This is a genomic window from Cellulosimicrobium sp. GQ32 (assembly GCF_059758455.1).
On record NZ_JCAXEP010000001.1, the window covers coordinates 56,556 to 517,928 of the forward strand.

At 73.6% G+C, this 461,373-nt stretch carries 373 protein-coding genes, 5 tRNA genes, 2 pseudogenes and 4 riboswitches (2 of these 384 running past the window's edge); of the genes and pseudogenes, 164 read left to right on the forward strand and 216 right to left on the reverse strand.

The genetic code is table 11. The annotated features are described in order from the left end of the window. From AC6CH9_RS00280 to AC6CH9_RS00375, 20 genes are all read right to left on the reverse strand, one after another. On the reverse strand, positions 1 to 460 hold the 5' portion of the coding sequence (locus tag AC6CH9_RS00280) for a hypothetical protein (RefSeq protein ID WP_498153108.1). It extends 176 nt beyond the left edge of the window; only the first 460 of its 636 coding nucleotides appear in the window; its start codon is at positions 458 to 460; its stop codon lies off the left edge, out of view. 335 nt (positions 461 to 795) lie between these two features. Continuing rightward, positions 796 to 2,799 carry an Ig-like domain-containing protein gene (locus AC6CH9_RS00285; protein ID WP_498153109.1) on the reverse strand — a complete coding sequence of 668 codons (2,004 nt, stop codon included), beginning with the start codon at positions 2,797 to 2,799 and terminating at the stop codon, positions 796 to 798. After that, complete coding sequence (locus AC6CH9_RS00290) at positions 2,796 to 5,045, reverse strand: glycoside hydrolase family 127 protein (protein WP_498153110.1); 2,250 nt, start codon at positions 5,043 to 5,045, stop codon at positions 2,796 to 2,798. Before AC6CH9_RS00290 ends, AC6CH9_RS00285 begins: the two co-directional genes overlap by 4 nt. 211 nt (positions 5,046 to 5,256) lie before the next feature. Continuing rightward, positions 5,257 to 7,833 (reverse strand): immunoglobulin-like domain-containing protein, encoded by a 2,577-nt coding sequence (locus AC6CH9_RS00295; RefSeq protein WP_498153111.1) that lies wholly within the window; start codon positions 7,831 to 7,833, stop codon positions 5,257 to 5,259. Positions 7,834 to 7,958: 125 nt separating this feature from the next. After that, positions 7,959 to 12,896: a family 43 glycosylhydrolase gene (locus AC6CH9_RS00300; RefSeq protein ID WP_498153112.1), complete on the reverse strand. Its 4,938-nt coding sequence runs from the start codon at positions 12,894 to 12,896 to the stop codon at positions 7,959 to 7,961. Between the two features lie 282 nt (positions 12,897 to 13,178). Next, the gene (locus AC6CH9_RS00305; RefSeq protein ID WP_498153113.1) at positions 13,179 to 15,596 is read right to left on the reverse strand and encodes a family 43 glycosylhydrolase; all 2,418 of its coding nucleotides are present in this window, start codon (positions 15,594 to 15,596) and stop codon (positions 13,179 to 13,181) included. Positions 15,597 to 15,717: 121 nt separating this feature from the next. Beyond that, entirely contained in the window at positions 15,718 to 18,615 is a 2,898-nt protein-coding gene (locus AC6CH9_RS00310) for a beta-xylosidase family glycoside hydrolase (protein ID WP_498153114.1), read from the reverse strand. A gap of 269 nt (positions 18,616 to 18,884) precedes the next feature. Then, entirely contained in the window at positions 18,885 to 19,088 is a 204-nt protein-coding gene (locus AC6CH9_RS00315) for a hypothetical protein (RefSeq protein ID WP_498153115.1), read from the reverse strand. Positions 19,089 to 19,352: 264 nt separating this feature from the next. Then, the gene (yjfF, locus tag AC6CH9_RS00320; RefSeq protein WP_498153116.1) at positions 19,353 to 20,330 is read right to left on the reverse strand and encodes a galactofuranose ABC transporter, permease protein YjfF; all 978 of its coding nucleotides are present in this window, start codon (positions 20,328 to 20,330) and stop codon (positions 19,353 to 19,355) included. Between the two features lie 80 nt (positions 20,331 to 20,410). After that, entirely contained in the window at positions 20,411 to 21,469 is a 1,059-nt protein-coding gene (locus tag AC6CH9_RS00325; protein ID WP_498153117.1) for an ABC transporter permease, read from the reverse strand. Then, positions 21,466 to 23,007 (reverse strand): sugar ABC transporter ATP-binding protein, encoded by a 1,542-nt coding sequence (locus AC6CH9_RS00330; protein WP_498153118.1) that lies wholly within the window; start codon positions 23,005 to 23,007, stop codon positions 21,466 to 21,468. Before AC6CH9_RS00330 ends, AC6CH9_RS00325 begins: the two co-directional genes overlap by 4 nt. Before the next feature lie 222 nt (positions 23,008 to 23,229). Further along, a complete protein-coding gene (locus AC6CH9_RS00335; protein ID WP_498153119.1) occupies positions 23,230 to 24,246 on the reverse strand; it encodes an ABC transporter substrate-binding protein in 1,017 nt (338 codons plus the stop codon). A gap of 383 nt (positions 24,247 to 24,629) precedes the next feature. Then, positions 24,630 to 26,138, reverse strand: a complete 1,509-nt coding sequence (gene araA, locus AC6CH9_RS00340; protein ID WP_378230456.1) for an L-arabinose isomerase — start codon at positions 26,136 to 26,138, stop codon at positions 24,630 to 24,632. 146 nt (positions 26,139 to 26,284) lie between these two features. Next, a complete protein-coding gene (locus tag AC6CH9_RS00345) occupies positions 26,285 to 27,052 on the reverse strand; it encodes an L-ribulose-5-phosphate 4-epimerase (RefSeq protein WP_498153120.1) in 768 nt (255 codons plus the stop codon). Then, a complete protein-coding gene (locus tag AC6CH9_RS00350) occupies positions 27,049 to 28,722 on the reverse strand; it encodes a xylulokinase (protein WP_498153121.1) in 1,674 nt (557 codons plus the stop codon). The genes AC6CH9_RS00345 and AC6CH9_RS00350 overlap by 4 nt, the downstream gene beginning before the upstream one ends. Before the next feature lie 121 nt (positions 28,723 to 28,843). Then, the gene (locus tag AC6CH9_RS00355; protein WP_498153122.1) at positions 28,844 to 29,935 is read right to left on the reverse strand and encodes a LacI family DNA-binding transcriptional regulator; all 1,092 of its coding nucleotides are present in this window, start codon (positions 29,933 to 29,935) and stop codon (positions 28,844 to 28,846) included. After that, positions 29,932 to 30,813: a pyrroline-5-carboxylate reductase gene (gene proC, locus AC6CH9_RS00360; RefSeq protein ID WP_498153123.1), complete on the reverse strand. Its 882-nt coding sequence runs from the start codon at positions 30,811 to 30,813 to the stop codon at positions 29,932 to 29,934. The genes AC6CH9_RS00355 and proC overlap by 4 nt, the downstream gene beginning before the upstream one ends. A gap of 218 nt (positions 30,814 to 31,031) precedes the next feature. After that, positions 31,032 to 31,760, reverse strand: a complete 729-nt coding sequence (locus tag AC6CH9_RS00365; protein ID WP_498153124.1) for a hypothetical protein — start codon at positions 31,758 to 31,760, stop codon at positions 31,032 to 31,034. 168 nt (positions 31,761 to 31,928) lie between these two features. Next, positions 31,929 to 35,090, reverse strand: coding sequence for a family 43 glycosylhydrolase (locus AC6CH9_RS00370; protein ID WP_498153125.1), 3,162 nt, complete (start codon positions 35,088 to 35,090; stop codon positions 31,929 to 31,931). Between the two features lie 521 nt (positions 35,091 to 35,611). After that, positions 35,612 to 36,145 carry a potassium channel family protein gene (locus tag AC6CH9_RS00375; protein WP_498153126.1) on the reverse strand — a complete coding sequence of 178 codons (534 nt, stop codon included), beginning with the start codon at positions 36,143 to 36,145 and terminating at the stop codon, positions 35,612 to 35,614. Between the two features lie 76 nt (positions 36,146 to 36,221). On the opposite strand from AC6CH9_RS00375, the gene AC6CH9_RS00380 reads away from it, so the two are divergent. Beyond that, on the forward strand, positions 36,222 to 37,682 hold the full coding sequence (locus tag AC6CH9_RS00380; RefSeq protein ID WP_498153127.1) for a DNA repair protein RadA: 1,461 nt from the start codon (positions 36,222 to 36,224) through the stop codon (positions 37,680 to 37,682). A gap of 19 nt (positions 37,683 to 37,701) precedes the next feature. Here AC6CH9_RS00380 and AC6CH9_RS00385 read toward each other — a convergent pair whose 3' ends face one another. Further along, on the reverse strand, positions 37,702 to 38,367 hold the full coding sequence (locus AC6CH9_RS00385) for an NUDIX domain-containing protein (protein ID WP_498153128.1): 666 nt from the start codon (positions 38,365 to 38,367) through the stop codon (positions 37,702 to 37,704). After that, positions 38,364 to 38,753: a DUF4406 domain-containing protein gene (locus AC6CH9_RS00390; protein WP_498153129.1), complete on the reverse strand. Its 390-nt coding sequence runs from the start codon at positions 38,751 to 38,753 to the stop codon at positions 38,364 to 38,366. Before AC6CH9_RS00390 ends, AC6CH9_RS00385 begins: the two co-directional genes overlap by 4 nt. Positions 38,754 to 38,804: 51 nt before the next feature. Between AC6CH9_RS00390 and AC6CH9_RS00395 the strand changes: the two genes are divergently transcribed. Continuing rightward, entirely contained in the window at positions 38,805 to 39,557 is a 753-nt protein-coding gene (locus AC6CH9_RS00395; protein ID WP_498153130.1) for a DeoR/GlpR family DNA-binding transcription regulator, read from the forward strand. Between the two features lie 5 nt (positions 39,558 to 39,562). On the opposite strand, the gene AC6CH9_RS00400 is transcribed toward AC6CH9_RS00395, so the two are convergent. Both AC6CH9_RS00400 and AC6CH9_RS00405 read right to left on the reverse strand, forming a co-directional pair. Next, positions 39,563 to 40,540 (reverse strand): COX15/CtaA family protein, encoded by a 978-nt coding sequence (locus tag AC6CH9_RS00400; protein ID WP_498153131.1) that lies wholly within the window; start codon positions 40,538 to 40,540, stop codon positions 39,563 to 39,565. Continuing rightward, positions 40,537 to 41,379, reverse strand: a complete 843-nt coding sequence (locus tag AC6CH9_RS00405) for an alpha/beta hydrolase (protein WP_498153132.1) — start codon at positions 41,377 to 41,379, stop codon at positions 40,537 to 40,539. Before AC6CH9_RS00405 ends, AC6CH9_RS00400 begins: the two co-directional genes overlap by 4 nt. Before the next feature lie 62 nt (positions 41,380 to 41,441). Here AC6CH9_RS00405 and AC6CH9_RS00410 point away from each other — a divergent pair, with 62 nt between their 5' ends. The 3 genes from AC6CH9_RS00410 (at position 41,442) to AC6CH9_RS00420 (ending at position 43,899) form a co-directional block, all read left to right on the forward strand. Further along, positions 41,442 to 41,951, forward strand: coding sequence for a MarR family winged helix-turn-helix transcriptional regulator (locus AC6CH9_RS00410; RefSeq protein ID WP_498153133.1), 510 nt, complete (start codon positions 41,442 to 41,444; stop codon positions 41,949 to 41,951). Between the two features lie 96 nt (positions 41,952 to 42,047). After that, positions 42,048 to 43,133: a DNA integrity scanning diadenylate cyclase DisA gene (disA, locus tag AC6CH9_RS00415; protein ID WP_389279269.1), complete on the forward strand. Its 1,086-nt coding sequence runs from the start codon at positions 42,048 to 42,050 to the stop codon at positions 43,131 to 43,133. Between the two features lie 43 nt (positions 43,134 to 43,176). Then, positions 43,177 to 43,899: a class I SAM-dependent methyltransferase gene (locus AC6CH9_RS00420; protein ID WP_498153134.1), complete on the forward strand. Its 723-nt coding sequence runs from the start codon at positions 43,177 to 43,179 to the stop codon at positions 43,897 to 43,899. A 439-nt stretch (positions 43,900 to 44,338) separates the two neighbouring features. On the opposite strand, the gene AC6CH9_RS00425 is transcribed toward AC6CH9_RS00420, so the two are convergent. Both AC6CH9_RS00425 and AC6CH9_RS00430 read right to left on the reverse strand, forming a co-directional pair. Further along, a complete protein-coding gene (locus AC6CH9_RS00425; protein WP_498153135.1) occupies positions 44,339 to 48,991 on the reverse strand; it encodes a galactose-binding domain-containing protein in 4,653 nt (1,550 codons plus the stop codon). Between the two features lie 580 nt (positions 48,992 to 49,571). Next, positions 49,572 to 50,363 (reverse strand): hypothetical protein, encoded by a 792-nt coding sequence (locus AC6CH9_RS00430; RefSeq protein ID WP_498153136.1) that lies wholly within the window; start codon positions 50,361 to 50,363, stop codon positions 49,572 to 49,574. Positions 50,364 to 50,567: 204 nt separating this feature from the next. Between AC6CH9_RS00430 and AC6CH9_RS00435 the strand changes: the two genes are divergently transcribed. Then, positions 50,568 to 51,497: an iron-sulfur binding domain-containing protein gene (locus tag AC6CH9_RS00435; protein ID WP_498153137.1), complete on the forward strand. Its 930-nt coding sequence runs from the start codon at positions 50,568 to 50,570 to the stop codon at positions 51,495 to 51,497. A 2-nt stretch (positions 51,498 to 51,499) separates the two neighbouring features. Here AC6CH9_RS00435 and AC6CH9_RS00440 read toward each other — a convergent pair whose 3' ends face one another. The 4 genes from AC6CH9_RS00440 to AC6CH9_RS00455 form a co-directional block, all read right to left on the reverse strand. Beyond that, a complete protein-coding gene (locus AC6CH9_RS00440) occupies positions 51,500 to 53,473 on the reverse strand; it encodes a glycoside hydrolase family 127 protein (RefSeq protein ID WP_498153138.1) in 1,974 nt (657 codons plus the stop codon). Positions 53,474 to 53,610: 137 nt separating this feature from the next. Then, positions 53,611 to 54,504 carry a carbohydrate ABC transporter permease gene (locus AC6CH9_RS00445; RefSeq protein WP_498153139.1) on the reverse strand — a complete coding sequence of 298 codons (894 nt, stop codon included), beginning with the start codon at positions 54,502 to 54,504 and terminating at the stop codon, positions 53,611 to 53,613. Between the two features lies 1 nt (position 54,505). Continuing rightward, positions 54,506 to 55,510 (reverse strand): carbohydrate ABC transporter permease, encoded by a 1,005-nt coding sequence (locus tag AC6CH9_RS00450; protein WP_498153140.1) that lies wholly within the window; start codon positions 55,508 to 55,510, stop codon positions 54,506 to 54,508. A gap of 108 nt (positions 55,511 to 55,618) precedes the next feature. Next, positions 55,619 to 56,935 carry an ABC transporter substrate-binding protein gene (locus tag AC6CH9_RS00455; RefSeq protein WP_498153141.1) on the reverse strand — a complete coding sequence of 439 codons (1,317 nt, stop codon included), beginning with the start codon at positions 56,933 to 56,935 and terminating at the stop codon, positions 55,619 to 55,621. Between the two features lie 325 nt (positions 56,936 to 57,260). Between AC6CH9_RS00455 and AC6CH9_RS00460 the strand changes: the two genes are divergently transcribed. Next, a complete protein-coding gene (locus tag AC6CH9_RS00460) occupies positions 57,261 to 58,292 on the forward strand; it encodes a LacI family DNA-binding transcriptional regulator (protein WP_047231526.1) in 1,032 nt (343 codons plus the stop codon). Here the strand turns inward: AC6CH9_RS00460 and AC6CH9_RS00465 are convergent. Next, positions 58,285 to 58,863 (reverse strand): amino-acid N-acetyltransferase, encoded by a 579-nt coding sequence (locus AC6CH9_RS00465; protein WP_498153142.1) that lies wholly within the window; start codon positions 58,861 to 58,863, stop codon positions 58,285 to 58,287. The two genes, AC6CH9_RS00460 and AC6CH9_RS00465, sit on opposite strands and share 8 nt — an antisense overlap. A gap of 71 nt (positions 58,864 to 58,934) precedes the next feature. Next, a complete protein-coding gene (locus AC6CH9_RS00470; protein WP_053369892.1) occupies positions 58,935 to 59,885 on the reverse strand; it encodes a sugar-binding transcriptional regulator in 951 nt (316 codons plus the stop codon). Between the two features lie 230 nt (positions 59,886 to 60,115). On the opposite strand from AC6CH9_RS00470, the gene AC6CH9_RS00475 reads away from it, so the two are divergent. From AC6CH9_RS00475 to AC6CH9_RS00500, 6 genes are all read left to right on the forward strand, one after another. Next, on the forward strand, positions 60,116 to 61,864 hold the full coding sequence (locus AC6CH9_RS00475; protein ID WP_498153143.1) for a glycerol-3-phosphate dehydrogenase/oxidase: 1,749 nt from the start codon (positions 60,116 to 60,118) through the stop codon (positions 61,862 to 61,864). A gap of 181 nt (positions 61,865 to 62,045) precedes the next feature. Next, complete coding sequence (locus AC6CH9_RS00480) at positions 62,046 to 62,807, forward strand: MIP/aquaporin family protein (protein WP_087471197.1); 762 nt, start codon at positions 62,046 to 62,048, stop codon at positions 62,805 to 62,807. 138 nt (positions 62,808 to 62,945) lie between these two features. Then, a complete protein-coding gene (gene glpK, locus AC6CH9_RS00485; protein ID WP_498153144.1) occupies positions 62,946 to 64,463 on the forward strand; it encodes a glycerol kinase GlpK in 1,518 nt (505 codons plus the stop codon). A gap of 162 nt (positions 64,464 to 64,625) precedes the next feature. Continuing rightward, a complete protein-coding gene (locus AC6CH9_RS00490; protein ID WP_498153145.1) occupies positions 64,626 to 65,135 on the forward strand; it encodes a pyridoxamine 5'-phosphate oxidase family protein in 510 nt (169 codons plus the stop codon). Between the two features lie 57 nt (positions 65,136 to 65,192). After that, positions 65,193 to 66,158: an NAD(P)-dependent alcohol dehydrogenase gene (locus tag AC6CH9_RS00495; RefSeq protein WP_498153146.1), complete on the forward strand. Its 966-nt coding sequence runs from the start codon at positions 65,193 to 65,195 to the stop codon at positions 66,156 to 66,158. Positions 66,159 to 66,177: 19 nt separating this feature from the next. Continuing rightward, on the forward strand, positions 66,178 to 67,479 hold the full coding sequence (locus AC6CH9_RS00500; RefSeq protein ID WP_498153696.1) for an alpha/beta fold hydrolase: 1,302 nt from the start codon (positions 66,178 to 66,180) through the stop codon (positions 67,477 to 67,479). Between the two features lie 81 nt (positions 67,480 to 67,560). On the opposite strand, the gene AC6CH9_RS00505 is transcribed toward AC6CH9_RS00500, so the two are convergent. Then, positions 67,561 to 69,075: a helix-turn-helix domain-containing protein gene (locus AC6CH9_RS00505; RefSeq protein ID WP_498153147.1), complete on the reverse strand. Its 1,515-nt coding sequence runs from the start codon at positions 69,073 to 69,075 to the stop codon at positions 67,561 to 67,563. Between the two features lie 117 nt (positions 69,076 to 69,192). Between AC6CH9_RS00505 and AC6CH9_RS00510 the strand changes: the two genes are divergently transcribed. Further along, positions 69,193 to 71,136 (forward strand): phosphoenolpyruvate carboxykinase (GTP), encoded by a 1,944-nt coding sequence (locus tag AC6CH9_RS00510; RefSeq protein ID WP_498153148.1) that lies wholly within the window; start codon positions 69,193 to 69,195, stop codon positions 71,134 to 71,136. A gap of 272 nt (positions 71,137 to 71,408) precedes the next feature. Here AC6CH9_RS00510 and AC6CH9_RS00515 read toward each other — a convergent pair whose 3' ends face one another. The 8 genes from AC6CH9_RS00515 to trpS form a co-directional block, all read right to left on the reverse strand. Continuing rightward, positions 71,409 to 71,846, reverse strand: a complete 438-nt coding sequence (locus tag AC6CH9_RS00515) for a hypothetical protein (RefSeq protein WP_498153149.1) — start codon at positions 71,844 to 71,846, stop codon at positions 71,409 to 71,411. Continuing rightward, positions 71,830 to 72,687, reverse strand: coding sequence for a hypothetical protein (locus AC6CH9_RS00520; RefSeq protein WP_498153150.1), 858 nt, complete (start codon positions 72,685 to 72,687; stop codon positions 71,830 to 71,832). The genes AC6CH9_RS00515 and AC6CH9_RS00520 overlap by 17 nt, the downstream gene beginning before the upstream one ends. Before the next feature lie 10 nt (positions 72,688 to 72,697). Next, on the reverse strand, positions 72,698 to 74,176 hold the full coding sequence (locus tag AC6CH9_RS00525; RefSeq protein ID WP_498153151.1) for a site-specific integrase: 1,479 nt from the start codon (positions 74,174 to 74,176) through the stop codon (positions 72,698 to 72,700). 37 nt (positions 74,177 to 74,213) lie between these two features. Next, a complete protein-coding gene (locus AC6CH9_RS00530) occupies positions 74,214 to 74,540 on the reverse strand; it encodes a helix-turn-helix domain-containing protein (protein WP_498153152.1) in 327 nt (108 codons plus the stop codon). Beyond that, positions 74,537 to 75,649: a tyrosine-type recombinase/integrase gene (locus AC6CH9_RS00535; protein WP_498153153.1), complete on the reverse strand. Its 1,113-nt coding sequence runs from the start codon at positions 75,647 to 75,649 to the stop codon at positions 74,537 to 74,539. Before AC6CH9_RS00535 ends, AC6CH9_RS00530 begins: the two co-directional genes overlap by 4 nt. An 897-nt stretch (positions 75,650 to 76,546) precedes the next feature. After that, positions 76,547 to 76,999, reverse strand: a complete 453-nt coding sequence (locus AC6CH9_RS00540) for a hypothetical protein (RefSeq protein WP_170227283.1) — start codon at positions 76,997 to 76,999, stop codon at positions 76,547 to 76,549. A gap of 5 nt (positions 77,000 to 77,004) precedes the next feature. Next, positions 77,005 to 83,481 (reverse strand): DNRLRE domain-containing protein, encoded by a 6,477-nt coding sequence (locus tag AC6CH9_RS00545; RefSeq protein WP_498153154.1) that lies wholly within the window; start codon positions 83,479 to 83,481, stop codon positions 77,005 to 77,007. 498 nt (positions 83,482 to 83,979) lie between these two features. Then, positions 83,980 to 85,128, reverse strand: a complete 1,149-nt coding sequence (trpS, locus tag AC6CH9_RS00550) for a tryptophan--tRNA ligase (RefSeq protein WP_498153155.1) — start codon at positions 85,126 to 85,128, stop codon at positions 83,980 to 83,982. Between the two features lie 243 nt (positions 85,129 to 85,371). Here trpS and AC6CH9_RS00555 point away from each other — a divergent pair, with 243 nt between their 5' ends. Both AC6CH9_RS00555 and AC6CH9_RS00560 read left to right on the forward strand, forming a co-directional pair. Then, positions 85,372 to 86,295 (forward strand): S1C family serine protease, encoded by a 924-nt coding sequence (locus AC6CH9_RS00555; RefSeq protein WP_498153156.1) that lies wholly within the window; start codon positions 85,372 to 85,374, stop codon positions 86,293 to 86,295. Between the two features lie 44 nt (positions 86,296 to 86,339). Continuing rightward, a complete protein-coding gene (locus tag AC6CH9_RS00560) occupies positions 86,340 to 87,212 on the forward strand; it encodes an SMP-30/gluconolactonase/LRE family protein (protein ID WP_498153157.1) in 873 nt (290 codons plus the stop codon). A 16-nt stretch (positions 87,213 to 87,228) separates the two neighbouring features. Here the strand turns inward: AC6CH9_RS00560 and AC6CH9_RS00565 are convergent, their stop codons facing one another. Together AC6CH9_RS00565 and AC6CH9_RS00570 are read right to left on the reverse strand one after the other, a co-directional pair. Beyond that, the gene (locus tag AC6CH9_RS00565) at positions 87,229 to 88,083 is read right to left on the reverse strand and encodes a fumarylacetoacetate hydrolase family protein (RefSeq protein WP_498153158.1); all 855 of its coding nucleotides are present in this window, start codon (positions 88,081 to 88,083) and stop codon (positions 87,229 to 87,231) included. 38 nt (positions 88,084 to 88,121) lie between these two features. Further along, positions 88,122 to 89,126, reverse strand: coding sequence for a C-terminal binding protein (locus tag AC6CH9_RS00570; RefSeq protein WP_498153159.1), 1,005 nt, complete (start codon positions 89,124 to 89,126; stop codon positions 88,122 to 88,124). Positions 89,127 to 89,196: 70 nt separating this feature from the next. On the opposite strand from AC6CH9_RS00570, the gene AC6CH9_RS00575 reads away from it, so the two are divergent. Together AC6CH9_RS00575 and AC6CH9_RS00580 are read left to right on the forward strand one after the other, a co-directional pair. Beyond that, positions 89,197 to 90,009 carry an SDR family NAD(P)-dependent oxidoreductase gene (locus AC6CH9_RS00575; RefSeq protein WP_498153160.1) on the forward strand — a complete coding sequence of 271 codons (813 nt, stop codon included), beginning with the start codon at positions 89,197 to 89,199 and terminating at the stop codon, positions 90,007 to 90,009. Positions 90,010 to 90,057: 48 nt separating this feature from the next. Further along, entirely contained in the window at positions 90,058 to 90,390 is a 333-nt protein-coding gene (locus AC6CH9_RS00580; RefSeq protein ID WP_498153161.1) for a nuclear transport factor 2 family protein, read from the forward strand. A 551-nt stretch (positions 90,391 to 90,941) separates the two neighbouring features. On the opposite strand, the gene AC6CH9_RS00585 is transcribed toward AC6CH9_RS00580, so the two are convergent. The 5 genes from AC6CH9_RS00585 to AC6CH9_RS00605 all read right to left on the reverse strand — a co-directional run bounded on the left by AC6CH9_RS00585 (position 90,942) and on the right by AC6CH9_RS00605 (position 96,919). Further along, the gene (locus AC6CH9_RS00585) at positions 90,942 to 92,039 is read right to left on the reverse strand and encodes a P-loop ATPase, Sll1717 family (RefSeq protein WP_498153162.1); all 1,098 of its coding nucleotides are present in this window, start codon (positions 92,037 to 92,039) and stop codon (positions 90,942 to 90,944) included. A gap of 239 nt (positions 92,040 to 92,278) precedes the next feature. Next, positions 92,279 to 93,115, reverse strand: coding sequence for an SDR family NAD(P)-dependent oxidoreductase (locus AC6CH9_RS00590; protein WP_498153163.1), 837 nt, complete (start codon positions 93,113 to 93,115; stop codon positions 92,279 to 92,281). Next, positions 93,112 to 94,425 (reverse strand): enolase C-terminal domain-like protein, encoded by a 1,314-nt coding sequence (locus tag AC6CH9_RS00595; RefSeq protein ID WP_498153164.1) that lies wholly within the window; start codon positions 94,423 to 94,425, stop codon positions 93,112 to 93,114. Before AC6CH9_RS00595 ends, AC6CH9_RS00590 begins: the two co-directional genes overlap by 4 nt. Further along, entirely contained in the window at positions 94,422 to 95,219 is a 798-nt protein-coding gene (locus AC6CH9_RS00600; RefSeq protein ID WP_085388495.1) for an SDR family NAD(P)-dependent oxidoreductase, read from the reverse strand. The genes AC6CH9_RS00595 and AC6CH9_RS00600 overlap by 4 nt, the downstream gene beginning before the upstream one ends. Next, the gene (locus AC6CH9_RS00605; protein WP_498153165.1) at positions 95,216 to 96,919 is read right to left on the reverse strand and encodes a hypothetical protein; all 1,704 of its coding nucleotides are present in this window, start codon (positions 96,917 to 96,919) and stop codon (positions 95,216 to 95,218) included. Before AC6CH9_RS00605 ends, AC6CH9_RS00600 begins: the two co-directional genes overlap by 4 nt. A gap of 149 nt (positions 96,920 to 97,068) precedes the next feature. Between AC6CH9_RS00605 and AC6CH9_RS00610 the strand changes: the two genes are divergently transcribed. The 12 genes from AC6CH9_RS00610 (at position 97,069) to AC6CH9_RS00665 (ending at position 113,839) form a co-directional block, all read left to right on the forward strand. After that, a complete protein-coding gene (locus AC6CH9_RS00610) occupies positions 97,069 to 97,755 on the forward strand; it encodes a GntR family transcriptional regulator (RefSeq protein WP_047231506.1) in 687 nt (228 codons plus the stop codon). A gap of 111 nt (positions 97,756 to 97,866) precedes the next feature. Then, positions 97,867 to 98,616, forward strand: a complete 750-nt coding sequence (locus AC6CH9_RS00615; RefSeq protein WP_498153166.1) for an SDR family oxidoreductase — start codon at positions 97,867 to 97,869, stop codon at positions 98,614 to 98,616. A gap of 154 nt (positions 98,617 to 98,770) precedes the next feature. Further along, positions 98,771 to 99,868 (forward strand): GNAT family N-acetyltransferase, encoded by a 1,098-nt coding sequence (locus AC6CH9_RS00620; RefSeq protein ID WP_498153167.1) that lies wholly within the window; start codon positions 98,771 to 98,773, stop codon positions 99,866 to 99,868. 981 nt (positions 99,869 to 100,849) lie between these two features. Further along, the gene (locus AC6CH9_RS00625; RefSeq protein ID WP_498153168.1) at positions 100,850 to 103,117 is read left to right on the forward strand and encodes a peptidase C14; all 2,268 of its coding nucleotides are present in this window, start codon (positions 100,850 to 100,852) and stop codon (positions 103,115 to 103,117) included. 85 nt (positions 103,118 to 103,202) lie between these two features. Further along, positions 103,203 to 105,422, forward strand: a complete 2,220-nt coding sequence (locus AC6CH9_RS00630) for a peptidase C14 (protein WP_498153169.1) — start codon at positions 103,203 to 103,205, stop codon at positions 105,420 to 105,422. A gap of 382 nt (positions 105,423 to 105,804) precedes the next feature. After that, positions 105,805 to 107,190: a Gfo/Idh/MocA family protein gene (locus tag AC6CH9_RS00635; protein ID WP_498153170.1), complete on the forward strand. Its 1,386-nt coding sequence runs from the start codon at positions 105,805 to 105,807 to the stop codon at positions 107,188 to 107,190. Positions 107,191 to 107,302: 112 nt separating this feature from the next. Then, on the forward strand, positions 107,303 to 108,577 hold the full coding sequence (locus tag AC6CH9_RS00640) for an ABC transporter substrate-binding protein (protein WP_313661828.1): 1,275 nt from the start codon (positions 107,303 to 107,305) through the stop codon (positions 108,575 to 108,577). A 76-nt stretch (positions 108,578 to 108,653) separates the two neighbouring features. Further along, positions 108,654 to 109,607 (forward strand): carbohydrate ABC transporter permease, encoded by a 954-nt coding sequence (locus AC6CH9_RS00645; protein ID WP_498153171.1) that lies wholly within the window; start codon positions 108,654 to 108,656, stop codon positions 109,605 to 109,607. After that, complete coding sequence (locus tag AC6CH9_RS00650; protein WP_264031083.1) at positions 109,604 to 110,524, forward strand: carbohydrate ABC transporter permease; 921 nt, start codon at positions 109,604 to 109,606, stop codon at positions 110,522 to 110,524. The genes AC6CH9_RS00645 and AC6CH9_RS00650 overlap by 4 nt, the downstream gene beginning before the upstream one ends. Positions 110,525 to 110,532: 8 nt before the next feature. After that, the gene (locus tag AC6CH9_RS00655; RefSeq protein ID WP_498153172.1) at positions 110,533 to 111,591 is read left to right on the forward strand and encodes an NAD-dependent epimerase/dehydratase family protein; all 1,059 of its coding nucleotides are present in this window, start codon (positions 110,533 to 110,535) and stop codon (positions 111,589 to 111,591) included. Continuing rightward, positions 111,591 to 112,778, forward strand: coding sequence for a dihydrodipicolinate synthase family protein (locus AC6CH9_RS00660; protein WP_498153173.1), 1,188 nt, complete (start codon positions 111,591 to 111,593; stop codon positions 112,776 to 112,778). The genes AC6CH9_RS00655 and AC6CH9_RS00660 overlap by 1 nt, the downstream gene beginning before the upstream one ends. Further along, the gene (locus AC6CH9_RS00665; RefSeq protein WP_498153174.1) at positions 112,775 to 113,839 is read left to right on the forward strand and encodes a hydroxyacid dehydrogenase; all 1,065 of its coding nucleotides are present in this window, start codon (positions 112,775 to 112,777) and stop codon (positions 113,837 to 113,839) included. Before AC6CH9_RS00660 ends, AC6CH9_RS00665 begins: the two co-directional genes overlap by 4 nt. 42 nt (positions 113,840 to 113,881) lie before the next feature. On the opposite strand, the gene AC6CH9_RS00670 is transcribed toward AC6CH9_RS00665, so the two are convergent. After that, on the reverse strand, positions 113,882 to 114,913 hold the full coding sequence (locus AC6CH9_RS00670; protein WP_498153175.1) for a DMT family transporter: 1,032 nt from the start codon (positions 114,911 to 114,913) through the stop codon (positions 113,882 to 113,884). A gap of 82 nt (positions 114,914 to 114,995) precedes the next feature. Here AC6CH9_RS00670 and AC6CH9_RS00675 point away from each other — a divergent pair, with 82 nt between their 5' ends. Continuing rightward, positions 114,996 to 115,946, forward strand: coding sequence for a LysR family transcriptional regulator (locus AC6CH9_RS00675; protein WP_498153176.1), 951 nt, complete (start codon positions 114,996 to 114,998; stop codon positions 115,944 to 115,946). A gap of 4 nt (positions 115,947 to 115,950) precedes the next feature. Here the strand turns inward: AC6CH9_RS00675 and AC6CH9_RS00680 are convergent, their stop codons facing one another. Further along, positions 115,951 to 116,346, reverse strand: a complete 396-nt coding sequence (locus tag AC6CH9_RS00680; protein WP_498153177.1) for a YybH family protein — start codon at positions 116,344 to 116,346, stop codon at positions 115,951 to 115,953. Between the two features lie 146 nt (positions 116,347 to 116,492). On the opposite strand from AC6CH9_RS00680, the gene AC6CH9_RS00685 reads away from it, so the two are divergent. Together AC6CH9_RS00685 and AC6CH9_RS00690 are read left to right on the forward strand one after the other, a co-directional pair. Further along, positions 116,493 to 116,954, forward strand: a complete 462-nt coding sequence (locus AC6CH9_RS00685) for a tRNA (cytidine(34)-2'-O)-methyltransferase (protein ID WP_498153697.1) — start codon at positions 116,493 to 116,495, stop codon at positions 116,952 to 116,954. 121 nt (positions 116,955 to 117,075) lie between these two features. After that, positions 117,076 to 117,408 carry a hypothetical protein gene (locus AC6CH9_RS00690; RefSeq protein WP_498153178.1) on the forward strand — a complete coding sequence of 111 codons (333 nt, stop codon included), beginning with the start codon at positions 117,076 to 117,078 and terminating at the stop codon, positions 117,406 to 117,408. 84 nt (positions 117,409 to 117,492) lie between these two features. Here the strand turns inward: AC6CH9_RS00690 and AC6CH9_RS00695 are convergent, their stop codons facing one another. Together AC6CH9_RS00695 and xylA are read right to left on the reverse strand one after the other, a co-directional pair. After that, positions 117,493 to 119,088 carry a xylulokinase gene (locus AC6CH9_RS00695; RefSeq protein WP_498153179.1) on the reverse strand — a complete coding sequence of 532 codons (1,596 nt, stop codon included), beginning with the start codon at positions 119,086 to 119,088 and terminating at the stop codon, positions 117,493 to 117,495. Between the two features lies 1 nt (position 119,089). Next, complete coding sequence (gene xylA / locus AC6CH9_RS00700; RefSeq protein ID WP_313661820.1) at positions 119,090 to 120,280, reverse strand: xylose isomerase; 1,191 nt, start codon at positions 120,278 to 120,280, stop codon at positions 119,090 to 119,092. Positions 120,281 to 120,346: 66 nt separating this feature from the next. On the opposite strand from xylA, the gene AC6CH9_RS00705 reads away from it, so the two are divergent. After that, positions 120,347 to 121,624, forward strand: coding sequence for an ROK family transcriptional regulator (locus AC6CH9_RS00705; RefSeq protein ID WP_498153180.1), 1,278 nt, complete (start codon positions 120,347 to 120,349; stop codon positions 121,622 to 121,624). Between the two features lie 712 nt (positions 121,625 to 122,336). Here the strand turns inward: AC6CH9_RS00705 and AC6CH9_RS00710 are convergent. After that, the gene (locus AC6CH9_RS00710; protein WP_498153181.1) at positions 122,337 to 123,404 is read right to left on the reverse strand and encodes a LacI family DNA-binding transcriptional regulator; all 1,068 of its coding nucleotides are present in this window, start codon (positions 123,402 to 123,404) and stop codon (positions 122,337 to 122,339) included. A 175-nt stretch (positions 123,405 to 123,579) separates the two neighbouring features. On the opposite strand from AC6CH9_RS00710, the gene AC6CH9_RS00715 reads away from it, so the two are divergent. From AC6CH9_RS00715 to AC6CH9_RS00745, 7 genes are all read left to right on the forward strand, one after another. After that, positions 123,580 to 124,518: a carbohydrate ABC transporter permease gene (locus tag AC6CH9_RS00715; RefSeq protein WP_253054990.1), complete on the forward strand. Its 939-nt coding sequence runs from the start codon at positions 123,580 to 123,582 to the stop codon at positions 124,516 to 124,518. Between the two features lie 2 nt (positions 124,519 to 124,520). Then, entirely contained in the window at positions 124,521 to 125,477 is a 957-nt protein-coding gene (locus tag AC6CH9_RS00720; RefSeq protein WP_498153182.1) for a carbohydrate ABC transporter permease, read from the forward strand. Between the two features lie 87 nt (positions 125,478 to 125,564). Further along, positions 125,565 to 126,905: an ABC transporter substrate-binding protein gene (locus AC6CH9_RS00725; protein WP_064315142.1), complete on the forward strand. Its 1,341-nt coding sequence runs from the start codon at positions 125,565 to 125,567 to the stop codon at positions 126,903 to 126,905. Positions 126,906 to 127,042: 137 nt separating this feature from the next. Beyond that, positions 127,043 to 129,220, forward strand: a complete 2,178-nt coding sequence (locus tag AC6CH9_RS00730) for a beta-galactosidase (RefSeq protein ID WP_498153183.1) — start codon at positions 127,043 to 127,045, stop codon at positions 129,218 to 129,220. A gap of 150 nt (positions 129,221 to 129,370) precedes the next feature. Continuing rightward, complete coding sequence (locus tag AC6CH9_RS00735) at positions 129,371 to 132,970, forward strand: Ig-like domain-containing protein (RefSeq protein WP_498153184.1); 3,600 nt, start codon at positions 129,371 to 129,373, stop codon at positions 132,968 to 132,970. A 212-nt stretch (positions 132,971 to 133,182) separates the two neighbouring features. Further along, positions 133,183 to 133,518 carry an STAS domain-containing protein gene (locus tag AC6CH9_RS00740; protein ID WP_498153185.1) on the forward strand — a complete coding sequence of 112 codons (336 nt, stop codon included), beginning with the start codon at positions 133,183 to 133,185 and terminating at the stop codon, positions 133,516 to 133,518. Beyond that, positions 133,515 to 133,988, forward strand: a complete 474-nt coding sequence (locus AC6CH9_RS00745; RefSeq protein WP_498153186.1) for an ATP-binding protein — start codon at positions 133,515 to 133,517, stop codon at positions 133,986 to 133,988. Before AC6CH9_RS00740 ends, AC6CH9_RS00745 begins: the two co-directional genes overlap by 4 nt. 22 nt (positions 133,989 to 134,010) lie before the next feature. Here AC6CH9_RS00745 and AC6CH9_RS00750 read toward each other — a convergent pair whose 3' ends face one another. Continuing rightward, on the reverse strand, positions 134,011 to 136,293 hold the full coding sequence (locus AC6CH9_RS00750) for a SpoIIE family protein phosphatase (protein ID WP_498153187.1): 2,283 nt from the start codon (positions 136,291 to 136,293) through the stop codon (positions 134,011 to 134,013). 251 nt (positions 136,294 to 136,544) lie between these two features. Here AC6CH9_RS00750 and AC6CH9_RS00755 point away from each other — a divergent pair, with 251 nt between their 5' ends. The 3 genes from AC6CH9_RS00755 to AC6CH9_RS00765 all read left to right on the forward strand — a co-directional run bounded on the left by AC6CH9_RS00755 (position 136,545) and on the right by AC6CH9_RS00765 (position 139,308). Continuing rightward, positions 136,545 to 137,342: an ABC transporter ATP-binding protein gene (locus tag AC6CH9_RS00755; RefSeq protein WP_498153188.1), complete on the forward strand. Its 798-nt coding sequence runs from the start codon at positions 136,545 to 136,547 to the stop codon at positions 137,340 to 137,342. A 117-nt stretch (positions 137,343 to 137,459) separates the two neighbouring features. Then, the gene (locus tag AC6CH9_RS00760) at positions 137,460 to 137,897 is read left to right on the forward strand and encodes a YciI family protein (protein WP_498153189.1); all 438 of its coding nucleotides are present in this window, start codon (positions 137,460 to 137,462) and stop codon (positions 137,895 to 137,897) included. A gap of 28 nt (positions 137,898 to 137,925) precedes the next feature. Continuing rightward, positions 137,926 to 139,308, forward strand: a complete 1,383-nt coding sequence (locus AC6CH9_RS00765; protein ID WP_498153190.1) for an RNA polymerase sigma factor — start codon at positions 137,926 to 137,928, stop codon at positions 139,306 to 139,308. 33 nt (positions 139,309 to 139,341) lie between these two features. Here AC6CH9_RS00765 and AC6CH9_RS00770 read toward each other — a convergent pair whose 3' ends face one another. Both AC6CH9_RS00770 and AC6CH9_RS00775 read right to left on the reverse strand, forming a co-directional pair. Beyond that, on the reverse strand, positions 139,342 to 140,391 hold the full coding sequence (locus tag AC6CH9_RS00770; RefSeq protein WP_498153191.1) for an aldo/keto reductase: 1,050 nt from the start codon (positions 140,389 to 140,391) through the stop codon (positions 139,342 to 139,344). A gap of 72 nt (positions 140,392 to 140,463) precedes the next feature. After that, positions 140,464 to 141,306 (reverse strand): helix-turn-helix transcriptional regulator, encoded by an 843-nt coding sequence (locus AC6CH9_RS00775; protein WP_498153192.1) that lies wholly within the window; start codon positions 141,304 to 141,306, stop codon positions 140,464 to 140,466. A 129-nt stretch (positions 141,307 to 141,435) separates the two neighbouring features. On the opposite strand from AC6CH9_RS00775, the gene AC6CH9_RS00780 reads away from it, so the two are divergent. Continuing rightward, positions 141,436 to 142,374: an SDR family oxidoreductase gene (locus AC6CH9_RS00780; protein ID WP_498153193.1), complete on the forward strand. Its 939-nt coding sequence runs from the start codon at positions 141,436 to 141,438 to the stop codon at positions 142,372 to 142,374. 90 nt (positions 142,375 to 142,464) lie between these two features. Here AC6CH9_RS00780 and AC6CH9_RS00785 read toward each other — a convergent pair whose 3' ends face one another. Then, positions 142,465 to 143,511: a LacI family DNA-binding transcriptional regulator gene (locus tag AC6CH9_RS00785; protein ID WP_498153194.1), complete on the reverse strand. Its 1,047-nt coding sequence runs from the start codon at positions 143,509 to 143,511 to the stop codon at positions 142,465 to 142,467. A gap of 322 nt (positions 143,512 to 143,833) precedes the next feature. Between AC6CH9_RS00785 and AC6CH9_RS00790 the strand changes: the two genes are divergently transcribed. The 3 genes from AC6CH9_RS00790 (at position 143,834) to AC6CH9_RS00800 (ending at position 150,378) form a co-directional block, all read left to right on the forward strand. Beyond that, positions 143,834 to 146,107, forward strand: a complete 2,274-nt coding sequence (locus tag AC6CH9_RS00790) for a discoidin domain-containing protein (RefSeq protein ID WP_498153195.1) — start codon at positions 143,834 to 143,836, stop codon at positions 146,105 to 146,107. A gap of 151 nt (positions 146,108 to 146,258) precedes the next feature. After that, complete coding sequence (locus tag AC6CH9_RS00795) at positions 146,259 to 147,668, forward strand: DUF1996 domain-containing protein (protein WP_498153196.1); 1,410 nt, start codon at positions 146,259 to 146,261, stop codon at positions 147,666 to 147,668. A gap of 103 nt (positions 147,669 to 147,771) precedes the next feature. Beyond that, on the forward strand, positions 147,772 to 150,378 hold the full coding sequence (locus AC6CH9_RS00800) for a pectate lyase-like domain-containing protein (protein ID WP_498153197.1): 2,607 nt from the start codon (positions 147,772 to 147,774) through the stop codon (positions 150,376 to 150,378). Between the two features lie 503 nt (positions 150,379 to 150,881). On the opposite strand, the gene AC6CH9_RS00805 is transcribed toward AC6CH9_RS00800, so the two are convergent. The 6 genes from AC6CH9_RS00805 to AC6CH9_RS00830 form a co-directional block, all read right to left on the reverse strand. Further along, positions 150,882 to 151,907 (reverse strand): 3-oxoacyl-[acyl-carrier-protein] synthase III C-terminal domain-containing protein, encoded by a 1,026-nt coding sequence (locus AC6CH9_RS00805; RefSeq protein ID WP_498153198.1) that lies wholly within the window; start codon positions 151,905 to 151,907, stop codon positions 150,882 to 150,884. 51 nt (positions 151,908 to 151,958) lie between these two features. Continuing rightward, entirely contained in the window at positions 151,959 to 153,509 is a 1,551-nt protein-coding gene (locus tag AC6CH9_RS00810) for a UxaA family hydrolase (protein ID WP_498153199.1), read from the reverse strand. Next, positions 153,506 to 154,930, reverse strand: coding sequence for a Gfo/Idh/MocA family oxidoreductase (locus AC6CH9_RS00815; protein WP_498153200.1), 1,425 nt, complete (start codon positions 154,928 to 154,930; stop codon positions 153,506 to 153,508). The genes AC6CH9_RS00810 and AC6CH9_RS00815 overlap by 4 nt, the downstream gene beginning before the upstream one ends. Positions 154,931 to 155,080: 150 nt before the next feature. Then, on the reverse strand, positions 155,081 to 156,427 hold the full coding sequence (locus tag AC6CH9_RS00820) for an ABC transporter substrate-binding protein (protein ID WP_498153201.1): 1,347 nt from the start codon (positions 156,425 to 156,427) through the stop codon (positions 155,081 to 155,083). Positions 156,428 to 156,531: 104 nt separating this feature from the next. Beyond that, positions 156,532 to 157,509: a carbohydrate ABC transporter permease gene (locus AC6CH9_RS00825; RefSeq protein WP_498153202.1), complete on the reverse strand. Its 978-nt coding sequence runs from the start codon at positions 157,507 to 157,509 to the stop codon at positions 156,532 to 156,534. Continuing rightward, positions 157,502 to 158,425 carry a carbohydrate ABC transporter permease gene (locus AC6CH9_RS00830; protein ID WP_498153203.1) on the reverse strand — a complete coding sequence of 308 codons (924 nt, stop codon included), beginning with the start codon at positions 158,423 to 158,425 and terminating at the stop codon, positions 157,502 to 157,504. Before AC6CH9_RS00830 ends, AC6CH9_RS00825 begins: the two co-directional genes overlap by 8 nt. Positions 158,426 to 158,666: 241 nt before the next feature. On the opposite strand from AC6CH9_RS00830, the gene AC6CH9_RS00835 reads away from it, so the two are divergent. Both AC6CH9_RS00835 and AC6CH9_RS00840 read left to right on the forward strand, forming a co-directional pair. Next, positions 158,667 to 160,640, forward strand: coding sequence for a DUF6807 family protein (locus tag AC6CH9_RS00835; RefSeq protein WP_498153204.1), 1,974 nt, complete (start codon positions 158,667 to 158,669; stop codon positions 160,638 to 160,640). Beyond that, a complete protein-coding gene (locus tag AC6CH9_RS00840) occupies positions 160,637 to 161,815 on the forward strand; it encodes a Gfo/Idh/MocA family protein (protein WP_498153205.1) in 1,179 nt (392 codons plus the stop codon). The genes AC6CH9_RS00835 and AC6CH9_RS00840 overlap by 4 nt, the downstream gene beginning before the upstream one ends. A gap of 15 nt (positions 161,816 to 161,830) precedes the next feature. On the opposite strand, the gene AC6CH9_RS00845 is transcribed toward AC6CH9_RS00840, so the two are convergent. Then, entirely contained in the window at positions 161,831 to 164,260 is a 2,430-nt protein-coding gene (locus AC6CH9_RS00845) for a hypothetical protein (RefSeq protein WP_498153206.1), read from the reverse strand. Positions 164,261 to 164,381: 121 nt separating this feature from the next. Here AC6CH9_RS00845 and AC6CH9_RS00850 point away from each other — a divergent pair, with 121 nt between their 5' ends. After that, positions 164,382 to 164,801, forward strand: coding sequence for a PPOX class F420-dependent oxidoreductase (locus AC6CH9_RS00850; protein ID WP_498153207.1), 420 nt, complete (start codon positions 164,382 to 164,384; stop codon positions 164,799 to 164,801). 24 nt (positions 164,802 to 164,825) lie between these two features. On the opposite strand, the gene AC6CH9_RS00855 is transcribed toward AC6CH9_RS00850, so the two are convergent. From AC6CH9_RS00855 to AC6CH9_RS00890, 8 genes are all read right to left on the reverse strand, one after another. Then, positions 164,826 to 165,941 (reverse strand): mannonate dehydratase, encoded by a 1,116-nt coding sequence (locus AC6CH9_RS00855; RefSeq protein ID WP_498153698.1) that lies wholly within the window; start codon positions 165,939 to 165,941, stop codon positions 164,826 to 164,828. 2 nt (positions 165,942 to 165,943) lie between these two features. Further along, positions 165,944 to 167,575 (reverse strand): mannitol dehydrogenase family protein, encoded by a 1,632-nt coding sequence (locus tag AC6CH9_RS00860; protein WP_498153208.1) that lies wholly within the window; start codon positions 167,573 to 167,575, stop codon positions 165,944 to 165,946. Positions 167,576 to 167,750: 175 nt separating this feature from the next. Next, positions 167,751 to 168,842, reverse strand: coding sequence for a Gfo/Idh/MocA family protein (locus AC6CH9_RS00865; protein WP_498153209.1), 1,092 nt, complete (start codon positions 168,840 to 168,842; stop codon positions 167,751 to 167,753). Then, a complete protein-coding gene (locus AC6CH9_RS00870; protein WP_498153210.1) occupies positions 168,839 to 169,654 on the reverse strand; it encodes an ABC transporter ATP-binding protein in 816 nt (271 codons plus the stop codon). The genes AC6CH9_RS00865 and AC6CH9_RS00870 overlap by 4 nt, the downstream gene beginning before the upstream one ends. Beyond that, positions 169,651 to 170,673: an ABC transporter substrate-binding protein gene (locus AC6CH9_RS00875; RefSeq protein ID WP_498153211.1), complete on the reverse strand. Its 1,023-nt coding sequence runs from the start codon at positions 170,671 to 170,673 to the stop codon at positions 169,651 to 169,653. The genes AC6CH9_RS00870 and AC6CH9_RS00875 overlap by 4 nt, the downstream gene beginning before the upstream one ends. 69 nt (positions 170,674 to 170,742) lie before the next feature. Further along, positions 170,743 to 171,702 (reverse strand): ABC transporter permease, encoded by a 960-nt coding sequence (locus AC6CH9_RS00880; RefSeq protein WP_498153212.1) that lies wholly within the window; start codon positions 171,700 to 171,702, stop codon positions 170,743 to 170,745. Then, positions 171,699 to 172,526 (reverse strand): sugar phosphate isomerase/epimerase family protein, encoded by an 828-nt coding sequence (locus AC6CH9_RS00885; protein ID WP_498153213.1) that lies wholly within the window; start codon positions 172,524 to 172,526, stop codon positions 171,699 to 171,701. Before AC6CH9_RS00885 ends, AC6CH9_RS00880 begins: the two co-directional genes overlap by 4 nt. 426 nt (positions 172,527 to 172,952) lie before the next feature. Continuing rightward, positions 172,953 to 173,240, reverse strand: coding sequence for a hypothetical protein (locus AC6CH9_RS00890; RefSeq protein ID WP_498153214.1), 288 nt, complete (start codon positions 173,238 to 173,240; stop codon positions 172,953 to 172,955). A 293-nt stretch (positions 173,241 to 173,533) separates the two neighbouring features. Here AC6CH9_RS00890 and AC6CH9_RS00895 point away from each other — a divergent pair, with 293 nt between their 5' ends. Both AC6CH9_RS00895 and AC6CH9_RS00900 read left to right on the forward strand, forming a co-directional pair. Next, entirely contained in the window at positions 173,534 to 174,538 is a 1,005-nt protein-coding gene (locus AC6CH9_RS00895) for a LacI family DNA-binding transcriptional regulator (protein ID WP_498153215.1), read from the forward strand. A gap of 152 nt (positions 174,539 to 174,690) precedes the next feature. Further along, positions 174,691 to 178,080 carry a 3-keto-alpha-glucoside-1,2-lyase-like domain-containing protein gene (locus AC6CH9_RS00900; RefSeq protein ID WP_498153216.1) on the forward strand — a complete coding sequence of 1,130 codons (3,390 nt, stop codon included), beginning with the start codon at positions 174,691 to 174,693 and terminating at the stop codon, positions 178,078 to 178,080. 708 nt (positions 178,081 to 178,788) lie between these two features. On the opposite strand, the gene AC6CH9_RS00905 is transcribed toward AC6CH9_RS00900, so the two are convergent. Beyond that, positions 178,789 to 179,811, reverse strand: coding sequence for a LacI family DNA-binding transcriptional regulator (locus tag AC6CH9_RS00905; RefSeq protein WP_498153217.1), 1,023 nt, complete (start codon positions 179,809 to 179,811; stop codon positions 178,789 to 178,791). Between the two features lie 134 nt (positions 179,812 to 179,945). Here AC6CH9_RS00905 and uxaC point away from each other — a divergent pair, with 134 nt between their 5' ends. From uxaC to AC6CH9_RS00945, 8 genes are all read left to right on the forward strand, one after another. Next, positions 179,946 to 181,445 carry a glucuronate isomerase gene (gene uxaC, locus AC6CH9_RS00910; protein WP_498153218.1) on the forward strand — a complete coding sequence of 500 codons (1,500 nt, stop codon included), beginning with the start codon at positions 179,946 to 179,948 and terminating at the stop codon, positions 181,443 to 181,445. Between the two features lie 75 nt (positions 181,446 to 181,520). After that, the gene (locus tag AC6CH9_RS00915; protein ID WP_498153219.1) at positions 181,521 to 183,557 is read left to right on the forward strand and encodes an alpha-glucuronidase; all 2,037 of its coding nucleotides are present in this window, start codon (positions 181,521 to 181,523) and stop codon (positions 183,555 to 183,557) included. A gap of 4 nt (positions 183,558 to 183,561) precedes the next feature. Then, positions 183,562 to 185,046 carry a serine hydrolase domain-containing protein gene (locus tag AC6CH9_RS00920; RefSeq protein ID WP_498153220.1) on the forward strand — a complete coding sequence of 495 codons (1,485 nt, stop codon included), beginning with the start codon at positions 183,562 to 183,564 and terminating at the stop codon, positions 185,044 to 185,046. A gap of 106 nt (positions 185,047 to 185,152) precedes the next feature. Continuing rightward, positions 185,153 to 185,323 (forward strand): hypothetical protein, encoded by a 171-nt coding sequence (locus AC6CH9_RS00925; RefSeq protein ID WP_498153221.1) that lies wholly within the window; start codon positions 185,153 to 185,155, stop codon positions 185,321 to 185,323. Further along, positions 185,323 to 185,679, forward strand: coding sequence for a YciI family protein (locus AC6CH9_RS00930; protein WP_498153222.1), 357 nt, complete (start codon positions 185,323 to 185,325; stop codon positions 185,677 to 185,679). The genes AC6CH9_RS00925 and AC6CH9_RS00930 overlap by 1 nt, the downstream gene beginning before the upstream one ends. A gap of 10 nt (positions 185,680 to 185,689) precedes the next feature. After that, a complete protein-coding gene (locus tag AC6CH9_RS00935; RefSeq protein WP_498153223.1) occupies positions 185,690 to 185,863 on the forward strand; it encodes a hypothetical protein in 174 nt (57 codons plus the stop codon). A 23-nt stretch (positions 185,864 to 185,886) separates the two neighbouring features. After that, positions 185,887 to 187,260, forward strand: a complete 1,374-nt coding sequence (locus AC6CH9_RS00940; protein WP_498153224.1) for an AAA family ATPase — start codon at positions 185,887 to 185,889, stop codon at positions 187,258 to 187,260. Positions 187,261 to 187,265: 5 nt separating this feature from the next. Further along, a complete protein-coding gene (locus AC6CH9_RS00945) occupies positions 187,266 to 188,126 on the forward strand; it encodes a hypothetical protein (protein WP_498153225.1) in 861 nt (286 codons plus the stop codon). A 173-nt stretch (positions 188,127 to 188,299) separates the two neighbouring features. Here the strand turns inward: AC6CH9_RS00945 and AC6CH9_RS00950 are convergent, their stop codons facing one another. The 7 genes from AC6CH9_RS00950 to AC6CH9_RS00980 form a co-directional block, all read right to left on the reverse strand. Further along, the gene (locus AC6CH9_RS00950; RefSeq protein ID WP_498153226.1) at positions 188,300 to 190,411 is read right to left on the reverse strand and encodes a beta-galactosidase; all 2,112 of its coding nucleotides are present in this window, start codon (positions 190,409 to 190,411) and stop codon (positions 188,300 to 188,302) included. A 34-nt stretch (positions 190,412 to 190,445) separates the two neighbouring features. After that, positions 190,446 to 191,177 carry a DUF624 domain-containing protein gene (locus tag AC6CH9_RS00955; protein ID WP_498153227.1) on the reverse strand — a complete coding sequence of 244 codons (732 nt, stop codon included), beginning with the start codon at positions 191,175 to 191,177 and terminating at the stop codon, positions 190,446 to 190,448. Next, positions 191,174 to 192,724, reverse strand: a complete 1,551-nt coding sequence (locus AC6CH9_RS00960; protein ID WP_498153228.1) for a GH39 family glycosyl hydrolase — start codon at positions 192,722 to 192,724, stop codon at positions 191,174 to 191,176. The genes AC6CH9_RS00955 and AC6CH9_RS00960 overlap by 4 nt, the downstream gene beginning before the upstream one ends. A gap of 128 nt (positions 192,725 to 192,852) precedes the next feature. After that, entirely contained in the window at positions 192,853 to 194,514 is a 1,662-nt protein-coding gene (locus AC6CH9_RS00965) for an ABC transporter substrate-binding protein (RefSeq protein ID WP_498153229.1), read from the reverse strand. 86 nt (positions 194,515 to 194,600) lie between these two features. Beyond that, positions 194,601 to 195,521 (reverse strand): carbohydrate ABC transporter permease, encoded by a 921-nt coding sequence (locus AC6CH9_RS00970; RefSeq protein WP_498153230.1) that lies wholly within the window; start codon positions 195,519 to 195,521, stop codon positions 194,601 to 194,603. After that, the gene (locus AC6CH9_RS00975; RefSeq protein ID WP_498153231.1) at positions 195,515 to 196,561 is read right to left on the reverse strand and encodes an ABC transporter permease; all 1,047 of its coding nucleotides are present in this window, start codon (positions 196,559 to 196,561) and stop codon (positions 195,515 to 195,517) included. The genes AC6CH9_RS00970 and AC6CH9_RS00975 overlap by 7 nt, the downstream gene beginning before the upstream one ends. Beyond that, a complete protein-coding gene (locus AC6CH9_RS00980) occupies positions 196,558 to 198,993 on the reverse strand; it encodes a beta-xylosidase/alpha-l-arabinosidase (protein ID WP_498153232.1) in 2,436 nt (811 codons plus the stop codon). The genes AC6CH9_RS00975 and AC6CH9_RS00980 overlap by 4 nt, the downstream gene beginning before the upstream one ends. Before the next feature lie 299 nt (positions 198,994 to 199,292). On the opposite strand from AC6CH9_RS00980, the gene AC6CH9_RS00985 reads away from it, so the two are divergent. Both AC6CH9_RS00985 and AC6CH9_RS00990 read left to right on the forward strand, forming a co-directional pair. Continuing rightward, positions 199,293 to 200,327, forward strand: coding sequence for a LacI family DNA-binding transcriptional regulator (locus AC6CH9_RS00985; protein ID WP_498153233.1), 1,035 nt, complete (start codon positions 199,293 to 199,295; stop codon positions 200,325 to 200,327). 170 nt (positions 200,328 to 200,497) lie between these two features. Then, positions 200,498 to 202,105, forward strand: coding sequence for a glycoside hydrolase family 10 protein (locus AC6CH9_RS00990; protein WP_498153234.1), 1,608 nt, complete (start codon positions 200,498 to 200,500; stop codon positions 202,103 to 202,105). 118 nt (positions 202,106 to 202,223) lie between these two features. Here the strand turns inward: AC6CH9_RS00990 and AC6CH9_RS00995 are convergent, their stop codons facing one another. Then, the gene (locus AC6CH9_RS00995; RefSeq protein WP_498153235.1) at positions 202,224 to 202,967 is read right to left on the reverse strand and encodes a FadR/GntR family transcriptional regulator; all 744 of its coding nucleotides are present in this window, start codon (positions 202,965 to 202,967) and stop codon (positions 202,224 to 202,226) included. Between the two features lie 175 nt (positions 202,968 to 203,142). Here AC6CH9_RS00995 and AC6CH9_RS01000 point away from each other — a divergent pair, with 175 nt between their 5' ends. From AC6CH9_RS01000 to AC6CH9_RS01010, 3 genes are all read left to right on the forward strand, one after another. After that, positions 203,143 to 203,937, forward strand: coding sequence for a (Fe-S)-binding protein (locus AC6CH9_RS01000; protein ID WP_498153236.1), 795 nt, complete (start codon positions 203,143 to 203,145; stop codon positions 203,935 to 203,937). 122 nt (positions 203,938 to 204,059) lie between these two features. Then, positions 204,060 to 205,610 carry a LutB/LldF family L-lactate oxidation iron-sulfur protein gene (locus AC6CH9_RS01005; protein ID WP_498153699.1) on the forward strand — a complete coding sequence of 517 codons (1,551 nt, stop codon included), beginning with the start codon at positions 204,060 to 204,062 and terminating at the stop codon, positions 205,608 to 205,610. Further along, positions 205,607 to 206,269 (forward strand): LutC/YkgG family protein, encoded by a 663-nt coding sequence (locus AC6CH9_RS01010; protein WP_498153237.1) that lies wholly within the window; start codon positions 205,607 to 205,609, stop codon positions 206,267 to 206,269. Before AC6CH9_RS01005 ends, AC6CH9_RS01010 begins: the two co-directional genes overlap by 4 nt. 83 nt (positions 206,270 to 206,352) lie before the next feature. Here the strand turns inward: AC6CH9_RS01010 and AC6CH9_RS01015 are convergent, their stop codons facing one another. Beyond that, positions 206,353 to 207,018 carry an NUDIX hydrolase gene (locus tag AC6CH9_RS01015; RefSeq protein WP_498153238.1) on the reverse strand — a complete coding sequence of 222 codons (666 nt, stop codon included), beginning with the start codon at positions 207,016 to 207,018 and terminating at the stop codon, positions 206,353 to 206,355. A gap of 60 nt (positions 207,019 to 207,078) precedes the next feature. Here AC6CH9_RS01015 and AC6CH9_RS01020 point away from each other — a divergent pair, with 60 nt between their 5' ends. Further along, complete coding sequence (locus AC6CH9_RS01020) at positions 207,079 to 207,786, forward strand: uridine kinase family protein (protein ID WP_498153239.1); 708 nt, start codon at positions 207,079 to 207,081, stop codon at positions 207,784 to 207,786. 3 nt (positions 207,787 to 207,789) lie between these two features. Here AC6CH9_RS01020 and AC6CH9_RS01025 read toward each other — a convergent pair whose 3' ends face one another. The 8 genes from AC6CH9_RS01025 to AC6CH9_RS01060 all read right to left on the reverse strand — a co-directional run bounded on the left by AC6CH9_RS01025 (position 207,790) and on the right by AC6CH9_RS01060 (position 218,541). Further along, positions 207,790 to 208,341 carry a hypothetical protein gene (locus AC6CH9_RS01025; protein ID WP_498153240.1) on the reverse strand — a complete coding sequence of 184 codons (552 nt, stop codon included), beginning with the start codon at positions 208,339 to 208,341 and terminating at the stop codon, positions 207,790 to 207,792. Positions 208,342 to 208,478: 137 nt separating this feature from the next. Then, on the reverse strand, positions 208,479 to 209,336 hold the full coding sequence (locus AC6CH9_RS01030) for a putative protein N(5)-glutamine methyltransferase (protein WP_498153241.1): 858 nt from the start codon (positions 209,334 to 209,336) through the stop codon (positions 208,479 to 208,481). A gap of 134 nt (positions 209,337 to 209,470) precedes the next feature. Further along, the gene (locus AC6CH9_RS01035) at positions 209,471 to 210,547 is read right to left on the reverse strand and encodes an LLM class flavin-dependent oxidoreductase (protein WP_498153242.1); all 1,077 of its coding nucleotides are present in this window, start codon (positions 210,545 to 210,547) and stop codon (positions 209,471 to 209,473) included. Then, complete coding sequence (locus AC6CH9_RS01040) at positions 210,544 to 211,938, reverse strand: LLM class flavin-dependent oxidoreductase (protein ID WP_498153243.1); 1,395 nt, start codon at positions 211,936 to 211,938, stop codon at positions 210,544 to 210,546. Before AC6CH9_RS01040 ends, AC6CH9_RS01035 begins: the two co-directional genes overlap by 4 nt. After that, complete coding sequence (locus AC6CH9_RS01045; RefSeq protein WP_498153244.1) at positions 211,935 to 212,783, reverse strand: ABC transporter ATP-binding protein; 849 nt, start codon at positions 212,781 to 212,783, stop codon at positions 211,935 to 211,937. The genes AC6CH9_RS01040 and AC6CH9_RS01045 overlap by 4 nt, the downstream gene beginning before the upstream one ends. Beyond that, entirely contained in the window at positions 212,759 to 213,622 is an 864-nt protein-coding gene (locus AC6CH9_RS01050; RefSeq protein WP_498153245.1) for an ABC transporter permease, read from the reverse strand. The genes AC6CH9_RS01045 and AC6CH9_RS01050 overlap by 25 nt, the downstream gene beginning before the upstream one ends. Further along, positions 213,619 to 214,764 carry an ABC transporter substrate-binding protein gene (locus AC6CH9_RS01055; protein WP_498153246.1) on the reverse strand — a complete coding sequence of 382 codons (1,146 nt, stop codon included), beginning with the start codon at positions 214,762 to 214,764 and terminating at the stop codon, positions 213,619 to 213,621. Before AC6CH9_RS01055 ends, AC6CH9_RS01050 begins: the two co-directional genes overlap by 4 nt. A 1,209-nt stretch (positions 214,765 to 215,973) precedes the next feature. Next, positions 215,974 to 218,541 carry an ATP-dependent Clp protease ATP-binding subunit gene (locus AC6CH9_RS01060; RefSeq protein WP_426310847.1) on the reverse strand — a complete coding sequence of 856 codons (2,568 nt, stop codon included), beginning with the start codon at positions 218,539 to 218,541 and terminating at the stop codon, positions 215,974 to 215,976. A 279-nt stretch (positions 218,542 to 218,820) separates the two neighbouring features. Here AC6CH9_RS01060 and AC6CH9_RS01065 point away from each other — a divergent pair, with 279 nt between their 5' ends. From AC6CH9_RS01065 to AC6CH9_RS01075, 3 genes are all read left to right on the forward strand, one after another. Further along, positions 218,821 to 219,468: a hypothetical protein gene (locus tag AC6CH9_RS01065; RefSeq protein WP_498153247.1), complete on the forward strand. Its 648-nt coding sequence runs from the start codon at positions 218,821 to 218,823 to the stop codon at positions 219,466 to 219,468. A gap of 293 nt (positions 219,469 to 219,761) precedes the next feature. Continuing rightward, positions 219,762 to 220,715, forward strand: coding sequence for a universal stress protein (locus tag AC6CH9_RS01070; protein ID WP_498153248.1), 954 nt, complete (start codon positions 219,762 to 219,764; stop codon positions 220,713 to 220,715). 50 nt (positions 220,716 to 220,765) lie between these two features. Continuing rightward, positions 220,766 to 222,541: an ABC transporter ATP-binding protein gene (locus tag AC6CH9_RS01075; protein WP_498153249.1), complete on the forward strand. Its 1,776-nt coding sequence runs from the start codon at positions 220,766 to 220,768 to the stop codon at positions 222,539 to 222,541. A gap of 3 nt (positions 222,542 to 222,544) precedes the next feature. Here the strand turns inward: AC6CH9_RS01075 and AC6CH9_RS01080 are convergent, their stop codons facing one another. Beyond that, positions 222,545 to 224,629: an ABC1 kinase family protein gene (locus AC6CH9_RS01080; protein WP_498153250.1), complete on the reverse strand. Its 2,085-nt coding sequence runs from the start codon at positions 224,627 to 224,629 to the stop codon at positions 222,545 to 222,547. 132 nt (positions 224,630 to 224,761) lie between these two features. Between AC6CH9_RS01080 and AC6CH9_RS01085 the strand changes: the two genes are divergently transcribed. Further along, positions 224,762 to 225,094: a cupin domain-containing protein gene (locus tag AC6CH9_RS01085; RefSeq protein WP_053369479.1), complete on the forward strand. Its 333-nt coding sequence runs from the start codon at positions 224,762 to 224,764 to the stop codon at positions 225,092 to 225,094. Between the two features lie 84 nt (positions 225,095 to 225,178). Here AC6CH9_RS01085 and AC6CH9_RS01090 read toward each other — a convergent pair whose 3' ends face one another. Beyond that, the gene (locus AC6CH9_RS01090; RefSeq protein WP_498153251.1) at positions 225,179 to 225,670 is read right to left on the reverse strand and encodes a hypothetical protein; all 492 of its coding nucleotides are present in this window, start codon (positions 225,668 to 225,670) and stop codon (positions 225,179 to 225,181) included. A 111-nt stretch (positions 225,671 to 225,781) separates the two neighbouring features. On the opposite strand from AC6CH9_RS01090, the gene AC6CH9_RS01095 reads away from it, so the two are divergent. From AC6CH9_RS01095 to AC6CH9_RS01120, 6 genes are all read left to right on the forward strand, one after another. Further along, positions 225,782 to 226,828, forward strand: coding sequence for a LacI family DNA-binding transcriptional regulator (locus AC6CH9_RS01095; protein WP_498153252.1), 1,047 nt, complete (start codon positions 225,782 to 225,784; stop codon positions 226,826 to 226,828). 102 nt (positions 226,829 to 226,930) lie between these two features. After that, positions 226,931 to 228,097 (forward strand): Gfo/Idh/MocA family protein, encoded by a 1,167-nt coding sequence (locus tag AC6CH9_RS01100; protein ID WP_498153253.1) that lies wholly within the window; start codon positions 226,931 to 226,933, stop codon positions 228,095 to 228,097. Positions 228,098 to 228,168: 71 nt separating this feature from the next. Continuing rightward, positions 228,169 to 229,392, forward strand: a complete 1,224-nt coding sequence (locus AC6CH9_RS01105; protein WP_498153700.1) for a dihydrodipicolinate synthase family protein — start codon at positions 228,169 to 228,171, stop codon at positions 229,390 to 229,392. Beyond that, positions 229,389 to 230,294 carry a sugar phosphate isomerase/epimerase family protein gene (locus tag AC6CH9_RS01110; protein ID WP_498153254.1) on the forward strand — a complete coding sequence of 302 codons (906 nt, stop codon included), beginning with the start codon at positions 229,389 to 229,391 and terminating at the stop codon, positions 230,292 to 230,294. Before AC6CH9_RS01105 ends, AC6CH9_RS01110 begins: the two co-directional genes overlap by 4 nt. Positions 230,295 to 230,493: 199 nt before the next feature. Next, positions 230,494 to 232,782 (forward strand): heavy metal translocating P-type ATPase, encoded by a 2,289-nt coding sequence (locus tag AC6CH9_RS01115; RefSeq protein ID WP_498153255.1) that lies wholly within the window; start codon positions 230,494 to 230,496, stop codon positions 232,780 to 232,782. A 117-nt stretch (positions 232,783 to 232,899) separates the two neighbouring features. Beyond that, on the forward strand, positions 232,900 to 233,505 hold the full coding sequence (locus tag AC6CH9_RS01120) for an alpha/beta hydrolase family protein (protein WP_498153256.1): 606 nt from the start codon (positions 232,900 to 232,902) through the stop codon (positions 233,503 to 233,505). Between the two features lie 7 nt (positions 233,506 to 233,512). Here the strand turns inward: AC6CH9_RS01120 and AC6CH9_RS01125 are convergent, their stop codons facing one another. After that, entirely contained in the window at positions 233,513 to 234,055 is a 543-nt protein-coding gene (locus AC6CH9_RS01125) for a 23S rRNA (adenine(2058)-N(6))-methyltransferase Erm(C) (protein WP_498153257.1), read from the reverse strand. 202 nt (positions 234,056 to 234,257) lie between these two features. Here AC6CH9_RS01125 and AC6CH9_RS01130 point away from each other — a divergent pair, with 202 nt between their 5' ends. Beyond that, entirely contained in the window at positions 234,258 to 235,007 is a 750-nt protein-coding gene (locus AC6CH9_RS01130) for a hypothetical protein (RefSeq protein ID WP_498153258.1), read from the forward strand. Between the two features lie 398 nt (positions 235,008 to 235,405). On the opposite strand, the gene AC6CH9_RS01135 is transcribed toward AC6CH9_RS01130, so the two are convergent. The 4 genes from AC6CH9_RS01135 to AC6CH9_RS01150 all read right to left on the reverse strand — a co-directional run bounded on the left by AC6CH9_RS01135 (position 235,406) and on the right by AC6CH9_RS01150 (position 239,346). Beyond that, positions 235,406 to 236,635, reverse strand: coding sequence for a Fic family protein (locus AC6CH9_RS01135; RefSeq protein WP_498153259.1), 1,230 nt, complete (start codon positions 236,633 to 236,635; stop codon positions 235,406 to 235,408). Between the two features lie 294 nt (positions 236,636 to 236,929). After that, positions 236,930 to 237,002: transfer RNA gene (locus tag AC6CH9_RS01140), tRNA-Thr, on the reverse strand. Positions 237,003 to 237,114: 112 nt separating this feature from the next. After that, positions 237,115 to 238,662 carry an alpha/beta hydrolase gene (locus tag AC6CH9_RS01145; RefSeq protein ID WP_498153260.1) on the reverse strand — a complete coding sequence of 516 codons (1,548 nt, stop codon included), beginning with the start codon at positions 238,660 to 238,662 and terminating at the stop codon, positions 237,115 to 237,117. A gap of 90 nt (positions 238,663 to 238,752) precedes the next feature. Next, positions 238,753 to 239,346 carry a hypothetical protein gene (locus AC6CH9_RS01150; RefSeq protein ID WP_498153261.1) on the reverse strand — a complete coding sequence of 198 codons (594 nt, stop codon included), beginning with the start codon at positions 239,344 to 239,346 and terminating at the stop codon, positions 238,753 to 238,755. Positions 239,347 to 239,472: 126 nt separating this feature from the next. On the opposite strand from AC6CH9_RS01150, the gene AC6CH9_RS01155 reads away from it, so the two are divergent. The 3 genes from AC6CH9_RS01155 to AC6CH9_RS01165 all read left to right on the forward strand — a co-directional run bounded on the left by AC6CH9_RS01155 (position 239,473) and on the right by AC6CH9_RS01165 (position 242,304). Next, positions 239,473 to 240,717 carry a low temperature requirement protein A gene (locus tag AC6CH9_RS01155; RefSeq protein ID WP_498153262.1) on the forward strand — a complete coding sequence of 415 codons (1,245 nt, stop codon included), beginning with the start codon at positions 239,473 to 239,475 and terminating at the stop codon, positions 240,715 to 240,717. A gap of 150 nt (positions 240,718 to 240,867) precedes the next feature. Further along, positions 240,868 to 241,242: an SHOCT domain-containing protein gene (locus tag AC6CH9_RS01160; RefSeq protein ID WP_498153263.1), complete on the forward strand. Its 375-nt coding sequence runs from the start codon at positions 240,868 to 240,870 to the stop codon at positions 241,240 to 241,242. Between the two features lie 72 nt (positions 241,243 to 241,314). Further along, the gene (locus AC6CH9_RS01165) at positions 241,315 to 242,304 is read left to right on the forward strand and encodes a TIGR03557 family F420-dependent LLM class oxidoreductase (protein ID WP_498153264.1); all 990 of its coding nucleotides are present in this window, start codon (positions 241,315 to 241,317) and stop codon (positions 242,302 to 242,304) included. Between the two features lie 7 nt (positions 242,305 to 242,311). Here AC6CH9_RS01165 and AC6CH9_RS01170 read toward each other — a convergent pair whose 3' ends face one another. Beyond that, positions 242,312 to 243,208 (reverse strand): NAD-dependent epimerase/dehydratase family protein, encoded by an 897-nt coding sequence (locus tag AC6CH9_RS01170; RefSeq protein ID WP_498153265.1) that lies wholly within the window; start codon positions 243,206 to 243,208, stop codon positions 242,312 to 242,314. Positions 243,209 to 243,310: 102 nt separating this feature from the next. Between AC6CH9_RS01170 and AC6CH9_RS01175 the strand changes: the two genes are divergently transcribed. Beyond that, on the forward strand, positions 243,311 to 243,742 hold the full coding sequence (locus tag AC6CH9_RS01175; RefSeq protein ID WP_498153266.1) for a winged helix-turn-helix transcriptional regulator: 432 nt from the start codon (positions 243,311 to 243,313) through the stop codon (positions 243,740 to 243,742). Further along, positions 243,739 to 244,278, forward strand: a complete 540-nt coding sequence (locus AC6CH9_RS01180; protein ID WP_498153267.1) for a hypothetical protein — start codon at positions 243,739 to 243,741, stop codon at positions 244,276 to 244,278. Before AC6CH9_RS01175 ends, AC6CH9_RS01180 begins: the two co-directional genes overlap by 4 nt. A 36-nt stretch (positions 244,279 to 244,314) precedes the next feature. Here AC6CH9_RS01180 and AC6CH9_RS01185 read toward each other — a convergent pair whose 3' ends face one another. Both AC6CH9_RS01185 and tmk read right to left on the reverse strand, forming a co-directional pair. After that, the gene (locus AC6CH9_RS01185; protein WP_498153268.1) at positions 244,315 to 245,451 is read right to left on the reverse strand and encodes a DNA polymerase III subunit delta'; all 1,137 of its coding nucleotides are present in this window, start codon (positions 245,449 to 245,451) and stop codon (positions 244,315 to 244,317) included. Continuing rightward, on the reverse strand, positions 245,448 to 246,215 hold the full coding sequence (gene tmk / locus AC6CH9_RS01190) for a dTMP kinase (RefSeq protein ID WP_498153269.1): 768 nt from the start codon (positions 246,213 to 246,215) through the stop codon (positions 245,448 to 245,450). Before tmk ends, AC6CH9_RS01185 begins: the two co-directional genes overlap by 4 nt. A gap of 53 nt (positions 246,216 to 246,268) precedes the next feature. Here tmk and AC6CH9_RS01195 point away from each other — a divergent pair, with 53 nt between their 5' ends. Continuing rightward, positions 246,269 to 246,979, forward strand: coding sequence for an HAD-IA family hydrolase (locus tag AC6CH9_RS01195; protein ID WP_498153270.1), 711 nt, complete (start codon positions 246,269 to 246,271; stop codon positions 246,977 to 246,979). A 6-nt stretch (positions 246,980 to 246,985) separates the two neighbouring features. On the opposite strand, the gene AC6CH9_RS01200 is transcribed toward AC6CH9_RS01195, so the two are convergent. Next, positions 246,986 to 247,489, reverse strand: coding sequence for a MarR family winged helix-turn-helix transcriptional regulator (locus AC6CH9_RS01200; RefSeq protein WP_498153271.1), 504 nt, complete (start codon positions 247,487 to 247,489; stop codon positions 246,986 to 246,988). An 87-nt stretch (positions 247,490 to 247,576) separates the two neighbouring features. On the opposite strand from AC6CH9_RS01200, the gene AC6CH9_RS01205 reads away from it, so the two are divergent. Further along, the gene (locus tag AC6CH9_RS01205; protein ID WP_047231422.1) at positions 247,577 to 247,786 is read left to right on the forward strand and encodes a hypothetical protein; all 210 of its coding nucleotides are present in this window, start codon (positions 247,577 to 247,579) and stop codon (positions 247,784 to 247,786) included. An 89-nt stretch (positions 247,787 to 247,875) separates the two neighbouring features. Here the strand turns inward: AC6CH9_RS01205 and AC6CH9_RS01210 are convergent, their stop codons facing one another. Then, a complete protein-coding gene (locus tag AC6CH9_RS01210) occupies positions 247,876 to 248,958 on the reverse strand; it encodes a Gfo/Idh/MocA family protein (protein WP_498153272.1) in 1,083 nt (360 codons plus the stop codon). Positions 248,959 to 249,085: 127 nt separating this feature from the next. Here AC6CH9_RS01210 and AC6CH9_RS01215 point away from each other — a divergent pair, with 127 nt between their 5' ends. Further along, entirely contained in the window at positions 249,086 to 249,961 is an 876-nt protein-coding gene (locus AC6CH9_RS01215) for an ABC transporter ATP-binding protein (RefSeq protein ID WP_498153273.1), read from the forward strand. Beyond that, the gene (locus tag AC6CH9_RS01220) at positions 249,958 to 252,648 is read left to right on the forward strand and encodes an ABC transporter permease (protein WP_498153274.1); all 2,691 of its coding nucleotides are present in this window, start codon (positions 249,958 to 249,960) and stop codon (positions 252,646 to 252,648) included. Before AC6CH9_RS01215 ends, AC6CH9_RS01220 begins: the two co-directional genes overlap by 4 nt. A 67-nt stretch (positions 252,649 to 252,715) precedes the next feature. Here the strand turns inward: AC6CH9_RS01220 and AC6CH9_RS01225 are convergent, their stop codons facing one another. Both AC6CH9_RS01225 and AC6CH9_RS01230 read right to left on the reverse strand, forming a co-directional pair. After that, complete coding sequence (locus AC6CH9_RS01225; RefSeq protein ID WP_498153275.1) at positions 252,716 to 254,086, reverse strand: MFS transporter; 1,371 nt, start codon at positions 254,084 to 254,086, stop codon at positions 252,716 to 252,718. A gap of 1 nt (position 254,087) precedes the next feature. Continuing rightward, positions 254,088 to 254,633 (reverse strand): MarR family winged helix-turn-helix transcriptional regulator, encoded by a 546-nt coding sequence (locus AC6CH9_RS01230; protein ID WP_498153276.1) that lies wholly within the window; start codon positions 254,631 to 254,633, stop codon positions 254,088 to 254,090. Positions 254,634 to 254,719: 86 nt separating this feature from the next. On the opposite strand from AC6CH9_RS01230, the gene AC6CH9_RS01235 reads away from it, so the two are divergent. The 3 genes from AC6CH9_RS01235 to AC6CH9_RS01245 all read left to right on the forward strand — a co-directional run bounded on the left by AC6CH9_RS01235 (position 254,720) and on the right by AC6CH9_RS01245 (position 257,229). Continuing rightward, complete coding sequence (locus AC6CH9_RS01235; protein WP_498153277.1) at positions 254,720 to 255,205, forward strand: PadR family transcriptional regulator; 486 nt, start codon at positions 254,720 to 254,722, stop codon at positions 255,203 to 255,205. Beyond that, positions 255,202 to 255,939, forward strand: coding sequence for a hypothetical protein (locus AC6CH9_RS01240; protein ID WP_498153278.1), 738 nt, complete (start codon positions 255,202 to 255,204; stop codon positions 255,937 to 255,939). The genes AC6CH9_RS01235 and AC6CH9_RS01240 overlap by 4 nt, the downstream gene beginning before the upstream one ends. Positions 255,940 to 256,083: 144 nt before the next feature. Then, complete coding sequence (locus tag AC6CH9_RS01245) at positions 256,084 to 257,229, forward strand: glycerol dehydrogenase (RefSeq protein ID WP_498153279.1); 1,146 nt, start codon at positions 256,084 to 256,086, stop codon at positions 257,227 to 257,229. Between the two features lie 85 nt (positions 257,230 to 257,314). Here the strand turns inward: AC6CH9_RS01245 and topA are convergent, their stop codons facing one another. From topA to AC6CH9_RS01260, 3 genes are all read right to left on the reverse strand, one after another. Further along, entirely contained in the window at positions 257,315 to 260,077 is a 2,763-nt protein-coding gene (gene topA, locus AC6CH9_RS01250; protein ID WP_498153280.1) for a type I DNA topoisomerase, read from the reverse strand. Between the two features lie 167 nt (positions 260,078 to 260,244). After that, entirely contained in the window at positions 260,245 to 261,339 is a 1,095-nt protein-coding gene (locus AC6CH9_RS01255; RefSeq protein ID WP_498153281.1) for a phosphatase PAP2 family protein, read from the reverse strand. A gap of 62 nt (positions 261,340 to 261,401) precedes the next feature. Beyond that, a complete protein-coding gene (locus tag AC6CH9_RS01260; RefSeq protein ID WP_498153282.1) occupies positions 261,402 to 263,117 on the reverse strand; it encodes an ABC transporter substrate-binding protein in 1,716 nt (571 codons plus the stop codon). A 136-nt stretch (positions 263,118 to 263,253) separates the two neighbouring features. Between AC6CH9_RS01260 and AC6CH9_RS01265 the strand changes: the two genes are divergently transcribed. After that, positions 263,254 to 263,961 (forward strand): TetR/AcrR family transcriptional regulator, encoded by a 708-nt coding sequence (locus tag AC6CH9_RS01265; protein ID WP_255365184.1) that lies wholly within the window; start codon positions 263,254 to 263,256, stop codon positions 263,959 to 263,961. A 55-nt stretch (positions 263,962 to 264,016) separates the two neighbouring features. On the opposite strand, the gene AC6CH9_RS01270 is transcribed toward AC6CH9_RS01265, so the two are convergent. Genes AC6CH9_RS01270 through AC6CH9_RS01280 form a run of 3 tightly spaced genes read right to left on the reverse strand, consistent with a single transcriptional unit; the run spans position 264,017 to position 270,158 of the window. Beyond that, the gene (locus tag AC6CH9_RS01270; protein WP_498153283.1) at positions 264,017 to 267,691 is read right to left on the reverse strand and encodes an ATP-binding protein; all 3,675 of its coding nucleotides are present in this window, start codon (positions 267,689 to 267,691) and stop codon (positions 264,017 to 264,019) included. Next, entirely contained in the window at positions 267,691 to 268,455 is a 765-nt protein-coding gene (locus tag AC6CH9_RS01275) for a DUF4194 domain-containing protein (RefSeq protein WP_498153284.1), read from the reverse strand. Before AC6CH9_RS01275 ends, AC6CH9_RS01270 begins: the two co-directional genes overlap by 1 nt. After that, on the reverse strand, positions 268,452 to 270,158 hold the full coding sequence (locus AC6CH9_RS01280) for a DUF3375 domain-containing protein (RefSeq protein WP_498153285.1): 1,707 nt from the start codon (positions 270,156 to 270,158) through the stop codon (positions 268,452 to 268,454). The genes AC6CH9_RS01275 and AC6CH9_RS01280 overlap by 4 nt, the downstream gene beginning before the upstream one ends. Positions 270,159 to 270,502: 344 nt before the next feature. On the opposite strand from AC6CH9_RS01280, the gene AC6CH9_RS01285 reads away from it, so the two are divergent. Then, complete coding sequence (locus AC6CH9_RS01285) at positions 270,503 to 271,207, forward strand: vitamin K epoxide reductase family protein (RefSeq protein WP_498153286.1); 705 nt, start codon at positions 270,503 to 270,505, stop codon at positions 271,205 to 271,207. A 136-nt stretch (positions 271,208 to 271,343) separates the two neighbouring features. Here AC6CH9_RS01285 and AC6CH9_RS01290 read toward each other — a convergent pair whose 3' ends face one another. Both AC6CH9_RS01290 and AC6CH9_RS01295 read right to left on the reverse strand, forming a co-directional pair. After that, entirely contained in the window at positions 271,344 to 272,840 is a 1,497-nt protein-coding gene (locus AC6CH9_RS01290; protein WP_498153287.1) for a S1 family peptidase, read from the reverse strand. A 118-nt stretch (positions 272,841 to 272,958) separates the two neighbouring features. Further along, positions 272,959 to 273,930 carry a LysR family transcriptional regulator gene (locus AC6CH9_RS01295; RefSeq protein ID WP_498153288.1) on the reverse strand — a complete coding sequence of 324 codons (972 nt, stop codon included), beginning with the start codon at positions 273,928 to 273,930 and terminating at the stop codon, positions 272,959 to 272,961. A gap of 71 nt (positions 273,931 to 274,001) precedes the next feature. Here AC6CH9_RS01295 and AC6CH9_RS01300 point away from each other — a divergent pair, with 71 nt between their 5' ends. After that, positions 274,002 to 274,124, forward strand: a complete 123-nt coding sequence (locus AC6CH9_RS01300; RefSeq protein ID WP_498153289.1) for a hypothetical protein — start codon at positions 274,002 to 274,004, stop codon at positions 274,122 to 274,124. Between the two features lie 31 nt (positions 274,125 to 274,155). On the opposite strand, the gene AC6CH9_RS01305 is transcribed toward AC6CH9_RS01300, so the two are convergent. The 4 genes from AC6CH9_RS01305 to AC6CH9_RS01320 form a co-directional block, all read right to left on the reverse strand. Continuing rightward, positions 274,156 to 275,856 (reverse strand): DUF7059 domain-containing protein, encoded by a 1,701-nt coding sequence (locus tag AC6CH9_RS01305; RefSeq protein ID WP_498153290.1) that lies wholly within the window; start codon positions 275,854 to 275,856, stop codon positions 274,156 to 274,158. Positions 275,857 to 275,960: 104 nt separating this feature from the next. Next, on the reverse strand, positions 275,961 to 276,497 hold the full coding sequence (locus AC6CH9_RS01310) for a hypothetical protein (RefSeq protein WP_498153291.1): 537 nt from the start codon (positions 276,495 to 276,497) through the stop codon (positions 275,961 to 275,963). 109 nt (positions 276,498 to 276,606) lie between these two features. Further along, positions 276,607 to 277,221 carry a hypothetical protein gene (locus AC6CH9_RS01315; RefSeq protein ID WP_498153292.1) on the reverse strand — a complete coding sequence of 205 codons (615 nt, stop codon included), beginning with the start codon at positions 277,219 to 277,221 and terminating at the stop codon, positions 276,607 to 276,609. 92 nt (positions 277,222 to 277,313) lie between these two features. Further along, positions 277,314 to 278,051: a DUF981 domain-containing protein gene (locus tag AC6CH9_RS01320; RefSeq protein WP_498153293.1), complete on the reverse strand. Its 738-nt coding sequence runs from the start codon at positions 278,049 to 278,051 to the stop codon at positions 277,314 to 277,316. A gap of 102 nt (positions 278,052 to 278,153) precedes the next feature. Here AC6CH9_RS01320 and AC6CH9_RS01325 point away from each other — a divergent pair, with 102 nt between their 5' ends. From AC6CH9_RS01325 to AC6CH9_RS01340, 4 genes are all read left to right on the forward strand, one after another. Continuing rightward, on the forward strand, positions 278,154 to 278,837 hold the full coding sequence (locus AC6CH9_RS01325) for a TetR/AcrR family transcriptional regulator (RefSeq protein ID WP_498153294.1): 684 nt from the start codon (positions 278,154 to 278,156) through the stop codon (positions 278,835 to 278,837). Positions 278,838 to 278,974: 137 nt separating this feature from the next. After that, on the forward strand, positions 278,975 to 281,212 hold the full coding sequence (locus AC6CH9_RS01330; protein WP_498153295.1) for an exo-beta-d-1,3/1,6-glucosidase: 2,238 nt from the start codon (positions 278,975 to 278,977) through the stop codon (positions 281,210 to 281,212). Between the two features lie 196 nt (positions 281,213 to 281,408). Continuing rightward, a complete protein-coding gene (locus tag AC6CH9_RS01335; protein ID WP_498153296.1) occupies positions 281,409 to 282,326 on the forward strand; it encodes a hypothetical protein in 918 nt (305 codons plus the stop codon). Then, a complete protein-coding gene (locus tag AC6CH9_RS01340; RefSeq protein ID WP_498153297.1) occupies positions 282,323 to 282,571 on the forward strand; it encodes a hypothetical protein in 249 nt (82 codons plus the stop codon). The genes AC6CH9_RS01335 and AC6CH9_RS01340 overlap by 4 nt, the downstream gene beginning before the upstream one ends. Before the next feature lie 245 nt (positions 282,572 to 282,816). Here AC6CH9_RS01340 and AC6CH9_RS01345 read toward each other — a convergent pair whose 3' ends face one another. Both AC6CH9_RS01345 and AC6CH9_RS01350 read right to left on the reverse strand, forming a co-directional pair. Beyond that, positions 282,817 to 285,132, reverse strand: a complete 2,316-nt coding sequence (locus AC6CH9_RS01345) for a sodium-translocating pyrophosphatase (RefSeq protein WP_498153298.1) — start codon at positions 285,130 to 285,132, stop codon at positions 282,817 to 282,819. 141 nt (positions 285,133 to 285,273) lie between these two features. After that, positions 285,274 to 286,053 (reverse strand): alpha/beta fold hydrolase, encoded by a 780-nt coding sequence (locus AC6CH9_RS01350; RefSeq protein ID WP_498153299.1) that lies wholly within the window; start codon positions 286,051 to 286,053, stop codon positions 285,274 to 285,276. Positions 286,054 to 286,122: 69 nt separating this feature from the next. On the opposite strand from AC6CH9_RS01350, the gene AC6CH9_RS01355 reads away from it, so the two are divergent. Beyond that, entirely contained in the window at positions 286,123 to 287,520 is a 1,398-nt protein-coding gene (locus tag AC6CH9_RS01355; RefSeq protein ID WP_498153300.1) for a M18 family aminopeptidase, read from the forward strand. 71 nt (positions 287,521 to 287,591) lie between these two features. On the opposite strand, the gene AC6CH9_RS01360 is transcribed toward AC6CH9_RS01355, so the two are convergent. After that, positions 287,592 to 288,251 carry an SRPBCC family protein gene (locus tag AC6CH9_RS01360; RefSeq protein WP_498153301.1) on the reverse strand — a complete coding sequence of 220 codons (660 nt, stop codon included), beginning with the start codon at positions 288,249 to 288,251 and terminating at the stop codon, positions 287,592 to 287,594. Between the two features lie 102 nt (positions 288,252 to 288,353). On the opposite strand from AC6CH9_RS01360, the gene AC6CH9_RS01365 reads away from it, so the two are divergent. Further along, on the forward strand, positions 288,354 to 290,864 hold the full coding sequence (locus AC6CH9_RS01365; RefSeq protein ID WP_498153302.1) for a DEAD/DEAH box helicase: 2,511 nt from the start codon (positions 288,354 to 288,356) through the stop codon (positions 290,862 to 290,864). Between the two features lie 242 nt (positions 290,865 to 291,106). On the opposite strand, the gene AC6CH9_RS01370 is transcribed toward AC6CH9_RS01365, so the two are convergent. The 8 genes from AC6CH9_RS01370 to AC6CH9_RS01405 form a co-directional block, all read right to left on the reverse strand. After that, positions 291,107 to 291,574, reverse strand: a complete 468-nt coding sequence (locus AC6CH9_RS01370) for an Rv3654c family TadE-like protein (RefSeq protein WP_498153303.1) — start codon at positions 291,572 to 291,574, stop codon at positions 291,107 to 291,109. Then, positions 291,571 to 292,023, reverse strand: coding sequence for a TadE family type IV pilus minor pilin (locus tag AC6CH9_RS01375; RefSeq protein ID WP_498153304.1), 453 nt, complete (start codon positions 292,021 to 292,023; stop codon positions 291,571 to 291,573). The genes AC6CH9_RS01370 and AC6CH9_RS01375 overlap by 4 nt, the downstream gene beginning before the upstream one ends. A 3-nt stretch (positions 292,024 to 292,026) precedes the next feature. Continuing rightward, on the reverse strand, positions 292,027 to 292,233 hold the full coding sequence (locus AC6CH9_RS01380) for a DUF4244 domain-containing protein (protein WP_167551039.1): 207 nt from the start codon (positions 292,231 to 292,233) through the stop codon (positions 292,027 to 292,029). 274 nt (positions 292,234 to 292,507) lie between these two features. Next, positions 292,508 to 293,314: an aminoglycoside 3'-phosphotransferase gene (locus tag AC6CH9_RS01385; RefSeq protein WP_498153305.1), complete on the reverse strand. Its 807-nt coding sequence runs from the start codon at positions 293,312 to 293,314 to the stop codon at positions 292,508 to 292,510. A 180-nt stretch (positions 293,315 to 293,494) separates the two neighbouring features. Next, complete coding sequence (locus AC6CH9_RS01390; protein WP_498153306.1) at positions 293,495 to 294,118, reverse strand: type II secretion system F family protein; 624 nt, start codon at positions 294,116 to 294,118, stop codon at positions 293,495 to 293,497. Beyond that, a complete protein-coding gene (locus tag AC6CH9_RS01395; RefSeq protein ID WP_498153307.1) occupies positions 294,115 to 294,765 on the reverse strand; it encodes a hypothetical protein in 651 nt (216 codons plus the stop codon). Before AC6CH9_RS01395 ends, AC6CH9_RS01390 begins: the two co-directional genes overlap by 4 nt. A 7-nt stretch (positions 294,766 to 294,772) precedes the next feature. Beyond that, positions 294,773 to 296,053, reverse strand: a complete 1,281-nt coding sequence (locus tag AC6CH9_RS01400; protein WP_498153308.1) for a TadA family conjugal transfer-associated ATPase — start codon at positions 296,051 to 296,053, stop codon at positions 294,773 to 294,775. After that, positions 296,050 to 296,766: a CpaE-like family protein gene (locus AC6CH9_RS01405; RefSeq protein WP_498153309.1), complete on the reverse strand. Its 717-nt coding sequence runs from the start codon at positions 296,764 to 296,766 to the stop codon at positions 296,050 to 296,052. The genes AC6CH9_RS01400 and AC6CH9_RS01405 overlap by 4 nt, the downstream gene beginning before the upstream one ends. A gap of 145 nt (positions 296,767 to 296,911) precedes the next feature. Between AC6CH9_RS01405 and AC6CH9_RS01410 the strand changes: the two genes are divergently transcribed. The 5 genes from AC6CH9_RS01410 to AC6CH9_RS01430 all read left to right on the forward strand — a co-directional run bounded on the left by AC6CH9_RS01410 (position 296,912) and on the right by AC6CH9_RS01430 (position 303,845). Next, the gene (locus tag AC6CH9_RS01410) at positions 296,912 to 297,733 is read left to right on the forward strand and encodes an HAD family hydrolase (RefSeq protein WP_498153310.1); all 822 of its coding nucleotides are present in this window, start codon (positions 296,912 to 296,914) and stop codon (positions 297,731 to 297,733) included. Positions 297,734 to 298,113: 380 nt separating this feature from the next. Then, complete coding sequence (locus tag AC6CH9_RS01415; RefSeq protein WP_498153311.1) at positions 298,114 to 299,604, forward strand: NAD-dependent malic enzyme; 1,491 nt, start codon at positions 298,114 to 298,116, stop codon at positions 299,602 to 299,604. A gap of 2 nt (positions 299,605 to 299,606) precedes the next feature. Continuing rightward, positions 299,607 to 300,440 (forward strand): RNA methyltransferase, encoded by an 834-nt coding sequence (locus tag AC6CH9_RS01420; RefSeq protein WP_498153312.1) that lies wholly within the window; start codon positions 299,607 to 299,609, stop codon positions 300,438 to 300,440. 219 nt (positions 300,441 to 300,659) lie between these two features. Beyond that, complete coding sequence (acs, locus tag AC6CH9_RS01425; RefSeq protein ID WP_498153313.1) at positions 300,660 to 302,678, forward strand: acetate--CoA ligase; 2,019 nt, start codon at positions 300,660 to 300,662, stop codon at positions 302,676 to 302,678. Positions 302,679 to 302,873: 195 nt separating this feature from the next. Then, positions 302,874 to 303,845: a pentapeptide repeat-containing protein gene (locus tag AC6CH9_RS01430; RefSeq protein ID WP_498153314.1), complete on the forward strand. Its 972-nt coding sequence runs from the start codon at positions 302,874 to 302,876 to the stop codon at positions 303,843 to 303,845. A 92-nt stretch (positions 303,846 to 303,937) separates the two neighbouring features. Here the strand turns inward: AC6CH9_RS01430 and AC6CH9_RS01435 are convergent, their stop codons facing one another. The 3 genes from AC6CH9_RS01435 to AC6CH9_RS01445 form a co-directional block, all read right to left on the reverse strand. Continuing rightward, positions 303,938 to 305,311 carry an MFS transporter gene (locus AC6CH9_RS01435; RefSeq protein WP_498153315.1) on the reverse strand — a complete coding sequence of 458 codons (1,374 nt, stop codon included), beginning with the start codon at positions 305,309 to 305,311 and terminating at the stop codon, positions 303,938 to 303,940. 40 nt (positions 305,312 to 305,351) lie between these two features. Continuing rightward, positions 305,352 to 306,545 carry an FAD-dependent oxidoreductase gene (locus AC6CH9_RS01440; protein ID WP_498153701.1) on the reverse strand — a complete coding sequence of 398 codons (1,194 nt, stop codon included), beginning with the start codon at positions 306,543 to 306,545 and terminating at the stop codon, positions 305,352 to 305,354. A gap of 177 nt (positions 306,546 to 306,722) precedes the next feature. Continuing rightward, the gene (locus AC6CH9_RS01445) at positions 306,723 to 307,967 is read right to left on the reverse strand and encodes an MFS transporter (RefSeq protein WP_498153316.1); all 1,245 of its coding nucleotides are present in this window, start codon (positions 307,965 to 307,967) and stop codon (positions 306,723 to 306,725) included. A gap of 223 nt (positions 307,968 to 308,190) precedes the next feature. Here AC6CH9_RS01445 and mshD point away from each other — a divergent pair, with 223 nt between their 5' ends. The 3 genes from mshD to AC6CH9_RS01460 are packed head-to-tail and all read left to right on the forward strand — an operon-like array spanning position 308,191 to position 312,565. Next, positions 308,191 to 309,216: a mycothiol synthase gene (mshD, locus tag AC6CH9_RS01450; protein WP_498153317.1), complete on the forward strand. Its 1,026-nt coding sequence runs from the start codon at positions 308,191 to 308,193 to the stop codon at positions 309,214 to 309,216. A 43-nt stretch (positions 309,217 to 309,259) separates the two neighbouring features. Continuing rightward, positions 309,260 to 311,524, forward strand: a complete 2,265-nt coding sequence (locus AC6CH9_RS01455) for an RNA degradosome polyphosphate kinase (RefSeq protein ID WP_498153318.1) — start codon at positions 309,260 to 309,262, stop codon at positions 311,522 to 311,524. A gap of 45 nt (positions 311,525 to 311,569) precedes the next feature. Continuing rightward, complete coding sequence (locus AC6CH9_RS01460; RefSeq protein WP_498153702.1) at positions 311,570 to 312,565, forward strand: NUDIX hydrolase; 996 nt, start codon at positions 311,570 to 311,572, stop codon at positions 312,563 to 312,565. Between the two features lie 100 nt (positions 312,566 to 312,665). Here the strand turns inward: AC6CH9_RS01460 and AC6CH9_RS01465 are convergent, their stop codons facing one another. From AC6CH9_RS01465 to AC6CH9_RS01475, 3 genes are all read right to left on the reverse strand, one after another. Beyond that, on the reverse strand, positions 312,666 to 313,667 hold the full coding sequence (locus AC6CH9_RS01465; protein WP_047231396.1) for an inorganic phosphate transporter: 1,002 nt from the start codon (positions 313,665 to 313,667) through the stop codon (positions 312,666 to 312,668). Between the two features lie 5 nt (positions 313,668 to 313,672). Beyond that, on the reverse strand, positions 313,673 to 314,293 hold the full coding sequence (locus AC6CH9_RS01470) for a DUF47 domain-containing protein (RefSeq protein WP_047231395.1): 621 nt from the start codon (positions 314,291 to 314,293) through the stop codon (positions 313,673 to 313,675). Between the two features lie 1,163 nt (positions 314,294 to 315,456). Next, a complete protein-coding gene (locus AC6CH9_RS01475) occupies positions 315,457 to 316,056 on the reverse strand; it encodes a hypothetical protein (protein ID WP_498153703.1) in 600 nt (199 codons plus the stop codon). Positions 316,057 to 316,321: 265 nt separating this feature from the next. On the opposite strand from AC6CH9_RS01475, the gene AC6CH9_RS01480 reads away from it, so the two are divergent. The 5 genes from AC6CH9_RS01480 to AC6CH9_RS01500 all read left to right on the forward strand — a co-directional run bounded on the left by AC6CH9_RS01480 (position 316,322) and on the right by AC6CH9_RS01500 (position 321,455). Beyond that, the gene (locus AC6CH9_RS01480) at positions 316,322 to 317,776 is read left to right on the forward strand and encodes a sugar porter family MFS transporter (protein WP_498153319.1); all 1,455 of its coding nucleotides are present in this window, start codon (positions 316,322 to 316,324) and stop codon (positions 317,774 to 317,776) included. A 172-nt stretch (positions 317,777 to 317,948) separates the two neighbouring features. Further along, positions 317,949 to 318,452 carry a MarR family winged helix-turn-helix transcriptional regulator gene (locus tag AC6CH9_RS01485; RefSeq protein ID WP_498153320.1) on the forward strand — a complete coding sequence of 168 codons (504 nt, stop codon included), beginning with the start codon at positions 317,949 to 317,951 and terminating at the stop codon, positions 318,450 to 318,452. Positions 318,453 to 318,611: 159 nt separating this feature from the next. After that, positions 318,612 to 320,318 (forward strand): MDR family MFS transporter, encoded by a 1,707-nt coding sequence (locus AC6CH9_RS01490; RefSeq protein WP_498153321.1) that lies wholly within the window; start codon positions 318,612 to 318,614, stop codon positions 320,316 to 320,318. A gap of 152 nt (positions 320,319 to 320,470) precedes the next feature. After that, positions 320,471 to 320,974: a MarR family winged helix-turn-helix transcriptional regulator gene (locus AC6CH9_RS01495; RefSeq protein WP_498153322.1), complete on the forward strand. Its 504-nt coding sequence runs from the start codon at positions 320,471 to 320,473 to the stop codon at positions 320,972 to 320,974. Positions 320,975 to 321,041: 67 nt separating this feature from the next. Beyond that, a complete protein-coding gene (locus AC6CH9_RS01500; RefSeq protein ID WP_498153323.1) occupies positions 321,042 to 321,455 on the forward strand; it encodes a ribosomal maturation YjgA family protein in 414 nt (137 codons plus the stop codon). Here the strand turns inward: AC6CH9_RS01500 and msrB are convergent. Next, positions 321,424 to 321,852, reverse strand: a complete 429-nt coding sequence (msrB, locus tag AC6CH9_RS01505) for a peptide-methionine (R)-S-oxide reductase MsrB (RefSeq protein ID WP_498153324.1) — start codon at positions 321,850 to 321,852, stop codon at positions 321,424 to 321,426. The two genes, AC6CH9_RS01500 and msrB, sit on opposite strands and share 32 nt — an antisense overlap. Before the next feature lie 137 nt (positions 321,853 to 321,989). Beyond that, complete coding sequence (locus tag AC6CH9_RS01510) at positions 321,990 to 323,504, reverse strand: DEAD/DEAH box helicase (RefSeq protein WP_498153325.1); 1,515 nt, start codon at positions 323,502 to 323,504, stop codon at positions 321,990 to 321,992. Between the two features lie 270 nt (positions 323,505 to 323,774). On the opposite strand from AC6CH9_RS01510, the gene AC6CH9_RS01515 reads away from it, so the two are divergent. After that, positions 323,775 to 324,578: a M50 family metallopeptidase gene (locus tag AC6CH9_RS01515; protein WP_498153326.1), complete on the forward strand. Its 804-nt coding sequence runs from the start codon at positions 323,775 to 323,777 to the stop codon at positions 324,576 to 324,578. A gap of 130 nt (positions 324,579 to 324,708) precedes the next feature. Here AC6CH9_RS01515 and AC6CH9_RS01520 read toward each other — a convergent pair whose 3' ends face one another. Continuing rightward, positions 324,709 to 324,990 (reverse strand): HesB/IscA family protein, encoded by a 282-nt coding sequence (locus AC6CH9_RS01520; protein WP_047231388.1) that lies wholly within the window; start codon positions 324,988 to 324,990, stop codon positions 324,709 to 324,711. Positions 324,991 to 325,287: 297 nt separating this feature from the next. Between AC6CH9_RS01520 and AC6CH9_RS01525 the strand changes: the two genes are divergently transcribed. Next, positions 325,288 to 325,360: transfer RNA gene (locus AC6CH9_RS01525), tRNA-Lys, on the forward strand. Positions 325,361 to 325,421: 61 nt separating this feature from the next. Here AC6CH9_RS01525 and AC6CH9_RS01530 read toward each other — a convergent pair. The 3 genes from AC6CH9_RS01530 to AC6CH9_RS01540 all read right to left on the reverse strand — a co-directional run bounded on the left by AC6CH9_RS01530 (position 325,422) and on the right by AC6CH9_RS01540 (position 327,481). Next, positions 325,422 to 326,021, reverse strand: a complete 600-nt coding sequence (locus AC6CH9_RS01530) for a hypothetical protein (protein WP_498153327.1) — start codon at positions 326,019 to 326,021, stop codon at positions 325,422 to 325,424. A 479-nt stretch (positions 326,022 to 326,500) separates the two neighbouring features. Then, positions 326,501 to 326,683, reverse strand: coding sequence for a hypothetical protein (locus AC6CH9_RS01535; RefSeq protein ID WP_498153328.1), 183 nt, complete (start codon positions 326,681 to 326,683; stop codon positions 326,501 to 326,503). A 447-nt stretch (positions 326,684 to 327,130) separates the two neighbouring features. Continuing rightward, entirely contained in the window at positions 327,131 to 327,481 is a 351-nt protein-coding gene (locus AC6CH9_RS01540) for a hypothetical protein (RefSeq protein ID WP_498153329.1), read from the reverse strand. A gap of 121 nt (positions 327,482 to 327,602) precedes the next feature. Between AC6CH9_RS01540 and AC6CH9_RS01545 the strand changes: the two genes are divergently transcribed. Together AC6CH9_RS01545 and AC6CH9_RS01550 are read left to right on the forward strand one after the other, a co-directional pair. Next, positions 327,603 to 327,842 carry a three-helix bundle dimerization domain-containing protein gene (locus AC6CH9_RS01545; protein WP_498153330.1) on the forward strand — a complete coding sequence of 80 codons (240 nt, stop codon included), beginning with the start codon at positions 327,603 to 327,605 and terminating at the stop codon, positions 327,840 to 327,842. 73 nt (positions 327,843 to 327,915) lie between these two features. Beyond that, the gene (locus AC6CH9_RS01550; RefSeq protein ID WP_064316845.1) at positions 327,916 to 328,203 is read left to right on the forward strand and encodes a DUF4287 domain-containing protein; all 288 of its coding nucleotides are present in this window, start codon (positions 327,916 to 327,918) and stop codon (positions 328,201 to 328,203) included. A gap of 111 nt (positions 328,204 to 328,314) precedes the next feature. Here AC6CH9_RS01550 and AC6CH9_RS01555 read toward each other — a convergent pair whose 3' ends face one another. Beyond that, positions 328,315 to 329,964 (reverse strand): glycoside hydrolase family 64 protein, encoded by a 1,650-nt coding sequence (locus AC6CH9_RS01555; RefSeq protein ID WP_498153331.1) that lies wholly within the window; start codon positions 329,962 to 329,964, stop codon positions 328,315 to 328,317. A gap of 199 nt (positions 329,965 to 330,163) precedes the next feature. Between AC6CH9_RS01555 and rlmC the strand changes: the two genes are divergently transcribed. After that, on the forward strand, positions 330,164 to 331,288 hold the full coding sequence (gene rlmC / locus AC6CH9_RS01560; RefSeq protein WP_498153332.1) for a 23S rRNA (uracil(747)-C(5))-methyltransferase RlmC: 1,125 nt from the start codon (positions 330,164 to 330,166) through the stop codon (positions 331,286 to 331,288). Between the two features lie 96 nt (positions 331,289 to 331,384). On the opposite strand, the gene AC6CH9_RS01565 is transcribed toward rlmC, so the two are convergent. Then, on the reverse strand, positions 331,385 to 331,999 hold the full coding sequence (locus AC6CH9_RS01565; RefSeq protein WP_498153333.1) for a DinB family protein: 615 nt from the start codon (positions 331,997 to 331,999) through the stop codon (positions 331,385 to 331,387). 49 nt (positions 332,000 to 332,048) lie between these two features. On the opposite strand from AC6CH9_RS01565, the gene AC6CH9_RS01570 reads away from it, so the two are divergent. Further along, the gene (locus tag AC6CH9_RS01570; RefSeq protein WP_498153334.1) at positions 332,049 to 332,660 is read left to right on the forward strand and encodes a pyridoxamine 5'-phosphate oxidase family protein; all 612 of its coding nucleotides are present in this window, start codon (positions 332,049 to 332,051) and stop codon (positions 332,658 to 332,660) included. A gap of 76 nt (positions 332,661 to 332,736) precedes the next feature. Here the strand turns inward: AC6CH9_RS01570 and AC6CH9_RS01575 are convergent, their stop codons facing one another. Further along, complete coding sequence (locus AC6CH9_RS01575) at positions 332,737 to 333,333, reverse strand: ASCH domain-containing protein (RefSeq protein ID WP_498153335.1); 597 nt, start codon at positions 333,331 to 333,333, stop codon at positions 332,737 to 332,739. Positions 333,334 to 333,493: 160 nt separating this feature from the next. After that, complete coding sequence (locus AC6CH9_RS01580; protein ID WP_498153336.1) at positions 333,494 to 335,107, reverse strand: class I SAM-dependent methyltransferase; 1,614 nt, start codon at positions 335,105 to 335,107, stop codon at positions 333,494 to 333,496. A gap of 209 nt (positions 335,108 to 335,316) precedes the next feature. On the opposite strand from AC6CH9_RS01580, the gene AC6CH9_RS01585 reads away from it, so the two are divergent. Further along, the gene (locus AC6CH9_RS01585) at positions 335,317 to 335,499 is read left to right on the forward strand and encodes a hypothetical protein (RefSeq protein WP_498153337.1); all 183 of its coding nucleotides are present in this window, start codon (positions 335,317 to 335,319) and stop codon (positions 335,497 to 335,499) included. On the opposite strand, the gene AC6CH9_RS01590 is transcribed toward AC6CH9_RS01585, so the two are convergent. Further along, positions 335,486 to 336,631, reverse strand: coding sequence for a VanZ family protein (locus AC6CH9_RS01590; protein ID WP_498153338.1), 1,146 nt, complete (start codon positions 336,629 to 336,631; stop codon positions 335,486 to 335,488). The genes AC6CH9_RS01585 and AC6CH9_RS01590 overlap by 14 nt on opposite strands. Before the next feature lie 351 nt (positions 336,632 to 336,982). On the opposite strand from AC6CH9_RS01590, the gene AC6CH9_RS01595 reads away from it, so the two are divergent. The 3 genes from AC6CH9_RS01595 (at position 336,983) to AC6CH9_RS01605 (ending at position 339,170) form a co-directional block, all read left to right on the forward strand. Beyond that, positions 336,983 to 338,041, forward strand: a complete 1,059-nt coding sequence (locus AC6CH9_RS01595; RefSeq protein ID WP_400572952.1) for a 2,3-butanediol dehydrogenase — start codon at positions 336,983 to 336,985, stop codon at positions 338,039 to 338,041. Positions 338,042 to 338,195: 154 nt separating this feature from the next. After that, positions 338,196 to 338,759, forward strand: a complete 564-nt coding sequence (locus AC6CH9_RS01600) for a TIGR03086 family metal-binding protein (RefSeq protein ID WP_498153339.1) — start codon at positions 338,196 to 338,198, stop codon at positions 338,757 to 338,759. A 249-nt stretch (positions 338,760 to 339,008) separates the two neighbouring features. Further along, a complete protein-coding gene (locus AC6CH9_RS01605; RefSeq protein WP_498153340.1) occupies positions 339,009 to 339,170 on the forward strand; it encodes a hypothetical protein in 162 nt (53 codons plus the stop codon). 232 nt (positions 339,171 to 339,402) lie between these two features. On the opposite strand, the pseudogene AC6CH9_RS01610 reads toward AC6CH9_RS01605, so the two are convergent. The 5 genes and pseudogenes from AC6CH9_RS01610 to AC6CH9_RS01630 form a co-directional block, all read right to left on the reverse strand. After that, positions 339,403 to 340,384, reverse strand: a pseudogene (locus AC6CH9_RS01610) (IS481 family transposase). A 934-nt stretch (positions 340,385 to 341,318) separates the two neighbouring features. Further along, a complete protein-coding gene (locus AC6CH9_RS01615; protein WP_498153341.1) occupies positions 341,319 to 342,212 on the reverse strand; it encodes a hypothetical protein in 894 nt (297 codons plus the stop codon). Positions 342,213 to 342,330: 118 nt separating this feature from the next. Then, positions 342,331 to 343,053, reverse strand: coding sequence for a DUF4913 domain-containing protein (locus AC6CH9_RS01620; protein WP_498153342.1), 723 nt, complete (start codon positions 343,051 to 343,053; stop codon positions 342,331 to 342,333). A gap of 85 nt (positions 343,054 to 343,138) precedes the next feature. Further along, complete coding sequence (locus tag AC6CH9_RS01625) at positions 343,139 to 343,279, reverse strand: hypothetical protein (protein ID WP_498153343.1); 141 nt, start codon at positions 343,277 to 343,279, stop codon at positions 343,139 to 343,141. Between the two features lie 283 nt (positions 343,280 to 343,562). After that, positions 343,563 to 344,261 (reverse strand): annotated as a pseudogene (locus AC6CH9_RS01630) (hypothetical protein); the annotation flags it as partial. 110 nt (positions 344,262 to 344,371) lie between these two features. On the opposite strand from AC6CH9_RS01630, the gene AC6CH9_RS01635 reads away from it, so the two are divergent. Genes AC6CH9_RS01635 through surE form a run of 3 tightly spaced genes read left to right on the forward strand, consistent with a single transcriptional unit; the run spans position 344,372 to position 347,100 of the window. Beyond that, complete coding sequence (locus AC6CH9_RS01635; RefSeq protein ID WP_498153344.1) at positions 344,372 to 345,265, forward strand: glycerophosphodiester phosphodiesterase; 894 nt, start codon at positions 344,372 to 344,374, stop codon at positions 345,263 to 345,265. Between the two features lie 29 nt (positions 345,266 to 345,294). Continuing rightward, entirely contained in the window at positions 345,295 to 346,290 is a 996-nt protein-coding gene (locus tag AC6CH9_RS01640) for a 1-phosphofructokinase family hexose kinase (protein ID WP_498153345.1), read from the forward strand. Between the two features lie 42 nt (positions 346,291 to 346,332). Beyond that, complete coding sequence (gene surE, locus AC6CH9_RS01645) at positions 346,333 to 347,100, forward strand: 5'/3'-nucleotidase SurE (RefSeq protein WP_498153346.1); 768 nt, start codon at positions 346,333 to 346,335, stop codon at positions 347,098 to 347,100. Between the two features lie 56 nt (positions 347,101 to 347,156). Here surE and AC6CH9_RS01650 read toward each other — a convergent pair whose 3' ends face one another. Together AC6CH9_RS01650 and AC6CH9_RS01655 are read right to left on the reverse strand one after the other, a co-directional pair. Beyond that, on the reverse strand, positions 347,157 to 348,821 hold the full coding sequence (locus AC6CH9_RS01650) for a mechanosensitive ion channel family protein (protein ID WP_498153347.1): 1,665 nt from the start codon (positions 348,819 to 348,821) through the stop codon (positions 347,157 to 347,159). Positions 348,822 to 348,850: 29 nt separating this feature from the next. Then, entirely contained in the window at positions 348,851 to 349,561 is a 711-nt protein-coding gene (locus AC6CH9_RS01655) for an antibiotic biosynthesis monooxygenase (protein WP_498153348.1), read from the reverse strand. Between the two features lie 124 nt (positions 349,562 to 349,685). Between AC6CH9_RS01655 and AC6CH9_RS01660 the strand changes: the two genes are divergently transcribed. From AC6CH9_RS01660 to AC6CH9_RS01670, 3 genes are all read left to right on the forward strand, one after another. Then, positions 349,686 to 350,102, forward strand: a complete 417-nt coding sequence (locus tag AC6CH9_RS01660) for a hypothetical protein (RefSeq protein WP_498153349.1) — start codon at positions 349,686 to 349,688, stop codon at positions 350,100 to 350,102. Positions 350,103 to 350,134: 32 nt separating this feature from the next. Further along, positions 350,135 to 351,436, forward strand: a complete 1,302-nt coding sequence (locus AC6CH9_RS01665) for a threonine/serine exporter family protein (RefSeq protein WP_498153350.1) — start codon at positions 350,135 to 350,137, stop codon at positions 351,434 to 351,436. 357 nt (positions 351,437 to 351,793) lie between these two features. Next, positions 351,794 to 353,251 carry a M15 family metallopeptidase gene (locus AC6CH9_RS01670; RefSeq protein WP_498153351.1) on the forward strand — a complete coding sequence of 486 codons (1,458 nt, stop codon included), beginning with the start codon at positions 351,794 to 351,796 and terminating at the stop codon, positions 353,249 to 353,251. A 114-nt stretch (positions 353,252 to 353,365) separates the two neighbouring features. Here AC6CH9_RS01670 and AC6CH9_RS01675 read toward each other — a convergent pair whose 3' ends face one another. The 9 genes from AC6CH9_RS01675 to AC6CH9_RS01715 all read right to left on the reverse strand — a co-directional run bounded on the left by AC6CH9_RS01675 (position 353,366) and on the right by AC6CH9_RS01715 (position 360,438). Then, positions 353,366 to 354,235 carry a prenyltransferase gene (locus AC6CH9_RS01675; protein ID WP_498153352.1) on the reverse strand — a complete coding sequence of 290 codons (870 nt, stop codon included), beginning with the start codon at positions 354,233 to 354,235 and terminating at the stop codon, positions 353,366 to 353,368. Further along, positions 354,232 to 354,576: a lycopene cyclase domain-containing protein gene (locus AC6CH9_RS01680; protein ID WP_498153353.1), complete on the reverse strand. Its 345-nt coding sequence runs from the start codon at positions 354,574 to 354,576 to the stop codon at positions 354,232 to 354,234. Before AC6CH9_RS01680 ends, AC6CH9_RS01675 begins: the two co-directional genes overlap by 4 nt. After that, positions 354,573 to 354,914, reverse strand: a complete 342-nt coding sequence (locus AC6CH9_RS01685) for a lycopene cyclase domain-containing protein (RefSeq protein ID WP_498153354.1) — start codon at positions 354,912 to 354,914, stop codon at positions 354,573 to 354,575. The genes AC6CH9_RS01680 and AC6CH9_RS01685 overlap by 4 nt, the downstream gene beginning before the upstream one ends. Further along, entirely contained in the window at positions 354,911 to 356,584 is a 1,674-nt protein-coding gene (gene crtI, locus AC6CH9_RS01690) for a phytoene desaturase family protein (protein WP_498153355.1), read from the reverse strand. The genes AC6CH9_RS01685 and crtI overlap by 4 nt, the downstream gene beginning before the upstream one ends. Beyond that, entirely contained in the window at positions 356,581 to 357,495 is a 915-nt protein-coding gene (locus tag AC6CH9_RS01695) for a phytoene/squalene synthase family protein (RefSeq protein ID WP_498153356.1), read from the reverse strand. The genes crtI and AC6CH9_RS01695 overlap by 4 nt, the downstream gene beginning before the upstream one ends. Before the next feature lie 88 nt (positions 357,496 to 357,583). Then, positions 357,584 to 358,603, reverse strand: coding sequence for a UDP-glucose 4-epimerase GalE (gene galE, locus AC6CH9_RS01700; protein ID WP_498153357.1), 1,020 nt, complete (start codon positions 358,601 to 358,603; stop codon positions 357,584 to 357,586). Positions 358,604 to 358,719: 116 nt separating this feature from the next. Then, positions 358,720 to 359,643: a cation diffusion facilitator family transporter gene (locus AC6CH9_RS01705; RefSeq protein WP_498153358.1), complete on the reverse strand. Its 924-nt coding sequence runs from the start codon at positions 359,641 to 359,643 to the stop codon at positions 358,720 to 358,722. A gap of 92 nt (positions 359,644 to 359,735) precedes the next feature. Next, the gene (locus AC6CH9_RS01710; RefSeq protein WP_064315011.1) at positions 359,736 to 360,053 is read right to left on the reverse strand and encodes an ArsR/SmtB family transcription factor; all 318 of its coding nucleotides are present in this window, start codon (positions 360,051 to 360,053) and stop codon (positions 359,736 to 359,738) included. A 40-nt stretch (positions 360,054 to 360,093) separates the two neighbouring features. After that, positions 360,094 to 360,438, reverse strand: coding sequence for a metallopeptidase family protein (locus AC6CH9_RS01715; RefSeq protein ID WP_172819993.1), 345 nt, complete (start codon positions 360,436 to 360,438; stop codon positions 360,094 to 360,096). Between the two features lie 136 nt (positions 360,439 to 360,574). Here AC6CH9_RS01715 and AC6CH9_RS01720 point away from each other — a divergent pair. From AC6CH9_RS01720 to AC6CH9_RS01740, 5 genes are all read left to right on the forward strand, one after another. Next, positions 360,575 to 360,647 (forward strand) — tRNA-Glu (locus AC6CH9_RS01720). A gap of 163 nt (positions 360,648 to 360,810) precedes the next feature. Beyond that, positions 360,811 to 360,884: transfer RNA gene (locus AC6CH9_RS01725), tRNA-Asp, on the forward strand. A 50-nt stretch (positions 360,885 to 360,934) separates the two neighbouring features. Next, positions 360,935 to 361,007 (forward strand) — tRNA-Phe (locus AC6CH9_RS01730). Positions 361,008 to 361,165: 158 nt separating this feature from the next. Then, a complete protein-coding gene (locus AC6CH9_RS01735) occupies positions 361,166 to 361,588 on the forward strand; it encodes a phage holin family protein (RefSeq protein WP_498153359.1) in 423 nt (140 codons plus the stop codon). After that, positions 361,585 to 361,893 carry a DUF3618 domain-containing protein gene (locus tag AC6CH9_RS01740; protein WP_253055232.1) on the forward strand — a complete coding sequence of 103 codons (309 nt, stop codon included), beginning with the start codon at positions 361,585 to 361,587 and terminating at the stop codon, positions 361,891 to 361,893. The genes AC6CH9_RS01735 and AC6CH9_RS01740 overlap by 4 nt, the downstream gene beginning before the upstream one ends. Before the next feature lie 99 nt (positions 361,894 to 361,992). On the opposite strand, the gene AC6CH9_RS01745 is transcribed toward AC6CH9_RS01740, so the two are convergent. Continuing rightward, positions 361,993 to 362,205, reverse strand: a complete 213-nt coding sequence (locus AC6CH9_RS01745) for a BldC family transcriptional regulator (protein WP_024839011.1) — start codon at positions 362,203 to 362,205, stop codon at positions 361,993 to 361,995. A 407-nt stretch (positions 362,206 to 362,612) separates the two neighbouring features. Here AC6CH9_RS01745 and AC6CH9_RS01750 point away from each other — a divergent pair, with 407 nt between their 5' ends. Then, a complete protein-coding gene (locus AC6CH9_RS01750) occupies positions 362,613 to 362,822 on the forward strand; it encodes a DUF3073 domain-containing protein (RefSeq protein WP_154799469.1) in 210 nt (69 codons plus the stop codon). A gap of 268 nt (positions 362,823 to 363,090) precedes the next feature. Here the strand turns inward: AC6CH9_RS01750 and purM are convergent, their stop codons facing one another. Both purM and purF read right to left on the reverse strand, forming a co-directional pair. Next, positions 363,091 to 364,224 carry a phosphoribosylformylglycinamidine cyclo-ligase gene (purM, locus tag AC6CH9_RS01755; protein ID WP_498153360.1) on the reverse strand — a complete coding sequence of 378 codons (1,134 nt, stop codon included), beginning with the start codon at positions 364,222 to 364,224 and terminating at the stop codon, positions 363,091 to 363,093. Positions 364,225 to 364,300: 76 nt separating this feature from the next. Continuing rightward, positions 364,301 to 365,848 carry an amidophosphoribosyltransferase gene (gene purF / locus AC6CH9_RS01760; protein WP_047231361.1) on the reverse strand — a complete coding sequence of 516 codons (1,548 nt, stop codon included), beginning with the start codon at positions 365,846 to 365,848 and terminating at the stop codon, positions 364,301 to 364,303. 271 nt (positions 365,849 to 366,119) lie between these two features. Between purF and AC6CH9_RS01765 the strand changes: the two genes are divergently transcribed. From AC6CH9_RS01765 to AC6CH9_RS01785, 5 genes are all read left to right on the forward strand, one after another. Next, entirely contained in the window at positions 366,120 to 367,178 is a 1,059-nt protein-coding gene (locus AC6CH9_RS01765; protein ID WP_498153361.1) for a sulfate ABC transporter substrate-binding protein, read from the forward strand. A 3-nt stretch (positions 367,179 to 367,181) separates the two neighbouring features. Beyond that, positions 367,182 to 368,081: a sulfate ABC transporter permease subunit CysT gene (cysT, locus tag AC6CH9_RS01770; protein WP_498153362.1), complete on the forward strand. Its 900-nt coding sequence runs from the start codon at positions 367,182 to 367,184 to the stop codon at positions 368,079 to 368,081. Then, a complete protein-coding gene (locus AC6CH9_RS01775; RefSeq protein ID WP_498153363.1) occupies positions 368,074 to 368,943 on the forward strand; it encodes a sulfate ABC transporter permease in 870 nt (289 codons plus the stop codon). The genes cysT and AC6CH9_RS01775 overlap by 8 nt, the downstream gene beginning before the upstream one ends. After that, positions 368,940 to 369,971, forward strand: a complete 1,032-nt coding sequence (locus AC6CH9_RS01780) for a sulfate/molybdate ABC transporter ATP-binding protein (RefSeq protein WP_498153364.1) — start codon at positions 368,940 to 368,942, stop codon at positions 369,969 to 369,971. Before AC6CH9_RS01775 ends, AC6CH9_RS01780 begins: the two co-directional genes overlap by 4 nt. A gap of 85 nt (positions 369,972 to 370,056) precedes the next feature. Then, positions 370,057 to 371,379 carry a hypothetical protein gene (locus AC6CH9_RS01785; RefSeq protein WP_498153365.1) on the forward strand — a complete coding sequence of 441 codons (1,323 nt, stop codon included), beginning with the start codon at positions 370,057 to 370,059 and terminating at the stop codon, positions 371,377 to 371,379. 33 nt (positions 371,380 to 371,412) lie between these two features. Here AC6CH9_RS01785 and AC6CH9_RS01790 read toward each other — a convergent pair whose 3' ends face one another. From AC6CH9_RS01790 to gdhA, 11 genes are all read right to left on the reverse strand, one after another. Next, complete coding sequence (locus tag AC6CH9_RS01790; RefSeq protein WP_498153366.1) at positions 371,413 to 371,820, reverse strand: hypothetical protein; 408 nt, start codon at positions 371,818 to 371,820, stop codon at positions 371,413 to 371,415. A gap of 165 nt (positions 371,821 to 371,985) precedes the next feature. Next, on the reverse strand, positions 371,986 to 376,746 hold the full coding sequence (locus tag AC6CH9_RS01795; protein WP_498153367.1) for an ExeM/NucH family extracellular endonuclease: 4,761 nt from the start codon (positions 376,744 to 376,746) through the stop codon (positions 371,986 to 371,988). Positions 376,747 to 377,058: 312 nt separating this feature from the next. Then, entirely contained in the window at positions 377,059 to 377,430 is a 372-nt protein-coding gene (locus AC6CH9_RS01800; protein ID WP_498153368.1) for a sterol carrier family protein, read from the reverse strand. A 30-nt stretch (positions 377,431 to 377,460) separates the two neighbouring features. Continuing rightward, entirely contained in the window at positions 377,461 to 379,041 is a 1,581-nt protein-coding gene (locus AC6CH9_RS01805) for an RNB domain-containing ribonuclease (RefSeq protein ID WP_498153369.1), read from the reverse strand. A gap of 218 nt (positions 379,042 to 379,259) precedes the next feature. Next, a complete protein-coding gene (locus AC6CH9_RS01810) occupies positions 379,260 to 380,144 on the reverse strand; it encodes an ABC transporter ATP-binding protein (RefSeq protein WP_498153370.1) in 885 nt (294 codons plus the stop codon). Further along, entirely contained in the window at positions 380,141 to 381,070 is a 930-nt protein-coding gene (locus AC6CH9_RS01815) for an ABC transporter ATP-binding protein (protein ID WP_498153371.1), read from the reverse strand. The genes AC6CH9_RS01810 and AC6CH9_RS01815 overlap by 4 nt, the downstream gene beginning before the upstream one ends. Further along, positions 381,067 to 382,224, reverse strand: coding sequence for an ABC transporter permease (locus AC6CH9_RS01820; RefSeq protein ID WP_498153372.1), 1,158 nt, complete (start codon positions 382,222 to 382,224; stop codon positions 381,067 to 381,069). The genes AC6CH9_RS01815 and AC6CH9_RS01820 overlap by 4 nt, the downstream gene beginning before the upstream one ends. Beyond that, entirely contained in the window at positions 382,217 to 383,215 is a 999-nt protein-coding gene (locus tag AC6CH9_RS01825; RefSeq protein WP_047231353.1) for an ABC transporter permease, read from the reverse strand. Before AC6CH9_RS01825 ends, AC6CH9_RS01820 begins: the two co-directional genes overlap by 8 nt. A gap of 46 nt (positions 383,216 to 383,261) precedes the next feature. Beyond that, a complete protein-coding gene (locus AC6CH9_RS01830) occupies positions 383,262 to 384,944 on the reverse strand; it encodes an ABC transporter substrate-binding protein (protein ID WP_498153373.1) in 1,683 nt (560 codons plus the stop codon). Between the two features lie 260 nt (positions 384,945 to 385,204). Next, the gene (locus AC6CH9_RS01835) at positions 385,205 to 386,002 is read right to left on the reverse strand and encodes a copper homeostasis protein CutC (RefSeq protein ID WP_498153374.1); all 798 of its coding nucleotides are present in this window, start codon (positions 386,000 to 386,002) and stop codon (positions 385,205 to 385,207) included. Between the two features lie 82 nt (positions 386,003 to 386,084). After that, positions 386,085 to 387,422 carry an NADP-specific glutamate dehydrogenase gene (gdhA, locus tag AC6CH9_RS01840; RefSeq protein ID WP_498153375.1) on the reverse strand — a complete coding sequence of 446 codons (1,338 nt, stop codon included), beginning with the start codon at positions 387,420 to 387,422 and terminating at the stop codon, positions 386,085 to 386,087. A gap of 193 nt (positions 387,423 to 387,615) precedes the next feature. Further along, a riboswitch (SAM riboswitch) is annotated at positions 387,616 to 387,749 on the forward strand. 20 nt (positions 387,750 to 387,769) lie between these two features. Between gdhA and AC6CH9_RS01845 the strand changes: the two genes are divergently transcribed. Beyond that, the gene (locus AC6CH9_RS01845; protein ID WP_498153376.1) at positions 387,770 to 388,369 is read left to right on the forward strand and encodes an NADPH-dependent FMN reductase; all 600 of its coding nucleotides are present in this window, start codon (positions 387,770 to 387,772) and stop codon (positions 388,367 to 388,369) included. After that, on the forward strand, positions 388,366 to 388,935 hold the full coding sequence (locus AC6CH9_RS01850) for a flavin reductase family protein (protein WP_498153377.1): 570 nt from the start codon (positions 388,366 to 388,368) through the stop codon (positions 388,933 to 388,935). Before AC6CH9_RS01845 ends, AC6CH9_RS01850 begins: the two co-directional genes overlap by 4 nt. A 97-nt stretch (positions 388,936 to 389,032) precedes the next feature. Here AC6CH9_RS01850 and AC6CH9_RS01855 read toward each other — a convergent pair whose 3' ends face one another. From AC6CH9_RS01855 to AC6CH9_RS01865, 3 genes are all read right to left on the reverse strand, one after another. After that, complete coding sequence (locus tag AC6CH9_RS01855; RefSeq protein WP_498153378.1) at positions 389,033 to 389,437, reverse strand: hypothetical protein; 405 nt, start codon at positions 389,435 to 389,437, stop codon at positions 389,033 to 389,035. Between the two features lie 127 nt (positions 389,438 to 389,564). Then, a complete protein-coding gene (locus tag AC6CH9_RS01860; RefSeq protein WP_498153379.1) occupies positions 389,565 to 390,797 on the reverse strand; it encodes an LLM class flavin-dependent oxidoreductase in 1,233 nt (410 codons plus the stop codon). Beyond that, positions 390,794 to 391,828, reverse strand: a complete 1,035-nt coding sequence (locus tag AC6CH9_RS01865) for an aldo/keto reductase (protein ID WP_498153380.1) — start codon at positions 391,826 to 391,828, stop codon at positions 390,794 to 390,796. Before AC6CH9_RS01865 ends, AC6CH9_RS01860 begins: the two co-directional genes overlap by 4 nt. Before the next feature lie 261 nt (positions 391,829 to 392,089). On the opposite strand from AC6CH9_RS01865, the gene AC6CH9_RS01870 reads away from it, so the two are divergent. Next, entirely contained in the window at positions 392,090 to 392,575 is a 486-nt protein-coding gene (locus AC6CH9_RS01870; RefSeq protein ID WP_498153381.1) for a Dps family protein, read from the forward strand. Between the two features lie 107 nt (positions 392,576 to 392,682). Here AC6CH9_RS01870 and AC6CH9_RS01875 read toward each other — a convergent pair whose 3' ends face one another. From AC6CH9_RS01875 to AC6CH9_RS01960, 18 genes are all read right to left on the reverse strand, one after another. Next, positions 392,683 to 394,500 carry a dipeptide ABC transporter ATP-binding protein gene (locus tag AC6CH9_RS01875; RefSeq protein WP_498153382.1) on the reverse strand — a complete coding sequence of 606 codons (1,818 nt, stop codon included), beginning with the start codon at positions 394,498 to 394,500 and terminating at the stop codon, positions 392,683 to 392,685. Beyond that, positions 394,497 to 395,543, reverse strand: coding sequence for an ABC transporter permease (locus AC6CH9_RS01880; protein WP_498153383.1), 1,047 nt, complete (start codon positions 395,541 to 395,543; stop codon positions 394,497 to 394,499). Before AC6CH9_RS01880 ends, AC6CH9_RS01875 begins: the two co-directional genes overlap by 4 nt. Further along, complete coding sequence (locus AC6CH9_RS01885) at positions 395,540 to 396,493, reverse strand: ABC transporter permease (protein WP_237841586.1); 954 nt, start codon at positions 396,491 to 396,493, stop codon at positions 395,540 to 395,542. Before AC6CH9_RS01885 ends, AC6CH9_RS01880 begins: the two co-directional genes overlap by 4 nt. 70 nt (positions 396,494 to 396,563) lie before the next feature. Next, positions 396,564 to 398,192, reverse strand: coding sequence for an ABC transporter substrate-binding protein (locus AC6CH9_RS01890; protein ID WP_498153384.1), 1,629 nt, complete (start codon positions 398,190 to 398,192; stop codon positions 396,564 to 396,566). Positions 398,193 to 398,296: 104 nt separating this feature from the next. Then, positions 398,297 to 398,410, reverse strand: a riboswitch (SAM riboswitch). A gap of 272 nt (positions 398,411 to 398,682) precedes the next feature. Continuing rightward, on the reverse strand, positions 398,683 to 399,003 hold the full coding sequence (locus tag AC6CH9_RS01895) for a contact-dependent growth inhibition system immunity protein (protein WP_498153385.1): 321 nt from the start codon (positions 399,001 to 399,003) through the stop codon (positions 398,683 to 398,685). 263 nt (positions 399,004 to 399,266) lie between these two features. Next, positions 399,267 to 400,364 carry an LLM class flavin-dependent oxidoreductase gene (locus AC6CH9_RS01900; protein WP_498153386.1) on the reverse strand — a complete coding sequence of 366 codons (1,098 nt, stop codon included), beginning with the start codon at positions 400,362 to 400,364 and terminating at the stop codon, positions 399,267 to 399,269. 145 nt (positions 400,365 to 400,509) lie between these two features. Then, entirely contained in the window at positions 400,510 to 401,625 is a 1,116-nt protein-coding gene (locus tag AC6CH9_RS01905) for an LLM class flavin-dependent oxidoreductase (RefSeq protein ID WP_498153387.1), read from the reverse strand. Positions 401,626 to 401,680: 55 nt separating this feature from the next. Beyond that, positions 401,681 to 402,085, reverse strand: a complete 405-nt coding sequence (locus tag AC6CH9_RS01910) for a rhodanese-like domain-containing protein (protein WP_498153388.1) — start codon at positions 402,083 to 402,085, stop codon at positions 401,681 to 401,683. A gap of 95 nt (positions 402,086 to 402,180) precedes the next feature. Beyond that, a complete protein-coding gene (locus tag AC6CH9_RS01915; protein WP_498153389.1) occupies positions 402,181 to 403,446 on the reverse strand; it encodes an LLM class flavin-dependent oxidoreductase in 1,266 nt (421 codons plus the stop codon). A gap of 59 nt (positions 403,447 to 403,505) precedes the next feature. Further along, entirely contained in the window at positions 403,506 to 404,447 is a 942-nt protein-coding gene (locus AC6CH9_RS01920; protein WP_498153390.1) for an NADPH-dependent oxidoreductase, read from the reverse strand. Continuing rightward, the gene (locus AC6CH9_RS01925) at positions 404,444 to 405,625 is read right to left on the reverse strand and encodes an FAD-dependent oxidoreductase (protein ID WP_498153391.1); all 1,182 of its coding nucleotides are present in this window, start codon (positions 405,623 to 405,625) and stop codon (positions 404,444 to 404,446) included. The genes AC6CH9_RS01920 and AC6CH9_RS01925 overlap by 4 nt, the downstream gene beginning before the upstream one ends. Before the next feature lie 7 nt (positions 405,626 to 405,632). Then, positions 405,633 to 406,655, reverse strand: coding sequence for an ABC transporter substrate-binding protein (locus tag AC6CH9_RS01930; RefSeq protein ID WP_498153392.1), 1,023 nt, complete (start codon positions 406,653 to 406,655; stop codon positions 405,633 to 405,635). Positions 406,656 to 406,804: 149 nt separating this feature from the next. Next, positions 406,805 to 407,599 (reverse strand): amino acid ABC transporter ATP-binding protein, encoded by a 795-nt coding sequence (locus tag AC6CH9_RS01935; protein WP_498153393.1) that lies wholly within the window; start codon positions 407,597 to 407,599, stop codon positions 406,805 to 406,807. Beyond that, complete coding sequence (locus AC6CH9_RS01940) at positions 407,596 to 408,687, reverse strand: amino acid ABC transporter permease (protein ID WP_498153394.1); 1,092 nt, start codon at positions 408,685 to 408,687, stop codon at positions 407,596 to 407,598. Before AC6CH9_RS01940 ends, AC6CH9_RS01935 begins: the two co-directional genes overlap by 4 nt. Continuing rightward, positions 408,684 to 409,277 (reverse strand): GNAT family N-acetyltransferase, encoded by a 594-nt coding sequence (locus tag AC6CH9_RS01945; RefSeq protein WP_498153395.1) that lies wholly within the window; start codon positions 409,275 to 409,277, stop codon positions 408,684 to 408,686. The genes AC6CH9_RS01940 and AC6CH9_RS01945 overlap by 4 nt, the downstream gene beginning before the upstream one ends. Continuing rightward, positions 409,274 to 410,215, reverse strand: coding sequence for a DUF1684 domain-containing protein (locus tag AC6CH9_RS01950; protein WP_498153396.1), 942 nt, complete (start codon positions 410,213 to 410,215; stop codon positions 409,274 to 409,276). Before AC6CH9_RS01950 ends, AC6CH9_RS01945 begins: the two co-directional genes overlap by 4 nt. A gap of 58 nt (positions 410,216 to 410,273) precedes the next feature. Next, positions 410,274 to 411,668, reverse strand: a complete 1,395-nt coding sequence (locus AC6CH9_RS01955) for an NtaA/DmoA family FMN-dependent monooxygenase (protein WP_498153397.1) — start codon at positions 411,666 to 411,668, stop codon at positions 410,274 to 410,276. Positions 411,669 to 411,687: 19 nt separating this feature from the next. After that, a complete protein-coding gene (locus AC6CH9_RS01960) occupies positions 411,688 to 412,842 on the reverse strand; it encodes an LLM class flavin-dependent oxidoreductase (protein ID WP_498153398.1) in 1,155 nt (384 codons plus the stop codon). Between the two features lie 357 nt (positions 412,843 to 413,199). Then, a riboswitch (SAM riboswitch) is annotated at positions 413,200 to 413,298 on the reverse strand. Between the two features lie 172 nt (positions 413,299 to 413,470). Between AC6CH9_RS01960 and AC6CH9_RS01965 the strand changes: the two genes are divergently transcribed. Further along, entirely contained in the window at positions 413,471 to 414,193 is a 723-nt protein-coding gene (locus tag AC6CH9_RS01965; protein WP_498153399.1) for a TetR/AcrR family transcriptional regulator, read from the forward strand. Positions 414,194 to 414,288: 95 nt separating this feature from the next. Continuing rightward, positions 414,289 to 416,922, forward strand: coding sequence for an MMPL family transporter (locus AC6CH9_RS01970; protein ID WP_498153400.1), 2,634 nt, complete (start codon positions 414,289 to 414,291; stop codon positions 416,920 to 416,922). A gap of 72 nt (positions 416,923 to 416,994) precedes the next feature. Here the strand turns inward: AC6CH9_RS01970 and AC6CH9_RS01975 are convergent, their stop codons facing one another. Beyond that, positions 416,995 to 418,002 carry an endonuclease/exonuclease/phosphatase family protein gene (locus AC6CH9_RS01975; RefSeq protein ID WP_498153401.1) on the reverse strand — a complete coding sequence of 336 codons (1,008 nt, stop codon included), beginning with the start codon at positions 418,000 to 418,002 and terminating at the stop codon, positions 416,995 to 416,997. A gap of 240 nt (positions 418,003 to 418,242) precedes the next feature. Next, entirely contained in the window at positions 418,243 to 420,618 is a 2,376-nt protein-coding gene (purL, locus tag AC6CH9_RS01980) for a phosphoribosylformylglycinamidine synthase subunit PurL (RefSeq protein WP_498153402.1), read from the reverse strand. Between the two features lie 188 nt (positions 420,619 to 420,806). On the opposite strand from purL, the gene AC6CH9_RS01985 reads away from it, so the two are divergent. Then, positions 420,807 to 421,082 carry a hypothetical protein gene (locus AC6CH9_RS01985; RefSeq protein ID WP_498153403.1) on the forward strand — a complete coding sequence of 92 codons (276 nt, stop codon included), beginning with the start codon at positions 420,807 to 420,809 and terminating at the stop codon, positions 421,080 to 421,082. 18 nt (positions 421,083 to 421,100) lie between these two features. Here the strand turns inward: AC6CH9_RS01985 and AC6CH9_RS01990 are convergent, their stop codons facing one another. The 3 genes from AC6CH9_RS01990 to AC6CH9_RS02000 form a co-directional block, all read right to left on the reverse strand. Next, positions 421,101 to 421,487 (reverse strand): DUF1304 domain-containing protein, encoded by a 387-nt coding sequence (locus AC6CH9_RS01990; RefSeq protein WP_053369381.1) that lies wholly within the window; start codon positions 421,485 to 421,487, stop codon positions 421,101 to 421,103. Between the two features lie 74 nt (positions 421,488 to 421,561). Beyond that, positions 421,562 to 422,134 carry a hypothetical protein gene (locus AC6CH9_RS01995; protein ID WP_498153404.1) on the reverse strand — a complete coding sequence of 191 codons (573 nt, stop codon included), beginning with the start codon at positions 422,132 to 422,134 and terminating at the stop codon, positions 421,562 to 421,564. After that, complete coding sequence (locus tag AC6CH9_RS02000; RefSeq protein WP_498153405.1) at positions 422,131 to 423,096, reverse strand: LysR family transcriptional regulator; 966 nt, start codon at positions 423,094 to 423,096, stop codon at positions 422,131 to 422,133. Before AC6CH9_RS02000 ends, AC6CH9_RS01995 begins: the two co-directional genes overlap by 4 nt. Positions 423,097 to 423,186: 90 nt before the next feature. Here AC6CH9_RS02000 and AC6CH9_RS02005 point away from each other — a divergent pair, with 90 nt between their 5' ends. The 3 genes from AC6CH9_RS02005 to AC6CH9_RS02015 all read left to right on the forward strand — a co-directional run bounded on the left by AC6CH9_RS02005 (position 423,187) and on the right by AC6CH9_RS02015 (position 426,163). Continuing rightward, complete coding sequence (locus AC6CH9_RS02005; RefSeq protein ID WP_498153406.1) at positions 423,187 to 424,257, forward strand: EamA family transporter; 1,071 nt, start codon at positions 423,187 to 423,189, stop codon at positions 424,255 to 424,257. Positions 424,258 to 424,319: 62 nt separating this feature from the next. Next, positions 424,320 to 425,783, forward strand: a complete 1,464-nt coding sequence (locus AC6CH9_RS02010; protein ID WP_498153407.1) for an APC family permease — start codon at positions 424,320 to 424,322, stop codon at positions 425,781 to 425,783. Next, positions 425,780 to 426,163 (forward strand): YrdB family protein, encoded by a 384-nt coding sequence (locus tag AC6CH9_RS02015; RefSeq protein WP_498153408.1) that lies wholly within the window; start codon positions 425,780 to 425,782, stop codon positions 426,161 to 426,163. The genes AC6CH9_RS02010 and AC6CH9_RS02015 overlap by 4 nt, the downstream gene beginning before the upstream one ends. 34 nt (positions 426,164 to 426,197) lie before the next feature. Here the strand turns inward: AC6CH9_RS02015 and AC6CH9_RS02020 are convergent, their stop codons facing one another. The 3 genes from AC6CH9_RS02020 to AC6CH9_RS02030 form a co-directional block, all read right to left on the reverse strand. Then, positions 426,198 to 426,986 carry an ABC transporter permease gene (locus AC6CH9_RS02020; protein WP_498153409.1) on the reverse strand — a complete coding sequence of 263 codons (789 nt, stop codon included), beginning with the start codon at positions 426,984 to 426,986 and terminating at the stop codon, positions 426,198 to 426,200. Then, entirely contained in the window at positions 426,983 to 428,077 is a 1,095-nt protein-coding gene (locus AC6CH9_RS02025) for an ABC transporter ATP-binding protein (RefSeq protein WP_498153410.1), read from the reverse strand. Before AC6CH9_RS02025 ends, AC6CH9_RS02020 begins: the two co-directional genes overlap by 4 nt. A 206-nt stretch (positions 428,078 to 428,283) precedes the next feature. After that, entirely contained in the window at positions 428,284 to 428,949 is a 666-nt protein-coding gene (locus AC6CH9_RS02030; protein WP_498153411.1) for a PadR family transcriptional regulator, read from the reverse strand. Between the two features lie 112 nt (positions 428,950 to 429,061). Between AC6CH9_RS02030 and AC6CH9_RS02035 the strand changes: the two genes are divergently transcribed. Both AC6CH9_RS02035 and AC6CH9_RS02040 read left to right on the forward strand, forming a co-directional pair. Then, positions 429,062 to 429,502: an NUDIX hydrolase gene (locus tag AC6CH9_RS02035; protein ID WP_498153412.1), complete on the forward strand. Its 441-nt coding sequence runs from the start codon at positions 429,062 to 429,064 to the stop codon at positions 429,500 to 429,502. Further along, positions 429,499 to 430,548, forward strand: coding sequence for a DUF2599 domain-containing protein (locus tag AC6CH9_RS02040; protein ID WP_498153413.1), 1,050 nt, complete (start codon positions 429,499 to 429,501; stop codon positions 430,546 to 430,548). The genes AC6CH9_RS02035 and AC6CH9_RS02040 overlap by 4 nt, the downstream gene beginning before the upstream one ends. A gap of 241 nt (positions 430,549 to 430,789) precedes the next feature. Here the strand turns inward: AC6CH9_RS02040 and AC6CH9_RS02045 are convergent, their stop codons facing one another. Further along, on the reverse strand, positions 430,790 to 432,922 hold the full coding sequence (locus AC6CH9_RS02045) for an acyl-CoA dehydrogenase family protein (RefSeq protein ID WP_498153414.1): 2,133 nt from the start codon (positions 432,920 to 432,922) through the stop codon (positions 430,790 to 430,792). Next, positions 432,919 to 433,770, reverse strand: a complete 852-nt coding sequence (locus AC6CH9_RS02050) for a TetR family transcriptional regulator (RefSeq protein WP_498153415.1) — start codon at positions 433,768 to 433,770, stop codon at positions 432,919 to 432,921. The genes AC6CH9_RS02045 and AC6CH9_RS02050 overlap by 4 nt, the downstream gene beginning before the upstream one ends. Positions 433,771 to 434,013: 243 nt before the next feature. On the opposite strand from AC6CH9_RS02050, the gene AC6CH9_RS02055 reads away from it, so the two are divergent. From AC6CH9_RS02055 to AC6CH9_RS02065, 3 genes are read left to right on the forward strand one after another with little or no spacing between them, the layout of a single operon-like run. Further along, on the forward strand, positions 434,014 to 435,432 hold the full coding sequence (locus tag AC6CH9_RS02055; RefSeq protein WP_498153416.1) for an acetyl-CoA C-acetyltransferase: 1,419 nt from the start codon (positions 434,014 to 434,016) through the stop codon (positions 435,430 to 435,432). 26 nt (positions 435,433 to 435,458) lie between these two features. Continuing rightward, the gene (locus AC6CH9_RS02060) at positions 435,459 to 436,868 is read left to right on the forward strand and encodes a 3-oxoacyl-ACP reductase (protein ID WP_498153417.1); all 1,410 of its coding nucleotides are present in this window, start codon (positions 435,459 to 435,461) and stop codon (positions 436,866 to 436,868) included. Then, on the forward strand, positions 436,865 to 437,965 hold the full coding sequence (locus tag AC6CH9_RS02065; RefSeq protein WP_498153418.1) for a MaoC family dehydratase: 1,101 nt from the start codon (positions 436,865 to 436,867) through the stop codon (positions 437,963 to 437,965). Before AC6CH9_RS02060 ends, AC6CH9_RS02065 begins: the two co-directional genes overlap by 4 nt. Here the strand turns inward: AC6CH9_RS02065 and AC6CH9_RS02070 are convergent. Together AC6CH9_RS02070 and AC6CH9_RS02075 are read right to left on the reverse strand one after the other, a co-directional pair. Then, a complete protein-coding gene (locus tag AC6CH9_RS02070; protein ID WP_498153419.1) occupies positions 437,949 to 438,395 on the reverse strand; it encodes a hypothetical protein in 447 nt (148 codons plus the stop codon). The genes AC6CH9_RS02065 and AC6CH9_RS02070 overlap by 17 nt on opposite strands. Before the next feature lie 171 nt (positions 438,396 to 438,566). Beyond that, on the reverse strand, positions 438,567 to 439,220 hold the full coding sequence (locus AC6CH9_RS02075) for a GNAT family N-acetyltransferase (protein WP_498153420.1): 654 nt from the start codon (positions 439,218 to 439,220) through the stop codon (positions 438,567 to 438,569). 92 nt (positions 439,221 to 439,312) lie between these two features. Between AC6CH9_RS02075 and AC6CH9_RS02080 the strand changes: the two genes are divergently transcribed. Beyond that, on the forward strand, positions 439,313 to 439,486 hold the full coding sequence (locus AC6CH9_RS02080; protein ID WP_047233613.1) for a CsbD family protein: 174 nt from the start codon (positions 439,313 to 439,315) through the stop codon (positions 439,484 to 439,486). 83 nt (positions 439,487 to 439,569) lie between these two features. On the opposite strand, the gene AC6CH9_RS02085 is transcribed toward AC6CH9_RS02080, so the two are convergent. Both AC6CH9_RS02085 and AC6CH9_RS02090 read right to left on the reverse strand, forming a co-directional pair. After that, positions 439,570 to 440,217, reverse strand: a complete 648-nt coding sequence (locus tag AC6CH9_RS02085; protein WP_498153421.1) for a GNAT family N-acetyltransferase — start codon at positions 440,215 to 440,217, stop codon at positions 439,570 to 439,572. Between the two features lie 114 nt (positions 440,218 to 440,331). Continuing rightward, positions 440,332 to 441,768, reverse strand: a complete 1,437-nt coding sequence (locus AC6CH9_RS02090) for an aminotransferase class V-fold PLP-dependent enzyme (protein WP_498153422.1) — start codon at positions 441,766 to 441,768, stop codon at positions 440,332 to 440,334. 35 nt (positions 441,769 to 441,803) lie between these two features. Then, positions 441,804 to 441,919: riboswitch (SAM riboswitch) on the reverse strand. 272 nt (positions 441,920 to 442,191) lie between these two features. On the opposite strand from AC6CH9_RS02090, the gene AC6CH9_RS02095 reads away from it, so the two are divergent. From AC6CH9_RS02095 to AC6CH9_RS02105, 3 genes are all read left to right on the forward strand, one after another. After that, entirely contained in the window at positions 442,192 to 442,683 is a 492-nt protein-coding gene (locus AC6CH9_RS02095) for a rhodanese-like domain-containing protein (protein ID WP_498153423.1), read from the forward strand. Then, positions 442,680 to 443,930, forward strand: coding sequence for an O-succinylhomoserine sulfhydrylase (locus tag AC6CH9_RS02100; protein ID WP_498153424.1), 1,251 nt, complete (start codon positions 442,680 to 442,682; stop codon positions 443,928 to 443,930). The genes AC6CH9_RS02095 and AC6CH9_RS02100 overlap by 4 nt, the downstream gene beginning before the upstream one ends. A gap of 190 nt (positions 443,931 to 444,120) precedes the next feature. After that, positions 444,121 to 444,741, forward strand: a complete 621-nt coding sequence (locus AC6CH9_RS02105; RefSeq protein ID WP_498153425.1) for a class I SAM-dependent methyltransferase — start codon at positions 444,121 to 444,123, stop codon at positions 444,739 to 444,741. A gap of 126 nt (positions 444,742 to 444,867) precedes the next feature. On the opposite strand, the gene AC6CH9_RS02110 is transcribed toward AC6CH9_RS02105, so the two are convergent. Then, positions 444,868 to 445,353: a hypothetical protein gene (locus AC6CH9_RS02110; protein WP_498153426.1), complete on the reverse strand. Its 486-nt coding sequence runs from the start codon at positions 445,351 to 445,353 to the stop codon at positions 444,868 to 444,870. A 191-nt stretch (positions 445,354 to 445,544) separates the two neighbouring features. On the opposite strand from AC6CH9_RS02110, the gene recC reads away from it, so the two are divergent. The 3 genes from recC to recD are packed head-to-tail and all read left to right on the forward strand — an operon-like array spanning position 445,545 to position 454,668. Continuing rightward, positions 445,545 to 449,003: an exodeoxyribonuclease V subunit gamma gene (gene recC, locus AC6CH9_RS02115; RefSeq protein WP_498153427.1), complete on the forward strand. Its 3,459-nt coding sequence runs from the start codon at positions 445,545 to 445,547 to the stop codon at positions 449,001 to 449,003. Continuing rightward, positions 449,000 to 452,569 (forward strand): UvrD-helicase domain-containing protein, encoded by a 3,570-nt coding sequence (locus AC6CH9_RS02120; RefSeq protein ID WP_498153428.1) that lies wholly within the window; start codon positions 449,000 to 449,002, stop codon positions 452,567 to 452,569. Before recC ends, AC6CH9_RS02120 begins: the two co-directional genes overlap by 4 nt. Next, positions 452,566 to 454,668 carry an exodeoxyribonuclease V subunit alpha gene (gene recD / locus AC6CH9_RS02125; protein WP_498153429.1) on the forward strand — a complete coding sequence of 701 codons (2,103 nt, stop codon included), beginning with the start codon at positions 452,566 to 452,568 and terminating at the stop codon, positions 454,666 to 454,668. Before AC6CH9_RS02120 ends, recD begins: the two co-directional genes overlap by 4 nt. On the opposite strand, the gene AC6CH9_RS02130 is transcribed toward recD, so the two are convergent. Continuing rightward, positions 454,644 to 454,766: a hypothetical protein gene (locus tag AC6CH9_RS02130; RefSeq protein ID WP_498153430.1), complete on the reverse strand. Its 123-nt coding sequence runs from the start codon at positions 454,764 to 454,766 to the stop codon at positions 454,644 to 454,646. The genes recD and AC6CH9_RS02130 overlap by 25 nt on opposite strands. A 72-nt stretch (positions 454,767 to 454,838) precedes the next feature. Here AC6CH9_RS02130 and AC6CH9_RS02135 point away from each other — a divergent pair, with 72 nt between their 5' ends. From AC6CH9_RS02135 to AC6CH9_RS02150, 4 genes are all read left to right on the forward strand, one after another. Beyond that, entirely contained in the window at positions 454,839 to 455,903 is a 1,065-nt protein-coding gene (locus AC6CH9_RS02135) for an LLM class flavin-dependent oxidoreductase (RefSeq protein ID WP_498153431.1), read from the forward strand. Positions 455,904 to 456,038: 135 nt separating this feature from the next. Continuing rightward, positions 456,039 to 456,527 carry a DUF7832 domain-containing protein gene (locus AC6CH9_RS02140; protein ID WP_498153432.1) on the forward strand — a complete coding sequence of 163 codons (489 nt, stop codon included), beginning with the start codon at positions 456,039 to 456,041 and terminating at the stop codon, positions 456,525 to 456,527. An 11-nt stretch (positions 456,528 to 456,538) separates the two neighbouring features. Next, positions 456,539 to 457,546 (forward strand): MBL fold metallo-hydrolase, encoded by a 1,008-nt coding sequence (locus AC6CH9_RS02145; RefSeq protein WP_498153433.1) that lies wholly within the window; start codon positions 456,539 to 456,541, stop codon positions 457,544 to 457,546. A 29-nt stretch (positions 457,547 to 457,575) separates the two neighbouring features. Next, on the forward strand, positions 457,576 to 458,466 hold the full coding sequence (locus AC6CH9_RS02150; RefSeq protein WP_498153434.1) for an LLM class flavin-dependent oxidoreductase: 891 nt from the start codon (positions 457,576 to 457,578) through the stop codon (positions 458,464 to 458,466). On the opposite strand, the gene AC6CH9_RS02155 is transcribed toward AC6CH9_RS02150, so the two are convergent. The 5 genes from AC6CH9_RS02155 to AC6CH9_RS02175 form a co-directional block, all read right to left on the reverse strand. After that, complete coding sequence (locus AC6CH9_RS02155) at positions 458,453 to 458,764, reverse strand: hypothetical protein (RefSeq protein WP_498153435.1); 312 nt, start codon at positions 458,762 to 458,764, stop codon at positions 458,453 to 458,455. The genes AC6CH9_RS02150 and AC6CH9_RS02155 overlap by 14 nt on opposite strands. 71 nt (positions 458,765 to 458,835) lie before the next feature. Then, positions 458,836 to 459,984: a GNAT family N-acetyltransferase gene (locus AC6CH9_RS02160; RefSeq protein ID WP_498153436.1), complete on the reverse strand. Its 1,149-nt coding sequence runs from the start codon at positions 459,982 to 459,984 to the stop codon at positions 458,836 to 458,838. Positions 459,985 to 459,994: 10 nt separating this feature from the next. Further along, positions 459,995 to 460,714 carry a phosphoribosylformylglycinamidine synthase subunit PurQ gene (purQ, locus tag AC6CH9_RS02165; RefSeq protein WP_498153437.1) on the reverse strand — a complete coding sequence of 240 codons (720 nt, stop codon included), beginning with the start codon at positions 460,712 to 460,714 and terminating at the stop codon, positions 459,995 to 459,997. Continuing rightward, the gene (gene purS, locus AC6CH9_RS02170; protein ID WP_053369361.1) at positions 460,714 to 461,001 is read right to left on the reverse strand and encodes a phosphoribosylformylglycinamidine synthase subunit PurS; all 288 of its coding nucleotides are present in this window, start codon (positions 460,999 to 461,001) and stop codon (positions 460,714 to 460,716) included. The genes purQ and purS overlap by 1 nt, the downstream gene beginning before the upstream one ends. Before the next feature lie 288 nt (positions 461,002 to 461,289). Beyond that, positions 461,290 to 461,373: the final stretch of a hypothetical protein gene (locus AC6CH9_RS02175; protein WP_498153438.1), read on the reverse strand. Its footprint extends 498 nt past the window's final position; only the last 84 of its 582 coding nucleotides appear in the window; its start codon lies beyond the right edge, outside the window; its stop codon occupies positions 461,290 to 461,292.

Consider the following 461,373-nt stretch of genomic DNA (forward strand, 5'->3'; position numbering starts at 1 on the left):
TCCCACCGGGCTCCTGGGGCTCGCCCGGTGCGGCGAGGACGACGAACGGCTCGGACAGCACGTCGGCGCCGGAGCCCTGGGTGACGAGGCGGATGTGGTGCTCGCCCGGGGCCGTCCCGACCGGGATCGTCGTCACGAGCTCGAACGCGCCGTCGGCGTCGGTCGTGACCGTGCCGAGCAGCACGGGCTCGCTCTCGAGCCAGACCTCGTAGGTGGTGTGCGGCGCGAGGCCGGTGCCGCGGACCACGAGCTCGCCGCCGACGACGAACGGACCCTCGCCCACGACGACCACGCGCGGGCCCGCGGGCACCTCGCGCTCGGTGATCTCGACGCTCACGCGGACGCCGTCGGCCGGGTCCGCGGACGTGACGGCGAGGGTGGCGGCCGAGGCCGCTCCGGCGGGGCCGAGGAGGGAGCCGGCGATCACGAGGGCGGCGAGCAGCCTGCGGGTGGTCGTCACGCGATGAACCTCTTCGTCCGGCCCGGGGGTGGGCGCCGCTGGGTCCCCCCGAACCCGGCTGGACGATCGTCCAGCCGCGATCATCTTGCCATCTTGGACGCCTGAACTGAACAGCCGTCCAAGTTGTTCACCCGCCAGACCTCCGGCAGGACCCCGGGCAGCACGAGGCTCGGCCCCCGCCGCTCCGGGGAGCGACGAGGGCCGAGCCGGACCCGGGCGGTGCCGGCACACCGCCCGGGGGTCTGTGGTCCGCCCTGGCGAGGTAGAGGCGTGGTCACGACCACGCCTCTACCTCGCGGTACCGGGGCTCTCCCTCGGCGAGGCGGGGCGGCGGGTCAGCCGCAGTCGAGCGCGTCGAACGACGCGTCGACCGTGGCGGTCACCTCCTCGCCGCCGACAGCGGTGGCCGTGACGGTCGCGGTGCCGGCCGGGACGGACGACGCGCGCGTCGCGAACGACTGGTACGCGTTCGTGCCCGGCGCCACGTCCGCGAACGCCTTCTGCCCGAACGGCGTGGAGAGCGTCACCGAGACCGGGACGTCCTCGCCGTTCGTCGCGCGCACGGCGACGTACGCCTTGCCCGCGAGGCAGCGCGGCGAGGCCTCGACCGCGAGGTCGAGCTCCGGCTCGTCGCCCAGCGCGGGCAGCACGACCTGCTGGCGCACCTCCTCGTTGCCCGCCGCGTCGGTCGCGGCGAACTCGATGACCTGCGGCTCGTCGGTGAGCGCGCGCGTGAACGGCTCGGTGTAGGTGCCCCAGAACGTGCCGGGGCCCTCCCACTGCACCTTGTCCACGCCCGAGCCCGCGTCCGTCGCCGCGAGCGTGATCTCGACGCTGCTGCCGACCTCGCGCAGGGTGGCGACGGTCACCGGTGCCACGGTGTCGACGCGCAGCTCGCGCGATCCCGTGCCGACGTTGCCCGCGGCGTCCGTCGCGCGCGCCTCGACGGTGCGCGCGCCGTCCTCGTCGACCACGAACGGGCCGTCGTAGGGGGCCCACGCGCCGCCGTCGACCGAGACCTCGACCGCCGGGGCGGGGTCGCGGTTGTCGGACGCCATGACCGTGACGGTCGGGCGCTGCACGTACCAGCCCGACGTCGCCGGACCGGGCTGCGCGGTCACGGTCACCGTGGGCGGCGTCGTGTCCTCGCCGGTGTCGGGCGCGACGACGAACACCACGGCCTCGGCGGGGACGTCCGTCCCCTCGACGTCGCCGTCGACGAAGAACAGCCCGTCGGGCTCGGCGTAGTCGGCCGGGTCGACGGCGTCCCAGGTCACGGGGACGCGGCTGTCCTTCGACGCGTCCTCGTACTCGGCCGTGACGGTCGCCGGGAGCACCGGGGCGGTGCCCGCGAGCGTCACGACGCTCACGTTGTCGACCGCCGTGATCGCACCCGGCTCGCCGTCGCGCACGTGCACCGTGCCGCTCACCGGCTCGACGAGCTCGTCCGACGTCCCCTTGACCTCGAACGCCCCCGCGGCGGCGACGTCCTCGGCCGTGACGTCCTCCCAGTCGACCGCGACCGTCTCGACGCGACCGTCGGTGAAGATCGCGTCGATCTCGGCCGGGAGGTCGGGCAGGACGCCGACGTCCGTGGGGATGTGGACGGGCGAGTGGTCGATCGGCCCGTTCGGGTCGACCGGCTCGGGCTCCTCGACCCCGCCCGTGCCCCAGACCTCCCACTCGGAGACCCCGACGGCCGAGTACGTCGTCGCCGTGGTGCCCCGCAGCGCGTCGAACGTCGCCCGGAGGCGCGTCGTCGTCACCGCGTCGAACGTCGTCTCGTTGGTCTCGAGACGCTGCGTCGGGTAGCCGCTCGGGCTCGGGACGTCGACGAACGCGCCGGCGTCGGCGTCCCAGTACTGGAGCTTCCAGGAGGCCGGGACGCGCACGTTGTCGCCGTTCGCGTCGGTGCCGTCCGACCAGAACCGGACGACGGACCGGTCCACCGTGACCGGCGCAGGCCACGAGTACTCGAGCCACTGCGTCGCGGGGCGGTCCCCGCTCCACGTCGCCCACGTCGCGTCGTGCGCTCCCCCGGTGCTCACGCCCGCGCCGTCGTTCACGGCCTCGACCTTGTTCCACGACGCGGTGTAGCTCGCCTCGGGCGTGCCGATCAGCGCGACGTTCGACGGCGTCTCGTCGGCTGCGGCCAGTGCCGCGCCGCCGGGGCCGGAGGTCGCGGCCCACGCCCCGACCCCCGCGCCCGTGAGGGCCAGGGCGAGCGCGGTCGCGGTGGCGACCATGCGCCGTCGGGCACGCGGTGCCGCCGGCTGGTCCCCGAGCGGGATGAGCACGGTCGAGCCCGCGACCCGTGATGAGCTGGTGCGCGCGCTCATGCCAGCCTCGCCTTCCCTGCCGTGACCAGGACCTTCTGACCGTCGCGGCGGCTCAGGAGGCCGTCCGCGGTGAACTGCTCGACCGTGCGCTGGACCTTCTGGAGGAACGCGGCGCGGTCGGCGAAGCCGCCGTCGCCCCACACGACGTCGAGGAACGTCGTCCCGTTCGGCCGCGCGGCGTTGGTGACGCCGCTGTCGAGCCCGGCGAAGACCACGCGCGGCTCGGAGCGCTCGACGTACATGTGGTACTGCGTGTCGTCCCCCGACCACGCTGGCTCGAACGTGAGGTCCCCGAGGCGGAAGTATCCGTTCCCGAGGTCGGTGAAGGCGCCATCGAGCGTGCCGTCGAGGCCCATGTGGGCGTAGAGCGACAGCTGGAGGTACTCGCGCGACGCGCTGCGCGCGAGCAGGACGGTCGGACCGTTCTCGATGCTCTGGATCGCGGGGTTGTCGATCGTCGGCACGGCGCGGATGCTCAGCGGCATCGTCACCTCGACGACGTCGCCGGGCGACCACGAGCGCGACACGCTCACGTACGTCCCGGGTACGGCGTCGAGCTCTTGCTCCACCCCGTCGACCGTCACCGTGAAGCCCTTGCGCACCCAGCCGGGTACGCGCAGGCGCAGGTCGAGCTGCCCGGAGCCGTTCACCGTGAGGCGGGTCGCGCCGACCTTCGGGTACTGCGTCTCCTGGACGACCTCGAAGCCCTTCTCCTCCCACGTCAGGGTGGAGGCGAGGTAGAGGTTGACGTAGAGCACCTCGCCGTCGACGGACCGGAAGTAGACCGAGTCGCGGTACTTCACGTGATTCTCGAGGCCCGTACCGCCGCAGCACGTGCCGGTGTTGCCGTACTCGCGGCGCGTGCCCGGGTTGACCCCGTACATGTACGTCACGTCGGGGCTCGTCGTCGACTGCGTGTTCTTCTTCGAGCCGACGATGTGGTTGAGCAGCCCGCGCTCGTAGTACTCCATGTACTTCGGGTCCAGCGAGTGGAAGTACAGCAGGCGCGAGAGCTTGAGCATGTTGTACGTGCCGCACGTCTCGGCGTTGCGCGCGCCGATGTCGCCCGCGACGGTGCTCGGCGGGCCGAACAGCTCGCCCTCGCCGTGCCCGCCGTGCGCGTAGGTGCGCCCGGGCACGACCATGCCCCAGAAGCCCTCGACGGCCTGGCGGTACCGCTCCTCGCCCGTGAGGTCGTAGACCTTGAGGTACCCGGGGAACTGCGGGATGTGCTGGTTCGCGTGCTTGCCGTTGAGCGTGTCCGTGCCCGCGGCGCTCGCGTCGACGAGCGTGTTGAGGTCGAACAGCTTGGCCGTGGCGACGTACGTGTCGTCGCCCGTGATCGACGCGATGTCGGCGAGCACCTCGTTCATGCCGCCGTACTCGCCCGCGATGTAGATCCCCCACATCCGGTCGAGCTGCGCCTGGGGCAGCACCGACAGTCGGCTGTGCACCCACGCCGCCATGGACGACGCGAGCTCCAACGCCTGGTCGTTCCCCGCGAGGCGGTACGCCTCGAGCAGACCGGCCATGATCTTGTGGCACGTGTAGTACGGCGCCCAGATCTCGCCGTACGGCGCGTACTTCTCGAGCTGGCTGAACTGCCACTCGCCGTAGGCGGCGAGGAACCCGGGGTGGCTGAACCGACCCATGGCCGCGAGCGCCGTCTGGACCTCGCCGAGGCCCTCGACGATCTGGTCCACCTTGTCGCGGAACACCGTCTCGCCCGTGCTCGCGTACGCGAGCGACACCATGGACAGGAAGTGCCCGCCGTAGTGCCCGCGCAGGAGGTTGGCGGTCTGGGTGTTGGCGCGGCCGGGGTAGTCGTCCGGGCCCCACGGCTGCTCGTTGGCGTGGCCGAAGCCCTCCCAGCCGCCAGGCGCGGACGCGCCCTTCGTGTCGAGCCCCGCGTTGCGTCGGAACACCGCGAGGACGCGGTCCACGGGGTACTCGCGCGCGAGGTGCAGGATCTGGTCCTGCGAGCGCGTCGCCACGCTCGGGGCGAGCGTCACGTCGGACATCGGGAACGGCTCGGCGGCCCAGCCGTCGAGCGTGACCGACCGGTCGAGGGACCGCAGGAAGGCCCGGCTGACGGGCGGTCCGCTCGGGACCGTCGACGCCGGGACGGGAGGCGCGGCGAGGGCGCTGCCGCCGCCCGCGAGCGCGACGGCGCCGGTCGCCCCGGCGGCCAGCGCCCCGAGCCGCAGGACGGCCCGTCGCGAATAGCTGGTGTCGTGCACGTGCATGAGCTGTCGCTCCTTCTCACTCGTCGTCGAGTGGTGGAAGCGTCGTCGGCGGCAAGGAGGGAAGCCCCGCGTCCGACGCTCGTGCTGGTTCCGTCCGGCCGCCACGTGGCCGAGGGAGAGCTCTGGTCCACCGAGGTAGAGGTGTGGTCGTGACCACGCCTCTACCTCGCGGTACCTCGCCTCTCCCTCGGCGGGTGCGACCTCGCGGGTGTCAGGCGCAGTCGAGCGCGTCGACCTGCGCCTCGCGCGTGGTCGTCACCTCCTTCCCGTCGAGGGTCGCGACGCCGGTCACCGTGACGGCCCCGGCCGGGATCGTCGTCGCGCGCGCCGCGAACGACTGGTACGCGTTCTTGCCCGGCGCGACGTCGGCGAGCGTCCTCTCGCCGTACTGCGTCGTGAGCGTCATGGTGACGGGGACGTCCTCGCCGTTCGTGGCGCGCACGGCGACGTACGCCTTGCCGGCGAGGCACCGCGACGTCGCCTCGACCGCGAGGTCGAGCTCGGGCGCCGGGGGCTGCTCGCCGTAGGCCGCGAGGAGCGCGGCGTGCTCGGCGGCCGTGATCGGCAGGACGGTGCCGTGGCGCGGGCTGCTCGGCAGGTGGGCGTCGACGGACGTCCACACGCCCGAGTCGAGGTCGGTGGACTCGAGCGGCAGGTAGCCCTGCCCGCCGTGGTAGCTCGGCTGGTCGACGAAGAGGTACCACTTCTCCTCGGTGTTCGACTTGAAGACGGTCGGCCCCTCGCCCGCGGTGAGCGTGCCGCCCCACGGGTTGGGCTGGCCGTAGCCGATCTTCTCGGCGACGAGGTCCCAGTCGGTCGAGCGCAGGTCCGTCGACTTCTCGAGGCGCGGGATCATGTACGCCTCGTCCTTGGTGAACCGGTAGTACGTGCCGTCGTGCTCGACGATCGACGAGTCGATCATCCCCAGTCCGTTGCCGCGCTTCTCGTCGATCCACACCTGCGGCTCGGAGAACGTCACGAAGTCGCGCGTCGTGGCGTACATCATGCGCTGGTAGGAGTCGGCGATCCGGCGGCCGTCGGTCGAGGTCGTCGGGTAGAGCGCCGAGGCCCAGTAGACGATGTACTCGCCGCGCTGCGCGTCCCAGAACGCCTCGGGCGCCCACGTGTTGCCCGCGTACGCGCTCGACACCGTGACCATGCGCTGGTCGGACCAGTGCACGAGGTCGGTCGACTCCCAGATCATCAGCGCGCGCGACCCGCGCTCCTGCGCGTTGCCGAAGTCGTTGCCGCCGTAGATGCGCAGGTCGGTCGCGAGGAGGAAGAACCGGTCGCCCTCGGGCGAGCGGATGATGAACGGGTCGCGCAGGCCCTTCTCGCCGAGCGTCGACGTGAGCACCGGCTCGCCGTCGTTCAGCTCGACCCAGTCGAGCGGGTCGTTGCCGTTGCTCGCGCTGAAGTAGACGGACTCGCCGTCCGCGGTGCTCTCCCCCTCGAAGTACGGGAAGAAGTAGCCCTCGTAGTCGGCCTCGGCGGGCAGCGGGCGGACCGTGGCGTCGTAGGTGTGCGTCGCGGTCGCGCCGTCCTTGGTCGCCGTCACGGTGAGCTGCACGACGGCGGCCGGCTCGCCGTGGGCGGGCCGCGTCACCTCTCCCGTGGCCGAGACGGTCGCGGGGTCGGAGCTCTCCCACGTCAGCGTCGAGCCGTTCGCGCCGTCGGCGGGCAGCGTGAGGTTGCCGCGCACGTCGTCGAGGTGCGGCACGACGGCGTGGCTCGCGTCCCACGCGACGGCCTCGGTGGGCGCGAGGTGCGCGAGGACCGTGACGTCGAACTGGGCGGTGCGCGCGACCGCGCCGCGCGTGACGAGCGCGGTGAGCGTCACGGTCGCGTCGTCCTCGCCCGCGGCGGGTCGGGTGACCTTGCCTGCGGCGCTGACGACGCCCGGGGCGGACGACGTCCACGTGACGAGCGAGCCCTGCGCGCCCGTGGTGGGCAGCACGAGGTCCGCGGTGACGGCGCTCGTGTCGCCGAGGTCGAGCCCGGCGAGGTCGGCGTCCGCGGCGGCCGTGGAGGTCCGGGCCGCGAGCTCGGCCGCCTCGGCCGGGCTCAGCGCACGGTCGTAGACGCGGAAGTCGCGCACCTGGCCCTTGAGATAGCGGTCGCCCGAGTAGAGCGAGCGGCCGACGTAGTTCGCCGTCGTCTGCCCGCCGCCGATCTGGCCGGGATCGGTCGTGACGTTCATGGCCTGCTCGACCTGCACGCCGTCCTCGTAGAGCGTCGCGGTCGTGCCGGTGAGCGTGTACGTGAGGGTCTTCCAGACGCCGCGCTGGAGGTTGGAGCCCTTGGTCACGGTCTGCTCGGTCGACCAGTTCCCCGTGGCGATCGACGTCCGGTAGGCGTTGCCGGTCGTGAACAGGTAGCCGTTGCCGTTCGAGCCGCTGGAGTTGCCGAGCCCGTAGACGAAGTACGGCGTGCCCTGGTCCTGGCTCACGAGCACGTCGAGGCTCACGGTGACGTCCGTGAGCCCGGCGAGCAGGTGGTCGGGCAGGTCGACGTAGTCGTCGGTCCCGTCGAGCGTCGTGCCGTCCGCCGTCGGCGTCCCGCCCACCAGGGTGGCCGGGCCGAAGGCGGAGCCCTCGGCACGGTTCGCCGTCGTGCCGCCGGTCGTGCTCGCGGCGTCGAGCGGGTACCAGGCGACGAGCCCGTCCTCGGTGGGCCCGCCGACGTCCGCCGCGGCAGGCGCCGCGACGGTGGCGGCGAGCGTGGAGACGGCGAGCGCCCCCACCAGCCCGGCGGCGAGCGCCGAGCGTGCTCGGTGTGTCGGAATCATGTCGTCCTCTCCTCGTCGAGATGCAGGTCGTGCCGCCGAGGTAGAGCCCCGGTCCCGCGAGGTAGAGGCGTGGTCGTGACCACGCCTCTACCTCGGCCTACCGGGGCTCTACCTCGGGGGGATCGTCAGCCGCAGGGGTGGGCGTCGTAGGCGACGTCGTAGGGCGTGGTGGTCGGGGCGCCGTCGAGCACGGCCGTGCCGGTGACGGTCACCGTGCCGGCCGGGACCGACGTCGCCCGTGTCGCGAACGACTGGTAGGCGTTCGCGCCCGGGGCCACGCCCGCGAACGTCTTCGTGCCGTACGGGGTCGTGAGAGTGACGTCGGCGGGCACGTCGCCCGCGTTCGTCGCCCGCACCGCGACGTACACCTTGCCCGCGAGGCACCGCGGGGTGGCCTCGACGGTCAGGTCGACCCGGGGCGCGGGGGTCACGTCGACCGGGTCCACGCTCTCGAGCGTCGGCACGACCTTCTGGATGAGGCCGTCGTCGCCGAACGTGAGTCGGTCGATCGTCGTCTCGCGGTTCGTCCCGTTGCCACCGGGGATCGCGAACCGGTGGTAGGCGATGTACCAGTCGTCCGTGCCCTCGACGTTGAGGATCGAGCTGTGCCCGGTCCCGAGGATGCCCTGCGAGGCGTCCTTCTCGAGGATCACGCCGCGGTAGGTCCACGGGCCGTCGATGCTGTCCGACGTCGCGTAGCCGACGCGGTAGTTCTCCGATCCCGTGTCGTCGATCGAGTACGTGAGGTGGTAGACGCCGTCCCGGTAGTTGAGGAACAGGCCCTCGCGGAAGTCGCTCAGGCCGGGGATGCGCCGCAGCGTGTCCTGCTTGATCGACGTCATGTCGTCGTTCAGCTCCGCCATGACCGGGCCGTTCGACGGTCCGCCGTTGCCCCACAGCAGCCAGTACTTCCCGGTCTCCGGGTCGCGGAACGCTGCCGGGTCGATGGCCTGGCCGGACGTGACGGCCTCGCCGTTGGTGATCATCGCCGTCGGCTGCGCGGTGAACGGGCCCTCCGGGCTGTCGGCCACCGCGACGCCGATCGTCTTGCGGTCGTACGTCGGGTTGTGGCCGGAGAAGTAGAACCAGTACTTCCCGTCCCGCTCGATGATCGTGGGCGCCCACGCGTTGCCGGTCGCCCACGGGACGTTCCCGTTCGCGCCGTCGAGCGTGAGGAACGGCTGCTCCGAGCGCTCCCACGTCACGAGGTCGGTCGACTTCCAGACGTAGAAGTCCTTGCCGCCCCAGCCCGGCGTGCCGTCGGTCGTGGCGTAGAGGTAGAACGTGTCGCCGAACTGCGCGATGTTCGGGTCCGCGTACGTCCCGGGGAGCACGGGGCTGCCCATCTGCTTCGCCTGGACGGTCCACGTGCGCGACGACCCGTCCGGCCCGGTCACGGTGTACGCCACGGGCTGCGTGAGGTCCTGCACCGAGCCGTTCCCGGGCGTGACGGTCGCGCGCGGCGAGACCGTGAGGACCGGCGCGAGCGCGGAGACGTCCGTGCCCGGCTCGACGGCGAGCGTCACGGTCGAGCTCGCCCCGTCGACGATCGCGGGGACCTTGAGCGCGTCGAGCTCGGCGCCCGTGACGGCCGTGTGGTCGGCGCCGACCTGGTACACCTCGTCCGCCGTGAGCGCACGGTCGTAGACCCGGAAGTCGCGCACCGAGCCCTTGAGGTAGCGGTCGCCCGAGTACAGCGAGCGGCCGATGTAGTTGGCGAGCGTCGAGCCGTTCCCGATGTCCTTCGGGTCGATGGTGACGCCGGTCTGGCGGCCCACCTCGACGCCGTCCTCGTAGAGCACGGCCGTCGTGCCGGACAGGGTGTACGTGAGGTGCTTCCACACCCCGCGCTGGAGGTTCGCGTTCTTGGTGACGGTCTGCTCGGTGGTCCAGTTCCCCGTCGCGATCGACGTGCGGTACGCGTTGCCCGTGGTGAACAGGTACCCGTCGCCCGCCGTGCCGCTCGTGTTGCCCAGACCGTAGACGAAGTACGGCGTCGCCTGGTCGGTGGCGACCTTGACGTCGAGCCCGACCGTGACGTCGGTCAGCCCGGCGAGCAGGTGGTCCGGCAGGTCGACGTAGTCGTCCGTCCCGTCGAGGGTCACGCCCTCGCCCGTGCCGGAGAACGCCGCGCCGTTGGTCAGCGTCGCCGGGCCGAACGACGACCCCGGCGCCGAGTTCGCGGCCGTCGTGCCGCTCGTCTCGTCGAGCGCGTACCGCACGACGAGCCCCGGGATCTCGGTGGTCACCTCCACCGCGACGAACGCGGTGTGCGACCCGTCGGCCGTCGTCGCCGTGACCAGCGCGTGGCCCTCGCCGACGCCCGTGACGATGCCGTCGGCCGAGACCGTGGCGACGTCGGCGTCGTCCGACGCCCACGTGATCGCGCGCGCCGTCGCGTTGGCGGGCGTGACGGTCGCGGTGAGCTGTCGCGTGCCGCCGACGCCCAGCTCGAGGGACTCGGGGGTGACGCTCAGGCCCTCGACCGGGACGGCGTCGTCGGTCACGGTGACGACCGCGCGGGCACGCACGCTCACGCCGCCGCCGAGCGTCCCGAGGACCTCGAACGACCCGGCCTGCGCGTACGACGCCGGGTCGACCGCGTCCCACGTGACGCCGGCCTGGCCGGTCGAGCCGTCGGCGTACGTCGCGGTGACGGTCGCGGGCAGCACCGGCGCGGAGCCGGTCTGGACGGTCACGGCGACGTCCTCGACGGCCTCGACGAACGCGTCGGGCTGGTAGGTCTTGAGCAGGCGGTCGTACTCGGCCTGCGTCACGGGGAGCACCGTGCCGTGGCGCGGGCGCGACGGCATCTCGTAGTCGGACGACATGGTCCACTCGGCCGCGTCGAGCGAGGTCGACTCGAACGGCACGTAGCCACGGCCGCCGAACTCGTCGATGAAGAGGTACCACTTCTCCTCGGTGTTCGACTTGAAGATCGTCGGGCCCTCGCCCTGGTTGATCCCGCCGCCGAGCGAGTTCGCCTTGCCGATGCAGTCGGTGATGAAGTCGTAGTCCGTCGAGCGCAGCTCAGCGGCCTTCTCCGCGAGGATGAACTTGGAGCACGGCGTGGACGACGTGTTGTTCCGCTCGTCCTTGGTGAAGCGGTAGTACTGGCCGTCGTGCTGCGTCACGGTCGAGTCGATGACCGAGTAGCCCGGGTCGACCCAGACCTGCGCCTCGCTGAACGTCACGAAGTCGCGCGTCGTGGCGTACATCATCCGGTTGTGGGTGTTGCCCGTGTGGTTCGGGTCGTCCTCCGCGTAGAGCTTGGACGCCCAGAACACGACGTACGCGCCGATCGTCTCGTCGTAGTACGCCTCCGGCGCCCACGTGTTGCCCGCGGTGTCGGGCGAGACCTGCACGAGGCGCTGGTCGGTCCAGCTCACGAGGTCCGTGGACTCCCACACCATGATCGACTTCGAGCCGGTGCGCTGGGACGCGTCCCAGTTCCCGTTGCCGTAGATCTTGAGGTCGGTCGCGATCTGGTAGAACTTGTCGCCCTCGGGCGAGCGGATGATGAACGGGTCCCGCAGGCCCTTCTCCCCCAGCTCCGACGTGAGGACCGGCTGGTTGTCGTTGAGGTTCTGGTACTTCAGCGGGTCGTTGCCCTGGCTGAGGCCGAAGTAGACCTGCTCGCCCGTGGCGGTCCCCTCGCCCACGAAGTAGGAGAACAGGTAGCCCGCGAGGTCCTCCTGCTCGGGCAGCGCCGGCACGTGGGCCTCGAGCTCGCGCGTCGCGGTGGCCGCGCCCACGGTGACCTTCGCCGTGAGGGTCACGGTCTCCGCGTCCTCGCCGTGCGCGGGGCGTGTCACCTCGCCGGTGGGCGTGATCGTGCCCGACGACGTCGCCCAGGCCACGCTCGCGCCGTGCAGGCCCGTGGTGGGCAGGGTCAGGTTGCCGCGCACGTCGTCGAGGTTCGTCACCTCCAGCGCCGCCGCCGCGGCGTCTGCCTTCGCCTGGTCGCCGTCGCCCGGGAGGACCGTGACGTCGAACGTGCGGGTCTCGGTCGTGCCGCGCAGCGTCACCGTCGCGGTGAGGGTCGCGGTGGCGGGCTCGTCGCCCGCGGGGCGCGTGACCGCGCCGCTCGCGGAGACGACGGCCGCGTCGGAGCTGGCCCAGGTCACCGCCGAGCCGCCGACGCCCTTCGCGGGGAGCGCGAGGTCCGTGACGACGGCGCTCGTGTCGCCGAGGTCGAGCGCCGCGGCGTCGGCCGCGACGGCGTCCCGCGCGGCGGCCGACGCGAGGTCGGCGACCTCCTGCGCGGTGAGCGCGCGGTCGTAGAGCCGGAAGTCCTTCATGCGGCCCTTGAAGAGGTTGTCGGCGGCGTAGGCCGACTTCCCGAGCGCGTTCGCCGTCGTCGTGCCGCCGCCGATCGCCCCGGGCGTGATCGTGACGGCGGCGTTCTGCCCGACCTGCGCGCCGTCCTCGTAGAGCCGCGCGGTGCCGCCGCCGAGCGTGTACGTGATCGTCTTCCAGACGCCGCGCTGGAGTGCGGCGGCGGGGGCCTTGGCGGTGTTCTGCTCGCGCCCCCACGCGAGGTCGGAGATCGACGCGCGGTAGTTCGCGTTGCCGGTCGAGAACAGGTAGCCGTTCCCGGACTGCGGTGTGCCGACCGCCGGGTTGCCGAGGGTGTAGAAGAAGTAGTTGCCGCTCAGCGACGCGTCGACCCACACGTCGGCGCTCACCGTCACGGCGTCGTAGCCCGCGAGCAGGTCGTCCGGGAGGCTGACGTGGTTCGACCCGCCGAACGTCAGGCCCTGGCCGGGCTGCCAGCCACCGCCGGAGCCGGTGAGGGTCCCGTCGAGCCCGTTGCCGGAGGCGTCGTGCGCGACCGTCCCCCCGGTCTCGTCGAGCGGGAGCCAGAGCCGGAGTCCGTCCGCGGTCGGCTCGGCAGCGGTCGTGAGGGGCGCGGGCGCCGCGGACATCGGGCCGGCGGCCGCCGCGCCCGCGGGCGCGAGCGGAGCGACCAGCGCGAGCCCGAGCAGCGCCGCGAGCGAGCGGCGCCGGCGCCGGGCGCGGCGCTCCGCGGGCGTCGGGGGTGGTTGGTGGCGTGAGGTCATCGGTGACTCCTCGTCGTCGTGCCCGGCGTCGGCGCCGGTCGCGGGTCCGTCGTCGAACGCGCGTGTGAACGCTAACATGTGAACGCAAACATGGCGAGGATCGGAGGCGACCTCCTCCGTCGAAACCGTTGTCGACTTTCCTTCCGGGCTGGGACCTGTCGGGCGAACGATGCGTTTCCGCTCGACGCGCGGGGCGGACCAGCGCCAGAGCGGGCCGGCGTCCGCGACGCCGACCCGCTCCCAGGAGGTCTCGGCGCGACGTGCGCGCCGTCCCTCCCGTCCTCAGCCTCCGCAGGCCAGCGCGTCGAACGCGGCCTCGTACGGCGTGCTCACGTCGGCACCGTCGAGCACGGCCGCGCCCGTGACCGTCGCGACCCCGGCCGCGAGCGACGTGGACCGGGCCGCGAACGACTGGTACGCGTTCGCGCCCGGCGCGACGTCCTCCACGACGCGCGTGCCGAACGGCGTGGCGAGCGAGACGTCGGCCGGGACGTCGCCCGAGTTCGTCGCGCGGACCGCCACGTAGGCCTTGCCCGCGAGGCAGCGTGCGGACGCGGTCACGTCGAGCTCGACGGCCGGGCCGGCGGCGTCGGCCGCGAACTCCCACGTGTCCACCTCGACGAGGTCGACGCCCGCGGGGCCGGCGAACGTGAAGTACACGTCGTGGACGCCGCTCACGCCCTCCAGGGCGGCGGTGACGTCCGCCCACTCGCCCACGGGGGTGTCGAGGTCGAGCGTGCCGACGACGGCACCCTCGCGGTCGTCGAGGCGCACCTCGACGGTGGCACCCTCGACGAGCGGCTTGACGCGCGCCGCGACGCTCGCGGCACCGTCGCCGAAGTCGACCGACGACAGCGCCGACCAGTCGCCGTCGTCCACGTCGCGGACCACGAGGTTCGGCGCCTGCGCGCCGAACTGCGCCGAGCCGCCGTCGACCTTCGCGGTGGTGAGGCCCTGCTGCCACGCGAACGTCTCCGCCTCGAGCACCTGGAACGGGTCGAGGTCCTTGACCTGGTCCACGCCCGCGTAGTCGCCCACGACCTGCTGGACCGTGCCGTCCGCGTTGAACGTCAGCTCCTGGATGTGCGGGCTGCGGTAGCCCTGCGTGGTGCTGCCGTTGATGCGCTTGTTGAGCGTGGGCGCGTGGTACGTGAAGTAGTACTTGCCGTCCAGCTCGAACACCGACTGGTGGTTGTTGCCACCCGTGCCCGCGCCGAAGAACTGCGACTGGTTCGGGAACATCACGCCGGCGTACGTCTCCTTGGGGAACGACATCGGGTCGTCGGAGATCATGTAGCCGATCTGCCCGCCGCCCGGATACCCCGGGAGCGTGGCCTGGTTGCCGCCGAAGTCGTTGCCGCCGAAGTGCGACGAGTACGACAGGTAGTACTTGCCGTCGCGCTCGAACACCTGCGCCGCCTCGAACGCCACGGGCGCGTCCACGACGGCCGCCGTGCCCTGCGTCGAGACCATGTCGTCGCCCAGCTCGATGACGCGGATGTTCTTCGGGTTGTTGAACCGCTCCGCCGCCGGCATCGACGTCGACGCCGGGCCGCCGCCGAAGTAGAGGTACGCGCCGTCGTCGGTGACGAGCGGCGCCGGGTCGAACTTCCAGGCCACGGCCTCGGCGCCCGGGGTCCGCCCGTCGATGAGCGTGCTGTCGCGCTCGCTCGTCCACGGCCCGAGCGGCGAGGCGCCCGTGATGACGTTCGACGACCCGCCGCCGTTGGCGTAGTAGAGGAAGTACTTGTCGACGCCGTCGACCGTCTTCTTCGCCATGCCCGGCGCCCACGAGTTGTTCGTGAACGGCGCGACGCCCTGCGGTCCCGCGACCTGGATCTCACCGTGGTCCGTCCAGTTCACGAGGTCCTCGGACGAGATGAGCGTGATCTGGTTGATGCTGCCGTAGTTGATCTGCGGCGAGACGCCTGTCACCGGGTCGGGCGCGTAGCCCTGGGTGTCGTTCGTCATGTACATGTACACGCGCCCGTCCTCGACGAACCCGAACCCGTCGGCCCCGAACTTGTGGGAGATGAGCGGGTTGTGCTCGCCGGGCAGCTTGCCGAGCACCTCGATCGTCTTCGAGGGCGGTCCGGGCGGGGCCGCGCCGACGACGGAGACGTCGTCGAGCACGAAGTCCATGAGGTGCGTCGCCGGGTCGGCGGACGGGTTGCTCGTCCACGGCGTCTCGAAGAACAGCCGCGCGGTGCCGACGTTCTGGTCGGCAGGGATCGTGAACCGGCCGTCGAACGTCGCCCACTGGCCCTTGGTCGCGGTGACGCTCACCAGGTTCGTGTACGTCCCGCCGCCGTAGTGCATCGTGGCGAAGAACTGCTTGGTGGCCGGGGCCGCGGCGGCGTCGTAGCGGATCCTCGCGGTGAGCTCGTACGTCTCGCCCGCGCGGACCTTGCCGCTGAGGTCCTGCATCGGACCGGAGCCGGTCGTCGCGCGCTCGGTGGTCAGGGCCGCGGCCTCGCCCGCGAACGCCTGGTCGGTGGTCGACAGCACGGCCTTGTCGGTCGCGTTGCCGTTGTTGACGAACCAGCCGGTCGTGCCGTCCTCGAAGCCGCCGTTGACGACCAGCTCCTCGTCCGCGGCGTACGACGGCAGCGCGGCGAGCGACGCGGAGAGCAGCGTCGCGAGCGCGGCCCCGGCGACGGCGCCGCGCAGGCGACGTCGTCTGCGGTGGTGCGTGTCCATGGATCCTCCTCGATCGATGTGGGTGTCCTGCGCGTCCGCGCGCCTCGCGCGGACGGTCGTGCCGACGGCGGGGTCGCGCCGTCGTCCTGCGCCCTCCTCTCGTCCGGGACCGGCGGCTGGGTCAGCCGCCGTACGCGACCGTGCGGGTCGCGGTGGACCCGTCGGTCGAGCGGGTGACCGAGACCGTCACCTCGCCCGCGGGGACGCTCGTCAGTCGGCTCGCGAAGGCCTGGTACGCGTTGCGGCCCGGCTCGACGCCGGCGAACGACCGGCTGCCGTACGGCGTGGTGACGACGACGTCCACGGGCACGTCCTCGTCGTTCGTCACGCGCACGGCGACGTAGTCCTTCCCGGCCAGCGCGCGCACGCTCGCCTCGGCCGTGAACGCGACCTCGGCGACGTCGGTCCGCACGAGGGACGCGACGGCGAGCGCGAGCGCCCACGCGGGCGCGTCCGCCTCGTTCTGCGTCGACGGCGCGGTCGTGGCCCGTGCCGACGCGAGCCCCTTCTCGACGGCGGACCACGACTCGACCGTGTAGTCCGCAGGGTCGAGCCCCTCGGCCTCGGCGACGACGGCGTCGAGCGCCGTCCGGTCGGCGCCGCCGTCGGCGTCGAGCACGTCGCTCAGGAGGAAGTGGTCGAAGTCGACGTGGCCGCCGGTCTGCTCCTTGGCGTAGGAGAAGAGGCCGAACCGGTACCCCATGAAGTGGGACAGGCTCCAGTCCATGACGAGCGGCCCCTGGCGCGCACCGAGCGGCTGCCAGGTCTGCCCGTCGAGGCTGTAGGAGTACTGCACCCAGAGCTGCCCGTTCGGGGAGGCGAAGTCCGCGTCCGCCTTGAGGTGCACGTCCGTGCGCTCGCCCAGCGGGACCTGCGACCCGGGGACGAACGACTCGACCGCCTCGCGGTCGATGGTGTCGGAGAACGGCTGGAGCCGGGTGACGAGACCGAGCGTGCGCTCGCCGTCGACCTGCTGGACGCCCGCGTACGCGAAGCTGCGTCCGTAGACGGCGAGGCCCGCGACGTCGCCGTCGAGCATGCCGGAGACGTCGAGCCTCGTCTGGGCCGACGACGTCGGGCCGAACGTGCGCTGACCGAGGGTGTTGCGCGCCTCCTCGAGATACGTGAGGTCGCGCCCGGGCGCCTTGGTGTATTCCGCCTCCCCGGTCACGACGTGCCCGTTGGTCAGGCGCAGCCAGCCCTCGCGCTCGGTGAGCGACCAGTACCTGTTGTCCGGCGCGTGGTTCCACTGCCACGCGAGGTCGAGGTCCGAGCCGTTGTACGAGACCTCCTCGAGCGTGGGCGTCTCGAGGTCCGGCGCGCGGCCGACGACGGACACGTCGTCGAGCAGGTACTCGACGCTCGACGACGGCGGCTGCGGGTTGCCCCACGGCGTCTCGACCGCGAGCTTGAAGGTCCGGACGTCGGCGTCCTGCGGGACGGTGTAGGTGCCCCGGACGGTCGTCCACTCCCCCGGCGTGGCGTTCGCCCACGCGAGCGTGGTGACGCCCGCGCCCCAGTCCCCGACGAGGTTGAAGCGGACCTGCGCCGGCCCGGAGGCGTAGCGGACCCGGGCCGAGACCTCGTAGGTCACGCCCGCCTGGATCTTCCCGCCGAGCTGCTGGTTCGGGCCGGAGCCGTTGAGCGTCCGGCCCGCGACGCGCAGCGCGCCCGTGCCCGACGCGGCGCCGCTCGTCTCTCGCGACAGCGTCGCCCCGAACTGCGCGGCCCACGGGGCGGTCCCGGCGTCCTCGAACCCGGGGTTGGCGACGAGCTCGACGCCGAGCAGGGACTCGTCGTACGTGGGCGCGTCGGGTACCTCCCAGACGGTGTCGCTGAACGCGCGGTGCTCGGCGTCGTTCGCGAAGTCGTCGGAGGCGACGATGCTCTTCAGCCGCTCCCGGCGCTCCGTCGCCGGGTCCAGCACGATCGGCTTGGCGAACGTGTCGCCGACGCGGACCACGCCGTCGTCGCCGAACGTGGGCCAGCCGTCCTCCCACGTCGCGGGGATGAGCGCGGGGATGCGGCCGAGCGGGTAGGTGTCGCGGAAGAACATCCCCCACCACTCGTAGCCGCCCGCGCCGTCGGGCACCTCGACCAGCCCGCCCTGGGCGAAGCCGTCGGAGTTCAGCGCGCTGCGCGCGACGTACGGGTTCGACCCGTCGGCGGTCTCGTAGCGACCCAGCAGGTGCGGCGAGCGGAACAGCACCTCCTGGCGGTTCTGTCCGCTGGGCCACGTGATGATCGCGACGTAGTACTCGCCGTCGATGTAGTGCACCTGCGCGCCCTCGAACAGCCCGCCGACGAACGGCTCGCCCGCGTAGTCCGCGGCGCGGAAGATGTTCGGGAAGTCGGCCTCGATCGCGGTGAGGTCGTCGTTCAGCCGGACGGCGCTCGTCGCGCCCGAGCCGTAGAAGATGTAGGGCGTCCCCCCGTCGGCCTCGTCGAAGAACAGCGACGGGTCGTGAAACCCCCGGCCGAGCGCGGTGCGCTCCCACGCGCCGTGCTCGACGTCGTCCGTGCGGAAGAGGTACGACCCCCCGAGGTCGTTGGTGTTGAACACCACGTAGAACGTGCCGTCGCGATAGCGCAGCGAGGACGCCCACTGCCCGTTGCCGTAGCCGTTCTTGCCGTTGCGCAGCGATGACACGTCGCCGACGCCGAGCCGGTCGTAGACGTACCCGACGATCTCCCAGCTCACGAGGTCGTACGACTTCATGATCGGGGCGCCAGGGGCCAGGTGCATCGTCGTGCTGATCATGTAGTAGAGGTCGCGGCCCTCGTCGTTCTCGGCCGCGGGGACGCGCGTGACGCTGATGTCCGGGACGTCGCTGCGCAGGAGCGGGACGTCGTACGTCCCGTCGCCGCGGTCGGTCGTGGTCAGCCCGGTGAGGGCGCTCGCCGCCGGGAGCTCGTCGTCGGCCGTCGCGGTGGCGTGCGCCGCGGGCAGGCCGGCCCCGAGCGCCAGCACCCCCGCCACGATCGTCGCCGCGGCCCGTCGTCTCCGGTGCCTGCTCATGTTCTTCCTCCTCGTCGAGGTTCTTCTGTCGGGTGGTTCATCTGGCGGATATCGATGTCGGAACCGATTTCGACGGACGCCGCGTCGCTTCCGTGCTCGAGCGGTGGTGCAGTGGTGCGGTGGCGGCCCGCGCCGGGGCGCGGGCCGCGCCCTCGTGGCCCGCCGGACCGGCCACGAGGGAAGCGTGCTCTCGCGAGGTAGAACCCGCGGTCGCGAGGTAGAGCCCGGGGGCTTCTACCTCGGGTCCTGCGGTTCTACCTCGGCTTCGTTCAGCCGCAGTCGAGCGCGTCGTAGGCGACGTCGACGGTCGAGGTGACCTGCTCGCCGTCGTCGGGCTCCGCGGCTGCGGCCGGCAGCGACGTCGCGAGCGCGACGGTGCCGACCATCCCCGCCACGAGGGCGACGGCGACGGACCGGCGGCGCGCCGGTCTGCGCCCGGAGGTGCGGAGGGACGGGTGAACAGAGATATCCATAGGGCTTCCTCTCATCGTCGAGAGACACGCACCGTTGCGTGTGAGCGTTCACAAGTTGGGCCCGAGCCTAGTGTGAGCGCTCACATTGCACAAGGGTGGCGCCGTGACACCGCCGGTCGGGCGACGCCCGACCGACCCAGGGGTGCCGGCCCCCGTCCAGCTCCGGTGATCCCGGGCGAGAGGCCCGGGCAGACGGCCGTGGTGCCGGGCCCGCGCCCTCGTGACGTCCGAGGACGTCGCGCGGGCGGACCCGGCACCGCAGGTTCACCTCCGCCTGACGACCAGCACGCGCTGCAGGATCACGAAGACCAGGAGCAGCACGCCGATGACGATCTTGGTCCACCACGAGCTCAGCGTGCCCTCGAAGGTGATGATCGTCTGGATGAGGCCGAGCACGAGCACGCCCAGCACGGACCCGAGCACGAAGCCCGTCCCGCCCGTGAGCAGCGTGCCGCCGATGACGACGGCCGCGATCGCGTCGAGCTCCATGCCCACACCGGTGAGCGAGTAGCCGGACCGCGAGAACATCGCGAAGAGCAGGCCGCCGATGCCGGCGCACGTGCCGCTCACCACGTACACGAGCACCTTGGTGCGCGCGACGGGAAGGCCCATGAGCATCGCCGACTGCTCGCCGCCGCCGATCGCGTAGACGGTGCGGCCGAACTGCGTGTAGTGCAGCACGTAGAACGCGATCGCGACGACGACCAGGGAGATGATGACCGCGGTCGTGATGCGCCAGCCGTCGCCGAACTGCTGGCTCCAGCCCGCCAGGGCGACGAACGACTCGTCCGTGATGGGGATCGACTGGAGCGAGATCACGTAGCACAGGCCGCGCGCGAGGAACATCGCCGCGAGCGTCGCGATGAACGGTTGGATGTCGAAGACGTGCACCATCAGCCCGACCGCGAGGCCGAGGACGGTCCCGATGAGGACCGAGATGAGGAGCACGACGGCGACGGGCCAGCCGCTCTGGAGCAGGGACGCCGTCGTGATGCCCGAGAGCGCCACGACCGCGCCGACCGACAGGTCGATGCCGCCCGTGAGGATGACGAAGGTCATCCCGACCGCGAGCACGATGAGGAACGAGTTGTTGATGAAGAGGTTGGAGAGGACGCGGGCCGAGAGGAAGTTCTCGTACCGGCTGCCGCCCACCACGAGCATGAGCGCGAGCACCGCGAACGTGCCGAGGACCGGGAGGTAGCGCCGGTCGAGGCGGACGCGGCTCGTGAGTCGCTCGGTCATGGACGGGCCTCCGGGGGCGGCGGTCTCGGCGCCCCGAGGGTCGGGGGGCGAGGTCGGGGCAGGGGTCTGCACGGCGGACATCAGGCGCTCACCTCCGCGGCCGCGGCGGCCGTCGGGGCCGCGCGACGTCGTCGGGCGGCGACCAGGTCGCGCACCTTCGGGGACTGCGCGAGGCAGACCGCGATGACGACGATCGCCTTGAACAGGGGCGTGACGGACGGCGAGATGCCGAGCATGGTCACCGTGAGCGTGAGCGTCTGGATGATGAGGACGCCGACCAGGGTTCCCGAGAGCGAGAACTTGCCGCCCGCGAGCGACGTGCCGCCGATGACGACGGCGAGGATCGCGTCGAGCTCGATGAACAGGCCGGCGTTGTTCGCGTCGGCCGCCATGGTGCTCGACGAGATCATGAGGCCCGCGAGGCCCGCGAACAGCGCGCACACCGCGTACACGGTCCAGATGATGCTGCGGGACTTGACGCCCGCGAGGCGGCTCGCCTCCGGGTTGATGCCGACGGACTCGATGAGCATGCCGAGCGCCGTGCGGCGCGTGAGCAGCGCGACCGCGGCGAACACCAGGCCGGCGAGCACGACCGCCACCGGGATCCCGAACCAGAAGCCGGAGCCGATCGCCTTGAACGGCGCACTGTTGACCGTCGTGATCTGGCCGCCCGTGATGAGCATCGCGACGCCGCGGCCCGCGGTCATGAGCACGAGCGTCGCGATGATGGGCTGGATCCCGAGGACCGAGACCAGGAAGCCGTTCCACACGCCGAGGACGAAGGACAGCGCGAGCGCGATCCCCGCGGCGACCAGGACCGTCGTGAGGCTGTCGGGCGAGGGCGACGACGCGATGAAGCTCAGCGCGACGGCGCCGGAGATCGCGACCACCGCGCCGACCGACAGGTCGATGCCCCGCGTCGCGATGACGAGCGTCATGCCGAGCGCCACGAGCAGCAGCGGGGCGCCGTTCTTCAGCAGGTTGACGAGCGAGCCGAACAGGTGCCCGTCCTGGAGCCGGACCGACAGGAAGCTGGGCCGGTTGATGGTGTTGACCGCCAGCAGCACGACCAGCGCGACGATCGGCCAGAAGAGCCGGTGCTGGACGGCGCGCTGCCAGGCGGGTGCCGTGGTGCTCATGACTCCTGCCCTCCGCTCGCGATGAGCTCGACGACGTCCTCGACCGTGACGCCCTCGTCGTTGGTGATCTCCGCGACCTTGACCCGGTCGCGCATGACGGCGATGCGGTGGCTGAGCCGCAGCACCTCCTCGAGCTCGGCCGAGATGAACACGACCGACATGCCCTCGCCCGCGAGCTGGGCCACGAGCTTCTGGATCTCGGCCTTGGCACCGACGTCGATGCCGCGCGTCGGCTCGTCGAGGATGAGCAGCTTGGGGGCCGTCGCGAGCCAGCGCGCGAGGAGCACCTTCTGCTGGTTGCCGCCCGAGAGGTTCTTGATGAGCGCGTCCGGGTTGCCGGGGCGGATCGCGAGCGCCTTGATGTACGTCTCGACGATCTCGTCGACCTGCTTCTTCGGCAGGCGTCGTGCCCAGCCGCGCTCCGCCTGGAGCCCGAGGACGATGTTCTCGCGGATCGTCAGGTCGCCCACGATGCCCTCGGCCTTGCGGTGCTCCGAGGAGAAGGCGATCTTGCGCTGCATCGCGCTGCGCGGCGTCCGCAGGCGCGCGGGCGTGCCGCCCACGCGCACCTGGCCGGAGTCGGCGCGGTCCGCGCCGGCGAGCAGGCGCGCGAGCTCCGTGCGGCCCGAGCCGAGCAGGCCGGCGAGGCCCACGACCTCGCCCGGGTAGACGTCGAGGTCGAACGGCTGCACCGAGCCCTTGCGACCGACGCCGAGCGCCTGGACGAACGGCGTCGTCCCGTCGCGGTCGGCCACCGAGCGCTTGGGCGCCTCCTCGAGCTCCTCGAGCACCTCGAGCGAGGTGCCGATCATCTTGGAGACGAGCTCGAGCCGCGGGAGCTCGGCGGTCACGTACTCGCCGACGAGCTTTCCGTTGCGCAGGACCGTCATGCGGTCCGAGATCTCGTAGACCTGCTCGAGGAAGTGCGAGACGAAGAGGATGGCGACGCCCTCGTCGCGCAGCCGCCGCACGACGGCGAAGAGCTGGGCGACCTCGTCCGCGTCGAGGCTCGAGGTCGGTTCGTCGAGGATGAGGACCTTGCACTCGACGACGAGCGCGCGGCAGATCGCGACGAGCTGCTGCACGGCGAGCGAGTGGGAGGCGAGCGACGACGCCGGGTCGATGTCGAGGTTGAGGCGGGCGAGCATCTCGCCCGCGCGCCGGCGGGTCCTGCGCCAGTCGATGGCGCCGAGCCGGCGCGGCTCGTGACCCAGCATGATGTTCTCGGCGACCGAGAGGTTCTCGCAGAGGTTGACCTCCTGGTACACCGGCGAGACGCCGGCGGCCTGGGCCTCGCCCGGGCCCGAGAACGTGTGCTCGGCGCCGTCGACGACGATGCGACCGGAGTCGATCGAGTAGACACCGGTGAGCGCCTTGATGAGCGTCGACTTGCCGGCGCCGTTCTCGCCCATGAGGGCGTGGACCTCTCCGGGCCGGAGCGTGAGGTCGACTCCGTCGAGCGCCTTGACGCCCGGGAACTCGATCGAGATCCCGGTCATCTCGACGACGGGTCGACCGTCGGGGACGGCGGTAGTCATGGGTGACCTTCCGTGCAGCGGTGGCGGCGGGACTGCCGGGCCCCGGGGCGCCTCAGGACGCCGGCGACGTCGGCATGCCGGCGGTGGTGCGTCGGCCGCGCGCCGGGGAGACGTGCTCTCCCGGCGCGCGACCCGTCCGTGGTGGCGGAGCGGTCGGCGTCGACCGGCTCCGCCGGGCGGGCGGCCGTCCCGGATCTCTCCGCGACGGCCGCCCGGTCCCGGTCAGTACTCGCGCGTCGGGAGCGCCTCGACGGCCTGCTCCTGGGTGAAGGACTGGTCCTCCACGACGATGCGCTTCTCGACCTCCTCGCCGGCGACGACCTTCTTGATGATCTCCGCCAGGTCCGGGCCGAGGAGCGGGTTGCACTCGACGATGAAGTTGATCTTGCCGTCGGCCAGTGCCTGCATGCCGTCCTTGACCGCGTCGACGGTCACGATCTTGATGTCCTCGCCCGGGACGAGACCCGCGGCCTCGATCGCCTCGATGGCGCCGAGGCCCATGTCGTCGTTGTGCGCGTAGACGAGGTCGATGTCGTCGTGCGCCTGGAGGAAGCCCTCCATGACCGTCTTGCCCTCGGCGCGCGTGAAGTTGCCCGTCTGGGAGTCGATGATCGTGACGTTCGGGTTGTCCTTCGTGGCGTTCTCGAACCCGGTCTTGCGGTCGATCGCGGGCGCGGCGCCCGTGGTGCCCTGGAGCTCGACGACGTTGATGGGCTCGGTGGCGAGGTTCTCGGAGACCCAGTCGCCGGCCATCTCGCCCTCGAGGACGAAGTCGGAGCCGATGAACGACTCGTAGAGGGTGTCGTCCTCGGAGTCGACCGCGCGGTCGGTGAGGATGACGGGGATGCCGGCCTGCTTGGCCTCCTCGAGCACCGCGTCCCAGCCGGACTCGACGACCGGGGAGAACGCGATGACGTCCACGCCCTGCGCGATGTAGGAGCGGATCGCCTGGATCTGGTTCTCCTGCTTCTGCTGCGCGTCGGAGAACTTGAGGTCGAACCCGTTCTCGGCCGTGAGCGTGTCCTGGATGGACTTGGTGTTCGCCGCGCGCCAGCCGGACTCGGCGCCCACCTGCGAGAAGCCGACGACGATCGTGTCGCCGCTGCCGCCGTCGCCGCCTGCGTCGTTGCTGCTGCCGTCCGTGCTGCCGCCCCCGCTGCTGCACGCCGCGAGCGCGAGGACCGCCACGCCGGCGAGGACACCCGTCAGACGCGTGCGCGCCTTGGTCGTGCTGAACATGCTCTCCTCCTTGAGATGCGACCTCGGCGCCGTGCCGAGGGTCGTCGGGTCGTGCCAGCCCACCATCGGGCTGTTGACTCTTGTTGATACATGTTTGCTTGTGTCAATGTCTAGCGGTGTCAGCACCCCTACCGCAAGCCCCGACCCCGCATTCCGCATAACCGTTCGGTAACCGTTGTGGTCACCGCCCGACACTGCGACGTGCCGACCGCGCGGAGCCTGCCGGGGCGCTGAGCGCCAGACCTGCGAATGTGATCGCTCACACCCTCCCGAGAGACGATGTTAGCGCTCACACGCGCGAAGGGGAAGCCGCCACCCGTCACGGTTCGGTCACGACCGCGAGGCCGCGCCCGAGCCCGCGCCGACGGCTCCCCCGAGCGGCGTCAGAGGCCCTGCGCGACGCGGTAGAACACCTGGTTCCACCGCACCTGGTCGCGGAAGCCCCGGCGCGTCGTGCTCTCGTCGATGACCAGCAGCTCGGTGCGCGCGATGTCCGCGAACACCTCGAACGCGTCGATGCCGGCCGCGGTGGACAGCACCGTGTGGTGCGCGCCGCCCGCGGTGAGCCACGCCTCCGCAGACGTCGCGAAGTCGGGGCGCGGCTCCCACACCGCGCGCGCGACCGGCAGGTGCGGCAGCGGGGCGGAGGGCGCGACGACGTCGACCACGTTGGCCGTGAGGCGGAACCGGTCCCGCATGTCCGCGAGGGACACGACGACGCCGACGCCCGGGTCGGCGTCGAACACCATGCGGACCGGGTCCTCCTTGCCGCCGATGCCGAGCGGGTGGATCTCGACCCGAGGCTTCGACGTCGTGAGCGACGGGCAGATCTCGAGCATGTGCGCGCCGAGGATCTTCTCGCTGCCGGGCGTGAGGTCGTAGGTGTAGTCCTCCATGAGCGACGCCCCGCCGGGCAGGCCCTCGCCCATGACCTTCGCCGCGCGCACGAGGACGGCGGTCTTCCAGTCGCCCTCGGCGCCGAAGCCGTAGCCCTTGGCCATGAGGCGCTGGACGGCGATGCCGGGGAGCTGGCGCAGGTCGCCGAGGTCCTCGAAGTTCGTCGTGAACGCCTTGGCGCCCACCGACTCGAGGAACGTCTCGAGCGCGATCTCCTGGCGGGCCGCATAGCGCAGCGACGCGTGCCGCTCGCCGTCCTTGCGCAGCTCGGGCACCACGTCGTACAGAGCCTCGTACTCCGCGACGAGCGCGTCGACGTCGGCCTCGGAGACCTCCTCGACCGCGCGCACGAGGTCGTTCACGCCCCAGGTGTTCACGCTCACACCGAACCGGAGCTCGGCCTCGGTCTTGTCGCCCTCGGTCACCGCGACGTTGCGCATGTTGTCGCCGAAGCGGGCCAGGCGCAGCTCGTGCGTCGCCGCCCAGCCCGCGGCGCCGCGCACCCAGGACCCCACGCGCGCCGTGACGGCCGGGTTCGACACGTGCCCGACGACCGTCGTGCGCGCGACCCCCAGGCGCGTCGCGACGTACGCGTACTCGCGGTCGCCGTGGGCGGCCTGGTTGAGGTTCATAAAGTCGAAGTCGATCGTGTCCCACGGCAGCTCGACGTTCGCCTGCGTGTGCAGGTGCAGCAGCGGCTTGCGCAGCTGGTCGAGGCCCCCGATCCACATCTTCGCGGGGCTGAACGTGTGCATCCACGTCACGACGCCCAGCACGCGGTCGTCCGCGTTGGCGTCCAGCATCGCGCGCCGGATCGAGCCGGCGTCCTTGAGGACGGGCTTCCAGACCACGTTCGCCGGGACGTCGGGGGACGCGTCGAGGACGCGCGCGACCTCCTGCGACTGCTCGGCGACCTGCCGCAGCGTCTCCTCCCCGTACAGGTCCTGGCTCCCGGTGAGGAACCAGATCTCGCGGTCCGCGTAGGGCTTGCTCATGTCGGTCCACATCTCTCGTGTCGTGGGGCGTTCCCGCACCGCTGCGGGCCCGTCCCGGGTGGTCGTGCTGGTGTCGTGCTGCTCGTGCTCTGCGCGCCGTGGGCGCCGGGTCCGGGTCGTGCGCGGCGGACGGCACCGACCCGTGGTCAGCGCGGTTCCGGCGCGGGCTGCTGCCCGTAGACGTGCTGGTAGCGCGCGTACAACGAGTCGACGTCGTCCTGCGCGATGCGCGTGGGCTCGCCGAGCTGGCGGCTGACGTGCACGGTCCGCGCGACCTCCTCGCACATGACGGCCGCCTTGACAGCTGCGCGCGCGTCCGTGCCGATCGTGAACGGCCCGTGGTTGCGCATGAGGACGGCGGGGCTGCGGGAGCCCCGCAGGGTCTCGACGATGCCGCGCCCGATCGAGTCGTCGCCGATGAGCGCGAACGGTCCGACGGGGATGTCTCCCCCGAACTCGTCGGCCATCATCGTCAGGACGCACGGGACGGGCTCGCCGCGCGCGGCCCAGGCGGTCGCGTACGTCGAGTGGGTGTGCACGACCCCGCCCACGTCCGGCAGGTGCCGGTACACGTACGCGTGCGCCGCCGTGTCCGACGACGGCGACCGGTCGCCCTCGACGAGCACCGCGTCGAGGTCGCACACGACCATCGCCTCGGGGGTGATGTCGTCGTACGCCACGCCGGACGGCTTGATGACGAGCAGGTCGCCCGAGCCGTCGGGACGCGTGGTGTCCCGGACGCGCTCGGACACGTTCCCGGCGGTCCAGACGACGAGCTCCCACCGCGGGAGCTCGGCGTGCAGCGCGGCGACGCGCTCCTTGGCGGCGTCGACGGCGTCGCGCAGGTGCGCGGGCACCGCCGTCACGGCGACGGGCGCGGCAGCCACGTCCGCGGCCGGGGTGGGCGTGCTCATGCGGGGTCCTCTCCTTCGGTGCGGGTGGGCAGAGCCGTCACGGCGGCACGCTCGACGGCGAGCCCCGCCGCGTAGCGCTCGAGGTACGCGGCGAAGCCGGCGACGTCGGCGGGGTCGGGGACCACGGTCTCGATCTCCGCCGTGGCGAACACGTGCTCGCGCAGGTACGCGCCGAGGTCGTGGGCGGCGACGTCGGCCCTCGTCCCGGACGCGCTGCGCGACGACGCCCGGTCGCGCGCGAAGCCGGCCAGGACCGCGATGCCCCAGGCGCCACCCTCGCCCGCCGTGTTCCCGACGCTCACCGGCGCGTCGATCGCCGCGGCGAGCAGCCGCTGCGCGACGCCCGCGGTGCGGAACATGCCGCCGTGCGCGAGCATCCCGTCGAGCCGGACGCCCTCGCCCGCGAGGACGCGCATCCCGAGCGCCAGGGTCCCGAAGGCGCCGTACACCTGCGTCCGGGCGAAGTTGGCGAGCGTGAGCCGGCTGCCGGGCGTGCGCACGACGAGCGGCCGGCCCTCGTCCAGGCCCGTGATCGGCTCGCCGGCGAGGTAGTTGTAGGCGAGCAGGCCACCGCCGTCGGCGTCGCCGTCCAGCGCGGCGCGGAAGAGCGCGCCGAACACGTCGTCCGGGCTCGCGTCGCTGCCGACGGCCGCCGCCAGCTCGCCGAGCAGGCTCGCCCATGCGTCGAGCTCGCTCGCGCCGTTGTTGCAGTGGACCATCGCGACGAGGTCGCCCGCGGGAGTCGTGACGAGGTCGAGCTCGTGGTGCACGCTGCCGAGCGGACCCTCCAGGACGACCATCGCGAAGATGCTCGTACCCGCGCTGACGTTGCCGGTCCGCGGCGCGACGGCGTTGGTCGCGACCATGCCCGTGCCGGCGTCGCCCTCGGGCGGGCAGAGCAGGACGCCGGGGGCCAGCGTGCCCGACGGGTCGAGCCAGGCCGCGCCCTCGGTCGTGAGGCGGCCCGCGTCCTCGCCGGCGACGAGCACGTCCGGCAGGAGCTCGGCGAGCTTGGGCCCGTCCCGGTGGCTCGCGGCGCGCTCGTCGACGAGCGCGAGGAGCGCGTGGTCGTAGTCGCGCGTCGCCGGGTCGACGGGGAACATGCCCGACGCGTCGCCGACCCCGAGCACGTGGCGGCCCGTGAGGCGCCGGTGGACGTACCCCGCGAGCGTCGTGAGGCTCGCGACGTGCGCGGCGTGCGGCTCGGCGTCGAGGATCGCCTGGTACCAGTGCGCGACCGACCAGCGCAGCGGGACGTTGTACCCGAGCAGCTCGGTGAGCTCGGCGGCGGCCGGGCCGGTCGACGTGTTGCGCCACGTGCGGAACGGGACGAGCAGCTCGCCGTCGGCGTCGAACGCGAGGTACCCGTGCATCATCGCGGACACGCCGAGCGCGCCGTAGGTCGTGGGGCGCACGCCGTACCGCTCCTCGACGTCGTCGACGAGGCGCGCGTAGCAGTCGCGCAACCCTGCCTCGACGGCGTCGAGCGGGTACGTCCACGTGCCGTCCTCGAACCGGTTCTCCCACGCGTGGCTCCCGCTCGCGAGCGGCGTGCCCTCGGCGTCCACGAGGCACGCCTTGATCCGCGTCGACCCGAGCTCGATCCCGAGCGCGGTCTCCCCCGCCACGACGGCCGCCCGACGGCGGCCGACCTCGTCCTGCTGCACCATTGCTGTTTCTCCTCGTCGCGGCGTCGCGCCTCGGTCGTTGAGTACCTTCTCGAATGTTAGCGCTCACAACCGGTGGGGCCAACTCCCCCGGGCACGGGTCTGCGTGAGCGGTGCGCAGGCGTCAGTCGCGCGGCGTCGCCGTGCTCTCGCGGACCATGAGCTCGGGCGGGATGGAGACGGGTCGCACGGTCGCCCCGGACAAGGCGTCGATCATCATGCCCATGCACCGGCGCCCGAGCGAGCCGAACGGCTGGCGCACGGTCGTCAACGGTGGGATGAAGTGCCCCGCACCGGCCACGTCGTCGAACCCGACGACCGAGACGTCGGACGGTACACGCACGCCCTGCTCCCAGAACGCCCGGAGCAGGCCGAGCGCGAGCTGGTCGTTGCCGGCGAAGACGGCGGTGGGCCCGTCGCCCGCGCGCACCGCGTCCGCGAGCTCTCTGCCGACGGCGTAGCCGCGGTCGGAGGACCAGTCACCGCGCACCGGCTCCGGCACGGGTGCACCGTGCTCCTCCAGCGCCGCGCGCCAGCCCGTCTCGCGCTCGCGCGCGTCGAACCAGTCGAGCGGGCCGGACAGGTGCAGCACGGTGGTGTGCCCGAGGCCGAGCAGGTGCTCCGTCGCGAGCCGCGCGCCGAGCCGCTGGTCGACGGCGATCGAGAGGATCGCGCCCGGCGCGCCGAGCGCCCCGGCGCTCGGGCGCACGACGTCCGCGACCTCGCCCTCGCCGGGGTGGTCGCGCGCCGCGATCATGATGACCGGCACGGGAGCCCGGAACGAGTCGACCGCGGCCGCGACGTCGGTCTGCGGCGCGATGACGACGATGCCCTCGACGCTCTGGTCCATGAAGTGCTCGAGCACGCGGTGCATCGTGTCCGCGTCGTAGCGCCGGATGGTCGCGACGCTCACGAAGTACCCCTGCTCGCGCGCCGCCTCCTCGACCGCGATCAGGGTCGACGTCGGACCGTACAGCGCGGAGCCCGTCGTCACGACGCCGATCGTCCCGGAGCGCATCGTCACGAGCGCGCGGGCCGCGCTGTTGCGTCGGTAGCCGAGGGTCGCGATCGCGTCGAGGACGCGGTCCCGCGTCTCCGGGCGCACGCTGGGGTGGTCGTTGAGCACGCGCGAGACCGTCTGGTGCGAGACGCCCGCCAGCCGCGCGACGTCGGACATCGCGGGCGGACGGGTGCGCGGCGACGGCCCGTCGCTCATGACCGTGCCCCCTCGGGACCGCGAGCCGGTGCAGGAGCGGCCGCGAGCGCCTCGGCGAGCTCGGCCGACCGGTCGCGCGCTGCCTCGAGCGCGTCGAGGAACGCAGCGCGCACCCCGCCGGCGTCGAGCCGCCGCAGGGCGGCGACGGTCGTGCCGCCGGGCGACGAGACCTTCTCGCGCGCGATCGCCGGGTGCTCGCCGGTCTCGCGCAGCATCGTCGCCGCCCCGTGCACCGTGGCGGTGGCGAGCTCGAGCGCCGTCGCGCGCGTCAGGCCCAGCAGCACGCCCGCCTCGGCGAGCGCGTCGATCACGTAGAAGACGTACGCCGGGCCGGAGCCCGAGAGCGCTCCGACCGCGTCCTGGTCCTTCTCCGCGACGCGCACGACGAGCCCCGTCGCGGACAGCAGGCGCTCGACGAGCGCGACGTCGTCGTCGTCCGCGGCGGCCCCGCCGCTCACCGCGCTCACCCCGGCGCCCACGACGGACGGTGTGTTGGGCATGACCCGCACGACGGCGGTCCCCGCCGGCAGCCGGTCCTCGTAGAACGCCGTGGGGAGCCCGACGACGACGCTCACCACGACCGTCCCCTCGCCCACCGCGTCGCGGACCTCGGCGAGCAGCGCCGCGACGTCCTTGGGCTTGACCGCGACGACCACCACGCCGGCGCCGCGGACGGCCTCGACGTTGTCCTGCGTCGTCGTGACCCCGTGGCGCCTCGCGAGCTCCTCGCCGCGCTCGGGTCGGCGGACCGTCGCGACGACGTCGGCAGGGTCCCAGCCCGCGGCGAGCGCGCCGGCGAGGACGGTCTCGCCCATGACGCCCGTGCCGAGGACGGCGAGCCGGCGATCAGGGACGGGCGGGGTCGGCAGGTCGGTCATGGACGATCAGCTCCCGGTGGTCGGTGAAGGCATTCTTGCGCACCCGGCGGGTGCTCGGGACCGGTCAGGGTCCCGGGGACGTCGTCGCGGGCCCGGCGGTCCCCGGCCGCGCCCGGTGGGCGAGGCGGTGTTCGAGGCAGGGTGGGAGCCGGCGTCGAGCGGAGGGTCAGGGCGGGCCGGGCGGGTCAGAGCGGGCTCAGGGCGGGCTCAGGGCGGGCTCAGAGCGGGTACGCCTCGTACACGTCGGTGACGACGTCGGCAGGCCCGGTGGCCTGGAGGACCGCGGTGCCGTTGCGCCACGTGACGGTCGTCTGCCCGTCGGCCGCGGCCGTCACCGCGTACGTGCCCGCGACCTCTCCGGCGACCTCGACGTCGCCGGTGTCCGTCGGCTCGCCCGCCGCGGTGACGAGGTCCGCCGCGGCGGTCTCCGCCTCGGCGACCGTCGGCCACTGCCCGGCGAGCACCGTGACCGTCGTCGCGTCGTCGCCCTCGCCGTCCGCGTACACGAGCTCGTACGCCTCGAGAGCCCGGTCCGTGGACCACGCGTCCGTCGCCGCGTCGCTGCGCAGCACCAGGTCGAGCACCGTGTCCGGGAGCGCCTGCGCGAACGCGGACGTCCCGGTCCGGGCGGCGGGCTCGAGCGTCGGGGTGGGCGGGTCGGCGGTGACCGTGACCGTCGGTTCGGGGTCGGCCACGGCGTCCGCGCGCGCGAAGCCGGGCCATCCCCAGGCGAGGAGCGCGACCACGAGCCCGACGACCAGCAGCAGCCCGACGAGCACCACGAGCCGGCGCCGCCGGTAGACGGCCGCCGACGCGGGTCGGGAGTGGCGTCGGTCGCTCGCGCCCACGGCGTCGGTGGGTCGGCGCGCCGACGACCCCGCGGCCGTCGTGGGACGCGCCGGGGTGGCGGCGCGTCCCGTCGGGCCCCCGCCGTGCGGCTGGCTCATCGCGCGTACCTCCGCTGCTCTCGGTCCTCGCGGGCCGGGTCCTCGCAGGCCCGGGCTCTGCGGCCAAGCGTAGGACGCGCGCGTGCCCGACCCCCCGCGCTCGTGCGGGGTGTCGGGCACGCGTCGGCGGTTCACCCGCCCGTCATCCTCCGAGGGGCGGCAGGGTCGTCACCCGCAGCCCAGCGCGGCGTGCTCCGCCTCTGTCTCCGTCGTGACCTCGACGCCGTCGACGGTGCTCGTGGCACGCACCACGACGGGGCCCGCCTCGACCGCCGCCGCGCGGACCGCGAACGACTGGTAGGCGCTCTTCCCGGGGAGGACCGCCGGGAACGACCGCGAGCCGTACGGCGTCTCGAGCACCAGGTCGACCGGGGCGTCGTGACCGTGGGTGGCGACCACGGCGACGTAGGCCTTCCCGGCCAGGCAGCGCGCCTGCGCGGTGACGGTGACGGGCAGCTCGGGCTCGCCCGTGCCCGGGTCGTCCGCGAACGCCCGCCACTCGGTGACCGCCACCGCGGAGTAGGTCGTCCCGTCGCCGTTCGCCGCGAAGGTCGCGCGCAGCCGCGACGTGGTGACCGGGTCGAACGTCACGGTGTTGAACGCGGTCGTGCTCGTGCCGTATCCGGAGGGGTTCGCCACCGGGACCCACGCCTGCGCCGCCTCGTCCCAGTACTCGAGCACCCAGGAGTCGGGACGGACGACGCCGTCGCCGCTGCCGGGGTCCGAGTCCCGCCAGAACTTCAGCTCGGCGCCCGTGAGGCGGATCGGTCGCGACCAGTCGTACCGCACCCACTGGGTCGCGGGCCGGGTACCCAACCAGGTGCCCCAGATCTGGGCCTGGCTCGGGTTCGCCGGGTCGGCGCCGTCGTGGAGCGCCCCGACGCTGTTCCACCCGGCGGTGTACGACGCGCTCACCGTCGCGATCGGCGCGACGTTCCCGGTGAGCGGGCCCGAGATGTCCGCCGGGATCGTGACGGCCTTCGGCGTCTCGGCGTTGCCCGCGGCGTCGACCGCGCGGAACGACACCCGGTGCTGGCTCGTGTCCGGGGCGGCCACCGGGCCGTCGTACGCCCGCCACTCCCCGGTGCCGATCGCGTACTCGACGCGCTCGACCCCGGAGGTCGTGTCGGTCGCGGTGACCGTCACCGTCCGCGCGGCCTCGTCGAGCACGCCCGTGCTGACGGGCGCCACCCGGTCGATCCGGACGTCGAGCGCCGCCTCCGCCGAGACGTTGCCCGCTCGGTCTGCGGCCGTCGCGAGGACGCGGTGCTCGCCGTCGCCCGTCACGGCGACCTCCGTGGTCCGCGTGGGCTCCGTGCTGACCGGGGCGCCGTCGTCCACACGCGTGGTGAGGACCACACGCCCGCCCGAGTCGTCGGCTCCGTCGACCCGGACCCGGACGTCGGAGCGGAACCAACCGTCGCTGCCCGCGCTGCCGAGCGGCGTGAGGGTGGCGGTCGGCGCCGTGCCGTCCCCCTCCGCCGCCTCGGCGGGGATCACGGTGACCTCTGCGCTCACGCGACCACCCGCGTAGCCGAGCACGGACCCCTCGACCGAGAAGGTGCCGGGGGCGGCGACGTCGGCGGCGGTGACCTCGTCCCAGAAGGCGGGGACCTGGAGCGTCTCGCCGCCCCCGAAGGTCACCGGGACCGTGCCGGGCAGGGCGGACTCGCCCACCTCCACCGTCACCCCGGGCGGGTCGATAGCGGCGGGCTGCTCGGCGAGGACCTTCCACTCCTCGACGGCCACCGCCGAGTACGTGCTGCCGTTCGTCGAGGCGTCGAGGACCGCGCGCACCTGCGTCGTCGTGACCGGGTCGAAGGTCGTGTCCTGGAACCCGCTCGTCCCCGTGCCGTAGGCGCTGGGGTTCGGCACGTCGACCCACGCGCCGCCGTCGGACGCGTCCCAGTACTGGATGCGCCACGACGCGGGGGCCGCGACGCCGACGCCCGTGCCCTGCGGCTGGTCGTTCCAGAACTCGATCTGCGAGCCGGCGAGGCGCATCGGCCGGTCCCACGTGTACTGGACCCACTGCTGCGGCGGGTTGTTCCCCGTCCACGTGCCCCACATGTCCGGAGGCAGCGGGTTGGGCCGCACGACCTCGTCGTTGAGCGCCTTCTTCCAGTACTGCGTCGGCACGGGCTCGTTCGAGACCGTGACCGTCGCCTCCTGCGCGACGTTCGCGCGCGGCGTCGTGTCCCTGACCTTCGCCGGTGTCGTGACGACGGGCTTCATGCGGGGCGGCGACTGCGTGTCGTCCCACTCGACACGGTCGATCGCGACCGAGCGGCGGAAGTGGTTGCCGCCCTCGGCGTCGGCCGTGTGGTACGCGATCCACCACTCGCCGTCGAGCTCGAGGATGCCCGGGTGGCTCGTCGTCGAGGAGACCGGTGCGAGGACCGTGCCGCGGTACGTCCACGGCCCCTCGGGCGAGGTCGCCGTGCCGTACGCGATGCACGCGTGGTAGTTCGCCGGGGTGCACGACGACGTCGGCCCGGCGTTGTTCCCCGCGTACGCCATGTAGTACGTCCCGTCGCGCTCGAACGCCCACGCGGCCTCGAAGAAGCCGGTGAGACCGGTGACCGTGCGGACCTGACCGACCGGGGTCTTCATGTCCCGCGCGAGCTCGAGCATGCGCAGGTTCGAGAAGCTGCCCCACCAGACGTAGACGCGGGCGTCGTCGCCCTCGCCGTCGACCAGGATCGTGGGGTCGATGTTGTGGATCGTGTTCGGCGTGGGGACGCGCTGGGAGATGATCGGCGCGCCGACGTGGTCGGTCCACGGGCCCGTCGGGGTCTCGGACACCGCCACGCCGATGCCGAAGGCGTCGCTCGCCGGGCTGTTCGCCTCGTGCACCGGGACGTACCAGTAGTAGCGCCCGTCGACGCCCTGGACGACCTGACCCGCGTACGCGCGGCCCGGCGTCGCCCAGTCGAACACGTCCTCGGGCCGCATGAGCGACGGGTGGTGCGTCCACTCCCCCGCGTCCACGTCGCTCGTCACGAACGCGCCCCACTCGTTCATGACGAAGTCGTTGCGCGTCGGGCCGGCCTCGTCGTGGCCCGTGTAGATGTACAGCTGGTCCTCGCCCGTGGCGTTGCCCGGCGCGCCCGCCGGGACGACGAGCGGCGCGGGGTCGGCCGAGTAGTAGCTCCCGTCACCGAGGATCGGGTTCTCGGTGCTCGTGAAGGTGTACGGGTCCGCGGCGGCGGCCGGGCCTGCGGTCGCCGTGAGCCCGGTGAGCGCGAGCCCCGCGCTGAGCACGCCCGCGAGCGCGGCCCGGGCCGGGCTCCGGCCGCGCGACGGTCGGGTGGTCGGTCTGTCGGTCATGGCCTGCTCTCCTGACGGTCGGCCGCGCGCTGCGCGGACCAGCGGGTCGTGCGTGAGGTCGTGCGCCCCGGGAGTTCCCTCGGCCCCCGGGGCGCACGGTCGTGGAGCCCGTGCCGGCGGGCAGGGCGGCCGGGCGCGCGTCCGGCCGGCGGTGACGCCCCCGCGAACGGGGGTCGGACGCGTCACCGCCGTCGTCGTGGCACCGTCGTCGCGGCACCTCGTCAGGCGCGTCGTGGCGGTCGTGACGGGTTGGCCCGACGGCGCCGCGCACCTCAGCGTCGCGGCGTGCGGACCGTCGTCGCGCTCGCGTCGTCACGGGCGTGCACCTCTCGTCGTCGAGCCGGTCGTCCGGTGCCGACCCTGCCACACGCAGAAAGTACATCGCAATGGTTTTCGGTCTTGAGTCCGCTCTCGGGGCGCAGCGCTCCGTGCGCTCTTACCCCTGGGACGACGAGAAACCGCGAGATGGCGCGCAGAAGAGCGTCGCGGCCAGGTCGTGGCCGCGACGTAGAAGAGGAAACTCAGCCGACCCGGTTTTCGGACTGCGGCCCGTGCTCGCGGTGCCGTTCCGCGCGTGCGCGGGCGCGCGACGTGGCGATGGACACGAGCACGCCGACCACGACGAGGTCGAGCACGATCTGGATCATCGCCACGATCTTCGCCGCCTCGCCGACCGGGTGGACGTCGCCGTACCCGACGGTCCCGAGCGTCACCACGGCGAAGTACAGCGCGTCCGTGCGGTTCTCGATGCCGACGAACTGGTCGGCCATGAGGTAGTAGGCGAGCGCGAAGAACGTGACGACCGGGAGGAGCAGCCCCATCACCGACTGGACCCGGACGCTCGGCGTCCCCCAGGCACGGAGCTGGCGGCGCACCTGGACCACGAGGAGCGCGCACAGCAGGGCCAGCCCGACGGCGAACACCACGAGCTGGACGACCTCGGGGGCCTCGTCGGTCGGCAGCGGGATCCCGTAGTAGACCGTGAGGCACGCCGTCGTGGAGGCGACCGTGAGGATGAGCGTCCACCACGGGCTGTCGTGCGGGAGCCTGCGCATGCGCCCAGCATCCCGCGCGAGGGCGTTCCCGTCGCGGCGTCGCGCCGGTGTCGGCGGTCGTGGCTAGGTTGGGCGCGTGACGTCGTCGACCACCGCGGCCCGCTCCGCGGCTGCCAAGCGCTCCCGCCCCGCCTACCGCTGCTCCGAGTGCGGCTGGACCACGGCCAAGTGGGTGGGGCGCTGCGGGGAGTGCCAGGAGTGGGGCACGGTGACCGAGGACGCCCCGGCGGCCTCCGGCCCGCGCACCACCGCGGTCACGCCGACCCGCTCTCCCGCACGACCCATCGGGGAGATCAGCGTCGAGGCGGCGCGCGCCACCCCCACGGGCGTGTCGGAGTTCGACCGCGTGCTCGGCGGCGGCATCGTGCCGGGCGCCGTGGTGCTGCTCGCCGGCGAGCCGGGGGTCGGCAAGTCGACCCTGCTCCTCGCGGTCGCGAGCAACGTCGCGGCCGGCGGGTCGGACCTGCCGACGGTGCGCCCGGTCGGCGAGCGCGCGGCCGAGAGCGCCCGTCCGGCCCCGACGCCGCGGCGCGTCCTGTACATCACGGGCGAGGAGTCGGCGGGGCAGGTGCGGCTGCGCGCCGAGCGCGTCGGCGCCCTCGCGCCCGGCCTTCTCCTGGCGTCCGAGACGGACCTCGCGACGGTCCTCGGGCACATCGAGGCGACCGAGCCCGACCTGCTCGTCGTGGACTCCGTGCAGACCATCGCCTCCGCCCAGGTCGAGGGCGCGCCGGGCGGCGTGAGCCAGGTGCGCGAGGTCGCGGCGTCGCTCATCGCGGCGGCGAAGGCCCGCGACCTGCCCGTGATCCTCGTGGGGCACGTCACCAAGGACGGCTCGGTCGCCGGGCCGCGCACGCTCGAGCACCTCGTCGACGTGGTGTGCCAGTTCGAGGGCGACCGGCACTCGCGCCTGCGGCTCGTGCGCGCCGTGAAGAACCGCTACGGCCCGACGGACGAGGTCGGCTGCTTCGACCTCACGGAGAACGGGATCGTCGGGCTCGCCGACCCGAGCGGGCTGTTCCTCTCGCACACCGGCGCCGGGTCGCCCGGCACGTGCGTCACCGTCACGCTCGAGGGGCGGCGCCCGCTCGCGCTCGAGATCCAGTCGCTCGTGGTGCCGAGCTCCCTGACCAACCCGCGCCGGACCACGAGCGGCGTGGACTCCAGCCGCCTCGCGATGATCCTCGCGGTCATGCACCGCCACGCGGGCGTGCGTCTGGTCGACCAGGACGTGTACGCGTCGACCGTCGGCGGCGCCAAGGTCACCGAGCCCGCCGCGGACCTGTCGATCGCGCTCGCCGTGCTCTCCGCGCGCGAGGACGAGGCGCTGCCGCAGGGCACCGTGGCGTTCGGCGAGGTCGGTCTCGCGGGAGACATCCGCCCCGTCACGGGCCTCGACCGCCGCCTGGCCGAGGCCGCCCGCCTCGGCTTCACGCGCGCCGTCGTGCCGCGCGGGTCGTTCCCGCGCCCCGTGGAGGGCATGACGATCCTCCCCGCGCGTCACCTCGGCGAGGCCGTCGAGCTCGCGCGGACCTGAGGGCGCGGCCGGCGGAGGGTCAGCCGGACGACCCTCCGCCGGCGAGGGCCCACCACTGGAGCAGCATGATGGTCTTGCCGTCGACGATGCGGCCGTCGCCGATCATCGCCAGCGCGTCGTCGAGCGCGAGCTCGACGACCTCGATGTCCTCGCCCTCGGCCGCCACGCCTCCGCCCGTCCCCGTGCGGTCGAGCGGCGTGTACGGCGCCGCGAAGAAGTGCACCTTCTCGGTGACGGAGCCCGGGCTCATGTAGGCGGTGAAGACGCGTGAGACCGGCCCGACGGTCACCCCCAGCTCCTCGGCGACCTCGCGCCGGATCGCCGTCTCGGGGTCGTCGTCGTCCAGCAGGCCGGCGGCCGTCTCGAGGAGCATCCCGTCCGCGTGGTCGTTGACGTAGGCCGGGAACCGGAACTGCCGCGTGAGCAGGACGGTCGACCGTGCGGCGTCGTGGAGCAGGATCGTCGCGCCGTCCCCGCGGTCGTACGTCTCGCGCTGGAGCGTCTGCCAGCGCCCGTCCCGGCGCCGGAGGTCGAAGGTCGTGCGGCGCAGCACGTGCCATCCCTGCGACGTGAGCTCGACGTCGCGGACGACGACGTCCGGGTTGCGCCGCAGCCCGCGACCGGCCCGGTCGAGTCCCGTGCGGCCGCGGTGGTCGGGGACGTCGACCCCGGGGACGCCGCTCACCGGGCGCTCGCGGCAGAGATCTCGTCGCGGCGGGGCAGCTCGGAGACGTCGTGGTAGACGGGGAGGCCACGGGCCGTGGCGATCGCGACGTCCTGGTCGGCCCCCGCCGACTCGCCGGGCAGGCGCAGCACCGCGTCGCAGTGCTCCAGGAGGCGCTGCGCGGTCGGGTACAGCACGTCGGCCGCCAGGTCGTCGTCCACCGTGGCGCCCGCCGAGCGGAGGACGGGCAACGCCACCCACTCGCCGATCAGGGGGACGTGCCCCGCGGCGAAGACAGGCCAGGCCGCCTCCTCGAGACGGCGCAGGTTGGCCTCCATGGCGGCGTGGTCGCCGTCGGTCCCGGAGCGGTAGGGGCCGGCGATGAGGACGAGCAGGGGTCGGTTCATGCCTCTAGAATAGGCATGAACGTGCACGATCAAGAATGAACAAGGAGAAGCATGCTGGCCGCCGAGAGACGAGACCTGTTGCTCGCGACCCTCCGCCGTGACGGCAAGATCGTCGCGAAGACCGCAGCGGCGGAGCTCGGGCTCTCCGAGGACAGCATCCGTCGGGACCTGCGCGAGCTGGCCGCCGAGGGGCTCTGCCAGCGCGTGTACGGCGGGGCGCTGCCGGTCTCGCCGGCGGTCGCCGACTACGCGGGACGCCGGCAGGTCGCCGTCGCGGGCAAGGAGCGGGTGGCGGCGGCCGCGGTCCGCCTGATCGACCCCGGGAGCACCGTCATCCTCGACGGCGGGACGACGGCCCTCGCCGTCGCGGCGGCTCTCCCCCCGGACCTGCGCTGCACGGTCGTGACGCACAGCCCGACGGTCGCGACGGCGCTCGTCGAGCACCCGGTCGCCGACGTGATCGTCCTCGGCGGCAGGCTCTTCAAGCACTCGGCGGTGACCAGCGGGGCGGCGACGGTCGAAGCCGCGCAGCAGGTGTCGGCCGACCTGTTCCTGCTCGGCGTCACCGGCATCCACCCCGACGCGGGCCTCACCACGGGCGACCCGGACGAGGCCGCGACGAAGCGGGCCCTCGCCGCGCGCGCGGCCGAGACGTACGTGCTGGGCTCGTCGGAGAAGGTCGGGGCGGCGTCGCCGTTCCGCGTGGTCGGGTTCGACGACGTCGCCGGTGTCGTCACGGACGCCGACCCCGCGTCGGACGTCGTGCGCGCGCTCCGTGAACAGGTGCGCGTACTCCCCGCCTGACGACGTCAGAACGTGCAGGAACGTGCACGTCGCGGACCCGGGCCGTATCCCGCGACGCACAGCGCGACGACCGTCGTCGCGGCCGCGAGCAGCACGGCGAGCACCATGTGGGCACCGACCGCGACGACGGGCAGCCCGTGGCGCGCCTGGTAGAGCCCCAGCAGCACCTGGACGCCCTCCAGCGCGAGGAGCGCGAGGAGCCAGACCCGGACCGGCATGCGGCGCCCCCACGCCACGACGGTGAGCGCGACCGTGAGGGCCACGAGCGCGTAGCTCGGCCAGGCGTGCACGTGCTGCAGGAGCGTCGCGTCGAACCCGTTGCGGCCCGCCTGCTGGTCACCCGAGTGCGGCCCCGCGCCCGTGGTGAGGACGCCGAGGAGGATGGTCACGACCGCCGTCGTCACGAGGACGGCGGTCGCCACCCGGAACGCCGCGGGCGCGCGGTCGGTCCCGTCGTCCGCGGGGACGACCCGGAGGCGGACGAGGAACGCCGCGCACACGCACGCGAGGGCGACCGAGGCGACGTAGTGGAAGCCGACGACGAACGGGTTGAGCCCGGTGAGCACGGTCACCCCGCCCACGAGCGCCTGGGCCACGACGCCCAGCACGACCGTGCCCGCGAGCAGCGCGAGGTCCCGGCGCTCGTGCCGCACCCGGACGACCAGGAGCAGCACGACCACCGCGGCGACGCCGACGACCCCCGCCAGCGTGCGGTTGCCGAACTCGATGAGCCCGTGGACGCCCATCTCCGGCGTGCTCACGAGCGAGTCGGACGTGCACAGGGGCCACGTCGGGCAGCCCAGGCCCGACGACGTCAGCCGGACGGCTCCGCCGGTCGCGACGAGGAGCACCTGGACGGCGAAGGAGACCCACGCCGCCACGACGACCCTCCGGTCCAGCCGGTCGGGCAGCCGTCGCCACCACCGCCGCAGCACGGGCTCCCCGACGTCCGCCCGGTCGGCCGACCGCTGGTCCGCACTCATCGGCCCACCGCGCCCAGGAACGGCACGAGCGCCTCGGTGATGCGCTCCCGCGCCTCGTCGTCCGAGATCGTGGGCGTCCCGTCGCCCGGCTGCGCCCCGTAGTCGCCGAACTGAGCGTGCGTCGCGCCGTCGATGCGCACGCGCTCGGCGCCGGGCGGCATGAGCGCCAGCGACGAGGTGATCGACTCCTCGTCGACGAGCCCGTCCCGCGTGCCCGTCACGGTGAGGGCGGCCAGGTCGGAGCGGCCGGAGAGGTCGCCGAGCGAGCAGTACGACGCGAGCAGGACGAGGGCGCGCACCTCGTCCGACTCGGCGTACGTGCACGCCCGGACGCCGCCCATGCTGTGCCCGCCCACGGCCCAGGCGTCGACCTCGGGGGCGAGCGCCGCGAACGCCTCGAACGGCCGGCGCTCCAGCAGCGCGAGGTGGAGGAACGGCTCGACGAGGACGACCGTCGTGCCCTGCGCGGCGACCTCCTGGAACGTCGCCACGTACGCCTGCGGCTCGACCTTGGCCCCGGCGAGGAACACGAGACCGCTGCCGTCGCTCTCCCCCGCGGGGCGCAGGACGACGGCGTCGCCGCGGTCGTCCAGGCGGACGCGCGGGTCCTCCTGCACGGCGGCGAGACCCGCCGGCTCGGCGGCGAAGGTGTCGTCGGCCCACACGAGGAAGGCCCCGACCGCGACGACGAGGAGGCCGAGCAGCGCGAGCGCGACCGTGACGAGCACGCGGCGGACCCGCGACCGCCGGGGTGCGGGTGGCGTGGCGGGGGAACGGTCCGGCAGCGGGGCGTCGTCGTCGAGGGCGTGCTGCGCCGGGGGCGCGAGCGGGGAGGGCATGGGCGACTCCGGGAAGGCTAGATGGTACGGTTACCGTAGCATCTAGCGCTGGGAGGGATCCGATGAGCCAGCACCCCGACGCCGGGCCGGCGTTGTCGGTCCACCTGCTCCGGGACCTCCAGGACGCGATCGGCGAGGCCACGTCCGCCCTGGCGCACCGGCTGCGGATGAGCGCCACGGACGCCGCCGCCCTCGAGCACGTCGCACTGGCCGACCAGCCCCTCGGCCCCGGGGAGCTCGGCGCACGGCTCGCCGTCACCCGCTCGTCGGCCACCGAGGTCGTGGACCGGCTCGCGCGCGCCGGGCACCTCGAACGCGTCCGGGACGAGACGGACCGACGCCGGTACCGCCTCGAGCCCACCGCCGCCGCCCGGTCGCGCGTCCGTGCCGAGCTCGACCCGCTCCGGCGTTCCCTGGACTCCGCCGCCGACGGCTTCTCGCCCGCGCAGCAGCAGGTGATCGCCGCGTACCTGCGCGCGGTGACGTCCGCCTACCGCTCCTACGCGGCCGCGCCGGACGACGCCCCGGCGTCCCCCGCCCCCGCCGGTGGCCCCGGACGGCGCGGGCGCTAGCCCGCCGGACACGTCGAGACCGGATCGTGACCGGATTGTGGCCCGCTGCCGCGGGTTCCCGGGGGTGAAAGAAGGCTCACAGCGTAGGATTCCTCCGTGGCCAACTCCCCCGCGCACCCCGACGAGATGCTCCGGGAGACCCTTGCCGCCGTGGCACCCGGGACCGAGCTCCGCGACGGTCTCGAGCGCATCCTCCGCGGTCGGACGGGTGCGCTGATCGTGCTCGGCCTGGACAAGGTCGTCGAGGAGATGTGCTCGGGCGGGTTCGTGCTCGACGTCGGCTTCTCCGCGACGCGCCTGCGCGAGCTGTCCAAGATGGACGGCGCCGTCGTGCTCGACCGCGACGCCAACCGCATCCTGCGCGCAGCCGTGCAGCTCCTGCCGGACCCGACGATCGAGACGACCGAGTCCGGGACGCGGCACCGCACCGCGGAGCGCGTCGCCAAGCAGAGCGGCTTCCCCGTCATCTCGGTGAGCCAGTCGATGCGGATCGTCGCCCTGTACGTCGGCGGCCAGCGCCACGTCCTCGAGGACTCCGACACGATCCTGTCGCGCGCCAACCAGGCGCTCGCGACGCTCGAGCGCTACCGCGCCCGCCTCGACGAGGTGTCCGGCACGCTGTCCGCGCTCGAGATCGAGGACCTCGTCACCGTCCGGGACGTGTGCGCCGTCGTGCAGCGTCTCGAGATGGTCGCCCGCATCTCCGAGGAGATCGCCGGGTACGTCATCGAGCTCGGCACCGACGGCCGCCTCCTCGCGCTCCAGCTCGACGAGCTCATCGGCGGCATCGGCTCGGACCGCGAGTTCGTCATCCGGGACTACGTCGACCTGGGCCGCAAGGACCGCTCGCTCGCGGAGGTGCAGAAGGCCCTCGGCGGCCTGGACTCGACCCAGCTCCTCGACCTCGGCCAGATCGGCCGCGTGCTCGATCTCCCGGGCGGCGGCGACGCGCTCGACGCCGCCGTCGCGCCCCACGGGTACCGCCTCCTCTCGAAGGTCCCCCGCCTGCCCGCCACGATCATCGACCGCCTCGTCGCGCACTTCGGCGGCCTGCAGAAGCTCCTCGCGGCGAGCATCGACGACCTCATGACGGTCGACGGCGTGGGCGAGCAGCGGGCCCGCGCCGTGCGCGAGGGCCTCTCGCGGCTCGCGGAGTCGAGCATCCTCGAGCGCTACGTCTGATCCACCTGACCGTCCGACCGACGAGCCCGCACGGAGGGGGACCGTGGACCACGTCGACGAGTGGTCGGCACTGGCCGACGCCTGGGCGCGCTGGTGGGCGCCCGCGGCGGCCCCGGCGCAGCAGGCGATCCTCGACGCCGCGAACGTCGGTCCCGGCTCCCGCGTGCTCGACGTCGGGTGCGGCACCGGCGAGCTCGTCGCCATGGCCCTCTCCCGTGGCGCGGACGCGGCAGGCTGCGACGCCGCGGCCGGGATGATCGACGTCGCGCGCCGGGTCGGCCCGGACGCGGACCTGCGCGTCGCCCAGGCGGAGCGCCTCCCGTGGCCCGACGACGCGTTCGACCTCGTGACGCTCGTCAACGCCCTCGCGTTCACCGACGTCGCCCAGACCCTGAGCGAGTGCCGTCGCGTCGGCGAGCTGGTCGCCGTCGCGACCTGGGCCGAGGACGACCTCAACGACCTCACCGCTCTCGAGCGAGCAGTCGCCGGGGAGGACCACGAGCCGAGCGACGAGAGCCGCGAGGAGGGCCATCTCGGCACGCTCCTCGCCGAGCACGGCTTCACCGTCGTGGCGGAGGGGCTCGCGGACGCCCCGATGCTGCTCGGCGACGCGGACGAGGTCGTCGCCGCGATCATGTTCGGCGAGTCGGACGACCTGCGCGCCGAGCTCCGCCCCGACGTCCTCGCCGCCGCCCGCCCCTTCCGCCGCACCGACGGCTTCTACCTCCTGCGCAACGCCTTCCGCTGGGCCCTGGCCCGCCGCTGACGCACTCCCGACCCGCCGAGGGAGAACCGTGGTCAGGTCTCAGACCCACCTGGTCGGGTGCGCGGCGCGGATGGACTCGGCGCTCGGGGCGGGGGCCGAGACGAACCCCACCACGCGGGCAGTCGCCCGGGTGCGCGCAGACCAACGTGGGACGACGCCGGGCGGGGTGGGTGGTGGTGCCGCGTCGTGGCGGGCCTGGCGGGAGCCGCGAGGAACGAGCGGCGGATGGTAGACGCGGCACCACCACCCACCCCGACCACCCAACGCAACCACGCGCCGTCGAGCAAAGAACCACGGCTCTACCTCGCGCAACCACGGCTCTACCTCGCGCAACCACGGCTCTACCTCGGCAGACCAGGGTTCTCCTTCACGCAGACGGGTCTCGCCCCGGTCCGTGGGGACGGACCGGGGCGAGACGGGCGTGCGACGCGAGCTGCGGTCAGCCGCAGGTGGCGGCGTCGTACTGCGCGGTGACGGTCGTCGACCTCCCCTCGGCGTCGGTGGCCACGACCGTGACCTCGCCGGCCTCGACCGACGTCGCCCGCGACGCGAACGACTGGTAGGCGTTCTTGCCGGGCTCGACGCCGTTGACGGTCTTGGTGCCGAACGGCGTGTCGAGGCGGACCGTGAGCGGCACCTCGTCGTCGTTCTGCGCGCGGACCGCGACGTAGACCTTGCCGGCGAGGCAGCGGGTCTGGGCCGTGACGGTGACCGCCGGACCGGCGGGGACGCCGTCGCCCACGGTCAGGGTGAGCGTCGTCGTCGTGGTGCCGGCGGTGCTCACGTAGTCCGGGAGGACGAGGTCGCCCTGGATCACGTACACACCGGGCGTCTCGACGACGGACTCGTCGTAGTCCCACTCGACCCCGATCGCCTGGTTGTCGCGCGAGCCGTCGTTGTACGAGACGAGGACCTTGGTCGGCAGCCACGGCTGCTCGCCGACGTCCACGCTCTGCTCGAACTGCTCGGCGCCCTGGATCGAGATGCCGCCCTGCGAGCTCTCCGGCCGCACGTACACCTGCGCCTCGGCGATGAGGCCGTAGGTCGTGTTGGTGCCGTAGACCGTGAACGGCTCGACGTTGGTCTCCGCCACCATGGCCGGCGTGATGGGCTGCCAGGTGAAGTCGACCGCGCCGCGGCGGCCGCTCGAGTAGACGACGTCGAGCGACGTCGGCAGCTCGGGCACCTCGCCCGTGACGGTGCGCAGGATAACCGGGCTCGCGACGGAGTCCACGGTGTCTCCGTTGACCCGCCACCGCAGGACGCCGGTGCCGGCGCCGCCGGTCTGCACGCCGGTGATGCGGACGCGCAGGTAGCTGGCCTCGACGGGCTCGAACTCCAGGTGGTTGTACGCGTTGCGCTGGAGCGCGCCCGCGTACGTCGAGCCCTCGGTCAGGGTGACGGGTGTCCAGTCCGTGCCGTTCTGCGAGTACTCGACCGTGTAGGTGTCCGCGCGCGGCATGCGCGTCCCGCCGTTGTCGTCGTACCAGTAGATGTCCGTCGACGCGACGAGCACCGGGGACTCCCACGCGTACCGGATCCACGCGGCGGTCTGCGCGCTCGTGCCGTTCGCGGGCTGGCCCCACGTGCCCCAGCCGTTGCCCGCGCCGGGGTTCGAGCTCGCGGGCGTCGAGGGCTCGTTCACGCGCAGCGGGTTCTCCCACGACGCCGACCCGCTCGTCGTGATCGTCGCGAGCGCCCCGAACTCGGCCGACGTCGCCTTCTCGGTGAGCTCGACCTCGACGTCGCGCTCGGTCGTGAGCTCGCCGTCGGACGCGGTGAGGCGGAAGGTGTACTCCCCCGCGGCCGTGCCCGTGACCGTGGTGGTCAGCGCGTCGGCGTCGCCGAAGATCACGCTCGCGCCCTCGGGCGCGGAGACCGTCGACCACCCGGAGGTGAGCGCCCCGTCCTCGGGGATGCCGTCGTCGGTCACGGTGCCGACGAGCGTCGTGGACAGGTTGCCGTCCTTCGACCGGTCGACGTTCACCGTGACGGTCGGGGCGTCGTTGACGACCTCGGGCACGTCGCGGCCCGAGTCGAAGACCTGGATCTCCGAGATGGCGGTCCAGTACGACGGGGTGTTCGTGAACGCGACGCGGACCGTGTCCGTGGTCACGGCCTCGAAGAGCGCCTCGTTGAACTTGGGCCCGGGGATCTTCGGGGCCTTGAACGCGTCCGGCACCGTGGTCCATCCGCCCGAGCCGTCGGGCACCTGGATCGAGTACCGCAGCGGCTCGCGGTACCCGCCCGCCTGCCGGTCGCTGACGAACCAGACCTTGACGTTGTCGAACGTCGTGGGCTCACCGAGGTCGAGCTCGACGTAGCCGGTGCTGCCCTCGGTGCCGTAGTTGCCCCAGTACGGCTCGTTGACCGTCGTGCCGTCGGTGACCGCGGCGAGGGACACGGGTCGCTCGGTCTCCTGGATCGCCCCCGGCGTGTAGTTCATGGAGCCCGTGCTCCAGCCCGGCGTGTGGAACTGGCGCCACGGCGTCGGGCGCGCGCCCTGCTGGGTGGCCGACGACGACAGCTCGGCGCCGCGCGCGAGGTTGTCTGCGCCCTCGGTGAGGTCGATGCCCGCGGTCTTCAGGTAGGAGACGACACGCTCGTCCTCGATCGGGGTGTCGACCGCCGTCGGCAGGTCGGCACCCTCGTCCGCGACGACCTGGACCGCGAGGCCCTCGTCGGACTCGACGACCTCGTTCGCGGTGGGGTCGTAGACGAACCGGCCGAGCGCGTCGGCCGCGGCCTTGCGCTCCCCGTCGACGAACAGGCTGTAGCCCTCGCCCAGCCCGTAGTGCGAGCCGTCCTCGTCCCAGACGATCGTGACGTCCTTGCCGTGGTATCGCAGGTTGTTGACCATGAAGTGGTCGTACCCGAGGTCGATCGGCCAGAGCTCGATCTTGTCGTCGGACCGCGGCTGGATGCCGCCCATGTCCTCGACGTAGATGTAGTTCATGTTGCCGAGCATCACGTGGTTCGGGTTGTTGCGGTTGAACGTCTGGGTGCTCGCGTTCCAGTTCGAGTAGTACTCGGCCTGGTTGGGGACGAGCGCGTTGCCGTTCGGGTAGATGCTCCACGCCATCCAGTCGAGGAGCTTGGCTGCGTACTCGGGCGTGACGTACGTGTGGTCCGGGTCGTAGTGCCGCAGCGCGGACCGCACACCGCGGTACTGGACCGTGAAGTTGATGTTGGAGAAGTTGTTCGACCCCCCGATGCCGTACTTGGCCCGGTCGTACTGGTTGGCCGTGTAGAACGGGAAGATCGGGAAGTTGTCCCCGTACCGCAGGAAGCGGAACCCGTCGACGTACTTCTCGGCGTCCTCGACCGGGATGAGGTTCTCGGCGTAGATGTCGTAGAGGTTCGACTCCTTCGCCGGGATGAGGTCGCGCTCGGCCTGGCTCAGCGGGTTCTGGCTCCCGCCCGACGTCGCGCCGTGCGACGTCCCCGCGAGGAACATGCGCGTCTCCTCGCTCCAGAGACGACCGAGGATCGCGTCACGGATCTCGTCCGCGGTCTGCCCCATCTCCGCGACCTTCTCCGGGTCCGCCCCCGCCATCGCGTAGAGCTGGCGCGCGGCGTCGAACGCGCCCCACACGTACGCGGACTCCGGGCGCTCGATCGTCCGCGCGCCCGGCGCCCCGGCGTTCACCTTGGGGTAGCCGAAGCTGATCGCGTCGGAGTCGTTGCCGGGCATGTAGTTGGTGTCGTAGGCGATGAGCTTGTCGTCGTTGCCGTCGTAGTGCTCGAGCTGCCCGACGCCGTCGCCCTCGAAGTACGTCGCGAAGCGCTCGGCGACCGCCGGACCGCCGCCGTGCACGTTGTACGCCTCGAGGCCCGCGGTGCCGAGGTACTGCGAGTAGTGGTTGTTCCAGCTCGTGTGGCCCGGGCTGTCGAGGAACGCGGACGACCCGGACAGCTCGCCGATGTTGAGGATCTGCCCGTAGCCCAGGTACGGGTTGCGGATCCACTTGGTGTCCTGGAGGTGCATGGGCTGCGTGAGCGCCACCGAGTTCTGGTAGAGGTTCACGCCCTCGATCGTCGTCGGGTACTGGTACACGTAGCCCGGCTCGTTCGCGTCCAGGCTGTTGTACCGCTCGCCCCACCAGCGGTAGACGATCGCCTTCTCGATCGCGTCGTCGGGCACGTCGATGTACGGGATGTCCTGGGCCCACTGGCGGTTGAACGTCGTGACGCCGGTGCGGAACGCGTCCGCCGGGGACAGCTCGGCGTACTCGTGGAAGCTCTCGACCGACTCCGGGAGCGTGTCGCTGGACAGCACACCCAGCACGGACAGGTCGACCGATCCGCCCGCGGGGACCGTGACCTCGCGGTCGAGGTTGGTGCCGACGCGCTCGAACCCGGGCGCCTTGAGCCCGATCGTGACGTCGGACCACGGCGTGTCCACGAGGCCGTTGTTCGACCCGCTCGTCAGGGTCCGGGTCCCGGTGAGCTCGTCGGCGGAGTCCGTCGACGTCGTCGCGAGCGGCGACGCCGCACGGACCGTGAACGTCACGTCGCTCGCGCCGGAGTTGGTGAACGTGATCGCCGACAGCGCCACGTTGTCGTACGTGATGAGCTTCTTGAGGTCGGCGGTGACCCCGGTCGACCCGACCGTGTAGCGCGCCGTCGCGTGGCTGGGCGCGTTGAAGCGCTGTGCCCCGACCTCGGTGATCGTCTGCCCGGGCACGGTCACGGTGTAGAGGTTGCCGAGGTTGTTCGGCCCGCCCGCGAACGCAGAGCCCGCGAACCCCATGACCGCCCAGTTGCTGTTGCCGCGCAGGTACAGCGACCGGCCGCGCGTCTGGAGCACGCTGTTGTTCGCCGTCCCGCTCACCCCGAGCACGCGGTCGAGGTAGTAGTCGGTGCCGCCCGCCGCCAGGTCCTTCTCGAAGATCGACCCGTGCATCGAGCCCGCGGTCCACGGGACCCCCGGCTCGAGGGCGGCGGCGACCTGGTCCAGGTTCGTGTAGACCGGGTCACCGATGTCCATCGAGTCCGTCGTGCCGTCGGTGTAGACACCGACGTCACCCTCGTTGCCCGGCACCACGTCGGCCTGCGCCGCCGGTGCCAGTGCGACGCCGGTGGCGGCCATCGCACCTGTCATCGCCGAGGCGACGACCCTTCTCCACGCTCTCCCCGACATCACCAAGTCCTCTCCATCGGGAACCGGAACAGGTTTCGGGACGACGGCGGGGCCTCGCGTCGCGCGGGTGGACTGCCTCGTCCGCCCGCCCCGCTGCGGGACGCGTGACCCTGATCGTCGTGCCGGCTCGCGCCGCCCCGCGGGCCGGTGGTGACCGGGGCCGTCGGCCCCGGCTCCCTCCGCGGTGAGGTCGCCAGATGCGAGCCAGTCAACCAGCGCACATCGCAGACCGCAATGGTTTTCGGTCTCGACTTTGCGGGCTGTGCAGACCGACGGTCGCACTCTTGATCGGACGGACTCGTTGCGGTTGCAGAGCCTATGGAAGGTGCGACGCCGTCTCACACCCAGGAACGATGAGACGCGCCACAGCATCCCGAAAGTCAGAACTCATGGGTTTCATTGCGCGTGCGCGCGACGTTGGCGGGCCGCTGCCCTCGATGATCGATCCTGGTCGTCGGGTCCGGGACGACGGGTCTGCCCACGCGGGAGAGGAGCACCCGGGGGCGCGGCCGCCTCGTGCAGACGACCGCTACGCGCCGTCGGCGGGCGGCGTCGCCTCCGCCGGGTCGGTCTCCTCGACGGGCGGGGTGCTCCCGTCGTCGGGCGGCGTCGCGCCGTCCGCGGGTGCCGTCCCGTCGGCCGGGGCGGTGGGCTCCGCGGGGTCGGGCGTGGGTGCGGGCGGCTCGAGGAGCGTGAACGTCACCGGCTCGCTCGTCGCCCCCTCGACGCCCGCGACGCTCAGGACCGCGGTGTACGTCCCGGGCCCCACCTCCGGCTGGTCGGGTGCGCAGCCCTCGACCGAGCGGTGCCGGTCCCAGCGGACGAGCTTCGACGGGTCCTCGTCGCCGGTGCTCATGAGGAGCAGCCGCTCCGTCGAGCCGCAGTGCGCGGACGACCACACGAGCTCGTCGCCGGAGTAGATCTGCACCTGCCGCCCGGCGTCGGAGCCGTCGACGAGGCACGGCCGGCCGCCGGACTGCCGGAGCGTGACGCTGAGCTGGACGGCGCGGCCCGGCTCGTACTCCGCCGCGCTCGTCGTGACGCCCAGCTCGAGGGACGCGGCCGTGCAGTCCTGCGGCGGTCCGGCGGCCTCCGGGGTCGGCGGCGGGGACTTGCCCTCCTGCGCCGACTCGTCCCCGGCGAGCATCGGCTGCACCGCCCGCACGACGACCTGCCCGAGCAGCACGAGCCCGACCACCAGACCGACGAGCAGGGCGAGCGCGAGGAGGCGGCGGCGGAGCAGGGCCCCGCGCGAGGGCCTGCTGCCCGCCCCGGCGCGAGAGCTCGGCCTCGGGGCGCGGTCGGTCCGCGGCGTGCTCACGGGGTCCTCCGGTGGTGCAGGTGCTGGTCGCGACCACGGTATCCGCGCCCGGGCCCGGCCTCGTGCTGCCGCGCCGACGACCGCCCAGGTCGGGGCAGAATGGGTCTCCCCGACCTGCGCCGGCACCGGGTCACGTTCGGCGCGACCGCTCGCCGACACGTCGTCAGGGGACGCACCCCACGACCGAGAGGGACGACCGCCGCCATGACCGCCCCGACCGCGCGCCCGGTCCGCGCACCCGTGACCGACCCGGCACCGGACGCCCACGCCGACCTGCGCGGCGCCGTGGGGCGCTGGTTCAGGGAGACCGCCCGCGACCTGCCCTGGCGCGCCGCGGATCGTACGCCCTGGGGCGTGCTCGTGAGCGAGGTCATGCTCCAGCAGACGCCGGTGATCCGGGTCGAGCCGGCGTGGCGGGAGTGGATGGCGCGCTGGCCGGAGCCGGCCGACCTGGCGGCGGCGCCGACGGCCGACGTGCTGCGCGCGTGGGGTCGGCTCGGCTACCCGCGCCGCGCGCTGCGCCTCCAGGAGTGCGCCCGCACGATCGTCGAGCGGCACGACGGCGAGGTGCCGCTCGGAGAGGAGGCGCTGCGCGCCCTGCCGGGCGTCGGCGAGTACACCGCCGCAGCGGTGACCGCGTTCGCGCACGGGCGGCGCGCGGTCGTCGTCGACACGAACGTGCGCCGCGTCCTGGCGCGGGCCGTCGGCGGGACCGCGCTGCCCGCGCCGTCGTACACGGCTGCCGAGCGCGCGACCGCCGCGACGGTCGCCCCGCCCGGCGACGAGGACGCCGTGCTGTGGGCCGCCGCGTCGATGGAGCTGGGCGCGCTCGTGTGCACGGCCAGGGCGCCGCGCTGCGGCGCGTGCCCCGTGCGCGACGCGTGCGCGTGGCGCCGCGCCGGGCGGCCGGGCGACGAGCACGCGGCACGCCGGCGCACGCAGGCGTGGGCGGGCACCGACCGCCAGGTGCGGGGCAGGGTCATGGCCACGCTGCGCGAGGCGCCGGGCCCGGTGCCGCGCGGCGTCGTGGCCGCGGTGTGGCACGACGCCGCGCAGCTCGACCGCTGCGTCGCGAGCCTCGTCGAGGACGGGCTCGTCGAGCAGGTGGACGACCTCTACCGGCTCCCCGCCTGACGTCAGACGGTCGGCAGCCAGACGCGCATCGTCGACGGGCCGCGCCCGGCCCAGTCGTGGTACGGCACGAGCCGGACGTCGACGGAGACCTCCGCCGGCACCTCGACCGGGACGGACCCGGTCCGCCCGGGCGCCCCGCCGCGGAGCGGCGTGTACGGCCACGGGGCCGTCGTCGGGTCCACGAGCAGGCCCCGCACGACGACGCGCCCGTCCTCCTCGCGCGGCGGCACGGCGACGTCGACGCGCAGGTCGGCGACGTCGCGCCCGCCGGGCAGGTCGACGGACTCCACGCACAGGACCTCGGGGCCGCGCTGGACGGCGACGCACCCGCGCACGGCGTCCACGCGCTCGTCGGGCACGAGGAACCGGGGCGCGACGTCGAGGTCGAGCGTGACGACGCTCCCCGCGCGCAGGTCGGGCACCGCGACCGTGCCCGCGGGCACCTGGCGGGCCGGGCCGTCGTCGACCACGAGCAGCCCCGAGCCCGACCACGCGGGCACGCGCAGCGTGAGCGCCCAGCGCTCGGGAGCCTCGACGACGCGCACCCGCACGCGCCCGTCCGCGGGGTAGCCGGTCTCGACGTCGAGCGCGACGGGCTCCCCGGACGGCAGCGTCGCGCGGACCTCGCTCGTGGCGTACTGGTGGAGCTGCACGCCGCCGTCGTCGACGGTGGCGAGGTACCCGGCGAGGCTCGCGAACGTGCGTGCGACGTTGGGCGGGCAGCACGACACCTCGAACCACGGCGCGCGCAGCGACGACTCGGCGCGCTTGCTCACCTGGTCCGGCGCGGCGGGCTCGCCCGGGACGCGCTGGTGGAGCGTGTTCGCGTAGTAGAAGGCGCGGCCGTCGTGCGCGGGCGACGTCGCGACGACGTTGAACAGCGTGCGCTCGACCACGTCCGCGTACCGCGGGTCGCCCTGCGCGAGCAGGAGGCGCCACGCGACCATCACGGACCCGATCGACGCGCACGTCTCCGAGTAGGCGCGGTCGGGCGGCAGGACGAAGTCCTCGCCGAACGCCTCGTCCTGGTGGTGCGAGCCCTGCCCCCCCGTGACGTAGGTGCGCGCGGCCTGCGTGCGCTCCCACTGCCGCGCGACCGCGGCGACGAGCTCGTCGTCGCCGGTCTCGACCGCGACGTCGACCGCACCGGCGGCGAGGTAGTTCGCCCGGACCGCGTGGCCCCGGAACACGGTGGCCTCCCGCACCGGGACGTCGTCCTGGTAGTAGGAGCGGCCCCACTCGATGTCCGCGAGCGTCCCGTGCCCGCGCCGCTCGACGAAGAGGGCCGCCTGCTGCACGTACCGGGGCTCGTCGAGCGCGCGTCCCAGCTCCGCGAGCGCCACCTCGACCTCGGCGTGCCCGCAGACCCCCTGGATGCCGTCCGGGCCGAACGCCTCGCACACGTGGTCGGCGGAGCGGCGCGCGACCTCGACGAGGAGGTCGTCCGGGTGCCCGGTGCGCGCCCGTGCGACGGCCGCCTGCAGGAGGTGGCCCTGCACGTACAGCTCGTGGCCCCACTCGAGATCGGTGTACCGCGCCGGCTGGCCCGGGTTGCCGAACCGCGTGCACAGGTAGCCGTCCGGTGCCTGCGCCGCCGCGACCCGCTGCACGATCGCGGCGAACCGGCGCTCGAGCGCGTCGTCGGGGCGACGGCCGAGCTCCCACGCCATCGCCTCGAGCAGCTTGTACACCTCGGAGTCGCTGAACTCCCGGCCCCGCCGGGTCGTCGCGACGTCGCCGCGCACGACGGCGTCGAAGTTGGGCAGCCAGCCCTCGGCCTCGAGCCAGTGCTCGATGTGACCCAGGGTCGCGGCGCGGTTGACCTCCTGGCGCTCGGCCCAGAACCCGCCCGTGATGCGCACCTGCGCGAGCCCGAGCGGCTGCAGCCGCCCCGTCGCGGGGACCACCGGGCGTCCTCCGTCGGTCGGGCGGGCGCCGGTCCCGGTCGTCCGGGGCACGGTCGGGGTCGTGGTCATGGCAGCACCTCCGGAGGCGGCGGCGCCGCCTCGTGGTTCGTCGGGTCGTACGTCGGGTCGTTCGTGGGGCTGGTCGTCGGCAGCGCCGGACGGCGTCGCCCCGGCGGGCCGAGGGGGCGGGAGAGGGGCGTGCGTCGTCATCCCTTCAGCGCCCCGGACATGAAGCCGCGCACGTAGTGGCGCTGGAGCAGCAGGAACAGCACCACGCACGGCGCGGCGAGCACGACGACGCCTGCCTGGGTCGCGCCGTAGTCGACGATGCCCATGACCTGCTGGCGCATGTTGGCCACCGCGAGCGGCAGCGGCGCCTTGGTCGAGTCGGTGATGAGGATGAGCGGCGCGACGAAGTCGTTCCAGGCCGCGAGGAACGCGAACAGGCCCACGGTGATGAGGCCCGGCTTCACGGCGGGGACGAGCACCCGGCGCAGCGCCCCGAACGACGAGCACCCGTCGACCATCGCGGCCTCGTCGAGCTCGCGCGGCACCGACTCGAACGAGATGCGCATCATGAACGTCGCGAACGGGAGCTGGAACATCGTGAGCACGAGCGCGAGGCCGAGCAGCGAGTTCTGCAGGTGCAGCGTGTTGAGCAGCACGTAGAGCGGGATGAGCAGGGTCGCGTACGGGACCATGAGGATCGCGAGCGTCACGAGGAAGAGCACGTCGCGGCCGGGGAACCGGAACCGCGCGAACGCGAACCCGCCCAGCAGCGACACCCCGAGCGTGAAGAGCACCGTGAGCCCCGAGACGACGACGGAGTTCCACAGGTACTGCCCGATCCCCGCCTGGTAGCTCGCGAGGGTCGCGTAGTTGCCGAACCCCCAGCCGTCCACCTGGGCGCTGCCCGGCTGCGGGGAGAACGACGCCACCCCGGCCCACACGAGCGGGAAGAGGAAGACGATCGCGAGCCCCCCGGTCAGCACCCAGTACGGGGTGCGTGTGAGGACGCCGGCGATGCGGGCGCGAGGCGCGGGCCGCGCGGGTCGCGCCGGGCGCGTCGCGGGAGCGGGAGCGGGTGCGGTGACGGCCATGTCACTTCTCCTCGGGTGCGCGCATGCCACGGACCTGCGCGACGTTGATGAGCACGAGGGCCGCGAGCACGATGATCGACAGCGCGGCGGCCACGCCCAGGTCGTTCTGCCCCTGGAAGGCGATGTTGTAGATGAGCTGCACCACGGTGATCGTGCTGTTGTCCGGACCGCCCTTGGTGAGGATGTAGAACTGGTCGAACGCGAGCAGCGAGCCGGTGACGCACATGATCGTGCAGAGAGCGAGCGACGGGCGCAGCAGCGGCAGCGTCACGCGGCCGAACGTCTGCCAGCGGTTGGCGCCGTCCATGCGCGCCGCCTCGTAGACCTCGTGCGGGATGCCCTGGAGGCCCACCATGAGCAGGAGCATGTAGAAGCCCGCGAAGCGCCAGACGATGAGGAACACCGTCGACCACAGCGCGCCCTCGGGCGACCCGAGGAACGACACCGGCTCGTCGACGATCCCGAGCCGCTCGAGCAGCGGCGAGACGGGGCCGACCTGCGGCGAGTACAGCGCGTAGAACAGCAGCGACGCGGAGGCCAGGCCCAGCGCGCTCGGGACGAGGATCGACGTGCGCAGGAAGCTCTTCCACCGGCTCGACTCCTGGACGAGGAGCGCGAACCCGAGCCCCAGGCCGATGAGGAGCACGGTGGCGATCACGGTGTACTTCACCGTGAAGACGACGGAGTCCCAGAAGAACCGGTTCTCGACGGCGTCGCGGAAGTTGTCGGGGAAGTTGACGCCCCGGTTGCCCGCGAGCAGCGGCCAGTCGGACGCCGACATCTGGCCCACCAGCAGCACGGGGAAGATGAAGAGGACGAGCACGAACACCGCGGTCGGGGCGGCGTAGGCCCACCCGCGGGCCGCCTGCGAGCGGCGCGGACGACGGCGGCGCCCTGCGCTCGCGGTGCCCCGGGGCGGCCGGTCGTCGCTCACGGCGGGACCCCGCGGCGCCGCGCCGTGCGGCACGGGCGAGGGCGGCGTCGAGGACGCGGACTGCACGGACATGAGAGGTCTCCTGGAACAGGGGTGAGGGGAGCCTGACCCGGCCCGCCGCCGCACGGTGGGCGCGGCGGCGGGCGCTGGGGTCACGCGGGGGTGGTCGTCACCCGGGGGTCACTGCGAGAGGACCGCGGTGATCTCCTCGTTGTCCGGCTCGATGCTCGAGCCGTCGCCGAACACCGCGTTGCGCACGAGCGTGAGCCACGGGCTGTTCGGCGCGTTGAACGCCTGCTGGAAGTTGCGCGCGACGGGCGTGCGGCCCTTGCTCGCGATCTCGTTGATCGTCACGACGCGCGGGTCGGCCGAGGAGTACTCGTTGTCGACCAGGTCGGCCCGCGAGACGACGTCGCCGTTCTTGGCGAGCACCTCGACCTGGGCCTCCTCGGACATCATCCAGGAGAGGAAGTTCCACGCCTGGTCGGTGAGCTCGCTGTCCTTGGAGATGCCGATGCCGTCGCCGCCGACGAAGGTCGACCCGCCCCCGCCCGGGCCCGGGATCGGCGCGACGCCGACGTCCACCGTCTCGTCCGCCGTCGACAGGAGCGTCGCCGGGTACGGCATGACGCCGATCTTGCCCTCCTGGAAGGGGGCGACCCAGGTCGCGCCGGTCTCGTCGCGCGTGCCGGCGCCCACGGCGTCGGAGTCGACGAGGTCCTTGTACACGGCGTAGACGTCCTGCGCGGTGTCGCTCGCGAGGAGCGACTCGGTGCCGTCCGCGCTCAGCACGTCCTCGTCCGCGGCCCAGACCGACGGGAACCACGTGAACACGAGGCACCCGCCGCAGTTGCCGCCGAAGAACGTGCCGTCGACGCCGCCGCCGAGCGCGTCGACCGCCTTGGCCTGCTCCGCGAACTCCTCGAGCGACGTCGGCCCGGCCTCCGGGTCGAGGCCGGCCTGCTCGTACAGGTCCTTGTTGTAGAAGAGGACCGAGACGTCGAGCACGAACGGGAGGACGTGCTCCTGGTCCTCGTAGGTGCCGGCCTCGAGGTGGCCCTGGTTGATCTGGTCCGCGAAGTCGAGCTGGTCGATGCGGTCGGTGACGTCCTGGAACAGGCCCTGCTCGACCCAGTTCGGCACGTACACGATGTCGGCCGCGAACAGGTCGGGCAGGCCTCCGCTGCCCGCAGCGGCGCCGACCTTCGCGACGTAGTCGTCGTTGGGGACGATCGTCAGCTCGACCTGGTTCTCGTGGCTCGCGTTGTACGCGTCCACGAGGAGGTTCGCCTGCTTCTCGAGCGGCGCGCGCGTCCACAGCGTGAGCGTGCTGCCGTCGTCGACGCCCTCGACGCCGCCGGATCCCGTCCCGCCCGTCGCGGCGTCGCCGCCGCCGGATCCGGACCCGCCGCACGCGGCGAGCCCCAGCGCGACGAGGCCGGCGAGCGTCGTCGTGGCCACGGACCTCTTCCAGGAGGCCCCGCGGTGGTTCTTCATCTCGTGTCTCCTCGTACTCGTCTTCGAGCCGTTGCACCTGCGCCCCGTGCCCGCGCTGTGGGCGAACACGTTTTCGGTCTCCGTGTCGCGCTGCGGCGCGCTCCACGTGGCCGACCCTCCCCTCAGGCGGCTAGTGTTCGAGGTCCTGGCGTCGCCCGCGAGCCCCCCGCTCGCGACGTGCGTCGGAACCGAAACTAACCGAAAAGGTTTTCTGAATGTATGGCAGCGCGATAGTCTCGTCAAGCACGGCAGCGGGTTACAGTTCGATCACGGCTCGATCGTCGAGGGCGCAGCGCAGCGCACCGGCAGGAGGGGGAACGGCCTCATGACGACCCAGAGCGGGAGCGCCACGCCGCGCGCGGCGACCCTCACCGACGTCGCGCGCCTCGCGGGCGTGTCCATCGCGACCGCGTCCAAGGCGATCAACGGGCGCGACCAGGTCAAGGCCGAGACGCGCCTGCGCGTCCTGGAGGCCGCCGAGCGGCTGTCGTTCGCTCCCAACGCTCTCGCGCGCGGGCTGCTCAAGGGGCGCACCGGCACCGTCGGGCTGCTCACGAGCGACCTCGAGGGTCGCTTCTCGATACCCGTGCTCATGGGCGCCGAGGACGCGTTCGGCGCCGGTCGCGTGTCGGTCTTCCTGTGCGACGCGCGCGGCGACGCCATCCGCGAGCAGCACCACGTCCGCGCCCTGCTCTCGCGGCGCGTGGACGGCCTCATCGTCGTCGGGTCGCGCACCGACCCGCGCCCCCCGCTCAGCGCCGACGTCCCTGTACCCGTCGTCTACGCCTACGCGCCGTCGGAGGACCCCTCCGACGTCTCCATCACGGCGGACAACGTCGGCGCCGGTCGGCTCGCCGTCGAGCACCTGCTCTCGTGCGGGCGACGCCGCGTCGCGCACGTCTCGGGCGACCCCGGCTACAAGGCCGCGCAGGACCGTGCGGCGGGCGCCGAGGCCGCGGTCGCCGCGGCCGGCCTCGAGCTGGTGGGCGGCCAGACGTTCTTCGGCTCGTGGAGCGAGGGCTGGGGACGCGGGGCGGCGCGCATGATCGTCGAGCAGCACGGCGACGTCGACGCGTTCTTCTGCGGGTCGGACCAGATCGCGCGCGGCGTGCTCGACGCGCTGCGCGAGCTCGGCCGGGACGTCCCCGGCGAGGTGTCCGTCATCGGGTTCGACAACTGGGAGGTGCTGACCACCAACGCCCGCCCCCAGCTCACGAGCGTCGACATGAACCTCGAGCGCCTCGGCCGGGTGGCGGCGCAGCGCCTCTTCGCGGCGATCGACGGCACCGTGCGCCCGGGCGTCGAGGAGCTCCCCTGCCGGGTCGTGACGCGCGCGTCGACGGTCCCGATCAGCTGAGCGAGGCGGGGCCCTCCGGCACGTCGTCGAGGTCGAGCAGCATGCGCGTGTTGCCGAGCGTGTTGGGCTTCACGCGCGCGAGGTCGAGGAACTCGGCGACGCCGTCGTCGTGCGAGCGCAGGAGCTCGGCGTACACCTCGTGCGAGACGGGCGTCCCCTCGATCGCGCGGAACCCGTGCGCCCGGAAGAAGTCGACCTCGAACGTCAGGCAGAACACGCGTCGCAGGCCGAGCGCGCGGGCCCTCGCCAGAAGCTCGACGACGAGCGCGTGCCCCACGCGGTGCCCACGCCACGCGGGGTCTACCGCGAGGGTGCGGATCTCGGCGAGGTCGTCCCACATGACGTGGAGGGCGCCGCACCCGACGACGAGCGGTGCGCCCTCGCCGTCGGGCTCACCGGTGGTACCCGGCTCCACCTCGGCGACGACGAACTCCTGGACCGCCTCGTAGTACCCGACCATCTCCTTGGCCAGGAGGATCCGCGCCTCCGCGTAGGGCTGCACGAGCGCGCGGACCGCGCGCACGTCCGCGGGCAGGGCGGGACGGACGCGGACGGCGGAGGTCGTGGGCACCGCGACACTGTACGCGGATCCGGTCCGTCTTGCATACTCATACAGCGCGTCGCATACGTGCGCGAACGGGCTCACCCGCCCCCGACGAGGCGGGACGCGGTGATCTCGTCCACGACGAGGTCCGTGACGACGCCGGCGCGCAGGGCCGCGCGCAGCGGCGCCACCTTGTTGTCGCCCGCCACGGCGCACACGCGCCGCGGGACGCGGCGCAGCTCGTCGGGACCAGGGCCGGTCGCACGCTCGTTGAGCGCGATGTCGCGGTAGGTGCCGTCCGCGCGCAGGAACACCGTGCACACGTCGCCGACGACGCCCTCGGCGTCGAGGACCGCGATGTCGTCGGGCTCGAGGTAGCCCGCCGAGTACACGTGGGACGGCACGCCGCCCGCGACGGCGCCCACCGAGAAGAGCGCGATGTCCGCCCGGTGCTGCACGTCGAGCACGCGCCGCACCGACCGCTCGCGCCACATCGCCCGCTTGGTCCCGGCGTAGTCGAAGAACGCAGGCACTGGGAAATGGTGCACGTGCGCGTCGAACGCGGTGCCGAAGCCCGCGATGAGGTCACCCGCGTAGTGCACGCCCGACGTGCGCGTGTTGGCCGCGCCGTTGAGCTGGACGACGGCGCTCCCCCGCGTCGGCTTGCGCGGCAGGTGCCGGGAGATGGCCGACAGCGTGGTCCCCCACGCGATGCCGAGGATCATGTCGGAGTCGAACCACGTCGACAGCAGGCGCGCGGTCGTCAGGGCGACCTGCTCCAGCCGCTCGACCTGCGGCGCCTGGTCCGGCACCGGGACGACGTACGCGTCGATGCCCCACGTGCTCGAGAGGTGCTGGCCCAGCCCGGGACCGCGGCTCCGCGCAGGCCGCAGCGAGATCTCGACCAGCCCCGTGTCGCGCGCCCGCTTCACCAGGCGCGACACCGTCGACCGCGACGTGTGCAGGTGCTTCGCGATCACCTCCATCTTCATGTCCTGGAGGTAGTACATCGACGCCGCCCGCAGGACGTCCTGCTCCCGGTCCACCATCCCGGTCTCCCTTCGCTCGACCTCCATTCTGCACGTTTGTGCACCACGGTTGCGCGTCCGTTCGGCGCGTGGTGGTCTGGAGGGCGTGCCGTCGCGCCGGGACCCCGGCGTGCGCACGACGGTTACCGCTCGCGCACCCTGGTCGGGCGTGGGACCGTCGCTGTGAGCGCACCGTGGGCGCATCGTCCCGCGGCGTGCCCGCAGCACCGAGGGACGAGAGAGGGAGACGGATGGCATCCACGAGACTCACCGCGGAGTCGCGCCGACAGGCGCTCGCCGCGCTCGAGGCCAGCACGAGCGCCGACGCGGAGCTCGACGTCCTCGTGATCGGCGGGGGCGTCACCGGCGCTGGCATCGCGCTCGACGCCGTGACGCGCGGGCTGTCGACGGCGATCGTCGAGGCCCAGGACTGGGCGGCCGGGACGTCGAGCCGGTCGAGCAAGCTCGTCCACGGCGGGCTGCGCTACCTGCAGATGCTCGACTTCCACCTCGTCAAGGAGGCGCTCACCGAGCGCGACCTCCTGCTCAAGGAGATCGCGCCGCACCTCGTGCGGCCCGTCCCCTTCCTCTACCCGCTCGAGCACCGCGTGTGGGAGCGCGCCTACGTCGGCGCGGGCATCGCGCTCTACGACACGCTCGCGAGCGTCGCCCCCGGCAAGCGGGCGATGCCGCTGCACCGGCACCTCTCCCGCAGCGGCATGGAGAAGAAGTTCCCCGACCTCGCGCACGACGCCGCGGTCGGCGCGGTCCAGTACTGGGACGCGTCCGTCGACGACGCCCGTCTGGTCACCACGCTCGTCCGGACCGCGGCGTCCTACGGCGCGCACGCCGCGTCGCGCACGCAGGTCGTCTCGCTCACCAAGGGGTCGACGGGCGCCGTGAACGGTGCCGTCCTCGTGGACCTCGAGACCGGGCGCGAGATCACCGTGCGGGCGCGCGCCGTCATCAACGCGACGGGCGTGTGGACCGAGGACACCGAGGCGCTCGCGGGCAGCGAGGGCGGGCTCCGAGTGCTCGCGTCCAAGGGGATCCACATCGTCGTCCCGCGGGAGCGCATCAAGGGCAAGGTCGGGCTGATCCTCCAGACCGAGAAGTCGGTGCTCTTCGTCATCCCGTGGTCGCGCTACTGGGTGATCGGCACCACCGACACCCCGTGGGAGCAGGAGCTCCAGCACCCTGTCGCGACCGCGGCCGACATCGACTACGTGCTCGAGCACGCGAACGCGGTGCTCGCGCACCCGCTCACGCGCGACGACATCATCGGCACCTGGGCCGGCCTGCGACCGCTCCTCCAGCCGGGCACCAAGGAGGGCACGAGCTCCGCGAAGGTCTCCCGGGAGCACACCGTCGCCTCCCCCACCCCGGGCCTGACGGTCATCGCCGGCGGCAAGCTCACGACCTACCGCGTGATGGCCAAGGACGCCGTCGACTTCGCGATCGGTCAGCGCGCGAGCGCCCTGCCGTCGATCACGCAGAAGATCCCGCTCCTGGGCGCCGTCGGCCTCGACGCCGTCCGGCGTCAGGCGCGACCGTGGGCCTCGCGCTACGGCTGGACGCCCGCGCTCGTCGACCACCTGCTGCACCGGTACGGGTCCAACCTCCGCGAGATCGTGGAGCTGTGCGAGGCCCGCCCCGACCTCGCGAAGCCGTTGGAGCACGCGCCCGCGTACCTGCGGGCCGAGATCGCGTACGGCGTCTCGCACGAGGGCGCCCTGCACCTCGAGGACCTGCTGCTGCACCGCACCCGGCTCAACTACGAGGTCGCCGACCGCGGCCTCGCCGCGCTTCCCGAGATCGCCGACCTCGTCGCCGAGCTCCTCGGGTGGGACGACGCGACCCGCGCCGCCGAGATCGCCAGCTACACCGACCGCGCGAACGCGGAGGCCGCCGCCGAGCAGGAGCCCGACGACGCGTCCGCCGAGCGCACCCGGCTCGAGGTCGACGACGTGTCGCCGCTCCAGCCGCTCCGCACCACCTGACAGCAGAACACCGCTCGCGATCGGGCCTCGGGCGCCGTCCGGCAGGGGACGGCGCCCGAACAGCCCTCGCACACCGACCTCACGGGGCGCACACGCCGTCGGCGGGCCGACCCGAGGACCCGGCGCTCAGGCGCGCCGGGACGGTTGAGACAGAGAAGTCCACCACGAAAGAGAGAGCACGATGGATCAACTCCTCATGAACGCCTTCTGGTCCGAGATCCTCGGCACGGCGACCCTGATCCTGCTCGGTGCGGGCGTCGTCGCCAACGTCATCCTGCCGAGGACCAAGGGCTTCAACGGCGGCTGGCTCCTCATCAACTTCGGATGGGGCCTCGCGGTCTTCACCGCCGTCTACGTCGCCTACAAGTCCGGTGCGCACCTCAACCCCGCCGTGACCATCGGCCTCTTCACCGCGCAGGAGCCGTTCTACTCCGTGACCGGCCCGGAGGGCCTGGTCACGGCGACGATCGAGCCCACCGTGGGGAACATGTTCATGTACTTCGGGGCGCAGATGATCGGTGCCTTCATCGGCGCCGTGCTCGCGTTCCTCGCGTACAAGAAGCACTTCGACGAGGACGCCCCCGGGGCGACCAAGCTCGCCGTGTTCTCCACCGGCCCGGAGATCCGGTCCTACGCGTGGAACTTCATCACCGAGGTCATCGCGACCTTCGTGCTCGTGTTCTTCGTCGTGGCGTCCGGCAAGACGCCGTCGGGCCTGGGCCCGCTCGCCGTCGCGCTCGTCGTGGTCGCGATCGGCGCCAGCCTCGGTGGTCCCACCGGGTACGCCATCAACCCTGCCCGTGACCTCGGTCCCCGCATCGCCCACGCGCTGCTGCCGATCCGGGGCAAGGGCTCGAGCGACTGGGCCTACTCGTGGGTCCCCGTCGCCGGTCCGCTGGTCGGCGGTGTCCTCGCCGGCCTGCTCGGTGCCGCCTGGATCTGACCCACCCGGACGAGCCGGACTCTCCCCCGCGTGACCGGGGAGCCGGGGGCCTCCCCGGTCACGCGGCCCGCCGCCCTCTGGCGCCGGGCACCCACCACGCAACCCACACCCACACCGACGTGAAGGACTGAACGCACCATGGCCGACTACGTTCTCGCCATCGACCAGGGGACCACGAGCTCCCGGGCCATCGTCTTCAACCACTCCGGGGAGATCGTCTCCACCGGGCAGCTCGAGCACGACCAGATCTTCCCGCGCGCAGGGTGGGTGGAGCACAACCCGGAGCAGATCTGGAACAACGTCCGCGAGGCCGTGGGCCTCGCGCTCACCCGCGCCAACGTGACGCACAACGACATCGCGGCGGTCGGCATCACCAACCAGCGCGAGACCGCCGTCGTGTGGGACAAGACCACGGGCAAGCCGGTCTACAACGCGATCGTCTGGCAGGACACCCGCACGCAGAAGATCGTCGACGAGCTGGGCGGCTCCGACGGTCCCGAGAAGTACAAGTCGATCGTCGGCCTCCCGCTCGCGACCTACTTCTCGGGTCCCAAGGTCAAGTGGATCCTCGACAACGTCGAGGGCGCGCGCGAGAAGGCCGAGGCGGGCGACCTGCTGTTCGGCAACACCGACACGTGGACGCTCTGGAACCTCACGGGCGGCGTCAACGGCGGCGTGCACGTCACCGACGTGACCAACGCGTCGCGCACCATGCTCATGGACCTCGACACGCTCTCCTGGCGCGAGGACATCGCCGCGGACATGGGCATCCCGCTGTCCATGCTCCCCGAGATCAAGTCCTCCTCCGAGGTCTACGGGCACGGCCGCCAGCAGGGCCTGCTCCCCGGCGTGCCGATCGCGGGCATCCTCGGCGACCAGCAGGCGGCGACGTTCGGCCAGGCGTGCTTCGAGGTCGGGCAGGCCAAGAACACGTACGGCACGGGCAACTTCATGCTGCTCAACACGGGTACCGAGAAGGTCATGAGCCAGAACGGCCTGCTCACGACCGTCTGCTACAAGATCGGCGACCAGCCCGTCCGCTACGCGCTCGAGGGATCGATCGCCGTCACGGGCTCGCTCATCCAGTGGCTGCGCGACAACCTCGGCATGTTCGAGGACGCGCCCGACGTCGAGTGGCTCGCGGGCAAGGTCGAGGACAACGGCGGCGCGTACTTCGTCCCCGCGTTCTCCGGTCTCTTCGCCCCGTACTGGCGCTCGGACGCGCGCGGCGCGCTCGTCGGCCTCACGCGGTACGTCAACCGCAACCACATCGCGCGGGCCGCGCTCGAGGCGACCGCCTACCAGACGCGCGAGGTGCTGGACGCGATGAACGCCGACTCCGGCGTCGACCTCACCGAGCTGCGCGTCGACGGCGGCATGGTCGCCAACGAGCTGCTCATGCAGTTCCAGGCCGACCAGCTCGGCGTCGACGTCGTGCGCCCCAGGGTCGCCGAGACCACGGCGCTCGGCGCCGCGTACGCCGCGGGCATCGCCGTCGGGTTCTGGAAGGGCGAGCAGGACGTCATCGACAACTGGGCGGAGGACAAGCGGTGGAGCCCGTCGATGGACGACTCCGAGCGCGAGCGCCTCTACCGCAACTGGAAGAAGGCCGTGACGAAGACGTTCGAGTGGGTGGACGAGGACGTCGAGCAGTAGTCCCGGCGTCGCGTCCCGCACGGGACGCGGCACCTGCGGAGGGGCGGGGTGCCCGAGGCGCCCCGCCCCTCCGTCGTCCCCGGCCCGGCGAGCGAGCCCCGGGGCACGTGCCTAGCGTCGGAGGAGGTCGCGACACGGCGGCCTGCCACGACGGGAGACGTCATGACCGACACGCACCACGAGCTGCCGCACGCCCGGTCCGACGAGGTCGAGAAGGTCCGCGAGCTCGTCAAGGACGAGCGGACCGCGATGCTCACGACCGTCGCGGAGGACGGGAGCCTCGTGAGCAGGCCGATGGGCGTCCAGGCCGTCGACTTCGACGGCGACCTGTGGTTCTTCGCCGCGACGGACTCCCACAAGGTCGCGGAGATCGCCCGCGACTCGGCCGCCAACGCCGCGTTCTCCGGGACGAGCTCCTGGGTGTCGCTCTCCGGGCGCGCCACGCTGGTGCACGACCCGGACAAGATCCGCGAGCTGTGGAACGCCGTCGCCGACGCGTGGTTCCCCGACGGCCCGGACACCCCGGGGGTCGTGCTCATCCGTCTGCACGCCGAGTCGGCGGAGTACTGGGACTCCCCGGGCGGACGCGTCGCGACGCTCTTCAGCCTCGTCAAGGCGAAGGTCACCGGGCGTCCCTACGAGGGCGGGGAGAACGAGACCGTCGAGCTCTGACGCCCACGCCGCCCGCCCGGGCTCGCTCCCGCCCGCGGGAGTCCCTACGGTGGTCGGGTGCGCGCGTGGGTCTACGAGCGGTACGGCGGCGTCGACGAGCTGCGGCTCCGTGACGTGCCGACCCCTGCACCGGCGACGGGTGAGGTCCTCGTCGAGGTCGTCGCGACGTCCGTGAACCTGTCGGACTGGGAGGCGCTGCGCGGCAGCCCGGGCTACGCCCGCCTCGACGGGCTCCGCGCGCCGCGCACCCGGGTCCTCGGGTCCGACGTCGCCGGTCGCGTCGTGGCGGTCGGGGACGACGTCACGCGCTTCCGCCCGGGTGACGCCGTCTACGGCGACAACCTCCCGCGCCGCGGCGGGTTCGCGGAGTACGTGGTGATGCCGGAGAAGGCGCTGGCGCACAAGCCGCCGGGGCTGACCTTCGCCCAGGCGTCCACGATCCCGCAGGCCGGCGCCATCGCGCTGCAGGCCCTCGCGTCGGCGGCGCCAGGGGCTCGCGTGCTGATCAACGGCGCGGGCGGCGGTTCCGGGAGCCTCATGGTCCAGCTCGCGGTCGCACGGGGGCTGCACGTCACCGCGGTGGACAACGCGGGCAAGCTCGACTTCCTCGAGCGTCTGGGCGCGCACGAGGTGATCGACTACCGGCGGAACGACTTCACGCGGACCGGCCCGTACGACCTGGTGGTCGACCTCGTCGCGCACCGGTCGGTGTTCGCCTACCGGCGCGCGCTCGCCCTTCGCGGCCGGTGCCTGATGGTCGGGGGCACGCTGCGGACGCTGCTCCGCATGCTGACCGTCGGGCCCCTCCTGGGCGCCCTGACCGGTGCACGGCTCGGCGTCCTCTTCGTGCGGCAGGGCCCGCGCCACTTCGCCCCGCTCGCCGACCTGTGCGCCGCCGGAGCCGTCGAGACTCACGTCGACCGTACGTTCCCCCTCGCGGACGTGCCCTCCGCCCTCACGCTGCACGGTGAGGGGCGCGCCCTCGGGAAGGTCGTCGTCACCGTGCGCGACGACGCTGGCTAGGGTGGGGCGCGTGAGCGTCCTGCGCGAGACCAGCTACACCGTCCCCGGCATCCACGTCACCGACCGCGAGCTCGCGGTGCCGCTCGTCTGGGGCGACGACGCCGACCCGCGCCGCCTGACGCTGTTCGTGCGCGAGCTCGTCGACCCCCTGCGGCGTCGGGAGGACCTGCCGCTGCTCGTCTTCCTCCAGGGCGGCCCGGGCGGCAAGGGACCGCGTCCTACCGGTCCCGACGGCTGGGTCGGCACGGCGCTCGAGACCCACCGCGTCGTGCTGCTCGACCAGCGCGGCACCGGCCGGTCGTCGGCCGTGCGGGGCGCGGCGCTCGCCGCGCGCGGGACGGGTGCGGCCCAGGCCGACCACCTGGCGCACTTCCGCGCCGACGCGATCGTCGCCGACGCCGAGCACGTGCGGCGCACGGTCTACGGCGGCCGGCGCTGGTCGTCGCTCGGGCAGTCGTACGGCGGGTTCCTCACGCTGACCTACCTGTCCCGGGCGCCCGAGGCTCTTGACGCGTGCTTCGTGACGGGTGGCCTGCCGGGCCTGACCGCGGACGCGCGCGAGGTCTACCGCCGCACCCAGCCGCGCGTCGTCGCGAAGAACGCGGCCTACCGCGAGCGCTACCCCGACGACACGGCCCGGCTCGGACGCGTCGCGGACCGCATCGCCGCCGGCGACGTGCGGCTGCCCGACGGCGACGAGCTCACCGTCCGCCGGCTCCAGTCGCTCGGCATGGACCTCGGGATGAAGCCGGGGCCCGAGCGCATCCACTGGGTCGTCGACGAGGCGTTCGACGCCGACGCGCCCGACGAGCTCAGCGACACGTTCCTCGCCGAGGTCGCCGCGGCGACGTCGTTCCGCACCAACCCGCTCTACGCCGTGCTGCACGAGTCGATCTACGCGCAGTCCGGCACCGGACCCACGGCCTGGGCGGCCGAGGCCGTGCGCGCCGAGGACCCCGCGTTCGACCCGGCGGCCCGGCCGCTGCTGCTCACGGGCGAGATGATCTACCCCTGGATGTTCGACGAGATCGCGGCGCTGCGCCCCTTCCGCGCGGCGGCGGAGGCGCTCGCCGCGCGGAAAGACTGGCCGGACCTGTACGACCTCGACGTGCTCGCCCGCAACGAGGTGCCGGTCGAGGCCGCGGTGTACTTCGACGACATGTTCGTCGACGCGGGCCTGTCGCTCGAGACCGCCGCGCACGTGGGCAACGTGCGCACGTGGGTGACCAACGAGTACGAGCACGACGGCCTGCGCACGGGAGACGTCCTCGCCCGGCTGCGCGACCGCCTCGCCGCCCGCGGCGGCCCACTCCCCGCGTGACCCTCCACCTGCTGTGGGCGTGAGATGGGCTCGGTTGAAGCGCTTCAACCGAGCCCATCTCACGCCCACAGCAGGTGAGAGTCAGATTTTCGTCGGGGCGTGCTTGGCGAGGAACGCGTAGACCTCCGTGGCGTCGACGCCCGGGAACGCGCCGGAGGGGAGCGCGGAGAGCACGTGCTGGTGCATGCGCGCGCTCGGCCAGGACGCGTCCTCCCAGCGTGCCGCCGCGTCGGCCGCGGGGCGGCGGCAGCACGACTCGTCCGGGCACGACGACTGGCGCCGCACGGTCGTGTCGCGGCCGCGGAACCACTTGGCCGACGCGAACGGCACGCCGACGGCGATGGAGAACTGGCCGGTCGTCGTCGTTCCGGTCTGGGTCGAGCACCAGAACGTCCCGGCGGGGGTGTCGGTGTACTGGTACGACTCCTGCGCGCGGTCGCGGCGCGTGAACGCCTCCCGGACCGCCCACTTGCGGCAGACCATCTGGCCCTCGATCGCGCCCGTGACGTCGGCGGGCAGGGGCAGCCCGTCGTTCTCGTAGCCGCGGAACAGGGCGCCGTCGTCGCCGACCCGCAGGAAGTGCAGCGGGATGCCGAGGTGCACGGTCGCGAGGTTGGTGAAGCGCTGCGCCGCAGCCTCGTGCGTCACGCCGAACGCGTCGCGAAGGTCCTCGACGGCGAGGTCCTTCTCGCGCTTGCGTCGCTCGAGGAACTCGACGGCCGCGGACTGCGGGATGAGGCAGCACGCCGCGAAGTAGGTGATCTCCACGCGCTGGCGCAGGAACTCCGCGTACGAGCGCGGCCGCTCGTGCCCGAGGACGCGGTGCGCGATCGCCTGGAGCGCGAGCGAGCGCAGCCCGTGCCCGCCGGGGATGGATGCGGGCGGCAGGTAGATGCGCCCGTTCTCCAGGTCGGTGACGGTACGGGTCGAGTGCGGCAGGTCGTCGACGTGCCAGATCGTGAAGCCGAGCTGCTCGGCCATGCGGGCGACCGTGCGGTGCGTCAGTGCGCCGACCGTGTACCCGGCCTTGCGCGTCATGTCCTCCGCGAGCTCCTCGATCTCCGGGTAGTAGTTGTCCCGCGCCTGCCGTTCGAGGCGCAGCTCCGTGTTCGCGCGGCGCGCCTCCTCGGGCGTCGCGACGGCCTCCGTCGCCCGGCGCTGGAGCTCGGCGTGCAGGCCGACGAGGTTCTCCAGGACGGGGAGCGGGAGCTTCTGGCTCGCCTTCACGGACGGCAAGCCCAGCCCGGCGAACAGCGGCCCCCGCTGTGCGCGGTCGAGCGCGATCTCCAGGGCGGCCCGGCGCGACGGCGGCTCGTCCGTCAGCAGGTCGGTCAGCGGCACGTCCAGCGCCTGGGCGAGGTGCTGGAGGAGCGACAGGCGCGGCTCGCGCCGGCCGTTCTCGATCATCGAGAGCAGGCTCGGGGCGGTGCCGACCGCCTCGCCGAGCGCGTCGAGCGTGAGGCCGCGCGTCGTGCGGAAGTGGCGCAGACGCCGGCCGAGCGTGATGAGGTCCGCCTGCGGCCCGGACGGCGCCGCCTCGCGGGCCCGGCCGCCGGGCGGTCCGCCCGGGGTCTCCATCGGCGGTGATATGGCCATGGCTTGACGATATGTCAAGATCGATGAATCTTCACACTGTTCGGGTGGGAAATCTCGGCCACCGCGGCGCGAGGGTGGAAGGAGCACAGGCCACCGCCGACCCCTGGGAGCGCCCCGATGAGCACAGCCGCCCGCACCGTCCACCCGCGCCGCACGCGCACCGCCGCCCTGCTCGACGACGTCGAGACCGACCTCGTCGGGCTGCGCGCGACGTCCGGCTCGGCCTCCGCGTTCGGGAGCGGCGACCAGCGCCCGCGCGACGCGCGCGCCTGGGTGCGCGAGATCGCGAACCTCACCGAGCCGGACGCGATCGTGTGGTGCGACGGCTCCGCGGCGGAGAAGCAGCGGCTGACCGACCTCCTCGTCGACGCCGGGACCCTGCTCCCCCTCGACCCGGAGCGGCGCCCGGGCAGCTACCTCGCGCGCTCCGACCCGAGCGACGTCGCGCGCGTCGAGTCGCGCACGTTCATCTGCTCGCGCGCCGAGGTCGACGCCGGCCCGACGAACAACTGGCGCGAGCCCGAGGCCATGCGCGCCGAGCTGCGCGACGTCTTCGAGGGCTCCATGCGCGGCCGGACCATGTACGTCGTCCCGTTCTCGATGGGCCCGGTGGGCGGGCCCATCTCGCAGGTCGGCATCGAGGTCACCGACTCGCCGTACGTCGTGGTGAGCATGGGGATCATGACGCGCGTCGGCCAGGAGGTCATGGACCTCATCGACGCCGGCGCCCCGTTCGTCCCGGCCGTCCACTCGGTCGGCGCCCCGCTCGTCGACGACACCGGGGCGGTCGCCGACGACGTGCCGTGGCCGTGCAACGACACCAAGTACATCGTCCAGTTCCCCGAGACGCGCGAGATCTGGTCGTACGGCTCCGGGTACGGCGGCAACGCGCTGCTCGGCAAGAAGTGCTTCGCGCTGCGCATCGCGTCGGCCATGGCGCGCGACGAGGGCTGGCTCGCCGAGCACATGCTGCTCATCCGCGCGACGTCGCCCGAGGGCCGGGCCTACCACCTCGCCGCGGCCTTCCCGTCCGCGTGCGGCAAGACGAACCTCGCGATGCTGCGACCGACGATCCCGGGCTGGACCGTCGAGACCATCGGCGACGACATCGCGTGGCTGCGCCCTGGTCCCGACGGCCGCCTGCGCGCGATCAATCCCGAGGCCGGCTTCTTCGGCGTCGCGCCCGGCACCGGCGTCGACACCAACCCCGCCGCGGTCGAGACGTTCGCGCGCGACACGATCTTCACCAACGTGGCGCTCACCGACGACGGCGACGTGTGGTGGGAGGGCCTGACGCCCGAGCCGCCCGCGCACCTGATCGACTGGACCGGTGAGGACTGGACGCCCGACTCCGGCCGTCCCGCCGCGCACCCGAACTCGCGGTTCACCGTCGCCGCAGCGCAGTGCCCGACGATCGCCGACTCGTGGGAGGACCCCGAGGGCGTGCCGGTCGACGCGATCGTCTTCGGCGGGCGCCGCGCGACCAACGTGCCGCTCGTCGCGCAGGCGTACGGCTGGGAGCACGGCGTCTTCATGGGCGCAACCATCTCGTCCGAGCAGACCGCGGCCGCCGAGGGCACCGTCGGCGCGCTGCGCCGCGACCCGTTCGCGATGCTCCCGTTCTGCGGCTACAACATGGCCGACCACTGGGCGCACTGGCTGCGCGTCGGGGCCTCGCTCGACCCCGACAAGCGACCGAAGATCTTCCAGGTCAACTGGTTCCGCAAGGACGCCGACGGGCGCTTCCTGTGGCCAGGGTTCGGCGAGAACTCGCGCGTGCTCGCGTGGATCGCGGCGCAGGTCGACCGCTCGCGCGGCGTGCGCACAGACTGCGGCGCGGTCAAGAGCCCCGTCGGTCTGCTCCCTGCGCCCGGTGCGCTCGAGCTCGGCGGCTTCCACATGGACGACGGCGACCTCGACGCCCTGTTCGACGTCTCGCCCGAGCAGTGGCTCGCCGAGGCCGAGCTGACCGCGGAGTTCTTCGACACCTTCGGCAACCGCGTGCCCGACGAGCTCTGGGCGCAGCTCGCGCGGCTGCGGGACCGCCTCGGGCGGGGGTAGCCGCCCGGGCGGGGGCCGACCGTTGTCGGCTCCCGCCCATTTGCCGGCTCTCCTCGTCGTCGTGCACGGCGAGCCCTGTTCTCCTCACGGGGTTGAGACGAGCAAAGAGCACGAGGACTTCTATGGCCGGTAGAAGCTAAACGAGGAGAAGAACAGCGAGCACTAGTGCTATACACCCTGCTCTACAGGTAACGATGCGTATTGAGGTAGTGCGAATGGGCATCAGCGCGGGGGTGGCGGCGGCTTCGGCCGCCGCCACCCGCTTGGTGTACTCAGGTCGGTCGGACGATGGCCCAGACTTGTGCGACCGTCTTCCACGGTGCGTGGATATCGATCAGGGTGTTGAACTGCTGGCGTTCTTCGTCGGTGGCTTGGAACCGGTTGAAGAACGTGTCTTGCTGGGCTCCGGTCAGCGCGTCGCAGCGAAGCGCGAGCATGCGGTCCTGTCCCAGGTGGGGGTGGGTCTCGATAGTGGGCAAGATCTCGGGACGGGACCGAGCGAGAGCATCGAGCACATCGGCGGAGGCCGCGAGGTTGCTAGCGATCGCTCCCCAGACCGCGGGCTCGGGATCGTTGATGAGTGCGAGCAGGACGTCGCGCGGCACGTTCCCCGACTCGTCGGCGGCGAGTCGGGCGCGTTGGCCAAGATCGCCGTGACGAACGATCTGCCAGGTGTCGCTGGCCGAGCGGTCGTCAGTACTTGCAGACATTGTCGTTCTTGTTGCAGGTCGCCCAACCGGTCGCGCGGTAGTCGGTGTAGCGCTTCCCGCCGAGCGTCGCGCGCAGCTCGGAGCCGTGGCGCAGCTGCTTGCCGCGCATCAGGGCGGTGTTGGTGATGGTATGGGTCTTGCTCCCGCCTGCGATCGTGAACGTCGCTTCGGTCTGACCGCGGTAGGCCTGGTTGCGGTCCTCGGCGCGCGTGTAGACGCTGATGTTGCTGAACTTCTTTGCGCTGGGGAAGTAGGTGACCTTGTAGCCGATCCGGCTTGAGGCCGCACCAGGGTCGACGGTCACGGTGCCGTCGATACGGTCGGTGATCTTCCAGCCGAGACCTTGCGAGACCTTCACCTGCAGAAAGTAGCTGTCACGCCAGGAGCGCTTGTCGTTGATCGCACCGAAGGCAGTGATGACCGGCTCCTCAGGGGCCGCCTCGACCTCGGCGAGCAGGATGTCGGCAGTTTCGGGAAGCTCGGCTCCCGCCTCAAGCGAGGTAGCGAAGTCGCCCAGCACGTTCGCGGCCTGCGCGGGGTCGGCGTCTGCGAGACCTGGCACCCCGGTGTCCTGCCCCTGCTCGGCGATCTGCGCGGTTGCCTGGAGGTCGGCAGCGATGACGTCGTTGCCGTACTCCTGAGCGGCGCGCTCGATGACGTCGCCGAGCGTGTCCTCCGACGACATCACGTACTCGATCCCCTCGGCAGGAGCAGCAACATCACCGGTCGTGGCCACTGCTGCTGTGGTCGAGGCCAGAACAACCACGAGACCACCCGCGACCGCCGCCGCAACTGTGGCAACGCCTCGTCGATGGGATCTCGTGCTGTGCATGAACTGCATGTCGACTCCTTCACTCAGGAACCGACCCCCTGCGGGTCGGCCTGCCACGACCATGGCAGCGCCGCACACTTGTGGCCTGCGGTAATGCACGAACGTGATCGTCGTCACAAGGATCGCCGTGCTGAGGGGTAGTCGGCCCAGGTTGTGCCGGCGTTGCGGGCGTGGCGTTCGGTGGTGGTGTAGGCGTAGCCGAGGGTGTCGGCGGCGATGGCTGGTGGCATGTCGAGGACGAGTTGTCGTAGGGCTGCGTTGCGTGCGCCGCGGAGGTCGATGCCGGCGTCGCGGAGCTTGCCCATGAGGTAGTTCGGGTCCAGGGGGCGTGCGGGGCGGTAGCCGACGAAGAGCCAGGGCGAGTTCTTGCCGGTCGTGGTGTGGGTGTTGGGGCGGTCGGTGAGGTGGTCGCGGGCGAGGGCTGCGACGGGGCAGGCAGGATCGCGGGGTCATCGCCGAAGGTGATTGTGGGCGGGTCCGCCTCGAGATCGACGTCGTCGGTGGTGAGCTGGGTGATGCGGGCGATGGGTTGGGCGTAGAGGAGCAGCAGCACGGCGGCGAGGCGGACCGTGGTCGACCTGGTGGTGTCGTGCAGAGCCCGGGCGAGGAGCGTGAGGCGTTCGTCCTGGGTCAGGACGGGCACGGACTTGGCGAGGCGGCGGGGAAAGTCCAGGTCGGGCATCAGGTGGTTGCGGATCGCCCAGTGGGCGAAGCTCCGCGCGACGTATCGGGTGCTGGGGCCGGGCGCGAGCCAGGTATCGATGTGACCTTGCGTCGCTTCGGGCAGGGTCGCGCCGTGGTCGGCGAGGTGGGCGAGGAACTGTGCGGCGACGGTGATCTCCTGCTTGGCGCTGTTCGCCGCACCTGGCTTGAGGGTTCCGGCGTCGGCTCGCTGGCGCATGCGTCGCAGGTGGTGCCAGGTCGCGAAGCGTTCCAGGAACTGGGCGTGCTCGGGCGGGTAGGAAGGTAGCCGGGTCGCGAGCCAGCGTTCGAACGTGGCGATCGTGGTGTCGCGTTCGGGCAGGATGTGCAGCTGGGTCAGGAGCGCGTCGAGGTGGTTCGCGGTCGCGCGGACGGGTTCGGCGTCCAGGCTGGCGTGCGTCAGGGGCGTGGTGCCGTCGGCGAGGGCTCGCAGGATGCGGGTCACGTCGGGGTTGCGCAGCCAGATGAAGGCGTTACGGGGCCGGTCCTGGGAGCACAGGGCGTCGATCAGCGGGACCAGTTCGGCGCGGGGTTGTCCGGTGCCGTCGTCGAGCAGTGCGGTGAGGTCGTCGCGCAGGACGCAGCGTGCGCACTGGTGGTCGCGGCGGCGCTCGTCCTCGGCACCGCACCGGGTGCAGGTGAAGTCGTAGTCGATGCCGGCGCAGGGCGCGCAGACAGGATCGCCTGCACGTAGGCCGGGCAGGAGTCGTTCGGTGTGGCAGGCGGGGCAGGTTCCGTGCTGGCGGGTGGCGCGTTGGAAGCAGCGGCGGCAGACGAACCCTTCGGGCCAGCGCATCCCTCGAGGAGAGCCGGTGCGCTGGCAGCGTGCGCACTCAGGCATCGGGGCGCACCCGTGCCCGGCGTGGGCGTCCGACGGTGGCCATGTCGAGCACGGGTGCGCCGACGGCGACCTGTTCGGTGCGGGTCTGGACGTCGGTGGGGATGAGGTCGGTGGGGGTGCACTCGAGGATGTCGCAGAGTGCGGCCAGGACGGTGAGGTTGAGCCGTTCGGGGGTCTGGGTGACCAGGCGGTGCACCTGAGACGCCGAGAGCTCGATGCCACGCTCGGTCAGCAGCGGCACGAGCGCGGTGGTGGTGAACAGGCCGTTGGCGGCCATGAGCTCGCGCAGGCGCCAGCGGTAGGTCGGCACACGGGTCATCGTTCCTCCAGGGTCGATGGCAGCTGGTCCAGTGTCTTGGTCAGCGCCCTGGTCAGAGTGCGGGTGCGAAAGTCCGAGGAGACGCAGGTGTAGAGCGAGGTCGTGGAGGCGTGCTCGTGTCCGACCTGCTGCTGGACGAACAGCGCGTCGAAGCCCGACTCGATCAGGTGGGTCACGTACGACCGGCGCAGGGAGTGCATGTCCAGCCCGTCGTCCAGGCCCAGCTCGCGACGGTAGCGGGCGAACGTGCGGTTCAGCCCTGACAGGCCGATCCGTTCGCCGCGCTCGGAGGGGAACAGCGCCCGGTCCCGCGGGCCGGGGCGGTATGCGGGGCGGATCTCGTGGATCCACTCGGCCAGGGCCTCGCTCGTCCAGTCCCACACGGTCAGGACGCTGCGTCGCTTGGGCGGGGCGCCGCGCATCGCCTTGCCGTGCCGGACGTAGGCCACGCCGAACGCCCCGAAGCCGGGCGCGTGCGGGTTCGCCCCGAAGTCGGTGACGTCGAGCATGCGGACCTCGCTGCGTCGCAGACCGTAGGAGTAGGCGATCTTGAACACGACCGCGTCCCGGTAGGCAGCGAGCCATCCCTTGCGGCCCAGCGTCTGGGCGCGCAGTACCTGCTCGTCCGCGTGGTCCAGGAAGTCCTGCAGCTCGGCGTGGGTGAACGCGCGCTTGGTCGGCCGCGACTCGTTCGCCTGCACGTGCGCCACCGCGTTCGCCTCGGTCACGATCTGCACCGGGTGCGTCCCGAACCGCGCCTCGCACTCTGCCGCCCACCCGTAGGCGGGATCGGTGACGTACCAGCAGAACTGGCGCAGAGCACCCTGCACCGACCGCAGCGTCGAGTGCGCCACCCGGCGATGTACCCGCAAGTCCGTGAACCACTCATCCGCCAGCACCATCGTCCACACCCACGGCCACTCGTTGCAATACCCCTGGAACCGGCGCACCACCTGCTCACGCGCCGAGATCGTCGAGAACGCCAACCCACGCGCCAGCTGCTGCGACCGCCACCCGTCCAGCATCGCCTCGAACGTCGTCAACGCCGGATCGCGCACCACACGACCGGCCACTACCGGCAGCACGACGACGTTCCCACCCGGCCCCATCCGACCTCCACGACTCGCATCTGTCGCGAGATACTCGCATCAGATGCGATGAGAGGCAAGAGTCCGCCGGTCACAGGGCTGCGCGCCGCACACTCTGCCAACCCATCTGTGCGCCGTGCGACCCCATCGCGATGCGCGAGTCGTGCCGTTGCCGCAAGTCAAGCGGCAGAATTGAGCCTCGCGACCGGGGAAGTCCCAGCAGGGAAGGATGTCGCATCTGATGCGATACGCACTGGTTACTATGACATAAGTTACCTTATCGGCGCAGCGTTTGTGCTGGTCAGAAGTGGTTTCGGGCGCTCATCCCCGGTGGTCGAGCTCATCCTCGATGACCGCCTCGAGCTCGGCCGCGCTTGGCAGCACGCCGCGGGCCTCCTCGGGCAAGCCCTGGTAGTCCGCCACGGCGATGGGGTACCCGGGTGCCAGCCAGCGCGTAGCGCACCGTCGGGCCGGCCTTGCCCGTACACAGCAGGATCCCGATCGGCGGGGCGTGGACCTTGGGTCGCGGCGCATCTGGCGTCGATGAGCGCGATGTACGGGCCGTGCTGGCCATCGTGGGCAGGCCGACCGCGCCCGACGAGCGTGCGCCCGGCCGGCTCGCCCTGGCTCGGTCACGAGGCAGGGCGGCGCGCCTCCCTCGCCCGCCATCGCGTGCGCTCCGCCCTCGAGGCGCTCGATTAGACCCTGGGTCCACCGGAGAGCGGCGTCCGAGGTGTACGCCCACAGGCCTACGGCCTCGGCGTGGCGCTGCCAGTCGCCGTCGGGATCTTGCTCGTACACGCTCATGATCCGGACGCGCCGGCACTCGAACGCCTCAACTCGTTGGGTGGGTGGGTTGTGGGGTTGCCGCACTCGCCCAGGCGCTGAGTGTTCCAGGGTCAAGAGCGTCGTGGCTTCCTACGCCTCGGGCTGGTCGGCGATTGCAATCCCGCTCAAACTGGACCGGTCAGTTCCGAAGAGTGCATAGATGTTCTTCCCCACTCTGACGGATGACCGCGGGACACCAAGCGCGCACCACCAGATGCCGGCGCGAGGGTCGATCCGTGGCGAAGCCGCACCAACGGAGATCGTGTCGCCGTCGGCATCGATAGGCCTGAGCAGACGAAGAGCGTGGATGCGCGGGTTGGTCACAGCAGTGAATGTGTCGAGCAATCCGTGACTCAGGTCAAGGTACGAATCGATATCGCACAGCGCGCCGTCCTCGCCGAAGCCCACACTGAATCCGTCAGCAAAGGACAAATAAACCGAGGCAGGAGCGCTTGGAACGAGTTGCATTCCCTCCTGACCAAGACCGTCAACACGGAGCACAGTTGCAGGCTGGGCAAGCGTCACACTAACCGCGTAGTTCATGATATTTAGTCCCTGTGGAAGCCGTAGTGATAGATCTTACCCGTTCGGTGGTTGCCGACGATCCGGAAAGTGCCACTCGTTCCATTGTGGGTGCCTCGATGGCTGAAGGTAGTGAGCTTCCTGTTTTGTGAGTCGTAGTCTCGTTTTCCATGACGGACTATGGTCCTCACGGACCATCGATTGTACTGATAAGAACGGTTCGCCTTGATCGCCGAGCGCGTGTACCTCACCGACTTATTGACAGCTCGGTACATCTTGTATCCACGGTACGCAAGGTTTACCGCTCTGTATACTTTATATCCGGTCGCGAGCACGTTTAGGCCAGGGACAAACATTGCCGCCGTGGACGCGCCATCTAGAATGGCACTCCGGTGCTTCCAGGCCCACCTGCCGACCTTGCGCCAGTTGATCCGACCGTCGAGGTCGTAGCTGTTGATGGGGTCTTGTGGGTAGGTGTAAGCAGTCGTGTTGCCGCCGTCGACCGGGTCGACGCTGGTGAAGAGGCCGGTGGTGGGGTTGTAGAGGCGGGCGCCCATGAGGGTGAGGCCGGTGGTGTCTTGGGCGCGTTCCTTGCCGCCGAGCCAGCCGTAGGTGATGGTGCCGGTCTGGGTGGGGGTGGTGATGGGGTTGCCGTACTCGTCCCAGGTGCCGAGGGCTCCGAGCTGGAGGGGTTGGTCGATCGCGGGGAGGGTGATGGTGGTGGCGATGGAGCCGATGGGGTCGATCAGGGACAGGGTCGCTGCGGTGTCGGTGATCTCGAGGCCGAGGTCCCCGGCGATGGACGCCCCGTACCAGGTCGTGATCGAGTCCCCGGAGCCGGTGGTTTTGGTGGCGTAGCCGGGGTTGTCGCTTCCGTCGGTGTAGTGCCTCACCACGCTCGTCGTGGTGGTCCCACTGACGGTGGTGGCGGTGTGGCGACGCCCCGCAGCGTCGAGGGTGTAGGTGGTCGTGACACCGTTCTGGGTGAGGGTGCGGGCGGCGTCTGTGTCGTAGTACCCGATCGTCAGGTCCCCGGCCAAGGTTCCTGCGGGGGTGTCCGCAGCGGGGAGGGTGGTCTGGCGTCCGAGCGGGTCATAGGTGTAGGTCCCGGTCGTGTTGGCGCCGGTCTGGACGCGGTCTGCGCCGTCGTAGTTCCAGGTCTTGTCGATGTTCGTGACGGTGTCACTGGTGCAGTCGGTGTCGTGGGTGGTCGCGTTCTGGGTGAGTCGGTTGCCGCGCTGGTCGAAGCCGTAGGTGCGGGTGGTGCAGACCTCGCCGGTGGTGTCGGCGACGCCGATGAGGCGTTCGCCCTTGTCGTAGGTGAAAGTCTGGGTGCGCGCGATGCCGGTGTCCCCGGTCCCCGCGGTGGACGTCAGGGTGGTGGTGCGTCCGAGGACGTCGGACTCGATGGACCAGGCGAGCAGGTCCTGCTCAGGGTCTCCGGGCAGGGGCGCGCCGGTGTAGGTGAGCTCGGTGAGCTCCCCGGCGCGGTCGTAGGTCAGGTGCTGGGTGACGCGCCCGCCGAGCAGGGACTGGCTGGTCATGGCGCCGGTGGCGTCGTAGGTCGCGGTGAACTGCCCGGTGCCGGGGATCTTGACCAGGGTGGTGTACCCGCGGTGCTCGCCTTCGGCGTCGTATCCGTACTCGACCGACCGGATGGGGTCGGTCACCTTGGCGACACGACCGGCAGTGTCGTAGGTCGTGGTCGTGACGGCGCCGTCGGTGTCGGTGTAGCTGACGGCACGTCCCCAGGCGTCGTACCCGGTGGAGATGCGCCCGACCTCCGCGCCGGCAGTGTTGAGGGTGACGGTCGCGGCGACCTGCCCGGTGGCGGGGTCGTAGTCGGTGCGCGTGGCCGGGACCGGGGTCGACCCGGTCAGGCCCGCGGCGACGGTCGCGACCCGGACGGGGCGCCCGGCTGCGTCGTAGGTCGTGGTCGTGGTCCGTGACGTCGCGCCGAGCGCCTCCACGGACTCGCGCGGGGCGAGGTAGTAGGAGTACTTCGTCGTCGTCTCGACCGGAAGGGTCGGGGTCGCCTCACCGGTGCGGGTGGTGCACGCGAGCCCGGCCCACTCGGGCTTGCTCCCGCAGGCGGCGAAGACGCCGGTCTGGGTCGCCGCGGTGTAGTACCCGTTGAGGGTGGTGGCGGCGTCGGTGCCGGTGGCGCCGGGCTTGCGGGTCTCGACGACCTTGCCCTCGACGTCGTACCGGGTCGTGGTAACGATGTTCTGCGCGGCGTCGTCCATCACCGTCGTGGAGGTGGTGGCCTGCCCGAGGTACCAGCCGGAGGTGGGGTCGGTGTGCGGCACACCGTTGATCGCGTCATAACCAGACTTCGCCTGGGACACGACGCTCTCACCGGTCGCCACCGCCACGCTGGTGTCGCTGCTGCCGGTGAGGGCGTCGGCCTCGGTGACGGTGACGGTGGTGGGCAGGCGGTAGGCGATGCCGGTCTTGGGGTTGACTCCGTTGTTGGGTGCGCTCTGGTCGTAGTCGGTGTGGGTGTGCTTGCGCACGAGTCCGTTGTTCGTCTCGCGCGCCGGTTCCCACACGTCGGTGACCAGGGTCCCGGCCGGGGTCAGGACGGTCCCGGCGGCGATGGTGCCGCCGTCGTGCGTGATCGCGGTGGTGGCCTTGATGTCCGGGTTGTAGCGGGTGATGGTGGCGTAGGAGTCGATGACCTCGGTCGCGAGCTGACCCTGGTCCGCGGTCAGGGCTCGCAGCTGGGCGGTGGCCTTCTGGTCGAGCTCGTGCACGGTGCGTCCGCCGGTGTCGTACCGGGTCGCGGTGACCTGCCAGTCCCCCGCCCCGAACGCGGCGGTGTTGACCACGCGCCCCTCGGCGTCGGTGTACTGCAGATCCGCAAACGGCCAGTCCCCCGCTCCCACGTCTGCGGGTGCGGACCCGGCGACCTGCTGGCGGTCGGCGGAGAACACCGCGGCCCCGTACGTCGGGGGCACCTCCTGCCCCCACGTGGTCGTGTCGGCGGCCTTGAGGCTCGGCAGGGCGGTGTTGGTCGCGGTCGGGTCGATCCCGTACACGAACCGGGACAACCGCACGGTGTCGCCACCGGCAGTAGCGGGGGCCCGGTCGACGGTCAGCAGCGACTTCGCGTCCTGGGACGAGGGTCCGTAGGTCAAGGTGTACGGCGCGAGGCCGGACGGGGTGACGGTGGTCAGCAGCGGCTGCCCGGACGTCGAGGTGCCGGTGTAGGCGTAGCTCGTGGACAGTCCGACGCGCGGGTCGCTCACCTTGGCCAGGCGCTTGGCGGAGTCGTACTCGTAGGTCGCCACGACGACCGTGCTCAGGCCCGGGCCGCCGGCCTTGTCCGGGTCGTAGGCGGTGTAGGAGATCTGCTTGACCTGCCCGGCAACGTCGACGCCTGCCGTGGTGGGGGCGTACGTGATGTCGATCGCCCGGCATCCGGGGTTCAGTGCTCCCGTGGCGGGGCACGTGACCCCGGGCGGGACGGGGGCGAGGATGCGGGTGATCTTCTTCGTCGTGGCGTCACGGGTGAACGACGTCGCCCCGGCGGTGCCGGGCTCGGTCACCGACGCCGGCATCCACACCCGCTCACCGTCAGCGACGTGTGAGTACGTGAACCGGGTGACGGTCCCGTCCTCCTCGGTGAAGTCGAGGGTCGCCGCAGTCCCGGACCCGGTCAGGGTGAGCGTGGCACCGACCGTGGCGGTGTCCTCGTCGACCGGGGTGTACTGGCCGGGCTTCATCGCGGTCTTCGTGCCACCCGGCTGGCGGAAGACCAGAGCCCCGCCCTCGTCGTCGACCAGGGAGATCGTGCCGTCCACGTCCGTGGAGTCCACGACCTCGAACCCAGCGATCCCGATGTCGGTGCCGTCGAACGACGCCGTCCACCCCGGCCCGAACACCGACGTGTCGTCCGTCCCGGCCTGGGTGGAGTAGGACCGCGAGACCGACAGGTCGCCCACGTACCCGGGCACGGACACGTCCGTGGCGGAGGTGTTGAACTCCCCCGTCCACAACGCGACCTGCCCCGGGCCCGCCTCGGCAGTCGGGTAGTTGTCGCCAAAGGCGTGCGGCACCCGCACCACCGACGAGCGCGACGTCGTGTCCTGGTTCCAGGTGCAGCGCACGATCCCGGACGCGGAGTAGGTGAAGCACACCTGCACGTCCAGCAGCACCGGCACCCGCGACTTGCCCAGGGACTCCGCTGCGGCAGCGGCCGACCACTGCTTGCTCACGGCCACCGCGGTGTTCGCCGCGACCGCGGGCAAGTCGGTCGCCTTCGTCCACCCGGTGGTCGAGCCCTTCGAAGCGTCATAGTTGGCGGGCTCCGCCGTGCCCGCGGCGCGCCACCAGATCGACGGCGTGACAGTGCCCGACGCGGTCGAAGGACCACTGGCCTTGACCTGGAACGTGTCGGTCGACTTCAGCCCGGTCACCGGCGATGCCAGCGCGGCGCCACCGGAGCCGAAGCCGAACGTCGTCTCCGCAGACGCCCACGCGGCCTTGTCGATCGCCCGCACCTTCAGCGTGTGCGCACCGTTCGCCGGGTTCCAGGAGATCGTCGCCGAAGGCGCCGTACCCGCTGTCGCGGCGATCGAGGTCCACGCGCCGCCGTCCAGGGAGTACTCGAACCGGACCACGTCCGTCGAGGTCGACTTCACCGTGAACGCGTTCGACGACGGCGGCGTGTCCTTCCACTGCCCACTCGTGTAGCCCGTCGCTGTGACCGTCGGCGTGCTCGGCTTGACCGTGTCGATGGTGAAGTTCCAGCTGCCGTAGTTCTTGGACGTCAGGGAACCGTCATTGGCCCATACCCGGGCGGTGTACGTCGTCCCACTGACGAGCGCTGGAACCGACGTCGACGGGATGAACTCCGAACGGCCGCCCGAGGCCACCGTCGACCCCGAGTACTGATTCCACACCACCGTGCTGTTCGCCCCCAGCACCGAGAACAACCCCTTGACGTTCCCCCCGTCCGGGTCGGAGACGACCGAGTAGAACCGCGGCCGTACCGTCTTGACATACAGCACCCGGTTGGCGTCCGTCGAGCTCGGCCACCACGCGTACTCCGCCGTACTGCCGTGACCAGCATTGGTCGGCTTGTTCGGGTAAGAGTTGTAGGTGATCGTCGCCGTGGGGATGTTCGTGCCGTTGTCGGCCGAGTTGAACTTCTTCCATCCGTACGAGTCCGTCTCCGACGCCGCCAGCAGCGCGACCCCGGCCGTCGTCGAGGTGCTGTCCGCCCACGCCTGCGCGAGCGACACGATCGGCACCTGCGACCAACCGTCCGCGCACGAAGCGCTATACCCGCGCGTGTCGCTCGACGTCGCCCACCTCGAACCCAGAGCCGGCTTGTTCGTCCACCGCGTCGCCGTCGAAGCAAGATTGGACGACCAGACCTCCCATCCGCGCGCAGTGCAGGAGTAGGAGTGGAACTGGTACATCTTCAACGTCGCGCTCGTGACCTTCTTGCCCCGCAGCGACGTGATCGGGAAGTGGATGATCGGCCGGGCGACCACCCCACCACCGTTGTACGTGCCCATCTGCAGGTACGTGCGCGCCGAGGTGTCGACCGTCGCGTCCGTCTGGACGTAGGTGTCGAAGCCCTTGCTCAACGTCACCTGAGGATCGATCACCACCGGGAACTCGGTCTCGGGGTCAGCCAGCAGAACCTCCACCCCGGACAGCTCAACCTGCGCCGTCGAAGAGTCCGTGACCGTCACCGACTCCTCCAGGGTGACCGCAGCCGACAACGGGTCCGCCTCGACCGGATCCACCGGACCAGACTCACCGGCGGGTGCCTTCGCCACCGGTACCTGCGCCGTCTCCTGCGCGTCCCCGTACAGCACGTCCAGCTCAGGCAGCGGCGCCAACCGCGGCGCAGCCGGATCGATCACCACAGCCGGTTCCAGCAGAGAGTCCGGGCGGTGCTCCTCCACACGCGCGTCCCACGCCAGCGGCGTCGCACCCACGCCCACGACCTCGCCCGAGTCCGACGTCACCTCGAACCCACCGTCCGAGGTCGCCGCAACGGTCCCGCCCTCGGACGTCACCACGAGGGCGTCCTCCATGGCGGCTTGCGCCGCGGCCTCGTCGTGCGCGACGAAGTACTGCTCGAACCCGCTGTTCGTCGCCTCGACCACCAGATCCAGGCCCTCGCCCACACCCTCGTACGTCGCACGCCGGCCCTCCAGCACCGGTGCCGGCAACGCACCCGTCCAGTGCATCGCCGAGACCACCCCCGTCTCCGGGTCCGTCACCGACGCCAGCTCCACCAGGCCGTCGTCCGCGGCCTCGGTGGCACCAGAGATCTCCAGCCCCGACACCGCCGCGACCGGGCGCACCACACCGTCGTCCCCGGCCTCGAGCGTCAGGTCGACCTGCGCCCAGTCCTCTTCCACGGTGCCGTCCCCGCCCGTACGCACCCACACCGGCCCGGATCCCTGCTGCGCCGTCCACTGCCCGTTCGGCAACGCCCACACCGAACCGAACTCCGTGCGCTGAGACAAGTCCTCCACAGGCGCAGCAGCCAACCGGGCGTTCACCATCGCCGAACCCGAGTCCGGCGCCGTCCGCGGCACGTCCGCCGGATCCACCGCAGCCGGCTCAGCCATCACCTCAGCAGGAAAAGGAGAGGCCGCCGCCGGCGCCGGGAGCGAGACCACACCCACGCTCAGCGCGACCACACCCGCCAGCGACGCGACCGACGCGCGCCACGCGCCAGGAACACCAGAGAACGACACCAAGAACGCCACAGCGAACAGCCCGATCGTTCCGCGGCGCACACCAACGCGCCGAGACCCAGCCCACACCCCCTACGGGCGAGCCCCAGCCTGGTCCGCGAGCGCGTGACCAGCGAAGGTGGTCGGAGCATAGCGACGTCGGAACCGCGCGATCGCCCCGTCCGCGGGTGAAATCCTCACCGCGCAGCACCCATGGTCATGTTCAGCGATTCATCCGAACTCTGCCTGCGTGCCCCTCCCTGTGGTTTCCCACGACGCGAGCGCCGACACGCGTCAGTACGTCGTGCCCATGAGCTCGTGGACCTCGGCGAGCGTGCGATCGGCGATCGCGTTCGCGCGGGCGTTTCCCTCGCGCAGCACGTCGAGCGGGTCGGGCCCGTCGCCTGCGGCGACGGCACGACGGCGCGCCCGGAGGGGGCGGAGGTGCTCGACGAGAGCCTCGGTCACCACCTGCTTGAGGCGGCCCGCCCCGGCGGCACCGACCTCGTCCGCGAGCGCCTCCGGCGTCGTCCCGGCCGCGAACGCGCCGAGGGTGAGGAGGTTCGCGACCTCCGGCCGGCGCTCGGGCTCGTAGGTCACGTGCCGCTCGGAGTCGGTGCGGTGGCGGCGGACGAAGCGCGCGGTCGCGTCGTCGTCGTCGCGCAGCTCGAGCGCGTTGCCCGCGGACTTGCTCATCTTGCGGCCGTCGGTGCCGAGGACGGTGGGCGCGGGCGCGAGCAGGACGTCCGGCTCGGGAAAGTACGGCGCGGCGGCGTAGCGCTGGTTGAAGCGCCGGGCGATCGTCCGCGTGAGCTCGACGTGCGGGAGCTGGTCCTGCCCGCCCGGGACGAGGTTGCCGTGGCAGAACAGGATGTCGGCGGCCTGGTGCACGGGGTAGGTGAACAGCAGGCCGCTCATGGGCCGCCCCTGCCGGGCCGCCGCTGCGGCGGCCTCGGCCTTGACCGTCGGGTTGCGCTCGATCTCGGCCGTCGTGACGAGGCTGAGGAACGGGAGCAGGAGCTGGTTGAGGGCGGGGACGGCGGAGTGGGCGAAGATCGTCGTCCGGGCGGGGTCGATCCCGGCGGCCAGGTAGTCGAGGACGACCTCGCGGACGGTGCCGCGCAGGTCGCCGGCGTCGTCGCGGTCGGTGATGACCTGGTAGTCGGCGACGACGAGCACGACCTCCACGCCGTCGTCCTGGAGCCGGACCCGGTTCGCGAGGGTGCCGAGGTAGTGGCCCAGGTGCAGCGCGCCGGTCGGGCGGTCTCCGGTGAGGACGCGGAACCCGGACGGGTCGGCCGCGAGGCGCGCCTCAATCTCGGCGGACCGCTCTCGCGCGGCGGCGACGGACGCGGTCGAGGACGGCGGTGCGGACGAGGGACCTGCCGACGGCGCGGTGGCGGACGGGTGGGTCGTCTCGGTCGGGGCGAGGGCCGTGGTCATGGTGCTCTCCTTCGGTGGGGAGCCACGCACCACGCCCGGTCGAGGACCGGACCGGCCCGGACATGACGACGTCCCGGCTGCGGCGCGCAGCTCGGGACGTGGGCAGGACTGGTCACGGCTGCGGGGGCAGCCACCACCAGCTCTGCGTGATCATGCGGCTCACTCTACGCCCGACCGGACGGTTGCCCCGTCCGCCGACGGTGAACGCCGGACGGCCACCGCGGCCCCCGGCGTTGACCCCACATGGGACCTCTCGACGACTACTCGCGCACCGTCTCCGGCGTCGCGGCACGGGTCATGCCCGCGGTGGCGGCGCTGCGCCTGCGGCACGGCGGGCGCGAGGCCGGCGGCTCGGCCGTGGTGATGACGCCCGACGGGCTGCTGCTGACGAACGCCCACGTGGTCGGCCCCGCGACGGGCGGCACCGCGGCGTTCTCCGACGGCACGACCCGCCCGTTCGACGTCGTCGGCACGGACTCGCTCTCGGACCTGGCGGTCGTGCGCGCCCGGGGAGAGACGCCGGACCCGGTGTCGCTGGGCGACGCGGACGAGCTGGTGGTCGGGCAGCTCGTCGTGGCGATCGGGAGCCCGCTTGGCCTCTCGGGGACGGTGACGGCCGGCGTCGTGAGCGCGCTCGGGCGCTCGCTGCCGACGCGGGACGGCACGGCGGCGCGGATCATCGAGGACGTGATCCAGACAGACGCCGCGCTCAACCCGGGCAGCTCGGGCGGCGCGCTCGCGACCGCCGGCGCGCGCGTCGTCGGGATCAGCACGGCGGTCGCGGGCGTCGGGCTCGGGCTGGCGGTCCCCATGAACGCGACGAGCCGGCGCATCGTCGACGCGCTCGCCCGCGACGGGCGCGTGCGGCGCGCGTACCTGGGCGTCGCGAGCCAGCCGGTCGCCGTCGCGCCCGACCTCGCCGCGCGCACGGGCCACGACCGGGCGCTCCGCGTGGTCCACGTCGTCCCCGGGAGCCCCGCCGACACCGCCGGGCTGCGCGTCGGCGACCTGATGATCCGCGCGGGCGGCACCGACACCGTCGAGGCGCAGTCGCTCCAGCGCCTCATGCTCGACGAGGCGATCGGGCGCCGCCTCGAGATCACCGTGCTGCGGGGCGAGGCGATGGTCGACGTGGTCACCGAGCCCGTCGAGCTCGGGCGGTCCTGAGCCCCCGGCGTTCGTCGAGCGCGTCCGTCGGGGAGGATGGACCCGTGCCTGAGATCTCCGTCGACAACGTCACCGGTCCCGTCGCCTACCACGCGGAGGGCCCGGTGTGGTGGCCAGGCTGGGGCGGCCTGCGGTACGTGGACATGCTCGCGGGCGACCTCCTGACGCTGCGGCCCGACGGCGGCGTCGACCGTCTGCACGTGGGCGACTACGCGGCCGTGGTGCGGCCGCGGACCGGGGGCGGGTTCGTCGTCGGGCTCGCGCGGTCGGTCGCGGTCGCGGACGGCGACGACGCTCCGGTGCGCACGCTCGCGACGCTCGTCGACGACCCGACGGTCCGCCTCAACGAGGGGGCAGCCGGACCCGACGGCGCGTTCTACGCGGGCGGCCAGGCGGAGGGCGAACGGCCGAGCGCGCTGTACCGGGTGGAGGCCGACGGGTCGTCGCGCGTCGTGCTCGACGGCATCGAGGTGTCGAACGGGCTCGGGTTCTCGCCCGACGGGTCGCGGGCGTACTACGTCGACTCGGCGACGCGGCGCCTCGACGTGCTCGACGTCGTCCCGGCCGCGGAGGACCCGCGCGGGCTCGTGCGGCGCCGCCCGTTCGTGGAGATCGACCCCGACGACGGCATGCCCGACGGCCTCACGGTCGACGCCGAGGGCGGTGTCTGGGTGGCGCTGTGGGGCGGCGGGGCCGTCCGGCGCTACTCCCCCGACGGCACGCTCGACGCCGTCGTCCCGCTCCCCGTGTCGCAGGTGAGCGCGTGCACGTTCGGCGGCGACGACCTCGACCGCCTGTTCGTCACGACCTCGCGCCAGGGACTGGACGACCCCGACGCGGACGAGGCCGCGTCGGGGTCGCTGTTCGTCGCGGACCCGGGGGTCCGGGGGCTCCCGGTTCTCCCGTTCGCGGGCTGACCGGGGCTGCGGGTCCTCAGCGGACGGCGTCGCGCACGCGCTGCTCGGCGCGGCCCAGGCCGTCGATCTCCAGGGTGACGACGTCGCCGTCGCGCAGGTACGGGAAGCGCCCGGACAGGGCGACGCCCTGCGGGGTGCCGGTGTTGATGAGGTCGCCCGGCTCGAGGACCATGTACTGCGACAGGTGGTGCACGAGGTAGGCGACGTCGAAGATCATGTCGGCCGTCGTCGAGTCCTGACGGGCCTCGCCGTTGACCCAGGACCGGAGCCCAAGGTTCTGGACGTCCACCTCGTCGGCGGGGACGAGCCACGGGCCGAGCGGGTTGAACGTCTCGCAGCTCTTGCCCTTGGACCACTGCCCGCCGGAGACCTTCATCTGGTAGTCCCGCTCGGAGACGTCGTGCGACAGGACGTAGCCCGCGACGTGGTCGAGCGCCTCCTCGGGCGACGACAGGTAGCGCGCCCGGCGTCCGATCACGACGCCGAGCTCGACCTCCCAGTCGACGGTCGTCGCGCCGGGCGGCACGAGGACGTCGTCGTACGGGCCGACGACGGTGTTCGAGTGCTTCCAGAAGACGATCGGGACGTCGGGCGGCGTCGAGCCGGACTCGGCGGCGTGCTCCGCGTAGTTCATCCCGATGCAGACGACGGCGGTGGGCCGGGCGACGGGCGCTCCGACGCGCAGCTCGTCGGCGCCGTCGAGCACGGGGAGCGCGCCCGCGGCGAGCGCCGCGCGGACCCGGCCGACACCGTCGGCCGCGAGGAACGCGCCGTCTATCTCGGCGGTGAGCGGGTCGAGCGAGTAGACGACCCCGTCCTCGCGGACGGCGGGACGCTCCTGGCCGAGGGGGCCGAGTCGGACGAGCTGCACGGGTAGGTCTCCTAGGTTGGGGCGGGTGGCGCGGGTCCTCAGGCGAGGGCGCGCGCGTGGTCCGGGTTGACGATCGACGGCACGGGGCGGCCCGCGAGGAAGTCGACGGCGTTGCGCGCGGTGTGCACGGGGAGGTCCTGCATGGCCTCGGGCGAGAACCACGCGGCGTGCGGGGTGAGCAGCACGTTGTCCAGCGTGCGCAGGCGCGAGTCGGCGGGCAGCGGCTCGGTCGCGTAGACGTCGAGCGCGGCCGAGCCCACGTGGCCGGACGCGAGCGCGTCGGCGAGCGCGTCCTCGTCGATGAGCGGCCCGCGGCACGTGTTGACGACCCGCACGCCCGGCTTCGCGGCGGCGAGCGTCCGGGCGTCGAGCAGGTGGCGCGTCGACTCGGTGAGCGGGGCGTGCAGCGTGATGACGTCGGCGCGCGCGACGGCCTCGTCGATCCCCACGGCCTCGTGCCCGTCGGACGCCACGGCCTGCGGGTCGACGAACGGGTCGTGCACGAGCACGCGGTAGCCGAGCGCGCGGGCGGAGCGCGCGACCTCGGAGCCGATCCGCCCGTACCCGATCACGGCGACGACGGTGCTGGACAGGCGCGCGGCGTGCTGCGCCGTCGGGGCCCACGTGCCGGCGCGCAGCGCGCGGTCGTAGGCGACGAGGCCGCGGTCGAGCGTGAGGATCATCGCGACCGTGTGGCTCGCGACCTCCTCGATGCAGTAGGTCGGGGTGTTCGCGACGGCGACGCCGCGCTCGGTGGCGGCCGCGACGTCGACCATGTCGTAGCCGATGCCCATGCGCGAGACCATGCGCACCCCGCCCGGCCCGGCGACGGCGTCGAGCACGCGGGCGGTGATCGGGGCCCACTGCACGACGAGCGCGGAGGGCGCGGACCCGCTCGCGGCGGTCTCCTCGACGGCGGCGATCACCTCGTCCTCGGTGCGCGCGGCGGCGCGCACGGCCCGCAGCCCGGCGGCGGTCAGGGTGTCCTCGCACGCGGTCCCGGGCAGGTCGCAGTCGGTGATGACGACGGTGTCGGCTGTCATGCGAGGGATGCTATAGCAAATAGCACCTTCGACCAACCCTCGGGCCGGTCGGATGCTATAGCGTGGGCTCATGACCCTTGCCCCGGACGGCGCCCGCCGCCGCCTCGCCCTCGTCACCGGCGCCAGCTCCGGCATCGGTGCCGCCACCGCCCTCCAGCTCGCGCGCGACGGGCACGACGTCTGGCTCACGTACACCGGCGGCGAGGCCGGCGCGCGCGCCACCGCCGCACGCTGCGAGGAGGAGGGCGCCGCGACCCGCGTCTCGCGCCTCGACCTGCGCGACACCGCGTCCGTCGAGGCGCTCGTCGCCGAGGTCACCGACGCGTGGGGGCGCCTCGACGTGCTCGTCAACAACGGCGGCGTGTGCCCCTACCGCGCGCTCGACGACATCGAGCTCGACGAGTGGGACCTGGTCATGGAGACCAACGCGCGCGGCACGTTCGTGCTGTCGCGCGCCGCGCTCCCGCTGCTGCGCGCGGGCCGTCCGTCGCCCGTCGGCGCCACGGTCACGCCCGACGAGCGGACCGCGCGCGACCGCGCGATCGTCAACCTCTCGTCCATCGCGGGCGAGCAGGGCGCGCTCAAGACCGGCGTGCACTACGCCGCGAGCAAGGCCGCGATCCTCGCGATCACGCGCTCGTTCGCGCGCATCCTCGCGAGCGAGGGCATCCGCGTGAACGCCGTGGCCCCCGGCCCCGTGACGAGCGCGATCACCGACCAGCTCGCCCCCGACGCCCGCGCCGGGCTCACCGCGTCGATCCCCCTCGGGGACTTCGGCGCGCCCGACGACGTCGCGTGGGTCGTCGCGTCCCTCGCCTCCCCGCGCGCCGGGTTCGTCACCGGCGCGACGTACGACGTCAACGGCGGCGTCCGGATCGACTGACGCCCCGCCCGCCGCACACCGCGCCCACCCCTGCCCGAGGAGGCACCCATGAGCACGTCCCCGTCCGCCGTCGTCACCGCCCAGGTCGACGCCTTCAACGTCCGTGACCTCGACGGCTTCTGCGCGACCTACGCGCCCGACGCCGTCGTCAGCGGCGTGACCCCCGAGCCGATCGTCGGCCGCGACGCCCTGCGCGCCTTCTACGCGAGCCGGTTCGAGGACACCGCGCTGCACTGCGTCATCGACGCGTCCGTGACGTTCGGCGACCGCTGGCTCGTCGCGCGCGAGTTCGTCACGACGTCGAACGGCACCGGCGAGACCATCGCGACGTTCGAGGTCCGCGACGGCCTCATCACCCGCGCGAGCATGGTCAAGGGGTGAGTCGATCACGTGCAACCGGGCAGCGCAGCCGGTTCTCGAGCCGGACTAATCCGCGGGTACATCGCCGCGGGGAGATCTTCTTTCGCCGCGAACAGTTCGAACTCGAGAGCGCTTATGTCGCGAAGTGGCCACGCCCCCACCTGCGCCGTCGGTACCCTCGTCGGGGTTCGCGTGAAGAAGAACGCTGGATTCAATATTGGACAGCTGCATCTTCACGTTAAGCGCCTTCCCTAGTCCGTTATGTAGAATCATCGGTGTGCGAAGCAAGAGTGACGAGTTCTCATTACGAAACTTGAACGTGTAGAAGCGACCCGTGCGATGCTGCTGAAAGTTCCCCACCCCACCGCAGTCATATAGGTCGCGGAGCACATCACGCACCTGGCCGGCCCCGATGTCGTACTCGTCCGTGGCAATCTCCAGGAGGTCGCCGAACGTAAAGACATGCGTACCGTGCTCCCGAATCAAATCGAGAACGATACTCGTCTGAGGAATCTTCTCCTGATCAGTACTGTTGAGAATTTCGTCCAAGAAATAGTCGTGCGCGTAGTTCTTTAGACCCGCGAGAACCGACTCGTTCGAGACCGTGTGTTCGTCGCGACCTCCTGGATACAGGTGAGGAGGCGCAGTAAATCCCTAGGAGTGTAGCGCGTATAGCTCAGGAGATATGCGGTAGTCTCGGCGCGCTTCGCGCCCGCCTTTCCTACAAGCTCTATCCGCGGTGGAAGAAACTCATGAATTACGTCTTTGACCTCCGGGAGAGTCACACGCGCCTTGCGGTTGACAAGTTGTACGAGATGGCTGCGCTCGGGTCGCTTCGTGTCTTGATACCAGTTCAGCCGAACCCCAAAGTCCTGCACGAGCTTGTTGAGATTGGCACTGGGAATCCTGGCGAGAATGTCGTTTCGACACGCGACGACGAACTTGTATTGCTTCCCCTCCTCCGCCAGCTCGCTGTTTAGGTCTGCTGCTGCCTCTATCAGAGAACCCAGGATGCGTAGACGATTCTCGCTCCTGAAGACGATGTCGTCCAAGCCGTCAACGCACACTAGGTACTCGCGGCGAGGGAACACGTCCTTCACCAGAACTAGGAGCGACTCGGCCAGTCCTGCGACTGCGCCGCTCGAACCTTGCTCGGCCTGGCCAATCGACCCCTCAAAAAGCCCCAGCTTCGCGCCTGCACCCTTGTTGGACACCTTTAGGACTAGGCTTCTCATGTCCCCCGCTGCGAGAAGCCCATTCTCCTTTAGCCGATCGACAGCTTTCCAGAAGTCCTTGCCAGGCGAACCATGCGATACGCCGAGGTCGCCGATCATCGCGCGAAGCAAGGTCAGCAATAACAGTATTCTCCACGTGGTTGGGAACCGGCTCACGTCGGTCGCGCCGCCTGAATCAATGCTGGAGAAGTCCGCGAAGGGAAAAGACCCCATCCGGACGATGGTGATGGACTCATCTCCGCGCTCAGTCGCGCGCATATGCTCCAGGACTGCAGTCTTTCCCGCGCCCTTTCTGCCGATCAGGAGAAAGTGTCGGTTACGCAACAACTCGTTCGCTTTATGCAAATCGAGGTAGCCTTGCACCAGCAGGTTGGGCTTGCGCGCGAGCTCTTCGCGCGCGTCCGTTGACCCAAAGTCAATGCTGCTGAAGCGCATCTTTGCCTCCGTCGCAGACCGGCAGACTCCATGGCGGAGCGAGAGAGCCGCCCGAGGTGCGATCGTAGTCGGATCCTGAGGGGCGTAGCGGGTGAACTCTCCACCAACCGTACCCGGCCCGATACGCCAATCGGTGACACGCTTGTGCAGGACGCGATCCGGGCGGTTGGACTGGAGCAGTGTGCAGGTCAAACGCGCGCCATCGTTGAGAAGCCCTGTTGGCCTCGGAGGTGTAGCCCCTAGATCCCGTAGAGAGCGTCGAGGTCGGGGTCGTGGGGCGGGTTGCCGAACGACGCGGTCCAGGCGCCGTCCGCGGCGATCGACTGGCCGGACACGTAGCCGGCCTCGTCGGACAGCAGGAACGCGACGAGGGCGGCGATCTCCGCGGACTCGGCGATGCGGCCGAGCGGCGGGCCCTCGGCGAGGGCACGCTCCTCGGCGGCCGGGTCGGCTGCGCGGGCGATCTGCGCGTCGAGGTGCGGGGTGCGCACCCCGCCCGGCGCGACGGTGTTGGCGCGGATGCCGTACCGCCCATAGGTCACCGCGACGGAGCGCGCGAGCGCGTCGATGCCGCCCTTGGTCAGCTCGTAGGCGGCGTGGTCGGCGAACGCGGCGCGGCCGTGGATCGAGCCGATGTTGACGATCGACCCGCCGCTCACCTGGTCCGTGAACGCCTCGACCGCGGCGGCGCAGCCCCAGAGGTAGCCGAGGCCGTTGATCTCGACGACGTCGCGCGCGTCCTGCTCGACCCGTGCCGCCCGCTCCGGGTCGGCGAGCGCGTGCAGCGGCGTGCGGACGGTGATGCCGGCGTTGTTCACCCATCCGGCGAGCGGCGCGAGGTCGCGCGCGGCCCGCGCCGCCTCGCGGTGGGTCTCGCGGTCGCGCGAGTCCCCCAGCACGACGGCGGCGCACACCCCCTCCTCGACCGTCCCCGAACCGGGGGTGCGCTCCAGCCCGACGACGGTCCACCCGTCGACGGTGAGGCGCGCGGCCACGGCGCGGCCGATGCCCTTGCCGCTGCCGGTGACGACGACGCTACGGTTCTTGCTCGCGGTTCCGTCCATGAGTCCGGTCACGGGGTCGCCTCCAGGTAGAAGCGTTCGGGGTCGAGCGTGAAGCCCAGGCCGGGCGCGTCGGGCGGGGTGGCGTTCCCGGCGTCGAACACGGGACCGCCGCGCACGAGCAGCGGCGCGGGGTCGTAGGGGTTGCCCGCGGGTGAGCGGTCGAACGTCTCGACGCCGATGCCCGCCGCTCCGCCCAGGTGCACGCTCACCTCGGGGTACACGTGGCTGGACACGACCTTGCCCTGCGCGACCCACGCGCGCACGAGCGGGTCGGCGACCGTGATGCCGCCGATCGCGACGACGTCGACGCGCGGCACGTCGAGCACGCCCAGCGCGTCGATCCGGGCGAAGACCTCGGGTTCGGTGACCTCGTCGCCCACGGAGAGCGGCAGCCCGGACGCGTCGCGGACGCGCGCTGCGCCGACCGCGTCCTCGGGCAGCAGCGGGTCCTCGAGCCACGCGAGCGCGGGCGCGCTCTCCCCCGCCGCGCCCGTGACACCCCACGCGTCGAGGTCCGCGAGCGCCTCGTCGGCGTCGCGCCAGCCGAAGCCCACGTCGACGACGACGCCGCTGCGGCCTGCGACGGTCGGGCGACCGGTGACGTCGGGCAGCTCGGCGCGCAGGATCGCGAGCAGGTCGCGCATGAGGGCGCGGTCGGGCGAGCGCGAGATCTTCAGCAGCGGCCACCCGGCGCGCGCGTGCGCGAGTACCTCGTCCGCGACGTCGCGCGCGGTGCGTCCCGGCGTCGGGTACGCCGCGACGAGGATCGCGGGACGTGGCACAGCGGCCGCCGCCTCGGACGAGACGTCGCCGGGACTCCCGGCGACGGCACGTGACGGAACACCTCCGTCGCCGCCGACACCGGGCTCCGCGGACCCGGCGAGGTCCGCGCCGTCGTCGAGCAGGGACCACACGGGGCGCCCGGCGAGCCGGCCCGCGAGGTCCCACAGCGCGACGTCGACCAGGCCGATCGCGCGCCGTACGAGGCCCACGCGACCGACGATCGCGGACCCGCGCAGGGCCCCGTCCCAGGCGGCGCCGACGCTCCGACGCGCGGCGACGCCGTCGGACGCGACGACCTCCCGACCTACCACGTGCGGGGCGACGAGCCGGTCCACGAGCTCGGCCATGGGCGCCTCGCGCGTGAGCGCGTACGACTCCCCGGCGACCGTGCGGCCGTCGTCCGTCTCGGCGACGACGCGCACGCCGACGTACTCGCGGCGCTCGACCGTCATCGCGCCGAGGCGCAGCGGCTGCGGCAGCGGGACGACCGTCGTCGCGGTGCGGACGGCGACGACGCGCGCGGCGGGCCCCACGCTCACTCTGGCTTCTTGGCGAGCGGCACGCCGTAGTCGACGAGGAAGCCGCCGTCGACGTAGACGGTCTGGCCGACCATGTACGCGGCCTGGTCGGACACGAGCCAGCTCACCGCGTTGCCGATCTCCTCCGGCTGGGCAAGCCGGCGCGCGGGGATGCGCGCGAGGATCGTCTCCTCCGAGAGCGTGCCCTGCGCGACGCCCTGGCGGAACACGCCCGTGTCGATGTACCCGGGGGCGACGGCGTTGACCCGCACGCCGCGCGCGGCCCACTCGGCGCCCGCGGTCGCGGTGAGCCCGATGACGGCGGCCTTGGTGGTGGAGTAGGGCGCCCGTCCCGCGGAGCCGCGGGCCGAGACGGACGAGATATTGACGACGGCACCACGACCCGCCGCGAGCATGTGGCGACCCGCGGCCTGGAGGCACGCGAAGACGCCGTGCAGGTTGACGTCCACGACGGCCGACCACTCGTCCCAGGTGAGGTCCTCGAGCGCGCGGTGGCGCTGGATGCCCGCGTTGTTGACGAGCGCGTCGATCCCGCCGAACGCCGCGGCGAGGTCGTCGAACGCGGCGCGCACGGCGGCATGGTCCGTGACGTCGAGCGGGGCCCACACGAGCCCGGGCGCGTCGGGGACGGCGCCGAGGTCGAGCGCGGGGAGGTCGTGCTGCACGACGTCCGCGCACACGACGCGGAACCCGTCGGTCGCGAGGCGCTCGGCGACGGCGCGGCCGATGCCGGCCGCTCCCCCGGTGACGACGGCGAGCGGGACGCGCGGGGCGTCGGGGGCGGGAGTGGTCACTGGTCCTCCTCGGGGACGGGACGGGTCGGGGGCGCGGCGGACGTCGGTGCGGCGGGTGTCGGTGCGGCGGGTGCGGCGTCGCCGGGGGGCCAGGCGGCGGCGTCGGCGAGCACGTCGTCGACGACGGCGCACGCGTGCCGCTCCAGGCGTTCGAGCGAGCCCGGCGCGAGCGGCGACTGCCACGCCTGGTAGGCGCCGACGTCGTACGCCTCGCGCGTGGGCAGGTAGACGAAGCCGGGGCCGTTCGTGAGGTTCGCGACGACGACCGGCCGCGCCCCGGCGTGGGCGCGCACCGTGCGCTGGAGGCGCGAGTACGCCTCGCCCGGGTGCGCGACGAGCAGCGCCTCGCCCACACGCCACACCCACGTGGGGTGCTGGACGGTCGGGCCGGTGACGTAGCCGTCGCGCAGGTTCCGGGCGCGGCGCAGGCGCTCTTCGCGCGAGCGCGGGTCGATGCTCGCCCACTCGGCCTCGAGCTCGTCCCACGTCGGGAGGTCGCGCAGGTCGAGGGCGACGGGCTCCGCCACGGCGGCGAGCGTCCGGGCGTCGGACCGCGCGTCGGTGCCGGTGTCGGTGCCGGTGCCGGTGCCGGTGCCCGTGCCCGTGCCGGTGCCAGGGAGCGCGGCCGACGGCGCGGGCTCCCAGACGGCGAGCGGCGCGCCGGACTCGACGACGTGGGTCAGCTCGAGCTCCGTGCCCGGCGGCGGGAGCTCGGCGAGCGCCGCGAGCACGGCGTGGCCGAGCGACGTGCCGTGCCGGTCGGCCACGGCGGTGTCGCCCGTGTACTGCTCGCGCGGGGCGAGCTCGCCCGACGCGCCCTGCAGGAACGCGACGGGGGCGCCCGTCTCGCGCTCGACGAGGTCGCGCATCGCGCCCACGTAGTCGGGCGAGACGAGCCGGTTCTGCCAGGCGAGCGTCGTCGGGTGGCACGCGTAGTTGACGATCGTCGCGAGGGTGACGTCCTCGCCTGCGGGCGCGGCGCCGTCGGGCCGGGTGTCCGTGGCGGGCGAGGGGCGCGCCGTGAGCCGCCCGACGACGACCGTGTCGTCCGCGGGGTCGGCGCCGGGCGAACGCGGGGTGCCGGCGTCGGGGTTGAAGCCGACGAGCGGCCGGGGCAGCGTGCTCTCCGCAGCGGCTCCCGCGGTCGTCCCCGCGTCCCCGCCGGCGCAGCCGTCGAGCAGCGCCTCGCGGTTGGACGCGAGGCCGCAGCGGCCGGTCGTCCACTCGAGGGTCGCGGGCCGGAGGGCCGCGATCGCCTCCACGGCGGCGTCGGCCGCTGCGCGCGCGAGGTCGTGCAGGTAGGCGACGCCGCGTTCGCCGCCCGCGAGGTCGGCGTCGCCCGAGCACAGGACCGGCCCGGCGTGCGTGTGCGAGAGCGAGACGAGCAGGCGCTCGACGGGCAGCCCGGTCGCGTCGAGGACGGTCGCGCGCAGGGTCGCCTCGTCGTCGACCCGCCGCCACCAGGTGCCGTCGATCGTCACGAGCACGAGCGGGTCGGAGGCGCCGTCGGCCGGGGTGCGCTCCTCAGCGAGGGCGACCGCCGTGAGCGTCATGGCGCGGTGCGCGCCCTCGGAGACGTCCCAGTCCGCCGGGCCCCAGTTGCGCGCCCGGATGCCCGGGGCGGGCGTCACGTCGCGGACGGCGACGCCCGCCAGGCCGACGAACGCGGGGACGGGGGCCCGCGTGTGCAGGGCGACCATCGCACCTCCTCTGGGCTCGGGAGTGCCGATGCTATAGCATGTTGCTCGGTCGACACGTCCGACCAGGGACGGCGCCGTGGCCGCTATCCTTCGGGGCGTCGACCGACGACGATCCGAGCCCGCCGCCCCCACGACACCACGGAGAAGCCATGGCGCTCAAGAGCGTGCCGGACCAGAACGTCGCCGACCGGGTGACGGTCGAGCTGCGCGAGGCGATCTTCAGCGGCGACCTCGCGCCGGGCGAGCGGCTCGTCGAGCGCAAGCTCGCCGAACGCCTCGGCACGAGCCACATCCCCGTCCGCGAGGCGCTCACGCGGCTCACGCAGGAGGGCCTCGTCGAGCGGCTCCCGCACCGCGGCGCGCGCGTCGCCGCCCTCACGAGCCGGGACCTCGAGGAGATCTCGAGCCTGCGCACGCTGCTGGAGCAGTTCGCCGTCGTGCGGGTCCAGGACGCGTGGGACCCTGCCAAGGAGGCTCGGCTGCGCAAGACCGTGCAGCAGATGGTCCAGGCGGCGGAGAAGGGCAGCAACGCGCGCGTCTTCGAGCTCGACCGGCGCTTCCACGAGCAGCTCTGGGAGATGGCCGACCACCGCATGCTCATGACCCTCAACGCGCAGCTGCGCAGCCGCATCACCGGGTTCCTGCGCGCCGCGAACGCCGCGCTCGAGCCCGAGGCGCGCGTCGCGCACGCCCGCACCCACGAGCTCATCGTCGACGCCATCGCGGGCGGCGACCCGGAGGCGGCGCAGCGCGTCATGGCCGAGCACATCGGCGAGGCCGCCGCCCGCCTCGCGAGCCACACGGAGGACGAGGCGGAGCCCGCCGTCGGGGCCTGAGCCCGCGCCGCCCGCCGACGGCGCGTCGCGCCCGGTCGTCACAGCCCGGCGGGACGCCCGGTCGACCTGAGGAGGATGCACCCGCATCCACCGATCTCAGGGAGGCACCACATGGCTCGCATCATCGTCGTCGGCGGCACCGGGCACGTCGGCTCGCGCGTCGTCGAGAAGCTCACCGCGCACGGGCACGACGCCGTCGCCGCATCACGCCGCACGGGCGTCGACGCGTACACCGGCGCAGGCCTGACGGAGGCGCTGGCCGGCGCCGACGTCGTCGTCGACACCACCCAGGCGCCGTCGTACGTCCCCGACGAGGTCCGGGAGTACTTCGCCACGTCGACCGGGAACCTCGTCGCGGCGGAGAAGGCGGCGGGCGTCCGCCACCACGTCGCGCTCACCATCGTGGGCACCGACCGCCCGCAGGACATCGGCTACTTCCACGGCAAGGCCGAGCAGGAGCGCGTCGTCCGCGAGTCGGGCGTGCCGTACTCGCTCGTGCACGCGACCCAGTTCTTCGAGTTCACGCCCGCGATCATCGGCTCGGCGGCGCACGGGGACACCGTGCGGGTGTCGTCGGCGTCGATCCAGCCGATCGCCGCCGAGGACGTCGCGACCGCCGTCGCGCGGATCGCCGTCGGAGAGCCCGTGGGCGACGTCGAGATCGCCGGCCCGGAGGTCCTCGCGATCGGGGACCTGGTGCGCCGGACGCTCGCGGCGCAGGGCGACGGGCGCGAGGTCGTCACGGCGGACGACGCGCCGTACTTCGGGGCGCTGATCGACGACCGCACGCTCGTGGCCGTGGACGGTGCGCAGATCTTCGGCACGCGCCTGGAGGACTGGCTCGCCGCGCAGGCAGCCTGACGGTGCACCCCGGGTGGCGGCACGCCGCCGCCCGGGGTGTCGTGCGCGCCCAGCCCGGCCCGCACGGTCCGTCGCGTCGCACGCCGACGGTCGTCCCGCGACCCTACTTTTGCTATAGCATCCCGTCAACACCGGCTCGCGACCCTGGACGGCCATGCACCTGCGCACCGCCACACCCGACGACGTCCCCTCCCTCTACGCGCTGTGGGACCGTGCGTTCGACGCGCCGCTCATGGTGCCGGTCTACGAGACCGACGACGGTCGGCTCGACCGCACGCACGTCGCCGTCGACCCGCTCCACGGCGGGGTGGTCGGCTCGGTGTACTGGACGCCGCGCGAGATCGGCGGGCCGGACGGCGACACGCTGCGGGCCGGCGGCGTCGCCAACGTCGCGACCGCCCCTGAAGCCCGCGGCCGGGGCCTCGTCCGCGCGCTGCTCTCCCGGGCCGTCGAGCAGATGGAGCGGGCCGGCACGCACGTCGCGCTGCTGTTCACCGGCACCCCCGACGTCTACCGGTCGAGCGGCTTCGAGACGTTCGACGTGCCGCTCCGGCGCGGCGCTCCCCGAATGCTCGGCGACGCCGCGACCCACACGGTGGACGACCTCGCCGCCGAGTCGTTCCGCCCCCACATCCCCCACGACGCGCCGTCCGGGCCGGGGGCTCCGCCGTCGGGCTCGGAGGACGACGCACCCCTGGCCGTCCGCACCGACCGCCTACCCGGCGTCCCATGGCCGGCATGGTCCGTCGCGCTCGGGTGGGAGCAGCTCGCCGCGCTGCACGACAGGTTCGACGCCGCGGGCGGCGGACCACGCCCCCTCGCCACCCGGCGCACCGCCGAGCACTGGGAGCGCCGCGTCCCGCTCTGGTACTCCGGCGCCGAGGTGTTCACCGCGCGGGCTGCCGACGGGGAGGTCGCGGGCTACCTCGCCCTCGAACCCGGGCCGGGCGTCCTGAAGGTCCGCGAGCTCGGCGTCGACCCGACGGCGGAGCGCGCCGGCGAGGTCGTCGACGCTCTTGCGCGCACGACGCTCCAGCGGGCGCGCCTCCACCGCTCCCCCGTCGTCGAGGTTCGCCTGCCTGCGCACCCGCTCACCGAGCGCTTCACCGCGGCAGTCCTCGACGCGCCGATGCCGGGGACGGACACGACCGGGATGCTCCGTACGGTCCGCGCGGGGGCCGACGTCGTCGCCCGCCTACGGGAGGCCGCCGCAGCCGGGATGGGCTTCCACTGGCCGGGCGACTACCTCTGACCAACTACGCGAGGTAGAGCACCGGACGCGCGAGGTCGGCCCCAGTGGCGCGAGGTAGAGCCATAGTTCGCCGAGGTAGAGCCGTGGTCACGCGAGGTAGAGCCATGGTTCGCCGAGGTAGAGCCGTGGTTCGCCAAGGTAGAGCCGTGGTTCGCCGACGTAGAGCCGTGGTCACGCGAGGTAGAGCCGTGGTTCGCCGAAGTCGAAACCTCGCTGGCGCCCGACGGCGCGGGCTCGGGTGGGTGGGAGTTCGTCCAACTTCCCCACGCACCCGCGCCGCCCGCCCGACCCGCCGGGACGGCCTGGTCGAGCAGCGCGTCGCTCCGCGGAAGCCCCCGGGCGGAGCGGTGGCCGCACGCCGGATCGGGCGTGGAGGCGACGGGGCTTCAGACCCATGCCTGCCGGCTCGTGTGCGCCAGGCTGAGCCGACGGTGCGCCGGCCCACGCGTGGAGCGCGCCGCAGATCCGACGACAGCTCTACCTCGGCCAACCACGGCCCCGCCTCGCGTGACCACAGCTCTACCTCGGCCAACCACGGCTCTACCTCGCGTGACCACAGCTCTACCTCGGCCAACCAGGGCTCTACCTCGCGCGACCAGGGCTCTACCTCGCGCGACCAGGGCTCTACCTCGCGCGACCAGGGCTCTACCTCGCGCGACCAGGGCTCTACCTCGGCGCGGCTGGCGTGCCACCTTCTCCCGGGTTCGCTTGCTATGGCAATCGTTCTCATCCGATAACCCATCTGACCTGCGTCGACGTTCGTCGTGCTGCTCTTGACGATGCCATAGCATCCCGCTACTCTCCGAGAGTCCGGTTCACCGTCGCAACGACGCGCACGAACCCGCTGACCCCGACCCAGCACCGGAACCGCACGACCCCCGCAGCACCGCTCCCCCGGAACACCCCGCAGCCCCGGGCCGCCGGAGCCTTCGCGTCGCCCGCCCGCACGGCGTCCTCCCGACGTCCCGAAGGGTGCCCGAGTTGTCCACTCCCCGATCCCAGACCCGCCCCGCGTCCCCGACCCTCGGCCGGCCCGAGCCGGCGGTCGACGCCCCGCCCCCGTCGCGGCGCAGCCTGCTGCGCGTGGCCGGCATCGCCTCCCTCGCCGCGGGCGCCGTCGCACTCGGCAGCGGCAGCGCCCAGGCGGCGCCCCTCCCCGGCGCACCGCTCGCGGCGAAGAAGGACGACAAGCCCGACGAGGAGGTCCTCGTCGCCGCCACCGTCGCCGAGCTCACCGGCTGGAAGGCCAAGAAGCTCGACGACGGCACGGTCGCCCAGCTCCTCGGCCACGCCACGCCGGGCGACGGCGCTGCCCGCCTCGTGCGCTACGACGCCAAGTCCACCGCGACCCCCAACGGCGGCACCGTCCTCGCCCCGAGCGACGCCGGCGCCAAGGGCCGCTGGCACACCCTGCACACCGGTACCGGAGACTTCCGCTGGTTCGGCCTCTTCGGCCCCGACACCCCGGCCGACGACGCGCTCGACGCCCTCGTCGACGACCCGAGCATCACCCGCATCGAGGCCCGAACCGACCTCAACTTCACCCGCCGCCACACGTTCACGCGCTCGAACCTCGAGCTCGACTTCGGCGGGCACACGGTCACGAGCGAGGGCATCGAGCGCAACGCGCACGACAACCCGTTCGGCGCGGTCCTGTTCTTCCAGGGGCGCGTGACCGACGAGACGCAGCAGCGCACGCTCGCCGCGACGCTCCCCGACCTCACGGACGTCTTCGAGGTCGCGGACGCGGGCGCGTTCGCCGTCGGGCAGTGGTGGGCGCTGCGCTCGGACGAGCGCCCGGGCGGCGGCGGGGACGAGCGCGAGCTCCAGCGCCTCGTCCAGGTCACGCAGGTGCTCGACGCGACGCACGTGCGCGTCGACTACAAGAACGGCTGGGAGCTGCCCGCCGGGCGCGTGCTCACCTGGACGCGCGTCGAGCCCGTCGAGCAGGTGCACGTGCGCGCGATGACGTTCCACGGGTCCGGGCCCTTCGACGGGCCGACGAACGGCGAGCTGCCCGACGACCGGGAGATGACCGGCTCCCACCCCGTCGCGTTCGAGTACGCGGTGCGCTGCGACGTCTCGGACGTCCACGGCCACCGCACGTGGTGGCCCGTCATCATGCGGCGCTGGAACACCCACTTCGTCACCGAGCGGTGCTCGGTCGCCAACCCGCCGACCGTCTTCTACGGCGGCGCCGGCTACCTCACGCAGCAGATCTACTGCCTGTACGGGCGGGTCTCCGACTGCACGAGCCACAACGCGCGGCACCTGAACGACCTCACGGCGTCGGCGTACTGCCTCGTGGAGAACTGCCACGGCGACGGCGACGACCAGGGCGGCAACCCCTTCACGACCCATGGCCAGTACGAGCACGACCTCGTGTTCGTCGGCAACAGCGGGCTCATGGACATCGCCAACTCGGGCGGCCAGTGGGGCACGGCGGCCAAGCGCATCACGGTCAAGCACCACACGTGCTCGTGGTTCGTCGCGGGCACCAAGATCACCGACCTGACGCTCGAGGACGTGCACGTCGTCGCGCGCTCGACGTTCGACCCGCAGGCGACGCTCACGATCAACGCCGACGGCGCGCAGGTGCGCGGCTGCACGGCGGGCTTCTTCGCCGTCGGGCAGCGGTCGTCGCTGTCGCGGCGCCCGACGGTCGTCGAGGACTGCGCGTTCGCGCTGCCCGCCGGGTCGGTGCTGCACCAGACGCCGGTGACGAACCCCGTGCACTTCGTGCGCACGCGCATCACCGGCGTGGACGGCACGATCCTGCGCGGCGCCGGTCCCGTGACGTTCACCGACTGCGAGCTCGTCGGCGGCACGGACGAGGCCCCGGCCGCGCCGGTCGACCTCGGCTCGGCGGACGTCACCGTCACGGGCGGGACGTGGCGGGGCGTGGGCGTGCGGCTCAGCGGCGCGCGCGACCAGCGGCTCGTGCTCGACGGCGTACGGGCGTCGGGCACGACGACGGCCGGCGCCCTCGTGTCGCGCGGCACCGGCGCGGGCGCCGTGGACGTCACGCTCTGCGGCGCCGACCTGCGGGCCGCCGACGGCACCGCCCACGTCGCGCTGCGGGCGGGCGACCGCTACGCCGCGTCCGGGTCGCGGTTCACGGGCGGCCGCCTCGACCTGCCCGACGGCGTGCGCGTCCTCCATGCCCGCAACGTCGAGACCGGCGTCGACCGCGCGGGGCTGCCGACCGCGGGCGACGGCGTGCTCGTCGACGCGAACCTCTTCGTGTGACCCACCCGGGCGACCACCCGGGCACCCGAACCTTCCTCCCCACCGACACCCGCGCCGTCGTGCACGGGCCGACGAAAGGACACCCATGACCCTCGACACCACGACCGAGCCGACGACGGCGGCACCGGGCGAGGCCGCCCAGCCGCCCTCGCGGCGCAACCTGCTGCGCGTCGCCGGCATCGCCTCCCTCGCCGCCGGCGCCGTCGCACTCGGCAGCGGCAGCGCCCAGGCGGCGCCCCTCCCCGGCGCACCGCTCGCGGCGAAGAAGGACGACAAGCCCGACGAGGAGGTCATCGTCGCCGCCACCGTCGCCCAGCTCACCGGCTGGAAGGCCAAGAAGCTCGACGACGGCACCGTCGCCCAGCTCCTCGGCCACGCGACCCCCGGCGACGGCGCCGCCCGGCTCCTGCGCTACGACGCGAGGTCCACCGCCGCCGCCAACGGTGGCACCGTCCTCGCCCCGCAGGACGCGGGAGCCAAGGGCCGCTGGCACACCCTGCACACCGGCACCGCCGACTTCCGCTGGTTCGGCCTCTTCGGCACCGACACCCCGGCCGACGACGCGCTCGACGCCCTCGTGGACGACCCCAGCATCACGCGCATCGAGGCCCACACCGACCTCAACTTCACCCGCCGCCACACGTTCACCCGCTCGAACCTCGAGCTCGACTTCGGCAACCACCTCATGACCACCGAGGGCATCGAGGACGCCGGGCAGGACGACCCGTTCGCGGCCGTGCTGTTCTTCCGCGGCAAGGTCACGGACGACGTCCGGACGAACACCCTCACGGCGACGATGCCGGAGCTGCGCGACGACTACGAGGTCGCGGACTCGTCGCGGTTCGAGGTGGGTCAGTGGTACGCGGTCGAGGTCAACGCGCTCGCCGGCCGCTGGGAGCGCGAGCTCCAGCGCCTCGTCCAGATCACGCAGATCGTGGACGCCACCCACGTGCGCGTCAACTACAAGGCGGGCTGGTCGCTCGCGAAGGGCCGCACGCTCACGTGGACGCGCGTGGAGCCCGTCGAGCAGGTGCACGTGCGCAACCTCGCGTTCCGCGGCCGGCCCGACGGCGACCAGTACACCGGCTCGCACCCGATCGCCTACGAGTACGCGGTGCGCTGCGACGTGGAGAACGTGCACGGCGTCGCGACCTTCTGGCCGCTCGTCATGCGCCGATGGAGCACGTTCTTCCGCACGGCGGGCTGCTCGCTGACCAACCCGGCGTCGGTCACGTGGGGCGGCGCGGGCTACCTGACGCAGCAGATCTACTGCAACTACGGGCACGTCGTGGACTGCCACACGACCAACGCGCGGCACCTCAACGACTGGACCGCGTCGTCGTACGGGCTCGTGGAGAACTGCCACGGCGACGGCGACGACCAGGGCCCGTTCGTCACGCACGGCCAGTACGAGCACGACCTCACCTACGTCGGGAACTCCGGCCTCATGACGTTCGCCAACTCGGGCGCGGCCTGGGGCGGCGCGGCCAAGCGCATCACGGTGACGCGGCACGTGTGCTCGTGGTTCGTCGCGCGCGTCAAGGTCACCGACCTCACGCTCGAGGACGTGCAGGTCATCCGCAAGGACGGCCTCGCGGGCTCGGGGATGCTGTGGGTCAACGCCGACGGCGTCCAGCTCCGCGGCTGCCAGGCCGACGACACCCTGATCATCTCCCAGGCGTCGGCGCTGTCGAAGCGGCCCAACGTCATCGAGGGGTCGCGGTTCGCGGTGCTGCCGGACACCGCGATCACCCAGGCGAACGTCACGAACCCGGTGCACCTCGTGCGCACGACCCTGAACGGGCTGAAGAACGCCTCGTTCGCCGGGAAGGGACAGGTCGTGCTCGACGCGTGCACGCTCGAGGCGGCCGAGGGCGAGGGCACCGTCACGGCGAGCGGCGACCTCACGGTGCGCGGCGGCGTCGTGCGCAACGTCGCGATCGTCGCGGCGGGCGCCGCGGAGCAGACGATCCGGCTCGACGGCGGCGCCCGGCTGGAGGGAAAGCCCGCGGGCGGCAGCTTCCTGCGCCGGACGAAGGCGGACAAGCCGGTCACGTGGGCGCTCGACGGCGTCCGGAGCACCGCGCCGTCGGGTGACACTGGACACGTGAACCTAGACGCCGGTATCAACAGGTGGTCCGCCACGGGCTCGACCTTCGCGGGCGGGACCCTCGCGCTGGCACCGTCCGCGCTGGGCGGCGACTCGTACGCCCTGCACAGCGGCAACGTCGAGCAGGGCGTCACCCGCACGGCGTTCCCGGAGGACGGCGACCGCGTCGTCACCACGGGCAACCTCGTCGTCTGACGAGCCCGCCTCGCGCCGCTCTCCCCCACCGGGCGCGGCCCGGCACGGTGAGCGCCGCGCGAGGCGAGACGACGAAGGGGCCGGGGGTGGTGAGTGCGGGTCGTGGCGGGCCTGGCGGGAGCGCCGCGAGGAACGAGCGGCGCGGATGGTAGACCCGCACTCACCACCCCCGGCCCCGACCCACGGCGACCATCGCGCCGGTACCCGCAGCCGCGGCGCGAAGGTCACAACTCCGCATCGCGTCGTGCGCGAGTTAACACGAGCGCCGATCTGGCGTAACATCGGCATGGCAGGCTTGCTATAGCAAATAGCAAACGAGGCCTGCCAGGGCCGGGAGACCCCCGCCCCGCAGGACCATCGCAACGGAGCAAGGACCGCACACGTGACCCCGAACCCCCAGCCTGTCACCGTCGCCCTCGTCGGCGCCGGGAACCGTGGTCAGACGTACGCGCGCTGGCTCGCCGAGCACCCCGACCGCGCCCGTCTCGTCGCCGTCGCCGACCCCCGACCCCACCAGCGCGGGCTCGTCGTCGACCAGGCCGTCGCCGCGCAGGCCGGCCTCTCCGCAGCCCACGCCCACGCGTCGGGCACCGAGTCGGGCGCAGCGCTCGCTGCCGAACCGCGAGTCGAGCTCCCGCAGGTCGTCGAGTTCGCCGGCTGGCAGGACCTCGTCGCCGCGGGCGACGCCGACCGGGCCGCAGGGGGCACGGGGCGGCTCGCGGACATGGTCATCGTCGCGACGCAGGACCGCGAGCACCGCGACCCCGTCGTCGCGCTCGCGCCGCAGGGGTACGCGATCCTCGTCGAGAAGCCGCTCGCGCCGAGCCCCGAGGAGTGCCGGGACGTCGTGGACGCGGTCGAGGCGTCGGGCGTGCTCTTCGGCGTGTGCCACGTGATGCGCTACATGCCGTACACGGACCTCGTGAAGTCGGTCGTCGACTCGGGCGTCCTGGGCGAGATCGTCAACGTCCAGCACCTCGAGCCCGTCGGCTGGTGGCACGACGCGCACTCGTACGTCCGCGGCCCGTGGCGCTCGGAGAAGACGTCGAGCCCGATGCTCCTCGCGAAGTCGAGCCACGACCTCGACTGGATCCGCTACGTCACCGGCAAGCGGATCGCGACGGTCGCGAGCTTCGGCTCCCTGAAGCACTTCCGGCCCGAGGAGCGCCCCGCGGGCGCGGCGGACCGCTGCCTGGACTGCCCGCTCGAGCCCACGTGCCCGTACTCGGCGCCGCGCCTGTACCTCACGACGCTGCGCGAGCGGGGCCCGATCTGGCCCGTCTCCGTCATCACGGACGCGACCGACGAGGCGGGCGTCGTCGAGGCGCTGCGCACGACCGACTACGGCCGCTGCGTCTACGACTCCGACAACGACGTCGTCGACCACCAGGTCGTCGCCATGGAGCTCGAGGGCGGCGGCGCGGCGACGTTCACCATGACCGCGTTCTCCGAGCAGGACCACCGCAAGACCCAGATCTTCGGCACCCACGGCTGCCTCGACGGCGACGGGGAGAAGGTCCGCGTGACCGACTTCCGCGACGGCAGCGTCACCGTGCACGACGGCGGCCACCACGGCGCCACGAACGCCGCCGACGACCACGGGGGCGGCGACTCGGGGGTGATGGACGCGTTCGTGCGCGCCGTCGCGACGGGGGACCCGAGCCACGTCCGGTCGGGCGCCGTCGAGTCGCTCCAGAGCCACCTCGCCGTGTTCGCGGCCGAGGAGTCGCGCCACCGGCGCACCGTCGTCGACGTCCCGGCCCGCTGACGCGTCCGGCGCGACGACCGCACCACCCCGCACCTCCACAGCACCACACCGCACAGCACCACCCACCCCCCACCCGCCCACCCCGGCGGGACCTCACCAAGGAGACACGTCGATGACCCTGCGCACGACGAAGCGCCTCTGGACCGCCGCTCTCGCGGTCGGCACGCTCGGCGCGCTGAGCGCCTGTGCCGGCGGTGCCGGCGCCGGCAGCTCCACGCCCACCCCCGAGGACGGCGCCGCGTCCGGCTCCGTGACCATGTGGACCTACCCCGTCATCGCCGACGAGGCCGCCCACAAGGCCTTCTGGGACGAGCAGATCGCCGCCTTCCAGGAGGAGAACCCCGACGTCGACGTCAAGGTCGAGATCTACCCGTGGGCCGGCCGCGACGAGACCCTCGCGACGGCCATCGCGGGCAACAAGGGCCCCGACGTCGTCTACCTCATCCCGGACCAGATCCCGAAGTACGGCAAGTCCCTCGCCGCCGTGGACAACTACGTCACGGACCAGGTGGGCGACCTGCGCGAGAACGCGTCGAAGGCCGTCACGGTCGACGGCGCGATGCTCGGCTCGCCGCTGATCATGAACAGCAAGCCGCTCGTGTGCAACGCCGCGGCGTTCGAGGCCGTCGGCGAGGCCGGCAACTACCCGGAGACGTGGGACGACCTCATGGCGCTCGCGCCGACGTTCCAGGCCGCCGGCTACGACGTCACCAACTACTGGGGCTCGGTCGACGCGACGCTCAACGAGTCCTTCTACCCGCTGCTGTGGCAGGCGGGCGGGTCCGTCTTCTCCGAGGACGGCTCGTCGGTCGCGTTCGACTCGCCCGAGGGCATCGAGGCGCTCCAGTTCGCGGTCGACCTCGCCGAGGGCGGGTACATCGAGAAGGACCTGCTGACGACGATCCCCGCGTTCGAGCAGACCAACACCGCCAAGGGCAAGATCGCGTGCACCTGGCAGCAGGGCCCGGCCGACGTCGCGGGCTTCTGGGGCGAGGAGAACGTCGTCGTGCTCCCGCCGCTCAAGCAGGCCGAGGCGGTCGCGTTCGGTACGGTCGGCTCGCTGTCCGTGCTCAAGACGGCGGAGAACCTCGACGCCGCGGGCAAGTGGGCCGCGTTCGCGACCTCGCCCGCGGTGAGCACCGAGTACGCGAAGGCGGCGGGCTGGTTCTCGCCGTACGAGAGCGAGTCGGGCCTCTACGCCGACGACCCGGTGCTCTCGGCGCTCGAGGACACGCTCCAGTACACGACCGCGGGCGAGGTCAACGAGAAGTCCCGTGAGGTCATGGGTGTGCTCGCCCCGGAGATCCAGGCCGCGCTCATCGGCGAGAAGACGCCGGAGCAGGCCCTGAAGGACGCGGCCGCGGCGGCGAACCCGCTGCTCGGCTGACCGACGTCGCGGCGCGGGCGGCCCTCCCCCTGGGCGCCCGCGCCGCGGCACCCCTCGCGGTACGAGAGGAGAACCCATGACCGCGACCGCCCCCACCTCGGACGGGCTCACCGCCGACGGGGCCGACCGGCGCCCGGCGCCGAGGCCCCCGCGCGGCGGCACCCGCCGCGTCCTGGAGCGCCGTGAGGCGAGGATCGGCCTGCTGTTCGCCCTCCCCGCGTTCCTGCTGTTCCTGCTGTTCCGGTTCGGCCCCGCCATCGCGGGCGTCGCGCTGAGCTTCTTCGACTACACCATCGGCGTCGGCGCCGAGTGGACGGGCGTCGAGAACTTCCGGCGCATGGTCGACGACCCGATCTTCTGGTCGGCGCTGCGCGTCACGGTCGTGCTGAGCCTGCTCATCGTCCCGGTGTCGCTCGCGATCTCGACGTTCATGGCCCTCATGGTGCGCCGCTCGTTCCGAGGCTCGGGCTTCTACCGGTCGGTGTTCTTCCTGCCCGTGGTCACGAGCCTCGTGCTCGCCGCGACCGTGTTCACGTGGGTGTTCTCCACGAACGGCCCGTGGTCGAAGCTCATGGGGGCGCTCGGGTTCTCGACCGACTCGTGGCTCGGCGACACGCTGCTCGTGCTCCCCGCGCTCGCGATGGTCGCGATCTGGTCGCGCTTCGGGTACGGGATGCTCATCCTCCTCGCCCGCATGCAGGACCTGCCGCGCGAGCTCGAGGAGGCCGCCGCGATCGACGGCGCCGGACCGTGGAAGCGGTTCTGGTTCATCATCGCGCCCCAGCTCAAGCCCACGCTCTTCTTCCTCGCCGTCATCGAGACGACGGCGTCGTTCCAGATCTTCGACCTCGTCTACGTGATGACGGCGGGCGGACCGGCCCGGGCGAGCTACAACCTCGTCTTCTACATCTACGACCAGGGCTTCAAGTACTTCGACCTCGGCTACGCGAGCGCGCTCGGCGTCGCGCTGTTCGTCGTCACGCTCGTCGTCGCCCTCATCCAGCGCTACGCCATCGGGAGGGACAAGTGACCGCCGCCGACCCCACCACCACCGAGCGCGTGCTCGAGGGGGCCGCGCTGCCGGTGCGTCCCACCGCGACCCGCCGCCGGCGCGGCCGCAAGGGCGCGAGCGACCTGTCGCTGCGCGGCAAGGTGCTGCGCTACGTCGTGCTCTCGCTCGCCGCCGTCGTGACGATCTTCCCGTTCTACGCGATGGTCGTGCTCTCGCTGAAGCCGGCCGCCGCGATCGACTTCCCCGCGTCGCTCCTGCCGACGAACCTCACGACCGAGGCCTACGACCGCGTGCTCGGCGCAGGCAACATCGGCACCTGGCTCGTCAACACGCTCGTGTACTCGGTCGTGTCCGTCGTCGCGGTGCTGCTGCTCGCCTCCATGGCCGGCTACGCGTTCGCCAAGAAGAAGTTCCCGGGGCGCGAGGCGATGTTCTGGTCGTTCCTCGCGATGGTCATGGTCCCGTACCACGTGACCCTCATCCCGACGTTCATCCTCATCGCGCAGGCGGGCGGGCTGGACACGTACTGGGGCCTGATCCTGCCGACGCTCGCGAACGCGCAGGCCGTGTTCCTCATGCGGCAGTTCATCCTCGACCTGCCCGACGAGCTGTTCGAGGCCGCGAAGCTCGACGGCGCCTCGGAGTGGCGCATCTTCCTGCGCATCGTGCTGCCGCTGTGCAAGCCGATCCTCGCGACGCTCGGCACGTTCGTCTTCCTGTGGCACTGGAACGACTTCCTGTGGCCGCTCATCATCGGCCAGGGCACCGACCACTGGACGCTGACCGTCGGCATCGCCTCGCTCCAGCAGCAGGACGTGCCGCTCAACATGGTGCTCGCGGGCGCCACCATCTCGTTCGTTCCGATCTTCGCCTCGTACCTCGTGGCCCAGCGCTTCTTCGTCGAGGGCGTCACCTCGTCCGGCATCAAGGGATGACTCACCACATGACCACGCAGACCAGCACCACCGCCCTGAAGGCCCCGACGTCCGTCGCGGAGCTCGAGGAGCTGCTCACGACGCCGTCCCCCGCCCTCGTGGAGGACCTGGCCGCCCGCTCGGGCGACCTCGTCATCCTCGGCGCGGGCGGCAAGATGGGCCCGAGCCTCACCGTCCTCGCCCGCCGGGCGCTCGACGCGGCCGGGCGCACGGGCGACGCCGTGCACGCCGTCTCGCGGTGGTCCGACGCCGCGCAGGCCGACCGTCTGCGCGACGGCGGGGTGAACGTCGTCGCGGCCGACCTGCTCGCGCCCGACGCGGACCTCGCCGACCTGCCCGACGGCGCCGACGTCGTCTACATGGTCGGCGCCAAGTTCGGCACGTCGTCCGCGCCGTCGCTCGCGTGGGCCGCGAACGCGGCGCTCGTGCACGACGTCGCGCGCCGCTACGCCGACTCGACCATCGCCGCGTTCTCCACCGGGAACGTCTACCCGCTCGTGCCCGTCGAGTCGGGCGGGTGCTCCGAGGAGCACCCCGTCGGGCCGGTCGGCGAGTACGCGATGAGCTGCCTCGGCCGCGAGCGCGTGCTCCAGCACGCGGCGCTCTCGCGCGGCACGAAGGTCGTGACGATCCGCCTCAACTACGCCGTCGACCTGCGCTACGGCGTGCTGTTCGACGTCGCGTCGCCGATCCTGGCGGGCGAGCCCGTGGACCTCACCACCGGGCACGTCAACGTCGTGTGGCAGGGGTACGCGAACGAGGTCGCGCTGCGCTCCCTGGGCCTCGCGTCCTCGCCCGCGACCGCGATCAACCTCACGGGCCCGGAGACGGCGTCCGTCGAGCGGCTCGCGACGCTGCTCGCCCGCGGCCTCGACCGCGAGGTGTCGTTCGCGGGCGAGCCGGCCCCGACGGCGTTGCTCAACGACGCGACGCGCTGCCACGAGCTGTTCGGCTACCCGCAGGTGCCGCTGCGCACGCTCGTGGACTGGCAGGCGCAGTGGCTCGCGGCCGGGCTGCCGACGAGCGGCAAGCCGACGAAGTTCGCCGTGCGCGACGGGGCGTTCTGATGACGGCCCCCACCACCCCCGCCGCGGCGCCGGCCACCCCGCGCCTCGCCGACGACGTCGCCGCGCTCCTGCGCGCGGGGACCGTCATCCCGGCCCAGCCCCTCGCGCTCGACGCCGACCGCCGCCTCGACGAGCGCCGCCAGCGCGCGCTCACGCGGTACTACCACGCGGCGGGCGCGGGCGGCGTGGCCGTCGGCGTCCACACGACGCAGTTCGAGATCCGCGAGCACGGGCTCCTGCGGCCCGTGCTCGAGCTCGCGGCCGAGGTGTCGCGCGCGACGGTCGCGGGCGACGCGCCTGCGGGCTCGCTGCGCACCGGACCCCGCCCGCTCGTCCAGGTCGCGGGGGCTGCCGGCGACGTGCGGCAGGCCGTCGCGGAGGCGGAGCTCGCGGCATCGCTCGGCTACGACGCGGTGCTGCTCGCGCCACGTGTGCCCGGTCTCGCCGGCTCGCGCGAGGAGGTCGAGCGCGTGCTGCTCGACCGCGCCCGCGCCGTCGGCGAGGTGCTGCCCGTCATCGGGTTCTACCTCCAGGAGGCGATCGGCGGCCCGCGCCTGTCCGTCGGCTTCTGGCGCGAGTACGCGTCGATCGAGGCGGTCGTCGCGATCAAGGCCGCGCCGTTCCACCGCTACCGGACGATCGACGTGCTGCGCGGCGTCGCCGCGTCGGGTCGCGGCGACGAGATCGCGCTGTACACGGGCAACGACGACGCGATCGTCGCCGACCTCACGCAGCGCCTCGACGTCCCGGTGACGGACGCCGAGGGCCGCGCCTCGACCTTCACGGCCCGGTTCGTGGGCGGCCTGCTCGGGCAGTGGGCGGTCTGGACCCGGGGCGCGGTCGAGACGCTGGCCCTCGCGCACGCGGCGCACGGCATCGACCCCGACGGCGAGGCCACCGTGCCCGACGCCGCCGCCCTCGCGACGCTCACCGCGCGCGCGGCCGGGCTCACCGACGCCAACGCCGCCGTCTTCGACGCGGCGCACGACTTCGCGGGTGTCATCGCAGGCGTGCACGAGGTGCTGCGCCGGCAAAGCCTGCTCGCCGGCATCTGGTGCCTCGACCCGGACGAGACCCTGTCGCCCGGCCAGGCCGACGAGCTCACGCGCGTGACGGCGTCGTACCCGTGGCTCGCGGCCGCGGACGACGCGCTCGTCGCGGAGCACCTCGAGGACTGGTTGCGATGACCGGCGCGCCCGGCACGGAGACCAGCCCGGAGACCGGCCCGGGAACCGGGACGGCCCGTGCGGTCGTCGCGGTCGCGCCGTGGTTGCGCGCCGAGCTGTTCGCCCCGGACGTGTGGGAACGCCTGGCCGGCGCGGGGCCGTTCGACGTCGTCGACGACCCGCGGGCGCTCGGCGCCACCCTCGACCGGCTGGGCCCCGCGGCGCGCGCGAGCGTCGACGCGCTCGTCATCTCGTGGGGCACGCCGCCCCTGGACGCGGACCTCCTGGACCGGCTCCCCGGGCTGCGCCTCGTCGCGCACACGGGCGCCTCCGTCAAGCCGTTCGTCACGCCCGCGCTGTGGGAGCGCGGGGTCCGCGTGACGCAGGCGGGCCAGGCGATGGCGCGCCCGGTCGCGGAGGTCTCCGTGACGTTCGCGCTCGCGCTGCTGCACCAGGTCCCCGCGTTCCACAACGCCCTGCACGACGGCGTCCCGTGGGCCGACGCGGAGGCCGCACCCGCGCGGTACGAGATCGCGGGCACGCGCGTCGGCGTCGTCGGGGCGTCGCGCACCGGGCGCGCGGCGATCGGAATGCTGCGCGCGCTCGGCGCGGAGGTCGTGGTCGCCGACCCGACCCTCTCCCCCGCCGACGCCACCGCGCTCGGCGCGACGCTCGTCGGGCTCGACGAGCTGCTCGCGACGAGCCGCGTGACGATGCTGCACGCGCCCGTCCTGCCCGAGACCCACCACCTGCTGGGCGCGCGCGAGCTCGCGCTCCTGCCCGACCACGCGGGCCTCGTCAACACCGCGCGGTCGTGGCTCACGGACGAGGACGCTCTCGTCCGCGAGCTCGCGACCGGGCGGATCAGCGCCGCGCTCGACGTCTACGACGCCGAGCCGCTGCCCGAGGACCACCCGCTGCGCCGCCTGCGGAACGTGCTCCTCACGCCGCACCACGCCGCCGCGACCGTGCAGGGGCGGCTCGCGCAGGGCGCGATCGTCGTCGACGAGCTCGCCCGCTTCCGCGCCGGGGATCCGCTGGTCCACGAGGTGCGCGAGGCCGACCTCGACCGCATGGGCTGAGCCCGCGGGGGGACGGGGTCGGGGCGGGCCGCACCGGGCGGGTCAGGTTCCGGCGTCCGGCACCAGCGGCGCCGGCCCGCCCCGCCGCCGCGGGAGCGTCGCGACCGCGACCCCGGCGAGGCACAGCGCGCCGCCCGCGAGCGTGACGGCGGCCGGGACCTCGGCGAGCACGAGCCAGGAGAGCACCACCACGAGCGGCGGGACGAGATACGTGGTCGCCGCCGCCCGCCCAGCGCTGAGGCGCGAGAGCGCGTACCCCCACGTCGTGAAGGCGACCGCCGTCGGGCCGAGCCCGAGGAGCACGACGGCCCACGTGGACGACGCGGGAGCCGACCCCGCGTCGGCGGCGAGCGCCGGGGCGAACGGCAGGAGAGCGATCGTGCCCGCGAGGCACCCGACCCACGTCATCGTCAGCGCGTCGACGCGCGCGAGGAGCCGCTTCTGCGACGTCGCGGCGCCCGCGTAGAGGACCGCGGCCGCGAGGCCGAGCGCGACCCCGACGACGTCGCGCTCCCCCGAGGACGTCGCCGCGGCGATGACGGCCACCCCCGCGAACGCCGCGGCCATGCCCACGAGGAGGCGGCGGGGGAAGCCCTCCCCGAGCAGCAGGCCCGCGAGGACCGCGACGAGGACGGGCGCCACGTTGACGAGCAGCGCCGTCGTCCCCGCGTCGAGGTGCTGCTCGGCGGCGTTGAGCGCGAGGTTGTAGAGGGTGAACCACCCCACGCCCCACGCGAGGACGGCGACGAGCACGCGACCGCGTGGCAGGACGGGTCGCGCACCGCTGCGCAGCCACCGGACGGCGACGATCGCCGTGAGGCCGACGCTGCCGGCGAGCTGGCGGCCGAGCGCGAGGGACCCGGGCTCGTAGTCGTGGCCCGCGGCCCGGACACCGATGAACGCCGAGGCCCACAGCAGGACGGTCACGGCCACGGCGAGGACGACGGGCGTCGCGGCACGACCGGCCGACGACCCGCGAACGAGGGTCGGGCCCGACCGGGCGGACGTCGCCGACGGGGCGGCGGGCCGGGCGGCGTCGACGGGCGTGGTCGTCGGGGTCTCGGGTGCGGTCACACGTCGATCGTCGCCCCATCCCACTGTTCAGCACCAGCGATATTTCCTACCCCTCGATTCAGTCTCGCTGTAGCGTGGAGGGATGCTGGACGTCCACCGCCTGCGGATCTTCCGCTCCGTCGTCGCGAGCGGGTCGGTCCAGGCCGCCGCTGCCACGCTCGGGTACACGCCGTCCGCCGTGAGCCAGCACGTCGCCGCGCTCCAGCGCGAGACCGGTCTGACGCTGCTCGAACGAGCCGGGCGCGGCGTGCGGCCCACCGCCTCGGGGCTCGCGCTCGCCGCCCAGGCCGACGGCGTGCTCGCGCGCCTCGGTGAGGCGGAGGCCGCCGTCGCGGACCTGCGGGCGGGCCGCACGGGCTCGCTCTCGCTCGCCTACTTCGCGTCGGTGGGTGCCGCGTGGCTGCCGCACGTCGTGCGCCGGCTCACGACCGACTTCCCGGGCGTCCGCCTCGACCTGTCGCTGCGCGAGACCATCCCGGACGATCCCGACGAGCGGGCCGACGTCCAGCTCGTCGTCGCGCCGCGCGGGTTCGGCCCCGGGAGCGGCTTCCGGTCGCACCACCTGCTCGACGACCCGTACGTCGTCGTGCTGCGCGACGACCACGACCTGGCACCCCGCGACGAGGTCGAGCTCGCCGCGCTGCGCGACGAGCGCTGGGTCGACAACGACTTCGCACGCGGCTGGTGCCGCCGCAACCTCGTCGAGGCGTGCACGGCCGCCGGGTTCAGCCCGCCGTTCCACGTCGAGGCCCACGACTACCCGACCGCGATCGCGTTCGTCGGCGCCGGCGTCGGGGTCACGGTCCTGCCCGCGCTCGGCGCCGCGCACCTGCCTCCCGGGCTCGTCGCCGTCCCCGTCGTCCGGCCGACTCCCCTGCGCTCGATCCACGCCGTGCTGCGCGACGCCGTCGTCGGTACGCCGCCGACGCGGGCCGTGCTCGACACGCTCCGCGAGGTCGCGGGAGCACGTGTCGACCGCGCGGGTACACGAGCGAGAATCGCTGCGCCGCAGGGCGGAACGCTCGGCGCGTGAGGCGCTACGACCCGTCGGACGCCGTGTACGACCGGCCGGGCCAGTACGGCCACTCCTCGAAGCGCTCGACGCGCCCGTCCGGGGCGAACCGGAGCACCCACAGGTCGCGGTACTCCTGCATCTCGGGCGCGAGGTACCGGACCTCGAGGCGCACGACGGCGTCCGGGCCCTCGACCGCGACCGGCTCCGCGGTCACCGTGAAGGTCGCACCCTCGTCCGCGGTCCAGAACCCGCGGATCGCGTCGTGGCCGTGCAGGGGCTCGTCGTCATAGGGCGAGCGCAGGTACGTCGCGTCCGGGGTGAACAGCCGCTCGACTGCGGTCGTGTCGCTCGCCCGCCACGCCTTCTCGTAGGCCGCGACCCAGGCCGTCACGGCCTCGCGCTGGACGGTCTCGGGCACGATCCCTCCTCGATCGGTCGTCGTCGACCCGTCCGACGCTACCCCTCCCCCGACGCTGCGAGAATCGGGGGGTGAGCGAGACCCCCGACCCCGGCACCGACTGGCGACCGCACGTCGCCGACCCGGCCGCCCGACCGCCGTCGACCCTGCCCCACGTCGTGTTCTACGAGCCGCGCATCCCCGGCAACACGGGCAACGCGATCCGCCTCGCCGCGGTCACCGGGGCGCGCCTGCACCTCGTCGAGCCGCTCGGGTTCGACCTGGACGAGCCCAGGCTGCGCCGCGCGGGCCTGGACTACCACGACCTCGCGACCGTCGAGGTGCACGCGGACCTGGACGCCGTGCTCGTGACCCTCCCGGGCCGGGTGTTCGCGTTCACGACGCGTGCGACGACGTCGTTCACGGACGTGACCTACCGGCCCGACGACGTCCTGCTGTTCGGCCCCGAGCCGACGGGGCTCCCCGACGAGGTGCTCGTCCACGAGCGGATCACCGACCAGCTCAAGATCCCCATGCTGCCCGGGCGCCGCTCCCTCAACCTCACCAACGCCGCGTCCATCGCCGTCTACGAGGCGTGGCGGCAGACGGGCTTCGTCGGCGGCACCTAAGGGAAAGCACGTACCTGGTGGGGGTCAAAGTTACGTAGTCCCCGAGTTGCTGCCAGGGCCGCGCCACGGTGAACTGTGGCCGGGCCGATCCCGGTCCCCCACCCCTGAGCAAAGGAGCTCCATGCGAACCACCCGACTGCGCGCCCTGGCCGTCTCCGCTCTCGCAGCCGCTGCCGTCGCGATCGCGCCCTCGGCGAGCGCGGCCCCCTACGACGGCGGCGTGTGCTCGTTCGACGTGACCCGGACCGGGAACGTCTTCACCGTCAGCGCGGGCACGTGCGACTGGGTGCTGCTCGAGGTCTACGGCTCCGCCTACGGGATGAACCTCAACCGCTCGGTCTCGACGACGTCGGTCGCGTCGGTGGAGATCGCCGGACCGGTCTGGGGCGTCACCGGCGCCGCCGCGGTGGGCCGCAAGGCCGGTGTGACGGGCCCCGTCGTCCGCGTGCTCTGACCGCTCCCGCCCACCGTCGTGGGCGCACGAAGGGCCCGCCCCCCTCACGGGGGCCGGGCCCTTCCCTGCTGTCGCGAGGTCGTGTCAGACGAGGTCGCGGACCGCCGCGTACTGCTCGCGGATCGCCGGGACCGGGTCGGCCTCGACCACCGTGGCCGACGACGCGGCCCAGGTGGGCGGGGCGACGTCCGCCCCGGAGCCACCCGTCGCGTGCGCGGCGAGGACCCAGGCCGCCTGGCGCGCGGCGCCGTCGGCCACGTACTCGCCGGGCTCCGGGACCGTCACGGGCAGGCCGAGGACCTGCGGCGCGATGCGCCGGACCGCCTCGGACTGCGCCCCACCGCCGATGAGCTGCACGCGCTCGACCCGGACGCCGAGCGCCCGCAGCGCGTCGAGCCCGTCCGCGAGGCCGCACAGCATGCCCTCGACGTACGCGCGCGCGAGGTGCTCCGGCGTCGACGTGCCGAGCCGGATGCCGTGCAGCGTGCCCGACGCGTCGGGGCGGTTGGGCATGCGCTCGCCCTCCAGGTACGGCACGAGCACGAGCCCGTCCGCGCCGGGGGGCGCCTGGAGGGCGAGCCGCGACAGGCCCGCGTGGTCGACGCCGAGCACGGCGCGCGCGGCGTCGAGCACCCGGCTCGCGTTGAGCGTCACTGCGAGCAGCAGGTAGCGGCCCGTCGCGTCGGAGAACCCGTTGACGAGGCCGGAGCCGTCCGCCGTGCGGTCGTCGGTCACGGCGGACACGACGCCCGACGTCCCGATCGACACCGCGACGTCGCCCGCGACCATGCCGAGGCCGAGCGCGGCACCGGCGTTGTCGCCCGCGCCGGGGCCGAGCAGCGTGCCGCCCTCGACCGCGCTGCCGGCGACCGAGGCGTGCGCGACGCCCGCCACGGCTGAGGGTGCGACGACGCGCGGCAGCACGACGTCCGTCCGGCCGAACGCGAGTTCGAGGAGATCGAGGCGGTACGCGCCCCGGCCGTCGGGACCGTCGTCCCTGATCGCGTCGTAGTAGCCTGTGCCCGACGCGTCGGACGCGTCAGTGGCGAGCGCGTCGAGGTCCGGCCCGAGCGGCGCGGACTCGTCGCCCGCCGGGCCGTACCCCGCGATGCGCCACGTGAGCCAGTCGTGCGGCAGCGCGACGGCGGCGACGCGCGCCGCGTTCTCCGGCTCGGCGTCGCGCAGCCAGCGCAGCTTGGTCACGGTGAGCGAGGCGACCGGCACCGACCCGATCGCGTCCGCCCACGCCTGGGCGCCCGCCTCGGTCGCGGACTCGACCCGGTCGTGGGCGTCCGGGACGCCCTCGGCGAGGCGGGCCTCGCCGAGCTCGCGGATCAGCTCGCGCGCGGCCGGGGCCGAGCGCGTGTCGTTCCACAGGAGCGCGTCGCGCACGACGTTCCCGTCCGCGTCGAGCGCGACGAGGCCGTGCTGCTGGCCGCCGACGGCGAGCGCCGCGACGTCGTCGAGCCCGCCCGCCGCGGACGCGGCCTCGCGGAACGCGTCCCACCACGCGTCGGGGTGGACCTCCGTGCCGTCGGGGTGCTTGGCCGACCCGGTGCGCACGAGGGCGCCCGTCACGGCGTCGCGCAGGACGACCTTGCAGGACTGCGTGGACGTGTCGACGCCGGCGACGAGCGTGCGCTCGCCGCCGGCGTCGGACGTCCTGGGGTCGGTCGTCACCTCAGCCGATCAGGTGCTCGAGCGCGAGCTGGTTGAGGCGCACGAAGCCGAAGTCGCGGTTCGCCGCGGCGTCGACGTCGAACTCCTCGTACGCGCTGCGGTCCGCGAGCAGGTCGGCGACCGACTCGCCCTCGCCCAGCGTGGACTGGCCGAGCTCGAACACGCCGGAGTGCGCGAACGCCTCCTGGACGCGGCTGTCGGCGCGGTACGCCGCGGCCTTGCGCGCGAGCAGGCGGTAGGTCTCCATGTTGGCGCGCGCGGAGTCCCACACGCCGACCTCGTTCTCGGTGCGCGACGGCTTGTAGTCGAAGTGGCGCGGGCCCGTGTACGTGGGGCCGCCGTTCGGGAAGCCGTTCTCGAGCAGGTCGACCGTGAAGAACGCGGAGAGCAGGTCGCCGTGGCCGAACACGAGGTCCTGGTCGAACTTGATGGAGCGCTGGCCGTTGAGGTCGATGTGGAAGAGCTTGCCCGCCCAGAGCGCCTGCGCGAGGCCGTGCGTGTAGTTGAGGCCCGCCATCTGCTCGTGGCCCGTCTCCGGGTTGAGGCCCACGATGTCGCCGTTGTCGAGCTTGGCGATGAGGCCGAGCGCGTGGCCGATGGTCGGCAGGAAGATGTCGCCGCGGGGCTCGTTCGGCTTGGGCTCGAGCGCGATCTTGAGGTCGTAGCCCTTCTCCTTGATGTACGCCGCGGTGAGGTCGAGACCCTCGGCGTAGCGCTCGTGCGCGGAGTGCAGGTCCTTGGCGCCGTCGTACTCGGTGCCCTCGCGGCCGCCCCACATGACGAACGTCTTGGCGCCCAGCTCGGCCGTGAGGTCGACGTTGCGCAGCACCTTGCGCAGCGCGTAGCGGCGCACGCCGCGGTCGTTCGAGGTGAGGCCGCCGTCCTTGAACACGGGGTGGCTGAACAGGTTGGTCGTCACCATCTCGATGACCAGGCCCGTGTCCTCGGCGGCCTGGCGCACCGCGTCGAGGCGCTTGGTGCGCTCGGCGTCGTCGGCGCCGAACGGCACGACGTCGTCGTCGTGGAACGTGAAGCCCCACGCGCCGAGGTCGGCCAGGCGGCGCACGGACTCGGCCGGGTCGAGCGCGGGACGGCTCGCGGAGCCGAACTGGTCCTGCGCGGTCCAGCCCACGGTCCACAGACCGAAGGAGAAGTTGATGTCTGTGTCGTGTCGGGTGGTCTCGTCGGCCACGGTGGTCTCCTCGTCGAGAGGGCCGTGACGCGGTCCTCGCGTCCACGGCCTATTTATGTCGTACGGATGAACTTATCCGCCCGGGTCGGTAAGGTCAAGACCGTGAACCGCAGCGTCGCGACCCGCACGGGTCCCCCAGCAGCCCGGCAGGCCACGCTGCGCGAGCACAACCTCGCCCTCGTCGCCCGCGCGGTCTTCGAGTCCGCCCAGCCGTGCTCGCGCGCCGACATCGCCGCGGCCAGCGGCCTCACGCGCGCGACCGTCTCGACGCTGGTGGACCGCCTCGTCGCCGCGGCCATCGTCGCGGAGCTCCCGCCGGCGACCCCGCAGCGCGCGGGCCGGCCCGCGGTCCCCCTCGCGCCCGCGCCGCGCTCCCTCGTCGGCCTGGGCCTCGAGGTCAACGTCGACTACCTCGGGGGCCGCGTGCTCGACCTCACCGGCGCGGTCGTCGCCGAGCACGTCGACCCCGACGACCTCCACGACAGCGACCCCGCCGAGGTCCTCGCGCGGCTCGGCCGCATCGCACAGGACCTCCTCGCGACCGTCCGAGCCGACGGCATGACCGTCGCCGGAGCGCGCCTCGCCCTGCCCGGCCTCGTCGACACCCGCGCCGGACGGCTCGAGGTCGCGCCCAACCTCGGATGGTCCCACCTCGACCCCGTCCGGCTCCTCGGCCTCGACCCGGACGTCCCCATCGAGATCGGCAACGAGGCCAAGCTCGCCGCGCTCGCCCAGGCGAGCCGCGGCGTCGTGCCCGACGACGCGCCGGACCCGGGGTCCGACCCGGCGCCCTCGACCTACCTCTACGTCTCGGGCGACGTCGGCATCGGGTCCGCGATCGTCGTCGACCGCCGCCTGTTCCACGGTCGGCACGGGTGGACGGGCGAGGTCGGGCACGTCGTCGTCGACCCGCGCGGCCCGCGCTGCCGCTGCGGTGCGACCGGCTGCCTCGAGCAGTACGCGGGCAAAGATGCACTCCTGCGCGGGGCGGGGCTGCCCGTCGACGCACCCGTGGACGCGCTCGTCGCGGCGCTCGACGCCGCGGAGCCCGGCGCGCTCGCCGTCGTCGAGCGGGCCGGGACCGCGCTCGGCAGCGCGCTCGCCGACTACGTGAACCTCGTCGACATCGACACCGTCCTCCTCGGCGGCATCTACCCCGCGCTCCTGCCCTACCTGCGCAGCGCGGCCGAGGCCGAGCTGCGCACGCGCGTCCTCGCCGCCCCGTGGACGGACGTCGTGCTGCTCCCCGCCCCGGTCGGCGACCACGCGGCCCTCACCGGGGGCGCGCGCGAGGTCCTGCGCGGCGTCGTCGAGGACCCGAGCGCCTGGGTCGCCGACGACTGACCGCCGCCGGGCCGCCCCCTGCTCCGCCGAGGTAGAGGCGCGGTCCGCCGAGGTAGAGCCCAGGTCCCGCGAGGTAGAAGCGTGGTCACAAGCCCGCGGGGGTGGGTCTGCGGTGGGGCGCGCGAGATAGAGGCCCGGTCTGCCGAAGTAGAGGCCTGGTCGCGCGAGGTAGAGGCCTGGTCCCACGAGGTAGAGGCCTGGTCCCACGAGGTAGAGGCCTGGTCGCACGAGGTGGAGGCCTGGTCTGCCGCGGTAGCGGAGTGGGCGCACCCGACCCGCGCGACGATGGCCGGTCGCGCGCCTCGGTCCGCACCCGCTGACCAGGGGTCTGGTCCGCACGAGCCGGCGCTCTTGACGCGTCACGGTCTGCGGACGAGCCGAGGTCGCCTGGTCGGCGACCGCGCGGGCGGTCGCCCGCGCGAGCGGAGACCACGGTGAGACGACGCCGGGGCGGGGTGGGTGGTGGTGCCGCGTCGTGGCGGGCCTGGCACGAGGGATCATCCAGAAGTGAGCTGGCGAACGCAGGACGATCCCGACCGAGAACGCGCGAGCGACGCGAGGAACGAGCGGCGCGGATGGTCGACGCGGCACCACCACCCACCCCGACCATGCAGAGGCGACCACACGCCGTCGCGCACGGCGACCACGGCTCTACCTCGACGAACCACGGCTCTACCTCGGCAGACCACGGCTCTACCTCGCGCGCCCGCCGTTATCTCGGGGGCGGGGCGGTGCTGGCGCGCTCGACGAGGCGGGTCGGGACCAGGCGGGTGCCGGTCTCGTAGACGCCCTCGCGGACCTGCCGGAGCACCTGCTCGACGAGGCGGCGCCCGACCTCGGCGAAGTCCTGGTGGACCGTCGTGAGCGGGGGCAGGAACTCGCTCGACTCGGGCAGGTCGTCGAACCCGACGACGCTCACGTCGTCAGGCACGCGCCGGCCCGCGTCGTGGAGCGCACGCACCAGGCCGAGCGCCATCTGGTCGTTGGCGACGAACACGGCGGTCAGGTCGTCGCGCTGGGCGAGGCGCAGCCCGGCCTCGTAGCCGGACGACGGCGACCAGTCGCCCCGCTCGATCGGCGGCACGTCGCGACCGGCCTCCTCGAGCGTGGCGCGCCAGGCGGAGGTGCGACGCTCGGCCGCGAACGAGAGCGCGGGACCGGCGAGGTGGTGCACGGTCTCGTGGCCGAGGTCGAGCAGGTGCTGCACGGCCTGGCGCGTGCCGTCGGCCTGGTCGGTGTCTACGACGGCGTAGCTCTCGCCGGCGTCGGAGTCCGCGACGACGACCTGGACGCCGGGCGGGAGGCTGACCCGCGCGACGTCGAGGAGGTGGACCTCCATGAGCAGGATGATCGCGTCGACGGCGAGCTCCCCGAGGCGCGTGAACGCGCCGTGCACGCCGTCCTGCGTGGGTGCGGCCACGGGGATGACGGTGATGGCGTAGCCCTCGGCGGCGGCGGACGTCGCGATGGCCTCGAGCGTGCGGACGTTGCCCGTGGTCGCGAGCGAGAAGAGGATCACGCCGATGGTGCGGAAGGACCCGCTCTTGAGCGCGCGGGCGGCGCTGTTGGGGCGGTAGCCGAGCTCGGTCATGGCCTCGAGGACGCGCGAGCGCGTCGCCTCGACGACGCCCGGATGGCCGTTGGAGACGCGGGAGACGGTCTGCGCGGAGACCCCGGCGACGCGCGCGACGTCGGCCATCGAGACGCGCCGTGCCGTGCGGACGGCAGCCCCCCCGGTGCGCGTCAGGGCGGGGGTCTCGTCGTCGAGCCCGTCGGTCATGGCGTCCTCGTCCTCGTGGTGTCGGCACAGTACCTGGGCCGGACCGACGTCGTGGCCGGTCACGGACCAGAGTAGGCGATGTTTGCGTAAACACCGAACCTCGTGCCATGCTCATGTTTACGCAAACACCGGCGACGACCGACGTCGCCGTCCCCCGATGACGAGGACCCCCAGCATGACGACGACGTCCCCACCCGTGGCAGGGCACCGGCCACCGGTCGGCGCTCCTTCGTCCCTCCCGGCGCGGCGCCGACGGCGCTCGTGGACCGGATGGGGCTTCGTGGGGCCGTTCATGGCGGTCTTCGCGCTCGTCTTCCTCGCGCCGATCGCGTACTCGATCTACCTCAGCCTGTTCCGCACCCAGATGGTCGGCGGCACCCAGTTCGTCGGGTTCGACAACTACGCCCGCGCGTTCTCCGACCCGCAGTTCTGGTCGGGCGTGTCGCGCGTCGGCCTGTTCCTCGTGGTCCAGGTGCCGATCATGCTCGGCATCGCCCTGCTCGTCGCCCTCGCGATCGACTCGGGGCGCCTGTACGGCCGCAACTTCTTCCGGATCTCGATCTTCCTGCCCTACGCCGTCCCGGCCGTCGTCGCGACGCTCATGTGGGGGTTCATGTACGGGACGCGGTTCGGCCTCGTCGCCAACATCAACGACGCGCTCGGCACGGCGATCCCCAACCCGCTCTCCCCCGACTGGGTGCTGCTGTCGATCGGCAACATCGTGACCTGGGAGTTCGTGGGCTACAACATGCTCATCTTCTACTCGGCGCTGCGCGTCGTGCCCACCTCGCTCTACGAGGCGGCCGAGCTCGACGGCGCGTCCCAGTGGCAGGTCGTGCGGGCCATCAAGATCCCCGCGATCCGCGGCTCGCTGGTCATCGCCACGATCTTCTCGATCATCGGCTCGTTCCAGCTCTTCAACGAGCCGAGCATCCTCCAGAGCCTCGCGCCGAACGCCATCACGACGTACTTCACCCCGAACCTGTACGCGTACTCGCTGTCCTTCTCCGGCCAGCAGTACAACTACTCGGCGACCGTCGCCATCATCATGGGCGTCCTCACGATGATCGTGGCCTACGTCGTCCAGCTGCGCGGCATGCGCAAGGAGGCCTGACGATGACCGCCACGACCCCCTCGACCCCGGCGGTCCCCGCCGCGTCCCGCACGACGACGAGCGCCACGACGCGCAAGCCCGTGCGCCTGCGCTCGCGCGCCCCGCACAGCGTCGCCCGCCCGCGCCGCAGCGTCCTCATGACCGTCCTCACCGGGATCGTCCTGCTCTACGCGCTCGTGCCGCTGTTCTGGCTCGTCGTCAACGCGTCCAAGACGCAGTCGAGCCTCTTCAGCTCGTTCGGCCTGTGGTTCAGCGGCGACTTCGCGCTGTTCGACAACATCGCGCGCACGCTCACCTACGACGGCGGCATCTTCGGGCGCTGGTTCGCCAACACGCTGCTGTACGTCGTGCTCGGGGCGGGTGGCGCGACCTTCCTCGCCGTGCTCGGCGGGTACGCGCTCGCGAAGTTCGACTTCCCGGGCAAGCGCGGCGTCTTCGCGACCGTCATCGGCGCGGTCGCCGTCCCGGGCACCGCGCTCGCCGTCCCGACCTTCCTCATGTTCAGCCAGATGGGCCTCACCAACACCCCGTGGGCCGTCATCATCCCGTCGCTCATCTCGCCGTTCGGCCTCTACCTCATGTGGGTGTTCGCGGCGGAGTCGATCCCGACGGAGCTGCTCGAGGCGGCGCGCGTGGACGGCTCGAGCGAGGGCCGCACGTTCTTCCAGGTCTCGCTGCCGCTGCTCGCGCCCGGGATCGTCACGGTCCTGCTCTTCACCATGGTCGCGACCTGGAACAACTACTTCCTGCCGCTGATCATGCTCAAGGACCCCGACTGGTACCCGCTGACGCTCGGCCTCAACGCGTGGAACGCGCAAGCCGCGACCGCCGGCGGCGAGGCGATCTTCGACCTCGTGATCACCGGCTCGCTGCTGACGATCCTCCCGCTCGTCGCCGCCTTCCTCCTCCTCCAGCGCTACTGGCAGTCCGGCCTCGCGGCCGGGTCCGTCAAGGAGTGACGCGCACCCGCGTCGTCTCCACTCCCCGCACCACCCCAGACACCCACCCCGCCCGATCCGTCTGACGACGAAGTGAGAGGAACCCTCATGTCCATCCGCACCACCCGCGCCCTGCGCGCCGTCGCCGCCACCGGCGTCGTCGCGCTCGCCCTGGCCGCCTGCAGCTCCGGCGGCGGCAACGACTCCGGCGGGGACGCCGGCTCGGCCGACGACGTCGCGGCGGCCCTCGAGGAGGGCGGCAGCCTCACGGTGTGGGCCTGGGAGCCCACGCTCGAGCAGGTCGTCACCGACTTCGAGGCGAAGTACCCGAACGTCGACGTCGAGCTCGTCAACGCCGGCACCGGCAACGACCAGTACACGGCGCTGCAGAACGCGATCGCGGCCGGCAAGGGCGTGCCCGACGTCGCGCAGGTCGAGTACTACGCGCTCCCCCAGTTCGCGCTCTCCGACGCGCTGGCCGACCTCTCCTCGCTCGGCGCGGACGAGCTCGACGGAACGTTCACGCCCGGACCGTGGAGCGCCGTCCAGCAGGGCGAGGGCATCTTCGGCCTGCCCATGGACTCCGGCCCGATGGCCCTCTTCTACAACGAGGAGGTCTTCACGCAGCACGGCATCGAGGTGCCGACGACGTGGGACGGCTTCGTCGAGGCGGCCCGCGCGCTGCACGCCGCGGACCCGAACGTCTACATCACCAACGACACCGGTGACGCGGGCTTCACGACGTCGCTCATCTGGCAGGCGGGCGGCCAGCCGTTCCAGGTCGACGGCACGGACGTGACCATCGACCTCGCGGACGAGGGCAGCACGCAGTTCGCGCAGACCTGGCAGACGCTCATCGACGAGGACCTGCTCGCGCCGGTCAGCTCGTGGAGCGACGAGTGGTACCAGGGCCTCGGCAACGGCACGATCGCGACGCTCGCGATCGGCGCGTGGATGCCCGCGAACCTCGAGTCCGGCGTGCCCGACGGTGCCGGCAAGTGGCGCGTCGCCCCGCTCCCGCAGTGGGAGGAGGGCGCGTCGGCCAGCTCCGAGAACGGCGGCTCCGCGCTGTCCGTGACCGCCGCGAGCTCGCAGCAGGCGCTCGCCTACGGCTTCCTCGAGTACGCGAACGCCGGCGACGGCGTCCAGGCGCGCGTCGACGGCGGCGCGTTCCCGGCCACGACGGCCGAGCTCGAGTCGGACGAGTTCCAGGGCTACGAGTCCGAGTACTTCGGCGGCCAGAAGATCAACGAGGTCCTCGCGCAGTCGGCCTCCGACGTCGTCGAGGGCTGGTCGTACCTGCCGTTCCAGGTCTACGCGAACTCGATCTTCAACGACACCGTCGGCCAGGCGTACGTGTCGAGCACGACCCTCGCCGACGGCCTCAAGGCATGGCAGGACGCGTCCGCGAAGTACGGCACGGAGCAGGGCTTCACCGTCAACGAGTGACCCGATCCCGCCGGGCACCTGCCGGGGTGCCCGGCTGCCCCCACGGTCGCGTGGTCGTGCCTCCGGGCACGACCACGCGGCCACCACCGGCGGCGCACCGCGCCGTCCACCGCTCTGCGAGCACCTGAGGAGCCTGCATGTCCACCCCCACCCCGTTCCGCTGGCTGCGCCGTCCCGGGCCGCACACGCCGCCGGGCGCGACGGCCGCGCCCAGCGGTGCGACCGACGCGTACGCGCCGTCGGGCCTGTCCTACGGCGCGGACTACAACCCGGACCAGTGGCCGCGCGAGGTCTGGGACGAGGACGTGCGCCTCATGCGCGAGGCGGGCGTCACGGTGGTCTCGCTCGCGATCTTCTCGTGGGCGCGGATCCAGCCGACGGAGCACACGTGGGACTTCGCGTGGCTCGACGAGATCATGGACCTGCTCCACGCGAACGGCATCACGGTCGACCTCGCGACGGCGACGGCCTCGCCGCCGCCGTGGCTCACGACGAAGCACCCGGAGATCCTGCCGCAGACGCGCACGGGCGAGACGCTGTGGCCCGGCGCGCGCCAGCAGTGGCGCCCGACGTCGCCGATCTTCCGGTCGCACGCGCTGCACCTCGTGGAGCGCATGGCCGAGCGGTACGGCGACCACCCGGCGCTCGTCGCCTGGCACGTCTCCAACGAGCTGGGCTGCCACAACGTCGACGACTTCTCCGACGACGCCGCCGCGGCGTTCCGCGCGTGGCTGCGCGAGCGCTACACGACCCTCGACGCGCTGAACGACGCGTGGGGCACGGCGTTCTGGTCGCAGCGGTACAGCGCGTGGGAGCAGATCCTGCCGCCGCGGCTGGCCGCGTCGCACCCGAACCCGACGCAGCAGCTCGACTTCAAGCGCTTCTCGTCCGACGCGCTGCGGCAGTACCTGCGCGCCGAGGCGGAGATCCTGCGCCGCATCACGCCGGACGTCCCCGTGACGACGAACTTCATGGTCATGGGCGAGACGAAGGGCATGGACTACGCCGCCTGGGCGGACGAGCTCGACTTCGTCTCCAACGACCACTACGTGCTCCCCGGACCGCAGGCCCTGGACGAGCTGTCGTTCTCCGCGAACCTCACGGGCGGCATCGCGCGGCACAAGCCGTGGTTCCTCATGGAGCACTCGACGAGCGCGGTGAACTGGCAGCCCGTCAACGTCGCGAAGAAGCCGGGCGAGCTCGCCCGCGACTCGCTCACGCACGTCGCGCACGGCGCCGACGCGGTCTGCTACTTCCAGTGGCGCCAGTCCGCGGCGGGCGCCGAGAAGTACCACTCGGGCATGCTCCCGCACGCGGGCGAGCACTCGCGGCTCTTCCGCGACGTCGTCGCGCTCGGCGCGACGCTGCGCGACCTCGCGCCCGTCGCGGGCAGCGAGCAGAAGCCCGCGCGCGCCGCGATCGTCTTCGACTGGGACTCGTGGTGGACGAGCGAGCTCGACTCCCACCCCACGGACCGGCTGCGCTACCGGCAGGAGGCGCTCGACTGGTACTCGGCGTTCCTCGCGCTCGGGGTGCGCGCCGACGTCGTGCCGACGGCGACGGACCTCGCGGGGTACGACGTCGTCGTGGCGCCCGTCCTGCACGTCGTCCCCGCGGACCTGCGCGACCGCCTCACGGCGTTCGTCGAGGGCGGCGGCCACCTCGTGACGACCTACTTCTCGGGCGTCGTCGACCAGGACGACCACGCGTGGCTCGGCGGGTACCCGGGCGCGCTGCGCGACCTGCTCGGCATCCGCGTCGAGGAGTTCGCGCCGCTGCTGGACGGTGAGAGCGCGACGGTCGAGCTCGCGGGGGAACAGCTCGAGGGCACGCTGTGGACCGAACCGGTCGACGTCGTCGACCCCGACGTCGAGGTGCTGGGCTGGTACAAGACCGGCGAGCAGGCCGGGCGCGCGGCGGTGACGCGCCGGACGGTCCGCAGCGGGGACGGCACCGGCGCCCGCCAGGGCTCCGCCGCCTACGTCTCCACGCGGTTCGGGCGCCTCGGCCTGGTCCCCGTGCTCGCGCGCCTGCTCGACGACGCGGGAGTGCGCAGCGAGCTGCCCGCCGCGGCGCGCGGCGACGTCGAGCTCGCGGTGCGCACGGACGGGACCGACGACTTCTGGTTCCTCGTCAACCGCACGGCGCGCCCGGTCGAGGTGCCCGACGTCGCAGGCGACGTCCTCGCGGGCCGCCGCCTCGCGCCGTCGGGCACGGCGGACGGCGCGCTCCTGCTCGAGCCGCGCGGCGTCGCCGTCGTCCGCCGCCCGGCCGAGCCGACCCCGCAGCGGAAGAGCTCCGCCACCGCGAGGTAGAGCCCCGGTAGCCCGAGGTAGAGGCGTGGTCATGACCAGGCCTCTACCTCGGCGGACCAGGGCTCTACCTCGGCAGACAGACCCCGCGGGAACGACCCGCACCCGGTGCACCCCGCCGGTTCGCAGCGACGCGAAGGAGGTGGCTCAGGGATGAGCCCGACCGAGACCGACACGACCACGCGGGGTGGACCACCCGGTCCCCGCCGCACCGGCCCGGGCGGCCCGGCCGCCCGCCGGACGGGGGCCCGCGTCGTCGCGGGCCTCGGCGCCGGGGCGCTCGTCGCGGGCTGCGCGCTCGCGGCCCTGCCCGCGCAGGCCGCGCCCTCGGGCGCGGTCCCCGCGACCGGGACGACGGCGGCCGCGGCCGACGTCGCGGGCGTCACCGTGACGCCCGACCCGTCGTACGCGGGCGCGCCGTTCGAGGGCTGGGGCACGAGCCTCGTGTGGTTCGCCAACGCCACGGGCGGCTACCCGGACGAGATCCGCGAGAAGCTCGCGGACATGGTGTTCGGCGACGAGGGCCTCAACCTCAACATCGCGCGCTACAACGTGGGTGGCGGGAACGCGCCCGACGTGCCGGACTATCTGCGCGCCGGCGGCGCCGTCGACGGGTGGTGGAAGGCTCCCGAGGGCACGACGCGGACCGACGTCGACTGGTGGGACCCCGAGAACCCGGACCACTGGGACGAGGACGCGGATGCGACGCAGCGCTGGTGGGTCGACCGCATCAAGGACGACGTCACGCACTGGGAGACGTTCAGCAACTCGCCGCCCTGGTTCATGACCGTGAGCGGGTACGTCTCGGGCGGGTTCAGCTCGACCGCGGACCAGCTCAAGACGGAGAGCATCGACGACTTCGCGGCCTACCTGGTCGGCGTGACCGAGCGCCTCGAGGACGCGCACGGCATCGAGGTCGACACGATCGACCCGTTCAACGAGCCCAACACCAACTACTGGGGCACCCAGCTCGGCAGCGACGGCAACCCGACCGGGGGCCGTCAGGAGGGCGCCCACATGGGCCCGGCGCTCCAGGCGAAGGTCGTCCCGGCGCTCGCCGCGGCGCTCGAGGGCTCCTCGACCGACGCCGTGATCTCGGCGATGGACGAGACCAACCCCGGCACGTTCGCGACCAACTGGAACGCCTACCCGCAGGCGGTCCGTGACCAGGTGTCGCAGCTCAACGTCCACACGTACGGCACGGGCCAGCGCACGACGGTCCGCGACATCGCCAAGGGCGAGGACAAGCCGCTCTGGATGAGCGAGGTCGGCGGCAACTGGAGCTCGACGGGCCAGGACTTCGAGACCATGGAGTCCGGCCTCGGCAGCGCGCAGCACATCGTCGACGACCTGCGCGAGCTCGAGCCGAGCGCGTGGGTGTTCTGGCAGCCGGTCGAGGACTACGCCAACATGGCGCCCGGCGGCGAGAGCGCGAACGGCATGAACTGGGGCGAGATCCAGATCCCGTTCGACTGCACCGCCGAGGACACGCTCGAGACGTGCCCCATCTACACGAACACGAAGTACTGGGCGACCCAGAACTTCACGCACTACATCGAGCCGGGCGACTCGCTGATCCGCTCCGACGACGCGAGCAGCACGGCCGCGGTGTCGGCCGACGGCACGTCCGCGACGGTCGTGCACGTCAATGCCACGAAGGCCGAGCGCGCCGTGACGCTCGACCTGTCGAAGTTCGGTGCGGTCGGGTCCGATGCGACCGTCACCCCCGTGGTCACGAGCACGGCCGGCTACCTCGTCGAGGGCGAGCCGGTGGCCGTCACGACGGGTGCGGACGGCCCCAGCGCGACCCTCGTCGTGCCGGCCGAGTCCGTGACGACGTTCGTCGTCGACGGCGTCTCCGGCGTCGCGGACGACGCCGCGCTCGTCCAGGACGGTCACGCCTACCGCCTCGACGGCGTGCAGGCGGACCGCTCGCTCGCGCCGTCGGCGACGGGCACGGGCGTCGTGATCCGCACCGACGCGCCGGTCGCGGAGCAGGCGTGGGAGCTCACGGCCCTCGGCGCCCCCGAGGGCTCCGGCACGCACCGCACGCGCTACGTCGTGACGAACGCGGCCACGGGACGCCAGCTCGCCGTCGCGGCCGACACGTCCGCCGTCCTCCAGGACGCGCCCGCCGACGTCGCGGACACCCCGCTCGCCGCGCAGTGGATCCTCTCGACGACCGGCGACGGCACCTTCACGCTCGTCAACGCCTCCTCGAAGACCCTCCTCGAGGTCGGCGGCCAGGCGACGGCGGACGGCTCGCCCGTGGGCACGTACCTCGCGAACTCCGGCGTGAACCAGCGCTGGCGCGTGGTCGACGAGACGGTCCTCGGCACCGAGCCCGTCCAGGCGTTCACGACGCCGGGCGCCGCGCCCGAGCTCCCCGCGACCGTCACGCCCGTCTACCGCGACGGGGCGCGCGGCGCGCTCCCCGTGGCGTGGGACGTGCCGGACGACGACGCGTGGGCCGAGCCCGGGACCGTCGAGGTGACGGGCACCGTGGCCACGCCGACCGGCGGCGAGGTCGCCGCGACGGCGACCGTCGTGGTCGACGAGCTCACGTCCACGCTCCCCGCACGCGCCAAGGCGTACGCGGGCGGCAACCCGGCCCTGCCCGCGTCCGTCACGGCGGTCGCCGCGGGCGGCGCGGAGGTCCAGCGCCCGGTGGTCTGGGACGACGCCCCGGCGGGCGCGTACGACGCCGTCGGGGTCGTCGAGCTCACGGGCACGGCCGACGCCGGGGCGGGCGCCACGCTCCCGGCCACGGTCCGCGTCCAGGTGACCGAGGCCGCGTCCGCCAACGGCGCGCTCGCCGCGGGCACGACCGCGAGCGCGACGTTCACCGAGCCGGGCTACTCCGTCGCGGGCGTCGTCAACGGCAACCTGACGGACAAGGCCTGGTCGAACTGGGTGTCCGGCACCAAGCGGTCGTCCGACACGCTCACCGTCACGCTCCCGGCCGACCGGGACGTCACCGGCGTCGTGACGCGGTTCTGGAAGGACGGGTCCAGCGCGAGCTGGGCGCAGTCCGTCCGTCTGCAGGCTCTCGTGGGCGGCACGTGGACCGACGTCGGCGCGCCCGTCCCGGTGGACGCGTCGCCCGACGGCCCGGCGCCCGCGGTCGAGATCCCCGCGGACGTGCGGACGTCGTCCGTGCGCGTCGTCCTCACGGCGCGGGCGAACACCCACATGGTCGTCTCCGAGATCGAGGTCCTCGCCAAGGTGCCGGGCACGGGGACCGACGCCACGGCGTCGGGCCTCACCGTGGACGGCGAGCCGCTCGCCGGGTTCGACCCCGCGGTGACGGCGTACGACGTGCCCGTCGCAGGCACGGTGCCCGCCGTCGAGGCGGTCGCGCACGACCCGTACGCGACCGTCGCGGTCGAGGCGGCCGGCGCCGTGCCGGGGACGACGACGGTGCGCGTCACCGCCGAGGACGGGACGGAGCGGGCGTACGAGCTGCGCTGGACGGCCGACGCCGGCGCGGCGCCGGTGACGGCCGTCGCCGAGACGCGGTGCCTGGCCGGCAAGGCCTACGTCGCGGTCCGCGCCACGAACGCCGGCGACGCGCCGTTCGACGTGACGCTCGCGACGCCGTACGGCTCGCGGACGTTCACGAGCGTCGCCCCGGGCGCGAGCGGGTACCAGTCGTTCGCGTCGCGTGCGGCGTCCGTCCCGGGCGGGACGGCCGTCGTGACCGTCGACGGGTTCGAGCCCGTCGAGGTCGTGTTCGACGCGCGCACCTGCTGAGCCGTCCGGCCCCCGCGACGGGCCCGGCCGACGTCGTCCGCGACGTCGGCCGGGCCCGTCGCCGTCCGGCGGGACCGGTACCCGGGCCCGGGTCCGGGTCCGGCCGGAAGAGACCCGCGCCACGCGACGGATCGCAGAGCGAGAGTCGGCAGGTCCGCGTACCGTGTCCCGGGTGCCCGGCACCGTGCCGGGACGAGGAGGAGCGCACCACGGTGACCCCGACGACGAGCGGCGACGTCCTGACGACGAGCGGCGGCACGCGCTGGACGATGCGGGGCGAGATCGACGCCGCGGTCCAGGCGCGGCGCGAGGACGAGCTGCTGCGGCTGGCGCAGTCCGCGAACGAGCGCATCCACGTCGACCTCGGCGAGGTGACCTTCATGGACTCGGGCGGCCTGCGGCTGCTCTACCACGCCGCGACCGCGGGCTCGGGCGCCCCCGTCCTGGAGCGCGTCCCGCGCCGCGTCCGCGACCTGCTGGAGCTCAGCGGGGTCGTCGACCTCTTCGAGCTCGCGGACGACCCGACCGACGAGGACGGCGACGCGTGAGCGTCGAGCACGCCGCGGTCCCCGTCGGCTTCGTCGAGATCGGCTCCTGGGCGCTGCGCGGCCTGGGCGACCTCGCCACGCTGCGCGAGGGCCTGCACCGCCTGCTCACCGGCGGCCCGCTCCCGCAGGACCGCGCGCTCGAGGCGACGCCCGAGCGCGTCGTCCTCGTCGCGAGCGAGCTCGCCACCAACGCCCTGCGCCACGGCCTGCCCCCCACGCGCGTCCGGCTGCTCAGCGACGGGCGCGAGCTCGTCGTCGACGTCGTCGACCACTCGCCGGACGCGCCGGTGGTCGCCGGCCGGCGCTCGCCGGGTGCCGGAGGGTTCGGCCTCGTGCTCGCGCAGCGGGCGTCGACGGCCGTCGGCTGGTGCCGGACCGGCACGGGCGAGAAGCACGTGTGGGCGCGCTTCGACGTCCCGGTCTTCCGTGCCGGGGCCTCGGCCCGCAGCGCGCTCCTCCCCGTCGGCTGACCGCGGACCCGGCGGCGCCGCCTCAGACGCCCCGACGCGCCAGGAGCAGCGTCGCGTCGTCCGCGGACCGCGGGTCGCGCGCCGCGGTGACGATGCCGTCGACGTCCACGTCCGGTCCCGCCCTGAAGACCCCGGCGAGGCGCCTCAGCCCGTCCCGGATCGACTCGCCGCGCCGCTCGACGAGCCCGTCGCTGTAGAGCACGAGCGCTCCCCCGTGCGGCACCTGGAGCAGGTGCGGGGTCGGGACGCGGTCCACGATCCCCAGCGGGGGTGCGCTCGCGCGCTCGGCCCACGTCGTCGTGCCGTCCGGCCCGACGACGAGCAGCGGCGGGTGGCCCACCGACACGTGCTCGACCACGCCGCTCTCCGGGTCCAGGAGCGCCACCGCGAGCGTCGCGACCTCGCCCGGCAGCGTCCAGCGGGCGACCTCGCCCAGCCGCGCCACCGCCTCGACCGCCGATCCCGTGCTCACGAGCGCCGCGCGCAGCGTCGTGCCGAGCTGGCCCATCGTCGCGGCCGCCTGGAGCCCGTGCCCGGTGACGTCGCCGACCACGAGCGCGAGCCGGCCCGACGGGAGCACGAGGGCGTCGTACCAGTCGCCGCCGACCAGGCCGGTGCCGGCCGACTCGTAACGGGACTCGAGGCACCAGCCCGGGACGTCGGGCAGGAGCGCCGGCAGGAGGCTGCGCTGGAGCTCCTCCGTCGCCCGCACGGCCTTGCGCCCGCGCAGGTACAGCGCCTCCACGAGGTGGCCGCGCAGCGACGTCGCGACGTCGGTCTGGTCCGACGTCCACGACGCGCTGTGGCCGCGCACGACCTCGCGCCAGCGCTCGAAGGACTTGCGCGGGCTCAGCCGGACCGTCTCGCCCTCGCGCTGCGCGATCGCCTTGTTGTACGGGTCGCCGCCCCAGTCGACGTGCCGCAGCACCTCGTCGCGCACCCACATGACGACCTGGCCCTCGGGGAGCACGATGCCCATCACACCGGCGACGTCGGGCGCGAGCGCCGCCACCTCGGGCGCGTCGCGGCCCAGCGCCTCGGTCGCGACCAGGTCCTCGCCGTGGCCCAGCACCCAGGCCACGAGCGCGCGGCACCCGTCCTCGTCCGGCACGTTGCCGACCTTGATGAGGCCGCCCTCCGCGACGACGACCGCGCCGTCGGCCCGGACGAGGCGGCGGAGCCACCCGGAGCGCGTGAGCGCGGTGCCGATCGGGACGCTCTCGTCGCGGCTGTCGGCGGCGAGGTGGGCCAGGACGCCCTCCGCGCGGCGCACCTCCGCCTCGCGCTCGTCCTCCGCCTGCGCGACGAGCCGCACCGAGAGCGCCGACCCGAGGAACTCCGCCGCCGTGCGCACCTCGTACGGCGGCTCGTGCGGACCTGCGTAGTGGTGGCACGCGATGAGCCCCCACAGCCGGCCCTCGCGCAGCAGCGAGATCGACATCGACGCGCGCACGCCCATGTTGCGCAGGTACTCGAGGTGGATCGGCGACACGCTGCGCAGCGTGGAGTACGTGAGGTCGAGCGGCGCGCCCGTGGTCGGCAGCAGCGTCGGCACGATCGGCTGCGGCGCGTAGTCCACGTCCGCGATGAGCCGGATCCAGTTCTTCTCGTACAGCGCCCGGGCCTGCGGCGGGATGTCCGACGCCGGGTAGTGCAGCCCGAGGAACGCGTTGAGGTCCTCGCGGCGCGCCTCCGCGACGACCTCGCCGTTGTAGGCGTCGTCGAAGCGGTAGATCATCACGCGGTCGAACCCGGTGAGCGCGCGCACGTGCCGGGCCGCGTCGTCGTAGAGCTCGTCGAGGGTCGCGGCACGCTCGAGGTCGCGCAGCGCGTGCCGCACGGCGAGATACGTGTTGGGGAACGTCAGGGGGCGCGCCCCCGCCGCGGTCTCGAGCTCGACGACGAGCACCGGCTCCGTCTCCGGCCCGTCGGCGGGCAGCGGGGGACGGTGGAGCACGGCGTCCACGGCGACGGGCGCCCCGTCCCAGCGGTCGAGGTCCAGGCTCACGGGGTTGCGCGTCGCGAGGTCGCCGACGTTCGCGGCGTGGTCGAGCACCCGGCGCGCCGGGTCCGCGCCCAGCGCGTCGGCGAGCGGGCGGCCCACGAGCTCCTCGGCGGAGGCCCCCAGGTGCCCCTCGACGTTGGCCGACGCCTGGAGCAGCACGCCGTCCGACTCGCGGACGACGAGCAGCACGCCGCGCGGCTGGATCATGCCGGGCACGTGGATGGGCTCGCGCGCGCAGTTGTCGAGGTCCACCGCCTCGCCGGGCGCCAGCAGCTCCGGCTCGTCGACCGTCCTGGCCACGTGGTCCCTCCGTCCGGGTCGCCGCGCGCAGGCACGGTGCCGCGGCGCGGGTCGACGGACCACCTGGGCTCGAGGATCCTGGTCGAGTGCCCCAGGCTACCGCGCCTCGTGGCTCGGACCGGCAGGCGGCCCCGGCGGACGTCGCCGTATGCCGCCCGTGAGCGACGCCACGGAACTCCGCGGTAGCGTCGTTCGTCGGACGAGCGGGGCCCCGGACCGCCCGCCCGGCCCCGACGACCAGAAGGTGACCCATGAGCACGACGACGACCCCGATCCTGCGCGCCACCGGCCTCGCGGCCGGCTACGGAGGGCCCGACGTCGTGCACGGCATCGACCTCGACGTCGTGCCCGGCGCCCCGCCGGTCGGGATCGTCGGCGAGTCGGGCGCCGGGAAGTCCACGGTCGTGCGCGCGCTCGTCGGGCTCGTGCGCCCCACGACGGGTCACGTGACGTACGCGGGGCGCACGGTCACCAAGCTGTCGCGCCGGGACAAGAAGCAGTTCACCGCCGACGTCCGGCGCGTCTCGCAGGACGGCCTCGCCGGCATCGGCATCGACCCGCGCTGGACCGTGGACCGCACGCTCTCCGCGGCGCTCAAGGACGCCCGGCGCGCCGGGCGCCCCAGCGGGCGGTCCGTCGAGGACCTGCTGGGCGACGTCGCGCTCGAGCCCCGGTACGCGCCGCGCACCATCCACTCGCTCTCGGGCGGGGAGAAGCAGCGCGTCGCCCTCGCCGTCGCGCTCGCCACGCGCCCGCGCGCCCTGCTGCTCGACGAGCCGCTCACCGCCGTCGACCCCGCGATGCGCGGCGACGTCGTGCGGCGCCTCGCCGACGCGACGGCAGAGCTCGGCACCGCGGTGCTGCTCGTCTCGCACGACCTGGAGCTCGTCGAGCGGATGTGCCCCTCCGTGCACGTGCTCGCCGACGGGACGTTCGTCGCCTCCGGGGCGCTGCGAGACGTCTTCGCCGGCACCGCCCCGGGCGCCGACCACCCGGCCGTGCGGGGGCTCGCGGAGGCCGCGCCGCTCGCCGTCCAGCGCTTCCGGTGACGCTCCGGAGAACTCGTCGGCGACGCGTGTCGAAGACCGGGGGACGCCGTCCGACGTCAGGGTGAACGCGCTTTCTCGACACTAGGGTCGAGGAGGCACTCATCGAGGAGGAACGTCATGCGCGTCATGGTCATGATCAAGGGCACCGGGGCCGACGAGGACAAGATCGCCCCCACGCAGGAGATGCTCGCCCAGATGGGCGCGTACAACGAGGAGCTCGTCAAGGCGGGCATCATGCTCGACGGCCAGGGCCTCCAGCCCACGACCAAGGCGGCGCGCGTCGTGTTCAGCGGGGGCGAGACGTCGGTCGTCGACGGTCCGTTCACCGAGTCCAAGGAGATCGTCGCCGGGTACTGGATCTGGCAGGTCTCCTCGCTCGAGGAGGCCGTCGAGTGGGCGCGCAAGTGCCCGAGCGACCCCAGCATGGGGCTCGAGGAGGTCCTCGAGATCCGGCCGATCTTCGAGATCGAGGACTTCGGCGCCGAGTACACGCCGGAGCAGCGCGCGAAGGACGAACGCCTCGCCGAGCAGATCCGCGCCCAGCAGGGCTCCTGAGGGTCACCGGGCGAGCACGGGCACGGTGATGACCGACGTCTCCCGCACCGTCGAGGCCGTGTGGCGCATCGAGTCGCCGCGGCTCGTCGCGGGCCTCGCGCGGACCCTGCGGGACGTCGGCCTCGCCGAGGAGGTGGCCCAGGAGGCGTTCGTCGCCGCGCTCGAGCAGTGGCCCGAGCAGGGTGTCCCGGACAACCCCGGCGCGTGGCTGACGACCGTCGCGCGCCGCCGCGCCGTCGACCTGGTCCGCCGCGAGCGCACGCGCGACGAGAAGTACGCGCGGCTCGCGGCGGACCTCGCCGCGCTCGGTGCGTCGTCCACGGGAGGGACGACGGCGGTCGCGCACCCCGGCGACGGCGGCGCGGTCCTCGTCGGGTCGGTCCCGGCCCCCGACACGATCGTCGACGACCCCGTGGGCGACGACCTGCTCGCCCTCGTGCTCGTCGCGTGCCACCCCGTACTGCCGCGCGAGTCCCGCGTCGCGCTCACGCTGCGGCTCGTCGGGGGCCTGACGACCGACGAGGTCGCCCGGGCGTTCCTCGTGCCGTCCGCGACCGTCGGGCAGCGCATCTCGCGCGCGAAGCGGACGCTCGCGGAGGCCAACGTCCCGTTCGACGTCCCGCAGGCCGACGAGCTCGCCGCCCGTCTGCCCGCCGTGCTCGAGGTCGTGTACCTCGTCTTCACCGAGGGGTACGCCGCGACGTCGGGCGGCACGTGGGTGCGGCGCGAGCTCGCCGAGGACGCCATGCGCCTCGGCCGCGTGCTCGCCGGGCTGCTGCCGGGCGAGCCGGAGGTGCACGGGCTCGTCGCGCTCATGGAGCTCCAGGCGTCACGCTTCGCCGCGCGGACCGGCCCCGACGGCGAGCCCGTGCTCCTCGAGGACCAGGACCGCTCCCGCTGGGACCGGCTCCTCGTGCGGCACGGCCTCGCCGCGCTCGACCGCGCGCTCGCGCTCGGCACGCGCGCCGGGAAGGCGCTCGGTCCCTACTCTCTCCAGGCCGCGATCGCCGCGTGCCACGCACGGGCCACGACCTGGGCGGACACGGACTGGGAGGCGATCGTCGCGCTCTACGACGCCCTGGCGTCGGTCGCCCCCTCCCCCGTGGTCGAGCTCAACCGCGCCGTGGCCGTGGGCTACGCGGACGGCCCCGAGGCCGCGCTCGTCGTGCTCGACGCCGTCGCGGACGACCCGCGCCTGGGCCGCCACCACCTCTACGGCGCGGTGCGCGGCGACCTCCTCACCCGGCTGGGTCGCCACGCCGAGGCCGCCGACGTCCTCGAACGCGCCGCGGGCCTGGCCCCGACCCGGCACGAGCGTCAGCTCCTCCTGGAACGCGCCGCCGCGGCGTCGTCGGCCGCCGACCCGCGCCCCGCCCGTGGTCGCGAGGTAGAACCTCCGGGCCCGAGGTAGAGCCCCGCGAGCTCTACCTCGCGACCGGCGGTTCTACCTCGCGAGGACGGACTCGATCGCGTCCGACTCGTCGGGGGTGAGCGGGGGTGCCGAGAGCGCCGCGACGTTGTTCTCGAGCTGGCGCACGCTGCTCGCGCCGATGAGGGCGGACGTGACGCGGTCGTCGCGGAGCACCCAGGCCAGAGCGAGCTGGGCGAGCGTCTGGTCGCGGCCGGCGGCGATCTCGTTCAGCGCGCGGGCCTTCTCGAGGTAGGACTCGTCGAGGTTCTGCTCGGACAGGAACGGGGAGTCGGGGCGTGCGGCGCGCGACCCCTCGGGCGCGGAGCCGGAGAGGTAGCGGTCGGTGAGCAGACCCTGCTGGAGCGGCGAGAACACGATGGTGCCGACACCGAGGTCGCCCACGACGTCGAGCAGCGACTCGCTCTGGACGCCGTCGTACCGGTCCTCGTGCGCGGGGTCCTCGACGTGGCGGTTGAGCATCGAGTAGCTGGGCTGGTGGATGAGCAGCGGGGTGCCGAGGTCGGCGAGGATCGCGGCGGCCTCGCGCGTGCGGGACGGCGAGTAGTTCGAGACACCGACGTAGAGCGCCTTGCCCTGCTGGACGGCGTCGTGCAGCGCCCGCATGGACTCCTCGAGCGGCGTGCTCGGGTCGGGGCGGTGGTGGTAGAAGACGTCCACGTAGTCGAGGCCCGTGCGCGTCAGCGACTGGTCGAGCGACGACAGGAGGTACTTGCGCGAGCCGCCGTCGCCGTACGGCCCGGGCCACATGTCGTACCCGGCCTTGGACGAGATGACGAGCTCGTCGCGGTACGCGCCGAGGTCCTGCGCGAGGTGGCGGCCGAAGTTCTCCTCCGCGGAGCCGTACGGCGGGCCGTAGTTGTTGGCGAGGTCGAAGTGGGTGATCCCGAGGTCGAAGGCGCGGCGCAGCACGGCGCGCTGCGTCTCGAACGGGTTGACGTCGCCGAAGTTGTGCCACAGACCGAGCGAGATCGCGGGCAGGTCGAGGCCGCTGCGCCCCGTCCGGCGGTAGGTCATGGTGTCGTAACGGTCGTCGGCGGCGACGTAGCGCGGGGCGAGAGGCATGGATCCATTCTGCCTCCCCGCGCCCTGGGAGCTGTGCCCAGACCCGTCCGGCAGGCGGGCCGTCGCCTCGCACTACGTCCTCGGCTCGGCTGGCCCGAGGACTGTGAGGAGCTGCAAGCGTTCCGCGGACTGGCTCCCAGGTGCTGCGGTGTAGACGAGCAGGGAGTGCGACTGCTCCGGATCGAGCAGGGTCTGGCAGCTGAGCTCGAGCGGTCCGACGAGCGGGTGGAGGTACCGCTTGACCTGGCGTGGTCGCACGCCCACCTCGTGCCGCTCCCACACCGTGCGGAACTCCTCGCTGCGGTCGAGGAGAAGCTGGGCCAGGTGGGCAGCGCGCGACTGCGGCCCCCTCAGGGCGAGCACCCCGCGCAACCCCGACGCGTACATCCGGGAGTAGAAGGCGTGGTCTTCTGGGAAGTAGAGGTCGCGCACCGACGCGTCGGTGAACCAGCGGTACCCGATGCTTCGCGACGGGCCCGTGTACCGGCGAAGGTCACCGACGAGCGCGACGCCGGGAGGCGTCTGCCACAGCGTCTCGCCGAGCTCGGTGACGATCTCTGCCGGTGTGTCCTCCAGGCGCTCGATGATCCGCAGCAGCCCGGGGTCCACGTGGTCGCCGGCCGCCCCGGGCTCGGGCGGACGATGCCCGGCGAGCCGGAACAGGTGGTCGCGCTCCGCGCGCGACAGGTGCAGGCCCTGCGCGATCGAGGCGACCATCTGCTCCGAGGGCTGCGGGCCACGCTCTCGCTCGAGCCGGGAGTAGTAGTCCGTGGACATGTGGCACAGGCTCGCGACCTCCTCTCGCCGCAGGCCTTCGGTGCGGCGCCGCGATCCCCGCGGCAGACCCACGTCCTCGGGCTGCAGCACGGCGCGGCGAGTGCGCAGGAAGTCGGCGAGTCCCGCTCTGTCGATCATGGGTCCATCGTCACGTGCCTGGGGCTGCCGAGCCACGGATCATCAGGCCGTGGATAGCGTGCTGCGCCTGGGTGAACCTGGCACGGGCCGTCCGCCGCGCCCGACCGCGTCCAGCACCGAGGAGTCGTCATGCCCCGCACGAGCCACGAGTTCACCGTCCCCGACCTCACGGGTCGGCGCGCCGTCGTCACCGGCGCGAGCGACGGCGTCGGCCTCCAGATCGCGACCCGGCTCGCCGCCGCCGGGGCCGACGTCGTCATGCCGGTCCGCAACCCGCACAAGGGCGAGGCAGCGGCGGCGCGGATCCGAGCCGGACACTCCGCAGCCCGCCTGACGCTGCATGAGATGGACCTGTCCTCGCTCGCCTCCGTGTCCTCGTTCTCGCAGACGCTGCTCGACGAGGGGCAGCCGATCCACCTGCTCGTCAACAACGCCGGCGTCATGACACCGCCCACACGTCAGGTCACCACCGACGATTTCGAGCTGCAGTTCGGGACCAACCACCTCGGCCACTTCGCCCTCACCGGCCACCTCCTCCCGCTCCTGCGGACCGGGCAGGCCCGGGTGACGTCGCAGGCGAGCGTTGCCGCACGCAGCGGCAGGATCCGCTGGGACGACCTCCAGTGGCAGCAGGGCTACGACGGGATGGGCGCGTACCGGCAGTCGAAGATCTCCGTCGGGCTGTTCGCGCTCGAGCTCGACCGGCGCAGCACGGCGCAGGACTGGGGCATCGCGAGCAACGTCTCCCATCCCGGTGTCGCCCCGACGAGCCTGCTCGCGGCACGGCCCGAGCTCGCCCGTGACTCCGCGACCCGAGGCCGACGCGTGATCGAGTGGCTGTCCTCGCACGGACTGCTCGTCGGGACGACGCAGACGGCAGCCCTGCCCGCTCTCATGGCCGCGACGTCCCCCGACGCGAAGAGCGGTGCCTTCTACGGACCGCAGTGGCCGGGCAACGCCGGCGGACCGCCCGGAGAGCAGAAGCTCTGGGCCCCGCTTCGCGATGCCTCGGAAGCCGCGCGCCTCTGGTCCGTCTCGGAGGAGCTGACAGGCGTCACGTTCGACTGACCGGCGCACGGCGTCGGCCGAGCGTCGCGCGTCGGGACGCGAGGGTGGTTCGGCGAGCACGAACGCCCTGGCATCGTGACAGGCGCCGGTCTAGGCCGAGTCCCGCACGACGAGCACGGGGTCGAAGATCCGCGACGTGACCCGCGGCTCGCCGGTCTCGACCTGCTCCAGCAGGAGGCGCGCCATCTCGGCCGCCATCTCCTCCACGGGCTGCCGCACCGTGGTCAGCGCCGGGCGCGTGAGCGTGCCGGCGGGGCTGTCGTCGAACCCCACGACGGCGACGTCGTCGGGCACCCGGCGTCCCTGCTCGCGCAGCGCGTGGACCGCGCCCTGCGCCATGACGTCGTTCGAGACGAAGACGCCGTCGAGCCCCGGCGCGGTGCGCAGCAGCTCGAGCATCGCGGCCTCGCCGCTCTCGACCGTGAAGTTGCCCTCGACGCTCGGCACGTACGCGTGACCCCGCCGGGCCATCGCGTCGCGGAACCCGTCGAGGCGGTCCCGGGCGGCCAGCACGTCGAGGGGGCCCGAGACGACACCCACCGAGCGGCAGCCGCGGTCCAGCAGGTGGTGCGCGGCGAGCCGTGCGCCGTCGGCGTTCGCGACGTCGACGTAGCTCACCGGGAGGGGCCGCGGGGGCCGGGCGAAGAGCACCGTGGGTCTGCCCGTGGCCAGGAGCTGCTCGGGGAGCGGGTCGTCGGCGTGGGTGGAGACCAGGAGCGCGCCGTCGGCGTTGCCGAACCGGAGGTACGACACGACCTGCTGCCTCGCCTCGTCGCCGTCGGCGAGCATGAGCACCGGGTGGACGTCGTGCGGACGCAGGGACCGCACGAACGACCCCACGACGCGGCCGAAGAACGGGTCGGCGAGCAGGCGCGGGAGGTGCAGCCCGTCGTCGGGGGCGGGCTCGGCACCGGAGACGACGACGGCGACCGTCCCGGTGCGCCGCGTGACGAGCGAGCGGGCGGCCCGGTTGGGGACGTAGCCGGTCGTCGCGACGGCCTCCAGGACGACCTCCTGGACGGCAGGAGCGACCTTGCGCTTGCCGTTGACGACGCGCGAGACCGTCGCGCGCGACACGCCCGCCACCCGGGCGACGTCGTCGAGCGTCGGCGCCCGGTGCCTCACGTCCTCGCTCACGCCACCGACGATAGCAGGGGTAAGAGCGCTTTCCCCGCTGACTCGGGCCCAGGGCGGACTCGGCGCCACCATCCATTTGTTACTAACCAGTTTGTCAGAGTTAGTGTCCGTTTCCAGATGTTTTATGGGTGTATTTCCCCGGGGTCATGCGCCGGCTGCGCTTGACAGCCCCCGTGAGCGGGTGAAAACTCGGGCCTCGGGTAAGAGCGCTCTCCCTGCTTCACACCTCAGTCGCGGCGCCGCGGCTGAGGGCACGGCTCGACGACGAACTGTGCCCTGGGTCGACGCAGACCCGGGGCGGACGGAGAGGTAGACGAACACGATGCGCACCACATCCCCCACCGCCCCCGGGCGACCCCGCAGACGCCGAGCGGCCCGCGTCGCGCTCGCGACGTTGGCCTCCGGCGCGCTCGCGGGAGCGGCGCTGGTCGTGCCCGCGACGGCCGCGAGCGCCGAGCCGGTGCTCCTGTCCCAGGGCAAGCCCGCCACCGCGTCGTCCGTCCAGGACGACTGGGCCGGGTACGCCGCGAGCAACGCCGTCGACGGCGACCTCGGCACGCGCTGGTCCAGCGCCTGGAGCGACCCCCAGTGGCTCCGGGTCGACCTGCAGCAGGACGCGAGCGTCGACCGGGTCGAGCTGGTCTGGGAGGGCGCGTACTCCTCCGCGTACCAGGTCCAGGTCTCCGACGACGCCTCCGCCTGGCGCACGCTCTACTCCACGACCCAGGGCGACGGCGGCACCGACGTGCTCGACGTCGACGGCGAGGGTCGGTACGTGCGCGTCCTGTCGACCGCCCGCCCGGGCGGCTACGGCCACTCGCTCTACGAGTTCCGCGTGTTCGGCGAGGCGGGCGGCTCGGGGCCGGTCGACCCGACCGACCCCGGTGACCCGACCGACCCCTTCCCCGACTACGTGCACCCGGGCCACCCGACGGTCCCGGTCAAGGACTCGGGCCCGAGCGTCGTCGAGGTCGTCGGCGGGAACGGCGACTGGGACCTCCAGGTGGACGGGCAGCCGTACACGGTGCGCGGGTTCACGTGGGGCGGCACGAGCGCCGAGGAGACCGGCCCGCGCATGCAGGGCCTCGCCGACATCAACGGCAACACGACCCGCACCTGGGGCACGGGCGCCGACTCGCGCGCGATCTTCGACGCCGCGGCCGAGCACGACGTCCGCGTCATCGCGGGCTTCTGGCTCATGCCCGGCGGCGGCCCGGGGTCGGGCGGCTGCATCGACTACCGCACCGACACGACGTACAAGAACGACACCAAGGCCGACATCCTGCGCTGGGTGCAGGAGTACAAGAACCACCCGGCCGTGCTCATGTGGAACATCGGCAACGAGGCGATCCTCGGCCTCCAGAACTGCTACTCCGGCACCGACCTCGAGGAGATCCGCAACGCCTACGCGTCCTTCGTCAACGAGGTGAGCGTCGCGATCCACGCGATCGACCCCAACCACCCGACGTCGAACACGGACGCGTGGACCGGCGCCTGGCCGTACATCCGCGACCACGCGCCCGACCTGGACCTGCTCTCCATCAACGCGTACGGCGACGTGTGCAGCATCGCGAGCGCGTGGGAGGCCGGGGACTACGGCAAGCCGTACGTGCTCACCGAGGGCGGCGCGGCCGGCGAGTGGGAGGTGCCGGACGACGTGAACGGCGTGCCGGACGAGCCCACCGACATCGAGAAGAGCCGCGCGCTGCCGCTGTCGTGGAAGTGCCTCATGGAGCACGAGGGCAAGGCCCTCGGCGCGACGTTCTTCCACTACGGCGTCGAGGGCGACTTCGGCGGCGTGTGGTTCAACGTCACCCCTGGCAACAACAAGCGCCTCGGCTACCACGCGATCGCCAAGACGTGGGGCGTCGACCTCGCGGGCGTGAACACGGCGCCGCGCATCACCGGCATGGCGATCCCGGGTTCGACGTCCGTGACGGCCGGCGCGACGCTGGACTTCGACCTCGCCGCGACCGACCCCGACGGCGACCCGATCAACTACGTCGCGTTCTTCAACAGCAAGTACGTCGACGGCGCGGGCGGCCTCGCCTGGACCGAGCTCACGAGCACGGGCCAGGGGAAGTTCTCGGTCACCGCGCCCTCTCGGCTCGGCGTGTGGAAGCTCTACGTCTGGGCGGAGGACGGCAAGGGGAACGTCGGGGTCGAGACGCGGTCGTTCCGCGTCGTGGCACCGCCCGTCGCGGGGACCAACATCGCGCAGGGCAAGACCACGACGGCGTCGAGCTTCGACCCCTGGAACGGCAACTGGTCCCCCGGGCAGGCGACCGACGGCGACCAGGGCACGCGCTGGGCGAGCAACTGGAACGACGACGAGTGGCTGACGGTCGACCTCGGCTCCGTCCAGGCGTTCCAGCACGTCCAGCTCGTCTGGGAGGCGGCGTTCGGCAAGGCTTACCGGATCCAGACCTCGAACGACGGGCAGTCCTGGACGACGGTCCGCACGGTGACCGACGGCGACGGCGGGGTCGACAGCCTCGACGTCGCGGGCAACGGCCGCTACGTGCGGCTCCAGCTCGACGCGCGCGGCACCGCGTGGGGCTACTCGCTGTTCGAGCTCGGCGTCTACCAGCGCTGACACCCACAGACGTCCGGGTGGGGGCGGCGGCAACCGCCCCCACCCGGCACGGCGCCCGGTGACAGACGCCGGGCGTGCCCATCATCCGCGCAGCGTCGCGCGCTCCTGCCCGAGAGGCTCCGCAGCGCGCGACGACCTCGAAGGAGGAAGCATGCACGGCACGACACGCACCACCACGCTATCGCCTCCCCGGCACGGCAGACGCCGCGCCGGGACGGGACGCCGCCGGATCGCCGCGACGATGACCGGCGTCCTCGTCGCGTCGACCTCGGTCGTCGTCACGACGAGCGCCGCCGCCGCCCCGGACACCCTGCTCTCCCAGGGTGCGCTCACGGCGGCGTCGAGCTCCGAGTCCGGCGGCCTGGGCCCCCGGTTCGCGGTCGACGGCGACCGGTCCACCCGCTGGGCGAGCCAGCCGAGCGACGACCAGTGGCTCCGCGTCGACCTCGGCGAGGCGCACGACCTCGACCGCGTCGTCCTCGACTGGGAGGCGGCGTACGGCAAGGACTTCACGGTCCAGGTGTCGCAGGACGGCCGGTCCTGGACGACCGTCGCGACCGTCGCCGACGGGACGGGCGGCGTGCAGTCGTTCGACGTCGACGTGACGGGACGCTACGTCCAGGTCGTCGGGACGGAGCGCGGCACGCAGTACGGCTACTCGCTGTACGAGCTCCAGGTGTTCGGCGACGGCGACGCGCCGGACCCCGAGAACCCGCCGGAGTGGGACGACGAGGTCACGCACCACGAGTTCCAGGCCAACTGCTCGTTCTCGCACTTCCTGCCCGACGACCCGATCGTCTTCCCCGGTCAGCCCGGACGGTCGCACCTGCACACGTTCGTCGGCAACCGCGTGACGGACGCGTTCACGGTCCCGGAGGACCTGTTCGAGAACACCGACTCGACCTGCACGGTCCCGCAGGACCACTCGTCGTACTGGTTCCCGGCGATCGAGAAGAACGGCGTCCCGATCGAGCCCGACATCCCCATGACGATCTACTACAAGTCGGGGATCGACGACTACACGAAGGTCAAGCCCTTCCCACCGGGCCTACGGTTCGTCGCGGGCGACATGATGGCGACGTACGACGAGTTCCGGACCGCGCCGGGCGCCGTCGAGGGCTGGGAGTGCGGCGACATCTCCAAGAGCTGGGACATCCCCGCCCACTGCCCCGAGGGCACCGAGCTGAACATCCGCTACCAGGCGCCGAGCTGCTGGGACGGCATGCACCTGTCCCCCGACGCCTCGGCCCACATGGGCCACGGCGCGCACATGGCGTACCCGGTGGACGGGCAGTGCCCCATGACGCACCCGATCGCGGTGCCGATGATCGAGTTCAAGATCGCGTGGCCCGTGAGCGGTGACATGTCCGACGTGCGGCTCGTGAGCGGCTCCGACCAGTCGTGGCACTACGACTTCATCAACGGCTGGGAGCCCGAGGTGCTCGAGCGCCTCGTGGAGCACTGCATCAACGGCGGGCTCCAGTGCAACCCGCGCGGGTACGACCTCTACAAGCCGCACCGCGGCACCGTCCTCGACGAGGACTACCAGCTCGTCGGCTGACACCCCACCGCCCGACGGGCGCGGCGTCGTCGACACGACGGCGCCGCGTCCGGGGCACGGTCGTGCCCGTGGCACGGCCCACCGACCCGAAGAAGGCAGGACCATGCATCTCCGACCCCCGGCCAGGCTCCGCCTGGCCTCCCTCGCCGCCGGGCTGACCGTGGCGTGCGTCGCGGCGCCGCTCGTGTCGGCCGCCGCGCCCGTCGCGGCCGCGGCGGAACCCGTCAACCTCTCCCAGGGCAAGACCGCGACCGCGTCGAGCGTCGAGGGCGACTACGTCGCCGCACGAGCCGTCGACGGCGACCTGAGCACCCGCTGGAGCAGCGAGTTCTCCGAGGGCCAGTGGCTCCAGGTGGACCTCGGCCAGGTCTCGACGCTCTCCTCCGTCGCCCTGAGCTGGGAGGGCGCCTACGGCAAGGGCTTCCGCATCGAGGCGTCCGACGACGGCACGACCTGGCGCACGCTGCGCACCGTCGCCGACGGTGCCGGCGGGCAGCAGACCCTGCCCGTGTCCGGGACCGGACGCTACGTGCGCCTGCTCGGCACCGAGCGCGGCACCGGCTACGGCTACTCGCTGTGGGAGCTCCAGGTGTTCGGCACGCCCGGGACCGCCGGCGGCCCCGTCGACCCCGGCGACGACTGCACGACGAACGCCGCGCTCGGGAAGGCTGCGACGGCGTCGTCCGCCGAGGGCGCGTACGCCGCGGGCCTCGCGGTGGACGGCAAGGCCGACACCCGCTGGGGCAGCGCGTTCTCCGACGCGCAGTGGTTCCAGGTCGACCTGGGTGCGATCGAGCCGGTCTGCGGGATCGAGATCGACTGGGAGGGCGCCTACGGCAAGGGCTTCCGGGTCGAGACCTCCGACGACGGCACCCTGTGGCGCACGCTGCGCACGGTCACCGACGGGACCGGCGGCAAGCAGGTCCTCGACGTCACCGGCTCGGGTCGCTACGTCCGGCTCGTCGGGACCGAGCGCGGGACCGGCTGGGGCTACTCGATCTGGGAGCTGCGCGTGCTGACCACGGGCGACGGGACGAACCCCGGCACGGGCGAGCCGATCGAGGGCGGCGGGGACCTGGGGCCGAACGTGCACGTGTTCGGTCCCGGCACCCCGGTCGACCAGATCCAGGCCGCCGTCGACGCGGCGTACGCCGCGCAGGAGGAGAGCCAGTTCGGCCTGCGCCGCGACCAGTTCCTCTTCGAGCCCGGCACGTACCCGGTGCACGTCGACGTCGGCTTCAACACCGCGGTCAACGGCCTCGGCAAGAACCCCGACGACGTGAACATCACGGGCGGCGTCTGGGCCGACGCGGAGTGGTTCGAGGGCAACGCGACGCAGAACTTCTGGCGCTCGATCGAGAACCTCGCCGTCACCCCGACGGGCGGCGACATGCGCTGGGCGGTCTCGCAGGCGGCGCCCATGCGTCGCATCCACGTCAAGGGCAACCTCATGCTGCACTCGTCGCGCTACGGGTGGGCGTCGGGCGGCTTCACCGCCGACTCGATCGTCGACGGCCAGGTGCGGGGCTACACCCAGCAGCAGTGGTACACGCGCGACTCGACGCTCACGGGCGGCTGGGACGGCACGCTGTGGAACATGGTGTTCTCCGGCACCGAGAACGCCCCGCCGACGACGTTCCCCGAGCCTGCGGTCACCACGCTCGACACCACGGGCACGATCCGCGAGAAGCCGTACCTCTACCTCGACGGCGACGACTACGCGGTCTTCGTCCCGTCGCTGCGCGAGGGCACGCGCGGCGCGACGTGGAAGAACGGCTCCACGCCCGGCACGTCGATCCCGCTCGACGACTTCTACGTCGCGCACCCCGGCGACACCGCCGAGCACATCAACGCCGCGCTCGACCAGGGTCTGAACCTCCTGCTCACCCCGGGCGTCTACAACCTCGACGAGACGATCGAGGTGAACCGCGCCGACACGGTCGTGCTCGGCCTCGGGTACGCGACCATCGTGCCCACCGCGGGGCAGACCGCGCTCCAGGTCGGCGACGTCGACGGCGTCCGGGTGGCGAGCGTCCTGTTCGACGCCGGGGCGTCCGAGTCCCCGAGCATGCTCACCGTGGGCACCGAGGGATCGAGCGCGGACCACGCGGACGACCCGATCTCGATCCACGACGTGTTCGTGCGCGTCGGCGGCGCGCACGCGGGCCGCGTCGACAGCGCGATCGTCGTCAACGCGGACGACACGATCGTCGACCACATCTGGTCCTGGCGCGGCGACCACGGCGACGGCATCGGCTGGGACGTCAACACCGCCGACCACGGGCTCGTCGTCAACGGCGACGACGTCGACGGCTACGGCCTCTTCGTCGAGCACTACCAGAAGTACAACACCCTGTGGAACGGCGAGCGGGGGCGCACGATCTTCTACCAGAACGAGCTGCCCTACGACCCGCCGAACCAGGCGGCGTGGAACCACGACGGCGTCCGCGGGTGGGCCGCGTACAAGGTCGCGGACCACGTGCGCAACCACGAGGCGTGGGGCCTGGGCTCCTACTGCGTGTTCACCTCGGACGCGTCGATCGTCTCCGACAACGGGTTCGAGGTGCCGATCACCCCGGGCGTCAGGATGCACTCGCTGCTGACCGTCTCGCTCGGCGGGGTGGGCACGTACGAGCACGTCATCAACGGCGTCGGCCCCCGCGCCAGCGGCGTCGAGACCGTCCCGGCGAAGGTCGTCAGCTACCCGTAAGGGAAGCCAGACAGCATGCTGGCCGCCCGGCGTCGGACCTCGGCCTGGCCCTCACCTCGGGCGACAGTTCAGGACGCGGGCCGGGTCGGCGGCGAGGCACCGATCGACCACACGACTGAGGGCCTCCTGCTGACGAGATGCGAGTTGTTGCCCCTCCTCGGAAGGAGCTGGGGGCCACGACTCGCATCTCGTCATCGGGACCCCGTCCGGCGGCGGGCCGCGCGCCGGCCTCGCCCTGCGCGAGAGGTATGTGCCGACCACCCCGGGCGAGTCGCCCTGAGGCCGGTGCCACGACGACCGTCGCGGCGCGTGCGTCCGCGGTCACCCCGGTGAGACGGACGGGGAGGTCGGGTGGAGCGAGGGGCGGGGCGGGTCGTGGTGGGCCTGGCGGGAGCCGCGAGGGACGAGCGGCGGATGGTAGACCCGCCCCGCCCCTCGCGGAACCCGACCGGACGCGACCCGAAGCACCCGAAGCACGGAACCGGCCGGGCGCGAGACCTGGATCAGCGCGCAGGGGTCTCCACGACCTGGCCCGCCCAGGCGAACCCGCCCCCGAAGCCGAAGAGCAGGGCCGGGACGCCGGCGGGGATCTTGCCGGCGTGCCACCACTTGGAGAGCCCGAGCGGGATGGAGGCGGCCGACGTGTTGCCGGACTCGACGATGTCGGTGACGACGATCTTGGACTCCAGCCCGAGCGACTTCGCGAGCGGCTCGATGATGCGCAGGTTCGCCTGGTGCGCGACGAGGACCTCGATGTCGTCGAGCGAGACGCCGGAGCGCTCCACGACGGAGCGCGCGCGGTCGGCGGCGCGCGTGATGGCCCACTTGAAGACGGCGCGGCCGTCCTGGGCGAACTTGTCCGCGGGCGACTCGATGAGCACGGCGGGCGTGAGGTCGGGCTCGGAGCCCCAGGTCACGGGCCCGACGCCGGGCTCGTCCGTCGCGCGCAGCACCGCCGCGCCCGCGCCGTCGGCGGTGAGGATGCACGTGCTGCGGTCGGTCCAGTCGGTGAACGCGGTGAGCTTCTCCGCGCCGACCACGACGGCGGTGCGGGCGGAGCCGGCGCGGATCGCCTGGTCGGCGAGGCCGACGGAGTGGGCGAACCCGGAGCAGGCGACGTTGACGTCGAGCACGGCGGGCCCGACGACGCCGCGCAGGTCGAGCTCGGACGCCTCCTCGGGCGTCGACTGCCCGGGCATGACGCCGGTGCGCAGGTGGTAGGCGACGCGGCCCGCGGTGTTGGGCGAGCGGTCGGTCGCGGTGGCGGTGGCGACGATGACGAGGTCGACCTCGGCGGGGTCGACGCCCGCGTCGTCGAGCGCGTGGCGCGCTGCCGCGGTGGCCATGTCGGCGACCGTCGTGTCGTCGTCGGCGACGTGCCGCGTGACGATCCCGGTGCGCGAGCGGATCCACTCGTCGTTGGTCTCGACGAGCTGCGCGATGTCGTCGTTCGTCAACGTCTTCTCGGGCTGGAAGTGACCGAGGCCGACGATGCGCGACCCGGCCGCGCCGGTGGCGGGAGTGAGCATGAGGTCGATCATGTCACGCAGCCGACGGTCCCAGGACCGGGTCCTCGGGCCTCAGGTGACCGTGCCGAGCTGCCACGGGACGAGCTCCTCGCCGCCGAGGTCGAGCTCCTCGCTCGCCGTCTGCTCCCCCGAGGCGACGGCGAGGATGCGCGCGAAGATCTCGTCGCCCACCTCCTCGAGCGTCGCGACGCCGTCGACGATCCGCCCGCAGTCGATGTCCACGTCGTCGCCCATGCGCGCGTAGAGCTCGCTGTTGGTCCCGAGCTTGATGCTCGGGGTGGGCTTGCAGCCGAACACGGACCCACGGCCCGTCGTGAAGCACACGACGGTCGCCCCGCCGGCGACGAGCCCGGTGACGGAGACGGGGTCGTAGCCGGGGGTGTCCATGAAGACGAAGCCCCGCGTGTCGAGCGGCTCCGCGTACTCGTGCACCGCGGCGAGGTCGGCCTGCCCGCCCTTGGCGACGGCGCCGAGCGACTTCTCGAGGATCGTCGTCAAGCCTCCGGCCTTGTTGCCGGGCGACGGGTTGTTGTCGAGCGTGCCACCGCCCGCGGCGGCGTAGCCCTGCCACCACTCGAGCCGGTCGAGCAGGCGCTGCCCGACCTCGGGCGAGACCGCCCGCCGCGTGAGCAGGTGCTCGGCACCGAACACCTCGGGCGTCTCCGCGAGCGCCGACGTGCCGCCGTACGCGACGAGACGGTCGGACGCGATCCCGAGCGCGGGGTTCGCGGTGATGCCGGAGTAGCCGTCGGAGCCGCCGCAGTTGAGCCCCAGGACGAGGTCGGCGACGTCGCAGTCGGTGCGCTCCCAGCGCGCGTCGATCTCCTGGACCATCTCGCGCACCGCCTCGACGCCCGCGCGGACCGTGGCCCGCACCCCGCCGGTGTCCTGGATGGTCAGCGTGCGCACGACCGTGTCCGGCGAGAGGCGGGCCCCGGCGAGCACGGTGTCGACGGCGATCATCTCGCAGCCGAGCCCGAGCACGAGGACGCCCGTGACGTTGGGGTGGGCGGCGTACCCGCGCAGCGTGCGCAGGAGCACCTGGGCGCCCTCGCTCGTCGGCACGAGCCCGCACCCCGACTGGTGCGTGAGCGCGACGACGCCGTGGACGTCGTCGTAGGCGTCGAGCGCGAGGCCCCGGAACTGGTCGGCGATCATGCGGGCCGTGCTCGCGGAGCAGTTGACCGACGTGAGGATCGCGACGTAGCTGCGCGTCCCGACCGTGCCGTTCGCGCGGCGGTAGCCCCGGAACGTCGGGCGCGGTCCGGGCGGCGGCGCCAGCGGGGTGTGCACCGTGGCGAGCTCGTGCTCGCGCTCCCCCGGCGCGTACCCGAGGTTGTGCGTGTGCACGTGCTCGCCCGCGCGGACGTCACGCGTCGCGACGCCGATCACCTGGCCGTACTTGCGCACGGGACCGCCCGTGGCGACGCCCCGCAGCGCGACCTTGTGCCCGCGCGGGACGTCGTCGAGCACGTCGACCGAGCCTCCGGTGGAGAGTCCCACGACGTCCCCGGGCGCGAGGTCGCGCGTCGCGACGGCGACGTCGTCCTCGGGCCGCAGGACGAGCAGGGGCGTGTCCGCCGCGCGCGCGGCCGAGGTCACGACGGCACCGCCTCGGGCCGGGTCGCCGCGGCACGCTCGAGCGACACGCCGAGGTCAGTGGTCCGCACGACCTGCCCCGTCTCGAGCGAGCGGTTCACGGCGACGCCGACGGCGACGCTGCGCAGGCCGTCGACGTAGCCCGCCGCGCGGGCGAGCGGGTCGTCGCCCACGCCCCGGAAGACGTCGGCGAGGAGCAGGCGGTCGCCGCCCCCGTGGGAACCCTCGCCCTCCTCGATGACGACCTCGCGCGCCGGTTCCCAGTGCCGCTGCACGACGAGCCGCGCGCCGTAGGGCCGCACGTCGCCTGCACCCGGGTCGTGCACGGCGCTCGGGTCCACGACCGGGCGGCGCTTGCCCTCCGGCCCGAGGGCCTGTGCGGCGTGCCCGGACTCGACGTGGGCGCGCTCGACGACGTCGAGCTCGGCCCGGCCGCGCGTGCCGTTGACCGCGACGCGGTACCCCTCCCACGGGCTGTGCGCGGTGAGGGAGTAGGTGAGGGCCGCACCGCGCCGGTAGCCGACGAGCGCGCCGATCGTGTCCTCGATGGTCACGCCGGGCGCGAACACGTCGCGGTCGCGCACGTAGCCGTCCTCGGCCTCCGCGTCGAGGTAGAGCGCGCGCAGCGTGTCGTCCCCCGCGAGGTCGATGCCGAACGGGTCGTCCGGCGCGGCGTCGCGCCCGAGGCCGGGCCGGTCCCCCGGGGGCCGCCCGGCGCCGCCGTCGCCGTAGAAGCGGAGGCCGCCGCGCGCGACGACGGTCTCGGGGACGTCGTCGAGCCACCAGTTGACGAGGTCGAAGTGGTGGCTCGCCTTGTGCACGGCGAGCCCGCCGGAGGCGGCCTTGTCGCGGTGCCAGCGCCGGAAGTAGTCGGCGCCGTGGACCGTGTCGAGCAGCCACTCGAAGTGCACCGAGACGACGTCGCCGATCTCGCCCGAGGCGATCACGCGCCGCAGCGCGGTGTTGCGCGGCGAGTACCGGTAGTTGAACGTCACGGTGAGCGTGGCCGACGAGCGCTCGGCGGCCGTGCGGATGCGCGCCATCCCGGCCGCGTCGGTCGTGAGCGGCTTCTCGCACACGACGTCGACGCCGGCGCCGAGCGCCGCGACGACGTAGTCCGCGTGGGCGTGGTCGGGCGTCGTCACGATCAGCGCGTCCACGGACTGCTCGGCGAGCATGCGGCCGAGTTCGGACGGCTCGTAGCGCGGCAGCGGCCCCAGGCCCGCGGCCTCCAGGCGGCGGTCGTACCAGGAGGCGCGCACCGGGTTGGGCTCGCACCACGCGACCAGGTGCCCGTCCTCACGGTGCTCGCCGAGCAGCGCGTCGACGAACATGCGGGCGCGGTGCCCGGTGCCGGCGACGGCGTAGCGCCGGGGGCGGCCTGTCCTCGCGGTCTCGGTCGGGGTGGTGCCGGGGTGGTGCACGGGTCTGCGGTCCTCTCGGGTCCTGGTCGCGCGGTCTGTGCGACGCTCTGGGGTCGTGCCGGTGCAAGTCCTGGTCGAGCCTGGCCGGGCCGGTCCGTGGGGCGACGGACCGGCCCGGCCGGTCAGGGGTGGCGGGACGCCACGGCGCTGCTACTGCCCGATGGCCGCGCCCACCTCGTCGAGGAACTGCGCCGCGGCGTCCTGCGGAGACTTCTGCTCGAACAGCACCTCGGTGTTGATGCGCTTGAGGATCTCGACGACGTCGCCGGCACCCTGCGGCGGGACGGGCGGGCCGTCCACGACGTCGGCGCCGAGCGCCTCGAGGAAGTCCGCGGCCTGCTTGTCCGCCGGGGAGAGGCTGTCCTTGACGGCCGCACGCACCTCGGTGTTGGCGGGCAGGCCGCGGTCGGAGAGCATGAGCGCCCCGGCCTCGGGGTCGTTGAGGAGGAAGTCCACGAACTTCGCCGCCGCCTCGGGGTGCTCGGACGTCTTGGCGACCGAGTAGTACATCGCGGGCTTGAAGTACATGCCCGTGCGCTCCCCCTCGGACTCGCCCGGGAGGCGCAGGAGCTCCAGGTCGCGACCTGAGGCGGTGCTGATGGCGCCGAGCTGGTTGGTCCACCACATGCCCATGGCGCCCTGGTTGGTGCCGAGGAGCGAGCCCTCCGGGCCGGCGCCCTCGAGCTCGACGGACCGCGCGGCGTCAGGCTGACCGCCGCCCGCCTGGAGGTCGAGGGAGAGCTGGAAGAAGTCCGCGACGGTCTCCGCGGAGACGCCGAGCTCGCCCTCGGGCGTGTACAGGGCCTCGCCACGCTGGCGCGCGAGGATCGACAGGCCGGCCTCGTTGAAGCCGTAGTCCTGCGTGCCGTAGACGCCGTCGGTCGACCCGGCGGTCACCGCGTTCGAGACCTCGACGTAGTCCTCCCACGTCCACGTGGCATCGTCCGGCACCTCGACACCGGCGTCGGCGAACACCTGCGGGTCGGCGAGCACCGCGTACGCGTTCACGCCGGTGGGGATGCCGTAGAGCGCCCCGCCCGTCTCGCCCGAGCCCACGACCGACTCGTCGATCGAGCTCGTGTCGATGTCGAGCTCCCCGAGGTCCGCCAGGACGCCGCGCGAGGCGTAGTCCGCGAGGTAGCGCTCCTCCTGCGTGATGACGTCGGGTGCGTCGCCGGCCGCGACCGAGGTCGCGAGCTTGTCCCAGTACCCGCCCCAGTCGGTGTAGTCGGCCACGACCGTGATGTCGGGGTTCTGCTCCTCGAAGAGGTCGATGATCTGCTGCGTCGTCTGGTGGCGCGTGTCCGAGCCCCACCACGAGAAGCGGATCTGGACCGGCCCGGACTCCGCGGACGACGACTCGTCGTCGCCGCCCGGGTTCGCGACGCCGCCGTCGCCGCCGCAGGCGGTCAGGGCGAGGGCACCGACGGTCAGTGCGGCGGCCAGCGCCGCGCGGCGTGCGCCGGGCCGGCGCGAACGGTGGATCGAGGTGTTCATGACTCTCCTTGTGCGTGACGGGACGTCGTCGTTCTGTCGTGCGGAGCGGTGCCGGTCGGGCACCGGGGGTGGCTCGCGGGCGGGGAGCCCGCGGGCCGGAGGAGCTACTTGATCCCCGTCGTGGCGATGCCCTTGACGAGGTACTTCTGACCGAAGAGGAAGACGAGGAACACGGGGACCAGGGAGACGATCGACATGGCGAACATCGGCCCCCACGAGCTCTGGCCCGTGGCGTCCACGAAGGTGCGCAGCGCGATCGGGACCGTGTACATGTCCGGCTTGGTCAGGAAGATGAGCTGGCTGAAGAAGTCGTTCCAGGTCCAGATGAAGGTGAAGATCGCCGTCGTCGCGAGCGCCGGGAGCGCGAGCGGCATCATGATGCGCAGGTAGATCCGCCCGTGGCCGCAGCCGTCGAGCCGCGCCGCCTCGTCCAGCTCCTTGGGGATCCCGCGGAAGAACTGGACCATGAGGAAGATGAAGAACGCGTCGGTGGCGAGCAGCTTGGGCACGATGAGCGGCAGGAACGTGTTGATCCACTCGAGCGAGGAGAACAGCACGTACTGCGGCACGATCACCACGTGGATCGGCAGCATGATCGACATGAGCATGATCGCGAACCAGACCCCGCGGCCCCGGAACTGCAGCCTGGCGAACGCGTAGGCGGCGAGCGAGCACGAGACGAGGTTGCCCAGCACGGACCCGAGCACCACGACCGCGGAGTTGAGCAGGTAGTGGCCGAACGGGTGGGTGAGCGCGTTCCACCCGTCGGTGTAGTTACCGAGGTCGACCGCGGACGGGATGAGGCCCGGCTCGCGGAAGATCAGCGCCGAGGGCTTGAACGAGCTCGCGAGCATCCACAGCAGCGGGTAGAGCATCACGAGACCGAACGCGATGAGCAGCGCGTGCTTGAGCACGGACCGGACCCGCGCGGACTGCGCCCGACGCCGGGGTCGCGGGGCGGTGGGCGGCGCGTCGGCCGCGAGCTGGGAGAGCGTCGACCGGGAGCGGGTCCCGGGTGCCCCGTCCTCGAGGACGGCGGCGTCGGCGGGGGTCCCCGTGGCGGGGTGCGTGGTGTCAGTCATCGTAGAAGACCCAGTACTTCGAGGCGAGGAAGTTGACGAACGTCATCCCGCCGATGATCAGGAGCAGGAACCAGGCCATCGCCGACGCGTAGCCCATCTCGAGCGAGCCGAAGCCCTTGAGGTAGAGGTAGAGCGTGTAGAACATCGTCGAGTCCGCCGGCCCGCCGGTCCCGCCGCTCACGACGAACGCCTGCGTGAAGGACTGGAACGCGTTGATGAGCTGGAGCACGAGGTTGAAGAAGATGATCGGCGTGAGCATCGGCACCGTGATCGAGCGGAACTGGCGCCACCGGCCGGCGCCGTCGATCGAGGCCGCCTCGTAGTACATGCGCGGGATCTGGCGCAGCCCGGCGAGGAAGATGATCATCGGCGCGCCGAAGGTCCACACGTTGAGAGCGACGAGCGTGCCCAGGGCGTAGTCGGGGTGCGAGACCCACCCCTGTCCCTGGATCCCGACGAGCGCCAGGACCTGGTTGACGAGCCCGTCGGCGCCGAAGACCTGGCGCCACAGGATCGCGATCGCCACGCTCCCGCCGAGCAGCGAGGGCAGGTAGTAGATCGAGCGGTAGACGGCGAGCCCCCGCAGGCCCTTGTCGAGCAGGAGCGCGAGGCCGAGCGCGGCCGCGAGCTGGAGCGGCACGGAGACGAACACGTACGTGAACGTCACCTGGAGCGAGTTGAGCAGCCGCGGGTCGGCGAACATCCGCTCGTAGTTGTCCCACCCGATCCAGCTCGGCGCCTGGAGCAGGTCGTAGTCCGTGAAGGACAGGTACAGCGACGCCACCATCGGGCCCGCCGTGATGAGCGCGAGGCCCACGAACCAGGGGGCGAGGAAGAGCGCCGCCGCCTTCCCGTCCCCCTTCTTGCGTGCGGGCCGCCGCGTGGCGGTCCCTCGCGCGAGCTCGGTCACCGCCATGCGAGACCCTCCTCGCACCTCGTGCCGGTCATCCGTCACCCTCCGGTCGTCGTCGATCGGTAGTCCGGCGTTCCCCCGTCGCGGGGAAACCGGTTGCTGGGTGAGGACCGTAGCACATGTGGAACCGGTTTCCCATGGTGTACGGTCAGGTCATCGCGCAGCACCGGCCGACCCCGGCGAGCGCGGGCACCACGCTGCCGTGGGTGCCCGCGACGCGCGGACCACGACTCGAGGGAGAACGATGGCAAGCGTGAGCACACGGCGAGGCGGGGTGACGATCGCCGACGTGGCGACCGCCGCGGGCGTCTCCCGGGCGACGGTGTCGCGCGTCATGAACGGCCGCGCGACGGTCGACCCGGAGATCAGCGCGCGCGTCCGCCAGGCGGCCGCGGACCTGAGCTACCGGCCCAGCAACGTCGCGCGGAGCCTGTCGCTCGGACGGACCAACACGGTCGCGCTCGTCGTCCCGGACCTGGGCAACCCGGTCTTCCAGCAGATCCTGCGCGGTGTCACCTCGGCCGCCGCCCCGGCCGGGTATCGCGTCCTCGTCGCGGACACCGCCGAGGACCCCACGGAAGAGGCCGCGATCGCGCTCGAGGCGCGGCTGCGCTGCGACGCCCTCGTGCTCGTCTCCCCGCGCATGCCCGCGGCCGAGCTCGCGCGGCTCGTCCCCGACGTCTCCCCCGTCGTGCTCGTCAACCGCGAGCTCGCGCACCCGGGCGAGACGGCCGTACCGTCGCTCGTCGTCGACTACGCCGACGCCGCGGCCCAGGTGCTCGAGCACCTGCTCTCCCTCGGCCACCGCCGGGTCGCCTACCTCGCCGGCCCGCCCGGCAGCGCGTCCGACGCGCTGCGCCGCACCGGGCTGCGCCGCGTGCTCGACCGCACGCCCGAGCTCGAGCTCGTCGAGCTCCCTGCCGGACCCGACATCGCAGCCGGCCACGCCGCCGTCGACGAGGTCCTCACCGCCCGGCCGACCGCCGTCGTCGCGTTCAACGACCTCGTCGCGTTCGGCCTGCTCGCCGGGCTCAACGAGGCCGGCGTCGCCGTGCCCAAGGACATGTCGGTCGTCGGCTTCGACGACATCGACCTGGCCCGCTACGCGACACCGTCGCTCACGACGGTCGCCGTGCCGCAGGCCGAGCTCGGTCGGCACGCCTGGAAGGAGCTCTCCGCCCTGATCGACGACTCCGCGTCCGCGTCCCGCACGACCCGCTTCGAGCCGCGGCTCGAGGTCCGCGCCACGACGGGACCCGTCCCGCGCCAGGTGGCCCGGGCTCGCGTGGCCCCGGCGGTCGTGCCCGCGGGGACGCACGTCGTCGAGAGCGCCGGCGCGGGTGACCAGCCCGTGCCGCGCGAGGTCCGCTGGGCCCCCGACGGGGAGGCCGTCGTCCTGCGCGCCGGCGACCTGCGCCTGGCCCGCTACCAGCAGGGCGACCGCATCCCGGCGGTGCACGCTCCGCGCTCCTACCTGCACCCGGTCCACACCCTCGCGGGCGTCCCGCTCACCGACGCCGGACCCGTCGACCACCGCCACCACTACGGCGCCTCCATGGCCGTCGCCGACGTCAACGGCACCTCCTACTGGGGAGGCCGCACGTTCGTCGCCGACGTCGGCCCGACGCTCCTGCCCAACCACGGCCGCCAGGTGAGCCACGCGCTCGCCGTCGACCCCGTGGAGCAGCACCTGCTGCACGACGGCGTCCGCTGGCACGACGAGCAGGGCGTCCCCCAGCTCGAGGAGGACCGCCGCCTCGACGCGTGGATCCTCGACGACGAGTCCTGGGTCCTCGACTGGCGCTCGACCCTGCGCGCCGAGCGCGGCGCGCTCGTCATCGGCTCGCCCGCGACCAACGGCCGCCCCGGTGCCGGGTACGGCGGCTTCTTCTGGCGCCTGCGCGCGGCCGCCTCGACGAGCGTGCTCAGCGCGCGCGGGCCTGGCGAGGAGAGCGCTCACGGCAGCACGTCCCCGTGGGTCGCGTTCGTGCAGGAGCACCCCTCCCACACGACGACGCTGCTCCTCGTCCAGCAGGGCGAGACGGTGCCGTGGTTCCTGCGCGCGTCCGAGTACCCCGGCGCAGGCCCGGCCCTGGCCTGGGACGCGCCCCGCACGATCCCCGCGGGCGGCAGGCTCGAGACGGGCGCGCGCGCCGTCCTCGTCGACCGCGGGCTCGAGCTCGACGAGGCCGCGGCGCTCGCGGAGCGCGTCCGGTGACCGGTTCGCCCCGGGCCGCCTCCGGGACGAACCACGTGCTCGACCGGGCGCAGGCGGCCGTCCCTGTCGCCGTCGTCGGCGTTCACGGCCACGGCGGGTCCCACCTGCGCACGGTCGCCGCGCTCGCGGCGCAGGGTCGCGCCCGGCTGAGCGCGGTCGTGGACCCGCGCCGCCCGGACGACGCCTCCGCGCCCTGGTTCCCCACGCTGGGGGACCTGCTCTCGTCGTCCGACGCGGCCGTCCGCCCCGAGGTCGTCGTGATCTCGACCCCGATCCCGACCCACCTCCCGCTCGCGCGCGCCGCGATGGAGGCGGGCGTCGACGTCCTGCTCGAGAAGCCGACCGCCGCGTCCCTCGCGGAGCACCTCGCGCTCGTCGAGGTGGCCGAGCGCACGGGCCGCCGGTGCCAGGTGGGCTTCCAGACCTTCGGCTCGCACGCGGTGGACGCGGTCGCCGAGCTCGTCGCGGACGGCGAGATCGGCGATCTCGTGGGCATCGGGGCCGTCGGCACGTGGGTGCGGACCGCCGGGTACTGGCGCCGGGCACCGTGGGCGGGCAGGCGCCGGCTCGACGGGCGCGACGTCGTGGACGGCGTCGTCACCAACCCGCTCGCCCACGCGGTCGCGACCGCGCTGCGCATCGGCGGCGCCCGTACGGCCGCGGACGTCGCGCACGTCGTGACCGACCTCTGGCGCGCCAACCCGATCGAGGCCGACGACACGTCGTCATTGCGCGTCGTCGCGCGCGACGGCCTGCCCTACGGGTTCGGGCTCACGCTCTGCGCACCCGAGCGCGCCCCGGCCCGCGTGCTCGTGCTCGGGACGGACGGCGAGGTCACGCTCGAGTACGAGCACGACCGCGTGCTCGTCCGCACCCCGCGGGTGCACGTGGAGAAGACGTACGGGCGCACCGGGCTCCTGGAGGACCTGCTCGCCGCACGCCGCGACCCGGAGCGCCGGCTCGCGTGCGACGTGCGCGACACCGGCGCGTTCATGCGCGTCATGGAGGCCGTCCGGACGGCCGTGGACCCCCGACCGCTCGACCCGGCGGCCGTGACCTGGACGGGCGAGGGCGACGACCGTCGCCCCGTCGTCGACGACGTCGCGCGGTGGTGCGAGGAGGCCGCGCGCACGGCCCGGACGTTCACCGAGCTCGGCGCGCCCTGGACGCGCTGAGGGACCCAGCCGCGGTCAGGGTGCGACGCGACGGCGTACCGCCGCGACGAGGACCCACCCGGCGAGGCCGAGGAGCGCGGCGCCGCCGAGCAGACCCGCAGCGCTCGCTCCCGTCGTGGCCAACGACCCCGATCCGGGTGTGCTCGCCGTCGGGGGCGGCATCGCCGCGGGAGGGGTGGACGGTGCCGGCGTCGGCCCCGCGACGTCGTCGTTCGTCACGGTGCACGTGAGCGCGTCCTCGTCGCCGACGCTGACGGCGTCGTCGACGACGTCGACGACGGCTCCCGTGAGGTCGTCGACGCACGCCCATCCACGCGACGCGTATCCCTGCGGCCCGTCCTCGGCGAGCACGTAGTCGCCGGGGTCGACGGAGGCGTGCGTGACGGCGTCGTCACCCGTGGTGCCCTCGATGCGTACCGGCCCGGTCGCCGACAGCGTCCAGTCGCCGACCGCCCCGGTGCCGCCGTCGTCGTTGACGACCACCTTGACCAGGGTCAGCATGGGCGGGCACGTCACCCGGTTGGTCACCACGACCGCCCGAGCGGGGCTCGCGGCCGTCGTGCCGTAGGGCAGCGGGGCGGGCTCCACCGCCTCGCCGTCGACGGACGTCACCTGGGCGTCCGCCAGCACGCACCCGTCCGGGACGGTCGTCGTCTCGTCGACGGTGACGCCCTCAGGGCCCTGATAGCCGCCGCGCTCGACGCCCCACTCCTGACCGGAGGCCTCGGCACCACCCGGGCCCGTCAGCGAGAGGTCGGCGGTGAAGCCGTCCGGCTGGTCCCCTTCGGCGAGCTCGGTCCCGTCGATGAGCCACACCTTGTCGACCACGACGCCGCCGAGGGGCTGGTTGTACACGGTGCAGCTCACGAACCCCGACGCCGGGAGCACGACGCCGAACGCCGTCTCGCCGCCGCTCGTCGCCGGCACCGGCGCGTCGTCGTCGAGCTTGTCGACGCACACGGCGTTCTGGCCCTCGACGGGCACCAGCGTGAAGCCGTCCTGCTGGTTCTCGGTGATCGTCACCTCGGCATCCTGCGGCACCCCCTCGTAGTCGACCTCGAACGCGACGCTCCCGGTGCCGTCGTCCGCCGTGGTCGCGGAGGCAGGATCGAGCGTGACACCGGTCGCGGACGTGCCCGCGTCGAACTGCCAGCCCGCGCCGGCGGGTACGGCCCCCGTGACGTCGCCCGCCTCGTTCTCCGCGGGGACGATCTCCTTCGTGACGTTGATCCGCCCCTCGCAGCCGCTCAGGAGCAGGTCGCGCAGCGCCGCCCCCGCGGCCTCGAAGTCGTCGAGGTCGAAGTAGTCGGCGTCCCGGGGGTCGCCCCCGGCGTAGAACGTCTCGCCCGAGAGGGCCCGCAGGTTGAGCCGGGTGACGTCGTCGATCCCCGAGCCGACGCCGAGCACCAGCAGCCGCGCGCCCTCGGCCTTGACGGCGTTCGCGGAGTAGATGCCGTTCTCCACGTCGCGCAGGTGCGTCGTGCCGCCCGTGCCTCCGCTGCCGGTGGCGCCGAACCGGGTCGGGTTGCCGTCGGTGATCATCACCACGACCTGGTACGCCGGTTCGGCGTCCGCCACGACCCGCAGCCCCTGGTCCCAGTTCGTGCCCGAACCCGTGGTCCAGTCGGCATAGTGCGCCTTGAAGGCGTCGGCCCCCTGCTGGGTCGCGACGCTGACCAGATCGGGATGGTTCGCGTCCGACCCGGTGCTGGGCGAGAAGCGGTCGAACGAGAAGACGGCGAGGCGGGAGGGGGTTCCCACGAGCGCGTCGGCCACCGAGTCCGTGGCAGCCTTGAGGTTGGTCACCTGGCTGCCCAACGACGACGACAGGTCGAGCACGAACGCGATGTCGGCGCCGCACTGCGCCGTCAGCGCGGGGTTGGTCCGCGACAGCTGCCAGACCCCCTCCGAGTCGGTCACCGGCCGGCCGCTCGAGGCGGGGCCGGCCATGAAGCCGATGCTCGGGTCGAGGGAGGCGTAGGTCTGCCCGCCGACCAGGGCCGGGGTCGTGAAGGCGTAGGGCTGCGCCGTCGAGCCCGAACCGCTCCCCGGGCCGACCCGGAGCGTCGGGCTGGCGAACCACCCCGCGGGAGCGGCGATCTGCTTGACCACGTACTGCGCGCCGGCGTTCGCGCCGCCCGCCTCCGTGCCCGGCACCGTGAAGGAGCAGTCGCCGTCGGCGTCGGACACGCACACACCCCAACCGTCGTCCACCACGGTGGTCGCGTCGACCGTGGCGTACAGACCCAGCGTCACGCCGGGCAGCGGGGTGACGGCGCCGGACGCGGTCCGGTCCCCTCCGACGCGCACCGTGACGACCGACTCGTCGGCCGTCGGTGTCGGCACCTCGGCCGACGCCCCCTGCGCGACGCCGACGAGCGCAGCGCCCACCAGCACCAGACCGGACGCCACCACCACGCGCCATCGACCGACCACCACGCGCATCCTGCCGCTCCCCTCCGACGGGTACGTCACCGAGAACGCTATGCCGAAGCCCCGCGCGCCGCGAGGTCGGCGCCCGTGGCGTAGCGTCGGGACGTCCCGCCCCGACCGTGGAGGAGTCGTCGTGTCCCGTCCCCCGCTGCCCGCCCCTCTCGTCGAGCTGCTGCGCCGCCCGAACCCCGCCGTCATGGCGACCCTGCGCTCCGACGGCGCGCCCGTCACCGCGGCCACCTGGTACGTCTGGGAGGACGACGGCCGCGTGCTCGTCAACCTCGACGAGTCGCGCGTACGCCTCAAGCACCTGCAGAACGACCCGCGCGTCTCGCTCACCGTGCTCGACGAGAACTGGTACACGCACGTGACGCTCATCGGGCGCGTCGCGGAGCTGCGCGCCGACGAGGGCCTGGCCGACATCGACCGGATCTCGCGCCACTACACGGGGCACGAGTACGCGAACCGGCACAGCCCGCGCGTCAGCGCGTGGATCGAGGTCCAGCGCTGGTACGGCTGGGGCGAGGCGAAGGCCGCCGCCGGGGACGCGTAGCCGCTCCCCCGTCGGCGCCCGCCGTCAGGCGTCGTACCGGAACGCGTCCCAGGCGCCGAGCAGGTACTGGATGCCGAGCGCGCGGTCGTACAGGCCGTAGCCCGGCCGAGGCTTGTTGGTCGTGTTCTCGTCCCACAGGTGCCGGCCGTGGTCGGGACGCACGTAGCCCTGGTAGCCCGCCTCGGCGTACGCGCGCATGATGCCCGTGGTGTCGACGCTGCCCTCGCACGCGCGGTGCGCGACCTCGGTGAAGTCGCCGTTCCCGAGGTGCTTGATGTTGCGCACGTGCGTGAAGTGGATGCGGTCCATGAACGTGCGCACGGCGTCGACCGCGTCCTGCTCGGGGTTCGCGGAGAAGCTGCCCAGGCACAGGGTCAGGCCGTGGTACGGGCTGTCGTTCAGGGACAGCACGCGCGCCAGGTCGTCCTTGGTGGACACGACGCGGGGCCAGCCGAAGACGTCGTAGGGCGGGTCGTCGGGATGCACGCCCAGCTTGACGTCCGCCTCCTCGCACGCGGGGATCACCGCGTCGAGGAAGTACCGGTAGTGGGCGTACATGTCCTCGCGCGTCACGCCCTCGTAGGCGGCGTCGAGCTCGGTGAAGCTCGCGAGCCGCTCGGGCTCCCAGCCGGGCAGCGTGAGGCCGTGCGTGTTCGCCTCCATGTCGGCGATGAGGCTCTGCGGCGACATCGCGTCCACGACGGCGCGCTCGAAGAACAGCGCGGTCGAGCCGTCGGGCAGCGGGTGCCACAGGTCGGTGCGCAGCCAGTCGAAGACGGGCATGAAGTTGTAGCAGACGACCTTCACCCCGGCCCGGCCCAGGCGGCGGATCGTCGTCACGTAGTTCTCGATCGCCTCGTCGCGGCTGCGCCCGAGGACGGTCCTGCCGAGCTTGATCGACTCGTGCACGTTGACGGACTCGACCACCTCGGCGTCGAAGGTCCGGGTGATCCCGCGCGCCCTCGCCTCGTCCGTCAGGCCGGTGATCTTCGCGACCTCGGCGTCGATCTCCGCCTGCTCCCACACCTCGCCCGCCTGCTTGCCGTGCAGGCTCCACACGATCGTCTCCACGCCGGGCACCTGGCGCACGTGGTCGAGCGTGACCGTGTCGTTCCCCTCGCCGTACCAGCGAAAGCCCATCTTCACGGCGTGGTCTCCTCGTTCCTCGTGGTGGTCGTGCTGCTGGCGGTCGCGCTCACGACGACGACCGCGTCGGCGACGTCGGGCAGGCGCTCCTCCGGGACGCCCGGCAGCAGGCCGGGGAGCAGGACGAGCGCACGGACCGCCGCGGCGTCGTCCGGCGCGCCCTCCACGATCGCGCGCAGCTCGTCGCCGCGCGGGTCGTCCACCCTGCGCCCGGCACCCACCTCCGCCACGACGTACCCGGCCCACGCGGCCAGCGCCGTGACGACGCCTCGCGGCGCCGGGGCGTCCGGTCGCGCGGCGAGCAGGTCGGCGAGCGTCGCGCCCCAGCGGAACGGGATCTTCTGCGTCCCGTCCATCGCGACCTGCCGGGTCGTGTGCCCCGTCGCGGGGTTGGCGAACCGGTCGAGCAGCGTCTGCGCGTACGCGGCCAGGTCGACGCCGTCGGGCGCGTCGAGCGTCGCGAGCGCGTCGGCCTGGAGCGCCCGGGCGCCCGCGGCCAGCGCCGGGTCGGCGACGGCCTCGGCGATCGTCGCGTGCCCGGCGAGCGAGCCCGCGTACGCGAGGTAGGAGTGCGCGCCGTTGAGCAGGCGCAGCTTCGCGCGCTCGTAGGGCGCGACGTCGCTCGTGAGGGTCGCCCCGCCCCGCTCCCACGCGGGGCGCGGGCCGGCGAAGCGGTCCTCGATCACCCACTGCACGAACGGCTCGGCGACGACCAGACCCTCGTCGCGCGCGCCGAGCAGCGTCTCGACCTCGTCGCGCTGCGCGGGCGTGGTCGCGGGCACGATCCGGTCGACCATGCTGCACGGGAAGGTCACCGACGCGGCGAGCCAGTCGCGCAGCGCGTCGCCCTCGGCGCCCGGGAGCGCGGCGTCGACCGCCTCCCCCACGAGCCGCGACAGCACGTGCCCGTTGTCGGCGAGGTTGTCGCAGCTCAGCACGGTCAGGGGCGCGCCCCCGGCCCGACGGCGCGCGGCGAGCCCGCGCACGAGGAGCCCGACGGCGCTCGTCGCCGGGGCGACGCCGACCGCATCACCGCTCGCGCCGTCCGCGCCGGGCGGCGGTGCGTCCGCGTCCGGAGACCCTGTGGGCTCCTCCTCGCGGCGCAGCACGTCGAGGTCGGCCGCGACGGCGTCGACGTCGAGGCGGCCGTCGGCGCGGCGCGCGTACCCCTTCTCGGTGACGGTGAGCGTCACGACGTGCGTCGTCGGTGCGGCGAGCGCCGCGAGGACGCGGGGCGTCTCCTCGGCCGGCCACGCGACGTCGGTCACCGACCCCACGACGCGCGGGGACGCGCCGTCGGGCCCCACCGTCAGCACGGTGTACACCCCGCCCTGCGGCCGCAGCTGGTCGCGCACCGACGCGGAGCGCTGCGTCACACCGAGGATCCCCCAGCACGTCTCGCCCGTCGCCCGTGCGGCGTCCTCGGTGACCACCGCCTGGTGCGCGCGGTGGAACGCGCCGATCCCCAGATGGACGATCCCCACCTGCGTCGGGCGGACCGGCGCCGGCGGGAACGCGGGGTGCGCGTCGCGGTGCAGGCGCGGTCGCGCCGACCGCCCGGCGTCGGCCTGCGTCGCAGCGGATGACGTCGGGCCGGGTCGGCGCGGGACGTCGGTCGGGGCGGTCACACGGCCTCCTACGGGTAGCGGTTCGGCGACGGGTGCCGCCGGGTCCGGCCGGGACTCGTCCCGGGAACGGCTTGCGAACGATTGTAGCCACAGCAGGACTTGGCCAGATGTCGACGATGAGAGTGCGGATGCAAACGTTCGCCATCGAGTGCGCGGTCGAGCCAGGCCGACGGCGTCACTGCACCGACGGAGCCGCTCCCTGTGCCGCGAGGTCGGCCGGGCGGACGGTTCGTCCGGTCGCGGCGGCCTCGCGGATCGCGCACAAGAGCCGGACGGTCTCGACCGCGTCGGCGGCTCCCACAGGGGGCGGCCCGGCGCCGTCGAGGGCGGCGAGCACCCGTTCCCACTGGCTGCGGTGACCGGCATGACCGATCGCGAGCGGGTCCGCCGCCCCACCCGCCGCGCTCCCGGACGCGGGGGCCGCGGCCCCCGGCACGTCCCAGCGGAGCACCTCGTCCTGCGCGAGCTCCACCGAGCCGCGGGACCCGTGGAGCGCGAGGGTCGCGGGGAACCCGGGGGGCGTCGCCGTCGTGGTCGTGACGACCCCGAGCGCGCCCGACGCGAGGCGCAGCGTCGCGACCGTCGTGTCCTCGGCGAGGTCCTCCCCGAGACCTTCGCCGAGATCGCCCGTGCGGGCGAGGGTGCCGGCCTGGGCCGTGACCGACTCGACCGGTCCGCACAGCCAGCGCAGGAGGTCGACGTTGTGGACGCCCTGGTTCATGAGCGACCCGCCCCCCTCGGCCGTCGACGACCGCCAGGGCGCGGCGGCGTAGTAGTCGTCGTCCCGGTACCAGGGCACGTGCGTCGCGACGAGGCGCAGCTCGCCGAGGGCGCCGTCGTCGAGCGCGCGTCGGAGCGCCTCGTGCTGGGGCTCGAAGCGGCGCTGCGAGACCATCGAGACGACCAGGCCTCGCTCGCGCGCCGTGCGCTCGACGAGGAGCGCGTCCTCGACGGTCACCGCGAGCGGCTTCTCCACGACGACGTGCTTGCCCGCCTCGAGCGCCGCGAGCGCGAGCCGCGCGTGGCTCCCGCTCGGCGTGCAGACCGCCACGACGTCGACGCCCTCGTGGCGGACCACCTCGTCCGGCGCCACGTGGGTGGCGCGCCCGAGCGGGGTCAGGTCCTCGTCGAGTGCCGCGCCACCGCTGTACGCGACGAGCCGCGCCCGCGGCGCCAGGTCGCGCAAGGCACGCGCGTGCAGCACGCCGATGCTGCCCATCCCGACGATCCCGACGCCGACGCCGGACCCCCGCACGGGCCCGCTCACTCGGCGACGTGGCTGGCGCCGAGCAGGTCGCGCAGCCGCTCGGCGGCACCCGTGAACCGGGGGTCGACGAGCGTCGTGCCGTAGTCGCGCTCGTCGGGCAGGCCCGGCTCGAGGGTCTCGACGATCCGTCCTGGACGCGGGCTCATGACCACGATCCGGCTCCCGAGGAACACCGCCTCGGGCACCGAGTGCGTGACGAGCACGATGGTCGTGCCGGTCTCGCGCCAGATGCGGTTCATCTCGATGTTCATCTGCTCGCGCGTGAGCGCGTCGAGCGCGCCGAACGGCTCGTCCATGAGGAGGACGCGCGGCTCGTGCAGCAGGGCCCGGCAGAGCGCGACGCGCTGCTGCATGCCGCCGGACAGCTCGTGCGGCAGGGCCTTCTCGAAGCCCGTGAGCCCGGTCAGCGCGATGAGCGCGTCCGCGCGCTCCTGCGCCCGGCGCCGGTCCATGCCCCGCATCTCCGCCTGGAGCAGGATGTTCTTGCGTACCCCGCGCCACTCCAGCAGCGCCGACCGCTGGAACGCGAACCCGATCTCGCGCTGCGGGCGCGTGACAGGCTGCCCGTACAGGCGCACCTCGCCCTCGGTGTAGGCCGTGAGGCCCGCCACGATCTTCAGCAAGGTCGACTTGCCGCAGCCGGACGGCCCGACGATCGTCACGAACTCGCCCGGCTGGACGCTCAGCGAGACGTCGTCGAGCGCCACGGTCTCCGACCGCTTCGACGTGAAGCGCATCGTGAGGTCACGGACCTCGATGATGGGGTCCGCGCCGACCGCGTCGACGGGGACCGCGAGCTCCGTCGCGGTCACAGGTCTGCCCCGAACGCGCCGTCCCAGAAGTCGGCCGGGGTCGTGCCGCCGTCGAAGTCCGTGTTCTCGGACAGGAACGTCAGGGTGTCCGTCCACTGCTCCTCGGTGTTCACGCCGGGGGCAGGAGCGTCCTCGAGGTTGAGCAGGTCGATCGTCGCGGCGAGCTGCGCCGCCAGCACCGCCTCGTCGGGCGCCTGCTCGGCGCCCGCGGCCATCGCCGCGACCGCCGCGTCCGGGTCCTCCGACGCCGCGACGAACGAGCGGGACGTCGCGCGCACCATGGCCTCGACGAGCTCCGGGTCGTCCGCGATGAGCGCCTCGTTCGCCACGAGACCGGTGCCGAGCAGGTTCATGCCGAAGTCCGCGAAGGGCAGCGCGTCGACCTCCTCGCCGGTCTGGTTCTCGATCGTCGGCGCCTGGTCGTGGTGGAAGCCCTGGATCGCGTCGACCTTGCCCTCGATGAGCGCGGCGATCTTGCCCGCCGCGTCGACGTTGACCACCGTCACGTCCGCCGGGTCGACGCCGTTGAGCTCCAGCCAGGCCGGGAACGTCCCGTACATCGCGTCGCCCGGCGTGCCGCCGACCGTCTTGCCCACGAGGTCGGCGGGCTCGGTGATGCCCTGCTCGGCGAAGAACTCCACCGAGCTGGGCCCGGTCTGGAGGAACACGCCCACGCTGCGCACCGGCATCCCCGAGCTGATGGCGTTGGCGAGCGGCGGGGTGTCGGCCCAGCCGAAGTCGGTGTTGCGCTGCGCGACCTGCTGGACCGTGTTCCCCGACCCGTTGCCCGGCTGGATCGTGAGGTCGATCCCCTCCTCCTCGAAGATCCCCTGCTCGACGCCGTAGTAGAACGGTGCGTGCTCGCCGTAGGGCACCCAGTTGAGGGTGACGGTGACCTCTGTCAGGCCGCCCTCGCCCTCCGCGGGCCCGGACGGGTCGGACGACTGCCCGCAGGCCGCCGTCCCCGCCACCACGACGCCGGCCGCGGCCAGCGAGACTGTCAGACGTGCACCACGCATGGGAAGACTCCTTCTGCTCGTGCCGCCTCGTCGTCGGGGCGGCGAACTCTGGGGTGGGTCGGCGGCGCGTCAGGAGGACGCGAGGACGAGGTTCCCGCGCCGGGACGCGTGCCACGGGATGAGGAGCCGCTCCAGGAGCTCGACGAGGAGGAACAGCACCACGCCGATGAGCGACATGAGGATGAGGTCGGCGAACAGGAGCGGCGCGTCGAGGTTGCCGCTCGCGAGGAGCAGCACGTACCCGAGGCCGCGGTCGGCGCCGACGAACTCGCCGACCACGGCGCCCACCACCGCGAGCGTGACGGCGACCTTGAGGCCGGACATGAGCTGTGGCAGCGACCCCGGGAAGCGGATCTTGCGGAACGTCTTCCAGCGCGACGCGCCCATGGTCGCCGACATCTCCAGCAGCTCGGGGTCGATCGACCGCAGCCCCGCGACGGCCGAGACCACGACCGGGAAGAACGCGATGAGCACCGCGAGGATGATCTTCGGCGTCGCGCCGAAGCCGAACCAGACCACGAGGATCGGGGCGATCGCGATCTTGGGGATGACCTGGGCGAAGAGGATGAGCGGGTAGAGCGACTTCTCGGCCGTCGGCGAGTAGACGAGCAGGACGGCCGTCGCGACGCCGATCACGGCCGCGAGCACGAACCCGACGACCGTCTCCATCGTGGTCACCCACGTGTGCTCGGCCAGCATGGCCCAGTCCTCGACCATCGTGTCCCAGACGGCTCCCGGCGACGGGACCAGGTACGCCGGCACGAGCTCGCGCCACGCGACGAACCACCACACGGCGAAGAGGGCGAGCAGCACCAGGGCGGGGCGCCAGGCCGCCGAGGCGACCGCGACCACCCGGCTGCCGAACGACGTCGTGCCGCGCCCGCGGGGCCCCGGGCGCCGGGCAGCCCCGGCGGGCGGTCGCGCCGCCTGGCGGGCCGGTCGCACTTCCTGGGCAGTCGTCATCGTGCGGTCCTCCATGGTCGTGGTCCTGGTCGTCGGCGGGACGTCCGGGCTGGGCGCGTCGGTCATCGGAACGGCACCGCCTCGGCGTCGAGGATCGTGGTGAAGGCCTCCCAGGCCTCGGTGAACAGCTCCGGCCCGGAGAACCCGCCGAGACTGTGGGCCTCGCTCAGGTGCGGCTCGAGCGAGAAGAACCCGTCGAAGCCGTCGTCGCGCAGGGCCCGCACGGTCTCGGCGACCTCGCCGTCCCCGCGCCCGGCCGGCACGACGGCGCCCGTCGCCGCGAGCGCGTCCTTCACCTGGACGTACTCCAGGTACGGGCGCAGCAGGGCGTAGCCGTCGGTGAAGGGGCGCACGCCCACCTGGACGAAGTTGGCCGAGTCCCACGCGAGCGCCAGGTGCGGCGACCCGACGGACTCGACCACGTCCAGGCACCGTTCCGGGACGTCGCCGTAGATGTCCTTCTCGTTCTCGTGGACCAGCACGACGCCGGCCTCGCGCGCCACCTCGGCGAGCGCCGCCATCCGGCGCAGGACGACGTCGCGCCACGACGACGGGTCCGTCCCGGGGCGCACGAAGAACGAGAACACCCGCACGTACGGGGCCCCGAGCTCCTGCGCGACGCGGGCTGCGTGCCGCATCCGCACGAGGTGGGCGTCGAAGTCCTCGTCGACGAAGATCTTGCCGACGGGGGACCCGATGCTGGAGACGCGGAGGTCGTGCGCGCGCAGCAGGCCCGCGACCCGCTCACGCTGGTCGTCGTCGAGGTCCAGCACGTTGGTCCCCCATGCGCTGCGGAGCTCGACGAACCCCAGTCCCAGCTCGGAGGCGACGACGCACTGCGTCTCGACGTCGGGCGAGATCTCGTCCGCGAAGCCCGAGAGCGTCCACATCGTGCGCCCTCCCTTCTGCTGGTGGCCCCGTGCGACGACGCGGCCGGCACCGTGAGCCGCCGGCCGCAGCCTCCGGCCCGGGGAGGGGCGCGTGCGGAGGGGCGGCGCGGGGCCGGTGGGCGAGGACGCGGGGTCGTACGGGACGGTGGTCGAGGTCCTGCGCACGGAGCTCGTTCTCCGTACGCCTGGCATGGACAGTAGGTGCGGGGCAAGGCATGGACAACGAGTTGCCATTTGTTGCACCTGACAGCGTGGGACGGGGCGGCCAGGCACGGAACGCGCGGATCCGCGCGTGCTGGTCCTTGACGTGGGCGCTAGGTGCGCAGGAGAAAGAGGTTGCCGTCGGTTGCCACCCGTCGGCACCCACCGGGCGCCTGCCGGCCGACGTCTCCCGCACGGCGGAGCCGTGCCGGAGTCGCCGGTGCGTCAGACGACGGGGTCCGCCGGGGTGCCGAGGTCGAGCGCGACGAGCCGGAATCCCGCCGACCGGACGGCCCGCAGGACCTCGCCGCGCAGCGGCTCGCTCGCCACGACGGGCAGCTCCGCCTGGGGGGCCTCGACCCGGGCGAGGTCCCCGTGGTGGTGGACCCGCAGATCCTCCAGCCCGAGCCGGCGCAGCTCGCTCTCGGCCGCCTCGACCTGCACGGCTGCCTCGCCGTCGCGCGCCGTGCCGACGGCAAGACCGACCGTCGGCGCCTGGTCGGTACGGCTCATCGACGCCGCCCGCCGGGCACGACAGCAGCGGCACCGGAGGGTCCGGGTCCTGGCCGCCGACGTGCCGTCGTCGGGCGCGGGGACGCGTTCGCACGCGAGGTCACGGAGCCATTGGAGGACGCCCGGGAAGGGTCGTCAAGGAGTTGCCGTCGGTTGCCGTGGGTTGCCGCGAGACGCTCCGCTCGCGGCGCACGGGACGGGGGCAGCACGGTGGGTCGCGGCGCGCGAAACGCGACACGAGGGCGACAACCGGTTGTTGTCCGGCGCTGTCAGGGGCGTTACAGTCCGACCGCATGACCTCAGCCGGCAATGGTGCCAGCCCGACGATCTACGACGTCGCCCAGGCGGCCGGCGTCGCCCCCTCGACCGTGTCACGGACGTTCTCGCGACCCGGCCGCGTCAACGCGCAGACCGCGGAGCGCATCCGCCAGGTCGCCAACGAGCTCGGCTACCGGACGAACCCGCTGGCCCGGGGCCTGCCGACGGGCCGGACGTCGCTGCTCGCGATCGTCGTGGCCGACGTGACCAACCCGTTCTTCTTCGAGATCATCCGCGGTGCGGAGAAGACGGCCCGCGACGCCGGGTACACGCTGCTCATGGTCGACGCGCACGAGTCCGACGAGGCCGAGCGCCGCGCGCTCGACCGGACGCTCCCGCTCGTGGAGGGCCTGATCCTCGCCACGTCGCGGCTCTCGGACTCCTCGATCCGGGTCGCCGCCAAGCAGCGGCCCACCGTCGTCATGAACCGGCACATGACCGACGTGCCGAGCGTCCTGACGGACAACGCCCAGGGCATGCGCAGCGCCGTCGAGCACCTGGCCGGTCTCGGGCACGCGAGCCTCGCCTACGTGGCGGGGCCCGAGGCGTCGTGGGCCGACGGGATGCGCTGGCGCGCGTTCCGCGAGGCGACGCGTGAGGCCGACGTCCAGGCGCGGCGGATCGGCCCGTTCGCCCCGACGCTCGCCGGTGGGCTCTCCGCGGCCAAGTCCCTCGTCAAGCACCCCGCCACGGCGGCCGTCGCGTACAACGACCTCATCGCGATCGGCGCGATGCGGGGCCTGCGGCGGCTCGGGGTCGAGGTGCCGCGAGACCTGAGCATCGTCGGGTTCGACAACATCTTCGGCTCGGACTTCTGCACCCCGCCCCTCACGACCGTCGCGGCGCCGTTGCGCCACTTCGGGTCCTTCGCGGTCCAGCGGCTCCTGGCCCAGCTGCGCACGTCGCCCGCGCCCGCCGCCGGGCCGACGCTGCTCCCGGCGAAGCTCGTCGAGCGCGGCTCGACCGCCCGCCCGGCCTGACCGCACGCCGTGTGCGCGGCCCCCGTCGAGAGGGGCAACAAGTGGCAACTCGTTGCCCGGACCGCGCGCGCCCCCGGATAGTGACGGCACAGCGCACCGATGCGCGCCCTGTGCGCAGTCCGACGCACGGTCCTCGATGGAGAGGCAGGCTGATGGAACACCCCTCGACCGACGCACCACCCGCGCACGTCACGCCCCGGCACCGACGCAGAAGACGGCGTGCCGTCGTCGCCGCGCTCGCCGCCCTGGCCGTGCCGTCCGGCGTCCTCACGGCCCAGGCCGCCGTCCCGACCGCGGCACCCGCCGTCGCCCCCGCCGCGGCGCAGGCGGACATCCGTCCGCAGGAGCCCGGCGTGACGCTGCGCGTCTTCGACGTCCAGGTCATCCTCGACGACTACTGCACGCTCAAGCCCGGCCAGACGCCCAACGTCGACAAGATCATGCCGACCATCGACTGGACCACGGCGGCCGACTTCGGCCTCACGGACAAGTTCGTCACCGAGGTGACGGGGTACCTGAACGTCCCCGAGGCCGGCACGTACGACTTCCGGATCACGAACGACGACGGCGCGCGCCTGCTGCTCGACGACGAGCTCGTCGTCGACCACCCGGGCCGCCACGGCGCGACGTCGAAGGAGGGGTCGATCCAGCTCGACGCGGGCTACCGCGCGCTGCGCATCGACCACTTCGACGGCGAGTTCGACCAGCGGCTCAAGCTCGAGTGGCGGCCGCCGGGCGCGTCGGGCTACGTCGTCGTCCCGAACTCCGTGCTGAGCACCGACGCCGACGTCACGCGCGTCACCTCGCCCGGCCGCAAGGAGTGCGAGGGCGTCACCGAGGCCCCGGGCGACGGTCTGCCGCTCACCGAGGTGCACCCCGACTACAGGCTCACCGACCTGCGCCCCGAGGGCTTCCAGCCCCAGGTGACGGGCATGGACTGGCTGCCCGACGGTCGTCTGGCCATCTCCACGTGGGGCGGTGACCGGCTCACGCAGCGCGGCGAGGTCTACCTGATCGACCACGTCCAGGGAGACACCGGCGCCGACGACGTGACCTACACGAAGGTCGCGGAGGGCCTGACGGAGCCGATGGGCCTCAAGTACGTCGACGGCACGATCTACGTGTCCGAGAAGGACGGCCTCACCGCGCTCGTCGACACCGACGGCGACGAGGTCGCCGACGACTACGACACGATCGCGACCTGGCCGTTCGGCGGCAACTACCACGAGTTCGCGTTCGGCCTGCTCTACGAGGACGGCTACTTCTACGTCACCACCGGCATCGCCATGGTGCCGGGCGGCAACTCGCTCGACCCGCAGCTCGCGGAGAACCGCGGCTCGGTCATGAAGATCAGCAAGGAGACCGGCGAGGTCGAGTACGTCGCGGGCGGTCTGCGCACCCCCAACGGGCTCGGCTGGGGCGCCGACGGCGGCATGTACGTCACCGACAACCAGGGCGTCCGCATCCCGACCTCGAAGCTGGTGCGCGTCGAGGAGGGCGCGTTCTACAACCACTTCACCAACCCCGACGGCCCCTACGACGACCAGCCCGTCACCGAGCCGGTCCTGTGGATGCCGCACAGCGAGATCTCGAACTCGCCGAGCAACCCGGTCGTGCTCACCGAGGGCGTGTTCGCCGGGCAGCTCGCGATCGGCGACGTGACGTACGGCGGCCTCCAGCGCGCCTACCTCGAGGACGTCGCGGGCCAGGAGCAGGGCGCCGTCTTCCGCATGACGCAGGGCCTGGAGTCCGGCGTGAGCCGGACGAGCGTCGGTCCTGACGGCGCGATCTACGTGGGCGGCATCGGCTGGTCCGGCAACTGGGGCCAGGCGGGCAAGCTCTCCTACGGGCTCCAGAAGCTCACGTATGACGACAACAACGCGTTCGACATGCTCGCGATGCGTGCCGTCGAGGGCGGGTTCGAGATCGAGTACACGCAGCCGCTCTCCGAGGAGACGGCGCAGGACCTCGCGTCGAAGTACACCGCCGCGCAGTGGCGCTACGTCGCGACCCCGCAGTACGGCGGTCCGAAGGTCGACGAGGAGGACCTCGACGTCACCTCCGCGACCGTGTCGGAGGACCGCAAGACCGTCACGCTCCAGATCGACGGGCTGAAGCCGGGGCGCGTCGTGAACGTCCACTCCCCGCGCCCGTTCGCGTCCGAGACCGGGCAGGAGCTGTGGAGCACCGAGGCGTGGTACACCCTCACGCGTCTGCCCGACGGCTCCGTCGCACCGCCGGTCTACGAGGCCGAGGCCGCGGACATCAGCGGCGGCGCCGGCTGGAACAGCAACCACGCCGGCTACTCGGGCTCCGGGTTCGTCGACCGCAACTGGGAGCCGGGCGCCCAGACGACGTTCGCCGTCCGCACCGAGGAGGCCGGCCCGCACGACCTCGCGATCCGCTACGCCAACGGTCAGAACAGCGACCCCACGCCGCTGCCGAGGAACCTGAGCCTCTACGTCAACGGCGAGAAGCTCAAGCAGGTCTGGTTCGACAGCACCGTGGCGTGGTCCACGTGGGCCACGCAGGTCGAGACCGTGCCCCTGCGCGAGGGCGCCAACACCATCACGATCCGGCACGACGACGACGACATCGGGCACGTCAACCTCGACAGCCTCACCGTCACCCCGACCGAGCGCGTCACCCTGTTCGACGGCGACGACCTCGACCAGTGGGCAGCCGTCAACGGCGGCGGTCCCGCCACGTGGCCGATCGCCGACGGGTCCGTGGAGTCGTTCGGCGGCGACATCCGCACCCGGGAGAAGTTCGACGACTTCCGGATGCACGTCGAGTGGTACCAGCCGGAGCACGCCCCCACGCAGACCGGTCAGGCCCGCGGCAACAGCGGCGTCTACATCCAGGAGCGCTACGAGGTCCAGGTGCTCGAGTCCTTCGGCATCGACCCGCCGAGGAACGACCACGCCGGGGCGATCTACCTCCAGAGGGCTCCCGACGTGAACGCGGCCACCCCGATGGGTACGTGGCAGACGTACGACATCACGTTCCGTGGAGCCCGCTTCGGCCCCGACGGCAAGAAGACCGAGGACGCCCGCCTCACGCTCGTGTGGAACGGGCAGGTCGTGCACGACGACGTCGCCGTCACCGGCAAGACCGGCAACGGCCGGGCGGAGGGACCGACGTCGGGGTACATCAAGCTCCAGGACCACGGCGACCCCGGCCTCAACCCCCGGTTCCGCAACATCTGGATCGAGCGGCTCCCGAGCGTCGAGGAGCCCGGCCAGGAGGAGGTCGCGGTCACCGCGACCGCCGAGGTCCGGTGCCTCGCGGGCACGCCGTACGTCGCCGTGCGCGCCGTCAACGACGACACCGTCCCCCTGGACGTCGTCCTCGACACGCCGTTCGGGTCCAAGACGTTCTCCGACGTCGCCCCCGGCAAGAACGCCTACCAGTCGTTCGCCGTCCGGGGCGTGGAGGACCCGGCGGCCGGATCCGTGACCGTCACCGCCCGTCCGTCCGACACCTCTGACGAGCGGCAGACCGTCGCGACCCCGGAGCACGGCCAGCCGTCCTGCGGCTGACCAGCCCGGTCCGGACCCGGGGCCGTCTCGCGTACCGCACGGTGCACGAGGCGGCCCCGGCTCCGTCGTGTCGTCTCCCGAGGTAGAGCCATGGTCTACCGAGGTAGAGCCCTGGTCTGCCGAGGTAGAGCCATGGTCGCGCGAGGTAGAGCCATGGTCACGCGAGGTAGAGCCATGGTCGGCCGAGGTAGAGCCATGGTGTGCCGGGTAGAGCCCCGGTCATGCGAGGAAGGTGAGGTCGCCCGGGTGCGTGAAGACCAGGTGAGACGACGCCGGGCGGGGTGATTGGTGGTGCCGCGTCGTGGCGGGCCTGGAGCGAGGGATCATCCAGAGTGAGCTGGCGAACGCACGACAGTCCCGACCGAGAACGCGCGAGCGACGCGAGGAACGAGCGGCGCGGATGGTCGACGCGGCACCACCCCCACCCCGACCACCCCGGGCGACCACACGCTGTCGGGCATGACCACGCCTCTACCTCGGCAGACCAGGGCTCTACCTCGCGTGACCGGGGCTCTACCTCGCGTGACCAGGGCTCTACCTCGCGTGACCGGGGCTCTACCTCGCGTGACCAGGGCTCTACCTCGCGTGACCAGGGCTCTACCTCGGCCAACCACGGCTCTACCTCGCGCGACCTGGGTTCTGTCTCGCGGGACCCTACCTACCTCGGGGGGCCGCTGTTCCTCCTCGCGCGACTACCGGTCTCCCTCGCTAGCGGGTGGGGGCGAGGGTCGTGGAGTCGCGGACCATGAGCTCGACGGGGAGGACGTCGTCGGGTGGCGTCGCGGGCTCCGGGGACCCGTCGCCGTCGGCGGCGGCAACCCCGCGACGCGTGCCGAGCGCGGCGACCAGGCGGTCGACGGCGCGGGCGCCGAGGCGCGCGAGGTCGGTGCGGACCGTGGTGAGCGGGGGCGAGGCGAGGGTCGCGACGAACGTGTCGTCGAACCCGACGACGCTGAGGTCGCGCGGGACGTCGACGCCGCGCTCGCGCAGACGCGCCACGAGGCCGAGGGCGACGAGGTCGTTGTAGGCGAGGACCGCCGTCGCGCCCGACGCGACGACGAGGTCGGCGGCGGCGCGGCCGCCCTCGACGCGGGGGCGGAACGACCCCACGGTGACGGTCTCGACGTCCGGGTAGCGCTCGCGGGCGGCGTCGAGCCCGGCGCGGCGGCGTGCGTCCGACCACGACCGGTCGGGCCCGCCGACGTACGCGACCCGGCGGTGGCCCAGCGCACGGAGGTGCTCGACGGCGAGGAGGACGCCGTGCACGTCGTCCGAGGAGACGGAGGGGATGCCCTCGTGGCGGAGGTTGACGAGCACGACCGGGGCGTCGCGCGCAGCGTCCAGGTCGGCCTCGGCCGCACGCGGGGAGCACAGCACGAGCCCGTCCGTCTGGGACCGCAGCCCCGTCACGAGCTCCGTCTCGAGCGCGGGGTCCTCCCCCGCGTCGACGACGAACACGGCGTGGCCGGTCTGGCGCGCCCGCGCCTGCACGCCCTTGGTCACGGACGCGAAGTAGGGATTCTCGAGGTCGGGCACCACGAGCCCGAGGGCTCCGGTCCGCCCGGCGCGCAGCCCGCTCGCGGCGCGGTTGGGCCGGTAGCCGAGGCGGTTGGCGACGGCGACGACGCGGTCGCGCGTCTCCGGCGCGACCCGCTCGGGCTCGGCGAGGGCGCGCGAGACCGTGGAGATCGACACCCCGCTCTCGCGGGCGACGTCACGGACGGTGACCACGGCTGCCTCCTCGGCGCTCGGGCCCCGCGGGGAGACCGGGGCTGCGAACGATTGTAGCGCTCGGGGCCGGTGACACATCAGTACGCCGATGACGTAGGATGCAAACGTTCGCAACGATGCCTCTGGAGGAACCCGTGACGAGCACGGCCCACCTGGACCCGACCACCGCGACGGCGTCGTGGTCCCTGCACCCCGACCGCGCCCTGCCCGCCGACCCGGTGCTGCGCCCGCTCGCCCGCGAGGTCTACGCCGAGACGCGCGACCTGCCGATCGTCTCGATGCACGGCCACGTCGACGTCACGCTGTTCGCCGACGACGCCCCGTTCGGCGACCCCGCCGCGCTGTTCGTCACGCCCGACCACTACCTCGTGCGCATGCTCGTCGCGCAGAGCACGTCACCGCACGGGTCGCCGGGCGTGCACGGCGTCCAGGACCTCGGGGTCGCGCCCGTGCCCGGCGCCCCCGCCGGCACGGCCCCCGCGGAGACCGACCCGCGCGAGATCTGGCGCCGGTTCTGCGCCGGGTGGCACCTGTTCCGCGGCACCCCGACGCGCTACTGGACCGAGCACGCGCTCGTCGAGGTCTTCGGCGCGCCGGTGAAGCCGTCGGCCGAGACCGCGGACGCGCTGTACGACCACCTGGTCGACCGGCTCGCGCGTCCCGAGTACCGTCCGCGCGCGCTGTTCGAGCGGTTCGGCCTCGAGCTCCTCGCGACGACCGACCCCGCGCAGTCCCCGCTCGCCGACCACGCGCGCCTCGCCGCCGACGGTTGGGGCGAGCGCGTCGTGCCGACGTTCCGCCCCGACCCGCTCCTGCACGTCGACCGCGCCGACTGGGCCGCCCAGGTGGCCGAGCTCGGCGCGGCCGCGGGGACGGACGTCGTCGACTACCGGTCCTACCTCGACGCGCTGCGCGCACGCCGCGCCGCGTTCGTCGCCGCCGGCGCCCGCGCGACCGACCACGGCCACCTGACCGCCGACACCACTCCTCTCGACGACGCCGACGCCGCCCGCATCCTCGACCGCGCGCTGCGCGGCGAGGCCACGGCGGCCGAGGCCCGAGCCTTCTCCGCGCACATGCTCTTCCAGATGGCTGCGATGTCGGCCGAGGACGGGCTCGTCCTGCAGCTCCACCCCGGCGTCCTGCGCGACCACTGCGCCGGCGTCGCGCAGGCCTACGGGCCGGACAAGGGCTACGACATCCCCGAGCGCACCGAGTACGTGCGCGCGCTGCGCCCCGTCCTCGAGGCGTTCGGCCACCACCCGCGCTTCCGGATGATCGCGTTCACCGTGGACGAGGACACGTACTCGCGCGAGCTCGCGCCGCTCGCGGGCGTCTACCCGGCGCTGCGGCTCGGCGCCCCGTGGTGGTTCCTCGACACCCCCGACGGCATGCGCCGCTTCCGCGAGGCCGCGACCGACTCCGCCGGGTTCTACAACACGAGCGGGTTCGTCGACGACACGCGCGCGTTCTGCTCCATCCCGGCCCGCCACGACCTCGCGCGCCGGATCGACGCCGGCCACCTCGCCCGCCTCGTCGCCGAGCACCGGCTCGACCTCGACGAGGCGATCGAGACGGCCGTCGACCTCGCCTACCACCTGCCCAAGGCGTCCTATCCCCCGTCGAGTGCCTGAGACAGTCGCCGCGGCGGCCCGATCTCGCGGCTGTCTCACGCACTCACGCTCTATCCGTTCCCCAGGAGTGAACCCGTGACCACCCCGGACCATTCGTCCGTGCACCCCGCCTGGCTGCCCGACGCCGCGACCGCCTTCCTGCACGGCCGCACCGTGCTCGTCGCGGGCGACGGCCCGCTCGCCGAGACCGTCCGCGGCGAGGCCCGCCGTGCGGGCGCGACCCTCGTCGACGGCGACGCCGACCTCGTCCTGCGCGACACCGGCGCCGTCCCCGGCGGCGAGGGGTTCGTCGTCGCGCACCGAGACGGACGCCTGGACGTCGCGGCGGACGACGACGCCGCGCTCCTCCGCGCGTGGTTCCACGTCGTGCGCGCCGGGACGACGGACCCCGCCGGCCACCCGGAGGCGCGCCACGAGCCCGCGCACGCGCTGCGCATGCTCGACCACTGGGACAACGTCGACGTCCACCCGGTCATGGGTCAGGTCGAGCGCGGGTACTCCGGCGGCTCGATCTTCTACGCGGACGGGCGCGTGCGCGAGGACCTGTCACGCGTCGAGCAGTACGCGCGCCTGCTCGCGGCGACGGGTGTGAACCGGGTCGCGATCAACAACGTCAACGTGCACGCGCGCGAGGCGCGGCTGCTCACGGACGGCCTGCCCGACGTCGCGCGCATCGCCGCCGCGTTCCGGCCGTGGGGCATCCGGGTGCACCTGTCGGTGAGCTTCGCGTCGCCGATCGTGCTCGGCGGGCTCACGACGTCGGACCCGCTCGACCCGGACGTCCGGGCGTGGTGGGCCGACGCCGTCGCCCGTGTGTACGAGGTGATCCCCGACTTCGGCGGGTTCGTCGTCAAGGCGGACTCCGAGGGCCAGCCAGGGCCGTTCGCGTACGGGCGCGACCACGCCGACGGCGCGAACCTCCTCGCGCGCGCCCTCGCCCCGCACGGCGGCACGGTGCACTGGCGCGCGTTCGTCTACGACCACACGCAGGACTGGCGTGACCGCTCGACCGACCGGGCGCGCGCCGCCTACGACCACTTCGCGCCGCTCGACGGGCGGTTCGACGAGAACGTCGTGGTGCAGGTCAAGCACGGCCCGATGGACTTCCAGACGCGCGAGCCCGTGTCCCCCGTGCTCGCGGCGATGCCGCGCACGCGCCTCGCCGTCGAGCTCCAGGTGACGCAGGAGTACACGGGCCAGCAGCGGCACGCGTGCTACCTGGGCCCGTGGTGGAGCGAGATCCTGCGGTTCCGCCCGTGGGGCCCGGTCGAGGGCGACGACGGCTCCCCCACCGTGTCCGACGTCGTCGGGGGCGCCGGCCCGGGAGCGTCTCCCCGGGTCGCGGCCGCGCGCGGCGGCGGGATCGCCGCGGTGTCCAACGTCGGCGACGACGCGTTCTGGACGGGCCACCCGCTCGCGCAGGCGAACCTCTACGCGTTCGGCCGCCTCGCGTGGGACCCGACGCTCGACCCGACCGGCGTCCTCGACGAGTGGGTGGCGCTGACGTTCGCGTCCCCGTCGCCCGCGGGCGCCGACCGCACGGTCGACCCCGACGTCCGGGCGGGGGTCCACGCCGTCCTCGACGACTCGTGGCGCACCTACGAGGCGTACACCGCGCCGCTCGGCGTGGGCTTCATGGTGAACCCGGGGCACCACTACGGGCCGTCGGTCGACGGCTACGAGTACTCGCCGTGGGGCACGTACCACTTCGCCGACCGCGACGGCATCGGCGTCGACCGCACCCGCGCGACCGGGACCGGCTACACCGGCCAGTACCCCGCGCCGTGGCGCGACGTCTACGAGTCGCTCGACACGTGCCCCGACGAGTTGCTGCTCTTCTTCCACCACGTGCCGTACGGGCACGTGCTGCACGACGGCACGACCGTCGTCCAGCACGTTTACGACACCCACTTCGCCGGTGTCGAGCGCGTCGAGGAGTACGTCCGCACGTGGGAGGGGTTGCGCGGCGCGGTCGACGACGCGACGTTCGATCGCGTCACCGAGCGCCTCGCGGAGCAGCTCCGCTCGGCGCGCGAGTGGCGCGACCAGGTGTGCACGTACTTCCTGCGCGCGTCCGGCGTGGCCGACGCGCACGGCCGCACGATCTACTGAGCACGTGACAGAGCCAGCGACCGAGCCCGTGACCGCAGCCGTGACCCGGCCCGGGACGACCGCGCCCTCCCCCGAGGCGCACGGGATCCCGTCCGCCGCGGTCCTCGACCTCCTCGACGCGCTCGAGGACGGCGGGCTCGACCCGCACGGCCTCGTCGTCGCGCGCGCCGGCGTCCCGGTGGTCGAGGCGGCGTGGGCACCCCACGACGCGCCGCTGCCGGGCCTCGTCTACTCCGTCTCGAAGACGTTCACCGCGCTCGCCGTCGGGCACCTCGTGGCCGAGGGGCGCCTCGCCGTCGACGACCTCGTCGGCGAGGCGCTCGGCCTGCTCGACCCGACCGGCCTCACCGTGCGGCACCTGCTGACGATGAACACCGGTCACACGTCCGGCCAGCTCGCCGAGATCGGGTTCGACCTCCCCCGCCTGCTCGCGACCCCACCGGAGCACGCCCCGGGCACGCACTTCGCGTACAGCTCGCCCGCGTCACGTGCGCTGTCCGAGGTCGTCACGGCGATCACGGGCGAACGCCTGCTCGACTACCTGCGCCCGCGCGTCCTCGACCCGCTGGGGGTCGCGCACCCGTGGTGGGTCCCGCTCGGTGCCATCGACCAGGGCTTCTCAGGGCTGCACGTGACGACCGCCGAGATGGCGCGCCTCGCCGTCGCGATGGCCGACGGCGGCCGCTACGCGGGCGTCACGGTGATCCCGCCCGCGTGGCTGGCCGCGATGCGCGAGCCGTGGTCGGACACGGCGGAGCACGGCGGCGCCCCCGGGGTGTCCGGCGGCGAGCCGCCGGACTGGTCGCGCGGCTACGGCTACCAGGTGTGGACGAGCCGGCACGGTTTCCGGGCCGACGGCGCGTACGGGCAGTTCGCGATCGCCGTCCCCGAGCGCGGGCTCGCGATCGGGTACCGCGGCGCGACCCGCGACGCGCAGTCGACCCTCGACGCGATCTGGGCGTTCGTCGAGCGCACGGGTGACGGAAGCACCCCGCTGCCGCCCGACCCCGCCGCCGCGGCGCGCCTCGCGGACCGGCTCGCGACGCTCGACTCGTGGCCGGGGATCCTCGGCCGGGAGCTCGACCCGCAACCGACGCCGCAGGACGTGATCAGCCCGGTGACGTGGACGCTCCACGCCGCCCGGGCCGGGTCTCCGTACACCTGGCGCCTCGACGTCGGCGGGCAGCCTGTCCCCGTCGCGGAGGACCGCTGGACGACCCGCGTCCTGCCCTGGCCCCACGCCGCCGAGGGCTCCGGCCCTGCCGCGGGGCCCGTCGTCGACCCCGTGCTCGCGGTCTCGACGCGCGGCCACGCACTGACCGACGGCACCGTCGAGGTGCACGTGGTGCTCCCGACGTCGCCGCACCGCCTTGTCGCGACGGGCCGCCCCGGGGAGCGCCTGACCCTCGCCTGGCACACGACGCCGCTGTGGCACCCGAGCCTGTCGACGCTCGTCGTCCCGGCGGCCCACGCCTCGACGTTCGTTTGAGTCGGCCCCTCTCGCGAAAGTCGTCGGCGCGACGTGTCGATCTCGCCGCCCGGGCTTCGTCGTCTGGGTGAGCGGCCGCACGGGCCGCACCGACGGAGGAGGCACGATGACCTTTCTGGAGACGATCCTCGCGGCGAACCGGGAGCAGCCGCCGGACCTCGCGCGCTACCGTGACGGACGGCGCAGCGTGGGCGACGGGATCGACGTCGCCGACGTGGTGCTCTACGGGCCGACGGCGCTCCGCCGGCCCGCGACGACGAGGGCGGAGGACCTCTGATGCGCTACCTGATGCTCGTGCTCGGCACGCCGCACGACCCTGACCTGCGCCCCGAGGAGGCCGAGGCCGCTCCCCCGATCGAGGAGTGGGTCGGGCGCCACTACGGCAGCGGTGCCGCGGTGATCGGCGACCGGCTGCGACCGGCGGAGGACGCCGTCGGCGTGCGGGTGCGCGGCGGCAAGGTCCTCGTCACCGACGGGCCGTTCTCCGAGACCAAGGAGACGATCGCCGGGTTCGACGTCCTCGAGGCGCCCGACCTGGACACCGCGATCGCCATCGCGTCGGAGCACCCCATGGCGTACGGCGGCGCGATCGAGCTGCACCCGGCCTGGCCGCTCGACCTCGACGGGTCCTGACCTGTCGGTCGTGACCGGCACCGACACCGCCGTCGAGGACGCGTTCCGCACCGAGTGGGGACGCGTCCTCGGCGCGGTCGCGCGCAGCACGAGCGACCTCGACCTCGCCGAGGAGTCGGCGCAGGAGGCGTTCGCGACCGCGCTGCGCACGTGGACGGCGCTCGTGGCACGATGTTCCGCATGATAGAGACTCGAAGGTCGTCACCGTTGATTGCCTCAATCGAAGTCGAGCGACTATTTGGCACAAAAAACTATCGACTCGAGAATCCATGGGTAGCAAATCACCCTAGCCAACTGATGCTTCTATACGGTCCGAATGGATCCGGCAAGACAACGTTGCTCCGATTGGTCTGGCACGTGCTGAGCCCCGCTGAGAATCGTGGGCACCGCACGCATATCGCGCAAACCCCTTTCTCGCGGCTAACCATTCGCTTTTCCTTCGGCCACACGCTTGTCGTACGCAAACTCGATGGATTGCTCGGCTCCTTTACAATCTCAATTCAAAGGCCTGGCAAAGATCCGGAAGTCGCGACGTTTGCGGCCGATGATGATCACGTCGTTCGTGGTGGAATGGGCAACCTACGCGCGCTCGCCGAGCAGGTCAATCGGTCAAACAAATCATCCCTAAAGGCGCGCGAGTTGCGGTCCATAGAGCGCCGAATCACCTCACATAACGACTCCCTCGCCGCCGAGCAGGCATATTACGAGTTCTTGTCACGACGCGTGAGTAACCCCATCCTCCTCGCGGACGATCGCAGCGTGCTCTCCGACGAGGAGGACTTGAACCGCGCCCGCGAACTCCTATTTCGTAGATCGGATATGGATCGTCAGGATCGGCTCAGTCGGATGGTGCACCTAGAGCTACAACTGACCGTCCGTCGAGCGAGCGACTACCTGCGGAGCCTCACTCTAGGGGCACAGAATCATGGGTCCGCCAATAGCAATGCGATATATCGCGACTTTCTCGCTCAGTTGGCGGGTGGACGTCGCTCCGGCGAAACCCAGGAAGTGCGTGCATTCGGGCTGCTCGACGATATCCGCACTACGAGCCCGCGGTTCGAAGCATTTGGCCTCGTCCCGCGTCTTGACACTGAGGGCCTCATCGCGATGCTTTGGCGGATTGAGGATCATGAGAGACTCGGGATCGCAGACAGCGTGCTTTCGCCCTACTTGGAGAGCCTGAAAGCGCGCTTTGAGGCACTTGAGGAAGCGCGAACTGTGCTCGAAGCCCTCGTTCCAACTGCCAACAGCTTCTTCATAGGAAAGTCGGTGGTCTTTGAGCCTCAGCGCGGATTGATCGTTGTATCCGATTCAGGCCAGGACCTAGAGCTTTCGTCGCTATCTTCGGGTGAAAGACACCTGCTCATGCTCCTTTGCACGACGTTGCTGGCAAGAGTTGATACAGCCCTGGTTCTCATTGACGAACCGGAACTTAGTCTTGGTGTAGATTGGCAACGACGAGTAGTCGACGCACTTCTTGGTCTCGTCGCAAAGACATCCGTACAGTTCCTTATCGCGACACATTCAATAGAGATTCTGAGTGGTCACGCCGAGTCAATCGTCGTACTGGAGGGTCGCTAGCAGCAATGATCCCGAAACGTCGACTCGAGGAGCTTGCCGTCGAGTATCGCTTGAACCCTCAGATCCGTGACATCTATGTCGAGGGAAGAGATGATGCTGGACTTGTGAGATGGTACCTCGCAGAGAGTGGGTATACGCGGGGCGGTGTATACGCCATTGACGATCGCGTCGAAGTTGACGCGGGAGTCGTGTCTCGACATCATCGCGAAGTTAATGCTCGTGGCCGAGTGGTTGCGCTGGCCGTGGAGAGCTCTACGTGGAACCTCGAAGAGGCGTCGGTTACGTGTGTTGTAGACCGAGACTATGACGACCTCGATGCAGCTCTGCCGCGCCTACCTGAACTCTTGACCACAGATCACGCGGCGATGGAGGTGTACACCTTAAGGGACCGTCCGCTACGCAGTTTCCTCATGCGAGCCGCCAAGTCTAGCGTCGAACCCAGCGACGTGCGCTCGCTGCTCCGACCCGTTTGGGTAGCCGTCTACGTGTTGAGATTCGTACTCCACACACATGAAGAGGGCCGACGGCTCGCCGACAAGTTCGCATCTCGCTGCGTCGGGTCACAGGGTCAAGTCATTTCCGATATCCGAGAACTCGTTAAGGCGATTCGCCCAACACCCGAAAGATCTACGCTGGATCGACTCCTTCAAATGCACGAGGAGTACTTAAGGCAGGTCCCCGTCGACGAGTACGCGGGCATTCGCGGTCACGATATCGCACCCATGATCATTGAGTTTCTTCGCTTGCGAAACGATTTGGCCAAGGTGGAGACAGTCGAGAGCCTCCTTCGACAGGCTCTCGACAAGATCGATCTTGATTCGACAAATCTCTTCCCAGCACTGCTGCGACGAGTTCGGGACTCGTGAAGCGGTACGCGTGGGGATCAAAATGCGTTGTCCGGCACGTCACACAGGGATGCATTTTGCTCGTTGACCACAGAACAATCGTGTTGGTTTGGAGCGAGAGACGTCCTTGGCTTTGTTCCCTGTTGTCAAGTCGGGTAGCACCTCTGAGGTGCCGCAACATCGACCGGAAGTTCTCAAGGCCGGTCCTCCCGCAGCACGACGACGTCCGTCGGGGCGAGGCGAAGACGCTCGCCGCGCTCGATCCGGCGGCCGGTGAGGAGGTCGGTGCCCGCCGCGTGCGCGGCGACCTCGACGGTCTCCTGGGCGTGGTTGAGGACGAACGCGGTGCGCTCGCCGTCGCGCTCGCGCACGGCGAGCTCGAGGTCGGGGACGTCGGCGTACGGGCCGACGAGGCCGTGCCGGTCGAGCACGCGCCGCACGACCCACGCGACGCCCGCGTCGTCGAGCGCCGTGGTGACGTACCAGGCCTCGCCGGGCACGCCGTCGGTCCCCCCGACGCGGTGGCGCGTGACCGCCGGGGTCCCGGCGTAGAACTCGGCGCCGTACGTCCCGACGACCTCGGCGCCCTGCGGCACCACGACCTCGAACACGAGCCCGCCGCCCACGACGAGCGGCGCCTCGGCGCTCCCCGGCGTCCCGGCGGCGTCGGCGACGTCGTCGAGGTCGGGGTCGTGCAGCGCGACCGGGTTCACGACGCCCGGCTCGGCGGAGTCGGTCTCCTCGACCCGGATGCCGAACAGCGACCCGAGCGGACCGGGCGCGTCCAGGAGGAACGCGTTGTCGTCCTCGTCGACCCGGCCCGCCCAGAACGACGACAGCACGGTGCCGCCCCGCGCGGCCACGCCCTCCAGGCGCGCGGCGACGTCGCCCTTCAGGAGGTGCAGCATGGGCGCGACGACGACGTCGTACCGCGACAGGTCGGCGGTCACAGGTACGACGTCCACGTCGGCGTTCGCCTGCCACAGCGCGCGGTAGTACGCGAGCACGGTGTCGACGTAGCGCGCGTGGCGGTTGAAGCCGTCCGTCATCTCGGCGGCCCACCACGAGTCCCAGTCGAACAGCAACGCGACGCGCGCGGGGGTCCGGGCGCCGAGGACGGCGTCGCCGAGGCCGCGCAGCTCGCTGCCGAGCGCGGCGATCTCGCGGAAGCTCCGCGTGTCACGACGCCCCGCGTGGTCCAGCACGGCGCCGTGGTACTTCTCGCACGCGCCCTTCGACTGCCGCATCTGGAAGTACAGGACGGCGTCCGCGCCGTGCGCGACCGCCTGCCACGACCACAGGCGCAGCACGCCCGGGCGCTTCACCGGGTTGACGTCGCGCGAGGCGGTGATGGTCGGCGTCTGCTCCATGACCCAGAACGGCGCGCCGTCCTTGAGTCCTCGCATGAGGTCGTGCGCGAGCGCCATGCGCGCGTGCTCGCGCTGCCCGGGCGGGTAGTTGTCCCACGACGCGAAGTCGAGGTCGTCGGCCCAGCGGTGGTAGTCGAGCGGGCGGAACATGCCCATGAAGTTCGTCGTGACGGGCGTCGTCGCGTCGTGCTCGCGGATGCGGGCCTTCTCGTCGCGGAAGTTCTGCCGCATCGCGTCGGTCATGAAGCGGCGGTAGTCGAGCGTGATGCCCTGGAACGCCGTGTGGTCGGGCCCGCGCCAGTGCTCGGTGAGCTTGTTCGGCGGCACGACCTGGTCCCAGTCGGAGAACAGGTGCGACCAGAAGGTCGCGTTCCACGCCTCGTTCAGGCGCTCGATCGTGCCGTACCGCTCGCGCAGCCACCCGCGGAAGGCGACGGCGCAGCGCTCGCACCAGCAGCCGCCGTCGTACCCGCCGTACTCGTTGCCCACGTGCCACGCGACGAGGCCGGGCGTGCCGGCGTAGCGCTCGGCGATGCGCCCCGCGAGCTCGGCGGCGAGGCGGCGGTACACGGGCGAGCTGGGGCACGCGTTGTGCCGCTGCCCGTACGCGTGCGCGCGGCCCTCGAAGTCGGTGCGGTTCACCTCGGGGTACGCGTGCGCGAGCCACGGGGGTAGCGCGCCGGTCGACGTCGCGAGCACGATCTGGCGCCCGCCCTCGACCGCGCGCGCCACGATCTCGTCGAGGCGCGTGAAGTCGTAGGTGTCCTCGGCGGGCTGGAGGTACGACCACCCGAAGACGGCGAGCGTCACCGTGTCGATCGAGGCCTCGTCGAACGCGGCGTAGTCGTCCTCCCACACGGCGCGCGGCCACTGCTCGGGGTTGTAGTCGCCCCCGTAGAGGATCTTCTCGGTCGCGGGCAGACGGGCGGGGGTCATGACGGGGACGGCTCCTCGGGCGGGCGGGTCGGGGTCAGTCGGTCGTGAAGCGGGCACGGACGTCGTCGAGCATCTGCCGGTCGTTGCGGTACCAGCACCACACCCACACGCCGCCGACGAGCGCGAGGACGCCGTCCGTGGCGAACCACGCGACGCCGGCCGCGGCGACGAGCAACGAGACGACGCCGAGGCTCACGAGCGGCGTCCGGCCGAGGTAGTGGGCGGCGAGGCGCGCGACGTCGCGCGTGCGGAACGAGAAGAGGGTCGCGATGGCGACAGCGTGCAGCCCCCACACGAGCGCGAGGACCGCGATCACGACGAGCACGGCCGCGTACGTCGGGCCGACGCCCGCGGCCGAGGCGTTCGCGAGCACGACCCCGACGACCGCGAGCACCCCGAGCGCGGGCGCCCAGACGCGCAGCGCGTCGAGCGCCCCGCGGCGGTAGCCGCGCACGAACACGCGGGCGGGCGCCACCTCGTCGTCGGTCTCGCGCGCCCGGACGGCGTACAGGGCGGCGGACAGCGCGGGTCCGAGCGGGAGGGCCGCGAGCGCCGCGAGCGGCACGTTGGACGCCGCGCGGTCGAGCAGCAGGAGCAGGGCGAGCGTCGGCAGCGCCGCGAGGGCGAGCAGGGCCGTGACGACGACGTACCAGTAGACGAGCGCGGTCGCGCGCCCGAGCGTCCCCTGGCCGAGCGCGCCCGGCAGCGGCGACCCCGTGCTCCTCCCCGTGCCCGACGGCGGCGCGGGCCGGCTCACGTCGCTCACCGTGCGCCCTCCCCGCCCGGGGCCCGGCCGAGGATCCGGCCGTCGTCGAGCCACGCGGGCGTCTCGTCGCGGACGGGGTCGATCTCGACGAGCGTGACCTCGTACCGCGCGAGCGTGAGCGTGAGGTCGACGCGGCCGTCCACGACGGGGAGCGACGTGGTCGAGCGGGCGGGCTCGGCGGCCTCGTGGAGGAGGTCGAGCTGGCGCGCGGTCGGCGACGCGGGGCGGCCGAGGTGCTGCCACGCGGTGAACGCGTTGCCGTCGGTCTCGTTGACGCCGCTGCGGTGCACGGAGGCACGCTGCGCCGTCCCGGGACCTCCCGGTGTCCCGACCGGGACGGAGAGCCGCAGCTCGTGGCGCTCGGGCTCGGCCGGGTCGTCGGTCCCGCCGACGGGCTGCCACGCGAGCGCGGTGACGCGGCCCGTCGCGTCGCGCGTCACGAGGTGGTCGGCGCCGCGCGCGAGCACGTCGGGGCCCATGCGCGCCATGAACGTGTAGAGGTGGTAGGTGGGCTTGCGCACCTGGCGGTGGGCGAGCATGCCGAACCCGCCGTGGAAGAGCGTGGTGGGGATGTTCTCCTCCTCGAAGACGTCGCAGAACGTCCAGTAGGAGAACGAGTCCACCGCGTCGCCGCCGGCGGCGAGCACGGGCGCGAGGGCGGCCGCGTTGTACGCGGTGTCGTGCACCGGGTTGTCGGGGCGGTAGCTCGTGTTGAACTCGGTGACGTGCGCGGGCAGCCCCTCCAGCCGGGTCCCGGCGAGGAGCTCGCGGGGGCGCGCGAACTGGTCGAGCAGGTCGGTCGGGTGGCGCAGGGTCTGGTAGACGCCGAACGGGACGTGCTGAGCGGGTCCGGTCGTGTACGCGTGGAAGGACACGAAGTCGCACGGCAGGTCGCGGGCGGCGACGGCGTCGGCGAACGGCGCCCACCAGTCGTCGGCGCCGGGCGAGATCGCCGGGCCGCCCACCTGGAGGTCGGCGTCGACGTCCTTCACGGCGTGCGCGGTCGCCTCGTACAGGCGGAGGTAGGCCTCCTGGTCGGCGCCCTCCCAGAAGTTCACGAGGTTGGGCTCGTTCCACACCTCGACGGGCCACGTCCGGACCTCGTCGATCCCGTAGCGGTCGACCAGGTGGCGCAGCACCGCGGTCACGAGGGCGGCCCACTCGCGGTGGTCGCGCGGCGGCGTGACGTTGCCCTTCCACCAGAACACCGTCTGGTCCCCCGACGCCAGGCCCGACGGCATGAACCCGAGCTCGAGGAACGGCTTGACCCCGAGCGCGAGGTAGGCGTCGACGACCTGGTCGACGTAGGTGAAGGTGTACCGGGTGCCCTGGTGCCCCGCGACGTCGTACGGGCGGTGGACCCCGACGTCGTCGGACAGCAGGCCGTGGCCCCGGATGTACCGGAAGCCGATCTCGGCCTGCGCGAGAGCGAGCGACTCCTGGTAGTCCTGGCGCAGCGCGAGGTTGAACCGGCCCGTGCCCACGCACGTGCGCCACGCGTCGGACAGGACGGCGACGGGCTCGGACGGGACGACGGTGGGTGTCACGGGTGATGCTCCAGCCGGGAGGGGTGGTGCGGTGGGTGCTGCGGGCGGCGGACCGCCGTCGCCCGACGGGGCGACCGGGCGACGGCGGGGCCGGGGTGGCGGGAGCCTGGGGCGCCCGCCGGAGGACGTCAGCCCGCGGAGCGGGCGAGCGCCGCGTTGTAGGTGTCGATGAGCTGCGTGCCGCCGAGCCCGTCGATCTCGGACACGTAGGCGTCCCACTCGCTCAGCGGGCGCTGACCGGTGACGAAGCCTGCGGTCGCCGCCATCACGGCGTCCTTGACCTGCGTGTCCAGGAGCGACGTCTGCTCGAGCTCGAGCTCGTCGAGGCTCGCGGCCGGCTTGACCGGCAGCATCTCCTTGCGCTCGAGCACGGCGTCGGTCCACGCCTTCGTCTCGTCCGTCATGACGGACTGGAGCAGCTCCTTCGAGGAGCCGTTGGCGAGCAGGAACACGCCGTTGCTGTACCCGAAGTCGGCGTTGAGCTTCTTCGGCGCGTCGGGGTTGAGCGCGTTCCAGCCGATGTCGGCCGGGAGCGTGCGCGTGCCGCCCTCGTTGGTGTACGTCTCGCCCTCGACGCCCCACTGGGCGAACTCGATGCCCTCGTCGGAGTAGTACAGCCAGTCGACGAACTGGAGCAGGGCCTTGAAGTACGGCTTCTCGGCCGCCTCGCTCGAGATCATGAGGCCGGACGACAGCCGGCTCCCGGCGAGCATCCCGCCGAACGGCCCGTCGGGCAGCACGATCATGCGCAGCGTGACGTCCTTGCCCGCCTCCGCCAGCTTGCTGCGGTAGGCCGTGATCTCCTGCGTGTTGCCGGAGATCGCGGCGGCCTCGCCGTTGACGAACTTCTGGATCGCCTGGTCGTCGTTCTGCGTGATCTCGGGGTCGAGCAGGCCGTCGGAGGTCAGGCCGGCGACGTACGTGATCAGGTCCTTGTACGCGTCGGTCGTGCCGGTGAGCTGGAACTCGCCGGACTCCTCGTCGAACCACGTGTTCGAGTAGCCCCAGCCGCCCTCGGTCCCGTAGTTCGGGGCGATGTACTGGAGCATCGCGCCCAGAGGCTGCGTGTCGGTCCAGCGGTCGGTCATCGCGTACGACAGCTCGGGGTTCGCGGCCTTGACCGCGGCGAGCTGCTCCGCGAACTCGTCCCAGGTCTCCGGCTCCTCGGTGATGCCGGCCTTCTGGAACAGGTCGTCGTTGACGACGACCGAGTACTGCACGTCGGGGATCTCGCGCAGGCCCGGGAGGAGGTAGTACTTGCCGTCCGCCTGGCGCTTGGCGTCGAGCTCCTCGCCGAGGCCCCACTTCTCCACCTTGTCGGCGAAGTTCGGGAGGTACTCGAGGTAGTCGGAGACGGGCAGGATCGCCCCGCCGGAGACGAACTGGACCTCCTGACCGGGGTACGTCACCGGGATGAGGTCGGAGGCGTCGCCGGCGCCGATGAGCAGCGCCTTCTTGTTGTCCCAGTCGGCCAGCGGGACGTCGGTCCGCGTGAAGGTGACGTTCTGGTTGGCCTCCAGGTTCTGGAAGATCGACCAGTCCTCCTTCACCGGGTAGTTCGGGTGGTCGCGGTACATCAGCGAGAAGTCGACCGGCTCCGTGGCCTTGAAGGTCGTGCCGACCTCGAAGTCCTCCATGGCGCCGACGGAGTGCTCGGCGTCGATCGTGACGGCGCCACCCCCCTCCTCGGGGTCGGGCGTGTCGCCGCCCCCGCCGCTGCACGCGGTCAGGACCAGGGCCAGGGTGGTCGCGGTCGCCACCGTGGCGGCCGGGATCCGGATCGTTCTCATCTCTCTCCTCGGGTTCGAGCTTCGTCGCTCTGACGTCGCTGAGGTGCGGGTGGTGCGGTGGGGTGGTGCGGGTGGCGCGTGGCGGCTCAGCCCTTGACGGAGCCGAGCATCACGCCGGAGACGAAGTACTTCTGCACGAACGGGTACAGGCACACGATGGGCAGGACGGTGAGCAGCATCGTCACGGACTGGATGTTCGAGCCGATCTGGACCGCCTCCTGCGAGCCGGGCCCGGTCGCCGCGGCGATGAGGTTGCGCAGGTAGACGGTGACGGGGAAGAGCTCCTTCTTGTCGAGGTAGAGGAACGCCCCGAACCACGAGTTCCAGATGCCGACCGCGTAGAAGAGCGTCATGGTCGCGATGACGGCCTTGGACAGCGGCAGCACGATGCGGCCGAAGATCCCGTACGTCGACAGCCCGTCGATCGCGGCCGCCTCCTCGAGCTCGGTCGGGAAGTTCTCGAAGAAGGACTTCATGACGAGCAGGTTGAACACGGAGATGGCGCCCGGGAGCACCACGGCCCACATCGTGTTCCGCATGCCGAGCACGTCCGCGACGAGGATGTAGTTCGGGATCAGGCCGCCGCCGAAGAACATGGTGAAGACCGCGATGCCGATGAACGCGTTGCGCCCCTTGAGGTGGCGGCGGCTGATCGCGTAGGCGTACGTCGTGGTGAGCGCCATCGCGATGAGCGTGCCGACGACCGTGTAGACGACCGTGTTCTTGTAGTTGGTCCAGAACATCGCGTCGGAGAGCACGTACTGGAGCGTCTGGACGTTGAACCCGCGCGGCACGAGGTTGACGTTCCCCGCCGCGATCTGGCCCTCGGACGAGAAGGCCTTCGCGACGAGGTTGACGAACGGGTAGAGCGTCACGACGCACACGATCGCCAGGACGAGCCCGTTGACCAGGCGGAACGCGCGGTACCCGCCCGTGTCCTTGATCGTGCCGCCCTCGCGGCGGACGGCGGTGAGGTCCGGCGTCGCGGACAGGGGGTCGGTCACCACAGCGAGGCTCCAGTCAGGCGGCGCGAGACGGCGTTCGCGGAGAGGACGAGCACGAGCCCGATGAGGGCCTCGAACAGCCCGATCGCGGTCCCGTAGGAGAACTGCGCGGACTGGATGCCGACGCGGTACAGGTACGTCGAGATGACGTCGCCCGTGGAGTAGATCAGCGGGTTCTGCAGCAGCAGGACCTTCTCGAACCCGACCGCCATGAAGGAGCCGATGTTGAGGATGAGGAGCACCATCATCGTGGGGCGGATGCCCGGCAGCGTGATGTGCCACGTCTGCTGCCACCGGTTGGCGCCGTCGATGCGCGCCGCCTCGTAGAGCTGGTCGTCGATCGTCGTGAGCGCCGCGAGGTAGAGGATCGTCCCCCACCCGACCGTCTGCCAGACCTCGGACGAGACGTAGATGGTGCGGAACCACTCGGGCTGCTGCATGAACGCGACCGGGTCTCCCCCGAACGCCTCGACGATCTGGTTGACCGTGCCGTTGACCGACGTGAGCTGCAGCACGAGCCCCGCGACGATGACGATCGACATGAAGTGCGGGAGGTAGGACACCGTCTGCACGATCTTCTTGAAGCGGCGCGACCGCAGCTCGTTGAGCAGGAGCGCGAAGACGATCGGCAGCGGGAAGCAGATCAGCAGCGTGAGGAGCCCGAGGACGACGGTGTTCCAGAACACCTGCCAGAACTGTGCGTTCTGGATGAACATCTCGAAGTAGCGGAAGCCGACCCACTCGTCGCCGAACACGCTCCCGCCGGGGCGGAACCGGCGGAACGCGATGACGTTCCCCAGCATCGGCAGGTAGCGGAAGACCAGCAGGAACAGCACGGGCACCACGAGGAACGTGTACAGCCGCCAGTCCTTGCGCAGCGCGACGCGCCACGGGACGCTGCCGGCCTTGCGGCGCCGGGCGGACCGGCGCGGTCGTCCGCCGTCGCCCGCGGGCTCGCCGGGCCGCGCGTGCTCGGCCGCTGCGACGGCGCTCGCGACGGTGGTGGCCTCGCCGACGTCGACGGGGCCCTGGTCCAGGGTCATCCCACGCTCACCTCCTCGTGATCGTTCTCGCGGTGCGTGCCCGGCGAGGCCGGGACGGTCGCGGGCCCGGAGACCCGCACATCGGTGACGAGGCGGCGCGTGTGGTCGACCTCGCGCTCGGGCCCCACGAGGCGCAGCGGGAGCGTCGCGACGACGTCGGCGCTGGAGCGCGAGACGCGCAGCTCGACGTCGCCCGGCTCGACGACCCGGCGCCCGCCGGCCCCGGTGAAGGACGTGACGTCGGCCGGGACGTCGAACGACACGGTCGCGGCCTGGCCCGGGTCGAGCGCGACGCGCGCGTACCCGACGAGGCGCACGACGGGCCGCGTCACCTGGGCGACGGCGTCGTGCAGGTAGAGCTGCACGACGTCGGCGCCCGGGACGCTCCCGGTGTTGCGCACGGTGACCTCGACCCGGGTCTCGCCGTCGACCGGCCAGGGGGCGGGTCCGCCCGCGGCACCGACGACCTGCGCGTCCTCCCACGCGAACGACGCGTAGGACAGGCCGTGGCCGAACGGGAAGGCGGGCGTCGGGTCGACGCTCGAGACGCCGGAGCGCAGGCCGAGCGGTGCCGAGAGGTAGGTCGCGGGCTGGCCGCCGGGGTCCCGCGGGACGCTCACGGGCAGGCGGCCCGACGGCGACACCTCGCCCGCGAGCACCTCGGCCACGGCCCGGCCGCCGAGCTGGCCGGGGAAGAACGCCTGCACGACCGCCGCGGGCGGCGCCGGCTCGTCGAGGAGCGCGCCCAGCGCGTAGGGCCGGCCGGTGAGGAGCAGCAGGACGACGGGCGTGCCCGTGGCGAGCACCGCGCGCACGAGGTCCTCCTGGACGCCGGGCAGCCGCAGGTCGGCCGCGTCGCAGCCCTCGCCCGAGGTCCCCCGGCCGAACAGCCCGGCCCGGTCCCCCACCGCCACGACGCACACGTCCGCGTCGCGGGCCGCCTCGACGGCCGCGGCGAACCCGGTCGTATCCGTCCCGGTCACGTCGCAGCCCCGGGCGTGCACGACGTCGAAGCGCGACCCGAGCTCGGCGAGGACCGTCGGGATGTCGATCCCGGTCTCGACCTCGGGGTGCTGGGCACCGACGTGCGCGGGGAAGGAGTAGCAGCCGAGCATCGCCATGGGGTCGTCCGCGAGCGGTCCGACGACGGCGAGGCGCGCCGCGGCCGAGAGCGGCAGCGCGCCGCCGTCGTCCGCGAGCAGCACGACCGCCTCGCGCGCGAGGCGCAGGGCGAGGTCGCGCCCCGGCGCGTCGTCGAGCTCGAGGCCCGCGCCGCCGTCGGGAACGGGCTCCCAGCCGGGGTCGAGGAGCCCGAGCTCGACCTTCTGCCGGAGCACGCGGTGCAGGGCCTCGTCGACGAGGGACTCCTCGACGTCGCCGCGGCGCACGGCCTCGGCGAGCGCCGGGCCGAAGGCGTCGACGGTGGGGAGCTCGACGTCGACGCCGGCGCGCAGCGCGAGGCGCGCGGCGTCGGTCCCGTCGGCGGCGACCTTGTGCAGGGTCTCGAGGAACCGGACCCCGAAGTAGTCGGCGACGACCGTGCCGTCGAAGCCCCACGTCTCGCGGAGCAGGCCGGTGAGGAGGGCCCGGTCGGCGGCCGACGGCATCCCGTCGACGTCCGTGTAGGCGTGCATGACGGAGCGGGGCCTGCCGTGTCGCACGGCGGTCTCGAACGGCGGCAGGATGACATCGGCGTACTCGCGCGGGCCCATCGCGACCGGCGCGAGGTTGCGGCCCGCCCGGGACGCGGAGTAGCCGGCGAAGTGCTTGAGCGTCGCGACGACGCCGGACGACTCGAGCCCGCGCACGTAGGCGGCGCCGACCGTGCCGACGAGGTACGGGTCCTCGCCGATGGTCTCCTCGGTGCGGCCCCAGCGGTGGTCGCGCGTCACGTCGAGCACGGGCGCGAGCCCTTGGTGCACGCCCGCTGCCCGCATGCTCGCGCCGATGCGCGCGGCCATCGCCTCGACGAGCTCGGGGTCGAAGCTCGCGCCCCAGGACAGCGGGACGGGGTAGGCGGTCGCGCGCCAGGCGGCGAACCCGGCGAGGCACTCCTCGTGCACCTGGGCGGGGATGCCGAAGCGGCTGGCGGCGACGAGGTCGCGCTGCGACCGCTCCAGGGAGCGGGCTCCCGCCTCGGGGCTGACCGGCACGGTGCCGTAAGGGCGCGTGAGCTGACCGAGCCCGTGCTCGATGACGGAGTCCCACGTGGGGACGTGGCCCGTCATGTCGGCCTGGTGCGGCGCGACGCCTCCGCCGGAGGCGTCCGCGCCGACCCACACGCCGACGAGCTGGGCGAGCTTCTCCTCCAGTGTCATCGCCGCGGCGAGGGCCCGGGCGCGCTCTGCGGCGCCCCGCCGCACGTCGCGCCACGGCTCCGGGGTCGTGGCCTCGTGCCGCTCGGGCGCGGCCGGGCTCGTCTGCGTCGTCAATCGTGGTCCTCGGGTCGGTCACGTCGTCGTGCCTCGCCCGGTGGCCCGGGCGTCCACGGCATCGTGGTCTTCGAAAGTATCGGTAACGGTTCCGATACCTGTTGGTTCGGGACGCTAGACCGACGATGGACGCGTCGTCAAGCGAGACTCGGGTCACAGTTCGGTGACGGCGGCATGCGATGGGTTCGCCGGCAGGACGCCCGGGATACCGGCGAAGATCACCCGTCTCGGCAACGGACGAGCGCCACGCACAAGTGCTACGGTTCGACTCGAAAGTTGCGACCAGCACGAGGAGCGCCATGCCAGCGCAGGACCGGGGTGCCGCCACGGGTGGCCCCGCGACCATCGCGTCCATCGCCGCGGAGGCCGGCGTGTCCGTGCCCACGGTGTCCAAGGTGCTCAACGGCCGGCCCGACGTCGCGGCGGCCACCCGCGCGCGCGTCGAGGCCGCGCTCGAACGCCACCAGTACCGGCGCCGCCGGTCCGCCCCCGCGACGCCGACGCCCCTGATCGACCTCGTGTTCCATCAGCTCGACTCCGCGTGGTCGATCGAGATCATCCGGGGCGTCGAGGAGGCGGCGGCCGCCGCCAAGGTCGGCGTGGTGCTCTCCGAGCTCGGCGGCGAGCACCGGCCGCCCCAGGACTGGCTCGACGGCGTCCTCGCGCGCCGCCCGCTCGGGGTCCTCCTCGTCCTGTCGAGCCTCGACCAGTCCCAGCGGCACCAGCTCGAGTCCCGCTCCATCCCGTTCGTCGTGGTCGACACCGAGGGCGAGCAGCCCGCCGGCGTCCCGACGGTGGGGTCCAACAACTGGAGCGGCGGACTCTCGGCGACGCGCCACCTCCTGGGCCTCGGTCACCGTCGCGTCGCCATCATCTCGGGACCGTCGGACGTGCTGTGCAGCCGTGCCCGCATCGACGGCTACCGCAGCGCGCACGACGAGGCGGGGATCGCCGTCGACCCCGGGCTCGTGCGCTACGGCGACTTCTACGTGGACGGCGGCTACGAGCACGGCAAGGCGCTGCTCTCGCTCCCCGACCGCCCGACGGCGATCTTCGCCGGGTCGGACATGCAGGCGCTCGGCGTCCTGCGGGCCGCGCGCGAGCTCGGCCTGCGGATCCCCGAGGACCTGTCGGTCGTCGGCTACGACGACCTGCCGCTCGCCGGCTGGATCGGGCCCGAGCTGACGACCGTCCACCAGCCGTTGCACGCGATGGCGGGGACGGCGACGCGCATGCTGCTCGACCTCGCGCGGGGCGGCCGGCCCATGAACCAGCGCCTCGACCTCGCGACCGAGCTCGTCGTGCGCGAGAGCACGGCGCCGCCGCAGAACTGACGCTCCACCCCCACCCGCGCGACCCTGTCACCGCTGTCGGGTTTGTCCCACGATGTAAAACGTTATCGATAACGATTGCCACATCCTCGATGTGTGACTAGCGTCACTCGCGCACGTTGTTCGCGCTGGTGGGCCAACGGAGGTCCACCCCGGGAGGAAGAGGATCGACGATGACCCGAGCACTACCCTTGCGCAGCACGAACGGCAGGAGGTCGGCCGCCCTGGGCGCCCTCCTCGCCATGCTCATCACGACCGGCGTCGGCGTGGGCTCCGCCCAGGCGGCCGGCTCCACGCTCGAGGCCGCGGCCGGCGAGTCCGGCCGCTACTTCGGCACCGCTCTCGCGGCCGGCAGGCTGTCCGACCCGACGTACTCGACCATCGCGAACCGTGAGTTCGACATGATCACGGCCGAGAACGAGATGAAGATGGACGCGACGGAGCCGTCGCAGAACAGCTTCAACTACTCCCAGGGCGACCAGATCGTCAGCTGGGCGACGAGCCGTGGCAAGCAGGTCCGCGGGCACGCCCTCGCGTGGCACTCGCAGCAGCCGGGCTGGATGCAGAACATGTCGGGCTCCGCGCTCCGCCAGGCGATGCTCAACCACGTGACGCAGGTCGCGACGCACTACCGCGGCAAGATCTACGCGTGGGACGTCGTGAACGAGGCGTTCGCCGACGGCAGCTCGGGCGCGCGACGCGACTCGAACCTGCAGCGCACCGGCAACGACTGGATCGAGGCGGCGTTCCGCGCAGCCCGGGCCGCCGACCCGGGCGCCAAGCTCTGCTACAACGACTACAACACCGACAACTGGAGCCACGCGAAGACGCAGGCCGTCTACAGCATGGTCCGCGACTTCAAGGCGCGGGGGGTGCCGATCGACTGCGTCGGTTTCCAGGCGCACTTCAACTCGGGCAACCCGGTGCCGAGCAACTACCACACGACGCTCCAGAACTTCGCCGACCTGGGCGTCGACGTGCAGATCACCGAGCTCGACATCGAGGGCTCCGGCTCCTCCCAGGCCGAGCAGTACCGTGGCGTCGTCCAGGCGTGCATGGCCGTGTCGCGCTGCACCGGTATCACGGTCTGGGGCGTGCGGGACACCGACTCGTGGCGCGCGTCCGGCACCCCGCTGCTGTTCGACGGGAACGGCAACAAGAAGGCCGCCTACACCGCCGTGCTCGACCAGCTCAACAGCGGCGGCGGGACGCCCGGCGGCCCTGGGGAGAACCCGGGCGGGGACGGCTCCTGCACGGTGACGGTCACGCGGGGCGACTCCTGGGGCGACCGCTTCAACGCGACCTTCCAGGTCTCGGGCGCCTCGGACTGGACCGTGACCATCCGCACCGGCTCCGGCCAGAGCCTCCAGAACTCCTGGAACGCCGCGGTCTCCGGCACCAGCGGCACCCTCACCGCGACACCGAACGGCAACGGCGACGCCTTCGGCATCACGCTCTACTCGAACGGCAACACCACTCTCCCCACCGCCACCTGTGCGTCGGCCTCCGGCGGCGGGGGCGAGAGCTGCACCGTGACCGTGACCCGGGGCGACTCCTGGGGCGACCGCTTCAACGCGACCTTCCAGGTCTCGGGCGCCTCGGACTGGACCGTGACCATCCGCACCGGCTCCGGCCAGAGCCTCCAGAACTCCTGGAACGCCGCGGTCTCCGGCACCAGCGGCACCCTCACCGCGACACCGAACGGTAACGGCGACGCCTTCGGCATCACGCTGTACTCGAACGGCAACACCACTCTCCCGACGGCCACCTGCTCGGCCTGACGGGGCGCCGGGGTGGCGGGACCGTCCGTCCCGCCACCCCGGCGGAGGCCCGCAGCGCGGTCGCACACCGCCCGGGCCCGGCCATGACCGGCCACGACGCCCCCACGCCTGAGGTCGCTCAGAGCCCCGTCTCGGCGTAGAAGCCCTCGATGTGGGCCCGGACAGCGCGCGCGGCACGATCGCCGTCGCCCGCAGTCACGGCCGCCAGGACGGCGCGGTGCTCGGCGCGCAGGCGCTCGGCGGTCCGCTCCCAGGACGGCAGGGTCGCGCTCCCCTGGGCGACGTACGACTCGATCGCGCCGCGCAGGCCGGTCATCACCGCCTCGACGAGCGGGTTGCCCGCGAGCCGCACGAGCAGCACGTGGAACGACGCGTCGAGCTCGCGGAACTCCTCGGCCGCGAGCGCCGGATCGTCCATGCGGTCGAGCAGCGCGCCCACCGCAGCGAGCGCCGCGGTGACCTCCCGTGCGCCCGCCCCCGGGTCGGACCCCTCCTGGCCGGGGCCAGGCCCGGCGACGATCCGCTCGGCCGCCGCGCGGGCGGCCCACGTCTCGAGGAGCACGCGGGTCTCGACCACGTCGCGCACGGCGAGCGTCCCCGACGCGACGTGCAGCCGCACGGCTGCCCCGAGGCCCGCGGCGGGCCGGTCGACGACGGTCGCCCCGGCGTCGGGCCCGGACCCTACGGCGGTGCGCACGATGCCCATGGCCTCGAGGACGCGGATCGCCTCGCGGACCGAGGGGCGCGAGACGCTCAGCTCCTCGGCGAGCGCGCGCTCGGCCGGGAGCCGCTCGCCGAGCGCCCAGCGGCCCGCGGCGAGGTCCGCCTCGATGCGGGCGAGGACGCGTTCGTGGGTGCGCACCCGCCCAGGGTAGGCGACCTCGCGGCACTGTGGTCAGACCTCATGCGGTCGCGTGGTCTACAGTGGGCGATCTGTGGTCAGACCACAGCCGCGGCGCCTCACCGCGGCGGTCTCGGCAGGCGGCACGGACGCGGCCCGGCGAGACTGGACCGACTCGCCCTCCCTCGGAGCAACGATGCGCATAGCCCTCACCGCGACCTGCATCGGCGACGTGATGTTCCCCCAGGCACCGCGCGCCACCGCCCTTCTCCTCGAGCGCCTCGGCCACGAGGTGTTCTTCCCCGAGCGGCAGGCCTGCTGCGGCCAGATGCACGTCAACACGGGGTACCTCGACGAGGCGGTGCCCGTGGTGCGCAACCACGTCGAGGCGTTCTCCCCCGTGCTCGACGGCGAGTGGGACGCGGTCGTCGTCCCGTCCGGGTCGTGCACCGGGTCCGTGCGGCACCAGCAGGGCATGGTGTGCCGGCGCGCCGGGCTCGACGCCCTCGCGCGCACCGCCGACGCGGTCGCCGCGAAGACGTACGAGCTGTCCGAGCTGCTCGTGGACGTGCTCGGCGTGACCGACGTCGGCGCCTACTTCCCGCATCGCGTCACGTACCACCCGACGTGCCACTCGCTGCGCATGCTCCACGTGGGTGACAAGCCGCTGCGGCTCCTGCGGGCCGTCGAGGGGATCGACCTCGTCGAGCTGCCCGCGGCCGAGGCGTGCTGCGGGTTCGGCGGCACGTTCGCGCTGAAGAACGCCGAGACGTCGACGGCGATGCTCGCCGACAAGATGACGCACGTGAAGGCGACCGGGGCCGAGGTCCTCACCGCGGGCGACGCGTCGTGCCTCATGCACATCGGCGGCGGGCTCTCGCGCATCCGCGCGGGCGTCCGCACGCTGCACCTCGCGGAGATCCTCGCGTCCACCAAGGACGCGCCCGCCCCCGCCGGGGTCGGACCGGCGACGCGCGGGGGTGCCCGGTGAGCCGCACGTTCCTCGGCCTGCCCGTTCGCCGCGGCGCGCGCACCCTGCCCGACGACGTCGCCCGCCCAGGCGGGCACGGCACCTCGGCGGGCGCAGGGGCGGCGTCGGACGCGTTCGGCGACGTGCCGCACCCGGACGCCCCGCTGCGCTGGGGCGGGTCGTTCCCCGACGCGGCGCGCGAGGCGCTCCAGAACACGCAGCTGCGGCGCAACCTCGCGCACGCGACGTCGACAATCCGGGCCAAGCGCGCCGCCGTCGTCGGTGAGGTGCCGGACTGGGAGGCGCTGCGCGACGCGGGCTCCGCGATCAAGACCGAGGTCATGGCGCGCCTGCCCGAGCTCCTCGAGGAGCTGGAGCGCAACGTCGTGGCGCGCGGCGGCGTCGTGCACTGGGCGCGCGACGCGGACGAGGCGAACCGGATCGTCGCGGACCTCGTGAAGGCGAAGGGGGTCGACGAGGTCGTCAAGGTGAAGTCCATGGCGACGCAGGAGATCGGGCTCAACGAGGCGCTCGCCGCCGAGGGCGTCGCGGCGTACGAGACGGACCTCGCCGAGCTCATCGTCCAGCTCGCCGACGACATGCCGTCGCACATCCTCGTGCCCGCGATCCACCGCAACCGCGCGGAGATCCGCGAGATCTTCCTCGCGCGCATGGGCGACGCCCCGCCCGACCTCTCCGACGTCCCGCGCGAGCTCGCCATGGCCGCGCGCGCCCACCTGCGCCGCAAGTTCCTCTCGGCGAAGGTCGCGATCAGCGGCGCGAACTTCGGCGTCGCGGACACGGGGACGCTGACCGTCGTCGAGTCCGAGGGGAACGGGCGCATGTGCCTCACGCTCCCCGAGACGCTCATCACCGTCATGGGGATCGAGAAGGTCGTGCCGACGTTCACCGACCTCGAGGTGTTCCTCCAGCTCCTGCCGCGGTCGTCCACGGGCGAGCGCATGAACCCGTACACGTCCCTCTGGACGGGCGTCACGCCCGGCGACGGCCCGCAGGAGTTCCACCTCGTCCTGCTCGACAACGGGCGCACGGACGTCCTCGCCGACGAGGTCGGGCGGGCCGCGCTGCACTGCATCCGGTGCTCGGCGTGCCTCAACGTGTGCCCGGTGTACGAGCGGGTGGGCGGCCACGCGTACGGGTCGGTGTACCCCGGCCCGATCGGCGCGATCCTCACCCCGCAGCTCACCAAGTCGTCGGGCGGGCTCTCCGGCCATCACGACCCCAACGCGTCCCTCCCCTACGCGTCGACGCTGTGCGGCGCGTGTTACGAGGTGTGCCCCGTGAAGATCGACATCCCGTCGATCCTCGTCGAGCTCCGGGCGCGCGAGGTCGACGCCGACCGCGGCCGCCCCACCGGCTGGGGCGCCGCGATGAAGGCGGCCTCGTTCGTCATGTCCGACGCGCGGCGGTTCGAGCTCGCGGAGAAGGCGGCCGGGCTGGGCCGCGTCGTCGCGGGTCCGAAGGGCCGGATCTCGACCCTCCCGCCGCCCGCGTCCGCCTGGACCCGCTCGCGTGACCTCCCGGCACCGGCGAAGCAGACCTTCCGCGACTGGTGGCGCGACCGCCCCGCCCCCGCACCCGCACCCCCACCCGCCGAACCCGGGGATACGGGTGGGTTCGGCGCCGCGGCGACCGACAACCCCGGGTTCGGCGAGGGGGGCGAGGGCCGATGAGCGCGCGCGACGACGTCCTCGCCCGCGTGCGCGCCGCGCTCGGCGGGTCGACGACGGCCGGCTCGGCGGCGTCCGGCTCCGTCCCGCGGGCGTACCGCGAGCGCGGCGACCTCGCGCCGGGGTCTCCGGAGGCCGTCGACGTCCTCGTCGACCGGCTCGTCGACTACCGGGCGCACGTGCACGTGGCCGCCACGGCAAGCGAGGTGGCCACCATCGTCGGCGACCTGCTCGCGGACGCGGGCGCCGTCGTCGTGCCGCCAGGGCTCGACGCCGCGTGGCTGGGCGAGCTCGGCGCCGGGACCGCCGTCGTGCCCGACGCGCGCGACGACCCCCGCACGCCCGACGAGCTGGACCGGGTGGACGCCGTCGTCACGGCCGCGCGCGTCGCGATCGCCGACACCGGCACGATCGTGCTGGACGGCGAGCCGGACCAGGGCCGGCGCGCGATCACGCTCGTCCCCGACCTGCACGTGTGCGTCGTGCGCACCGACCAGGTGGTGCAGACCGTGCCCGAGGCCGTGCGGCTGCTCGCCGCGCACCCCGAGCGACCGCAGACGTGGATCAGCGGTCCCAGCGCGACGAGCGACATCGAGCTCTCACGCGTCGAGGGCGTCCACGGCCCGCGCACCCTCCACGTGGTCCTCGCCCCGCCGAGGTAGAGCCCGGGTCAGCCGAGGTAGAGGCGTGGTCACGACCAGGCCTCTACCTCGCGGACCAGGCCTCTACCTCGGCCACCCGGCCCTCATGGCCGACGGCGGTGGCGCACCTCCGCGAGGACGGTCGCCAGACGCGCCGGGAAGTCGTCCGGCGTGCCGGACGGGAGCGCGTCGACCGGGAACCACGCGACGTCCTCGCTCTCGTCGCTCACGGCCGTCCGCGCGTCGGGGTCGGCGAACGCGACGAAGCCGACGTCCCAGTGCGTGCGGCACGTCCCGAACGCCGCGGCGAGGTCGTGGCGGTGCACGTCGACCGGCGCGGCCGGGGCGACGGACCGGTGCCCGGCACCGGGGCGGTCGCCCGGGTCGGTGGACGGCTCGGGGTCCGGGTCGAACGGGACGAGGTCGTCGAGGCCGCTCTCCTCGCGCGCCTCGCGGAACGCGGCGCCCGCGAGCGTCGTGTCGCCGGGCTCGGTGTGCCCTCCCACCTGGACCCAGAACTGGCCCTTGCGGTGGAAGCAGAGCAGGACGCGGTCCAGGTCCGGGCTGAGCACGAAGCAGCTCGCCGTGAGGTGCTGCGGTCCGCCGTCGCGCCGCACCGCGTCGGCACGCGCGCCGGACCCACCGTCGCCGCGGAGGAACGTGCGGTACTCGGCCGCGAGCGCCGCCTGCTCCTCGTCGGCCGGCTCCCACCGGTCGAGGCGGGCGAGGGCGTCACGGGCGAGCAGGGCGGCGGGGTCGAGAGCGGTCACCGGGGAAGGCTACGCGGCGCGCGTGACCGCCCCCGTGCGGCGCTGCGAGAATGGGGTCCCGTGAGCGACCCTCAGCACGACGACGCCGGCCCGGTCGAGACCGGCACGAGCCCGGTGACCGACGACCTCGGCAGGGACCCCGCGCTGTTCGACCTCCCGCCGGGGTCGCGCGAGGTGCCGACGCGCGTCGTGCTCCTCACGGGCGCGTCCGGCTCGGGCAAGACGTCGCTCACGCGGCGCCTCGGCCTCCCGGTCGTCGCGCTCGACGACTTCTACCTCGACCACGACCACCCCGGTCTGCCGATGCGGTTCGGGATCGTCGACTGGGACGACCCTCGCTCGTGGGACGCGCGGGGCGCGGTCACGGCGCTCGTCGACATCGCGCGGACGGGGCACGCGGACGTGCCGGTCTACGACATCCCCACGTCGACCCGCACCGGCACGACGCACCTCGACGTGACGGGCTCGCGGGTCGTGCTGGCCGAGGGGATCTTCGCGGCGGAGATCGTCGCCGCGCTGCGCACCGAGGACGTGCTCGCCGACGCGATCTGCTTGCGCCGCAACCGCCTGGTGACCTTCTGGTTCCGGCTGCTGCGCGACCTCGCGGAGATGCGCAAGCCGCCGCTCACGCTGTTCCGGCGCGGATGGGCGCTGCTGCGGGCCGAGCCGGGCTTCGTCCGGCACTGGACGTCGCTCGGCTGCCGTGCGCTGACACCCGCGCAGGCGGAGAAGGAGATCCGCGCCCTGCTCGTCCGGCCGTCGACCTAGCCGTCAGGCCAGCGGGTCGGCGATCTCGACCGTCGCGACGGACGGGCCGCCGCAGCCGGAGCCGAAGTCGCCGGTCGTCGGCAGGAACTCCGGATCCACCTCCTGCTCGACGACGACGTCACCGGACGCGAGCTCCACGACGCGCACGACGATCGGGCCGACCGGGCCGTTCAGCGCGGAGCCCGTCCACTCTCCGCGCGACGGCTCGGCCGGTGCGTCCTCCGCCGTCGCCTCGGGCGTGGTCTCGACAGCGTCCGGCTGGTCCAGCTGGTCCGGGTGCACGGGGACCGTCGTGGGGATCGGCTCAGGGTCGATCGAGATCGTCCCGTCGCGGACCAGCCCGCAGGGTTCGACGCCGACGCAGCTCACGGCGACGCCGTAGGCGTCCCGATCCGGCCAGGAGTCGTCGAGCCGGACCTCGAGGCGCGCCACGTAGCCGACCGCGGGGCACGCGGTGACGAGGCCTCCCGGGCCGCCGCACGCGGACAGCACGGCGACGAGCAGCGCTGCGGCGAGTCCGTGCGCACCCCGTCGTCCCCGTCGGTCGCTCGTCATCGCCGTCCCTCCGCCCGCACGTCGGCTCTCGTCCAGCACCTGTCGCGAGCGGCCGGATCCTTGCACGGGAACGGGGCCCACGCGGGTCCGGCGAGCGTGGCAGCGGCCCCACCCCGGTCGTGATCCAGAGCCTTCCCTCACGGCTCGGCGGGCAGCGTCCCCACGACGATCGTCGCGCCGATCTCCTCGTCCCGGACGACGCGGGCCCGCAGTCCCGCACCCTCCAGGACACCGACGGCGCCCGCGGCCTGCCGCTCGCCCGACTCGGTGAGCAGGTGTCCGCCGGGCACGAGCCAGTCCGGCGCCTCGGCCGCGACGCGACGCAGCACGTCCAGCCCGTCACCCCCGCCGTCGAGCGCGACGTGCGCCTCGTGGTCGCGCGCCTCGCGCGGCAGGAGCGGTATCTCGCCCGTCGGGACGTACGGCACGTTGGCGAGGAGGAGGTCGACCCGGCCGCGCAGACCGGCGGGGAGCGGGTCGAAGAGGTCTCCCTCGTGCACGGTGCCGGCGACGGCCGCGACGTTCCGGGCGGCGCACGCGACCGCGGCCGGGTCGACGTCGCTCGCGTGCAGCACGACGGCCGACTCCCGCGCGAGGTCGGTCGCGGTCGCGAGGCCGAGCGCCCCCGCGCCGCAGCACAGGTCCACCACGACGACGGGCGACCCGCCGGCGTCACCGTCCGCTGCGCCGTCGGGCAGCCCGGCCGACACGCCACCCGCGGCCTGCCGCCCGAGCGCGACCGCCTCGTCGACGAGCAGCGTGGTGCGCTGGCGCGGCACGAACACCCCGGGGTCGACGGCGACGCGGAGCCCGTGGAAGTCGACGTACCCGAGCACGTGCTCGAGCGGCTCGCCCGCGACGCGGCGCGCGACGAGCGCCTCGAGGTGCGCGTCGTCGTCCGCCCGCTCGGCCAGGAGCGCGGCCTCGTCCTCCGCGAAGACGCACCCGGCGGCGCGCAGGCGGGCGACGAGGTCGTCGAGCTGTCTCTGGTCCACGTCCGGACGGTACTCCGGGCCGGGCTCCGTCCGCGCGGGCGTCGCCCCCTTCGCCGCGAGATCGACCCGCGGTTCCGAGATCGACCCTCGGTATGTCGAGCTCGCGGCGCACGGGTCGATCCGGGGGGCGCCGTTCAGTCCCGCAGGAGCGGGAGGAGCCGGGTGCCCTGGCGCTCGATCTCGCGCAGGTACGGGGTGTCGGAGAGGACGAAGTGCGTGACGCCGAGGTCCTGGTAGCGCCGCAGCGACTTCGCGACGTCCTCCGCCGAGCCGACGAGCCACGTCGTGCCTGCACCCCCGCCGCCGAACCGGCCGGGCGTCGTCCAGAGGTTGTCGTCGAGCACCTCGCCGCGTGCCGCGAGGTCGAGCAGGCGCTGCTGCCCGACGGCGGTGCGCCGCCCCCGGTCGCGCGCGGACCACGCCCCGGCCTCCGGCGACCGCGCGGCCAGCTCCGCGACCTTCGCCTCGGCGTCGGCCCACGCCGCCTCGGTGGTGTCACGCACGAACGTCGTGATCCGCAGGCCGAACTCGAGCGGGGCGTGCTCGCGCCCCAGGTCGGCGCTCAGCCGCTTGAGACGATCGATGCGCTCCGCGATCCCGTCGAGCGGCTCTCCCCAGAAGAGCTGCACGTCGGCCTCGGTCGCGGCGACCCGCTCCGCGGCCCCCGACGCGCCGCCGAAGTAGATCCGCGGGTGGGCGCGGCCGCCGCGGACGACAGGCCGCGGTCCCAGCGCCGAGCGCGTCACCGAGAAGTGCTCGCCCGCATACGTGACCTCCTCCTGCGTCCACAGGCGCCGCACGATCTGCAAGAACTCCCGAGTGCGCGCGTACCGGTGCGCCGGGTCCGCCTCGGCATCGCCGTACGCCTCCTGCCCGTCGGTGCCGGAGACGATGTTGACGCGCAGCCGGCCACCGCTGAGGTGGTCCAGCGTCGCGGCGGCGGACGCGAAGTGCGCGGGCCGCCAGAACCCGGGCCGGATCGCGACGAGCGGCTCGAACGTCGTGGTGCGGGCGGCGAGCGCCGTCGCGACCGTGAACGTGTCGGGACGCCCCCAGCTCGTCCCGAGCAGCGCGCCCGCGAACCCGTGGCGTTCCAGGGCGTGCGCGTGGCTCGTCAGGGTGTCGAGGCTGTTGTGGTCCTGGACCGTGTCGTCCCCGCGGTGCCCGGGACGGACCTGGTTCGGGATGTACCAGAGGTGCTCGGCGCTCACGCGAGGGCCTCCTCGAGGACTCGCGCGCCGCCGTCGGACGAGGCTCCCACGTACCGGTTGGTGGGCCGCTCGAGCCCGTAGTGCTCGCGCAGCGTGCGGCCCTCGTACTCCTCCCGGAACAAGCCGCGCTCGCGCAGCACGGGCAGCACGTGCTCGACGAACTGCTCGAGCCCCGACGGCAGCACCGCGGGCATGATGTTGAACCCGTCGGCGGCCTCGGCGTCGTACCACTCCTGGATCGCGTCGGCGACCTGCTCGGGCGTGCCCGCGAACGTGCGGTGCCCGCGGCCGCCGCCGAGGCGCCCGATGAGCTGGCGCACCGTGAGCCGCTCGCGGCGCGCGAGCTCGACGATCAGCGTGTACCGGCTCTTGGCACCCTCGATCTCGTCCTCGGACGGCAGGTCGGCGGGCAGCTCGCGGTCGAGCGGCAGGTCCTCGGGCGCGAGGCGCAGCGTCCTCGCGAGCTGGGCGCGGGCGTACTCGGGGACGATGAGCTCGTCGAGCTCGCGTTCCTGCGCGAGCGCCTCCGCCTCGGTGGACCCGATGACGGGGACGATGCCGGGCAGGATCTTCACCGTCCCCGGGTCCCGCCCGACGGCGACCGCCCGGGCCTTGAGGTCGCGGTAGAACGCCTGGGCGTCGTCGAGCGTCTGGTGCGCGGTGAACACCGCCTCGGCGTAGCGCGCGGCAAGGTCCTTGCCGTCCTCGGACGACCCGGCCTGCACGATGAGCGGCCGCGCCTGCGGCGAGCGCGGCGTCGTGAGCGCACCGTGCACGGAGAAGTGCGTGCCGACGTGGCCGGGCGCGTGGATCTTGGCCGGGTCCGCCCACACGCCCGCGGCCTTGTCGGCGAGCACGGCGTCGTCCTCCCACGAGTCCCAGAGGCGGAACGCGACGTCGAGGAACTCCGCGGCGCGCTCGTACCGCACGGCGTGCGACGGCTGGTCGTCGAGGCCGAAGTTCCGCGCGATCTCCGGCCCCGCCGTCGTGACGACGTTCCACCCGGCCCGGCCCCCCGAGACGTGGTCGATCGACGCGAAGCGCCGCGCGAGGTTGTACGGCGAGTTGTACGTCGTCGAGGCGGTGGCGATGAGGCCGATGCGCTCGGTCACGGTCGCGATCGCCGTCAGGACGATGAGCGGGTCGAGCGAGCCCGCCGGGCGTCGCCCGACGTCGGACCGCAGCCCAGGGCCGTCCGCGAAGAAGATCGAGTCGAGCTTCCCCGCCTCCGCGACGTGCGCGAGGCGCTGGAGGTGCGCGATGTTCGTCGACGTCCACGACGGGTCGCTCTCGGGCAGCCGCCACGACGCCTCGTGGTGGCCGGTGCTCATGAGGAACGCGTTGAGGTGCAGTCGGCCGGGTCGGTGGCCCGAGGGGGCGTGGTAGGTCATGCGGCGGTGTCCTTCCGGTCGGAGGTCGTCGAGGCGTCACGGACGACGCCGAGCGCGTCGAGCAGGTCGGTGCGGAGCCGGGCGAAGCGGGGGTCCGCGGGGTCGCGGGCCTCGGTGGGTCCGTAGCTCCGGTCGATGCGACGCTCGGCCGCGATCCGTCCCTCGTCCAGCACGACGACGCGGTCCGCGAGGACGATCGCCTCGTCCACGTCGTGCGTCACGAGCAGGACGGCGGGGCGGTGCCGGGCGCACAGGTCGCGCAGCAGCACGTGCATGCGGATGCGGGTCAGGGCGTCGAGCGCGCCGAACGGCTCGTCGGCGAGCAGGAGCCGCGGCGAGCGCACGAGCGAGCGGGCGAGCGACACGCGCTGCTGCTCGCCGCCCGAGAGCTGGTGCGGCCACGCGCGCTCACGCCCGGCCAGCCCCACCTCGGCGAGGCTGGCGCGGCCGGCCTCGCGCGCGGCACCCCGCGAGAGGCTGCGTGCGGCGCCGCGCGACGAGGCTCGCGGGCCGCCGTCGAGCCCGAGCACGACGTTGTCCAGCACGCGCGCCCACGGCAGGAGCCGCGAGTCCTGGAAGACGACGGACACCTGGTCCGGCACGACGACCTCGCCCGAGCCCGCGACCCCGTGGTCGAGCGCGGCGAGCGCGCGCAGGAGCGTGCTCTTGCCGGAGCCCGAGCGGCCCAGGATCGCGACGAACTCGCCGTCGTCCACGGTGAGGTCGAGGTGGTCGAGGATCCGCTGCTCCCCGTAGGACCGCACGAGCGAGCGGACCCGCACCGCCGCGCCCGCCGTCGTCGGGCGGCCCTCCTCCACGGTCAGTCCTCCAGCGTGCGCCGCCATGACAGCACCCTCCTCTGGAGGAGGCGGACGGCGAGGTCCGCGGAGTAGCCCAGCACGCCGTAGACCACGAGGCCGACGAGGATGATCTCCGTCTGCCCGTACGTCCGGGCGAGCTCCATCATGTAGCCGATGCCGGCCGTCGCGTTGACCTGCTCGACGACGACGAGCGCGAGCATCGACCCCGTGACCGCGAACCGCAGCCCGAGGAAGAACCCGGGCAGTGCCCCGGGCAGGATCACCCGGCGCACGAACTGCCACCGCGAGAGCTGCACCGTCTCGGCGAGCTCGACGTAGCGGCTGTCGATGGCCCGCAGCCCGTTGTGCGTGTGCAGGTAGATCGGGATGAGCACGCCGAGCGCGATGGTGATGACCTTCATCTCCTCGCCGATCCCGAACCACAGGATGAGCAGCGGCAGGAGCGCGAGGTTGGGGATCGCGCGCTTGACCTGGATCGGGCCGTCGAGCACGGCGTCGCCGACCCGGCTCAGCCCGGCGGCGAGCGCGAGCACGACGCCCGCGACGATGCCGAACGCGAGGCCGAGCGCCGCACGCGTGAGCGACACCCCGAGGTGCGCGCCGAGCTTGCCGTTCGCGACGAGCTCCGCGCCCGTCGTGACGACCGTCCACGGCGCGGAGAGCACGCGCGGGTCGATGAGCCCCGTCGCGGACCCGACCGACCAGACGCCCACGAGGAGCGTCACCCCGACGAGCGCCGCGAGCGGGATCGGCCGGCCGAGCCCCAGGCGCGTGCCGCGGGGACGCACGTCCGTGGTGGTCGCGGGTGCGTCGTCGAGCCTCGGGACGGCGAGGTCCACCCGGTCGACGACGGCCGCGCTCACTGCGTGCCCCCGTCGCGCGCCGCTGCCGCAGCCTCACCCGCGACGGGGCCGAAGCGCTCGTCGAACAGGTCGGTGGCGTCGAACGTCTCGTGGTCGAGCTCGGTCGCGAGCAGGTCGATCGTCGCCTGCGTGCGCTCGATGCCCTCGGTGAGGTCGGACGGGATGTCCGGGACCGGCGCGTGGTCGATGAGGTACTGCGCGTCCTCCTCGCTCAGCCCCTGGTCCTCGATGTAGTACCCCTGCTTCCACTCCTCGGGGTGCTCGTCGACCCAGACCTTCGCCGCCGCCCACGCGGCGACGTACTCGCGCAGCGCCGCGGCCTTGGCGGGGTCCTCGACGACCTCCGTCGGACCGTAGAGGTGCGAGGCGTCGTCGCGCAGGTGGTGCTTGACCGACGTCGCGCCCTCGCTCTCGTACTTGTCGAGGTAGCGGAAGAGCTGCGTGCCGCCGAGGGGCGCGACGTCGACCTCGCCCGCCGCGAGCGCCGTCGAGTACACGTCACCGGTGCTCGGCAGCTCGACCAGCTCGACGTCCTCCTGCGTGAGTCCCGCCGCCTGCAGCGCCTTGAGCACGATCGCCCCCTGCGCCTGACCCGGGCTGAACGCGATGCGGTGGCCGCGGAAGTCCTCGAGGGAGTCGAGCTCGACGCCCGGCGCGCCCGCGAACTCGTAGATCGGCGCGTCCTCCCAGTTCTCGCGGTAGATCGACGCGTAGATCTGCACGTCCAGGCCCGTCCACGTCGCGTGGATCGGCGGGATCTCGGCCACCGCGCCGACGTCGAGCGAGCCGGCGCGGAAGGCCTCGGTCGTTGCGGGGCCGCCGGAGATGTTGGCCCACTCGACCTCGAACGAGAAGTCGCTGTCGAGGTCGTCGCCGGCCAGCTCGAAGGCCTTCTGCGTCGTCGGGTCGCCGATCCGCAGGACCGTGCCCTCGGGCACCTCGGTGGGCAGGTCGGCGTCGGCGGCGAGGGCCGTGCCGTCGGCCGGGTCCGTGCCGCCGGACGCCTGGGCGGCACCGCACGCACTCGTCGCGAGCAGCGCGGCGAGCCCGAGCGCGACGGCGGTCGCGCTGCGGCGGCCCGGCAGACGGTCCGACGTGGGGCCGGGCGGTGCGGAGGGACGGACGAGCGGGTGTGCGGGCATGACGAGTCCTCTCGGGGAGGGCGCACGGGGCATGCGGAGGCCGCGCGCGGGAGGTGAGGTGGTGAACGGGCCCGACGGCGGCCGGGGCGGCTGTCGGTCAGTGCGTCGACGTGCTCAGCGGCACGGGGTCGGACGACACGCGAGGCCCGGCACGTGCCCGGCGTCGGCGGCGGGGACGGCGACAAGGCCCCCCGGTGTCGTCTGCATGCGGGCGACTGTGCCAGCACGCGCACCACCCGGAAAGAGGCACCGCGCCCCGTCCCACGAGGAGGACGAACGTAACGCCGTGCAACGCCCGCACCGAGAACGAACTCTGGCTGCCGGAGGGAGAACCCTGGTCCCACGAGGTAGAGCCCTGGTCGGCCGAGGTAGAGCCCTGGTCGGCCGAGGTAGAGCCCTGGTCGGCCGAGGTAGAGCCCTGGTCGGCCGAGGTAGAGCCCTGGTCGGCCGAGGTAGAGCCCTGGTCGGCCGAGGTAGAGCCCTGGTCGGTCGAGGTAGAGCCGTGGTCATCGCGTCCGACAGCGGTCGGCGGTCTGCGCCCCCGGGCTGTCCGGCATGGTCGTGCCCGACGGCGGTCGGTCGCCAGCCCGGGTCGGGACGCCGTCCGACGCGGCCGGGTCGCCGATCGTCACGGGGAGCGCACCGGTCCGCCTCCCGGTGGCGAAGGCCCGACGAGACGAGGCGCGCAAGCTCGACACCGCGAGCAGTCGCCCGGGTGAGCCACGACCAGGGCGAGACGACGCCGGGCGGGGTGGGTGGTGGTGCCGCGTCGTGGCGGGCCTGGAACGAGGGATCGTCCGGAGTGAGCCGGCGAACGCAGGACGATCCCGACCGAGAGCACGGGAGCCGCGAGGAACGAGCGGCGCATGGTCGACGGGGCACCACCACCCACCCCGACCACCCAGGGCGACCACACGCCGTCGGGCATGACCACGGCTCTACCTCGTGCGACCACGGCTCTACCTCACGCGACCACGGCTCTACCTCACGCGACCACGGCTCTACCTCGACCGACCACGGCTCTACCTCGACCGACCACGGCTCTACCTCACGCGACCACGGCTCTACCTCACGCGACCACGGCTCTACCTCGGCCGACCACGGCTCTACCTCGGCGGGACGACGACGGGCCCCGACCCTCCCGGAGGAGGATCGGGGCCCGTGTGTCAGGCGCTGCCGTGCGGCAGGCGAGGCAGGCTCAGGAGCGGATCACTCAGCGCCGGCCTGGAGCTCGCCCGTCGGGGGCAGGTCGCGGACCGAGACGCCGGTGGGGGCGTCGAGCGCGGCGGCCGCGCCCACGCTCACCGGGCCGCGGTCGTGCTCGCCCTTGGAGACACCCCGGAAGGTGAACTCCCCGAGCAGGCCCTCGCCGTCGGCGTCCACGAGGACGATCTCACCGGCCTTGAGCTCGCCGAACAGGATCTTCTCGGACAGCACGTCCTCGATGTCGCGCTGGATCGCGCGACGCAGCGGACGGGCGCCCAGGACCGGGTCGTAGCCCTTCTCGGCGAGCAGGACCTTCGCCGCCGGGGTGAGCTCGATGCCCATGTCCTTGTCCCGCAGGCGGGCGTCGAGACGGGCGATCATGAGGTCGACGATCTGGATGATCTCGGCCTGCGAGAGCTGCGGGAAGACCACCACGTCGTCGACACGGTTGAGGAACTCGGGCCGGAAGTGCTGCTTGAGCTCGTCGTTGACCTTCGCCTTCATGCGCTCGTACGACGTGACCAGGTCGCCGCCGGCGTTGAAGCCGGTCTGGACGCCCTTGGCGATGTCCCGCGTGCCGAGGTTGGTCGTCATGATGATGACGGTGTTCTTGAAGTCCACGACGCGACCCTGCGAGTCGGTCAGGCGACCGTCCTCGAGGATCTGCAGGAGCGAGTTGAAGATGTCGGCGTGAGCCTTCTCCACCTCGTCGAACAGGACGACCGAGAACGGCTTGCGCCGCACCTTCTCGGTGAGCTGGCCACCCTCGTCGTACCCGACGTAGCCGGGAGGCGAGCCGAACAGCCGCGAGACGGTGTGCTTCTCGGAGAACTCCGACATGTCGAGCTGGATGAGCGCGTCCTCGTCCCCGAAGAGGAACTCGGCGAGCGCCTTGGCCAGCTCGGTCTTCCCGACGCCGGTCGGGCCGGCGAAGATGAACGACCCACCGGGGCGCTTGGGGTCCTTGAGGCCCGCACGCGTGCGGCGGATGGCCTGCGACAGCGCCTTGATCGCGGCCTCCTGGCCGACGACGCGCTTGTGCAGCTCGTCCTCCATGTGCAGCAGGCGGCTGGACTCCTCCTCGGTGAGCTTGAAGACCGGGATGCCCGTGGCCATGGCCAGGACCTCGGCGATCAGCTCCTCGTCCACCTCCGCGACGGTGTCCAGGTCACCGGACTTCCACGCCTTCTCCTTGTCGGCGCGCTTCGCGGTGAGCTGCTTCTCCTTGTCGCGCAGGCCGGCGGCCTTCTCGAAGTCCTGCGCGTCGATCGCGGACTCCTTCTCGCGACGCGCCTCGGCGATCTCCTCGTCGAGCTCCTTGAGCTCCGGCGGGGCCGTCATGCGGCGGATGCGCAGGCGCGCGCCCGCCTCGTCGATGAGGTCGATCGCCTTGTCCGGGAGGAACCGGTCGTTGATGTACCGGTCCGCGAGCGTGGCCGCGGAGACGAGCGCGGAGTCCGTGATGGACACGCGGTGGTGCGCCTCGTAGCGGTCGCGCAGGCCCTTGAGGATCTCGATCGCGTGCGTGAGCGACGGCTCGGCGACCTGGATCGGCTGGAAGCGGCGCTCCAGCGCCGGGTCCTTCTCGACGTGCTTGCGGTACTCGTCGAGCGTGGTCGCGCCGATGGTCTGGAGCTCGCCGCGCGCCAGCATCGGCTTGAGGATGCTCGCGGCGTCGATCGCGCCCTCGGCGGCACCCGCCCCGACGAGGGTGTGGATCTCGTCGATGAACAGGATGATGTCGCCGCGCGTGCGGATCTCCTTGAGCACCTTCTTGAGGCGCTCCTCGAAGTCACCGCGGTAGCGCGAGCCGGCCACGAGCGCGCCGAGGTCGAGCGTGTAGAGCTGCTTGTCCTTGAGCGTCTCGGGCACGTCGCCGCGCACGATGTCCTGGGCCAGGCCCTCGACGACGGCGGTCTTGCCGACGCCGGGCTCGCCGATCAGCACCGGGTTGTTCTTGGTGCGGCGGCTCAGCACCTGCATGACGCGCTCGATCTCGAGGCTGCGCCCGATGACGGGGTCGAGCTTGCCCTCGCGCGCAGCCTGGGTGAGGTTGCGCCCGAACTGGTCGAGCACGGCCGACCCGGACGGCTGACCCTCGGCGGGGCCGCCCGCGGCGACGGGCTCCTTGCCCTGGTAGCCGGACAGGAGCTGGATGACCTGCTGGCGCACCTTGTTGAGGTCGGCGCCCATCTTGGTCAGGACCTGGGCTGCGACACCCTCGCCCTCGCGGATGAGGCCGAGCAGGATGTGCTCGGTGCCGATGTAGTTGTGGCCGAGCTGGAGCGCCTCGCGCAGCGACAGCTCGAGCACCTTCTTGGCGCGCGGCGTGAACGGGATGTGCCCGCTCGGGGCCTGCTGGCCCTCGCCGATGATCTCGGTCACCTGGGTGCGGACGCCGTCGAGGGAGATCCCGAGGGACTCCAGCGCCTTGGCCGCGACACCCTCGCCCTCGTGGATGAGGCCGAGGAGGATGTGCTCGGTGCCGATGTAGTTGTGGTTGAGCATCCGTGCCTCTTCTTGGGCAAGGACGACGACCCGACGGGCTCGGTCTGTGAATCTCTCGAACATGTGCTGCTCCTCGTGAGCGGCGTACACCTGCCCGCCGGACGACGGGTACAAGCCTGACCGCATTGACTCTATGCGGTTCGAACGAGCCGCACCCCCTCCGTATGCCGTTGTTCGCCAGGGGCGTGAAAGAGGGGTCGGGCCGTGACCTGCGGGCGTGCCGGACGCCGTCGGGCGCAGATCACCCGCCCCGACACGCGCGCGGCGCGTTGACCGCGACGCGCGCCCCGGGCAGGCTCGGGAGTGCGCCCCGCACGGACGGCCAGAAGGGTGGCGAGAGCGATGCACCAGCCGGACCAGCAGCCCGAGGACCCCACCGCGCCGGGAGCCGACGAGCGTGACGCGCCGTCCGCGAGCGCTCCCGCCACGTGGGAGCAGGTCGTCGCCCGGTTCCACGGCGTCGTCGCGGAGGTGGACGACCCGCTGACCTGGGGCCTCGACCTCGACGAGGAGACGCTCACGGGAGCCGGGCACGGGGCGCACGACCCCGCGGAGGAACGGTTCCTGCGCTCCTACGTGTCGTTCACGGGAGAGACGCTCGACGTCGAGACGCTGCGCGTCCTGGCGGCCCACGACGAGCAGGCGGAGGACATCGTCCGCACCGCCCTCAGCGGCGCGCTCGCCGCGCCGCTGCACTCCGACACCCCGGGCGACGACGACTTCCTCGACTCCTACCAGGAGTACCGCGCCGCGATGCGCGCGATCGTCGAGGAGGTCGACGTCGCGCCGGTCACGCGCACCACGTTCGTGGTCGACGGCGAGCCGCATGCCTGCCTGCACGTCACCGTGCGGGAGCACGCGGCCGTGTACGTCCCGCTGGACGACCGGGCGCTCGTCGTCTCGGGGCCGGCCGACCTGCTCGCGCGCGTGGACGTCGTGACCCGCCCCCTGCGCAACATCCTCCAGGACGAGCCCGAGCCGAGGTTCTGACGGCCGCCCTCGCGGCGGTCCCGTCGCGACGGACCGCCGCGACGCCGAACCCGCGGTTCCGGGTCATCCGCCGCCGCCGAACCCGGGGTTGCGAGTCAGCCCAACGCCGCGACGACGGGTAAGCCCGGGTTCGGCAGCGGCACGGTGCCCCACGCCCACCGGTCCCGCACGACGCTTCCAGGGCGGAACGGTGTACCCCGGCCTAGGGTCGAGTCAGCACCGGTGCCGGGCGACGGCGCCGGGACAGCACGCCGACGGCGCAGGCGGTCGGCCGACCGGGCGGAGGTGGCGGGATGCGCGGCGTGATCGTCGGTGTGGACGGGTCGGAGGAGTCCGGCGGCGCGCTCGACTGGGCGCTGCGCGAGGCGGCGGACCGGGGCGTGCCGCTCACGGCCGCGCTCGCGTTCGAGTCGCGGCAGGGGCCGGGTGACGGCCCCGACACGGCGGCCGACGAGAAGCGCGCGCTCGTCCAGGAGCGGCTGGACGCCGCGCGCGCCCGCACGGGCCTCGGCCCGGACACGGTGACGGCCACGGCCGTCGCCGAGCGCGGCAGCCCCGCGGCGGTCCTGCTCGCCCTCGCCCAGCCCGGCACCGCCCAGCCCGTCCAGGACGACGTGCGGCCCGCCCCGGGCGACGGCGACGACGCGGACCTGCTCGTCGTCGGGCGCTGCGGCCGGGGACGCCTGGGACGCATGGTCCTCGGGTCGGTGCCGACCGCCGTCGTGCAGCACGCGACCGTCCCCGTGACCGTGGTGCGCGGCACGCCCGACGTGCGCCACGACCACGCCCGGCCCGTCGTGGTCGGGGTCGACGGGTCGTCGACGTCGGTCCAGGCGCTGCGGCACGGCGCGGACGTCGCGCGGCGCACGGGCGCGACGCTCGAGGCCCTGTTCTGCTGGCAGATCGTCTCGCTCGCCCCGCTGCCCGACTCGTGGGGATGGACGCCGCCGATCGACGACTACGAGAAGTTCGCCTCCCAGAAGCTCGATGCCGCGCTCGAGGCCGCGGGCGTCGACCTGCCCGCCGACCGCCTCGTGCGCAGCGTGAAGCACGTGCACGCCGCGAAAGGGATCATCGAGGCGTCGTCGCACGCGGAGCGGCTCGTGCTCGGCAACCGCGGCGTCGGCGGGTTCGACCGCCTCCTGCTCGGGTCCGTGAGCCGGCACGCCGTCGAGTACGCGCACTGCCCCGTGACCGTGGTGCGGCCCCCGGACGCGACCCACCCCTCGGGCGCGCACGACGACTGAGGGTTTCGCCCCTCGAAACGATTCGACGCCGCCCGCCCCGCGGGTGGACGATGTGGCACGTGCAGATCGAGGACACCTACGACGGCTCCCGACCCGTCCGCACCGTCACCCGGCTCTTCGCGCCCCAGCGCGGGCGGCTCGCCGCCGCGGCGCTCGCCTTCGCCGTCAAGCACTCGCCCGTGTGGGTGATCCCGGCACTCACCGCGACGGTCATCGACGTCGTCGTCGAGCACCGGCCGCTGCGCGAGCTGTGGATCACCGGCGCGGTCATGCTCGCCGTCGTCGCGCAGAACCTCCCGCTGCACACGCTCTACGTCCGGTGGCTCTCGACCGCCGTGCGCACGGTCGAGAACGGGCTGCGCATGGCGCTCTCGCGCCGGCTCCAGGAGCTGTCGATCGGCTACCACCGCCGCGTGAGCGCGGGCGTGCTCCAGGCCAAGATCGTGCGCGACGTCGAGAACGTCGTCGAGGCGTCGCGCACGACGTTCGACTCGGGCATGGCCGCGCTCACCACGCTCGTCGGCGCCATCGTGCTCACGGCCGTGCGCGTCCCGGAGTTCCTCGTGATCTTCGCGCTCACCGTCCCCGCGGCGGCCTGGCTCGTCGTCGCGATGCGCCGCCGCATGACCACGCGCAACGCGGCGTTCCGGGCCGAGGTGGAGAACATGTCGGCGCGCGTCGCCGAGATGACGCACCTCATCCCCGTGACGCGCGCGCACGCGCTCGAGGAGCGCGAGCTCGACCGGATGGGCTCGGTGCTGCACCGCGTGCGCGAGGCGGGGATCCGGCTCGACGTCGTCAACGGCCGGTTCGGCGCGCTGTCCTGGATCGTGTTCCAGGTGCTGTCCGTCGCGGGGCTCGTCGGGGCGGCATGGGTCGCGTGGACGCAGACGTTCGCAGTGTCCGCGGGAGACGTCGTCATGCTGTCGAGCTACTTCGTCACGCTCACCGCGTCCGTGACGGGGCTGCTGAGCCTCGCGCCGATCATCACGAAGGGCCTGGAGTCCGTGCGCTCCATGGGCGAGGTGCTGGGCGAGCCCGACGTCGAGCGCAACGCCGGCAAGCGCGTGCTCGACCACGTCGAGGGCCGCGTCGCGTTCGAGGACGTCACGTTCGCGTACGACGACGTCGCCGCGCCGGGCGAGGAGCCCACCCTCGCGGTCGACCACCTCTCCCTCGCGGCACGGCCGGGTGAGACCGTCGCCCTGGTCGGAGCGTCGGGGTCGGGCAAGTCGACCGTGCTCAACATGGTCATCGGGTTCCTCGCGCCGACGTCGGGGCGCGTCCTCGTCGACGGCGTCGACACCGCGACCGTCGACCTGCGCTCCTACCGCCGGTTCCTCGCCGTCGTGCCGCAGGAGTCGATCCTCTTCGAGGGGTCCGTCCGCGACAACGTCACCTACGGCAGCCCCGACCTCACCGACGCCGCCGTCGAGCGGGCGCTGCGCGACGCGAACGCGTGGGACTTCGTCACCGAGATGGGCGGCCTCGACGCCGTGATCGGCCAGCGCGGCGGCAGGCTCTCCGGCGGGCAGCGCCAGCGCCTCGCCATCGCCCGCGCCCTCGTGCGCGACCCGCGCGTGCTCGTCCTCGACGAGGCGACGTCGGCCCTCGACACGACGTCCGAGCGGCTCGTGCAGGAGGCGCTCGGGCGGCTCATGCGCGGTCGCACGACGTTCGTCGTCGCGCACCGGCTGTCGACCGTCCGCGGCGCCGACCGCATCGTCGTCATGGACCACGGCCGCGTCGTCGAGGTCGGCAGCCACGACGAGCTCGTCGCCGCCGGCGGTGCGTACGCGAGCATGCACGCGACGCCTGCCGCCTGAGCGTCAGGGTCGGTGGCCTCCCGTCGCCGTACCCCGGAACGCGAAGACGAGGACGCGGACGGCGAGCACGGTCCCCACGAACCCGAGCGCCGCGCCGAGGACGGCGAAGAGGCGCAGACCCTCGACGAGCTCGGGGCCGGAGTCCGCGGAGACCAGCACGACCGCCGCCACGACGGCCGCGGCGGCGATGACCGTGGACACGACCTGCTGCACCAGACCGGTGACGAACGCGCGGTCGTCGGGGTGGGCGAACGACCGGACGTTGACGGTGAGCCGCCCGGCCTCGACGTCGCTCGTGATCTTGGCGAGGCGGCGCGGCAGCCGTTCGAGCTCGGGCGCGAGGCCGAGGAAGAGGCTCGTCGCGCGCTCGCGCAGGCCCTCCGGCGTCACGACGCGCCGCACGAGCGGCTGCGCGGTCGCACGGGCCCCGGCGACGAGGTCGAACCCGGGGTCGATGAGACGCAGCGTCCCTTCGAGCGACGTGAACGTGCGGAACGCGGCGGCGACCTGCGACGGCACGGCGAGCCCGGCGTCGGTGACGAGTCGGAAGAGCGCGGTGAACATCGCGCCGCTCGCGCCCGCGCCGCGGAACCGCACGATCACCTGCCCGACGGCGCGCTCCAGGCGGCGCACGTCGAGGTCGGCCGGGGCGTCGAGCAGCTCGAGCAGCGCGTCGGTCGCGGCGACGGCGTCGTCGGCGTCGACCGCGAGCAGCACGGCCGCGAGCGCCAGGCGCTCGGGCTCGCCGAGACGCCCGACGGAGCCCATGTCGAGAAGGCCGAGGCGGCCGTCGTCGGTGACGAGCACGTTGCCCGGGTGCAGGTCGGCGTGGAACGTGCCCGCGACGAGCACCTGCTCGAGCGTCGCGGTGAGAAGCTGAGAGGCGAGGTCTGCTCGCACGGCGTCGTCCAGGGCCGCGAGCACGCCTGCCGCACGACCGACGGGAACACCGTCGAGCCGCTCCATGACGAGCAGGGTCGTGCCCGACAGCTCGGGGTAGACCTCCGGGACGCGGACGCGCGGACCCACCGCCACACCGCCGTCGGCGCCGCCTCCGTCGCCGTCGGGACGTCGCTCCCCCACCGCGCCCCGCTCGAGCGCCGCGCGCAGCGCGAGCGTGTTCTCCAGCTCGACCGTGTAGTCGAGCTCCTCGCGCAGCGACGCCGCGAAGCCGTCCGCGAGGTCGACGACGCCGAGCGACCTCCCCCACGCCGTGTCGCGCTCGATGCGGCGCGCGAGACGACCGAGGATCGCCAGGTCCGTCTCGACCTGCGCCCGCGCGCCGGGCCGCTGCACCTTGACCACGACCTCCCGTCCGTCGAGCAGGCGAGCCGCGTGCACCTGCCCGACCGACGCCGACGCGAGCGGCTCGGGCGAGAACTCGGCGAACGCCACGTCGATCGGGCGCCCGAGCGCGCCCGTGACGGCCGCCTCGACCTGCGACCACGGCGCGGGCGGGACCTCGCTCTGGAGCGTGGCCAGCGCGTCGGCGAACGTGGCGGGGAGCAGGTCGCGCCGCGTCGACAGGACCTGACCGAACTTCACGAACGTCACGCCCGCGTCGCTCAGCGCGTCGCGGAGCGCGGCGGCCTGTCGACGCTGGTCGGTGCGCGAGAGCCGCGACCCGTCGGGCTGCCGCGCCCCACGCGTGAGCGCCCCGCCGAGGCCGTGCCGCACGCCGATCGCGAGGATCTGCGCGTACCGCCGGGTCTCGCGACGCCCCTGCCGCAGGCCGCGCAGCGCGCGCCACGGGCCGGGCACCGAGCCGGTCGGCACCAGCAGCTCGAGCACGAGCAGCACGCACAGCCCCAGCACGAACGCCCACGCGAACGCGAGGACGATCGCCACGAGCGCGACGCCGGGCGCGACGGTGAGCGTCCCGTCCGGGCGCGACCAGCCGATGTCGAGCAGGCCGTTGGTGAGCACCCACGACGTGACCGTGAGCATCGCGAGCGCCACCACGGCGGAGCGGACCCAGCCGACCGCGGCCCCCATGACGCGCCGCGCCGTCGCCGCGAGGAGGACGAGCATGACCACCGTGGAGACGACGCCGACGAGCCCGACGAAGAATCCGGAGACGACCTGCATGACCGCCACTCTTCCCGACGGTGCCGCGGATCACCACCACGGCGCGCCACTGGGACCGGCGCCGCGCCCCCGGGACGGGCAGCGCGTCGCCGGGCGCGGCATGATGGAGCTCCCCGACAGGTCGGAGCCCCGATGACGAACGTCGACCTTCTCACCGACGCCCACCTCACCCACGCCCGGACCGCCCCGAACGGGCGCAGCGCCGAGGTCGTGCTGCACGACGGGCCTCTGCGCCAGACGATCCTCGCGCTGCGCGCGGGCGTCGAGCTCGGGGAGCACAACTCGCCGCCCGCGGCGTCGATCCAGGTGCTGCGCGGGCGCGTCCGCGTCACCGCGCTCGGCGAGGGCGACGTCGAGCTGGGCACCGGCGAGCTGCGCGTCCTCACGCACGAGCGCCACGCCGTGGGCGCCATCGAGGACTCGGCGTTCCTCCTCACGACGGTGACGAGCATCCCCGACGCCTGAGCGACGGCACGACCCCCCGTCGAACCCGGGATCTCGGGTCACCGGGGCTCGGCCGTGCCCGGCGACCCCGGGTTCGGCGGGTCGTCAGCGGCGCACGGCCAGCGCCGCGAGGGTGAGCGCGACGACGTCCTCCGCGACCGCGCCGGGCCAGTCGGGGCGTGAACCGACGGCGAGGCGCCGCCAGGCTGCGCCGCCCCACGTCCCGACGGCCGCGCCCGCGGCGCCGGCCACCGCGGCGGCGACGACGCCCGCCGGGCCCGTGCGGTGCCGGGCCAGGAGGATCCCTCCGGCCGCACCGCTCCCGAGCCGGACCACCGGCCCGGGCGGGTCGAGCCGACTCGGCGTCCGCGGCAGCTTGTCGCCCACCATCTCGCCCACGACCCCGGCGACGGCGCCGGCCCGCGCGAGCAGGCCGGGTCCGCCGGACCCGCCGCGCGACCTGCCCCCGACCCACCCCGCGAGCACCGGCGCCGCGGCGCCGAGGCTGCTGCGCGACCCCGCGGCGACGCCGAGCGCGAGCGCTCGGGCGAGGAGCGCCGTCGTGCCGGGCGTGGGTGCGGCACCGTGAGACGTCATGGGTTCCTCCTGCGGCACGTCGGCCGTGCGGTGGGTGGCGGTCTCGTCGAACGTAACCGCTCCGGGCGCGGCCCACCCGGGGTGCGGGAGCGGTCCCGCTAGCCTGGGTCCGTGCCCGGACCCACTCTGAGCGAGGTCGCGCGCGACGCCGGCGTCTCCCTCGCGACCGCTTCCCGCGCGATCAACGGGAGCGCGAACCGCACGGTGCGCCCGGACCTGCGAGAGCGGGTGCTGGCGTCCGCCCGGCGGCTCGGCTATTCGCCGGACCCGAGCGCGCAGGCCATGGCGCGCGGCCGCACGACGAGCGTGGGCCTCGTGGTGCACGACATCGCGGACCCCTACTTCTCGTCCCTCGCGGCGGGGGTCGCCGACGCGGCCGACCGCGACGGGCTGATCGTCACGCTCACGAGCACGCGGCACTCGCCGGAGCGCGAGCGCGCGTTCGTCGAGCTCATGGACCGCCAGCGGGCGCGGGCCGTCGTGCTGGGCGGCGGGCGGCTCGCGGAGGACGCCGACGGCGCGCTGCGGGCCGCGCTCGAGCGCTACCGCGCGTCGGGGGGCGGGGTCTCGCTCGTGGGCCAGCCGCTCGGCGACCTGCCCGCGGTGGAGATCGCCAACGCCGACGGCGCCGCGGACCTCGCGCGCGCCCTCCACGGCCTGGGGTACCGCGCGTTCGGCGTGCTCGCGGGCCCCGCGGGCCACCGCACCGCGCTCGACCGGGCGCGCGGCTTCACCGAGGCGCTCGCCGCCCTCGGCTCGCCCGTCCCCGCGGACGCGGTCGTCGAGTGCGCGTTCACGCGCGACGGCGGCCACGGCGGGATGGGTGAGCTGCTCGACCGCCTCGGGCCGGGTCCGCTCAGCACGGGCACCTCGCCTCTCGCCGTCTTCGCGGTGAACGACGTCATGGCGGTCGGCGCGATGGCGGCGGCGCGCGAGGCGGGCCTACGCGTCCCCGAGGACGTGGCCGTGGCGGGCTTCGACGACATCGTGACCCTGCGCGACGTCACGCCCGCCCTCACCACGGTCCGCATCCCGCTCGCCGAGGTCGGGGAGCAGGCCCTCGCGCTGGCGCTCGCGCCGCCCGAGGACGACGCCGAGCCCCGGCGGGTCGAGGTCCGCGGCGAGGTCGTGGTCCGGGAGTCCACACCCCCGCTCTGACGTCTCCCTGTTGACGCGGGAAAACGGTTCCCCTACGCTCGCGGAAAGCGCATTCCGCGTCCGGCGAACCGCCGGACGCCCGACCGACGACGGAGCCGATCGATGACCACCACCCGAACCCTGCGGATCGCGATGAACGGCGTGACCGGCCGCATGGGGTACCGCCAGCACCTCGTCCGCTCGATCCTGCCGATCCGCGAGCAGGGCGGCGTCGAGCTCCCCGACGGCACGCGCCTCCAGGTCGAGCCGGTGCTCGTCGGGCGCAACGAGACCAAGCTGCGCGAGCTCGCCGCGCAGCACGACGTCGAGCACTGGACCACCGACCTCGACGGCGTGATCGTCGACCCCGCGACCGACGTCGTCTTCGACGCCTCCATGACCGCGCTGCGCGCCAAGACGCTCACCAAGGCGATGCAGGCCGGCAAGCACGTCTACACCGAGAAGCCGACGGCCGAGACGCTCGCCGAGGCGATCGACCTCGCGCGGCTGCGCGAGGAGACCGGGGTGACCGCCGGCGTCGTGCACGACAAGCTGTACCTGCCCGGCCTCGTCAAGCTCCGCCGCCTCGTCGACGAGGGCTTCTTCGGCCGCATCCTGTCGCTGCGCGGCGAGTTCGGATACTGGGTGTTCGAGGGCGACCACCAGGCCGCGCAGCGCCCGTCGTGGAACTACCGCGCCGAGGACGGCGGCGGCATGACGACCGACATGTTCTGCCACTGGAACTACGTGCTCGAGGGCATCCTCGGGTCCGTCAAGACCGTCACCGCGCAGACCACGACGCACATCCCCACCCGCTGGGACGAGCGGGGCACGGAGTACGCCGCGACCGCCGACGACGCCGCGTACGGGATCTTCGAGGTCGAGACGCCGGGCGGCGACCCGGTCGTCGCGCAGATCAACTCGTCCTGGGCCGTACGCGTCTACCGCGACGAGCTCGTCGAGTTCCAGGTGGACGGCACGCACGGCTCCGCGGTCGCGGGACTGCGCAGGTGCGTGGCGCAGCAGCGCGCCCACACCCCCAAGCCCGTGTGGAACCCCGACCTCCCCGTCACGGAGCCGTTCCGCGACCAGTGGCTCGAGGTCCCCGCGAACGCCGACCTCGACAACGGCTTCAAGGCCCAGTGGGAGGAGTTCCTGCGCGACGTCGCCGCCGGCCGTCCGCACCGCTACGACCTGCTCTCCGCGGCGCGCGGCGTCCAGCTCGCCGAGCTCGGGCTCCGCTCGTCCGCCGAGGGCCGCCGGCTCGACGTGCCGGAGATCGTGCTGTGACGGCGCCGACGACCGAGGCTCCCGGCGCGCGCGAGCTGCGCGACAGGGACGGCAGCGGCGCCGTCGTACGCCTGCCCCGCTTCGCCGACGACGGCCGCGTCGCCGGGACCGAGGTGCGCGAGCTGCTCGTGCCCGGCCCCTGGACGACGCCGTCCGCGCCCTTCACGTCGCGCGTCGCCTTCGCGGCCGCGCACGTCGTGCCGCACGTGGGCGCGGAGAACGTTCCCGGGGCGCCGGCCGTCGTCGACTGGGACACCACGCTCGCCTACCGGCACCGGCTCTGGGAGCACGGGCTCGGCGTCGCCGACGCGATGGACACCGCGCAGCGCGGCATGGGCCTCGACTGGGCCGCGACCCAGAAGCTCGTGCGACGCTCGGCGGCCGAGGCGCGGACCGTCGGCGGTCGCGTCGCGTGCGGCGCGGGCACGGACCAGCTCGACCCCGCCGTCGTCGCGGGCTGGGAACCGGGCGACCCCGCCGCGCTCGCCGCCGTCACCGACGCCTACCGCGAGCAGGTGCACGTGGTGCAGGACGCGGGCGCCCAGGTGATCGTCATGGCGTCGCGCGCGCTCGCGCGCGTCGCCCGCTCCCCCGAGGAGTACGCGCACGTCTACGACGCCGTGCTGGCCGAGGCCGAGTCGCCCGTGATCCTGCACTGGCTCGGCACGATGTTCGACCCCGCGCTCGCCGGGTACTGGGGCACGGGCGACGACGTCGCCGCGGCCACCGACGTGTTCGTCGACCTGGTCCGCGCCCACCAGGGCCGCGTCGACGGCGTGAAGGTGTCGCTGCTCGACGCCGGGCACGAGAAGGACCTGCGGGCGCGCCTGGCCGCGCTCGACCCGGGCGCCGGCACCGCCGCGCCGGGTCCCGTCCGCCTCTACACGGGCGACGACTTCAACTACCCGGAGCTCGTGGTCGGTGACGGACGCGCGCACTCCGACGCGCTGCTCGGCATCTTCGCGGCGATCTACCCTGCCGCGTCCACAGCGCTCGGCGCGCTCGACGCCGGGCACCCCGACCGCGCGCACGCGATCCTCGCGTCGACCGAGGCGCTGGGGCGCCACGTGTTCGCCGCGCCGACGTACTACTACAAGACGGGGATCGCGTTCCTGTCGTGGCTCAACGGCACCCAGCCCGCGTTCCAGATGGTCGGCGGGCTCCAGTCCGGGCGCTCGGTCGCGCACCTCGTCGCGCTCGTCCGCCTCGCGGACCGGGCCGGGCTCCTGCTCGACCCGGACCTCGCCGCGCGTCGCACGCGCACCTTCCTCGAGGCGAACGGGGCGTCGTCGTGACCGCCGCGGGCGCGCCCGACCTCTCCCGCTGCTCGCTCAACACCGCGACGGTCAAGCGCGCGACGCTCGAGGAGGCGGTCGCGCTCGCCGCCGAGGCGGGCTACGGCGCCGTCGGGCTGTGGCGCGACCGCGTCCAGGAGATCGGCGCCGACCGGGCCGCGAAGGTCGTCGCGGACGCCGGGCTGCGCGTGTCGTCGCTGTGCCGGGGCGGGTTCCTCACCGCGACCGGCGCGGAGGACGTCGCGGCGGCGCTCGACGACAACCGCCGCGCGATCGAGGAGGCGGCCACGGTCGGGACGCGCGAGCTCGTGCTCGTGGTCGGCGGGCTCCCCGCGAACGGGGTGCCCGGGCAAGGGCCGCGGCCCGACGCCGGCTCGACCGACCGCGACGTCGTCGCCGCGCGCGGGCGCGTGGCCGACCGGCTCGCCGACCTCGCGCCGTTCGCCGCGGACCACGGCGTGCGGCTCGTGCTCGAGGCGCTGCACCCGATCTTCGCGGCGGACCGCGCAGTGCTCTCCACGCTCGGCCAGGCGCTCGACCTCGCCGCGCCGTTCGACCCGGCGGTCGTCGGCGTGGTCGTGGACACGTACCACGTGTGGTGGGACCCCGACCTGCGGTCGAGCGTCGCGCGCGCCGGTGCCGAGGGGCGGATCGCGGGCTACCAGGTGTGCGACTGGATCCTCCCGCTCGCCGCCGACCCGTTGCTCTCGCGCGGGTACGTGGGCGACGGGTACGTCGACTTCGCGACCATCACCCGGTGGGTCGCCGAGGCCGGGTACACGGGCGACGTCGAGACCGAGATCTTCCACCGGGAGATCTGGGACGACGACCCGCGCCGTGTCGTCGCGACCGTCGCCGACCGGTACGCCCACCACGTGCTCCCCTACCTGACCACCGTCTGACACCACCGTCCGACCCGGCGGACCGGGTCACGACCCGTCCGCCGAGCACAGCCCGTGCGCGGCTCGGCACCCTCCCGCCGAGCCGCGCACGGGCTGTCGTGCGTCCGGCGCCGGCCCGTCCGAGGGGTTGACGCGGCGGGCACGCCGGGGCATGATCGGGAGCGATGGATACCCCATGGGGGTATCGGGAGGAGGAACGGTGGACCACCGCAGGGAGCACGGTCACGGCACCGACGCCACGCGCCACGCGTCGCACCCGCACGACGCCGGCCAGCACGAGGGCCACGAGCACAGCGACGCCCGGTCGGTCACGACGGAGGACCACGCGCACGCCGACCACGCCGGGCACGGCACGTCGGACCACGCGGAGCACCACGCGTCCGGTCACGCCGGTCACGACATGTCCGGCCATGCGGGTCACGAGGCGTCCGGCCACGCCGGCCACGACATGTCCGGCCACGGGGGCCACGCCGGGCACGGCGACCACGTCGGGCAGTTCCGTCGCCTGTTCTGGGTCATGCTCGCGCTCGCGGTGCCCACCGTCGCGCTGAGCCCGATGTTCGCCATGCTCCTCGGCTACGACCTGCCCGACGCGGCATGGCTGCCCTGGGTCTCCCCCGTGCTCGGCACGGTCATCTTCTTCTGGGGCGGACGCCCGTTCCTCTCCGGCGCGGTGAGCGAGCTCCGTGGTCGCAAGCCCGGGATGATGACGCTCATCTCGCTCGCGATCACGGTCGCCTTCGTCTCCTCGCTCGGGGCGAGCCTCGGGCTGCTCGCGCACGAGCTCGACGTGTGGTGGGAGCTCGCTCTCCTCGTCGTCATCATGCTGCTCGGCCACTGGCTCGAGATGCGCTCGCTCGCCCAGACGGCGTCCGCGCTCGACTCGCTCGCCGCGCTCCTGCCGGACGAGGCGGAGCGGGTGGCGGACGACGGGTCGGTCACGACCGTCGCGCCGACCGACCTGCGCGTGGGAGACCTGGTCGTCGTCCGCCCGGGCGGGCGCGTGCCCGCCGACGGCGAGGTCGCGTCCGGGTCCGCGGACGTCGACGAGTCGATGATCACCGGCGAGTCGCGGCCCGTGCGCCGCACCGTCGGAGACGCCGTCGTCGCCGGCACCGTCGCGACGGACGACGCGCTGCGCGTGCGGATCACGGCCGTCGGCGAGGACACCGCGCTCGCGGGCATCCAGCGGCTCGTCGCCGACGCCCAGGCGTCCTCGACGAGGACGCAGCGCCTCGCCGACCGCGCCGCCGGCTGGCTGTTCTGGTACGCGCTCGGCGCGGCCGCCCTGACGATCGGCCTGTGGCTCGTCTTCGGCACGCCCGAGCAGGCGCTGATCCGCGCGATCACCGTGCTCGTCATCGCGTGCCCCCACGCCCTCGGCCTCGCGATCCCGCTCGTCGTCTCGCTCTCGACCGAGCGCGCCGCGAAGGCCGGTGTCCTGGTGAAGGACCGCCTCGCTCTGGAGCGCATGCGGACGGTGGACACCGTCCTGTTCGACAAGACCGGGACGCTCACCGCGGGCGAGCCGGTCGTGGCGCACCTCGCGACCGCGGGCGCCACCACCGAGGACGAGCTCCTCGCGCTCGCCGCCGCGGCCGAGGCCGACAGCCAGCACCCGCTCGCGCGGGCGATCGTCGACCGCGCGTCCGAGCGCGGCCTGGACGTCCCGCAGGCGACGGAGTTCCGGTCGCTCACCGCGGTCGGCGTCGAGGCGACCGTCCCGGCCCCCGACGGCGCGCGACGCGTCGCGGTCGGCGGTCCCGCGCTCCTGCGCGAGCGGGGGCTCGACCCCCTGCCCGACGCCGACGCCTGGGCGCACGACGGCGCGACCGTCCTGCACGTGGTGGTCTCGCCCGCGGCGGGGCACGACCACGCGACGGGCGAGGTCGTGGGCGCGTTCGCCCTCGCGGACGCGATCCGCCCCGAGTCGCGCGAGGCCGTCGACGCGCTGCACCGGCGCGGCATCAAGGTCGTCATGATCACGGGCGACGCCGAGCCGGTGGCCCGGGCGGTCGGACGCGAGCTGGGCATCGACCAGGTGTTCGCGGGCGTTCGCCCCGAGGACAAGGACGCGAAGGTCGCCGATCTCCAGCACGACGGCCGCGTCGTCGCGATGGTCGGCGACGGCGTCAACGACGCCCCCGCGCTCGCGCAGGCGGACGTCGGCATCGCGATCGGCGCCGGCACTGACGTCGCCATCGCGTCGGCCGGGGTGATCCTCGCGAGCTCCGACCCTCGCGCCGTGCTGTCGATCATCGAGCTGTCGCACGCGTCGTACCGCAAGATGCAGCAGAACCTGTGGTGGGCCGCGGGCTACAACATCGCGGCGGTGCCGCTCGCTGCGGGCGTGCTCGCCCCGGTCGGGTTCGTCATGCCGATGGCGGTGGGCGCGATCCTCATGTCCGCCTCGACGGTCATCGTGGCGCTCAACGCGCAGCTCCTGCGCCGCATCGACCTCGACCCGGCGCGGCTCGCCTCCCGGTGACCTCCCCGCCCCCACCCACCCCGCCGAACACGACATGAGGGACGGAAAGGGCCGTTTGACGACCCTCATGTCGTGGTCGACCAGGAGGAACGTCGTGCTCGCTGCGAGACTGGGCGGGTGACCACGCCGACCCCCGACCGGCTCGTCGCCGGCGTCCTGCTCACGCCTGGCGCCGGCGCGAGCCGCGACCACCGCGCGCTCGTCGCGATCGACGACGCGCTCGCCGCGCTCGACCCGCCCGTCCCCGTGCGCCGCGTCGACTTCCCGTACCGGACCGCGGGCAAGCGGATGCCCGACCGTCCGCCCGTCGCGATCGCCCACGTGCGCGCCGAGGCGGAGGCGTTCGCCGCCGAGCTCGGCACGACGACGGACCACCTCGTGCTCGGCGGCCGCTCGTACGGCGGGCGCATGTGCTCGATGGCCGTGGCCGAGGGTCTGCCCGCCGCGGGACTCGCGCTCGTCAGCTACCCGCTGCACCCGCCGGGCAAGCCCGAGCGCCTGCGCACCGAGCACTTCCCCGACCTCCGCGTGCCCGTGCTCCTCGTGTCGGGGCGCACGGACCCGTTCGCGACGCCGGACGAGCTCACCGAGCACACCGCCGCGATCCCCGGTCCGGTGACGCGCGTCGAGCTGCCGGGCGCGCACGACCTCAAGGGCCAGGACGCCGCGGTGTGCGAGGCGATCGTCACGTGGCTCGGGACGCTCGGCCGACCGAACCCGTAGGCGCACCTCAGCGCCGTCCTCGTCGGACGCGGAGCACGGCCGCGTCGACACGTGGCGGCGGCCGGAACGCCGAGCGCGGCACGGGCCGCCCGACCTCGACCGCCCAGCCCCGCGCGGCGCGCCCCGCCGTGCCCTCGCCCGCGGCGATGCGCCGCGCGGCCTGCCGCTGCACGACGACGTCCGCCGCCACGAGCGCGGATCCCCGGGCGAGCACACGGGCGAGCAGGGGCGACGTCAGCCCGAACGGCGGGTTCGCGACGACGCAGAACGGGCGTCGCGGCAGGCGCAGGTCGGCGAGGTCGACCTCCAGGACCGTCACGTCCGCACCGGCGAAGTGCTCGCGCAGGGCGCGGGCGCGGCCCGGGTGCAGCTCGACGGCGAGGACGCGCGCGCCCGCGGCCACGAGGTGCCGCGTGAGCGCCCCGTCGCCGGCCCCGAGGTCGAGGACGAGCTGACCGGGACGCACCCCGGCGTCGTCGACCACGCGCGCGGCGTGCTCAGCGGTGAGCGGGTGCCATCCCCACTCGCGTCGCGAGGCCGGCCCGGCCACGACGCACCATCGTCATGAAGAACATGTCGGCCACGCTAGGACGGCGCGAGCGTCGCCGTCGAGCGAATTGTCCGGGCTCGTGACAGGGCTCACCGTCGGCTCTCCGCCGGTTCTCCGTCGGCTCACCGGCGGCGTTCCGACGGCGAGCCAGGACTGCGTACGATGTGCCGCGGACCACGCCCGAGCCGACCCGGAGGTGATGATGCGCGCCGCTGGCCGACTGCTCGCCCTCACGACCCTGGGGGTCGTCACCACGGCGCTCGCCGCGTCGCCGGCGGTGGCCGACGACCGCGACGGCGGCGGCGGGCTCACCGTCACCGTCGACACCGTGTCGTTCGACGCGAGCCGGCTGCGCGACGCCTCGGGGTGGCTCGGCTACATCGTCACGGCCCCTGACGGGTCGCACGCGCGCAACCTCGGCGACCGTTACTCGCGGGAGGACGCGGCCGACGGCCTCCTGGAGCTCGACGTCCCGCAGCGCGGGCCGTACAGCGACGGGTACTGCGTCAGCTGGGTCCTCGTGACGGGCATCGACCGGCAGTTCGCCGGGTGGAACGGCGACGCCGCCGTCTGCACGACCGCCGCCACGCCCCCGCCCACGACGCCGCCCCCTGCTCCCGCGACGGAGGCCCCCGTCGAGGCGCCGGTGGTCGAGGCGCCGGAGCCGGTCGTCGAGGCACCCGTCGAGACGGCGGAGACGCCCGAGCCCGAGGTCACCGAGGAGCCGACGCAGGAGCCGACGACCGAGGCCCCCGTCGAGCCCACCCCCACCGAGACGCCCACGACGCCCCGGCCGGAGCCGTCCCGCACGCCTCTGACGTCCGCCGCGGAGCGCATGGCTCCTCCCCCGCCCGCGGAGGCGGCGTTCCCGACGCTCGCCGTGGTCGGCGTCGGCGGGCTCGTCGCCGCGGCGGCGGGGGGAGCGATCCTGCTGCTGCGCCGCGTCGGCTGAGCGCTCAGCGCGTGCGCGGCGCCGCGCTCCTGGACGCGCGGCGCTGCCACCGCACCAGCTCGTCGACGTCCCCGGCCGTGTAGTCCGGGTCCGACGGGTCGTGCGCCGCGACGGCAGGGCGCCGAGAGCGTGCGGCGTGCGCGGTCGTCGGACGCGTGGCACGCGGGGTCGGCAAATCGGTCTCGCGGAGCGTCGCCGGGCTCTCGACCATCGTGGGCCTCGTCTCGTCGGGTGGCATCGGCACGAGCCAAGCCCGGGAACGCGTCCGGCCGGTGACGACAGACCGTCCAGCAGGCGAACAGTCGGCGGAGGCCCGGCGGCATCCCGGGCTAGGCACGCGACGCGAGGCAGGGAGCCGGTGAGCTCTCGCCCGCCGGTACGCGCCAGAGCCGCGCAGCTCATCCCTGCCGGCCGGTGCCTCCGAGCGGTGCGGCGCTCCCGGAGGAGACGCGGCGCTTGCCTGCGCGCTCGGCGAAGTCGTCGAGGGCAGCGAGAATCTCCACCGCCGACCACGTGAGTCCGTGGCGATGGACGCGGGTCTCGTTGACGATCCCGGCCTGTGCCAGGACATCCATGTGGCGGCGGACGTTCGTCGGGCCGATGCCGAGCTCGTCGTCCAGCACCTTGGCGTTGACGACCGGCTGGCGGGTGAGCAGGTCCGCGACGTCGTAGGTGCGCGCACCACGTCGCACCGGGATGCGCTCGTCCCAGCCGGCCCGGATCGATCGCACCTGCTCCACCAGCTGACGCCCGTTCGCCACTGCGCGAGTGCTGGCCTGGACGAACTGAAGGACGATCGCCGCGGGGTGACCTGCGCGATAGGTGGTCAGTGCTGCGTAGTAACTGTCGACGTCGGCCAGGAGGCCTGCCGACAGCGGCATGGTGACGTTCCGGGTCAGGCCTGAGCTGTGCATCATCGCCTGCACCAGTGCGCGCCCGGTGCGACCGTTACCGTCGGTGAAGGGGTGGATGGTCTCGAACTGGGCGTGCGCGATCGCTACGTGTGCCAACGGGACGACGTCGGTGCGGGCGACGAAAGCGACCAGGTCAGCAATGGCCCCCGGAACCCGCTCGTGGTGCGGGGGAACGAAGTCCGCTCCCGCGGGCGAGGTGTCCGAGCCGCCGATCCACACCTGCTCGGTGCGCCAGCGACCCGCCTGCTCCGGGTCGTCGTCCCGCAGGAGCGCGTGGTGCATCCGCAAGATGGCGGACTGGTCAGGCTCGTCGGACAACGCGAGCGCCGCACGCATCGCGTGGGTGTTGGCTACGATCGTCGGGGCGTTGGAGCCCTGCTTGGCGGCACCGAGCTCGGCCATGGCGATAGCGCGGGCTGATGCGGTCAGCCGTTCGATCTTCGACGAAGCGGCCGACTCGCTGCGCAGCAGGACCGCGGAGAAGGGTGCGAGCTCACCGCCCATCTCGGCGTCGAAGCGCGCGATCGCCCGGGAGGCTTCGTCTGCCTCGGCAACGAGGTCGCCGGGGAGCTCCACAGGCAGCGTGGCGATGGGCGGAACGATCGCTGCGGCGTACCGTCGTGCAGGCGCGCGTCCCATCACTCCCGCGCGGGCGTAGCGCCACTCGAGCTCTTCGAACGTCAGGGAGGGCCATCGCATCTGATCACTCACCACGTTCACAACATATCATTTGGTCGATAACTGATAAATAAGTACGAGCGATTGTTCTCAGTTGCACGCCTGCGCCGGAGGAGCGAGTCAGCAGCTTCACCGAGGTCTCGTCGCTTCCCGATGGGGGCGAACCGACCGGTCGCGGGCGGGAGCCACGCCGCGTGGCACGCACCGCCGAGTCCGCCGGGTCACGAGCCCCGGGGAGTCTTCAGCGACCAACGCGCTGCTCGTCGCCGCAGGCGCTCTGGCCCGGACATGACTGAGGCCCGGAATCGTTGAGATTCCGGGCCTCGTCGGAGCCGCCTAAGGGAATCGAACCCTTGACCTATTCATTACGAGTGAATCGCTCTGCCGACTGAGCTAAGGCGGCGTGCTACGTCCCGGTCCGCTCCGCGAACCGCTGGCAACGAGCGCCTACTGTACCCAACGACCGGGCCAGATTCCAAAGCGGCCCCGTGGGCCGCCGTCGGGCGCCGTCCGGGTCAGCAGCGCAGCCCGTCCTCGGGCACCGTCCCGTCCACCAGGTAGGCGTCGACGGCGTCGCTCAGGCAGTCGTTCGCGCGTCCGTAGGCGGTGTGCCCCTCGCCCTCCCACGTGAGGAGGACGGCCGAGTCGAGCGTGTCCGCGAGACCCTCGGCCCAGACGTAGGGGGTGGCGGGGTCGTTGGTCGTGCCGATGACGACGATCGGCGCGGCGCCCTCGGCGTGGAGGTCGAACTCCTGGTCCACCACCGGGTACGCCCACCCGTCGCACGTGAGGCCGCCGAACGCGAAGAAGTAGCCCATCGTGGGCGCCGCCTCCTCGAGGCGCTCGAGCTGGGCCTGCATCGCGTCGGGGTCGTCGTCCTGGCGCCCGTCGAGACAGTTCACGGCGCGGAACGCCTCCGACGAGTTGGACGAGTACGTCCCGTCGGGGTTGCGGTCGTTGTAGAAGTCGGCCAGGTAGAGCAGCAGGTTGCCCGTGCCCTCCTCGAACGCCTCCGTGAGCGCCTGCGTGAGCACCGGCCAGCTCTGGTCGTTGTAGAGCGTGACGGCGACGCCGTAGAAGCCGAGCGTCTGCGTCACGCGACGCTCGGAGTCGGTCGGCAGCGGGTTCGACTTCGCGGCGTCGAGGAGCGAGCGGATCTGCCGCATCCCCGCGTCGGCGTCCCCGCGCAGCGGGCAGTCGCCCCCGGCCTGGCAGTCCTCGACGTATGCGCGCAGGGCGTTCTCGAAGCCGACCGCCTGCTGCTCGGAGATCGTGTCGGGGTCGAGGCTCGTGTCGATCGCGCCGTCGAGCACGAGGCGCCCGACCTTGTCCGGGAACAGCCCCGCGTACGTGGCGCCGAGCTGCGTGCCGTAGGAGTAGCCGAGGTAGGCGAGCTTCTCGTCGCCGAGCACGGCCCGCAGCATGTCCATGTCGCGCGCGGCGCTCTGCGTGTCCACCTGGCCGAGCAGGTCGCCCGTGTTCTCGGCGCACGCGTCGGCCCAGGCCCGCCGGTCCTCCGCGAGCGCCTCGAGCCCCGCCTCGTCGGTGTCGAAGTCGCGGGACAGGGACTCGTCCTTCGCGGCGTCGTCGAGGCACACCACGGGTGCGGACTGGCCGACGCCGCGCGGGTCGAACCCGACGAGGTCGTAGGCCGCGGTGACGCGCTCGCCGACCGTCGGGGCGAGGCTCGTGACGAAGTCGATCCCCGAGGCCCCCGGCCCGCCCGGGTTGGTCAGGAGCGAGCCGATGCGCTCGCCCGTCGCGGGCTGCCGCTTCACCGCGAGCTCGATCTCGCCCGCCGCCGGGTCCTGCCACGAGAGCGGGGCGCGCGCGGTCGCGCACTCCCAGCCCGCGCCGCAGTCCTCCCACGCGAGGCTCTGCCCGTAGAACTCCTCGAAACCCTCCGGCCCGGTCTCGCCCGTGCCGGACGCGGAGGTCGCGACGTCGTCCACGGCGGTCTGCTGCTTGGGCGGCGCCGAGCACGCACCCAGGACGAGAGCCAGCACGAGGGTCGCGGCGGCGACCAGGGGACGTCGAGCAGCGCGGGAGGTGGGCGTCGTCACCCGCACACGGTAGCCGCTCGGCGGGTGCACGCAGGACGGTCCCGCCAGGGCGGGACCGTCCTTTCACGCGCTCTTCACCGCAGGGACCGGCTACTCCTCGACCCAGGCCGACTCGCCGGTCGCACCGTCCGCCGCGGGCGGGACGACGACGGTCCCGCGGTCGCCCAGGACGACGCTCACCTCGCCGCTCGCATCCACGTCGTCGGGCACCCCGACCACGGAGGTCGCGGGCACGTAGTCCATCGTGCACGGCGTGTCCGGGGCGACCTCGACGAACGTCACGACGACGTCGCCGCCCTGGACCGCGGCCTCGTCCTCCGCGAGCACGGGGCACGTGCTCGACCCGTACGTCACGACGAAGAGCAGCCCCGGCTCCGCGCTCCACGCGGCGCCGGTCCCTCCCTCCGTCGGCGCGTCGACGCCGGGCGGCAGGCCCGTGCCGTGCGCACCCGCCACGACGTCCATCGTCCCGGCGTCGGGCAGGCCCTCCTCCGCGGACGCGTCGTCCGACGGCTCCTCGGGCGCGTCCTCGCTGGGCTCCTCGGACTCCTCCGAGGCGGACGTGCCGTCCCCGCCGCCGTCGGTCTCGGAGGCGCACGCCCCCAGGAGGCCGACAGCGAGGACGAGCGAGAGCGCGGACGCGGCGCGAGCCGTCCGGGAGACGGGGCGGCGGACGGGAACCATGAGGACTCCTCGGTCGACGACGGGTGGCGCGACCATCGTGGTCCCTGGGGGGCGGTCGTGCGCGGCGAACCGCGACGCGCCGGACGATCGTGACCCGACGGTGACCCGGGGTGGGAGCATCCCAGCATGGACGCTCCGCTCACGACGCCCGGCACCGGGCGGCCCCCGCTGCCCTGGGGCCTGCGCACCGACCTCCGGCGGCACGGCGACGGCGGCGACTCGAGCCGCGTCGGCTACGTCGAGCTCTTCTTCGACCTCGTCTTCGTCTTCGCCGTCACCCAGCTCTCGCACGGCCTCATCGCACACCCGGGCGGCGAGGCGCTCGCCCACACGCTGATCCTGGGCGTCGCCGTGTGGTGGGTGTGGGTCGACACGATGTGGGTGACCAACTGGCTCGACCCCGAGCGCGCTCCGGTCCGCGCGATGCTCGTGGTGCTCATGCTCCTCGGCCTCGTCCTCGCGAGCGCGATCCCCGAGGCGTTCGGCGACAAGGGCCTGCTGTTCGCCGTGATGCTCGTGTCGATGCAGGTCGGACGCAGCGTCTTCACGATGGTCGCGATGGGCCGCGTGTGGCCGGAGAACGCGGTGAACTTCGTCCGCATCACCACGTGGCTCGCGATCTCGGGAACGGCGTGGGTGGCGGGCGGCCTCGTCGAGGAGTACCGGCTGGTCCTCTGGGCCGTCGCGGCCGCGATCGACGTCGCCGGTCCCCGCGCCATGTTCTGGCTGCCCGGCCTCGGCGCGTCGCGCGCGAGCACGTGGGTCGTGCGGGGCGAGCACATGGCCGAGCGCGTGAGCCTGTTCGTCATCATCTGCCTGGGCGAGTCGATCATCGTCACGGGTGCCGCGTTCGCGGAGCTGCCCCTCGACGCGACGACCGTGTCCGCGTTCTGCTCGGCGTTCGCGAGCACGGTGCTCATGTGGCTGCTCTTCTTCGACCGCTCCGAGCGGCGCGCGACCGAGTACTTCACGTCGCGCGACGAGCGCGGCATGGTGGCGCAGACGGCGTACACGTACGTGCCGTTCGTCATCGTCGCCGGGATCGTGCTCACCGCCGTGGCGGACGAGCTGGTCCTGCTGCACCCGCTGGGTCACGACGGCGCGGGCCACGCCGACGCGTGGACCGCCGGGCTCGTGTGCGGGGCGGCGGCGACCTACCTGGTCGGCAACGCGCTGTTCCGTCGCGCGACGGGCGGGAGGTGGTCGCTCCCGCACCTGGCGGGGGCCGCCGCGGTCGCGGCGCTCTTCGGCGCGCACGCGTGGCTGACGCCGCTCGCCCTCAACTGGACCACGGACGCCCTCCTCCTCGCCGTCATCGTCGGCGACGTCGTCCGGGCGAGGCGTCGGGAGTCGGTGCCGGACCCGGGGTGATCCGCACCGAGAGACGAGGTACGGCACCTTCGCGCGCTTCACCCGGCTTTCGCCAGGCGCAAACCCCCCATCGTCGCTAGGTTCGCCCTGTTGGTGCGCGGCAGCCGGCCGTGCTCCGGGTACGGGGATCCGTCAAGAAAGGGCGCGACCGTGGACTTCTGGGACTTCTTCTGGCTCCTCGTCTGGAGCTTCTTCTTCATCGCCTACCTCATCGTGCTCTTCCAGATCATCGCGGACCTGTTCCGCGACCGCGAGCTCTCGGGCTGGTGGAAGGCCGTGTGGATCATCTTCCTCGTCTTCCTGCCGATCCTGACGTCGCTCGTCTACCTCATCGCCCGTGGGCGCGGGATGGCGGAGAGGCAGGCGGCGGCCGTCGTCCAGGCGAAGCAGGACACCGACGCGTACATCCGTCAGGTCGCGAACACCTCGCCGGCCGAGCAGATCACGCACGCCAAGTCGCTCCTGGACTCCGGCGCGATCACGCCCGAGGAGTTCGCGCAGCTCAAGGCGAAGGCGCTCGCCTGACCGACCTCGCGTGACCGGACGGGCCGGCCGCACCCGCGTGCGGGTGCGGCCGGCCCGTCCCACGATCGAGGGATGACCCGCTTCGGCTACACCCTCATGACCGAGCAGTCCGGCCCGCGCGCGCTCGTCGAGCACGCGGTCGACGCGGAGCGCGTCGGCTTCGAGTTCGAGGTGATGAGCGACCACTACTTCCCGTGGCTCGACGCCCAGGGCCACTCCCCCTACGCCTGGTCCGTGCTCGGTGCCGTCGCCCAGGCGACGGAGCGCGTCGGGCTCATGACGTACGTGACCTGCCCTCTGCTGCGCTACCACCCGGCCGTGGTCGCGCAGAAGGCCGCGACGGTCGCCCTCCTCTCCGACGACCGCTTCACGCTCGGCCTCGGTGCCGGGGAGAACCTCAACGAGCACGTCGCGGGCGAGCGCTGGCCCGCGGTCGGCGAGCGGCACGACATGCTCGAGGAGGCCGTGGAGATCATCCGGTCCCTGCTCGACGGCGAGCGCCTCACGTTCGAGGGCGTGCACTACCGCGTCGACTCCGCGCGGCTCTGGGACCTCCCCGACGAGACCGTGGAGATCGGCGTCGCCGTCTCCGGCCCGCAGTCGATCGAGCGGTTCGCCCCGCTCGCCGACCACCTCGTGACCACCGAGCCCGACGCCGAGGTCGTCCGGCGATGGTCGGGGGTCCGGGACCGTGCGGACCTCGCGCCGTCGCGCGTCGTCGGGCAGATGCCGATCTGCTGGGACCCCGACGAGGACGTCGCGGTGGCCCGCGCGCACGAGCAGTTCCGCTGGTTCGGGGGTGGCTGGCACGTGAACGCCGACCTGCCGACGCCCGAGGCGTTCGAGGCCGCGAGCCAGTTCGTCCGGCCCGAGGACGTCGCGGAGTCGATCCCGTGCGGCCCGGACCTCGACCGGATCGTCGAGGCGGCGTCCGCGTGGTGGGAGGCGGGGTTCACCGACCTCGCGCTCGTCCAGGTGGGCGAGGTCGGGCAGCGCGAGTTCCTCGCGGATGCCGCGGGGCCGCTGCTGGAGAAGCTCCGCGCGGCGGCCCCGGCGACGTGAGCGGGCGTCAGGCGCGCGCCGCGGCCTCGGGCACGTAGGAGCCGCTCTCCAGCTCCTCGACCAGCGACCCCCGGACCGGGGTCCAGCCGAGCTCGGCCGCCCGGACGGCACGCGTCGCCTGGTCCAGCAGCAGCGCGTCCGCGAAGAGCGCCCCGAACCGCTCGCGGGTCGCCTCGACGGACTGCGGCACGACGACGCCGCCCAGCCCGGCGGCCCGGCTCGCCGCCTCGGTGAGCGCCCGGACCGTGGGGTGCTCCGCCGTCGTGCCGAGCAGGTGGCCGCGGGCCCCGTGCTCCAGCGCGAGCGCGTAGAGCACCGCGAGGTCGTCGACGTGCACGACCGACCAGTGCTGCGCGCCGTCGCCCACGAGCGCGAGGCCCGGGCCGTCCGGTCCGTCCACGCGCGGCGCCCCCGAGACGAGCGCGGGGATGCCGCGCCCGTCCCCGTAGACGACGCCGGGCGCGACGACCGACGCGACGACGTCCCGGGCGAGCAGCAGCTCCTCCACGGCGACGCGCCACGCGACGATCGCGGGCGGGTCGGTCGGCGAGGTCTCCGTCGCCGACCCGCTCCCCCACTTCCACACCCCGCTCGTGTGCACGAACGGCCTGGCCGTCCCTCCGAACGCGCGCGTGACCGCCTCGACGACCGCCCGGTCGAGGGTCTCGCTCGTCCCGTCGCCGGGTGCGGCGGCGTGGATCGCGCCGTCGGCCTTGTCGAGGACGGCGACGAGCGCGTCGGCGTCGTACGCGTCCACCTGGACGGGGGTCGCCCCGGCCGCGGCGACGGCCGCGGCGGACGCCTCGGACCGCACGAGCGCGGTCACCTCGTGCCCGCGGCCGCGCAGCTCTCGCAGCACGGCCGACCCGACGAACCCGGTCCCCCCGGTGAGCAGCACCTGCATGTCGTACCTCCCGTGTCATGGCCGGTCGGCGACCGGTCCGGACGGCACGGTATCTTCCAGGTACTGGTGACTTCACCGTGCCATACTTCCCCGGTGGATACCATGGCGAGCCGACCGCGCGGCGACGCCGCCGCCCACGTCTCGCGGAGCGGACGCGACGGTGGGGCCGACGGCGCACCCGACGTGTTCTCCGCCGACTGTCCGAGCAGGCTCGTCGTCGAGCGCATCGGCGACAAGTGGACGCTCCTCGTCTTCATGGCCCTGCGCCGGCGCGTCCTGCGCTTCGGGGAGCTGCGCGACCTCGTCGGCGTCGTCACGCCCAAGGTCCTGACCCAGACCCTGCGCTCGCTGGAGCGTGACGGCCTGGTCCAGCGCACGGTCTACGCCGAGGTGCCGCCGCGCGTCGAGTACGCGCTCACCGACCTCGGCCGGTCGCTCCTCGGCCCCATCGACGCGATCCGTGCCTGGTCGGAGGAGAACGGCGAGCGGATCGCCGCGTCACGGGCCGCCGCGAGCGACCGGGCCGGGACGTGAACGCCCGCCGTCGCACCCGGCCCCGACCGCCACGCCGGCAACCACCGCGCGACCCTCCCCTGCGCTGGTGGTCGGGACTCCTGCTCGCGGCGGTCCCCCTGGGGATCGGCGCCCTCCTGCTCCGCGCGTCGTGGGACGACCTCGCCGAGGGCGAGGAGATCGTGCCTGCCGTGCTGGTGCTCGCGTTCCTGCTCGCGTTCGCGGTCGGTGCCGTGTCGTTGGCCGTCCCCCGACGCCTCGGCGACCGCCTCTACGCGGTCGCGAAGGTCCTCGTCACGGGCACGGTCACCGTCTTCTTCGGCTGGCTCGTGATCGGCGGTCTGCTCGCCCCGGAGCTCGTCGCCACGGGGTCGGGCAACGGGCGCGCCCCGAGCACGCCCCTGGCCGCGCGGGTCACCGCGGTCATCGCCCTGGTCGCATTCGGGGGCGTCGCCGTCCAGGCGCTCGTCGACCGTCGCCGGCGCCGGCGACGCGGCCAGGAAGGCGGTCGCGCACCGCTCGGGAGCGGAGTGTTCTCCCGGGGGCGCCGCCGCTGAGGAAGGGCCGGCCCTGCGTGCGGGGCCGTGCGCGCGTCAGCCCTGAGGACGCAGCGCGATGACCATCGCCTCGACCGCGAGCAGCGGGGCGACGTTGCCCTCGAGCCGCTCGCGCGCGACACCGATCGCGTCCATCCGCCGCACGGTCTGCTCCGGCGTGGAGTCCTCGGCGATCGTGCGCACCGCCTCCGCGAGCTCGACGTTGACGAGCTCCACCTCAGCCCCGAGCTGCACGACGAGCACGTCGCGGTAGAGGGACAGCAGGTCGACCATCGCGCGGTCGAGCACGTCGCGCTGGTGCCGGGTCGCGCGCCGCTTCTGGTCCGCCTCGAGGTCGCGGAGCTGAGACCGCAGGCGGGGCGGGAGGGTCTCGCCGTCGGCGACGCCGAGCGCGCGCAGCAGCTCGGCCTTCTCGGCCGCGTCGCGCTCCTCGGTCGCGGCCTTCGCCTCGGCCTGCGCGAGGTCCACGAGCTCTCCCGCGGCCAGGACGGCGTCGCCCACCCCGCGGACCCGGCGCGCGAGCGAGAGCACGGACGTCCGCCGGTCCCGGGCGCCCGCGTCGCGGGCCAGCCGGCGCGCGAGCCCGATGTGGCTCTGCGCCGCGCGGGCGGAGACGAGCGCGACGTGCTCGTCCACCCCGTCGCGCTGGACCAGCAGCCCGGCCACGGCCTCGACCGGGGGCACGCGCAGCACGACGCCGCGGCACCTGGAACGGATGGTGACGAGCACGTCCTGCGGGCTCGGCGCGCAGAGGATCCATACCGTGTGGGGGGCGGGCTCCTCGATCGCCTTGAGCAGCACGTTCGTCGTGCGCTCGGCCATGCGGTCGGCGTCCTCGACGACGATCACGCGACGCCGGCCCTGCGACGGGCTGCGGCTCGCGACCGTCACGAGGTCGCGCACCTCGTCGATCTTGATCGTCACGAGCTCGGTCGCGACGAGCGTCACGTCGGGGTGCGTCCCGGCGAGCGTCGTGCGGCACGCCTGGCAGTGCCCGCACCCGCCCTGCTCGCACTGGAGCGCGGCGGCGAACGCGCGCGCGGCGTTCGAGCGGCCGGAGCCGGGCGGGCCGGTGAGCAGCCACGCGTGCGTCATCGCGGCGGGGTCGGTCGCGGCGGCGCGGAGCACCTCGACGGCCTGCTCCTGGCCGACGACGTCGTCCCAGACGGTCACGCGGCCCCGCTCCCCGTGGCCGGCCCGGCGCCGGAACCCGGCCCGAGGCCGAGACCCGGGGTGTACCCGATCGCGCTGTCGGAGTCGTCGAAGCCGTCGTCGGGCTCGGCCGCGATCGTGTCCTCCGCCTCCTCGACGACCGGGGTGAGCTCGAGCCGCGCGGCGACGTCGACCCGGATCTGCGCCTGGAGGTCGTCGATCGAGGCCGTCGCGTCGAGCACGACCCAGCGCTCCGGGTCCGCCGCCGCGCGCGCGAGGAACGCCTCCCGCGTGCGGCGGTGGAACTCCGCCCCGGCGCGCTCCAGGCGGTCGTGCTGCCGCCGGATCCGCGCGGAGGCGGCTGCCGGGTCGAGGTCGAGCAGGATCGTGACGTCCGGCATGAGGTCCTGCACGGCCCAGCGCGAGATGAGCTCGACCTCGTCCGCGCCGAGCTCGCGCCCGCCCGCCTGGTACGCGACCGACGAGTCGAGGTAGCGGTCCGTGACGACGATCGCGCCGCGCTCCAGGGCCGGCCGCACGAGGCTCGCGACGTGGTGCGCGCGGTCCGCGGCGTAGATGAGCGCCTCGGTGCGCGGGTCCATGTCCTGCCCGTGGAGCACCGCCGCCCGCAGCTCCTTGCCGAGCTCGGTGCCGCCGGGCTCGCGCGTCAGCACGACCTCGCGCCCCGTGAGCTCGCCGAGCCACTGCCCGAGCAGGCGCGACTGGGTGGACTTGCCCACGCCGTCGCCGCCCTCGAAGGAGATGAAGTACCCGGGTGCGCTCACGGCGTCCACCCTATCCGCGGCGTCGGACACGGGCCGCGGGCTAGCCTCGGGGCATGCCCGACCCCGCTGCCGCGCCCCGCCCCCTGCCCACCCCCGGCGTCGCGTTCGCCGGCCGCACGTTCGACGCCGTGCTGTTCGACATGGACGGCACGCTCATCGACTCGGTCCCGGCGGTCGACCGGAACTGGCGGCGCTGGGCCGCGGAGCACGGCCTGCCCGACCCCGAGGAGTTCCAGATCCAGCACGGCACCCCGGCGCGCACGCTCATCGCCGAGCTCCTGCCGGAGGACCGGGTCGAGTCGGCCTACGAGCGCATCCACACGCTCGAGCTCGAGGACAACGAGGGTGTGACGATCCTGCCCGGGACGCGGGACGCGCTGGCCGCCCTCCCCTCCGACAGGCGGGCGATCGTCACGTCCTGCACCCGCCCGCTCGCTGCCGCGCGCATGGCGGCGTCGGGTCTCGACGCGCCGTCGGTCGTGGTGACGGCGGACGACGTCGCGCGCGGCAAGCCCGACCCGGACCCTTTCCTGCTGGGCGCGGAGCGCCTCGGCGTGGACCCGGCACGGTGCCTCGTCGTGGAGGACGCCCCCGCGGGGATCGCCGCGGCCCGCGCGGCGGGCTGCGCGACCCTCGCCGTGACGGGCACCCACTCGGCCGCCGAGCTCGCGGAGGCATCCCCCGCACCCGACGCCCTGGCGACGGGGCTCGTGGCCGTGCGCTTCGCCGTCGGACCCGACGGCGTGCGCGTCACCGACGCCTGACTCTCGTCAGTAGACGCCCGCGCGCAGCGCGGCGGCGACGACCTTCGACGCCGCGGCGTGCACCTCGGCGAGCTCGTCGAGGCTGAGGCCCGTGGCCGCGACGATCGAGGGCGGGATGCGCTCGGCGTCGCGGCGGCGCGCGCGCCCCTCGGCGGTGAGGGTCACGCGGACCTGGCGACCGTCGTCGGGCGAGCGTGACCGGCGCACGTAGCCGAGCGCCTCGAGCCGCTTGAGGAGCGGCGAGAGCGTGCCGGCGTCGAGGTGCAGGCGCGCGGCGAGGTCGCCGACGGTCGACGTCGTGCCCGCGGCGTCGTCCTGCCAGAGCGCGAGGAGCACGAGGTACTGCGGGTGCGTGATGCCGAGCGGCTCGAGCAGGGGGCGGTAGAGCGCGACCATCCCGCGCGCGCCCGCGGAGAGCGCGAAGCAGACCTGGGCCTCGAGCGCGAGGGGGTCGGCGAACAGCGTGCCCGCGCCCCGCGCGCCCGTCCCGTCGACCTCGTCACCCGTCATGACGCCATGGTACCGAGGATCGCGCTATTCTTGGTACACCAATGATTGGTGCACCAATCATCTGACGAGACCTCAGCGGAGGACACCGTGGCGCGGAAGAACGACAGGCGCACGCTCGGCATGCGCATCACCGAGGGCTTCCTCCCGATCTTCGGCCCCGCCCAGGTCGGCCGCCAGGACGCCGACGGGCGCGGCGTCTCCGACGCGGAACGGGAGCGCGACCAGGAGCTCAAGACCCGCTTCGAGCGCGTGACGGGTCCCGACGGCCGCAGCTACGTCGTCGAGCACACCGACTGACCCCTCCCGCGAGATCGACCCGAGCGCCCCCGGATCGACCCTCCGTGGGCCGATCTCGAACGCTCGGGTCGATCTCGCGGCGGACCGGCTCACTCCCCCGGGTACACGACCCCGATCTGGCGGCGCACCTCGTCGAGCGTCCGCATGACCTCGAGCGTCGAGTCCCACGACATGCGCGGGCTCTGCGTCTCGCCCGCGGCGACACGGCGCGCGACCTCGGCCGCCTGGTACTGCTTGCCCTCGCCCGTGAAGCCGTCGTAGTACCAGGACGCGCCGTCGTGCCGGATCACGCGGAACGACGTCGGCGCGTAGAAGCTCCCCTCCACCTCGATGCGACCCGCCGTGCCCGAGATCACCGCGGCCGTCGCGGTGCGCGACCACAGCGTCGTCGAGAGCGTCGCCTGCGTGTCGCCGTAGCCGAGCACGACGCTCACCTGCCCGTCCACGCCCGTCTCGGTGAGCGAGCCCACCGCGGTGACCGACGACGGCACGCCCAGCAGGTCGTGCGCGAACGACACCGGGTACACGCCCAGGTCCAGCAACGCGCCGCCCGCGAGCTCCGGGGCGTAGAGGCGGTGCTCTGGGTCGAACGCGAACCACTGGCCGTGGTCGGCGCTGAGGTTGACGACGTCGCCGATCTCCCCGCGCGCGATCACCCCGCGCAGCGCGGCGACGTGCGGCAGGAACCGCGTCCACATGGCCTCCATGACGAACACGCCGGCCTCGCGCGCGGCGTCGAGCACCTCGACCGCCTCGGCCTCGTTGCGCGTGAACGCCTTCTCGACGAGCACGTGCTTGCCCGCGCGGATGGCGAGCAGCGCGTGCTCGTGGTGGTGCGAGTGCGGCGTCGCGACGTAGACGACGTCGACCTGCGGGTCCTCGACCAGCTCCTGGTAGCCGTGGTGCGTGGTCGGGACGCCGTGCGCGGTCGCGAAGCGCTCGGCGCGCACGCGGTCGCGGGACCCGACGGACGCGACGCGACCCTGCGTGTGCTGGCGCACGGCCTCCGCGAACGACGACGCGATGCCGCCCGCGCCGAGGATCCCCCAGCGGATCGGGGGTGCGGTGCGCGGGTCGGGGACCGTGCCGGTGACGTCGGCGGACAGGTCGGGGACGGGGTGGACGGCGGACCGGGCGGACTGCTCGGCGGGCGTCGGGGCGACGGTGCTCATGAGCCCACGCTATCCCGGTGGGATCGCTCCCACGGGCCTGGGTCCACGGATCGGCGCACCACGTGGTGCCCCACGACGACGAATCTCCCCCGCGCGGGTGGTGCGGTGCGCCGCGCACCGCGCCACGATGGGGACCATGACGTCCCCCGCGCCCCGGACCGACGCGCCGACCGACACCCCGGACACGCCCGAGGCGCGCGCGAGCGCTCGCGAGCTCGTCAAGGTCTACGGGTCCGGCACGACGGCGGTGCGCGCCCTCGACGGCGTCGACGTCGACTTCGCGCGCGGGCGGCTCACCGCGATCATGGGTCCGTCCGGCTCCGGGAAGTCGACGCTCATGCACTGCCTGGCGGGACTGGACTCACCGACGTCCGGCAGCGTCGTGATCGACGGCCAGGAGATCAGCCGCCTCTCGCAGCGCCGGCTCACGGCCCTGCGCCGCACGCGCGTCGGGTTCGTCTTCCAGGCCTACAACCTCGTGCCGACGCTCACCGCGGCGGAGAACATCACGCTGCCGCTCGACATCGCGCGCACGCACGTGGACCGGGCGTGGTTCGACGAGGTCGTCGACTCCGTCGGGCTGCGCGACCGCCTGCACCACCGGCCGTCCGAGCTGTCCGGCGGGCAGCAGCAGCGCGTCGCGTGCGCACGGGCGCTCGTCTCGCGGCCGTCGATCGTGTTCGCCGACGAGCCGACCGGGAACCTCGACTCGCGCTCGGCAGGCGAGGTCCTCGCGTTCCTGCGCCGGTCCGTGGACGAGCTCGACCAGACCGTCGTCATGGTCACGCACGACCCGCGCGCGGCGTCGTACGCGCACCGCGTCGTGTTCCTCGCCGACGGCCGACTCGCGGGTGAGCTGCACGACCCGTCGCAGCAGGACATCCTCGACGCGCTCGCGCTCGCGGCGGACGACGACGGCCCGCCGGCCGGTCCCCCCGGACCCGCCGGCGGGGGGTCCGCGGCTCCGGCCGGGCGCCACGCCGCGCCGGTCGACCCGGCATGATCCGCGTCGCGCTGCGGGGCGTGCGCGCGCACGTCGTGCGGTTCGTGCTCTCGGTGCTCGCCGTGACGCTCGGCGTCGCGTTCGTCGTCGGCACGTTCGCGTTCCGCGGCATGCTCTCCTCCACGTTCGACGACATCATCGCGACGACGCTCACCGCCGACGTCTACGTGCGCGGGTCGCAGGAGGTCACCGGCGACGCGGCCGGTCCGGGGGGCGGCGGGGGCGGCGGGAACGGGTTCGCGGGCGACCGCACGCTCGTCCCGGCCGACCTCGCGGCAGACGTCGAGGCGGTCGACGGCGTCGCGCGCGCCGTCCCGGACGTGTCCGGGCCGGTGGTCCTCGTCGCGGCCGACGGGACCGCCGTCGTGACGACGGGCCCGCCCAGCACCGCCTTCTCGATCGACCCCGAGGACCCGAGCCTCACGTTGCTCGACGGCGCCTGGCCCGCCGCGGGCGAGATCGTGCTCGAGCAGAGCGCGGCGGAGACGGCCGGGCTGACGACCGGCGACGAGACGACGGTCGTGCTGGGCGGCGAGCCGACGCCCGTGACCGTGTCCGGCGTCTTCGGGATCGAGGCCGCGGCGGCGGGCGCGGTGCTCGTCGGGATCGACGGCGAGACCGCCCGCGAGGTGTACGCGCCGGACGGCATGGTCCCGCAGCTCTCGGTCTGGGCGACTCCGTCGTCGGGCGAGGTCGACGAGGACGCGCTCGCGGAACGCGTGGGGGCCGTGCTGCCCGGCGGCGCCGAGGCCGTGACGGGAGAGCAGGCGCGCGCCGAGGCCAGCGAGGCCGTCGAGGAGGTGCTCGGGTTCGTCGAGACGTTCCTGCTCGTCTTCGCCGCGATCGCGCTCTTCGTCGGGGCGTTCATCATCGCCAACACGTTCGCCATGTCGGTGCGGGAGCGGCTGCGCGAGCTCGCGCTGCTGCGCGCGCTCGGTGCGTCGCCCGGCCAGGTGTTCACCTCGGTGCTGGTGCAGGCGCTCGTCGTCGGGCTCGTGGGCGGCGGCCTCGGCGTCCTGGCCGGCGCGGGGCTCGTGCGCGTCATCCGCTGGGGGCTCGCGCTCGCCGGCATGGAGTTCTCCGGCCGCGTGCCGCTGGGCACGCCGCAGGTCGTGGCGGCGGTCGTGCTCGGGGCGGTCGTCAGCGTGCTCGCGGCCGTCCTGCCCGCGCGACGCGCCGCGGCGATCCCGCCGGTCCAGGCGATGCGCGACGACGTCGCCCCGGAGCGTGGGACCGGCGTCCGGGCGGTGGGCGGGATCGTGCTCGTCGCGGCGGGCGCCGGGGTCCTGTGGCTCGCGTCTTTCCTCGGGTCGTCGGTCGCCGACACCCCGACCGGCTGGGCGTGGGTCGACGACCTGAGCCCGCGCGTGCTGCTCGGCGTCGGCGCGGGGCTCGTGCTCGTCGGCGTGCTCGTCGGGTCCCCGGCCGTCGCGCGCGGCGTCCTCACCGTGCTCGCGTGGCCGCTCGTCGTCGCGCTGCGACCGCTCGGTCGCCTCGCGCGCGGCAACGTGACGCGCAACCCGCGCCGCACGGCGAGCACCGCGGGCGCGCTGCTCATCGGCATGGCGCTCGTGTCCGTCACGGGCGTCATCGCCGCCTCGACCCAGGCGTCCGTGCGCAGCATCGTCGAGAACGAGGTGCGGGCCGACCTCGTCGTCGACTCCGCGACGCTCGTCGTCCCCGAGGGCGCCGTCGAGGCGGTGGCCGCGACGCCCGGCGCCGCCGTCGTCGACACCGTTCGGCTCGGGCTCGCGCCCGTCGCGACGGTCGGCACCTCGGAGAGCGGGACGCCCGGGTCCGACGACGAGCAGGACGACGGGTCGGGCGACGAGTCAGGCGCCGAGGCGCGTGGGACCGACGTGGCCGGCGTGCCCGCGGGCTTCTTCGACACCGCACTCGACCCCGTGGCCCTCGCGGGAGACCCGACGGCGACGCTCGAGGCGGGGGACGTCGTCGTGCACCGGCGCACCGCGCGCGAGCGCGGCTGGGAGGTGGGCGACACGCTGCGCCTCGGCGAGGGCGCCGCCGCGGTCGAGGCGCGCGTGGGCGCGGTGATCGACAGCCAGCTCGTCGGGACCGGCATCCTCGTGCGCGACGACGTGTTCGACGCCGTGGTGCCCGCCGCGCAGGCGAGCGTCCGGATCGTCTACGTGTCGGCGACGGAGGGGGCGACGCCGGCGGAGGTCGAGGAGCTGAGCGCGGCGCTGACGACCGCCGTCGAGCCGTTCCTCGTCGTCACCGTGCTCGACCGCGAGGAGACCGCGTCGGCGTTCGCCGACCAGGTGAACCAGGTGCTCGTCATCCTCTACGCACTGCTCGCGCTGTCGATCGTCATCGCGCTGCTCGGCATCGTCAACACGCTCGCCCTGTCGATCATCGAGCGCACGCGCGAGATCGGGCTGCTGCGCGCCGTCGGGCTCGGGCGGCTCCAGCTCGCAGGCGTCATCGCGATCGAGTCTGTGCTGACCGCGGTCTACGGGACGGTGCTGGGCGTCGCGACGGGCATCGGGATCGGCGCCGCGTTGCCCGGCGTGCTCGCCGACGAAGGCCTGAGCACGCTCGCCGTCCCGTGGGGCCAGGTGCTCGCGATCCTCGGCGTCGCCGTGGTGATCGGGCTCGTCGCGAGCGTGTGGCCCGCGATCCGCGCCGCCCGCCTCCCCGTTCTCGACGCGGTCACGGTCGACTGACCCAGATCCCCGCTGAGGGCATGAAGGCGTCGCGGTCCGGGCCCCCGGACGCGACGGGGTCGTGCACTCAGCGAGCGGGGACGGGGTGCGGGGACGGGGCGCGGTAGCGGCGGAGCGGGGCGTTGCGCCAGGCGACCAGGCCGACGACCGCGCTCGCTGCCAGTCCGCCCACCACCAGGGCGACCGGGGCGGACGTGAGCGACGCGAGCACGCCGCCGCGGAAGTTGCCGACCTCCGGTCCCGCCACGCCCACGACGTGCTCGACCGACGACACGCGACCGCGGAAATCGTCCGGCGTCTCGAGCTGGACGAGCGCGCCGCGGGTCACCACGCTCACCGTGTCGGCCGCGCCCGCCACCGCGAGGCATGCGAGCGCGAGCCCCAGCGGGCCCGCGAGGCCGAACCCCGCGAGCGCGACGCCCCACGTCGCGGCCGCGGCGAGCTGGAGCGCGCCCGCCCGCGGAGCCCGGGTCACCGCGCCCGAGAGCAGACCCGCCCCGATGCCGCCCACCGCGACGGCGGACAGGAACAGGCCCAGCGTGCGCGGGTCGCCGTCGAACCGGAGCTCGTTGACGAGCGGGAAGAGCGAGATCGGCATCGCGAGCACGGTCGCCGCGACGTCGGTCGCGAACGAACCGCGCAGCGTCGGCTTGCGCCACACGATCCACCACCCGCCCGCGGCGGCCCGACGGCGCGGCGCGGGCGCGGCAGCCGGCGCGCCCGTCGCCAGGGTCTCGACCAGGGGTTGCGTCCCCACCGCACGGTCGTCGCCGGGAGCGCCGCCGGGGACGACGGCAGCCACCGCGTCGGACGGTGCCGGAGGCGTCGCTGGCGGGCTGCCCGGCGGGAGCGGCGGGAGGCGCACGAGCCCGAGCAGCGCGACGAGCGCCGCCACGGCCTGCAGCCCGTACGCCGCCGGGAGGTCCCAGCGCGCGAGCACCAGACCGGCGAGCGCGGGGCCCACGAGCATCGCGACCTGGAACGCGAGGTTCTGGAGCGCGAGGCCCGCGGCGACCTGGTCGGGCGGGAGGAGGCGCGGCGGCACCGTGCGCCGGGCCGGGGAGCCGAGCGCGTTGCACGCCGCGCCGAGGCTCACGAGGCCGAGGAGCAGCCACACCGACGCGTTGCCCGCGAGGGCCTGGGCGACGAGCCCCACGGCGGCCAGCACCTGGCCCGCAGCGGCGAGCCGCATGATCGTGCGGCGGTCGTGGACGTCGGCGAGGTGACCGCCGACGAGCCCGAGCGTCAGGAGCGGGACGGCCGTGGCGAGCCCGATCGTGCCCGTCCACAGCGGGCTGTGCGTGAGCTCCCAGACCTGGAGCAGGACGGCGACGTTCGCGACCTGGAACCCCAGCCCGCCGACGGCGGACCCGGCCCAGAGGTCGCGGTACGCGCGGCTGGCGCGCAGGGGGCGGACGTCGAGGACGTGGCGGCGCACGTCAGCGGTCCTCAGGCGGGGCGGCGCGCAGGTCGGGCCCGACGGGCTCGGCGGGCAGCGGGTAGCCCGCCGCGTCGAGCCGCTCCACGAGGCGGTCGCGCAGCGAGCGGCGCGCGAGGACACGCTCGAGCTCGACCACGACGGCGCTCAACGCGTGCGGCAGCTCGTCGTCGACCTCGGCGACGGACTCCTCCGTCGCGCGCCACTCCGCCTCGAGGAGCGGGACGAGCGCGCGAGCCTTGTCGGTGAGCGCGACCCGGCGCGTCCGGGCGTCCGGGCCGGGCTCGGTCTCGACCAGTCCCTCGCGCCGCATCGCCGTGACGGTCTGGCTCATCGCCGAGTGCGTCCGCCCGAGGGACTCCGCGAGGTCACGGATGGTCAGCGGACCGGTGTGCGCGAGCCGGATCAGCGGGTACACGAACCGCGAGCGCACGCCCTCGATGCCGCGGTCGGTGTAGACCGTGCCGATCTCGTCGTCGAGCCGCCGCAGCAGCGCGTGCAGGGCGTCCCAGCGCCCGGGCACCGTGGTCGGGTCGATTGGTGTCATAGCACTGTTATAACAGCACTCATGGATTTTCCTCTACCGTCGGCATCTAGGTTGTGCTGCTAACTAGATAGCCGTACTGTCTAGCCATGGACTTCGCCGAGCGCCTGGACCGCGAGCTGCTGCGCGGCGTCCTCCCCCTGTGCACGCTCGCAGTCGTCGCCGCGGAGGGGCCGACCTACGGATACGCGATCACGCAGTCGCTCGCGTCCGGAGGGCTCGGCGGGGTCAAGGGCGGCACGCTCTACCCGCTCCTCCAGCGCCTCGAGGACGACGGCCTTGTCACCACGTCCTGGCGTGAGGGCGACCGCGGGCCGAGCCGCAAGTACTACGCGGTCACCGACGGCGGCCGCGCGGCCCTCCGCGCAGCCGCGAACCGCTGGGAAGCCCTCACAGCCTCCGCGATCACCCTCCTCGCGGCGGGCGGTGACGGGTCTGCGGACGTCGCGGCGAGAGCGCCCACCTCGGGGACGGGCCACGACGGCCCGGCGCTCCCACCCACCACCGCCGCCGCCGGCGAGACCGCCGCAGCGAGGTCCGCCCGGACCCCGCCCGTCGAGAGGACGTCCCGATGAACGACCGCAGCAGGTTCGCGACCGAGGAACGGTTCGCGCCGCACGTCGACCCACGCTGGGCCGAGGGGCTCCTCCTCGAGCTGCGCCTCCAGGGCGTCGCCGGAGCGCGCATCGGCGCGGTGCTCGCCGAGGTGGACGCGCACGTCGTCGACTCCGGCGAGACCGCACAAGAGGCGTTCGGCGATCCCGTCGCCTACGCGCGCTCGCTCGACCTGCCCGAGGACCCCGCGCAGTCGCGCTCCTCGATCGGACGTACGGTCGCCGCGTCCGCCGTGCAGACGGTCGGGACGCTCGGCGTGCTGTGGTCGCTGCGGCCCGCGCTGGACGGCACCGCGCTCGTGGTCCCGGCGGGGATGCTCCTCGTCCTCGTCGCCGCGCTCGCGGGCTTCGTCGCGCTGTGGCGTGCCGGAGACAGCCTGCTGCGCGCGGCACTCGCGCGCCCGGTGCTCACCGTCCTGGGGAACCTGGTCGTGACGGGGGTGCTCGTCACCGTCGCGGTCTCGCTGCGCTCGCCGGTCACGACCCTGCCGGCGGTCCCCGTGCTGGTCACGGCCGCGCTCGCGCTCGCCATCGGGACCGTCTGGGGCCTGCGTGAGCAGGGCTCCGGCGACCCGGTCGTCGGTCCTCTCGAGGGCGCTCCGCGCGCCCGCACCCACTCCGCCGGCCGGTGGGGAGTCATGCTCCTGCCCATCACGACGGTCGTGCTCGGCACGGTCACGCTGCTCGCTCGCTGACCGGCCGGGACCAAGGTCACGCGTCCCGGCGTCCCGGTGGTGGTCGCCCTGGTCGCGTGACACGGTGGAGATGGCCGGCGGGCACCGGCCTCGCACGGCTGCGGCGCGCCCGACGGCGACCCACCGACTCCACAGGAGGCCACGATGTCCGAGGTTCCCGTCCGCACGCTCATCAGCCCGCTGCGCTACGTCCAGGCCCGCGGTGCGCTCACGCGGCTCGGCGAGTTCGTCCGCCCGATCGGCACGAAGCCGCTGCTCGTCGCCGACGACGTCGTGTGGGGCATCGTCCAGGACACGGTCGCCGTGTCCTTCCAGGAGCAGGACCTCCCCCGCCACCGCACCGGGTTCGGCACCTACGCCACCGCCGCGGAGGTCGAGCGGCTCGCGCGCGAGATCGACGAGCTCGGCGCCGACGTGATCGTCGGCATCGGCGGCGGCTCGACCATCGACGCGGTGAAGGCCGCGGGCCACCTGCGCGGCATCCGCTGGGTCTCCGTGCCGACGGTCGCGTCCACCGACGCCCCGTGCTCCGCCCTGTCCGTCATCTACACCGAGGACGGCGCGTTCGAGGAGTACCGGTTCTTCCCGCACAACCCGGACCTCGTGCTCGTCGACACGGGCCTCGTCGCGAACGCTCCCGTGAAGTTCCTCGTCGCCGGCGTCGGTGACGCGCTCGCGACATGGATCGAGGCGCGCGCCGTCGCCGAGGCGAACGCGTCGACCATGGCCGGTGGTCTTCCCCTCGTCACGGGCACGGCGCTCGCGCAGCTCTCCTGGGACATCCTGTGGGAGAACGCGCTGCCCGCGATCGACGCCGTCGCGGACCACCTCGTGACGCCCGCCGTCGAGAAGGTCGTCGAGGCGAGCACGCTCCTGTCCGGGCTGGGCTTCGAGTCCGGCGGCCTCGCGGCGGCGCACGCCATCCACAACGGCCTCACCGCCGCACCCCAGACGCACGGGCTCACGCACGGCCAGAAGGTGAACATCGGCTCCGTCACACAGCTCGTGCTGGAGGGCGCGCCCACCGAGGAGATCGAGGAGTTCGTGCGCTTCACGACGCGCGTCGGCCTGCCGAACACGCTCACCGAGATCGGGCTGACCGCCGACGACGTCCAGGACCTCCAGCGCGTCGCGGAGGCCGCCACCGCGGAGGGCGAGACGATCCACGCGATGCCGTTCCCGGTGCGCGTCCCGGAGCTCGTGGACGCCCTCCGCTCCATCGAGGGCTTCTCCCGCCGCGTCCGCGCCGAGGCCGGCCTCCCCGAGCCGGTCAAGCACGCCGCGCACTGACCCTCGCCCTCCCCCGCCGACCAGGTGGTGATGGCGCGTCCGGTGGGCCGGACGAGCCACCACCACCTGCTCGGCGGGAGGGCTGCTACTTCTTGGCGGCCGTCTTCTTCGCGGCGGGCTTGCGGGTCGTGGTGCGCTTCTTGGCCGGGCCCTGCGCGCGCTTCTCGGCGAGCAGCTCGATCGCGCGCTCGGGCGTGATCGACTCAGGTGTGACGTCGCGCGGGAGGGTGCGGTTCGTCTCGCCGTCGGTGACGTACGCGCCGAAGCGGCCGTCCTTGACGACGATCGGCTTGCCGCTGTTCGGGTCGTCGCCGAGCTCGCGCAGGGGCGGGGTCGCGGCGCGCTGGCCGCGGCCGCGCTTGGGCTGCTTGTAGAGCTCGATCGCCTCGTCGAGCGTGACGGTGAACATCGACTCCTCGTCGGGCAGCGAGCGCGAGTCGGTGCCCTTCTTGAGGTACGGGCCGTAGCGGCCGTTCTGCGCCGTGATCTCCTCGCCGGACTCGGGGTCGGTCCCGACGACGCGCGGCAGCGACAGCAGGCGCAGCGCGTCGTCGATCGTGATCGTGTCGAGCGTCTGCGTCTTGAGCAGCGACGCGGTGCGCGGCTTGGGCTGCGCGGCCTTGGCCTTCTTCTGCGCGGCGGCGGACAGGCTCGTGTCGATGGGCGGGAGGTCGAGCACCTCGGTGACGTACGGGCCGTAGCGGCCCGCCTTGGCGACGATCTCGTGCCCGGACACGGGGTCGGTACCGAGCACCTTGCCGTCGTCCGCGCCGGCCGCGAGGAGCTCGCGTGCCTTGGCGACCGTCAGCTCGTCGGGGGCGACGTCGTCGGGCACGGACGCGCGCGGCGGGTTCTCCCCCTCCTTGACGGGGACGGACAGGTCCTCCACGTACGGCCCGTAGCGCCCGACCCGGAGCTGGATGCCCTCGCCGATCGGCACCGAGTTGATGCCGCGCGCGTCGATGTCGCCGAGGTTCGCGACGAGGTCGCGCAGGCCCTCGGCGTCCTCGCCCTTCGCGGCGTCGCCGAAGTAGAACTCCGTGAGCCACGCGACGCGGTCGCGACGTCCGGCCGCGATCTCGTCGAGGTCGGCCTCCATGCGCGCGGTGAAGTCGTAGTCGACGAGCCGGTCGAAGTGCTCCTCGAGCAGCCGCACGACGGCGAACGCGAGCCAGCTCGGCACGAGCGCCTGCCCGCGCGACAGCACGTACCCGCGGTCCTGGATCGTCGAGATCGTCGACGCGTACGTCGAGGGTCGCCCGATGCCCAGCTCCTCGAGCGCCTTGACGAGGCTGGCCTCGGTGTACCGCGGCGGCGCGGACGTGGAGTGTCCGTCGGCGGTGAGGTCGTCGGCGCGCAGGGAGTCGCCCTCGCTCATCTGCGGCAGGCGCGCCTCGTCGCCCCCCTTGGCCCCGACGACGGGCGCGTCCTCGGCGTACCGGTCGACGTCCGAGCTCTCCTCGTACGCGGCGAGGAAGCCGCGGAACGTGATGACGGTGCCCGACGCGGCGAACACCGCGTCGCGACCCGCGACGTCGCCCGCGGCGGCCGAGAGGGTCGCGCCGAGGCGGACCGACGCGGTCGACCCCTTGGCGTCGGCCATCTGCGACGCGACGGTGCGCTTCCACACGAGCTCGTAGAGCTTGAACTGGTCGTCGCTCAGCTCGCGCTTGACCTGCGCGGGGGTGCGGAACGAGTCGCCCGCGGGACGGATCGCCTCGTGCGCCTCCTGGGCGCCCTGGTTCTTCGCGGCGTAGACGCGGGGCTTCTCGGGGACGAACTCGGGGCCGTAGAGCTCGGCGGCCTGGCGGCGGGCGGCCGTGGTGGCCTCGGCCGACAGCGACGGCGAGTCCGTACGCATGTAGGTGATGTAGCCGTTCTCGTACAACGACTGCGCGGTCCGCATCGCCTGGCGTGACGACATGCGCAGCTTGCGGCTCGCCTCCTGCTGGAGGGTCGACGTCGTGAACGGCGCCGCGGGACGGCGCGTGTACGGCTTGGTGTCGAGCGAGCGCACGGCGAACGCGGCGTCCGCGAGGCCGGCCACGACCGCGCGGGCCGTCGCCTCGTCGAGGTGGGCGACGCCGTCGCGCACCGCCGCGGCCTTGAGCTGCCCGCGGTCGTCGAAGTCGCGGCCCGACGCGACGCGCGCGTCGCCGACCTGCACGAGACGGGCTCCGAACGCCTTCCCCGCGTCCGGGGCAGAGGCGTCCGCGTGCTCGAACGTGCCGGTGACGTCCCAGTACTCCGCGGCGACGAACGCCATGCGCTCGCGCTCCCGCTCGACCACGAGGCGCGTCGCGACCGACTGCACACGACCGGCCGAGAGGCCCTGCGCGATCTTGCGCCACAGCACCGGCGAGACCTCGTAGCCGTACAGGCGGTCGAGGATGCGGCGCGTCTCCTGCGCGTCGACGAGGTGCTCGTCGAGGTCGCGCGTGTTCTGGAGCGCCCGCTGGATCGCCTCGCGCGTGATCTCGTGGAACACCATGCGCTTGACGGGGACCTTGGGCTTGAGCGCCTCGAGGAGGTGCCAGGCGATGGCCTCGCCCTCGCGGTCCTCATCGGTCGCGAGGTAGAGCTCGTCGGCGTCCTTGAGCGCGCGCTTGAGCTCCGCGACCTTCTTCTTCTTGTCCGCGTAGACCTCGTAGTACGGGTCGAACCCGTGGTCGACGTCCACGGCGAACTTGCCGTACGGGCCCTTCTTCATGTCCGCGGGCAGCTCGGACGGCTGCGGCAGGTCGCGGATGTGCCCGACGCTCGCCTCGACCTCGTAGTCGTCGCCGAGGTAGCCCTGGATCTTTCGAGCCTTGGCGGGCGACTCGACGATCACGAGCTTGCGTGGCATCCGATCCTGCTTTCGTCCGTGCGTACGTGTCCGTGGCGGGCGCTCCCCGCCCGACGGGGCCGGGCACCACCCGGGGCGCGCCCGGTGCGTCGTGGTGCCGCGAGGACGACCCTCCGGTCGTCCGCCGTGGCAGCCTACGACGTTACGCCAATCGCGCCAGCGGCACCCTACCGCCGAACCGGACGAGCGTCCGGGCGGGCTGTGGACTGGCGGACGAGCAGCAGGACGGCGAACGCCGCGGCGGTCACCGCCAGCACGCCCGCGACCCCGCCGGCGTAGGCGGTGACCTCCTGCGCGGTCGTCGTGTCCCACGTCGCGGGCGTCGCCCGCAGCGCGAGCGCCGCCGCCACGCCGGCCGCGCCGGCCCCGAGGAGGAGGAGCACGGCCATGACGGTCGACCCGGGCGACGAGCCGGCGCCGGGGTCGAGCGCGGACCGCGGCGTGAAGGCGCACACGAGCGCCGCCCACGCGAGGACGACGAGCACCGCGGCGACGACGTCGCTCGGTCGGTGCCACTGCCCGACGAGCGTCGAGACCCCGGTCGCGGCCGTGTACGCACCGCCGAGCACGGCCACGAGCGGTCGCGCCGCGCGCGGCACGACGAGCAGCAGCGCCGCGGCGACCGACCCGGCGACGGTGGTGTGGCCGCTGGGCAGCGAGTTCTCCCAGTGCCAGCCGCCGATGAGCTCCTCGCGGCCGAGGAGCGAGTGCTTGACGAGCTGCGTCGTGACGTTCGCCCCCACGACGAGGAAGGCGACCTGCACGGCGAGGCCCCACCGGCGGCGCAGGAGCGCGATCCCCATGGCGGCGCCGAGGCCACCGACGACGAACGCGACCGAGACCGTGTCCAGGACCGGCTTGGCCACCGCCCAGAGCTCGCCCTGGCCGGTGACGGCGCCGTCGAACGCGGCTCTCTCGAGCATCTGCCCGGCGAACGTGTCGACGAAGAACCGCCACACGAGCCAGGCGCACGCGACGGCGAGCACCGCGACGACGGCGGCCACGACGCGTGACGCGGTGCTCGGGCCGTCCGCCTCGGCGGTCGGGAGGGGGCGGGGCGTCGGCTGCGGCGCCGTCGGGTAGGGCGCCCCGGGCGGGTAGGTGCCGGTCGGAGGGTACGGCGCCGGCGGGGGCGCAGCAGCCGGCGGGTACGGAGCGCCGGAGGGCGTGGGCGGCAGCACCGGCGGCGTCGCCGGGAGCGGTCGCGTACCCGACCCGCCGCTGGTCGGCAGCGGCCGGGTCGGGGCGTGGTCGGCAGGCATCCCCCCACGGTAGAGGACGCGTGTGTGCGTTCGGGGAAGACGGCGGGAAGAGCCTCCGCGCGCTACTCCCCCGCGCTGGGCACGAGCCGCGTGAGGATGAGCGACGCGGCCGGGCTCGTCGGCTGCGGCGACGCGTACGGGTCGGCGTCGGACGGGAAGCCGGTGTACGCGACGGTCGAGTACTGGGCAGCCGTCGGCCGACCGAGGAGCGGGATCGCCGGGACCTGGTCCACGTAGACGTGCTGGATCGTGGCCAGCGCCGCGGCGCGCTCCGCCTCGTCGGTCGAGGACGCGTAGGTCTGGAACGCGGCGTCGGCCGCGGCGTCCTGGAACCGGCCGAAGTTGGCGTCGGCGCTGGCGCCCAGAGGGCGCAGATGGGCGCCGTTCATCTGGCTGGCGTACGTGTCCCAGGGCGTCGCGCCGCCGTCGGTCCAGTGCATCGACGCCTGGAAGTCGCCCTTGCCGATCTTGTCGAACCACTCGGCCTCGTCCTGCCCCTCGACGGTCGCGACGATGCCGAGCCGCGCGGCCGCCTCCTTGACCGCCTCGAGCTCCCACATGTAGTCGGTCCACCCGGAGGGGTTCGTCAGCGTGAACGTGACGGGCGTGCCCTCCTCGTCCTGGAGGACGCCGTCCACCAGCTCGTAGCCCGCGTCCTCGAGGATCGCCGTGGCACCGGGGACGTCGACCGCGAGAGCCCGGTCGGCGAGCTCGGGAGCGACGAACGGGTCGCCGGCCGGGAGCGGCAGCCCGGTCGCGCTGCGCAGCGCGGGCCAGACGCCGGAGGTGGCGGAGTTCGAGATGCTCTCGCGGTCGAGCACGGAGTTCAGCGCGCGCCGCACGGCGACGTCGTCGAACGGCGGCACCTGCGTGTTGAGGAAGAGCGCGTCGATCGCCAGACCGGTCGGGGCGAACTGGTGGAGGTGGTCGGGGTCGGCGGCGAGGTAGACCCTCTCGTAGCCGGGGATGTACGCCCAGCCCCACTGCACCTCGCCGCTCACGTACGCCGCCGTGAGCGAGTCGTTGTCCGGGTACGCGACGTACCGCAGCTCGGGGACGGCGAGGGGTCCGCCCCAGTAGTCGTCCCGGGCCACGAGGGTGACGCCGTCGGGCGCGAACTCCTCCAGGACGTACGGACCCGTGCCGACGGGGTCGACGTTCGGGTCCTCCAGCAGCGTCTCGGCGGGGCGGTCGGCCCACACGTGCTCGGGCACGACGAACGTGTTGATCGCCTTCGTGCGGTTGACGTACTGGCCGCTCCCGAACGTCACGACGACGTCCTGCCCCTCCACGCGGACGTCCTCGTACGGGAGGAGGTCAGGGTTGAGCGCGGGGTCGTCCCTGCGGAGCGTGAACGTGAAGGCGACGTCCTCGGGCGTGAGGGGCTCGCCGTCGGACCAGAGCACGCCCTCGCGCACCGTGACCCGCAGCTCCGTGTAGCCCGCGTCCCAGGACCACGCGCTCGCCAGCCACGGGGTCGGGTCCTGGGCAGGATCGACGAGGTTGACCTGTGCGAGCGGCTCGTAGAGGACGTGCGCGTAGCCGAGCTTCTGCGCGGCGGAGCCGGGGTCGAAGGGGTTGTCGTCCTCCTCGTCGACCGAGTTGGGCATCCCGATCGTGAGCACGGGGGAGACCGCCTCGGGCGTCGGCTCCTGGGCCGGGCTCGCCAGGCCGCAGGCCGAGGCGACGAGCACGGCGGGGACGGTGAAGGAGGAGACGACGGCCGCACGACGCGCCGCGGCGCGGACGGTACGGCGGGCGGCGGTGGGAGTGGTCACGCGGGGCTCCTCAGCGAGTCCGTGATCTGCGGCGACGCCGGGCGCTCCGTCGCCCTCGACGCCATTCCGGAGGCGATTCAACCACAAATTACTGACGAGTCAGTAAGAGCAGCCGGGTCACAGTATGGTTGCCGTCATGACCGACGCCACCCCCGCGCGGAGCGCCACCGACGCCGCCCCCGCACGGACGCCCCGCCCCCGACGCACGCGACCGGCGACGCTCGAGCGCCGCGAGGAGATCCTGCGCGCGGCGATGCGCGTGTTCGGGTCCAAGGGCTACCACCAGGGCTCGCTCGCCGAGGTTGCCGAGCAGGTGGGCATCACCCACGCCGGGGTGCTGCACCACTTCGGCTCCAAGGACCGCCTGCTCACCGAGGTGCTGGAGTTCCGGGACCGCGTCGACGTCGAGCACCTCGAGGGACAGCACATCCCGGGCGGGCTCGACCTCTTCCGCCACCTCGTCAAGACCGCCGCGATCAACGCGGAGCGGCCCGGGATCGTCCAGGCCTACACCGTGCTCACGGGCGAGGCCGTCACCGACGGTCACCCGGCCAGCGCCTGGGTCACCGAACGCTTCACCGGGCTGCGCGCCGACATCGCGGGCGCGCTGCGCGAGGTGATCGAGGAGCGCCGCGCCGCAGGCGACACCGACACGGACTACGAGCTCACCGACGCCGCCCTCGACCTCGCCGCGTCCACGATCATCGGCGCGATGGACGGCCTCCAGATCCAGTGGCTCCTCGACCCCGACGCCGTGGACCTCGCCGAGTCGACCGCGTTCGCGATCGAGTCGATCCTCGCCTCGACCCTCGCCGGGGCGCGGCGACCCCGACCGCTCGACTGACGACCGCCGTCCGGCACGGCCCCCGCCGAGACAACCCGGTGCCGGGGTCGGAGCCCTACCGCGCGGCGGGCTCGGGTTCCGGCGCGGCCGTGACGTCGGTGCCCGACGACGGCGCCTCGCCCGCCGTGCGACCGTCGCGGTACGCGGCGATCGACAGGGTCCGCAGGCGCGACGACCGGCCCGACGGGTTGTCCACGAACCCGACTGCCGAGATGTACGGCTCGATGACGTGGATCTTCTGCAACGGCGTGACGATGAGGAGCTGGAGGCCCAACCGCCGGAACAGCTCGAGCGCGAACCGGGTCGACTCGTCCGACCCCCGGCCGAACGCCTCGTCGATGACGACGAACCGGAAGGCCGTCGAGCGCACCGCGCCCCAGTCGAGCTTGAACTGGTAGGCGAGCGACGCCGCGAGCACCGTGTACGCGAGCTTCTCCTTCTGCCCGCCCGACTTGCCGCCGGAGTCCGAGTAGTGCTCGTGCTCGGAGTCGTCGGCGCGCGAGCGCTCCGACGCGGAGAGCACGAACCAGTTGCGCACGTCCGTGACGCGCCGGCGCCAGGCCTCGTCGAGGTCGGTCATGCCCTCGCGCCCGCGGAACCGCTCGACGAGCGCCTTGACGCGCAGGAACCGGTCCTCCGAGTACGACAGCGCGTCGGTGTCGCCCGCGACGGACCCGTCGCCCTCGGCGAGCGCGCGGTCGTCCTCCGCGAGGATCCCGTCCCCGTCCGTGCACGCGCGCAGGTCCTGCTGGAACTCGCGCACCTCCAGGTTCGGCGTGCGCGACATCTCGAGCCGGATGTACCGGCCCGGGTTGTAGTCGATCGCGCGCAGCGAGTCGTTGATCGTGTCGATCCGGTCACGGATGACGTCTGCCTGCTTGGCGAGCTCGGCCGCGAAGCCCGCGATGTCGCGGATCGCGTTGGTGTTGAGGTACGCCTTGAAGTCCGCCTCGAAGCGCGGGAGGTCGTCGCGGACGAGCCGGTCGTGGATCTCGCGGTAGCCGTCGGCCGACCGCACGTCCGCGTCGAGCTCCGCCGTCTCCACCGGGTACGCCGACCGGAACGAGGCCATCTGCCCCGCGACGCGGGTCCCGAGGTCGGCGCGCTCGCGCTGCGCCTGCTCGGCCTCGGCGGTGAGCCGCGAGCGCACCGCGTTCTCGACGGCGTCGAGGTCCGCCGCGCGCTTCGGGCCGGTCGCGTCCCCGTCGGCGCCCGCGGGGCCCACCGTCGCGAGCTCGCGCTCGAACTCCGCGGCGAGCGCCGCCGTCGTCTCCTCGTCGAGCGTCTCGCCCGCGCCGTCGAGCACCGCCCGCGCCCGCTCGCGCGCGGTGCGCGCCTCGTCGAGCGCGTGCCGGTCGGCACCGAGCGTCGCGACGACGCGGTCGCGCTCCGCCTCGAGCTCCGCCTGGCGGCGCGCGTTGTCGTCGAGGAGCGCCGCGAGCCGGCCGAGCTCGTCGCTCGCCTGCTCGAGGCGCCGCTTCTCCTCGGCGAGCTCGGCGATGCGTGCCGTCTCCGCGCCTCGGTCGAGCTCGTCCCAGTCGCGGTAGACGTCGAGCCGCCCCAGCGCGGCCGAGCGCGCCTGGAGCTCGCCGCGCTCGGCGGCGGCCTCGTCGCGGCGCCGCGCGAGCGTGTCGCGCCGCGCGGTCACCTCGGCGGCCTGCTCCAGCAGCGCGTCGATCTTGGCCTGCGTCGACCACCCGAGCACGTAGCCGCGACGGTCGTCGACCGCACGCGTGTCGTTCTTCTCGTGGTGGTCGGGAGAGTGCTTCACCTGGCCCGCGCGGGTGATCGCGCGAGGCAGCCGGCGGAACGTGTCGAGGTCGGGCGCGCAGGCGTGGTCCGCACGGCGCTCCAGCTCGGCCTCGACCCACGCCGTGAGCGACGGCGCATCGTCGAGGCGGCGCACGTCGAGCAGGTCGGCGAGCAGCGGTACGTCGTCGCGCGGCGCGGGCCGGACGGCGGGCACGCGCTCGGGCACCCGGTGGTACACGAGCCGCAGGCCCAGGTGCTCGCGGTCGACCCACGCGGCGACGGCCTCGTAGTGCGCCGCGGGCACGAGCAGGGAGAGCGCGAAGCCGCGCAGCACGCGCTCGGCCGCGCCCTCCCAGTCTGCGTGCTCGGGGCGCACCGCGAGCAGCTCGCCGACGAACGGCACGTCGCCCGGCGCGAGCCCGACGCCGGCGCACAGCCGGTCACGAACCTCCAGGTGGGTGCGCGGCAGGTTGGAGCGGCGGTCCGCGAGGCTCGCGAGCTCGGCCTTGACGTCGGCGGTCTCCTGCTCGACGCCGCGCAGCTCCGCGGCGACCTCGCTCGCCCGCTCCTCCGCCCGGGCCAGGTCGTCGCGCACGCGCACCGCGGCGTCGTCGGCCTCGCGCCGCAGCGCGGCGAACGCCTCGGCGTCGACGAGCGCGGCGGCCACCGCCGCCGCCCCGCCGCCGAACCCGGGGCTGCGTGTCACCCCGGCACCGCCGAACCCGGGGTTGGGCGTCACGGATCCGCCGTCGTGGCCCGCAACCCCGGGTTCGGCAGCCTCGGGTGCAGCGAGCGTGAGGCCTGCCGCGGCGGCGTAGCCCGCGAGCTGGGCGACGCGGCGCTCCCGGGCGGCGCGCTCGACCTCGCGCCGGGCGACCTCGCCCTCGATCGCGGCGAGCCGGTCGCCGCCGTGGCCCGCGCGCTCGAGCTCGAGCCGCTGCCGCTCGGCCGCGAGGAGCCCCAGCTCGTCGCCGACGCGCTGCCGACGGGACTCTCCGTCGGCGACGCGCTCGTCGAGCGCGCCGATCAGCCCGTCGAGGTCGGCCACGCGGCGCGACGCCGTGAACGCGCGCAGCGCGTCACGCCGGGCGACGAGCGCCGCGGAGCGCTCCCCCAGCGCGTCGTGCGCGTCGCAGTCCGCGAGCAGCGGCGCGAGGCGCTCGATCTGCGCGGTGGCCCGCACGACGGCGTCGTGCGCGCTCGTGAGGTCGTCGAAGTGCGCGACGAGCCGGTCGGTCCAGCGGTCCGCGTCGAACGGCTCGAGCATGTGCTCGCGCACGAACTCGCCGAGGTCGCCGACCGACTTCATGGACACGGTCTGGTGGAACAGGTCCATCGCCTGCTCCGACGGGATGCCGAGCAGGCGGCGGAAGTCGCGCCCGTACTCGGGGAAGTGGTCGCGCACCTGGGCGCCGGACTCGCGCAGCCGGCGCCGCAGCGCCGCCACGTCGCCGCCGAACCCGGCGAAGTCCTCGGTGATCGTCAGCGGCCGGTCGGCCGTGACGAAGAACCGGTCCGGCTGGCCCGACTGCCCCGGGGCGAGCCAGAACACCTGGGCGAGCGTGACCTCCTGGTCGAACCCACGGTTGGAGAACCGGCCCAGCACCACCGAGTACGTGCCGCGCTCGCGCAGGCCCACGTGGCGCGTCGTGCCCGTCGCCTCGTCGCGCTCGGACTTGTAGTGCCCCGCGACGTACGAGCGCAGCGACCGCTCGCGCGCGCCCGCCCCGGCGGCCTTGTTGTAGGAGATGCGGTGCGACGGCACGAGCAGCGTCGTCACGGCGTCGACGATCGTCGACTTGCCCGACCCGATGTCGCCCGTGAGGAGCGCGTTGCGACCGTCGAGGTCGAACGCCCACACGCGCTGGTCGAACGTGCCCCAGTTGAGCACCTCGAGCCGCTCGAGGCGGAAGCCCGCCCGGGCGTCGAGGTCCGCCGCCGGGTCGTGCAGCTCGACCGCGCTGAACAGGCCCTCCATCACGCCACCGTCCTCGTCGTCGTGCCTGCGCTCGTCGCTCCACTCGTCCCCGTGCTCGTGCCGGTGCCCGCCGCGCCCGACGCCGTCCCGCGCGCCCCGCCGTCGGCGGCGAGCTCCAGGTACTGCGCGAGGCGCGCGTCGAAGTCCGCGAGCCACTGCGCGTCCACGAACGCCTTGAGGATGCGGCGCACCTCGTACCGCCGCGCGTCGCCCGTGGCCGTGTCGCCGTCCTCGACCGGGGCCGCCGCGCCGTCGGGCGCGCCGTCCGGGTCGGGTCGGCCCGCGGGCCGCAGGAAGCCGAGCTCCACGACGCGTCGGACGAGCGCGTCGACCCGGTCGACGAGCCGCGCCTCGTTGGCGGCGGCCCCGGCGTCCTGCGCGAGGAACACCCGCAGCAGGTCGACGATCTCCGTGCGCGCGAGCACGAGGCGCGTCTCGCCGCCCTCGGAGTCCGCCTGCGCGAGCCGCTTGCGCAGCAGCGCGAGCAGCAGGCTCACGTCGAACGGCAGCTCGCGGCGAGGGATCAGGCGGGGCACGCGCTCGTCCCGCTCGTGCTCGGGCTGGGAGCGCAGGTAGGCGTAGCCGTCGCTCTCGTCGACGACGACCTGGAGGCCCATCATCGCGACGGTGTCGCGCACCTGGGCCTCGCGAGCGAGCAGGTCGCGCCACAGCGCCTCGCCGGACTCGCGGTAGACGACGCCCTTGAGGAGCGACGTCACGACGACGGACAGCTCCGGGTCTCGCGCGGGGCGGGTCGTGCTCACGGGGTCTCCTCCGGGGCGGGGTCGGCGGTCTCGTGGAGACGCTCGGCGGCTCGGGCGGTGGGCGGGGTGTCGAGGACGGCGACGGGGTCGTGCGGCGCCCGCGGCGGGTCGCCGCCCGCCCCGGTGCGCCGCGCGTACGTGACGCGCGGCAGCCGCGCGACGCGCAGCACCGGGTCCGGCGCACCGTCGTCGGCGACCGGCCCGCTCGGGGCCTCGCCCTCCCAGCGCACCTCGTCGGTGCGCTCGTCGTCGTGCACGACGACGAAGCGTGGGTCCTCCAGCGACAGGTACGTCACGAGCTCGGCCAGGCCGTGCTCGAGCGGCGCCGCCTCGAGCAGGTCGGCGAGCGCGACCTCCCCCGGCCCGCCCGGGGCGGTGAGCGTCGCCCGGACCGTGCGCGCGAGCCGCTCGGGGTCCACGTGCACCTGGTCGTAGAGCGCGTCGACCTCGAAGTCGTCGTCGCCGGCCTCGACGTGGTCGGAGTCGAGCCGGGCCGTGGGTCGCGGCGTGAACAGCGGCCGCTCGGTCGGCAGCACGATGTCCGGGGCGACGGCGTCGATCGCCATGCCGGGCGGGCCGCCCGGTCCGCGGCGGACGTCGCGCGCCGCGAGCGCCTTCGCCTCGACGCCGCGCAGGATGTCCATGACCCGCCGGTTCTCGAGCCACACCTGGTCGTCGAGGAAGCGACGAAGCTGCTCCGAGAGCGTCCGCACGGTCGCCTGCGTGCGCTCGCCGGCGTCGAGCCAGTCGTAGTGGACGCGCCGCAACCTCCGGTGCTCGTGCTCCCGCGCCGCCGTGTCCGTCGCGGCGGCGTCCACGTCCGGCCCGGACGCCCCCGGGGCCGGCCGGACGACGTCGGGCGCGATCGCGTCGAGGGACTGCACGCGCTCGACGAGCGCGGCGAACTCCTCCTGGCGGCGACGGTCGAGCAGGAAGTCGTAGAACGCGTGGAACGAGCGGCCCTGGTCGGACTCGGCGATGGCCGTGCGCGACCGCACGACCTCCTCCAGCAGCTCGCCCTTGGCGCCGTCCCAGCCGGTGATGCGCTCGCGCAGCTCGCGGTCGAGCGAGCGGAAGTTCGCCTCGACCTCGCGGAAGTCGGAGAGCAGGTCGGCCGCGGTCTGCGTGAGCTGCTGGTAGCGGTCGCGCTGCGCTGCGGCGTCGAGCACGGCCACGCGCCCGGCGCGCACCTGCGCGATCTCCTCGTCGATCGCGGCGCGCCGGTCCTCGAGCTCGCGCAGGCGCTCCGCCGGGTCGGTCTGCGTCCCGACGGCGAGCTGGCGCAGGAGCTCGAACACCGTGTTGAGCCGCGACTCCGTGCCCACGAACCCGCGCCCGCGCAGCGACGCGACCCAGCGCACGGCCTGCTCGACGGCGGGCGTCGCGTCGTAGTGCGGCTCGCCGGAGCCCGGCGGGTACCAGGCGCGCAGCCAGCCCTGGTCGGGGTGGGCCCAGTGGTCGACGTACGCCTGCGGCGCCCGCGGGTACCGCGGCTCCGCTCCTGAGGCCCGCGCGGACCGGCCGTCGACCGCCCACAGGTGGTCGTCGAGCCGTGCGACGAGCTCGCTCTCGGGGATCGCACGCACGTTGTCCTCGACGAACAACGAGCCGAGGAACGACAGCACGAGCGGCGCCGTGTCCGCGCGCAGGAGCCGCCACGCCGCGCTCGACCGTCGCAGGGAGTCGACGTCGTCGTGCTGCACGCAGATCCTCTCGGGCGGGTGGGTTCGGTCCGGTCGGCGCCGCGGGGAGCACGGGCGCCCCCAGATCTTAGGCGGGGACGCCCGCACCGCCGGGACGACCCACCGGAGTCGGCACCCGACGCGACGGCGAGCGCTGCGTCCGTGCGCGACGGATGCGTTCCCGGACGCAGCGCTCGAGCGGGAGCGCATCGCTCGGCAGTGGTCGATCGCGGGGCCCGGATCCGGGACCATGGTCCCTGTCGGCGGCGGGTGCGCGCTCCGTAGCCTGGGTGCGGCGCCGAGCCGGCAGCGCGCCCACCCTGCCGGCCGGCGCCACCTTCTGCCCGCGGACCCGAGGACCGCCCGTGACCGGAACGACCACCGCCCTGACGGACGACGCGCGACCGGGCGACCGGGCGCCGTCGGGCACGGAGCGGGTGCAGGACGCGGAGTTCGACCCGTTCGCCCGACCCACCGGTTGGACCCACTCCCGCGGCGCGCTGTTCGGCGAGATGCTGCTGTTCGGCCTGCTCAGCCTCACCGCAGCGTTCGTGCTGTCGTACGACGCCGTGCTCCTCGCCGCCAACCCCACCGCCACGCTCGCGTGCGACGTCAACACCGTGCTGTCGTGCGGGACGGTCGCGCAGTCGTGGCAGGCACAGGTGTTCGGGTTCCCCAACGCGTTCCTCGGCCTGATCGCGGAGCCGATCGTCATCACGACGGCGGTCGCGGCGCTGGGCGGGACGCGGTTCCCCCGCTGGTTCCTCTTCGCCGCGCAGTGCGTGTACTTCCTCGGCGTCGTGTTCGCCTACTGGCTCTTCTACCAGTCGATGTTCGTCATCGGCGCGCTGTGCCCGTGGTGCCTGCTCATCACGGTCTCGACGACGCTCGTCTTCGCGTCGCTCCTGCACTGGAACGTGCTCGAGGACAACCTGTACCTGCCGCGGGCCGCGCAGGCGCGGATGCTCGGCTTCGTCCGCTCGGGGGCCTACGGGTACCTGGTGGCCGCGTGGCTCGTGGGGCTCGCCATCCTCGTGGTGCTCAAGTACGGCCCGGCGCTGCTGGCCTGACGGGACCCCCACGCGGCGAGCGGCACCGAGCGCGAGCCTGCACCCCGCCGAGCACGAGGTCGCTCCCGGGAAGTGGACGGGAACGACGGCAACCTCGTGCTCGGCGATCGGACGGGTCAGGGACTGCCGGTGCCGGTCAGGGCGTCGTGGTTCCCAGCGAGTAGGCCCCCGAGCCTGCGTACGCGTGCACGACGAACCGGTAGTAGCCGGCCGCGCCGTCGTACGTCAGGGACTCGTTCGCCCCCGGCGACGTGGACTGCGCGACCGAGGCCCACGACGACCCGTTCCACCGCTGGAGGTACAGGTCGTAGTCGCTGCCGGCCGGGCCGGTCACGCAGCCGCGGTGGGAGCCCGCGGTCGCAGCCGTGTAGTACGACCCGTTCGGCTGGACGGCCGTCGCCCCGGCCGAGAGCGTCCCGGTGTACGTCCGGGCGTAGCCGGTGCAGCCCGTGGGCGGCTCGGGGTCGCCGCCCCCACCGCCGCTCGTGACGAGCGTGAGCCCGTACGCGGAGAGGATCTCGCCGACGGGCTGGAAGTAGGTCGTGCCGCCGGAGGAGCAGTTGCCCGACCCGCCCGACGTCACGCCCTGCGCCTGGTTGCCCGCGAGCAGCGAGCCGCCGGAGTCGCCGGGCTCGGCGCACACGTTCGTCCGGATGAGGCCGCTCACGGTGCCCTGCGGGTAGGTGACCGACGCGTTGTACGCCTGGACGGTCCCGCAGTGCCACCCGGTCGTGGAGCCCGACCGGCACACCGACGCGCCGACCGGTGCCTGCGTCGACCCGGCCACGGCCACGCGGCCGCCCGCGTAGTTGTTCACGGCGCCGACGGGTGTGTTGCCCGCGTCGACCTGGACCCAGGCGTAGTCGTTGCCGGGGAAGCTCGACCCGCGGAACGTGCCTGCCGGGCCGGACGTGCGCGCACCGGTCGAGCCGCAGTGCCCGGCCGTGACGAACCCGCCCTGGACCGCGAACCCGACCGAGCAGCGGCTGCCGCCGCCGATCGTGTAGGCGTTGCCGCCGACGACGTCGATCAGCGGGCGCGGAGTCTCCGCCGTCTCCTCGTACGCGACCGCGTCCGCGGGCACGCCCGCCGCCGCGACCTGCGCGGCGACGTCCGCCTCGCCGCCGTCGCGCACGGAGACCACGACGCGGTTGCGCGTCACGTCGACGTACCAGCCCGGCAGCGCCGCCGGGTCGTCGGCGAGCGCGCCGTCGAGGGCCGCCCGCCAGGTCTCGAGGTCGGCGAGCGTGTGGTCCACGTTCACCGCGGTGGCGCCCTCGGCCCGCACCGCGCTGGCGTCGGCGGCATCGGTGACGCCGACGTAGAGGACGTTCGCGGAGTCGTCGACCCAGGCACCCGCGTAGTCGGCACCGAGGCGGCGCTCGAGCGCCGCCTCGGTGCCGGCGGCGTCGGACTGGAAGGCGAGCCGCGTCCGTGCGTCCCGCGCGCTGAGGCCCAGGTCGCGCTGCAGCGCGCGCTCCAGGCCGGGGGTCGTCTTGGGGACCGCGCGCACCGTCGCGCGCTGGTCCTCGGGGGCGGGCGTGCCCGCGACGGCGTGCGTCGCGGCCGCGCCCGTCAGGAGCGTCGCGGCGGCGGTGACCGCGGCGATCCTCCTGCGGAGTGGTCGTGTCATGTCGTCCATTCCCTTCGCCGGGCCCGGGTGGCCCGGTCGAGGGCCACGCTAGGGAGCCGCCCAGGGCGCGCCCAGATCACGATCAGGTCATACGCGGGCGCTATGTGCGGGACGGCCCCTACGCGATCTCCACCGGGTGCTCGGCACGCCAGCGCCGGTAGCGCGGCGAGCGCTGCACCGCGTCGCGGTGGGCCCCCGCGGCGGCGCGCTCGATCACGTCCACCGGGAGGCGCTCCGCCGCGTCGCGGCGCCACCCCACGTGGTGCGTCCAGCGCAACGGGGCCCCGTCGAGGGCGACCGTCCGCACGCCCGGCGCGTCGAGCAGCACGGGCTGGACGAGCGCGACCGCGTGGCCTCCGCGCACCTGGTCGATGCACGACGTCCGGTCCGACTCCCCCATCGCCCGCGGCGTGAAGCCCGCTCGCACGCACGCGCTCACGAAGCACCGCTCGAAGCACCCGCTGCCCGGGGCGGTGAGCCACAGCGCGTCGGCGAGCTCGCCGAGGCCGACGGCGTCCCGCGCCGCCACGGGGTGGTACTCGTCGACGAGGACGAACACGGGGTCCGTCGACACCGCCGTCCACACGAGTCCCCCGTCGGCCGGCGGGGCCGCGTCGCCGCACATGCCGACCAGCGCGACGTCGAGGGTCCCGCTCGCCAGCCGCTCCGCCGTCTCCTCGACGGACCACGACGTCGCGGTGGTGACGAGGAGGTCGTCGACCCCGAGGGCCGCGGGCAGCGCCGCGTGCAGGCGGCTCGCGAACAGCCCGCCGATCGCGGAGCTCACCGTCCCGACGCGCACGGACCCCGCCGTCGCCCGGTCGCTCACGTGCCGCCGCGCGTCGTCGACGAGCGCCGCCATCGCGGGCAGCACGACGCGCGCGTGCCGCAGCACCAGCTCGCCGAGCTCGGTCGGGCGCGCGCCCTGGCGGTCGCGTGTGAAGACGCACCCGCCCAGCGTGCGGTCGATCCGGTTGAGCTGGGCGGTGAGGGCGGGCTGTGCGAGACCGAGCGACGCCGCCGCCTTGGTCACGCTGCCCGACTCGGCCACCACCACGATCATGCGCAGGTGACGCACCTCGAGGTCCATGCGACCTGAACGTATCGGTGCGGCCCCGCCCTGTCTCGCGGCGGTCCCGCCGGCCTCGATCCTCCACCATCATGGACGGGCTCCAGGTCCAGTGGCTCCTGGACCCCGACCGCGTCGACATGGTCGCCGTGACGCGACGCGCGATCGACGCGCTGCTCGCCGCGCTCGGGGCACCGCCCGCCGCCGGCCCGTGACCCGGGCCCCGGTCGGCACCGGTACGGGGCGTCAGCCGACCGGGGTCAGGAAGCCGTCGCGCACGAGTCCCCGCACGGTCGGCAGCAGCTCGCCCGCGAGGTCGTCCGCCGGCACCTCGAAGAGCGCGGCGATCGCCCCGACGAGCTGCCCGACGGTGAGCTCGCCGTCGCTCGCCCCGACGAGCGCGGCGAGCCCGGTCGACGCCTGGACGGCCCGCCCGAACCCGTCACCCTGACGCAGCAGCACGACCGTGGGGTCGGGAGCACCCGGCGTGTGGAACCGCTCCTCGGTCACGTCGGGCGCGACGGCGAGGCGCGCGCCCGCGAGCGCGGCGTCGTCACGGGCCGTGAGCCAGTCGTGCGCGGCGAGCGCCGCCGCGAGGTGGCCCCCCAGCGGCTGGCGGACCGGCCCGGTGCGCTCCTCGAGCCGGCGCAGGGTGGGGCGCGCGCCGTCGAGCGGGCGTCGCAGCGTCACGATCCCGAACCCGACGGCCTCCACGTCGCGGGCGGCGAAGTCGTCGAGCCACGCGTCGTAGGCGGCGGCCCAGGCCGCGGGCTCCCGCTCCGGGGTCGTCCCGCCGTCGCGGATCCACGTCTCGGCGTACTCGGCCGGGTCCTGCACCTCGCGCTGGACCACCCAGCCGTCCAGCCCCGCCGCGTCGAGCCAGGCCCCGACGCGCTCGTCCCACGGGACGCCGCGCCGGTGCTCCCAGTTGCCGAGGAGCTGGGCCACGCCGCCCGGCGCGAGCACCGCGCCGACGCTCGTCACGAGGTCGCGCACGACGTCGTCGCCCGCCCGCCCGCCGTCGCGGTACTCGTACTCGGGCAGGGCGTCCGCACCGTCGCGCCCGCCACGCGGGGTGATGACGAACGGCGGGTTGGACACGACCAGGTCGAACCGCTCGCCCGCCACGGGCTCGAGCATCGACCCCGCGCGGAGCTCGATCGGCGCGCCGGGCCCCGCCACCCCCGCGTCGGGCACCGTGCTGATCGCCTCGTCGAACGCCGCGTCGAGCGCTGTGTTGAACGTCGTGTTGAACGCCGCGAAGCCCAGGGCACGGTGCGAGATGTCGGTGCCGACCACCGACCGCGCGTGCCGCGCGGCGTGCAGGGCCTGGATCCCGCAGCCCGTCCCGAGGTCGAGCACGCGCCCGACCGGGGTCCGGACCGTCACCTGCGCGAGCGTCAGGGACGCCCCGCCCGCGCCCAGCACGTGGTCCGGGGCGAGCCGGCGGCCCGTCGCGAGCTCGCCCAGGTCCGACGACAGCCACCACGTCACCGGGCCTGCCGCGTCGGACGCCGCATAGGGCCGCAGGTCCACGACGGCGCGCACGGCGTCGTCGCCGGCCGCGCCCGCGGCCTCGACCAGACCGAGCCGCCGCGCGCCGTCGACCCCCGTGCGCCCGAGCGCGGCGTCCAGCGCGGCGCGCGGGACGTCGTCGCCCAGGAGGAACAGCGCGGCCAGGGCGGCCGCGGGGTCGGACTCGCGGCCCCGCAGCGCGCGCCGCGCGGGTACGGCCTGCTCGCGGTGCAGCGCGGCCGAGGCGACCGGGCCGAGCACCCGCTCGACGCCGTCGACCGTGAATCCCGCCGCCGCGAGGTCCTCGCGCAGCGTCGCCGCAGCCTCCGCGAGCTCCGCCGGGGCCAGGCCCGCGCCCGGCGGGGGCGGGCTCACGACGGCGTCCGACCAGGCGGGCGTGGAGGAGGCAGGTGCGGCGTCGGCGGGAGGCATGGGTCCATCCTCGCGGATCCGTCCGGGGACGGTCGGTCCTGCCCCCGACGCACCGGACCCCGGCGCGCCGAGGCGGGCCGGGGTCCGGGTGGGAGCAGGGGACGTCAGCAGTTCTGCGTGCCGTACACCGCGACGTTCTGCGCGGAGGTCTGGAACGTCTCGTCGGTCATGGCCGACGTGATGGCGGACATGTCGGCGCTGGCCGGGTCGTCGACCGCGGTCTTGAGGGTGTCGGTGAGCTGGCGGAAGACGCCGGTCACGTTGTCCCAGTCGGCGCTGATCTCGGCGGGAGCCTCGGCAGCCTCGAGCGAAGCGGTGAACGTCTCGAACTCGGTCACGGCGCCGGCAGGGTCGCTGGTGTCGATCGAGCCGAGCGAGCTCTGGGCGTCGATGAGGGTCTCGTAGGCGGTGCAGAAGTCGCCCGACGCCTCGGCGTCGCCGGTCTCCTCCTCCGTGGTCTCCTCCGACTCGGTGGTGTCGCTGGCCTCGTCCTCGGCCGGGGTCGTCTCCTCCGACGCGCTGGTCTCGGAGTCGGTGCTCGTGTCGTCGCCCGAGCCGCCGCAGGCGGCGAGGCCGAGCACGAGAAGGGCGCTCGTCGCGAGGGCGGTCGTGGTCTTCGTGATCGTCAGTCGGTTGCGCATGGGACCCATGGTTTCCCATGCGGGCGCCTTGCGCGCCCTCAAACCGCCGAGGTGGGGACCGCTCCCCATGTGGCGAGCGCCACCGGGTGAAAGAGCGCCGTGCCCCCGGTCAGCGCGCGCAGCCCGCCCGGAAGTAGTCCGTGACGGCCTGCGACGACGTCGTGAGGGCGGCCGTGTCGATGCGCCGCCCGACGCGGTCGATCGCCCGGGACAGCTCGCCCGTGTCGCGCGCGCCGGTCGCCTCGACCTCGTCGGCGATCATCGTGAGATAGGTCGTCACGACGGCCCAGTCGCGCGCGATCTCGCCCGGTGGCGTGGCCCCGGTGAGCGTGTCCCGCGCCGTCGTGAAGCCCTCGACCAGCGCCTCGGGGTGCTCGACGGTGAGGTTGACCTGCGCCTTGGCCGCGGCCCCCCATGCGACCTCCGCGTCCCGGCAGACCGGGTCGACGGCGGCCGGGCGGTCGGGGTCCACCGTCGCACCGTCGTCCCCGTCCCCCGGCTCGGCCGCCCCCTCGTCGGGCGCGGAACCCGGGGCCTCGGCACCGTCGTCCACCGGCGCGGCGTCGTCGCCCTGCGCCGCGGCGGGCGGCGACGGCGCGGCGCCAGGTGCCGCGTCGGGCAGCGACACGACGTCGAACGCACCGCTCGCGACGACGGCGAGGCACAGCCCGGCGACGACGGCGAGGACGGCGGCGTGTGCCACGACGCGCACCGGTGATTGCATGGCCCTATGATGACGCCTCGCGCGGGCGAAGCGAACCCCGCGAGCCGTCCGACCCGCGGGGTCTTGGCGTGCCGCTCGCCGTCGGCCCGTCGTCAGCCCATCGTGTTGACGATGAGCCCGATGTGGGTGAAGAAGTTCATGGCGCCGAACAGCAGGAACGCCACCCCGGAGAGCCCCCAGGCCCACCCGATGACGGTTCGTACGGCACGGCGACCCGAGCGCACGGCGAACGGGAAGAGGATCGCCCCGACGCCGACGAGCGCGATGAGGCCGGACATGAAGATCGCCTCGACGAGCGGGTAGGCGGCGAACGCACCCGAGATGGGCTCCTCCGGTGGCGCGGCGAACAGCTGGTAGGTCACGCCGGCCACAGCGATGGCGACGAGCCCGAGGCCCATGCCGAGCACGAACACCGAGACCGGGCGGGCGACCGCCTGAAGGTGCTCCGTCGCGTCGGCGCGGTCCAGCGCGGTCCGGCCGCGCGTCCAGAGGTAGAACGCCGCCGCGAGCAGCAGCACGCCGAACGCGAGGCTCGTCTCGCCGAAGATGATGTTGTCGAACGGGAAGCCACCCGCGGCGAGCGGCCACGTCAGCGTCATGTGCAGTCCCGTCGCCGTGAGGATCGAGCCGAGCACGCCGAACGCGAGCGACCACCCCTCGACGACGACCTTCCCCGGTGCCCGCAGCAGCTCACGGCCGAGCATGACGAGCAGGATCAGCCCGGCGCCGACGGCGACGGACATCACGGTGTTGTAGGTGGGCATCTGCGCCCAGTCGATGACGAGCCCCTCGGCGGCGACCATCTTCGTCCACTCCTCGTTCGTTCCCACGAGCCGCACTCACGGCTCGAGGTCGATAACCATACGCACGTATAGGTTATTCCTCGGGTGGCCCCACGTCCCCGGGCAGGAGCGCCTCACTACGATGGCCCGGTGGACGACGGAGCGGGCACCATCGACCGGGCAGAGCGGCGCGACGGGGAGATCGCCCGAGCCGGGGCGACGCGCGAGACGCTCCACGACCCGGCGCACGGCGCGCGGGCCACGGTGCAGGGACGCAGCGCGCAGCGCCAGCGCGCGATGGTCGAGGCGGCCGCGCACCTGCTCATCGAGCAGGGCTTCGGTGCCGTGACCCACCGCCAGGTGGCGCGCGCGGCGGGCGTGCCGCAGGGCTCGGCGTCGTACTACTTCCCGACGAGCGCGTCGCTCGTCTCGACGGCGGTCGAGGCCGCGGAAGACGTGCGCGCGACGGCGGCGCAGGTGCGGGCGGACGCGCTGTCGCGGGAGCCTCGCTCGAGCGCGGCGACGGCACGCGAGCTGATCGAGACGCTCTACGCACCCCACGTGGACGACACGGTCGTCGACGTGCGCCTCGACCCGATGCTCACGGCGATGCGCGACCCTGCGCTGCGGCCGATCATGCGGGCGTCACGCCCGCGCCTGCTCGCGGCGGCGCGCACGGTGCTGGACGCGTCGGGGCACGCGCACGTGACGGACGTCGACCTGGTGGCGCACGTGGTCGACGCGGCGCTGCTCTCCGCCGCCGCTGCGGAGGACGGGCGCGTGCTGGACCACGCGACGGAGACCGTCGCGCGCTTCCTCGACCACTGGCACTGAGGGCTTCAAACTTACTTACCGGTTATTCAGTTTTACCGGTAGAGTGGCGCCGCCCGGGCTCCCGAGCGCGTCGGTGGCGACCCGCCCGCCGCGCACCGCCCCGGGGAACCGTCGCCGTCGCCGTGGAAGGACCGTCCGTGAGCACCCTCCCCTACCTCGACCCCGCTCTGCCCGTGGCCGACCGCGTCGAGGACCTCCTCGCGCGGATGACCCTCCCCGAGAAGGTCGGACAGATGCTCCAGCTCGACGCGCGCGACGGCGTCGGGCCGGCGGTCCTGGACAAGCACGCCGGGTCGCTGCTGCACACCTCTCCGCAGAACGTGGTCGAGGCCCACGCGCTCACCGCGCAGACCCGACTCGGCGTCCCGCTGCTGGTCGCCGAGGACTGCATCCACGGCCACTCCTTCTGGGTCGGCGCGACGATCTTCCCCACGCAGCTCGGCATGGCCGCCACGTGGGACCCCGAGCTCGTCGAGCAGGTCGCCCGCGCCACCGCGGTCGAGGTCGCCGCGACCGGCATCCACTGGACGTTCTCCCCCGTGCTGTGCATCGCGCGCGACCTGCGCTGGGGGCGCGTCGACGAGACGTTCGGCGAGGACCCGTACCTCATCGGCGAGCTCGCGTCGGCGATGGTCCGCGGGTACCAGGGCGACGGCCTCGCCGACCCGACCGGGGTCCTCGCGACCGCCAAGCACTTCGCCGGCTACTCCGAGACGCAGGGCGGCCGCGACGCGAGCGAGGCCGACATCTCGCCCCGCAAGCTCCGGTCCTGGTTCCTGCCGCCGTTCGAGCGCGTCGCCCGGGAGGGCTGCGCGACGTTCATGCTCGGCTACCAGTCCATGGACGGCGTACCCGTCACCGTCAACGGCTGGCTGCTCGACGACGTCCTGCGCGGTGAGTGGGGCTACACCGGCACGCTGGTCACCGACTGGGACAACGTGGGCCGCATGGTCTGGGAGCAGCACATCCAGCCCGACTACGTGCACGCCTCCGCCGCCGCCGTGCGCGCGGGCAACGACATGGTCATGACCACGCCGAAGTTCTTCGAGGGCGCGCTCGAGGCGGTCGCCCGCGGCCTCGTCGAGGAGACCGCGATCGACGCGGCCGTGCGCCGCATCCTCACGCTCAAGTTCCGGCTGGGCCTGTTCGAGGACCCGCGGCGCCCCGACGTGGCGCGCCAGGAGGCCGTCATCGCCTCGGCGGAGCACACCGCCGTCAACCTCGAGGTCGCGCGGCGCTCGCTCGTCCTGCTCACGAACGACGGCACGCTCCCCTTCACCGGCGGGCGCACGGTCGCCGTCGTCGGGCCCAACGCGGACGACGACCACACGCAGCTCGGCGACTGGGCCGGCGCGTCGGGCCAGGCCGACTGGCTGCCCGACGGCCACCCGCGCGAGATGACCACGACCGTCCTCGACGGCTTCCGTGCCCTCGTCCCCGAGGGCTGGACGGTCACGCACGCGCGCGGCGCCGACATCCTCACGCTCGAGCCCGACCCCGAGGGCGAGCTGTTCCCCGACGGCCAGCCGCGGCCGCAGGTCGTCGTGCCCGCCGAGCCCGACGACGCGCTGATCGCCGAGGCCGTGGCCGCGGCACGCGAGGCGGACCTCGTCGTCGCCGTCGTCGGTGACCGGATCGAGCTCGTCGGCGAGGGCAGGTCGACCGCGACGCTCGAGCTCGTCGGCGGCCAGGTCGCCCTGCTCGACGCGCTCGTCGCGACCGGCACGCCCGTCGTGGTCGTCGTCGTGGCGTCCAAGCCGCTCGTGCTCCCGCCGTCCGCGCACGCGGCGGCCGCGATCATCTGGGCCGCGAACCCGGGCATGCGCGGCGGCCAGGCCGTCGCCGAGCTCGTCCTCGGCCAGATCGAGCCCGAGGGCCGGCTCCCGATCTCGTTCGCCCGGCACGCCGGACAGCAGCCCACGTACTACAACGTGGTCCGCGGGCAGCACGGCGACCGGTATGCCGACCTCACCCAGAGCCCCGCGTTCGCCTTCGGCGACGGCCTGAGCTACACGACGGTCGACTACGCGGACCTGCGCGTCCTCGGCTCGGTGCACGGTCCCGACGACGTCGTGCGCGCCCAGGTCACGCTGACCAACACCGGCACGCGGCCCGTCCGCGAGACCGTGCAGGTCTACGTGAGCGACACGGTCACGTCCGTGACGTGGGCCGAGAAGGAGCTCAAGGCGTACCGCAAGGTCGCGCTCGCACCCGGTGAGCAGGTGACGGTCGACCTCGAGGTGCCGGTCGCGGACTGCACGATCGTCGACGCGCAGGGCCGCCGGGTCGTCGAGCCGGGCGAGTTCGAGCTCCGCGTCGGCCCGTCGTCGCGCGAGGACGCGCTCCTGCGCGCGCCGTTCACCGTCAAGGGCTGAGCGGGAGCGAGACCCTCGGCCGACCCCTGCCGAGGAGGTTTTCCACAGGACCGGAGGGCAGCGCGACCGCCATTCGACGGGGCTGCTACTTTTACGTAGCACAGAGGTGCGGCTCGCACCTCGCCGTTCACGTCAGGGGGAACATATGACTGCTCGCCGCATCCGACCGATCGCCGCCGTCGGGGCCTGTACCGCGATGCTGCTCACCGTGGGGGTCGGAGGCGCCACGGCACGCACCGACCCGTCGGACGGCGCGTCGCGCCCGGACGGCGCCGACGCCACCGCGACGCTCGTCGCGGACATCGCGCCCGACCAGGGCGAGGTCGTCGAGGGTGTCCTTCGGGACGGGACGGTCGTCGCGCAGGCGTCCGGCATCGACGCCACCGTCCCGCTCGACGCGGACCGCCCAGTCGTCCTCGAGGCGTCCGCCGGGCCCGCGCTCGAGGTGTCCCTGCCAACGGAGGTCACCGTCGGCGACGGACAGGTCGCCGACGACGGCACCGTCGTCTATCCGGCGACGGACGGCGGCGCCCATGCCGCCGTACAGGCTCTCGACGACGGGTCGGTGCGCCTCCAGACCATCACCCAGGGCCCCGACGAGCCCCACGAGTTCACGTACCGGTTCGGCGACGGCATCACGCCCGTGGAGGGTCGGGACGGCGCCGTCGAGCTCGTCCAGGAGGTCTCCCCGGGGGTCGCCGTGACCGTCGGCGAGATCAGCCCGCCCTGGGCCGCGGACGCCGACGGCACACCGCTGAGCACCTCCTACGCGATCCAGGGCGACGCCGTCGTCCAGACCGTCGACGTCGACGAGTCCACGGTTTACCCGGTGGTGGCCGACCCGAAGATGACCAAGACCTGGTGGAATACGACCGTGTACTTCAACCGGAACGAGACGCGGCGGATCGCGGACGGAGCGCAGGTGACGGCGTTCGTCTCCGGCCTGGTCCCCGTCCCCGTCGCCAAGGCGATCGCCGCCATGGCGCAGGCCGCCTCGCTCTACGCGCGCCTCTGGTACAACGAGGGCAGGTGCATCAAGTTCGTGTACTACCTCGACCGGGCGAACGTCTGGCAGCCCTACGCCGGCTCCGAGGCAGGCAGGTACTGCCGGTGAGCGAGGCGAACCTCTGGCTCCTGCTGTGCGGGGCCCTCGGCCTCCTCGTGGCGTGGGCGCAGCACGCTGCCGAGCGACGGGAGACGCCGCGGTCCGTCACGACCGTCACGACGGTCGGCGTCGTCGCCGCGGCAGCCCTGTGCGCGTCCGCCGAGGGCCAGTGGCTCTCCGCGGGCGGAGCGGTGCTCCTGCCCTACGTCGCCCTGCGCCTCGTCCTGGGACGCGGTCACCGGTCCTCGGAGTAGCCGCACACGACCACTTCCGCGTCGCGCCCTCCGTTTCTCCGAAGGGCGTGACCGCCCCGTCCGGGGCGGTCACGCGCACGCGGGAGCGTGGACCGGGTGCCGCGCGCCCCCCAGGAGTCACCTCCTGCGCGGCACCCCGTCGGGCGCTCTCGAACGGCTCCCACCCCCGTCCGAGAGCGCTCGACACCTCGTCAGCAGGCTCGTCCGCCCGTCCGCGGCCCCTCTTCCGGTGGACGTCGTGCGCGTCAGGCGCCGGTCGCGACGCGCTCCGGCTCCACCGTGGACTGCTCGCGGTCGACGCGCGCCGCGCGGAGCCGCGACATGATCACCGCGCCGAACGCGATCGCCGCCGCGACGACCGCGATGCCGATGCGCAGCGCGTGGTTCGCGTCCGCCGGCACGCTCATGAGCACCACCGCGGGGGCGATGAGCACCGACACGAGGTTCATGACCTTGATGAGCGGGTTGATCGCCGGGCCTGCCGTGTCCTTGAACGGGTCGCCGACGGTGTCGCCGATGACGGTCGCCGCGTGCGCCTCCGAGCCCTTGCCCCCGTACGCGCCGTCCTCGACGATCTTCTTCGCGTTGTCCCACGCCCCGCCCGAGTTGGCGAGGAACACGGCCATGAGCACGCCCGCGCCGATCGCCCCGGCGAGGAAGCCGGCGAGGGGGCCGACGCCCAGGCCGAACCCGACCGCGATGGGCGCGAACGCGGCGAGCAGACCCGGCGTCGCGAGCTCGCGCAGCGAGTCGCGCGTGCAGATGTCGACGACCTTGCCGTACTCCGGGCGCTCCTTGAACGTCATGATCCCGGGGTGCTCGCGGAACTGGCGTCGCACCTCGAAGACGATCGCCCCGGCGGCCCGCGTCACGGCGTCGATCGCGAGGCCGGAGAAGAGGAACACCGTGGCGGCACCGAGGATCACGCCCACGAGCGTGATCGGCGAGATGATCTCGTAGTCGAGCATCGCCGTGACGAGGCCGCTCCCGACCGTCTGCACGTCTGCCATCGCGTGGCTCACCGCGTCGGCGTACGACCCGAACAGCGCCGTCGCGGCGAGGACGGCCGTCGTGATCGCGATGCCCTTGGTGATGGCCTTCGTCGTGTTGCCCACCGCGTCGAGGTCCGTGAGGATCTGGGCCGCCTCCTCGTCGCCGTCGCCCGACTCGCCCACCGACATCTCGTAGATGCCCTGGGCGTTGTCCGAGACCGGGCCGAACGTGTCCATCGCGACGATGACGCCGACCGTGGTGAGCAGCCCGCACCCGGCGAGCGCGACGAGGAACAGCGCGAGCCACACCGAGCCGCCCGCGAGGAGGAACAGGCCGCAGATCGCGGCAGCGATGACGCCCGCCGTGTACACCGCGGACTCGAACCCGACGCCGATGCCGGACAGGACGACGGTCGCGGCGCCCGTGCGCGAGGTGGCCGCCACGTGCAGCGTCGGCTTCGACGTCGTGCCGGTGAAGTAGCCCGTGATCCACAGGATGATGCCCGCGAGGACGATGCCGATCACGACCGCCAGGCTCGCGACGACGCGCGGGTCGGCCGCGAGGCCGGACAGGTCGCCGAGGTCCGCGGTGCCGTCGAGCGCCGAGAACGACGACGGCAGGTAGACGAACGCGGCGACCGCGGCGAGCACCGCGCCGATGAGCGCCGAGAGGTAGAAGCCGCGGTAGATGGCCTTGAGCCCGTTCTCCTGACCGCGCACGCGCGTGATGAAGACGCCGAGCACCGCCACGAGCGCGCCGAGCGCGGTGACGATCAGGGGGAAGACGAGCCCCTCCTCGCCCATCGCGGCCTTGCCGAGGATGAGCGCCGCGACGAGCGTCACCGCGTACGACTCGAACAGGTCGGCGGCCATGCCCGCGCAGTCGCCCACGTTGTCGCCCACGTTGTCCGCGATCGTCGCCGCGTTGCGCGGGTCGTCCTCGGGGATGCCCTGCTCGACCTTGCCGACCAGGTCCGCGCCGACGTCGGCCGCCTTGGTGAAGATGCCGCCGCCGACGCGCATGAACATGGCGAGCAGCGCGGCGCCGAAGCCGAAGCCCTCGAGCACGGCCGGCGCGTCGCCCTTGTAGACCAGCACGACACCCGCGGCGCCGAGCAGTCCGAGGCCGACGACCGACATGCCGACGACGCCGCCCGTCCGGAACGCGATGCGCGCGCCCTCGGTGCGCCCGCCCGGCCGGGTCGCGGCCGACGCGACGCGCACGTTGGCCCGCACCGCGAGCCACATGCCGAGGTAGCCGATCGCCGCCGAGAAGCCGGCACCGACGAGGAACGCCACCGAGCGCCCGACGCGGATGCCGCCGTCACCGGGCAGCAGGAACAGCAGGCCGAACACGATCACCGCGAACAGGGCGAGCGTGCGGAACTGGCGGCTCAGGTAGGCCCCTGCGCCCTCCTGCACGGCCTGGGCGATGTCCTGCATCTTCGCCGTGCCGTCGTCGGCGGCGAGGACCTGTCTGCGCAGGACGAACGCGAAGACCAGCGCCACGAGCGCGATCACCGCGATGACGGCGACGATGGTGAGACTTTCCGAACCGAGCGTGAGCATCCGTCCTCCTTGACGAACCGCGCGACCGTCGCGCCGGTCCCCTGCCGGAGCGATGGGGGTGAGTCTACGCACGTGTGTCGTACGTCACGACCACTCGTGCACGACGTCACGAGCGCGCCCGGTGACGGCGCCCCGGGGCCGTCAGCCCGGCGGTCGCGCGGTCCCTCCGCCGGTGCCCGGGGCGAGGCCCGCGGCGAGGCGCGCGACGACGTCGGGCCGGGTGAGCGGGTAGAGGTGGCTCTCGCCCGCGAGCCCGACCCGCGGGACCCCGAGCCGGTCCGACAGCTCGCGCTGCGCGCGCAGGAACCGGGCGCTCGCCCGCAGGCCGGTGACGAGCAGCGGCTCGGCGCCCGCGGGCAGACGGCGGTCGTCGTCGAGCAGGTCGCGGACCCGCGGCGCCTGCTCCCAGCTCGCGAACCACTGGTGCGCGAGCAGCGTCCACACCTCGCGCGAGCCGTAGCGGGCGCGCGCGACGTCGCGCGGGAGGCGGTCCGGTGCGCGCGTGACCACCCGGACGCCCACACGGCGCAGGGTCGCGCCCGTCACGGCGAGCCCGGTCGCGAGCACGCCCGCCGCCGCGGTGCCGGCCCGGGCCGTGACCCGTCCCGTGTGGAGGGCCGGGAGATGGGCCTCCCACGGGCTCGTCGGGTCGAGGAGCACGAGCCGGCGGACCTCGTCCGGGTGGAGCAGGGCCCACTCGAGCGCGGTGAGCCCACCGACCGAGTGCCCGACGAGGTCCACGGGCCGCGACCCGTCGATGCCGAGGCCCTCTCGCACCACGTCGACCGGTCCCGTCACGGGCACGCGCCACGCGTCGAGGACGCGGACGTCGTCGGTGCCGCACACGGTGCCGAGGGCACGTGCGAGCGGGGCGAAGTCCTCGGGCGTGAGCGCCAGTCCGGGCAGGACGACCCAGGTCATGCGGACTCCTTCTCTCGCGGTGCGCGACCACCCTACGGAGCGCTCCTGGGCGTGCGTAGGGTGGAGCCTGTGTCCACGCCCAGCACCCCCGTGACCGACCCGACCCTCCACGAGCGCGCGCACGCGCACGCCCAGGACCTCGCGACGTTCGTCGAGGCGTCCCCGTCGTCCTACCACGCGGCCCACGAGGTCGCGCGGCGCCTGGAGGCCGCGGGCTTCGAGCGGCTCGACGAGACGGCGGCGTGGCCGACGGCGGGCGGCAGCGGGGGCGCCGGGCCCGCGGGCGGGCGGTACGTCGTCGTGCGCGACGGCGCGGTCATCGCCTGGGCGGTCCCGGTCGGCGCGAGCGCGACGACGCCGTTCGCGATCCTCGGCGCCCACACCGACTCGCCCGGCTTCAAGCTCAAGCCGCGCCCGAGCGTGGGCCGCGAGGGCTGGTGGCAGGCGGGCGTGGAGGTCTACGGCGGCCCGCTGCTCAACTCGTGGCTCGACCGCGAGCTCGAGCTCGCCGGTCGGCTGGTGACGTCGGACGGCGTGGAGCACCTCGTGCGCACCGGCCCGCTCCTGCGCATCCCGCAGCTCGCGATCCACCTCGACCGGGCCGCGAACGACGGGCTCGCGCTCGACAAGCAGCAGCACACGCAGCCCGTGTGGGGGCTCGCGTCGGCATCGGGGCCGGCGGGGTCCGACGTCGCGGGTGCGGCGCACGGGACGAGCGGCGGGGACGTGCTCGCGGAGCTCGCGCACCACGCCGGCGTGCGCGCGAGCGAGGTCGCGGGGTACGACGTGGTCGTCGCCGACACGCAGACGCCGCGCGTCTTCGGTGCGCACGGTGCGTTCCTCGCGTCCGGACGGCTCGACAACCTGCTCTCCGTGCACGCGGGGCTCGTCGCGCTGCTCGAGGTCGCCGGGACGCCGGACGCCCCTGTCGAGGGCGACGTGATCCCGGTGCTCGCGGCGTTCGACCACGAGGAGATCGGCTCGGAGTCGCGCTCCGGGGCGTCGGGCCCGTTCCTCGCCGACGTCCTGGCCCGGGTCGCGGCCGGCCTGGACGCGACGGAGGAGGAGCGGCACCGCCAGCTCGCGGCGTCGCTGTGCGTGTCGAGCGACGTCGGGCACTCGGTGCACCCGAACTACCCGGAGCGCCACGACCCCGCGAACAGGCCGCTCGCGGGCGGCGGGCCGATCCTCAAGATCAACGCCAACCAGCGGTACACGACCGACGCGCACGGCGCGGCGGCCTGGGCGCGGGCCTGCGCGCGCGCCGGGGTGCCGAGCCAGGAGTTCGTGTCGAAGAACACCGTGCCGTGCGGCTCGACGATCGGCCCGCTCACGGCGACGCGACTCGGCATCCGCACGGTCGACGTCGGCGTCCCCATCCTCTCGATGCACTCCGCACGCGAGCTCACCGCCGTCGTCGACCCCTGGTACCTCGCCCGCGCGGTGGTCGAGGTCTTCCGCGGCTGACCCCGCCCCGCACCCCGCCGAGCATGCGGTGGACTCCCGTCGCACGACGCCGACGGGGCAACACCGCATGGTCAACGGGGTGCGGCCGCGTGCTCAGCGCGGGCGCGGACGCCGCGCAGCATCTTCTGCGTCATGAGGAAGCTCACCGGCTGGACCGCCTCGACGACGGCGCGGCCTGCGGCGCCCAGTGGCAGGTACCGCTCACGGACCAGCAGACGCGACCGGGGCGTGCCGTCCTCGCCCGGCGGGAGCGGGCGGACGACGAACGCCCAGGAGAACCGGAACGGCATCGTGTCCGGCTGCCCCGGACCGGGAGCGCCGAGCAGCACGAGGTGCGAGCCCGGCTCCAGGAGCGCGACGCGCAGGACGGCCTCGTCGGCGAGGTGGACGTCGTCGCCGACCGCCAGCCCTTGCCAGCGCTCCTCGATCACGTCGGTGCTGCGGATGCCCAGGCCGACGAGGTTCTCCAGCACGTCGTAGGAGTAGAACCCGCCGCGCCCCTGGCCGAGCTGCACCAGCCACGGCCAGACCTCCGACGGCGGCGCGTCGACCGTGACCGCCCGCGTCGCGACGACGGCGCGGGCGTCGGGCACGAGCTCGTCGCCGGGGAGCACGCACTCGTGCTCGCCCTCCCACGTGCCCCACGTCTGGGTCATGCGCCGGGTGAGCAGGAGCGCCCCGACGGCGAGCGCCGTCGTCGCCACGACCCGGACCCCGCGCACTGCTCCCATGACCCGATCCTCGGCCGAGGGCAGTGCCCGGCGCGAGGGCCGGAGGTCCCGAGCGCGGCCGTCCGCGGCCGAGTCTCGAGCCGGAGGTGGGAGACTCGGAGCGTGCCGCACGCCCCCGCCTCCACCTCCCTGCGACCGACGAGCGCGGCCCTGCTCGACGTGCTGCGCGCGGGCGGGCGGCGTGACGAGCGGCTGCTGCACGTGCGCGAGCTGCCCGCGCGGGCGGGCGCGCAGGCCGAGTGGCCGGAGTGGGCCGACGCGTCGCTCGTCGCGGGGTACCGCGCGCTCGGCGTGGACCGCCCGTGGGAGCACCAGGTCGTCGCGGCCGACGCCGCGTGGTCGGGCCGCCATGTCGCGCTCGCCACCTCGACGGGCTCCGGCAAGTCGCTCGCGTTCTGGCTCCCCGCCCTCTCCTCGGTCCGGGCCGACGCCGCCGCACGCCTCCTCGACCCCGGCCGCATCGAGTCGGTCGCACGCCGCGGCGCCGTGCTCTACCTGTCGCCCACCAAGGCGCTCGCCGCAGACCAGCTCTCGGGGCTCCAACGGCTGCTCGACGCGGCCGGGACGCGCGACGTGCGGGTCGCGACGTGCGACGGCGACACCGGCCAGGACGAGCGCCGGTGGGTCCGCGAGCACGCCGACGTCGTGCTGACCAACCCCGACTTCCTGCACTTCGCGCTCCTGCCGAACCACCGGGGCTGGTCCCGGCTGCTGCGCGACCTGCGGTACGTCGTCGTCGACGAGGGCCACGCCTACCGCGGCGTGTTCGGCGCGCACGTGTCCCTCGTCCTGCGACGCCTGCGACGGCTCGCCGCGCACTACGCGCGCGAGGGCGACCGACCCCCGACGTTCGTCGTCGCGTCGGCCACGACCGCCGACCCGGCCACGAGCGCGGCGCGCCTCGTGGGGGTCGAGCCCGACGACGTCGTGACGGTCGCGCGGGACACCTCGCCCGCGGGGCGCAAGACGTTCGCGCTGTGGGAACCGCCCGTGGTCGTGGGCTTCGACGCGGCGACCACGGACGGCCGCGCCGTGGGGCACGACGACGACCCGGCCGTCCCGACGGCCGTCGACGCCGCGGCCGAGCACCCGCGGCGCAGCGCGACGGCCGAGGCGGCAGACCTGCTCGCGGACCTCGTCATCGCGGGCGCGCGCACGCTCGCGTTCACGCGCTCGCGCCGAGGCGCGGAGTCGGTCGCGGTCCAGACGCAGGACAGCGTGCGCGTCGTCGACCCGCGGCTCGTGCGGCGCGTCGCCGCCTACCGCGGCGGGTACCTGCCCGAGGAGCGGCGCGAGCTCGAGGACGCCGTGCGCACGGGCGACGTCCTGGGCCTCGCCACGACCAACGCGCTCGAGCTCGGCGTCGACATCTCGGGCCTGGACGCCGTCCTCATCGCGGGCTGGCCGGGCACCCGCATGTCGGTGTGGCAGCAGGCAGGCCGCGCCGGACGCGCGGGCGCGGACGGCCTCGTGGCGTTCGTCGCGCGGGAGGACCCGCTCGACACCTTCCTCGTGCACCACCCCGAGGCCGTGTTCGACGCCCCGCTCGAGGCGACCGTGTTCGACCCCGCGAACCCGTACGTCCTCGCCCCCCACCTGTGCGCGGCCGCTGCCGAGAACCCGCTGCGCTCCGACGACCTCGCAGCGTTCGGCGACCCCGACGCCGTGCGCGGCCTGCTCGACGTGCTCGTCGCCCGCGGCGCGCTGCGCCGTCGCGCGTCCGGCTGGTACTGGACGCACGCGCAGCCCGCGTCGGGCATGACCGACCTGCGCGGCTCGGGCGGCGCGCCCGTGCGGGTCGCCGAGGCGCGCACCGGCCGGCTGCTCGGCACGGTCGACGCCGCGTCCGCGGACGGGTCCGTGCACGACGGCGCCGTGTACGTCCACCAGGGCCGCACCTACGTCGTCGAGCACCTCGACCTCGCCGACCACGTCGCGCTCGTGCGCCGCCAGGACGTCGACCACGGGACGTGGTCGCGGTCCACGACGTCCATCACGATCGTCGACGAGCCCGCAGACGGCGACGTCGCGGCGGGGCGCGAGGTCGTCGAGCGGTCCTGGGGACCTGTCGGATGGGGCTACGGCCCGGTCGACGTCTGCTCGCAGGTCGTGAGCTTCCAGCGCCGCCGTCTCCCGGACCTCCAGGTGCTCGGCACCGAGACGCTCGACCTCCCCGAGCGCACGCTCCCCACGATGGCCGTGTGGTGGACCGTCCCGCAGTCGGTGATCGAGGAGGCGGAGGTCGACGCCGACGAGCTGCCCGGCGCGCTGCACGCCGCCGAGCACGCGTCGATCGGCCTCCTCCCGCTCCTCGCGACCTGCGACCGCTGGGACCTCGGCGGCGTCTCCACGGCACTGCACGCCGACACCGGCGAGGCGACCGTGTTCGTGCACGACGCCTACCCCGGTGGGGCCGGCTTCGCCGAGCGCGGGTTCGAGCTGGGCGCGACGTGGCTGCGCGCGACGCGCGACGCCATCTCCCGCTGCCCCTGCCACGACGGCTGCCCGGCGTGCGTGCAGTCCCCGAAGTGCGGGTCGTACAACGCCCCGCTCGAGAAGGCTGCCGCCGTCCGTCTGCTCGACGCCGTGCTCGCCCACGCCCCCACCCCGTAGGACCGCGGGCCGCGCCGAGGGAGAACCGGCTCGTACCCCGCGGTGCGCTGGGCGGTCCGGGCGGTGGTGGTTCCGCGTCCACCGACCACCGCTCGTTCCTCGCGGCCCGCCTGTCATCGGTCGAGATCTGCTCCAGGCCCGACCACGAACGCGGCACCAGCACCCACCCCGACCGGGTCCGTCTCACCGTGGTCCGTGGTCCGTGGTCCTGGGTCCGTGGGCACCGTGGACAGGGCGCTCGTTCAGCGCTCCGTCGCCGGGCCGGCCCGGGCAGCGGCGCTCGCCCGGCCCAGCGCGACACCGAGGACGGTGACGCCGGTGGTCGAGGCGACGTCCACCCGCACGACCCCGCCGCCCTGCTCGCCGCACGCGGTGACCGACACCGCATTACGCGCCGCGACCTCGCGGGCGCGACCGCACGGGTCCCAGCCGTCGCGAGCGGCCGTGGCGGCCGCGAGCGCCGCGAGGTCGGCCCCGGTCTGCGCTGCCCCACGTGCCGCCTGGGCGTGCGCGAGCGCGGCCAGCCCGAGGGCGAGGACGAGCACGGCGGCGACGACGCCGAGCACGAGCACCGTGCCCGCTCCGCGCTCCGCGTCGAGTGCCTCGTCGTGCTGCCCGCTCCCGGCCTGGGCCGTACCGCGACCGGTGCTGCGCGCTCGCCGCGCACGCGCGGTCGGGCCTCCCCCGACCACAGCCCGTTCCGGGGTCACGGCTCGACCCACGCGACGGCCTCGCCGCTCGCACGCAGCGGCGACCCGGAGAGCCACCCGCCGACGACGGGCGTCGTGACGCGGACCTCGACCCACGGGTCGCCGCGCACGACGCCGACGGTCGCGTCGTCCCCGGCCAGCCGGAGCGCCGTCGCGCGGACGGTCGCGTCGTCCTCACCGATCGCGGCGGCACGGGCGGCGGCCCTCGCCGCGTCGGCGGAGCGCATCTGGGCGCCCGCCGCCGCGGCGAGGGTGAGGACGACGACGAGGACGAGGACGACCGCCAGCAGCGCGACGGCGAGCTCGGCCGTGACCGCACCCCGCTCCCGGCCGTCGCGAGGCCGGAGCCCGCGCAGGCAGACCCAGCGCGGGCAGACCTCGCGCGAGCGGAGCGTCCACGACCGGGGCCTGCACCACGCACCGGTGCCCGTGCCTGCGTCCCGTCGCACGGCTCAGCCCAGCGACAGCGCGCTGCGCACGATGCCGAGCAGCAGCTCGCGCACCTCGCCGCTCTTGAGCACGACGATGAGCAGCCCGGCGAAACCCGCCGCCGCGACGGTCGCGATGGCGTACTCCGCGGTCGCGAGACCAGCCTCACCGTCCTGTCCCGTGCTCGTCCCCGTCAGGCGCGCGAGCGCGCGCCGAACTCGTCCTGGCATGTCAGGTCTCCCCTCTCGTTGCCCGCGTCTGCGGGCGGTCCAGGACACCGTGGCGGGTCGACGACCGGGTCAGCACCCTGCCCCGCGTCGTCGGTGGACGGGACCCTCGCGCGAGGGACCTGTGGACGGCGACGGTCCCCGCACGCCGGGGAATCGTCGTGCCGAGGACCCTGCACGTGTGCGCGCCCAGGACCTGCACGTGTGCGCACCCGAGGCTCCGCGCCCGCCGGTGGCGCCGCTCGGAACACCGAGGAGGCTGGCTCCGTGCGGGCCGTCAGTCCCAGGTCAGGGGGTCCAGGAAGAGGTGGAACCGGAGCCGGTCCGGGTCGACCGGAGACCCGTAGAGCGGCTGGAGCTGGTCCTGGAGGTGCCGGGCCTCGTCCGGCCACGTGTCCTGCGCGCTCGCGAGCAGCAACGACAGGTCGGCGTGCCGGTCGGCCACGCCGAGGCGAGCGAGGTCGACGAACCCGGAGAACTCCAGCGTCTCCGGGTCGAGCAGGATGTTGGGCAGGCAGAGGTCGCCGTGGCAGACCACCTGGTCGGCTGCCTCCTGCTCCTGGCGTACGGGCAGCTCGGCGGCGAGCTCGGCGAGCAGGTCGCGGCCCGTCCGCGGCTCCTGCTCGGGGCGCAGGAACTCCCGGCGCACGGCGCCACGCGCCACCACGTCCTGCGCCAGCGCGTACATCGTGCGCAGCCCCCGGTCGAACGGGCAGTCGCCAACAGGGACGTCGTGGAGCGCCGCGGCCGCCGCGGCGATGTTCGTCCACGCCTGCCAGACCTGGTCAGGACGGACCTGGTCGGCCGGCGTCCCGGGCACCGCGCTGGTCGTCAGGACCGCCCCGTCCGGGGCTTCCGCCCATCCCAGCAACCGGGGCCCGGGGATCCCCTGGTCGGCGGCCCACCGCACGCGATCGCGCTCGCCGGCCAGCGCGGCCGTCTGGTCGTCGCTCACGACCTTGGCGTACCGAGCACCGTCCGTGCTCACGAACACCCGGGCGGACGACTCGCCGCTACCGACCTCCTTCCAGCGCCCCTGGGCGAGGTCTCCCCGCTCGGTCTGGCCGACGGCGGTCGCATCCATCGGCCCACCGTAGCGAGCGGCCCGTCGGTACGGCATCGACAGCACTCGCGCTCGACCCGGCACGAGCAAGTCTGGGCACGGGTGCGGGCCCGGTGCCAGCAGTCCCGCAGTCCCGCAGTCCGACAGTCCGACAGTCCGACAGTCCGACAGTCCGACAGTCCGACAGTCCGAGAGGATCGACTACCCGCCCAACAGACCGGACCCCAGCGAGACGAGGACGGGCACCAGCCCGACGAGCACGAACGCCGGGAGGAAGCACGCGCCGAGCGGGAGCACGAGGTGCACGGCGAGGCCCGCTGCGGCGGTCTTGGCCGCGGCGGTCCGGTCCTGTCGCGACGCCTGCGCCGCGGCCCGCAGCGCGGGTGCGGGGGCGGCGCCGTGCAGCCAGGCCGGACGCAGCGCGCGCTGCACGACCGCGAGCCGCGGTGGCGCCGTCACCCAGGCGGCGTCCCAGGACGCGCCGAGGAGGAGGGCCGCGCCCGCGGCCCGCAGCCCAGCCCCCTCCCGACCACCGACGCACGAGCCGACCACGTCCAGCGCGCGCGGCACCGCGGCCCCGGAGCGGACCGCCGCCGCCAAGAGCTCGAGGAGCACGCCCGTCTCGAGGGTCCCGGTGTCGTCCGGGCGCCCCCGACCTCCGCCCTGGGCCTCCCGCTCGCCGTCACCCCGCGCCCCGTCGGGGCGGCCGACGGCGCTCTGCGCGCGTCGCGACACCGCGACGGCCCGCCGCTCGACGACCGCCCGCGCTACCCACCACGGCGCGGTCGCCGCCAGGGTCCATGCCGTCACCAGGAGCGCGGTCACCGGTCCTCCCCCGCGCTGCGCGCCCGCTCGACGAGCCGCGCGGACCAGGTGCGGCCCGCGAGCAGGAGCAGGAGCCCCAGCAGGACCCCGACCGTCCCGAGGCCGCCGTCGGTCGCGGTGCCGAGCGGGTCGGCACCGAGGACGTAGCCCAGCAGCACACCGACCGCCGGGAGCCAGAGGAGCACGCGCGCGGTCGCCCGGGGCCCGGCGAGCGCCGCGTCCCGCTCCGCGCGGGCCTCGGCGTCGGCCGCCACCGATGCCGCGACCTCGTCGAGCACGGAGGCGAGCGGTGCGCCCACCTCGGCCGCGAGCCGGCACGCCGCGACGAGTGCCCGCGCGGTCGCGGGCCCGCCCACGTGCGGCGCGAGGTCGGCGACCCGGGGTACGCCGGCGGCGTCGACCCGCACCCCGACCGCCCGCTCCCACGCGGCGCCGGGCGCGGCACCGGACCGCAGGAGCGACCCCACCTGTGTCACGACGACGCGCACCAGCTCCGGTATCGCCCGTGCCCGGGAACGACGCGGCAGGAACGCCGGTCGCCCGGGTCGCGACGACGAGGTACCGACGACGCTGCTGGCCCGGCGCCCGCCGCGCGCTGCCACGCACCAGACCGCCGCGCCGACGAGCACGCCCACGAGGAGCGTCATGCGCACCTCACGCGCACCACCGCGCCACGAGCTCGTCCCAGGCCGGTCCGGCGACGGGCCCGGTGGTGCCGGCGCCGCCGTCCTCATCGACACCGACACCGACAGAGGAGCCGTCGCGCAGGCCCGACACCCCGTCCCACGAGGCCGCGACGTCGACCCGGAGCCCGGCCCGGACGTCGCCGCGCACGACCCCGACCTGGGCGAGCACGCGCCGGGTGGTGCCGCCCGCGCGCACGCGGCGCAGGTGCAGCACGACGTCGAGCCCGCCGACCACCTGTGCCGCCACGGCGGCGCGGTCCATGCCCGCGAGCGCTGCCAACGCCTCCAGCCGGGCCGGGATCACCTCGACGTCGTTGGCGTGGATCGTCGCCAGGCCGCCCTCGTGACCGGTGTTGAGGGCCATGAGCACCTCGCGGACCTCCGCCCCACGGCACTCGCCGAGCACGATGCGGTCGGGGCGCATCCGGAGGGCGGCGCGCACGAGGTCGGCGAGGTCGACCCCGCCGGCTCCCTCGACGTTCGCCCGCCGCGCGGTGAGCGGGACGACGTGCGGGTGGTCAGGGTCGAGCTCGCGGGCCTCCTCCACGCAGACGATGCGCTCGTCGGGCGGGACGAGCGCGAGCAGCGCGGCGAGCAGGGTCGTCTTGCCGGTCCCGGTCCCCCCGGACACGAGCACGCTCGCGCGCCGGGCGACGAGCCCGCGCAGGACCGGCTCCCAGGCGCCCGGCACCGTGCCGGACGCGACGAGGTCGGCCAGCCCGAACGTCCGCGTCCGCAGCACGCGCAGCGAGATCACGGCTCCGGGCCCGCACACGGGTGCCACCACCGCGTGGAGCCGCGTCCCGTCGGGGAGCCGGGCGTCGACCACGGGCGAGGCGTCGTCGAGGCGCTGTCCGCCCGCGGCGGCGAGCCGCACGGCCAGCGACCGCACGGCCTCCGGCCCGCCGAGCGGGACGACGACCCGTTGGAGCCCGGTCCCACGGTCGACCCAGACCTCGTCCGGCCCGTTGACGAGCACGTCGGTCACGCCCGGCTCGTCGAGGTACCGCTGGAGCGGGCCTGCGCCGAAGATCTCCGCGTGCGCCGTGCGGGTGAGCTCCCGCAGGGCGGTGGTACCGAGCACGCGCCCGGACGCGCGCAGCGCGTCGGCGACAGCTGCGTCGTCGGGTCCCGCCCCCGAGCGCGCTCCCGGCTCGGCACCGACCCGCACGAGGCGGTCCCGGACGCCGTCGAGCAGCGGGCCGCGCCCCCGCTCGGTCCGCCCGGGAGCCGCGTCGCGCCCGCTCACCGGTCGCTCCCCGCGTACCGCGCCGCGAGGTCTCGACCCGCGCGGACGACCGGCCCCCGGCCGACGCACGGACCCTGGCCGCGCTCGATCGCCCCGGCGAGCGCCCGGTCCCAGCCCACCGTGGCGGCGACCTCGAGCCCGACGGCGTCCGCGACCTCGCCGCCGGACAACCGCCCCGGAGCGGGGCGGCGCAGGACGAGGGCCGCCCGACCGAGGACCCGGTCGCGCACCGCCGCGGCGCCTGCGACCCCGGCCACGTCGAGCGGAGTCACGACCAGCACCTCGTCGCACGCCCCGAGCAGCCCGGCGCCGGCCGCGCCCGACCCGATCGCGGCACGGTCGACGTCGAGCACGAGGACCCCCGACCGGCCGGACGTGACCTCGGCGAGCCCCGCCACGACGTCTGCGAGCGCCGCGGCCTCCGGGCCGCCGCCGCGCTCGGTGCTGACGACCGGGACCGTGCCCCACCGCGGCAGGCGCGCGAGGAGGTCCTCGCCGTCGAGCCGGCCGCGCGCGTCGGCGAGGTCGGGCCAGCGCACCCCCGGGTCCTGCTCGATCCCGAGGAGCACGTCGAGACCACCGCCCACGAGCGCGAGGTCGACCAGGCAGGTGGGTGCGCGGCGTCGTGCCACCGCGCGGGCGAGCGAGGCCGCGACGACGCTCGCCCCCGCCCCGCCGCGCGCTCCCACCACCGCCACGACCGCTCCGCCCATCGTGTCCTCCTCCGCTGCCCCGTCGACCGGCGCCCCACCCTGCCCTGACCGGCGGGGCGCCGTCGGGCCGCCCGCGCGACCTGTGGACGGGTGCCCCGGCGAGCGCTCCTGTGGACGGCCACGTTCCGCGGCTAGGCTCGCGACCGTGACCCCGCTCCCGGACCCGACGGACCCGCCGCGCACCGGCCGGGTCGCCGCGTTCTTCGACCTGGACAAGACGATCATCGCGACGTCGTCGGCCGCGGCGTTCTCCCGGCCGTTCTTCGCCGGCGGGCTCATCAACCGCGGGGACGTGCTGCGCAGCGCGTACGCCCACTTCCTGTTCATGGTCGGCGGCGCGGACGCGGACCAGACCGAGCGCATGCGCGCGCACCTGTCGAGCCTCGTGACCGGCTGGGACGTGGCCACGGTGTCGCGCATCGTGGAGGAGACGCTGCACGAGCACATCGACCCCGTCGTCTACGCGGAGGCGGTCGAGCTCATCGAGTCCCACCACGAGCACGGGCACGACGTCGTCATCGTGTCCGCCTCCGGGAGCGAGGTCGTCGAGCCCATCGCGGCGGTGCTGGGCGCCGACCACGCGATCTCGTCGCGCATGGCCGTCGAGGACGGCCGGTACACGGGCGCGATCGACTTCTACGCGTACGGCGAGAACAAGGCCGTCGCGCTCCGCGAGCTCGCCGAGCGCGAGGGGTACGACCTGGAGGCGAGCTACGCCTACTCCGACTCCGTGACCGACGCCCCCATGCTGGGCGCCGTCGGGCACGCGTTCGTCGTCAACCCCGACCGGACGCTGCGCCGGCTCGCCGCGGAGCACGGCTGGGGTACCCTGACGTTCTCGAAGCCCGTAGCCCTGCGGTCGCACCTCGCCGGGTCGACGCCGGCCCTCGCCGCGGCCGGCGTCGTCGCGCTCGGCGTCGTGGCGTGGGTCGTCTGGCGCGCGCTGCGCCGTCGCCGCCGCGGCTGAAGCCGCCGCGACGGACGGGCCCGAGCCGAGATCACGAACCCACCGCACGCGCCGAAGGGCCGATCCGGACCTCCCGGACCAACCGCTCCGAGCTGTTCGAACGCCTGTAGAACACGGTGTGGAAGTACCCGCGGAGCGGTTGCGCTCGCCGACCGCCCGGGCTGTGATGGAGGGACAACAGCATCTCGGCGGTACCCACGCGCAGGAAGTCCACGTAGGGACTCGCTGACCGGACGAGACCCGGCCACGACGGCCACCTCGCGCCGTTGCAGCGGACACGGTTGCACGCCTGATAGCCGCCGCGATGCTGGCGGGACGGCGCTCCTGAGGGGGCGCCGTCGTCGTGCCCGGTACGTGGCCGCCGCGCGATACTGGAGCCCATGACGTCAGCGCCGAGTGTCTCCTCCTCCATCACCGTCCGCCTCCAGGTCGAGGCGCGTCCCACCGCCGTGAGCGAGCTGACGACGGCGATCGAGCACACGGGCGGGATCGTCTCCGCCCTCGACGTCACGGCGTCGGGCCACGAGCGCATCACGGTCGACGTCACGGTCGCGACGCGCGGCGAGGAGCACGCCGGGCAGATCGTCGAGGCGCTGCGCGCGCTGCCGGGCGTCGTGGTCGACCGCGTCTCGGACCGCACGTTCCTGCTGCACCTGGGCGGCAAGCTGAAGATCGAGTCCAAGGTACCGATCCGCAACCGCGACGACCTGTCGATGATCTACACGCCCGGCGTCGCGCGCGTGTGCGAGGCGATCGCGGCCAAGCCCGACGACGCGCGCCGCCTCACGATCAAGCGCAACACCATCGCGGTGGTCACCGACGGATCGGCCGTGCTCGGGCTGGGAGACATCGGCCCGCTCGCCTCGCTGCCCGTCATGGAGGGCAAGGCCGCGCTGTTCAAGCGGTTCGCGGACATCGACGCGTTCCCGATCGCGCTCGACACCACCGACGTCGACGAGATCGTCCGCACCGTCAAGGCCATCGCGCCCGTGTTCGCCGGCATCAACCTCGAGGACATCTCGGCGCCGCGCTGCTTCGAGATCGAGGCACGGCTGCGCGCCGAGCTCGACATCCCCGTGTTCCACGACGACCAGCACGGCACGGCGATCGTCGCGCTGGCGGCGCTGACGAACGCGCTGAAGGTCGTGGGCAAGGACCTGCCGGACGTGCGCATCGTGCTGTCGGGCGCCGGTGCCGCCGGGACCGCGGTACTCAAGCTGCTGCTCGCCGCGGGCGCGCACGACGTCGTCGTCGCCGACATCGAGGGCGTCGTCCACCCCGCACGGCCGGGCCTGTCGCCGTCGCTCGCGTGGACCGCGGTCAACACCAACCCGCGGCGCGTCACCGGGACGCTGCGCGAGGCCGTCGTGGACGCGGACGTGTTCATCGGCGTGTCCGCTCCCGACGTCCTCACGGGCGACGACGTCGCGCGCATGGCGCCCGGCGCGATCGTCTTCGCGATGGCGAACCCGCGCCCCGAGGTCGACCCGGTCGAGGCGGCGCGGCACGCGGCGATCGTCGGCACCGGGCGCTCCGACTTCGCGAACCAGATCAACAACGTCCTCGCGTTCCCCGGCGTGTTCCGCGGCCTGCTCGACGCGCAGTCGCACCGCATCACCGACGGGATGCTGCTCGCGGCGGCCCGCGCCCTCGCGTCCGCGATCCACGAGGACCAGCTCAACCCGACCTACATCATCCCGAGCGTGTTCAACCCCGAGGTGACGACGCTCGTCGCCGCCGCCGTCGAGCGGGCCGCGCGTGCTGCCGACGAGGCCGAGCCCGCCGCGCTCACCGGCGGGCTCCCGCGCGTCGCGCCCGCGACGGCACCCACGTCGGTCTCGCCGACCTCGACCACCACCACGGAGGCCTGACCGTGCAGCGCGTCACCACCCGCAACGCCGCGTTCCAGCAGTGGGAGGCGCTGCTCACCAACCGCACCAAGCGGCACCGCGCGGGCGAGATGGTCGTCCAGGGGGTGCGCCCGATCACGCTCGCCGTCGAGTCCGGCTGGACCGTGCGGACGTGGCTCGTGGACGCGGACCGGTCGCTGTCGAGCTGGGCGCACGCGATGCTCGACCGCGTGCGCACCCAGCGGTTCGCCGTGTCGTCGGAGCTGATGCGTGAGCTCGGCGGCAAGGAGGACGACGCCCCCGAGCTGCTCGCGGTCGTCGCGACACCGCCCGACGACCTGGGGCGGATCGCCGCGGACGGCCGCGCCTCGGGGGCCGACACCGCGTTCCTCGGCGTCGTGCTCGACCGGCCCACGAGCCCGGGGAACGTCGGGACGGTCGCGCGGTCGCTCGACGCGTTCGGGGGCGGCGGCCTGATCGTCGCGGGGCACGCCGCGGACCCGTACGACCCGCGGGCCGTGCGCGCGAGCACCGGCTCGATCTTCTCCGTGCCGACGGTCCGCGTGCCCGCGGGGCGCGACGTCCTCGGCTGGGTCGCCGCACAGCGCTCCGCCGGGGTCCCGCTGACCCTGCTCGGGACGGACGAGCACGGCGACGTCGAGCTCGCCGAGCACGACCTCACCCGCCCGACCCTCGTCCTCACCGGCAACGAGACGACCGGTCTCAGCGCGGGCTGGCGCGAAGCCTGCGACGTCATGGTGAGCATCCCCATGCTCGGCACGGCCAGCTCGCTCAACGCCGCGAGCGCGACCACGGTCGTGCTGTACGAGGCCGTGCGCCAGCGCCGGGCGCGCTGACGCGGCGGTCCCGGGAGCCCCGCGGGTCCCATCCTCGGGGTATTTGCGAGCGATCCCGCCGAATGGTGGACCTCTGTGACCGCGCTCACGACAACGGGTCTAGACTCCCGAAGGTCGGGGCCTGCCGCGGTGGGCGTCCGACCGCCCTGCGTCCGCCGCCGCTCCCCGGTGGCCCACGCACGGGCGCCGCACCAGAGTCGATGCGCACCGGAGGTCAGCGTGCCAGAGAACGAGTCCACCACTGCCCAGCCCGGGTTGGAGAACCTCCTCCACGAGACCCGGAGCTTCCCGCCGAGCCCGGAGTTCGCCGCGCAGGCGAACGCGAAGCCGGAGCTCTACGAGGAGGCACGGGCCGACCGGCTCGCGTTCTGGGCGCGGCAGGCGAACGACCTCGTCACGTGGCGCACGCCCTTCACCGAGACGCTCGACTGGTCGCAGGCTCCCGTCGCGCGCTGGTTCGCGGACGGCACGCTCAACGCCGCCTACAACGCGGTGGACCGTCACGTCGAGGCGGGACTGGGCGACCGGGTCGCGATCCACTTCGAGGGCGAGCCGGGCGACACCCGCACGGTGACGTACGCGGAGCTCCAGCGCGACGTGTCGCGTGCGGCCAACGCGCTCGCGGCGCTGGGCGTCGAGACCGGCGACCGCGTCGTCATCTACCTGCCGATGGTCGTCGAGGCCGTCGTCGCGATGCTCGCGTGCGCGCGCATCGGCGCCCCGCACTCGGTCGTGTTCGGCGGGTTCTCCGCCGACGCGCTGCGCAGCCGCATCGCCGACGCCGAGGCGAAGCTCGTCATCACGGCCGACGGCGGGTACCGCCGCGGCGCGGCCTCGGCCCTCAAGCCCGCGGTCGACGAGGCGCTCGCGCCCAAGGAGGGCGCGGACCCGACCACGGTCGAGCACGTGCTCGTCGTGCGTCGCACGGGGCAGGACACGGCCTGGACGGACGGCCGCGACGTGTGGTGGCACGACGCGCTCGAGTCGGCCGACACGACGCACACGCCCGTGTGGGTCGAGGCCGAGCACCCGCTGTTCATCCTCTACACGTCCGGGACGACCGGGAAGCCCAAGGGCATCCTGCACACGACCGGTGGGTACCTCACGCAGGCCGCGTACACGCACCGCAACGTCTTCGACCTCAAGGCCGAGAGCGACGTCTACTGGTGCACCGCAGACATCGGCTGGGTCACGGGCCACTCGTACGTCGTCTACGGCCCGCTGCTCAACGGCGCGACGCAGGTCATCTACGAGGGCACCCCGGACTCGCCGCACCAGGGCCGCTGGTGGGAGATCGTCGAGAAGTACAAGGTCTCGATCCTCTACACGGCGCCCACCGCGATCCGCGCGTGCATGAAGTGGGGCGAGGAGATCCCGGCGAAGTTCGACCTGTCGTCGCTGCGCGTGCTCGGGTCGGTGGGCGAGCCCATCAACCCCGAGGCGTGGATGTGGTACCGCCGCGTCATCGGCGGCGACCGCACGCCCATCGTGGACACGTGGTGGCAGACGGAGACGGGCGCGATCATGATCTCCCCGCTCCCCGGCGTCACGGCCGCCAAGCCGGGCTCCGCCCAGGTGCCGCTCCCGGGCATCGCCGCGGACGTCGTCGACGACGAGGCGCACTCCGTGCCGAACGGCGGCGGCGGGTACCTCGTGCTGTCCGAGCCGTGGCCGTCCATGCTGCGTGGCATCTGGGGCGACCTCGAGCGCTTCAAGGACACGTACTGGTCGCGCTTCCCGGGGATCTACTTCGCGGGCGACGGCGCCAAGAAGGACGAGGACGGCGACATCTGGCTCCTCGGCCGGGTCGACGACGTCATGAACGTCTCGGGCCACCGCCTGTCCACCACGGAGATCGAGTCGGCGCTCGTCTCGCACGAGATCGTCGCGGAGGCCGCGGTCGTCGGCGCGAGCGACGACCTCACGGGCCAGGCCGTCGTCGCGTTCGTCATCCTGCGCGGCGAGCACGCGGCCAGGGCTGCGGACGCCGACGGCGCCGCCGCCGTGCAGACCGAGCTGCGCAACCACGTGGCGAAGGAGATCGGCCCGATCGCCAAGCCCAAGCGCATCCTCGTCGTGCCGGAGCTGCCCAAGACCCGGTCCGGCAAGATCATGCGCCGTCTGCTGCGCGACGTCGCGGAGAACCGCACCGTCGGCGACGCGACGACCCTCGCCGACTCGTCGGTGATGGACCTCATCTCGGCCGGCCTGCAGAAGCCGTCGTCCTCGGACGACTGACCGGGCCCACGCCGACCACGGGGTTGGTGTCGTTCTCCGGCGGAGAACGACACCAACCCCGTTCTCGTGGGTGGGCAGGCTCGTGCTCGGCGCGACCGCCCCGGGCGAGCGTGTGACGAAGCCGCGTGGAGCGGCGCCCCCGCCGCGGGCGATATGTCCGTGCCCGGCGTCCCGTGGACGGCGTAGCGTCGAGACGTGCCACCCGTTCCCGCGGCCGACGGTCGCGCCCTCCTCGTCGAGCAGCTCGACCTGCGCAGCGACTGCGCGCGCTGCACCGGCCTGTGCTGCGTCGGGCTGCACCTCGTGCGCTCCACCGACTTCGCGATCGACAAGCCCGCAGGCACCCCGTGCCCGAACCTGCTCGACGACTTCGGGTGCGGCATCCACTCGCGGCTGCGCGAGTCCGGCTTCCCCGGCTGCGTCGCGTACGACTGCCTGGGGGCGGGCCAGCGCGTGACGGCGGCCGTCCGGTCCGCGCACGACGGCGCGACGTGGCGCGACGACGCCGCCGCCGCGCGCGACGCGTTCGCCGCGCTCCCCGTCGTCACGCAGCTCCACGAGCTGCTCTGGTACCTCGCCGAGGTGCTGTCGCTGCCCGCCGCAGCGCCCGTGCACGACGACGCACGGCGCGCCCTCGCGCAGACGGCACCCCTCGCGGACCTCGCCCCGGCCGCCCTCCTCGCGCTCGACGTCGGCGCCGTCCGCCGCGACGTCGGGCGGCTGATCGACCGTGCGAGCGCGCTCGTGCGCGACGCGGCCCGGGCCACCGCGTCCCGCCGCCCTCCGCAACAGGGAGTCGTCGACGCCGGATCGCGGAGCACCCTCCGCCGAGGACCCAGCGACGGTCGCGGCGACGGGCCGCGGGGCTCCGCCGTCGTGCACCGGGCGCCCGACGGCGGCTTGCGGCGCCGGCTGCGGCCCGGCGCGGACCTCGTCGGCGCCGACCTGCGCGGTCTCGACCTCACCGGTTCCGATCTCCGCGGCGCGCTGCTGCTCGGTGCGGACCTGCGCGGGGGCCGGTTCGACGCCGTCGACCTCCTCGGCGCGGACCTGCGCGGCGCCGACGCGCGCGGCACCGACCTCTCCCGGGCGCTGTTCCTCACCCCGGCGCAGGCCGGTGCGGTCCGCCGGGACGAGCGCACGGCCCTCCCTGCCGCCGTCGCCTGAGTCCGCTCCCACCGGTCACATCGCGAGATCGGCGCTCCCCGTCGAGATCGGCAGCTGCGACCGCCGATCCCGACGGGGACCGCCGATCTCGGTCAGCGCAGGGTGGCCCGTCGCGCCAGCGGGGCCGCCACGACGGCGCACACGACGACGAGCGCCGCCGCGCCCCAGGCGAGCGCGCCGTACGACGAGAAGCCGATGATCGCCCCGGCGAGGATGCCGCCGACCGCGCCGCCCGTGTTCATCGCGAGGTCGGAGAGGCCCTGCACGGACGTGCGCGACGGGCCGGGTGTGGCGTCGACGAGCAGCGCCGACCCGGCGACGAGCCCGCACGACCAGCCGAGCCCGAGCAGCACGAGGCCGACCGTCAGCCGCGCGGAGTCCTCCCCTGGCGCGCCCGCCACCACGACGGCGGCCGCAAGGAGCAGCGCGCCCCCGACGTAGAGCACGCGCGCGTGCCCGACCCGGTCGGCGAGCCACCCCACGACCGGGCTGAGCGCGTACATGCCCGCGATGTGCGCGCTGATGACCAGGCCGACGACCTGGAGCGTCGCGCCGCCGTGGTTCATGTGGACGGGCGTCATCGACATGAGCCCGACCATGACGAGATGGCTCAGGACGATCGCGCCGAGGGCGAGGCGCGCCGTCGGGCTGGCCGACACCACAGCCCACCCTGCGCGCAGGCCGTCGCGCCACGACGGCCCCGGGCCGTCACCCGGCACAGCAGCCGGGGCCGCGGCGGGCGCTGCGACGTCCGCCGCGTCCGACGTCGCGCGCGACGCGAGCAGCGGGTCGGGCCGCAGCCACACCGCGACGACAGCCGCCGCCAGCGCGAACGCGATCGCCGCGAGGACGAACGGCGCGGCGCTCGGCGCGGTCGAGCCGTGCTGCGCGTGCGCGTCGCCGAGGCGCAGGCCCGGGCCGGCCACGCGGTCCGCGAGCCCGGCGAGCGTCGGCCCGACGACGGAGCCCACCGTCGTCGCCCACACCACCACGGACAGGTCGCGCGCCCGCCGCTGGGGCGTCGCGAGGTCGGTCGCCGCGAACCGGGACGCGAGCCCGGCGGCCGTGCCCGACCCGAACAGGAGCATGGCCACGACGAGCAGGGGCCACGAGCCGACGAGCACGGCGACCGTCGCGAGGACCGCGCCGCCGGTCGCGACGCCGAAGCCGAGGAGCAGGGATGGCCGCCGCCCGCGCTGCCCTGCGACGTGCGCGAGCGGCAGCGCGACGAGCGCGGCGCCGACGACGCCCGACGTCGAGGTGAGGCCGGCGATCGCGTCGGACCCCGAGAGCGCGGACGCGACGAGCGGCGCGACCGCGATTCCGCTCGCGACGCCGACCCCCGAGAGCACCTGCGTCGCGGCGAGCGTCGTGAGGGTGCGGCGCTGCGTCGGGAGGGCAGGGTCGCCGGGCGCGGCCACAGGGCGCACGGACGACGGGTCGGGGGCGGGCGGTTCGGTGCTCACGGGTGCACCGTAGGCCGCGGCGGACCGCCCTGACGAGGGCTTACACCGCCACCGGGAGACGAGATCCCGCCGCGTCCCCGAGGCCAGGGCCCGCACCGAGCGCGCGCACGACTCCCCGCGTTGCCTCGCGCCCGGCCCGGTTCGCGCCGATCGTCGACGCGCTGGGCCCGTACCCGACGAGCTGCACGCGGGGGTCGCGCGCCGCCGTCGTGCCGTGGAGGACGATCCCGCCGCCGGGCTCGCGCAGGGCGAGCGGCGCGAGGTGGTCGAGCGCGGCGCGGAACCCGGTGGCCCAGAGGAGGACGTCGGCGGGCTGGAAGAGCAGGCCGTCGTCGTTCGCGCCCGCGGCCCACTCGACGCCCGACGGCGTCACCCGCTCGAACATCGGCCGACGGCGCAGCACCCCGCTCGCGATCCCCGCGCGGTAGCGCGGCGTGAGCGGCAGGCCCGTGACCGAGACGACGCTCCCCGGCGGGAGGCCGGCGGACGTCCGCTCGGCGACGCGCGCGACGGCCGCGCGCCCGAGCTCGGGCGAGAACTCCTCCTCGACCCAGACGGGCTCGCGGCGCGTGACCCACGTGGTGCCGGACGCGTGCGGGGCGATCTGCAGCAGGAGCTGCGTCGCGGACGCCCCGCCGCCCACGACCACGACGTGCTGGCCCGCGAAGTCCTCGGCCGCCCGGAAGTCGTGCGTGTGGAGCTGGCGCCCGCGGAACGTCTCCATGCCCGGGTAGCGGGGCCAGAACGGCCGGGTCCACGTACCCGTCGCGTTGACGAGCGTCCGCGTGCGGACCACGAGCCCGCGGGCGTGAGGCCCGGTGCCGACCGTCGCCCGGACCAGCAGCAAGGTGGGGTCGTCGGGGTCCTGCGCCACCTCGTCGACCGTGACCGGGCGCACGACGCGCAGGTCGTTCTCGCGCTCGTACGCGGCGTAGTAGCGCGGCACGGCGACGTTCGCGCGCTCTGCGGGATCCCCGGCCGGGAGGGGGACGCCCGGGAGGTCGTGCACGGCGTGCGTCTCGGCCATGGTCAGCGAGTCCCAGCGGTCCTGCCACGCCCCGCCCGGGCCGCGACCGCCGTCGAGCACGAGCGGGTCCAGCCCGGCGCGGCGCAGGTGGTAGGCCGCGGACAGCCCCGCCTGCCCGGCGCCGACGACCACGACGTCGCGCACGGCGTCCCCCGGGCCACCGGCCGTCCCCACGGCCGCGTCCACCGTCTCCTGCACGTCCGTCACCTCGCTCACGACGCCCTCAACGACCCCGGCCCACCGAACCTTCCCCGCCCCCCGGCACTGTGCCGAACACGACATGGGGGTCGCTCAGGAGCCGACATCGACCCCCATGTCGTGCTCGACGGCGGGCGGCGTCGTTCTCGACGACGGGGCGCGAGCCGTCAGGGGTGTCGGGTGCCGTCAGTTGCGGTCCGGGACGCGCTCGAGCGTGCGGATCGGCCGCACGGCGAGGAGCGCGACGACCGTGAGAGCTCCCACGACCGCGCCCACGAGGAGGACGCGGTCGGTGCCGAACGCGGCGACGGCGGGACCGGCCAGGGCGGCGCCGATCGGGTACATGCCGACCGACCCCGCGACCTCGTAGGCGTGGACCCGGTTGAGCACGTCGCCCGGCACCTGGGTCTGCACGCTCGTCGCCCACATGACGCCCCACACGCCGACCCCCACACCCACGAGCACCTGCGCGACGGCGAGCGCCCACACCGGCCAGCCGAGCACCAGGCCGAGGGGGTAGAGGGGGTAGGCGACGAGCGCGAGGGCCCCGGCCGCGAGCGGTCGCCGGGGCTTGAAGCGGATCGCGAGCAGCCCGCCGACGACCGTCCCCACGCCGAGCGCGCTGTTGAGGATGCCGAACGCGGTCGCGCCGTGCTCGGGCACGACGACCCCCGCCGCCACGGGGAGCTGCGGCCCCCAGGCGAGCACGGCGTAGACCATCCAGATGACGATGACGCCCCACAGCCACGTGCGGGAGCGGAACTCGCGCCACCCGACGGCGAGGTTGCGCCAGAGCCCCGCCCCGGCCGGGGGCGCGGGCACGACGCCGAGCCGGAGCGCGAGGAGGCACAGCGCGCTGGTCCCGTAGGCGACGGCGGAGAGGATCATCACCCAGCCCGTCGACCCGAACCCGACCAGGACGCCGGCGAGCGCGGGGCCGCCGAGCCCGGTGATCGCCTCGGAGGTCCGCAGGATCCCGTTCGCGCCCTGCACGTCGCGCGCCACGAGCGGGACGGTCGACGCGGCCCCCGGCTGGAACAGCGCGTTGGCGGTGCCTGCCACCACGAGCAGCGCGTACAGGTGCCACAGGTGCTCGATGCCCCGCACGAAGAGGACCGCGAGGAGCACGTGCGCGGTGAGGTTCGCGACGTCGGCGACGATCATCATCCGGCGTGCCGTGAACCGGTCCGCGAGCACCCCGCCGAACAGCACGAGGCCCGCGAACGGGGCGACGAGGAACGCCATCGCGTACCCCGCGACGGCCAGCCCGTACCCGGAGCCGAGCAGGCCGGCCGAGACCGCGACGGGCAGCATCGCCCAGCTCAGCAGCCCCGCGCTGCGGGCCGTGAAGTAGTACCGGAAGTTGCGGGTCCAGATCGCCGGCTCCCGCGGTTCGCGCGGAGACGGTGCCGGTCCGGGCCTTTCCCGCACGTCCGGCACCGGGGCCGCTATCGCGGGTGGCGCCCCGGGCACCTGCTCCGTCGCTTCCTCCACCGCGCACGCACCCATGGCGCCCCTGCCCTCCGTCGTCGATGCCGCGAACCCTCGGACGTGACAACCGTCACCCGCCCCGGAGCCTTCCCGACCAGGCATGACGCGTCGTCCGCGGGACCGGGGTTCGGCCGGGCGCGTGCGCCGGGGGCAAGATGGACCGGTGGAGACCGCGATCCTCTGGCACACCGGGCCGCTCATCGACGACGTCGAGATCGCGCAGGTCCACGACCTCGCCGCGGCGGCCGAGCGCGCGGACGGCGTCGCTCCCCTCTCGGAGCAGCCGCTGCTCAACCTGCGCGAGGCGACGGACGACGTCGTGCACCTCCTCACGTGGCGGGCGGGCGAGCTCGCGGGGTACGCCCAGGTGGACAAGCGGGGCGAGGCGCCGAGCGCCGAGCTCGTCGTCCGCCCCGAGCACCGGCGGCACGGTCTCGGGTTCCACCTGCTCGGCAGCGCGGCCGACCGCGCGGCCGAGCCGCGACCGACCGACCCCGACCACGACCAGGACGGGCAGCCGCACCCCGGCGCGGAGACCGACGGCGAGCCCGCCCGGACGTCGCGCCCGCCGCTGCGCGTCTGGGCCCACGGCGACCTGCCCGCGGCCCGCGGCCTCGCCGCGCGGGCGGGGTACGACGTCGTGCGCGAGCTGCTCGTCCTCGAGCGGCCCCTCGACGGGCCGGAGGCGCACGCGCGTCCCGAGATCCCCGCGGGCCTGCGGCTGCGCGCGTTCGTGCCGGGGCCCGACGACGCCGCGTGGGTCAGGGCAAACGCGGCGGCGTTCGCGCACCACCCGGAGCAGGGTCGGCTCACCGTCGACGACCTGCGCGCCCGGATGCGGGAGGACTGGTTCGACGCCGCCGGGCTCCTGCTCCTCGAACGCATCCCGGACCCCGGTTCCGGCACGGCCGAGCTCGTCGGGTTCGTCTGGACCAAGATCCCGACCGGCCGGCCCGACGGCGCACGCGAGGGCGAGATCTACGTCGTCGGCGTGGTCCCGACCGCCCAGGGCGAGGGGCTCGGCCGGCTGCTCACCGCCGTCGGGCTCGCACACCTCGCCGAGCGGGGGGTCACGACCGCGGTGCTGTACGTCGACGGCGACAACGTGCCCGCGGTGCGCACGTACGAACGCGCGGGCTTCGCGCGCCGCGCGGTGCACGTGCAGTACGCGCGCCCGACCGCACGGTGACCCGTGTCACGCACCGTTCACCAACTGGTGCCACCATGAACCCATGACCGACACGTCCACGCAGCGCACGCTCGACCCGGACCTCGCCGCGCACATCGCCGAGCACATCGCGGAGGAACCCGAGATCGAGCCGGTGGGCGGGGAGCTCGGCCTCGGTCCGCTGCCCGACGACCGGTTCGCCGACCGCGAGCTGAGCTGGCTCGCGTTCAACCAGCGCGTGCTCGAGCTCGCGGAGGACCCGAGCCAGCCGCTCCTGGAGCGCGTGCGGTTCCTCGCGATCTTCGCGTCGAACCTGGACGAGTTCTTCATGGTCCGGGTCGCCGGCCTCAAGCGCCGCATGGCGACCGGCATCGCCGTCACCGCGGCCTCGGGGCTCTCGCCCCGCCAGGTGCTCGACGCGATCAGCGAGCGCGCGCACGACCTCATGGCGCGTCACGCGCGCGTGTTCGCCGACGACGTCCAGCCGGCCCTGGCCGCCGAGGGCATCACGCTCGTCCACTGGGACGAGCTCGAGACGCGCGAGCAGGAGCGCCTGCACAAGTTCTTCCGCAAGCAGATCTTCCCCGTGCTCACGCCGCTCGCCGTCGACCCGGCGCACCCGTTCCCCTACATCTCGGGGCTGTCGCTCAACCTCGCGGTCGTGGTCGCCAACCCGACAACGGGCAAGGAGCACTTCGCGCGCGTCAAGGTGCCCCCGCTCCTGCCCCGGTTCATCGCCGTGGACGCGCGGGGCCGCCCGAGCGCGCCGACGTCGCAGACCGCCGCCCCGGACCGCGGGCCGACGTCGTTCGTGCCCATCGAGGAGGTCATCGCCCAGCACCTCGACCATCTGTTCCCCGGCATGGAGGTGCGCGAGCACCACCTGTTCCGCGTCACGCGCAACGAGGACGTGGAGGTCGAGGAAGACGACGCCGAGAACCTGCTCCAGGCCATGGAGAAGGAGCTCCTGCGGCGGCGGTTCGGGCCGCCGGTGCGGCTCGAGCTGACGCCGGGGATCAGCCCGCGCATCCGCGCGCTGCTCGTGCGCGAGCTCGGCGTGGTCGAGGAGGAGGTCTACGAGATCCCCGAGCCGCTCGACCTCACGGGGCTCAACCTCATCGCCGACCTCGACCGCGCGGACCTGCACTTCCCGCCGTTCGTCCCGACGACGCACCGCCTCCTCGCCGAGGTCGAGAGCGCGTCGCCCACCGACGTGTTCGCCGCGATCCGCGAGCGCGACGTGCTGCTGCACCACCCGTACGACTCGTTCTCGACGTCGGTCCAGACGTTCCTCGAGCAGGCGGCGGCCGACCCGGCGGTCCTCGCGATCAAGCAGACCCTGTACCGGACGTCGGGCGACTCGCCGATCGTCGACGCGCTCATCGACGCGGCCGAGGCGGGCAAGCAGGTGCTCGCGCTCGTCGAGATCAAGGCCCGGTTCGACGAGCAGGCCAACATCTCCTGGGCGCGCAAGCTCGAGCAGGCGGGCGTGCACGTCGTGTACGGGATCGTCGGGCTCAAGACGCACTGCAAGCTCTCGCTCGTCGTGCGCCAGGAGTCGGACGGCCTGCGGCGCTACTGCCACGTCGGCACGGGCAACTACCACCCGAAGACCGCGCGCCTGTACACCGACCACGGCCTGCTCACGTGCGACCCCGACGTCGGCCAGGACCTCACGCGCCTGTTCAACCAGCTCTCCGGGTACGCGCCCCAGTCGCGGTTCCACCGCCTGCTGGTCGCGCCGCGCACGGTCCGCTCGGGGCTCGTCGAGCGCATCGACCGCGAGGCGGCCGCTGCGCAGGCCGGCCACGAGGCGTGGGTGAAGATCAAGGTCAACTCCGTCGTCGACGAGACGACGCTCGACGCGCTGTACCGCGCGTCGCAGGCGGGCGTGAAGGTCGACCTCGTCGTGCGCGGCATCTGTGCCGTCCGCCCGGGCGTGCCCGGGCTCAGCGAGAACATCCGCGTGCGCTCGATCCTCGGCCGTTTCCTCGAGCACTCGCGCATCTACGCGTTCGCCAACTCCGCCGGCCCCGCCATCGGCGAGGGCCCCGAGAGCGGGCCCGAGGTGTTCATCGGCTCGGCCGACCTCATGCACCGCAACCTCGACCGCCGCGTCGAGGCCCTCGTGCGCATCACGGACCCCGACCAGGTCATCGAGCTGCTGGACCTGCTCGACGTGTCGATGTCCGAGCGCACCGCGTCCTGGCACCTCGACGCCGACGGCACCTGGCACCGGCCCGAGTCGGGCCCCGACGGTGCGCCTCTCGTCGACCTCCAGGCGAGCCTCGTGCAGCGGCAGCGCCGCCGGCTCGTCGGGAGGCGGTAGCGGATGGGTGTGCCCTCCCCCGCCCTGCGCAGCGGGCTGCCGCTCGTGGACGCCCTCGGCCCCACGCACGTGTCGCACGCCCCGGTCATCGAGTCCGCCGGGGCCCTCGTGTGGCGCGTGCGCGACGACGACCTCCAGGTCCGCCTCGTCCACCGGCCCCGCTACGACGACTGGTCGTGGCCCAAGGGCAAGCTCGACCCCGGCGAGACCTTCCAGGCCGCTGCCGCGCGCGAGGTCGCCGAGGAGACGGGCAAGCCGGTCGTGCTGGGCGTCCCGCTGCCGGGGCTCCAGTACCTCACGCCCGAGGGGCGCGTGAAGCGCGTGCACTACTGGGCGGCGCGCCGGGCCTCGCGGAAGGCGGACGCCGGTGCGCTCGCCGCGCGCGCGCCCGTCCCGCCGGTGTCGCCGCAGGAGATCGACCGTGCCGCCTGGCTGTCGGCCGACGACGCCGCGCAGCGCCTCACGCGCCAGGCCGACCGCGCCCCGCTCGAGGCGCTCGTCCGCGAGCGCGAGGAGGGCCGGCTGGCGACGCACGTCGTGGTCATCGCCCGGCACGGCAAGGCCGTCGCGCGCTCGGCGTGGCACGGCGACGAGCAGGACCGTCCGCTCACGCCGGCGGGGCACGCGCAGGCCGTCGCCCTGGTGCCCGTGCTCGCGGCGTACGGCGTCGAGACCGTCGTGACGAGCCGCTGGGACCGGTGCGCCCAGACGATCGCGCCCTACGCCGGCGCGTCGGGGCTGGAGACCGTGAGCATCGACCACCTCACGGAGGCGCAGCACGAGCGCTCCCCCGCGCGCGTCGCGCGGACGGTCCGCGAGCTCCTCGAGGCCGAGCGGTCGTCGGTGCTGTGCACGCACCGGCCCGTGCTGCCCACGGTGCTCGACGTGCTCGGCCAGCACTCGCGGCGGCCCGTCGCGAACGCGCTGCCGGCGCACGACCCGTTCCTCGAGCCGGGCGAGATGATCGTCGCCCACGTGGCGCGCACGCCCAAGGGACCGCGCGTCGTCGCGGCGGAGAAGGTCGCCCCGCCGCTGCACTGAGACCAGGACGAGGACGGCGCTCCGCCGATCCGGGCGGAACCCGGGTCGGCGGAGCGCCGTCCTCGTCGTCGTGTGCGGTGCGCGCGTCCGGCGCGCGGCGTCAGAGCAGGATCGGGCTGAGGATCCAGTACACGACCGCCGCCACGAGCGCAGCGGCCGGGATGGTGAGGACCCACGCGACCCCGATGTTCTTCGCGACGCCCCAGCGGACCGCGGACAGGCGCTTGGTCGCACCGACGCCCATGATCGCGGAGGTGATCGTGTGCGTCGTCGACACCGGCGCGTGGAAGATGAACGCGTTCGCGTACAGGACGACGGCGGAGACCGACTCGGCGACGAAGCCGCGCGCCGGGTCGAGCTCGATGATCTTGCGGCCCAGCGTGCGCATGATGCGCCACCCGCCGGCGTACGTACCGAGGGAGATGGCGGTCGCCGCGGACAGCTTGACCCACAGCGGGATCGTGTTGTCGTCCTGGAACCCGCCCGCGACGAGCGCGAGCACGATCACGCCCATCGTCTTCTGCGCGTCCTGAAGACCGTGGCCCAGGGCCATCGCCGCCGCCGACGCCGTCTGCGCGATGCGGAAGCGACGGAACGCCCGGGCGGGCGCCGCGTTCCGGAACACCCACAGCAACAGCACCATGAGCGCGAACGCGAGGCCGAAGCCGATGAGCGGCGAGAAGACCATGGGGAGCACGACCTTGTCGAGGATCGCATCCCAGTGGACCGTGATCCCCGACGCGATCCCGACGCCCGCGAGGCCGCCGATGATGGCGTGCGTCGACGACGACGGCAGCCCCAGCCACCACGTGATGAGGTTCCACGTGATCGCGCCGACGAGTCCGCACAGCACGATCACGAGGCCCTGATGGGGCGGGACGTCGTTGACCGCGACGATGTCCTCGGCGATCGTCTGCGCGACCGCGGTCCCGAGCAGGGCGCCGATGAGGTTGAACACCGCCGCCATGAGGAGCGCCGCGCGCGGCGTGAGGGCCCTGGTCGAGACCGAGGTCGCGATGGCGTTCGCGGCGTCGTGGAACCCGTTGGTGTAGTCGAACGCCAGGGCGAACGCCACGACGACGACGACGAGCACTGCCTCCACGGGGCTCAGGACTCCTTGAGCGCGATGGTCTCGACCGTGTTCGCGACCTTCTCGAAGGCGTCGGCCGCCTGCTCGAGGACCTCGACGATCTCCTTGAGCTTCATGAGGAGGACCGGGTCGGACACGTCGTCGAAGAGCTCGGCGAGCAGCTTGCGGTGGACCTTGTCCGCCTGGTTCTCCAGGCGGTTGACCTCGACCCAGTACTCGGGGAGGTCGTCCATCGAGCGCAGGCGCGGCATCGCCTCGGCCGTGAGCTCCGACGCGCGCTGGAGCACCTGGACCTGCTCGGACACGCGGGCCGGGAGCTCGTCCACCTTGTAGAGGACGATGAGGTCGGCCGCCTCCTCCATGAAGTCCATGCAGTCGTCGAGCGCCGACGCGAGGGCGTAGATGTCGTCCCGGTCGAACGGCGTGACGAACGTCTGGTTGAGCCGACGCATGATCGAGTGCGTCGCGTCGTCCGCGAGGTGCTCGGTCTCGCTGAGCTGCTTCGCGAGCTGCTTGCGCGTCGGACGGTCCGCGCCGAGCAGCTCCGCGAGGAGCGTTGATCCGGTGACCAGGTGCTGCGCCGAGGCGGCGAGAAGGTCGAAGAACGAGGTGTCGCGCGGTGTCAGGCGCAGGCGCACGGGAGGCTCCGGAAGGGACGCGGGGTAGGGGTCTGAGCTGGCGTCGGCCACAAGGGCCGCTCGGCCGCCGGACAGGCCGGTCGGCCGGGGTGGTCACGATCTCGGGTCGGATGATCTCTGGATGAACGCACGTCGAACTCTCGTCAAATGTAGCCGACGCGCGGAGCGATGCTGGAATCGTCGGGGCGAAGGTCCCGGATCCTCAGGACGCTCACAGCCCGCAGCCGGCGTCCTCGCCGGGGCGGCGGCCCTCCGGCGCACGGCGTCGTGCTCGCACCAGGAGGGGAAGTAGTGACGCCGGACCGGGAGCGCCTCTCGGCGCGTGGCCGCTCGTAGCGGCTGAGTGTGGAGCCCGGGGCTACCGCGGCCCGGCGTCGTGAACCATCGTACGTGCCGGACGCCCCGCGAGGTACCCAGCCGACCCGGTGTTCGCGCTCCGCGAGAACCCCACCCCCCGACGTGCGCACCCGCCCCGTATCCCGCACCCTCCGCCCACCCACCCGAGGTAGAACCCCGGTCCACCGAGGTAAACCCGTGGTCGCGCGAGGTAGAGCCCTGGTCACGCGAGGTAGAGCCCTGGTCACGCGAAGTAGAGCCGTGGTCACGCGAGGTAGAGCCATGGTCACGCGAAGTAGAGCCGTGGTCACGGCCTGCGACCCGATCACCTGCTCGACACGACGGGGCAGCATCGGGACTCCGCCGGACAGCAGGACAAGACGACAGCGGGACGGCGGGACGGCGGGACGGCGGACGCCACGGAAACAGTCGGCACGGCAAGAGTTGAACTGACACCGCGAGCCGTCGCCCGGGTGAGGGCCGACCAGGGCGAGACGACGTAGGGCGGGGTGGGTTGTGGTGCCGCGCCGTGGCGGGCCTGGAACGAGGGATCGTCCGGAGTGAGCCGGCGAACGCGGGACGATCCCGACCGAGAACGCGGGAGCCGCGAGGAACGAGCGGCGGATGGTGGACGCGGCACCACCACCCACCCCGACCACCCCACCCAGCCACGCGCCGTCGAACACAAGAACCACGGCTCTACCTCGCGCAACCACGGCTCTACCTCGCGCGACCACGGCTCTACCTCGCGTGACCACGGCTCTACCTCGCGCAACCACGGCTCTACCTCGAGCGACCGGGGTTCTCCCTCGGCGGCCGCAGGAGGGTTAGTCGAGGCGGTCGGCGCGCCAGAGCTCAGCGGCGTGCTCGAGCTCTTGCGCGGTACGGAGCAGAGAGCCCGCCCCGCGGGTCATGCGGAGCGCGCCGTCGGGGTCGGCGACCTCGCGGGCGTCGGCGTCGAACGCTGCGCCGGTGGCGAGGATGCGGCAGAACGACCCGGCGCGTTCGAGCGCGACCGCGAGGTCGCCGGTGAACACGCCGGAGAGCACGGCGTCGGCGAGGTCGCGCACGTCCTGCGGCCCGGGCGGCCGAGGGACCCCGGCGATGGCCTCGTGGACCGGGGCCGCGTCGACGCCGAGGCGGTACCGCAGCGCCACCGTCTGCGGGTCACGACGCACCCACTCGCGCAGCACGTAGAGCCGCCAGAGCGCGCCCGGCAGGGAGTTCGGGGCGGCGTCGGACCACAGGCCGGCGACGACGTCGAGCCCCTCGGTCTCGACGAGGTGGATCAGGCGCTCGACGACCTGCGGGTCCTCGGTGTCGCGTGCGCGGTGCACGATCGCGTGCGCGGTGGTGTGCGCGACCTGGTCGCGCAGCGCGGGATCGAGCTCGCCGGGGAGCTCGTCCGCGTCGCGCGGGTCGAGCATCGCCGGGCGGCGGGGTCGCTCCGTGCGGTCGGACCGGCCGGGGTCGGGCCGGGGTCCGGGGGTGGTGGGGGCGTCGTCGGGCACGCGCCCAGTCTCCACCCGGCGCGGGGGCGGTCGCAGCGGTACCGGCCCGACGCCAGCCCCTGCGCAGCTCGGGTCCGAGCGCGTGACGTTCACCGCACCCCGTTCACCGCGCCACCGCGAGTACCCCGTCCTACAGTGACGAAAGGGGCCTCCTACCGGCTCCGGAAGGAGCGGAGGAGAGATGTCGAGCAGCGACGCAGCAGGTCACGGGACCGTGAGCGCACGCAGCGCCCACCGCAAGGCGATCGGCCTGGCCGTCGCCGCCGCCGTCGGCGGTTTCCTCTTCGGCTTCGACAGCTCCGTCATCAACGGTGCCGTCGCCGCGATCGAGGGGCAGTTCGACCTCGACTCCGCCGTCACCGGCCTCGTCGTCGCGATCGCGCTCCTCGGCTGTGCCCTCGGAGCGTGGTCGGGCGGCCGGCTGGCGGACCGCTGGGGCCGCACGCGCGTCATGGTGTTCGGCGCGATCCTGTTCTTCGCCTCCTCGATCCTGTCGGCGATCGCCTGGTCGGCGTTCGACCTCGCGATCTGGCGCTTCATGGCGGGTGTCGGGATCGGCATCGCCTCGGTCATCGCCCCCGCGTACATCGCGGAGATCGCGCCGGCGCGGCTGCGCGGTCGCATGGGGTCGCTCCAGCAGCTCGCGATCACGGTCGGCATCTTCGCGGCGCTGCTGTCGGACCAGCTCCTCGCGGAGGCGGCGGGCGGCGCCTCCAACGAGCTCTGGTTCGGCTGGGAGGCGTGGCGGTGGATGTTCCTCGTGTGCGTGATCCCGGCGGCCGTGTACGGCATCCTCGCCCTGCGGATCCCCGAGTCCCCGCGCTACCTGGTGGCGAAGGGTCGGGACGACGAGGCGCGGGCCGTGCTGGAGTCCGTCCTCGGCCCGGAGGAGGACGTCGACGACCGCATCGCACAGATCCACCGCTCCATCGCGGTCGACGAGAAGAACGCCCAGGAGGGCTCGCTCAAGGGCTCGACGTTCGGGCTCAAGCCGATCGTGTGGGTCGGCATCCTGCTCTCGGTGTTCCAGCAGTTCGTCGGGATCAACGTCATCTTCTACTACTCGACGACGCTCTGGCAGGCGGTCGGGTTCGACGAGAGCCAGTCGTTCCTCGTCTCGACGATCACGTCCGTGACCAACGTCGCGGTCACGTTCATCGCGATCGCGCTCGTGGACAAGGTGGGCCGTCGCCCGATCCTGCTCATCGGCTCGGCGGGCATGACGGTCTCGCTGGGCCTCATGGCGCTCGCGTTCACCCAGGCGGTCGGGAGCGGCAAGGACATCACCCTGCCTGACCCCTGGGGCCCCATCGCCCTGGTCGCGGCGAACGCGTTCGTCGTGTTCTTCGGGGCGTCGTGGGGGCCGCTCGTCTGGGTGCTGCTGGGCGAGATGTTCCCGAACCGCATCCGCGCGGCCGCGCTCGGCGTCGCGGCCATGGCGCAGTGGCTCGCGAACTTCGCGATCACTCTCACGTTCCCGCCGATGCTGTCGGCCTTCGGCGCCACGATCCCCTATCTCATGTACGCGATCTTCGCGGCGCTGTCGTTCGTCTTCGTCTTCAGCAAGGTCCCCGAGACCAAGGGCGTGGAGCTCGAGGACATGGGCGACGAGCGCGTGGGGCGCACCGCGCACTGAGCCTCTCCGCCCGAACCCGGGGTCGGTCCTCACGGCACGCGCCGGGTGAGGACTGGCCCCGGGTTCGGGCGTCTCCCGGCCTCGACGAGACCCGGGAATTCCTTGCTCCAGACAATGGTTGCTGAAAGCAACTGCGAGGCGTATGCTTGCCTGCAGCAACCAAGGAGTAGTCGTGCCCGTCATCACCCCCGCCGCGACCACCGCGGCCCCCGAGCTCGCACCCGACCCGTCCCCTGCGGCGGGCCTCATCCGCGCGCTCGACGAGCTGGCCCGCGCCCAGCGCGAGTCGGCCGTGCGCATCGCGCGAGACCTCGACATCCCGCGCTCGTCGTTCGGGCTGCTCCGCATGCTCCAGCGGTGCGGTCCCGTCCAGCTCGGGGACGTCGCCGCGAGGCTCCGCGTCGACCTGTCCGTGGCCAGCCGCCAGGTGAGCCACCTGGTCGACGAGGGCCTCGTCCGCCGCACGGTGGACGACGACGACCGGCGCGCCCGGACCGTCGAGCTCACCGAGGACGGGCGCACGCTCGTCCTGCGGGCGTACGAGCACATCGACGCCCTGGCCGCCACGACGTTCGCCGAGTGGCACGACGACGAGATCGTCGAGGCCACGCGCCACATCGAGCGCGTCGCCGCGGCGGTCGTCGCCGGCCACGACGCTCCCCGCACGACCGGGTGACCGACGGCGCCCGGCGGCACCACCGCCGTCGGGCACGCCCTCGACCGCCGACCGCGCCGCCGCGCGACCGGCCACGACCACCTGACACCGCCCCTCGACACCGCCGCACGACACGGCCGGTCCGACACGGCCCCGTGAGCCAAAGGAACTCAGCGCCTCATGACCAGCACCACACCAGAACGCACCGCCCCACCCGGCGGCACCGAGACGTCCATGACCCGTCGCGAGGTCATGGAGTCCCTCTCCGGGATCCTCCTCGGCATGTTCGTCGCGATCCTCGCGAGCTCGATCGTCTCGAGCTCGCTCCCCAAGATCGTCAGCGACCTGGACGGCTCGCAGTCGTCCTACACCTGGGTCGTCACCTCGACCCTGCTCGCCATGACGATCTCGACCCCGATCTGGGGCAAGCTCGCCGACCTCACCAACCGCAAGGTCCTCATCCAGGTCGCGCTCGTCGTCGCGGTCGTCTCCTCGGCGCTCGCCGGCCTGTCGCAGAACGTCGGGACGCTCATCGCGCTCCGCGCGTTCCAGGGCATCGGCGCGGGCGGCCTCATGGCGCTCGCCACCGTGCTCATCACGGACATCATCTCGCCGCGCGAGCGTGGCAAGTTCATGGGCCTCATGGGCGGCATCATGGCCGTGAGCCAGATCGGCGGGCCGCTCCTCGGCGGCGTGCTCACCGACGCCGTGAGCTGGCGCCTCAACTTCTTCGTCGGGCTGCCGTTCGCGATCGCCGCGATCATCGTGCTTCAGCGCACGCTGCACCTGCCGAAGGTCGCGCGCCGCGTCGTCCGAATCGACTACTGGGGCGCGATCCTCATCAGCGCCGGCGTGTCCTCGCTCCTGCTGTGGGTGACGTTCGCGGGCCAGAACTTCGAGTGGCTCTCGTGGCAGACGTTCGCCATGGTCGGCGGCGCGGTCCTCGCGCTCGTCGGTGCCGTGCTCGTCGAGAGCGTGACGCCCGAGCCGCTCATCCCGCTGCACCTGTTCAAGAACCGCACGTTCGTCCTCGCGGTCGTCGCGTCCGTCGCGGTCGGCGTCGCGATGTTCGGCACCGCCGTGTTCCTCAGCCAGTACATGCAGGTGGCGCGCGGCAAGACCCCGACCGAGTCGGGCCTCCTGACGATCCCCATGATCGTCGGCACGTTCGTCGCGTCGACCCTCTTCGGCCAGCTCATCACGCGCTACGGCCGCTACAAGGCCTTCATGGTCACGGGTGGCGCGGTGCTCATGGCGTCGCTGTTCGCGCTGTCGACCATCGACTACCACACGAGCTTCACGCTCATCAGCGTCTACCTGTTCTTCCTCGGCGTCAGCATGGGCATGCTCATGCAGAACCTCGTGCTCGCCGTGCAGAACACGCTCGACGTGGAGGAGATGGGCGCCGGCACCTCGACCGTCGCGTTCTTCCGCAGCCTCGGCGGCGCGATCGGCGTGTCCGTGCTCGGCGCGGTCCTCGCGACCAAGGTCACCACGTCGATCCAGGACGGCCTGACGAAGCTCGGCATCCCGGCCGACTCGATGGGCGGCGGCAACGCCGTGCCCGACGTCTCGACCCTGCCCGCGCCGATCAAGGACCTCGTCGAGAAGTCCTACGGCGACGGCATCGCCGAGATCTTCCTCGTCGCGGTGCCGCTCGCGCTCGTCGCGCTGATCGCGGTGTCGTTCCTCAAGGAGGTGCCGCTCGGCACCAAGACCGGTCTCCAGGAGCGCCTCGAGAAGGAGGCCGCCCTCGCTGGCAGCGAGGCCCCGGTCGATGCGACCCCCGGCCGCGTGACGCTGGCCGAGGAGACGGAGTCGACGCTCCTCGAGGCGTACGAGCCCGCGGGCGTCGTCGACGAGGCGGGGACGCGCTCCTCGCGCTGACCCACCCCGCACGCTGAGTGCATGGAACAGGCGGTCTCGAATCGGTTCGGGGCCGCTTGTTTCATGCATTCTGCGTGTTGGTCGACCGTCCAGCGGGTGAGGTTTTCCGGACGGGCGTGACCGCGTGCCGTCCCGGGCGTCATGATGGGCGTGTGCCCGCCGAGACCGCTCCCACCCGCACCGTTCCCGACGCCGCGCGCGCCGCCGAGCCGGACGTCGCGTACGTCGATCTCGAACGCGAGCTGCGCGTCCTGCTGCGCCGCGGCGGGGCGGCAGCGACCGCCATGGCGCGCCGGATCCACCCGGACCTCGAGGCGAGCGCGTACCCGCTCCTCGCGCACATCGCCGACCACCCAGGCGTCCGTGGCTCCGAGCTCGCCGCGCACTTCGGCGTCGGGCGCGCGACGATCTCGCGTCAGCTCAGCCGGCTCCACGCGCTGGGCCTCGTCGCGCGCGAGGTCGACCCCGACGACTCGCGCGGGCAGCTCATCACCCTCACACCCGACGGCGAGGCCCGGCTCCACGCCGCGCACAGCGGGCGGGTCATCTCGATCACCGAGGCCCTCGACGGCTGGGACCGCGCCGACGTCGCGACGCTCGCGGCGCTGCTGCACCGCTACTCCGACGACGTCGTGCGCTGGGCCGCGAACCGGTGACGCCCCGCCCTGACCTCGCGTGACGATGCCCGACGGCGGCCGCGCGCCTCGTGCGGTCGCGGCACCGATGCCCTCGCGACCCCGTCGGCGGCGCCTCGTCGTCGCCCTCGTGCTCGGGCTCGTCGTGGTCGCGGGGTTCTTCGTCGCGACGCGCGTGCCCGACCCGTGGGGTGACGTCGGCGGTGACGTCCTCTATGCCGTCGCGACCTACGTGCTCGTGGTCCTCGTGCTCGCGCGTACCCGCCCGCTCGTCGCGGGCATCCTCGCGCTCGGCTGGTGCTGGGCGGTCGAGGCGCTCCAGGCAACGGGACTGGCCGCCGCCGTGAACGACGCGGTCCCGCCCGCGGCGTGGCTGCTGGGCAGCACGTTCGCGGTGCGGGACCTGGTCTGCTATCTCGTGGGCGTCGGCCTCGCGTGCGCGGTCGACACGTGGGCCGTCGCCCGGTCGGTCACTCCTCGCCGGCCTGGAAGGTCAGGCTGACCGAGTTCATGCAGAACCGGTCGCCCGTCGGGGTCTGGGGCGCGTCGTCGAACACGTGGCCCAGGTGCGAGCCGCAGCGCGCGCAGCGCACCTCCGTGCGCACCATGCCGTGGCTGCGGTCGGTGAGGAGCTCGACGCGGTCGCCCGCGAGCGGGCTGAAGAAGCTCGGCCACCCGCAGTGCGAGTCGAACTTGGTGTCCGAGCGGAACAGCTCGTTGCCGCACGCGCGACACGCGTAGACGCCGACGCGCTTCTCGTCGAGCAGCTCGCCCGTCCACGCGCGCTCGGTGCCCGCCTGCCGCAGCACGGCGAACTCCTGCGGCGACAGCTCGGCGCGCCACTCGTCGTCGGTCTTGACGACCTCGTAGGGCTGGTTCTCGTGGGTCTGGCTGGTCATGATCCACCTCCGACGATCCCAACCGCACGCAGCGCCCCGGTGTTCCCGACGTCACCCTCCGCTGTGGGCATGAAACGGGCCCGGTCTCGACGAAGAGACCGGGCCCATCTCATGCCCACGACCGGGTGGGCGACGAGTCAGCGCGGGCTGGACGTCGAGTAGACGGTGCTCGACCCACCGGCGGGGCGCTGCGCGCGACCGCGGCCGCCGCGACGGCGGCCGCCGCCCTGGCCCGCCGCCGTGCCGTTCCCGGTGCCCGAGGCGCCGCGTCCGTCCCTGCCGCCGCCCTCGGGACGACCCGCACCCGCCGAGCGCTGACCGCCCTGGCCGCGCTGCGCCGTCGTGCCCTGACCGGCGCCCTGGGCGGCGGGACGGCCGCCGCCCTGACCGCCACGGTTGCGGCGCGACGCGCGCGACCCGCCGTTGGTGGACGTGGTGCCGCGCTTCGCCTGCGTCTGCGGCGGCGTGATGTCCGCCGGGCGCACGTACTCCGCGACCTCGCCGACGAGGCCCTTGATCGTCGCGTCGCCGGGGGCGACGGGCTTCGGCTGGGCCGTGATCTTCGCCTTGCGCGTGAGGTCGCGCACGTCGCCGCGCTGCTCCGGGAGCATGACGGTGACGACGACGCCCTCCGACCCGGCGCGCGCGGTGCGGCCCGAGCGGTGCAGGTACGCCTTGTGCTCGGCCGGCGGGTCGACGTGCACGACGAGCTCGACGTCGTCGACGTGGATGCCGCGCGCCGCGATGTCCGTCGCGACGAGCACCTTCACCGTGCCCGAGGAGAACGCCTCGAGGTTGCGCTCGCGCGCGCCCTGACCGAGGTTCCCGTGCAGGTCGACGGCCGGGACGCCGCTCGCGGTGAGCTGCTTGGCGAGCTTCTTCGCCTGGTGCTTGGTGCGCATGAACAGCACGCGACGGCCGGTGCCGGACGCGAGCTCGTGCACGATCTGCTTCTTCGCGTCCGCGTCGCGCACCGCGAGGATGTGGTGCGTCATCTGCGGGGGCGCGGCCGCGGCGTCGTCCACCGAGTGGCGCACCGGGTTGTTGAGGTAGCGCTTGACGAGCTGGTCGACGCCGTTGTCGAGCGTCGCGGAGAACAGCATGCGCTGCCCCTGCTTCGGCGTCTTGTCCATGATGCGCTTCACGCCGGGCAGGAACCCGAGGTCGGCCATGTGGTCGGCCTCGTCGAGCACGGTGATCTCGATGGCGTCGAGCGTGAGCAGGCGCTGGTTGAGGAGGTCCTCGAGGCGGCCGGGGCACGCGATGACGATGTCCACGCCCTTGTCGAGCGCGGCGACCTGACGCGACTGCGCGACGCCGCCGAAGATCGTCGTCGTCACGAGGCCGAGCGCCTTGGCGACCGGCTCCATCGTGGCGTTGATCTGGTTGGCGAGCTCACGCGTCGGGCACAGCACGAGGGCGCGCGGCCGGCGCGGCTGGCGCGACGACTTGGCCCACGACAGGCGCGAGACGGTCGGCAGCGAGAACGCGAGCGTCTTGCCGGAGCCCGTGCGGCCGCGGCCGAGGACGTCACGGCCCTTCAGCGAGTCGGGCAGCGTGGCGGTCTGGATGGGGAACGGGGAGTCGATGCCCTGGCGCGAGAGCTCGCGCACGACGGGGGTGGGCAGGCCGAAATCGGCAAAGGAAGTCACAGGTGATGGGCCTCTCGGGGCTCAAGGTCGGGGTCCGCCGCACGCAATCCGGGGGGATCTCCACGACGCGGGGCGCGCGGGATCGCGCTGCCCTCGACCTCCAGTCTCTCATGCCCGACGCCGAGGCACGGGTGAGGTGCGTCTCGTCCGCCTCGACCGGGCGGGCCCCTGCGCCGAACCCGGGGTTGCGGGGCACGCCGACGGTCCCGTGACCCGCGACCCCGGGTTCGGCGTGTCGAGCTCCGAGCGGGCTGTGGTGGAATGGCGCGCGTGCACGCGCTGATGCCCTCCCTCGCCGTAGACCTGGCCGTGCTGTCCGACGGCGGCGCCACCTCGGGCGGTGACGTCGCCGCCTCCGTGGGGGACGTCGTCGGGCAGGTGTGGGAGGCCGCGACGACGCCCGTCGCTCCCCCGGCGACCGCCGTCGTCCTCGCGATGGGCGCGCTCGCCCTGGCGGTCGTGCTCGTCACCCCGGTCTGGCGCGTCGCGCGGCACGTGGTGACGATCGCGCACGAGGCGTCGCACGCGCTCGCCGCGCTGCTCACCGGCCGGCGCCTCTCGGGCATCCGGCTGCACTCCGACACGTCCGGGCTCACCGTGTCGTCGGGCCGGCCCCGCGGGTTCGGCATGATCCTCACCGCGTTCATGGGCTATGTCGGCCCGGGCCTCATCGGGCTCGGCGCCGCCGCGCTCCTGCGGCAGGGCTACGCCGTCGGGCTGCTGTGGCTGCTCGTCGTGCTGCTCGCCCTCATGCTGCTGCAGGTCCGCAACTGGTTCGGGCTGTGGTCCGTGCTCGTCACGGGCGCCGCGCTCGTCGGCGTGTCGTGGTGGGCGTCGCCCGACGTGCAGAGCGCTGTCGCCTACGCCGTCACGTGGTTCCTGCTGCTCGGCGCGGTCCGGCCGGTGCTCGAGCTGCAGAGCGAGCGGTCGCGCGGACGGGCGGCGACGTCCGACGCCGACATCCTCGCGCGTCTCACGCACGTGCCCGGGCTGTTCTGGGTCGGGGTGTTCCTCGTCGTCACGCTCGGCGCGGCGGTGCTCGGCGGGTCGTGGATCGTGGGTCCGGCGGCCTGAGCCGACCTCTCGGACACGACGACGGGCCGCCCGCCGGAGCGGACGGCCCGTCGTGCGACCGAGGACGCGCCTGGAGGAGGAGGACGCGCCGTCGAGGTCGTCCGGCGCGGGCGCCGGTAGAACTGGTGGGTCAGCCCTGAGGAGTCAGGACGAACGCCGGGCCCTGCGCGTTCGGGTCCGTGTCGAGCGTGAGGTTCGAGAGCGTCGGGGCCGTGGCGGACTCCACGAACACCTTCGCCTCGCCGTCCTCGACGACCGTGTCGTCGGGCTGCGGGGCGGGCACGAGCGCGAGCTCGAAGCTGCCCGCCTGGTCCGCGGACTCGGCGATCCGCAGACCGCCTCCCTCGGGGACACCGGCCTGGGTCTGCAGGTCGTGGACAGCGGTACGGGCGTTGTCGGTCAGGGTGAGCACGAGAGCTCCTCTCGTCGCCGGGCGGAACCCTGCGGGACACGTCCGTGCGGCCCACGCCTGGCCGGCGTGACCTGCCGTCGGTGCACCCTCCCGCGGGCTCCTCGGTCCACTCCACCGAAACAAGAACGCGCGCCGCTCGCAAGCGAATCGCCCGATTCTCACCGAATTTCTCACGGAGCAAGACTGCGCGTGACAGCATCCGACGACGCGCGTAGGGTCCGCGCCCGCGTGACCGGTCGACGCGCCGGTGGACACGCCTGCGCGGGTAGCCTGTGCGTGGACGCCGGACGGCGTCCAGGGCCTCTAGCTCAATTGGCAGAGCTGCGGACTTTTAATCCGTAGGTTGTGGGTTCGAACCCCACGGGGCCCACCGATGCATCAGCGCTGATCAGCGGCGATACGGCCCGGACCGATCTGCGAGCCGAATGCACCTATCGCGTCGCCGCCGAGCTCCCAGCCGCGCGAACGTCACCCGCGCCGAACCGACGTTGGATCCAACGCGTCCACCGCCGAGGCCAACGGACGTGCGCGCACGAGAAGGACAGCAGGAGCCATCCGACCAGCAGCAGCCATCCGTTCGGCTGAAGCACGTGGAGTTCATGGTCGCCATCGCTCACTGTGTCCGGGTGGCCGACGAGGAATGCGACGACGACGAGTGCCGCACCAACTCCCGCCCCCAGAAGCGTGAACTCGCCGTTTTCCATCCACCAGGTGCGGAGTCGGGGGATCAGCCGGACGGGAAGGCCGATGAGGAGCACGCACATCGTCGTCAGGAGTGTGGCAAGGGCACTCCAGAACAGCCACCCGACGACCGAGAGCATGTCCTCGTATGGTCCGGCGCCAACCGCGACGGCGAGTCCAGCCACGAACATGACGGCAACCGAGATAACCGCCTGAGCCACGATGAGCCCGGCTGCCATCAACAGCCTGCGAGCCCGATCCCATCCCACCGACGACGGCGGAGTCGAGTAGCGGAACGGCAGATCTCGTCGCTGCTCCAGGGCCCCTCGTCGGTCCACGTGCGCGAGCATAGCGCCAACCTTCACCGCCAAGAGCGCGAGCATTGCTCGGGCCCAGGCTCCGGGTCTGCCCTGCCTTTCGGCCCCGCACCACAGCCGAGCATCCGGCCGACTCCGGTCCGCTTCAAGGGGGATACGCCGTCGCTACGCGATGGCCTCCGGCCACCCTTGACCCGGCCCGCCGTCAGCCTCTTGTGCTCCGCCATCGCCGCGGCGCCTCCGAGTGTCTCCCCCTCGAACCCTGACGCGACCCCGGATCGAGTGCTAGGGGACATGTGACGTGACAGCCGGAACGACCGGAACTGACTGAGGCGAACCGCTGCCGCCATCAGGGAATTCTGCTCACGCTCCGGACCCGGGACGGTAGGTTGTGGGTTCGAGCCCCACGGGCCCACGGCAGCGTCGGGATTCCCGCGATCGCGCGAACGCTCGGACTTCTCGACACCACCACTCCCCGGAGGCCCCCTGGTCGCTGCCTCGCGCTCGACCCGTCATGCGCCGTCGAGGGCGAGGAAGACGAGACCGAGGGCCACCGCCACTCCCACGAGGGGCCAACCCCAGGCCGCGAGCGAACGGCGTATCCGTGGATCCCGTGCCACCACGTACGCCGAGCGCAGGAGCACCGCGGCAAGTCCGGTGGTGAGCAGGCAGAGCACCATCAGGACGTCGAGCACGGACGCACTCTCCCACGGCGGGCCATCCGCGAGAAGCGTCACCGATGACCCCGTACGCGCTCCCAGAAGCCTAGGGAGGCCAGCAACCCCCACGAGGCATACAGCCCGAAGAGCGCCACGAGAGCCACCGGAAGGGCGAGACCCCACCAGAACCACGGCTCCACGGACTGGTCGAGCAGTGCCGCGGTGCACGCGGCGGAGCCGCCGCTCGCTCCCGCCACGACGAGCAGCGCTAACACCAGCACGGGTCTCAGCCACAGCCGCTCCCACGGCAGTCCCTCCACCCATCGGTACGCGGCGGCGGGCCGGTCGAGAAGCTCGCGACGGAGCCGGCCCGAGCGCCGCCGGGGCTCACGGTGCCGAGGCGTCACAGCACCACGGCATCGAGAGCACCACGAGGCGGCGCTTCCGGGACGGCCCGCACCCGCCATCGGACCTTTCGCCGCGTCATCGGGCGCGACGGCGGAGGACGAGGTGCTCCAGAGCCAGCAGGACCGCGCACCCGAGCAGCACGACGGCGATCACCGTCCAGTTGGCCTGGACGCACGCGTCGGTCGCGTCGGACGACAGCGGGTTCAGCCCGCCGAGGGGCTCCTCGATGCACGTGTACCGCTGTCCGTCGTCGGTGACGTCGCGGGGCGCCACGGTCAGGAGCATCAGGCCCAGCACGAGTACGGCGGTCGCGGCGGCGACGACTGTGCGGAATCGGCGACCAGGGGCGCCACGGCGCCGCACCGCCGGCCACACCGCGGCGGCCAGGAGTGCGAGGAACGCGCACAGCACGAGGATCGTCCACATCGGTTGCCAAAGCGTACCGGGAGCAGAGGAACCGATACGGGCGCCGGGCGGCGCGTCGCGTGCGCCGTCTGTTCATCCGGTGTTGGTTGTGCCCCGCGCCGCGGGGCCGGAACGTCGGATCATGGCGATCGAGGACGAGGACCGCGAGATCGACGTCGTGGTCGAGCGGATCAGTACGCGCTTCCCGGAGGTGCCGGTGGACGACGTGCGCGACCAGGTGCTCGCGGAGCTCGGGCGGTACCAGACCGCGCACGTGCGCGACTTCGTGCCGGTCCTGGTGGAGAACGCGGTGACGGACGTGCTGCGGTCGGGCAGTCGACCGCCCCGCCCCCCGCGCAGGACGCCACGACCGGACCGATGAGTCCGCGTGTGGGCGACCGTCGGTAGGTTCACCGGCGGGTCGAGCGGCCCGCCCCCGACGACGAGGAGCACGCATGTCCTTCCAGGCCTATCTCGACGCGGTCGAGGACAAGACCGGCCTCACCCCGCGCCAGCTGGTCGACCTCGCGCACGAGCGCGGGTTCGACGAGTCCACGAAGGCCACGCCGATCCTCGAGTGGCTCAAGGACGACTACGGCCTGGGGCGTGGGCACGGCATGGCGATCGTGCACGTCATCACCAAGGGCCCGCAGATCTCCTCGAAGCACGTCGGGTCCGACGGTACGCACCGCGACGAGTCCGACACCCTGTGGCTGGACGGCAAGGCGACCAAGCCGGCCTGACGTCCCGCGGACACCGCGCGGGTCGCCCCGCGCACACCGGTGCCCGACGACGTCCCGCGAGCGGGCGGCGTCGGGCACCGGGCGTGCCGTCAGGTCAGCGACCGGGCGGCGTCAGAACGACCAGCGCTGGGCCTCGGTCTGGTTGCAGGTCCAGAGCTGGACCTTCTGGCCGTCGCGGAGCGGCGCGCCGCCCTGGGCGTCGAGGCACTTGCCGGACTGCGGGTTGCGCAGGGCCTGGGTGCCGGAGTCGTAGACCCACTTCTGGGCGCCCGTCCCGTTGCACGTGTAGATCCAGACGACGGTGCCGTCCGCGGTACCGCTGCGGGCGACGTCGAGGCACTTGCCCAGCGCTCGCACGGTCCCGTCGGACCCGCGCGTCCACTGCTGCGCCGCGTTGCCGCTGCAGGTCGCGAGCTGGACCTGGTTGGTGTCGGTCGGGTCCGCCCACGGCACGTCGAGGCACAGCGCGGTGCCGGCGCGGATCGTCCCGGTGCCGGTCGGCAGCCCGCCGCCGGGGTTCGGCTGCTCGGTGCCGCCTCCGCCGTCGCCGAGAGGCGTCGCGGTGCCCGTGAAGGGGTCGAGCTTGATGTACGCGGCCTGCGGGTTGCCGTCGTGGACGAGCGACTCGTGCGCGCCGACGTCGTCGAACGCGAACGCGTACGCCTTGCCGTTCGCCATCTGCTGGTGCGCGAGCTTGGCGTAGACGTTGGTCCGGGCGTCCTGGTAGAAGCCGGCGTTGCTCGCGTCGGGCTGGTTCGGGTTGCTCAGCGCCGTGGTGCGCACGAGCGCGGCGCACAGCGTGCGGGCGATGGGCCCGACGACGTGGTCGTTCGGCGCCTGGAGGTCTTTGTGGCACCCGTAGACGCTCGACGCGTCGGGCTTCTTGAAGGCCGCGACCTCCTGCCCGGACCCGTTCCTGAACCGGAACCAGTCGCCGTCGACCCGACCGCGGAACTGCGTCCCGGGCTCGTGGGAGAACGGCGTGATCACCATGTCGCGCGTGCGGTAGGAGTTCCACACCTCGGTGACGTACGAGTCGATCGACGCCGAGGAGATCTTGCCGACGTCGATCCCGTGCGACGGGTTGAGCGCGCGCAGGCGGCTCCCGTCGGGGGCGCGCTGCACGAGCCCGCCCCACCCCGCGCTCTCGAGGGCCGTGTAGAACGCCTCGTAGCCGTTCGGCTTGAGCATGCCCGTGCTGAGGACCTGCCCGTCGGCGCGCTTGACGCCCACCTGGTACGGCGCGGACCAGTGGTCCACCTGCGTGCTGTTGATCCACAGCCCGTCGTCGTTGAGCGTGTACTCGGTCCAGTTGAAGAGGATGTTCCGGTTGGGGTCGGAGTCGTTCTGGACCGCGGGCTGCACGAGGCGCCCGTCCAGCACGATCTGGAACGTCATCTTCTGGCCGTACGAGTAGTAGACGCGCCCGGACAGCTTCGGGAGCTGGATCGTCACGGACTGGCCGGGGCCGGGGCCCGCGATCGACGCGTCGGGTGCCGGGACGGGCACGGGCCCGACCCCGCCGGGCCACGGGTGGAACGTGCCGCCCGCGTCGGCCCAGCCGGCGACGCCGTCGCGCTCGCCGAGGACGTACAGGTAGATCGGCCCCTTGCCCGAGTCGTTGGTGATCGTGAGCGGGATGGTCGCCGGGACCGCGCTCGCGGGGGCCGCCGTACCGACGACCGCCCCGCTCACCGCGAGGACCGCCGCGCACAGCGCGGCCCACGCTCGCCTGCTTCTTCTCCGCCTGTCGAGATTCATGCCGGATCTGCTCCTTGTTCGGTTACTTCGTCGTCACCGCACTCGCCGGACCGGCCCGGCGACAGCGCCGTCCCACACCGGTGTGGGAGCGCTGCCACGACCGTAGCGGACGGATGCCACGGACGCCAGGGAGCGCTCCCACGACCTCGCCGCACGGGTCCACAGCGCCCGTGCTCGCCTGGCACCTAGACTCGAACGAGTGCAGTGCCACCACTACGACGCCGGCCGGTGCCGGTCGTGCAGCCTCCTCGAGCTGGCGTACCCGGCGCAGCTCACCGGCAAGCAGGAGCACTGCGCCGACCTCCTCGCGCCGCTCGCGCCCGACCTGACCTGGCTGCCCACGGTCGAGTCCGCGGAGTCGGGCTTCCGCAACAAGGCGAAGATGGTCGTCACGGGCACGACGGACGCCCCGGTGCTCGGCATCCTCGGCGAGGGCGGCGGCGTCGACCTCACCGACTGCCCGCTCTACCCGGCCGCGCTCCAGGCGTCGTTCCCGGCGTTCGCGGAGTTCGTGACGCGCGCGCGGCTCGTCCCCTACGACGTGCGCGCCCGCCACGGCGAGCTCAAGTACGTGCTGGTGACGCTCTCCCCCGACGGCGATCTCATGGCGCGGTTCGTCCTCCGGTCCACGGAGTCGCTCCCCCGGGTCCGCAAGCACCTGCCGAGCCTGCTCGACGCGCTGCCGTCGCTCCGCGTCGTCTCCGCGAACCTGCACCCCGAGCACAAGGCCGTGGTCGAGGGCGAGACGGAGATCCTCCTCACGGACGCCGAGACGCTGCGCATGCGCGTCAACGGGATCGACCTGCACCTGCGCCCGCAGAGCTTCTTCCAGACCAACACCGACGTCGCCGCGGCGCTCTACCGGCAGGGCCGGGAGTGGGTGGACGACGCCGCGCCCGCCACGGTCTGGGACCTCTACTGCGGGGTGGGCGGGTTCGCGCTGCACGTCGCCGGTCCGGACCGGGACGTCGTCGGTGTCGAGACGAGCGCCGAGGCGGTGGCGAGCGCGCGGCTCACCGCGCGCGACGCCGGCCTCGACCGCACGACGTTCCTGGCCCAGGACGCGACGGCGTTCGCGCTGTCGCGGCAGGACGTGCCGGACCTCGTCGTCGTCAACCCGCCGCGTCGCGGGATCGGGGAGACGCTCAGCACGTGGCTCGAGGAGTCCGGCGTCGGGCACGTCGTCTACTCGAGCTGCAACGCGACGTCGCTCGCGCGCGACCTCGCGCTCATGCCGTCGCTGCGCCCGCGGGCCGCGCGTGTGCTCGACATGTTCCCGCAGACGTCGCACTACGAGGTCGCGGTCCTCCTCGAACGCGGCTGACCGCGCCGTCGGGGCAACGCTGCTCCGAGATCGACCCGAGCGGCCGAGATCGACCCTCCGAAGGCCGATCTGGCGACGGGCGGGTCGATCTCGCGGTCAGGGTCGCTCGCCCGCGCGCCGCGCGGCCTCGACTGCGGACGCCTCGAGCCGATCCCGGTAGGCGGCCCACTCGTCGTCGTCGAGCGCGGGCAGGTTGCCGCGATCGTCACCCGCCGCGCCGTCGACGAGCTCGCGGACGATGTCGGCGTGACCGGCGTGGTGCGCCACCTCGTCGAGCACGTGGACGAGCGCGAGGAACAGCGTGATCTCCCGCCGCTCCGGCGGCCACCATGGCACCTCGCCGCGCGCGTCGAGATCGAGCGCCGCGACCGTCGCGTCGCACAGCGCCGTCGAGGCACGGAAGAAGTCGAGCACCTGCTCGCGGGACTCGTCCGCGGTCGCCCACATGTCCGCGTTGACCTCGGCGTCGTCCGCGAACCAGGGCATCGGGAGGTCGTGCGTACCGCCGAACGCCTCGTGCAGATAGCCAAGCTGCACACTGCCGACGTGCTTGACCAGCCCCAGGAGGTTGGTGCCCGTCCTGGTGAGCGGACGACGCACGTCGTGCTCGCCCAGGCCCTCCGCTCGCGCCAGCAGCACCTCCCGCTCGCGCGTGAGGTAACGCTGCAGCGTTGCCTTGGGGTCGAGGTCCGGAGGTGTCGTGGCGCCCATCCCTCGGACGCTACCCCCGCCCTCCGACGCCGGTGCCAGACTCGCCCTCATGGGCACCGTGCACGCAGAGATCACCGACCGGCTGGCATCGTTCGTCCTCGCCCAGCCGGTGTTCTTCGTCGGCACCGCCCCGCTCGCACCGGACGGCCACGTCAACGTCTCGCCCAAGGGCATGGCGGGCACGTTCGTCGTGCTCTCGCCGCACCGCGTCGCCTACCTCGACTACACCGGCTCGGGCGCGGAGGCTCCCGCGCACCTGCGGGAGAACGGCCGCATCGTCGTGATGTTCTGCGCGTTCGCCGGGCCGCCCAACATCGTCCGGTTCCACGGCACCGGCCGGTACGTCGAGGCCGGGAGCGCGGAGTTCGACTCCCTGCGCGAGCACTTCGCCAAGACGGAGACCGCCGGACAGCGCGGGATCGTCGTCGTGGACGTCACGCGCGTCTCCGACTCGTGCGGGTTCTCCGTCCCGCACCTCGAGCTCGTCGAGGACCGCGACCTGCTCGACCGCTGGGCCGGTCGCAAGACGCCCGAGCAGCTCGATGACTACCGGGTCACCAAGAACTCCACGAGCATCGACGGCCTCCCAGCGATCGGCGAGACCGTCGAGCCCGTCGAGCCCGTCAGCACGTCGTCGCGGTCGAGCGCGACCTCTCGCTGACGGGTCGAGGCGTCCGCCACCTGCCGGCGCGTCGTCGCCCGATTGCGCGAGCAGGCGCCGACGACCCGCTGGTGCGTCAGACGCCGGGCGTCGTCGCGTCGAGGTAGGCCCGCCCGCGCGGCGAGAGGCGGTAGCCGACGTCGAGGCTCTCGGTGAGGCCGAGCTCCTTGAGCCGGCGCACGCGCACCTTGAAGTCGTCGCGCGCCATCCCCAGCCCGGCGGCGAGCTCGCGCGCGACGACGCCCTCGTTCGCCGCGACCAGCTCGAGGTACTGCCGGGTCCACGGCGCGGCGGCGGCGCGGTCCTTGCGGTCCAGGGCCGCGCGGATCTGCTCGACGGCGGCCGCGTCCAGGTCGGCGTCCTCGCGCAGCGCGACGCGCGGGTCGGGCCCCGCGAGCCGGATCCCCACGCGGTACAGGTCGCCCTCGCGCTCCGCGCCTCGCGCGAGCACGCGCTCGGGCGAGGCCATCCCCGCGAGCCGCGCCTCGGCGTCGGACACCAGCGGCTCGCCGTCCGCGCCGGTGGGTACGCGCTCGACCGACGTCACCTCGACGACCCCGATCCGCGTCCGCTGGAGCGTCCCGACCCTCACGCGCGGCGTCGTCCAGCGGCGGAACGCGAGGGTCACCGTCCCGTCCTGGAGGCCGCGCAGCGTGCGGGCGTCGAGGAGCACGCCTCCGAGCGTACGACGACGCCACCCCGATCTCCCGAGGTAGAGCCCCGGTCACGCGAGGTAGAGGCGTGGTCATGACCAGGCCTCTACCTCGCCGTACCAGGGCTCTACCTCGGCGTACCAGGGCTCTACCTCGGCGGGGTCGGGTCTCGGGGACCGGTCAGGCGAGCTCGGGGCGGCGCGCGACGGTGAGGACGTGGGTGTCGGGCCAGTCGACGGGCTCGCCGGTCGCGGCGTCGTGCAGCGCGGCGACGGGCGCGAGGGCGTGCTCGACGACCCACTCGTTGCGCCACGCCCCGCTGCCCGGCTCGAGCTCGAAGCCGGCGTCCGCGAGCAGGTCCGCCCACCGCTGGCCGCTGAGGTCGCAGAACCGCTCGTGGCACTCGGACAGCCAGTTGTCGACGTAGTCCTTGCGGGTGAGGAACTCCATGGCCTCGCGCAGCGTGAGCCGCCACGACCCCGGCGCCAGGCGCTCGGGCGCGAACGCCGCACCGGACAGGCGGGGGAAGTCGTGCGCGAACTGGACCAGGCGCGCGTCGGTGGACAGCGCCCCGACCCAGGAGGCGACGTCCGCGCGCGCGAGGCCGTCGAGGTCCGTGCGTGCCCCACCGGGCCCGTCCCCGGTGGCCGCGGCGCCGTCGTCGGTCCGCAGCGTGAGCACGACGACGCGGTCCGGCTCGGCGGGGCCGCACACGTCCGAGTTGATCCACACGCCCCCGGGTCGGGTGTGGGCGTGGACGCGGCGCGCGAAGGTCTCGACGTCGTGCACGCCCGCCCCGTACGACGAGACCTCGTGCGTGAGGGCGATCGTCAGGGTCGTGTCGACGGTCGCGTCGGGCATCACGGACCGGTCGAGGATGTTGGCCTGCACGAACCAGACGTGCGGGTTCGCGAACGCGCCCTGCGCCTTCTTGTGCTCGGCCTCGGCGACGAGGTGCCGCGCGACGTCGACCCCGAACAGGTCCGACTCGTGCAGGCGCGGCTCGCGCGCGACGTGCTCCAGGAGGCCACCTGTCGCGCACCCGATGTCGACGATCCGTCCGGGCCGCACGTGCGGCGCCACCTGGGCCCACTTGCGCGCCGACGCGTCCTCGAACGCGGCGGCGTACGTGCGGTAGTCGCGCGTGGAGGTGAGGTCGCCGTCGCCGGAGACGACCGGGTCGGCGAAGATCCGCCGCACGTCCTCGACGAACCGGTAGCGCGCGTAGAACTCGGGCACGGCCGGGTGCGCGACGTCCCGCCAGCGCTCGTCGCCCGCGGCGATCTGCTCGACGACGTCCCACGGCCGGGCGGGCGGCTCGCCGCCGGGCTCGGCGGCATCGAGCTCCACGCCCGCGACGCGGTAGCCGAGCGCGCGGTAGGCGTCGACGAGCGCCGGGGTCGAGCACGCGACGACGGTGTCGGCGGGGTCGGGCGCGATCCCGGTCGCCGTCGCGACGCTCGTCACGACGAGGTGCGCGAACCGGTCGTCCGGCGCGACGTCGGGCACCGGCACGACGACGGACGCGAGCCCCTCCCGGGTCGTCACGTTCTCGACGAGCGCCTCGCGGCGGTGGCCCGGCAGCGGGTTGCGGCGCGTGCCCGCGTGGTTCGCGGACGTGACGACCCAGACGACCTCGACGTCCGGGGCGCAGCGCACGCGGCGCCCGTCGAGGTCGCGCACGAGCCCGGCGCGCAGGGCCCGCAGGTAGTCGACCTGGTAGCGCGTGACGACGTGGTGACGCCCCGGGAACAGGACGCGGCGGACGGGCGGGCCGTCGGGGGTCGGGTGCACCCGCACACCGTGCGGGGTGACCGCGCCTCGGCGCAACCCGTCTCACGGCTCGGTCCCGCCCCGTCGCGCGTGTTCGCTCTCCGTGAAGCCGGGCGCGCGGAGAATCCGCTGGTCGGCGCGGCGCACGCGTCTGAGCGCTCCCCGATCCGCCACTCCTGGACACCCGTTCACGATGCGGAGCACAGGGGACGTATGGGACGGTGTCCGCGATGTTCTGGATCGTGGCAGGGGCTGTGCTCGTCGTGTCCGGCCTCGCGATCGCCGCGACGGCCGCCCGCGGCGCGCGCCGGGCCGGCTCCACCGGGGCGAACGGGATGGCCATCGCCGTCGGTGGGGGCCTCGTGGTCTGGGGCGCGATCGCCCTGACCATCGGGCTCCTCACGCAGGACTGAGCGCCGCCTCCCGGGCGTCGACGACCTCCGCGCCGGACACCACCCCGGAGAGCCCACGCCGTCCGCGCGTGAACGGGACCGCCACGACCGAGACCACGGCGAACAGCCACGCGACCGGCGCGGCCACGTCGCCCGCGACCGCGAGCGCCGTCGGGACGTCCGCCGGCAGGTCGGCGAGCAGACCCAGCGCTCCCCACAGCGCGCCTCCGGCCGCCGCGCGGACGACGCGCTGCGCCGTCGTGCCGGGACGGCCTCCCCAGCGCGGCGCGAGCCACACGGTCCGCTGCCCCCAGGACGCGCCGCTGCCGAGGAACGTCGGCACCACGAACACGAGCACGAACGGGACCAGCGTGCCGAGCAGCCACTGCGGCCGGTCCGACCCGTCAGGGAGGGTCTGCCCGAGCGCGAAGAGCACCGTGCGGTAGGCCACCTGGAGCACGACGCCCAGCGCGGTGACGAGCAGCGCGTCGAGCAGCATCCCCAGCCAGCGGCGCCAGACGGTCACCGCCCGCGCCTCCTCGCGGCGCGCCTCGAGCTCCGCCGCGCGCGGCATCCACCGCAGCAGGAGCGGGGCCGCGAGCGCCCCGAGGAGCGCGCCGAGCGTGTTGGTCAGCACGTCGTCCACGTCGGCGACCCGGTACGAGCACGGGATGAGCCCGAAGATGCCGGTGTACTGCGTGGTCTCGATGAGCACCGACGCAGCCAGCCCGGAGAGCGTCGCGACGACGACGCCGCGCCCGAGGTAGCGCCGCACGAGGAGTCCCCACGGGACGAACAGCACGACGTTGAACACGACCTGGAGCACGGCCGCGCTGCGCAGGGTCGCGCCGGGGCCGAGGCCCGCGGTGTCGCGACGGATGTCGGCGAGCGAGTGGAACGGCACGAGCTCGGCGCCGGCGACACCGTACTGGGCGCACCACTCGGCGAGGTCCCCGCTCGGGAGCGGCAGGAGCGTGTACGCGACGAGGGCCACCCCGTAGACGGCGACGGCCGCGGCACCGACCAGGCGCCGGCCGCTCAGCCCGCCGTACCGGCGCGACTGCCACGCGAGCGCGGGTACGAGGAACGCCGCGAAGAGCAGCGCACCGCCGATCACGCCGACGTACGCGGGCCATGTCCACCGGTCGATCACGCGCGCCCCCCGACGAGCTCGGGGACAGGTCGGCGGGTGCGGGTACTCGTCACGCGCTCCAGTATCGGGTCGGCTCCCCCCGCACCGCGCACCGGCGTCTCGTCGCGACACCTCGCTCCGGCGCGCTCCGGCACCTCGCTCCGGCACCTCGCTCCCAGGCTCCCGGGCGAGCACCGGCGACGACCGGCCCCGCCGGAGAGGACCTTCGGCGCGGCGTGGAGGCAGAGCGCCGACCTACCGTGGAGGTGCGGTCGGTCGCCACGGTCCGCCGAGGTCTCACCGAGGACCGGTCCGGGGATCGCCCGCCGCGCACCGAGCGGTGCGCGCGGCCCGACGGACGAGGTGAGGACGATGAAGGCGGCGCGGTACCACGGCAAGGAAGACCTCCGGATCGAGGACGTCCCGGAGCCCGAGACCCGGCCGGGGACCGTGAAGATCCGGCCCGCGTGGACGGGGATCTGCGGGTCCGACCTCCACCTCTACCTCGAGGGCCCGTTCCCGCCGGCGCCGTCGGAGACCCAGCCGCACCCGCTGTCGGGCGAGACGCTGCCCGTCGTCTTCGGCCACGAGTTCTCCGGGGTCGTCGAGGAGCTCGGCGAGGGCGTCGAGGGGCTCGCGGTCGGGGACGCGGTCGTCGTCGAGCCGTTCATGGTGTGCGGCGAGTGCCCGCCGTGCCGCGACGGCCTCTACAACGCGTGCGTGAAGATGGGGTTCATCGGCATCTCCGGGCGGGGCGGCGGGCTGTCCGAGCACATCGTCGTCGAGCGGCGGTGGGTGCACCCCGTCGGCGACGTCCCGCTGGACCAGGCGGCGCTCATCGAGCCGCTCGCGGTCGCGTACCACGGGGTCCGGCTGTCCGGTGCCAAGGCGGGCGACACCGTGCTCGTCGGCGGCGCGGGGCCGATCGGCCTGCTCACGTGCGCCGTGCTGCACGCGATCGGGGCGCGCGCGGTCGTCACGGAGGTGAGCGGGGCGCGCAAGGCCAAGGCCCTCGAGACCGGGGTGGCCGACGACGTGCTCGACCCGCGCGAGGTCGACGTCGCCGCGCGCGTCCTCGAGCTCACCGACGGCCGGGGCGCGGACGTGGCGATCGAGTGCTCGGGCGCGCAGCCGGTGCTCGACACCCTGACCCACGCGCTCAAGGCGGGCGGGACGCTGCAGATCGTCGCGCTGTTCTCCGAGCCGCCGACCCTCGACGTCATGACGGTGCTGCTGCGCGAGCTCACCATCAAGGGCGCCATCGGGTATGCGGACGACCACCCGGCGGTCATCCGGCTCGTCCAGGAGGGCAAGGTCGACCTCGCCCCGTTCGTCACGAGCCGCATCGCCGTCGAGGACGTCGTGGAGAAGGGGTACCGAGAGCTCATCGACCACAAGGACGACCACGTGAAGATCGTCGTGTCGGTGTGAGACGGCGGCCCGCGGCCCCCACCGTCCCCGGGGGCCGCGGGCCGCGCTGCTCGACCAGGTCGAACGAGCGGGCCGCTCCGGCTGCCCGCGCTCGACCTGCGGCGGGCGGTCCGGCGTGCCACGGTGGAGGCTCACGAGGCCACGGGAGGTGCGCATGGACGTCCTCGCCGCCCACGGCGACGCGATCGGCGCGTTCGACGCGCTCGTCCGCCCGCTGCGCGACGACCAGTGGTCGCTGCCCACCCCGGACGCCGACTGGACCGTGCGCGACCTCGTCAACCACCTCACGGCCGAGCAGCTCTGGGCGCCCGAGCTGCTCGCGGGGCGCTGGATCGAGGACGTCGGCGCCGTCTTCGAGGGCGACGTGCTCGGCGACGACCCGGTGGATCGGTGGGTCGACGCGTCCGTCCAGGCCCGCGAGGCGTTCCTCGCGCCCGACGCCCTGGACCGCCGCGTGCACCTGTCCTACGGCGACGAGTCGGGCGCGGAGTACTGCGCCCAGATGACGTTCGACCTCGTGGTGCACGCCTGGGACCTCGCCCGCGCCGTCGGGGCGGACGAGACGGGAGAGCCCGCGCTGCTCGCGTGGGCGCTGCACTACGCGGAGTCCCGCTCGACGTTCCTGGAGCCAGGCCCGCTGTTCCGCGGACCGCTCGACGTCGACGACGGCGCCGACGACCTCACGCACCTCCTCGCGCTCACGGGCCGCCGCCGCTGAGCATCGCGGCCCCCACGACCGTCCGCGGGGCTTCCGCCGCGCCCAACGCACTCGCGGTGAAGCAGTGCCTTGCGGAACTGGAGTCGGTGCGGGCTACTGTCGCGCATCCCCCGGGGTGGCACTGCCGGGCGCGGACCGACGGTCGCGCACCGCTGCCGAGCAGTGCACCGACCAGCCCCGCTACCTGCTCGCACTCCAAGAGCGCGGGTGCGCCAGCACGAGCCAGACGAAGCCGAGATTCTGCGACGCATGCGCCGCGCCGGGCTGCTGGCCCGGTTCGCGGACGGTCGCACGGACGTCGTGACGCACTGCTCGGTGGCAGAGCGGCCCCAGGCTGGCGAGCGACCGATCTGGTACGGCGGCGGTCACCTCGCCCGCGACCTGTCCCTGCCCCGGCTGCGTGACGGGTAGCCCGACACACCGACCGGCGCCAGCGACGCGGCTGCCGAGTGTAACGCCGCCAAGCGCGGCCGACGGGTCGTATCCGTGGGTCGCGAGACGACCGAGCCGGACCCAGAGATGTGGGCCGAGCAGCACGACGAGCTGCGCGCGCTCGTCGACCGGTTGCGGTCGGTCCCGGTCGAGGACCGGGACACGTGGGCGACCGTCGCACGCCAGACCGCGGGCGCGTTCGCCGCGTGGTCTAGCTGTGATGTCCAGGGAGGTTGGTCAGCCGGCTGATCGGTGGTTGGGTGCCGATCGCGCTGTGGAGCCTGTGGTGATTGTAGAAGTGGAGCCATCCGGGCAGGGCGGCGCGGCGTTCGGCTTCTGAGGTGTAGAACCGGGCGTAGGCCCACCCGTCGGCGAGGGTTCGATGAAAGCGTTCGACCTTCCCGTTCGTCTGCGGTCGGTAGGGTCGGGTCTTCTTCGCGATGATGCCCCGGTCCGCGCAGGCGTTCGCCCAGGCGTAGGACTTGTCGGCAGACCCGTTGTCCGACAAGACCCGTTCCACGTGCACGCCGCGTGCGGCGAACCAGGCCACTGCGCGCTGGAGGACCCCGATCGCTGTCGCTGCTTTCTCGTCCGGGCAGATCTCGGCGTAGGCGACCCGGGAGTGGTCGTCGATGACGGTGTGGACGTAGCCGCGTCCGAGCTGAGGCGCGTAGGCAGGGTTGCGGTTGCCCGTGCGATCTGCGGTGGTAGCCCGGTTGAGCTTGCCTTGCTGGCGCCCGACGTAGCGCCACCCGCCGCCGTCGGGGATGTTGCCGAACTTGGTGACGTCGACGTGGATCAACGCACCGGGGTGGTCGTGCTCGTAGCGGCGCAGCGGTTCACCGCTGACCCGGTCGATGCGCCACAGCCGGCTGATCCGGCAACGGACCAGGACGGCATGGACCGTCGATGCCGGCATGCCCAGCCGTCCGGCGATCTGTACGGGTCCGAGGGGGTGACGCCATCTCAGTCGCACGATCGCCTTGACCAGGTGCGGTGGCGTGCGGGTCGGGCTGTGGTCCGTCATCCCGGCCAGGCCCTGGGCCCGATACCGGTCGGCCCATTTCTTCGCGGTGCGGGCCGAGACCATGAACATCTTTGCCGCGGCCGAGTATGTCCATCCGGACTCGACGACCGAGGAGCGCGAGCCGCAAGCGCGTCTTCGGGGTGAGCAGGGCATTAGCGTGGGACACGAAGGCCTCCGGTTGGTGCGAAGCGGTTCCTCGACAGCTCCACTTCACAACCGGAGGCCTTCGTCATCCGGTAACCCGGCCCCGTGTCGTCATCACGGGATCCGGACAACCTCCCTGGACATCACACCTAGGGCGACCGAAGCGACGCCCGGCGACCTCGCCACGGCCGCGGATGCGCTGTCGCGTTCGGCCCAGACTCACCGGCGCACCGTGCGCCCGGACAAGGCCGGCACGATCGCCATCTCGGGGGCGGCGATGCTCCTGGCGAGCGCGGCCCGCGGCGGGCAAGGAACCGTCGCGCAGGCCGCGATGATCCGCCAGCTGCTCCGGCTCACCCAGGCCGTGCACATCACGGATCCTTCGTGCAGACCATCGTTGTTGAGGTTCGCGCGAGGTGGCTTCGATCGAGAGCGAATCGCGGGCACATCGGGATGTGACAGTATTCGCACTATGCAACAAAGCCAACCACGACGACTTGCTCTCCTCGTAGCGGGTACGCTCCTCGTGTCGGGTTGCTCCATGATCGAAGGCGGGTCATCGACGGGAGCGTGTATGCCCAACTCGCCAACCGTGGAGCCGTCAGGCCCGCACCCCGGCGACGAGATCGATATCATCTCGAGCGGGCTCAATACAACCAGTTCGTGCGACCCTGAACTCACAAAGCAGGCGTCGTACTGGATTAGAGTTCAATCTTCGCAGACGGGCGAAGTTGTGAAGTTCGAGAGTGTCTCACCGACCGAAGACGGAGGTATCGACACTCGTGTTCGGATTCCGAACGACTTTCCGCTCGGAGACGCCGTGGTCGACATCATGGTGGACGGCCCAAGACTGTTCTGCGAAGTCGATCAGACACTTGAGTGTGGGCACTCTGCGGCGGTTATAACGCTGGTGGGGCCGAACTGATTCGTCCAGCCCCACCAGCCCTGTGCTGCTCCTATGAATTCGAGCGCTCGACAACGCGAGTATTGGAGGAGGTGCCCTCGATCGACAGCGCAGCGGGGAGTTCGGTCTGGCCGGAGATGGTCACGGCTTCACCGTCCTCAACTACCCATGCCGCCTGACCGCCCACGTACACGTACTGGCCAGTCGCAGTGGAGTCGAGGCTCCAAGGCTTGAGATACACGAGGTAGCTCTCCCCGGCGCTGAGTAGAGCGGGGGCATTCACAGCGTACTGCGAGTCATCGCCGAACTGCCGGATCTCGATCTCCTTCCCTGGCTTGAGATCGCCAGAGTTCACCGCTTCCACTCGAACTGTTGCCACTGTGAACGGGAGCGGATCTACCCAGGGAGGAGGATCGCCGATGTACTCTACCCGCGATTCACCCGTTGCCCTGACAATCACCACGTCAGTGGCCGCCGACTCCAGGTCCTCGAGCGAGTCATAGGTTTCGGTGTAATCCAGAATTGAAGCTTCAGCAGTACTCGTCGGCGCTGGCGTGTTGTCCTCGCGTGCTTCGCCCTGGAAATCCCCAGGCGAATCATTGAGCGCCGCCCCGAACGAGTCGGGTACTGTGGCGTAAATCCACGTCACCCCGTACATGTCCCCTGTCTGTGGCGAGTACACGTCACAGTCTGAGCGCGGTGCCCAGTAATGGTTCATCAGGACCACAAAGTCGCAAGGAGTATTCTCGTGCTGTGAGCCGGGGTGCGCCAGTCCGATGGCGTGGCCAATCTCGTGGGCGACTGTGCTACGCTTGTTGTGATCAGTGCGACCGAAGTGCTCGTAAGCATTGATTTGAACTGTTTGCCAGGGAATCACGTTGTCAACGGGGCAGTTCTGAAATGCTGGCGCTCTCCCTGCCCAGTCGGTATCTCCCCAGTTCTCCACCCAAACTCCGATGTCTGACGGACCAGAATTGATGTCTTGGGCGGCGGTAAAGGGCGTGCCGGACCCGGTCCAGCTCCAAATAGCAGATTGAGCGATCGGCTCGTACTCGGATTCGTACTCACCCCAGATGGACCACGTGAGATGTTTGTCCGTCATGGTGCAGCCGGACGGGGCCCAGTCGGTCCGATTGTCTGCTGCGACCCCCGCGGTTTCTCGCGGTTGGTCCTGCGCGACCGCGGCACCGGCGCCGCCTAGTGCTAGCCCTAATGCGAGCGTGGTAGAAATGGCCTTGTTGCGCATTTTTCCCCCTGCTCGACACTGCTTTGTGCCTGCGGCGGGAGGCTATCAGGGCTTTGACGCCCCCCGCAACGATTTCGTACGCGCGTCGGGGAGCATGCCTTCCGGGGGTACCGCGTAGGGCAGTGATGATCCGGGGGGTGTTGCGGTCGTGCTCCCCGTCGACGGGGCCGAACGGACCGTCCTGGGGATCGAGCAGGACGGCCATGTGGTGGTCGGCGTGGTCGCGCCACCACACGCTCATGCCGGTGGCGGGGTCTTGGCGTAGGTGTTCCCAAGCGCGCCAGTGCGCTTCGAGGCGGATCACGGCTTCGTCGTCCTTCCACCACTCGTCGGCCCAGACCCGGTGCTCGCCGCAGCCGACGATGTGGCGGCGGTAGACGTTGCGCAGGTAGTCGCGCACGAACTCGTCGACCGACCCGTAGTAGAGCGCCGACGCACCGTCCTCGTCGCTCGCGTGCCCGACGGCGGCCCGTGCCTGGTCGAAGGCGTCGGTGAGGTCCTGGTCGGCGTGATGGACCACGGCGGCCGCGTTCTGCAGCACGCGTTCCCGTGCGCTGATCGCGGCGGTACGCCGGGCGAGGACCCAGCAGGCCTTATCGACGTCCTCGGCTGCCGCGACCGCGGTGCTATGGCGCCTTCGTCTCGTCGTCCTTGAAGTCGGTGGCGGCCTTGGCCTCGGCGACGCGCAGGACGCCCTCAGCGTCCGCGAGGGCGTCGCGTGCGTCGTCGAGCCGGGTCGTCGTGCGAGCGCGCTGACTGGACGCCACCGCGTCGTGGACGTCGACGGGCTGGTCCTCGATCGTCGTCGTTTAGTCGTCGGCGCCCCAGTCGCTCACGGTGCCTCCTCGAACAGTGTGGCGGCCGCGACGGTCGCGATCTCGTCGTGGGCTTCGCGTAGGGTGCGCCCCGCCTGCGGGTCGTTCGCGGCGATCGATGCCTCGACGGCTTCGCGGTGCGGACCGGGCGTCCACGGGACCGTCCGGATGAGCGTCGGGACCAGCTCTGCAGCACGGTGTCCAGGACGATCCCGCGCGATCCGTAGTGCGAGGAGAGGTTCGGCAGCTCGCGCCAGCGGCACACGTTCGCGGCCTCGTCGAGCACGCCGACGAGCGGGGTCGCCAGGCGCCCGCCCGCGGACTGCGCGGCCAGTTCCTCGGCCGCCTCCACGACGGCGACGGTGAGCGCAGTGACGAGCGGTCCGGCCGTGCCACGCCCTTCTTGGACAGCGAGTACAGGGTGCCGGGCTTCGTTGGCGCCGACTCCCCCGCCGCGGACGGCAGCCCGGCACGAACGAACTCTTCCGGGCTGAACTGGGGCCGGGTGTCGGCCGGGCCCTGCGGGGTGATCCAGGCCGCGACCTGCCGGTTGATGAGGCAGGACGCCATCTGCTGCGCCGCGCCGTACACGCCGCCGCGGTGCTTCTCGGGTGCGGCGATGATGCCGGCGACCTGGTCGGCGGTCAGCGTGTAGCCGTGCTCGGTGAGGATCGTGACGGGGGCCTGGTTCGTGGGGCGCGTGAGCCAGGTGTAGACGTCGGTGATCGGCCGGGCGTCGAGCGCCGCGGCGAGCAGGAGACCAGCCAGGAGGTCCTGGCCGGCCGGGTCGAAGTAGGCATCGGTGCGCGCGCCGGGGTCGCGCGAGCCGGGCGCGAAGTGCTCGGCCGGTTTGACCGCGCGCACCTCGTCGGTGACATAGCTCGGCGGTTTCCGCCACCAGGTGGGCTTCTCGCCTCTGATGCCTGCGCCGCACACATTACGTCCGCTCACCCGGAGCACCCTTGCCAGGCGACGTCCCGTCGACCAGCCCGAACGGTGGGTCCGGGCGTGGCACGACGCCCGTAGGTACGCGAAACTGACGCCATGGTGCCCACCACCCCCGCGCGACCCGTCGGCTGGCGCCCGTCCCCCCTGCTCCGGCCCGCCGCCGACCGCGGGGGCCGCCCGCTCGTCGTCGGGCACCGCGGCAACTCGTCCGTGGCGCCGCAGAACACGCTCGCGGCGTTCGAGGCCGCGTGGCGCGCGGGAGCCGACGCGATCGAGCTCGACGTGCACCTCACGGCGGACCGCCAGGTGGTCGTGCTGCACGACGACGTGGTCGACGAGACGACGGACGGGACCGGCCGCGTGGACGGGCTCACCCTGTCCCAGGTCCGGGCGCTCGACGCCGGGTCGTCGTTCTCGCGCGCGTTCGCAGGCCAGCGCGTCCCGACGTTCGCGGAGGTCACACGGTTCGCCGTCGCGCACCCGGGCATCGGGCTGCTCGTCGAGCTCAAGGGCGTGTGGCCGGTCGAGGACGTCGTGCTCGTGACGCAGCAGATCGACGACGCGGGGATCGCGGACCGGGTGGTCGTGCAGTCGTTCTGGCCGCCCACGGTCGCGGCGCTGCGCGACGCCGCGGGCCACCTCGACCGTGCGCTGCTGCTCGCGCTGCACCCGGACAGCCTCGCCGAGCTCGTCGAGGTGTGCGCGGACCTGGGGGTCGTGGCCTGCAACCCGGAGGTCGCGCTCCTCGCCCACGAGCCCGGCCTGGTCGAGACGCTCCACGGCGCCGGGCTGCGCGTGCACGTCTGGACCGCGAACACGACCGACGAGTGGGACGACCTCCTGACCCAGGGCGTCGACGGCATCATGACCGACCGCCCCGACCGGCTCGCCGGCTGGCTCGACGCCCGGTTCGACGGTCGGGTGGACGCGTCGGCCGACCCGCGACCCGACGCGGTCCCGGCGGGCCCCCGGGCGGCTCTCGACGGGTGAAGCGCGCGCCGTCGCCCTAGCGTGGACGAATGAGCGCCACCCCGACGCCCGCGCCCGGTCCGCTCCCCGTCCCGCCCGACCCGCCCGCCCCCGCCCGCACCCCCAGCGTGTGCGTGCTCGCCCTGACGCCCCTGCTCACGGTGGAGATCGAGCCCGCCGGTCCGTACGAGACGTCGCCCGAGGTGCACGTCCATCCCGGCGGCCAGGGCCTCTGGCTCGCGCGCATGGCGTACTCGCTCGGCGCGCAGGTCGTCGTGTGCGGCCCGTTCGGCGGCGAGACGGGGACGGTCGCCGCGCACCTCGCGCGCGCCGAGAACCTCGACCTGCGCGCGACGACGACCGGCGGGAACGGCGCGTACGTCCACGACCGGCGGAGCGGCCACCGGGAGGAGGTCGCGACCATGGACCCCTTCCCGCTGAACCGGCACGAGGTCGACGACCTGTACGGCACCGTCCTCGTGTCCGGGCTCGACGCGGCGGTGACCATCCTCACCGGGTCGGAGACCGCGATCGGGGTCCCGGCCTCGTTCTTCGGGCGCCTCGCGCGCGACCTGCACGCGTCGGAGCGACAGGTCGTCGCCGACCTCTCCGGGGAGCAGGCGCGCGCCGTCGCGGACGCGCCCGGCGCGGTGCTCAAGATCAGCCACGAGGAGATGGTCGAGGGCGGGTTCGCCGACGACGACACCGAGGCGGCGCTGCTCGCCGCCGCGCGCGCGATGGTCGACGCCGGGCCCCGTGCGGTCGTCGTCTCGCGCGCGCACGACCCCTCCCTGCTCGTGACGCGCGAGCACACGTACACCGTGCGCACGCCGCGCATCACGACCGTCGACCACCGGGGCGCGGGCGACTCCATGACGGCGGGGATCGCCGTCGGGCTCGGTCGCGGCCTCGACCTGCCCGGCGCGGTGCGCCTCGGCGCCGCGGCCGGCGCGCTCAACGTCACGCGGCGCGGTCTCGGGACCGGGCGCCGCGACCAGATCGAACGTCTCGCGCGCCGGATCACGGTGCGCGAGGCCCCCGCCTGACCCCCGCACCGACCGCATCCCCGACGACAGAGGAGAACCACCGTGCGCGCCCTCGTGACCAACGACGACGGCATCGACTCCCCCGGACTGGCCGTGCTCGCCGGGGCGGCGCTCGACGCCGGCTACGAGGTCGTCGTCGCCGCGCCCGCCCGCGAGTCCTCGGGCGCGAGCGCGTCCCTGCTCGGCGCCGAGCGCGACGGCCGGCTCGCCGTCGAGCCGCGGCGGACACCCGGCCTGCCCGACGACGTGACCTCCTACGCGGTCCGCGCCGCCCCCGCGCTCATCGCCTTCGTCGCCGCGTACGGCGGCTTCGGCCCTCGGCCGGACCTCGTGCTCTCGGGGGCGAACAAGGGCGCCAACACCGGCAACGCGATCCTGCACTCCGGGACGGTCGGGGCGGCCCTGTCGGCGATGACGCACGGGATCCGGTCGCTCGCCGTCTCGGTCGACGCGGCCGAGCCGCAGCACTGGGACACCGCGCGCCTGGTCACCGACCACGTGCTCGCCTGGATGGACGGGGACGGCTCGCGCGACGTCCCGCTCGACCGGCGCACCCTCAACGTCAACGTCCCCGACGTCCCGCCCGACCGGCTGCGAGGGCTGCGGCAGGCGCCCCTCGCGACGTTCGGGCTCGTGCAGGCGAACATCCACGAGGACGGCGACCGGCACCTCGTTCTCCAGTACTCCGGCACGGAGCGGCACTCCGAGCCCGACTCGGACACCGGGCTCCTCACGCGCGGCTGGGCCACCGCGACGCTCCTCGTCGCGCCCTACGCCGACGCGACGGTCGAGGTCCCCGGGCTCGGCTGACGGCGACTCCCCGCGCCCGTGCACCCGGTCCGCGCCGGGGCACGGCGCTCCGGCCGTCAGCCGCGTGACCGGCCGTCGCCGGGATCGTCGTGGCCGCGGTCGCCGGCCTGCCGCTCGTCGTCCGCGCCCGACGTGGCCGACCTCCCGGGCTCGTCGTCGTCGGGCACGACGCCGTGCTCGGCCGTGCGCTCGCGCTCGTCGATGACGTCCTGGCCGGGCCCGGCGAACGCCCGCGAGCGCTCCTCGCCCTCGGGCGTGCCGCTGAAGAAGGCGGACTCGGCGGCCTCGGGCGTGGCGTCGTCGTGCGCGTCGTGCCCGACAGCGGGCAGCGGCCGGGTGCCGCCCGGCACCTCGGCGTCGGCGGGGCTCTCGTCGTCCGCGCCGCCGGGACGGCCCAGGCCGCCGTCCGGGCCCGGGACGACGCCCACGAGCCGTGTCGGGTCCTCGCTCGGCGCGGCGCCCGCGCCCCGGCCCGCGCGTCGGATCGTCCCGAGGACGACGGGCGCGTCGGCGCGGCGCGACCCGCGCTCGGCGGGGAGCCGGGGTGGTCGCGCGGGAGGGACGGGCGCGCCGTCCTCCGCGGCGTCGCGGTCGAGCCCGCCGGGCGCCCCCGCGCCGTCCGGCCCGGGAGCACCCGACCCCTCCCGCTCGTCGGGCACGCCGACCTCCAGGGCGTCGACCGCGCGCTCGAGGCGCGTGCGGGGCAGGCCCTGCGGGGCCGCACGCTGCAGCCAGTCGACCAGCCCCTCGCGCACGAAGCACCGCAGGTCGAACAGGGTGGGCGCGTCGTGCGCGCTCACCAGCGCGCGCACCCGCACCAGTCCCCCGACGGCGTCGGTCACCTGGAGGATGCCCACGCGCTCGTCCCACAGGTCGGTGAGCGCGAGGAGGCGCCGCAGCTCGGCGCGCATCGGACCCACCGGCACCTCGAAGTCGAGGTCGAGCTCGACCGTCCCCAGCAGGTCGGCGGCGCGCCGGGTCCAGTTCTGGAACGGCGTCGTCGTGAAGTAGGTGGACGGCATGATGAGGCGGCGGTCGTCCCAGAGGTGCACCACGACGTAGGTCATGGTGATCTCCTCGATCCGGCCCCACTCGCCCTCGAGCACCACGACGTCGTCGACGCGGATCGCGTCCGTGAAGGCGATCTGCATGCCCGCGAACACGTTCGCGAGCGACGTCTGGGCCGCGAGGCCCGCGACGATCGAGATGAGCCCCGCGGACGCGAGCAGGCTCGCGCCCGCCGCGCGGGCCGCCGGGAACGTGAGCAGGATGCCCGCGACCGCGCACACGACGATCACCGCCACGGTGAGCCGGCGCAGCACCGTGATCTGGGTGCGGACGCGGCGCGCGTGCCGGTTGTCCGCGGTGTCCATGCGGTAGCGCTGGAGCGCGGAGTCCTCGAGCACGAACGCGATCGCGCCCACCCACCACGCGCCGACGACGATGAGCGCGATGAGCAGGAGGTGCTCGACCGCGGGGCGCCACGGTGTGGACGCGTCCGTCGTCAGGCGGACCGCGATCCACACCGCGACGACGGTGAGCACCGCCCGGTCCGGTCGGCGCAGCCGCCGCGAGAGGTCGCGGGCCAGCTCGCTGCGCCGGCCCGCCCGGCGGACCACCGCGGAGATCACCGTCCCCAGGACGAACGCCAGCAGGACGCCCGCGGCGACCGCACCGAGGGTGACGAGGACGTCGGTCGTGCTCTCGATCTCGGTGTCCATCCCCCCAGGCTAGGCAGGGCGTCGGGTGGTCACCTCCGGGCCGCGGGACGGGAGCGACGCGTCCGGACCCGCGGTGGGCGGGCGAGCCACGGGGCGAGCAGCCGTGTCACGCGCGGCAGCACGAGGTAGGTCATGACGGGCGTGAGGACGAGCGTCGTGGCGAGCACGCGCGGGACGACCGGCACCGCGTCCCAGGCCGGGACCAGGCTCCCGACGAGCAGCGTGAACGCCAGGTTCACCGGGAAGAACCCGAGCCAGATGCTCACCGACTGCTTCCAGCGCGGCGGCGCCGCCGCGACCGTCGCGCTCGCCGGCGGCGCGGTCGACGTCGGGGCGTCGAACCAGCCCTCGATGCCCGTGCGGCGCTCGACCCGCGTCTCCTCGACGAGGTCCCGCCCCTGCGCGAGCCAGCGCACCCGGTCCGGCGACGTCTCCCACGCGTCGAGCGTGGCGGCGTCGGCGAAGCGGTACAGCATGTGCCAGTCGTGCGACCCGGCGGACGCGCGGACCCAGCCGGAGCCGAGGAACCCGGGGTAGCGGTTGGCGAGGTTGACGCCGGTCTGCACCCAGCGCGTCACCGCCGGGACGTTCTCGGGCCGGACCCGCCGCTCGATCGCGACGGTCACGGGCCCGGTGCCGGTGACGGGCGGAGGGCCGGGACGGGACGGCAGGTTCGGGGGCAGGGCGGGGGCGGGATCGCCGCCGGTGCGCCGCGCGTCCCCGGGGACGTCGTGGGTCATGCGACGAGTGAACGTGGCGGGTGTTTCCGGGTCGTGAACGCGCGCGGGCGCGGGACGGATCGTCCCGCGGGTCGGGACGACGGCCGACGCGCGCGCCGGGCGGCCCGGGCCTACCGTGGCAGGCATGATCTCGTGGGACCTCGCGCTCGCCCTGCGCGACGCGGGCGTGCGGTGGTCCCCCGCGTCGGGTGACCGGTTCCGCCTCCTGGCCACGGGCCGTGACGGCGACGTCTTCACCGTGAGCGACATGACGATCGAGCCCCACGAGTTCGACACGGGCGTCGTGCTCGGGTTCAACGGGACGACCGAGTGGGCGCTCGACTCGGTCGCCCTCGAGGACGCCCTGTGGCACCCGCTCGAGGGCCAGCTCCGGGAGCTGCTCGGCGGCACGTTCCGGCGGCTCGAGCGGACGACGGGCGGGTACGTCGTCCGCACCGAGGTGCTCGACGACGTCGGGACCTTCGCCGCCGCGGACGCCTCCGACGCCTACGCGCGCGCCGTGCTCGCGCTCGTCGCGGCGAGCGCGGAGGGCGGGCCCTGACCAGCCGGCGGCACGCGAGCTGGCTCGACGACGTGCGCCGCGCCCCGTCCGTCGTGCGTCGCGTGCTGCGCGCGCTGGGCGACGAGCCGCCTCCCGCCGTCGACCCCGAGCCGCCCGAGGTGTCGCCGGACCTCGTCCCCCTCCTGCGTGAGCTCGGCACCGCTCTGCTCGACTCCGGGCGCTCCGTGACCGACGTCGAGGACGACCTGGAAGCCGTCGCGCGGCGCTCGGGCGCGTCGACCGTGGGCACTCTCGTCCTCCCGACAGGAGTGTTCGTCCGGGTCAGTACCGCCGGGGGCACCGTCGCCGACTTCGCGGCCGCCGCCGCGAGCGGCCTCAACCTCGACCAGATCGGGGCGCTCACGACCCTCGTGCGTCGCCTGCGCACGACCGACGTCCCGCTCGCCGACGCCCGGGCCGAGCTGCGGGCGATCGTCGAGCGCCCACCGCGCTTCGGTGCGGTGCTGACGATCGTGGGCCACGGGCTGCTCACGGTCGGGTTCGGCCTCGTGCTCAACCCGACCGCCCGGCTCCTGCCGGTCTACCTCGTGCTCGGGATCCTCGTGGGCGCCCTGCGCTGGCTCGGGACCCGGTGGCCGACGCTCGCGACCGCCCTGCCCGTCGTCGCGGCGTTCGTCGTGACGCTCCTCGCGGTGGACGTGGTGCACCCCTGGCTCGGCGACGACCCGCTCAGCGTGCTCGTGCCGCCGCTCGTGTCGTTCCTGCCCGGCTCGGTGCTCACGGTCGCCGCGATCGAGCTGACGAGCAACCAGATCGTCGCCGGCGCGAGCCGGCTCGTCTACGGGGTCGCCCAGCTCCTGCTGCTCGTGTTCGGGGTCGTCGCGGGAGCCGCGGTGGCAGGCCCGCTCGTCGCGGCCCCGGCCGCGGACCAGCTCGGATGGTGGGCGCCGTGGGTGGGGATCCTCGCCGTCGGGCTCGGGCAGATGTACTTCGCGTCGTCGCCGCGCGGATCGCTCCCCTGGGTGCTGCTCGTCCTGCTCGGCGCGTACGCGGCCCAGCTCGTCGGGGCGCTCGCCGCGGCGCCGCTCGCGGGATTCGTGGGCGCGCTCGTCATCGCACCGCTCGCCGCGCTCGTGGAGCGGACGCCGCACGGGCCGCCCGCCGCCGTCACGACCCTCCCGGCGTTCTGGCTCCTCGTGCCCGGGGCGCTCAGCCTGCTGGGCCTCTCCGACCTGGTGAACGGCGGCCCGGAAGCCGCCCAGGAGATCGCGAACGCGGTCGTCGCCGTCTTCGGGATCGCGCTCGGCACCCTCGTCGGCTCGGCGGTCACCCGGGACGCAGGACGCGTGACACGTACCCTCTTCACATCCTGACCACACGGTCGGCACCTCATTCCCGAAGCTTCCCCCCGTCACGCCACCCCGCTGGACACATGTCTAGTTGAAGATGGAACAGCCGACAGGCCTCCCGGGTCCCCCATGCGACCAGGCCTGCCGGCGTCGTGGTGAGAGGGCGCGCGCGTCCCGCCCCGACCGCACGCCGTCGTGGTCACCCAGCGCTCCGTCCTGCGCAGGTGCACCAGGGATGGGAGCGCTTCCGTGCTCGACCGCCCGCGACCACGGCCCGATGATCGGATCGTTCGCTTGACCACTGCACAGCACCGCACGACCACCCGCACCTCGACCAGCACGACCGGCGCGCGACCCGCCGCCCGCGGCGAGGCGCGCTAGATGGGCCGCCACACCGCGAGCCGGGCCTCGCTCACCGCCGCCCTCGCCTCCGCCGCGCGCCGCGGCGCCCACGGCGCTGCCCGCGTCGCGCCCCGCCGTCGCACGCTCGGGACCGGCGCCGCCGTGGCGGCCGTCGCGCTCACCGCGAGCACCGCCGCGGCGGCCCTCGGGAGCAGCACTGCGCCGTCGACCGCCGGGACCGGCACCACGGCCGATGCGACCCGGGCCTCCGACGTGAGCGCCACGCCCGCGTCCGCCACGATCGGAACCGTCGCCGCGGACCCGGAGACGGTCGAGGCCGCGGGCGACGCGCTCCAGCGCGCCCAGTTCCTCACCGGGGAGGGCGCCGCCGGTCTCACCCCCGAGCAGGTCGCCCAGATCGAGGACGCCCGCACGCGCCTCAGCGAGGCCGTCACCGAGGTGTCCTCCGCCGACCAGACGCCGAGCCTCTCCAGCCTCCCGGCCGTCTCGGTCGGGACGCAGCCCGCGGAGACCGACGGCGCCACGCCCGACGCCGCGGACGCGGCCGAGGTGGACGACTCCCGCCCCGCAGGGGACGTCCTCGCCGAGAGCGTGCCCACGCTCGACGACCGCGCGGGCGACCGCGCGAGCCGCACCTCGGCGCGCACCCCGCTCGGAGAGCTTGCCGCCGAGGCACCCGCGCTCGACGCGGCGCTGCCTGACCTCGCCGCGTCCGACGAGCCGACGGTGTCCCTGTCGGCCGAGAGCGCTGCTGACCCCGACGACGCCGCTCCTGACGCCTCCGCGTCCGCCGAGACCGCGACCGAGTCTCCCGAGGAGGACGCCGCGGCCGCCGACACGGCCACCGCGTCGCCCGACCTCGCGACCGGCTCCACCGACGACGCCGCGACCACGCCTGCCGGCGACGAGTCCCCCACCGGCGCGCCGACCTCCGAGGAGATCGCCTCCCTGACCACCGAGCTGTCGACGCTGCTCGACGCGGCCGGGTCGGGCGTGACCGTCGAGGTGGTGCCCGGACCGCCGTCGGCCGCGGAGATCGCCGCACAGCTCGACACGTGGGCGACCTCCACGGCGGGCTACGGCAACGGGCAGATCCCCGCGAGCGCCCTGTGCGAGCTGTCGTTCGCGCCGGGCGAGCAGCTCCGCTGCGACGCCGCGCACCAGATCGAGGCGCTCAACGAGAAGTTCCGCGAGGCGTTCGGCGTGAACCTCTCCGTGACGGACTCCTACCGCTCCTACGCCTCGCAGGTCGCCGTGAAGGCGTCGCGCGGGTACTTCGCCGCGCCCCCCGGCATGTCGAACCACGGCTGGGCGCTCGCGCTCGACCTCGGCGGCGGCATCCAGGGCTACGGCACCGCGCAGTACGAGTGGATGCGCGCCAACGCGCCGGCCTACGGCTGGGACAACCCCGAGTGGGCCCGCGCCGGCGGCTCGAAGAACGAGCCCTGGCACTGGGAGTACGGCGACCTCTCCTGAGGCTCCCGCTCCCCCGACCACGGCCCCGGCACCGCGACGACCTCGCGGACCGGGGCCGTCGTCGTCCCCGGGGAGCGCCCGACGCCGCACCCCCCACCCGCTCGGGCTCGACGGTCAGGCGAGCGCGGTCACGATGAGCAGCATCGTCACGAGGAAGCCCGTGACGAGGTTGAGCCACAGGAACGTGCGCCACCCGGCGTTCGCGCGCTCGCAGTCGTCGTCGTGCACGTCGCGGAACCGCAGCACGTTGGCGGCGTACGGGAGCGGCAGCAGGGCGGCGAGGATGCCGGGCCACGGCAGGACGACGAGGGCGGCCGCGGCCGCGACGTACGCCCCCGCCGCGCCGAGCACGGTCGCGTGGGCGCCGACGGCCGTCGCGACGGACGCGATGCCGCCCTCGCGGTCCGCGCGCACGTCCTGCACCGCGCCGAACGCGTGCGACGCCATGCCCCACAGGACGAACCCGACGAGCACGGGCCACACCGTGCGCGCCGACAGGTCGGCATCCACGAGCACGAGCGCGTAGAGCAGCGGCCCGGCGAAGTGCATCGCGGAGGTGAAGGAGTCGAGGAAAGGACGCTCCTTGAACCGCAGGCCCGGGGCGGAGTAGGCGACGACGCCGAACACGACGAGCGCGAGGACGACGGCGGCGAGCGGGTCACCCAGCAGAAGCAGGGCGACCAGGAACGGCACGTTCGTCGCCACGCACGCGCGCAGGATGCGCCGGTGGGTCGCGCGCGCGGTCGCCGGGTCGGCGAGCGCCCCCTCGATCCCGCCCTTGCGCGGGTTGCGCAGGTCGCTCGCGTAGTCGAAGACGTCGTTCACGCCGTACATGAGCAGGTTGTACGGCACGAGGAAGTACAGCGTCCCGACGACGAGCGCGAGGTCGACGCGGCCCCCGGTCGCGACGAGGTAGCCCGCGGCGAACGGGTAGGCGGTGTTGATCCACGAGAAGGGCCGCGACGCGGCCAGCACGTCCTTCACCGGGCGTCCTCGTCCGTCCGGCCGCCCGAGGCCCTTCCCGGTGCGGCGCGGTCGCGACCGCGCGCCCCGAGCGCCGTCCACAGCACCGGCATGCCCAGCGCCGCGGCGAGCGCGTAGGCGAAGTCCTCGAGCGGAGCGCCCCAGAGGTACACGCCGAGGATCTTGTCCGGGTCGTAGACGTAGAGGTCCGCGGCGATCATGAGCGTGTCGAACACGAGCGTGAGCACGCACATCACGACGGCGGTCCACACGAGCGGGCCGGGACGCAGGCGCAGCAGGACGCGCCACGACACGACGACGAGCACCACCAGGACGATCACGTTGAGCACGATGTTCGTCACGCGTCGCCCTCCGACCGGGCACGGCGTGCGGCGAGCACGCGCTCGGCACCGCGCCAGACGAGCAGCGCGTTGTAGCACAGGAGCGTCAGGAAGACCGCCTCCTCCACGGGGAGGTCGGGCGCGAGCAGGAGCCCCGTCATCCAGGGGCTCTCCCCGCGGGCGAAGATCCCGAGCACGAGGCCCGCGACGTCCCAGAGGAGGAACCCGACGACGCCCAGCCCCACCGTGAGCGCGGCGCGGCGCCCGTCCGCCCAGAACGCGAGGCGGAAGCGCCGGTCGAGCACCGCGAGGCCCCCGAGCGAGACCGCGAGCGCCCCGAGATACACCAGACCCGTCACCGGCGGACCTCGACCGGCCGGCCCCCCGCGGGCCGCAGCCGCTCCGGCCTCCGGCTCGCCGCCAGGTACCCGGAGCGCAGCGGCGCGGGCAACGGGCGCGACGACGTCTCGCCGAGCAGCCGCTTCGCGACGAGCTCGGCGCTGATGAGGCACATCGGCAGTCCCACGCCCGGGATCGTGCCACCTCCCGCGTGGTACAGCCCGTCGACACGGCGAGAGACGTTGCCCGGCCGCCACAGCGCGGACTGCCGCAGCGTGTGCTCCATGCCGAGCGCGCCGCCGCGCCACGAGGAGAGCTCGGTCGAGAAGTGGGCCGGCCCGAGCACGCGCCGCGTGACGACGCGCCCCGGGAGGTCGTCGATCCCGGCCCAGCGGCCGACCTGCGCGAGGTAGCGGTCCGCGAGCGCGTCGAGCGCCCGCTGCGACGAGGCGTCGGCGCCGAGGGTCGGGTCGGCGGGGAACGGGACGAGGAGGAAGAGGTTCTCGTGGCCGGGCGGGGCCGCCGGGGCGCCCGACGACGGCCCGTCGGTCGCGGACGTGCGCGAGACGTAGAGCGAGGCCGGGTCGGGCACGCGCAGCCCGCGCGGGTCGCTGCGGCGGTCGGTGCCGAGCACGGCGTCGAAGTTCGCGGGCCAGTCACGCGTGAAGAAGAGGGAGTGGTGCGCGAGCTCGGGCAGCTCGCCGCGGACCCCGGCGAGCACGAGCAGCGCGGAGATGCCCGGTCCCTTGTCCTCCCACGCCGCGGCGGGCAGGTCGGACCAGCGCGGCTCGAGGAGCGTGGTCTCGGTGTGGTGCCGGTCGGCGGCCGACACGACGAGGTCCGCCTCCACGAGCTCGCCCGAGGCGAGGCGGACGCCCGTGACGCGCCCGCGCCGCCCGGCTCCTCCGGCGACCTCGATGCCCGCGACGTCGGCCCCGGTGCGCAGCTCCGCACCCTCGTCCTGCGCGAGCCGCGCGACGGCCTCGATCAGCGTGTACATCCCGCCGCGGGGGTACTGGACGCCGTCGACGAGGTCGAGGTGGCTCATGAGGGAGTAGAGCGCGGGCGCGCGGTACGGCGACGAGCCGAGGAAGACGGCGTGGTATCCCAGGAGCTGGCGCAGCCGCGGGTCCTCGACGGCGCGGGCTGCGCGGTCGGCGAGCGACTCGCGCAGCAGCGCGGCGAGGCGAGGCAGACGTCGCAGCACCGCGGGCGAGAGCGCCCGGTCAGGCCTCTCGAACGTGGTGTACAGGAAGTGGTCGAGCGCGAGCCCGTACGCCTCGCTCGCGTCCGCGGCGTAGGCAGCGAGGCGTCCGCCGGCGCCGGGCTCGACCGCGTCGAACCGGGACCGGTTCACGCCCGGGCTCGCCGAGAGCTCGAACGTCGACGCGGCGTCGGTCCCGTCCGGCTCGAAGAAGACGCGGTAGGCCGGGTCGAGCGGGACGAGGTCGAGGTGGTCCTCGACGCGCGTGCCGAGCAGTGCGAAGAAGTGGTCGAACACCTCCGGCATGAAGTACCAGGAAGGGCCGGTGTCGAAGCGGAACCCGTCCAGCTCGAGGGTGCCCGCCCGGCCGCCCAGGACCTCGTGGCGCTCCAGCAGCGTGACGGCAGCGCCACCGCGCGCGAGGAGCGCCGCGGTGGCGAGCCCGGAGATCCCGCCTCCGACCACGACGACGCGCGGTGCCCTCACGCGAGCACCTTCCGCGGGCGCGGGGTCCGACCGGACGCCACCTGGCCGAGGAGCTGGCCACCGGCGGCGCGGGCCGCGAGCGCGACCTTGACGGTGTCCGGCACGCGCACGCGCACGCGCAGGATGTCCTCGGGCGGCGTCGCCGCGAGGCGCGCGAGGAGCCGCTCGTAGACCGCGACCGTCGCGGCGACGGCGATCCGCGGACGCACCGGCAGCCCCGGGAGCGCCGCCCGCGCCGCGGCGAGGTCCTCCTCGACCTCGCGGCAGAACGCCTCGACGTCGCGACGCCGCAGGCGGCCCGGGACGACGCCGGGCAGGTAGGCGCGCCCCAGCTCGTCGTGGTCCGTGCGCAGGTCGCGCAGGAAGTTGATCTTCTGGAACGCCGCGCCGAGCGCCCGCGCGCCCCGTACGAGCACGGGGTCGGGCACCCGGAGCGGTTCACCCGGGCGGCGCCGCGCGTTGAGGAAGACCGCGAGGCACATGAGGCCGACGACCTCCGCCGAGCCGTACACGTACCGCTCGTAGCTCTCGCGGTCGTGCACGCGCACGGTGAGGTCGGTCCGCATCGACGCGAAGAAGGGATCGACCTCGGCGTGGCCGAAGCCGCAGCGTCGCGCCGCGAGCGCGAACGAGTGCACGACGAGGTTCGTCGACCACCCGCGCTCGAGCGCCCGCGCCGTCTCCGCCTCCAGCTCGTCGAGGAGGTCGGCGGCACCGTCCCCGCGCCGGGTGTCGACGACCTCGTCGGCGATGCGGACGAGGCCGTAGACGGCGTCGATCCCGTCGCGCGTCGGCGCGTCGAGCAGGCGTGCGCCCAGCCCGAACGAGGTCGAGTAGGACGCGAGCACGACCCGGCTCGTGCGCGCTGCGGTCAGGTCGTACAGCCGTGCCGGGTGGTTCTCGTCGCCCACGTCGCGGTCCCGTCGTCCGTCGCCGGGGCCCCTCCCCGGTCATTCCTCAGCATGCTGAGGAATAAAGGATCGCACGGGATGCCGTCGTTCACACCTCGTGTGTGCCCTCCGGCCGGCCGGCCGCCGCGACGTCGATACGACGGGGGCCCGCCTGCCAGGCGTCCCAGGCCGAGGAGATGATCTCGGGCAGCCCCTTCGTCGCCCGCCAGCCGAAGAGCTCGTTGATCCGGCGCGGGTCGCCGACGAGCTGCGGCGGGTCGCCCGCACGGCGCGGGAGGACCTCCGGCGTGACGTCGAGCCCGCTCACGCGCCCGATCTCGTCGATCACCTCACGCACCGACGACCCCTGACCGGTCCCGACGTTGAACACGTCGAACGGGCGCTCGTCGACGTCGAGGTACCCGAGCGCCGCGAGGTGCGCGTGCGCGAGATCCAGGACGTGGATGTAGTCGCGGATGCAGGTGCCGTCCGGCGTCGGGTAGTCGTCGCCGAAGATCTTGGGCTGCTCGCCGCGCTCCAGGCGGTCGAGCACCATGGGGACGAGGTTGAGGACGGCGGGGTCGCCGAGCTCGGGCCAGCCTGCGCCGGCCACGTTGAAGTAGCGCAGCGCGACGAACCGCAGGCCCCACGCGCGACCGGCCGCGCGACCGAGCCACTCGCCGACGAGCTTGGTCTCGCCGTACGGGTTGATCGGCTCGGCGTGCAGCTTCTCCTCGACGAGGGAGACCGACGGCATGCCGTACGTCGCCGCGGACGACGAGAAGACCAGCCGGTCCACGCCGGCCGCCTGCATCGCGGTGACGAGGTTGGTGAAACCGCCGACGTTCTGCTGGTAGTACCAGGCCGGCTTCTCGACCGACTCCCCCACCTGCTTGCGTGCCGCGAAGTGGATCACCGCGCGCACGTCGTGCTCGGTGAGGGCGCGCGTCAGCACGTCCACGGCCTCGGGCGCCGCGACGTCGACCTCGACGAGCGTCGCGCCGCCGACACGGTCCGCGCGACCGGTGCTGAGGTCGTCGACCACGACCACCTTCTCGCCGCGCTCCTGGAGAAGGCGCACCACGTGCGCGCCGATGTACCCGGCTCCGCCGGTCACGAGGATCGTCATGAGACCCACCCTAGTGGGGGCGAGCGCCACCCCCGCGGCGCCGAACCCGGCGTTGCCACCCGGCTCGGACGGCGAGCGCGGGGTCACCCCCGGGCTCGGCGCGTCGTGCCGCGCGCTCAGGCGTGGCCGTGCGCCTCGCGGTCGCGCAGGGCGGCCGTCTCGAGCTGGAACGTCGAGTGCTCGACGGAGACCGGGAAGTGGTGCGCGACGCACGAGCGGACCCGCTCGGTGATCTCGAGCGCGTGCCCGTCCCGGAAGCACGCGTCGTCGACCACGACGTGCGCCGAGATGGTCGGCAGTCCCGTCGCGACGGTGGACGCATGGAGGTCGTGCACGTCCTCGACGTGGTCGAGCGAGAGGATGTGCGCCCGGACGTCGTCGAGGTCCAGCCCCTCCGGCGTGAACTCCATGAGCACCGCCGTCGCCTCGCGCAGGAGGCGGAAGGCACGGGGGACGATGAGGAGCGCGATGAACAGGCCGGCGATCGCGTCCGCCTGCTGGTACCCGGTCGTCGCGATGACGACGGCGGCCACGATCACCCCGACCGACCCCAGGGCGTCGTTGACGACCTCCAGGAACGCCGCGCGCAGGTTGAGGTTCGCGCGGCGCCCGGACGCGAGGACGGCGATCGCGACGACGTTGCCGACGAGGCCGACGATCCCGAAGACGAGGAGCTCCGACGAGGGGACGTCCGGCGGCGAGAACAGGCGTCGAGCACCCTCGACGACGGCGTACGCGCCGACCGCGAGGAGGAGCGCCGCCTGCGCGAGGGCCGCGAGCACCTCGACGCGGCGAAAGCCCCAGGTGCGGCGCTTGGTCGCCGGCCGGAGCACGAGCGACGCGGCGACGAGCGCGACGGCCAGCCCCGTCGCGTCGGTGAGCATGTGCGCCGTGTCCGTGAGGAGCGCGAGGCTCCCCGTGAGGACCGCTCCGACGGCCTGCGCGACGAGGATCGTCGCGGTGATCCCGAAGGCGACCGCGAGCCGCGCGCGGTGGTCGGGCGCTGCACCCCCCGCGCCGTGGTCGTGCCCGGCTCCCATGACCCCTCCATTCATCGTTGCATGACGATGATATCGGTGATTGACGATGAATGCCAGAACGGCTGAGCCGTGTTGCGCGTCACCCGCGCAGGTCAGGGAGCGAGCGCGACGTGCTCCGCGTCGGCGAGCAGGTGCGCCACCTCCGGCCGCACGAGCCGGTACCAGGACGAGCGCCCCTCGCGCCGGACGGCGACCACGCCCACCTCGCGCAGGGTCGTCAGGTGCGCGGAGACCGTCGACTGCGCGAGCCCGAGCTCGCGCGTCAGGTCGACGACGCGCCGCTCGGCGCCGGTGAGCAGGTGCACGATCGCGAGCCGGCTCGGGTCGGCGAGCGCGTGGAGCAGGCGCGCGACGGCCTCGTGGTCGTGCGCGCCGTCATGCCGGGGATCGCTCGCGGCGCTCGTCGTCACCTCCCGATCGTAGCGAGCGGAACCCGGGCGCCGCCCGGGCTCAGTCCCAGCCGAGCTCGTGCAGCCGATCGTCGTCGATGCCGAAGTGGTGCGCGATCTCGTGGACGACCGTCACCGCCACCTCCTCGACCACGTCCTCGCGCGTGTCGCAGATCGCGAGGGTGGGGTTGCGGAAGATCGTGATGCGGTCGGGCAGGGCGCCCGCCGCCCACATGTGGTCCCGCTCGGTGAGGGGCACGCCCTCGTAGAGACCCAGGAGGTCGGGGTCGTCGGCGGGCGCGTCGTCCTCGACGAGCACCACGACGTTGTCCATCTGCGCCGCGAGGTCCTCGGGGACGAGGTCGAGCCCGTCCCGCACGGCGTCCTCGAACTCGGCCCGCGTCATCTCCACCACGAGACCATCCTCCCCCGTCCACGACGCCGGCAGGAGCAACGGCCCGGCAGCGGGCGCACCACCGCCCCGGCGCGACCCCGACCGGGAAGCCACGGTCCCGCCGCTGTACACTGGCGCACGTTCCTGAGCCCCCATCGTCTAGCGGCCTAGGACCCCGCCCTTTCACGGCGGTAGCACGGGTTCGAATCCCGTTGGGGGTACGCGAGATCGCACCGGGACCGGTGACCACCAGCGGATTTACGGATCGGCTCATCGGTACGGTACGATCCTCTCGGTTCGAAAGCGGGCCACCACACCACCAGGTTCACTGGTGAAAACCACCGGGTCCTCTGGTGTTAAGGTGTGTCTCGCGAAGAACAGCAAGGCCCTGTAGCGCAGTTGGTTAGCGCGCCGCCCTGTCACGGCGGAGGTCGCGGGTTCAAGTCCCGTCAGGGTCGCGTGAGGCGAAGAGCCCGGTCGGCATCGGCCGGCCGGGCTCTTCCCCCATGGCTCTGTAGCTCAGTTGGTAGAGCGTTCGACTGAAAATCGAAAGGTCACCGGATCGACGCCGGTCGGAGCCACCGAAGAGACCCCCGCCCGGGATCCGGGCGGGGGTCTTCTGCATCTCGGCGACGACGTCGCACGGCTCCCTCTCCGCGTCCGGTGCCCGCCCGCGGGGAGTTGCGCGCCGCCCCGGGTGCCGGTTGAGTGGTGGGGTCACCTGCGGAAAGGCGGAGAGATGAGCGACTGGATCGACGGGCGCATCCCGCCCGAGGAGCAGAAGCCGACGGTCGGGCAGCTCGTGGAGCGCTTGTCCGAGCAGGCCACGCGCCTCGTCCGGTCCGAGATCGCGCTCGCGAAGGCGGAGCTCACCACCAAGGCCAAGCACGCCGGCATCGGCATCGGCCTGCTCGTCGTGGGCGGGGTGCTCGTCCTCTACGGCCTCGGCTTCCTCCTCCACTCGGCGATGGAGGGTCTTGCGACCGTCATGCCGCTGTGGCTCGCCGCACTGATCGTCGGCCTCGCCCTCGTGCTCGTCGCCGGTACGCTCGCGTTCGTCGGCGTCAAGCAGCTCCAGCGCGGCGTCCCGCCGACCCCGACCGGTGCGGTCGACAGCATCAAGGAAGACGTGGCCACCATCAAGGAAGGACTGCGCCCGTGAGCGGAACCGACGGGGCCCCGGTGCCCCCGCTGTCCCAGTCCCAGCTCGAGGACGAGATCGCGCGCACGCGCGCCGAGCTCGCGGGGACGATCGACGAGCTCACGACCCGGCTGGACCCCCGCGTTCAGGCGAAGGCGGCGGCCCAGCAGGCGAAGCAGGCGGCGTCGGACACGGGCGCGTTCCTCACCGGGGGCGGGTTGCCGGAGGAGGACCCCGACCGGTCGCGCAACGTCAAGCTGCTGCTGGGTGCCGTGGTGGCGGGCGTCGCGCTCGTCACGGCGGCGATCCTGCGCCGGCGCTCGTAGTCTCCGTCGAGCGTTCGCCCCGGTGCGTGCGTGCCGGGGCGTCTTCCTGCCTGCCGATCCGACGCGCCGGCCGTGCCGGCGGCGCGGCGCGCGGTCGGCTCAGGACTTGTCGGTGCCCTCCGCGGGCTCGCTGGCGGCGCCGAGCAGCGCCCGGACCTCGGACTCGCGGTAGCGGCGGTGCCCCCCGAGCGTACGGATCGACGAGAGCTTGCCCGCCTTCGCCCAGCGGGTGACCGTCTTGGGGTCGACGCGGAACAGGCTGGCGACCTCGGCGGGCGTGAGCAGAACCTCGGACTCTCCGTGCATGGACATCACGACACCTCCTCCTGGTACGCGCTGGTCCGGCAGATACCCCGGATCACGACGACAGCACGACGCCAGTACCCTCCATTGTCGCAGCATGCGGATTTCGGGCGACTTGACGGACGGGTGAATTAGGCCGCCTATGGTCGGATCGGCCGGATAGGCGCTCGTGCGGCTTACGAGCGGTGCGGGCCGGGCTCCTCGGCCGCGCGCCGCGCCTCGTACCGCGCCGGGCCGCTCCCCCGCTCGTGGAGACTGTGTGACGGTAGGCACGTCCACGGCCCGTCACGGTCTTCTGAGTGGATGGAATAGGCCCCGAGCATGTACCGTTGGACCCTGAACAGACGAAACTACACCCCGGGGCCGCACGTCTGAGTACGTAGCCGCCCCGCTTCTACGTTGAGGGGGTCGGAGCCATGGGCCGCGGCCGTCAGAAGGCAAAGCAGACCAAGGTCGCTCGCGCGCTGAAGTACTACAGCCCCGAGACGAACTACAGTGCGCTCGAGCAAGAGCTCACCGGTCACAGCCACACGGATGTCGTGACGGACTCGCGCTTCGGCGCCGAGTCGGCGGACGACCTCGAGCGCTACGACCAGCGCTACAACGACTGGTCCGACGACCGCTGACGGTCGTCGACCACCTTTCATCGCCGCGGTCTGCCGCGGAAGCATCTCGACCTCGACTGCGCCGTCGCCTGCTCCGGTAGGCGACGGCGCGGTCGTCGTTCGTGACCTGACCCGTGCATCCCTCACGCACCGGCCCGCCGTGGTCCCGCTCGCCTCGAGGGCTCCGCACCGTGACCGCCGTCGTGCTCTCACGTGGTCGGGCCCGGCCGCGGGAGCGGCCTCCCCCGAGCGGGTCGGCAGGCGCCGCCCCCGCCCGGGGCACCGGAGGTCAGGCGCGGTAGTCGCCGACGAGGCGCACGGCGCCCGCCTGGACGCCCTTGGTGCCCGCGACGAGATCGCCGTCGGCGACGTCGGAGACCGCCGTCGGGTCGAAGGCCTCGACCGTGCCGAGCACCCATGCGGGGACACCGAGCGCGGCGCAGCGCGCGAGCGCCGCGTCGACGCCGTCGGCACCGACCACGGCGACCATGCCGACGCCGAGGTTGAGCGTGTTCTCGAGGTCGCCGCGCGGCACGCCGCCCAGCTCGCGGACGAGGCGGAAGACCGGCGGGACGTCCCAGCTCGCGCGGTCCACGACGCCGACGAGCCCGGCGGGCAGGACGCGCGCGAGGTTGGCGGCGAGCCCGCCGCCCGTGACGTGAGTGAACGCGTGGACCTGCGCGGCGTCGTCGGCGGCCAGCGCGAGGCAGTCGCTCGCGTACACGCGCGTGGGCTCGAGGAGCTCCTCGCCGACCGTGCGCCCGAGCTCGTCCACGTGGCGCTCGAGGCCCCAGCCCGCGTGCTTGAGCACGGCGCGCACGAGCGAGTACCCGTTCGAGTGCAGGCCGGACGAGGCCATGCCCACGAGCACGTCGCCCTCGCGCACGCGGTCCGGGCCCAGCAGCCGGTCGGCCTCGACGACCCCCGTGGCGGCACCGGCGACGTCGTACTCGTCCTGGCCGAGCAGACCCGGGTGCTCGGCGGTCTCGCCACCGACGAGCGCCGTGCCGGCGACCTCGCAGGCCGCCGCGATGCCGCGGACGATGCCCGCGATGCGCTCCGGCACGACCTTTCCGCACGCGATGTAGTCCGTCATGAACAGCGGCTTGGCGCCCACCACGACGATGTCGTCCACGACCATGCCGACGAGGTCGAACCCGATCGTGTCGTGGACGTCGAGCGCCTGGGCGATCGCGACCTTGGTGCCCACGCCGTCGGTCGACGTCGCGAGCAGGGGGCGGCGGTAGGTCGCGACCTCGGAGAAGTCGTAGAGGCCCGCGAAGCCACCCACGCCGCCGAGGACCTGCGGCCCGTGGGTGCGGCGCACGGCGTCCTTCATGAGCTCGACGGCCTTGTCACCGGCCTCGGTGTCGACGCCCGCGGCGGCGTAGGTGAGGCCCGTCTGGGGCGAGTCGGCAGTCACGGTGTCGGCTCCAAGGAGGTGTCGCGGCGCGCGCGCCGGTGGTGCTGGTGGTCCGGGGTCGGATGGAGGTGTGGGCTCACGGGTGCTGGAGCGCGCCGGCACCGCCGGCGGTCACCGACAGGCTGCGCAGCCCGTCCTCGGGTGCCCCGAGCGGGAGCTCGGCCTGCTCGAGGAGGTGCTTGCCGAGCTGGTCGTCCGGCGGCAGCTCGATGGGGTACTTCCCGGTGAAGCACGCCGTGCAGAGCTGGGACGACGGCTGCTCGGTCGCCGCGATCATGCCCTCGGTCGAGATGTAGCCCAGGCTGTCGGCGCCGAGCGACTGCCCGATCTCGTCGGGCGAGAGCCCGTTGGCGATGAGCTCGGCGCGGGACGCGAAGTCGATGCCGTAGAAGCACGGCCACTTCACGGGCGGCGAGCTGATGCGCACGTGCACCTCGGCCGCCCCGGCCTCGCGGAGCATGCGGATGAGCGCGCGCTGCGTGTTGCCGCGCACGATCGAGTCGTCGACGACGACGAGGCGCTTGCCGCGGATGACGTCGCGCAGCGGGTTGAGCTTGAGCCGGATGCCGAGCTGGCGCAGCGTGTCCGACGGCTGGATGAACGTGCGCCCGACGTAGGCGTTCTTGGTCAGCCCCTGGCCGAACGGGATGCCGGACTCGGCGGCGTAGCCCACGGCAGCAGGCGTGCCGGACTCGGGGACGGGGATGACGAGGTCGGCCTCGACGGAGTGCTCGCGCGCGAGCTGGCGGCCCATCTCGACGCGGGCGGCGTGCACCGAGCGGCCGTTGATCGACGTGTCGGGGCGCGCGAGGTAGACGTACTCGAAGACGCAGCCCGCGCGCTCGGCGGGCGCGAAGCGCTGGGAGCGCAGGCCGTCCGCGTCGATCGCGATGAGCTCACCCGGCTCGACCTCGCGCACGAACGACGCGCCGACGATGTCGAGCGCCGGCGTCTCGCTCGCCACGACCCAGCCGCGCTCGAGGCGGCCGAGGACGAGCGGGCGCACGCCCTGCGGGTCGCGCGCGGCGTACAGGGTGCGCTCGTCCATGAAGACGAGCGAGAAGGCGCCGCGCAGCCGCGGGAGCACCTCGAGCGCCGTGGCCTCGAGCGTGTGGTCGGCGTCGCCCGCGAGGAGCGCGGTGACGAGCGCCGTGTCCGTGGTGTTGCCTCGCGCCAGCTCGCCGCGGCGCTGGTTCCCGTAGCGCTCCGCGACGAGGTTGACGAGCTCCGCGGAGTTGGTGAGGTTGCCGTTGTGCCCGAGCGCGACGGTCCCGGACGCGGTGGCGCCGAGCGTCGGCTGGGCGTTCTCCCACGTCACGCCACCCGTGGTCGAGTACCGGCAGTGCCCGACGGCGATGTGCCCCGTCAGGGCGTTGAGGGCCGTCTCGTCGAACACCTGGGAGACGAGCCCCATGTCCTTGTAGACCAGGATCTGCTCACCGTTGCTGGTGGCGATGCCGGCCGACTCCTGGCCTCGGTGCTGCAACGCGTACAGCCCGAAGTAGGCGAGCTTGGCGACCTCTTCGCCGGGCGCCCAGACACCGAAGACGCCACAGGCGTCCTGGGGGCCTTTCTCGCCGGGCATGAGGTCGTGGTTGAGAAGTCCATCTCCGCGGGGGGCCACGTACCTCAGTGTCCCACAGCAGGCGCGTCCGGACCGAAGCGCGAGGTCATGCGGACGGGCGCCGTCGCGCGCGACCACGGCGCCGTCGGGACGACCGTTCACGATGGCGTTACGTCGTCCCACCTGTCGGTCAGGGGTTTCGCTGCGTGGGAACGCCGCGCTTGAATCTCGACTTACCCGACCGTGGCAGTCCAGTATCACGCCGGCTGCCCGGCCGCCCTGCTCGACCACCCGCTCCCGGACTCCCGGGACCCCGACGAAGGACGACACCATGCGACGCCTCCGGACGACGATCACTCTCGCGGCTGCCGCGGCAGCCACCGCCCTGGTCCTCACCGCCTGCGCGCCGACCGCCGTCGACGGTTCCGGCGGTGGTGACGCGAGCGGCGACGCAGGGTCCGACGTCGAGCCCGCGACCCTCTCGCTCGTCGGCTTCGCCGTGCCCAAGGCGGGCAACGACGCCGCGCAGGAGCTGTGGGGCGAGACCGAGGACGGCCGGGGCGTCACGTGGGAGACGTCGTACGGCGCCTCCGGCGACCAGAGCCGCGCCGTCGCCGACGGCCTGGAGGCCGACTACGTGCACTTCTCCCTCGAGGGCGACGTCACGCGCCTCGTCGACGCAGGCCTCGTCGCCGAGGACTGGAACGCGGGCGAGAACAAGGGCATCGTCAGCCAGTCCGTCGTCGTGCTCGTGGTACGCGAGGGCAACCCGAAGAACATCCAGGGCTGGGAGGACATCGTCCAGCCCGGCGTCGAGATCGTCACCCCGAACCCTGGCTCGTCGGGCTCGGCCCGCTGGAACATCCTCGCCGGGTGGGGCAGCGTCATCGCGAACGGCGGCTCGGAGGAGGACGCGACCGAGTACCTGCGGAAGTTCTTCACCAACGCCGTCGCGCTCCCGGGCAGCGGCCGCGACGCGACCACCGCCTTCACGTCCGGCACCGGCGACGTCCTGCTCTCCTACGAGAACGAGGCGATCCTCGCGCGGCAGAACGGCGAGACGTTCGACTACGTGGTCCCGGACCAGACGCTCCTCATCGAGAACCCGGCCGCGGTGACGGTCGACGCCGACCCCAAGGCGCAGAGCTACCTCGACTTCGTCCTCACGCCCGAGGGCCAGGAGGCGTTCGCGCACGTGGGCTTCCGCCCCCTGACCGGGGACGTCGACTTCGAGGTCGAGGGCGCCAACGACCCGAGCGACCCGTTCCCCACCGTCCCGACGCTGCTCACCATCGCCGACGACTTCGGCGGCTGGTCGGCCACGAACGACAAGTTCTTCGGTGACGAGGGCCTGGTGACCGAGATCCAGGCCGAGACCGGGAAGCAGTGACCCGTGTCCTCGACCCTCGCTGAACGACCGGGCCGGGCGGCGCGCGAGCGCCGCCCGGCTCCGGCCGCGTCCCGGCCGCGCCGGGTCCGCCGGGCACGTCGGACGCCCAACGGCCCCTACCGCCTGACCGCCGCCTCCGGCCTGGGGCTCGGGATCGCGCTCGTGTGGTTCTCGGCGCTCGCGCTCGTCCCGCTGGTCGCCGTGCTCGTCGAGACGTCGGTCGGCGGCTGGCCCGCCTTCGTCGCCGCGGTCACGCAGCCGCAGACCGCCGCGGCGCTGACGCTCACGGTCACGCAGGCGCTCGCCGTGACGGCCGTGAACGTCGTCATGGGCACGCTCATCGCGTGGGTCCTCGTGCGCGACCGGTTCCCCGGGAAGCGGCTCCTCGAGGTGCTCATCGACATCCCGTTCGCGCTCCCGACGATCGTCGCCGGGCTCGTGCTGCTCGCGCTGTACGGGCCGTCGGGACCGCTCGGGATCGACGTCGCGAACACGCGCGCCGCCGTCTTCCTCGCGTTCCTCTTCGTCACCCTGCCCTTCGTGGTGCGCAGCGTGCAGCCCGTGCTCGCCGAGCTCGACCGCGACGTCGAGGAGGCGGCCGCGTCGCTCGGCGCGACCCGCCTCACGACCTTCCGTCGCGTGATCCTCCCCGCGCTCGCCCCCGCGATCACCGCGGGAGCGGCGCTGTCGTTCGCGCGCGCGATCAGCGAGTACGGCGCGCTCGTCCTGCTCTCCGGGAACCTGCCGATGCGCACCGAGGTCGGCTCCGTGCGGATCCTCGCCTACCTGGAGAACGGCCAGCCCGAGCAGGCCGCGGCCGTCGCGTCGGTGCTCCTGCTCGTGTCCCTCCTCGTCATCGCGACGATCCAGCTCCTCCAGCGCAGGGTGGTCCGCCGTGGATAGCTCCCCCTGGGTGCGTCGCACGCTGCGCACCGTCGTGGTCGTCTACCTGGTGCTGCTCGTCGGGTGGCCGGTCTCGCTCGTCGTGCGCGGCGCGTTCGCCGACGGGCTCGAGACGTTCCAGCGTGCGCTCGCCGACCCGTCCGTCGTCTTCGCGCTCCAGCTCACCGCAGCGGTCGCGGTGCAGGTCGTGCTGATCAACACGGTCTTCGGCGTCGGGATCTCGATGCTCATCGTGCGCTACGACTTCCCGGGCAAGGCGCTCCTCAACGCCCTGCTCGACCTCCCGCTCTCGGTCTCGCCCATCGTCGTCGGGCTCTCGCTCGTCCTCGTGTACGGCAAGAACGGCTGGTTCGGCGGTGCGCTCGAGGACGCCGGGCTCCAGGTGATCTTCGCGCCGCCCGGCATCGTCCTCGCGACGGCGTTCGTGTGCCTCCCGCTCGTGATCCGCGAGGTCGTGCCCGTGCTCACGGAGCTCGGCACCGACGAGGAGCTCGCCGCGACGAGCCTCGGGGCGAGCTGGTTCCAGACCTTCCGGCGCATCACCCTGCCCGCCATCAAGTGGGCGGTCGTCTACGGCGTCGTGCTCACGCTCGCCCGGGCGCTCGGCGAGTTCGGCGCCGTCAAGGTGGTGTCCGGCAACTTCGAGGGTCGGACCCAGACGTCCACGCTCCTCGTCGAGCAGCGCTACCAGGACTTCGAGCAGGGCACGGCCTACGCCGTCGCGTTCCTCCTCGCGTCCGTGTCCGTCGCGTGCATCGTCGCGGTGACCTTCCTCCGGTCCGACGACGCCGCCGGGCCCCGCACCCGCCGCCCCGCACGCCCCTCCCCTCGCACCGCCGCCCCCACGGAGGCCGACGCATGAGCATCGAGATCCGCAACGTCCGCAAGACCTTCGGCGACTTCGTCGCGCTCGACGACGTCTCCGTGTCCGTCCCCACCGGTCGGCTCACCGCGCTGCTCGGTCCGAGCGGGGGCGGCAAGTCGACGCTCCTGCGCGTCGTCGCCGGGCTCGAGGTGCCCGACTCCGGCGAGATCGAGATCGAGGGCCGCGACGCGACGAACCTGCCGGCCCGACGCCGCAACGTGGGCTTCGTCTTCCAGCACTACGCGGCGTTCAAGCACCTGACCGTCGCACGGAACGTGGCGTTCGGGCTCGAGATCCGGCGCACGCCGAAGGCCGAGATCGCCGAGCGCGTCGACGAGCTCCTGCGCCTCGTGCACCTCGAGAGCTTCGCGCACCGGCTGCCGTCGCAGCTCTCCGGCGGGCAGCGCCAGCGCATGGCGCTCGCGCGCGCCCTCGCGATCCGGCCGAGCGTCCTCCTGCTCGACGAGCCGTTCGGCGCGCTCGACGCCAAGGTCCGCAAGGAGCTGCGCGACTGGCTGCGCCGCCTGCACGACGAGATCCCCGTGACCACGGTGTTCGTCACCCACGACCAGGAGGAGGCGCTCGAGGTCGCCGACGAGATCGTCGTCGTCAACGAGGGACGCATCGAGCAGGTCGGCACGCCCGACGACCTCTACGACCGCCCCGCGAACGACTTCGTCATGGGCTTCCTCGGACCGGTGACGCGCCTCGGCGGCGTGCTCGTGCGACCGCACGACGTGCACGTCGAGGTGCTGCCCGACGGCGCCGCGGACGGCACGGTGGGCGGCGCGACGCCGTCCCGCCGGGGCGGCCCCGTGACGGGGGTCGTGACCCGCACGACGCGCGTGGGCTTCGAGGTGCGCGCCGAGGTGGCCACCGAGGACGAGGTGGTGTCCGTCGTCGTGACCCGCGCGGAGGCCAGGTCGCTGGGGCTCGCGCCGGGGGTCGCCGTGCGGCTCGCCCCGGCGGAGGGCGCGCCGACGTCGGCCGCTCCCCGGCCGGTCGGTGCCCCGGTCCCCGGCTGACCCGGCGCCACCCCGGCGCCGCCCCGGCGGCGCCGGCCCGACGACGACGCCCGGACCCCGGAGGACCGCTCGCTATCCTGCCCGCGTGGCTCCCTCCCGCGTCGACCGCTCCCCCGGGGACCGCGACGACCGTGCCCGCGACGACCGACCGCGGCACCGCCGCGAGCGGGCGGCCTACCGGTTCGTGGAGGTCCGCGCCGCCGCGGGCCCGGCCCGGCTCGACGGTCTCGTGGCGGCGGGCGGGGCGTTCCTCGTCGGCACGGTCCTGGGCTTCCTCGTCCTCCTCGGGCTCGCGCTCGTCGGCGGTGAGCTCGTCTCCGGCGCGCGGTACGACGCCGACGAGGTCCTGCGCTCGACGCTGGGCTGGTGGATCCTGACCCTCGCGGTCGCCGTGCCGGTCTTCGTGCCGGTGCACGCCGCCGCGACGCTCGCGGTCACCCGCGCCCTGCTGGGCGAGGGCCGCCCTCGCACCGACGTCCCGCCGCACTCGGTACGCAAGCGCGTGGCGGAGTCGAGCCCGGCGGGAGCGCTCGCCGGGCTCACCTGGACGTACCTCGTGCTCGCGCTCCTCGCCGGGGCGGTCGGGCTGTTCGCGATGGACCGTGACGACGCCGAGCGGACGCCGACCGTCGCGGTCTCCGCCGTCGTCGGGGTGGTCACCGCGGTCGGCCTGCTGCTCCTGCCCGGGCTGCGCGCGCGCTGGTCGGCCTGGCAGGACGTCGTGCGCACGACGTGGGGGCCGAGCGAGGTGCGTCTCGCCGAGGAGGCCGAGCGTCGGCGGCGCGCGGCGCTCGGGCCGTCGGCCCCCGCGCGCCCCGACGGGCGGGTCGCGCTCCGGAACGACCGGGCGGCCGCCGTCCTGGGCGGAGCCGGCATGGTCGGCTTCGTCCTGTTCCTGATCGGCCTGTGGATGCGACACCCGCGCAAGTTCGGCCCGGACCGGCACTTCGGGCCGGTGGGCGAGACGTCGATCGACGTCCTCGTCGGCGTGGGCGGTGCGCTGGTCGGGGCGGCACTGCTCCTCGGCGCCGTGTGGCTCCTGCTCCCGGTGTCACGACAGGGACGGCGGCGCCGGGCGGGGCTCGCGCGCCTGCGCTCCTCGGAGCCGTCCGCGCCGCCCGCCGACGACGTCGTCCGGGAGGTCCTGTCCCCCTGGTCGGCGTCCACGACGGTCGCCCTCGTGCTCCTGGCCGGATCCGGGATGCTCGCGCCCTCCGCCCTGGCCGGCCTCGCGGGCGGTGGCGTCGCGCACCTGGTCGACGGGTTGCCGTTCGGCGCCACGGCGGCGGCCCTGGTCGCCGTGACCCTCGCGTCGCCGTGCGTCGTGGTGGTCGGCGTGACCCGGTCGGCGCGGTACCGCGCCCTGGCGCGCGAGCGCTGGCACGTGGGCGACGACGCGCCCGCCTGACGTCCAAGCGCAGGCGCTGCGCGGGCGTGCGAGTCAGCGGCGTCCGCGCAGGCTCCGCCGGTCCGCGATGACCGCCCACAGCCCCGCGACGCCCGCACCGAGGGCCGCGCACGTGACGAGGATGACCGTGAAGTAGACGCCCGGCTTGAAGACCGGCTCGGCGGCGGGCGACTGCAGCCAGGCGCCACCGATACCGAGGCCGAGGACCGCGCCGAGCACGATCCCCACCGCGAAGAACCTCCCGTAGCGCGGAGCCCGGCGTACCGTCGCCGGGTCGAGGACGTCCTCGACCTCCACCTCGTGGGCGGCCTCCCCGCTCCCGGCGGCGGTCTCAGGTGCAGCGGTCTCGGCGTCGGTCGCCCGTCCGGCGACCCGCTGGGCGGGCGCGTCGGACGGGTCGGGGGCTGCGCCGTCGGGCACGGAGGACTGCTCGGAGCTCACGGCCACGACCCTACCCGCGGTTCCTGGGAGGCCCCGACGCCGCGCACGACCGCGGCGCGAGCGCCCGGCACCCAGACGCACCGCGACCCGGGCCCGTCGGACGGGACCCGGGTCGCGGGACGCGTCGCCGCCTCGTCGGCGGCGCCGCACGGCGTCAGCGAGGCGTCAGCCGCAGCTCTGGCCCTCGAACGGGACCTCGTACTCCTGCGTCACGCCGTCGAGCGTGGCGGTGACGGTCACCGTCCCGCCCTCGACCGACCTGGCCCGGGTGTTGAACGACTGGTACGCGTTCTTGCCCGGCTGGACGTTCGGGAACCGCTTGGAGCCGTACGGCGTCTCGACGACGACCTCGACCGGGACGTCCTCACCGTTGGTCGCACGGACTGCGACGTGGACGAACGTGCCCATGCAGCGGGCAGACGCCTCGAGGTTCTCGAGCACCACCGTCGGGGTCGCAGCCTCGACCGTGACCGGGATCCGGGCGGTCGTGCCGCTCGGCGACGCCACGACCCACAGGTCGTAGTCGCCCGCCGCGGCGTCGGCCGGGACCGTCGCCGTCAGCGTCGCTGCCCCGCCCGTCACCGTGGCGGTACCCGCCGGGGTGCCCGGGTTCGCCGGGTCGAACGTGACGTCCGCCGCGACGAGGTAGCCGTCCACCGAGGTGTTCGCCGGCGACCCGAGCGACGTGAGGTCGAGGCCCGAGAGCCCCACGCTCACGTCGGAGCCCGCCGCCACGGTGCCGGGGAGCGCGTCCACCACCACGCGCGAGCGGTCGAACGACGGCGACACCGGCGAGCTGTCCTTCAGGTACGCGATCCACGCGTCCCGGTCCACCAGACCGGAGTCGCGCGGGTCCGTGCCCTCGGTGAACACGCGGAAGTTGTCGCCGCCGGTGGCGAGGAAGGAGAACGTCGCCACGCGGTACTCGCCCGCGAGGTCGATCGGCTCCCCGTTGATCGTCACCGACGAGACGTTGCTCCCCGGGGCCGCGTTCGGGTCCGCGGTCTCCGCCGTCCACGACACGTTGTCCGAGAGCCCCAGGGCGAGGTACGGGCGCGACGGGCGGTTGCCGTTCGCGTCCGTCTGCCACTGCTGCTCGAGCATCTCGACGACCTGCTCGCCCGTGAGGGTCACGGTCCACAGGTTGTTGACGAACGGCAGCACTGCGTTGGCCTCGGCGTAGGTGATGACGCCGTCGCCGTTGTGGAAGAGCTCGTTGCGCAGCCCGCCCGGGTTGACGACGCCGATGTCCGCACCGCCGCGCGCCGGGTCGGACAACGTCGCGAGGAGCGAGTCGGCGACGAGGTTGCCGAGCGTCGACTCGGAGGCGCGGTCGTCACGACCGGACGTCGGGTTCGGGCCGGGGCCCACGTACGTCCCGCCGGGACCCGTGTACGAGCCGCCCGCGAAAGCCGTCGTGATGTCCGCTGTCACCTCGCCGATCGGCTGCGCACCGATGATCTCGGCCTGCTTGAGCGCCGCGTCGACGATCGTCTTGACCGCCGCGACCCGCGGGTACGTCGCGACGAGCGTCGCGTCGTCCGTCGTCGTGCGCGCGACGTTCTGCGCCGTGTACGCCGTGACCTCGTGGGTCGTGGTGTCCACGGTGAGCGAGACGTGCCCGATGAACTCGCCGTAGTTGCCGGTCTGGACGATCGGGCGGGTCTTGCCCGGGACGCCCGGGACGGGCGCGTCCCACGCGTACTGCTTGTGGGTGTGGCCCGTGAAGATCGCCGCGACGCGCGCGTCGGTCTCGTTGACGATGTCCGCGAAGGCGCCGCCTGCGGCGACCTCCTCCTCGAGCGTCGCGCCGTCGGGCGTGCCCGCCGACGCGCCCTCGTGGACGAGGCCCACGACCACGTCGGCCTCGCCGTTCGCCGGGTCGCCGTCCTGGAGCTGGGCGGTGACGCGGTTGAGCGCCTCGACCGGGTCCCCGAAGTCGAGGTCCGCGATGCCCGACGGCGTGACGAGCGTCGGGGTCTCCTCGGTCACGACGCCCACGAAGCCGACGTCGAGGCCGTCGATCTCGACCACCTGGTACTCCGGCAGGGCCGGGTTCGTCGTGCCCTTGTCGTAGACGTTCGCGCCCAGGTAGGCCCAGTCCGCCTCGTCCGAGACGCGGCCCGTGAGGTCGTCCATGCCCTGGTCGAACTCGTGGTTGCCCACGGCGGACGCGGCGAGGTCGAGCGCGTTCAGCACGTCGATCGTCGGCTGGTCCTCCTGGAGCGCCGACGCGAACAGCGACGCGCCGATGTTGTCGCCCGCGGAGACGAAGGCGGTCCCGTCGGGGTTCGCCGCGCGCAGCTGCTCGATCGTGCCCGCGAACTTCACGGTGTTGGCGTCGATGCGACCGTGGAAGTCGTTGATCGCCAGCAGGTCGAGCTGCGTGGTGCCCGGACCCGTGTCGCCGAGCTGAAGGCCGACGAGCACCGGGTCGTGGTCGGAGGACCGGAACGGCGTCGTGTCGTAGAGGATCGACGCGTTGTAGTTGTACCGGCTGTACTCGTTGGCGATGGGCTCGACCGAGTTGATGTTCCACACGTCCGTGCCGGTGACGGCGCCGGCCGCGCCGGCCGAGGCGAACACGTGGTCGAGCGACCCGACGTACCCGTCGAACAGGTAGGTGTGCTCGCCGGTCGTCTCGCCGAGGTCCGTGTAGCCCGCGTCCTTGAGGACCTCGAGCGGGTCCTCCTGGGAGTACGAGTTGAAGTCGCCCGCGAGCAGGACCTTGTCCGTGCCCGCGTCCGCCGCGACGTCCTCGGCGAAGCCGACGAGCGCCGTCGCCTGCGCGACGCGCGACGCGTTGAACGCGCCCTGACCGTCGCCCGAGTCCTCGTCGCCGGGCAGCACGGGCGTGCCGGATCCCTTCGACTTGAGGTGGTTCGCGACGACGAGCACGTCGTCGCTCGCCGCGTCGTCACCCTCGGAGACCCCGCCTGCCGGCTGGAACACCTGCGCGAGGGGTTCGCGCGCGTTGACGAACGCCGGGTCGTCGAGCAGGATCCGCGAGTCCCCGACCGGCTCGGCCGCGTCCACCTGGTAGATGTACGCGAGCCGGATCACGTCCTCCTCGTCCGGCAGCGCGGCCGGCGACGGGACGAACGCCCACTCGTCGGCGCCTGCGGCGTCGTTGAGCGCGTCGACGAGGTCGGAGAGCGCCTGGTCGCGATCCTTGCCGAACGGCGTCGAGTTCTCGATCTCCATGAGCGCGACGACGTCGGCGTCGAGCGCGTCGATCGCGGCGACGATCTTGGTCTCCTGGCGCTCGAGGTTCTCCGCGTTCGCGGCGCCGCGGGCGTCGCAGCCACGGTTGACCGTGATCGGGTTGCCCGCGCGGTCCGTGTAGTACGTGCAGCCCGTGAGCTGGTCGCCGGTCGTCGTGAAGTAGTTGAGCACGTTGAACGTCGCGACCGACAGGTCGCCCCCGACCTCGGCCGGGGCGTCCTCGCGCGTGTCCGCGAACGTGGCCGGCTGCACGGTGGCGGCGTTCCCGCCGTCACCGGCGGTGAGCTGCGTCAGCGGCTGGAACGTCCACGCGTCGAACCGGTAGTCGAGGATGACGGGCGTCGTGAAGCTCACGCCCGCGCCGACGCGCGCGGGCGCCCCGCCCGTGAGGTACGGGAGCGGGATGCCCTTGTTCGCCGTGTTGTTGAAGTTGGTCGTCGCCCCGTCGTCGAGCACGACGGCCCGCGCCGCGCGGTCCGCGACGGCGGCCGTGGCCTCCGCGCTGCCCGGGCGCCCGGCCGACGTCGGCTGGACGAACGGGTCCGTGCCCGCGGCGAGCAGGAACGAGCCGTAGAAGTTGGTGTCGTAGTTGTCCGCGACGACGTAGTCGCCCGCGGGCTGCACGAGCATGCCCTCGAGCACCTCGCGCGCGGCGTCGGTCGCGGGGAACGCGACGTTCGCGGGCTTGACCGCCTCGGCCGCCTCGTCGAGGACCGTCCAGCCGCCCGCGGCGGGCGTGATCTGGGTCAGCGTGAAGTACTCGGACACCGCGCCCGTGACCTCGACGTGGTCGCCGACCTGCACGGCCGCGGCGCCCGCCTTGGAGTAGACGAAGATCGCGTCCGACGCCGTGTGCGAGGCGTCGAGGTCGCCGCCCGTGCCCTCGGTCTGCAGGTAGAAGCCGTCGTAGCCACCGGAGGGGTAGGTCGCGGTGACGACGCCGCGCGTCGTGACGGTCTGGCCGACGAGCGGGCTCGCCGCGCCCGTGCCCTGGATCTCGGCGATCGGGACGACCTCGCCCGGCTCGGGGCCCGGGCCTCCACCGTCGTCGCCGCTGTTCTGCGGGGTGACGGTGCTGGAGAGCGTGAAGTCCTTGCTGTTGTCGTCCGTGTCCGCGAAGCCGGTGCGGTTGATCGACGCCGGCACGTTGTTGGCCGACGGCGCGGGGCTCACGGCGGTCTCGAACGTGTTCGACGTCCCGTACCCGACGAGGTCCACGACGTTCGCAGCGCCCGCGGCGTTGCCCGCAGGCAGCGTGACCGCCGACGTGGAGCGCACGAGCGCGAGGGTGCCCGTCGTGCCCGACGGGTTGAGGCCCCCGGTCGCATCCGGCGTCGGCAGCGCCGCGCCGGTAGACCCGTTGGAGCCGCCCTGCACGAGGAAGTAGCCCCCGGGGGCGACCGTGCCGGTCAGCGGCGTGACGCCGGTGAAGGCGCCCGTGCCCGTCGCGGACCGGTACTGCAACGACATGCCGGAGAGGTCGATCGCCGCCTGCGTGGGGTTGTACAGCTCGACGAACTTGTGGGTGTAGGGGGCGTTGGCACTGCCGCCGCTCAGGTAGGCCTCGTTGATGACGAGGCCCGACCCGTCGGGCGCCGCGCTCGCGGCGGTGGCCGCCGCGACGGAGAGCGGCGCGGCGAGGGCCACGGTCAACGTGCCCGCCACCACCCTCCGTCGCCGCAGGTGCTGGTGGTCGGTCACGCTGACTCCTTCATCTCGTGCGGACGGCCGGGCAGCAGTTCGCGCACGTCCATCGACCGAGTCCAAGCCTCGGACGGGGTCGACGCCCTGCCTCCGCAGGACATCGCACCCCACCTTGATGAACGGGCGGTTGCTGCCACGTCACCGCCGCGAGAACGTCGCCGCACGTCGTCGTGCCACGAGCGCCCGCACGGACGGCGGCCGATCATCATCGGACGCTAGCCCCCCGCGTGCCGCGCCGCCAGACCTGGGGCCGAGAACGTTACGCACCGGTAACACGTCCGTCCGTGCCGTCGCACCCGGAGCAGGACCTCAGCGGACGCGGGCCGCCTGGAGCGGGAGGAGCCACGAGATGTCGGACCGCTCTCCCGAGGCACGGACACGGCCGTCGGCGACGGCGTCGGCCCACGCGAGCGCGCCGGTCACGAGGCCGAGCCACGTCTGCGGATCCGTCTCCACGACGTTGGGCGGCGTCCCGCGCGTGTGCCGGGGACCCTCGACCGCCTGCACCGCCCCCGCAGGCGGCACGCGCACCTCCACGGTGTGCCCGGGCGCGACGTCCGCGAGCTCCTCGAGCGTGAACCGCACCGCGGTCGTCACGGCCTTGCGGTCGGCGGGGTCGGCGCGCCACGCCGCCAGGGCGAGGCGGCCGGCGGCCGGGTCGGTACGTCGTCGGGCAGGCACGAGGACCAGCCTAGGTCGCCCCACCCACCCTCAGCCGACGGTGAACCGGACGCGGCGCTCCGCCACCGACGCCTCGCGCAGCGTCGCGCGGACGGGGTCGCCGAGCGGGAGGTCGGCGCCCTCGGTGCTCTCGACCGGCGCGCGGACCGCGGGGTCGGTGAGGACGACCTGGCCGCGCCGCGCGCCCGACGCGTCGCCGCCCTCGCGCTCGAGGCGCCGGCCGCGCTCGCGGTCGTCCTCGACGTCGACGACGACGCCGTCGAACTCCTCGCCCTCGCGCCCGCTGAGCAGCGCCGCCTCGACGACGTCGACGATCGCGCGCTCGTACGACCCCGCGCGCTGGCCCGTCCGCGCCATCGTGCGGGGCAGGCCGGGCAGCGCGTCGAGCACCCAGCGCGGCACGTCCTCGCCCGCGCACAGGGCGAGGCAGACCTCGGTGCCGTACCGGTCCACGAGCCGGCGCAACGGCGCCGTGACGTGCGCGTACTCGGCGCCGATCGCGGCGTGGGCGGCGTCGTCGGGCGCGCCGGGCTCCTGCCCCGTCCCCCCGAACGCCTCGTACGACGCGCCACGGAAGAGCGACGTCGCCTCGTTGAGGAAGGCCGCGTGGCGCGGGACGCGCGAGTCGAGCGTCGGCACGAGGTCCGCGTACGCCGTCTCGCGCGGCCAGTCGATGCCGAGCGCGCGGGCCGTGCGGCGCAGGCGCGCGAGGTCGCGCGGGTCGGCCTCGGGCAGCGCCCGGAAGACGCCGACCCCGCCTGCCCGCATGAGGCGCGCCGCCGCGATCCCCGTGAGCAGCGAGATCTGGGCGTTCCACCCCTCCGCCGGGAGGGTCGACCGGAACGCGAGGCCGAACGTGCCGTCGTCGCGCGGGACGATCTCCTGCTCGGGAACCTCGAGGGACACTCCCCCACGCTCGCGCTCGCGCGCGAGCCGCAGCTCGCCGACCTCCCGGAGCAGCAGGAGCGCGGCCCCGCCCGCGTCCTCCGACCCGCCCGCGTCGATCGCGGCCTGGGCCTCGTCGTACGTGAGTCGCCGCGTCGAGCGCACGACGGCGCGGCGGACCGTCGCGTCGAGGATCTCGCCGCGCGCGTCGAGCACGACGCGCCACGCCGCCGCCGGGCGCTCCTCGTCCGGCAGGAGGCTCGCCGCCCCCTCGGAGAGCACGGCGGGGTGGAGCGGCGTGCGGCCGTCGGGCGCGTAGAGGGTCGTCCCACGCTCGTGCACCTCGGCGTCGATCGCCCCGCCCGGCGCGACGAACGCGCCGACGTCCGCGATGGCGTAGTGCACGACGAACGCCGCACCCGCAGGACCGGACGGGTCGTCCTCCGCCCGCTCGAGGTGGAGCGCCTGGTCGAGGTCCATCGACCCGGGCGGGTCGATCGTCACGAACGGGACGTCGCGCAGGTCGACGCGGCCGTCGCCGAGGCCGGCACCGTCGCGGACGACGGCCTCCGCCTCGGCGAGCACCGCGGCGGGGAACGACTCCGGGATCTCCATCTCGCGGCGCAGCGCCGCGAGCGCGCCGGTCACGGTGGCGGCCGGGTCCGCGGTGGGCCTCGGCGCAGGGGACTCGGCGGGGCGGGCGAGGCGCAGATGACGGGCAGGCACGAGCCCGACCCTACCCACCCGCTGCCCGGCGGTCTGCCGCCCGGTCGGCTCCGCAGCCGCCATGACCTCCGGATCAGGGACGACGGCGCGCGCAGGAGGGCGCGCGGGCCAGGGCGTCCGACAGACCTGGCCCGCGCGGCGGGTACGCGCCACCACCGACGCGTACGGCTGGAGGCGCACCCGCCGCCCGGATCGAGCGAGCGGCGGGTGCGCCGGTCTCACATGCCGCGCGTGCCGAACCGGTCGCGGTCGGCGTCGGAGCCCGACCCCGCCGCGGCCGCCGCGAGCTCGCGGCGCACCTCCTCGCGCAGCTTCCCGTGGTTCTGCGGCTCCGGCGCCGCACCGAGGAGCAGCTTCGTGTAGTCGTGCCGGGGGTCGAGGATCACCTGGTCCGACGGGCCGCGCTCGACGACGTTCCCGCGGAACATCACGAGGATCTCGTCGCTGAAGTGCCGCGCGGTCGCGAGGTCGTGCGTGATGTAGAGGACCCCGAGGTTCTCCTCCCGCTGGAGCCGGGCCAGCAGGTTGAGCACCCCGAGCCGGATCGACACGTCGAGCATCGACACCGGCTCGTCCGCCACGAGAAAGCGCGCACCCGGCGCGAGCGCGCGGGCGATCGCGACGCGCTGGCGCTGCCCGCCCGACATCTCGTGCGGCTGCTTGGCCGCGAACACGGGTGCCGGGGTGAGGTTCACGCGCTCCAGGAGCTCGTGGACCCGCGCGTCGATCGCCTGGCGCCCGCGGGCGACCTTGTGCAGGCGCAGCGGTCGCTCCAGGTGGTGGGCCACCGTGTGGAACGGGTTGAGCGACGCGAACGGGTCCTGGAACACCATCTGCACGTCGTGCCGGTAGGCGTCCAGGCCGCGGCCACGGGTCGCGGACGGCTTGCCGTCCAGCAGGATCTCGCCCGACGTCGGCGTCTCGAGCTGGGCGATCATGCGAGCCACCGTCGACTTGCCCGAGCCGGACTCGCCGACGACCGCGATCGTCTTGCCGGGCTCCAGGGTGAACGACACGTCGTTCACCGCGCGCAGCCGCGTACGGCGCAGCCCCTTGCGGATCGAGAAGTCCTTGACCAGGTTGCGGACCTCGAGGGTGCTCATGCGTGCGGTCCTTCCTGGCTCTCGCCGGTGCCCTCGCCCGTGCGGACGAACGAGCCGCGGTCGCCGGTGAGGCTCGGGAACGAGCCGAGCAGACGGCGCGTGTACGGGTGCTGGGCGCCCTCGACGATCGACTCCGCCGTGTCGATCTCGACGATCTCGCCGCGGAGCATCACGGCGATGCGGTCGCTGATCTCCAGCAGGAGCGGGAGGTCGTGCGTGATGAACACGACGGCGAACCCGAGCTGCTCGCGCAGCCGCATGATCTCGCGCAGGATCCCGCGCTGGACGACGACGTCGAGCGCCGTCGTCGGCTCGTCCATGATCATGACCTGCGGGTTGAGCGCGAGCGCCATCGCGATCATGACGCGCTGCCGCATGCCGCCCGACAGCTCGTGCGCGTAGCTGTCGAGGCGCAGCGGGTCGACGCCCACGAGCTCGAGGAGCTCCGCGGACCGGGTCGCCCGGTCCTTGCGCGACATCCCCGGCCGGTGGGTCTTGAGGACGTCCCCGAGCTGGTCGCGCACGCTGATGACCGGGTTGAGCGAGTTCATCGCGCCCTGGAACACCATGGAGACCTTGTCCCACCGGAACGCGCGCAGGGCGTCACCGGAGAGCGCGACGACGTCGACGTCGTCGCCGTCCTGGTCGTGGAACGTCACCGTCCCGGACGTCAGGAGCGCGGGGGGCTTGAGGAGGCGGTTGATCCCGTACGCGAGCGTCGTCTTGCCGCAGCCCGACTCGCCCGCGAGGCCGAGGATCTCGCCACGGTGCAGCGTGAGGGACACGTCCTTGACGGCGTGGACGACCGGCTCGACCTCGTAGTCGATCGAGACGTGCCGCGCGGTGAGCACCGGCTCCTTGCCGGCGAGGTACGCGGCGTGGCCCTCGCTGGTCAGCGGCCCGGTGGCCGTGGTCGTGGCGGTCATGCGCCCACCGTCTCCTTCGCGTCGTCGGCGTCGGTGTCCGTGCCGTCGGGGTCGTTGCCGTCGGCGCCCGACCCCGCGCCGTCCGGGTCCGCGTCCACGGCGAGGCCGGCCTTGCGGGCCTTGCGCACGCTCTTGACCGCGGCCGGGCCCAGGCGCAGCCGGGGGTTGATGATCTCGTCCAGGCTGAAGTTGATGAGCGCGAGCCCGCAGCCGAAGAGCGCGATGAGCAGGCCCGGCGGGACGAACCACCACCACATGCCGAGGCTCAGCGCGTTGTTGGCGCTCGCCTGGTTGAGGATCGTGCCCCACGTGATCGAGCCCGACGGGCCGAGCCCGAGGAACGACAGGCCCGCCTCGGCGAGGATCGCGAGGAGCACCGCGCCGAGGAACTGCGCCGTGAGGAGCGGCAGGAGGTTGGGGAAGATCTCCACGAGGATGATCCGCGGCGTCTTCTCACCGGCCACGCGCGCCGCGGACACGTAGTCGCGCGCACGCAGCGACTTGGCCTGCATGCGAAGCACGATCGCCGCACCGGGCCAGGCCGTGAGGCCCAGGATCACGGCGACGATGACCAGGGACCGCGTCTGGAGGTAGGCCGAGATGACGATGATCAGCGGCAGGCCCGGGATGACGAGCATGATGTTCGTGACGAGCGAGAGGGCCTCGTCGGTGAACCGCCCCCGGTAGCCCGCGACGATGCCGAACACGATCGACAGCACGAGCGCGATCGCGCCGGCGATGAGACCGACCATCAGGGAGCCCTGCCCCCCGTAGGCGACCTGGGCGAAGATGTCGTTCCCGATGTGGTTGGTGCCGAGCAGGTGCTCGGCGCTCGGCGGCAGGAACCGCGCGTTCGCCGTGGAGCGGGGGTCCTGGGTGAAGAACGGCGCGACGAACGTGAACAGCAGGATGCCGACCACGAGGACGATCCCCGCGGTGAGCTTGCCGGACCGGCGCGGGAGCATCGCGCGCAGGCCACGGCGGGCGGGCGCGGCAGGTGCGTCCTGGTCGAGCGCCGCGGGGACGTCAAGGACGTCGGGGACGATCCCCTCGGTGGTCGTCGCCGGAGCGAGCCCGTCGACCACGACCGTGGCAGCGGGGGCCGCGTCGGCGGCGGGGGTCACGATCTCCGTGTCGCGGGAGTTGTCAGACATTGGCGCGCGCCCTCGGGTCGATGAATCCGTAGATGATGTCCATGAGGAAGTTCGCCGCGAGCACGGCGAGCGTGATCACGAGGAACGTGCCCTGCATGAGCGCGAAGTCGCTCGCCTGGACCGCGTTGAACAGGAGCTTGCCCAGACCCGGGTAGCTGAAGACCTGCTCCATGACGACCGACCCGGCCACGACGAACCCGAGCGCGACGCCGAACCCGGCGAACGACGGGAGCGCGGCGTTGCGGGTCGCGTACGTGATCGCGACGCGCATCCGGCGCAGGCCCTTGGCCTCGGCCGTCGTGACGTAGTCCTCGGACAGCGTGGACACCATCATGTTGCGCATCCCGAGCAGCCAGCCGCCCACCGACGACAGCACGATCGTCAGCGCGGGCAGGAACCCGTGGTAGATCACGCTGCCGACGAACGCCCACGACCACTCGGGTCCGTTGTCGAACCCGAAGATGTCGTAGCTGCCGATCCGCGGGAACCACCCGGTCGAGACCGAGAAGACCGAGACGAGGATGAGGGCGAGCCAGAAGTAGGGCACCGCCTGGAGGAGCGTCGACGCGGGGATGATGCTGTCCACCCACGTGCCGCGCTTCCAGCCGGCCCACGCCCCCAGCCCGACGCCCAGGACGAACGAGATGATCGTCGCGAGCCCCACGAGCCCGACCGTCCAAGGAAGGGCCTGGCCGATGAGCTCGGTGACGGGCTGGGGGTAGTACGTGATGGAGATCCCGAGATCTCCCTGGAACAGACGCCCCCAGTAGTCCACGTACTGGTCCCACAGGGAGGCGTCGCCGTCCGCGCCGAAGAGGAGGTCGATGCTGTTCTGCATCTGGGGCGTCAGCTCGCCGCCCTTGCGCAGGAACTTGTCGATGAAGATCTGCTTGGGGTCACCCGGCATGAGCTTCGGGATGAGGAAGTTCAGCGAGACCGCTGCCCAGAGGGTGATCACGTAGAACGTGATCCGTCGTGCGTAGTACCTCATGATGCGTGTTCCTCGTCCCCCGGTCCTCCTCCTCGGCGCGGTCGCATCAGCTCGTCGGCTCGAGCTTCGAGAGCACGACGCCCAGCGAGACCGTGCTCCACGACGGCGGGAAGGCGTAGAGGTCGTCCTCGGTCGGCCAGCCCGTGAAGTCCTTCGTGTCCATGAACGTCTGCGAGGCGTTCACGACCACCGGGATGTAGGGCAGGTCGCGGACGATCTCCTCCTGGATGACCGCGTACTGCTCCTGCTTCGCGGCCTCGTCGTTCGTCGAGGCGGCCGCCTCGACCGCGGCGTCGACCTTCGGGTTGGTGTAGCGCACGTAGTTGAAGAGGCCGGACTCCATGACCTCGCCGACGGGACGCGTGTAGTCCGTCGTCATCCACTGGCGGTAGATGCTGAACGGGTCGTCGAGCGACGGGCCCGTGATGCCACCGACCATGAGCTGGTAGGTACCCGCGACGCGCGCGTCCGACATCTCCTGCTGCGTGATCTTGTTGTGGACGATCGAGATGCCGGCGGCCTTCGCCTGCTCGACGAGCAGGTCACCGACCGCGTTGTAGTCGTTCCAGCCGTCGACCGTGATGAGGGTCATCTCGACCTTCTGGCCGTCCTTCTCGTAGATGCCGTCCGCACCCTTGGTGTAGCCGGCGTCCTCGAGGACCTTCGACGCGGCCGCGGCGTCCGCCGTCTGCGGGCTCTCCGCCTCGACGTCGGGCGAGATCCAGCGGTCGTCGCGACCGAGGAGCGCGAACGTCGGGGACGCGGTCGCGGCGAGACCGGCGAACGCCTTCTCGTTGATCTCGGTGCGGTCCATGGCGAGGTTGATCGCCTGGCGCACCGCGACGTCGGTCTGCGGGCCGGTGCAGCCGAGGTCGACCGACACGCACGTGTAGATCGTCGTCGGGTCCTGCGGCGTGTTGATCATGCTCAGGCGCCCGTCCGCGGTGATGCGGTCGGGGTCGGCCACGAACATGGCCGTCCAGTCGACCTTGCCCGTGGTCATGAGGTCCTCGGCGCTCTGGTTCTGGTCGATGCCGAGGTAGCGAACCTTCTTGACCTGGGGCGCGCCGGCCCAGTAGTCCTCGTTCGCGACGACCGTGTAGGCCGCCTCGGTGACGGCGTCGGCCTTGTACGGGCCGGTCCCGACCGGGTTCTCGTTCGCGAACGTCACGAGGTCGTCGACCTCGGACCAGATGTGCTCCGGCACGACGAGCGACGTGCCGAGGAGCTGGACCTCGGACGTGAACTGCGGGGAGTCGAACGTCCACTTCACGGTGTACGGGTCGACGGCCTCGACCGAGACGACGAAGTCACGCTTGGCGGCCTCGTTGGTGTGCGAGAACACGACGTCGTCGGCGTCGAAGTCCTCGCCGTCGGTCCACTTGACGCCCTCGCGGAGCTTCACCGTGAGCTCGGTGCCGTCCTCGGACCACTCGAAGGACTCACCGAGGCGGGGCTCGGGGTCGCTCGCCTGGGCCTTGTTGTAGTAGAAGAGCGGCTCGTAGATCGCCCCGTTGGCCGCGTGCAGCGGGTTCGGCGAGTACGGGTTGAAGTTCGCGACGATCGGCGTCTGCGTCCCTGCCCACACGTTGAGCGTGCGGCCCCCGCTCGCGCCCTCGTCGCCGTCACCGTTGCTGCCGCCACCGGAGCAGCCCGCGGCCAGGAGAGTCACGCCGGTCACGAGCGCAACCGCCGTGAGCAGACGCTTGCGCGCCGTGCTTCGAATCATCATCGGTCCTTTCGCATGGACGACGCGTCCTCGCGTCGTTCGTCGTGCGCCCTGGGGCGTGTGGCAGGAACACTAACTAATCGATGCGAGGTCGCCGGCGAATACGACAGGAAAGTTACCTAACTGAGACATGACCGGTGTCGGCCGTGTCGGGAGAGGGCGACGGCCGGCCCCTGCGTGGCGGGGACCGGCCGGTCAGGCGATGTCGAGACGTGGCGTCGCGAGCGCGTCACGAGCGCACGCGCGCGGAGGGGTCAGCGCTACGGGGCGGCGCGGAGGGCCGCGCTCGCCGCCGCGGCGACCTCGGGGTCCGTGACCTCGTAGCCGGCGTCCCCACCACCGCCGGGACCGGCGTCGTCCGCGACGACGCGCTTCGCGGAGAGGTGCACGGCGTCCACGCCGGCGGCCACGAGCGCGCCGACGTCCCGAGGCTGCACTCCCCCGCCGGCCATGACCTGGACGCGGCCGCCCAGGGGTCCGCGGGCGTGCGCCGACATCGCGCGCAAGCGTTCGACGCCGTCGATGCTGCGGGCTGCTCCACCCGACGTCAGCACGCGCACCACGCCCGCTCCGGCGAGCGCGTCGAGGGCCGCGAGCGGGTCCGCGACGACGTCGACCGCGCGGTGGAACGTCACCTCGCGGCCGTCGGCCGCGTCGACGAGGGCACGCACGGCGGCGACGTCCACGACGCCGTCCGGGGTCAGCGCGCCCACCACGACGCCCGCCGCACCCGCCGCGACCGCGGCCCGGACGTCGCGGACCTGCACGTCGAGGTCGGCGGCCGAGAGGACGAACCCTCCCGGGCGCGGCCGCACCAGGACGTGGACCTCGACGGCAGGCGCACGGCTCGCGGCGTCGGCGGCCGCGACGACGGCCGCCTCCACGAGGCCGGCGCTCGGCGTGAGCCCGCCGGTCGCGCCCAGGCCGACGCACAGCTCGACCCGCCGGGCGCCCACGGAGGCGGCCACCCGGACGCCGTCCGGGTCCTGCACCGCGAGCTCGAGCACGACGTCGCGGCCCGCGCGCACGACGGGGCCCTCGGGGTCGGTGGTCGTCACTGCGTTCTCCCGTCGTCCGGTCCGGCGGCCGTCACGTCGCGCGGCGTGCGCGACGGCGGCCGTCGGCCAGGGTAGACGACGGTCAGATGACGCCGAGCGCGAGGATCGCGTCGGCGACCTTGGTGAAGCCCGCGATGTTGGCGCCGAGCACGTAGTTGCCGGGCGTGCCGTACTCGTCGGCCGTCTCGACGCACCGGTCGTGGATGCCCGCCATGATCTGCGCGAGCCTCTCCTCCGTGTACTCGAACGACCACGAGTCGCGCGACGCGTTCTGCTGCATCTCGAGCGCCGAGGTGGCGACGCCGCCGGCGTTCGCGGCCTTGCCGGGCGCGAACAGCACGCCTGCCTCCTGGAGGAGCGCGACGGCGGAGGGCGTCGTCGGCATGTTGGCGCCCTCGGCGACCGCGACGACGCCGTTCGCGACGAGCTGCTTGGCCGCGCTCTCGTCGAGCTCGTTCTGCGTCGCGCACGGCAGCGCGACGTCGCACGGCACGTCCCAGATGGACCCGTCGGTGACGACGCGGGCCCCGGGCCGGCGCGCGGCGTAGTCGGCGACGCGCCCGCGCTCGACCTCCTTGATCTGGCGCAGGAGCTCGAGGTCCACCCCGGCCTCGTCGACGACGTAGCCGGAGGAGTCGGAGAAGGCGACCACGTTCGCGCCGAGCTGCTGCGCCTTGGCCGTCGCGTAGATCGCGACGTTGCCCGAGCCCGAGACCACGACGCGCCTGCCGTCGAGCTCCTGCCCGCGCGTCTCGAGCATGTTCTGCGCGAAGAGCACGGTGCCGTAGCCGGTCGCCTCGGTGCGCACGAGCGAGCCGCCCCACGAGATCCCCTTGCCCGTGAGGACGCCGGACTCGTAGCGGTTGGTGATCCGCTTGTACTGGCCGAACAGGTAGCCGATCTCGCGGCCGCCCACGCCGATGTCGCCGGCCGGGACGTCGGTGTTCTCGCCGATGTGCCGGTACAGCTCGGTCATGAACGACTGGCAGAACCGCATGACCTCGCCGTCGGAGCGGCCGCGGGGGTCGAAGTCCGACCCACCCTTGCCGCCGCCGATCGGCATGCCGGTCAGCGAGTTCTTGAAGATCTGCTCGAAGCCGAGGAACTTGACGATCCCGAGGTAGACCGACGGGTGGAACCGCAGGCCGCCCTTGTACGGGCCGAGCGCCGAGTTGAACTCGACCCGGAAGCCGCGGTTGATCTGCACGCGGCCCGTGTCGTCCACCCAGGGGACGCGGAAGATGATCTGGCGCTCGGGCTCGCACACACGCTCGAGGACGGCGGCCTCGACGTAGCGCGGGTGCTTGCGCAGCACGGGGCCGAGCGAGTCGAAGACCTCGCGCACGGCCTGGTGGAACTCGGCCTCGCCGGGGTTGCGACGCAGGACCTCGTCGTAGACGGACTGCAGTCGGCTGTCCATGGGCACTCCTCGTCTGGGCGGAAACTCCTGCTGACGGTACGCCTGTGCCAGAAGTTCCCGTACCGGCGTCTCACTCCCTGCGCACCCGAAGACGCCACGCGGCTCCCGCGCGGACGACACAACCGTCCACCCACTGAGAAACCCGATCGATCTGGTGCAGTTTTCGGGGAGCCGTTGCTATACCCGTCCCCAAGGTCACGAGCACCAGCACCAAGCCCCGGCTCGCTGGTCGGCAACCCCCTGTCACGGCGGGGTGCTCCGGGAGATGACCAGGCCGTGCGCGACCGGCCCCGCACCCGCGGGACGGCCGCGCGGCAAGCGTGATCGACGACTACTGCGAGGTACACATGACCCACCGCTCCCTCTCCCCGACGGTCCTCGCCGTCTCCGGCAACCCGCGCCCCGGCTCGCGGACGCTCGGCGCCGCCGAGACCGTGGCGCACCGCGTCGCCACCCTCCTCGGCACGGCCGACGTCTCGACGATCGACCTCGCGGCGTTCGCCACCGAGATCCTCGGCCCCGAGCGCCCCGCGGCGGACGCCGCGCGCGACCGGCTGGCCGCGGCGACCGTCGCCGTCGTGGCGACGCCGGTCTACAAGGCGTCGTACACCGGGCTCCTCAAGGCGTTCCTCGACCTCTACGGCCCGGACGGGCTCGCGGACGTCGTCGTCGTGCCGCTCGTCGTGTCGGGCAACCCCGCCCACGCGCTCGTCGGCGAGGTGCACCTGCGGCCCGTGCTCGTCGAGCTCGGCGCCGTCGTCCCGACCCGCTCCCTCACGGTCACCGAGCCCCAGCTCGCGGACCTGGGCCCTGTCGTGGACGCGTGGCTCGCCCGTGAGGGCGACGCGCTGCGCCGCGCCGCGACGCCGCTCCCCGGGGTGGACGGCGGCGACCCGCCGCACACCGACCAGGCCGTCGCCGACGCGTTCGCGGGGGTGGCCCGATGACCGCCGAGCTCACCCACCTGGAGGCCCTCCTGGCGGAGCAGGACGAGCCACAGCTCTCGCCCGACGAGTACAAGTCCGTGTTCCGCGGCCACCCCGCCGGGGTCGCCGTGATCGCGCTCGAGCACGACGGCCGCCTCGTCGGGTTCACCGCGACGTCCGTCATCTCCGTCTCGGCAGCGCCTCCGCTGCTCGCGTTCTCGCTCGCGTCGACGTCGTCGTCGTGGCCCGCCGTCTCCGCCGCGAGGACCCTCACGGTGAGCTTCCTCGCCGACCACCAGGACGACGTCTCGGCACGCTTCGCCACGAGCGGCATCGACCGGTTCGCCGACGGCGGCTGGTCCCGCCTCGACACCGGCGAGCCCGTGGTCGACGGCGCGCTCTCCTGGGTCCGGGGCCGCGTCGTCCAGCGCACGCCTGTCGGCGACTCCTACCTGGTCTCGCTGCGGGCGCTCTCGTCGAGCGTCGGCGCGGGCGCGGGCCCGCGGCGCGAGGCGGCCGGCACGCCGTCGCCCCTCGTCTACCACGACCGCACCTACCACCGCATCGGGGACCACTCGGCGCTCTGAGCGCAGGCGACAGGCACCACGGGCGAGGGGCCCGACGGCGGAGGCACCGCCGTCGGGCCCCTCGCCCGTCCCGTGCCGCCCCTCACGGGTGGACCGGTCACCAGCTCCAGCCGCGCGCGCTCAGCTCGAGCTCCTCGCGGAACCGCTCGTCGTCGCCCGTGCGGAACCCGGCCCGCAGCGGCGCGTCCTCGACCGAGAGCCCGGTGAGCCGGCACGCCTCGCGCAGCAGCGCGTCGTAGGCGCCCTGGACCGCGAGGTAGTGGTGGGCGCGGGCGAAGACCTCCGGGTCCGCCTCGATGCGCCGCATCTCCGCCGCGAGCTCGCTCAGCCGCACCTGGAGCGCGAGCGTCACGAGCGGGTCGGGGGGCGTCGGGCGGCGGCGCAGCAGGTACGGCCGGCTGGTCGTCCGATGGCTCGGGGGCCGCCCGGCGCGGCGCAGCACCCACCACGCGGCGGCGACCGTGCACGCCGTCGCGCACCAGATCATGAGCAGCCACGACATCGGAGCCGACCTCTGCGCGGGGAGACCCACTGGACTCCTCCAGTCTAGGTCCGCGCACCGCGGCGAGCCATGGCTTTCCCGTCCTGCGGGTCCGGCGCAGCGGGCGCACGGGCGGGTCGGGAGCAGGTCAGAACGGCACGGCGTGGGTGCGCGAGGCGCCGCCGCCGGCACGCGCGACGGGAGCGGTGAGGCCGCGCGCGTCGAGCAGCGGTCGGACGCCCTCCGCGAACCAGTACGCCTCCTCGAGGTGCGGGTAGCCCGAGAGCACGAGCTCGTCGAACCCGGCCGCGCGGTACTCCTCGATCAGGTCGGCGACCTCCTCGTGGCTGCCGACGAGCGCCGTCCCGGCGCCACCGCGCACGAGCCCGACGCCTGCCCACAGCCCGGGGTGTATCTCCAGGTCCCGCGCGCACCGGGTGGCCGCGAGGTCACCGCCACCGTGGAGCGCGACCATGCGCTGCTGCCCCACCGACCCGGACGAGCCCAGGAGCCGCTGGGCTCCCGCGATCTGCTCGGGCGTGAGGTCGTCGAGGAACCGCTGCGCGACGTCCCACGCGTCGGCCGACCGGTCGCGCGTGATGACGTGCAGGCGCACACCGAAGCGGATCGTGCGCCCCTGCGCGGCGGCGAGCTCGCGCACGCGCTCGATCTTCTCGCGCGCCTGCGCGGGCGGCTCGCCCCACGTGAGGTAGACGTCGGCCTGGGCCGCCGCGACGGGCAGCGCCGCCTCCGACGATCCGCCGAAGAAGATCTCGGGGAGCGGGTCCGGCGGCGCGGACGTCCGGGCGTCGGCGATCCGGTAGTGCGTGCCCTCGTACGAGAGCGGCGCGTCGTCCCACACGCCGCGCACGACCTCGAGGAACTCGCGCGTACGGTCGTACCGCTCGTCGTGCTCGAGCCAGTCGCCGAACCTGCGCATCTCGTTCTCGTCGCCGCCCGTGACGACGTTGAGGAGCAGCCGCCCGCCGGACAGACGCTGGAACGTCGCGGCCATCTGCGCCGCGAGCGTCGGCGAGACGAGGCCGGGGCGGAACGCGACGAGGAACTTCAGCCGCTCCGTGCTGCGGATCAGCGCGGACGTGACCAGCCACGCGTCCTCGCACCACGTCCCCGTCGGTGTGAGCACGCCCTCGTAGCCGAGGCGGTCGGCGGCGACCGCGACCTGCTCCAGGTAGTCCAGCGACGGCGCGCGGAACCCGGTCGCCCGGCCGGGCGTGTCCTTCGCGTGCGCGCCGTCGACGATGCCGCGCGCGTCGCCCGAGGTCGGCAGGAACCAGTGCACCGCGAGCGGGCGGCGAGCGCCCTCCTCGTCGGGCGGAGGCGCGGGTGTCGCCGGCACGGCCGCTGCGTCGGCGCTCATCCCGCGAGCAGGTCCGGCTGCGGGTGGCGGACGCCCTGCACGGCCTCGCGCGGGATGGCCGCCCCGATCGCCGCGACGTCGTCCGGGGTGAGCGCGACCGAGGCGGCCGCGACGTTCTGCTCGAGGTACGCGAGGCGCTTGGTGCCGGGGATCGGCACGATGTCGTCACCTTGGGCGAGGAGCCACGCGAGCGCGAGCTGCGCCGTCGTGACGCCGCGCGCGGCGGCGAGCTCCTCGAGCGACCGGACCAGGCCACGGTTGTGCTCGAACGCCTCGCCCGCGTAGCGGGCGTGGGAACGGCGCACGTCGTCCTCGGCGAAGCTGTCCGTCGCGTCGACGGTGCCCGTGAGGATGCCGCGACCGAGCGGCGAGAACGGGACGAACCCGATTCCGAGCTCGCGCAGCGTCGGCAGCACCTCGTCCTCCGGGTCCCGCGTCCACAGCGAGTACTCGCTCTGCACGGCCGTCACCGGGTGGACGGCGTGCGCGCGGCGCACGGTGGCCGCCGACGGCTCCGAGAGCCCGATCGTCCGTACCTTTCCGGCCTCGACCAGCTCGGCGAGCGCCCCGACCGTCTCCTCGATCGGGACCTGCGGGTCGATGCGGTGCAGGTAGTACAGGTCGAGCCGGTCGGTACCGAGGCGGCGCAGGCTCGCGTCGATCGCGGAGCGCACGTACTCGGGGCGCCCGTCGACGCGCCGCCCGTCGGGGTGGCCACCGGCCGGCGGCAGCCCGAACTTCGACGCGAGGACGATCTCGTCCCGGTGAGCGCCCAGCACGCGACCGATGAGCTCCTCGTTGCGCCCGTGGCCATAGACGTCGGCCGTGTCGACGAGCGTGACGCCGAGCTCGAGCGCCCGGCGCAGCACGGCCTCCGCCTCACCGGCGTCCGCAGGCCCGTAGGCGTCCGTGACGGACATGCCGCCGAACCCGAGGGCGGAGACGGTGAGCGCGGCGTCGCCCGTACCGAGCGTGCGCGCGGCCGGGCGTGCGGGGGCGGGAGGAGCGGCGGGGTCACGGTCGTCGGTCATGCCGCCAGCGGACCACCGCGAGCGCCCCCGCGGCAAGAGCGAGGGCCGGTCCTCTCACCTGGCGAGAGAACGTGACGGGTCTCGTCGCGGCGGGTGCCCCCGGCGTGTCACCGCAGGTCAGGCACGCCTGTCCTTGCTGGCGGGGACGCGGAATGGTGCCTACTCTGGAATCGTTCAAGAGAACGAGTCACGAGTCGGCACCGACGGAAGCCGGGTGACCGCCGCACGTTCCGGGAGACCCCCGAGAGAGCGAGGAGCACCATGTCCGCACCCACCATCCACCGCGCCACCGCCCGCTTCGAGGCGTCGGAGGCGCTCCGCTCGCACCTCCAGCGCGTGCTCGTCGCGCTCGTCGACCTGCACGTCCAGGGCAAGCAGGCCCACTGGAACGTCACGGGCCGCGGGTTCCGCGACCTGCACCTCCAGCTCGACGACGTCGTGGACGCCGCGCGCGAGCACAGCGACACCGTCGCCGAGCGCATGCGCGCGCTCCAGGTCGTGCCCGACGGCCGCACCGAGACCGTCGCCACGACGACCGACCTCTCGCCGTACCCGGCGGGCCTCGTCTCCGTCGGCGACACGGTCGACGCCATCGTCGAGCGCCTCGCCCAGACGGTCGAGGTCGTGCGCGAGGTGCACGACGACGTCGACGCCGAGGACCCGACGAGCGCCGACATCCTGCACGAGATCATCGCCGACCTGGAGAAGCAGGCCTGGTTCCTCTCGTCGGAGAACCGCGAGGCCTGACCGGTCCGGCCCCGCGAGGTAGAGCCGCAGGTCGCGAGGTAGAACACCTGGTGCTCTACCTCGCGACCGGCGGTTCTACCTCGTGGAGGCTCGCGCGGCGGCGACGGTCATCGGGCGCTCCCTGCGGTCGTGGACGACGCCCGGGACGCGTCCTGGAGCGCGCGTCGGCCGGGGATGGCCGCCACGAGCTCGCGCGTGTACTCCTCCTGCGGGTCGAGCAGGATCTGCTCGGCCGCCCCCTGCTCGACGACGCGCCCACGGTGCATGACGCCGACGTGGTCGGACACCTGGCGCACGACCGCGAGGTCGTGCGAGATGAACAGGTACGCGAGCCCGTGCTCGGCCTGGAGCCGCACGAGCAGCTCGAGGATCTGCGCCTGCACGGACACGTCGAGCGCCGAGACGGGCTCGTCGAGCACGACGAGCGCGGGGTTCAGCGCGAGCGCCCGCGCGATGGCGACGCGCTGCCGCTGCCCGCCCGAGAGCTCGCGCGGTCCCCGTCGGAGCACGTCGGCCGGGAGCGCGACGTCCTCGACGAGCGCACGCGCCCGGTCGGCCCGCTCGGACGGCGACCCGACCCGGTACGCCCGCAGCGGCTCGGTGACGATCTGCTCGACGGTGAACCGCGGGTCCAGCGACGCGTACGGGGACTGGTAGACCACCTGGAAGCCGCGACGCAGCGACCGCAGCCGCTCGCCGCGCGCCGTCGTGATGTCCTCGCCCGCGAACTCCACCGTGCCCGCGGTGGGCCGCTCGAGCCGGAGGGCGAGCCGCGCCGTCGTGCTCTTGCCGGAGCCGGACTCCCCCACGAGCGCGTACGTCTCGCCCCGCCCGACCGCGAGGCTCACGCCGTCCACGGCGACGAGCGTCCGGTGCGCGGCGCCCCGCGGCAGCGTGAACTCCTTGCGCAGGTCCCGCACCGCGAGGACGGTCGTGCTCGCGGTGTCCGGACCGGCGCCGTCGGGCACCGCGATCCCGTGACCGTCGGCGCGGCTCGCGACCGCGGCGCGGCTCGCGTCGGCGCGCGGGACGACGCCGTCGCCCGGCGCCGTCTCCGGGGTGCCGCCCGCGACGAGGCGCGAGCTCGCGAGGCTCGGCGCCGCCGCGATGAGCTGCTGGGTGTACGGGTGGCGCGGGTCGTGCAGCACCTGGTCCGCGGTGCCCTCCTCGACGACGACCCCGCGCTCGAGCACGACGATCCGGTCGGCGCGGTCCGCCGCGACCCCGAGGTCGTGCGTGATGAGCAGGACGGCGGTGCCGAGGTCGCGCACGAGGCTGTCGAGGTGGTCGAGGATGCGGCGCTGGACGGTCACGTCGAGCGCGCTCGTCGGCTCGTCCGCGACGACGAGCCTCGGACGCGCGGCGACCGCGATCGCGATGAGCACGCGCTGGCGCATCCCGCCGGAGAGCTGCGACGGGTACTGCCGCGCGCGGGCCTCCGGGTCGTCGATCCCGGCCTGGCGCAGCAGCTCGACCGCCCGCTCGCGCGCCTCCTTGCGCCGCGCGAGCCCGTGGATGACGAGCACCTCCGCGACCTGGTCGCCCACGCGCGTGACGGGGTTGAGCGAGACCGTCGGGTCCTGCGGCACGAGGCCGACGTCGCGGCCGCGCACCTGCTGCCACTCCTTCTCGGAGAGGTCGCCGACGTCGCGTCCGCCGAGCCGGATGGTCCCGCCGGTTACCGCTCCCCCGCGCGACAGCAGGTGCAGCGCCGCGTGGGCCGTCGTGCTCTTGCCCGACCCGGACTCGCCCACGAGCGCCACGACCTCGCCCGCCCCGACCGTGAGGTCGACGCCGCGGACCGCCGCGTACGAGCCGCCGTCGCGCGTGCGGTAGGCGACCTCGAGCCCGCGGATCTCGAGCGCGGGCACCTCGTCCGACGTCGTGCCGGGACGCTCCTGGGTGGTCGGCGTCGTGGCGGTCATGCGTCCCCTCCGGTCCGTTCCAGGGCCCGCGCGATCCGGTTCGCCGACAGCACGACGGCGACGATCACGAGGCCCGGCATGGTCGTGAGCCACCACGCGGTGGCCAGGTAGTCGCGCCCGCCCGAGACGAGCGACCCCCACTCCGGTGCGGGCGGCGGCGTCCCGTAGCCGAGGAAGCTCAGGGCCGAGATGGCGAGCACGGCGGTCCCGAGCTCGAGCGCGACGAGCGCGAGCACCGGCCCCGTCGAGTTGGGCAGCACGTGGCGCCCGAGCACGCCGTACCAGCGCACCCCCGACGCGCGGGCCGCCTCGACGTACACCGACGTCGAGGTCCGCAGGACCTCGGCCCGCATGACGCGCGCGAACGTCGCGACGCTCGTGATGCCGACGGCGATCGCGACCTTGACCGTCCCGAAGCCGAGCGCCGTGATGATCGCGAGCGAGAGCAGGATGCTCGGGATCGCGAGCAGCACGTCGACGAACCGGCCGACGACGTCGTCCACCCACCCGCGCACGAACCCCGCGAGCAGGCCGAGCAGCGACCCGGCGACGAGCCCGACGGCGACCGCGACGACGGTCGCGCTCAGCGACGCGGACGCGCCGTGGACGACGCGCGCGTACACGTCCCGCCCCAGGTGGTCGGTGCCGAACAGGTGCGCGCCCGACGGCGGCTGCAGCCGGTCCGCGGGCACGCCCGTCAGCGGGTCGTACGCCGTGAAGAGCTGCGGGACGACCGCCCACGCCGTGACGAGCAGGACGACGAGCACGGCGACGACCAGCCCGGGACGCCGCACGGCGTACCGCACCCCGCGGCGCCACCGGCCCAGCGGGCCGGCGCCGCGGACCCGCCCGTACCGGATGATCGCGCGGGCGTCCTCGCGGTCCGCGACCTCGATCTCCTCGGGCGTGCGCACCTCGGGCGCGTCGGCGGGCGCGGCGTCGGGGACGAGCAGGCCCGACGGCGGCGCGTCGGCCACCGCGGGACGGTCCGCGACCCGGGCCTCGTCCCGGAGCACGATGCGCACTCCCGGCCTGGTGCTCATGCGGCCACCGCCTTCTGTCGTGCGTCGATCCGGGGGTCGAGCAGGGGGTAGAGCAGGTCGACCACGAGCGTGACGACCACGAACACGAGCGCCGAGAGGACGACCACCGCCTGCACCACGGGGATGTCCTGCGCGTCCACCGACGTGACCGTGAGCCGCCCGAGGCCCGCGCGCGAGAACACCGTCTCCGTGACGACCGTGCCGCCGAGCAGCCCGCCGACGAGGACCCCGAGCACGGTGAGCGCGGGGATCGCGGCGTTGCGCAGCGCGTGGCCGAAGTGCACGCGCGCCCGGCTCGCGCCCTTCGCGCGCGCCGTCTCGACGTACGGCTCGCCGAGCGTCCCGCGCAGGCTCCGCGCGAGCACCTGCGCGAGCGCGGCGCTCGCCGGCACGGCGAGCGTGATCGCGGGCAGCACGAGGCTGATCGCGCCCTCGTTGCCGATCGCGGGGAACACCGGGAGCTGGAAGGAGAACCACTGGAGGAGCAGCAGGCCCAGCCAGAACGGCGGCAGGGCGACCCCGAGCGGCGGCAGCGACGCGAGCGCATGGCGCAGCCAGGCCGCACGCGGGAACGTGCTCGCGATCGCGATGCCGGCGCCCGCGACGACGGCGAGGACGAGCGCCGCGGCCGTGAGCCGGAGCGTCTCCGGGAGCGCCTGGAGCACGAGCTGGGTCGCGGGCGCGCCCGACGAGTACGACGTCCCGAAGTCGAGCCGCAGCGCGTGCCACAGCGCGTCGGCGTACTGCACGAGCACGGGCCGGTCGAGGCCGTACTGCGCGCGGAGCGCGTCGAGCAGCGCGGGGTCCACCTGGTCCGCCTCGCCCCCGCCGCTCGCCATGAGCGCGGCCGGGTCGCTGGGCAGCAGGTAGAGGACGAAGAACGAGATCGTGAACGCCGCCCAGAGCACGAACAGCCCCTGCCCGGCGCGACGCAGGACGTACCGGCCCATGGTCGGCCTCCTTCCGTGGGGGATGCCCACCTGCCCGACGCCGCGGCGTCGGGCAGGCGGGCCCGGCGGGTCAGCCCTGGGTGACCCAGGCGTCGTAGAAGTCGAGGCGCGACGACGCCTCGAACGTCAGGCCGTGGACCGTGTCGGCCGCCGCGATGGTCGTCGACAGCTCGTAGACCGGGATCGCGTGCCCCTTCTGGACCAGGAGGCGCGACGCCTCCGTGACGAGCTCCTGGCGCTCGGCCGGGTCGGTCGCCGCGGCCGACGCGTCGAGGAGGTCGTCGACCTCCTCCGCGTCGCGCTGGTTGATGTTGCGCGCGTTGGCCGAGAAGATCGTCCGCAGCACGTCCGGGTCGGAGCGCGTGAGGTTGTAGTAGTCGAAGTCGAAGTCGCCGCTCTCCTTGATGGCCTGCGACTCCGCGACGGTCACGTGCTGGAGCTGGAGGTCGACGCCGATCTGCGCGAGCTGCTGCTGGACCAGCTCGAGCGGCTCCGGCACCTGCCAGAACGTCACGGTCGTCGAGAGCTTCTGGCCGTCCTTCTCACGGACGCCGTCGGCGCCCTCGACCCAGCCCGCCTCGTCGAGGATCTTCTTCGCGCCCTCGGGGTCGTAGGCGAGCTCGTCCGCGACGCTCTCGTAGAGCGGCGTCGAGTGCGACAGGACGCTCGTGGCCGGCTCGTCCTGCTCGCTGAGCACGGTGTCCGCGATCTGCTCGCGGTCGATGCCCTGGAGGATCGCCGTCCGCACGGCCTCGTCGCCCGCGAGCGGGCTCGACTCGTTGGGGAAGAGGTTGAACACGACGCCCGGGTTGGCGCGGTACTCGAGCCAGAACCCGTTCCCGTCGAACTGCGGGAGGTCGACGGTCGAGATCGCGGCCGTGGCGTCGATCTGGCCGGAGACCAGGCTGCCGCTGCGCACGCTCGCCTCGGGGATGACCTTGAACGTCACCGTGTCGAGGTATGCCTCGCCCTGGTGGTCGTTGGCCTCCGAGCCCCACGCGTAGCCCGCGACCTTCTCGAGCACGATCTCCTGGTCCTGCGTGTAGGACTTCACGGCGAACGGCCCGGACCCGACGAACTTGCCGGCGCAGCGGTCCTCGACGCTCAGGTCGGCCGACGACGGCGCGAGCAGGCCGAGCGAGAACGTCGAGGTGGCCTGGAGGAACTGGGCGCTCGGCGCCGCGAAGTCGACCGTGAGGGTCTGCGGGTCCGTGACGGTCGTGCCCTCGTAGCCGACGAGGTACTGCGACCCGAGCGACGCCGTCGCGCCGAGCGCGACGATCGCGTCGAAGTTCGTCTTGACCGACTCGGCGTCGATCGGCGTGCCGTCGGCGTAGGTCGCGTCGTCGCGCAGGTGGAACGTGTAGCTCGACGCGTCGTCGTTCACCTCCCAGCTCTCCGCGAGCCACGGCAGGATCTCGCCCGACTCCGGGTCCTGCGCCGTGAGCGACGCGACGGTCTGGCGGGCCGCGGCGATGGCGTCGTTGTTGCCGACCTGCTGCGGGTCGATGCAGTGCGAGTCGACCGTGATCGCGAAGGTCAGGTCGCCGCCTGCCACGGGCTCGCCGGACGGGCTCGGCGACCCGTCGCCGTCTGACGCGCCGGAGCCGCCGCCCGCGCACGCGCTGAGCAGGAGGCCCGTCGCGGCGGCCGCCGCGGCGACGGTCAAGGACCGGCGTCGGTGAGGTGTGGGGATCATGTCGTGCTGCTCTCCTCGTGTGCCGGCTGAGGACCGGCGATCGTCCGGCGCCGGTGGTCGTCCGCGCCGGGCCGAGGGCCGGCGCGGCGGGGGAACCCACCGGGGTGCCGTGCTTACCGCGCGGCGGGAGCCACGCGGTCAGGTCGTTCCCGGAGCACCCCGTCACGTCGAAGGGTTGCTGGTCAGCGAGCCGGGCCTGCGTGCTGACGCTCGTCACCTGGGAGCAGGAAAGACAATCCCGACCGGTTGAGTCAAGTTTCGAGACGGGCGTCCCGCCAGGCGGACGGATGTTTCCGCCGAGACGACGCGAGTCGCGGCCGCCTCACGTGTCACCGCACCGGGGCGGGCGACTCGGGAGGTGGGTGCCACCACGGACCGGGCGCGCTCGGACGCGCGTCGACACAGCCGAGCACTACGCGCCACCGGAGCCGTGGCGATCAAACCCGCCGACCACAGCCCGCACGCGAGAAGCCGAGGAGAGCGAAACTCGTCAGGGACCGTCAGGATCTGATGCGGTGATTCTCGCCGCCACTTCTCCCCTGACCACAAGGAGCCAGTCGCGCAGCGGCATTCCCACAGCCTCAGGATAGATCTCGGCGTGAAGTCGGCCGTTGATCCACTCGGCGACCTGCTCGTCGGAACGGTAGTTGTCCAGGGTGCTGTCGATTTCCTCGACGAGTCCGCCGTACCTGCTGGGGCCGGCCAGATCGAGGAAGCGCGCCAGAGCACCTGCGGCGCTCCCGTAGTCCTCTTCCCAGTCCTGATGGAAGAACGAGCCGAAGAACGCGTCGAGCGAGTAGTGGTTCGTCATGGCGCACCTCACGAATGGGTCGTCGCGCCAGGGAAGGCGGCGTGAATGCGAGAGACGGCGTCGAGACCGGAGACGCGCCGGAGACGCGCCGGAGACGCGCCGGAGACGCGCCGGAGACGCGCCGGAGACGCGACGCTACACCGTAGACCTCGCCCGCAGAGGTGCTCTTGGCCTGCAGCCGAGCCCGCGGCGCAGTCTCCTCCATCATTCACGCCGCTCCGCTCGAGGAAGAGCGAGCCGACCATGGCGTCGAGGATGCCTCGTCAGGCTGCGGTGAACCCCGCCGCGCGACGGGTGTCGGCCGGACTCCACAGGTCGGTCTTCACCTCGGCCTTCACGACCGGGACCACCTCCTCCGCGAACCGGCGCAGGACGTCCTCCTGCTGCGAGGCGGGGATCAGGTGGTTCACCGAGACGGACTGGAGGTCGTGCCCGTAGGAGGCGTGGTAGTCGAGGATCTTCTCCGCGACGCGCTCCGGCGACCCCACGAGCGCGGGTCCCCGCTCGACCGCGTCCTCGACCGTCCGGAAGCTCGGCGCCTTCCCGACGGCGTCCGGCCCGTATCCCCGGCGTGCCGCCGCCGCGACCTGACCCTCGTAGATCGGGCGGTACTGCTCGATCGCCTCCTCCGTCGTGTCCGCGAGGAACAGGCCCCCCGAGCCCGACCCCACGAACCCGTACGCCGGGTCGTGCCCGTGCTCCGCGTACCGCTCGCGGTAGCGGTCGATGAGCACCTGGTAGTTCTCGCGCGGCTGGAGGGCGTTGGCGCTCACGATCGGGTCCCCGTACCGCGCCGCGAGATCGACCGCGAACTGCGACGTCGCCGACCCGTGCCAGATGCGGAACGGCCCCGCGAACGGCCGCGGCAGCGTGGTCGCGTGCTCCAGCGCGTGCCGGTGCCGCCCGGTCCAGCTCACGTCCTCCTCGGACAGCAGCAGCCGCAGGAGCTCGTAGTTCTCCTGGAGGTACTCGTACTGCTTGTCGATGTCCAGCCCGAGCAGCGGGTACTGGAGCACCTCGTTGCCCTTGCCGATGACGATCTCCAGCCGCCCCCGACTGAGCTGGTCCACCGTCGCGAGGTCCTCGGCGACGCGGATCGGGTCGAGCAGCGAGAGCACCGTCACGCCGGTGCTCAGGAGGATGCGCGACGTCCGCGCCGCGACCGCCCCGAGGATCACCGTCGGCGCCGACGACAGCACCTCCCCCGCGTGCCGCTCCCCCACCGCGAACGAGTCGAACCCGAGCTCCTCCGCCAGCACCGCCGTCTCCACGACCCGGTTCAACCGGTCGGACGGCGCGACCGCCTCCCCGGTCACCGGATGGGGCGGGTTGAACACGATGTCGAGTACCTGGAAACGCACGGTCCTGCTCCTTGCTGTCGTCGTTCGTGGTCGGGCGGGCGCGCCACCGAGATCGGCAGCACCTGTCGAGGTCGGCAGGTGCACGTGCCGACCTCGGCCGGGGCTGCCGATCTCGTCCTTCTCTGCCGATCTCGGTCGCGGACCGTCAGGCCGCGGCGGCCTCCGCGGTGGCGGCGTCGCGCTTCGCGACCTCCTCGCGGACGATCGGGATGACGTAGCGGCCGAAGTCGACCGCGTCGTCGAGCAGGTCGTAGCCGCGGGCGGAGACGACGCGGACGCCGAGGTCGTAGTACGCCAGGAGCGCCTCCGCGACCTGCTCGGGCGTGCCGACGAGCGCGTTGGAGTTGCCGGCGCCGCCGGTGGCCTTCGCGGTCGCGGTCCACAGCGCGGTGTCGAAACGCTCGCCCTGGGCGGCGATCTCGAGGAGTCGCTGCGACCCGGCGTTCTCAGGCCTGTCGATCGGGTGCCGACGGCTGAGCTGCCCGCCCGCGGCCGCCTTGCGCGCCTCGATCCGGTCGAGGACGCGGTGCGCCTTCTCCCAGGCGAGCTCCTCGGTCGGCGCGACGATCGGCCGGAACGCGGCGTGGATGCGGGGCGGCGTCGCGCGGCCCGCGGCGGTGGCCTCGGCGTGGACGCGCGCGATCTGCTCCGCGGTGCGGTCGAGCGGCTCGCCCCAGACGGCGTAGATGTCGGCCTCGGCCGCGCCGACACGGAACGCGGCGTCGGACGACCCGCCGAACGAGATGGTCGGCGTGCGACCCTCGAACGGCTTGGCGTCGAGCACGAAGTCGTCGAAGTCGTAGAACGAGCCGTGGTGGTCGAACGGCTCGGCGCTCGCCCACGCGTGCTTGACGATCTGGATGTACTCGTGGGTGCGCGCGTACCGCTCGTCCTTGGTCAGCGTGTCGCCCTCACGACCCTGCTCGTGGTCGTTGCCGCCCGTGATGAAGTGGACGGACAGCCGCCCGCCGGAGAGCTGGTCGAGCGTGGCGAACGTCTTGGCGGCGTACGTCGGGTAGGACACGTTGGGCCGGTGCGCGAGGAGCAGCTCGATCGAGTCGAGGCGCGCCGCGGTGTACGCGGCGAGGGCGGCGGGCTCGGGGCCGGAGGAGCCGTAGGCGAAGAGCACGCGCGTCCAGCCGTTGTCCTCGTGCGCGCGGACGATGCGCTCGAGGTAGGCGGGGTCGAACGCGGCGGTCGTGCGCTCGGTGGTCTCCGACGCGTCGTTGGTCGTGGCGATGCCGAGGAACTCGACGGGCATGAGGGTCTCCGTAGGTGTGGGTGCGGGTGGTGCGCGGTGCGGGTCGGGCGCCGGCTCAGGGCCGGGCGGACGCCGTCGGGTCCTCGGACGCCGTCGGCTCCGGAGTCGTCGCAGGCGCCTCGACCGGGTCGGACGCCGGGAGGCCGGCGTCCTTCCAGGCCGGGAAGCCGCCGTCGACGTGCGAGACGTTCGTGTACCCGCGCTCGGCGAGCGCCGCGGCGACGGGGCCGGAGCCGTTCGGCGACCCGCACACGACGACGACGGGCGTGTCGAGCGAGATCGCCGGGTTGTCGGCGGGGCCGAACAGCGCGTCGAGGTCGTGGCGGTCGGCGAGCGTCGCGCCGGGGATCTCGCCGTGCGACGCGCGGCCGCCGGCCGAACGCACGTCGATCAGCAGCGCGCCGTCGGCGACCCTGGCCGCGGCGTCGCTCGCGGTCTCGAGGGGCGGGGTGGTCGTCATGGGTCTTCTCCTTCGAGGGATCGTCGCGAGATCGACCCGCACGTCCGAGATCGACCTCAGGAGGTCGACCTGGCGACGCGCAGGTCGATCTCGCGTCAGGGGGTGGCGGCGAGCGCCGGTGCGACGTCGGTGGCTGCGGGTGTCGCCGCGGCGTCGGGAGCAGGGTCCGCCGCGAACCAGTGCTCGGCGAGCAGCTCGAACGAGCGGCGCGCGTCGTCGGCGTCGTGGGTCGCGGTGGTGACGAGCAGCTCGTCGGCGCCGGTCGCGCGGCGCAGCGTCTCGAGCCGCTGCACGACCGTCCCCGGGTCGCCGACGATCCGCGTGTCGACGCGGTCCGCGACGAGCGCGCGCTCGGCCTGGGGCCGCTCCTCCCACGCGGGCGACGTGCCCGGTTCCGGGTAGGCGATCGCGCCGTCGGCGCCGCTGCGGATGGACAGGACCCAGTCGGCGAACGGCGTCGCGAGCTCGCGAGCGCGCTCGATCGTGTCGGCGACGAGCACGTCGGCGGACACGACGACGTACGGCTCGTCGAGCACGCCCGGGCGGAACGCCTCGCGGTAGGCGGCGACGGTGTCGATCGTCGCCGACGGCGCCACGTGGTAGTTCGCGGCGATCGGCAGCCCGAGCTCGCCCGCGACGCGCGCGCTCTCACCAGGGCTCGACGCGAGGACCCACAGGTCCCAGTCGGCGCCCTCGACGGGCGGGCTCACGTACGGCGTCCCGTGCTCGTCGCGGTACGTCCCGGCACGCAGGCCGAGCACGAGGTCGAGCTCGTCGCGAAAGCTGACCGGCGTGCGCGAGGCGCCGACGATCCGCTTCTGGGCGAGGATCCGCTCGCGCAGGACGGAGTCGTTGACGTCCGACGGCGGCGCTCCCGGGACGTAGAGCCCCTCCACGACCCGGGGACCGGTCGCGGCGGACCGCACCGCGCGCACCGGACCCTGCGTGCCCGTCCCGCCCTTCGGCGGCGTGAACGCCCGCCCCAGCCCGAGGTCGACCCGGCCGGGGTGCAGCGCGGCGATCGTCCCGAACTGCTCGGCGGCGACGAGCGGGCTCGTCGTGCTCAGCAGCACGGCACCGCTGCCGACGCGGATGCGCTCGGTCCGGGCCGCGACGGCGGCGGCGAGCACGGCGGGCGACGCCGAGCCGACGCCGGGTGACAGGTGGTGCTCGGCGTACCAGACGCGGTGGTAGCCGAGCCGGTCGAGGTCGCGCGCGAGCCCGACGGCGCGGCGCACCGCGTCCTGGCCCGTCGCCCCCTCGGGGACGATCGCGAGGTCGAGCACGGACAGCGGGACGCGGCCGGACGCCGGTCGCGGCCCGCCGGGGGCGGCGGTCTGGTGCGGGTGCTGGTGGGACATGGCTTCCTCTGGTGGGGTGCGGTGGCTCGGGGCGACGCGGTCGCGTGCGGGGTCGCCGGCTACTTGGACGGGAACCCGAGCGCGGCGAGCGTGGGTCGCAGGTGGGCGCGCCCGCGGAGGGCACCGGGGACGCGCAGGCGGTCGACGACACGGTCGTGCCAGCCGCCGTCGAGCCCCTCCTCGCGGTAGAAGGGCGCGATGCGCTCCTCGTACGCCGCGACGTGCTGCTCCTGGTCGGCGGCGCGGTAGCGCTCGGCGTGCAGGACGGCGGCCTGCGGCAGCCGCGGCTTGACCCGTTCGCCGCCCGCGGGGTCGGGGTGCCCGACGACGAGCCCGACGACCGCGACGACGCCCTCGGGCAGGCCGAGCTCCGCCGCGACCTGCGCGGGGTGGTTGCGCAGCGCGCCGATGAAGACGGTGCCGAGGCCGAGGGACTCGGCCGCGACGACGGCGTTCTGCGCGGCGAGCGCGGCGTCGAGGAACGCCACGACCGTCGTCTCGAGGTAGTCGGTGGCCTCGAGCCGGACGCCCTGGCGCTCGCCGAGGGCGCGCGCCCGCGCGACGTCCGCGAGCCACACGAGCAGCAGCGGCGCGGTGCGGATGTGCTCCTGGTCGCCGGCGAGCGCCGCGAGCCGGTCCTTGCGCGCGGCGTCGGTGACGGCGACGACGCTCCAGAGCTGGAGGTTCGACGACGTCGGCGCGGACTGCGCCGCGGCGACGAGCGTCGGGACGACGTGGTCGGCCAGCGTGTCGGTCAGGTAGCGGCGCACCGTCCGGTGACCGAGCTGCGTCGCGAGGACGGTGCCGGGCAGGTCCACGACGGGCGCCAGTCCCTCGGTCGCTCCCGGCGCGACGTCCTCGGCGGAGCCGGGGTCCACGCCGTACCGCGCCGCGAGCGCAGCGCGGGGGCCGTCGGTGTCGTGGGGCGGCGTGGGGAGCGGCGTGGGGTCCGCGGACGGAGCCGGAGCGTCCGCGGCGGCAGGTGCGGGAGCGATCGTCACGAGGCGGTCCTCTCGGGGAGTGCGGCGAGGCGGGCGAGCGCGAACCGGTCGGCTGCGGGGAGGTCCTCGGGGGTGGTCGCGAGGTCGGCGAGCACGCGGCCGACCGCGGGGGCGAACTTGAAGCCGTGGCCGGAGAACCCGGCGCCGACGACGACCGCGCCGCGCCGGTCGAGCACGAAGTCGTGGTCCGGCGTGGTCGTGTACGTGCAGCTCACGGGGACGTAGGCGTCGGGGTCGAGGCCGGGCAGCCAGGTGCGCACGTAGTCGCGCAGCGCGGCGAGCTGGCCCGGCTCGGGCCGGTAGGAACGCCGGTCGGGGTCGACGACGGGGCCGACCCCGTGGAAGCCGACCTTGACGCCCTCGCCCGGGGTCGCGAGGCCGTAGACGCCGCTCGGCCAGGCGGTGCCGGGACCGACGTCGTGCGTGAACGCGGGCCACCCCTGCGGGGACGCGCCCGCGGCGAGCGCGAAGTGCGCCGGCTGCTCCTGGGTCACGACGAGCGGGAGCTCCTGCCCCAGCAGCCCGCCGGTCGGGCCGCCGAGCAGGCCGGCGCTCCACGCCCCGACCGTCACGACGACGACCCGCGCGACGACGTCGCCGCCGTCGGTGACGACGCGCACGCCCTCCGGGACGCGCTCGACGTGCCGCACGGCGACCTCGTGCCGGACGTCGGCGCCCCGGGCGGCCGCGGCACCCTGGAGCGCCGCGACGGCGCGGTCGGCGTGCAGCCGCCCGGCCGTCGAGACCTCGTGCAGCACCCGGCCCTCGAACCGCAGTCCCGGCCACCGCTCGGCCGCGGCCGCGGGGTCGAGCCACTCGTGCTCGATCCCGCGGGCCGCGAACGCCGCGCCGATCGCGTCGGCACGGCGCTCGGCCGCGCCGTCGCGCCGCCCGTGGCTCACGCCACCGGTCACGTCGAGGAGCTCGGTGCCGGTCTCCGCCTCGACCTCGCGCCACAGGCCGAGCGCCTCCTGCGCGAGGTCGAGGTACTCGGGCTCGGCGTACGTCGTGCGGTAGATGCGCGACGTCCCGTGCGAGGCGCCGTGCGCGTGCCCGGGCGCGAAGCGCTCGAGCAGCACCACGTCGCGCCCGCGCCGGGCGAGCTGCCACGCCGCGGCCGAGCCCATGACGCCGCCCCCGACCACGAGGTGGTCGACGTGCTGGGTGCTGGTGGTCATGCGCGGGTCACTCCGTCTTCGGCAGGCCGGGCGGGTTGGTCTGCGACTCCTCGACGGCCTCGGACTCCAGGCCCCACCGCTGGAGCACCTCGAGGTACGTGCCGTCCTCGATGGCGTGGTTGATCGCGGCGGTGATGGCCGGGGCCGCCTCGTTGCCCTTCTTCGTGGCGACGGCGATCTGCGCCGTGTCGGGCCAGCCGCCGTTGAGCGTGCCGACGACCGTGAAGTCCTGCGGGGAGATCGCCGCCTGGTACGCGAGCGACGCGTTGGGGCCGACGTACGTCTCGATGCGCCCGGACTGGAGCGCGAGCAGGACGTCGGAGAACTGCTCGTAGTACTCGGGGCCCTGGATGGGCTCGAGGCCGTCCTCCTGGTTGAGGCGGTCCCACTCGAGCACGATCTTCTCCTGGTTGGTCCCGGAGCCGACGGCGACGACCTTGCCCGCGATGTCCTCGCGCTTCGTGATCGACGTGATGTCGGAGTCGGCGCCGACGAGCCAGCCGAGCTCGTCGTTGCGGTACGTGGAGAAGTCGATGGTCTCCTTGCGCTCCTCCGTCACGGTGACGTTGGAGATCACGGCGTCGACGTCGCCCGAGCCGAGAGCCAGCGGCCAGTCGGCCCAGGCCTTGACCTCGAGGCGCAGGTCCTTGCCGAGCGCGTCGGCGACGAGCTGCGCGATGTCGGTCTCGTTGCCGATGGGCGTCTCGTCGTCGTCGGCGAGGAAGCCGAGCGGCGGCGCGGAGCCGGCGAAGATCGCGACGACGATCTCGTCCTTGTCCTTCCAGGCGTCCGGCAGGAGCGCGACCGCCTCGGCCGACTCGGTGGTGCGGATGCGGTCCTGGTCCGGGCTCGTGCTCACGTCGAGGGCGTCCGAGACGGACGTCGTGCTCTCCTCGGTGGCCGTGTCCTCCTCCGCGGCGGCCGGGGCCTCGGTGCTCACCCCGGAGCAGGCCGCGAGCGCCAGCAGGGGCACGACGGCGAGGGCGGCGAGCGCGCGGGGGGCGCGGGCGCGGGTGGTCGTTGCGGTCACGGGTGTCCTACCTCTCGGGTGGTGCGTCGGGCGACGCAGGGAGTGCGGGTGTGCGGGACGGCCGGACGGCCGGTCGCGGGTGACGACGTCGGGAAGCGGTGGCGGGGCGGTGCGTGGGGCGACGGGTCGGGAACCCGGTTCGCGGCGGGTCAGAGGACCTTCTGGAGGAAGGCCCGGGTGCGTTCGTGGCGCGGGTGGTCGAGCACCTCGGCGGGGGTGCCCTGCTCCACGACGACGCCGTCGTCCATGAACACGACGGTGTCGGCGACCTCGCGGGCGAAGCCGATCTCGTGCGTGACGACGACGAGCGTCGTGCCGGTGCTCGCGACGTCCTTGATGACCTCGAGCACCTCCCCGACGAGCTCGGGGTCGAGCGCCGAGGTCGGCTCGTCGAACAGGAGCACCTTGGGCCGCAGCGCGAGCGCACGGGCGATGGCGACGCGCTGCTGCTGCCCGCCGGAGAGCTGGCGCGGCCGGGCGTCGGCCTTGTCCGCGAGCCCGACGCGCTCGAGCAGCGCGCGGGCCTCGGGCTCGACGTCCTCGCGACGGCGGCGCTGCGCCGAGACCGGCGCCTCGACGACGTTCTCGAGCGCGGTGAGGTGCGGGAAGAGGTTGAAGCTCTGGAAGACGAACCCGATCTGGGTGCGCTGGCCGAGGATCTCGCGCTCCTTCAGCTCACGCAGGGTGTTGCCCTTGCGGCGGTACCCGATGAGCTCGCCGTCGAGCGAGATGAACCCCTTGTCGACCTTCTCCAGATGGTTGATCGCGCGCAGCAGCGTCGACTTGCCCGACCCGGACGGGCCGAGCACGACCGTCACGGACCCGGGCGGCACGGTGAGCGACACGTCGCGCAGCACCTCGAGCGTGCCGAAGCTCTTGTGGACGCCGTGGATCTCGACGAGCCCGGCGGTCGCGACGTCGGGGGTGGCGGCGACGGCGCTCATGCCGCACCTCCCGCCGTGCGCGCGGTGCGGGTCAGCACGCCCACGCGGGCACGGGCCGCGTACGCGGGCGGGACGGAGTCGGGCACCGGCCGGCCGGAGAGCCGCGACGCCCAGACCAGGACGGTCCAGCGGGCTTTCTGGAGCGGCGTCGGCGGCAGCGTGCGGACCGCGCCCTTCGCGTAGTGCCGCTCGACGTAGTACTGGACGACCGTGATGAGCGTCGTCAGCACGAGGTACCAGATCGACGCGACGATGAGCAGCGGCACGACGCGGCCGTTGCGGCCGTAGATGACGCTGACGATGTAGAACAGCTCGCCGTACGCGAGGACGTAGACGATCGACGTGCCCTTGAGGAGCCCGATCACCTCGTTGACGGCCGTCGGGATGATGGAGCGCATCGCCTGCGGCAGGATGATGCGGCTCACCTGGCGCCGCTTGGGTATGCCGAGCGACGCGGCCGCCTCCTGCTGCCCCTGGTCCACCGAGAGGATCCCGGCGCGCACGATCTCCGCCGAGTACGCGGCCTGCGAGAGCCCGAGGCCGAGGATCGCGGCCCAGAACTTGTCGATCACGGACAGCGTGTCGAAGTACAGGAACTCCGGCCCGAAGGGGATGCCGACGCTGAGGTACGGGTACAGGTACGCGAGGTTGTACCAGAGCAGGAGCTGGAGCAGCAGCGGCACGGACCGGAACACCCACGTGTACGTCCACGACACCGACTGCAGGAGCGGCGAGCGCGACAGCCGCATGAGCGCGAGGACCGTGCCGAGCGCGAACCCGACGACCGACGCGACGAGCGTGAGCCGGATCGTCGCCCACGCGCCCTCGAGGATCGAGGGCCAGGTGAGGTACTGCGCGACGACGCCCCACTCCCAGCGGTCGTTCGTCACGAGCGAGCTGACGACCATGGCGAGCAGCACGGCCACGCCGGCCGTCGCGGCCCAGCGGCCCGGGTGCCGCGCGGGGACGATGCGCAGGCTCTCCAGCGGCAGCGCGTCCTCGACACCGCCGCGCCGGTCGGCGGGGTGCCGGCCCGACGGCGGCGCGAGCTGCCGGGACTCGTCCTGCGGGAGCGACACGGTGCTCATGGCGCGACCTCCAACCACTTCTCGAAGGCGAGCGGGCCGATCTCCTCGGGATCGGTCCCGGTGTCGAAGAGGGGCGTGTAGCCCGTCGCGAGGTACAGGCCGGCGGCCTCGGGCTGCCGCGGACCGGTCGTCAGGTAGAGACGCCGGTACCCGCGCTCGACCGCTCGGCGCTCCAGCTCCGCCAGCACGACGCGCGCCAGGCCCTGGCGCCGGTGCGCGGAGTGCGTCCAGATCCGCTTGAGCTCGGCGGTCCGCACGGCGGGCGTCCCGTCGCTGCGCCGCGCGGACTGCCGGGCGAGGCGTGCCGGGTCGCCGAGCTCGGGCTCGGTCCGACGGCGGAACGCACCGCCCGCGACCGGCTCGCCGTCCTCCAGCACCAGCACGAGCTCGCCGTGCGGCGCCGCGAAGTCCTGCGCGGGGTAGTGCTCCATCTCGGCGCGGAGCTCGTCCGCGGTCAGCACGCGCTGGTAGCGCGTCCAGTACTCCTGGGACAGCTCGTCGAGGAGCGGCCGCACGAGCGGGTCGTGCATCGCGACGGACCGGACCTCGCGCGTTCCCCGCCCGGCGGGGCGCGCGGCGACCGCGGTCACCGGGGCGCCCTCTCGCCCGCGGTGACGGCGAACGGCACGTGGTTGCCCTCGACCGGCGCCGGGCACGTCCCGAAGTCGCTGAACGCGTACGGCAGGTTGATCGCCCGGTTGAGGTCGAGCCGCACGCGCCCCTCGGCGCCCGGCGCCACGTCGGCGTCCACCCACAGGACGCGCCAGGGCGCGACGTCGTCCGCCTCGTCGCTGAACAGCAGCGTCACCGCGCCGCCGGCCTTGCCCGTGAGGTGGAGCGTCGCACGGTGGACGACGCCGTCGCGCTCGACGACGAGGTCGACCTCGCCGACCGTGCTCACGTGGTGCACGAGCCCGGGGCGCGCGGCACCGACGACGACGGGCCGCGGCGCGTCGTACCAGCGCGCCGCCGCGTCCACGACCCAGGCGGGGTCGTACGCGAAGGACGGGACGCCGTCGAACGCGATCCGGGCGGGGGCGAGCGGGTCGCGGAGGCGGACCGCGTACCGGCCCGTGCGGCGCACGACCTCGACGGCGACCTCACGCGTCTCGTCCGGTCCGTCGTGCTCACCGCTCCGCGCGCTCGCCGGACCGGTCCCGGACTCCCGGCCCTCCGGCAGGTACGTCCCCGCGACCGACGACCCGCCCTCGGGGACGACGACCGTCGTGACGGCCACGCCCGCCGTCGTGCGCACGGCGCCGTCCGTGCCCGCGCGGTGGTGCGCGCCGTCGGCGTCGGCCCACCAGAGGCCGGGCACGCCGGGCAGCGCGGCGGGCTCGGTCGGCAGCCAGTGGTAGGCGACGAGGCTCAGCCAGCCGTGCGGCGGGCGCAGCGCCTCCTCCCGCTCGGCGTGCCAGCCGGCCCACGCCGTGGCGTCGGGCGACGGGGTCGACGCGGCGACGACGGGCGTGCCGGTGGTGGGCGCGGTGGCCGCGGCGCCCGTGGCGGTCGGCGTGCTCGTGCTCATGGGTCCTCCGAGGTCGGTGCGGTGCAGGTCTGCGGGACTGGTGCGGGTCGGGCTGCGGTCAGCCGACGAGCTCGGCCGAGGCCGGCTCGGGGTCGGCGACCTCTCGCGCAGTGCTGGGCCGGCCGAGGCCGAGGTGCTCGCGCAGGGTCGTGCCCTCGTACTCCGTGCGGAACGAGCCGCGCTCCTGGAGCAGGGGGACGACCTGGTCGAGCACGTCGTCGAGACCGCCCGGCGTGAGGTGCGGGACGAGGATGAAGCCGTCGGACGCGTCCTCCTGGACGTGGCGGTCGATGTCGTCCGCGACCTGCTGCGGGGTGCCGACGAACCCGCCGCGCGACGTCACCTGGATGACGAGCTCGCGGATCGACCAGCCGTTCGCCTCCGCCTGCTCGCGCCACGCCGCGGCGACCGCCGCCGGGTCCTTCGCGTGCCGCACGCGTCCGCGCGTGATCGACAGGTTGTCCGTGTCGGGCTCGACGTCGGGCAGCGGCCCCTCGGGGTCGTACGCCTCGAGGTCGCGGCCCCAGACCTGCTCGAGGAACGCGATCGCCGTCGGGCCCGAGACCTGCTGGAGCCGGATCTCCCGCGCGCGCTCCTCCGCCTCGGCGGGCGTGTCGCCCAGCACGACGACGGTCGCGGGCAGGATCTTCAGGGAGTCGCGCTCGCGCCCGTGGGCCGCGAGGCGCCCCTTGACGTCCTCGTAGAACGCGCGACCGGCGTCGAACGTCGAGTGCGCGGAGAACACGACGTCGGCGGTCCGGGCGGCGAAGTCCCGGCCGTCGGCGGAGTCGCCGGCCTGGAACAGGACGGGGTGGCCCTGCGGCCCGCGCGGCGTCTCGAACAGCCCGACGACGTCCGCGTACGACCCGTGGTGAGCGACCGGCCGCACCGACCCGGGGCGCAGGAACTCGCCCGCGATCCGGTCGGCCAGCACCGCGTCGTCGTCCCACGAGTCCCACAGGGCGCGCGCGACCTCGACGACCTCGGCCGCCCGCGCGTAACGCTCCGGGTACGGGAGGTAGCCGCCGCGGCGGAAGTTGGCGCCCGTGAAGGCGTCGGGGCTCGTCACGAGGTTCCACGCCGCGCGGCCCTCGGAGAGCAGGTCGAGCGTCGCGAACTGCTTCGCGAGCTCCCACGGCTCGTTGAACGTCGTGTTGATCGTGCCCGCGAGGCCGAGGCGGTCCGTGACGGCCGCGAGCGCGGCGAGGACGGGCAAGGTGTCGGGTCGACCCACGACGTCGAGGTCGTGGATGCGGCCCTTGTGCTCGCGCAGGCGCAGGCCCTCGGCGAGGAAGAAGAAGTCGAGCTTCGCGTCCTCGGCGCGGCGGGCGAGGTGCTCGAACGAGGCGAAGTCGATCTGGCTGCGCGAGCGGGGGTCGCTCCAGACGGTGGTGTTGTTGACGCCCGGGAAGTGGGCGCCGAGGTGGATCTGCTTGCGGGGGCGCGTGCTCATGTCGTCGTTCCGTCCGGGTTCAGGCGATCGCCGCGTAGCGGTTGGCGGGGAGCGGGAGGCCGAGCGTGTCGCGCAGCGTCGTCCCGGGGTAGGCCGTGCGGAACAGGCCGGCCCCCTGGAGGAGCGGCACGACGCCGTCGACGATCGCGTCGAGGTCGGTGCTCAGGGACGACGGCCGCAGGAGGAACCCGTCGGCTGCGCCGTCGTGCGCCCACTCCTCGACCGTGACGGCGAGGTCGCGCGCCGTGCCGACGTGCGTGAGCGAGTCGGTGTCCCACGAGACGCCCTCGAGGTCCTCGAGCAGGTCGAGGCGGGCCTGGGCGCTCGCGCGGGTGTCGCCGATGACGACGTAGGCGTCGACGAGGACCCGGAGCGTGTCGGGGTCGCGCCCGGCGTCCGCGGCGGCGTCGCGCACCTGCGTCCGCAGGGCGACGGCCTCGTCGCGGGTCGCGGCGCGAACCCGGACGACGTCGGCCCGGCGGGCCGCGAGGTCGAGCGAGGCGGGCGTGTCCGCGCGGACGACGACGGGCGGCTGGCCCTGTGGTGGCCGCGGCGTGATGGACGGCCCCTTGACGGCGAACCGGATGCCCTCGTGGTCGACGTAGTGGAGCTTCTCGCGGTCCACGAACCGGCCCGTCGCGACGTCGCGGATCTCGGCGTCGTCCTCCCACGAGTCCCACAGGCGCGTGACGACCTCCACGGCCTCGTCCGCCTCGGCGACGGCGTCGCGCTCGTCCTGCGCGCCCTTGCGACCGAACGCGGCGGCCTCGGCCGGCGTCGTCGACCACCCGACCTGCCACCCCGCGCGCCCGGAGCTCACGTGGTCGATCGTCGCGATCGCCTTGGACACGTGGAACGGCTCGGTGTGCGTGGTCGTCACGGTCGGGACGAGACCGATGCCCGCACTGCGGGGCGCGAGGCGGGACGCGACGAGCGCGGCGTCGAGCCGGCCCCGCACGGACCCGTTGCGGCCGGGCTGGAGCGTGAACGCGTCGTCGAGCGAGACGAGGTCGAGCAGGCCGCGCTGGGCGGTGGCGACGAGCTCGACGAGGCGCTTGGCGTCGAAGAGCCGCTGGGCCTGGGAGCCCACGGTCCGCCAGGCGGCGGGGTGCGCGCCGGCGTCGGTGAGGTCGACACCGAGGTGGAGGGTACGGGCGGGGCGGGGGTCGGACATCGCGAGGATCCGTTCTCAGTTGAGCCGACGGCGCGCTCAGGGCGCGGCGGGGTGCCGGAAGGTGGGCAGGGCGGTCCGGCCGCGCGCGGCGGCAGGACGGGGCTGGGGAAGCCGGGAGGGACCCGGACCGCGCGCGGGGTGGCGCGGGGTGTCAGAGGCGGGTCGTCGTCAGCGACAACAGGCGACGCGCGCGGGACCCGCGGTCCCGAGGGCGCGGGCGCCAGGGCGGCCCGCGAGCGGACAGGGGCACGTCGACGCGTGCGCGGCGCTCACCGCGGTGCTCGACATTCGCCGGTCCATCGTCCGTCTCCTTCGTGCCCGTCGCCGGGCTCCGCGTCGTTGCCCCGTGCCGCGCGGTGTCCGCGCGACGCAGGGCCTGGTCCTCACCCGGGGCACCCCACCGCGCGGGAGGGTTGCCGTCCGACGAGCCGGGGCTTGGCGTCGGAGCTCATGACCATGTCCTGTGACCGGGGTACGTCGACCTCGGTTGCGCGGGAACTTACGAGCGCCCACCGCGGGGTGTCAACGCACCGAGGAGACCTTCCCACATACTGGACTTGATCGGTCAACTTTCAGTCGTCCGGGGCGCTGTTTGCACTGAGTGCATCGATGCACTTAGTGTCAAGAGGTGCCTCATCTCTCCGCGCCCGAGCCGGCGGACGCGCCCGTGACCGACCCGACCCCGGGCTCACCGACGGGCTCTGCGGCAAGCTTCCCGACCAGCCCCGCGACCGATCGCCGCGCCGCGCTGCGCGCGCGGCACCGCCGCGCGATCGTCGATGCCGCCGCGTCGCTCATGGAGGAGAACGGGGGCGCCCGGTTCACGGTCGACGAGCTGGCCGCACGGGCCGACGTCGCGCGGCGCACGATCTTCAACCACTTCGCGTCGCTCGACGACGTGGTGGTCGAGGTGTGCGAGGACGTGCTGGGCACGGTGGTCGAGGCGCTCGGGGCGAGCGCGGCCGACCCCGGTACCGACCGCACGACCCCGCTCGACGACGTCACCGCGGCGCTCCGCAGCACCGACCTCGTCGGCCCCATGGCCTACCTCACGCGCGCCCTCGGCGGCACCGCGACCGAGCCCACCCCGCGCGTCACGACGATGGTCGTGCGCACGTTCACCCACCTCGCCGAGCGCCTGGTCGCCGAGACCACGCGGCGGCACCCCGACGTCGACCCGCTCGAGATCGAGATGCTCGTCGGCGCGCTCATGGCCGGGGTCCTGGTGATCCAGCGACGCTGGTGGGCCGCGACCGGCGCCGCCGACGACGACGCCTCGCGCCGCGTGTGGGCCGACCTCCTCGACCGCCTCGTCGACCGCGTGCGCGCGGGCTGGGCGAGCCCCGCCTGACGCTGCCACCCCGCCCGGCCACCCGGCCGTCGGCACCGACCACCCCACCCGGACCGCCTCCCGGACCACCCCGGACTCCCACCCGAAGGATCCTCATGGCTGAACTCCTCTACCGCCTCGGGCGCGCGTGCGCGCGCCGCGCGCGGACCGTCCTCGCCGCGTGGCTCGCGGTGCTCGTGCTGGCCGGGGCGGCTTTCGTCGCGTTCGGCGGCACGCTCGCGAGCAGCTTCTCCATCCCCGGCACGCCGACCGCCGAGGTCACCGAGCGCCTCCAGACGGCGCTCCCGGAGGCCTCGGGCGGGAGCGGCACCATCGTCTTCGCCACGGAGGACGGCTCCGCGTTCACGCCCGAGCAGGAGGCGGCGATCTCCGACCGGCTCGCCGCGGCCGAGGAGGTCGACGGCGTCGAGACGGCCGTCGACCCGTTCGCGACGCAGACCGAGCTCGCGGACCAGCGCCAGCAGGTCGAGGACGGCCGGACCCAGATCGAGGCCGGGCGCGCGCAGATCGAGGACGGACGCACGCAGCTCGCCGCGGGCCAGGAGCAGCTCGACGCCGCGCGGGCCCAGCTCGACGAGGGCCAGACCCAGCTCGACGCGGCACGCGCGCAGGCGCAGGCCGCGGGCGCGCTCGACCAGGTCGCACCGCAGCTCGACGCCCAGCAGGCGGAGCTCGACGCCGGGCGTGCCGAGCTCGACGCCCAGGCCGCGGCGCTGGACAAGCAGGTGACCGCGCTGGAGGACCAGAGCACGACGCTCGAGGAGCAGTCCGCCCAGCTCGAGGCCTCCGCGCCGTTGCTCGAGATGGCGTCGGAGATCCGCATGGTCTCCGAGGACGGGAGCGCCGCCGTCGCGAGCGTCGCGTTCACCGAGCCGAACATGAGCATCGAGCAGCAGACCAAGGACGACCTCGTCGCGGTCTTCACCGACGACCCGGTCGAGGGCGTCCAGACGGACTTCTCGTCCGACATCACGCAGGGCGTCCCCCAGGTCTTCGGCGTGGGCGAGGCGATCGGCCTCGTCGTCGCGGCGATCGTGCTGGTCGTCATGCTCGGCACGCTCGTCGGCGCCGGGCTGCCGATCCTCACCGCGCTCATCGGGGTCGGGATCGGCGCGCTCGCCGCGATGTCGCTCTCCGGCGTCGTCGAGATGTCGTCGGTGACCCCCGTGCTCGGCCTCATGCTCGGGCTCGCGGTCGGGATCGACTACTCGCTGTTCATCGTCAACCGGCACCGCCGCCAGCTCAAGCAGGGTGACGACGTGCAGGAGTCGATCGCGCTCGCGAACGGCACGTCGGGCAACGCCGTCGTGTTCGCCGGCGCCACGGTGCTCATCGCGCTCCTCGCGCTCAACGTCACCGGCATCCCGTTCCTCGGCCTCATGGGGACCGTCGGCGCGCTGTGCGTCGCGATCGCCGTGCTCATCGCCGTCACCCTCACGCCCGCCCTGCTGAGCATGATCGGGACGCGCATCCTCAGCCGTCGCGAGCGCGCCGCGCTCGCCGGGACCGAGGCCGCCGAGGCCTCGGGCGGGACGGGCGCCACGACCGACACCGCGACGTCGGGCCCGGTCGCCCCGGACGGGACGAAGCCCGTGCGTCCCATGTCGACGCTGCGCGCGGTGGGCACGGCGACCCTCGCCGTCGTGGCGCTCGGGGTGATCGCGCTCCCCGCGCTGGACCTGCGGACCAACCTGCCCGACGGGTCGTCGGAGGCGCACGACTCCACGCAGTACCGCGCGTACTCGACGATCGCCGAGCAGTTCGGCGAGGGCACGAACGGCCCGCTGCTCGTCGTCGCCGACCTCCCGGGCGAGCCCACCGAGGCCGAGGCGCTGGAGTACCAGGTGAACGTCGCAGAGGAGCTCGGCGCGCTCGACGACGTCGTCGCGGTCGCCCCGATCGGGACGTCCGAGGACCGTACGGTCGCGGCGTTCCAGGTCATCCCGGCCGAGGGCCCGACGAGCGAGTCGACCGAAGAGCTCGTGCACGCGCTGCGCGCCCTCGAACCGCTCGACGGCGAGGTCACGCTCGGCGTCGCCGGCTCGGCCAGCGGCAACATCGACATCTCCGACAAGCTCGCGCAGGCGCTGCCGATCTACCTCGCGGTCGTCGTCGGGCTGTCGCTCGTCATCCTCGTCCTCGTGTTCCGGTCGGTCTTCGTGCCAGTCGTCGCGACGCTCGGGTTCATCCTGTCGTACTTCGCCGCGCTCGGCGGGGTCGTCGCGATCTACCAGTGGGGCTGGCTCTCGGGGGTGTTCGGCGTCGAGACGCCGGGCCCGATCCTCAACTTCCTGCCCACGATCCTCGTCGGCATCCTGTTCGGCCTCGCGATGGACTACCAGCTCTTCCTCGGCTCGGGGATGCGCGAGGCGTACGCGCACGGCGCCCCCGCGCGCGTCGCGATCGTGCAGGGCGTCCGAGCGGGCCGGGCCGTGGTGACCGCCGCGGCGATCATCATGATCTCCGTCTTCGGCGGGTTCGTCTTCTCGCACAGCGCGATGATCCGGCCCATCGGGTTCGCGCTCGCGTTCGGCGTGCTGGTCGACGCGTTCGTCGTGCGCATGCTGCTCGTCCCGGCGCTCATGCACCTCGTGGGCGACAAGGCGTGGTGGCTCCCCCGCTGGCTCGACCGCGTCCTGCCCGACGTCGACGTCGAGGGCGCCGCCCTCGAGCGCCGCCACCCGCACCACGAGACCCCCGTCGATTCCCCGGAGCCCGCGCGCGGCTGACCCCGCCCGGTGCCGAACCCGGGGTTCCGCGTCACCAACTCTGGTCGGTGGCGCGGAACCCCGGGTTCGGCGTCAGGGGCGGGGCACGTGGACCGTCGCGACGATCGTGCGGTGGTCGCTGCCGGGCACGGGCAGGGAGTCGACGTCGGTCACGACGTTCTCCCGGTCCGTCACCACGTGGTCGAGGTTCAGGACCGGCGGGACGGTGCCCGGGCGCGGCGACCACGACAGGTCGAGCCCGCCGCCCGACGCGCGGCTCGCGTCGTGGAACCGGTCGCCGAGGAGCCGCCGGAACGTCGCGTGGTCGTGGGTCGCGTTGAAGTCGCCGACGAGCACCTGCGGGAGCGGGTCCGCCGCCGCGCGCTCGGCGAGCGCGGCCGTCTCCTCGCCCCAGACCCGCACGTACTCCGGGATCGGCGGGATCGGGTGCACGGCGGTGACCCGCACCGGCACGCCGTCGACCTCGACGGTCGCAGACGGCATCGCGTCGTTGGAGAACGGCTCGACGTCGACGTCGTCGAGCGGCAGCGCGCTCCACAGCCCGCTGCCGAGCGCCCCGGACCCCACCTTCGCGTCGGCGCTGTACGGGAGCACGTCCTCGATGCCCGCCGCGACGAGGCGCTCGCGCAGGTCCGTCGTCAGCTCGAGCACCGCGAGCACCTGGACGTCCTGCTCGCGCACCAGGTCGACGAGCGCGTCCGCGTCGGCCGACCCGAGCCACGCGTTGGCCCCCATCACGCGCAGGGCCGCCGCGTCGTCGGGCGGCGCCGGACCGGGCACGAACGCGGGCACGAGCCACACCGCCTGCGCGGCGACGCACAGCGCGAGCAGCGCCGCGAGGACCCACCGGCGCGCGACGAGCGTGACCACGAGGCCGACGACGGCGGCCGCCGCGACGAACGGCGTGAACCCGACGACCTGCGCGAACGGCGTCACCGCGTCGTACGGGACCGCGCGCACGAGCGTGAGCAGCACGACCGCCACGGGCCCCGTGGCCAGCAGGACCGTGAGGACCGGGCCGCCCGGGCGCCGTCGGGTCATGACGCGCGCGGGCGGGAGGCTCGTGGTCGGCGAGGTCATGCCCGGACTCTCGCAGCGTCGCGGCGGACGCCGCGACCCGCCGCACCACCTCGCCCGCCGACCTCCACGAAACCCGCGCAGCCGGGCGCCCCGGTCCGGCGAACACGACATGAGGGTCGTTCTCCGCCCGTTGACGGCACCCGTGTCGTGCTCGACAGCGGGCAGGGTCGTGGTCGGCCAGGGTCCGCGGACGACGACGCCCCGGTCACCTCGCGGTGACCGGGGCGTCGGTGGCGGGTGTCAGCCGAAGATGGCCGGCAGCGTGGCGCGGAAGGCCGCGTCCGCCTCGCTGAGCGGGACGGTGAACAGGCCCGTGACCTCGAGCGCCTCGCCCGACTCGGCGGCGGCACCAGGCTCCGTGCCCGTCTCGCCGATCTTCAGCACGGGGACGCCGCGCGCGACGCACGCGTCGACGAGCTTGGACTCCTCGCCACGCGGCACCGCGACGAGCGCGCGGGCCGTGGACTCGGAGAACAGCGCCTCGAACGGGGTGACGCCGTCGCGCTCGGTCAGCGCGTCGAGCGACACCGTGGCGCCGACGCCGAAGCGCAGCGACGCCTCGAGGAGCGCCTGCGCGAGCCCGCCCTCGGAGAGGTCGTGCGCGGCCGACACGAGGTCGTCGCGGCTCGCGTTGACGAGCACGCCGGCGAGCGCCTTCTCCGCCGCGAGGTCGACCTGCGGCGGGAGACCGCCCAGGTGCCCGTGCTCGACCTCGGCCCACGCCGACCCGTCGAGCTCGGGGCGCGTCGTGCCGAGCAGGTAGATGCTCTCGCCCGTCTCGCGCCAGCCCGACGGCGTGGCGTGCGCGACGTCGTCGAGCACGCCGAGCACGCCCACGACCGGTGTCGGGTGGATCGACGAGTCGATCTGCCCCGGCTCGCCGGTCCCGTTGTAGAGCGAGACGTTGCCGCCCGTCACGGGCACGCCGAGCTCGCGGCACGCGTCCGCGAGGCCCTCGATCGCCTCGACGAGCTGCCACATCGAGTCCGGGTCCTCGGGCGAGCCGAAGTTGAGGCAGTCGGTCACGGCGAGCGGGCGGGCGCCCGTCGTCGCGACGTTGCGGTACGCCTCGGCGAGCGCGAGGCGCGCGCCCGTGCGCGGGTCGAGCTTGCCGTAGCGGCCGTTCGCGTCGGTCGCGAGCGCGACGCCGAGGCCCGTGCTCTCGTCGACGCGGATCACGCCCGAGTCGTCGGGCTGCGCGAGCGCGGTGTTGCCCTGCACGAACCGGTCGTACTGGTTCGTCACCCACTCCTTGGACGCGAGGTTCGGCGACGCGAGGAGGCGCAGCGCCGTCGCACGCAGGTCGTCGCCGCTCTCGGGGCGTGCGAGCGCGTCGGCCTCGACGGTCCGGGCGTTGAGCCCGTCCTGCCACGACGGGCGCGCGTACGGGCGGTGGTAGACCGGGCCCTCGTGCGCGACGGTCCGCGGGTCGACGTCGACGATGCGCTCGCCGTGGTGGTCGATCGTCAGGCGGCCCGAGTCGTTGACCTCGCCGATCACGGCGGTCTCGACGTCCCACTTGCGGGTGATCGCGAGGAACTCGTCGAGCTTCTCCGGCGCGACGACCGCCATCATGCGCTCCTGCGACTCGGACATGAGGATCTCGCCCGCGTTGAGCGTCGGGTCGCGCAGCAGGACGTCGTCGAGCCACACGTGCATGCCGCCGTCGCCGTTGGAGGCGAGCTCCGACGTCGCGCAGGAGATGCCGGCGGCGCCGAGGTCCTGGATGCCCTCCACGACCTGCGCCGCGTAGAGCTCGAGGCAGCACTCGATGAGGACCTTCTCCATGAAGGGGTCGCCCACCTGGACGCTCGGGCGCTTGGCGGGCACGCCGTCCTCGAACGTCTCCGACGCGAGGATCGAGGCGCCGCCGATGCCGTCGCCGCCCGTGCGGGCGCCGAACAGCACGACCTTGTTGCCGACGCCCGAGGCGTTGGCGAGGTGGATGTCCTCGTGGCGCAGCACGCCGAGGCACAGCGCGTTGACGAGGGGGTTGCCCTGGTACGAGGCGTCGAACACGAGCTCGCCACCGATGTTCGGCAGGCCGAGGCTGTTGCCGTAGCCGCCGACGCCGCTCACGACACCGTGCACGACGCGCGCCGTGTCCGGGTGGTCGACGGCGCCGAAGCGGAGCTGGTCCATGACGGCGACGGGGCGCGCGCCCATCGAGATGATGTCGCGCACGATGCCGCCGACGCCCGTCGCGGCGCCCTGGTAGGGCTCGACGAACGACGGGTGGTTGTGCGACTCGACCTTGAACGTCACGGCCCAGCCGTCACCGATGTCGACCACGCCCGCGTTCTCGCCGATGCCGACGAGCAGGTGCTTCTTCATCTCGTCCGTGGTCGCCGCGCCGAACTTCGACAGGTGGACCTTGGACGACTTGTACGAGCAGTGCTCGGACCACATGACCGAGTACATCGCGAGCTCCGCGGCCGTGGGGCGGCGCCCCAGGATGTCGCGGATGCGCTGGTACTCGTCGGGCTTGAGGCCGAGCTCGGCGTACGGCTGGACCTCGTCGGGGGTGGCGGCGGCGTGCTCGACGGTGTCCAGCGTCGGTCCAGCGGCGGGACGAGCGTCGGAGCGTGCGGAAGCCTGGGGTGCGGGGGCGGTCATCGTTTCCCTCGGGTGGGCGCTGAGCGGGGAGCGCACGACGGCGCACAGCCAGTCTACCGGCGGAGCGGCGACCGCCGTCCGCGCGTCTCAGGGCCGGGACGCCGGGCACGTCCCTCGCGCGGCGGCCGGGCCGGCACCCGGGCCCTCCCGAGATGCAGCCGGACGCGACTCGGGTTCGGATGGGGAGGGTGACCACGACCTTCTCGCTCCCCGACGCCCCCGCCCGCCCCTCGACCGGGGACCTGCTCGACCCGCACCTCGAGCGGCTCGGCCACGAGCTCACCCTCGTGGAGCGCCAGCTCACCGGGTACTCGCGGCGGACCGGGTCGTACGTGGGCCACGAGGCGTTCGAGACGGTCGAGCCGGCCGGCGGCCGCTACCGCGACGAGCTCGAGGCGGAGCGCGAGCGCATCCTCAGCCGCCTCGAGCTGCTGAGCGCGATGCGGGTCGCGGCGTCCGCCTGACGCAGCGGTGGCGGCCTCTCAGGAGGTCAGCCCCACGACGACCCCGATCACCCCGAGCAACGGCGGGACGAGCTGAACGAGCGCCGCGCGCGCCTTCGACGGCGACGAGAGGATCAGCACGAGCCCGGCGGCGACCATCGACCCTGCGCCGGCGACGACGAGCGTGAGGCCCACGTCCTGCCGGTCCGCCGCGTACAGGACGATGCCGAGCACGACGAGGACCGCGAGGAACAGGTTGTAGAAGCCCTGGTTGAACGCGAGCTCCTTGGTCGCCTCGGCCTCCTCGCGCGACGTGCCGAACGTCGCGCGCGTGCGCGCGCTCGTCCACGTGAGCGACTCCATGACGAAGATGTACACGTGGATCGCCGCGGCGACCCCCGCGAGCGCCAGCCCGAACCCGATCACGGTCGACCCCTCCCGGTCTGCGAGGCCGCACGGTGCACGACCTCACGCCGGCGGGTCGGCCCGGGTCTCTTGCCTCAGCGGTCCCCAGCGTTCCACAGCAGCGGCTCCGCCGCCGCCAGCGCCACGGCGAGCGCGCCGAGCGCGAGCCCGACGCGCGTGTGCGGCAGGCGCACGCCCCGGGCGCGCAGCCGCTCGCCGCGGCGGTAGACCCACTTCTCCCCCGCGACGACGAGCGTCGTCGCGAGCGCGACGCCCGCCACGGAGCCGACGACGACGACCGCGGGTGGGACGGGCGTCGCCTCGTCGCGGTCGGGGACGTACGTGTTGTCCTCGCGCGCGGCGTCGGGCGCGTCGGCGGCCGGACGGTCTTCCGGACGGTCGGGAGAGGCGTCGGGCTCGGCGTCGGTCGCGCCCGCATCCCGGGCCGCGTCCCGCAGCGCCCGCACGCCCTCGCGCGCCTCGATCCCCTCGGCCGTCGAGGTCAGGGTGAGCACGACGCCCGCGGTCCCGACCGCCGTCTTGGCGAGCGCGCGGGCCCAGCGCGGCCGCACGACGTCGGGCACGGCGTACCAGGCGACGGTCATCAGGCCCGCGATCGCCACGGTGCGCGGGTCGGCGGACCGCCGGGTCGGCTCGTGCTCGGTCATCGTGCCCCTTCGTCGGTCGGTGCGGTGGCAGGTGCGCTCGTCGGTCCCAACGGCCGACGACCGCCCGGGGTTCCTCCGGAGCGCAGGCGCTCGCGCAGGTAGCGGACCGCCGGGGCGTCGGTCATGGTCGCGCGCCACACGACCGTCACCGGGCGGGTCGGGACGGGCTCGCGCACGGGGACCGCGACGACGGCGGTCGGCAGGGGGCCGCGACCCAGCCGCGGCACGAGCGCGACGGCGAGGCCCTGCGCCACGACCTCGACCTGTGACGCGAACTCGAGGCACCGGAAGTCGATGCGCGGGACGCGCGGCTCGCGCGCGAACATGTGGCAGAACCACTCGTAGCAGATGGTGCCGTCGGGCGTGCAGACCCACGTCTCGTCGAGCAGGTCCGACGGCGTGAGCGCAGCCCGCCCCGCGAGCGGGCTCGACGCGTGCACGAGGACGTCGGCCTCGTCGCGGAACAGCTCCTCGGCGCGCAGGCTCGGCGGGAGCGCGAGGCCGACGCCCTCCCAGTGGTGGACGAGCGCGAGGTCCAGCGTGCCCGCCGCGACGGCCGCGACCGCGTCCCACGGCTCGGTCTCCTCGACGACGAGGCGCAGGTCCGGCACGTCGTCGCGCACCTGCGCGAGGAGCGGGGCGACGACGCCGCGCACCGCGGTCGAGAACGACCCGAGCCGCACGGTCCCGGTGGGCCGGGCACCGGCGTCGTGCAGGCGGGCGCGCAGCGACTCGACCTGCTCGCGCAGCACTCGCCCCTCCTCGACCACGCGCCGCCCCGCGGCCGTGAGGACGACGCCGCGGCCCTCCCGGTCGAGGAGGCGCGCGCCGAGGTCGCGTTCCAGGCGCTTGACCTGCTGCGAGACGGCGGACGGCGTGTACCCGAGGTCGCGCGCGGCGGCGTGCACGGTCCCGGTGCGCTCGACGGCGAGCAGCGCGTCCACGGCGGCGAGGTCGATCATGCCCTCAGGCTATCGGGAAGCGATGCTACCGGGAACCGTGCACGACCGTGCGATGGACGTGCACGATGCGCAGGGCGCACCCTCGTACCCATGCCCCTGCGCTCGTCCCTCCTCGCCGTCCTCGTCGCCGTCGTCTGGGGCGTCAACTTCGTCGTCATCGACCTCGGCCTCGGCGACATGCCGCCGACGCTCTTCGTCGCCGTGCGCTTCCTCGTCGTGCTCGTCCCGGCGATCTTCCTCGTCCCGCGGCCCCGCGCGCGCCGGCGGGACGTGCTGCTCGTCGGCACGTTCATGAGCCTCGGCCAGTTCGGCCTCCTCTACACCGCGCTCGCGCTCGGCATGCCCGCCGGGCTGGCGTCGCTCGTGCTCCAGGCGCAGGTCGGGCTCACCGTGCTGTTCGCCGCCGCGGCGCTGCGCGAGGTCCCGACACGCTCGCAGCTCGTCGGCGTGCTCGTCGGCGCGGCCGGGCTCGTCGTCGTCGGCGTGGGGCGCAGCGCGTCGACGCCGGCGCTCGCGTTCGTCGTGACGCTCGCCGCCGCGGCGTCGTGGGCGGTCGGGAACGTCGTCGCCCGGCGCGCCGGACGGCGCCGCGACCAGGGCTCTCCCTCGGCGGACCAGGGCTCTGCGTCGCGGCCAGGGCTCGACGGGCTGTCGATGACGGTGTGGTCGGCGCTCGTCGTGCCCGTCCCCATGCTCGGGCTGTCCCTCGCGCTGGACGGGCCGGAAGCCGTCGGGCACGCGCTCACGCACCTCACGCCCGCGCCCGTGCTCTCGACCCTGTACACGGCATGGCTCGCGAGCCTCGTGGGGTACGGGATCTGGAACACGCTGCTCGCCCGGTACCCGGCGTCCGCAGTGGTGCCGTTCACGATGCTCGTGCCGCCCGTCGGCATGCTCGCCGCGTGGTTCGTGCTGGACGAGGTGCCGAACACGGCCGAGGTGGTGGGCGGCGTCGTGCTCCTGCTGGGCGTCGCGACGACGACGGGCGTCCTGCGCCGGAGGCCGCCGCGCAGCGAGGCCGTCCCCCACACGCACGCCGCCGGACCCGGGGTCGTCGCGCCCCACCTCGCCGAACCCGGCGGCAACCCCGGGTTCGGCGAGGTTCCCGACGACGAGTCCGGGTTCGGCGGCCAGGAGGCGACACGCGCCCGTTCGCGCTGACAGGAGACCGCGGCCGGGGGTTCCATGGAAGTTCGGGACGTCGAGACGCGAGGGAGCCTCTCATGAGCCAGACCGCGGGTCGCACGGAGGAACGGCAGCAGCCGGAGCTCAAGCGCGTCATGGGGCCCAAGCTGCTGCTCCTCTTCATCGTCGGGGACATCCTCGGCACGGGCGTGTACGCGCTCACGGGCCAGGTCGCGGGCGAGGTCGGCGGGGCGGCGTGGCTGCCGTTCCTGCTCGCGTTCGTGGTCGCGACGATCACCGCCTTCTCCTACCTCGAGCTCGTCACCAAGTACCCGAGCGCCGCGGGCGCCGCGCTCTACACGCACAAGGCGTTCGGCATCCACCTGCTGACCTTCGTGGTCGCGTTCATGGTCATGAGCTCGGGCATCACGTCGGCGTCGACGGCGTCCAACGCGTTCGCGGGGTTCGTCTCGGACGGGTTCGGGCTCGAGCTCCCGACGGGCGGCGACGGCAGGCTCCTCATCGCGCTCGGCTTCATGGCCCTCGTCGCGCTCGTCAACTTCCGCGGCGTCGGCGAGAGCGTCCGGGCGAACGTCGTGCTGTCGCTCGTCGAGCTGTCCGGTCTGCTGCTCGTGATCTTCGTCGGGCTGTGGGCGACGACGCAGGGCCGCGCCGACTTCTCTCGGGTCGTGGTGTTCGAGAGCCCGGACGACAAGAGCGTGTTCCTCGCCGTGACGGCCGCGACGACGCTGGCGTTCTTCGCCATGGTCGGGTTCGAGGACTCGGTGAACATGGCCGAGGAGTGCAAGAACCCCGTGCGCGACTTCCCGCGCATGATGCTCACCGGGCTGTCCATCACCGGCGCGATCTACGTGCTCGTCGCGATCACCGCCGTCGCGCTCGTCCCCGTCGGCGACCTCGTGGACGACTCGAAGGGCTCGGCGCTCACGCAGGTCGTGGCTGCGGGGGCGCCGAACCTGCCGTTCGACACGATCTTCCCGTTCATCGGCATGTTCGCCGTCGCCAACTCGGCGCTCATCAACATGCTCATGGCGTCCCGCCTGCTCTACGGCATGGCGAACCAGGGCGTGCTGCCCCGCGCGTTCGGCCAGGTCCACCCGTTCCGCCGGACGCCGTGGGTGTCGATCGTCGTGACGACAGCCATCGCGTTCGCGCTCATCGTGTACGTCGTGCGGCAGTCGGGGACCGAGGCGGGCACCAACGCGATCGCGCTGCTCGGCGGCACGACGTCACTGCTCCTGCTCGTCGTGTTCACGATCGTCAACATCGCGCTCCTCGTGCTGCGCCGCGACCGCGTGGACCACGAGCACTTCCGCACCCGCACGTGGCTCGCCGTCCTCGGGGCGCTCACGTGCGCCTATCTCGCCGGGCCGTGGGCGCGCAGCGCCGAGCAGCAGGAGCAGTACGTCATCGCGGGCGCGCTCGTCGGCCTCGGGATCTTGCTCTCGTTCGTCACGTGGCTGTACAACCGTGCGGTGCGCCACCGCCAGACCGCGTTCTCGGACGTGTCCCACCTCGAGGACGACGTCGAGGAGCGATGAGCAGCCCGTCCACCGACGACCGCCCCCCTCGTGACGTCCCACGCGTCGGCGCCACCGGCGTCGTCGCGTTCCTCTGCGAGCTCGGGCTCCTCGCGCTGGTCGCGGTCGTGGGCTGGCGCCTCGGCGGCGCGTCCGGGCCGGGGGGCGTCGCGCTCTCGGTGGTGCTGGCCCTCGGCCTGCCCGCCCTCGTCGTGGTCGTGTGGGGGCGCTGGTTCGCCCCGGCCGCGACCCACCGCCTCCCGCAGCCCTGGCGCCTGGACGCGCAGGTCGCGCTGTTCGTCGCCGCCGGCCTCGCGGCCGCGGGCGTCGGGCTCGTCTGGTGGGGCGTGGGCCTCGCGCTCGTCGGCACGACGGCGTTCGCCCTCACCCGGGACCGCTGACCCCGGGCGGGGCGACCGCCGTCGTGCGCACCCGTCAGGCCGAGCGCTGCCGGGTGCGGAACGCCTGCGTCGCGAGCCAGCCCATGACGACCGCCGCGAGCGCCAGCAGCCCGAGCCGTCCCCACACCGCGCCCCAGTCGGGGGACGCGGCGAGCGCCTCACGCCCGGCGACGACGGCCCAGTCGAACGGGTTGTACCGCGCGACGTCGGCCACCCAGTCGGCGGACAGGCTCGTGTCCATCACGGCCGAGGACAGGAACACGAGCGGCAGGGTGATGAGCTGCGAGATGCCGATGAGCGCCTCCTGCTGGCCGGTGAGCAGGGCCATGGCGTTGCTCAGCGCCGAGAAGAGGGCCGTGAGCAGCACGACCGCGAGCAGCAGGGCGAGGACGCCGAGCGTCGTCTCGCCGGGCGTGCTGCCGAACCGCGCCCCGCAGAGCCACGCGACCGCGAGCACGACCAACGCCTGCCCGACCGCGAGGACGGCCTGGTAGATCATCGTCGACGCCATGAGCGCGCCGCGCGACGCCGGCGACGTGAGGAAGCGGTCCATGACGCCCCGGTCCATGTCCTGCACGTACGACGTCCCGGCCCAGGCGGCGCCGAACATCGCCGTCATCATGACGACGCCAGGCGTGATGAACTCGAGGTACGTCCCGCCCGTGGAGAATCCGGGGATCTCCACGACCGACCGGAAGAGCTGGCCGAACAGGAGCAGCCAGATCATGGGCTGCACGAGGTTCATGACCATGAACACGGGGATGCGCGCGCCCTGGCGCAGCGCCCGGGCGGTGAGCAGCCCGGTGTGCACGAGGGCGGTCATGCGGCCACCCCCTCGACGGTCGCGGCGGCATCCGCCCCCGGCCCGCTCCCGGGCGTCGCGTCCGCGGAGGACTGCGCGGCCGTGAACGTGCGGCCCGTGTGCCGCAGGTACACGTCGTCGAGGCTGGGGCGCGCGAGCGTCGCGGACGCGACGGGGAGCCCCGCGGCGTCGAGCGCGGCGAGGACGGCGGGCAGCGCGACGGCGCCCGAGTCGGCGCGGGCCCGCAGGGTCCGGCCCTCGACGTGCACGTCGCGGACGCCCGCGCACGTGCCGACCGCGGCGGTGACGCGGGCCGCGAGGGCGGCTCCGCCGTCGGGCGGCCCGGACGCGACGGTCGGGGCCGCGAGCTCGACGACGATCCCGTCGCCGCGCAGCTCGTCCTTCAACGCGTCCGGCGTCCCCGCGACGGCCACCCGGCCGTGGTCGACGATCGCGAGGTTCGCGGCGAGGCGGTCGGCCTCCTCCAGGTAGTGCGTGGTGAGGAGGATCGTCATGCTCTCGCGCGCCGTCATGCGCTCGATCTCGGCCCACATCTCGGCGCGCGCCTCGGGGTCGAGGCCGGTCGTCGGCTCGTCGAGGAAGAGGACCCGCGGCCGGTGCACGATCCCCATCGCGACGTCGAGCTTGCGCGCCATGCCGCCGCTGTACGTCTTCACGAGGCGGTCGGCCGCGTCCGTGAGGGAGAACCGCTCGAGGAGCTCGGTCGCCCGGGCGCGGGCGTCGCGCGCGCCGAGGCCCTGGAGCCGGCCCGCGAGGACGAGGTTCTCGCGACCGCTGTCCATCGGGTCGGTCACGGGCTTCTGCGCGACGTACCCGATCGCGCGGCGCACGCGCTCGGGGTGGCGTGCGACGTCGATCCCCGCGACGGTCGACGTACCGGAGTCGGCGCGGCTGAGCGTCGTGAGGATCTTGGCGGTCGTCGACTTGCCCGCCCCGTTGGGGCCGAGCAGGGCGAACACGGTGCCCGCGGGCACGGCGAACGACAGGCCGTCGAGCGCGTGCACGGGCGGGCGGCCGCGGCCGCCCGGATACGTCTTGCGCAGGTCGACGGCGTCGATCGCCGTCTCCCGGGCGCGGGTGGTGGAGGGCACGATGAGGCTCCTTGTGTCGGGAGCCGTCTCGCCGGGGGTGGCCCCTCCCGCGCGGCTAGCATGGGAGGGCCCTGGGTGACTGTTGACGCAGCAGTCCTGTCGGTTCCGGCGGGACGACTCGGGCTCGGTGGTCCGGATGTTGGCGCATCCGGGCCACCACTCTTACTCCGTCCGGCACGCGCCCGGTCGGGCGCGCTCCGGTGGTCTCAGGGGGTGAGGTCGGCGGGCAGGTGGCGGCGCACGACCTCCTCGATCTCCTCGGGCGAGGCGCCCGCGGCGCGCAGGCGCGCCATCTCGGCCCAGCCGTCCTGGCCGCCGACCTCGCCCGCCTCCAGGCGTGCGGCGAACCGGTCGATCCATGCGCGCTCCGCGCGCAGCATGGCCAGCCGGTAGTCGGCCTCGACGAGGAAGATCTCCGGCAGACCGGCCGCCGCAGCGCCGGTGAGCCCGGCGTCGCGCGTGCGGATCTCGTTGTCGAGCGACGCGAGGCGCGCGCGCAGGAGCGCCGCGACCTCCTCGGGCGAGAGCATGGCGATGAGCGACAGCCCCGCCTCGACGTCCGGGTACTCCTTGGACGGCACGGCGAGCAGCTCGCGCAGCCACGCGGCCGCCTCGACCTTGCCCGCCTCCGTGATCTCGTAGACGACGCGCTCGGGGCGGTTGCCCTCGCGCTCCGAGCGCGACGGCGTGATGAAGCCGTGCTTCTCGAGCGACTTGATGACGGAGTACAGCGAGCCGAAGTTGAGCCGGATGCTGTCGTCCTTGCCCCGCTCGCGCAGGGTCGTCGTGATCTCGTACGGGTACATCGGTCGCTCGGCCAGGCTCGCGAGCACGGCGAGCGCGAGCGGGTTGGACACAGGACGACGGGACATCGCTCACCTCCGAATACTTGATTCAGAGTATTCGATGCAGATTGCTTGCGCAAGAGTCCTGATGCGTGCCAACACCGGGTTGTCGACGGCGGTCGTCGCGCATGATGGGTCCATGCAGACCCGGGTCGCCGCCTACGCCGTGATCGTCCGCGAGGACGGGAGGATGCTCCTTCCCCACTGGAGCGAGGGGGGCCGCGACGGCTGGACCCTGCCCGGAGGCGGCATCGACCCGGGCGAGCACCCCGAGGCCGCGGCCGTCCGCGAGGTGCGCGAGGAGACCGGCTACGACGTCGAGCTCGACGGCCTGCTCGGCGTCGACAGCATCGTGATCGACGCCGCGGCCCGGCTGCGCGCCGAGGACCGGGACCGGTCGCTCCACGCGATCCGGATCGTCTACCGCGCCCATGTGGTCGGCGGCGAGCTGCGCGTCGAGGAGGACGAGTCGACCGACGACGTCGGCTGGTTCACGCCTGACGAGGTCGACGCGCTCCGGCGCGTGGGGCTCGTCGACCTCGGCCGCCGCTGGGCGGGTCTGCTCCCCGTGCCGTCGTGACCCGGCCCGCCCGCGCCGGTGTGCGGCACCGGTCCCGCGTGACGGCGCGGACGCTCGCCGCCGGCGTCCTTGCGCTCGCCGTCCTCGCCGGGTGCACGCCCGACGGCGGTGCGATCTCGCCGAGCCCCGGCACGGTCCCGACGACGCGGACGGACGGCGCGCCGGGCGAGCCCGGCCACGACGGCACGGCAGAGGCAGGCGGTGGCACGACAGCGGAGCCCGAGGTCGTGCGGGTACCCGTGGGGTCGGTGACCGTCGAGATCGCGGCGCCCGCGCTCACGTCGACCGCGGAGGGCGAAGGCGCTCCGGCGGTAGCCGTCTCGGCCGGCGACGAGGGCACGTCGAACGTGGCTCTCGTCCTCGCCGGCGTCCCGGCCCTGGTCTCCGTCGAGGGCGGCTCGCTCGCACGTCACCCGGACGGCACCCTGACCGTCCTGGACGACGCCGGCACGCCCGTCGGCGGGCTCGACGCGCCCCGCGTCGTCGGTCCGCGCGGGGATCTTCCGCAGGGCGCCGTCCCGGGCGACGGCGACGCGGGCGCGCCGACCGCTCCCGGCGTACGGGTCGTGCTGCGCGACGCGCACCGGGCGGAGGTGACGCTCGTGCCCGCGGCGGGCACGCCGTCGGACATCTCGCCGGGCACCGCCGGGACGAGCGGCGCGCCGAAGACCCCCGAGGGCGACGCGGACGGGACGGGGTCGGCCGACCCCACGGGTGGGACGGCTGGTGGCGGCGCGGCGGCGTGGGACGTCGTCGTCCCGCTCGGGACGCGGGCGGTGCGGAGCACGGACTGGGGCGAGCGGGAGGGTGGCCGGTCGCTCGCCGTCGATCCGACCGCGTGGGCGCGCGCCGCGGGCCAGGCGGGTCAGGAGCTCGTGTGGGCGCAGCTCGTCGCCGCCGAGCCGGAGGTCGACACCCCGACGATGCACGACCAGCTCGTGTGCCACGCCGTCGGCGCCCCGGACAAGGCGACGTGGAACCTCGAGCCCTGGCGGCCCGACGTCGGGCTGCTCGCCACGATGGCGGCACGCTGCAACCCGACCTGACCGGCGGCGCCCGTGCCGCGCCGAGCACGACCTCGCAAGCGGTCGACCACGACATGGGGGTCGTTCTCGGGTCCAGAACGACCCCCATGTCGTGTTCGGCGGGGCCGGACGGCAACGGCCCGGGCGGCACGACGGCTGGTGGACGTCGTGCCGCCCGGGCCTGACCTCGGCGGCGGTACCGCTCCGCCTGCTGCGCCGAGGACGTTCCAGGGGCGGGCCGGTCAGCGACCGGCCCGCCCGGTCAGCGGGCCTGCGGGCCGCCCTTCGCGGCCTTGCGCAGCGACTTCTCGCTCCGCGGCTCGTCGCCGCTCGCGCGCAGGCGCCGGTAGTAGTCGCGCGCCTCGTCCTGGCGCTCCTTCTCGATGCCTGTCGCGATCGTCGCGCGCAGGTGCTCGGGGCCGTAGCCCCACGCGTCGACGAGGTCCTGCGCGTGGGGGCGCAGCCGGTCGATGAGGCGGTCCAGGTAGCTCGTGACCGTCCGGGCGCGCTGCGCCGAGAGGCGGCCGTTGAGCAGGTACCACGCGAGGTGGCGCTCGACGAGGCTCAGACCGAACAGGTCGCGGACCGTCGTGAGGACCTCGCGCGTGCCCGCGTCCTCGATCGTCTCGAGCGCCTGCGTGAACGCCTCCCAGCGCAGCAGCTCCGCATGGGCTCGCGCCGCCTCGACGAGCTCGACCTGATGGGCGTTGAACAGGTTCGTCGCCGTCTCCGGGTCGGCCTTCTGCGCGGGGCGCAGGGCCTGCGCGACGTCGGCGACCATCGTCTCGACCCGGTCGGTGAGCAGCGCGCGCTGCGTCTCGGGGTCGCGCAGGTGGCCGGCGGCGCGGCGCGGGTCGCCGACGTCGGCGAGCGCCTGCGCCGCGCGCTTGAGCGGCGTGCGGTGCAGGGCCATGTCGCCCGCGCGCTCGACGACGACGCGCGCCATCTGGCCCGGGGTGATGCCCTTGAACTGCTTGCCGTAGTCGGCGAGCAGGCGCTTGGCGACGAGCTGGAGCAGGACCGTGTTGTCGCCCTCGAACGTCGCGTAGACGTCGAGGTCCGCGCGCAGGCTCGTGATGCGGTTGGTCGTGAGGAAGCCCGCGCCGCCGCACGCCTCGCGCGTCTCCTGGAGCACGTCGAGCGCGAACCGCGTGCTCGTGGCCTTGAGCGCGGCGGCCGTCGTCTCGAGGTCCTCGCGCTGCTCCGGGGTGTCCTCCTCGCCCGAGAACACGGAGTGGAACAGGTCGAGGAGACGGTCGTGCGCGAAGTGCGCGGCGTACGTCTCGGCGATCGGCACGATCAGGCGGCGCTTGTGCGTGCCGTAGTCGAGGAGCACGACCTCCTCGGTCGCGCTCGCGCCCGTGAACTGACGGCGCTCGTTCGCGTACCGCACGGCGATGGCGAGGCCGAGCTTCGACGCGGTGACCGCGGCGCCGTCGAGCGACACGCGCCCCTGCACGAGCGAGCCGAGCATCGTGAAGAACCGGCGCCCCGGGCTCTCGATCGGGCTCGAGTACGTGCCCTCCGCGTCGACCGAGCCGTAACGGGCGAGCAGGTCGGTGCGCGGGACCCGCACGTGGTCGAAGTGCAGGCGGCCGTTGTCGATGCCGTTGAGCCCGCCCTTCTGCCCGTCGTCCTCGCCGCCCACGCCGGGCAGGAACGGCAGGCGCCCGAGCTCGTCGCGCTCGCCCGCGGTGTCGCGGATCGGCACGTAGAACGCGTGCACGCCGTGGTTGACGTTCTTCGTGACCAGCTGCGCGAACACGACCGCAGCCACCCCGTGGACGCCCGCGTTCCCGAGGTAGTCCTTCCACGCCCCGCGGAACGGGGTGTGGATGACGAACTCCTCGGTCTCCGGGTCGTACGTCGCCGTGGTCGCGATGCTCGCGACGTCGGACCCGTGGCCGATCTCCGTCATGGCGAACGCGCCCGGCACCGAGAGGTCCATGGCGCCCGGGAGGAGACGGTCCTGCTGCTCGGGGGTGCCCAGGTGCAGGATCGCCGACCCGAACAGGCCCCACTGCACGCCGGCCTTGATCTGCAGCGACGGGTCGGCCGCGACGAGCTCCTCGAACCCGGCGAGGTTGCCGCCGGCGTCGTCCGCGCCGCCGAGGCGCTCCGGGTACCCGCGCCACACCTGGCGCTTGCCCACGAGCAGGTGCATCTGCTCCAGCACGCGCTCGCGGTGCTCGCGCAGGCTCAGGCCCTCGATGCGCTGGAACGCCTCCTCGCCCGCGGTGGCGCGTGCCGTCGCGCGCAGGTCGGCCCACCGGCCGAGCAGGAGCTTCTCGAGGGAGGCGACGTCGACGCGGGCCTCGCCGTGCGGCGTCGCGCTCGCGTCACCCGTGGTCGACGCGCGCTGCGCGAGGGCGGGACGGTCGGACGTGGCGGTCATGGGATCTCCTTGAGTTCTGAGGCGGTCGCCGGGTGCTCAGGGCGGTCGGTGGCGGGGCGGACGCCGTCGCGACGGGTCGCGGGCACCGTGCGCCGGTCGTCGGGAGTGCGGGGGGTGCCCGGGTTGTGGGAGAGGACGCCGACGGGCCCGGCCCAGAGCCAGGCGGCGACGCGCTCGGTGAGCTGCTCGCGGTCGGGGACGTCGGCCCGGTCGCGATGGCCGAGCCACCACTCCCCCGCGCCGCGCACGAACCCGACGGCGCCCGCGGCCCAGGCCGCGGCGTCGGCGGGAGAGACGTCGGTGACGCGCGCGAACGGCTCGGCGACGAGCTCGATCACCGAGTCGAGGAACGCCGCGAGGGGCGCGCGGCTCGCGCCGACGGCGCCGTTGGTGATGCCGCTCGCGGCGAGCTGCGCGGCGGGCTCCTCCGTCCCCGCGACGGCGCTCGTCCGCGTGACGAAGTAGTACACGTTGGGCGAGCTCTCGATCATCTCGAGGTAGACGCCGACCATCGCGCGCAGCGCGCGCTTGGGCGTCTCGGCCGACTCGGCCGCCTGGGTCAGCGCGTCGTGCATCTGCCCCACGACGGCGGAGCCGAGCGCGACCTGGAGGCCCGTCTTGTCGTCGAAGTAGCGGTAGATGATCGACTTCGACGTCCCCGACGCCGCCGCGATCTCGTCCATGGAGACCCCGGGACCTCCGCGGTGCACGGCCTTGCTCGCCGCCCGGATGAGCTCCGCGCGGCGTGCCGCCCGGTGCTCGTCCCAGCGGGTCGACCGGCCGTCCACCGCCACGCCCGGCTGCACCCGTCCTCGGGTGGCCGCTCGCGCGTCGGCACCTGTGTTCACGTCGCCCTCCGTTGCGCCCGACCTCGATGTCGTCGGTGCCTGGTCCTCCGGCACCGCGTCGGGGCAGGGCACGGCCCTGTGACCCGACTCACGAAACCGAGAGTATCAGGTACTCTTGGTATTGGACACCAGCCGGCCCTCTCCCCTCGTCTCCGCGCGCCACCGAGCACGACGTCGCGCAGGGGCTCGTTCCCGGGCCGGGACCGACGCAGCGCAGCGAGCACGGACAGGAAGTGAGGCACTGTGGCCAACCGCACCAGCCCCCGCCAGACCCCCGAGCAGACCCCCGAACGGGCGCCCGAGCAGGTTCCGACGACCAGCGAGCCCCGCGCCACCCGCGACGCCTGGGTCGTGGGCGGGAACCGCATCCCGTTCGCGCGCGCGGGCAAGAAGTACTCCTCGGCGAGCAACCAGGAGATGTTCACGGCCGCGCTCGAGGGACTCGTCGCGCGCTTCGGCCTCCAGGGCGAGCGGCTCGGCGAGGTCGTCGGCGGCGCGGTGCTCAAGCACTCGCGCGACTTCAACCTCGTCCGCGAGTCGGTGCTCGGCTCGTCCCTCTCCCCCGAGACCCCCGCGTACGACCTGCAGCAGGCGTGCGCGACCGGCCTCGAGGCGACGATCACCGTCGCGAACAAGATCCGCCTCGGCCAGGTCGAGTCGGGCGTCGCGGGCGGCTCCGACACCGTGTCCGACGCGCCGATCGCCGTGAGCGAGGGGCTGCGCCGGGCGCTGCTCGAGGCGAGCCACGCCAAGACGTTCGGCCAGCGCGTCAAGGCCTTCGCCAAGGTGCGCCCCTCCGACCTCGCGCCCCTGACCCCCGCGACGGACGAGCCGCGCACCGGCCTGTCCATGGGCGAGCACCAGGCGATCACGACGGCGCGCTGGGGCATCACCCGCGAGGCGCAGGACGAGCTCGCGCTCGCGAGCCACGAGCACCTCGCGGCCGCGTGGGACGCCGGCTTCTTCGACGACCTCGTCACCCCGTTCCGCGGGCTCGTGCGCGACGACAACCTGCGCACCGACTCGTCGCTCGAGAAGCTCGCCGCGCTCAAGCCGGTGTACGGCAAGCGCCTCGCGGGCAGCGCCGACGGCGCCGAGCCGACCATGACCGCGGGTAACTCGACCCCGCTCACCGACGGCGCCTCGACCGTCCTCCTCGCCTCGGCCGAGTGGGCGCGCGAGCGCGACCTCCCGCTGCTCGCGCGCGTCGTGGACGCCGAGACCGCGGCCGTCGACTTCGTGCACGGGCACGAGGGCCTGCTCATGGCGCCGGCGCACGCCGTCCCGCGTCTGCTCGCGCGCAACGGCCTCACGCTCGGCGACTTCGACCTCTACGAGATCCACGAGGCGTTCGCCTCCACCGTGCTCACCACGCTCAAGGCCTGGGAGGACGACGAGTACTGCCGCACCGAGCTCGGGCTCGACGGCGCGCTCGGCTCGATCGACCGCTCGCGGCTCAACGTCAACGGCTCCTCGCTCGCCGCGGGCCACCCGTTCGCCGCGACCGGCGGGCGCATCGTCGCGACGGCGGCCAAGCTCCTGGCGCAGCGCACCGCCGAGACCGGGGCGCCCGCGCGTGCGCTGATCTCCGTGTGCGCCGCGGGCGGGCTCGGCGTCGCCGCGATCCTCGAGTCCGTCCCCGCGACCGACGCCCCCGCCTGACGGCCGACGACCCGAGAGGAACCACCGTGACCGACTCCTACGTCCAGGCCGTCAACTCCGGCTTCACGAAGACGCTCGCCAAGAAGCTCGGCCTCCCGCGCCCCGCGGTCCTGCGCCGCTTCCGCGCGGGCGATCCGCTCACCGTCGGGCCCGTGCTCGTGCTCGGCGGCACGCCGGGCGTGCGCGACGACGCCGACCGCGTGGCCGAGGCCCTGCTCGCCTGGGACCTCGACGTCCGCCAGACCCCGGACGACACGACCCGCTGGGGCGCGGTCGTCGTCGTGCTCAGCGGGATCGAGCGCCCCGAGGACGCGTCCGCGCCCGTCATGGCGCTCTCCGCGTCGCTGCGGCGGCTCGCGCCGAACGGCCGCGTCGTGACCATCTCGCGCGCCCCCGCCGAGAGCGACTCGCCCGAGCTCGCCGCCGCCCGCGAGGGCGTCGACGGGTTCCTGCGCTCCGTCGCCAAGGAGCTCCGCTACGGCGCGACCGGCAACGGCATCCAGGTGACCGACGACGCCCCGGTCGACAGCCCGAGCGTCCTCGCGACGCTCCGCTTCTTCCTCTCGGCGAGGTCGGCGTTCGTCGACGGCCAGCTCCTCCAGGTCGACGCCGGCGCACCGACCGACCAGGGCTCGACCTCGGCAGGCCAGGGTTCGGCCTCGGCAGGTGAGACGGCCGCGGGACCCGACCAGCCGCTCGCCGGCAAGGTCGCGGTCGTCACGGGAGCGGCGCGCGGGATCGGGGCGCAGGTCGCGCGGACGCTCGCGCGCGACGGCGCGAAGGTCGTCGTGGTGGACGTGCCCGCGGCGGGCGAGGCGCTCGCGAAGGTCGCGAACGAGATCAAGGGCACGGCGCTCCAGCTCGACGTGACCGCCGACGACGCGGGCGCGCGCATCCTCGAGCACGCCCGCGCGCGGCACGGCGGGCTCGACATTCTGGTGCACAACGCGGGAATCCTGCGCGACAAGCTGCTCGCCAACATGTCCGCGGACAAGTGGGACGCGGTGGTCGCGGTGAACCTCGCCGCGCAGCTCCGGATCACCGAGTACCTGCTCGGCGCGAACGGGTTCTCCTCCGCGCCGCGCATCGTGTCGCTCGCGTCGACGAGCGGCATCGCGGGCAACCGCGGCCAGGCGAACTACGCGTTCTCGAAGGCCGGCGTCATCGGGCACACGCGCGCGTTCGCGCGCCGGCTCGCGGCGTCGGGCGGTCCGGGCGGGACGGCGAACGCCGTCGCGCCGGGGTTCATCGAGACGGACATGACGGCGTCGATCCCGTTCGTCCAGCGCGAGGTCGCGCGGCGCGTCGCGTCGCTCCAGCAGGGCGGTCAGCCCGTGGACGTGGCCGAGGCGATCGCGTTCCTCGCGTCGCCCGCGGCCGCGGGCGTGAACGGGCAGGTGCTGCGCGTGTGCGGGCAGAACGTGGTGGGCCGGTGACGGCGCCCGACGGCACCGCGGCCGGCCCGGCGCGCGTCGCGCCCGCGCGCGTCGAGACCCTGCCCGCGGTCCCCGGGCTCGGTGGCCTGTACGTGCGCGGGCTCGCGGCGTCGGGCCGGATCGCGGCGGCGCACCGCCTCCCCGCGGGCGGCGGGCGTCGTGACCTGGAGCTGCCCGAGGTCACGTACCGCGTCGCGGGCGTGCCGACGGGCGACGCCGCCGCGCCCGGCCACGTGGGCGGCGCCGCGCACCTCGCGCGGTACGCGCGCCTCGTGGGCGAGGCCCCGTCGGAGGTGCTGCCCGCCGGGTACCTGCACGTGCTCGGCTTCCCGCTCGCGACGGCCGTCATGGTCCGGACCGACTTCCCGCTGCCGCTGCTCGGCATGGTGCACCTCGCGAACTCGGTGTCCGTGCTGCGTCCGGTGCGGCTCGGAGACACGCTCGAGGTGCGCGCCTGGGCCGAGCGGCTGCGTCCGCACCGGCGCGGGGTCCAGGTGGACCTGGTCACGGAGGTCGCCGTCGAGCGCACCGACGAGGAGCGCGCGTCCGGGAGCGGCCTGTCGGCGACGACGCTCGCCTACCGGGGCGTCTCGACGTACCTCGCGAAGGGCGTCACGCTCCCGGGAGACCCGGCGGAGGAGGACGCCACGGCAGCGTCGGGCACGGAGGCGTTCGTCGCCCCGCTCCCGACGGCGCGCTGGGCGCTCGGCCCGACGACCGGTCGCGCGTACGCGGCCGTCTCCGGCGACCGGAACCCCATCCACACGTCGGGGCTCGGCGCCAAGGCGTTCGGGTTCCCGCGCGCCATCGCGCACGGGATGTACACGGCCGCGCGGGCACTCGCCGAGGCGGGGCCACGACGCGGCGACACGTACGACTGGACCGTCACGTTCGCGAAGCCGGTCCTGCTGCCGAGCACGGTCGACGTGGCGCTGCGGCCCGCGGGCGACGTTCCTGCCGCGGCGCGGGACGCCGTCGGGCAGGTCGCCCCGGCCGAGCCCGACGGCGCGGGCGACCCGACGACCGGCGTCGTCTACCAGGCGTGGGACGGCAAGGGCCGGTTGCACCTCTCGGGTCGGGTCACGCCTCGCTCCTGACGAGTCGCGTCGCCGCCCGGGCCGACCGGCGCGCCTGCCGGACGGCCCGGGCGTGGTCACGCACGTCGCGCCCGAGCGCGGCGCACACCGACGTGACGTCGACGGCGGCCGCGAACAGCAACCCGAGAACGGCTGCGGCCCAGTACGGGCTCGCGACGGGAAGCAGCATCGTGATCCACGCGACGGCACCGAGGCACGTGGCACCACCGACGGCACACGTCCCGACGAGCACCCATCGGGCGACACCGGCGCTCGTCAGCACAGCGCCCAGCACGACCTGCGCGAGCCCGAGCCCGCCGACGGCCATGACGATGCAGAGCACGCCGTCGTACGTCGTCCTGCCCCAGGCCCAGTCGAAGAAGGCGACCAGGAAGAGCGTGGCGAAGCTGAATCCCGTGCACACGAGCACGGCAAGCCCGAGAAACGTCACGACGAGTCCGGCGCGATGAACCGTGCGTGGAGCAGGAGGCATGTCCACAGGCACTCGGGGAGCACGCGGCCGCTCCCTCTTCTGCCAGTCCCAGACGGGCTCGGGCGGTTCGTGGTGCATGGCGTGCGGCCCCCTTCGTCGACGCCCCCGACGCTCGGGGCGTGTCGCACGCTAGCGGCGCACGGCCCTCCCCGAACCGTCGTCCACAGGCTCCGTCGGCGTGGAGCCCACGAGCGCGTCGAGGCGCGCGAGCAGGCCGTCGCGGACGGTCGGCCACTCGTCGAGCAGGATCGAGAAGTAGGCGGTGTCCTGGCGCGACCCGTCGGGTGCGACGCGGTGGCTGCGCAGCACGCCCTCGGGCACCGCGCCCAGGCGCCGGATCGCGCCGATGGAGCGGCTGTTGCGGGCGTCCGCCCGCAGCGCGACGCGCGCGACGCCGAGGTCCTCGAACGCGTGCCGCAGCAGCAGGTACTTGCACGCCGGGTTCGTGACGCCGCCCCACCACTCGCGCGCGTAGAACGTCGAGCCGAGCTCGATCCTGCCCTGCGAGGGCACCCACTCGTAGAGCGACGTCGAGCCGCGGACGGCCTCCGCGCCGTCGGACGCGTCACCGGACCCCGCGCCGACGACGGCGAACGCGAGCCGACCGGGGGCGGCGACGGCGTCGCGGACGTAGCCGGTCATCGCGTCCGTCCCGGCGGGGACCCGGCTCGACATGCCGGCCCAGATGCCGTCGTCGACGAGCGCGCCGAGCGCGGGGGCGTGGCTCTCGTCGAGCGGGACGAGGCGGACGCCGAAGCCTTCGAGGGTGGTGTCGTGCTGCACCCGCACATCCCACCACACGCCGGGTGCCCGACCGCGTGCGAGTGACCCGGGCCGTGCCTACGGTCGAGCACGTACCGACGAGAGGAGCACTCATGGGACTCGGAGACAAGGCCAAGCACGCCGCCGAGGAGGCGGGTGGCAAGCTCAAGGAAGGCGCGGGCAAGCTCACGGACAACGAGCGGCTCGAGGCCGAGGGCAAGAAGGACCAGGCCAAGGCCGACGTGAAGCAGGCGGGCGACGACGTCAAGGACGCGTTCGACCGCTAGTCACCGCCCCTCATCTGCTCGCGAGGGCTCCGCTGCGGCGGGGCCCTCGCGGCATTCCCGCGGTCTGCTCGCGGACGGCCCGGTCAGGACGCCGCGAGCGGCAGGTCCACCCGCGGCAGCGGTGGCGCCAGCACGGGCACGACGCGCGGGGCGTTGATCCGCTCCAGCAGCCCGACCTCGACGGTGGGCCACTCGGGCGCGAGGATCGAGAACATCACGGAGTCGGCCCGCGTCCCGTCGGGCGCGGTGCGGTGGCCGCGCATGACGCCCTCCTCGTGCGCCCCGAGCCGGCGCATGGCCCCGAGCGAGCGCGTGTTGCGCGTGTCGACACGGAACCCGACGCGGTGCACGTCCCACGTCTCGAACGCGTGCCGCAGCAGCAGCCACTTGGTCACGGGGTTGACGAGGCTCCCCCACGTGGAGCGGGCGTAGAACGTCCGGCCGACCTCGACCCGGCGGTCGACGAGCGACAGGTCGCGGAACGCCGTGCTGCCGAGCACGTCGCCCGGAGCCCCGTCGGGTCCGGCGGCGCGCACGACGAAGCCCGTCAGGTCGGGGGCGGCGCGCGTCGCGGCCACCAGCTCGGCCATCCCCGCGACCCCGAAGGGCATGGGGATGCTCATGCCTGACCACATCGCCTCGTCGACGAGGCCGGCCAGTGTCTCAGCGTGCTCCAGGGCCAACGGCTCCAGGCGGAATCCGTGCCCCGAGAGGACGACGTCGTGCAGCACAGCGCATATCAGAGCACACGCGGACGACGCCGCCAAGAGGGTTCGGCGACGCGGTGGACAACGCTCGTCGACGGCCCGGTGAACGGCTGCCCGGGACGTCCCGGCGGGACCCGCTCAGACGGCGGGGCCGCACCCCGCGGCGTCGGCGAGGAAGCCCGCCGCGGCGGTCGCGAAGAGGCCCTCGAGGCCCGAGCCGGCGGGGACCGGGCGCGGGTCGTCGGCCACGGCCCAGCAGCCGTCGACGACCTCGTAACGCGTCGCGGGGCCCTGCTCCACGTACGACCGCACGGCGTCGACGAGCCGGACGACGTCCGCGCCCGTCGTCCCGACGCCGACGGACGCGCGGATCGCACCCGCGTCGTACCCGAGGCGCGCGAGCAGCGGGTGGGCGCAGAACCGGCCGTCGCGCACCCCGATCCCGTGCTCGGCGGAGAGGTACGCGGCGACGAGGCCCGGGTCGTGACCGTCGACGGAGAACGTGACGACCCCGACCGGGTCGACCGCGTCCTCCCAGACCCGCACGACCCGGATGCCCGGGACCGCCTCCAGCCCGGCGACGAGCGCCGCGCGCAGCGTCGCCTCGTGCGCGTGGAGGTCGGCCGGGTCGAGCGCGGCGAGCGCGTCGCACGCCGCCGCGAGCGCCGCGGCACCCACGACGTTGGGCGACCCGGCCTCGTGGCGCGCGGGCGCCGTCTGCCACTGCGTGCCGGTGACGGCGACCTGGCGCACCGCGCCGCCGCCGGCGAGGTACGGCGTGCCCGCGTCGAGCCAGTCGCGACGGCCCACGAGCGCGCCCGCGCCGAACGGCGCGTACGTCTTGTGGCCGGAGAACGCGACGTAGTCGACGCCGGTGGCGGCGAGCGAGAAACCGCGGTGCGGGACGAGCTGCGCACCGTCGAGGACGACGCGTGCCCCGGCGTCGTGCGCGATCCGCACGACGTCCGCGACGGGCAGCGACTCGCCCGTGACGTTCGACGCGCCGGTCACGGCGACCAGGGCGTATGGGAAGCGCGCGAGCTCGGTGCGCAGGCCGGACAGCGTCTCCGCGACGGACGCGCCGCCGGCGAGGACCGTCGCGCCGCCCGCACGCTGCCACGGCAGCAGGTTCGCGTGGTGCTCGACGTCGAGGACGAGCACGCGCCCGGGAGTCCCGTCCGCGTTCGCCGGGACGCAGCCCGCGAGCAGGTTGAGCGAGTCGGTGGTGTTGCGCGTGACGACCGTGACGTCGTCCTCGCGGGCGCCGACGAACGCGCCGATCGTGCGTCGCGACGCCTCGTAGAGCGCCGTGGAGACCTGCGAGAGGTAGCCCGCACCGCGGTGCACGCTCGCGTAGAGCGGCAGCACCTCGGTCACGCGGTCCGCGACCGAGCGCAGCGCCGGGGCCGAGGCCGCGACGTCGAGGTTCGCGTAGGGGACGCTACGGCCGTCGACGAGCGGGACGAGCGTGTCCGCGCCCACGACGGGCAGCAGGGCGGGCGCGTCGGCGACCGCCGCGAGGTCGGGGGCTTCCGAGACCTCGGTCGGACACGAGACGTCGGCGAGAGCAGTCATGGCACAGTCCTCCGAGGGCGGTCCGGGGACGGTGATCCCCGCGCTTGCCGCGCGCCGGTCGGCGTACGGCCTGGTCGTCACCCGGGGCACCCCGCCGCGAGAGGAGGGTTGCCGGCCAGCAAACCGGGGTTTCACGCTGGCACTCATGACCTGCGTCCCAGGATGTGCGCGCGGGACGTGCCGTGTCAACCGGTGGTCAGGGCGTCTCGGATGGCGGGACGGGATCCCCGGGCAGGTCGGCAGCGCCTCGCGAGGCCGCTCGGCGAGACGAGCGCTCCGCGCGTCGGACGGGTGGCGTACGATCCCGAGCAACCATCCGGAGCGGCCGAGTGACGTGGCACGTCGACGCCGCAGCAACCCCCCGGTCCGTCGCGAGACGGCCGGGCGCAGGGTGCTACTGCCACGATCGATGGAGGAGGACTCATGAGCGACCAGTCCCAGCAGCAGTCGGCATCCCGGCCGGCGCCGCCCGACGCGCGACCCGCCGTCGGCTACGCCGGCGACCTCACCCCCCAGCAGGCGTGGGACCTGCTCGCGAACGACGAGCGCGCCGTGCTCGTGGACGTCCGCACCGAGGGCGAGTGGCGCACCATCGGCGTGCCCGACGCCTCGGACCTCGCCCGCGACGTCGTGTTCGACGAGTGGGTGACCCCGGCCGGGCCCAACCCGCGCTTCCTGGACCAGCTCGTCGAGGCCGGGCTCACCCCCGGCGACGAGCGCCCCGTCGTCTTCCTGTGCCGCTCGGGCCAGCGCTCGATCGGCGCCGCGCGCGCGGCCACGGCCGCCGGGCTCGGGCCGTCGTACAACGTGCTCGAGGGCTTCGAGGGCGCCCAGGGATTCTCGGGCCTGCGCGACGTCGAGGGCTGGAAGGTCCGCGGCCTGCCCACCACGACCTACGACGAGGCCGCCCGGTGAGCGCCGCGCTGCCCGGGAGCGTGCCCGGCGGCTCCGGCCGCAAGCCCCTGCCCGCGAGCGCGCGCCCCGCGACGCTCGCCGTGCGCGGCGGCCACCACCGCACGGAGTTCCAGGAGACGTCCGAGGCGCTGTTCCTCACGCAGGGCTACACGTACGACCGCGCCGCCGACGCCGAGGCCGCGTTCAAGGGCGAGCTCGACCGGTTCGTCTACTCGCGCTACGGCAACCCGACGGTGCACGCGTTCGAGGAGCGCCTGCGCCTGCTGGAGGGCGCGGAGGCGTGCTACGCGACGGCGTCCGGCATGTCCGCGGTGTTCACGTCGCTCGCCGCGCTCGTGGGCTCCGGGTCCCGGATCGTCGCGGCGCGCGCGCTGTTCGGGTCGAGCATCGTCATCTTCGACGAGATCTTCGCCAAGTGGGGCGTGCGGACGGACTACGTCGACGGGCACGTGCTCTCCCAGTGGGAGGAGGCGCTCTCGACGCCCGCGGACGTCGTGTTCTTCGAGACGCCGTCCAACCCCATGCAGGACATCGTCGACGCGCGGCGCGTCAGCGAGCTCGCGCACGCCGCGGGCGCGGTGGTCGTGCTCGACAACGTCTTCGCGACGCCGCTGCTGCAGAAGCCGCTCGAGCTCGGCGCGGACGTCGTCGTGTACTCGGCGACCAAGCACATCGACGGCCAGGGCCGCGTGCTCGGCGGCGCGATCCTCGGGAGCGAGGAGTACGTCACCGGGCCCGTGCAGACGTTCATCCGCAACACGGGGCCGTCGCTCTCGGCGTTCAACGCGTGGGTCCTGCTCAAGGGCCTCGAGACGCTGCCCGTGCGCGTCGCCGCGCAGAACGCCGCCGCGGCGCAGGTCGCCGAGGCGCTCGAGCAGCTCCCCGGCATCGGCCGTGTGCGGTACCCGTTCCTCGCGTCGCACCCGCAGCGCGAGCTCGCGCAGTCGCAGCAGAGCGGCGGCGGGACGGTCGTGACGTTCGACCTCGCCGTCCCCGAGGGCACCGACCCCGAGACGGCGAAGAAGCGCGCGTTCACGTTCCTCGACGCGCTCCAGGTCGTCGACATCTCCAACAACCTCGGGGACGCCAAGTCGCTCGTCACCCACCCGGCCACCACGACGCATCGCAAGCTCGGCCCCGAGGGCCGCGCCGCCGTCGGGATCGCGGAGACGACCGTGCGCCTGTCCGTGGGCCTCGAGGACCCGCTCGACGTCATCGAGGACGTGGAGCAGGCGCTGAACGCCTGACCCCTTCCCGCCGAACATGCGGTGGTGGCCCGTCCCGGCGTCGGGACGGGCCACGACCACGTAGTCAGCGGGCAGCGGGCAGCGGGCAGCGGGCAGCGGGCAGCGGGCAGCGGGCAGCGGGTGCATCGTCGACTCTGGACGCTCGGCAAAGGCGTGGACCGGCTGCGCCGACCCTTCGTAGCGTCGGAGGGTGCCCGACGCGATCTTCGACGACCCCCGCCTCGCCGCTCTCTACGACCCTCTCGACCCCGACCGCAGCGACCTCGACGCCTACGTCGCGATCGTCGACGAGCTCCGTGCGCGCCGTGTGCTCGACGTCGGGTGCGGCACCGGGACGTTCGCGTGCCTCTTGGCGCAGCGCGGGCTCGACGTGGTCGGCGTGGACCCGGCGGGCGCGTCGCTCGACGTCGCCCGCACGAAGCCGGGCGCCGAGCGCGTGCGCTGGCTGCACGGCGACGCGACGGCGCTCCCCCCGCTCCAGGTCGACCTCGCGACGATGACGGCGAACGTCGCGCAGGTGTTCCTCACCGACGACGTGTGGACCGCGACGCTGCGGGGCGTCCACGACGTGCTCGTGCCGGGCGGATGGCTGGTGCTCGAGACCCGTGTCCCCGCCCGCCGGGCCTGGGAGGGGTGGGTCCGCGAGGCGACGACCACGCGCGTGGAGGTGTCCGACGTCGGCCCGGTCGAGTCGTGGACCGACCTCACCGACGTGTCGCTCCCCTTCGTGTCCTTCCACGACACGACCGTGCTGCCTGACGGCACCACGCTCCACTCCGACTCGACGCTGCGCTTCCGGGAGCGCGACTAGGTCGAGACGTCGCTCGTGGCGTGCGGGTTCGAGGTCGTGGACGTCCGGGACGCGCCCGACCGTCCGGGTCGCGAGTGGGTCTTCGTCGCACGGCGCGGCTGAGCGCGCGAAGCGCTCCCACGCGCCTCAGCCGCGACGGTCGCCCAGCACGACGACATCCTCCGGGCGTCCGCCCGACCGTGCGACGTGCGACCGGACCACGTCCAGCTCGTGCGGCAGCAGCGAGAAAGTCACCGACGTCCCGGTGTCGTTCACGTCCCAGAGCAGCGTCCAGTGCTCGTCGAAGCCCGAGCCGCAGATCGTGTAGGGGGCGACGGCGAGGGCGAGGTCGAGCTCGCGGTCGTCGCGCGGGTCGAGCGCGAGCGAGATCGGGGGCTCCCACCCGAAGCGCCGGGCCAGGCGTCCGCGTCGTGCGCGGCGCAGCTCGTCCAAGGCGTGCACCGCGTGCGTCGCGTCCGGTGGCCACGGCTCGTCGGAGTGCACGTCGACCTGGAGCCGTGCCACCCGGTCGCGCAGCGCCAGGAGCGCGCCGCGGGACGCGGCCGCGACGGTGCCCGGCGCGGCGCCGTCGGCGATCGCGCACAGCACGGCCGTCGTCCTCCGCTGTCGCATCAGGCCTCCCTCGGGTGCCGGTTCCGCCGCGGCCTTCGCGCGCGTGCGGCGGAGACACCGTAGTCCCCGGCGACCTGTGGACGGCGGTTCGACGGTGTGGGACGCACCTCGTAGATTCCTCGTAGCGCTCGGCCGACCGGCAGGGCGCGACGACCGGTCCGCCACCACCGACAGGGGTCCTCTTGCTGCACGTGCACCGCTCCGAGCGCGCGGAGGCGCTCGTGGCGCCGCTCGCCGCCGTGCTCGCCGAGGCGCCGGAGGACCCGTTCACGCCGGACGTCGTCGCGGTCCCGACGCGAGGGGTCGAGCGGTGGCTCGCGCAGCGGCTGTCGCACCACCTGGGCGCGGGCGAGACGTCGGGCATCTGCGCGAACGTCGACTTCCGCGGGCCGCGCCGGCTCGTGGAGCAGGTCGTCGCGGACCTCACCGACCTCGACCCCGACGACGACCCGTGGCGGCCCGAGCGTCTCGCGTGGTCCGTGCTCGAGGTGCTCGACGCGCACCTCGCCGAGCCGTGGGCGGCGCCGCTCGCGCGGTACGTCGGCGACCCGGGCGACGAGGTGCGCCGGGGGCGTCGGCTCACGCTCGCGCGGCGGCTCGCGGACCTCCTGGTCGACTACGCGCGCCAGCGGCCCGAGGTCGTGCTCGCGTGGTCGGCCGCGTCCCCGGTCGCGGGCACCGCCGCCGCCCCGGACGACCTCGCCTGGCAGCCCGAGCTGTGGCGCCGCCTGGTGGAGCGCGTCCCGGCGACGGACCCGGCGCGGCGCGTCACGGAGGCGGTCACGGCGCTGCGCGCGGACCCGGCGGCCGTCGACCTGCCGCCGCGGCTGTCCGTGTTCGGGCCCACGCGGCTCCCGGAGGACGAGCTCCGGGTCCTGCGCGCGCTCGCCGAGCACCGTGACGTCCACCTGTGGCTCGTGCACACGTCACCCGCGCTGTGGGACAAGGTCGCGGCGTACGACGGCGGGGCGGCCGCGGGTGCCGACGTCGCCGGGGACGACGCACGCATCCGGCGTCGCGCAGAGCTGCCGACGCTCGCGCGCCACCCGTTCCTCGCCTCCACCGGTCGCGACGCGGTCGAGCTGCAGCTCCGGCTCGCCGGGAGCGGCGCGGTGCACGAGACCCGGCACGAGGCCGCGCCCACCCCGCCGACGCTGCTCGGCGCGTTGCAGAGCGCGCTCCGCACGGACACGCCGGACGGAACCCACGTCGTCGACCCCGCCGACCGGTCGGTGCAGGTGCTCGCGTGCCACGGCAGGGCACGGCAGGTCGAGGTGCTGCGGGAGACGCTCGTCGGGCTGTTCTCCGCCGACCCGACGCTCCAGGCGCGCGACGTCATCGTGCTGTGCCCCGACGTCGAGACGTTCGCGCCCCTGGTCACGGCGACCTTCGGTGCGGTCCCCGAGCTCGGCGAGGACGCGCACCCCGGCCAGCGCCTGCGGGTCAGCCTCGCCGACCGCGGCGCCGGGACGACCAACCCCGTGCTCGCGCTGCTCGCCACGCTGCTGCGCCTCGCCGACGGCCGCGTCACGGCGTCGGAGGTGCTCGACCTCGCCGCGAGCGCGCCGGTGCGCCGCCGGTTCCGGTTCTCCGACGACGACGTGGACCGCCTGCGCCAGTGGGCCGTCGAGGCGGGCGTGCACTGGGGCGAGGACGGCGAGCGGCGCGCGCGGTTCGGGATCGACGGGCACGTGCGGCAGGGCACGTGGGACGCGGCGCTCGACCGCCTCCTGCTCGGCGCGGCGATGGCCGACGAGGACGCGCGGTTCGTCGGGCCGGCGCTGCCGCTCGACGACGTCGGCTCGACCGACGTGGACCTCGCGGGCCGCCTCGCCGAGCTCGTCGCGCGGCTGACGGAGACGCTGCGCGCGCTCGACGGGGTGCACCCGCTCGCGCACTGGCTCGACGCGCTCGACCGCGCGCTCACGCTGCTCGCCGAGGCGCCGCCCACGGAGGCGTGGCAGATCGGCTCCGCGCGCCGCGTGCTGGGCGACGTGCGCGCGGCGGGCGCGGCGCACGGCGGGGTCGCGCTGCGGCTCGCGGACGTGCGCGCGCTGCTCGACGACCGTCTCGCGGGTCGCCCGACCCGCGCCGGGTTCCGCACGGGCGCGCTCACCGTGTGCTCGCTCGAGCCGATGCGCTCGGTGCCGCACCGGGTCGTGTGCCTCCTGGGCCTCGACGACGGCGTGTTCCCCCGCACCGCGGCGCCCGCGGGCGACGACCTGCTCGCGCGGCACCCGGAGATCGGCGAGCGCGACGCGCGCAGCGAGGACCGGCAGATCTTCCTCGACGCCGTCGCCGCGGCGGGCGACCACCTCGTCGTCGTGCACACGGGCGCTGACGAGCGCACAGGTGCCGTCCGCCCGCCGGCGGTCCCCGTCGCGGAGCTGCTCGACGCGCTCGACCGCGTGGCGAGGACTCCCGACGGGCGCCCGGCGCGCGAGCACGTGGTCGTGCAGCACCCGCTCCAGACCGTGGACGAGCGCAACTTCGTCCCGGGTGCCCTGGGCGTGCCCGGGCCGTTCAGCCACGACGACGCCGCGCTCGCCGGCGCCCGACGCGCACGGGAGAAGCGTGAGCCGGTCGGTGCCCTCGTCGGCGCACCGCTCTCGCTGCCCGTCGGCGCAACGAGCGGTCGGACCGAGGAAGAGGACCCGGCCCCGGCGCCGGGGATCCGCGCCGACGTCGAGCTCGACGACCTGGTCCGCCTGCTGGAGAACGCGCCGAGGTGGTTCGCCCAGCACACGCTCGACGTGGGCCTCGTGCTGGAGGAGGACGACGTCGAGGACCGCCTCCCGCTGGCGCTCACCGGGCTCTCCGGCTGGGGCGTGGGCGACCGCGTGCTGCGGGCGGCGCTCTCCGGCGTCGACCCGAACCGGGCGATGCAGGCCGAGTGGCGTCGGGGCCAGGTCCCGCCGCGCGAGCTGGGGCGCTCGGCGCTCCAGGAGGTGGTCCGCGCCGTCGGCCCGCTGCGTGTCACCGCCGTGGAGGCCGCACGCGAGGCCGACCTCGCCGCGGGACGCCCGGTGAGCCAGGACGTGCTGAGCTCGGCCGAGACGGTCGACGTCCGCGCCGTGCTGCCCGACGGCCGTACCCTCGTCGGGAGCGTCCCCGGCGTGCACGGCGCACGCGTCGTGCGCACCGAGTACTCCCGCCTCGGGCCCAAGCACCGGCTGCGCGCGTGGGTGCAGGCGCTCGCGCTCGCGGCGAGCGACCCGGGACGCCCGTGGGACGCCGTCGCGATCGGCCGCTCGTCCCGGGGTCCGGGCGTCGCCTGGTCGACGCTCACGCCACCGGACCACGACACGGCGGCGCGGGTCCTCGCCGACCTCGTGGCGCTGCGCGACGAGGCGTCGCGCGAGCCGCTGCCGGTGCTCCCCGAGGTGTCGCTGCGCTACACCGAGGAGCGGAGCACGAGCGACGCGCGCGACGCCCTGATGCGCGCGGGCTGGGCGTGGAACAAGGGCTTCGAGCGCAAGGACCCGTACGTCGTCCTCGCGTGGGGACAGGACCCGGCCCTGCCCGACGTCGCCGGGCTCGCCACCACGGCCGACCTGGGCCGCTTCCCTGACGACCCGACCCGCCTCGGCGCGCTCGCGCGCCGCGTGTGGGAGCCCCTGCTGGAGAACGAGCTGCGAGGTGCCCGGTGAACGGCGCGACGTCCCGGACCGCGACCGACCACGCCACCCCGCACGGGGGCGACGCGGTGAGGAGCGGGACCCCTCGGCGCTTCGACCCGTTCGGCGAGCTGCCGAGCGGGACGGTCGTCCTCGAGGCGAGCGCCGGCACCGGCAAGACCCACACGATCGCGACCCTCACGACGCGCTACGTCGCCGAGGGTGTGGCCGCCCTGCCGGAGATCATGCTCGTGACCTTCGGCCGCGCCGCGACGTCGGAGCTGCGCGACCGCGTGCGCGAGCGCCTCGTCGCGACCGAGCGCGCGCTGCGCGGGCCCGCTCCCGCGGACGACCCGGAGCCCCTCGTCGCGTTCCTCGCCGCGGTCGACGACGACGAGCTCGCCCGTCGCCGCGAGCGCCTGCGTGTCGCGCTGTCCCAGCTGGACGCCGCGACCATCACGACGACGCACGGCTTCTGCCAGCAGATGCTCACGGCGCTCGGCACGGCGGCGGACGTCGACCTCACGACGAGCTTCCTTCCCGACGTCGCGGACCTCGTCGAGGAGGTCACGGACGACCTGTACGTGCGGAGGTTCGCGGACGAGCCGGAGCCGATCCTGTCGCCGCGCGACGTGCGCGACGTCGCTCGGGCGGCGGTGAGCGACCACGGGGCGGTGATCGCGCCGTCGGACGCGCCCGAGGGGTCCGTGGCCGCGGCGCGGTACGAGGCCGCGGTCGCCGCGCGCCGCGAGGTCGAGGCGCGCAAGCGTGCGATGCACCTGCTCGACTACGACGACCTGCTCGTGCTGCTGCGCCGCGCGCTGACGGACCCGGAGCACGGCGCGACGGCGGCGCGGCGGGTCCGGTCGCGGTTCCGCGTCGTCATGGTGGACGAGTTCCAGGACACCGACCCCGAGCAGTGGGAGATCCTGCGCACGGCGTTCCACGGGCATCCCGAGGAGTGCCGCACGCTGGTGCTCATCGGCGATCCCAAGCAGGCGATCTACGCGTTCCGCGGCGCGGACGTCGTGACGTACCTGCGCGCGGTCGAGGACGCGGCGGACACCGCGACGCTCAGCACGAGCTGGCGCAGCGACGGCCCGCTCCTCACGGGCCTGCACGCGCTCCTGGGCGAGACGGCGCTGGGCGACCCGCGCATCGTGGTCCGGCCCGTCGACGCGGCCCACCCCGAGCCGCGCTTCTCCGGCGGTGCGCCGGTGCGGCTGCGGCAGGTCACGCGGCGCGCCTACCGCCTCGGGGCATCGTCGGCGCCGTCGGCGCCGGACGCGCGCAGCCTGCTCGCGCAGGACGTCGCGGCGGACGTCGCGGGCCGCCTCAGGACCGCGGACGGCGGCGGCGACCGCGTGCGCGACGACGCGCTCGCGGCGGCGGGCGACGACGCAGGCGGCGGTCGGTGGCGGGCGCTCGAGCCGCGCGACGTCGCGGTGCTCACCCGGACGAACGCCCAGGCCGAGGCGGTGCGCTCGGCGCTCGTCGCGCTGGGCGTCCCCGCGGTGGTGTCGGGGCCGTCGAGCGTGTTCGGCTCGGCAGCGGCCCAGGACTGGCTCACGCTGCTCGCCGCGCTGGAGCAGCCCGGCCTGCACCGTCGCGCGACGGCGCTCGCCCTCACGCCGTTCGTGGGCTGGGACGCGCAGCGGCTCGCGACGGCCGGGGACGCGGACCACGACGAGCTCGGCGACACCGTCCGCGCCTGGGCGCGCCTGCTCGCGGACCGGGGCGTCGCCGCCGTCGCGGAGGTCGCGGCCCGGCGGGGCGCGACGGCGCGGGTCATGGCCCGGGCCGACGGCGAGCGCTACCTCACCGACCTGCGCCACGTCACGCAGGCCCTGCACGAGGCCGCGGTCACCGAAGGCCTCGGCACGGCCGCGCTCACCGCGTGGCTGCGCGCCCGGATCGCCGAGGTCGGCGCGGTGTTCACCGACGAGCGGACACGCCGCCTCGAGACGGACGCCGCGGCCGTGCAGGTCGTCACGGTCCACGCCGCGAAGGGCCTCGAGTTCGGCGTCGTCTACGTCCCGTTCGGCTGGGAGCGGTTCGAGTCGGACGACCAGGAGCTGTTCGCGTTCCACGACGACCACGGGCAGCGCGTCCTGCACCTGGGCGGGGTCGGCTCCCCCGGGTTCGTGGACGCCAAGGCGCGCTGGCGCGACGAGGAGCTGGGCGAGGACCTGCGCCTGCTGTACGTCGCGCTCACGCGAGCCCGCCACCAGGTCGTCGTGCACTGGACGCCGACCAAGCGCAGCACCGGTTCCGGGCCGCTCACGCGCCTGCTGCTCGCGGACCGGATGCTCGGCGGCGAGCCCGGCCGCCATGCCCGGCCCGACGCGATGCGCGACGACGCCGTCCGGTCCGCGTTCGAGGCGCTCGCCGCGCGCTCGGGCGGGACGGTCGTCGTCGAGCAGGTCGAGAGCCGGCCGAAGGGCACCCGCTGGTCTCCCGGGCGCCGGACCGCCTCGGACCTCGCGCTCGCGACCACCGCGCACCTGCCCGACCGCGAGTGGCGGCGCGCGTCGTACTCGGCGCTCACGGCGGCGGCGCACCACGGTCCGGTCGGCGTGATCGAGAGCGAGCCCGAGGACCCGGGCATCCAGGACGAGCCGGAGGAGTCGCCGGACGCCGACGCGACCGGTGCCGTGGCGACCGGGGTGCCGGCCGAGACCCCGGCCACCCGTCCCGGTGCCGACGTCCCCTCGCCCTACGAGGGGCAGCCGGGAGGTACCGCGTTCGGCACCCTGGTGCACGAGATCCTGGAGTACGTCGACACGGCCGCCGACGACCTCGACGCCGAGGTGCGCGCCCGGTGCGCCCAGGCGGCGACGGTCCGCGTGCCCGGCGTGGAGCCCGCCTCGCTCGCCGCAGCGCTGGGTCTGTCGCTGCGCACCCCGCTCGGACCGATCGCGGGCGGGCTCACCCTCGCCGACGTCGACCCGCGCGACCGGCTCCCCGAGCTCGAGTTCGAGCTCCCGCTCGCGGGCGGCGACGAGACCGAGGGCGTCCGGCCCTCGACGCTGCGCGACCTCGCCGACGTCCTGCGCGCCCACCTGCCCGCCGACGACGCGTTCGCCCGCTACCCGGACCTGCTCGCGGCCCTGGCCGACGAGAGCGAGAGCGGGACGGCCGGCGGTTCCGGCGGCGTCCCGCTGCGCGGATACCTCACGGGGTCGATCGACGCAGTGCTGCGCGTGCCCGTCGCGGGGCCGGACGGTCGTCCCGACCCCGCCGGCCGCCGGCGCTACCTCGTCGTCGACTACAAGACGAACCGCGTCGGCCCGCCCGGCGTGCCGCTCGCCGTCGGCGACTACCACCCGGACGCGACGCGGGACGCGATGCTCGCCTCGCACTACCCCCTCCAGCTCGTGCTCTACCTCGTGGCGCTGCACCGCTACCTGCGCTGGCGCGTGCGCGACTACGACCCCGACCGCGATCTTGCGGGCGGCGCCTACCTGTTCGTGCGCGGCATGGCCGGCCCCGACACCCCGACCGGTCCCGACGGCGCGCCGTACGGCGTCGTCGCCTGGACGCCGCCGCCGGGGCTCGTCGTCGCCCTGTCCGCCCTGCTCGACGGAGGTCGCGCATGACCACGACCCCACTCGGCGAGACGGTGCCTGTCGCGCCGCCGGCTCCCCCCGTGGACGAGGGCGACCCGCGCCTCGCCGTCGGGGTCCCCGCGTGGCTCGCCACGTTCAACGCCGCGCGCGTCGTCTCCGCGGCCGACCTGCGCGTCGCGCTGCGGCTCGGCGCGCTCACGGGCGAGCATGACGACCGCGTACGGCTAGCGGTCGCGCTCGCGGTGCGCGCGGTGCGCAGCGGGTCGGTGTGCGTGCGCCTGGACGACCTCGGGTCGCTCGAGCTGCCGGAGGACGAGGAGGCGGCGCGCACCGACGCCACGGACCTGCCCTGGCCGGACCGCTCCGCGTGGGCGGACGCGGTCGCGCGCAGCCCGCTCGTCGCGGCGGGCGTCGACGGGCCGACCGACCGCCCCGCGCGCTGGGTGGGGGGCGCTCTCTACCTCGACCGGTACTGGCGGGACGAGCTCGCGGTCCGGCACGACGTCGACGCCCGGCTCGCCTCGGACGACCTGCCCGTGGACGGCGACCGCCTCGACGCCGCGCTGTCCCGCCTCTTCCCCGCTGCGGACGACACCCGGCAGCGGCTCGCCGCCGCGCACGCCGCGACACGTCGGCTCACCGTGCTCACGGGCGGCCCGGGCACGGGCAAGACGACGACGGTCGCGCGGCTGCTCGCCGTCCTGCACGACGCCGCTCTCCCGTCCTCGTCGCCCGCCGTCCCCGCGTCCGGCGCCCCGTCCTCCTCCGCGCGTCCGGGTACCGGCGAGACGCCGCCCATCTCGGGCACCGCTCCCGCAGGACTGGTCCCGGCCTCCGGCGCACCGCTGCGCGTGGCGCTCGCCGCGCCCACGGGCAAGGCCGCCGCGCGTCTCCAGGAGGCGGTGCGCGAGGTCGTCGCCGGGTTCGGCGACCCGGCCGACCGTGAGCGCGTCGGCGCCCCCGTCGCGACGACGCTGCACCGCCTGCTCGGTTACCGACCGGGCAGCAGCACCCGGTTCCGGCACGACGCACACCACCACCTGCCGCACGACGTGGTGGTCGTGGACGAGACGTCGATGGTCGCGCTGCCGCTCATGGCGCGGCTGCTCGAGGCGCTGCGGCCCGACGCACGGCTCGTGCTCGTCGGCGACCCCGACCAGCTCGCGTCCGTGGAAGCCGGTGCGGTGCTCGGGGACCTCGTGCACCGAGAGCCGGTCGCCCCGCCCGCGACGTCGGCCGTCGTGGTCGCGACGGCCGACGTCGCGCTCGCCGCGTCCCCGCCGCCCGCCGACGGCGAGGTGGACGACCGCGCCGCGCTGGGCAACGGCGTCGTGCGGCTGCGCACCGTCCACCGCCAGGACCGCGACTCCGAGATCCTGCCGCTCGCGGCCTCGATCAGGACCGGGGACGCGGAGGCGACGCTCGCGCTGCTGCGCGCGGGCCACGGCTCGGTGGAGTTCCTCGAGACGCCCGACGACGTCCCGGACGACGCGGTGCTCGCCGCCGTGCGCGCCGACGCCGTCACGGCGGGCACGGCGCTCGTCGAGGCCGCCCGCGCGGGTGACGCGCACGCCGCGCTCGACGCCCTCGCCCGGCACCGGGTCATGGTCGCGCACCGGCGCGGCCCGGCGGGTCGGGGCCGGTGGGCGGCGCAGGTCGAGGCGTGGGTCGAGGAGGCCACGGGCCATCACGCGACCGACACGCCGTGGGTCGCCGGCCGGCCGCTGCTCGTCACGACGAACGACGCCGAGGTGGGTCTCTACAACGGTGACACGGGCGTGCTCGTCGCAGAACCCGGGGGCGCCGGCGTCGTCGCCGTGTTCGGCGACCCGCGCTCCCCGCTGCGGGTGCGCACCCACCGCCTCCCGCCGGTCGAGACCGTGCACGCGATGACGGTCCACCGCGCGCAGGGCAGCCAGTTCGACCGCGTCACCCTCGTCCTGCCGCCCGCCACGTCGCCGCTGCTCACGCGCGAGCTGCTCTACACGGCGGTGACGCGCGCGCAGACGTTCGTGCGCGTCGTCGGCTCCGAGTCCGCCGTCCGCACCGCGGTGACCAGCCCGGTCCACCGGGCGAGCGGGCTGCGCACACCGCTGCCCGGCGGTCAGTCCTCCGCGCGCCCCGCCTGATCCTTCTCCCGCAGCTCCTTCAGCCGGGCCCAGGGCACGAGCACGATCCAGGCGACGGACGCGATCGCGGCGCCCATGATCATCGAGGGGAGGTCCATGGCGACCATCCTGACAGGCGTGCCGCGACTCTCCGGGGGAATGGGGGGCAGGGGTCGCCGGTTGGCACCAGGGTGAGCACCCAGACCCCGCGCCTGTCCGTCCTCGACCTCGTGCCCGTCCGCTCGGGCCAGTCCAGCACCCAGGCGGTGCGGGCGTCGCTCGACCTGGTCCGCCTCGCGGACCGGCTGGGGTACGAGCGCTACTGGTTCGCCGAGCACCACAACATGCCGGCGGTCGCGGCGTCGACGCCGCCCGTGATGATCGCCGCCGCCGCGTCGGTGACGGATCGCATCCGGGTCGGGTCGGGCGGGGTGATGCTCCCCAATCACGCGCCGCTCGTCGTCGCGGAGCAGTTCGCGGCGCTCGAGGCGATCGCCCCCGGGCGCGTCGACCTGGGGATCGGCCGTGCGCCAGGCTCCGACCCCGTCGTCACGCAGCTCCTGCGGATCACCGGCCCCACGGCCGACGTCGACCGGTTCCCCCAGCACGTGACCGACATCCTCGCGCTCATGAGCCCGCAGGGCGCGACGCTGCGCCTCACGAGCGGCCAGGTCTACGACGTGCACGCCACGCCCGCCGCCGACGGCGCACCGACCGTCTGGCTCCTCGGGTCGAGCGACTACTCCGCGCGCCTCGCGGCCGAGCTCGGGCTGCCGTACGTGTTCGCGAACCACTTCTCCGGCCAGGGCGTCGACGAGATCCTCGCGCTGTACCGCGAGGGCTACCGCCCGAGCGAGGCGTTCCCCGAGCCCCGCACGTTCCTCACGCTCAACGCCGTCGTCGCCGAGAGCGACGACGAGGCCCGGGCCCGCGCGCTCCCGCAGGCGCGCATGATGGCGCGGCTGCGCACCGGTCAGGCGCTCACCGCGCTGGAGACCGTGGAGGAGGCCCAGGCGGCACCCCTCGACGGCACGGCCGGGCAGATGGTCGAGGACAGCCTCCGGCGCTGGGCCGTCGGGACGCCCGACGACGCCGCGGCCGAGGTCCGTCGGCTCGCCGAGCGCCACGGCGTCGACGAGGTGATGGTCGTCCCCGTCGCCGCGTCGCGCGCCGACGAGGCGCTGGACTCCACGCCGGGCCGCACCCGCACGCTCGAGCTCCTCGCGGGCGCCCTCTCCGGCGCCCGGACGTCCTGACCCGCCGAACGCCCGTCGGCCCACCCGCCCGTTGCCGAACACGACCCGGCACGCGGTCGAACACGACATGAGGGTCGTTATCCACGGGATATCGACCCTCATGTCGTGTTCGGCGGGAGGGGGTAGCGTCGCCGCATGACGACGACGTACGACGACGTGGCCTGGCACTCCGAGGGCGACGGGTACCCGCCCGAGGCGGGGCCCGCGGCGGGCGCGACGCACATCGGCATGTTCCTCGCGTGGGCGGTGCTCGCGGGCCACGTCTCCGAGGAGCTCGCCGAGGACGCCGAGGACGACCTCGCCGCGCTGCGCGAGCGCACGACGACGCCCGGCGCGTTCGTCCTCGACGTGTGCGACGGCGAGCTCGCCGACGAGGACCTCGACGACGTCGGCGCGGCGTTCGCGAGCGCGTACTACACGGGTGACGAGGAGGACGAGGACGACGGCGGCCTCTACCTGGAGGACTACGTCGACGCGGTGAGCCCGGGCGACGGCGAGCCCGAGGACGTGTACCGCGTGCCCGACACGTGGGAGACGTACGACCTCGTCGGCCCGCTGATCGACGCCCGCTTCTCGCAGTGGGCCGACGAGGGTCGCCCGACGGTCCTGCGCCACCGCGCCTGAGCCGGCCCGCGATGACAGAGCCCACGCCCGTCACCCGGCTCGCCGCGGTCCTGCGCGCCGACAACCCGGGCCCGATGACGCTCGACGGCACGCGCTCGTACGTGCTGCGCGCTCCGGGTTCGGCGACGTGCGTCGTCGTGGACCCGGGGCCCGACGACGCCGCGCACCTCGACGCGCTCGCGGCGGCCGGGCCGGTCGAGCTCGTGCTCGTCACGCACCGCCACGCGGACCACACGGCCGGGTCCCCCGGGCTGCGCGAGCGGACCGGGGCGCCGGTGCGCGCCGCGGACCCGGCACACTGCCACGGCGGCGCGCCGCTGCGCGACGGCGAGGTGATCGAGGCCGCCGGGCTGCGCGTCGTCGTCCTCACCACCCCGGGCCACACGGCCGACTCGATCTGCCTCGTGCTGCCCGACGACGGCCCGCTCGCCCCGGCCGACGACCGCGCCGGAGGGGGCACGCGCCCTGGCGACGCGACCCCGGGCGGCGCTTCGCCCGGCGACGAGATCCCCGGTGACGCGACTCCGCGCGACGCCCGGTCGGGTGACGCCGCTACCCGCAGCGCGGTGCCGCCGACGGGCGCGACGGTCCTCACCGGGGACACCGTGCTCGGGACCGGCACGACGGTGATCGCGCAGCCCGACGGCTCGCTCGGTGCGTACCTCGCGAGCCTCGACGCGATCGAGGCGGTCGCGTCCGGGGGCCCAGCCCCGGCGACGGGGCTCCCGGGCCACGGGCCGGTCATCGAGGACCTCGCGGGACGGGTGCGCGCGTACCGCGAGCACCGGCTCGAGCGCCTCGACCAGGTCCGGGCGGCGCTCGACGGGCTCGGGCTCACCGCGGGTGCGCACGACGCGGTGGAGCAGGTCGTCGCGAGCGTCTACGCCGACGTCGACCCGACGGTCCTCGGCGCGGCGCGGCAGTCCGTCGCGGCGCAGCTCGCCTTCCTGGCGCGGTCCGACGAGCTCGCGCGGCGACCCGCTCGCGGGAGTTCACGTGCGCGGCGGCACGACGGCTGAGTGTCGGTGGCGCCCGGCACGATGACGAGATGACGACACCACGGCTCGGTATCGCGTTCGTGCCCACCCACGCACCGGAGAGCCTGCGGCGGCTCGCCACCACCGCGGAGGAGGCAGGCCTCGACGACCTCTGGGTGTGGGAGGACTGCTTCAAGCAGTCCGGCCTGGCCTCGGCGGCCGCGGCGCTCGCCTGGACCGAGCACGTCCGCGTCGGCATCGGGCTGATGCCCGCCCCGCTGCGCAGCACGGCGATCACGGCGATGGAGGTCGCGACGCTCGCCCGGATGTTCCCCGGCCGGCTCGTCGCGGGCGTGGGCCACGGCGTCCAGGCGTGGATGGGGCAGGCCGGCGTCCGCGTCGCGTCACCGCTGACGCTGCTGCGCGAGCACACCACCGCCCTGCGGAGGCTGCTCGCGGGCGAGGAGGTCACGACGGCGGGGCGGTACGTCACGCTCGACGCCGTACGCCTCGACTGGCCTCCCGCGGAGTCCGTCCCGCTGTGGCTCGGTGGCGTCGGCCCCCGGTCGCTCGCGCTGGCGGGCGAGCTGGGCGACGGCCTGATCCTCGCGAACGCTCTCACCCCGGACGACGTGCGGGCGGCCGCCGCGGCTGCCAGAGCAGGCCGGGACGGGGACAGGGCCAGCGCCGGGAGCGACTTCGACGTCCACGCGACCCTCATCGCGGCGACGGGCCCGGACGCGCAGGAGCGCGTGGACCGCGAGGTGCCGCTGTGGGGCAAGGAGGCCGGTCAGGGCGTCGGCGCGGGCGGGGACGCGGCGACGATCGCCGCGGCCGTCCAGGCGCTGGCCGACGCGGGTGCGACGGCCGTCGCGGTCCAGCCGACCGCCGACGAGCCGGACGTCGAGCGGTTCGTCCGCTTCCTGGGTCGGGAGGTCGTGCCGCTGCTCAGCGGCCGCTGACGCGCACGGCGTCCACGGCCCCCTCGGCACGCTGACGCTCGCGGAGCCCGTGCACCAGGGCGACGACGGCGCACACGAGCGCGACGGCGCCGACGGCGAGCGCGAGGCGCACCGGGAAGGCGGCGTAGAGGTCGGACACCTCGCCGACCGGGAGCCCCCACTCGACGGCGGTCTCGCGCAGCTCGCCCGCGAGCACCCCGATCCGGCCGGGCACCCGTGACGCGACCGAGGCGACCCAGCCGAGCAGCTCGAGGATCACGGAGGCCGCGGAGTAGGCACCGGTCGCGAGGGGGATCACGGGGACACCCTAGCGGGACCGGACACCGCGGGCATATCCGGCACACCCCCGAGAAGACCCTGGCTCACCCCTCAGACCAGCGGCTTCGCGAAGCAGAGCGCGACGTGGTTGTCCCCGACGTACGGCGGGAACTGCGCGACGGCGCGGTACCCGAGCGAGCGGTAGAGCGCGATCGCGCCCGGCTGCCGGATGCCCGTCTCCAGCAGCAGGGTGGACACCCCCCGCTCGCGGGCGACGACCTCCAGGGCGTCGAGCAGCCGGCGCGCGGTCCCGGTCCGACGTGCGCGCTCGCGCACGAAGACTTTCTTCACCTCGAGCGCGTCCACGGGCGCCCCGGGAGCGGGGCTGCGCAGCGACGCGCACCCGACGGCCTCGCCGTCCCGGTACGCGACGAGGGTCGCGACGACCTCGGCGCCCACGCGGGCGTCGACGGCGTCGAACTCTCCGGCGGCGTCGAGCCCGGCGAACAGCTCGGGGTAGAGCACCGCCGAGGACGTCTCGTGCATCTCCCGTCGCAGCGCCGCCGCGTCCGGGTCGCCCCACGGGACCGCGCGAACGTCGACGACCCCAGGGGCGGGGACGGTGACGGGCTCGCTCGGGGTGGCGGGTCTGCGTGCGTCGCGCGCCCCGCGCCCGCCGCTCGTCGCCGAGGTCGCGTCCACACCGTCGGTGCCGACGCCCGAGTCCGCCGTCCCCAGGTCCAGCGCGAAGCAGCGCGAGAGCGGGTGCCCGGCGTAGTGCCCGTACGACTCGATCGGGACGTAGCCGAGCGAGAGGTACAGGTCGATCGACTCGGGCTGGAGGGTCCCGGTCTCCAGGACCAGGCGGTCGAGCCCGGCCTCGACGGCGTGCCGGTGCGCGGCCCGCATCGCCGTGCGCGCGTGCCCGCGGCCCCGGTGGGCCGGCTCGACCCAGAGACGCTTCACCTCGCCCGTCCGCGAGGGGTGTGTGCCGCCGCGGCCGTCGGGCGTGCCCGACACGTCGCGCAGCGCGACGAACGCGACGGGCTCACCGGCCGAACGGACCACGACGTTCGCGATCGAGGCGTCGGGCACGAACGGGCCCGCGTCGGGCTCGCCGTAGCGCACGGCGAGCTCCGCCTGCTGACGGGTGCGCAGGAGCTCGGCCGCGGCGTCGTCCCCGGGCACCGCCTCGACGGTGACGTGCGCGCCCAGGCGCGCGGCGTCGTCGGGCAGGACGCGCGGGAGCGAGCCCGTCACGCCGACCTCGTCATGCGCTGACGAGCGCGCCCAGGACCGACGTGAAGAAGCCGAGCCCGTCGGTCCCCGCGCGCGGGCCGGCCTCGTTCGCGGGGCCGAAGCCCGCCTCGACGGCGTGCTCGGGGTGGGGCATGAGGCCGACGACGTTGCCCGCCGCGTTCGTGATGCCCGCGATGCCCCGGCGCGACCCGTTCGGGTTCCAGCCGTCGTAGCGGAAGACGACGCGGCCCTCCGCCTCGAGCTCGTCGAGCGTGCGGTCGTCCGCGACGAACTGGCCGTCCTGGTTCTTCAGCGGGATCGTGATGCGCTGGCCGGCCGTGTAGTCGCGCGTCCAGGCCGTGTCCACGTTCTCGACCACGAGCACCTGCTCGCGGCAGATGAAGTGCAGGTGGTCGTTCTTGACCATCGAGCCGGGCAGCAGGTGGGCCTCGGTGAGGACCTGGAAGCCGTTGCAGATGCCCAGGACGGGCATGCCGCCCGCCGCCGCGTCGACGATCGACTCCATGACGGGCGCGAAGCGGCTGATCGCGCCGGCGCGCAGGTAGTCCCCGTAGGAGAAGCCACCGGGCAGGACGACCGCGTCGACGCCGTGCAGGTCGGCGTCCGCGTGCCACAGCGACACGGCCTCACCGCCCGCGAGACGCACCGCGCGCGCCGCGTCGCGGTCGTCCAGCGTGCCGGGGAACGTGACGACGCCGATCCGCGCCGTCGCGAGCGTCGCGCCGGACATCAGGCGAGCCCCTCGGACGTGATCGTCGCGGCCGCGTCCGCCTCGATGTCCGCCACGCGCACGACGTCCTCGATGACCGGGTTCGACAGGACCTTGACCGCGGCCTCCTGGGCGGCGGCGAGGATCTCCGGCGTGACCGGGCCGTCGACCTCGAGCTCGAACCGCTTGCCCTGGCGCACGGACGTGAACTGGGTGAAACCGAGGCGCGGCAGCGCCCCGACGACGGCCTTGCCCTGCGGGTCCAGGATCTCGGGCTTGGGCATGACCTCGACGACGACGCGTCCCACGGGGGCTCCTTGGCGAGAGAGTTCGGGAGAGCCGGGGCTCCGGGATCCCGCCCACGTCACGGTCGTCGAGGACGGCCGGTGGGACGGGGCGAGCGGGAGCCGACGGCGGGATTCCGCGGCCAGTCTACCGGGCGCGCGAGCGCGGTCCGGCGGGCGTCCGCACGGTGGCACGACGCTTCCTGAGCGCCGAGGTAGAACTCTGGTCGACCGAGGTAGAGCCGTGGTTCACCGAGGTAGAGGCGTGGTCTGCCCAGTCGCAGTCGCACCGGGCCGGGCTCCGGGAGTGCCTCAGCCCCCCGCCGAGCGGGGCGGACCGGCAGGGATGTTGCCGTCGAGCACGTGCTTGCGCCACGCGCGCTCCCCGTTCGACCG

Bases quoted from the DNA above. Each gene is read 5' to 3' on its own strand.
- AC6CH9_RS00720 (WP_498153182.1), top strand. From the start codon at position 124,521: ATGACCGCCACGACCCCCTCGACCCCGGCGGTCCCCGCCGCGTCCCGC.
- AC6CH9_RS01545 (WP_498153330.1), top strand. From the start codon at position 327,603: ATGGCGATCGAGGACGAGGACCGCGAGATCGACGTCGTGGTCGAGCGG.
- AC6CH9_RS01210 (WP_498153272.1), bottom strand. From the start codon at position 248,958: ATGAGCACCGTCGCCCCGACGCCCGCCGAGCAGTCCGCCCGGTCCGCC.
- AC6CH9_RS01735 (WP_498153359.1), top strand. From the start codon at position 361,166: ATGAGCGACTGGATCGACGGGCGCATCCCGCCCGAGGAGCAGAAGCCG.
- AC6CH9_RS00880 (WP_498153212.1), bottom strand. From the start codon at position 171,702: ATGACCGACGCGCCCAGCCCGGACGTCCCGCCGACGACCAGGACCACG.
- AC6CH9_RS01200 (WP_498153271.1), bottom strand. From the start codon at position 247,489: ATGACGGGTGACGAGGTCGACGGGACGGGCGCGCGGGGCGCGGGCACG.
- AC6CH9_RS01915 (WP_498153389.1), bottom strand. From the start codon at position 403,446: ATGTCCCACCAGCACCCGCACCAGACCGCCGCCCCCGGCGGGCCGCGA.
- AC6CH9_RS01070 (WP_498153248.1), top strand. From the start codon at position 219,762: ATGCGCGGCGTGATCGTCGGTGTGGACGGGTCGGAGGAGTCCGGCGGC.
- AC6CH9_RS02010 (WP_498153407.1), top strand. From the start codon at position 424,320: ATGAGCCAGACCGCGGGTCGCACGGAGGAACGGCAGCAGCCGGAGCTC.
- AC6CH9_RS00445 (WP_498153139.1), bottom strand. From the start codon at position 54,504: ATGGCCGTCACCGCACCCGCTCCCGCTCCCGCGACGCGCCCGGCGCGA.
- AC6CH9_RS00795 (WP_498153196.1), top strand. From the start codon at position 146,259: ATGCACGGCACGACACGCACCACCACGCTATCGCCTCCCCGGCACGGC.
- AC6CH9_RS01905 (WP_498153387.1), bottom strand. From the start codon at position 401,625: ATGCCCGTCGAGTTCCTCGGCATCGCCACGACCAACGACGCGTCGGAG.
- AC6CH9_RS00580 (WP_498153161.1), top strand. From the start codon at position 90,058: ATGAGCACGTCCCCGTCCGCCGTCGTCACCGCCCAGGTCGACGCCTTC.
- AC6CH9_RS01855 (WP_498153378.1), bottom strand. From the start codon at position 389,437: ATGTCGTGGCTGCTCATGATCTGGTGCGCGACGGCGTGCACGGTCGCC.
- AC6CH9_RS01385 (WP_498153305.1), bottom strand. From the start codon at position 293,314: ATGGATGCGACCGCCGTCGGCCAGACCGAGCGGGGAGACCTCGCCCAG.
- AC6CH9_RS01970 (WP_498153400.1), top strand. From the start codon at position 414,289: ATGGCTGAACTCCTCTACCGCCTCGGGCGCGCGTGCGCGCGCCGCGCG.
- AC6CH9_RS01880 (WP_498153383.1), bottom strand. From the start codon at position 395,543: ATGAGCACCAGGCCGGGAGTGCGCATCGTGCTCCGGGACGAGGCCCGG.
- AC6CH9_RS02130 (WP_498153430.1), bottom strand. From the start codon at position 454,766: ATGGACCTCCCCTCGATGATCATGGGCGCCGCGATCGCGTCCGTCGCC.
- AC6CH9_RS01130 (WP_498153258.1), top strand. From the start codon at position 234,258: ATGCGCGCCGCTGGCCGACTGCTCGCCCTCACGACCCTGGGGGTCGTC.
- AC6CH9_RS00555 (WP_498153156.1), top strand. From the start codon at position 85,372: ATGGGACCTCTCGACGACTACTCGCGCACCGTCTCCGGCGTCGCGGCA.
- AC6CH9_RS00515 (WP_498153149.1), bottom strand. From the start codon at position 71,846: ATGTCTGCAAGTACTGACGACCGCTCGGCCAGCGACACCTGGCAGATC.
- AC6CH9_RS01455 (WP_498153318.1), top strand. From the start codon at position 309,260: ATGACCGACACGTCCACGCAGCGCACGCTCGACCCGGACCTCGCCGCG.
- AC6CH9_RS01660 (WP_498153349.1), top strand. From the start codon at position 349,686: ATGATCTCGTGGGACCTCGCGCTCGCCCTGCGCGACGCGGGCGTGCGG.
- AC6CH9_RS00855 (WP_498153698.1), bottom strand. From the start codon at position 165,941: ATGGGCTTTCGCTGGTACGGCGAGGGGAACGACACGGTCACGCTCGAC.
- AC6CH9_RS00890 (WP_498153214.1), bottom strand. From the start codon at position 173,240: ATGAGCCGTACCGACCAGGCGCCGACGGTCGGTCTTGCCGTCGGCACG.
- AC6CH9_RS00895 (WP_498153215.1), top strand. From the start codon at position 173,534: ATGACCTCAGCCGGCAATGGTGCCAGCCCGACGATCTACGACGTCGCC.
- AC6CH9_RS01860 (WP_498153379.1), bottom strand. From the start codon at position 390,797: ATGAGCGCCGACGCAGCGGCCGTGCCGGCGACACCCGCGCCTCCGCCC.
- AC6CH9_RS01025 (WP_498153240.1), bottom strand. From the start codon at position 208,341: ATGACGAGCGACCGACGGGGACGACGGGGTGCGCACGGACTCGCCGCA.
- AC6CH9_RS00735 (WP_498153184.1), top strand. From the start codon at position 129,371: ATGAGCCCGACCGAGACCGACACGACCACGCGGGGTGGACCACCCGGT.
- AC6CH9_RS00775 (WP_498153192.1), bottom strand. From the start codon at position 141,306: ATGATCGACAGAGCGGGACTCGCCGACTTCCTGCGCACTCGCCGCGCC.
- AC6CH9_RS01255 (WP_498153281.1), bottom strand. From the start codon at position 261,339: ATGCCTGCCGACCACGCCCCGACCCGGCCGCTGCCGACCAGCGGCGGG.
- AC6CH9_RS02110 (WP_498153426.1), bottom strand. From the start codon at position 445,353: ATGCGACAGCGGAGGACGACGGCCGTGCTGTGCGCGATCGCCGACGGC.
- AC6CH9_RS01060 (WP_426310847.1), bottom strand. From the start codon at position 218,541: ATGTTCGAGAGATTCACAGACCGAGCCCGTCGGGTCGTCGTCCTTGCC.
- AC6CH9_RS01360 (WP_498153301.1), bottom strand. From the start codon at position 288,251: ATGGGAGCAGTGCGCGGGGTCCGGGTCGTGGCGACGACGGCGCTCGCC.
- AC6CH9_RS00615 (WP_498153166.1), top strand. From the start codon at position 97,867: ATGGCTCGCATCATCGTCGTCGGCGGCACCGGGCACGTCGGCTCGCGC.
- AC6CH9_RS01570 (WP_498153334.1), top strand. From the start codon at position 332,049: ATGGGCACCGTGCACGCAGAGATCACCGACCGGCTGGCATCGTTCGTC.
- AC6CH9_RS01300 (WP_498153289.1), top strand. From the start codon at position 274,002: ATGGACGGGCTCCAGGTCCAGTGGCTCCTGGACCCCGACCGCGTCGAC.
- AC6CH9_RS01265 (WP_255365184.1), top strand. From the start codon at position 263,254: ATGACCGACGCCACCCCCGCGCGGAGCGCCACCGACGCCGCCCCCGCA.
- AC6CH9_RS00725 (WP_064315142.1), top strand. From the start codon at position 125,565: ATGTCCATCCGCACCACCCGCGCCCTGCGCGCCGTCGCCGCCACCGGC.
- AC6CH9_RS00730 (WP_498153183.1), top strand. From the start codon at position 127,043: ATGTCCACCCCCACCCCGTTCCGCTGGCTGCGCCGTCCCGGGCCGCAC.
- AC6CH9_RS00570 (WP_498153159.1), bottom strand. From the start codon at position 89,126: ATGACAGCCGACACCGTCGTCATCACCGACTGCGACCTGCCCGGGACC.
- AC6CH9_RS01150 (WP_498153261.1), bottom strand. From the start codon at position 239,346: ATGGTTCCCGTCCGCCGCCCCGTCTCCCGGACGGCTCGCGCCGCGTCC.
- AC6CH9_RS01600 (WP_498153339.1), top strand. From the start codon at position 338,196: ATGGACGTCCTCGCCGCCCACGGCGACGCGATCGGCGCGTTCGACGCG.
- AC6CH9_RS00805 (WP_498153198.1), bottom strand. From the start codon at position 151,907: ATGCTCACTCCCGCCACCGGCGCGGCCGGGTCGCGCATCGTCGGCCTC.
- AC6CH9_RS02030 (WP_498153411.1), bottom strand. From the start codon at position 428,949: ATGTCCCGTCGTCCTGTGTCCAACCCGCTCGCGCTCGCCGTGCTCGCG.
- AC6CH9_RS02000 (WP_498153405.1), bottom strand. From the start codon at position 423,096: ATGATCGACCTCGCCGCCGTGGACGCGCTGCTCGCCGTCGAGCGCACC.
- proC (WP_498153123.1), bottom strand. From the start codon at position 30,813: ATGACCGACCTGCCGACCCCGCCCGTCCCTGATCGCCGGCTCGCCGTC.
- AC6CH9_RS00480 (WP_087471197.1), top strand. From the start codon at position 62,046: ATGGATCAACTCCTCATGAACGCCTTCTGGTCCGAGATCCTCGGCACG.
- AC6CH9_RS00425 (WP_498153135.1), bottom strand. From the start codon at position 48,991: ATGGCCGCCACCGGCGTCGCACTGGCACCGGCGGCGCAGGCCGACGTG.
- AC6CH9_RS01830 (WP_498153373.1), bottom strand. From the start codon at position 384,944: ATGATTCGAAGCACGGCGCGCAAGCGTCTGCTCACGGCGGTTGCGCTC.
- AC6CH9_RS01705 (WP_498153358.1), bottom strand. From the start codon at position 359,643: ATGGGAGCCGGGCACGACCACGGCGCGGGGGGTGCAGCGCCCGACCAC.
- araA (WP_378230456.1), bottom strand. From the start codon at position 26,138: ATGAGCAAGCCCTACGCGGACCGCGAGATCTGGTTCCTCACCGGGAGC.
- AC6CH9_RS01605 (WP_498153340.1), top strand. From the start codon at position 339,009: ATGCGCCGCGCCGGGCTGCTGGCCCGGTTCGCGGACGGTCGCACGGAC.
- AC6CH9_RS01155 (WP_498153262.1), top strand. From the start codon at position 239,473: ATGGACGCTCCGCTCACGACGCCCGGCACCGGGCGGCCCCCGCTGCCC.
- AC6CH9_RS01870 (WP_498153381.1), top strand. From the start codon at position 392,090: ATGTCCGCACCCACCATCCACCGCGCCACCGCCCGCTTCGAGGCGTCG.
- AC6CH9_RS01820 (WP_498153372.1), bottom strand. From the start codon at position 382,224: ATGTCTGACAACTCCCGCGACACGGAGATCGTGACCCCCGCCGCCGAC.
- AC6CH9_RS01380 (WP_167551039.1), bottom strand. From the start codon at position 292,233: ATGCCAGGACGAGTTCGGCGCGCGCTCGCGCGCCTGACGGGGACGAGC.
- AC6CH9_RS02145 (WP_498153433.1), top strand. From the start codon at position 456,539: ATGACAGAGCCCACGCCCGTCACCCGGCTCGCCGCGGTCCTGCGCGCC.
- topA (WP_498153280.1), bottom strand. From the start codon at position 260,077: ATGCCACGCAAGCTCGTGATCGTCGAGTCGCCCGCCAAGGCTCGAAAG.
- AC6CH9_RS01065 (WP_498153247.1), top strand. From the start codon at position 218,821: ATGCACCAGCCGGACCAGCAGCCCGAGGACCCCACCGCGCCGGGAGCC.
- AC6CH9_RS01635 (WP_498153344.1), top strand. From the start codon at position 344,372: ATGGTGCCCACCACCCCCGCGCGACCCGTCGGCTGGCGCCCGTCCCCC.
- AC6CH9_RS00520 (WP_498153150.1), bottom strand. From the start codon at position 72,687: ATGCAGTTCATGCACAGCACGAGATCCCATCGACGAGGCGTTGCCACA.
- AC6CH9_RS01170 (WP_498153265.1), bottom strand. From the start codon at position 243,208: ATGCAGGTGCTGCTCACCGGGGGGACCGGGTTCGTCGGGTCGGCCGTG.
- AC6CH9_RS01845 (WP_498153376.1), top strand. From the start codon at position 387,770: ATGACCCACCGCTCCCTCTCCCCGACGGTCCTCGCCGTCTCCGGCAAC.
- AC6CH9_RS02095 (WP_498153423.1), top strand. From the start codon at position 442,192: ATGAGCGACCAGTCCCAGCAGCAGTCGGCATCCCGGCCGGCGCCGCCC.
- AC6CH9_RS01530 (WP_498153327.1), bottom strand. From the start codon at position 326,021: ATGCTCGCGCACGTGGACCGACGAGGGGCCCTGGAGCAGCGACGAGAT.
- AC6CH9_RS00345 (WP_498153120.1), bottom strand. From the start codon at position 27,052: ATGAGCACGCCCACCCCGGCCGCGGACGTGGCTGCCGCGCCCGTCGCC.
- AC6CH9_RS00510 (WP_498153148.1), top strand. From the start codon at position 69,193: ATGAGCACAGCCGCCCGCACCGTCCACCCGCGCCGCACGCGCACCGCC.
- AC6CH9_RS01100 (WP_498153253.1), top strand. From the start codon at position 226,931: ATGACCACCACCCGAACCCTGCGGATCGCGATGAACGGCGTGACCGGC.
- AC6CH9_RS00660 (WP_498153173.1), top strand. From the start codon at position 111,591: ATGACGGCCCCCACCACCCCCGCCGCGGCGCCGGCCACCCCGCGCCTC.
- AC6CH9_RS01925 (WP_498153391.1), bottom strand. From the start codon at position 405,625: ATGACCACCAGCACCCAGCACGTCGACCACCTCGTGGTCGGGGGCGGC.
- AC6CH9_RS01215 (WP_498153273.1), top strand. From the start codon at position 249,086: ATGGGGACCATGACGTCCCCCGCGCCCCGGACCGACGCGCCGACCGAC.
- yjfF (WP_498153116.1), bottom strand. From the start codon at position 20,330: ATGACCGAGCGACTCACGAGCCGCGTCCGCCTCGACCGGCGCTACCTC.
- AC6CH9_RS00930 (WP_498153222.1), top strand. From the start codon at position 185,323: ATGCGCTACCTGATGCTCGTGCTCGGCACGCCGCACGACCCTGACCTG.
- AC6CH9_RS01555 (WP_498153331.1), bottom strand. From the start codon at position 329,964: ATGAATCTCGACAGGCGGAGAAGAAGCAGGCGAGCGTGGGCCGCGCTG.
- AC6CH9_RS01490 (WP_498153321.1), top strand. From the start codon at position 318,612: ATGACCAGCACCACACCAGAACGCACCGCCCCACCCGGCGGCACCGAG.
- AC6CH9_RS00410 (WP_498153133.1), top strand. From the start codon at position 41,442: ATGAGCCAGCACCCCGACGCCGGGCCGGCGTTGTCGGTCCACCTGCTC.
- AC6CH9_RS00440 (WP_498153138.1), bottom strand. From the start codon at position 53,473: ATGACCACGACCCCGACCGTGCCCCGGACGACCGGGACCGGCGCCCGC.
- AC6CH9_RS01995 (WP_498153404.1), bottom strand. From the start codon at position 422,134: ATGACCGAGCACGAGCCGACCCGGCGGTCCGCCGACCCGCGCACCGTG.
- AC6CH9_RS01595 (WP_400572952.1), top strand. From the start codon at position 336,983: ATGAAGGCGGCGCGGTACCACGGCAAGGAAGACCTCCGGATCGAGGAC.
- AC6CH9_RS00310 (WP_498153114.1), bottom strand. From the start codon at position 18,615: ATGAGCAGGCACCGGAGACGACGGGCCGCGGCGACGATCGTGGCGGGG.
- AC6CH9_RS01500 (WP_498153323.1), top strand. From the start codon at position 321,042: ATGCCCTCGCGACCCCGTCGGCGGCGCCTCGTCGTCGCCCTCGTGCTC.
- AC6CH9_RS01765 (WP_498153361.1), top strand. From the start codon at position 366,120: ATGCGACGCCTCCGGACGACGATCACTCTCGCGGCTGCCGCGGCAGCC.
- AC6CH9_RS00350 (WP_498153121.1), bottom strand. From the start codon at position 28,722: ATGGTGCAGCAGGACGAGGTCGGCCGCCGTCGGGCGGCCGTCGTGGCG.
- AC6CH9_RS00665 (WP_498153174.1), top strand. From the start codon at position 112,775: ATGACCGGCGCGCCCGGCACGGAGACCAGCCCGGAGACCGGCCCGGGA.
- AC6CH9_RS01080 (WP_498153250.1), bottom strand. From the start codon at position 224,629: ATGCAGGTCGTCTCCGGATTCTTCGTCGGGCTCGTCGGCGTCGTCTCC.
- AC6CH9_RS00675 (WP_498153176.1), top strand. From the start codon at position 114,996: ATGCTGGACGTCCACCGCCTGCGGATCTTCCGCTCCGTCGTCGCGAGC.
- AC6CH9_RS01010 (WP_498153237.1), top strand. From the start codon at position 205,607: ATGAGCGCGCGCGACGACGTCCTCGCCCGCGTGCGCGCCGCGCTCGGC.
- AC6CH9_RS00585 (WP_498153162.1), bottom strand. From the start codon at position 92,039: ATGCGCTTCAGCAGCATTGACTTTGGGTCAACGGACGCGCGCGAAGAG.
- AC6CH9_RS01195 (WP_498153270.1), top strand. From the start codon at position 246,269: ATGCCCGACCCCGCTGCCGCGCCCCGCCCCCTGCCCACCCCCGGCGTC.
- AC6CH9_RS00295 (WP_498153111.1), bottom strand. From the start codon at position 7,833: ATGATTCCGACACACCGAGCACGCTCGGCGCTCGCCGCCGGGCTGGTG.
- trpS (WP_498153155.1), bottom strand. From the start codon at position 85,128: ATGACCACGGCCCTCGCCCCGACCGAGACGACCCACCCGTCCGCCACC.
- gdhA (WP_498153375.1), bottom strand. From the start codon at position 387,422: ATGGACAGCCGACTGCAGTCCGTCTACGACGAGGTCCTGCGTCGCAAC.
- AC6CH9_RS01220 (WP_498153274.1), top strand. From the start codon at position 249,958: ATGATCCGCGTCGCGCTGCGGGGCGTGCGCGCGCACGTCGTGCGGTTC.
- AC6CH9_RS00965 (WP_498153229.1), bottom strand. From the start codon at position 194,514: ATGAGAACGATCCGGATCCCGGCCGCCACGGTGGCGACCGCGACCACC.
- AC6CH9_RS00770 (WP_498153191.1), bottom strand. From the start codon at position 140,391: ATGCCTCTCGCCCCGCGCTACGTCGCCGCCGACGACCGTTACGACACC.
- AC6CH9_RS01335 (WP_498153296.1), top strand. From the start codon at position 281,409: ATGCTGCTCACCGTGGGGGTCGGAGGCGCCACGGCACGCACCGACCCG.
- AC6CH9_RS01810 (WP_498153370.1), bottom strand. From the start codon at position 380,144: ATGAGCACCCTCGAGGTCCGCAACCTGGTCAAGGACTTCTCGATCCGC.
- AC6CH9_RS00990 (WP_498153234.1), top strand. From the start codon at position 200,498: ATGACCCGAGCACTACCCTTGCGCAGCACGAACGGCAGGAGGTCGGCC.
- AC6CH9_RS00790 (WP_498153195.1), top strand. From the start codon at position 143,834: ATGCGCACCACATCCCCCACCGCCCCCGGGCGACCCCGCAGACGCCGA.
- AC6CH9_RS00505 (WP_498153147.1), bottom strand. From the start codon at position 69,075: ATGGCCATATCACCGCCGATGGAGACCCCGGGCGGACCGCCCGGCGGC.
- AC6CH9_RS01295 (WP_498153288.1), bottom strand. From the start codon at position 273,930: ATGGACCTCGAGGTGCGTCACCTGCGCATGATCGTGGTGGTGGCCGAG.
- AC6CH9_RS01585 (WP_498153337.1), top strand. From the start codon at position 335,317: ATGTTCTGGATCGTGGCAGGGGCTGTGCTCGTCGTGTCCGGCCTCGCG.
- AC6CH9_RS00390 (WP_498153129.1), bottom strand. From the start codon at position 38,753: ATGAACCGACCCCTGCTCGTCCTCATCGCCGGCCCCTACCGCTCCGGG.
- AC6CH9_RS01395 (WP_498153307.1), bottom strand. From the start codon at position 294,765: ATGACGCTCCTCGTGGGCGTGCTCGTCGGCGCGGCGGTCTGGTGCGTG.
- AC6CH9_RS00540 (WP_170227283.1), bottom strand. From the start codon at position 76,999: ATGAACTACGCGGTTAGTGTGACGCTTGCCCAGCCTGCAACTGTGCTC.
- AC6CH9_RS01895 (WP_498153385.1), bottom strand. From the start codon at position 399,003: ATGACGAACCACTACTCGCTCGACGCGTTCTTCGGCTCGTTCTTCCAT.
- AC6CH9_RS01350 (WP_498153299.1), bottom strand. From the start codon at position 286,053: ATGACCTGGGTCGTCCTGCCCGGACTGGCGCTCACGCCCGAGGACTTC.
- AC6CH9_RS00655 (WP_498153172.1), top strand. From the start codon at position 110,533: ATGACCACGCAGACCAGCACCACCGCCCTGAAGGCCCCGACGTCCGTC.
- AC6CH9_RS02035 (WP_498153412.1), top strand. From the start codon at position 429,062: ATGCAGACCCGGGTCGCCGCCTACGCCGTGATCGTCCGCGAGGACGGG.
- AC6CH9_RS00630 (WP_498153169.1), top strand. From the start codon at position 103,203: ATGACCCTCGACACCACGACCGAGCCGACGACGGCGGCACCGGGCGAG.
- AC6CH9_RS01960 (WP_498153398.1), bottom strand. From the start codon at position 412,842: ATGTCCGACCCCCGCCCCGCCCGTACCCTCCACCTCGGTGTCGACCTC.
- AC6CH9_RS01405 (WP_498153309.1), bottom strand. From the start codon at position 296,766: ATGGGCGGAGCGGTCGTGGCGGTGGTGGGAGCGCGCGGCGGGGCGGGG.
- AC6CH9_RS01890 (WP_498153384.1), bottom strand. From the start codon at position 398,192: ATGATCCCCACACCTCACCGACGCCGGTCCTTGACCGTCGCCGCGGCG.
- AC6CH9_RS00330 (WP_498153118.1), bottom strand. From the start codon at position 23,007: ATGACTACCGCCGTCCCCGACGGTCGACCCGTCGTCGAGATGACCGGG.
- AC6CH9_RS01670 (WP_498153351.1), top strand. From the start codon at position 351,794: ATGGGCCGCCACACCGCGAGCCGGGCCTCGCTCACCGCCGCCCTCGCC.
- AC6CH9_RS00825 (WP_498153202.1), bottom strand. From the start codon at position 157,509: ATGACTGACACCACGCACCCCGCCACGGGGACCCCCGCCGACGCCGCC.
- msrB (WP_498153324.1), bottom strand. From the start codon at position 321,852: ATGACCAGCCAGACCCACGAGAACCAGCCCTACGAGGTCGTCAAGACC.
- AC6CH9_RS02045 (WP_498153414.1), bottom strand. From the start codon at position 432,922: ATGACCGCCACGTCCGACCGTCCCGCCCTCGCGCAGCGCGCGTCGACC.
- AC6CH9_RS01415 (WP_498153311.1), top strand. From the start codon at position 298,114: ATGACGTCAGCGCCGAGTGTCTCCTCCTCCATCACCGTCCGCCTCCAG.
- AC6CH9_RS00530 (WP_498153152.1), bottom strand. From the start codon at position 74,540: ATGACCCGTGTGCCGACCTACCGCTGGCGCCTGCGCGAGCTCATGGCC.
- AC6CH9_RS00300 (WP_498153112.1), bottom strand. From the start codon at position 12,896: ATGACCTCACGCCACCAACCACCCCCGACGCCCGCGGAGCGCCGCGCC.
- AC6CH9_RS01345 (WP_498153298.1), bottom strand. From the start codon at position 285,132: ATGCTCACGCTCGGTTCGGAAAGTCTCACCATCGTCGCCGTCATCGCG.
- AC6CH9_RS00830 (WP_498153203.1), bottom strand. From the start codon at position 158,425: ATGGCGGTGACCGAGCTCGCGCGAGGGACCGCCACGCGGCGGCCCGCA.
- AC6CH9_RS01235 (WP_498153277.1), top strand. From the start codon at position 254,720: ATGGACTTCGCCGAGCGCCTGGACCGCGAGCTGCTGCGCGGCGTCCTC.
- galE (WP_498153357.1), bottom strand. From the start codon at position 358,603: ATGACGATCCTCGTGACCGGCGGAGCCGGGTACATCGGCGCGCACGTG.
- AC6CH9_RS01640 (WP_498153345.1), top strand. From the start codon at position 345,295: ATGAGCGCCACCCCGACGCCCGCGCCCGGTCCGCTCCCCGTCCCGCCC.
- AC6CH9_RS00370 (WP_498153125.1), bottom strand. From the start codon at position 35,090: ATGACCGACAGACCGACCACCCGACCGTCGCGCGGCCGGAGCCCGGCC.
- AC6CH9_RS00885 (WP_498153213.1), bottom strand. From the start codon at position 172,526: ATGTGGACGCTCTCGGGCTTCGCGGACGAGATCTCGCCCGACGTCGAG.
- AC6CH9_RS01270 (WP_498153283.1), bottom strand. From the start codon at position 267,691: ATGGAGGGCCTGTTCAGCGCGGTCGAGCTGCACGACCCGGCGGCGGAC.
- AC6CH9_RS01815 (WP_498153371.1), bottom strand. From the start codon at position 381,070: ATGACCGCCACGACCACGGCCACCGGGCCGCTGACCAGCGAGGGCCAC.
- AC6CH9_RS00765 (WP_498153190.1), top strand. From the start codon at position 137,926: ATGACCGACGTCTCCCGCACCGTCGAGGCCGTGTGGCGCATCGAGTCG.
- AC6CH9_RS01865 (WP_498153380.1), bottom strand. From the start codon at position 391,828: ATGACCGACGACCGTGACCCCGCCGCTCCTCCCGCCCCCGCACGCCCG.
- AC6CH9_RS00290 (WP_498153110.1), bottom strand. From the start codon at position 5,045: ATGCACGTGCACGACACCAGCTATTCGCGACGGGCCGTCCTGCGGCTC.
- AC6CH9_RS01715 (WP_172819993.1), bottom strand. From the start codon at position 360,438: ATGACGCGGGCCGAGTTCGAGGACGCCGTGCGGGACGGGCTCGACCTC.
- AC6CH9_RS00455 (WP_498153141.1), bottom strand. From the start codon at position 56,935: ATGAAGAACCACCGCGGGGCCTCCTGGAAGAGGTCCGTGGCCACGACG.
- AC6CH9_RS01475 (WP_498153703.1), bottom strand. From the start codon at position 316,056: ATGCTCGACCCGCGCGACGCGGACGAGCTCCCCGGCGAGCTCGATCCC.
- AC6CH9_RS01565 (WP_498153333.1), bottom strand. From the start codon at position 331,999: ATGGGCGCCACGACACCTCCGGACCTCGACCCCAAGGCAACGCTGCAG.
- AC6CH9_RS00305 (WP_498153113.1), bottom strand. From the start codon at position 15,596: ATGGACACGCACCACCGCAGACGACGTCGCCTGCGCGGCGCCGTCGCC.
- AC6CH9_RS01175 (WP_498153266.1), top strand. From the start codon at position 243,311: ATGGCGAGCCGACCGCGCGGCGACGCCGCCGCCCACGTCTCGCGGAGC.
- AC6CH9_RS01245 (WP_498153279.1), top strand. From the start codon at position 256,084: ATGTCCGAGGTTCCCGTCCGCACGCTCATCAGCCCGCTGCGCTACGTC.
- AC6CH9_RS00645 (WP_498153171.1), top strand. From the start codon at position 108,654: ATGACCGCGACCGCCCCCACCTCGGACGGGCTCACCGCCGACGGGGCC.
- AC6CH9_RS00460 (WP_047231526.1), top strand. From the start codon at position 57,261: ATGACGACCCAGAGCGGGAGCGCCACGCCGCGCGCGGCGACCCTCACC.
- AC6CH9_RS00475 (WP_498153143.1), top strand. From the start codon at position 60,116: ATGGCATCCACGAGACTCACCGCGGAGTCGCGCCGACAGGCGCTCGCC.
- AC6CH9_RS00335 (WP_498153119.1), bottom strand. From the start codon at position 24,246: ATGTTCAGCACGACCAAGGCGCGCACGCGTCTGACGGGTGTCCTCGCC.
- AC6CH9_RS00395 (WP_498153130.1), top strand. From the start codon at position 38,805: ATGCTGGCCGCCGAGAGACGAGACCTGTTGCTCGCGACCCTCCGCCGT.
- AC6CH9_RS00610 (WP_047231506.1), top strand. From the start codon at position 97,069: ATGGCGCTCAAGAGCGTGCCGGACCAGAACGTCGCCGACCGGGTGACG.
- AC6CH9_RS00575 (WP_498153160.1), top strand. From the start codon at position 89,197: ATGACCCTTGCCCCGGACGGCGCCCGCCGCCGCCTCGCCCTCGTCACC.
- AC6CH9_RS00705 (WP_498153180.1), top strand. From the start codon at position 120,347: ATGAACTTATCCGCCCGGGTCGGTAAGGTCAAGACCGTGAACCGCAGC.
- AC6CH9_RS00605 (WP_498153165.1), bottom strand. From the start codon at position 96,919: ATGGTCGCCCTGCACACGCGGGCCCCCGTCCCCGCGTTCGTCGGCCTG.
- AC6CH9_RS00820 (WP_498153201.1), bottom strand. From the start codon at position 156,427: ATGAACACCTCGATCCACCGTTCGCGCCGGCCCGGCGCACGCCGCGCG.
- AC6CH9_RS01940 (WP_498153394.1), bottom strand. From the start codon at position 408,687: ATGAGCACCGTGTCGCTCCCGCAGGACGAGTCCCGGCAGCTCGCGCCG.
- AC6CH9_RS00470 (WP_053369892.1), bottom strand. From the start codon at position 59,885: ATGGTGGACCGGGAGCAGGACGTCCTGCGGGCGGCGTCGATGTACTAC.
- AC6CH9_RS01935 (WP_498153393.1), bottom strand. From the start codon at position 407,599: ATGAGCGCCGTCGCCGCCACCCCCGACGTCGCGACCGCCGGGCTCGTC.
- AC6CH9_RS02080 (WP_047233613.1), top strand. From the start codon at position 439,313: ATGGGACTCGGAGACAAGGCCAAGCACGCCGCCGAGGAGGCGGGTGGC.
- AC6CH9_RS00985 (WP_498153233.1), top strand. From the start codon at position 199,293: ATGCCAGCGCAGGACCGGGGTGCCGCCACGGGTGGCCCCGCGACCATC.
- AC6CH9_RS00690 (WP_498153178.1), top strand. From the start codon at position 117,076: ATGCGAACCACCCGACTGCGCGCCCTGGCCGTCTCCGCTCTCGCAGCC.
- AC6CH9_RS01045 (WP_498153244.1), bottom strand. From the start codon at position 212,783: ATGGCGGCGCACGCTGGAGGACTGACCGTGGAGGAGGGCCGCCCGACG.
- AC6CH9_RS00900 (WP_498153216.1), top strand. From the start codon at position 174,691: ATGGAACACCCCTCGACCGACGCACCACCCGCGCACGTCACGCCCCGG.
- AC6CH9_RS01305 (WP_498153290.1), bottom strand. From the start codon at position 275,856: ATGCCTCCCGCCGACGCCGCACCTGCCTCCTCCACGCCCGCCTGGTCG.
- AC6CH9_RS00875 (WP_498153211.1), bottom strand. From the start codon at position 170,673: ATGCGTGGTGCACGTCTGACAGTCTCGCTGGCCGCGGCCGGCGTCGTG.
- AC6CH9_RS00525 (WP_498153151.1), bottom strand. From the start codon at position 74,176: ATGCGCTGGCCCGAAGGGTTCGTCTGCCGCCGCTGCTTCCAACGCGCC.
- AC6CH9_RS00535 (WP_498153153.1), bottom strand. From the start codon at position 75,649: ATGGGGCCGGGTGGGAACGTCGTCGTGCTGCCGGTAGTGGCCGGTCGT.
- glpK (WP_498153144.1), top strand. From the start codon at position 62,946: ATGGCCGACTACGTTCTCGCCATCGACCAGGGGACCACGAGCTCCCGG.
- AC6CH9_RS00950 (WP_498153226.1), bottom strand. From the start codon at position 190,411: ATGACCCCCGCCCGTCTGCCCGCGACCGAGAAGATCCTCTACGGGGGC.
- AC6CH9_RS01075 (WP_498153249.1), top strand. From the start codon at position 220,766: ATGTGGCACGTGCAGATCGAGGACACCTACGACGGCTCCCGACCCGTC.
- AC6CH9_RS01955 (WP_498153397.1), bottom strand. From the start codon at position 411,668: ATGAGCACGCGCCCCCGCAAGCAGATCCACCTCGGCGCCCACTTCCCG.
- AC6CH9_RS01885 (WP_237841586.1), bottom strand. From the start codon at position 396,493: ATGGGCCGGTACGTCCTGCGTCGCGCCGGGCAGGGGCTGTTCGTGCTC.
- AC6CH9_RS01850 (WP_498153377.1), top strand. From the start codon at position 388,366: ATGACCGCCGAGCTCACCCACCTGGAGGCCCTCCTGGCGGAGCAGGAC.
- AC6CH9_RS00945 (WP_498153225.1), top strand. From the start codon at position 187,266: ATGATCCCGAAACGTCGACTCGAGGAGCTTGCCGTCGAGTATCGCTTG.
- AC6CH9_RS00400 (WP_498153131.1), bottom strand. From the start codon at position 40,540: ATGAGTGCGGACCAGCGGTCGGCCGACCGGGCGGACGTCGGGGAGCCC.
- AC6CH9_RS00835 (WP_498153204.1), top strand. From the start codon at position 158,667: ATGGCAAGCGTGAGCACACGGCGAGGCGGGGTGACGATCGCCGACGTG.
- AC6CH9_RS00620 (WP_498153167.1), top strand. From the start codon at position 98,771: ATGCACCTGCGCACCGCCACACCCGACGACGTCCCCTCCCTCTACGCG.
- AC6CH9_RS01550 (WP_064316845.1), top strand. From the start codon at position 327,916: ATGTCCTTCCAGGCCTATCTCGACGCGGTCGAGGACAAGACCGGCCTC.
- AC6CH9_RS00490 (WP_498153145.1), top strand. From the start codon at position 64,626: ATGACCGACACGCACCACGAGCTGCCGCACGCCCGGTCCGACGAGGTC.
- AC6CH9_RS00285 (WP_498153109.1), bottom strand. From the start codon at position 2,799: ATGAGCGCGCGCACCAGCTCATCACGGGTCGCGGGCTCGACCGTGCTC.
- AC6CH9_RS00315 (WP_498153115.1), bottom strand. From the start codon at position 19,088: ATGGATATCTCTGTTCACCCGTCCCTCCGCACCTCCGGGCGCAGACCG.
- AC6CH9_RS01875 (WP_498153382.1), bottom strand. From the start codon at position 394,500: ATGACCGCCACGACGCCGACCACCCAGGAGCGTCCCGGCACGACGTCG.
- AC6CH9_RS01655 (WP_498153348.1), bottom strand. From the start codon at position 349,561: ATGACCCACGACGTCCCCGGGGACGCGCGGCGCACCGGCGGCGATCCC.
- AC6CH9_RS02020 (WP_498153409.1), bottom strand. From the start codon at position 426,986: ATGACCGCCCTCGTGCACACCGGGCTGCTCACCGCCCGGGCGCTGCGC.
- AC6CH9_RS01310 (WP_498153291.1), bottom strand. From the start codon at position 276,497: ATGCGCAACCGACTGACGATCACGAAGACCACGACCGCCCTCGCGACG.
- AC6CH9_RS01650 (WP_498153347.1), bottom strand. From the start codon at position 348,821: ATGGACACCGAGATCGAGAGCACGACCGACGTCCTCGTCACCCTCGGT.
- AC6CH9_RS01540 (WP_498153329.1), bottom strand. From the start codon at position 327,481: ATGTGGACGATCCTCGTGCTGTGCGCGTTCCTCGCACTCCTGGCCGCC.
- AC6CH9_RS00435 (WP_498153137.1), top strand. From the start codon at position 50,568: ATGACCGCCCCGACCGCGCGCCCGGTCCGCGCACCCGTGACCGACCCG.
- AC6CH9_RS01040 (WP_498153243.1), bottom strand. From the start codon at position 211,938: ATGACCTACCACGCCCCCTCGGGCCACCGACCCGGCCGACTGCACCTC.
- AC6CH9_RS00755 (WP_498153188.1), top strand. From the start codon at position 136,545: ATGAGCACGACGACGACCCCGATCCTGCGCGCCACCGGCCTCGCGGCC.
- AC6CH9_RS01480 (WP_498153319.1), top strand. From the start codon at position 316,322: ATGTCGAGCAGCGACGCAGCAGGTCACGGGACCGTGAGCGCACGCAGC.
- AC6CH9_RS01230 (WP_498153276.1), bottom strand. From the start codon at position 254,633: ATGACACCAATCGACCCGACCACGGTGCCCGGGCGCTGGGACGCCCTG.
- AC6CH9_RS00975 (WP_498153231.1), bottom strand. From the start codon at position 196,561: ATGACCCTGGACCAGGGCCCCGTCGACGTCGGCGAGGCCACCACCGTC.
- AC6CH9_RS01910 (WP_498153388.1), bottom strand. From the start codon at position 402,085: ATGACGACCACCCCGCCCCTCGAGACCGCGAGCGACGCCGCGGCCAGG.
- AC6CH9_RS00640 (WP_313661828.1), top strand. From the start codon at position 107,303: ATGACCCTGCGCACGACGAAGCGCCTCTGGACCGCCGCTCTCGCGGTC.
- AC6CH9_RS01240 (WP_498153278.1), top strand. From the start codon at position 255,202: ATGAACGACCGCAGCAGGTTCGCGACCGAGGAACGGTTCGCGCCGCAC.
- AC6CH9_RS02090 (WP_498153422.1), bottom strand. From the start codon at position 441,768: ATGACTGCTCTCGCCGACGTCTCGTGTCCGACCGAGGTCTCGGAAGCC.
- AC6CH9_RS01825 (WP_047231353.1), bottom strand. From the start codon at position 383,215: ATGAGGTACTACGCACGACGGATCACGTTCTACGTGATCACCCTCTGG.
- AC6CH9_RS02015 (WP_498153408.1), top strand. From the start codon at position 425,780: ATGAGCAGCCCGTCCACCGACGACCGCCCCCCTCGTGACGTCCCACGC.
- AC6CH9_RS01975 (WP_498153401.1), bottom strand. From the start codon at position 418,002: ATGACCTCGCCGACCACGAGCCTCCCGCCCGCGCGCGTCATGACCCGA.
- AC6CH9_RS02005 (WP_498153406.1), top strand. From the start codon at position 423,187: ATGCCCCTGCGCTCGTCCCTCCTCGCCGTCCTCGTCGCCGTCGTCTGG.
- AC6CH9_RS01950 (WP_498153396.1), bottom strand. From the start codon at position 410,215: ATGAGCACGAGCACGCCGACCGCCACGGGCGCCGCGGCCACCGCGCCC.
- AC6CH9_RS01085 (WP_053369479.1), top strand. From the start codon at position 224,762: ATGACGAACGTCGACCTTCTCACCGACGCCCACCTCACCCACGCCCGG.
- AC6CH9_RS01090 (WP_498153251.1), bottom strand. From the start codon at position 225,670: ATGACGTCTCACGGTGCCGCACCCACGCCCGGCACGACGGCGCTCCTC.
- AC6CH9_RS01055 (WP_498153246.1), bottom strand. From the start codon at position 214,764: ATGCCCGCACACCCGCTCGTCCGTCCCTCCGCACCGCCCGGCCCCACG.
- AC6CH9_RS00845 (WP_498153206.1), bottom strand. From the start codon at position 164,260: ATGCGCGTGGTGGTCGGTCGATGGCGCGTGGTGGTGGCGTCCGGTCTG.
- AC6CH9_RS02140 (WP_498153432.1), top strand. From the start codon at position 456,039: ATGACGACGACGTACGACGACGTGGCCTGGCACTCCGAGGGCGACGGG.
- AC6CH9_RS00925 (WP_498153221.1), top strand. From the start codon at position 185,153: ATGACCTTTCTGGAGACGATCCTCGCGGCGAACCGGGAGCAGCCGCCG.
- AC6CH9_RS01290 (WP_498153287.1), bottom strand. From the start codon at position 272,840: ATGACACGACCACTCCGCAGGAGGATCGCCGCGGTCACCGCCGCCGCG.
- AC6CH9_RS01750 (WP_154799469.1), top strand. From the start codon at position 362,613: ATGGGCCGCGGCCGTCAGAAGGCAAAGCAGACCAAGGTCGCTCGCGCG.
- AC6CH9_RS00780 (WP_498153193.1), top strand. From the start codon at position 141,436: ATGCCCCGCACGAGCCACGAGTTCACCGTCCCCGACCTCACGGGTCGG.
- AC6CH9_RS01165 (WP_498153264.1), top strand. From the start codon at position 241,315: ATGACCCGCTTCGGCTACACCCTCATGACCGAGCAGTCCGGCCCGCGC.
- AC6CH9_RS00715 (WP_253054990.1), top strand. From the start codon at position 123,580: ATGACGACGACGTCCCCACCCGTGGCAGGGCACCGGCCACCGGTCGGC.
- AC6CH9_RS02150 (WP_498153434.1), top strand. From the start codon at position 457,576: ATGACGACACCACGGCTCGGTATCGCGTTCGTGCCCACCCACGCACCG.
- AC6CH9_RS00450 (WP_498153140.1), bottom strand. From the start codon at position 55,510: ATGTCCGTGCAGTCCGCGTCCTCGACGCCGCCCTCGCCCGTGCCGCAC.
- AC6CH9_RS01780 (WP_498153364.1), top strand. From the start codon at position 368,940: ATGAGCATCGAGATCCGCAACGTCCGCAAGACCTTCGGCGACTTCGTC.
- AC6CH9_RS00375 (WP_498153126.1), bottom strand. From the start codon at position 36,145: ATGCGCAGGCTCCCGCACGACAGCCCGTGGTGGACGCTCATCCTCACG.
- AC6CH9_RS00365 (WP_498153124.1), bottom strand. From the start codon at position 31,760: ATGAGCCAGCCGCACGGCGGGGGCCCGACGGGACGCGCCGCCACCCCG.
- purL (WP_498153402.1), bottom strand. From the start codon at position 420,618: ATGACCGCCCCCGCACCCCAGGCTTCCGCACGCTCCGACGCTCGTCCC.
- AC6CH9_RS00355 (WP_498153122.1), bottom strand. From the start codon at position 29,935: ATGAGCGACGGGCCGTCGCCGCGCACCCGTCCGCCCGCGATGTCCGAC.
- AC6CH9_RS00800 (WP_498153197.1), top strand. From the start codon at position 147,772: ATGCATCTCCGACCCCCGGCCAGGCTCCGCCTGGCCTCCCTCGCCGCC.
- AC6CH9_RS00325 (WP_498153117.1), bottom strand. From the start codon at position 21,469: ATGAGCACCACGGCACCCGCCTGGCAGCGCGCCGTCCAGCACCGGCTC.
- AC6CH9_RS00760 (WP_498153189.1), top strand. From the start codon at position 137,460: ATGCGCGTCATGGTCATGATCAAGGGCACCGGGGCCGACGAGGACAAG.
- purQ (WP_498153437.1), bottom strand. From the start codon at position 460,714: ATGTCCGGCGCGACGCTCGCGACGGCGCGGATCGGCGTCGTCACGTTC.
- recD (WP_498153429.1), top strand. From the start codon at position 452,566: ATGACCACGACCCCACTCGGCGAGACGGTGCCTGTCGCGCCGCCGGCT.
- AC6CH9_RS00710 (WP_498153181.1), bottom strand. From the start codon at position 123,404: ATGACCGACGGGCTCGACGACGAGACCCCCGCCCTGACGCGCACCGGG.
- AC6CH9_RS01000 (WP_498153236.1), top strand. From the start codon at position 203,143: ATGCGCATAGCCCTCACCGCGACCTGCATCGGCGACGTGATGTTCCCC.
- AC6CH9_RS00405 (WP_498153132.1), bottom strand. From the start codon at position 41,379: ATGCCCTCCCCGCTCGCGCCCCCGGCGCAGCACGCCCTCGACGACGAC.
- AC6CH9_RS01745 (WP_024839011.1), bottom strand. From the start codon at position 362,205: ATGTCCATGCACGGAGAGTCCGAGGTTCTGCTCACGCCCGCCGAGGTC.
- AC6CH9_RS01315 (WP_498153292.1), bottom strand. From the start codon at position 277,221: ATGCAATCACCGGTGCGCGTCGTGGCACACGCCGCCGTCCTCGCCGTC.